The sequence below is a fragment of the Streptomyces prunicolor genome (assembly GCF_045162825.1).
Classification (GTDB): domain Bacteria; phylum Actinomycetota; class Actinomycetes; order Streptomycetales; family Streptomycetaceae; genus Streptomyces; species Streptomyces prunicolor.
Genome location: NZ_CP108676.1, coordinates 6,887,936 through 7,347,305 on the forward strand (window position 1 = coordinate 6,887,936; position 459,370 = coordinate 7,347,305).

General features: G+C 69.3%; 430 protein-coding genes, 3 tRNA genes, 3 pseudogenes and 1 riboswitch (2 of these 437 cut by a window edge). Of the genes and pseudogenes, 239 read left to right on the top strand and 197 right to left on the bottom strand.

Annotated features, from left to right (window positions below):
* Together OG588_RS31785 and OG588_RS31790 are read right to left on the bottom strand one after the other, a co-directional pair.
* Nucleotides 1–406, bottom strand: partial view of a sigma factor-like helix-turn-helix DNA-binding protein gene (locus OG588_RS31785; RefSeq protein ID WP_019055839.1) — the 5' portion only. Its footprint begins 98 nt before the window's first position; only the first 406 of its 504 coding nucleotides appear in the window; it begins with the start codon at nt 404–406; its stop codon lies off the left edge, out of view.
* A gap of 128 nt (nt 407–534) precedes the next feature.
* Entirely contained in the window at nt 535–1,032 is a 498-nt protein-coding gene (locus OG588_RS31790) for a MarR family winged helix-turn-helix transcriptional regulator (RefSeq protein WP_019055840.1), read from the bottom strand.
* A gap of 163 nt (nt 1,033–1,195) precedes the next feature.
* Here OG588_RS31790 and ilvA point away from each other — a divergent pair, with 163 nt between their 5' ends.
* From ilvA to OG588_RS31805, 3 genes are all read left to right on the top strand, one after another.
* Nucleotides 1,196–2,425: a threonine ammonia-lyase gene (gene ilvA / locus OG588_RS31795; protein WP_405950255.1), complete on the top strand. Its 1,230-nt coding sequence runs from the start codon at nt 1,196–1,198 to the stop codon at nt 2,423–2,425.
* Between the two features lie 192 nt (nt 2,426–2,617).
* A complete protein-coding gene (locus OG588_RS31800) occupies nt 2,618–3,634 on the top strand; it encodes an ATP-binding cassette domain-containing protein (RefSeq protein WP_405950256.1) in 1,017 nt (338 codons plus the stop codon).
* Nucleotides 3,631–4,488, top strand: a complete 858-nt coding sequence (locus tag OG588_RS31805) for an ABC transporter permease (RefSeq protein ID WP_365985178.1) — start codon at nt 3,631–3,633, stop codon at nt 4,486–4,488. The genes OG588_RS31800 and OG588_RS31805 overlap by 4 nt, the downstream gene beginning before the upstream one ends.
* Nucleotides 4,489–4,600: 112 nt before the next feature.
* Here OG588_RS31805 and greA read toward each other — a convergent pair whose 3' ends face one another.
* Both greA and OG588_RS31815 read right to left on the bottom strand, forming a co-directional pair.
* Nucleotides 4,601–5,101 carry a transcription elongation factor GreA gene (greA, locus tag OG588_RS31810; protein WP_019055844.1) on the bottom strand — a complete coding sequence of 167 codons (501 nt, stop codon included), beginning with the start codon at nt 5,099–5,101 and terminating at the stop codon, nt 4,601–4,603.
* A 168-nt stretch (nt 5,102–5,269) separates the two neighbouring features.
* Nucleotides 5,270–5,668, bottom strand: a complete 399-nt coding sequence (locus tag OG588_RS31815) for a DUF4307 domain-containing protein (protein WP_405950257.1) — start codon at nt 5,666–5,668, stop codon at nt 5,270–5,272.
* A 147-nt stretch (nt 5,669–5,815) separates the two neighbouring features.
* Between OG588_RS31815 and mca the strand changes: the two genes are divergently transcribed.
* Nucleotides 5,816–6,676 carry a mycothiol conjugate amidase Mca gene (gene mca, locus OG588_RS31820; RefSeq protein ID WP_405953259.1) on the top strand — a complete coding sequence of 287 codons (861 nt, stop codon included), beginning with the start codon at nt 5,816–5,818 and terminating at the stop codon, nt 6,674–6,676.
* On the top strand, nt 6,669–6,950 hold the full coding sequence (locus OG588_RS31825) for a hypothetical protein (protein ID WP_026150232.1): 282 nt from the start codon (nt 6,669–6,671) through the stop codon (nt 6,948–6,950). Before mca ends, OG588_RS31825 begins: the two co-directional genes overlap by 8 nt.
* A gap of 29 nt (nt 6,951–6,979) precedes the next feature.
* Here the strand turns inward: OG588_RS31825 and OG588_RS31830 are convergent, their stop codons facing one another.
* The gene (locus OG588_RS31830) at nt 6,980–10,183 is read right to left on the bottom strand and encodes a tetratricopeptide repeat protein (protein ID WP_405950258.1); all 3,204 of its coding nucleotides are present in this window, start codon (nt 10,181–10,183) and stop codon (nt 6,980–6,982) included.
* Between the two features lie 163 nt (nt 10,184–10,346).
* Nucleotides 10,347–10,913: a Uma2 family endonuclease gene (locus tag OG588_RS31835; protein ID WP_405950259.1), complete on the bottom strand. Its 567-nt coding sequence runs from the start codon at nt 10,911–10,913 to the stop codon at nt 10,347–10,349.
* 101 nt (nt 10,914–11,014) lie between these two features.
* Between OG588_RS31835 and OG588_RS31840 the strand changes: the two genes are divergently transcribed.
* The 5 genes from OG588_RS31840 (at nt 11,015) to OG588_RS31860 (ending at nt 19,763) form a co-directional block, all read left to right on the top strand.
* Entirely contained in the window at nt 11,015–13,042 is a 2,028-nt protein-coding gene (locus tag OG588_RS31840) for a thioredoxin domain-containing protein (protein WP_405950260.1), read from the top strand.
* A gap of 193 nt (nt 13,043–13,235) precedes the next feature.
* Nucleotides 13,236–14,504 (top strand): glycosyltransferase, encoded by a 1,269-nt coding sequence (locus OG588_RS31845; RefSeq protein WP_405950261.1) that lies wholly within the window; start codon nt 13,236–13,238, stop codon nt 14,502–14,504.
* Complete coding sequence (locus OG588_RS31850; protein ID WP_405950262.1) at nt 14,501–16,147, top strand: ArnT family glycosyltransferase; 1,647 nt, start codon at nt 14,501–14,503, stop codon at nt 16,145–16,147. Before OG588_RS31845 ends, OG588_RS31850 begins: the two co-directional genes overlap by 4 nt.
* Nucleotides 16,147–17,349, top strand: coding sequence for a glycosyltransferase (locus tag OG588_RS31855; RefSeq protein WP_405950263.1), 1,203 nt, complete (start codon nt 16,147–16,149; stop codon nt 17,347–17,349). The genes OG588_RS31850 and OG588_RS31855 overlap by 1 nt, the downstream gene beginning before the upstream one ends.
* Nucleotides 17,346–19,763 carry a galactose oxidase-like domain-containing protein gene (locus OG588_RS31860; protein WP_405950264.1) on the top strand — a complete coding sequence of 806 codons (2,418 nt, stop codon included), beginning with the start codon at nt 17,346–17,348 and terminating at the stop codon, nt 19,761–19,763. Before OG588_RS31855 ends, OG588_RS31860 begins: the two co-directional genes overlap by 4 nt.
* 19 nt (nt 19,764–19,782) lie before the next feature.
* Here the strand turns inward: OG588_RS31860 and OG588_RS31865 are convergent, their stop codons facing one another.
* From OG588_RS31865 to OG588_RS31875, 3 genes are all read right to left on the bottom strand, one after another.
* Nucleotides 19,783–20,415, bottom strand: coding sequence for a TetR/AcrR family transcriptional regulator (locus tag OG588_RS31865; RefSeq protein WP_405950265.1), 633 nt, complete (start codon nt 20,413–20,415; stop codon nt 19,783–19,785).
* Nucleotides 20,412–21,992 (bottom strand): DHA2 family efflux MFS transporter permease subunit, encoded by a 1,581-nt coding sequence (locus OG588_RS31870; protein WP_405950266.1) that lies wholly within the window; start codon nt 21,990–21,992, stop codon nt 20,412–20,414. The genes OG588_RS31865 and OG588_RS31870 overlap by 4 nt, the downstream gene beginning before the upstream one ends.
* Nucleotides 21,993–22,137: 145 nt before the next feature.
* Nucleotides 22,138–22,851: a hemolysin III family protein gene (locus tag OG588_RS31875; RefSeq protein WP_019055859.1), complete on the bottom strand. Its 714-nt coding sequence runs from the start codon at nt 22,849–22,851 to the stop codon at nt 22,138–22,140.
* A gap of 329 nt (nt 22,852–23,180) precedes the next feature.
* Here OG588_RS31875 and OG588_RS31880 point away from each other — a divergent pair, with 329 nt between their 5' ends.
* From OG588_RS31880 to OG588_RS31910, 7 genes are all read left to right on the top strand, one after another.
* Nucleotides 23,181–25,004 (top strand): phosphoenolpyruvate carboxykinase (GTP), encoded by a 1,824-nt coding sequence (locus OG588_RS31880; protein ID WP_405950267.1) that lies wholly within the window; start codon nt 23,181–23,183, stop codon nt 25,002–25,004.
* A gap of 226 nt (nt 25,005–25,230) precedes the next feature.
* Complete coding sequence (locus OG588_RS31885) at nt 25,231–26,214, top strand: serine/threonine-protein kinase (protein ID WP_405950268.1); 984 nt, start codon at nt 25,231–25,233, stop codon at nt 26,212–26,214.
* Nucleotides 26,201–26,662: a hypothetical protein gene (locus OG588_RS31890; RefSeq protein ID WP_019055861.1), complete on the top strand. Its 462-nt coding sequence runs from the start codon at nt 26,201–26,203 to the stop codon at nt 26,660–26,662. Before OG588_RS31885 ends, OG588_RS31890 begins: the two co-directional genes overlap by 14 nt.
* Nucleotides 26,663–26,742: 80 nt before the next feature.
* The gene (locus OG588_RS31895) at nt 26,743–27,639 is read left to right on the top strand and encodes a hypothetical protein (RefSeq protein ID WP_405950269.1); all 897 of its coding nucleotides are present in this window, start codon (nt 26,743–26,745) and stop codon (nt 27,637–27,639) included.
* Nucleotides 27,640–27,687: 48 nt separating this feature from the next.
* Nucleotides 27,688–28,449, top strand: a complete 762-nt coding sequence (locus OG588_RS31900) for a vWA domain-containing protein (protein ID WP_405950270.1) — start codon at nt 27,688–27,690, stop codon at nt 28,447–28,449.
* Nucleotides 28,450–28,452: 3 nt separating this feature from the next.
* On the top strand, nt 28,453–29,244 hold the full coding sequence (locus OG588_RS31905) for a PP2C family serine/threonine-protein phosphatase (protein WP_405950271.1): 792 nt from the start codon (nt 28,453–28,455) through the stop codon (nt 29,242–29,244).
* The gene (locus tag OG588_RS31910; protein WP_405950272.1) at nt 29,241–30,401 is read left to right on the top strand and encodes a hypothetical protein; all 1,161 of its coding nucleotides are present in this window, start codon (nt 29,241–29,243) and stop codon (nt 30,399–30,401) included. Before OG588_RS31905 ends, OG588_RS31910 begins: the two co-directional genes overlap by 4 nt.
* Here the strand turns inward: OG588_RS31910 and OG588_RS31915 are convergent.
* The 8 genes from OG588_RS31915 to OG588_RS31950 form a co-directional block, all read right to left on the bottom strand.
* Nucleotides 30,389–30,982, bottom strand: a complete 594-nt coding sequence (locus OG588_RS31915) for a hypothetical protein (protein WP_405953260.1) — start codon at nt 30,980–30,982, stop codon at nt 30,389–30,391. The genes OG588_RS31910 and OG588_RS31915 overlap by 13 nt on opposite strands.
* A 7-nt stretch (nt 30,983–30,989) precedes the next feature.
* Complete coding sequence (locus tag OG588_RS31920) at nt 30,990–32,525, bottom strand: substrate-binding domain-containing protein (protein ID WP_405950273.1); 1,536 nt, start codon at nt 32,523–32,525, stop codon at nt 30,990–30,992.
* Nucleotides 32,522–33,739 carry a toxic anion resistance protein gene (locus OG588_RS31925; protein WP_405950274.1) on the bottom strand — a complete coding sequence of 406 codons (1,218 nt, stop codon included), beginning with the start codon at nt 33,737–33,739 and terminating at the stop codon, nt 32,522–32,524. Before OG588_RS31925 ends, OG588_RS31920 begins: the two co-directional genes overlap by 4 nt.
* A gap of 18 nt (nt 33,740–33,757) precedes the next feature.
* A complete protein-coding gene (locus tag OG588_RS31930) occupies nt 33,758–34,837 on the bottom strand; it encodes a substrate-binding domain-containing protein (RefSeq protein WP_405950275.1) in 1,080 nt (359 codons plus the stop codon).
* 188 nt (nt 34,838–35,025) lie between these two features.
* Nucleotides 35,026–35,430 (bottom strand): hypothetical protein, encoded by a 405-nt coding sequence (locus OG588_RS31935; protein ID WP_405950276.1) that lies wholly within the window; start codon nt 35,428–35,430, stop codon nt 35,026–35,028.
* Between the two features lie 102 nt (nt 35,431–35,532).
* The gene (locus OG588_RS31940) at nt 35,533–36,744 is read right to left on the bottom strand and encodes a pyridoxal phosphate-dependent aminotransferase (RefSeq protein ID WP_266861472.1); all 1,212 of its coding nucleotides are present in this window, start codon (nt 36,742–36,744) and stop codon (nt 35,533–35,535) included.
* Between the two features lie 119 nt (nt 36,745–36,863).
* On the bottom strand, nt 36,864–37,346 hold the full coding sequence (locus OG588_RS31945) for a hypothetical protein (protein ID WP_405950277.1): 483 nt from the start codon (nt 37,344–37,346) through the stop codon (nt 36,864–36,866).
* On the bottom strand, nt 37,333–37,566 hold the full coding sequence (locus OG588_RS31950) for a hypothetical protein (RefSeq protein ID WP_405950278.1): 234 nt from the start codon (nt 37,564–37,566) through the stop codon (nt 37,333–37,335). The genes OG588_RS31945 and OG588_RS31950 overlap by 14 nt, the downstream gene beginning before the upstream one ends.
* A 59-nt stretch (nt 37,567–37,625) precedes the next feature.
* On the opposite strand from OG588_RS31950, the gene OG588_RS31955 reads away from it, so the two are divergent.
* Entirely contained in the window at nt 37,626–38,462 is an 837-nt protein-coding gene (locus OG588_RS31955) for a trypsin-like serine peptidase (RefSeq protein WP_405950279.1), read from the top strand.
* Nucleotides 38,463–38,543: 81 nt separating this feature from the next.
* Here OG588_RS31955 and OG588_RS31960 read toward each other — a convergent pair whose 3' ends face one another.
* On the bottom strand, nt 38,544–40,139 hold the full coding sequence (locus tag OG588_RS31960; protein WP_405950280.1) for an amidohydrolase family protein: 1,596 nt from the start codon (nt 40,137–40,139) through the stop codon (nt 38,544–38,546).
* Between the two features lie 43 nt (nt 40,140–40,182).
* Nucleotides 40,183–41,460, bottom strand: coding sequence for an amino acid deaminase (locus OG588_RS31965; RefSeq protein WP_405950281.1), 1,278 nt, complete (start codon nt 41,458–41,460; stop codon nt 40,183–40,185).
* A 138-nt stretch (nt 41,461–41,598) separates the two neighbouring features.
* On the opposite strand from OG588_RS31965, the gene OG588_RS31970 reads away from it, so the two are divergent.
* The 5 genes from OG588_RS31970 to OG588_RS31990 all read left to right on the top strand — a co-directional run bounded on the left by OG588_RS31970 (nt 41,599) and on the right by OG588_RS31990 (nt 46,188).
* Entirely contained in the window at nt 41,599–42,645 is a 1,047-nt protein-coding gene (locus tag OG588_RS31970; protein ID WP_405950282.1) for a sugar kinase, read from the top strand.
* Nucleotides 42,642–43,412, top strand: coding sequence for an IclR family transcriptional regulator (locus tag OG588_RS31975; RefSeq protein ID WP_405950283.1), 771 nt, complete (start codon nt 42,642–42,644; stop codon nt 43,410–43,412). Before OG588_RS31970 ends, OG588_RS31975 begins: the two co-directional genes overlap by 4 nt.
* 10 nt (nt 43,413–43,422) lie before the next feature.
* A complete protein-coding gene (locus tag OG588_RS31980; protein ID WP_405950284.1) occupies nt 43,423–43,827 on the top strand; it encodes a RidA family protein in 405 nt (134 codons plus the stop codon).
* Nucleotides 43,828–43,956: 129 nt separating this feature from the next.
* Entirely contained in the window at nt 43,957–45,432 is a 1,476-nt protein-coding gene (locus tag OG588_RS31985; RefSeq protein ID WP_405950285.1) for a GntP family permease, read from the top strand.
* 75 nt (nt 45,433–45,507) lie between these two features.
* A complete protein-coding gene (locus tag OG588_RS31990) occupies nt 45,508–46,188 on the top strand; it encodes a hypothetical protein (protein ID WP_405950286.1) in 681 nt (226 codons plus the stop codon).
* A 43-nt stretch (nt 46,189–46,231) separates the two neighbouring features.
* Here the strand turns inward: OG588_RS31990 and OG588_RS31995 are convergent, their stop codons facing one another.
* The 3 genes from OG588_RS31995 to OG588_RS32005 form a co-directional block, all read right to left on the bottom strand.
* The gene (locus OG588_RS31995; RefSeq protein ID WP_405950287.1) at nt 46,232–47,602 is read right to left on the bottom strand and encodes a M14 family metallopeptidase; all 1,371 of its coding nucleotides are present in this window, start codon (nt 47,600–47,602) and stop codon (nt 46,232–46,234) included.
* Between the two features lie 177 nt (nt 47,603–47,779).
* Nucleotides 47,780–49,045 carry a hypothetical protein gene (locus OG588_RS32000; protein WP_405950288.1) on the bottom strand — a complete coding sequence of 422 codons (1,266 nt, stop codon included), beginning with the start codon at nt 49,043–49,045 and terminating at the stop codon, nt 47,780–47,782.
* 70 nt (nt 49,046–49,115) lie between these two features.
* Nucleotides 49,116–49,634, bottom strand: a complete 519-nt coding sequence (locus OG588_RS32005; RefSeq protein ID WP_266861490.1) for a SigE family RNA polymerase sigma factor — start codon at nt 49,632–49,634, stop codon at nt 49,116–49,118.
* 231 nt (nt 49,635–49,865) lie between these two features.
* Between OG588_RS32005 and OG588_RS32010 the strand changes: the two genes are divergently transcribed.
* Together OG588_RS32010 and OG588_RS32015 are read left to right on the top strand one after the other, a co-directional pair.
* Nucleotides 49,866–50,372, top strand: coding sequence for an SMI1/KNR4 family protein (locus OG588_RS32010; RefSeq protein ID WP_405950289.1), 507 nt, complete (start codon nt 49,866–49,868; stop codon nt 50,370–50,372).
* 143 nt (nt 50,373–50,515) lie between these two features.
* Nucleotides 50,516–50,731, top strand: coding sequence for an antitoxin (locus tag OG588_RS32015; RefSeq protein WP_405950290.1), 216 nt, complete (start codon nt 50,516–50,518; stop codon nt 50,729–50,731).
* A 72-nt stretch (nt 50,732–50,803) separates the two neighbouring features.
* On the opposite strand, the gene OG588_RS32020 is transcribed toward OG588_RS32015, so the two are convergent.
* A complete protein-coding gene (locus OG588_RS32020; RefSeq protein ID WP_405953261.1) occupies nt 50,804–52,450 on the bottom strand; it encodes a chitinase in 1,647 nt (548 codons plus the stop codon).
* Nucleotides 52,451–52,880: 430 nt separating this feature from the next.
* Here OG588_RS32020 and OG588_RS32025 point away from each other — a divergent pair, with 430 nt between their 5' ends.
* The 18 genes from OG588_RS32025 (at nt 52,881) to OG588_RS32110 (ending at nt 68,897) form a co-directional block, all read left to right on the top strand.
* Nucleotides 52,881–53,690, top strand: a complete 810-nt coding sequence (locus OG588_RS32025) for a hypothetical protein (protein WP_405953262.1) — start codon at nt 52,881–52,883, stop codon at nt 53,688–53,690.
* A gap of 122 nt (nt 53,691–53,812) precedes the next feature.
* Complete coding sequence (gene cpaB, locus OG588_RS32030) at nt 53,813–54,526, top strand: Flp pilus assembly protein CpaB (protein WP_405950291.1); 714 nt, start codon at nt 53,813–53,815, stop codon at nt 54,524–54,526.
* A 9-nt stretch (nt 54,527–54,535) separates the two neighbouring features.
* Complete coding sequence (locus OG588_RS32035; protein ID WP_393035733.1) at nt 54,536–55,786, top strand: AAA family ATPase; 1,251 nt, start codon at nt 54,536–54,538, stop codon at nt 55,784–55,786.
* A gap of 19 nt (nt 55,787–55,805) precedes the next feature.
* Nucleotides 55,806–56,192 carry a TadE/TadG family type IV pilus assembly protein gene (locus OG588_RS32040; RefSeq protein WP_405950292.1) on the top strand — a complete coding sequence of 129 codons (387 nt, stop codon included), beginning with the start codon at nt 55,806–55,808 and terminating at the stop codon, nt 56,190–56,192.
* 1 nt (nt 56,193) lies between these two features.
* A complete protein-coding gene (locus OG588_RS32045) occupies nt 56,194–56,547 on the top strand; it encodes a TadE/TadG family type IV pilus assembly protein (protein ID WP_405950293.1) in 354 nt (117 codons plus the stop codon).
* 25 nt (nt 56,548–56,572) lie between these two features.
* Nucleotides 56,573–57,913, top strand: a complete 1,341-nt coding sequence (locus OG588_RS32050) for a CpaF family protein (RefSeq protein ID WP_019055898.1) — start codon at nt 56,573–56,575, stop codon at nt 57,911–57,913.
* An 11-nt stretch (nt 57,914–57,924) separates the two neighbouring features.
* Nucleotides 57,925–58,866, top strand: coding sequence for a type II secretion system F family protein (locus OG588_RS32055; protein WP_405950294.1), 942 nt, complete (start codon nt 57,925–57,927; stop codon nt 58,864–58,866).
* 16 nt (nt 58,867–58,882) lie between these two features.
* Entirely contained in the window at nt 58,883–59,773 is an 891-nt protein-coding gene (locus OG588_RS32060; RefSeq protein ID WP_405950295.1) for a DUF5936 domain-containing protein, read from the top strand.
* A 24-nt stretch (nt 59,774–59,797) separates the two neighbouring features.
* On the top strand, nt 59,798–61,351 hold the full coding sequence (locus tag OG588_RS32065) for a histidine kinase (RefSeq protein ID WP_405950296.1): 1,554 nt from the start codon (nt 59,798–59,800) through the stop codon (nt 61,349–61,351).
* 75 nt (nt 61,352–61,426) lie between these two features.
* Nucleotides 61,427–62,302 (top strand): response regulator, encoded by an 876-nt coding sequence (locus tag OG588_RS32070; protein WP_405950297.1) that lies wholly within the window; start codon nt 61,427–61,429, stop codon nt 62,300–62,302.
* Nucleotides 62,303–62,513: 211 nt separating this feature from the next.
* Nucleotides 62,514–62,711 (top strand): Flp family type IVb pilin, encoded by a 198-nt coding sequence (locus OG588_RS32075; RefSeq protein ID WP_266861509.1) that lies wholly within the window; start codon nt 62,514–62,516, stop codon nt 62,709–62,711.
* Nucleotides 62,711–63,319 carry a pilus assembly protein TadG-related protein gene (locus tag OG588_RS32080; protein WP_405950298.1) on the top strand — a complete coding sequence of 203 codons (609 nt, stop codon included), beginning with the start codon at nt 62,711–62,713 and terminating at the stop codon, nt 63,317–63,319. Before OG588_RS32075 ends, OG588_RS32080 begins: the two co-directional genes overlap by 1 nt.
* Before the next feature lie 34 nt (nt 63,320–63,353).
* Complete coding sequence (locus OG588_RS32085; RefSeq protein WP_398849119.1) at nt 63,354–63,932, top strand: hypothetical protein; 579 nt, start codon at nt 63,354–63,356, stop codon at nt 63,930–63,932.
* A 55-nt stretch (nt 63,933–63,987) separates the two neighbouring features.
* Complete coding sequence (locus OG588_RS32090; protein ID WP_405953263.1) at nt 63,988–64,575, top strand: OmpA family protein; 588 nt, start codon at nt 63,988–63,990, stop codon at nt 64,573–64,575.
* A 21-nt stretch (nt 64,576–64,596) separates the two neighbouring features.
* Nucleotides 64,597–65,193, top strand: coding sequence for a hypothetical protein (locus tag OG588_RS32095; RefSeq protein WP_405950299.1), 597 nt, complete (start codon nt 64,597–64,599; stop codon nt 65,191–65,193).
* Between the two features lie 199 nt (nt 65,194–65,392).
* Nucleotides 65,393–67,405 (top strand): Flp family type IVb pilin, encoded by a 2,013-nt coding sequence (locus OG588_RS32100; RefSeq protein ID WP_405950300.1) that lies wholly within the window; start codon nt 65,393–65,395, stop codon nt 67,403–67,405.
* On the top strand, nt 67,402–68,232 hold the full coding sequence (locus OG588_RS32105; RefSeq protein WP_405950301.1) for a hypothetical protein: 831 nt from the start codon (nt 67,402–67,404) through the stop codon (nt 68,230–68,232). The genes OG588_RS32100 and OG588_RS32105 overlap by 4 nt, the downstream gene beginning before the upstream one ends.
* On the top strand, nt 68,229–68,897 hold the full coding sequence (locus tag OG588_RS32110) for a hypothetical protein (RefSeq protein WP_405950302.1): 669 nt from the start codon (nt 68,229–68,231) through the stop codon (nt 68,895–68,897). The genes OG588_RS32105 and OG588_RS32110 overlap by 4 nt, the downstream gene beginning before the upstream one ends.
* A gap of 46 nt (nt 68,898–68,943) precedes the next feature.
* Here the strand turns inward: OG588_RS32110 and OG588_RS32115 are convergent, their stop codons facing one another.
* Nucleotides 68,944–69,312, bottom strand: a complete 369-nt coding sequence (locus OG588_RS32115) for a DUF192 domain-containing protein (RefSeq protein ID WP_405950303.1) — start codon at nt 69,310–69,312, stop codon at nt 68,944–68,946.
* Between the two features lie 154 nt (nt 69,313–69,466).
* Here OG588_RS32115 and OG588_RS32120 point away from each other — a divergent pair, with 154 nt between their 5' ends.
* From OG588_RS32120 to OG588_RS32130, 3 genes are read left to right on the top strand one after another with little or no spacing between them, the layout of a single operon-like run.
* A complete protein-coding gene (locus tag OG588_RS32120; RefSeq protein WP_405950304.1) occupies nt 69,467–70,219 on the top strand; it encodes a prepilin peptidase in 753 nt (250 codons plus the stop codon).
* Between the two features lie 55 nt (nt 70,220–70,274).
* The gene (locus tag OG588_RS32125) at nt 70,275–70,862 is read left to right on the top strand and encodes a dihydrofolate reductase family protein (protein WP_405950305.1); all 588 of its coding nucleotides are present in this window, start codon (nt 70,275–70,277) and stop codon (nt 70,860–70,862) included.
* Nucleotides 70,863–70,902: 40 nt separating this feature from the next.
* Entirely contained in the window at nt 70,903–71,775 is an 873-nt protein-coding gene (locus OG588_RS32130) for an LLM class flavin-dependent oxidoreductase (protein WP_405950306.1), read from the top strand.
* Nucleotides 71,776–71,910: 135 nt separating this feature from the next.
* Here the strand turns inward: OG588_RS32130 and OG588_RS32135 are convergent, their stop codons facing one another.
* Entirely contained in the window at nt 71,911–72,438 is a 528-nt protein-coding gene (locus tag OG588_RS32135) for a DinB family protein (protein WP_405953264.1), read from the bottom strand.
* A gap of 92 nt (nt 72,439–72,530) precedes the next feature.
* Between OG588_RS32135 and OG588_RS32140 the strand changes: the two genes are divergently transcribed.
* The 5 genes from OG588_RS32140 to OG588_RS32160 all read left to right on the top strand — a co-directional run bounded on the left by OG588_RS32140 (nt 72,531) and on the right by OG588_RS32160 (nt 79,005).
* Nucleotides 72,531–73,337: a methyltransferase domain-containing protein gene (locus tag OG588_RS32140; RefSeq protein WP_405950307.1), complete on the top strand. Its 807-nt coding sequence runs from the start codon at nt 72,531–72,533 to the stop codon at nt 73,335–73,337.
* 626 nt (nt 73,338–73,963) lie between these two features.
* Complete coding sequence (locus tag OG588_RS32145) at nt 73,964–74,737, top strand: isoprenyl transferase (RefSeq protein WP_405950308.1); 774 nt, start codon at nt 73,964–73,966, stop codon at nt 74,735–74,737.
* A gap of 382 nt (nt 74,738–75,119) precedes the next feature.
* Nucleotides 75,120–76,445 carry a PhoH family protein gene (locus OG588_RS32150; protein WP_405950309.1) on the top strand — a complete coding sequence of 442 codons (1,326 nt, stop codon included), beginning with the start codon at nt 75,120–75,122 and terminating at the stop codon, nt 76,443–76,445.
* Between the two features lie 381 nt (nt 76,446–76,826).
* Nucleotides 76,827–77,543, top strand: a complete 717-nt coding sequence (locus OG588_RS32155) for a lytic transglycosylase domain-containing protein (protein WP_405950310.1) — start codon at nt 76,827–76,829, stop codon at nt 77,541–77,543.
* A 157-nt stretch (nt 77,544–77,700) separates the two neighbouring features.
* A complete protein-coding gene (locus OG588_RS32160; protein WP_405950311.1) occupies nt 77,701–79,005 on the top strand; it encodes an AI-2E family transporter in 1,305 nt (434 codons plus the stop codon).
* A gap of 113 nt (nt 79,006–79,118) precedes the next feature.
* Here OG588_RS32160 and OG588_RS32165 read toward each other — a convergent pair whose 3' ends face one another.
* Nucleotides 79,119–79,655, bottom strand: a complete 537-nt coding sequence (locus tag OG588_RS32165) for an alkyl hydroperoxide reductase (protein ID WP_405950312.1) — start codon at nt 79,653–79,655, stop codon at nt 79,119–79,121.
* 6 nt (nt 79,656–79,661) lie between these two features.
* The gene (locus OG588_RS32170) at nt 79,662–80,216 is read right to left on the bottom strand and encodes a peroxiredoxin (RefSeq protein WP_405950313.1); all 555 of its coding nucleotides are present in this window, start codon (nt 80,214–80,216) and stop codon (nt 79,662–79,664) included.
* A 135-nt stretch (nt 80,217–80,351) separates the two neighbouring features.
* Here OG588_RS32170 and OG588_RS32175 point away from each other — a divergent pair, with 135 nt between their 5' ends.
* The 4 genes from OG588_RS32175 (at nt 80,352) to OG588_RS32190 (ending at nt 83,254) form a co-directional block, all read left to right on the top strand.
* Complete coding sequence (locus OG588_RS32175; protein WP_405950314.1) at nt 80,352–81,308, top strand: LysR substrate-binding domain-containing protein; 957 nt, start codon at nt 80,352–80,354, stop codon at nt 81,306–81,308.
* Between the two features lie 177 nt (nt 81,309–81,485).
* Nucleotides 81,486–82,391 carry a MarR family transcriptional regulator gene (locus OG588_RS32180; RefSeq protein WP_405950315.1) on the top strand — a complete coding sequence of 302 codons (906 nt, stop codon included), beginning with the start codon at nt 81,486–81,488 and terminating at the stop codon, nt 82,389–82,391.
* 70 nt (nt 82,392–82,461) lie between these two features.
* Complete coding sequence (locus tag OG588_RS32185; protein WP_019058494.1) at nt 82,462–82,821, top strand: roadblock/LC7 domain-containing protein; 360 nt, start codon at nt 82,462–82,464, stop codon at nt 82,819–82,821.
* Between the two features lie 4 nt (nt 82,822–82,825).
* Nucleotides 82,826–83,254 (top strand): hypothetical protein, encoded by a 429-nt coding sequence (locus OG588_RS32190; RefSeq protein ID WP_026150674.1) that lies wholly within the window; start codon nt 82,826–82,828, stop codon nt 83,252–83,254.
* Nucleotides 83,255–83,282: 28 nt separating this feature from the next.
* Here the strand turns inward: OG588_RS32190 and OG588_RS32195 are convergent, their stop codons facing one another.
* The 5 genes from OG588_RS32195 to OG588_RS32215 all read right to left on the bottom strand — a co-directional run bounded on the left by OG588_RS32195 (nt 83,283) and on the right by OG588_RS32215 (nt 88,174).
* A complete protein-coding gene (locus OG588_RS32195; RefSeq protein ID WP_405950316.1) occupies nt 83,283–85,625 on the bottom strand; it encodes an ABC transporter permease in 2,343 nt (780 codons plus the stop codon).
* Nucleotides 85,622–86,314: an ABC transporter ATP-binding protein gene (locus tag OG588_RS32200; protein WP_405950317.1), complete on the bottom strand. Its 693-nt coding sequence runs from the start codon at nt 86,312–86,314 to the stop codon at nt 85,622–85,624. Before OG588_RS32200 ends, OG588_RS32195 begins: the two co-directional genes overlap by 4 nt.
* The gene (locus OG588_RS32205; RefSeq protein ID WP_019058490.1) at nt 86,311–86,835 is read right to left on the bottom strand and encodes a PadR family transcriptional regulator; all 525 of its coding nucleotides are present in this window, start codon (nt 86,833–86,835) and stop codon (nt 86,311–86,313) included. Before OG588_RS32205 ends, OG588_RS32200 begins: the two co-directional genes overlap by 4 nt.
* 158 nt (nt 86,836–86,993) lie before the next feature.
* Nucleotides 86,994–87,251 (bottom strand): hypothetical protein, encoded by a 258-nt coding sequence (locus OG588_RS32210; protein ID WP_405950318.1) that lies wholly within the window; start codon nt 87,249–87,251, stop codon nt 86,994–86,996.
* The gene (locus tag OG588_RS32215) at nt 87,248–88,174 is read right to left on the bottom strand and encodes an SPFH domain-containing protein (protein ID WP_405950319.1); all 927 of its coding nucleotides are present in this window, start codon (nt 88,172–88,174) and stop codon (nt 87,248–87,250) included. Before OG588_RS32215 ends, OG588_RS32210 begins: the two co-directional genes overlap by 4 nt.
* Before the next feature lie 235 nt (nt 88,175–88,409).
* Here OG588_RS32215 and OG588_RS32220 point away from each other — a divergent pair, with 235 nt between their 5' ends.
* Nucleotides 88,410–90,770, top strand: coding sequence for a transglycosylase domain-containing protein (locus OG588_RS32220; RefSeq protein ID WP_405950320.1), 2,361 nt, complete (start codon nt 88,410–88,412; stop codon nt 90,768–90,770).
* Nucleotides 90,771–90,868: 98 nt separating this feature from the next.
* Here the strand turns inward: OG588_RS32220 and OG588_RS32225 are convergent, their stop codons facing one another.
* The 7 genes from OG588_RS32225 to OG588_RS32255 all read right to left on the bottom strand — a co-directional run bounded on the left by OG588_RS32225 (nt 90,869) and on the right by OG588_RS32255 (nt 102,418).
* Nucleotides 90,869–92,326, bottom strand: coding sequence for a catalase (locus OG588_RS32225; RefSeq protein WP_405950321.1), 1,458 nt, complete (start codon nt 92,324–92,326; stop codon nt 90,869–90,871).
* Between the two features lie 97 nt (nt 92,327–92,423).
* Nucleotides 92,424–94,517 (bottom strand): SpoIIE family protein phosphatase, encoded by a 2,094-nt coding sequence (locus OG588_RS32230; RefSeq protein WP_026150673.1) that lies wholly within the window; start codon nt 94,515–94,517, stop codon nt 92,424–92,426.
* A 289-nt stretch (nt 94,518–94,806) separates the two neighbouring features.
* Complete coding sequence (locus OG588_RS32235; protein ID WP_405950322.1) at nt 94,807–95,499, bottom strand: DUF402 domain-containing protein; 693 nt, start codon at nt 95,497–95,499, stop codon at nt 94,807–94,809.
* Nucleotides 95,500–95,571: 72 nt separating this feature from the next.
* The gene (locus OG588_RS32240) at nt 95,572–96,957 is read right to left on the bottom strand and encodes a class II fumarate hydratase (RefSeq protein WP_405950323.1); all 1,386 of its coding nucleotides are present in this window, start codon (nt 96,955–96,957) and stop codon (nt 95,572–95,574) included.
* Nucleotides 96,958–97,016: 59 nt separating this feature from the next.
* Nucleotides 97,017–100,088 (bottom strand): NACHT domain-containing protein, encoded by a 3,072-nt coding sequence (locus OG588_RS32245; RefSeq protein WP_405950324.1) that lies wholly within the window; start codon nt 100,086–100,088, stop codon nt 97,017–97,019.
* A gap of 13 nt (nt 100,089–100,101) precedes the next feature.
* Nucleotides 100,102–100,554, bottom strand: a complete 453-nt coding sequence (locus OG588_RS32250; protein ID WP_405950325.1) for a hypothetical protein — start codon at nt 100,552–100,554, stop codon at nt 100,102–100,104.
* A 193-nt stretch (nt 100,555–100,747) separates the two neighbouring features.
* Nucleotides 100,748–102,418 carry a fumarate hydratase gene (locus tag OG588_RS32255; RefSeq protein ID WP_405950326.1) on the bottom strand — a complete coding sequence of 557 codons (1,671 nt, stop codon included), beginning with the start codon at nt 102,416–102,418 and terminating at the stop codon, nt 100,748–100,750.
* A 196-nt stretch (nt 102,419–102,614) separates the two neighbouring features.
* On the opposite strand from OG588_RS32255, the gene OG588_RS32260 reads away from it, so the two are divergent.
* Nucleotides 102,615–103,331, top strand: coding sequence for a DUF1707 domain-containing protein (locus OG588_RS32260; protein WP_019058481.1), 717 nt, complete (start codon nt 102,615–102,617; stop codon nt 103,329–103,331).
* A gap of 173 nt (nt 103,332–103,504) precedes the next feature.
* Nucleotides 103,505–103,879, top strand: a complete 375-nt coding sequence (locus tag OG588_RS32265) for a WhiB family transcriptional regulator (RefSeq protein ID WP_026150672.1) — start codon at nt 103,505–103,507, stop codon at nt 103,877–103,879.
* A 117-nt stretch (nt 103,880–103,996) separates the two neighbouring features.
* Here OG588_RS32265 and glpX read toward each other — a convergent pair whose 3' ends face one another.
* Nucleotides 103,997–105,031: a class II fructose-bisphosphatase gene (gene glpX / locus OG588_RS32270; RefSeq protein ID WP_019058479.1), complete on the bottom strand. Its 1,035-nt coding sequence runs from the start codon at nt 105,029–105,031 to the stop codon at nt 103,997–103,999.
* A gap of 126 nt (nt 105,032–105,157) precedes the next feature.
* Here glpX and OG588_RS32275 point away from each other — a divergent pair, with 126 nt between their 5' ends.
* Nucleotides 105,158–105,679, top strand: coding sequence for a DUF4245 domain-containing protein (locus OG588_RS32275; RefSeq protein WP_405950327.1), 522 nt, complete (start codon nt 105,158–105,160; stop codon nt 105,677–105,679).
* A gap of 76 nt (nt 105,680–105,755) precedes the next feature.
* On the opposite strand, the gene OG588_RS32280 is transcribed toward OG588_RS32275, so the two are convergent.
* From OG588_RS32280 to OG588_RS32295, 4 genes are all read right to left on the bottom strand, one after another.
* Complete coding sequence (locus tag OG588_RS32280) at nt 105,756–106,346, bottom strand: malonic semialdehyde reductase (RefSeq protein ID WP_019058477.1); 591 nt, start codon at nt 106,344–106,346, stop codon at nt 105,756–105,758.
* 622 nt (nt 106,347–106,968) lie between these two features.
* The gene (locus OG588_RS32285) at nt 106,969–107,217 is read right to left on the bottom strand and encodes an exodeoxyribonuclease VII small subunit (RefSeq protein ID WP_366095844.1); all 249 of its coding nucleotides are present in this window, start codon (nt 107,215–107,217) and stop codon (nt 106,969–106,971) included.
* A gap of 26 nt (nt 107,218–107,243) precedes the next feature.
* A complete protein-coding gene (gene xseA / locus OG588_RS32290; RefSeq protein ID WP_317774047.1) occupies nt 107,244–108,452 on the bottom strand; it encodes an exodeoxyribonuclease VII large subunit in 1,209 nt (402 codons plus the stop codon).
* Between the two features lie 192 nt (nt 108,453–108,644).
* Entirely contained in the window at nt 108,645–110,015 is a 1,371-nt protein-coding gene (locus tag OG588_RS32295; RefSeq protein WP_405953265.1) for an APC family permease, read from the bottom strand.
* Between the two features lie 113 nt (nt 110,016–110,128).
* Here OG588_RS32295 and OG588_RS32300 point away from each other — a divergent pair, with 113 nt between their 5' ends.
* Together OG588_RS32300 and ppgK are read left to right on the top strand one after the other, a co-directional pair.
* Complete coding sequence (locus OG588_RS32300; protein ID WP_405950328.1) at nt 110,129–111,154, top strand: 4-hydroxy-3-methylbut-2-enyl diphosphate reductase; 1,026 nt, start codon at nt 110,129–110,131, stop codon at nt 111,152–111,154.
* Nucleotides 111,155–111,183: 29 nt separating this feature from the next.
* Nucleotides 111,184–111,930: a polyphosphate--glucose phosphotransferase gene (gene ppgK, locus OG588_RS32305; RefSeq protein WP_405950329.1), complete on the top strand. Its 747-nt coding sequence runs from the start codon at nt 111,184–111,186 to the stop codon at nt 111,928–111,930.
* Between the two features lie 73 nt (nt 111,931–112,003).
* On the opposite strand, the gene OG588_RS32310 is transcribed toward ppgK, so the two are convergent.
* Nucleotides 112,004–112,579, bottom strand: coding sequence for a DUF6542 domain-containing protein (locus OG588_RS32310; RefSeq protein ID WP_405950330.1), 576 nt, complete (start codon nt 112,577–112,579; stop codon nt 112,004–112,006).
* 200 nt (nt 112,580–112,779) lie between these two features.
* Here OG588_RS32310 and ychF point away from each other — a divergent pair, with 200 nt between their 5' ends.
* The 3 genes from ychF (at nt 112,780) to OG588_RS32325 (ending at nt 115,105) form a co-directional block, all read left to right on the top strand.
* Nucleotides 112,780–113,868, top strand: a complete 1,089-nt coding sequence (gene ychF, locus OG588_RS32315; protein WP_405950331.1) for a redox-regulated ATPase YchF — start codon at nt 112,780–112,782, stop codon at nt 113,866–113,868.
* Between the two features lie 82 nt (nt 113,869–113,950).
* Nucleotides 113,951–114,427, top strand: a complete 477-nt coding sequence (locus OG588_RS32320; protein ID WP_405950332.1) for a hypothetical protein — start codon at nt 113,951–113,953, stop codon at nt 114,425–114,427.
* Between the two features lie 342 nt (nt 114,428–114,769).
* Nucleotides 114,770–115,105, top strand: a complete 336-nt coding sequence (locus OG588_RS32325) for a hypothetical protein (RefSeq protein WP_405950333.1) — start codon at nt 114,770–114,772, stop codon at nt 115,103–115,105.
* 107 nt (nt 115,106–115,212) lie between these two features.
* On the opposite strand, the gene OG588_RS32330 is transcribed toward OG588_RS32325, so the two are convergent.
* Nucleotides 115,213–115,968 carry an SDR family NAD(P)-dependent oxidoreductase gene (locus OG588_RS32330; protein WP_405950334.1) on the bottom strand — a complete coding sequence of 252 codons (756 nt, stop codon included), beginning with the start codon at nt 115,966–115,968 and terminating at the stop codon, nt 115,213–115,215.
* 14 nt (nt 115,969–115,982) lie between these two features.
* On the bottom strand, nt 115,983–117,491 hold the full coding sequence (locus tag OG588_RS32335) for an FAD-dependent monooxygenase (protein ID WP_405950335.1): 1,509 nt from the start codon (nt 117,489–117,491) through the stop codon (nt 115,983–115,985).
* Between the two features lie 87 nt (nt 117,492–117,578).
* On the opposite strand from OG588_RS32335, the gene OG588_RS32340 reads away from it, so the two are divergent.
* Nucleotides 117,579–118,193, top strand: coding sequence for a TetR/AcrR family transcriptional regulator C-terminal domain-containing protein (locus OG588_RS32340; RefSeq protein WP_405950336.1), 615 nt, complete (start codon nt 117,579–117,581; stop codon nt 118,191–118,193).
* A 41-nt stretch (nt 118,194–118,234) separates the two neighbouring features.
* Here the strand turns inward: OG588_RS32340 and OG588_RS32345 are convergent, their stop codons facing one another.
* A complete protein-coding gene (locus OG588_RS32345; RefSeq protein ID WP_405950337.1) occupies nt 118,235–119,575 on the bottom strand; it encodes a M14 family zinc carboxypeptidase in 1,341 nt (446 codons plus the stop codon).
* A 250-nt stretch (nt 119,576–119,825) separates the two neighbouring features.
* On the opposite strand from OG588_RS32345, the gene OG588_RS32350 reads away from it, so the two are divergent.
* From OG588_RS32350 to OG588_RS32360, 3 genes are all read left to right on the top strand, one after another.
* Nucleotides 119,826–120,512, top strand: a complete 687-nt coding sequence (locus OG588_RS32350) for a glycoside hydrolase family 11 protein (RefSeq protein ID WP_405950338.1) — start codon at nt 119,826–119,828, stop codon at nt 120,510–120,512.
* A gap of 38 nt (nt 120,513–120,550) precedes the next feature.
* Nucleotides 120,551–121,234 (top strand): polysaccharide deacetylase family protein, encoded by a 684-nt coding sequence (locus tag OG588_RS32355; protein ID WP_405950339.1) that lies wholly within the window; start codon nt 120,551–120,553, stop codon nt 121,232–121,234.
* Nucleotides 121,235–121,408: 174 nt separating this feature from the next.
* Nucleotides 121,409–122,200, top strand: a complete 792-nt coding sequence (locus OG588_RS32360; RefSeq protein WP_405950340.1) for a hypothetical protein — start codon at nt 121,409–121,411, stop codon at nt 122,198–122,200.
* A 102-nt stretch (nt 122,201–122,302) separates the two neighbouring features.
* Here the strand turns inward: OG588_RS32360 and OG588_RS32365 are convergent, their stop codons facing one another.
* The gene (locus OG588_RS32365; RefSeq protein WP_405950341.1) at nt 122,303–122,617 is read right to left on the bottom strand and encodes a hypothetical protein; all 315 of its coding nucleotides are present in this window, start codon (nt 122,615–122,617) and stop codon (nt 122,303–122,305) included.
* 75 nt (nt 122,618–122,692) lie between these two features.
* Nucleotides 122,693–123,355 carry a response regulator transcription factor gene (locus OG588_RS32370; protein WP_405950342.1) on the bottom strand — a complete coding sequence of 221 codons (663 nt, stop codon included), beginning with the start codon at nt 123,353–123,355 and terminating at the stop codon, nt 122,693–122,695.
* Between the two features lie 137 nt (nt 123,356–123,492).
* Between OG588_RS32370 and OG588_RS32375 the strand changes: the two genes are divergently transcribed.
* Complete coding sequence (locus OG588_RS32375) at nt 123,493–124,341, top strand: hypothetical protein (RefSeq protein ID WP_405950343.1); 849 nt, start codon at nt 123,493–123,495, stop codon at nt 124,339–124,341.
* Between the two features lie 25 nt (nt 124,342–124,366).
* Here OG588_RS32375 and OG588_RS32380 read toward each other — a convergent pair whose 3' ends face one another.
* Both OG588_RS32380 and OG588_RS32385 read right to left on the bottom strand, forming a co-directional pair.
* Nucleotides 124,367–125,002 (bottom strand): hypothetical protein, encoded by a 636-nt coding sequence (locus OG588_RS32380; RefSeq protein WP_405950344.1) that lies wholly within the window; start codon nt 125,000–125,002, stop codon nt 124,367–124,369.
* A gap of 68 nt (nt 125,003–125,070) precedes the next feature.
* On the bottom strand, nt 125,071–125,487 hold the full coding sequence (locus OG588_RS32385; protein ID WP_266861737.1) for an SsgA family sporulation/cell division regulator: 417 nt from the start codon (nt 125,485–125,487) through the stop codon (nt 125,071–125,073).
* 209 nt (nt 125,488–125,696) lie between these two features.
* Here OG588_RS32385 and OG588_RS32390 point away from each other — a divergent pair, with 209 nt between their 5' ends.
* Nucleotides 125,697–127,292: a sigma-70 family RNA polymerase sigma factor gene (locus OG588_RS32390; protein WP_405950345.1), complete on the top strand. Its 1,596-nt coding sequence runs from the start codon at nt 125,697–125,699 to the stop codon at nt 127,290–127,292.
* Here the strand turns inward: OG588_RS32390 and OG588_RS32395 are convergent.
* A complete protein-coding gene (locus tag OG588_RS32395; RefSeq protein WP_405950346.1) occupies nt 127,267–128,193 on the bottom strand; it encodes a LysR family transcriptional regulator in 927 nt (308 codons plus the stop codon). The genes OG588_RS32390 and OG588_RS32395 overlap by 26 nt on opposite strands.
* 96 nt (nt 128,194–128,289) lie before the next feature.
* Between OG588_RS32395 and OG588_RS32400 the strand changes: the two genes are divergently transcribed.
* Together OG588_RS32400 and OG588_RS32405 are read left to right on the top strand one after the other, a co-directional pair.
* Nucleotides 128,290–129,120 carry an oxidoreductase gene (locus OG588_RS32400; protein ID WP_405950347.1) on the top strand — a complete coding sequence of 277 codons (831 nt, stop codon included), beginning with the start codon at nt 128,290–128,292 and terminating at the stop codon, nt 129,118–129,120.
* Between the two features lie 101 nt (nt 129,121–129,221).
* Nucleotides 129,222–131,435, top strand: coding sequence for a DEAD/DEAH box helicase (locus OG588_RS32405; protein ID WP_405950348.1), 2,214 nt, complete (start codon nt 129,222–129,224; stop codon nt 131,433–131,435).
* Between the two features lie 37 nt (nt 131,436–131,472).
* Here OG588_RS32405 and OG588_RS32410 read toward each other — a convergent pair whose 3' ends face one another.
* From OG588_RS32410 to OG588_RS32425, 4 genes and pseudogenes are all read right to left on the bottom strand, one after another.
* The gene (locus tag OG588_RS32410; protein WP_405950349.1) at nt 131,473–134,097 is read right to left on the bottom strand and encodes a discoidin domain-containing protein; all 2,625 of its coding nucleotides are present in this window, start codon (nt 134,095–134,097) and stop codon (nt 131,473–131,475) included.
* An 86-nt stretch (nt 134,098–134,183) separates the two neighbouring features.
* Nucleotides 134,184–135,404, bottom strand: coding sequence for a serpin family protein (locus tag OG588_RS32415; protein ID WP_405950350.1), 1,221 nt, complete (start codon nt 135,402–135,404; stop codon nt 134,184–134,186).
* 132 nt (nt 135,405–135,536) lie between these two features.
* Nucleotides 135,537–135,668, bottom strand: a complete 132-nt coding sequence (locus OG588_RS32420) for a hypothetical protein (RefSeq protein WP_405950351.1) — start codon at nt 135,666–135,668, stop codon at nt 135,537–135,539.
* A 68-nt stretch (nt 135,669–135,736) separates the two neighbouring features.
* A pseudogene (locus OG588_RS32425) lies at nt 135,737–135,901 on the bottom strand (proteinase inhibitor I4 serpin); the annotation flags it as partial.
* Nucleotides 135,902–136,015: 114 nt separating this feature from the next.
* Between OG588_RS32425 and OG588_RS32430 the strand changes: the two are divergent.
* From OG588_RS32430 to OG588_RS32455, 6 genes are all read left to right on the top strand, one after another.
* Nucleotides 136,016–137,389 (top strand): DUF4190 domain-containing protein, encoded by a 1,374-nt coding sequence (locus OG588_RS32430; RefSeq protein ID WP_405950352.1) that lies wholly within the window; start codon nt 136,016–136,018, stop codon nt 137,387–137,389.
* Nucleotides 137,390–137,536: 147 nt separating this feature from the next.
* The gene (locus tag OG588_RS32435) at nt 137,537–138,289 is read left to right on the top strand and encodes a GntR family transcriptional regulator (RefSeq protein ID WP_405950353.1); all 753 of its coding nucleotides are present in this window, start codon (nt 137,537–137,539) and stop codon (nt 138,287–138,289) included.
* Between the two features lie 342 nt (nt 138,290–138,631).
* A complete protein-coding gene (locus tag OG588_RS32440) occupies nt 138,632–138,829 on the top strand; it encodes an SPOR domain-containing protein (RefSeq protein WP_405953266.1) in 198 nt (65 codons plus the stop codon).
* 31 nt (nt 138,830–138,860) lie between these two features.
* Nucleotides 138,861–139,289, top strand: a complete 429-nt coding sequence (locus OG588_RS32445; protein ID WP_405950354.1) for a (deoxy)nucleoside triphosphate pyrophosphohydrolase — start codon at nt 138,861–138,863, stop codon at nt 139,287–139,289.
* A gap of 206 nt (nt 139,290–139,495) precedes the next feature.
* Nucleotides 139,496–139,903 (top strand): ATP-binding protein, encoded by a 408-nt coding sequence (locus OG588_RS32450; RefSeq protein WP_405953267.1) that lies wholly within the window; start codon nt 139,496–139,498, stop codon nt 139,901–139,903.
* A 262-nt stretch (nt 139,904–140,165) separates the two neighbouring features.
* The gene (locus OG588_RS32455; protein ID WP_405950355.1) at nt 140,166–142,880 is read left to right on the top strand and encodes a SpoIIE family protein phosphatase; all 2,715 of its coding nucleotides are present in this window, start codon (nt 140,166–140,168) and stop codon (nt 142,878–142,880) included.
* 74 nt (nt 142,881–142,954) lie between these two features.
* On the opposite strand, the gene OG588_RS32460 is transcribed toward OG588_RS32455, so the two are convergent.
* Nucleotides 142,955–144,424, bottom strand: a complete 1,470-nt coding sequence (locus OG588_RS32460) for a hypothetical protein (RefSeq protein WP_405950356.1) — start codon at nt 144,422–144,424, stop codon at nt 142,955–142,957.
* Between the two features lie 763 nt (nt 144,425–145,187).
* Here OG588_RS32460 and OG588_RS32465 point away from each other — a divergent pair.
* The 4 genes from OG588_RS32465 (at nt 145,188) to OG588_RS32480 (ending at nt 148,299) form a co-directional block, all read left to right on the top strand.
* On the top strand, nt 145,188–146,285 hold the full coding sequence (locus tag OG588_RS32465) for a hypothetical protein (RefSeq protein ID WP_405950357.1): 1,098 nt from the start codon (nt 145,188–145,190) through the stop codon (nt 146,283–146,285).
* A gap of 84 nt (nt 146,286–146,369) precedes the next feature.
* Nucleotides 146,370–146,657: a hypothetical protein gene (locus OG588_RS32470; RefSeq protein ID WP_019058440.1), complete on the top strand. Its 288-nt coding sequence runs from the start codon at nt 146,370–146,372 to the stop codon at nt 146,655–146,657.
* Nucleotides 146,654–147,658 (top strand): phosphotransferase family protein, encoded by a 1,005-nt coding sequence (locus OG588_RS32475; protein ID WP_405950358.1) that lies wholly within the window; start codon nt 146,654–146,656, stop codon nt 147,656–147,658. Before OG588_RS32470 ends, OG588_RS32475 begins: the two co-directional genes overlap by 4 nt.
* The gene (locus OG588_RS32480) at nt 147,655–148,299 is read left to right on the top strand and encodes an SMI1/KNR4 family protein (protein ID WP_405950359.1); all 645 of its coding nucleotides are present in this window, start codon (nt 147,655–147,657) and stop codon (nt 148,297–148,299) included. Before OG588_RS32475 ends, OG588_RS32480 begins: the two co-directional genes overlap by 4 nt.
* Before the next feature lie 61 nt (nt 148,300–148,360).
* Here the strand turns inward: OG588_RS32480 and OG588_RS32485 are convergent, their stop codons facing one another.
* From OG588_RS32485 to OG588_RS32500, 4 genes are read right to left on the bottom strand one after another with little or no spacing between them, the layout of a single operon-like run.
* Complete coding sequence (locus OG588_RS32485; protein WP_405950360.1) at nt 148,361–149,131, bottom strand: succinate dehydrogenase/fumarate reductase iron-sulfur subunit; 771 nt, start codon at nt 149,129–149,131, stop codon at nt 148,361–148,363.
* Nucleotides 149,128–151,095 carry a fumarate reductase/succinate dehydrogenase flavoprotein subunit gene (locus OG588_RS32490; RefSeq protein ID WP_398851621.1) on the bottom strand — a complete coding sequence of 656 codons (1,968 nt, stop codon included), beginning with the start codon at nt 151,093–151,095 and terminating at the stop codon, nt 149,128–149,130. Before OG588_RS32490 ends, OG588_RS32485 begins: the two co-directional genes overlap by 4 nt.
* A gap of 18 nt (nt 151,096–151,113) precedes the next feature.
* Nucleotides 151,114–151,935 (bottom strand): hypothetical protein, encoded by an 822-nt coding sequence (locus OG588_RS32495; RefSeq protein WP_405950361.1) that lies wholly within the window; start codon nt 151,933–151,935, stop codon nt 151,114–151,116.
* 31 nt (nt 151,936–151,966) lie between these two features.
* Nucleotides 151,967–152,257, bottom strand: coding sequence for a hypothetical protein (locus OG588_RS32500; RefSeq protein ID WP_329256769.1), 291 nt, complete (start codon nt 152,255–152,257; stop codon nt 151,967–151,969).
* Nucleotides 152,258–152,549: 292 nt separating this feature from the next.
* Here OG588_RS32500 and OG588_RS32505 point away from each other — a divergent pair, with 292 nt between their 5' ends.
* Nucleotides 152,550–154,736 (top strand): ABC transporter family substrate-binding protein, encoded by a 2,187-nt coding sequence (locus tag OG588_RS32505; protein ID WP_405950362.1) that lies wholly within the window; start codon nt 152,550–152,552, stop codon nt 154,734–154,736.
* A 166-nt stretch (nt 154,737–154,902) separates the two neighbouring features.
* Nucleotides 154,903–155,547: a hypothetical protein gene (locus OG588_RS32510; RefSeq protein WP_405950363.1), complete on the top strand. Its 645-nt coding sequence runs from the start codon at nt 154,903–154,905 to the stop codon at nt 155,545–155,547.
* Between the two features lie 127 nt (nt 155,548–155,674).
* On the opposite strand, the gene OG588_RS32515 is transcribed toward OG588_RS32510, so the two are convergent.
* The 7 genes from OG588_RS32515 to OG588_RS32545 form a co-directional block, all read right to left on the bottom strand.
* Nucleotides 155,675–156,553 (bottom strand): BTAD domain-containing putative transcriptional regulator, encoded by an 879-nt coding sequence (locus tag OG588_RS32515; protein ID WP_405950364.1) that lies wholly within the window; start codon nt 156,551–156,553, stop codon nt 155,675–155,677.
* Between the two features lie 139 nt (nt 156,554–156,692).
* Nucleotides 156,693–158,585: an ABC transporter ATP-binding protein gene (locus tag OG588_RS32520; RefSeq protein WP_405950365.1), complete on the bottom strand. Its 1,893-nt coding sequence runs from the start codon at nt 158,583–158,585 to the stop codon at nt 156,693–156,695.
* Between the two features lie 55 nt (nt 158,586–158,640).
* A complete protein-coding gene (locus OG588_RS32525) occupies nt 158,641–159,180 on the bottom strand; it encodes a TlpA family protein disulfide reductase (protein ID WP_405950366.1) in 540 nt (179 codons plus the stop codon).
* A 52-nt stretch (nt 159,181–159,232) separates the two neighbouring features.
* The gene (locus OG588_RS32530; RefSeq protein ID WP_405950367.1) at nt 159,233–159,802 is read right to left on the bottom strand and encodes a TlpA family protein disulfide reductase; all 570 of its coding nucleotides are present in this window, start codon (nt 159,800–159,802) and stop codon (nt 159,233–159,235) included.
* A gap of 124 nt (nt 159,803–159,926) precedes the next feature.
* The gene (locus tag OG588_RS32535; protein ID WP_405950368.1) at nt 159,927–160,724 is read right to left on the bottom strand and encodes a BTAD domain-containing putative transcriptional regulator; all 798 of its coding nucleotides are present in this window, start codon (nt 160,722–160,724) and stop codon (nt 159,927–159,929) included.
* 174 nt (nt 160,725–160,898) lie between these two features.
* Nucleotides 160,899–161,417 (bottom strand): MauE/DoxX family redox-associated membrane protein, encoded by a 519-nt coding sequence (locus OG588_RS32540; RefSeq protein ID WP_405950369.1) that lies wholly within the window; start codon nt 161,415–161,417, stop codon nt 160,899–160,901.
* Nucleotides 161,418–161,435: 18 nt separating this feature from the next.
* Nucleotides 161,436–161,909 (bottom strand): S26 family signal peptidase, encoded by a 474-nt coding sequence (locus tag OG588_RS32545; protein ID WP_405950370.1) that lies wholly within the window; start codon nt 161,907–161,909, stop codon nt 161,436–161,438.
* A 670-nt stretch (nt 161,910–162,579) separates the two neighbouring features.
* Here OG588_RS32545 and typA point away from each other — a divergent pair.
* Entirely contained in the window at nt 162,580–164,487 is a 1,908-nt protein-coding gene (typA, locus tag OG588_RS32550; RefSeq protein ID WP_405950371.1) for a translational GTPase TypA, read from the top strand.
* A gap of 57 nt (nt 164,488–164,544) precedes the next feature.
* Here the strand turns inward: typA and OG588_RS32555 are convergent, their stop codons facing one another.
* Nucleotides 164,545–164,751, bottom strand: a complete 207-nt coding sequence (locus OG588_RS32555; RefSeq protein ID WP_405950372.1) for a hypothetical protein — start codon at nt 164,749–164,751, stop codon at nt 164,545–164,547.
* A complete protein-coding gene (locus tag OG588_RS32560) occupies nt 164,748–164,984 on the bottom strand; it encodes a hypothetical protein (RefSeq protein WP_405950373.1) in 237 nt (78 codons plus the stop codon). Before OG588_RS32560 ends, OG588_RS32555 begins: the two co-directional genes overlap by 4 nt.
* A 23-nt stretch (nt 164,985–165,007) precedes the next feature.
* Between OG588_RS32560 and OG588_RS32565 the strand changes: the two genes are divergently transcribed.
* The 6 genes from OG588_RS32565 (at nt 165,008) to OG588_RS32590 (ending at nt 171,520) form a co-directional block, all read left to right on the top strand.
* Entirely contained in the window at nt 165,008–165,190 is a 183-nt protein-coding gene (locus OG588_RS32565; protein WP_405950374.1) for a hypothetical protein, read from the top strand.
* A gap of 489 nt (nt 165,191–165,679) precedes the next feature.
* Nucleotides 165,680–167,302 (top strand): ABC transporter substrate-binding protein, encoded by a 1,623-nt coding sequence (locus tag OG588_RS32570; RefSeq protein ID WP_405950375.1) that lies wholly within the window; start codon nt 165,680–165,682, stop codon nt 167,300–167,302.
* A 146-nt stretch (nt 167,303–167,448) separates the two neighbouring features.
* Nucleotides 167,449–168,375, top strand: a complete 927-nt coding sequence (locus OG588_RS32575; protein ID WP_405950376.1) for an ABC transporter permease — start codon at nt 167,449–167,451, stop codon at nt 168,373–168,375.
* On the top strand, nt 168,368–169,306 hold the full coding sequence (locus OG588_RS32580; RefSeq protein ID WP_405950377.1) for an ABC transporter permease: 939 nt from the start codon (nt 168,368–168,370) through the stop codon (nt 169,304–169,306). The genes OG588_RS32575 and OG588_RS32580 overlap by 8 nt, the downstream gene beginning before the upstream one ends.
* A gap of 11 nt (nt 169,307–169,317) precedes the next feature.
* Nucleotides 169,318–170,379, top strand: coding sequence for an ABC transporter ATP-binding protein (locus tag OG588_RS32585; RefSeq protein ID WP_405950378.1), 1,062 nt, complete (start codon nt 169,318–169,320; stop codon nt 170,377–170,379).
* Nucleotides 170,372–171,520 carry an ABC transporter ATP-binding protein gene (locus tag OG588_RS32590; protein WP_405950379.1) on the top strand — a complete coding sequence of 383 codons (1,149 nt, stop codon included), beginning with the start codon at nt 170,372–170,374 and terminating at the stop codon, nt 171,518–171,520. The genes OG588_RS32585 and OG588_RS32590 overlap by 8 nt, the downstream gene beginning before the upstream one ends.
* An 80-nt stretch (nt 171,521–171,600) precedes the next feature.
* Here the strand turns inward: OG588_RS32590 and OG588_RS32595 are convergent, their stop codons facing one another.
* The 5 genes from OG588_RS32595 to OG588_RS32615 are packed head-to-tail and all read right to left on the bottom strand — an operon-like array spanning nt 171,601 to nt 177,461.
* A complete protein-coding gene (locus OG588_RS32595; protein ID WP_405950380.1) occupies nt 171,601–172,605 on the bottom strand; it encodes an oligopeptide/dipeptide ABC transporter ATP-binding protein in 1,005 nt (334 codons plus the stop codon).
* The gene (locus OG588_RS32600; RefSeq protein ID WP_405950381.1) at nt 172,602–173,600 is read right to left on the bottom strand and encodes an ABC transporter ATP-binding protein; all 999 of its coding nucleotides are present in this window, start codon (nt 173,598–173,600) and stop codon (nt 172,602–172,604) included. Before OG588_RS32600 ends, OG588_RS32595 begins: the two co-directional genes overlap by 4 nt.
* Complete coding sequence (locus tag OG588_RS32605; RefSeq protein WP_405950382.1) at nt 173,597–174,511, bottom strand: ABC transporter permease; 915 nt, start codon at nt 174,509–174,511, stop codon at nt 173,597–173,599. Before OG588_RS32605 ends, OG588_RS32600 begins: the two co-directional genes overlap by 4 nt.
* The gene (locus tag OG588_RS32610; protein ID WP_405950383.1) at nt 174,508–175,545 is read right to left on the bottom strand and encodes an ABC transporter permease; all 1,038 of its coding nucleotides are present in this window, start codon (nt 175,543–175,545) and stop codon (nt 174,508–174,510) included. The genes OG588_RS32605 and OG588_RS32610 overlap by 4 nt, the downstream gene beginning before the upstream one ends.
* 38 nt (nt 175,546–175,583) lie before the next feature.
* Complete coding sequence (locus tag OG588_RS32615; RefSeq protein ID WP_405950384.1) at nt 175,584–177,461, bottom strand: ABC transporter substrate-binding protein; 1,878 nt, start codon at nt 177,459–177,461, stop codon at nt 175,584–175,586.
* Nucleotides 177,462–177,797: 336 nt separating this feature from the next.
* Between OG588_RS32615 and OG588_RS32620 the strand changes: the two genes are divergently transcribed.
* From OG588_RS32620 to OG588_RS32640, 5 genes are read left to right on the top strand one after another with little or no spacing between them, the layout of a single operon-like run.
* Nucleotides 177,798–179,435: an ABC transporter substrate-binding protein gene (locus tag OG588_RS32620; RefSeq protein ID WP_405950385.1), complete on the top strand. Its 1,638-nt coding sequence runs from the start codon at nt 177,798–177,800 to the stop codon at nt 179,433–179,435.
* A gap of 60 nt (nt 179,436–179,495) precedes the next feature.
* Complete coding sequence (locus OG588_RS32625) at nt 179,496–180,419, top strand: ABC transporter permease (protein ID WP_019058417.1); 924 nt, start codon at nt 179,496–179,498, stop codon at nt 180,417–180,419.
* Nucleotides 180,412–181,392 carry an ABC transporter permease gene (locus OG588_RS32630; RefSeq protein ID WP_405950386.1) on the top strand — a complete coding sequence of 327 codons (981 nt, stop codon included), beginning with the start codon at nt 180,412–180,414 and terminating at the stop codon, nt 181,390–181,392. Before OG588_RS32625 ends, OG588_RS32630 begins: the two co-directional genes overlap by 8 nt.
* Before the next feature lie 8 nt (nt 181,393–181,400).
* On the top strand, nt 181,401–182,375 hold the full coding sequence (locus OG588_RS32635; RefSeq protein ID WP_405950387.1) for an ABC transporter ATP-binding protein: 975 nt from the start codon (nt 181,401–181,403) through the stop codon (nt 182,373–182,375).
* Nucleotides 182,368–183,471 (top strand): ABC transporter ATP-binding protein, encoded by a 1,104-nt coding sequence (locus tag OG588_RS32640; protein ID WP_405950388.1) that lies wholly within the window; start codon nt 182,368–182,370, stop codon nt 183,469–183,471. The genes OG588_RS32635 and OG588_RS32640 overlap by 8 nt, the downstream gene beginning before the upstream one ends.
* Nucleotides 183,472–183,709: 238 nt before the next feature.
* Here the strand turns inward: OG588_RS32640 and OG588_RS32645 are convergent, their stop codons facing one another.
* Nucleotides 183,710–185,833 carry a prolyl oligopeptidase family serine peptidase gene (locus OG588_RS32645; RefSeq protein WP_405950389.1) on the bottom strand — a complete coding sequence of 708 codons (2,124 nt, stop codon included), beginning with the start codon at nt 185,831–185,833 and terminating at the stop codon, nt 183,710–183,712.
* A gap of 217 nt (nt 185,834–186,050) precedes the next feature.
* Between OG588_RS32645 and OG588_RS32650 the strand changes: the two genes are divergently transcribed.
* Both OG588_RS32650 and OG588_RS32655 read left to right on the top strand, forming a co-directional pair.
* On the top strand, nt 186,051–186,245 hold the full coding sequence (locus OG588_RS32650) for a hypothetical protein (protein WP_019058412.1): 195 nt from the start codon (nt 186,051–186,053) through the stop codon (nt 186,243–186,245).
* 325 nt (nt 186,246–186,570) lie between these two features.
* Nucleotides 186,571–186,765, top strand: coding sequence for a hypothetical protein (locus OG588_RS32655; RefSeq protein WP_405950390.1), 195 nt, complete (start codon nt 186,571–186,573; stop codon nt 186,763–186,765).
* An 88-nt stretch (nt 186,766–186,853) separates the two neighbouring features.
* Here OG588_RS32655 and OG588_RS32660 read toward each other — a convergent pair whose 3' ends face one another.
* Nucleotides 186,854–187,210, bottom strand: a complete 357-nt coding sequence (locus OG588_RS32660; protein WP_405950391.1) for a winged helix-turn-helix transcriptional regulator — start codon at nt 187,208–187,210, stop codon at nt 186,854–186,856.
* A gap of 68 nt (nt 187,211–187,278) precedes the next feature.
* Between OG588_RS32660 and OG588_RS32665 the strand changes: the two genes are divergently transcribed.
* The 3 genes from OG588_RS32665 to OG588_RS32675 all read left to right on the top strand — a co-directional run bounded on the left by OG588_RS32665 (nt 187,279) and on the right by OG588_RS32675 (nt 188,692).
* Nucleotides 187,279–187,839 carry a carboxymuconolactone decarboxylase family protein gene (locus OG588_RS32665; RefSeq protein WP_405950392.1) on the top strand — a complete coding sequence of 187 codons (561 nt, stop codon included), beginning with the start codon at nt 187,279–187,281 and terminating at the stop codon, nt 187,837–187,839.
* An 82-nt stretch (nt 187,840–187,921) separates the two neighbouring features.
* A complete protein-coding gene (locus OG588_RS32670) occupies nt 187,922–188,215 on the top strand; it encodes a DUF1330 domain-containing protein (RefSeq protein ID WP_405950393.1) in 294 nt (97 codons plus the stop codon).
* Nucleotides 188,216–188,275: 60 nt separating this feature from the next.
* The gene (locus tag OG588_RS32675) at nt 188,276–188,692 is read left to right on the top strand and encodes a hypothetical protein (RefSeq protein ID WP_405950394.1); all 417 of its coding nucleotides are present in this window, start codon (nt 188,276–188,278) and stop codon (nt 188,690–188,692) included.
* Nucleotides 188,693–188,708: 16 nt separating this feature from the next.
* On the opposite strand, the gene OG588_RS32680 is transcribed toward OG588_RS32675, so the two are convergent.
* The 3 genes from OG588_RS32680 to OG588_RS32690 all read right to left on the bottom strand — a co-directional run bounded on the left by OG588_RS32680 (nt 188,709) and on the right by OG588_RS32690 (nt 190,055).
* On the bottom strand, nt 188,709–188,891 hold the full coding sequence (locus OG588_RS32680; protein WP_405950395.1) for a DUF397 domain-containing protein: 183 nt from the start codon (nt 188,889–188,891) through the stop codon (nt 188,709–188,711).
* Between the two features lie 88 nt (nt 188,892–188,979).
* Nucleotides 188,980–189,189, bottom strand: a complete 210-nt coding sequence (locus OG588_RS32685; RefSeq protein WP_405950396.1) for a DUF397 domain-containing protein — start codon at nt 189,187–189,189, stop codon at nt 188,980–188,982.
* Nucleotides 189,186–190,055, bottom strand: a complete 870-nt coding sequence (locus OG588_RS32690; RefSeq protein ID WP_366095774.1) for a helix-turn-helix transcriptional regulator — start codon at nt 190,053–190,055, stop codon at nt 189,186–189,188. The genes OG588_RS32685 and OG588_RS32690 overlap by 4 nt, the downstream gene beginning before the upstream one ends.
* A 157-nt stretch (nt 190,056–190,212) precedes the next feature.
* On the opposite strand from OG588_RS32690, the gene OG588_RS32695 reads away from it, so the two are divergent.
* From OG588_RS32695 to OG588_RS32740, 10 genes are all read left to right on the top strand, one after another.
* Nucleotides 190,213–190,722: an ATP-binding protein gene (locus OG588_RS32695; protein ID WP_405950397.1), complete on the top strand. Its 510-nt coding sequence runs from the start codon at nt 190,213–190,215 to the stop codon at nt 190,720–190,722.
* 222 nt (nt 190,723–190,944) lie between these two features.
* A complete protein-coding gene (locus tag OG588_RS32700) occupies nt 190,945–191,832 on the top strand; it encodes a helix-turn-helix domain-containing protein (protein ID WP_405950398.1) in 888 nt (295 codons plus the stop codon).
* A gap of 64 nt (nt 191,833–191,896) precedes the next feature.
* On the top strand, nt 191,897–192,412 hold the full coding sequence (locus tag OG588_RS32705; protein ID WP_405950399.1) for a Uma2 family endonuclease: 516 nt from the start codon (nt 191,897–191,899) through the stop codon (nt 192,410–192,412).
* A gap of 42 nt (nt 192,413–192,454) precedes the next feature.
* Entirely contained in the window at nt 192,455–193,336 is an 882-nt protein-coding gene (gene mshB, locus OG588_RS32710) for an N-acetyl-1-D-myo-inositol-2-amino-2-deoxy-alpha-D-glucopyranoside deacetylase (RefSeq protein WP_405950400.1), read from the top strand.
* Entirely contained in the window at nt 193,336–193,755 is a 420-nt protein-coding gene (locus OG588_RS32715; RefSeq protein WP_405950401.1) for a DUF6113 family protein, read from the top strand. Before mshB ends, OG588_RS32715 begins: the two co-directional genes overlap by 1 nt.
* A 150-nt stretch (nt 193,756–193,905) precedes the next feature.
* Complete coding sequence (locus tag OG588_RS32720; protein WP_405950402.1) at nt 193,906–196,569, top strand: hypothetical protein; 2,664 nt, start codon at nt 193,906–193,908, stop codon at nt 196,567–196,569.
* Nucleotides 196,570–196,724: 155 nt separating this feature from the next.
* On the top strand, nt 196,725–197,651 hold the full coding sequence (locus OG588_RS32725) for an ABC transporter ATP-binding protein (RefSeq protein WP_405950403.1): 927 nt from the start codon (nt 196,725–196,727) through the stop codon (nt 197,649–197,651).
* Complete coding sequence (locus OG588_RS32730) at nt 197,648–198,379, top strand: ABC transporter permease (RefSeq protein WP_405950404.1); 732 nt, start codon at nt 197,648–197,650, stop codon at nt 198,377–198,379. Before OG588_RS32725 ends, OG588_RS32730 begins: the two co-directional genes overlap by 4 nt.
* Nucleotides 198,376–199,590 (top strand): sensor histidine kinase, encoded by a 1,215-nt coding sequence (locus OG588_RS32735; protein WP_405950405.1) that lies wholly within the window; start codon nt 198,376–198,378, stop codon nt 199,588–199,590. Before OG588_RS32730 ends, OG588_RS32735 begins: the two co-directional genes overlap by 4 nt.
* The gene (locus OG588_RS32740; RefSeq protein ID WP_019058400.1) at nt 199,587–200,201 is read left to right on the top strand and encodes a response regulator transcription factor; all 615 of its coding nucleotides are present in this window, start codon (nt 199,587–199,589) and stop codon (nt 200,199–200,201) included. The genes OG588_RS32735 and OG588_RS32740 overlap by 4 nt, the downstream gene beginning before the upstream one ends.
* A gap of 132 nt (nt 200,202–200,333) precedes the next feature.
* On the opposite strand, the gene OG588_RS32745 is transcribed toward OG588_RS32740, so the two are convergent.
* Together OG588_RS32745 and OG588_RS32750 are read right to left on the bottom strand one after the other, a co-directional pair.
* Nucleotides 200,334–201,185 (bottom strand): tetratricopeptide repeat protein, encoded by an 852-nt coding sequence (locus OG588_RS32745; RefSeq protein WP_405953268.1) that lies wholly within the window; start codon nt 201,183–201,185, stop codon nt 200,334–200,336.
* A 23-nt stretch (nt 201,186–201,208) separates the two neighbouring features.
* Nucleotides 201,209–202,237, bottom strand: coding sequence for a GNAT family N-acetyltransferase (locus OG588_RS32750; protein ID WP_405950406.1), 1,029 nt, complete (start codon nt 202,235–202,237; stop codon nt 201,209–201,211).
* A gap of 140 nt (nt 202,238–202,377) precedes the next feature.
* Here OG588_RS32750 and fdxA point away from each other — a divergent pair, with 140 nt between their 5' ends.
* Both fdxA and OG588_RS32760 read left to right on the top strand, forming a co-directional pair.
* Nucleotides 202,378–202,698, top strand: a complete 321-nt coding sequence (gene fdxA, locus OG588_RS32755; RefSeq protein WP_019058397.1) for a ferredoxin — start codon at nt 202,378–202,380, stop codon at nt 202,696–202,698.
* Nucleotides 202,699–202,813: 115 nt separating this feature from the next.
* The gene (locus tag OG588_RS32760) at nt 202,814–203,908 is read left to right on the top strand and encodes a bifunctional succinyldiaminopimelate transaminase/glutamate-prephenate aminotransferase (RefSeq protein ID WP_405950407.1); all 1,095 of its coding nucleotides are present in this window, start codon (nt 202,814–202,816) and stop codon (nt 203,906–203,908) included.
* Between the two features lie 153 nt (nt 203,909–204,061).
* Here OG588_RS32760 and OG588_RS32765 read toward each other — a convergent pair whose 3' ends face one another.
* Together OG588_RS32765 and OG588_RS32770 are read right to left on the bottom strand one after the other, a co-directional pair.
* A complete protein-coding gene (locus tag OG588_RS32765) occupies nt 204,062–204,514 on the bottom strand; it encodes an ATP-binding protein (protein ID WP_262055831.1) in 453 nt (150 codons plus the stop codon).
* 297 nt (nt 204,515–204,811) lie between these two features.
* Nucleotides 204,812–205,798: a heavy metal transporter gene (locus OG588_RS32770; RefSeq protein WP_405950408.1), complete on the bottom strand. Its 987-nt coding sequence runs from the start codon at nt 205,796–205,798 to the stop codon at nt 204,812–204,814.
* Between the two features lie 85 nt (nt 205,799–205,883).
* Here OG588_RS32770 and dapE point away from each other — a divergent pair, with 85 nt between their 5' ends.
* Nucleotides 205,884–206,963 carry a succinyl-diaminopimelate desuccinylase gene (gene dapE, locus OG588_RS32775; protein ID WP_405950409.1) on the top strand — a complete coding sequence of 360 codons (1,080 nt, stop codon included), beginning with the start codon at nt 205,884–205,886 and terminating at the stop codon, nt 206,961–206,963.
* A 77-nt stretch (nt 206,964–207,040) separates the two neighbouring features.
* Nucleotides 207,041–207,799 (top strand): TIGR00730 family Rossman fold protein, encoded by a 759-nt coding sequence (locus tag OG588_RS32780; protein WP_019058183.1) that lies wholly within the window; start codon nt 207,041–207,043, stop codon nt 207,797–207,799.
* Nucleotides 207,800–207,907: 108 nt separating this feature from the next.
* On the opposite strand, the gene folP is transcribed toward OG588_RS32780, so the two are convergent.
* A complete protein-coding gene (gene folP / locus OG588_RS32785) occupies nt 207,908–208,768 on the bottom strand; it encodes a dihydropteroate synthase (protein ID WP_405950410.1) in 861 nt (286 codons plus the stop codon).
* 135 nt (nt 208,769–208,903) lie between these two features.
* Here folP and OG588_RS32790 point away from each other — a divergent pair, with 135 nt between their 5' ends.
* Together OG588_RS32790 and OG588_RS32795 are read left to right on the top strand one after the other, a co-directional pair.
* Nucleotides 208,904–209,266 carry a DivIVA domain-containing protein gene (locus OG588_RS32790; RefSeq protein ID WP_405950411.1) on the top strand — a complete coding sequence of 121 codons (363 nt, stop codon included), beginning with the start codon at nt 208,904–208,906 and terminating at the stop codon, nt 209,264–209,266.
* A complete protein-coding gene (locus OG588_RS32795) occupies nt 209,263–209,844 on the top strand; it encodes a DNA-3-methyladenine glycosylase I (protein ID WP_405950412.1) in 582 nt (193 codons plus the stop codon). The genes OG588_RS32790 and OG588_RS32795 overlap by 4 nt, the downstream gene beginning before the upstream one ends.
* Nucleotides 209,845–209,851: 7 nt before the next feature.
* On the opposite strand, the gene OG588_RS32800 is transcribed toward OG588_RS32795, so the two are convergent.
* Entirely contained in the window at nt 209,852–210,655 is an 804-nt protein-coding gene (locus tag OG588_RS32800) for an enoyl-CoA hydratase/isomerase family protein (RefSeq protein WP_405950413.1), read from the bottom strand.
* A gap of 375 nt (nt 210,656–211,030) precedes the next feature.
* On the opposite strand from OG588_RS32800, the gene OG588_RS32805 reads away from it, so the two are divergent.
* Nucleotides 211,031–211,198, top strand: coding sequence for a DUF3117 domain-containing protein (locus OG588_RS32805; protein WP_003966491.1), 168 nt, complete (start codon nt 211,031–211,033; stop codon nt 211,196–211,198).
* Nucleotides 211,199–211,325: 127 nt separating this feature from the next.
* On the opposite strand, the gene OG588_RS32810 is transcribed toward OG588_RS32805, so the two are convergent.
* On the bottom strand, nt 211,326–212,024 hold the full coding sequence (locus OG588_RS32810; protein WP_329265624.1) for an O-methyltransferase: 699 nt from the start codon (nt 212,022–212,024) through the stop codon (nt 211,326–211,328).
* A gap of 282 nt (nt 212,025–212,306) precedes the next feature.
* Between OG588_RS32810 and sigE the strand changes: the two genes are divergently transcribed.
* The gene (gene sigE / locus OG588_RS32815) at nt 212,307–213,008 is read left to right on the top strand and encodes an RNA polymerase sigma factor SigE (protein WP_019072074.1); all 702 of its coding nucleotides are present in this window, start codon (nt 212,307–212,309) and stop codon (nt 213,006–213,008) included.
* Nucleotides 213,005–214,003 (top strand): anti-sigma factor family protein, encoded by a 999-nt coding sequence (locus OG588_RS32820; RefSeq protein ID WP_405950414.1) that lies wholly within the window; start codon nt 213,005–213,007, stop codon nt 214,001–214,003. The genes sigE and OG588_RS32820 overlap by 4 nt, the downstream gene beginning before the upstream one ends.
* A gap of 521 nt (nt 214,004–214,524) precedes the next feature.
* Here OG588_RS32820 and OG588_RS32825 read toward each other — a convergent pair.
* Nucleotides 214,525–214,656: a hypothetical protein gene (locus OG588_RS32825; RefSeq protein ID WP_405950415.1), complete on the bottom strand. Its 132-nt coding sequence runs from the start codon at nt 214,654–214,656 to the stop codon at nt 214,525–214,527.
* Nucleotides 214,657–215,049: 393 nt separating this feature from the next.
* On the opposite strand from OG588_RS32825, the gene OG588_RS32830 reads away from it, so the two are divergent.
* The 3 genes from OG588_RS32830 to OG588_RS32840 all read left to right on the top strand — a co-directional run bounded on the left by OG588_RS32830 (nt 215,050) and on the right by OG588_RS32840 (nt 218,106).
* Complete coding sequence (locus tag OG588_RS32830) at nt 215,050–216,555, top strand: trypsin-like peptidase domain-containing protein (protein ID WP_405950416.1); 1,506 nt, start codon at nt 215,050–215,052, stop codon at nt 216,553–216,555.
* Nucleotides 216,556–216,767: 212 nt separating this feature from the next.
* On the top strand, nt 216,768–217,208 hold the full coding sequence (locus OG588_RS32835) for a sec-independent translocase (protein ID WP_405950417.1): 441 nt from the start codon (nt 216,768–216,770) through the stop codon (nt 217,206–217,208).
* Nucleotides 217,209–217,443: 235 nt separating this feature from the next.
* Nucleotides 217,444–218,106, top strand: coding sequence for a hypothetical protein (locus OG588_RS32840; protein WP_405950418.1), 663 nt, complete (start codon nt 217,444–217,446; stop codon nt 218,104–218,106).
* A gap of 85 nt (nt 218,107–218,191) precedes the next feature.
* Here the strand turns inward: OG588_RS32840 and OG588_RS32845 are convergent, their stop codons facing one another.
* The 3 genes from OG588_RS32845 to OG588_RS32855 are packed head-to-tail and all read right to left on the bottom strand — an operon-like array spanning nt 218,192 to nt 221,370.
* Nucleotides 218,192–219,325, bottom strand: a complete 1,134-nt coding sequence (locus OG588_RS32845) for an Mrp/NBP35 family ATP-binding protein (RefSeq protein ID WP_405950419.1) — start codon at nt 219,323–219,325, stop codon at nt 218,192–218,194.
* Nucleotides 219,326–219,368: 43 nt separating this feature from the next.
* Complete coding sequence (locus OG588_RS32850) at nt 219,369–219,974, bottom strand: DUF1003 domain-containing protein (RefSeq protein WP_405950420.1); 606 nt, start codon at nt 219,972–219,974, stop codon at nt 219,369–219,371.
* Nucleotides 219,964–221,370 (bottom strand): magnesium transporter MgtE N-terminal domain-containing protein, encoded by a 1,407-nt coding sequence (locus OG588_RS32855; RefSeq protein ID WP_405950421.1) that lies wholly within the window; start codon nt 221,368–221,370, stop codon nt 219,964–219,966. Before OG588_RS32855 ends, OG588_RS32850 begins: the two co-directional genes overlap by 11 nt.
* 245 nt (nt 221,371–221,615) lie before the next feature.
* Between OG588_RS32855 and OG588_RS32860 the strand changes: the two genes are divergently transcribed.
* Nucleotides 221,616–222,335: a hypothetical protein gene (locus OG588_RS32860; RefSeq protein WP_405950422.1), complete on the top strand. Its 720-nt coding sequence runs from the start codon at nt 221,616–221,618 to the stop codon at nt 222,333–222,335.
* 6 nt (nt 222,336–222,341) lie between these two features.
* Here OG588_RS32860 and OG588_RS32865 read toward each other — a convergent pair whose 3' ends face one another.
* Both OG588_RS32865 and OG588_RS32870 read right to left on the bottom strand, forming a co-directional pair.
* Complete coding sequence (locus OG588_RS32865; protein ID WP_366095752.1) at nt 222,342–222,857, bottom strand: hypothetical protein; 516 nt, start codon at nt 222,855–222,857, stop codon at nt 222,342–222,344.
* Between the two features lie 23 nt (nt 222,858–222,880).
* Complete coding sequence (locus tag OG588_RS32870; protein WP_019058379.1) at nt 222,881–223,999, bottom strand: magnesium and cobalt transport protein CorA; 1,119 nt, start codon at nt 223,997–223,999, stop codon at nt 222,881–222,883.
* A 544-nt stretch (nt 224,000–224,543) separates the two neighbouring features.
* On the opposite strand from OG588_RS32870, the gene OG588_RS32875 reads away from it, so the two are divergent.
* A complete protein-coding gene (locus tag OG588_RS32875) occupies nt 224,544–225,140 on the top strand; it encodes a suppressor of fused domain protein (RefSeq protein WP_266861877.1) in 597 nt (198 codons plus the stop codon).
* A gap of 55 nt (nt 225,141–225,195) precedes the next feature.
* Here OG588_RS32875 and OG588_RS32880 read toward each other — a convergent pair whose 3' ends face one another.
* The gene (locus OG588_RS32880) at nt 225,196–226,434 is read right to left on the bottom strand and encodes an MFS transporter (RefSeq protein ID WP_405950423.1); all 1,239 of its coding nucleotides are present in this window, start codon (nt 226,432–226,434) and stop codon (nt 225,196–225,198) included.
* Between the two features lie 171 nt (nt 226,435–226,605).
* On the opposite strand from OG588_RS32880, the gene OG588_RS32885 reads away from it, so the two are divergent.
* The 3 genes from OG588_RS32885 (at nt 226,606) to OG588_RS32895 (ending at nt 228,968) form a co-directional block, all read left to right on the top strand.
* Nucleotides 226,606–227,247: a DUF6758 family protein gene (locus OG588_RS32885; protein ID WP_393035316.1), complete on the top strand. Its 642-nt coding sequence runs from the start codon at nt 226,606–226,608 to the stop codon at nt 227,245–227,247.
* A 199-nt stretch (nt 227,248–227,446) separates the two neighbouring features.
* Nucleotides 227,447–228,304, top strand: a complete 858-nt coding sequence (locus OG588_RS32890; protein WP_405950424.1) for a PHP domain-containing protein — start codon at nt 227,447–227,449, stop codon at nt 228,302–228,304.
* Nucleotides 228,305–228,362: 58 nt separating this feature from the next.
* Nucleotides 228,363–228,968: a MarC family protein gene (locus OG588_RS32895; RefSeq protein WP_019058374.1), complete on the top strand. Its 606-nt coding sequence runs from the start codon at nt 228,363–228,365 to the stop codon at nt 228,966–228,968.
* A 168-nt stretch (nt 228,969–229,136) separates the two neighbouring features.
* Here the strand turns inward: OG588_RS32895 and OG588_RS32900 are convergent, their stop codons facing one another.
* On the bottom strand, nt 229,137–229,289 hold the full coding sequence (locus tag OG588_RS32900) for a hypothetical protein (RefSeq protein WP_019058373.1): 153 nt from the start codon (nt 229,287–229,289) through the stop codon (nt 229,137–229,139).
* A 196-nt stretch (nt 229,290–229,485) separates the two neighbouring features.
* On the opposite strand from OG588_RS32900, the gene OG588_RS32905 reads away from it, so the two are divergent.
* Nucleotides 229,486–230,379 (top strand): NYN domain-containing protein, encoded by an 894-nt coding sequence (locus OG588_RS32905; RefSeq protein WP_366095749.1) that lies wholly within the window; start codon nt 229,486–229,488, stop codon nt 230,377–230,379.
* Between the two features lie 12 nt (nt 230,380–230,391).
* Here OG588_RS32905 and OG588_RS32910 read toward each other — a convergent pair whose 3' ends face one another.
* Nucleotides 230,392–231,270, bottom strand: a complete 879-nt coding sequence (locus tag OG588_RS32910; RefSeq protein WP_405950425.1) for an alpha/beta fold hydrolase — start codon at nt 231,268–231,270, stop codon at nt 230,392–230,394.
* A 140-nt stretch (nt 231,271–231,410) separates the two neighbouring features.
* Entirely contained in the window at nt 231,411–234,080 is a 2,670-nt protein-coding gene (locus tag OG588_RS32915; RefSeq protein ID WP_405950426.1) for a DEAD/DEAH box helicase, read from the bottom strand.
* 480 nt (nt 234,081–234,560) lie between these two features.
* On the opposite strand from OG588_RS32915, the gene OG588_RS32920 reads away from it, so the two are divergent.
* Nucleotides 234,561–235,298 (top strand): ferritin-like fold-containing protein, encoded by a 738-nt coding sequence (locus OG588_RS32920; protein WP_393035303.1) that lies wholly within the window; start codon nt 234,561–234,563, stop codon nt 235,296–235,298.
* A gap of 6 nt (nt 235,299–235,304) precedes the next feature.
* Here OG588_RS32920 and OG588_RS32925 read toward each other — a convergent pair whose 3' ends face one another.
* The 4 genes from OG588_RS32925 to OG588_RS32940 form a co-directional block, all read right to left on the bottom strand.
* Nucleotides 235,305–235,574 (bottom strand): hypothetical protein, encoded by a 270-nt coding sequence (locus OG588_RS32925; RefSeq protein ID WP_405953269.1) that lies wholly within the window; start codon nt 235,572–235,574, stop codon nt 235,305–235,307.
* 192 nt (nt 235,575–235,766) lie between these two features.
* Entirely contained in the window at nt 235,767–235,994 is a 228-nt protein-coding gene (locus tag OG588_RS32930) for a DUF3107 domain-containing protein (RefSeq protein WP_019058367.1), read from the bottom strand.
* Between the two features lie 144 nt (nt 235,995–236,138).
* Nucleotides 236,139–236,783, bottom strand: a complete 645-nt coding sequence (locus OG588_RS32935; RefSeq protein WP_317773306.1) for a TetR/AcrR family transcriptional regulator — start codon at nt 236,781–236,783, stop codon at nt 236,139–236,141.
* Between the two features lie 247 nt (nt 236,784–237,030).
* A complete protein-coding gene (locus OG588_RS32940) occupies nt 237,031–237,213 on the bottom strand; it encodes a hypothetical protein (protein WP_405950427.1) in 183 nt (60 codons plus the stop codon).
* Nucleotides 237,214–237,399: 186 nt separating this feature from the next.
* On the opposite strand from OG588_RS32940, the gene OG588_RS32945 reads away from it, so the two are divergent.
* The 12 genes from OG588_RS32945 (at nt 237,400) to moeZ (ending at nt 253,356) form a co-directional block, all read left to right on the top strand.
* Nucleotides 237,400–238,599 carry an alpha/beta fold hydrolase gene (locus OG588_RS32945; protein WP_405950428.1) on the top strand — a complete coding sequence of 400 codons (1,200 nt, stop codon included), beginning with the start codon at nt 237,400–237,402 and terminating at the stop codon, nt 238,597–238,599.
* A gap of 789 nt (nt 238,600–239,388) precedes the next feature.
* Nucleotides 239,389–240,819 carry a DUF3152 domain-containing protein gene (locus OG588_RS32950; RefSeq protein ID WP_405953270.1) on the top strand — a complete coding sequence of 477 codons (1,431 nt, stop codon included), beginning with the start codon at nt 239,389–239,391 and terminating at the stop codon, nt 240,817–240,819.
* Between the two features lie 56 nt (nt 240,820–240,875).
* Nucleotides 240,876–240,968, top strand: a complete 93-nt coding sequence (locus tag OG588_RS32955; protein WP_317773309.1) for an Ms4533A family Cys-rich leader peptide — start codon at nt 240,876–240,878, stop codon at nt 240,966–240,968.
* A 192-nt stretch (nt 240,969–241,160) separates the two neighbouring features.
* Entirely contained in the window at nt 241,161–242,879 is a 1,719-nt protein-coding gene (locus OG588_RS32960) for an ABC transporter substrate-binding protein (RefSeq protein ID WP_405950429.1), read from the top strand.
* A 4-nt stretch (nt 242,880–242,883) separates the two neighbouring features.
* Entirely contained in the window at nt 242,884–244,026 is a 1,143-nt protein-coding gene (locus OG588_RS32965; RefSeq protein ID WP_405950430.1) for an ABC transporter permease, read from the top strand.
* A complete protein-coding gene (locus OG588_RS32970) occupies nt 244,023–245,021 on the top strand; it encodes an ABC transporter permease (protein WP_266861899.1) in 999 nt (332 codons plus the stop codon). Before OG588_RS32965 ends, OG588_RS32970 begins: the two co-directional genes overlap by 4 nt.
* Nucleotides 245,022–245,035: 14 nt before the next feature.
* Nucleotides 245,036–246,637 (top strand): dipeptide ABC transporter ATP-binding protein, encoded by a 1,602-nt coding sequence (locus OG588_RS32975; protein ID WP_405950431.1) that lies wholly within the window; start codon nt 245,036–245,038, stop codon nt 246,635–246,637.
* A 325-nt stretch (nt 246,638–246,962) separates the two neighbouring features.
* Nucleotides 246,963–248,693: a DUF3492 domain-containing protein gene (locus tag OG588_RS32980; RefSeq protein ID WP_405950432.1), complete on the top strand. Its 1,731-nt coding sequence runs from the start codon at nt 246,963–246,965 to the stop codon at nt 248,691–248,693.
* A complete protein-coding gene (locus OG588_RS32985; protein ID WP_405950433.1) occupies nt 248,690–250,273 on the top strand; it encodes a hypothetical protein in 1,584 nt (527 codons plus the stop codon). Before OG588_RS32980 ends, OG588_RS32985 begins: the two co-directional genes overlap by 4 nt.
* A 144-nt stretch (nt 250,274–250,417) precedes the next feature.
* Nucleotides 250,418–251,377, top strand: coding sequence for an NAD(P)-dependent oxidoreductase (locus OG588_RS32990; RefSeq protein ID WP_033282020.1), 960 nt, complete (start codon nt 250,418–250,420; stop codon nt 251,375–251,377).
* The gene (locus OG588_RS32995) at nt 251,365–252,114 is read left to right on the top strand and encodes a spherulation-specific family 4 protein (protein ID WP_405950434.1); all 750 of its coding nucleotides are present in this window, start codon (nt 251,365–251,367) and stop codon (nt 252,112–252,114) included. The genes OG588_RS32990 and OG588_RS32995 overlap by 13 nt, the downstream gene beginning before the upstream one ends.
* A 63-nt stretch (nt 252,115–252,177) precedes the next feature.
* Complete coding sequence (gene moeZ / locus OG588_RS33000; RefSeq protein WP_019058353.1) at nt 252,178–253,356, top strand: adenylyltransferase/sulfurtransferase MoeZ; 1,179 nt, start codon at nt 252,178–252,180, stop codon at nt 253,354–253,356.
* A gap of 110 nt (nt 253,357–253,466) precedes the next feature.
* Here the strand turns inward: moeZ and OG588_RS33005 are convergent, their stop codons facing one another.
* From OG588_RS33005 to OG588_RS33015, 3 genes are all read right to left on the bottom strand, one after another.
* On the bottom strand, nt 253,467–255,032 hold the full coding sequence (locus OG588_RS33005; protein WP_405950435.1) for an alpha/beta hydrolase: 1,566 nt from the start codon (nt 255,030–255,032) through the stop codon (nt 253,467–253,469).
* Nucleotides 255,033–255,169: 137 nt separating this feature from the next.
* Nucleotides 255,170–256,714, bottom strand: a complete 1,545-nt coding sequence (locus OG588_RS33010) for an alpha/beta hydrolase (RefSeq protein WP_405950436.1) — start codon at nt 256,712–256,714, stop codon at nt 255,170–255,172.
* A gap of 117 nt (nt 256,715–256,831) precedes the next feature.
* Nucleotides 256,832–259,594, bottom strand: coding sequence for a lysylphosphatidylglycerol synthase domain-containing protein (locus OG588_RS33015; RefSeq protein WP_405950437.1), 2,763 nt, complete (start codon nt 259,592–259,594; stop codon nt 256,832–256,834).
* A 186-nt stretch (nt 259,595–259,780) separates the two neighbouring features.
* Here OG588_RS33015 and OG588_RS33020 point away from each other — a divergent pair, with 186 nt between their 5' ends.
* The 6 genes from OG588_RS33020 to OG588_RS33045 all read left to right on the top strand — a co-directional run bounded on the left by OG588_RS33020 (nt 259,781) and on the right by OG588_RS33045 (nt 270,740).
* Nucleotides 259,781–260,167 carry an MGMT family protein gene (locus tag OG588_RS33020; RefSeq protein ID WP_405950438.1) on the top strand — a complete coding sequence of 129 codons (387 nt, stop codon included), beginning with the start codon at nt 259,781–259,783 and terminating at the stop codon, nt 260,165–260,167.
* 257 nt (nt 260,168–260,424) lie between these two features.
* Complete coding sequence (locus OG588_RS33025; protein WP_405950439.1) at nt 260,425–263,868, top strand: ATP-dependent helicase; 3,444 nt, start codon at nt 260,425–260,427, stop codon at nt 263,866–263,868.
* Nucleotides 263,869–263,968: 100 nt separating this feature from the next.
* Complete coding sequence (locus tag OG588_RS33030) at nt 263,969–267,559, top strand: UvrD-helicase domain-containing protein (protein ID WP_405950440.1); 3,591 nt, start codon at nt 263,969–263,971, stop codon at nt 267,557–267,559.
* A 10-nt stretch (nt 267,560–267,569) separates the two neighbouring features.
* Nucleotides 267,570–268,982 carry a dipeptidase gene (locus tag OG588_RS33035; protein ID WP_405950441.1) on the top strand — a complete coding sequence of 471 codons (1,413 nt, stop codon included), beginning with the start codon at nt 267,570–267,572 and terminating at the stop codon, nt 268,980–268,982.
* Nucleotides 268,983–269,134: 152 nt separating this feature from the next.
* Entirely contained in the window at nt 269,135–270,079 is a 945-nt protein-coding gene (nudC, locus tag OG588_RS33040; protein ID WP_019058345.1) for an NAD(+) diphosphatase, read from the top strand.
* A 40-nt stretch (nt 270,080–270,119) separates the two neighbouring features.
* On the top strand, nt 270,120–270,740 hold the full coding sequence (locus OG588_RS33045; protein WP_405950442.1) for a class I SAM-dependent methyltransferase: 621 nt from the start codon (nt 270,120–270,122) through the stop codon (nt 270,738–270,740).
* Between the two features lie 93 nt (nt 270,741–270,833).
* Here the strand turns inward: OG588_RS33045 and OG588_RS33050 are convergent, their stop codons facing one another.
* Complete coding sequence (locus tag OG588_RS33050; RefSeq protein ID WP_033282031.1) at nt 270,834–271,091, bottom strand: mycoredoxin; 258 nt, start codon at nt 271,089–271,091, stop codon at nt 270,834–270,836.
* A gap of 184 nt (nt 271,092–271,275) precedes the next feature.
* On the opposite strand from OG588_RS33050, the gene OG588_RS33055 reads away from it, so the two are divergent.
* The 5 genes from OG588_RS33055 to OG588_RS33075 all read left to right on the top strand — a co-directional run bounded on the left by OG588_RS33055 (nt 271,276) and on the right by OG588_RS33075 (nt 275,170).
* Complete coding sequence (locus OG588_RS33055) at nt 271,276–273,471, top strand: ATP-dependent DNA helicase UvrD2 (protein ID WP_405950443.1); 2,196 nt, start codon at nt 271,276–271,278, stop codon at nt 273,469–273,471.
* Nucleotides 273,472–273,639: 168 nt separating this feature from the next.
* Nucleotides 273,640–273,957 (top strand): hypothetical protein, encoded by a 318-nt coding sequence (locus tag OG588_RS33060; RefSeq protein WP_405950444.1) that lies wholly within the window; start codon nt 273,640–273,642, stop codon nt 273,955–273,957.
* 173 nt (nt 273,958–274,130) lie between these two features.
* Entirely contained in the window at nt 274,131–274,499 is a 369-nt protein-coding gene (locus OG588_RS33065) for a WhiB family transcriptional regulator (RefSeq protein ID WP_019058340.1), read from the top strand.
* Complete coding sequence (locus tag OG588_RS33070) at nt 274,496–274,825, top strand: hypothetical protein (protein WP_405950445.1); 330 nt, start codon at nt 274,496–274,498, stop codon at nt 274,823–274,825. Before OG588_RS33065 ends, OG588_RS33070 begins: the two co-directional genes overlap by 4 nt.
* Before the next feature lie 135 nt (nt 274,826–274,960).
* Nucleotides 274,961–275,170: a hypothetical protein gene (locus OG588_RS33075; RefSeq protein WP_405950446.1), complete on the top strand. Its 210-nt coding sequence runs from the start codon at nt 274,961–274,963 to the stop codon at nt 275,168–275,170.
* A gap of 70 nt (nt 275,171–275,240) precedes the next feature.
* Here OG588_RS33075 and OG588_RS33080 read toward each other — a convergent pair whose 3' ends face one another.
* Nucleotides 275,241–276,629 (bottom strand): ABC1 kinase family protein, encoded by a 1,389-nt coding sequence (locus OG588_RS33080; protein ID WP_405950447.1) that lies wholly within the window; start codon nt 276,627–276,629, stop codon nt 275,241–275,243.
* Nucleotides 276,622–277,848, bottom strand: a complete 1,227-nt coding sequence (locus OG588_RS33085) for a TOMM precursor leader peptide-binding protein (RefSeq protein WP_405950448.1) — start codon at nt 277,846–277,848, stop codon at nt 276,622–276,624. The genes OG588_RS33080 and OG588_RS33085 overlap by 8 nt, the downstream gene beginning before the upstream one ends.
* A 218-nt stretch (nt 277,849–278,066) precedes the next feature.
* Here OG588_RS33085 and OG588_RS33090 point away from each other — a divergent pair, with 218 nt between their 5' ends.
* From OG588_RS33090 to OG588_RS33105, 4 genes are all read left to right on the top strand, one after another.
* Nucleotides 278,067–278,663 carry a M48 family metallopeptidase gene (locus tag OG588_RS33090; RefSeq protein WP_043258340.1) on the top strand — a complete coding sequence of 199 codons (597 nt, stop codon included), beginning with the start codon at nt 278,067–278,069 and terminating at the stop codon, nt 278,661–278,663.
* A 113-nt stretch (nt 278,664–278,776) separates the two neighbouring features.
* Nucleotides 278,777–280,420: a TerD family protein gene (locus OG588_RS33095; RefSeq protein WP_405950449.1), complete on the top strand. Its 1,644-nt coding sequence runs from the start codon at nt 278,777–278,779 to the stop codon at nt 280,418–280,420.
* Between the two features lie 11 nt (nt 280,421–280,431).
* The gene (locus OG588_RS33100) at nt 280,432–281,112 is read left to right on the top strand and encodes an AIM24 family protein (protein ID WP_405950450.1); all 681 of its coding nucleotides are present in this window, start codon (nt 280,432–280,434) and stop codon (nt 281,110–281,112) included.
* A gap of 17 nt (nt 281,113–281,129) precedes the next feature.
* Nucleotides 281,130–281,885: an AIM24 family protein gene (locus OG588_RS33105; protein WP_318018716.1), complete on the top strand. Its 756-nt coding sequence runs from the start codon at nt 281,130–281,132 to the stop codon at nt 281,883–281,885.
* Between the two features lie 67 nt (nt 281,886–281,952).
* Here the strand turns inward: OG588_RS33105 and OG588_RS33110 are convergent, their stop codons facing one another.
* Nucleotides 281,953–282,474, bottom strand: coding sequence for an NUDIX hydrolase (locus OG588_RS33110; protein ID WP_405950451.1), 522 nt, complete (start codon nt 282,472–282,474; stop codon nt 281,953–281,955).
* Nucleotides 282,471–283,910 (bottom strand): zinc-dependent metalloprotease, encoded by a 1,440-nt coding sequence (locus OG588_RS33115; RefSeq protein ID WP_405950452.1) that lies wholly within the window; start codon nt 283,908–283,910, stop codon nt 282,471–282,473. The genes OG588_RS33110 and OG588_RS33115 overlap by 4 nt, the downstream gene beginning before the upstream one ends.
* A 192-nt stretch (nt 283,911–284,102) precedes the next feature.
* On the opposite strand from OG588_RS33115, the gene OG588_RS33120 reads away from it, so the two are divergent.
* The 4 genes from OG588_RS33120 to OG588_RS33135 all read left to right on the top strand — a co-directional run bounded on the left by OG588_RS33120 (nt 284,103) and on the right by OG588_RS33135 (nt 287,290).
* Nucleotides 284,103–285,215 (top strand): SDR family oxidoreductase, encoded by a 1,113-nt coding sequence (locus tag OG588_RS33120; RefSeq protein ID WP_405950453.1) that lies wholly within the window; start codon nt 284,103–284,105, stop codon nt 285,213–285,215.
* 114 nt (nt 285,216–285,329) lie between these two features.
* Nucleotides 285,330–285,788: a molybdenum cofactor biosynthesis protein MoaE gene (locus OG588_RS33125; protein WP_405950454.1), complete on the top strand. Its 459-nt coding sequence runs from the start codon at nt 285,330–285,332 to the stop codon at nt 285,786–285,788.
* A 186-nt stretch (nt 285,789–285,974) separates the two neighbouring features.
* Entirely contained in the window at nt 285,975–286,139 is a 165-nt protein-coding gene (locus OG588_RS33130) for a hypothetical protein (protein WP_169389425.1), read from the top strand.
* A gap of 53 nt (nt 286,140–286,192) precedes the next feature.
* Complete coding sequence (locus OG588_RS33135; protein WP_317775606.1) at nt 286,193–287,290, top strand: PDZ domain-containing protein; 1,098 nt, start codon at nt 286,193–286,195, stop codon at nt 287,288–287,290.
* Nucleotides 287,291–287,406: 116 nt separating this feature from the next.
* Here OG588_RS33135 and OG588_RS33140 read toward each other — a convergent pair whose 3' ends face one another.
* Nucleotides 287,407–287,949, bottom strand: a complete 543-nt coding sequence (locus OG588_RS33140) for a PPA1309 family protein (RefSeq protein WP_405950455.1) — start codon at nt 287,947–287,949, stop codon at nt 287,407–287,409.
* A gap of 174 nt (nt 287,950–288,123) precedes the next feature.
* On the opposite strand from OG588_RS33140, the gene OG588_RS33145 reads away from it, so the two are divergent.
* From OG588_RS33145 to OG588_RS33160, 4 genes are all read left to right on the top strand, one after another.
* Nucleotides 288,124–291,069, top strand: a complete 2,946-nt coding sequence (locus OG588_RS33145; RefSeq protein WP_405953271.1) for a UPF0182 family protein — start codon at nt 288,124–288,126, stop codon at nt 291,067–291,069.
* Between the two features lie 72 nt (nt 291,070–291,141).
* Nucleotides 291,142–291,215, top strand: a tRNA-Met gene (locus OG588_RS33150).
* 205 nt (nt 291,216–291,420) lie between these two features.
* Nucleotides 291,421–293,271: a tetratricopeptide repeat protein gene (locus tag OG588_RS33155; RefSeq protein WP_405950456.1), complete on the top strand. Its 1,851-nt coding sequence runs from the start codon at nt 291,421–291,423 to the stop codon at nt 293,269–293,271.
* Nucleotides 293,272–293,445: 174 nt separating this feature from the next.
* Nucleotides 293,446–293,519, top strand: a tRNA-Met gene (locus tag OG588_RS33160).
* A 48-nt stretch (nt 293,520–293,567) separates the two neighbouring features.
* Here the strand turns inward: OG588_RS33160 and OG588_RS33165 are convergent.
* From OG588_RS33165 to hisN, 6 genes are all read right to left on the bottom strand, one after another.
* Nucleotides 293,568–294,710, bottom strand: a complete 1,143-nt coding sequence (locus OG588_RS33165) for an ABC transporter substrate-binding protein (protein ID WP_405950457.1) — start codon at nt 294,708–294,710, stop codon at nt 293,568–293,570.
* Nucleotides 294,707–295,570 carry an ABC transporter permease gene (locus OG588_RS33170; protein WP_405950458.1) on the bottom strand — a complete coding sequence of 288 codons (864 nt, stop codon included), beginning with the start codon at nt 295,568–295,570 and terminating at the stop codon, nt 294,707–294,709. The genes OG588_RS33165 and OG588_RS33170 overlap by 4 nt, the downstream gene beginning before the upstream one ends.
* Complete coding sequence (locus tag OG588_RS33175) at nt 295,567–296,334, bottom strand: ABC transporter ATP-binding protein (protein WP_405950459.1); 768 nt, start codon at nt 296,332–296,334, stop codon at nt 295,567–295,569. The genes OG588_RS33170 and OG588_RS33175 overlap by 4 nt, the downstream gene beginning before the upstream one ends.
* A gap of 154 nt (nt 296,335–296,488) precedes the next feature.
* Nucleotides 296,489–296,905 (bottom strand): Fur family transcriptional regulator, encoded by a 417-nt coding sequence (locus tag OG588_RS33180; protein WP_200689012.1) that lies wholly within the window; start codon nt 296,903–296,905, stop codon nt 296,489–296,491.
* A 98-nt stretch (nt 296,906–297,003) separates the two neighbouring features.
* A complete protein-coding gene (locus OG588_RS33185; protein ID WP_405950460.1) occupies nt 297,004–297,396 on the bottom strand; it encodes a cyclic nucleotide-binding/CBS domain-containing protein in 393 nt (130 codons plus the stop codon).
* A 221-nt stretch (nt 297,397–297,617) separates the two neighbouring features.
* Nucleotides 297,618–298,418 carry a histidinol-phosphatase gene (gene hisN, locus OG588_RS33190; protein ID WP_019058317.1) on the bottom strand — a complete coding sequence of 267 codons (801 nt, stop codon included), beginning with the start codon at nt 298,416–298,418 and terminating at the stop codon, nt 297,618–297,620.
* Nucleotides 298,419–298,678: 260 nt separating this feature from the next.
* Between hisN and OG588_RS33195 the strand changes: the two genes are divergently transcribed.
* Nucleotides 298,679–299,284, top strand: a complete 606-nt coding sequence (locus OG588_RS33195) for a TetR/AcrR family transcriptional regulator (RefSeq protein ID WP_405950461.1) — start codon at nt 298,679–298,681, stop codon at nt 299,282–299,284.
* A gap of 51 nt (nt 299,285–299,335) precedes the next feature.
* Here the strand turns inward: OG588_RS33195 and OG588_RS33200 are convergent, their stop codons facing one another.
* From OG588_RS33200 to OG588_RS33215, 4 genes are all read right to left on the bottom strand, one after another.
* Nucleotides 299,336–299,659: a multidrug efflux SMR transporter gene (locus tag OG588_RS33200; RefSeq protein ID WP_366095685.1), complete on the bottom strand. Its 324-nt coding sequence runs from the start codon at nt 299,657–299,659 to the stop codon at nt 299,336–299,338.
* Nucleotides 299,660–299,746: 87 nt separating this feature from the next.
* The gene (gene rsgA, locus OG588_RS33205) at nt 299,747–300,757 is read right to left on the bottom strand and encodes a ribosome small subunit-dependent GTPase A (RefSeq protein ID WP_405950462.1); all 1,011 of its coding nucleotides are present in this window, start codon (nt 300,755–300,757) and stop codon (nt 299,747–299,749) included.
* A 12-nt stretch (nt 300,758–300,769) separates the two neighbouring features.
* A complete protein-coding gene (aroA, locus tag OG588_RS33210; RefSeq protein WP_405950463.1) occupies nt 300,770–302,098 on the bottom strand; it encodes a 3-phosphoshikimate 1-carboxyvinyltransferase in 1,329 nt (442 codons plus the stop codon).
* Nucleotides 302,099–302,196: 98 nt separating this feature from the next.
* On the bottom strand, nt 302,197–302,919 hold the full coding sequence (locus OG588_RS33215) for a M50 family metallopeptidase (protein ID WP_266861988.1): 723 nt from the start codon (nt 302,917–302,919) through the stop codon (nt 302,197–302,199).
* A gap of 50 nt (nt 302,920–302,969) precedes the next feature.
* Here OG588_RS33215 and OG588_RS33220 point away from each other — a divergent pair, with 50 nt between their 5' ends.
* The 10 genes from OG588_RS33220 (at nt 302,970) to OG588_RS33265 (ending at nt 313,151) form a co-directional block, all read left to right on the top strand.
* The gene (locus OG588_RS33220; RefSeq protein WP_405950464.1) at nt 302,970–303,809 is read left to right on the top strand and encodes an SOS response-associated peptidase; all 840 of its coding nucleotides are present in this window, start codon (nt 302,970–302,972) and stop codon (nt 303,807–303,809) included.
* A gap of 10 nt (nt 303,810–303,819) precedes the next feature.
* Nucleotides 303,820–304,452 (top strand): alpha/beta family hydrolase, encoded by a 633-nt coding sequence (locus OG588_RS33225; RefSeq protein WP_405953272.1) that lies wholly within the window; start codon nt 303,820–303,822, stop codon nt 304,450–304,452.
* A gap of 236 nt (nt 304,453–304,688) precedes the next feature.
* Nucleotides 304,689–305,372, top strand: a complete 684-nt coding sequence (sigR, locus tag OG588_RS33230; protein ID WP_019058309.1) for an RNA polymerase sigma factor SigR — start codon at nt 304,689–304,691, stop codon at nt 305,370–305,372.
* Nucleotides 305,369–305,671 (top strand): mycothiol system anti-sigma-R factor, encoded by a 303-nt coding sequence (rsrA, locus tag OG588_RS33235; protein WP_019058308.1) that lies wholly within the window; start codon nt 305,369–305,371, stop codon nt 305,669–305,671. The genes sigR and rsrA overlap by 4 nt, the downstream gene beginning before the upstream one ends.
* 133 nt (nt 305,672–305,804) lie before the next feature.
* Nucleotides 305,805–307,112: an HD-GYP domain-containing protein gene (locus tag OG588_RS33240; RefSeq protein WP_405950465.1), complete on the top strand. Its 1,308-nt coding sequence runs from the start codon at nt 305,805–305,807 to the stop codon at nt 307,110–307,112.
* 6 nt (nt 307,113–307,118) lie between these two features.
* Nucleotides 307,119–308,369 (top strand): HD-GYP domain-containing protein, encoded by a 1,251-nt coding sequence (locus OG588_RS33245; protein WP_405950466.1) that lies wholly within the window; start codon nt 307,119–307,121, stop codon nt 308,367–308,369.
* A 104-nt stretch (nt 308,370–308,473) separates the two neighbouring features.
* On the top strand, nt 308,474–309,454 hold the full coding sequence (locus OG588_RS33250) for a tetratricopeptide repeat domain-containing protein (RefSeq protein ID WP_033282065.1): 981 nt from the start codon (nt 308,474–308,476) through the stop codon (nt 309,452–309,454).
* Between the two features lie 284 nt (nt 309,455–309,738).
* Complete coding sequence (def, locus tag OG588_RS33255; protein WP_405950467.1) at nt 309,739–310,389, top strand: peptide deformylase; 651 nt, start codon at nt 309,739–309,741, stop codon at nt 310,387–310,389.
* Nucleotides 310,390–310,686: 297 nt separating this feature from the next.
* Complete coding sequence (cyc1, locus tag OG588_RS33260) at nt 310,687–311,784, top strand: epi-isozizaene synthase (RefSeq protein WP_405950468.1); 1,098 nt, start codon at nt 310,687–310,689, stop codon at nt 311,782–311,784.
* Nucleotides 311,781–313,151: a cytochrome P450 gene (locus OG588_RS33265; RefSeq protein ID WP_405950469.1), complete on the top strand. Its 1,371-nt coding sequence runs from the start codon at nt 311,781–311,783 to the stop codon at nt 313,149–313,151. Before cyc1 ends, OG588_RS33265 begins: the two co-directional genes overlap by 4 nt.
* A 16-nt stretch (nt 313,152–313,167) precedes the next feature.
* Here the strand turns inward: OG588_RS33265 and OG588_RS33270 are convergent, their stop codons facing one another.
* Nucleotides 313,168–314,130 (bottom strand): helix-turn-helix domain-containing protein, encoded by a 963-nt coding sequence (locus OG588_RS33270; protein WP_366095675.1) that lies wholly within the window; start codon nt 314,128–314,130, stop codon nt 313,168–313,170.
* Between the two features lie 87 nt (nt 314,131–314,217).
* Here OG588_RS33270 and OG588_RS33275 point away from each other — a divergent pair, with 87 nt between their 5' ends.
* Entirely contained in the window at nt 314,218–314,382 is a 165-nt protein-coding gene (locus OG588_RS33275; protein ID WP_019058300.1) for a hypothetical protein, read from the top strand.
* Here the strand turns inward: OG588_RS33275 and OG588_RS33280 are convergent.
* The 10 genes from OG588_RS33280 to OG588_RS33325 form a co-directional block, all read right to left on the bottom strand.
* On the bottom strand, nt 314,360–314,818 hold the full coding sequence (locus OG588_RS33280; RefSeq protein WP_019058299.1) for a hypothetical protein: 459 nt from the start codon (nt 314,816–314,818) through the stop codon (nt 314,360–314,362). The two genes, OG588_RS33275 and OG588_RS33280, sit on opposite strands and share 23 nt — an antisense overlap.
* A gap of 126 nt (nt 314,819–314,944) precedes the next feature.
* Nucleotides 314,945–317,029, bottom strand: coding sequence for a putative Ig domain-containing protein (locus OG588_RS33285; RefSeq protein WP_405950470.1), 2,085 nt, complete (start codon nt 317,027–317,029; stop codon nt 314,945–314,947).
* Between the two features lie 297 nt (nt 317,030–317,326).
* Nucleotides 317,327–318,340 (bottom strand): ribonucleotide-diphosphate reductase subunit beta, encoded by a 1,014-nt coding sequence (locus tag OG588_RS33290; protein ID WP_405950471.1) that lies wholly within the window; start codon nt 318,338–318,340, stop codon nt 317,327–317,329.
* On the bottom strand, nt 318,340–320,784 hold the full coding sequence (locus OG588_RS33295; protein WP_405950472.1) for a ribonucleoside-diphosphate reductase subunit alpha: 2,445 nt from the start codon (nt 320,782–320,784) through the stop codon (nt 318,340–318,342). Before OG588_RS33295 ends, OG588_RS33290 begins: the two co-directional genes overlap by 1 nt.
* A 123-nt stretch (nt 320,785–320,907) precedes the next feature.
* Nucleotides 320,908–321,062, bottom strand: a riboswitch (cobalamin riboswitch).
* Nucleotides 321,063–321,084: 22 nt separating this feature from the next.
* Nucleotides 321,085–321,591 carry a GNAT family N-acetyltransferase gene (locus tag OG588_RS33300; protein WP_405950473.1) on the bottom strand — a complete coding sequence of 169 codons (507 nt, stop codon included), beginning with the start codon at nt 321,589–321,591 and terminating at the stop codon, nt 321,085–321,087.
* Nucleotides 321,592–321,712: 121 nt separating this feature from the next.
* Nucleotides 321,713–323,323, bottom strand: a complete 1,611-nt coding sequence (gene mctP / locus OG588_RS33305) for a monocarboxylate uptake permease MctP (protein ID WP_405950474.1) — start codon at nt 323,321–323,323, stop codon at nt 321,713–321,715.
* Entirely contained in the window at nt 323,320–323,583 is a 264-nt protein-coding gene (locus OG588_RS33310; RefSeq protein WP_405950475.1) for a DUF3311 domain-containing protein, read from the bottom strand. The genes mctP and OG588_RS33310 overlap by 4 nt, the downstream gene beginning before the upstream one ends.
* A gap of 149 nt (nt 323,584–323,732) precedes the next feature.
* Nucleotides 323,733–323,933, bottom strand: a complete 201-nt coding sequence (locus OG588_RS33315; protein WP_405950476.1) for a YbdD/YjiX family protein — start codon at nt 323,931–323,933, stop codon at nt 323,733–323,735.
* Complete coding sequence (locus OG588_RS33320) at nt 323,905–326,046, bottom strand: carbon starvation CstA family protein (protein WP_405950477.1); 2,142 nt, start codon at nt 326,044–326,046, stop codon at nt 323,905–323,907. Before OG588_RS33320 ends, OG588_RS33315 begins: the two co-directional genes overlap by 29 nt.
* Nucleotides 326,047–326,180: 134 nt before the next feature.
* A complete protein-coding gene (locus tag OG588_RS33325; RefSeq protein WP_019058290.1) occupies nt 326,181–326,945 on the bottom strand; it encodes a GntR family transcriptional regulator in 765 nt (254 codons plus the stop codon).
* Nucleotides 326,946–327,254: 309 nt separating this feature from the next.
* Between OG588_RS33325 and OG588_RS33330 the strand changes: the two genes are divergently transcribed.
* The 4 genes from OG588_RS33330 to OG588_RS33345 all read left to right on the top strand — a co-directional run bounded on the left by OG588_RS33330 (nt 327,255) and on the right by OG588_RS33345 (nt 332,029).
* On the top strand, nt 327,255–328,541 hold the full coding sequence (locus tag OG588_RS33330; protein WP_019058289.1) for an extracellular solute-binding protein: 1,287 nt from the start codon (nt 327,255–327,257) through the stop codon (nt 328,539–328,541).
* Between the two features lie 106 nt (nt 328,542–328,647).
* Nucleotides 328,648–329,631 (top strand): carbohydrate ABC transporter permease, encoded by a 984-nt coding sequence (locus tag OG588_RS33335; protein ID WP_019058288.1) that lies wholly within the window; start codon nt 328,648–328,650, stop codon nt 329,629–329,631.
* Entirely contained in the window at nt 329,628–330,491 is an 864-nt protein-coding gene (locus OG588_RS33340; RefSeq protein WP_019058287.1) for a carbohydrate ABC transporter permease, read from the top strand. Before OG588_RS33335 ends, OG588_RS33340 begins: the two co-directional genes overlap by 4 nt.
* Nucleotides 330,492–330,499: 8 nt before the next feature.
* Nucleotides 330,500–332,029, top strand: coding sequence for a glycoside hydrolase family 3 protein (locus tag OG588_RS33345; protein ID WP_405950478.1), 1,530 nt, complete (start codon nt 330,500–330,502; stop codon nt 332,027–332,029).
* A gap of 189 nt (nt 332,030–332,218) precedes the next feature.
* Here OG588_RS33345 and nagB read toward each other — a convergent pair whose 3' ends face one another.
* Nucleotides 332,219–333,004: a glucosamine-6-phosphate deaminase gene (nagB, locus tag OG588_RS33350; RefSeq protein WP_405950479.1), complete on the bottom strand. Its 786-nt coding sequence runs from the start codon at nt 333,002–333,004 to the stop codon at nt 332,219–332,221.
* 214 nt (nt 333,005–333,218) lie between these two features.
* Here nagB and OG588_RS33355 point away from each other — a divergent pair, with 214 nt between their 5' ends.
* A complete protein-coding gene (locus tag OG588_RS33355) occupies nt 333,219–334,289 on the top strand; it encodes an SIS domain-containing protein (RefSeq protein WP_405950480.1) in 1,071 nt (356 codons plus the stop codon).
* Nucleotides 334,290–334,455: 166 nt separating this feature from the next.
* Here the strand turns inward: OG588_RS33355 and OG588_RS33360 are convergent, their stop codons facing one another.
* Nucleotides 334,456–335,208, bottom strand: a complete 753-nt coding sequence (locus tag OG588_RS33360) for an SDR family oxidoreductase (protein WP_405950481.1) — start codon at nt 335,206–335,208, stop codon at nt 334,456–334,458.
* Between the two features lie 107 nt (nt 335,209–335,315).
* Here OG588_RS33360 and OG588_RS33365 point away from each other — a divergent pair, with 107 nt between their 5' ends.
* Both OG588_RS33365 and OG588_RS33370 read left to right on the top strand, forming a co-directional pair.
* Nucleotides 335,316–335,945, top strand: coding sequence for a TetR/AcrR family transcriptional regulator (locus OG588_RS33365; RefSeq protein ID WP_405950482.1), 630 nt, complete (start codon nt 335,316–335,318; stop codon nt 335,943–335,945).
* Between the two features lie 371 nt (nt 335,946–336,316).
* The gene (locus OG588_RS33370) at nt 336,317–337,783 is read left to right on the top strand and encodes a sensor histidine kinase (RefSeq protein WP_266867674.1); all 1,467 of its coding nucleotides are present in this window, start codon (nt 336,317–336,319) and stop codon (nt 337,781–337,783) included.
* A 243-nt stretch (nt 337,784–338,026) separates the two neighbouring features.
* Here the strand turns inward: OG588_RS33370 and OG588_RS33375 are convergent, their stop codons facing one another.
* Together OG588_RS33375 and OG588_RS33380 are read right to left on the bottom strand one after the other, a co-directional pair.
* Nucleotides 338,027–338,284, bottom strand: a complete 258-nt coding sequence (locus tag OG588_RS33375; RefSeq protein WP_006142322.1) for a WhiB family transcriptional regulator — start codon at nt 338,282–338,284, stop codon at nt 338,027–338,029.
* A gap of 320 nt (nt 338,285–338,604) precedes the next feature.
* Nucleotides 338,605–339,573: a diacylglycerol/lipid kinase family protein gene (locus tag OG588_RS33380; protein ID WP_405950483.1), complete on the bottom strand. Its 969-nt coding sequence runs from the start codon at nt 339,571–339,573 to the stop codon at nt 338,605–338,607.
* A 116-nt stretch (nt 339,574–339,689) separates the two neighbouring features.
* Here OG588_RS33380 and OG588_RS33385 point away from each other — a divergent pair, with 116 nt between their 5' ends.
* Nucleotides 339,690–340,148, top strand: a complete 459-nt coding sequence (locus OG588_RS33385; protein WP_366095658.1) for a hypothetical protein — start codon at nt 339,690–339,692, stop codon at nt 340,146–340,148.
* Nucleotides 340,149–340,162: 14 nt separating this feature from the next.
* Here OG588_RS33385 and OG588_RS33390 read toward each other — a convergent pair whose 3' ends face one another.
* From OG588_RS33390 to OG588_RS33400, 3 genes are all read right to left on the bottom strand, one after another.
* Nucleotides 340,163–341,275 carry an RNA polymerase sigma factor SigF gene (locus OG588_RS33390; protein ID WP_405950484.1) on the bottom strand — a complete coding sequence of 371 codons (1,113 nt, stop codon included), beginning with the start codon at nt 341,273–341,275 and terminating at the stop codon, nt 340,163–340,165.
* Between the two features lie 17 nt (nt 341,276–341,292).
* Nucleotides 341,293–341,706, bottom strand: coding sequence for an anti-sigma regulatory factor (locus OG588_RS33395; protein ID WP_019058277.1), 414 nt, complete (start codon nt 341,704–341,706; stop codon nt 341,293–341,295).
* Between the two features lie 277 nt (nt 341,707–341,983).
* Entirely contained in the window at nt 341,984–342,244 is a 261-nt protein-coding gene (locus tag OG588_RS33400) for a UBP-type zinc finger domain-containing protein (protein WP_026150638.1), read from the bottom strand.
* A 62-nt stretch (nt 342,245–342,306) separates the two neighbouring features.
* Here OG588_RS33400 and OG588_RS33405 point away from each other — a divergent pair, with 62 nt between their 5' ends.
* Nucleotides 342,307–343,902, top strand: a complete 1,596-nt coding sequence (locus OG588_RS33405; protein ID WP_405950485.1) for a Na+/H+ antiporter — start codon at nt 342,307–342,309, stop codon at nt 343,900–343,902.
* A 60-nt stretch (nt 343,903–343,962) separates the two neighbouring features.
* On the opposite strand, the gene OG588_RS33410 is transcribed toward OG588_RS33405, so the two are convergent.
* Both OG588_RS33410 and OG588_RS33415 read right to left on the bottom strand, forming a co-directional pair.
* Complete coding sequence (locus OG588_RS33410; RefSeq protein ID WP_405950486.1) at nt 343,963–344,901, bottom strand: 1-aminocyclopropane-1-carboxylate deaminase/D-cysteine desulfhydrase; 939 nt, start codon at nt 344,899–344,901, stop codon at nt 343,963–343,965.
* A gap of 58 nt (nt 344,902–344,959) precedes the next feature.
* The gene (locus OG588_RS33415; RefSeq protein WP_405950487.1) at nt 344,960–345,550 is read right to left on the bottom strand and encodes an N-acetylmuramoyl-L-alanine amidase; all 591 of its coding nucleotides are present in this window, start codon (nt 345,548–345,550) and stop codon (nt 344,960–344,962) included.
* A gap of 296 nt (nt 345,551–345,846) precedes the next feature.
* Between OG588_RS33415 and OG588_RS33420 the strand changes: the two genes are divergently transcribed.
* From OG588_RS33420 to OG588_RS33455, 8 genes and pseudogenes are all read left to right on the top strand, one after another.
* Nucleotides 345,847–347,253 carry a family 2B encapsulin nanocompartment shell protein gene (locus OG588_RS33420; RefSeq protein ID WP_405950488.1) on the top strand — a complete coding sequence of 469 codons (1,407 nt, stop codon included), beginning with the start codon at nt 345,847–345,849 and terminating at the stop codon, nt 347,251–347,253.
* 86 nt (nt 347,254–347,339) lie between these two features.
* Nucleotides 347,340–348,422, top strand: coding sequence for a family 2 encapsulin nanocompartment cargo protein polyprenyl transferase (locus OG588_RS33425; RefSeq protein ID WP_405950489.1), 1,083 nt, complete (start codon nt 347,340–347,342; stop codon nt 348,420–348,422).
* Between the two features lie 323 nt (nt 348,423–348,745).
* Complete coding sequence (locus tag OG588_RS33430; RefSeq protein WP_405950490.1) at nt 348,746–349,351, top strand: GNAT family N-acetyltransferase; 606 nt, start codon at nt 348,746–348,748, stop codon at nt 349,349–349,351.
* 4 nt (nt 349,352–349,355) lie between these two features.
* A complete protein-coding gene (locus tag OG588_RS33435) occupies nt 349,356–349,553 on the top strand; it encodes a hypothetical protein (protein WP_405950491.1) in 198 nt (65 codons plus the stop codon).
* Between the two features lie 133 nt (nt 349,554–349,686).
* Nucleotides 349,687–350,052, top strand: coding sequence for a YciI family protein (locus tag OG588_RS33440; protein ID WP_405950492.1), 366 nt, complete (start codon nt 349,687–349,689; stop codon nt 350,050–350,052).
* 5 nt (nt 350,053–350,057) lie between these two features.
* Nucleotides 350,058–351,313 (top strand): annotated as a pseudogene (locus OG588_RS33445) (RNA polymerase sigma factor).
* Nucleotides 351,314–351,322: 9 nt separating this feature from the next.
* Nucleotides 351,323–351,682 carry a DUF952 domain-containing protein gene (locus tag OG588_RS33450; RefSeq protein ID WP_405950493.1) on the top strand — a complete coding sequence of 120 codons (360 nt, stop codon included), beginning with the start codon at nt 351,323–351,325 and terminating at the stop codon, nt 351,680–351,682.
* Nucleotides 351,670–351,900, top strand: coding sequence for a hypothetical protein (locus OG588_RS33455; protein ID WP_405950494.1), 231 nt, complete (start codon nt 351,670–351,672; stop codon nt 351,898–351,900). Before OG588_RS33450 ends, OG588_RS33455 begins: the two co-directional genes overlap by 13 nt.
* Here OG588_RS33455 and OG588_RS33460 read toward each other — a convergent pair.
* From OG588_RS33460 to OG588_RS33500, 9 genes are all read right to left on the bottom strand, one after another.
* A complete protein-coding gene (locus tag OG588_RS33460) occupies nt 351,887–352,639 on the bottom strand; it encodes a VOC family protein (protein ID WP_405950495.1) in 753 nt (250 codons plus the stop codon). The two genes, OG588_RS33455 and OG588_RS33460, sit on opposite strands and share 14 nt — an antisense overlap.
* Nucleotides 352,640–352,748: 109 nt before the next feature.
* A complete protein-coding gene (locus OG588_RS33465; protein ID WP_019058263.1) occupies nt 352,749–353,165 on the bottom strand; it encodes a VOC family protein in 417 nt (138 codons plus the stop codon).
* Nucleotides 353,166–353,175: 10 nt separating this feature from the next.
* Entirely contained in the window at nt 353,176–353,586 is a 411-nt protein-coding gene (locus OG588_RS33470) for a helix-turn-helix transcriptional regulator (protein WP_019058262.1), read from the bottom strand.
* Nucleotides 353,587–353,944: 358 nt separating this feature from the next.
* The gene (locus OG588_RS33475) at nt 353,945–354,226 is read right to left on the bottom strand and encodes a hypothetical protein (protein ID WP_405950496.1); all 282 of its coding nucleotides are present in this window, start codon (nt 354,224–354,226) and stop codon (nt 353,945–353,947) included.
* 1 nt (nt 354,227) lies between these two features.
* Nucleotides 354,228–359,426, bottom strand: coding sequence for a DUF6531 domain-containing protein (locus OG588_RS33480; protein ID WP_405950497.1), 5,199 nt, complete (start codon nt 359,424–359,426; stop codon nt 354,228–354,230).
* Between the two features lie 686 nt (nt 359,427–360,112).
* On the bottom strand, nt 360,113–360,505 hold the full coding sequence (locus OG588_RS33485) for an ASCH domain-containing protein (RefSeq protein WP_405950498.1): 393 nt from the start codon (nt 360,503–360,505) through the stop codon (nt 360,113–360,115).
* Nucleotides 360,506–360,528: 23 nt separating this feature from the next.
* Entirely contained in the window at nt 360,529–361,668 is a 1,140-nt protein-coding gene (locus OG588_RS33490; protein ID WP_405950499.1) for a hypothetical protein, read from the bottom strand.
* Between the two features lie 36 nt (nt 361,669–361,704).
* A complete protein-coding gene (locus OG588_RS33495; RefSeq protein WP_405950500.1) occupies nt 361,705–362,205 on the bottom strand; it encodes an NUDIX domain-containing protein in 501 nt (166 codons plus the stop codon).
* 36 nt (nt 362,206–362,241) lie between these two features.
* Nucleotides 362,242–363,597 carry a tetratricopeptide repeat protein gene (locus OG588_RS33500; RefSeq protein ID WP_405950501.1) on the bottom strand — a complete coding sequence of 452 codons (1,356 nt, stop codon included), beginning with the start codon at nt 363,595–363,597 and terminating at the stop codon, nt 362,242–362,244.
* Between the two features lie 224 nt (nt 363,598–363,821).
* Between OG588_RS33500 and OG588_RS33505 the strand changes: the two genes are divergently transcribed.
* The 5 genes from OG588_RS33505 (at nt 363,822) to OG588_RS33525 (ending at nt 367,731) form a co-directional block, all read left to right on the top strand.
* Nucleotides 363,822–364,571: a hypothetical protein gene (locus OG588_RS33505; protein ID WP_405950502.1), complete on the top strand. Its 750-nt coding sequence runs from the start codon at nt 363,822–363,824 to the stop codon at nt 364,569–364,571.
* Nucleotides 364,572–364,647: 76 nt separating this feature from the next.
* The gene (locus OG588_RS33510; RefSeq protein ID WP_405950503.1) at nt 364,648–365,559 is read left to right on the top strand and encodes an aminoglycoside phosphotransferase family protein; all 912 of its coding nucleotides are present in this window, start codon (nt 364,648–364,650) and stop codon (nt 365,557–365,559) included.
* The gene (locus OG588_RS33515; protein ID WP_405950504.1) at nt 365,560–366,258 is read left to right on the top strand and encodes a class I SAM-dependent methyltransferase; all 699 of its coding nucleotides are present in this window, start codon (nt 365,560–365,562) and stop codon (nt 366,256–366,258) included.
* A 30-nt stretch (nt 366,259–366,288) separates the two neighbouring features.
* The gene (locus tag OG588_RS33520; RefSeq protein ID WP_405950505.1) at nt 366,289–366,837 is read left to right on the top strand and encodes a hypothetical protein; all 549 of its coding nucleotides are present in this window, start codon (nt 366,289–366,291) and stop codon (nt 366,835–366,837) included.
* 69 nt (nt 366,838–366,906) lie between these two features.
* Nucleotides 366,907–367,731, top strand: coding sequence for a class I SAM-dependent methyltransferase (locus tag OG588_RS33525; protein ID WP_405950506.1), 825 nt, complete (start codon nt 366,907–366,909; stop codon nt 367,729–367,731).
* Between the two features lie 108 nt (nt 367,732–367,839).
* Here OG588_RS33525 and sodN read toward each other — a convergent pair whose 3' ends face one another.
* Nucleotides 367,840–368,235: a superoxide dismutase, Ni gene (gene sodN, locus OG588_RS33530; protein ID WP_019058247.1), complete on the bottom strand. Its 396-nt coding sequence runs from the start codon at nt 368,233–368,235 to the stop codon at nt 367,840–367,842.
* Nucleotides 368,236–368,380: 145 nt separating this feature from the next.
* Between sodN and sodX the strand changes: the two genes are divergently transcribed.
* Nucleotides 368,381–368,815, top strand: a complete 435-nt coding sequence (gene sodX, locus OG588_RS33535; RefSeq protein ID WP_405950507.1) for a nickel-type superoxide dismutase maturation protease — start codon at nt 368,381–368,383, stop codon at nt 368,813–368,815.
* Here sodX and OG588_RS33540 read toward each other — a convergent pair.
* Nucleotides 368,719–369,348: a CGNR zinc finger domain-containing protein gene (locus tag OG588_RS33540; protein WP_405950508.1), complete on the bottom strand. Its 630-nt coding sequence runs from the start codon at nt 369,346–369,348 to the stop codon at nt 368,719–368,721. The two genes, sodX and OG588_RS33540, sit on opposite strands and share 97 nt — an antisense overlap.
* A gap of 100 nt (nt 369,349–369,448) precedes the next feature.
* Here OG588_RS33540 and OG588_RS33545 point away from each other — a divergent pair, with 100 nt between their 5' ends.
* The 3 genes from OG588_RS33545 to OG588_RS33555 all read left to right on the top strand — a co-directional run bounded on the left by OG588_RS33545 (nt 369,449) and on the right by OG588_RS33555 (nt 371,162).
* A complete protein-coding gene (locus OG588_RS33545; RefSeq protein ID WP_405950509.1) occupies nt 369,449–370,207 on the top strand; it encodes a class I SAM-dependent methyltransferase in 759 nt (252 codons plus the stop codon).
* A gap of 174 nt (nt 370,208–370,381) precedes the next feature.
* Nucleotides 370,382–370,783 (top strand): hypothetical protein, encoded by a 402-nt coding sequence (locus OG588_RS33550; RefSeq protein ID WP_405950510.1) that lies wholly within the window; start codon nt 370,382–370,384, stop codon nt 370,781–370,783.
* Nucleotides 370,784–370,811: 28 nt separating this feature from the next.
* Complete coding sequence (locus tag OG588_RS33555) at nt 370,812–371,162, top strand: hypothetical protein (RefSeq protein ID WP_405950511.1); 351 nt, start codon at nt 370,812–370,814, stop codon at nt 371,160–371,162.
* A 100-nt stretch (nt 371,163–371,262) separates the two neighbouring features.
* Here the strand turns inward: OG588_RS33555 and OG588_RS33560 are convergent, their stop codons facing one another.
* From OG588_RS33560 to OG588_RS33570, 3 genes are read right to left on the bottom strand one after another with little or no spacing between them, the layout of a single operon-like run.
* On the bottom strand, nt 371,263–372,063 hold the full coding sequence (locus tag OG588_RS33560) for an amino acid ABC transporter ATP-binding protein (protein ID WP_405950512.1): 801 nt from the start codon (nt 372,061–372,063) through the stop codon (nt 371,263–371,265).
* Entirely contained in the window at nt 372,060–372,995 is a 936-nt protein-coding gene (locus tag OG588_RS33565; RefSeq protein WP_405950513.1) for an amino acid ABC transporter permease, read from the bottom strand. Before OG588_RS33565 ends, OG588_RS33560 begins: the two co-directional genes overlap by 4 nt.
* A gap of 28 nt (nt 372,996–373,023) precedes the next feature.
* Nucleotides 373,024–373,983: an ABC transporter substrate-binding protein gene (locus OG588_RS33570; protein WP_405950514.1), complete on the bottom strand. Its 960-nt coding sequence runs from the start codon at nt 373,981–373,983 to the stop codon at nt 373,024–373,026.
* 501 nt (nt 373,984–374,484) lie between these two features.
* Between OG588_RS33570 and OG588_RS33575 the strand changes: the two genes are divergently transcribed.
* The 4 genes from OG588_RS33575 (at nt 374,485) to OG588_RS33590 (ending at nt 378,259) form a co-directional block, all read left to right on the top strand.
* Nucleotides 374,485–375,708 (top strand): NADP-dependent malic enzyme, encoded by a 1,224-nt coding sequence (locus OG588_RS33575; protein ID WP_405950515.1) that lies wholly within the window; start codon nt 374,485–374,487, stop codon nt 375,706–375,708.
* A gap of 611 nt (nt 375,709–376,319) precedes the next feature.
* Nucleotides 376,320–377,285, top strand: coding sequence for a zinc-binding dehydrogenase (locus OG588_RS33580; RefSeq protein WP_405950516.1), 966 nt, complete (start codon nt 376,320–376,322; stop codon nt 377,283–377,285).
* A 192-nt stretch (nt 377,286–377,477) separates the two neighbouring features.
* Nucleotides 377,478–377,687 (top strand): helix-turn-helix domain-containing protein, encoded by a 210-nt coding sequence (locus tag OG588_RS33585; RefSeq protein WP_019058236.1) that lies wholly within the window; start codon nt 377,478–377,480, stop codon nt 377,685–377,687.
* Complete coding sequence (locus tag OG588_RS33590; RefSeq protein ID WP_405950517.1) at nt 377,687–378,259, top strand: Clp protease N-terminal domain-containing protein; 573 nt, start codon at nt 377,687–377,689, stop codon at nt 378,257–378,259. Before OG588_RS33585 ends, OG588_RS33590 begins: the two co-directional genes overlap by 1 nt.
* Nucleotides 378,260–378,320: 61 nt before the next feature.
* Here OG588_RS33590 and OG588_RS33595 read toward each other — a convergent pair whose 3' ends face one another.
* Entirely contained in the window at nt 378,321–379,415 is a 1,095-nt protein-coding gene (locus OG588_RS33595; protein ID WP_405950518.1) for a helix-turn-helix transcriptional regulator, read from the bottom strand.
* A gap of 436 nt (nt 379,416–379,851) precedes the next feature.
* Nucleotides 379,852–380,688 (bottom strand): annotated as a pseudogene (locus tag OG588_RS33600) (DUF4097 family beta strand repeat-containing protein); the annotation flags it as partial.
* A gap of 226 nt (nt 380,689–380,914) precedes the next feature.
* Here OG588_RS33600 and OG588_RS33605 point away from each other — a divergent pair.
* The gene (locus OG588_RS33605) at nt 380,915–381,760 is read left to right on the top strand and encodes a hypothetical protein (protein WP_405950519.1); all 846 of its coding nucleotides are present in this window, start codon (nt 380,915–380,917) and stop codon (nt 381,758–381,760) included.
* 54 nt (nt 381,761–381,814) lie between these two features.
* On the opposite strand, the gene OG588_RS33610 is transcribed toward OG588_RS33605, so the two are convergent.
* The 5 genes from OG588_RS33610 to OG588_RS33630 all read right to left on the bottom strand — a co-directional run bounded on the left by OG588_RS33610 (nt 381,815) and on the right by OG588_RS33630 (nt 388,847).
* Nucleotides 381,815–381,997, bottom strand: a complete 183-nt coding sequence (locus OG588_RS33610) for a DUF6104 family protein (RefSeq protein WP_019075209.1) — start codon at nt 381,995–381,997, stop codon at nt 381,815–381,817.
* A gap of 85 nt (nt 381,998–382,082) precedes the next feature.
* On the bottom strand, nt 382,083–385,916 hold the full coding sequence (locus OG588_RS33615) for a multifunctional oxoglutarate decarboxylase/oxoglutarate dehydrogenase thiamine pyrophosphate-binding subunit/dihydrolipoyllysine-residue succinyltransferase subunit (protein ID WP_405950520.1): 3,834 nt from the start codon (nt 385,914–385,916) through the stop codon (nt 382,083–382,085).
* A gap of 281 nt (nt 385,917–386,197) precedes the next feature.
* Entirely contained in the window at nt 386,198–387,304 is a 1,107-nt protein-coding gene (locus OG588_RS33620; RefSeq protein WP_405950521.1) for a sensor histidine kinase, read from the bottom strand.
* Complete coding sequence (locus OG588_RS33625; RefSeq protein WP_019058228.1) at nt 387,301–388,041, bottom strand: response regulator transcription factor; 741 nt, start codon at nt 388,039–388,041, stop codon at nt 387,301–387,303. The genes OG588_RS33620 and OG588_RS33625 overlap by 4 nt, the downstream gene beginning before the upstream one ends.
* 113 nt (nt 388,042–388,154) lie before the next feature.
* The gene (locus tag OG588_RS33630) at nt 388,155–388,847 is read right to left on the bottom strand and encodes a spermidine synthase (protein WP_405950522.1); all 693 of its coding nucleotides are present in this window, start codon (nt 388,845–388,847) and stop codon (nt 388,155–388,157) included.
* A gap of 204 nt (nt 388,848–389,051) precedes the next feature.
* Here OG588_RS33630 and OG588_RS33635 point away from each other — a divergent pair, with 204 nt between their 5' ends.
* Complete coding sequence (locus OG588_RS33635; protein ID WP_405950523.1) at nt 389,052–389,990, top strand: rhomboid-like protein; 939 nt, start codon at nt 389,052–389,054, stop codon at nt 389,988–389,990.
* 38 nt (nt 389,991–390,028) lie between these two features.
* Here the strand turns inward: OG588_RS33635 and OG588_RS33640 are convergent, their stop codons facing one another.
* The 6 genes from OG588_RS33640 to OG588_RS33665 all read right to left on the bottom strand — a co-directional run bounded on the left by OG588_RS33640 (nt 390,029) and on the right by OG588_RS33665 (nt 393,665).
* The gene (locus tag OG588_RS33640) at nt 390,029–390,820 is read right to left on the bottom strand and encodes a GNAT family N-acetyltransferase (RefSeq protein WP_405953273.1); all 792 of its coding nucleotides are present in this window, start codon (nt 390,818–390,820) and stop codon (nt 390,029–390,031) included.
* Between the two features lie 99 nt (nt 390,821–390,919).
* Complete coding sequence (locus tag OG588_RS33645; RefSeq protein ID WP_405950524.1) at nt 390,920–391,114, bottom strand: DUF397 domain-containing protein; 195 nt, start codon at nt 391,112–391,114, stop codon at nt 390,920–390,922.
* 11 nt (nt 391,115–391,125) lie between these two features.
* Nucleotides 391,126–391,977, bottom strand: coding sequence for a Scr1 family TA system antitoxin-like transcriptional regulator (locus tag OG588_RS33650; protein ID WP_405950525.1), 852 nt, complete (start codon nt 391,975–391,977; stop codon nt 391,126–391,128).
* 645 nt (nt 391,978–392,622) lie between these two features.
* Nucleotides 392,623–392,748 carry a hypothetical protein gene (locus OG588_RS33655; protein WP_405950526.1) on the bottom strand — a complete coding sequence of 42 codons (126 nt, stop codon included), beginning with the start codon at nt 392,746–392,748 and terminating at the stop codon, nt 392,623–392,625.
* Between the two features lie 29 nt (nt 392,749–392,777).
* A complete protein-coding gene (locus tag OG588_RS33660) occupies nt 392,778–393,188 on the bottom strand; it encodes a hypothetical protein (RefSeq protein WP_405950527.1) in 411 nt (136 codons plus the stop codon).
* 45 nt (nt 393,189–393,233) lie between these two features.
* A complete protein-coding gene (locus tag OG588_RS33665; protein ID WP_405950528.1) occupies nt 393,234–393,665 on the bottom strand; it encodes a DUF4259 domain-containing protein in 432 nt (143 codons plus the stop codon).
* A 396-nt stretch (nt 393,666–394,061) separates the two neighbouring features.
* Between OG588_RS33665 and lon the strand changes: the two genes are divergently transcribed.
* On the top strand, nt 394,062–396,479 hold the full coding sequence (lon, locus tag OG588_RS33670) for an endopeptidase La (RefSeq protein ID WP_405950529.1): 2,418 nt from the start codon (nt 394,062–394,064) through the stop codon (nt 396,477–396,479).
* 103 nt (nt 396,480–396,582) lie between these two features.
* Here lon and OG588_RS33675 read toward each other — a convergent pair whose 3' ends face one another.
* Entirely contained in the window at nt 396,583–397,419 is an 837-nt protein-coding gene (locus OG588_RS33675) for a lysozyme (protein WP_405950530.1), read from the bottom strand.
* A gap of 226 nt (nt 397,420–397,645) precedes the next feature.
* On the opposite strand from OG588_RS33675, the gene OG588_RS33680 reads away from it, so the two are divergent.
* Nucleotides 397,646–398,242 (top strand): MarR family winged helix-turn-helix transcriptional regulator, encoded by a 597-nt coding sequence (locus OG588_RS33680; protein ID WP_405950531.1) that lies wholly within the window; start codon nt 397,646–397,648, stop codon nt 398,240–398,242.
* Between the two features lie 107 nt (nt 398,243–398,349).
* Here OG588_RS33680 and OG588_RS33685 read toward each other — a convergent pair whose 3' ends face one another.
* On the bottom strand, nt 398,350–399,138 hold the full coding sequence (locus OG588_RS33685) for a protein phosphatase 2C domain-containing protein (protein ID WP_405950532.1): 789 nt from the start codon (nt 399,136–399,138) through the stop codon (nt 398,350–398,352).
* Nucleotides 399,139–399,491: 353 nt separating this feature from the next.
* Between OG588_RS33685 and OG588_RS33690 the strand changes: the two genes are divergently transcribed.
* From OG588_RS33690 to OG588_RS33710, 5 genes are read left to right on the top strand one after another with little or no spacing between them, the layout of a single operon-like run.
* On the top strand, nt 399,492–402,254 hold the full coding sequence (locus OG588_RS33690; RefSeq protein WP_405953274.1) for a nitrate- and nitrite sensing domain-containing protein: 2,763 nt from the start codon (nt 399,492–399,494) through the stop codon (nt 402,252–402,254).
* A complete protein-coding gene (locus OG588_RS33695; RefSeq protein ID WP_398852612.1) occupies nt 402,251–402,754 on the top strand; it encodes a roadblock/LC7 domain-containing protein in 504 nt (167 codons plus the stop codon). The genes OG588_RS33690 and OG588_RS33695 overlap by 4 nt, the downstream gene beginning before the upstream one ends.
* Nucleotides 402,751–403,161, top strand: a complete 411-nt coding sequence (locus tag OG588_RS33700; protein ID WP_405950533.1) for a DUF742 domain-containing protein — start codon at nt 402,751–402,753, stop codon at nt 403,159–403,161. The genes OG588_RS33695 and OG588_RS33700 overlap by 4 nt, the downstream gene beginning before the upstream one ends.
* On the top strand, nt 403,142–403,825 hold the full coding sequence (locus OG588_RS33705; protein WP_405950534.1) for a GTP-binding protein: 684 nt from the start codon (nt 403,142–403,144) through the stop codon (nt 403,823–403,825). The genes OG588_RS33700 and OG588_RS33705 overlap by 20 nt, the downstream gene beginning before the upstream one ends.
* A gap of 25 nt (nt 403,826–403,850) precedes the next feature.
* Entirely contained in the window at nt 403,851–405,098 is a 1,248-nt protein-coding gene (locus tag OG588_RS33710; protein WP_405950535.1) for a styrene monooxygenase/indole monooxygenase family protein, read from the top strand.
* An 81-nt stretch (nt 405,099–405,179) separates the two neighbouring features.
* Here OG588_RS33710 and OG588_RS33715 read toward each other — a convergent pair whose 3' ends face one another.
* The 4 genes from OG588_RS33715 to OG588_RS33730 form a co-directional block, all read right to left on the bottom strand.
* Nucleotides 405,180–406,244, bottom strand: a complete 1,065-nt coding sequence (locus tag OG588_RS33715) for an NlpC/P60 family protein (protein WP_405950536.1) — start codon at nt 406,242–406,244, stop codon at nt 405,180–405,182.
* A 103-nt stretch (nt 406,245–406,347) separates the two neighbouring features.
* Nucleotides 406,348–406,662: a hypothetical protein gene (locus tag OG588_RS33720; RefSeq protein ID WP_405950537.1), complete on the bottom strand. Its 315-nt coding sequence runs from the start codon at nt 406,660–406,662 to the stop codon at nt 406,348–406,350.
* A gap of 10 nt (nt 406,663–406,672) precedes the next feature.
* Nucleotides 406,673–407,320 (bottom strand): TetR/AcrR family transcriptional regulator, encoded by a 648-nt coding sequence (locus OG588_RS33725; protein WP_398852604.1) that lies wholly within the window; start codon nt 407,318–407,320, stop codon nt 406,673–406,675.
* A gap of 141 nt (nt 407,321–407,461) precedes the next feature.
* Nucleotides 407,462–408,400: a diiron oxygenase gene (locus tag OG588_RS33730; protein WP_405950538.1), complete on the bottom strand. Its 939-nt coding sequence runs from the start codon at nt 408,398–408,400 to the stop codon at nt 407,462–407,464.
* Nucleotides 408,401–408,554: 154 nt separating this feature from the next.
* Here OG588_RS33730 and OG588_RS33735 point away from each other — a divergent pair, with 154 nt between their 5' ends.
* Nucleotides 408,555–409,460 carry a hypothetical protein gene (locus OG588_RS33735; protein ID WP_405950539.1) on the top strand — a complete coding sequence of 302 codons (906 nt, stop codon included), beginning with the start codon at nt 408,555–408,557 and terminating at the stop codon, nt 409,458–409,460.
* A gap of 88 nt (nt 409,461–409,548) precedes the next feature.
* Here OG588_RS33735 and OG588_RS33740 read toward each other — a convergent pair whose 3' ends face one another.
* The 6 genes from OG588_RS33740 to OG588_RS33765 all read right to left on the bottom strand — a co-directional run bounded on the left by OG588_RS33740 (nt 409,549) and on the right by OG588_RS33765 (nt 415,748).
* Nucleotides 409,549–411,006 (bottom strand): penicillin-binding transpeptidase domain-containing protein, encoded by a 1,458-nt coding sequence (locus OG588_RS33740; RefSeq protein WP_405953275.1) that lies wholly within the window; start codon nt 411,004–411,006, stop codon nt 409,549–409,551.
* 8 nt (nt 411,007–411,014) lie between these two features.
* The gene (locus OG588_RS33745) at nt 411,015–412,373 is read right to left on the bottom strand and encodes an FtsW/RodA/SpoVE family cell cycle protein (RefSeq protein ID WP_266862203.1); all 1,359 of its coding nucleotides are present in this window, start codon (nt 412,371–412,373) and stop codon (nt 411,015–411,017) included.
* 61 nt (nt 412,374–412,434) lie between these two features.
* The gene (locus OG588_RS33750; RefSeq protein WP_405950540.1) at nt 412,435–412,899 is read right to left on the bottom strand and encodes an SH3 domain-containing protein; all 465 of its coding nucleotides are present in this window, start codon (nt 412,897–412,899) and stop codon (nt 412,435–412,437) included.
* A gap of 234 nt (nt 412,900–413,133) precedes the next feature.
* Nucleotides 413,134–414,381 carry an ATP-binding protein gene (locus tag OG588_RS33755; protein ID WP_405950541.1) on the bottom strand — a complete coding sequence of 416 codons (1,248 nt, stop codon included), beginning with the start codon at nt 414,379–414,381 and terminating at the stop codon, nt 413,134–413,136.
* A complete protein-coding gene (locus tag OG588_RS33760) occupies nt 414,378–415,106 on the bottom strand; it encodes a hypothetical protein (protein ID WP_405950542.1) in 729 nt (242 codons plus the stop codon). The genes OG588_RS33755 and OG588_RS33760 overlap by 4 nt, the downstream gene beginning before the upstream one ends.
* 135 nt (nt 415,107–415,241) lie before the next feature.
* The gene (locus OG588_RS33765; RefSeq protein WP_327401311.1) at nt 415,242–415,748 is read right to left on the bottom strand and encodes a dual specificity protein phosphatase family protein; all 507 of its coding nucleotides are present in this window, start codon (nt 415,746–415,748) and stop codon (nt 415,242–415,244) included.
* A gap of 96 nt (nt 415,749–415,844) precedes the next feature.
* Here OG588_RS33765 and OG588_RS33770 point away from each other — a divergent pair, with 96 nt between their 5' ends.
* Complete coding sequence (locus tag OG588_RS33770) at nt 415,845–416,648, top strand: nuclease-related domain-containing protein (protein ID WP_405950543.1); 804 nt, start codon at nt 415,845–415,847, stop codon at nt 416,646–416,648.
* Nucleotides 416,649–416,673: 25 nt separating this feature from the next.
* Here the strand turns inward: OG588_RS33770 and ligD are convergent, their stop codons facing one another.
* Complete coding sequence (gene ligD, locus OG588_RS33775) at nt 416,674–417,555, bottom strand: non-homologous end-joining DNA ligase (protein WP_405950544.1); 882 nt, start codon at nt 417,553–417,555, stop codon at nt 416,674–416,676.
* Between the two features lie 123 nt (nt 417,556–417,678).
* Between ligD and OG588_RS33780 the strand changes: the two genes are divergently transcribed.
* Complete coding sequence (locus tag OG588_RS33780) at nt 417,679–418,821, top strand: Ku protein (RefSeq protein ID WP_405950545.1); 1,143 nt, start codon at nt 417,679–417,681, stop codon at nt 418,819–418,821.
* Nucleotides 418,822–419,034: 213 nt separating this feature from the next.
* On the opposite strand, the gene OG588_RS33785 is transcribed toward OG588_RS33780, so the two are convergent.
* A complete protein-coding gene (locus OG588_RS33785; RefSeq protein WP_405950546.1) occupies nt 419,035–419,517 on the bottom strand; it encodes a peptidoglycan-binding protein in 483 nt (160 codons plus the stop codon).
* A gap of 366 nt (nt 419,518–419,883) precedes the next feature.
* Between OG588_RS33785 and OG588_RS33790 the strand changes: the two genes are divergently transcribed.
* Both OG588_RS33790 and OG588_RS33795 read left to right on the top strand, forming a co-directional pair.
* Nucleotides 419,884–420,570: a response regulator transcription factor gene (locus tag OG588_RS33790; protein ID WP_405950547.1), complete on the top strand. Its 687-nt coding sequence runs from the start codon at nt 419,884–419,886 to the stop codon at nt 420,568–420,570.
* Entirely contained in the window at nt 420,567–421,988 is a 1,422-nt protein-coding gene (locus tag OG588_RS33795) for a sensor histidine kinase (RefSeq protein WP_405950548.1), read from the top strand. The genes OG588_RS33790 and OG588_RS33795 overlap by 4 nt, the downstream gene beginning before the upstream one ends.
* A 623-nt stretch (nt 421,989–422,611) precedes the next feature.
* Here OG588_RS33795 and OG588_RS33800 read toward each other — a convergent pair.
* Together OG588_RS33800 and OG588_RS33805 are read right to left on the bottom strand one after the other, a co-directional pair.
* A complete protein-coding gene (locus OG588_RS33800) occupies nt 422,612–424,486 on the bottom strand; it encodes a beta-ketoacyl-[acyl-carrier-protein] synthase family protein (RefSeq protein ID WP_405950549.1) in 1,875 nt (624 codons plus the stop codon).
* A gap of 311 nt (nt 424,487–424,797) precedes the next feature.
* Nucleotides 424,798–424,959 (bottom strand): hypothetical protein, encoded by a 162-nt coding sequence (locus tag OG588_RS33805; RefSeq protein WP_405953424.1) that lies wholly within the window; start codon nt 424,957–424,959, stop codon nt 424,798–424,800.
* On the opposite strand from OG588_RS33805, the gene OG588_RS33810 reads away from it, so the two are divergent.
* A complete protein-coding gene (locus OG588_RS33810) occupies nt 424,886–427,273 on the top strand; it encodes a lamin tail domain-containing protein (RefSeq protein ID WP_405953276.1) in 2,388 nt (795 codons plus the stop codon). The genes OG588_RS33805 and OG588_RS33810 overlap by 74 nt on opposite strands.
* Before the next feature lie 239 nt (nt 427,274–427,512).
* Here the strand turns inward: OG588_RS33810 and OG588_RS33815 are convergent, their stop codons facing one another.
* Nucleotides 427,513–428,847 (bottom strand): acyltransferase, encoded by a 1,335-nt coding sequence (locus tag OG588_RS33815; protein ID WP_405950550.1) that lies wholly within the window; start codon nt 428,845–428,847, stop codon nt 427,513–427,515.
* A 257-nt stretch (nt 428,848–429,104) separates the two neighbouring features.
* Between OG588_RS33815 and OG588_RS33820 the strand changes: the two genes are divergently transcribed.
* The 4 genes from OG588_RS33820 to OG588_RS33835 all read left to right on the top strand — a co-directional run bounded on the left by OG588_RS33820 (nt 429,105) and on the right by OG588_RS33835 (nt 433,808).
* Nucleotides 429,105–430,748, top strand: coding sequence for a chitinase (locus OG588_RS33820; protein ID WP_405950551.1), 1,644 nt, complete (start codon nt 429,105–429,107; stop codon nt 430,746–430,748).
* A gap of 176 nt (nt 430,749–430,924) precedes the next feature.
* Nucleotides 430,925–432,463 carry a glycoside hydrolase family 16 protein gene (locus tag OG588_RS33825; protein ID WP_405950552.1) on the top strand — a complete coding sequence of 513 codons (1,539 nt, stop codon included), beginning with the start codon at nt 430,925–430,927 and terminating at the stop codon, nt 432,461–432,463.
* Between the two features lie 329 nt (nt 432,464–432,792).
* A complete protein-coding gene (locus tag OG588_RS33830) occupies nt 432,793–433,353 on the top strand; it encodes a lamin tail domain-containing protein (RefSeq protein ID WP_398852580.1) in 561 nt (186 codons plus the stop codon).
* 227 nt (nt 433,354–433,580) lie between these two features.
* Nucleotides 433,581–433,808 (top strand): hypothetical protein, encoded by a 228-nt coding sequence (locus tag OG588_RS33835; protein WP_405950553.1) that lies wholly within the window; start codon nt 433,581–433,583, stop codon nt 433,806–433,808.
* A 143-nt stretch (nt 433,809–433,951) separates the two neighbouring features.
* Here the strand turns inward: OG588_RS33835 and OG588_RS33840 are convergent, their stop codons facing one another.
* Nucleotides 433,952–434,569: a hypothetical protein gene (locus OG588_RS33840; protein ID WP_405950554.1), complete on the bottom strand. Its 618-nt coding sequence runs from the start codon at nt 434,567–434,569 to the stop codon at nt 433,952–433,954.
* Nucleotides 434,570–434,883: 314 nt separating this feature from the next.
* Here OG588_RS33840 and OG588_RS33845 point away from each other — a divergent pair, with 314 nt between their 5' ends.
* Nucleotides 434,884–435,810, top strand: coding sequence for a phosphotransferase family protein (locus tag OG588_RS33845; RefSeq protein WP_405950555.1), 927 nt, complete (start codon nt 434,884–434,886; stop codon nt 435,808–435,810).
* Between the two features lie 18 nt (nt 435,811–435,828).
* Here OG588_RS33845 and OG588_RS33850 read toward each other — a convergent pair whose 3' ends face one another.
* Nucleotides 435,829–437,076, bottom strand: coding sequence for a hypothetical protein (locus tag OG588_RS33850; RefSeq protein ID WP_405950556.1), 1,248 nt, complete (start codon nt 437,074–437,076; stop codon nt 435,829–435,831).
* Between the two features lie 414 nt (nt 437,077–437,490).
* Here OG588_RS33850 and OG588_RS33855 point away from each other — a divergent pair, with 414 nt between their 5' ends.
* The 4 genes from OG588_RS33855 to OG588_RS33870 all read left to right on the top strand — a co-directional run bounded on the left by OG588_RS33855 (nt 437,491) and on the right by OG588_RS33870 (nt 440,087).
* Complete coding sequence (locus OG588_RS33855; RefSeq protein WP_405953277.1) at nt 437,491–438,042, top strand: bifunctional DNA primase/polymerase; 552 nt, start codon at nt 437,491–437,493, stop codon at nt 438,040–438,042.
* Nucleotides 438,032–438,352, top strand: a complete 321-nt coding sequence (locus tag OG588_RS33860; protein ID WP_405950557.1) for a hypothetical protein — start codon at nt 438,032–438,034, stop codon at nt 438,350–438,352. Before OG588_RS33855 ends, OG588_RS33860 begins: the two co-directional genes overlap by 11 nt.
* Before the next feature lie 4 nt (nt 438,353–438,356).
* Entirely contained in the window at nt 438,357–438,677 is a 321-nt protein-coding gene (locus tag OG588_RS33865; RefSeq protein WP_405950558.1) for a hypothetical protein, read from the top strand.
* Between the two features lie 888 nt (nt 438,678–439,565).
* The gene (locus OG588_RS33870) at nt 439,566–440,087 is read left to right on the top strand and encodes a toll/interleukin-1 receptor domain-containing protein (RefSeq protein WP_405950559.1); all 522 of its coding nucleotides are present in this window, start codon (nt 439,566–439,568) and stop codon (nt 440,085–440,087) included.
* 466 nt (nt 440,088–440,553) lie between these two features.
* On the opposite strand, the gene OG588_RS33875 is transcribed toward OG588_RS33870, so the two are convergent.
* The 4 genes from OG588_RS33875 to OG588_RS33890 form a co-directional block, all read right to left on the bottom strand.
* Nucleotides 440,554–441,339: a hypothetical protein gene (locus OG588_RS33875; RefSeq protein WP_405950560.1), complete on the bottom strand. Its 786-nt coding sequence runs from the start codon at nt 441,337–441,339 to the stop codon at nt 440,554–440,556.
* A gap of 38 nt (nt 441,340–441,377) precedes the next feature.
* Entirely contained in the window at nt 441,378–441,992 is a 615-nt protein-coding gene (locus OG588_RS33880; protein WP_405950561.1) for a TIR domain-containing protein, read from the bottom strand.
* On the bottom strand, nt 441,989–442,915 hold the full coding sequence (locus OG588_RS33885; protein WP_405950562.1) for a DUF4231 domain-containing protein: 927 nt from the start codon (nt 442,913–442,915) through the stop codon (nt 441,989–441,991). The genes OG588_RS33880 and OG588_RS33885 overlap by 4 nt, the downstream gene beginning before the upstream one ends.
* Nucleotides 442,916–443,314: 399 nt before the next feature.
* Nucleotides 443,315–444,055 (bottom strand): GntR family transcriptional regulator, encoded by a 741-nt coding sequence (locus OG588_RS33890; protein ID WP_405950563.1) that lies wholly within the window; start codon nt 444,053–444,055, stop codon nt 443,315–443,317.
* A 206-nt stretch (nt 444,056–444,261) separates the two neighbouring features.
* On the opposite strand from OG588_RS33890, the gene OG588_RS33895 reads away from it, so the two are divergent.
* The 8 genes from OG588_RS33895 to OG588_RS33930 all read left to right on the top strand — a co-directional run bounded on the left by OG588_RS33895 (nt 444,262) and on the right by OG588_RS33930 (nt 449,765).
* Nucleotides 444,262–444,603 carry a hypothetical protein gene (locus tag OG588_RS33895; protein WP_266772555.1) on the top strand — a complete coding sequence of 114 codons (342 nt, stop codon included), beginning with the start codon at nt 444,262–444,264 and terminating at the stop codon, nt 444,601–444,603.
* Nucleotides 444,603–445,925: an FtsK/SpoIIIE domain-containing protein gene (locus OG588_RS33900; RefSeq protein ID WP_405950564.1), complete on the top strand. Its 1,323-nt coding sequence runs from the start codon at nt 444,603–444,605 to the stop codon at nt 445,923–445,925. Before OG588_RS33895 ends, OG588_RS33900 begins: the two co-directional genes overlap by 1 nt.
* Before the next feature lie 12 nt (nt 445,926–445,937).
* On the top strand, nt 445,938–446,132 hold the full coding sequence (locus tag OG588_RS33905) for a hypothetical protein (RefSeq protein ID WP_405950565.1): 195 nt from the start codon (nt 445,938–445,940) through the stop codon (nt 446,130–446,132).
* A 44-nt stretch (nt 446,133–446,176) separates the two neighbouring features.
* Entirely contained in the window at nt 446,177–446,467 is a 291-nt protein-coding gene (locus OG588_RS33910; protein WP_405950566.1) for a hypothetical protein, read from the top strand.
* Between the two features lie 104 nt (nt 446,468–446,571).
* Nucleotides 446,572–446,829 (top strand): hypothetical protein, encoded by a 258-nt coding sequence (locus OG588_RS33915; protein WP_405950567.1) that lies wholly within the window; start codon nt 446,572–446,574, stop codon nt 446,827–446,829.
* Nucleotides 446,826–448,187, top strand: coding sequence for a replication initiator (locus tag OG588_RS33920; protein ID WP_405950568.1), 1,362 nt, complete (start codon nt 446,826–446,828; stop codon nt 448,185–448,187). The genes OG588_RS33915 and OG588_RS33920 overlap by 4 nt, the downstream gene beginning before the upstream one ends.
* The gene (locus tag OG588_RS33925) at nt 448,177–448,380 is read left to right on the top strand and encodes an AlpA family transcriptional regulator (protein WP_019060844.1); all 204 of its coding nucleotides are present in this window, start codon (nt 448,177–448,179) and stop codon (nt 448,378–448,380) included. Before OG588_RS33920 ends, OG588_RS33925 begins: the two co-directional genes overlap by 11 nt.
* Nucleotides 448,377–449,765: a tyrosine-type recombinase/integrase gene (locus OG588_RS33930; protein WP_405950569.1), complete on the top strand. Its 1,389-nt coding sequence runs from the start codon at nt 448,377–448,379 to the stop codon at nt 449,763–449,765. The genes OG588_RS33925 and OG588_RS33930 overlap by 4 nt, the downstream gene beginning before the upstream one ends.
* A gap of 57 nt (nt 449,766–449,822) precedes the next feature.
* Here the strand turns inward: OG588_RS33930 and OG588_RS33935 are convergent, their stop codons facing one another.
* The 6 genes from OG588_RS33935 to OG588_RS33960 form a co-directional block, all read right to left on the bottom strand.
* A complete protein-coding gene (locus tag OG588_RS33935; protein WP_405950570.1) occupies nt 449,823–450,467 on the bottom strand; it encodes a hypothetical protein in 645 nt (214 codons plus the stop codon).
* 258 nt (nt 450,468–450,725) lie between these two features.
* Nucleotides 450,726–450,786 (bottom strand) — tRNA-Arg (locus OG588_RS33940).
* A gap of 1,002 nt (nt 450,787–451,788) precedes the next feature.
* A complete protein-coding gene (locus OG588_RS33945) occupies nt 451,789–452,619 on the bottom strand; it encodes a hypothetical protein (RefSeq protein WP_405950571.1) in 831 nt (276 codons plus the stop codon).
* A gap of 284 nt (nt 452,620–452,903) precedes the next feature.
* The gene (locus tag OG588_RS33950) at nt 452,904–453,680 is read right to left on the bottom strand and encodes a hypothetical protein (RefSeq protein WP_405950572.1); all 777 of its coding nucleotides are present in this window, start codon (nt 453,678–453,680) and stop codon (nt 452,904–452,906) included.
* Between the two features lie 105 nt (nt 453,681–453,785).
* A complete protein-coding gene (locus OG588_RS33955; protein ID WP_405950573.1) occupies nt 453,786–454,601 on the bottom strand; it encodes a hypothetical protein in 816 nt (271 codons plus the stop codon).
* A gap of 357 nt (nt 454,602–454,958) precedes the next feature.
* Nucleotides 454,959–459,370, bottom strand: partial view of a DEAD/DEAH box helicase gene (locus OG588_RS33960; protein ID WP_405950574.1) — the 3' portion only. Its footprint extends 406 nt past the window's final position; the window shows 4,412 of its 4,818 coding nt (coding positions 407–4,818); its start codon lies off the right edge, out of view; it ends in the stop codon at nt 454,959–454,961.

A 459,370-nucleotide genomic window follows, 5' to 3' on the forward strand; every position in this document is an offset into this window, starting at 1 on the left:
GTTCCGTGGAGAGGCCGAGCAGCGCGGCGGCCTGTTCCTCGGCGACCCCCTCGTACAACCTGAGCACGACGATCAGCCGCTCCTGGGGCACCAGCGCGCCCAGCGGGCTGCCGGGATGGGGGCGGGCCCGGCCGAGGCCGCCGTACTGGTGCCAGGCCGTGCGGGCGAAGCGGGTGGCCAGGTACTGGCGGGCGCGGTCGTACGGGTCCTCGCCGCGCAGCCGGTCCCAGCACGCGTAGGTGTGGGCCAGGGACAGCGTCAACAGGCGCCGCGCGCGCGGGTTGTCGTCCGGGGCCTCCGCGGTCAGCAGCGTGGCGGCATGCAGCAGCCGCCCTGCCGCGCCCGCGACGAACGCCTCGAACTCCCGGGCCCGGCGGGCGCCTTGGGACGCCTGCCGTTCTCGCACCGCGCAGCCTCCCCCCTGAAGGACCCGGTTTCATATGAGGCCAGGGCCGCCGCGAGGTCAAGAGTTCGGTACGAAGGGGGCGGGAGTCGGGCACCACGCGCGGTGTGCCCGGATCAGGAAGCCGGCGGTCAGGAAGCGGACGGCGGCTCGTTGCCCGGGACCGCCATCCGCGCGGAGAGGGCGCTGTTGAAGCGTGTGAGGAGCGCGCAGAACACCTCGCGCTCCTCCGGCGCCCAGTCGTGTGTCAGCTCGTCCATCAACTGACGCCTGGACGACCGGACTTCCTCCAGCCGCGACTGCCCGCGCGGGGACAGCTGCAGTACCACCGCGCGGCCGTCCTCGGGGTGCGAGGTGCGCTTGACGAGCCCGGTGTCGACGAGCGGGGCCACCTGCCGGGTGACCGTCGAGGAGTCGATCCCCATGCTCGCGGCGAGCGCCTTGACGCCCATCGGACCTTCCTTGTCCAGGCGGTTGAGCAGCAGATACGCGGCGCGGTCCATGGAGTTGCGCACCTGTCCGACTCCGCCGAGCCGGGTCTGTTCGGCACGGCGCGCGAACACCGCCACCTCGTGCTGCAGCGTGTCGAGGAGACCGGGTTCACCGACGGTCGTCATGTCCATCGACATTTCAGGTGTTGTGGGCATGGCCGGGGGCTCGCTTCATGAAGGGGGTGCTGGGTTGGGGGACAGGGTACGCGGATGGAAGGCGGCCCGTACCGGCGCTGCGCAAACCAGTCTCGGAGCTTGGTCACAGCCGTGGCGTGCGCCTGTGAACTGCGATGCTTGAGTCATGAGCTACAGCACGGCTGACTCCTTGCGACCCGTCACCCTCGACGATGTGCGCGGCGCCCAGAAGATGCTCACGGGCGTGGCGCGGGTGACCGCGATGGAAGGCAGCAGGCACCTGACCCAGCTCGTCGGCTCGCCGGTGCACTTCAAGTGCGAGAACCTCCAGCGGACCGGCTCGTTCAAGCTCCGCGGCGCCTACGTCCGTATCGCCGGACTGCTCCCCGAGGAGCGCGCCGCCGGTGTCGTCGCCGCGAGCGCCGGAAACCATGCCCAGGGAGTCGCCCTCGCCTCCGCACTCCTGGGCGTGCGCTCCACGGTGTTCATGCCCAAGGGCGCGCCCCTGCCGAAGATCAGCGCCACCAAGGAGTACGGCGCGGAGGTGCGCCTGCACGGCCACGTGGTCGACGAGACACTGGCCGCCGCGCAGGAGTACGCCCATGAGACGGGCGCGGTGTTCATCCACCCCTTCGACCACCCGGACATCATCGCGGGCCAGGGCACGGTGGGCCTGGAGATCCTGGACCAGTGCCCCGAGGTGCGCACGATCGTCGTCGGTATCGGCGGCGGCGGGCTCGCGGCCGGTGTCGCGGTCGCCGTGAAGGCGCTGCGGCCCGACGTGCGCATCGTGGGCGTCCAGGCGGCCGGCGCGGCGGCGTTCCCGCCCTCGCTGGCGGCCGGTCGCCCGGTGCCGATCAAGAACCCGGCGACGATGGCCGACGGCATCAAGGTCGGCTGCCCCGGCGAGGTGCCGTTCGGGATCGTCGCCGATCTGGTGGACGAGGTCCGCACGGTCAGCGAGGACGAGCTGTCCGCCGCGCTGCTGCTGTGCCTGGAGCGGGCCAAGCTGGTCGTCGAGCCGGCCGGTGCCAGCCCGGTCGCGGCGCTGCTGAGCGATCCGCGGGGCTTCGAGGGACCGGTCGTGGCGCTGCTGTCCGGCGGGAACGTCGACCCGCTGCTGCTCAACCGCATCCTGCGCCACGGCATGTCAGCGCAGGGCCGCTACCTGGCCGTGACGCTGCGGCTGACGGACCGGCCGGGGGCCCTCGCGACGCTTCTCGGGGTGTTGTCAGTGGTGGACGCTAACGTCCTCGATGTGAGTCACGTCCGGACCGATCCGCGGCTCGGGCTCACGGAGGCGGAGGTCGAGCTGCATCTGGAGACGAAGGGTCCGGTGCACTGCGCCGAGGTCGGCCACGCCCTGCGCGACGCGGGCTACACGGTCATCGACTGAGGTCAGAGGCTGTTCCCGCGCCTCCCGTCCCCTGCCCTGTCACTCGTTCGAGAAAATCTGTTGAGAGACGCGATACATCGCGTTATGGTGTGTCTCGTGTCGCCCGCCGGCGAAAGCCTGCCGCTCCCACGGGCAGAACAAAAGACACATACCTAGGCTTTTCAAAGAATCCCCGACGACGTGGAGACTGATATGCCAGGCGCCATCTATGCCGAAGGCCTGGTGAAAACCTTCGGCGATGTGAAAGCTCTGGACGGCGTCGACCTCGATGTCCCCGAGGGCACCGTGCTGGGCCTGCTCGGGCCCAACGGCGCGGGCAAGACGACCGCCGTCCGCTGTCTGACCACCCTGCTGCGCCCCGACAGCGGCAAGCTGCTCGTCGCCGGCCTCGACGTGCTCAAGCAGCCCAACGAGGTACGGCGCTCCATCGGCCTCTCGGGCCAGTTCGCCGCGGTCGACGAATACCTGACCGGCCGGGAGAACCTTCAAATGGTCGGCCAGCTCTACCAGATGAAGGCCACGGCCGCGAAGGCCCGGGCCGACCAGCTGCTCGACCAGTTCAACCTCGCGGACGCCGCCGACCGCACGGCCAAGACCTACTCCGGAGGCATGCGCCGTCGGCTCGACCTGGCGGCGGCGCTCGTGGTCTCCCCGCCGGTCATGTTCATGGACGAGCCGACCACCGGCCTCGACCCGCGCAACCGCCAGATGCTGTGGGAGGTCATCAAGCAGCTCGTCTCCGGCGGTACGACACTCCTGCTGACCACCCAGTATCTGGAGGAGGCCGACCACCTCGCGCACGACATCGCGGTGGTCGACCACGGTCGCGTCATCGCCCGCGGCACCTCCGACCAGCTCAAGGCCCGCACCGGCGGCGAGCGCGTCGAGGTCGTCGTGCACGAGCGCGACCACATCGCGATCGCCTCCGAGGTCCTCCTCGGCTTCGGCAAGGGCGACACCACCGTCGAGGAGCACACCCGCAAGCTCACCGTCCCCGTCACCGGCGGCGCGAAGCTCCTCGCCGAGGTGATCCGCGAGCTCGACTCCCGCGGCATCGAGATCGACGACATCGGCCTGCGCCGCCCCACCCTCGACGACGTCTTCCTGTCTCTGACGGGCCACCTGGCCGAGGAGAAGGCCGAGGAGAACGGCACGGAAGCGAACCAGCCCCCCAAGGACCGCAAGCAGAAGAAGGAGGCCGCGAAGTGAGTGCCGTCACCGATGCCGCGCCGATCGCGGCGCCGAGCAGCGCGCTGGGCCAGTCCGTGCACGATTCACTGGTCGTCGCCAAGCGGAACTTGATCAGAATGTCCCGAATTCCCGAAATGGTAATTTTCGGGCTCATTCAACCCATCATGTTCGTGGTGCTGTTCACCTACGTCTTCGGCGGTTCCATGCAGATCGGCGGCAGCACCAGCGCCACCGACTACAAGAACTTCCTGATGGCGGGCATCTTCGCGCAGACCGTCACCTTCGCCACCGCAAGCTCCGGCGCGGGCATCGCCGACGACATGCACAAGGGCCTCATCGACCGGTTCCGTTCGCTGCCCATGGCGCGCGGTGCGGTGCTGACCGGGCGGACGCTCGCGGACCTCGTGCAGACCGCGCTGACCCTGCTGGTGCTCGCGATAGTCGCCCTGCTCGTCGGCTGGCGGGTCGGATCGGACGGGGGCACCAACGCCGGCAAGGTGCTCGGTGCCTTCGGGCTGCTGCTTCTGCTCGGGTACGCGTTCACCTGGATCGGCGCCCTGATCGGGCTCACCGTCCGTACGCCCGAGGCGGCCACCTCTGGCGGGCTGATCTGGCTCTTCCCGGTGACGTTCATCTCGAACGCCTTCGTGGACACCAGCAACATGACCCCGTGGCTGCGCCACATCGCCGAGTGGAACCCCTTCAGCGCCACCGTGCAGGCCTGCCGGGTGCTCTTCGCCAACCCGGGACAGTCGCCCTCCGACGCCTGGCCCATGGTGCACCCGGTGTGGGCCTCACTGATCTACTCGCTGCTGATCATCCTCATATTCCGGACGCTGGCGGTGCGGAAGTACCGCTCGGCCACGGCCTGAGAAGGCACGCGAGGCGCCTGCCCGAGCATGACGAAACCCCCGGCGCCACAAGGTCGCCGGGGGCTCGTCGAAGGCGATGGACCGCTTTCGCGGGTCAGCCGTTGTTCGCGGGTCAGCCGTTGTACGGGTCGGCCTTGAGGATCGTCACCGAGGCCTTCTTGCCGTTGGGCAGCTCGTACTGCGCCACCTCGCCGACCTTGTGGCCCAGCACGCCGGAGCCCAGCGGGGACTGCGGCGAGTAGGTCTCGATGTCGGCGCTCGCGTACTCGCGCGAGGCCAGCAGGAAGGTCGTCGTGTCGTCCTCGTCGCCGTCGAAGGCGATCGTCACGACCATGCCGGGCGCGACCGCGCCGTCCGTCGATGCCGGGGCCTCGCCGACCTTGGCCTTCTCCAGCAGCTGGGTCAGCTGGCGGATGCGGAGCTCCTGCTTGCCCTGCTCCTCCTTGGCCGCGTGGTACCCGCCGTTCTCGCGCAGGTCGCCCTCCTCGCGAGCGGCCGCGATCTTCACGGTGATCTCGGCGCGCGCGGGACCAGACAGGTACTCCAGCTCGTCCTTGAGCTTGGTGTACGCCTCCTGCGTGAGCCAGGTGACGTCTTCGCTGGTCTGGGTCACAGGTGCTCCTCGTAGGTACTGGGAATACAAAGCATCGCCCTACCCAGAAGAATGTTCCTTCATGGAAGGGCGAAACCACGAGCCTAACAATTCAACGGCGTCAGGGGGAGGACATAAGCCGTCAGATATACGTCAACGCTGGTCAGCGCCTACGTAACGAGGGTGACGTCAGTCGGAGTGGCAGCCGAGCAGTTCGGCGGTGGTGCCCCTGGCCGTCGTACGCAGGGTGACGACCTTGTCGATGCTGGTCGCCGAGCCGCCGAAGTGGAAGTCGGCGCGGCCCACCTCGGACTGGTCGGCGGCCTGGGAGCGCAGGGTGCAGTAGCCCGTGGTCCCGGAGTCCTTGTGGACCTCCAGATGCACCTTGACCTCGTTGCCCGAGGCCTGGAAGGTGATCACCTCGGCGCTGATCTTGGCCTCGACGACATAGTGGTAGGCGAAATAGCCGACCAGGGCGAGCACGGCCGCCGCGCAGACGGCACCGGCGATCCTGAGCTTGTGGTCGGCACGCTCGTCCGACGAGCGGCCGTAACGGCCCTCGGGCAGTCGCGTACTCGCCGTACTCATGATCGTCCTCTCGGCAAGGGGCCGTAGAAGCGGGCCCCCGGAATTATTCGCCCCCGGATTCGGTCACTATAGAAGCGCCGATCGCACCCCAATACACCGGGGCGCCGACCTACTGAGGATTGAGTCTTGACTGACCAGCTGCGACTGATGGCCGTCCACGCGCACCCCGACGACGAGTCGAGCAAGGGCGCGGCCACCATGGCGAAGTACGTGTCCGAGGGGGTGGACGTGCTGGTCGTGACCTGCACGGGCGGGGAGCGCGGCTCCATCCTCAACCCGAAGCTCCAGGGCGACTCGTACATCGAGGAGCACATCCACGAGGTGCGCAAGAAGGAGATGGACGAGGCCCGCGAGATCCTCGGCATCAAGCAGGAGTGGCTCGGTTTCGTGGACTCGGGGCTGCCCGAGGGCGACCCGCTGCCGCCGCTGCCCGAGGGCTGCTTCGCGCTGGAGGACGTCGACAAGGCGGCCGGTGAGCTGGTGAAGCAGATCCGTTCGTTCCGTCCGCAGGTGATCACCACCTATGACGAGAACGGCGGTTACCCGCACCCCGACCACATCATGACCCACAAGATCTCGATGGTGGCGTTCGAGGGCGCGACGGACACCGAGAAGTATCCGGAGTCGGAGTACGGCCCGGCGTACGAGCCGCAGAAGCTGTACTACAACCAGGGCTTCAACCGGCAGCGCACCGAGGCCCTGCACCACGCGCTGCTGGCGCGCGGCCTGGAGTCGCCGTACGAGGAGTGGCTCAAGCGCTGGAACGAGTCGGGACACACCGAGCGCACGCTCACCACGCACATCCCCTGCGCCGAGTTCTTCGAGATCCGGGACAAGGCGCTGCTCGCGCACGCCACGCAGATCGACCCCGACGGTGGTTGGTTCCGGGTGCCGCTGGAACTCCAGAAGGAGGTCTGGCCGACAGAGGAGTACGAGCTCGCGAAGTCCCTCGTCGCCAGCTCCCTCCCCGAGGACGACCTCTTTGCGGGCATCCGCGACAATGCCTGACATGAGCTCAAGCGCAGCCCTGGCAATGACGCACCTGGTCCCCCTCGCCGAGGTCGACGAGAACAAGGTCACCCCCGGCGTCCTCGGCTTCATCGTGTTCGCGGTGATGGCCCTGGCCGTCTGGGGCCTGATGAAGTCCATGAGCAAGCAGATGAACAAGGTCGACTTCAAGGAGGGCGCGGACCCGAGGGCCGAGTCGACCGCGGAATCGACGGCGGAATCGAAGGCCGGCTCCGGGTCCGCCCCTGCCGAGCCCAAGGCCAAGCGGGGCTGACCCGGCCGGTCCGGGGAGGCCGGGGGAGGTCAGGGGGTGCCGGACACCGCCACCCCCATCACCTCGCGCGCATGCCGGCTCGGCACCATGCCCAGCCGCCACGCCTGCCAGCCCGCCTCCAGGTTCACGCCCCGCTCCAGCAGCAGCTGGTACGCCTCCACGTAGTCGTGGAGTTTCTCGTCGCGGTACGGGTTGCCGGTGCGGGACAGCTGGGCCAGTTCCTCCTGGGCGACGGCCGTGCCGACCTCGACCCCGCCGGGGGCCGCGTACGGCAGGAGCGTGGCGCGCAGGAAGTGGGCCCAGTCCTCGCCGCGGTGGTCGCCGTACGAGGTGAACAGGCTCAGGGCCTCGTCGCACAGTGTCAGTGCCTGTGGGGTACGGGCGTTGCCCGCGTCGACGACCGCGAGTTCCAGGCAGGTCCAGGCCTCGCCGTGGGCGACGCCGATGCGCTGGAAGTCGGCGCGGGCGTCGACGAGGAGCTGGCGAGCGAAGCCGGAGTTGCGCAGCGAACCGGTCTGCGCGGCGCGCTGGTCGCGGGTGACGCGTGCCGAGTGGTGCCGGGCGCAGGCGAGGCCGTAGACGTCGCGCATGCGGGAGAACATCGTGCGGGAGCGTTCCAGCTCGCGTACCGCTAGGTCGAGGTTGCCGGTCTCCTCCAGGGCCTGGCCCAGGTAGTAGACGGTCCAGGCCTCGCCGCGGGCGTCCTCGTTGTCGCGGTGCCGGGCGGCTGCCTGGCGCAGGCCGTCGACCGCGGGGGACGGGTCGCCGGCGACGAGTCGGGCGCGGGCCAGCTGGGTCAGGGCCCAGGCCTCGCCGCGGGCGTCGCGGGTGCGGCCGTAGAGGCCGAGGGCGGTGGTGAGTTCGGACTCGGCGCGGGGGATGTCGCCCATGCGCAGGCCGAGTTGGCCGAGCTGGAAGTGGGCCCAGGCCTCGCCGTGGACGGATTCGCCGGCGTGGTGCAGGACCAGGGATTCGGTCAACAGCCGCATGGCTTCGGGGAGTCGGCCGCGGTCGCGTTCCACGGCGGCCAGCGCGTGCATGGTCCAGGCGCGGTCCGTGGCCAGTTGGGGCGGGGCCTGGAGGTCGAGGGCCTCGCGGAGTTTCGCCGCGGCCTCGGTGAGGTTGCCCTGGTGGTGGAGGGTGATGCCCAGCGAGCACAGGGCGCGTGCGGCGCCCGCGTCGTGATGGGCCTCCATGTAGAGGTCGACGACGGAGGTGAGGGTGGTGCGCGCCTTGTCGAGTTCGCCGAGCTGCCGGGCCGCGATACCGGTGCGCCACTGCACCGAGCGCAGCAGCAGCCCCTGGTCGACCGCCTGCGCCAACTCGCTGATCTCACCGAGGCGGTAGAGGTCGCCGCGCAGCAGGCAGTAGTCGCACAGCGCGCCCAGCAGATTCAGTACGGCGCCCTGGTCGACGCCCTCCGCGTGCCGCAGTGTCGAGGTGATGAAGCTCGACTCGTCGTCCAGCCAGCGCAGCGCCTCGTCGAGCGAGGTGAAGCCGTGCGGGCCGAAGCGGTCCGAGCGCGTCGACATGTTGCCGTCGACCAACCGCAGGACGGAGTCGGCGAGTTCGCCGTAGTTCACGATCAACCGTTCCTGCGCGGCCGTACGTTCCGAGGGTTCCTCCTCGTCGAGGAGGCGGGCCTGGGCGAAGGCGCGGACCAGGTCGTGCAGGCGGTAGCGGGTGCCGCGGACGTGGTCGATGAGGCCCGCCCGGGACAGGGCGTCCAGTTGGCGGGTGGCCTCCGTGTCGTCGGTGGCCAGCAGGGCGGCCGCCGCCGCCGCGCCGAGCGAGGCCCGGCCGGCCAGTGCGAGTCGGCGCAACAGCCTGCGGCCCTGGTCCGACTGGTCGGTGTAGCGCAGCCACAGCGCCCGCTCGACCGGCTCCACCGGACCGTACGCGCCGAGGTCCGTGGCCAGTTGACGGGGTGAACGCGGGCCGAGGGACGAGCCCGCGATCCGCAGGGCCAGCGGCAGCCCGCCGCACAACTCCCTGATCCGCTCGTCGGATTCGGCGTCGTACGGCTCCGAACCGTCCTGTGCCGCCGCGCCCAGCAGTTCCTCCGAGCCCGCCGCGTCCAGCGGCTCCACCGGCAACTGGTGGACCCAGGCGGCCAGTTCGGCGGGCAGGTCGAGGGGCTTGCGGGCGGTGACCACGACCAGGCTGTCCGAGCGCTCGGGCACCAGGGTGGCCACCTGCGCGACGTCGGAGGCGTCGTCGAGGACGATCGTCACCGGGAGGCCGGTCAGCTGCTGGTGGTACAACTCGCCCAGCCGCTTGACCTGTTGGTCGGGGGAGGAGCGTTCGCGGAAGAGCAGTTGCTCGCGGGGTGCGCCGAGCCGGTTGAGCAGGTGCAGCAGGGCGTCACGGGTGGGCAGCGGCGGCTCGCCCGGGCTGTCGCCGCGCAGGTCCACCACGCAGGCACCGCGGAAGTGGTCCCGCAGATCGTGCGCGGCCCGCACCGCGAGGCTGGTGCGCCCCGAACCCGGCGCACCGTGCAGCACGACCACGGTCGGCCGGGTCTCCGTACTCGCCCGAGCCGCCTGCACCAACTGCCGAATACGGGCCAACTCCACCCGCCGACCGGCGAACGCGCCCACGGCATCCGGAAGTTGACCGAAAGACTGCTCCAGCACACTCCGCCTGCGCGCCGCCGCGCTCTTGTCCGCACCGCGCAACTGCGGACCCGGCTTCTTCGTCGGCCCGGTGGAGGCGGCGAGCACCCGCTGCTGGTCCAGGAACGGCCGGATGCCCCGCACCTCCAACGCCGTCAGCCACTGCAACCGCAGCTGCTCGGGGCCACCGGGCTGGCTCGCGGCCCCGGCGCGGTGATGCGCGGCGGGCAGATGGGAGGCGGTCACCTTCACGACGGTCGCCGCGGCACCGACGACGCCGACGGTCACCCCGGCGCCGAACGCCGTACCCGTGTCGGTACCGAGGGCCAGGTCGGCCACCACGGCGGCGACCGCGGCAACGCCCGCCACCAGCAGGGGAGTTGACCCACCCTCCCTGGCGTACCGTTGCCCGAAGCTGACCTGTCCGGCCGCGGCCTCGTCCAGCGCCCCCGTATAGGCCTGGTACTCCTCGGCCGCCGTCTGGGCCATCGCGTCCAGAGCGGCCCGGGACCGCGCCAGCAGCACCTGCCCGTCGGTGCGCCCGCCGGAGCGCCGCACCTCCTCCTCCACGGCCCGAGCCAACAGCCGCTCGGCATCGGTCCGATGGCTGTCCCGCATGTCACGTCCCCCTCCGGCGGCAACTTCCTTGCCTATGAGTGTCCTTCGGGGGAGGCGGGAGCGCGAGAGGGCGACGATCAACCGTTGGCCGTGACGATCGACCATGCACCGTGACGATCGATCGTTCGCGGTGAGGAAGCGGAAGCGGAGGGAACGCCGCTCGTCAGACGGATCCCAGGTCGACGGTCACGGCGAAAGGCGCGGCAGCCTTGATCACACCGGTGAACATCTCGCCGTCCCGATACGCCTTCGTGGCAGGGTCGAGAACGTACGTGCAGACGATCGGGACACCGGTGGCGGCCTGCTCGACACGCCAGTAGAAGGGGACGCCGGCCTTGGCGTACTGGTCCACCTTCACCATCCGGTCCGTGGTCTCGGAGCCGGGCGATACGACCTCGACGACCAGGAGTACGTGTTCGGGGCGGGTGGGCGTGACATCGATGGTCTCCGCCCGGTACACGGCGACATCCGGACGCCGGTTGGTGAGCGGAACGTCCTGAAGACGGACATCGAAGTCCGTGTCGGCGTTCCAGTCCGGGCCTGCGGCGTCGTCCAGGGCATTGGCCAGGATTCGGGCCAGCCGGGTGTGTCGCTTGGACGCACTCGGGCCCACCACGACCATCCCGTCCACGATCTCGATGCCGGCGCACGGCTCCTCGGACCAGGAGACGTACTGCTCCGCGCTGATCTGCGTGTGCATCCAGGCGGGCACGACCATCTCGGCGGTCATGGCGTACCTCCTCAGAGGATGCCCGAAGGTTCCGGTGCTGCTCGGCTCAGCCTACTGTCCTGTGCCGGGCCGCCGGTGAGCGACGTGAGAGGGTGAGGGGCGTGAACCGACTGGCCCATGAGACCTCCCCGTATCTGCTCCAGCACGCCGACAACCCCGTCGACTGGTGGCCCTGGTCGCCCGAGGCCTTCGACGAGGCGCGGAGGACGAACCGGCCGGTGCTGCTCAGCGTCGGGTACAGCAGTTGTCACTGGTGCCACGTCATGGCCCACGAGTCCTTCGAGGACCAGCCCACCGCCGACTACCTCAACGAGAATTTCGTCAGCGTCAAGGTCGACCGCGAGGAACGACCCGACGTCGACGCCGTCTACATGGAGGCCGTCCAGGCGGCCACCGGTCAGGGCGGCTGGCCCATGACCGTGTTTCTGACGCCGGATGCCGAGCCCTTCTACTTCGGGACCTACTTCCCGCCCGCGCCCCGCCACGGCATGCCCTCCTTCCGGCAGGTGCTGGAGGGGGTGCGCAGTGCGTGGACCGATCGGCGGGACGAGGTCGCCGAGGTCGCCGGGAAGATCACGCGGGATCTGTCCCAGCGGCAGATCGACTACGGCGGCACCGAGGCCCCCGGCGAGGAGGAGCTGTCCGGCGCACTCCTCGGGCTCACGCGGGAGTACGACCCGCAGCGCGGCGGATTCGGCGGCGCGCCCAAGTTCCCGCCGTCCATGGCACTGGAGTTCCTGCTCCGCCATCACGCCCGCACCGGCTCCGAGGGCGCCCTGGAGATGGCCCGGGACACCTGCGAGCGGATGGCCCGCGGCGGGATCTATGACCAACTCGCGGGCGGGTTCGCCCGTTACTCCGTCGACCGTGACTGGGTCGTCCCGCACTTCGAGAAGATGCTGTACGACAACGCCCTGCTCTGCCGGGTCTACGCCCACCTGTGGCGCAGCACCGGTTCCGAGCTGGCCCGGCGCGTCGCCGTCGAGACCGCCGACTTCCTCGTGCGTGAACTCCGTACGAACGAGGGCGGGTTCGCCTCCGCCCTCGACGCCGACAGTGACGACGGGACCGGTAAGCACGTCGAGGGTGCCTACTACGTCTGGACGCCAGAGCAGCTCACCGAGGTCCTCGGAGCGGCGGATGCCGAACTCGCCGCCCAGTACTTCGGCGTGACCGAGGACGGCACCTTCGAAGAGGGGCAGTCCGTTCTTCAACTCCCGCAGAGCGAAGGGGTCTTCGATGCCGAGAAGATCGAGTCCGTGAAGAGCCGTCTCCTGGACGCCCGTTCGCAGCGGCCCGCGCCCGGCCGCGACGACAAGGTGGTCGCCGCCTGGAACGGCCTCGCGATCGCCGCGCTCGCCGAGACCGGCGCCTACTTCGACCGCCCCGACCTGGTCGAGGCCGCCGTCTCCGCCGCCGATCTCCTCGTACGCCTGCATCTCGACGAGCACGCCAAGCTCGCCCGCACCAGCAAGGACGGCCAAGTCGGGGCCAACGTCGGGGTGTTGGAGGACTACGCCGATGTGGCCGAGGGCTTCCTCGCGCTCGCCTCGGTCACGGGGGAGGGGGTCTGGCTGGAGTTCGCCGGGTTCCTGCTCGACCATGTTCTCGCCGGGTTCGTCGACGAGTCGGGGGCCCTGTACGACACCGCCGCCGATGCCGAGCAGTTGATCCGGCGGCCGCAGGATCCGACCGACAACGCCGCCCCGTCCGGCTGGACCGCCGCCGCGGGCGCGCTGCTGAGCTATGCCGCGCAGACCGGTGCCGAGCCCCATCGCACCGCCGCCGAACGGGCGTTGGGGGTCGTGAAGGCGCTCGGACCGCGCGTGCCGCGGTTCATCGGGTGGGGGCTGGCCGTCGCCGAGGCGTATCTCGACGGGCCGCGCGAGGTCGCCGTCGTAGGCCCCTCGCTCGGCGACGAAGGTGCAAAAGCCTTGCACCGTACGGCACTTCTGGGGACCGCGCCCGGGGCGGTGGTCGCCTTCGGGGTGGCGGAGAGTGACGAGCTGCCGTTGCTCGCCGACCGGCCCCTGGTCGACGGTGGACCGGCCGCGTACGTTTGCCGTAACTTTACCTGCGACGCGCCGACGACCGACCCCGAGCGGCTGCGCACCGCGTTGACCAGGTGAAACGCCAGAGTCGTAACCACCCCAAACGCGACCAGTGCGAGAAATGCTCATCTGGGAGCCTCATTGTGATGAAACACGCTCTTCACTGAAATCACCTGCTCACTTCACAGATCGCCCATAGTCTCTGCCTCGTGCCGCGACGGATGTAACTCACCGTCGCGCCAGGGGGTATTTGGATCTGGGGGGATCTGTCTTGCTGACGTCCGTCTTCATCGCTGTCGTTTCGCTGGCCTTGTTCTGGATGGCCGCCTTCACCCTGTGGTGGCAGATGCACGCGTGGCGTACGCCCGAAGTGCTCGCCTCCACCCGATTCAGCAGCCCGGACGGGGACGAGCACGTCTCGTTCTCCCTGCTGCTGCCGGCCCGGCACGAACAGGCCGTGCTCGACCACACCATCCAGCGGCTGCTGGAGTCCACGCACACCGACTTCGAGATCATCGTGATCGTGGGGCACGACGACCCCGAGACCGCGGCGGTGGCCAACAGCGCCGCCGAGCGCGACCCGCGCGTCCGTGTCGTCGTCGACACGCACGAGAAGAAGAACAAGCCGAAGGCCATGAACACGGCGCTGCCGCACTGCCGCGGCGATGTCGTCGGGGTCTTCGACGCCGAGGACCAGGTCCATCCGGCGCTGCTCGCCCACGTCGACCACGCGTTCCGGACGACGGGAGCGGACGTCGTCCAAGGGGGCGTCCAGCTCATCAACTTCCACTCCAGCTGGTACAGCCTGCGCAACTGCCTGGAGTACTTCTTCTGGTTCCGGTCCCGGCTGCATCTGCACGCGCAGAAGGGGTTCATCCCGCTGGGCGGCAACACCGTCTTCGTACGGACCGACGTCCTGCGCGAGGCCGACGGCTGGGACCCCAACTGCCTTGCCGAGGACTGCGACTTGGGCGTCCGGCTGTCCAGCGTCGGCAAGAAGGTCGTCGTCGCCTACGACTCCGACATGGTGACCCGGGAGGAGACCCCCGGCTCGCTGATGTCGTTGCTCAAGCAGCGAACTCGCTGGAACCAGGGCTTCCTTCAGGTCTACCGGAAGAAGGACTGGAAGCAACTCCCGGGATTCGGGCAGCGGTTGCTCGCCCGCTACACACTGATGACGCCGTTCCTGCAGGCCTTCTCCGGGGTCATCATCCCGCTCAACGCGGCGGTCGCGCTCTTCCTCGACGTGCCGGTCGGCATCGCCTTCCTCACCTTCCTGCCGCTGGTCACCGCCGCCGTCACCTTCGTGTTCGAGGTCGTCGGCCTGCACGACTTCGGCAAGCAGTACGGACTCCGCGTCCGCGCCGTCCACTATCTGAAGCTCGTGGTGGGCGGCCCCTTCTACCAGGTGCTCCTCGCCGGAGCCGCGATTCGCGCAGTGTGGCGTGAGCAACGCGGCCGTAACGACTGGGAGTTGACCTCCCACGTCGGCGCGCATCTCACCGAAACCGCAGTGACCCGAGAGGACGTTCCTGCGTGACCTCCACACTCCCCGCGGTGACCACCACGGTCCCCGCGCAGCGGCAGCCTGCGCCTGAAACCGGTTCGGCCAGTCGAACGGCGCCACCTTCGCGGCTCCGTTCCTCCCGCTCCGACCTGCTCCTCTGCGGCCTGCTCCTCGTCGCGATCCTCGTCGTGCAGGGCTGGAACATCGCCGACTACCCGACGCTCAGCGACGACGAGGGCACCTACCTCGCCCAGGCCTGGGCCGTCCAACAGGGCACGGGCCTGGCCCACTACACCTACTGGTACGACCATCCGCCCCTCGGCTGGATCCAGATCGCCCTGCTCACCTGGATCCCCGCGCACTTCAGCCCCGACTCGATGACCGTCGGCACCATGCGCCTCGCGATGCTGGTCATCAGCGCGATCAGCGCGGTCCTCGTCTACGTCCTCGCCCGCCGCCTCTCGCTCCCCCGCTGGGCGGCCGGACTCGGCATGGTGCTCTTCGGGCTCTCCCCGCTGTCCGTGATCCTCCAGCGGGAGATCTTCCTCGACAACATCGCCGTGATGTGGATGCTGCTCGCGTTCTGTCTGGCCGCGTCCCCAAGTCGCCATCTCTGGCACCACTTCGGCGCGGGTCTGGCCGGTGCGGCCTCGGTCCTCACCAAGGAGACGATGCTCATCGTCCTGCCCGCGCTGCTGCTCACCATGTGGCGCCACGGACACCGCGACACCCGCAAGTTCGCGCTCACCGGCGCCATCACCGCCTGCGTCCTGATCGGCCTCGCGTACCCCCTCTTCGCCCTGCTCAAGGGCGAGTTGCTGCCGGGCAGCGGCCACGTCTCGCTGTGGGACGGCCTCAAGTACCAGATGACCAGACCGGGTTCGGGCTTCATCCTCGACCAGGGCACGGGCTCCTACGGCGTCCTCCACTCCTGGCTCTACTACGACCGTGTCCTGCCGCTGGGCGGTCTCGCCGGGGCCCTGCTCCTGCTGGTCACCTGGCGCTGGTCGGTCACCGCCCGCTCGCTCGCCGGACCGGCCATGACCGTGGCGATCCTCGCCCTGGTCTCGATGCGCCCCAACGGCTATCTGCCCGCGATGTACATCATCGGCGCGCTGCCCTTCCTCGCGCTCGTGCTCGCCGGGGGCACCGCCTCCGTCGCCCACGCGGTGCTGCGCAGATGGCGCGCCGAGGGGGAGAAACGGTACGTCACCGGCGGCCGGTACACGCTCGCCGTGGTCCTCGCGATCGCGGCCGGCGCCTATGTCGTACCGAAGTGGTACGACGGCGACCGCACCGCCATGACCACCGACGCCAACGCTCCCTACCGGGCGGCCTCCCAGTGGCTGTCCACCGAGGTCGCCGACCCGAAGGACACCCGCGTCCTCGTCGACGACGCGCTCTGGCTGGACCTGGTGCACGCCGGGTACCGGCCCGGGCTCGGGGTCATCTGGTTCTACAAGGCCGATCTCGACCCCGCCGTGACGAAGACGTTGCCGCACGGCTGGAAGGACATCGACTACGTGGTGGCCTCCCCGACGGTACGGCGCGACGCGGTCGACCTGCCCAACGTCAAGGCGGCGATCGAGCACTCCACCCCGGTCGCCACCTTCGGCACCGGCGACGACCGCATCGAGATCCGGCAGATCCAGCCCGAGACCGTGGGAGCCCAGTGATGAGCCAAGAGTCCACAGTCCCCGGGGAGTTGGGCGACCCGGCCGTACGCGGCGCGGAGCTCGCCGAGCCCGGCGCCGTCACCATCGTCGTACCGACCTTCAACGAGTCCGCGAACGTACGGGAGTTGCTTCACCGCATCACCGAATCGGTGCCGACCAGGCTGCCTTGTGAGGTCGTCTTCGTGGACGACTCCACCGACGACACCCCCGAGGTGATCTCCGAGGCGGCGCAGGACTGCCCGTTCCCGGTCACCGTGCTGCACCGGGAGGAGGCGGTCGGCGGGCTCGGCGGCGCGGTCGTCGAGGGGATCAAGGCGGCGACGTCCGACTGGATCGTCGTCATGGACGGTGACCTCCAGCATCCGCCGTCCCTGGTACCGGAGTTGGTCGGCACCGGCGAGCGCGCGAACGCCGGACTGGTCGTCGCCTCCCGGTACATCAAGGGCGGCAGCCGCGAAGGACTGGCGGGCGGATACCGCATCGCCGTCTCACGCGGGGCGACTTGGCTGACCAAGACGCTCTTCCCGCGCAAACTCCGCGGTATCAGCGACCCGATGAGCGGCTTCTTCGCGATCCGGCGCAGCGCGGTGACGGCGGAGGCGCTCAAGCCGCTCGGCTACAAGATCCTGCTCGAACTCGCCGTACGCAGCCGTCCGCGCCAGGTCACCGAGGTGCCGTTCGTCTTCCAGGACCGGTTCGCCGGGGAGTCCAAATCGACGGCGCAGGAAGGCTTTCGCTTCCTCCGCCACCTCCTCGGCCTGCGCACCGCCTCGCCGGTCGCGCGCATGATCGTGTTCGGCCTGATCGGCGCCACCGGCTTCATCCCGAACCTGGTCGGCCTGTGGGCGCTGACCAAGACGGGCATGCACTACGTCCCGGCCGAGATCCTCGCCAACCAACTGGGCGTGGCCTGGAACTTCTATCTCATCGAGCACCTCCTGTTCCGCGACCGGCGCGTGCACCGCAACTGGTGGGACCGGGCGGGCCGGTTCGCGCTGCTCGCCAACGCCGATCTGGTGCTGCGGATCCCGCTGATCGCCCTGTTCGTCCACAAGTTCGGCATGGGCGCCGTGTCGGCGACCGCGCTCGCGCTGGTCATGACCTTCGTCCTGCGCTTCGTGGGCACAGAGGCGTTGGTCTACCTCCCGCGCCGCAAAGGGAGCCGCAAGGAGAGTCGTACAGCACCAAGGAGAGCCGTGTGAACAAGTACCGCAGAAGAACCGCCTTCGTCGGGGTGGGCGCCCTGACCGCCGGGCTGCTGCTCACCTCGCCGCAGTCCGCCGAGGCCGCGAACCTCGTCATCAACCCGGGCTTCGAGACGGCGGGCACTGACGGGATGCCGTCCTGCTGGGAGAAGTCCGGCTGGGGCGACAACGACTTTGATTTCGCCACGACTTCGGATGCCCACTCGGGTTCGAAGGCCATGAAGGTCACCGTGACGCGGCGCGTCGACGGTGACCGGAAGGCGCTGATCACCGAGTCGACGGGGTGCGCGCCGGTGGTGACGGCGGGAAAGCAGTACGACCTCGGGCTCTGGTACAAGACGACCACGCCGGACGCGAACATCACGCTGTTCCGGCATGACGCGACGGCCGGTTGGCAGTACTGGACCGACCTCAAGACCCTGGAGATGCAGGGCAGTTGGACCCAGGCCACGGTCCGTACGCCCGAGGTGCCCGCCGGTACCGACCGGATCACCTGGGGTGTCTCGGTCTACGGCACCGGGTCCGCGACCACCGACGATTACACGATGGACCAGGTCCCGGACACGCTTCCGCCCGCGACCTGCACGGCGACCGCCGAGGAGTGCGCGAACGGCCGTTGGGACGTACTGCCCACCCAGAACCCGGTGCGCTCGATGCACTCCGTCGTGCTCAACAACGGCAAGGTGCTGCTGATCGCGGGCTCCGGGAACAGCGAGGAGCAGTTCGACGCGGGGACGTTCACGAGCGCGGTGTACGACCCGGTCGCCGGGACGTACAAGGTGATCCCGACGCCGAAGGACATGTTCTGCTCGGGGCACATCCAGTTGCAGGACGGCCGGGTGCTGGTGCTGAGCGGCAACAAGGCGTTCCCGGCGGCGGACGGTTCGCACGGGTACGAGGGGTACAAGGACTCGTACATCTTCGACCCGGTGACCGAGACGTACAGCAAGACGAACGACCTCAACGACGGTCACTGGTACCCGTCGGCGACCGAGCTCGGCAACGGTGACGTCATCTCCTTCGGCGGGCTGCGCGAGGACTCGACGGGGTCGGTGACCGCCGAGTACTGGTCGGACGCCCAGCAGAAGTGGCTGCCGTTGTCGCAGGTCAACCAGACCTGGTCGTACTGGGGGCTGTACCCGTCGATGGTCCTGATGCAGGACGGCCGGCTCTTCTACACGGGCAGCCATGTCTTCGGGAACAACATCCCGGGGACGGGCAGCGCGATCTACGACTACGGCGCGAACACGATCACTTCGGTGTCGGGACTCCAGAACAAGGACGAACGCGACCAGTCCGCAAGCGTGTTGCTGCCTCCGGCGCAGGACCAGAAGGTCCTCACCGTCGGCGGCGGCAACATCGACTCCAACCCGGACGCGAACCGGCTGACCGACATCATCGACCTCAAGGCCGCGAACCCGACGTACACGGTCGGTCCCCAAATCCCGCAGGGGACCGTCGACTTGGGGAACGGCCCGGTGGCCGAGACCGGCGCCCAGGGCAAGATGTACGTGTCCACCGTGATCCTGCCGGACGGCACGGTCCTGGAGACGGGCGGCGGACTGCACAACCGCGCGAACCCGGTGTACGAGGCGTCGATCTTCGACCCGGCGACCACGACGTTCGACCCGGTGGCCGCCGACCCCGAGGCCCGCGGCTACCACTCCTCCTCGTTCCTGCTGCCGGACGGCCGGGTGATGTCGACCGGCGACAACCCGGGCAACGGCACCTGGAACCACAACGTGTCGATCTACACCCCGCCGTATCTCCTCAAGGGCACGCGGCCGACGATCACTTCGGTCATCGACAATGAGTGGGAGTACGGCGACACCCAGACGATCACCGTCGACCGGCCCATCGCCAAGGCCGAGTTGATCCGCCCGGCGGCGGTCACGCACTCCTCGGACCCGAACCAGCGGTTCGTGGATCTGCCGCTCTCGGTGAACGGCAACACGGTCGACCTGAACGTGACGAGCAACCCCAACCTGGCCCCGCCCGGCTGGTACATGCTCTTCGCGGTCGACGCCAACGGAGTCCCGTCGGTGGCCAAGTGGGTCCACCTGCAAGGCCCTTCGGCGCTCACTACAGACACCGCCTCCGCCCACGTCCACTCCTTCGCGGACTCTCTGACGGGCAAGGTCACCGAGCCCGGCAAGAAGCGCGTCTCGCAGAAGGTCAGCCCGACCATCTCCGGCTGCGACCGCCACTACGGCACGATCAACGTCTGCGTCCCGACGGTCTTCCCGAAGGAGGTCAAGTCGACTACTGCGGCCCGCTGTTCATGGCTCCAGCAGAACGACTACGGCCGCCTGAAGGTCAACGGCAAGGACGATCCGCTGCGGCTCGACCCGAACAAGGACGGGGTGGCTTGTGGGAAGGGTGACGTCAAGACCGTGAAGAAGAAGGGGTAGTTGCTGCCGGAGCACGGGTTCACTCGGTGAGCCCGTGCTCCAGCACATTCAGCGTGCGCTCCACCAGCCCCGAGAAGTCGTCCCGGTGGCCGTTCTCCGCCCAGTACAGGGACGTCTCCATGAGGCCGCCGACCAGGGACATGGCGTAGACGCGTACCTCCAGGCTCTCGGGGTCCCGGCCGGTGCGCTCGGCGATGGACTCGCAGAGCATGTTGCCGGTGACCGACATGCTCTCCATCATGCGTGAGCGCACCGCCGGGACCTGGACCATCAGATGGGTCCGGAGCCGGGAGGTCTCCTCGTCCTCGTTCATGCCGTACTTGATGGCCTTCAGCATCACGTACCGCAGGGTGACCATCCACGGCTCGTCGACGGGCCGGGCCCGCAGCTCATCCATGATGATCGGGTCGAACTCGTCCGTGATGACGATGTCTTCCTTGGTGGGGAAGTAGCGGAAGACCGTCGACGGCGACACCTCGGCGCGCTCGGCGATCTGCTCGATCGTGGTCGCGTCGTACCCCTGTTCCTTGACCAGTGCGTACGTCGCGGTGCGGATCGCCTCGCGGGTCTTGATCTTCTTGCGCTCGCGGAGGCCCAGTTGAGGGCGTTCGGCGGGGCTGAAGGGGGAGGGTGTTGCCGTCATGCTGCTCATTGTCCGGCATCCGCCAGAGCGATGGCCACGGCAGTGGCCGGGTCTTCCTCGGCCTCCTCCTTCTTGGTGGGCGCGGCCGGGGTGTTCGGCAGGAACGCCGCCGACAGCAGGGCGGTGACGAGGGCCGCGACGCCGCACACCAGCAGGACCAGGCCCATGCCGTGGACGTAGGCGCTGTTCGCGGAGGAGATGAGGTCCGTCGAGCCCGCCTTCTGCGCGACCATGTGTGCCGCTATGACCGATTCCCCGGCCGTGTCGGCCGCCTTCGCGGGCAGCCCGGTGACGTCGAGGCGGTCGCGGAAGGTGCTCGCGAGCAGGCTGCCCAGCAGGGCGATGCCGATCGCGGCGCCGACCTGGCGCATGGTCATGAGGAGCCCGGCGCCGCTGCCGGCCCGGTCGCGGGGCAGCGCACCCAGCGCGCCGTCCATCGCGGGGACGATCGAGAAGCCGAAGCCGAACCCGGTGATGGACAGCCACAGCGCGGTGAAGCCGTAGCCGGAGTCGACCGTCGTACGGCTGCCGAGCAGCGCGGCGAAGGCCAGGACCACCAGGCCCGCGCAGACCACGGCACGGGAGCCGAACTTGTTGACGAGCGGTTGCGCGGCCCGGGCCGCGATGATCAGGCCGCCCATCATCGGCAGCAGCCGGACGCCGGTGCCGAGCGCGTCGTTGCCGAGGACCGCCTGGAGGTACTGCGGCAGCACGAACAGCAGGCCGGACAGGACGAACATGACCAAGGTCGCCGCGATCGAGCTGAACAGGAAGCCGCGGTGGCTGAGCAGGGTCATGTCGAGCATGGGGCGTTCCATGCGCCGCTCGCGCAGCACCAGCGCGGCCAGCAGAATCGCGGATCCGATGAGCATGCCCACGATCAGCGGGTCGCCCCAACCGCGGCTGGGCGCCTCGATGATCGCGTAGATGAGGGCGCCGAGGCCGGCCGCCGTGAACGCCGTGGAGAGGGTGTCGACCCTGGGGGAGGCGGGGTCCTTGGTCTCGGGCAGCAGGAAGACGCAGGCCGCTATGCCGATCGCGGCCATCGGGATGTTGACCAGGAAGACCGAGCCCCACCAGAAGTGGTTGAGCAGCCAGCCGCCGATGATCGGGCCGAGCGGCAGGCCGAGCGAGGAGGCCGCGGAGATGACGCCGACGGCTTTGGTGCGCTCGTCGGGGCCGAAGAGGGAGGGCAGCACGGACAGGGCGAGCGGGGTGACCAGGGCCGCGCCGACGCCCATCACCGTGCGGGCCGCGATGACCCAGTTCACGTCACCGGCCAGGGCGCCGGCCACGGAACCGGCGAGGAAGATGCCGAGCCCCGCGATCAGCATGCGGCGCCGTCCGAAGCGGTCGCCGAGCAGGCCCGCGGGGAGCATCAGGGCCGCGAAGACGATGACGTACGAGTCCGCCATCCACTGTTGCTGACCGGTGGTGGCGCCCAGCTCACCGGCCATCGTGGGCAGCGCCACGTTGAGGATCGTCGTGTCGAAGCCGAGCGTGAGCATGCTCGCGACCAGGGCCCCGAGGGCCCACCAGCGGCGCGGGTCGCGTCGCACGTCGTTGGGTTGAGTGACAGTAGCCATGAAATGAGAGTAGCTCTCAAAAGATGGTTGCTGTCAACCGGGATCTGATGTCAAAACATGGCGATCGGGCGGCCGGCAGGCGAACGGGCATGAAAAATGGCCACGGCTCGAAAGCCGTGGCCATGAGGAGAAGGTGTCTCGGGTGCTATCCGTGCTGGTACGCCACCAGGGAGATCCCCACGTAGTGCACCAGGAACGCCGCCACCGTGAGGGAGTGGAAGACCTCGTGGAAGCCGAACCAGCGCGGTGACGGATTTGGCCGCTTGATGCCGTAGATCACCCCGCCCGCGCTGTAGAGCAGTCCGCCGACGACCACCAGGACCAGGACGGCGATGCCGCCCGCGCGCATGAAGTCGGGCAGGAAGAAGACGGCCGCCCAGCCCATCGCGATGTAGCAGGGGGTGTAGAGCCAGCGCGGTGCGCCGACCCAGAAGACACGGAAGGCGATGCCCGCCGCCGCGGCGGCCCAGATGCTCCACAGCAGCCATTCGCCCTTGGCGCCCGGCAGCAGCAGCATCGTCAGGGGCGTGTACGTGCCCGCGATGATCAGGAAGATGTTGGCGTGGTCGAGTCTGCGCAGGACACCGTCCATGCGCGGGCTCCAGTCGCCCCGGTGGTACAGCGCGCTGACTCCGAAGAGCAGGCAGGCCGTCAGGGCGAAGATCCCGCAGGCGATGCGGGCCCGGGGGGTCTCGGCGAGAGCGGTGAGCACCAGGCCCGAGATGAGGACGGCCGGGAACATGCCGAGGTGCAGCCAGCCGCGCAGCTTCGGTTTCACGTGGTCGGGAATCGAGAGCGCGGAGGGACCGTGGCCGTCTGTCGGCGTGTCCGTGGGCGCGTCGGGGACGGACGCAGTCATGCGCTCAATCGTACCTACGGAACCGTAAGTTACGTGTCAGTGCGGCGAGATGAGGGGTCAGAAGTGGCCACTCTCTCATGCGTTGCCGACGCCCGGGTACCCGGGGTGAAGCGGTGGTGACGCACGGAAAACATGTCGGCGAGTTCCAGATGAGTGGCGATCCTCACGTCGCTCGTATGTGAGGCCCTCTGGACATATGGGCGGACCCGTCGGATGATCAAATGAGTGCGGTCGGCACCGGATGAGCGCCAAGATCGACCATCGTGAAGCATCCGGGTCGCGGCCCCCACGGGGCAACAAGGACAAAATCCCTCACCATAGGAGCAATCGTGGCGCGCGACATCGCGGCTCCCCCCGTCATTCCAACCGAGCACAAAGAACTGGTCTCGTGGGTGAACGAGATCGCCGAACTGACCCAGCCGGACAGCGTGGTCTGGTGTGACGGATCAGAAGCGGAGTACGAGCGGCTCAGCGAGGAGCTCGTCCAAAAGGGCACCTTCAAGAAGCTCGACCCGATCAAGCGCCCGAACTCGTACTACGCCGCCTCCGACCCGACCGATGTCGCCCGGGTCGAGGACAGGACGTTCATCTGCTCCGAGCAGGAGCAGGACGCGGGGCCGACGAACCACTGGAAGGCTCCCGCTGAGATGCGGGCCATCTTCGCGGGAGAAAAGGGCATCTTCCGCGGCTCCATGAAGGGCCGGACGATGTACGTCGTCCCGTTCTGCATGGGCCCCCTCGGTTCGGACCTCTCCGCGATCGGCGTCGAGATCACCGACTCCGCCTATGTCGCCGTCTCCATGCGCACCATGACCCGTATGGGACAGCCCGTCCTCGACGAACTCGGTACCGACGGCTTCTTCGTGCGTGCTGTGCACACGCTCGGAGCGCCGCTGGCCGAGGGCGAGGCGGACGTGCCGTGGCCGTGCAACTCCACCAAGTACATCTCGCACTTCCCCGAGAGCCGCGAGATCTGGTCCTACGGCTCCGGCTACGGCGGCAACGCCCTGCTGGGCAAGAAGTGCTACGCCCTGCGCATCGCCTCCGTGATGGCGCGGGACGAGGGCTGGCTCGCCGAGCACATGCTCATCCTGAAGCTGACCCCGCCGCAGGGAGAGTCCAAGTACGTGGCGGCGGCCTTCCCTTCGGCCTGCGGCAAGACCAACCTCGCCATGCTGGAGCCCACCATCTCCGGCTGGACCGTCGAGACCATCGGTGACGACATCGCCTGGATGCGGTTCGGGGAGGACGGCCGGCTCTACGCGATCAACCCCGAGGCCGGTTTCTTCGGCGTCGCGCCCGGCACCGGTGAGCACACCAACGCCAATGCGATGAAGACGCTGTGGGGCAACTCCGTCTTCACCAACGTGGCGTTGACCGACGACAACGACATCTGGTGGGAGGGCATGACGGAGGAGACTCCGGCCCACCTCACGGACTGGAAGGGCAACTCCTGGACGCCTGAGTCCACTTCGCCCGCCGCCCACCCCAACGCCCGCTTCACCGTGCCCGCCGCGCAGTGCCCGATCATCGCGCCCGAGTGGGAGGACCCCAAGGGCGTGCCGATCTCGGCGATCCTGTTCGGCGGCCGGCGAGCCTCGGCCGTACCGCTGGTGACGGAGTCCTTCGACTGGAACCACGGTGTCTTCCTCGGCGCCAACGTGGCCTCCGAGAAGACCGCCGCCGCCGAGGGCAAGGTCGGCGAGCTGCGCCGCGACCCCTTCGCCATGCTGCCGTTCTGCGGCTACAACATGGGTGACTACATGGGCCATTGGGTCGATGTGGCCAAGGGCCGCGACCAGGCGACGCTGCCGAAGATCTACTACGTGAACTGGTTCCGCAAGAACGACGCGGGCAAGTTCGTGTGGCCCGGCTTCGGCGAGAACAGCCGGGTCCTGAAGTGGATCGTGGAACGCCTCGACGGCAAGGCCGAGGGCGTCGAGACCCCGATCGGCGTACTGCCGGCCAAGGGTGCCCTCGACACCAAGGGGCTCCAACTCTCCGAGTCCGACCTGGACTTCCTGCTCACCGTCGACAAGGACGTGTGGCGCGAAGAGGCCGCCCTGGTCCCCGACCACCTCAACACCTTCGGCGACCACACGCCGAAGGAACTGTGGGACGAGTACCGCGCGCTGGTGGAGCGCCTGGGCTGAACCTCGTGGCACCCGTCCCGTCTCGTCCCGTCAGCGGGCCGGGGTAGGGGTGGGTAGTTGAAAAAGTGTGACACTTTCGCGAGAAGTGTCACACTTTTCAACTAAGGTGCCCCGCCCGCGCCGGATGCGCGCCCTGGCCGCCATTTCGCTCATCTCCCCGCCCGAGAAGGGATTTCGGGGGACACTCGGGACAACCTGCAACGAACCCCGAAGCGAGGTGAGCGGGGTGCGCACACCGGTCAGCGATCCCCTGAGCGTGGGGCCGTACCGGATCACCGGGCGGCTCGGCTCCGGCGGGATGGGCTGGGTGTATCTCGGCCGTTCACCGGCCGGCCGCGAGGTGGCGGTGAAGGTCGTACGGCCCGAACTGGCCGCGGAGCGCGAGTTCCGCGAGCGCTTCGCCCGCGAGGTCGCCGCCGCCCGGCTGGTCAGCGGCGCCTATACGGCGGCCGTGGTCGACGCCGACACCGAGGCCGAACTCCCTTGGCTGGCAACGATGTACGTGCCCGGCCCCTCCCTCGCCGAGGCCGTTCGTGCCGACGGTCCACTGCCCGAGGCGCAGGTCCGCAGGCTCGGCGCGTTCCTCGTCGAGGCGTTGCAGGCGATCCACGCAGCCAACCTGGTCCACCGCGACCTCAAACCGGCCAACGTACTGCTCGCCTCGGACGGCCCCCGCGTCATCGACTTCGGCATCTCCCGCGTCGAGGGCGCCCCGAGCCTCACCCGGGCCGGGATCGTCGTCGGGACCCCGCCGTTCATGTCGCCGGAGCAGATGACGGCAGGTCGGATCGGCCCGCCCAGCGATGTGTTCTCCCTCGCCGGTGTCCTGGTGTACGCGCTGACCGGCCGCCCGCCGTTCGGCGCGGGGGAGGCGGTGAGCCTGCGGGTCGTACACCGCCCACCCGAACTCGACGGCGTACCAGCGGGTCTACGGCCGCTGCTCGCGCGCTGTCTGGCCAAGCGACCCGAGGACCGGCCCCAACTCGATCTGCTGCTCGGTGAGTTGCTCGCGCAGCCGCGTGCCGGGGTGTGGCCGCCGCCCGCCGTCGCCCGCACGATCGAGGTCCGCCGCAGTGAACTGGCGGCCCGGCGCGGGGGCGGTACCAGCCTGCCGGTGCCGTCCTGTCTGCTGCTGCACGCGCAGGCACTGCTGGACGCGGGACTCACCGACGACATGGTCACGCGGGCGGTGGTCCGTGGCGACGCCTGAGGCCTCCCTCCCGCCCGGCCGGGACTACGACATCGGCTCGTCCTGGCGGCAGTTGACGCACACCTGGGGCGCCCGCCGGAATTACCACGTCGAGAGCGAGGTCGATTCCCTCTCCCTGCAATTCGATCTAGAGGCGTCCGGGCGTACGCTCACCGTGCGTTTCATGACCACGAAAAGACTCCTTGTCGCCTTTGTCACCGACGGTCATTCTCTGCGCAAGGATCAATTGGCGATCGCCGCCGCCGCGTCGAACGCGTGGAACACCGAACAGCTGAATCCCATGCTCTCGGTCTGGGACGTACGCGGACCGAGACCGTGCCTCGCCGGGGTCTGCGACCTCCCGCTGACCTGCCGGATCTCCCAGGCCGACTTCGATGTTCTGGCCAGTGATTGGGTGGAACGGGCGCGACAGATGTTCACCCGTTGCCATCAGGTTTTCCAGCTGTAGAAATGAATTGAGCATTCTCAGTCAACCCCTTTCGGCCACCCGCCTGTTGGCTCCACTATGGGCGCCAACGGGGGGTCGTCATGAGACATACGTTGTTCACTGCCCTGCTGTTCGGCTTGTTGATCGCGGTGATTCCGACGGGGGCGGCGGCCGCGGCGCGCGCGGACTGCGGCAAGAACTTTCCGACGCGGCTGGGCTGTTGGCAGGACGCGCTGGACGACGGGGCCGTGGTCACGGTCACGCTGAACAAGCCGCTGGGCTTCGACGCCGGCCAGAAGGGCGGCCAGGCCGCCGTCCGCCGGGACCTCAAGAACCTTCGGGTCCAGGTACCGGCCGGTGTCCACACCGGCCAGGGCGGCAGCGCGCTGATCGTCCTGGCCGGCCAGGCGCTGGTCGACCGGGACGCCCGGATCGACCGCCTGGATGACAGGACACTGGCCGAACTCCCCACCTGTGACGGCGACTTGTGCAAGGCGCTCAAGAAGTCCTCGCTCACCGGCGGCCAACTGATCGACAAGAAGGTGGGCGTCGCCGAACTCGGCGGACACAAGTCCACGGACCACACGCGAGTCCTGCAACTCGCCCTGACCGCCGTACTCCTCCTCCTGCTCCTCGCCCTCGTCCTCGCCGTCCGCCGCTCCCGCACCCCGGCGACGGAGGTCTCCTCCGAGGAGACCAGCGCCGAGACCACCGCCCGACTACGGCCCGTCCCACCCGCACCGGCCCCCGTCTCCTACGGCCGCCAGGTCGGCCCCCGCCCCGGCCCGTCCCGAACGGCCGTCGTCCGTACGGCACTTCACCCGCAGGGCTACGTCGAACTCGATCACGTCCTGTACCGCGCGGTGTGGGCCGAACCGGACCGGACCCCGCCCGTGCCCGGCGCGTACGTCGAGGTCACCGACGCCCACGAACCCGACTCCGACGTCCTGTACGCCTTCCCGCCCGCCGCCCGGCATCACGCGCGCGGCGGTTCGTGACCTCCCAACTGCTCGTCCCCGTACCGCTCGTGCCACCAGGAGACGCCCATGCACAGCGAATACCCGCCCACGATGCCGGCGGAGTACGCCGACATCGAGTTCGAGAACAACGCGCAACGGCTGCCGCTCGTGCTGTGCCTCGACACGTCGAGTTCCATGGCGGGCGCGCCGATTCAGTCGCTCAACGACGCGCTCGCCGAGTGGACCCGGGAACTTCACGACGACGTCTCCCTCAGCTACAGCGTCGAGGTCGCCGTGATCACCTTCGGCGGCCGGGGCGTCGGCGCCTGGCGCGGTCCCCAACTCCTCGACCCGCGTGCCCCGTTGAACCCCTTCGTCCCCGCGCACGCCTTCCAGGCGCCCCGGTTCACCGCGTCCGGCGTGACCCTCATGACCGAGGCGCTGGAACTGGCCATGCATGTCGTCGCGGCCCGCAAGGCGGAGCTGCGCGCCTCCGGACTCCAGTACTACCGCCCGCAGATCTGCCTGGTCACCGACGGCCTCCCCACCGACACCACCGGCCACCTGACCGACTCCTGGCACCGGTTGCTGCCCGTCCTCGCCGAGGAGCAACAGGCCCGCCGCTTCCGGCTCTACGCGATCGGCGTCGGCGGTATCACGGACCGGGGCGAGCAGGTGTTGCAGGCCTTCGCGCCGAAGTTCAACGCGCGCATCCAGGGCTTCCCGTTCCGTGAGCTGCTCCAGATGATGTCGGCCAGCGCGAACGCCGAGCAGAAGGGCGCGGGCGACGAGGTCTTCGAGAAGATCTTCAGCCAGTTCAAGACGCAGCGCCCGGCCTGGGAGAGCTGAGCGGTGGCCGACTCGCCCTGGCGCATCCACGGCCTCAGCGTCGAGGGCTACCGGCACCGCCGTACCGGCACGCCCTGCCAGGACGCCTGCACCTACACGGCCTCGGCATCCGTGTCGGTCCTCGCCGTCGCGGACGGCGCGGGCAGCCGCCCGCACTCCGACCAAGGGGCCCTGCACGCCGTCGAGTTGGCGGCCGAGCACTTCCGCCGCCGGGCGGCCGCCGCGTCCGGCTGCCCGCCGGGGGAGGAGGTCCACGAGCTGCTCGCGGAGGCCTTCGACGACGTCAGCAAGATCTTCCTGGACACCTACGGCAGCACGGCCCCCGACTACGCGACGACCCTCACCGTCGTGGTCCTCACGCCCGGGTGGCTGGGCCATCTCAGCGTCGGTGACGGCTTCGTCGTGGTGCGCGCCGGAACGGAGGACGGGGAACGGCAGTTCCACCTCCTCCCGCAGCCGCCCGCCGTCAGCGAGTACAGCAACGAGACCGTCTTCCTCACCTCGCCCGACGCACCCCGCCGACTGCGCACCGACTGCGTGGCGGACCCGCGCGTGGACGGCGTCCTGCTCTCCACCGACGGCCTCGCACAGGCCGCCCTCTCCCTCTCCGGCGGCGGCCCGCCCCAGCCCAACACCTCTTTCGTGGAAGCGGTGTTGGGCTCCCTCGACACCCCGGGACCGGTGACCGACACAGCGCACGAGAGCCTCGCCGCCCTCCTCAGGTCGGACCGGCTGACCAGCCTCAACGCCGACGACAAGACCCTCCTGCGAGCCGTGCGCGCGGTGACCCCGTGACCGGCCGCACGGTCCACCTGGACGGCAAGCCCGTCACCCTCGCCGAACTCCCGCTCAAGGGCGGTGGCCAGGCGGCCGTCTTCCCCGTCGAGGGCGACGACACGATCGTCGTCAAGCTCTACCGCGACCGCCCCGGCCCGGACTTGGAGCGCCGCCTCACCCGCATGCTCACCATGTCACCCCTGTCCGCCCGCCCCACCGACGCCAACCAGCCCCCCGAACTCGCCTGGCCCACCGCCATGGCCCGCAGCCCCGAGGGCGAGTTCCTCGGCTACGCCATGCGCCGCTTCGGCGAACCCCAACACGTCCAGCTGGTGGGCCTGTTCACCCGCGTCCAGCGCCTGCGCCTGTTCGGCGACCGCGCGGACTGGCGCTTCCTGCTCGGCGTCGCCTGGAACCTCGCCTTCATGACGGCCCGCATGCACTACGACCACCTCGTCATCGGCGACTTCTCCAGCAGCAACGTCGTCGTGGACGCCAACGGCTTCGTCACGTTCCTCGACTGCGACTCCATCGCCTTCACCGACCCGGTCACCGCCGAGCCCTTCCCGTGCCTGATGCACACCACCGACTACTCCTCACCGGAACGCCAGTCGGGCGCCGCGGCCACCGAGGAGAGCGACAACTTCGCGCTGGCGGTGCTCATTTACCAGCTCCTCACCGCCGGCAACCACCCCTTCGGCGGCGTCCCGCACGACAGCACCCCCGAGTCGACGGTCAAGGACAACATCGCCGCGAGCGTCTCTTACGTCGTCCGCCCCGAGGCGGTCGTCATCCCACGCGGCACCGTGGACCCCTCGGTCCTGCCGCCCGGCCTCCTCACCCTGGCCCACACGGCGTTCGGCGCGGGCGTCCACGCCCCCTCCGCCCGCCCCACCCCGGAGGTCTGGCTACGCGCCCTCGACCAGGAACGCTCCCGCGTCCAGCTCTGCCGGGCCCGCCCCCTGCACGCCTACGGCTCCCACCTCCCGACCTGCCCGTGGTGCACGCGGGCGGAGGTGACGGGACACGACGCGTTCAACCTGCCGGTACGGCCGACGATCCCGGCGCCTCCCGCAACCCCACAGGCGCAGGAGGACCGCTTCGGCCTCCTGAAAGTGCTCGGCGTACTGCTCCTGGTCGTCCTGGTCCTGATCGTGCTGGGTCACCTGTCCTGAGAACGCCCGCGCTCCTCCAGGAACCGGGTGTGCGTCTCCTGCCGCCGCTCCTCGGCCTCGCGAAGTCCCCTCGCCAACCCCCGCGCCTCCTCCTGAAGCACCGTCAACTGCCGTTCCAGATGCCGCTCGGGGGGCTCGGCACCCGGCGCCAACCGCGTCCACCACCGCGTCCGTACGAACGTGTCGACCGCCTCCGGTACGTCTTGCCGGATCGCCCGCGACAGGATGTGCACGCCCTCCGGATCCTGCGCGAGGTCATGCGTGACCTGCGGATCGAGGAGCCCGGCGAGGAGCTGGGTCAGCTCGGTGAGCCGACCGGCGGCGGCAGGCGGCAACTCGACGTCCACCAGATAACCGCCGAGCTTCTCGAAGTCGTCCCGCAGTTCCTCCAGTTGGGCGGACGGGTCCGGGAAGTCGGGCAGCGGCGGCCGCTCCGGCGGTGCGATCAGCGCACCGGCGCCGTACAGCCCCACGACCACGACCGGCCAGTACGGCCCCGCCACCCCCACGAACGTCAGCACCAGCCCGAGGAGTCCGCACGCGCTGCCGGTGAGGTTCTTGCGGGACTCCAAGTAGCCCAGGAACTTACTACTGGTAGCCACGGATCTCCTCGAAGGCGCCGTCCAGCGAGCCCTGTTGGGCGTCGAAGAGCCGGCCGCCGGTCAGGTCGGCGATGTGCTGGAGCTCCGTCTTGTCCGAATCGCCGAAGAGGATGGGAAAGACGGGTATCTCCCGCTGAGTGGCGGGGAGTTGCCGGTAGAAGCCGTCGAAGTCCTTCGCCTTGGCGCCGGTCGTGTTCTCGCCGTCGGTCATCAGCACGATCGAGGTGAACGTGTCGCCGCCGGTGCCGAGATGCTCGTACGCCTTCTCCAGCGAGGTGTAGATGGCGGTGTTCCCGTCGGCGCTGAGCGCCTTGGTGTCCGCGCGGATGGCATCGAGCCCGGCCTGCGGATCACTCGGACTCACCACATGCGTCTTCACGCTCTTCACGCCCGACCCGAACGGCATCAGCGTGACCTCCTCGCGCTGCCGGAAGTCGCCGGTCAGATCGGTGAGCGCCTTCTTCAGCCGGGACAGCCGGTCGCCGTCCATCGAGCCCGAGGTGTCGAGGACGTACACGGTCCGCGAGGGCCGGCGCAGCTTGTTCTCGTACGAGTCGAGGAGCCCGTCGGCGACGGACTGGCTGCCGGGGAACGGGAGTTCACGCCGTCGGCTGGTGTCCAGGCCGGACGCGGGCGGCACGGAGGGGACGACCGGGCGGCGGTGCGTGCGGGTGGTGATGAGCCGCTGGAGGGCGTCCGTGCGCAGGTCCGCCGTCACGCGCCGGACGTTCTCGCGGGTCGTGGCGTCCGTCGAGGCGAGGGAGGTCAACGGGTAGTCGGCGGTGACGACTCCGTCGCTCGGGCGGATCACCGTCAGGCCCGGGACGCTCTTGAGGACGGACTCGTAGTTGAGCAACGCGTCGACGTTGCCGCGGCGTTGATAGGCGGTCGCCAGCCAGCCCGAGGAACCTGAGGTCAGCTTCTGCCCCTTGAAAAACTGCTTCAGCCGGGGAGTCGCCTTGGTGACGTCCGCGTCGGTGAGCGCCGACTGGGCGCCGGAGAGGGCGGAGGCGACCGAGATGAGGGTCGAGAAACCGGAGTTGGAACGCGCCGGGTCCGTCATGCCGTAGGTCAACTTGCCGTCCTGGACGGCCTGTTCGATCTGCGACCAGGTGACTTTGTCCGGCGTCCAGCCCAGTGCCGTGACGGTGGCCGTCTTCACACCGATCGCGACCGGGCTGGACATGATCGGGGTCTCGGACACGACCTTCTTCGCCGCGTCGGGCCGTAGCCGCAGATAGTCGTTCGACGACAGCCACAGCGCGTCGTACTGACCGTCTACCTTGCCCTTCGCCAACAGGTCCACGGCATCCAGGGTGCCCATGTAGGTGGGGCGGATGGTGATGCCGGTGTCCTTGCGGACCTGGTCGAACACCGGGGTCATGTCGCTGAGTTCGCTGGAGGCGAGGACGCGGAGGGTTCCGGGCTTGGGGGCGTTGTCGGTCGCGGGTTGCTCGGGCTGCGAGGTGCACGCGGTCAACAGGGCGGCTGTGCTCACTGCGAGGGCGAGAAGGCGTCTCATCCGAGCCCACCCTCCAGCGCGCTCTGCGACCGGCTGCGCTCCAAGTACGTGCCGGCGTTCTGCAGTTCGGAGGTCAGGGACTCCACGGTCGCGGCCATCACCTCGGTCGCCTGGACCTTGTAGGTGTCGATCGCGTCGAGGGTGCGGTAGATCTGCTGGAAGGCCGTGCGGAGCGTCTCCGCGCCCACCGCCGGGTCGGCCGCGATGCGTTGGATCTCGCCGCTCTGGGTGGAGAGCATCTCCGCGTTGCCCCGGATGAGGTCCTCGGTCGTACCGCGCAGGGCGTTGACCTGGTCGACGACCTTGCGCTGGTTGTCGAGCGCGGAGGCGAGCATGACCGAGATCCGGAGGGCGGAAACGGTGGTCGTGGCCGCCCGATCCACACCCTTGATCAGCTCGTCGTTGTTGCGCCGTACGACATCCATCGCCAAGTAGCCCTGCGCGCACACCGCGAGCTGGGTCAGCAGGTCCTGGTGCTTCTGCCGGACCGGGAAGAGGACGTCCGCGCGCAGGGTGTCGGCCTGGCTCGGGTCGGCCGACTCGACGCCGGAGATGTGCTGCTCGACGGCCGTGTCGAGGGCCTGGGTGAGGACGACGTACTCCTGCAACTTGCCCATGGTCTCCCAGAGGCGGACCCGCTCGGTCTGCAACGCGGCGCTGTCGCGCCGGAGTTCGTCCTGGCCGCCGCGGAGCGAGCCCACGATCTTGTTGAGAGTCCCCTGCGCGGAGGCGTACTTGGCGACGTGGTCACGCAGCTTGTTGCCGCCGGGGAGCCGGGACAGGAACTTCCGCCCCTTGGAGGCGGACAGATCACGCGGGTCCAAGTCCTCGACCACGCGCCGGAGTTCGACGAGCGACCCGGCGACCTGTGACTGTGCGTCCCCGCCCTTGGACGGCAGACTCCGCACCGTCCGCTCCAGCATCCGGTTGGACTGCGCGGTGGCGGTACGCATCTCACCGGCGCCGAGCGCGCTGATCTCCCCGACCTTGCCCGCGAATTCGGGCGAGCGGGCGTCGAGAGAGGCGAGCCCTTCGACGTAGGCGGCGGCCTTGCGAACCATGTCCGTACGGACGTTGTCGTCGACGGGCACGAGCCCGCCGGCCCTCTCCTTCGGAACGGGCTTCACGGCCTCCGGCGGGGTGAGAGTGAAGACGTCGTCACCGCTGAGAGTGTGTTCACTGCTGTTCTGACTGGTGTTGAAGCTGCTGCTCATATTGATTGGTCCCCCCGTTCAACCGCGCGCCCGGCGCGCCATGTCGTGCAGCACCGTCGAGGTGGGCACGGGCGCCTGCCGGACGCCGGTCAGCGTCTGGTTGAGATAGCTGGAGTGGCCGGCGGTGGCCGCGACGAACTCGGCGGTGTCCCCCTGCGGCCGGAACCCGTGCCGTACGGCGAGCTTGCGCAACGCCGGGTCGCTGCTGAGGAGTTGACCGAGTTCACGGCCCTCCGGAGTGAGCGGTACGACGGTGTGGTCGCTGTTGGCCGTGGTGTCCGGGTAGAGCACGACGAGGTCGCCGACCGGCTGCTTGTCGAGGAGCAGCGAGGCCACCTGGGACTCGTACACGAGGACCAGCGGATTGCCGGCGCCGCTGATGAAGTCCCTGAACGGCGCGTCGGAGCTGGACTGTTGGGCACCCTGCACGCTGATCAGCTGGTGCATCAGAGGAGCGGTGCGGTCGACATCGGCGCTACTGGCCGCCACCCGCCCGCCGTTGGCGACGTAGGAGGCGGCGGCGAGATACAGAGCACCGGAGTTGGAGGTCTCGGGGTCGGTGGTGGCGATGTAGAGGGTGCCGGTCAACTCCCCGTGTTTCGAGGCCCCCTTGAGCTGCTGCCAGGTCCGATCGCCCTTGGCCGCATCGAGATAGGCAGCCATCTTCAGCGTGCCGCGATCCTTGCTGCTGTCCAGCGTGGCGAGCCCGTTGTCCGCGAGGACCTGGGCGGCGCTGCGGTGGGCCACGACGACGAGCGGCGAGTAGAAGGGCCGTGGCAAGGGCTGTTGGACCTTGTACTTGGCGGCGAGCGCGTCGGCCGGCGCCTGACTGGAAGGGAAGGCGAAGTCGTACCCCTTGAGGTTGAGCCCCTCCATGGCCCAGGACCCGGAGGTCTCCGTCTTCACGGTGAAGCCCTTGGCGGCGAGGGCCTTCACCACATCGGGATCGGCGAAGAAGTCCGCCTTCTCCGAACCGATCACACCACGCACGGTCTTCGTTGCCGTGCCCTTGTCCCCGTTGTCCCGGCCCGCTACGACGGCTGCCACCACTCCGCCGATCAGCAACACCGCGAGGACGATTCCTGCGATACGTCTCACGAGAGGCAGCGTGCTCGCGGAACCCAACATTCCCCGAGGAAAGGGATGAACGGGAGGTGTCGGCCGGGTCCCGGATCAACACGGTTCAGAGAAGCGTCCCTTTAGGGGCGCGGGGAACTGCGCGACAAGCCACGACGGGCGCGCACCCGCAAGAACACAGAACCCCTACGGCGAATAGGCACCGCAGTTCAGGCGACCACAGTCACCGCATGCGCATCCATCCGCTCGGCAGACAAAATCGCCGCCGCAGTATCCGCACGCGACGCCGCAACAACCAACGCCCGCCCGGCAAGCGCGTGCGCCTTCAAGTGCAGCGCATCCAGACGGGACGTAGAAGCGGCCGCAGCCGACGCCCGGCTCGGCGAGGCGCCCCCACGCAACCGAGTGAGCTGACCGGCAAGCCGCTCCGCAGCCACATCCAGCTCGTCGGAAGGCTCCAGCGCCCGCAGTTCATCGGTCACCGCAAGCAGCGCAGCGAGATGCCCCGCGAGCTGAATGTCCAGTTCCTCCTCGCGCGACCGGTGCGGAAAGTCGGAGGAAGGGGTGCGGGCCATCGTGCTGTGGACCGACTTCGTGCGGATCGGTTCGTACATGGCATGGTCTCCTGTGCTCAGACAGGAAACCATCCTAGCTTAGATCTCGTCTAAAGTTGTGCTGGCCGAAAATTTGGCCGGAAGAAACCTGATCGAAGATGTTTACGGCTGGCTGTACCCGTCCAGGAAGTTCCCGATCCGCGTCACCGCGTCCCGCAGATCCCCGACCGACGGCAGCGTCACGACCCGGAAGTGATCGGGCTCGGACCAGTTGAACCCCGTGCCGTGGACGACCATGATCTTCTCCTGGCGCAGCAGATCGAGGACCAGCTGCCGGTCGTCCTTGACCTTGAAGACCTGCGGATCCAGCCGCGGGAACAGATACAGCGCCCCCTTCGGCTTCACGCAGGTCACACCCGGGATCTGGGTCAACAGCTCGTACGCGACATCCCGCTGCTCTTTCAGCCGCCCACCCGGAAGCACCAGGTCGTTGATGGTCTGCCGCCCGCTGAGCGCGGCGACGACCCCGTGCTGACCGGGCATGTTCGCGCAGAGCCGCATATTGGCCAGGATCGTCAGACCCTCGATGTAGGAGTCGGCGTGCGCGCGCGGCCCGGAGATCGACATCCACCCGACCCGGTATCCGGCCACCCGGTACGCCTTCGACATGCCGTTGAAGGTGAGGGTGAGCAGGTCCGGGGCGACCTTCGCGGTCGGGGTGTGCGTGGCGCCGTCGTAGAGGATCTTGTCGTAGATCTCGTCGGAGCAGACGAGGAGGTTGTGGCGGCGGGCGATGTCGGTGAGGCCCTTGATCATCTCCTCGTCGTACACCGCGCCGGTCGGGTTGTTCGGGTTGATGATGACGATCGCCTTGGTGCGGTCGGAGACCTTGCGCTCCACGTCGGCGAGGTCGGGCATCCAGTCGGACTGCTCGTCGCAGCGGTAGTGCACGGCGGTGCCGCCGGAGAGCGAGACGGCGGCGGTCCACAGCGGGTAGTCCGGCGACGGCACGAGGACCTCGTCGCCGTCGTCGAGCAGCCCCTGCATCGCCATGACGATCAGCTCGGAGACGCCGTTGCCGATGAAGACGTGCTCTACGTCCGTCTCGATGCCCAGGGTCTGGTTGTGCATGACCACCGCGCGCCGGGCGGCCAGCAGCCCCTTGGCGTCGCCGTACCCGTGCGCCGACGACACGTTCCGGAGGATGTCCTCCAGGATCTCGGGCGGACACTCGAACCCGAACGCGGCCGGGTTCCCGGTGTTCAGCTTCAGGATGCGGTGGCCTGCCGCCTCCAGACGCATCGCCTCTTCGAGAACCGGGCCCCGGATCTCGTAACAGACGTTGGAGAGCTTGGTCGACTGGATCACCTGCATGTCGGTGAGCTTACGGCGGGGTAACGAGACTTGGCTCGTGCTTTCCGCCACATGAGACGCGCCGGTTTCGACTGTTATCGCCGGGTGTCGTTCGGGAGCCCGGGTGGGACTGACGTCGATCAGCGGGTGGGGAAGGAGGCCAGGGCGAGATCCCACTGGTCGGCTGCGTGGAGAAGCGCGGCTGGGTCCACGCGCAGATTCACGAAGTACTGGTAGATGTCCACTCGGTGATCTCCCTGCCGCCAGGGGGGAGCCGCCTCCAGGGAGAGGTGCACGCGGACCACTGCCCCGGCCTCGCTCCGGTCGGCGAGGCTGAAGGCCAGGACCGGCTCGTTGAACCACGTGTCCGGGGACACGTAGCCCTCGGCGTCGGGTCGGGTGACGGCCACTGTCCCCTGGGCCGCTCCCCGTAGCCAGCCGGCGATCTCGCGGGCCTCGTGGGTCAGCAGAGACGGGTCGGCGAAGGACCATCCGCCCTCGGGCGTAGTCACCTTGCCGCCGACGACGAGCCAGTTGTCGTCGTAGCGGTTGCCTCGGGTCGCGGCGAACTGATAGCGCAGCGGGCGGAGTTCGACGCTGTTTACGTGGTCACTCAAAAGCACCGCGCCAGGATGTCACGACCCTTGACGCGTTCCGTGGCGCGCGGATGATCAGGGCGCCGCTGTGGCAGGCGTCGTGACGCTCAACCGGCGCCCTGATCGCGACCGACAGCAGGATGCTGTGCCACGGCATCGACATCGACAGCGCATGCGTGGAAATCCGCCAACCCCCGTCCTGAAACCGCTCCTTGCCCCCACCCCCCTCAACGATCACAATGCCCATGACAAAAAGACGGCGGCCGGAAGATCTCCGGTCGCCTCGTCATAAGAGGGGACCCCCACATGAACAAGCCTCTCCTTGCCGCGCTCTCCACCCTGGCGATAGCCGGGGCGGGCGTGACACCCGCGGTCGCGGCGCCCCAAGCCGCTCCCCAGGCGGCGGCCGTGACCGTCGACTTCGCCGGCATCGTCTCGCTCAGCAACTGCTCCGGCTCGGTCATCCGCTTCCCGAACTCGACCGACACCGCTCCGGCGTTGGTCATGACCAACGGCCACTGCCTGGAGACCGGATTCCCGGAGCCCGGTGAGGTCATCACCGGCCAGTCCTCCAGCCGTACCTTCGGGCTGCTGAACTCGGCCGGCACCAAGGTCGCCACGCTCCGCGCCAACCAGGTCGTCTACTCGACGATGACCGACACGGACGTGACGATCTACCGCACCACCACCACGTACGCGGCGATCAAGAGCGCGTACGGCATCAGCCCGCTCACCGTGAGCGCCACGCACCCGACCGCCGGCACCGCCATCAAGGTCGTCTCCGGCTACTGGAAGACGATCTACAGCTGCAGCATCGACGGGTTCGTGTACCGGCTGAAGGAGGGCGACTGGACCTGGAAGGACTCGGTCCGTTACACCTCCGCCTGCAACACCATCGGCGGCACCTCGGGCTCCCCGGTCATCGACACCAGCACCGGCCAGGTCGTCGCCGTGAACAACACGGGCAACGAGGACGGCGAGACCTGCACCGAGAACAACCCGTGCGAGGTCTCCGAGAACGGCACGGTGACCGTCCGCGAGGGCATCAACTACGCCGAGGAGACCTACAACATCCCGGCCTGCTTCACCTCGGCCAACGTGCTCGCCCTCAGCGCGTCCACCTGCACGCTGCCCAAGCCGTAGCGCTCCGCTGGGTGAGCCGTCTTCGTCTGCGGGTGCGTCGTGGCTGGTCGCGCAGTTCCCCGCGCCCCTAAAAGCACGGCGTTATGGCGCCCGGCGTACTGATCTGCCCGCCAGCTCGTCCGTTCGGCGGCCGTCTTCCATCACGAAGCGGCCGTCGACCAACACATGCGGGATGCCGGTCGGCAGTCTGCGCGGCTCCTCGAACGTCGAACCCGCCGCCACCGTCTGCGGGTTGAAGAGGACGAGGTCCGCGCGGTAGCCCTCCTTGACCAGGCCACGGTCGGGCAGGCGCAGGCGCGCCGCCGGGCGGGACGTCAGGTGCGCCACGCACTCCTCCAGGGACAGCACGCCCAACTCCCTTGTGTACCGGCCCAGATACTCCGGGAACGTGCCGTACGCCCGCGGATGCGGCTTCGCGCCCTGGAGGATGCCGTCCGAGCCGCCGGTGTGGACGCGGTGCCGCATGATCTGCCGGACGTTCTCCTCGTGGCCCACGTGCTGGAGGATCGACGGGGCGAGCCGGTCGGCGAGGAGCAGGTGACGGGCCGTTGTCCAGTTGTCGAGGCGGCGGCCCACGTACTCCGCCAGCGCCGGATCCGTGACCCCCGAGATCTCGATCGTGTCCCACTCCATCGGCACCCCGTGACAGCCGTCCGAGCCGATCACCTCCAGGTGGTGGCGGATACGGTCGGCGGTCTCGTCGTCCGCCAGCCGCCGCAGGATCTCCTCCGGGCCGCCCTCGCTCGCCCAACTCGGCAGCATCGCCACGAGAGTTGTGCAGCCGGGCGTGTAGGGGTAGGTGTCCAGGCTGATGTCCGCGCCGGCCGTCAGCGCCTCGTCCAGGAGGGTCAGCAACTCCGGTGCCCGGCCCTCGTTCACGCCGAAGTTCATGGTGGCGTGGGCGAGGTGGAGGGAGCAGCCTGCTTCCCTCGTCAGTTCCACCATCTCCCTGTACGCCTCCAGCGCGCCCGCGCCGTACGAGCGGTGGTGCGGGCAGTAGTAGCCGCCGTACGACGCCACCACCCGGCAGAGCTCGGTGAGTTCGGCGTCCTTTGCGTACATGCCGGGCGTGTAGGTGAGCCCGGACGACATGCCGACCGCGCCCTGTTCCATGCCCTCGGCGACCAACTGCCGCATCCGGTCCAGCTCTTGGGGCGTCGCCTCCCGGTCCTCCCAGCCGACGGCGAGCATCCGGACCGTGCCCTGCGGGATCAAGTAGGCCGCGTTGACTGCGATGCCGCGGCCCTCGAAAGCAGAGTCCAGTCGGTCCAAGTACTCGCCCACCGACCGCCAGTCGAAGTCGATGTCGTCGCCGTACCCGTTCCACCCGGTGATCGTCGACCGCACCTCGGCGAGTGTGCGGTCGTCGACGGGGGCGTACGACAGCCCGTCCTGGCCGATGACTTCGAGGGTCACCCCCTGCGCGGCCTTGGCGCTGTGGTCCGGGTCGCGGAGCAACGCCAGGTCGCTGTGGGCGTGCATGTCGATGAAGCCGGGGGAGAGGGTCAGGCCCTCCGCGTCCAACTCCCGCCGTGCCTTGGGGCGTTGACAGCCCGCCGCCGCGGCCTCCTGCACGATCGAGACGATCCGGCCGCCGTCCACGACCACATCGGCGCGGTACGACGGGCCGCCGCTGCCGTCGACGACGTCCGCGTCCCGGATGACCAGCTCTTCCATGCCCATGCCTCCAGCGGGGTCCGATACGGCCTCTGTGCGGCCTCTAGAAGAACGTGCGGATGTAGTCGACGACCGTCCCGTCCGCCTCCGCCACCGGAATCAACTGCCACTTGTCGAAGGACGTACAGGGGTGGGACAGCCCCATCCCGACCCAGTCCCCGACCTCCAGATCTGCCTCGGGCGTCGTCCGCAGCCAGGCGTGCTGGTCGGAGAGGCCGCTGACCTCGACGCCGGTCGCCGGGCGCTCGGTGCCGTCCCTGCGGACCACCTGGGCGAAGGGGAGGTCCAGGTCGTAGGCCGCGTCCCGCTTGCCCGCGTTGGCGAAGGCCTGTTCGGGGGAGGGGCGGGAGACGACCTGCGCCCAGAGCCGGAACGCGGGCTCCAGAGCGCCCTCTTCGGGGATGCGGGTGAAGGGGGTGATCTCGCGGTAGTGGCCGTCGTCGTGCGAGACGTAGGCGCCCGAGCGCAGCAACTTCAGTGCGGGCAGCGAGAGTTCGGGCAGCTCGGCGAAGACATCGGCCACCGCGTCGAACCACGCGCTGCCACCCGCGCTGACCACGATCTCGTCAACTCCCTGAAAACGCCCGCCCTTGTCGAACTCCACGGCCAGGTACACGAGTCGCCGCAACCACGCGTGCACCCGCTCCGGATCCGCCTCCGGCACCTCCCCCTCGTACCCGGCGACCCCCACCAACCGCAGTGTCCCCACGGCGGCCACCGCGTCCGCGACCGCCGCGCACTCCGCCTCCGTGCGCACGCCGGTGCGGGCGCCCTCGCCGGCGGCCAGTTCGACGACGACGTCCAGCGGGCGGGCGGCGCCGCGCAGGGCGGCGTCCATCAACTCGACCCCGCGCACGGAGTCGACGTAGCAGATGAAGCGGAAGTCCTCGTCGGTGTCGAGCTCGGAGGAGATCCACTTCAGGGCGGACGGGTCGACGAGTTCGTTCGCGAGGAAGATGCGGTCGATGCCGAACTGCCTTGCCACGCGCACCTGGTGGGGGACCGCGAGGGTGATGCCCCAGGCGCCGTGGGCGAGTTGGCGGTGGAAGAGCTGGGGGGCCATGGAGGTCTTGCCGTGCGGGGCGAAGGCGAGGCCGTGGCGGGTCGCGTAGGTCTCCATGAGGCGGAGGTTGTGGTCCAGGCGCTCGGCGGAGAGGGCGAGGACGGGGGTGGTGAAGCCGTCGGTGAAGAGGTTGCGGCGCTGGGCCGACAACTCGGCGACCGTGACGCCGTCCGCGTCCGGGGGGAGGCCCTTGAAACGGTGGTCGACGCGTTCCCCGGCGAGCCGGGCGAGCGCTTCGGTACCGGTGTCGCGGACCATGGGGCCTCCCTGAGCTGGAGTGTTGCAATCTCTGCAACCTTCATTGCGTATATCGCTTACCGCTGTCTAACATCTCGCCCAACACCGGGTCAACGGAGCCGCCGCCCCCGGCGCACCGGACGAGGAGCCATCACCATCGTGACCGCCGACGGACAGTCCACCGCCGCCCGTGACGTCGTGGACGTCGTAGCGCTGGGCGAGTCCATGGTCACGTTCCTACCCAGCCGGGCGGGCCGCCTCGCCGACGTGCCGTCCTTCGATCGCGCCATCGGCGGCGCCGAGTCCAATGTCGCGTGCGTGCTGGCCGCCGCCGGGCACACCGTCCGGTGGGTCAGCCGGGTCGGGGCGGACGGGTTCGGCGATCATCTCGTCGAGACCATCGGTGGGTACGGGGTGGATGTGTCCGCCGTACGGCGTGATCCCACGCGGCCGACCGGCATCTACTTCCGCACCGCCGGGGACCGGGCCACCGACGCGCATGAAGTCGCCTACTACCGGGCCGGGTCCGCCGCCTCCGCGATGGCCGTGGCGAACGTGGACCTGGCCGCCGTACGGGCCGGGCGGGTGCTGCATCTGTCGGGGATCACCCCGATGCTGTCCGAGGACTGTCTCGGGCTGGTGCGTGAGCTGACCGCGATCCGTGCGCATCGCCCGTTGATCTCCTTCGACGTCAACCACCGCCCGGCGCTGGGGCGTTCGGCCGACGGGCCGAGCGTGCTGCTGGAGCTGGCGCGCGGCGCCGACCTCGTGTTCGTCGGTGAGGACGAGGCCGCCGAGGTCTGGGGGCTGGTCGGGGCCGATGCCGTACGGGACGCGTTCCCCGACCCCGAGACGCTCGTCGTCAAGCAGGGCGGACGCGGGGCCACCGTCTTCCACCGGGGTGACACCACCTTCGTGCCCGCGCCGCACGTCGACGTCGTCGCCGAGGTGGGCGCCGGGGACGCCTTCGCCGCCGGGTTCCTCTCCGCGACCCTGCGGGGACTTCCCGTACGGGACCGGCTGCGGCACGGGCATCTCACGGCCGCCGCCGCCCTCACCGTCCCCGGGGACCTCGCCGCGCCCCCGGTCCGTGACCACGCCGACCGGCTGGTCGCCCTGGACGAGCAGGCGTGGGGGAGACTTCGACTCGGCCCCGGCTGGACCGACGCCGCCGACTGGGCCGACGAGGAGGTATGTACGCCATGAGTCAGACCGTCGACCGCGCGCTCAGTATCCTGCCGCTGCTCGCCGAGGGCCCCGCCGACCTCGGCCAGGTCGCCGAGCGCCTCGACGTCCACAAGTCGACGGCCCTGCGCCTCCTGCGCACCCTGCACGAACACGGCCTGGTCTACCGCCAGTCCGACCAGCGCTACCGCCTCGGCGCGCGCCTCATCGCCCTCGCCCAGGAGGCGATGGAGAACCTCGACATCCGCGAGATCGCCCACCCCCATCTCGTCCGGCTGAACGAACAGTGCGGTCATACCGTCCACCTCGCGGTGTACGAGGAGAACGAGGTCCTCTACATCGACAAGGTGGAGAGCCGCTACCCGGTGCGGATGTACTCGCGGATCGGGAAGCCGGTCGCCATCACCGTCGCGGGCGTGGCCAAGCTGCTGCTGGCCGACCTGCCGGAGGGCGAGCGCCGGGTGCTCGCCGACAAGCTCGAATACCCCATGTACACCGCCCGCTCCACCCCCAACGCCCCTGCTTTCCTAAGGGAGTTGGAGAAAGTGCGGGAACAGGGCTGGGCCACCGACCTCGGCGGCCACGAAGAGTCCATCAACTGTGTCGCCGCGCCGATCCGGGGCGCCGACGGACGGGTGGCCGCCGCGATGTCGGTCTCCGCGCCCAATGTCGTCGTCACCGCCGACGAACTCCTCACCCTGCTTCCACTGGTCCGTCGCACGGCGGACGCCATCAGTGGCGAGTACTCGGGCAGGACCCCAGTGACCCCCACAAACGACCCCGCATGAAGGACCTCGTATGACGGACAAGACCGCGCTCACGCCCAAGACCCACGCCACCCCGCCCGCGAAGTTCTCGCACGGCGTCCGCAAGGGGAACATCCTCCAGGTCGCCGGCCAGGTCGGCTTCCTCCCTGCCGAGGAGGGCAAGCCGCCGACGCCGGCCGGCCCGACCCTGCGCGAGCAGACCCTCCAGACCCTCGCCAACGTCCAGGCGGTCCTGGAGGAGGGCGGCGCGAGCTGGGAGGACGCGATGATGATCCGCGTCTATCTGACGGACGTGGACCACTTCGCCGAGATGAACGCCGTCTACAACGAGTACTTCGAGGGCCGCGTCGAGATCCCCGCCGCGCGCACGACGGTCTACGTCGGCCTGCCCGCCGGGCTGCTCATCGAGATCGACGCGCTGGCCGTCCTGAGCTGACCAGCCCTTTGAGCTGATACCGCCCCAACTCCCGCACACCGTACGACGGTTCGGCGCCCTTCGGGGTGCCGCGCCGCGATCCCCCCTGCCCCGAAAGTCCCATGCTCTTACGACCCAGAGGACCCCCACATGTCCCTACCGCTCGCCGGCACCGCCCCCGCGACACCACCCCACACCGGAGGCCTGCTTCTCCTACTCGACGGCACAGCAGGCCTGTTGACGGTCGCCGCACTCGGGATCGCGCTCCTTCTCTTCCTGATCATCAAGGTCAGACTCCAGCCCTTCGTGGCCCTCCTCGCCGTCTCCATAACCGTCGGCCTGCTCTCCGGCCTCTCGGTCACCGAACTCTTCGGCACGGTCCAGCGATCGGACGCCGTCTCCACCATCGAGTCCGGCATGGGTGGCATCCTCGGCCATGTCGCGATCATCATCGGCCTGGGCACGATGCTCGGCGCGATCCTCGAAGTCAGCGGCGGCGCCGAGGTGTTGGCGTCCCGGCTGCTCAATCTCTTCGGCGAGAAGCGAGCGCCGCTCGCCATGGGCCTGACCGGCCTGATCTTCGGCATCCCGGTCTTCTTCGACGTCGGCATCTTCGTCCTCGCGCCGATCGTGTACGCCGCCGCCAAGCGCGGCGGCAAGTCGATCCTGCTGTACTGCCTGCCGCTGCTCGCGGGTCTGTCGATGACCCACGCGTTCCTGCCGCCGCACCCCGGCCCGGTGGCCGCGGCCGGCCTGCTCCACGTGCAGCTCGGCTGGGTCATCCTCATGGGCATCGTCGTCGGCATCCCCGCCGTGCTCGCCGCGTGGGCCTACGCCGCCTGGATCGGCAAGCGGATCTTCGTGGCCGTACCGCAGGACATGGTCGAGGCGGCGGCCGAGGCGAAGCAGGCGGTCATCGACGAACAGCGGGAGTCCGGCGTCGTACCGCAGGAGAAGCCGGTGTCGCTGGGCACGGTCCTCGCGATCATCGGTACGCCCCTGGTGCTCATCCTCGCGGCCACCTTCTCGTCGATCGCCTTCGACCCGTCGACCGGCCGCTCGGTGGTGGAGTTCTTCGGCAGCCCCTTCGTCGCCCTGACGATCGCTCTCCTCCTCGCGTACTACCTCCTGGGTCTGAGGCGCGGCTGGTCCCGTAAGTCCCTGGAGACCGTCTCCACCGCGTCCCTGAAGCCGGTCGGCAACATCATCCTCGTCGTCGGCGCGGGCGGGGTCTTCGGCGCCGTACTGAAGGCGAGCGGGGTCGCGCAGGCGCTCTCGGACACCTTCCACGACGTAGGCCTGCCGGTGCTCGTGCTGTCGTACCTGATCTCGCTGGTACTACGGGTCGCACAGGGTTCGGCGACGGTGGCGATCGTGACGACGGCGGGCATCGTGGCCCCGCTGCTCGCGGAGGGCGATCACTCGCAGGCCTTCGTCGCGCTGGTCATCATGGCCATCTCGGCGGGCTCGATCTTCGCCTCGCACGTCAATGACGGGGGCTTCTGGATGGTCGCGAAATACTTCGGGATCAGCGAGCGGGACACGCTGAAGACGTGGACCGTGCTGGAGTCGGTGCTGTCGGTGGCGGGGTTCGCGGTGGCCGCTGTGCTCAGTGTGTTCGTGTAAGCCGCTTGTAGGCGTCTGATAACAAAATTGGGGCTGGCTGTGCCCGACACAGGATCGTCGACCATACTTCGCGCTGTGGAGCAGCGCATAGGTTCGAGCAGCCAGCCCCTGGAGGGCGAGCCCGTGAAGGGTGCCGGTTTCGACCCGGCCTTCATCCCGGGGCTCACCGCACCCGCCGTGTCCTCCGGTAAGCCGGGGGACGCGAAGCCGCGGGGCGCGGAGCCCGAGGACGCGAAGGCCGAGGAGCCGGCGACACCGGAGGAGCCGGCGGAGTCCGAGGGCGAGAAGCCGTCGGTCCAGAAGGCCGAGGAGTCCGAGGCGGAGGCCGAGAAGGCCGTTGCCGAGGACGCCGATGACGAGTCCGAGGCCGATGACGAGGCCGACGAGGAATCGTCCGACGGGCCGGTCTTCGAGGCGTCCGACCGTCGTGCGGAGATCGTCGCGGACGAGAAGGGCGTACGACTGCGCCTGGACGACCAGGCGTGCGAGTTCCGCTGGGACGAGATCGGTGCCGTGGAGACCGAGACCCCGCGCTTCGGCAAGCGGTTCACCATCACGGTGCACACTCCTGACCGCCGTTGGTTCCCGATCGAGATCGAGGCGGCGGCCAGGAGCCGGTTCACCGAGTGGGAGACGCAGTTGGACGCGGTCCTCGACGCGTACTTCGACGACGGCGCCGAGGACGAGGACGACGAGTCCGCCGAGGTGGACGAGGCGGCGCTCGCCGCGGCGGAGGCAGAGGTCCGCGAGGACTAGCCGACCGCAGGACAAGGGCTGACCATCCGCAGTACAAGGCTGGTTAGCCGCAGTACTGGGCCGCTTTGCCGATGGACCGGTACATGCAGTCGGCGTTCTCCAGCAGTTGGAACACCGCGTCCCGGTTCCGGGAGGTCTCCCGCTCGATCACCTCGTCGGGCGGGTAGAACCCACCCCCGGAACTGGACGTCGGATACATCTCGAAGGTGTAGTCGAAGATCTTCTGACTGCCCCAGAGATAGTCGTCGATCGAACCGTCCGTGATGTACAGGTCGCTGGACTGCTCGGCCGTGTACCCGTTGCTCGCGCCCATCTTCTGCCCGACCGCCTTGAACGCGGCGGCGTCGTCCGCCGTCATCCCGGTCGCCGTGTCGGAGTACGTGTACCCGAACGGCCACAACACGAGTTCGCTGTACGTGTGGAAGTCGATCCCCGCGGTGATCTGTTGCTTCCCGCCGACGACCCGGCTGCGTACGAAGTCGGCGACCACCTTCACCTCGGGCGCCGACTCGGCGGACGCACCCCGGTAGGTCTCGGACGAGGTCGAGGTCGAAGAGCCGCCGCAGCAGCCCCACTTGTAGTTCCAGTTCCGGTTGAGGTCCGTACCGACGTAACTGGAACCGGAGTTGGGCTGGCGGTTCTTGCGCCAGGACCGGTAGGCGCCGGTCGCTATGTCGTACTCGCCGCCGTCCGGGTTGAGGTCGGGCACGATCCAGATCTCGCGGTTGTTCACGATGTTCGTGACGCGGGAGTCGGTGCCGTAGCCCGCGCCCAACTCGCGCAGCAGGTACAGCGCCATCTCCACCGTGAGGTGCTCGCGGGCGTGCTGGTGGAACGTGAAGATGACCTCGGGTTCGCTCTCGTCGGTTGCCACGTTGTCGCTGACCTTGATGGCGACGATGTCCCGGCCCTGGTACGACTTGCCGATGACCTTCTTGCTCATGATGCCGGGGTAGGCGGCGAGCCGCTGGTCGATCTCCGTGTTCGCCTCGGCGTAGTTGTGGTACTTCGCGTCGGCCGAGGGGAAGTCGAGGAGCCGTGCGGTGTCCGCGGCCGAGGAGCGGTCCGGGGCGGAGCCCAACAGCGAGACGGTGTAACCCTGTTGACGCAGTTTCGCGATCTGGGCCGCGCGGCCGGAGACGACCACGGTCTCCTCGTCGGACTCGTCCACGGTGACGCCGGCCGCCGCGATGGCCGTCCGCGTGACCGGGGTGTTGTGGTCGACGTGGATCTCGTACTGGCGGATGTCGTCCGCGGCCGGAGCGGCCTGGCGCGTGCTGTCGGCGGTGGCCTTGGACGCGGTGGCCGCCGTGACGGGGGCGGCGAGGGCGAGGGCCATCAGGGCGGCGAGCGCGGCGGTGCGTCTGCCGCTACGGGTGCCGCTTCGGGCTGAGCCGCGTATTCGGAGTCGCATGAAATCTCCTTGCTGGAGGTGGGGGGTGTTTCAGTGCGACGTGCGTGAAGTACGGCGTGCGGGTGGGGTGTTCGCGTGAGGTGCTCGGGTGAGCTGTTCGCGTGAGCGTTCCTGTGTGCCGCCTATGTTGATGTGTTGGCATGGTCAGGTCAAGGGCGTCAAAAGTCGCTGGCTGGATTACCGCCACTTCGGGCTGAGGGTGATCTCCCGGAGCTGCTTGATGGTCAGGGCCGGGGACTTGCGGGTCGCGGCGGTGTCCTGGGAGCCGGAGTTGAACGCGCTGACGACGACCCGGCTTCCGTCGGGCCGCATGGTGTCGACGGTCCACATCACGACCCCGGTACCGCCCTTCTCGCCCGGTCCCTGGTGCGTGGCGACCTTCGTGCCGTCGGACAGGACCTCGGCGTCGGAGCCGAACAGCTCGCCCTCGACATCCGCCATGTCCGTCTGGACGTTGACTTGTACGAGGGTCTTGCCCTTGCCGTCGTCGACGACGAGATAGCCGAACCCGGTGTCGCCGGGGTCGCCGGCCTCGGACACCGCGAGGCCCTTCGGCACCAGCGTCCGCAGCGTGGAGGTGACGGACACGGCGGCGCCCGTGCTCGAACTCGACGGTGTGGTCGGTGAGTTCGGGTTCACCGGCATGGCGTCGATCGCGTCCCGCCAGACCTTCGAGGCGGCCACCTTCCTCAACTGGGCCGCGGACAGCGGCGGTTGGGGCCTGGTGATCGGCGCGTCCTTCTCGGCGGCGGCGTTCCACTCGTTCACGCTCACGTGCTGGCCCTGCGGGGTGACGAGTTCGGCGTTCCACCATTTGGTGTCCACCCGGCGGTCCGGATACTCGTACCCCTGAAGCACCATGACCACCGACCCGTCCGCCAACTTGCTTGTGCCGCACGCGTCGTAGTGCGTGAACGCCTTCCCCGGGCATGTGGTGATCTGACGCGCGTCGTCGCTCCCCGGCTGGATCCGGTCCATGGTGAGACTGACGGCCGCCGCGCCCTTGCCGTCGTTGAAGACGAGTCGGACGTACGGCGACAGTCCCTCGTCCGTGCCACGGGCCTCGATCTTCGTGAACTCGCCGTAGGTGCCGCCCCTGCCGACGACGAGCTGGTGTTCGAGCGTACGGGTCAGGGTCTCGGCGGAGACGGGGGTGGGGGCGGAGGCTGAGGCGAGGGTGGAAGTGGCCGCGGAACCCCGTGCCTTGGCGGGGTCTCCGCTCGGCAGGAGCAGCGCGCCGCCGACGCCGACGAGGGCGATACCGGCGGCGCCGCCCATGACGGCGGCGTTCCGGCGGCGTAGTAGGTGCCGTCGTCCCTTGAGGGCGCCGGCGGTGACGAGTGCGGCGCGGTCGGTCTCGAAGGCGTTGCCCGCGTCGTGCAGACCGGCGGTGAGCCGTTCCTCGAACGGGTCGAGGAGGTCGCTGTGTTGGGCGTCGGGCATGGCGGACCACCGTTTCGCGTAAGGGAGTTGGCAGGCGGGATGACGTGAGGGACGAAAGGAGCGGGGGTGTTCAGGGGCGGGCGTATTCGTCGAGGTTCTCGCCGAGCAGCTCCCGCAGCCGGCCGAGCGCGCGGACGCACCGGGTGCGTACGGCGGCCGAACTGACCTGCATGACGTCGGCGGTCTCCTCGACGGACCGGTCCTCCCAGTACCGCAGGACGACCACGGCCCGGTCTTTTGCGGGCAGCCGGGAGAGGGCCTGGAGCAGGGTCAGCCGCAACGGCGTGTCCGCGCCCGGGGCGCCGGGGTCGGGCAGGTCGGGCAGCAGGTCGGTGGCGCGCTCGGTGCTGCTGCGGCGCCGCTGATGGGCGAGGTAGGTACGGGTGAGGACGGTCTGGGCGTACCCGGCGGGGTTGCCGACCCGGGAGAGCCGTCCCCAGCCGACGTACAGCTTGCCGAGGGTCTCCTGCACCAGATCCTCGGCGAGATGCGTGTCCCCGGCGGTCAACAGACAGGCGGACCGGTAGAGATGCCCGGCGCGCGCGGCGGCGAACTCCTCGTACGCGTCGGCACGTTCCTGTCGTCTCATGCCTGATCCCCCCTGCCCCGGCGGTCCCGGTTCCGGCACCGCCCTCACTTGTACTGATGCGGTGGGCTCACAGAAATGTTTCAGGTCGGCTCGATCGGCGGGGCCGATCGGGTCGGTTCGATCGTTCGGGCCGATGGCCTCCGGCGGGCCGTGACGCGGGAGTTGGGGCCGCAGTTCGGGCGGCAGTTCGTGCCGGCCGCGTTGTCAGTGGCGGCTGCTACGAATGTCGGTATGACCGAGGACGAGATCATCCACGCGATCCGCGAGCGCTACCCGGCGGGCGAACGGCCGCCGACCGCACCGCCGGAGGCCGTGGCCGAGTTGGAGGCCGCGGTGGGGTATCCGATGCCGCCGCTCCTCAAGCGGATCTATCTGGAGGTCGCCGACGGCGGGTTCGGCCGCTGGGGCGAGGCGCTGTCTCTCGCCGACGAGCCGTACAGGTACAGCGACGCCGATCTGCTGGTCGCGGAGTACCGGGGCTGGCGCCGGAGCACCCCTGGCTACCCGCCCTCCGTCGTACCGCTGTTGACGTGGGGCTGCGCGATCTGGTCCCTCGTCGACTTCAGCACCCCGGAGGGCCGGATGTGGGGGTGGGACCCCAACGCCCGGTGTCCGTGGCACGGAGAGGCGCTGTTCCCCGAGGACTTCACCCTGGCCGAGCGGCTTCAGGGGTGGTTGGACGGGGAGGCGGTCTTTCCGGCGGCGCCCGCCGCGCCGTCGTACTGCACGGAAGACTGACGCGAGACGGGTACGCCCCGAACGCGCCCGTCCCGCACCTCCGCCCGCCGGGGCATTCGGGGTGGGGCCACCTTGTTCTCCGGGTCCGTCGTGCGGACCATGTCCCTGACCGGGCAAGGCCGTTGCGGCGAGGGGGAACTGTCGTGTTCGACAACCTGCGGGACCTGGACAAGCTCAAGGACAAGGCCGAGGAGATCGCCGAGGAGCACGGTGACAAGATCACCGACGGGCTGGAGAAGGCCGGTGACCTCATCGACGAGAAGACGGACGGCAAGCACAGCGAGCAGATCGACACGGGGGTCGAGAAGGCGCGGGGGCTGGTGGAGAAGCTCGCCGAGAACGCGGACGACAAGGACTGACCGGCCCGACGCCGAGGAGTGCGACCCGACAGCTCGGTCGCACTCCTCGTTCACCACGGTTCGCTACGGTCGCTACGGCAGCGCGTGCACATGCGCCCCCACCGAGTTCGACCACGAACTCCCCGCGGCCGCGTCCCAGTTCGTCGACCATGTCATCGCGCCCCGGAGGTCGGGGTACGTCTTCGACGGCTTGAAGGTGCCGCAGTTGGTGCCGGCGGTGAGGCAGTCGAGGGCGTTGTTCACGATGGTGGGGGAGACGTAGCCGCTGCCGGCCGCGCTGGTCGAGGCCGGGAGGCCCAGGCCCACCTGGGACGGGGAGAGGCCGCCCTGGAGCTGGATGCAGGCGAGGGCCGTGAGGAAGTCCACCGTGCCCTGGCCGTAGACCTTGCCGTCGCAGCCCAGCATCGTGCCGCTGTTGTAGTACTGCATGTTGACGACCGTGAGGATGTCCTTGATGTTCAGGGCCGTCTGGAAGTACGCGTTCGACGTCGACTGCATGTCGATCGTCTGCGGGGCCATCGTGATGATGAGGGACGAGCCCGCCTTCGAGGAGAGGGACCTCAACGCCTGTGTCATGTAGGTCGCGTTGATGCCGTTCTCCAGGTCGATGTCGACGCCGTCGAAGCCGTACGTCTGCATCAGGGAGTAGACCGAGTTGGCGAAGTTCGTCGCGGACGTCGAGTCGCTCACCGAGATCGTGCCGTTCTGGCCGCCGATCGAGATGACGACCTTCTTGCCGGCCGCGTGCTTGGCCGCGATGTCCGCCTTGAACTGGTCGACCGTGTAGCCGCCGAGACCGGCCGAGTCGAGCGTGAAGGAGACCGCGCCCGGCGTCGAGGTCGCGTCCGCGAAGGCCACCGCGATGATGTCGTACTGGGAGGAGACCGCCGAGAGCTTCTGGACGGTCGCGCCGTTGTTGAAGTTCTGCCAGTAGCCGGTCACCGCGTGCTTCGGGAGGGTGCCGTTTCCGCCGCCGCCCGTCGCCGTCGTCGTGCCCGTCACCGCTGTCGACTTGCCCGACTCACCGGCCGAGTTGGTCGCCGTGATCTGGAAGGAGTACGAGGTGGAGGCCGCAAGTCCCGTGATCGTGGCGGACGTTCCCGTCACCGCCGTGATCTTCGTGCCGCTGCGGTAGACGTTGTAGCCCGTCGCTCCCGACACCGCGCTCCACGCGAGGGAGACCGAGGAAGAGGTCGTCGAGGGGACCGTCAGACCCGTCGGGGTCGCCGGGACAGTGGGGGCCGGGTCGCTGCCACCGCCGCCGTCCGGGCCGTAGACCGAGATGTCGTCCGCGTAGTACGCCGCCTGGCCGTACCAGCCGTGCGTGTACACCGAGACGGACGTGGTCGAGGCGCCCGTCGTGAACGTCGTCGAGAGCTGCTTCCAGGCCGATGTGTCGGGCGTCCAGGTCGAGACGTCCGTCGTGCCCGTGCCCGTCACGCCCAGGTAGGAGTAGCCGCCCTGCACCCACGCGCTCAGCGTGTACGTCGAGTTGGGCTTCACCGCGACCGACTCGCTGCACTGGGCGTTGTCCTGGCCGGCCGGGGTGGCCTTCAGCGCGGAGGCGCCGCTGTGGACCGGGGACGAGACGGTCGTGCCGCTGCCCGCCGTACAGGTCCAGTTGGTCAGGCCCGACTCGAAGCCGGCGTTCTTGGCGTTGTTGATGTCGGCGGCGGACGCCTGGCCGGTGCCCGCGAAGGAGAGGGCGAGGGCGGCCATGGCGACCCCGGCCCACAGACGTCTTTTCCTGAGGACGGGCGTGCCTGGTGCGCGGTCCACTGATGCCTCCGGTGGGGGAGTTTGGAGGGGACTGTGACTGTGACTGTGCCGACGGTGGCCACCGCTGGGAGTCCCAGAGTTGGTCCAGACCAATCTGATGTCAAGAGGTCCAGACCAACTTCGCCGACTCGGATCTCGGCGTTCCCGTCGCGATCGGATGCTCGACCTGTCCCGTTTTGGCGCGTTGTGTGCGATGACAGTTGCCGCACAGCTACAGAAACGCTGTTCTCCGGTCACAGGGGCGTGGTTACAGTGCTGAGGTAGTCACGCAATGAAGTCAACTCGGTGTGCCGGAGTAATGCCGGTGGGCCGACAGGCGTGAGACGGGGAGCTGCGCGTGCCAACTGCCATTGCCGTGACCAGCGCCGACATGGCGCTGCCAGCACAGGACGAACGGACCCTGCCCGCCGTCGTCCTGCGGGACCTCGATCAACGACCGCTGGACCAGGCGCTGTCGGAGATGCAGGCCCTGATCGACCAGCACGGGCATGTCGTCGTCGTGTCCTCGCAGGCCGTGTCCGAGGGTGTGGACCGACGGCTGCACACGATCCGGTCCATCCTGGAGAGCGACCGGATCGCCCTGTTCCGTCCGAATCTGCCCCCTCTCGGACTCGCCGTCCTGGCCCGCCAGTTGAGGCAGCTCGCGACCTGCGACCTCAGTCCCGGCGTGCTCGCCTCGGCCGGCCGGCTGCTCACCCACTACATCCACGCCGGCGCGGTCCTCGGCTCGGTCACCAAACTGGACCGGGTCCCCGTCGGCCTCAAGCAGCACGCCAAGTCCTGGGTGCCCGGCAGTCAGTTCGCGGTGATCGCCCACCCCGAGCCGCAGTTGGTCCGGATCGCTCCCGGAGTCACCCTGGAGGGGCCGGAGTTCGCCACCTGGATGCTGGTCGCCAAGGGGCAGCTGCAGTCCGACTGGATCGGCACCACCCTCGCCCCGGCGTGGAACGCGATGGGGCTGCGCGAGGCCACTCTGCCCGCCGAATCGGTGAGTTGGTGGGGCACGAGCAAGTTGATCGAGTTCTGTACCTATCTGCCCGACCTGTCGGTGCTGTACCAACTGGTCACCTCTGTACGGCAGTCCGTGTGCCACTGGTGCGGCATCGACGTCATCGGCGACCGTTGTGTCTTCTGCTCCGCCACACCGCCCGTTCACGAGAACCAAACATCGAGCGGATAAGTCCTCAACACACAGGACACGCTTACAGCACACGATCCGCCAGACCCGGTTCCCTCTCGCTCGATCCGCTCGATCCGCTCGTCTCCGCTTGACCGATATCCCCCAATGAGGTCGTACGGTTCATGAACTCCCGTCAGCGCCGCGGCGTGATACTCCTGCTCCTGTCGGTGATCTGCGCCCTCGGCGCGTTCGCCGGCGTCCTCTCCGTCATCCGTGACGTGAAGTCCAAGGTCGGTCCCGAGGTCGCGGCGTACCAGGTCAAGGACAACGTGGCGCCGTACACGGCCCTCACCGCCGCCCAGTTCAAGAAGATCGAGATGCCCAAGCGATGGCTCTCGGACAACGCCGTGACCGATCTGCGGCAGATCTCGGGCAAGATCGCCGTGACCACGCTGCGCGCGGGCTCCCTGCTCCAGACCGACATGATCGTCGACCAGCCGGCCCTGCAGCCCGGGCAGCAGGAGGTCGCCATCATGATCGACGCGGCGACCGGCGTCGCCGGCAAGATCACCCCGGGCTCGACGGTCAACGTCTACGCCACCTTCGAGGGCGCGAAAGCGGGTGACCCCGACCAGTCGAAGATCATCGTGACCAACGCGAAGGTGATCGACGTCGGCCACATCACCGCCCTCGACCCCGGCAGCAACAGCGACAAGAACCAGCAGACGTCCACCGACGGCGTACCGATCACCTTCGCGCTCTCCACGCTCGACGCCCAACGCATCACCTACGCCGAGTCGTTCGCCGAGCGGGTGCGGCTCGCGCTGGTGGCACCCGGTGGCGCCACGACCGTGCCCGAGCAGGACCGGACGTACGAACTCGCGAAGGACAAGTGAGAGGCCCGTATGCCCACCAGGATTCTTCCGGCGGTCGGAGACGCGGACGCCATCCGCGCCATCACGACCCTGCTCAGTCAGCTCCCGGACGCCGACCCGGTGGCCCCGGTGGCCGACTCGACGCAGCTCATCGACACCCTGGCCCGGCTCGCCGCCGAGTCCGTCGACGAGCTGCCCGAGGTCGTGGTGGTGCATGAACGCATCGGTCCCGTCCCGGCGTTGGAGCTGGTCCGCGAGGTCGCGCTGCGCTTCCCCGCGGTCGGCGTCATCCTCGTCACCACGGACGCCAGCCCCGGCCTCTTCCAGGCCGCCATGGACTCCGGCGCCCGCGGCCTGATCGCCCTCCCGCTGAGCTACGAGGAGTTGGCCAACCGCGTCCAGGCCGTCGCCGCCTGGTCGGTGGGCGTACGGCGCCATCTGGGCCACGGCGGCGACGTGTTCACCGGCGTCGGTGGCACCGTCGTCACGGTCAGCGGGTCCAAGGGCGGGGTCGGCGCGACCCTCGCCGCGATCCAACTCGCCCTCGCCGCCCAGGCGTCGGGACGTAGCGCCGCGCTCGTCGACATGGATCTGCAGACCGGGGACATCGCCTCCTACCTGGACGTCCAGTTCCGCCGCTCGGTCGTCGACCTCGCCGCGATCACCGACATCTCACCCCGGGTACTGGCCGACGCCGTGTTCCGGCACGACACCGGGATGGCGCTGCTGCTGGCCCCCGGCGAGGGCGAGCGCGGCGAGGAGGTCACCGACCGGGCCGCCCGGCAGATCGTCAGCGCGCTGCGCTCCCGCTACGAGGTCGTCGTCATCGACTGCGGCGCCCAGATGAGCGGCGCGAGCGCGGCAGCTGTCGAAATGGCCGACACGGCACTGCTGTTCACCACCCCGGACGTGGTCGCCGTACGCGCCGCGAAGCGCACCGTCCGCATGTGGGACCGGCTGCAGATCCGCAAGGCCGAGGAGACGACCATCGTCGTCAACCGGTACACACGCGGTACGGAGATCCAGCCCGCCCTCATCCAGCGGATCACCGGAACGGCGGTCGCCGCCACCGCGATCCCCGCCAACTTCAAGGAACTCCAGGGCGCGGTGGACGCCGGCCGCCTCCACGAACTCGACAACAAGAGCGTGGTGAAACAGGCCCTTTGGGGTCTCGCGGGCGAACTCGGACTGGTCAAGGTCCCCGAAGTCGCCCAGAAGAGCGGGCGGTTGCGAGGCGGCGGCGACCGCGGCTCGGTGAGCTTCCGGCGCCGGAGAGAGTGAACGGGGGACGAACGTGCGTATGGCTGTGATCTCTTGGCGTGAGCGGGACCGGGGCCAGGTCACCATCGAGTTCCTCGGCATGACCCCGCTGATCATCCTGACGCTGGTGCTGATGTGGCAGTTCGTGCTGCTGGGGTACACCTTCACGCTCGCGGGGAATGCTGCGGACGAGGCGGTGCGGGCGGGGACGGCCGCGGCCCCGGGGGATCGGGAGGCCGCCTGCCAACAGGCCGGTCTCGACAAGCTGGACGGCCCGTGGAAGGGGGACGCCACGGTGACCTGCGGAGGCACGGGTTTCGTCACGGCCGATGTCGACCTCAAGGTGCCCGTCCTCTTCCCGGGCGCGATCGGCTTCCCCTTCACGGTGCACGGCCACGCGGGCGCCGTAGAGGAGGCGAAGGACTGACATGTTCCACGGCCTCCGAGCGCGCGACCGCGGTCAAGTCGCCATCGAATACCTCGGATTCATCCCGGTCCTGCTCCTCGTCACGCTGGCGGCGGTGCAGCTCGGGCTGGTCGCGTACACCGCGGAGCAGGCGGGGACGGCGGCCCGGGCCGGAGCGCGCAGCGCCTCGCTGAGACAGGGTGCCCAGCCGGCGTGCAGCGAGGCCGTCAGCGACTGGCTCTCGGTCAGCTGCCCGGCGTCGTTCGGCGACGACTCGGTCACGGTCACCGCCACCATCCACATCCCGTCGGTCATCCCCGGCTACGACGGCTTCGGAGACGCCAGCAAGACCGCCACCATGCCGCTCGACCACTGAACGCGGAGCAAGGAGCACAGCACTCATGGGCCTGCGGGAACGAGTCAACCATCCCGAGGAGAACGGCCATCGGGGCGAGGACGGCCACATGGTCGCCACGTACCGCGCCAAACTCCTGGAGGAGATCGACCTCGCGGAGATGAGCGCGCTGGCCGCCGCCGAGCGACGGGCCCGGCTGGAGCGGGTGCTCGGGCACATCATCAGCCGTGAGGGACCGGTCCTCTCGACCGTCGAGCGCTCGCAGTTGATCCGCCGGGTCGTCGACGAGGCGCTCGGCCTCGGCATACTCGAACCGCTCCTCGAAGACGCGTCGATCACCGAGATCATGGTGAACGGCCCGGACGCGATCTTCGTCGAACGGGGCGGCCGGGTCGAGCAGTTGCCGCTCCGCTTCCCCTCGCACGACCAGCTGATGCAGACCATCGAGCGGATCGTGTCGACGGTCAACCGCCGCGTGGACGAGTCGAATCCGATGGTCGACGCGCGACTGCCGTCCGGTGAACGCGTCAACGTGATCATCCCGCCGCTCTCGCTGACGGGCGCGACGCTCACGATCCGCCGCTTCCCGCGCTCCTTCACGCTCCAGGAGATGGTCGGCTTCGGCTCGCTGGACGAGCACATGCTGTATCTCCTCGCGGGCCTGGTGCACGCGAAGTTCAACATCATCGTGTCGGGCGCGACGGGCACCGGGAAGACGACCCTCCTCAACGCGCTCTCCGGCCTGATCCCGGAGACCGAGCGCATCATCACCATCGAGGACTCCGCCGAACTCCAGCTCCAGCAGTCGCACGTGATCCGCCTGGAGGCACGCCCGCCGAACGTCGAGGGCAAGGGCCAGGTCACCATCCGCGACCTCGTCCGCAACTCCCTCCGGATGCGCCCCGACCGGATCGTGGTCGGTGAGGTCCGAGGCGGCGAGTCCCTCGACATGCTCCAGGCGATGTCGACGGGCCACGACGGCTCACTCGCCACCGTCCACGCCAACAGCGCGGAGGACGCGCTGATGCGCCTGAAGACGCTGGCGTCCATGTCCGAGGTCGAGGTCCCCTTCGAAGCCCTGCACGACCAGATCAACAGCGCCATCGACGTCATCATCCAACTCACCCGCTTCGCCGACGGCGCCCGCCGCATCACCGAGATCGCCCTCCTCGACAGCCACGGCAGCGAGCCGTACCGGCTGGCGACGGTGGCCCGCTTCAGCCCGCAGCCCATCTCCGCCGACGGCCGGGTCTACGGCACCTTCGAGTACTTCCCGCTCTCCCGCCGCACCGCCGACCGGCTCTACATGGCGAGCCAGCCCCTCCCGCAGGCCTTCGGCGTCGCCCACACCGCGGAACAGCTCGCCCTCAGAGAAGCCAGTAGGTAGGGACCGACCCCATGGATCTCCAGACGATCGTCACGCTCACCACCGGCGTCACCCTGCTGACCTGCGTCCTGGGTGTCGCCGGCGTGCACGCCTACGCCACGGGCAGGGCGCAGCGCGCGGCTCTGGTCGACCGCCTCTCCTCGACCGGCCAGATCCAGGTGGGCCGCGTCCGCCGCTTCCGCGACCTGGACCGCAGACTGCGCCGTACGCGGCTCGGCAGGCAGCTCGAACTGCGCCTTGCGGCAACGGGGTTGGACATGACGCCGGGTGAGTTCTTCGTCTACATGCTGGGCACGGTGGCGGCGCTCTGGCTGATCGGACAGGCCTCGCTCGCCCCCTTCTTCGGGCCGATAGCGGGCCTGTTGGGCATCGGGGTGGCGTTCCAGTTCCTCAACTGGCAACGCCAGAAGCGCATCGAGAAGTTCATCAACCAACTCCCCGAACTGGCCCGCATCATGGCCAACGCCACCCACGCGGGCCTCGCGCTGCGCACCTCGATCAGCATGGCGGCGGAGGAGCTGGAGGCACCGGCCGGGGAGGAACTCGCCAAGGTGGCAAACCAGTTGGCGGTGGGCGCCTCCATGGACGACGCACTGAGCGAACTGGCGGACCGCCTCCCGTCCCGCGAACTGGTCGTCCTGGTAACGACCTTGGTGCTCTCCAACCGGGCGGGCGGCCAGGTGGTGAGCGCCCTGCGCAACCTCACGGAGACCCTGGAGGAACGCAAGGAGACCCGCCGCGAGGTCCGCACCCAGCTCTCCCAGGTCAACATGACGGCGTACGCCGTTCCGGTGATGGGCGTGGGCGCCCTCTTCCTGATGGACGGCGTCAAACCCGGCGCCCTGGAACGGATGACGGGCTCCCCGATCGGCCAGGCCTGCGTGATCATCGCGTTCGGGCTGTACGCGGTGGGCTTCATCCTCATCCGCCGGCTGTCCCGCATCGACGTCTGAGGGGAGGAGAGCAGACATGGTGGCACTCGTACTCGGCCTGGTGATGGGCCTCAGCGTGTGGGGCGTCTTCGCGGGCATCCGCATGTATCGGGCGGACGCGAAACTCCCCAGCGACCTCGTCCTGGCCCTGGAGGTCGGCGCGACCCGCACCGGCGCGGTCGACTCCCTCATCGACCGCATGGGTATGCGCTACGCCCCGATGGTCCTGCGCCTGATGGGCCCCAGGATGGTCGCCAAGTACCGCCGCAAGATAGACCTCGCGGGCAACCCCGGCGGCCTGACCATCGACCGCTACGCGGCCCGCCGGGCGGTCTACGGCTTCCTCGGCGGCTTCGGCGGCCTGCTGATGCTGCTCGAAGGGCACTACATCGTCGCCCTCATCCTGTTCGCCTTCGGCGCGTTCTGGACGGAGGTCGGCATCTGGTCGGCGATCCGCATCCGCAAGGACGTGATCGAACGGACCCTGCCGGACTTCCTCGACGTCCTCGCGGTGGTGGTGAGCGCGGGCCTGGGCTTCCGCCAGGCCCTGGACCGCGTCGCCTCGAAATACGAAGGGCCGTGGGCGGACGAACTCCGCATCACCCTCCGCCAGATGGACCTGGGCATGAGCCGCCGCGCCGCCTTCGCCGAGCTCCGGCGCCGGAACGACAGCGAGCAAGTCGCCATGTTCGTCACGGCGTTGCAGCAGGGGGAGGAGCTGGGGGCGCCGATCGTGGACACTTTGGTGTCGCTGGCGAAGGACATGCGCCGCACGGACGCGCAGAACGCCCGTCGTAAGGCGGCCCGCGCGGTCCCCAAGGCCACCATGATGATCACCACGTTCATGGTCCCGGCCACGCTGCTGCTGCTGGGCGCGGGGCTGTTGCTCGGCTCCGGCACGGACTTCAGCACCCTCACGGGCAAGTAGACGGGGACGGGGGCGACTTGACCGATGGCGACCACGGACGAACGCGCACGTACGGGACTGCTGCGCCGCCGCCCCAGACCGACGGAGATCACGACACCGCCGGCGGGGACGGTCTTGCCGGAGCATGTGCGGTCGGGGGCGTCGGACATTCCGGTGACTTCGGTGACGCCGGCATTGCCGGCGGGATGGCCACGGGTGGGCGGTCGACTCCCGGGGGTACCGAGGCCGCCGGCACAGCCGGGTCTGGAACGGTTGGCCGCCGACGGCGAGGACACCCCACAGGGGCCACCCGCACCCGACAACGAAGGCGAAACGGGTGGTGCGGGTGGGAACACGATCCCGGCCGAAGGCCGGGGAGTGGCCCTCCCCATCCAGATCAGTGCGCTGCAGGCAATGTGCAGGCAGGTCTTCGGCTTCCGCCTGGCGATGATCGCCCTGGCCGCCCCCTCCGCCCTCCTCAACGCCACCCCCGGCGTAGCAACCCGCCTGGTAGGCGCAGCAGTAGTGGTCACCTTCATGGCCTCCTACGCCCTGTTCCGAGACTGGGAACGCTTCGGCCCCCTGCTCCTACGCCACCCCTCCCTCCTCGCCGTAGACACCCTCTTCGGCTCCCTGCTCCTGATCTCGGCAGGGCCCACCAGCACGCTCGCCTACGTCAGCGTCTGCACCCCCCTCCTCGCCGGCATCGTCTACGGCTGGCGAGGCGCCGCCGCCTTCGCGAGCCTCCAGGCGTTGATCCTGGCGCTGGCTCAGACCGCCGCGGCGGACGCGCACAAGGGCGTGGCGCAGTTCTTCCTGCTCCCCGGCCTGTGTGTGATCGCCGGCGCGGTGGGAGTGACCCTGCGCAAGCTGATGCTCCGCTTCGGCGAAGCCACGACCGCGCTGACGACGGTCCAGGCCCGGCTAGCCGTAACGGAGGCGGTAGGCGCCGAACGAGCTCGCCTGGCAAGGGAGTTGCACGACTCGGTGGCGAAGACCCTGCACGGCGTGGCACTCGCGGCGGACGGCCTGGCCGGTTCGGCGGGCGCGGACCACATGAACCCGACCCTGATCAGACAACAGGCGGAACTGGTGGCCCGCTCGGCGCGCAGGGCGGCGGCGGAATCCCGCGAGCTCCTGGCGGACCTACGGCGCGAGGCCGACCCGGACGAGGGCACGGACGTACTGGTCGAACTTGCTGCCCGCACAAGGGACTTCAGCACCAGGACCGGCCTGCCCACGACCTACCGCCCGACCGGCGAACACGGCGTACCGCCGGTCCCGCCCGCCGTGGCCCGCCAACTCCTCACCATCGCAACGGAAGCGATGGAGAACGCCCACCGCCACGCGACCCCCACCAAGGTCGACGTGGAGGCCGGGGTCCACGACAACCTCCTGCGCATCAGCGTCTACGACGACGGCCGCGGCCTGCCCGCCGGCACCACCCTGGAACAGCTGCGCAGGGCGGGCCACTTCGGCCTGGTCGGCATGGTCGAGCGGGCGGCGTCGGTCGGCGCCCGTATCCGCATCGGCAGGGGCGGCCACGACGCGGGCACGGAGGTCCGCCTGGAACTCCCCCTGGGAGCCCTGACGAGGTAAGCGACCCACAGCCGTACTCACCCTCCACACACACAAACGACCTGAGAGACCTGAGAGTTCTGAGAGGAGGCAGCCATGCCGGACCCCACGACGCCCCACCCCGGTGCTCCCCAGCCGCCACCGAACCCCTTCGGCAACTTCCCGCGACCGGCCCCGACTTCACCCCTCCGGGTCGTCGTGGCCGACGACAACCCGGTGGTCCGCGCCGGCCTGACGGCCCTGTTGTCGGGCCGCGCGGACATCACGGTCGTAGCGGAGGCGACGGACGGCAGAGAGGCGTACGAGGCGGCCCACTTCCACCGCCCCGACGTGATCCTGCTGGACGTCCGTATGCCGGGCGTGGACGGCATCTCGGCGCTGCCGTACCTGGTACGGATCGCCCCGGTCGTGATGCTCACGTACAGCAGGGAGTCGGAGATCGTCCGGGAGGCGCTGCGGCGCGGGGCGGGCGGTTATCTGGTCCACGGCGAGTTCACGGCGGACGAACTGGTCGCCGCCGTAAGGGACATCAGGCAGGGCAGGGCCCATTTCACGCCATCGGCGGCGGGCGCACTGCTGGCACAGCTACGAGAGGAGCGAACCGGCCCGCCACTGCCCGAGGGCCTGGGCTCCTACGAGTCTCAACTAGGTGCGGCTGCAAATGGAACAACCCCTTTGATGCCTCGCTCCCGCTTGAATTCACCAGAAACCCTTTCGCGATTGCAACCACCTGTGAGACAGTCATCCTTGGACAGGTCACGGTTCCAACTGAGCGCGAGGGAGGCGGAGATCATGGACCACATCGCGTCCGGCATGACCAACCAGCAGATCGCCGCCACCTGCTTCATCTCCGAGAAGACCGTCAAGAACCACATCAACCGCATCTTCGCCAAGCTCCACAGCACCAGCCGCTCCGAGGCCGCCGCCAAGTGGCTTGGTACGGCGCCGGGTTCGGCCCGAGGGCTGGGGTGACGCGTGACACCGCGACGAGGGACCCAACTGCCGGGCCCACGGCCCCGGTTCGGCGACGGACGGGCCCAGAGCGAAGGACGGGACTCCGATTGGGCCCGATTTTGGGCCCTGGGACCCTCTGACGCGCCGCTGATTCGGGCATACCGTTCTCATGTCGAAAGCGGCACCGGCGACGAGGAAGCCGGTAACGCGTCACTCGGAGGGGAACAGCATGAGCAACTGGATCAACACCACCGTGACGTACCTTCAGGCTCGCGCCGCCCGCAGCGACAAGGGCCAGACCGCGGTGGAGTACCTGGGCATCATCGCGGTGGTCGTGGCGATCGTGCTGGCGATCACTGGTACGGACATCGGCAAGTCGATCTACGACGCGATCACGACGAAGATCACCGAGGTAACCGGTACCTGATGCGGCCGCGTAGGCACAGCGACGCAGGGCAGGCCTTCCCCATCTACATCACGGTGGTGGCGGGTCTGCTCTTTCTCGCGTTCGCCTACGTCGCGGTCGGCCAGGCCGCGGTGAACCGGGGCGGTACCCAGACGGCCGCCGACGCGGCGGCGCTCGCGGCGGCCCAGGACGCCCGGGACCAACTTGCGGGCAAGTGGGTGGAGAACGTACTCGACCCGACCAAGTGGCAGGAGATCTTCGACGGCACCGTGGCGGGACTCGTCGACTCGTGCGGGCGGGCAGACCAACTCGCGGGCCAGAACCACGCCCACATGACCGGGTCCGGGTGCCAGTCGATACCGGGGCCCCCTTTGAGCTACGAGGTCAGCGTCGAGAGCGACAAACCGGTCGGAGACTCGATCGTCCCCGGCACGGAGAACACGTTCTCGAAAGCCCACGCCACCGCTGTGATCGAGCCGCTCTGCACGTTTCCACCCCTCGGCGAGGATGCCGGGGACGACGTGCTGCCGAAGCTCACCTGCAAGGACAGGGATTGGGACCTCGACCCGACGGATCTCACCGATCTGCCCAAACCCGAGGACCTCTTCGACGTCCATCTGGCCGACTGACAAGCGAGCGACGAGTGATGAAGGAAGCGGAGTCATGAGCATTCGGTTCACAACGAAGGCCCGTAAGGGGATGGTTGCGGCGGCCGTCGCGGCCGGTCTGGCCCTCGGTATGGCCGGCTGCGGCGCAGGCGACGACGGCAAGAAGCCTGACGCGACCGCTTCCGCTTCCAAGGGCGGTGGCTCCAACCCGAGTGCTCAGGAAGGCCAGTCGGACGAGCCGTTGGCCGAACTCAGGGGCCCTGACGGACTGGTTCTCGACATCACCTCCGCGGACCGGGACTCCGGAGGCTTCGTCACCGTCAACGCGGATCTGCGGAACGACGGAAGCAAGACGGCCATCATCTCTTCCCAACTCACGGGCAACGAGACCGAGATCATGAAGAACGGCCAGTCCTTCGGTGGGGCCACGCTTGTGGACTCCAAGGGGAAGAAGCGCTACTACGTGCTGCGTGACACGGACGGCAGGCCGCTCACCACCACCGGCATCACGACGATCAAGGCAGGCGACACAAAGGTCGTCTTCATGCAGTTCCCGGCCCCCCCGTCCACCACCACCGAAGTCTCCTTCGAACTACCGACGTTCTCCGTCGGCACGATCAAGATCTCCGGGTGACGCGACCGTGACCACCACTCCCCGTCTCGCCCTGGTCGTGACCGCCGCCACGATCATGGTCGCCGCGAACATCGTCGGCGCGGTGGCGGCGCACGCCGACGACACCCCGAGCCCGAGCGTCCCACCGGGCACCGAGGCCTCCGCCTCCGCCCCGGTGCAGGTCGACCCGAACGACCCGGACCTGAAACTCCCCGAGGGCGCGACGCTCGCCGCCGCCAAGGTCCTGGACATCAAGTCGGTCGTCGAGGACCAGGGCGGTGAGGAACGCCGTGAGGACACCAACTCGGACGTGACCTTCGCCCTCCAGGCCGAGGTCCTCTTCAGCAAGAACAGCGCCAAGCTGAGCGCCGAGGCGAAGTCCCGTATTGACACGATCGCCTCGGAGATCAAGAAGCAGAACGCGTCGACGGTCCGGGTCTTCGGCTTCACGGACAACCTCGGCTCGTCCGCACACGGCGACGTCCTGTCCAAGCAGCGCGCCGACGCCGTACAGGCGGTCCTGGACTCGGACTTGAACAACCCGGGCATCACCTTCGAGGTACGCGGCTACGGCGAGCAGTACCCGATCGCCGACAACTCGACGGAGGCCGGCCGCAAGAAGAACCGAAGGGTCGAGGTGACGTTCCCACGCACGGAGAGCTGAGCGAGGGACAGCGGGTAAGCCATGGGTAGCCACTTTCAGCGAATCGTCGATGTCGAGGTGACGGAGGCCGACGCCCGCGCGCTCGCGGAGCGCATGGTCGGGTGGATGGTCACCGAGGGCCTGATCACGCGGGAGCGGATGAGGTACGGCGTGTACAGCCCAGGCACCGACACGGGGTACGTTCCGGGGCCCAACTGGCGCCGGGCGGTGGCTGATCCCTCGGATCCGGGGTGGCTGCCCGGGCCGGTGGCGGTCATGACCGGGCGCCACTACTACGTCGAGGGCCAGGGGGCGGACGAGGCCGACGCCGCGATCTGTCCGGCCTGCGCCGCGCGGACCGTGGTGATCGACTACCCGGAACGGTTCGAGGCGGACCAGGAGATCTGGCGGCCGTTCCGGGACGGTATCGCCGTGTGGAAGGACACCGGCGGCGGAAGCGTCGCCTGCCCGGCCTGCGCGACCGCCGTACCGGTCACGGACTGGGACTTCGGGTCCGGCTTCGTTCTCGGCGCCCTCGCCTTCGACTTCTGGGGCTGGCCACCGCTCAACACGGGCTTCCACGCCGCATTCCGCGGGCAGTTGGGGCACCGCGCGGAGGACCACACCGGCAAGTTCTGACTCGTTGCCGGGCCCACCCGGCACTTGGGTACAGGTTTGGGCCCACGGGCCCATCTCGGGCATCCGTCCCGTCCCTAACCTCTGGTAGCTCCAGTGGTGTTGAGCGATATCGGGGGACGGGGAAATCATGGCCTCGATCGGAGGAACCGGAGGAGCAGGCGGAGCCGACGGGGGAAGTGGGCTGACCGGGCGTAGGACCATGCCCGCCCCGCTCGCCACCGCACTGGTGCTGGTGCACGCCCTCTTCGCGGTCACCGTCGTCGGCGGGCTCGGCGTCCTCATGACGGCCACGTCGTACGACGCCCTCGACGGACAGGTCATCGCCCTCGTCGCGTACGCCGCCGCACCCGGCGTCCTCGGCTGGTGGCTGGCCCGGCGGAGTCGGGAGGGCGGGGTCCGCGTCCGGCGTGGACTCGTCGCCGTACAGGGCTGGTTGATCCTCGGCGGTGTCGTGAACCTCGCCTCCGGATCCGCCCGAGGCAGCCTGCAACTCCTCCTGCCGATCCTCATCCTCCTGTTCCTGTCCCGCCCCGAGAGCCGTCAGTGGTACGACCTCGCCGGACCGGAGCGCGTCGAGCGCCGCCCGTTCTCCCTGTCCCGGCTGATCCGTTGGCGCCGGGACGAGGGGCAGACGGCGGTCGAGTACGCCGGGTTCATCGCCATCGTCGCCGCGCTCATCACCGCCCTGCTGGTCACCGGCCTCGGTACCCAGATCTTCGGCGGCATCCAGTCGGAGGTCTGCAAGGTCACCGGCATGGCCTGCCCCGCTTCGACGGGCGGCGGCACGGACACAGCCGCCGGTGACAACAACGCCGGCAACAACGGAAACACCAACGGCAATGGCAACGGCGGGACTTCAGGCGGCACCGGCACGACCACCACCACCGACCCGGACCAGACCGACGACAAGAAGCCCGCCCCCGCCGACGACAAGGACGACAAGAAGGACGAGGGCTGCTTCTCCGGCGTAGGCGCCTTCTTCGGCTGCGCAGGCAACCAGGTCAAACAAGTCGGCCAAGGCATCTTCGTCGACGGAGTCTGGGGCGACCTCACCGGCATCTACGACATGGTCAGCCACCCGATGGACACCCTGAAGGGCATCGGCGACTACGGCAAGCAACTCGGCGAGGACTGGTCGCAGAACTCCAAGGACGCCGGCAAGAAGTGGTCCGACGGCGACTACGGCGGCGCCCTGTGGGACTGGACCGGTGCCTCCGTCAAGACGGGCGGCACGGTTCTCTACGACGTGTTCATCGGGGACGACGTCGCCAAGGACTGGAACAACGGCGACAAGACCCGCGCGGTCAGCCACGTCCTCTGGAACGTCGGTTCCCTCTTCATTCCCGGTTACGACGGCGCGAAGATCGTCGAGAAAGTCGGCGACCTGGGCAAGATCGGCAAACTGGGAAAGCTCGGCGAACTCGCCGAAAAGGCGGCCAAGGCGGCGGAGGACGCCAAGAAGGCGGCCAAGGCGGGCGACGCGACGGGCGCCGAAAAGGCCGCCAAGGAAGCCGACGCTGCCGCCGAGGAAGCGGAGCGGAAGGCCGAGAGGACCGGCTGCACGATCGGCGCGCCCAGCCGCCGTATCCCGTACGACGGCAATGTCCCCGACACCCCTGGAAACCTCACCGGGTCTCCCGGTACCGGCACCACCGTCCTCGCAACCGCCACCTCCCCGTACATCGTCCTGGCCGAGGACGGCTGCGACGAGGACGCCGAGAAGGAGGCCGAGGAGGCCCGCAAACAGGCGGACGAGGCCGACAAGGCGGCGGACCGTTGGGAGGCGGGGGACGACGTCGCCGGCCCCGCGCGGGGGAAGACGCTGAGGTTCCCCAACAAGCGGCACACCATCAGCGGAGCGGGAAGCGGTCAGGTCAAGGAAGCGAACACCGTGATCCTTCGCGGGAACGAGGACCTGGTCCGCGCGGATATCGAGGGCATCGCGAAGAACCGAGCCACGCTTTCGGCCGACGGGAACACGTACGAGATCAACGGCCGCAAGTACCGGGTCGAGGACAACGGAACGGTTTTCCCGGTCTCCGGCCCAGGCTTGGTCGACATGGACCGCATTGAATACGCTGCGCTGAAGGAGATCGTCCGGAACAAGGGCGACCTCGGCAAATCCCAGCAATTGCAGCGTGACCCCAAGTTCGTCAACAACCCCGAGAAGGTGGCGAAGGCGAAGCAGGTCTACGACGGGACGTACAAGTGATCGCGAATGTCTTCACCGTCACGGACCTCGGGCCGGCGGACCTCCGCAGGGCACTCTCGGATCTGCTGGGCGTGGCGGCGGAAGCGGTCGATGTCGCCGACCGGGACGGAGACCAGGAGACGCGGCGCTGGGACGCACCCGTCCTGTGCACCTACCGCGTCCTGCCGCTCGGTGATCTGGCCTTGGAACTCGACCTCTCCGTCGAGGACGGGACGGCCGGCGCCCGCACGGAGGCGGACCTGGCGCACGGACTCGCGGTCCGGACGGCGACGTCGGTCCTCTACCCCGCGCAGGACCTCGGCCTGGACAGCGCCTACTGGGTCGCCGTGCCGGACGGCCGTGCCGTGCGCTGCCGGTTGGAGACGATCGACTCCGACGAGGACACGACGTACCGGGTCGACGCAGTGGAGGAACCCGTCACCGACCTTCCGCGCGCCACGGTGGAGTACCTCCCCGAAGCGCTGGACGGAGAGCCCATCCAGACCCCCGTCGCCGATGCCTTCCTGAGCACGTACCCCACGGGAACGACAGCGAGCGTGGAAGGACGCGTCCACTACAACCTCCGCGTATGGGAACGGCTCGTCCGCCGCCTGGCCGCCGACTGGAACCCGTCGGGCCGATACCGCGAGGACCTCTTCCTGCGCGACCTCCAGGCACGCGACGACCTGGCCCGCCTGATGACCGAGGTCGACACCGAACACACCGAGCCCCTCCGTACGGCGTTGACGCGTCTGGACGACGAGTTCCGCAACGGTACGGATCCCGACGACCACCCGGCGACCGAGCGCTGGTGGCGGAACCGCAGCCCGAGGACCATCCCTTGGTGACCCGACGGCAACTGGCGGAGGGAGAACACCCGTTGCTGCCGACCGCCGTACGCGAACTCCCCTACAGCTGGGCCGCCGGCTTCCAATGGCCCACCGAACTCCCGGAATCCGACGGCAACATCACGCTCGCCCGCGCGATCCTCCAGGCCTGCGCGCCGACCGCACCCGTGCCCGAACCCGTCCCCCACCCCGACTGGACCGGTGACGGAGACGGAGACGGAGACGGAGACGAGGACGAGGACGAGGACGAAGACGGGGACGGGGACGAGCCCGCCTGGCTCGAAGTCCGGGTGGTGATGCGGCACTTGATGCCGTACGCGAACCTGGTCACCGAGGAGCGGATGACCGAGGCGATGCGGGAGTGCGCGTTGCTCGGCATCCCCGGCGTACCGTCCGATCCGGACAGTGAGGAGGCCGCGCGCTTCACCCGGCGCTGGGTGACATGGATCAGCGGCTGGATCGCCGGCGAGGTCTTCACCTGGCTCGGCATGTGCGTCGACGACGACACCCTCGTCACCCCGTGGGCCATGGAACTCGCGGAGCAGTACGCCCGGTTCGGGTTCGTCACCGACCGGGCTGTGACGATGCTCCGCTGGCACGACACCGTCCCCCGCAGCCGCGAGGCCCTGGCCCGACTGACAGCCGACGGCACACTGCCACCGTGACCCACCGTGACCCCTTGGAACCGGGCGCAAGCCCCTAGGGACCTGCCTACTCCGCCCCCTCCACAGTCACCCGAACCCCCACCCGCACCCCCCACCCCGCCATGACCCCCGCCCCCGCCTCCAGCACATGCCGCGCCCGAGCCCGTGGCAGCCCCAACCGCCCCCGCTTCATCGTGTGGACGGCGACGACCTTCAAGTCCCGGTCCAGGTACGCCACATCGATCGGGAACCGCATCCGGAACGTGTGCACACTGCTCGCCGGCGAGAGCAGCATCGCCCCGTCGATCGCGTCCCGCCCGAGCAGCCCCTTCGTGCGCGCCCGGTACGAGGTCGCCAGCTCCAGCGGTACGGCGACCGTCCCCGCGGCGCCCTGCACGATCAGCTTCCCGCGCCCGTCACTCCAGCGTCGTCCCATGTCAGGTCACCTTCCTGCACCACGAGCACCACGAGCCACGACGGATCCGGTGCCAACCGACCGTACCCACACGGGACTAGGCCCCGCATGGGTCCATGGGTCAATGGGCCCACGGACCCATGCCCCGCCCGCCGTATCCGGATATCGTCCCGGCGTGCGCCTGATTCTGATCGTCATGGGTGCCCTGTGGGGCGCGTGGTCGGGCCTCCTGCTGCCCCGTGCCGCCCACCGCCTCTCCGTGGACCCCGAGGAACCCTGGAAGGGGCAGTGCCCCGACGGCCACCCGATCACGGGCCCGTTCGACGGCTGGCTCGGCCGGGCCCACTGCGCCACCGACACCACCAACGCGCACTGCGGCCCCTACGGCCCCCGCACCCCCGCCGTATCCGCCGCGACCGCCCTCGTCTGCGCCACCCTCGCCGCAGCCACCGGCCCCCACCCCGAACTCCTCGTCTGGCTGCTCGCCACCCCCGTCGCCGTCCTCCTCGCCCTGGTCGACCTCAGGGTCCACCGCCTCCCCGACGTCCTCACCCTCCCCCTCGCCGCAGCCACCCTCACCCTCCTCGGCATCACCGCCGCACTCCCCGCCGCCGCCGGCTCCTGGCCCACCGCCCTCTACGGCGGTCTCGCCCTCGGAGCCACCTACGAGGTCCTGTACCTCCTCAACCCGGCCGGCATGGGCTTCGGCGACGTGAAACTCGCCCTCGGCCTCGGCACGGCCCTCGGCTGGTACGGCTGGCCGGTGCTCGTCACGGGCGCCTTCGCGGGGGTGCTGTACGGCGCGGTCTACGGCCTCGGCATGGTCGCCCTGCGCCGGGCGGGCCGTAGGACGGCGATCCCGCTCGGGCCGTTCATGCTCGGGGGAGCGTTCACCGGTTTGCTGCTGGGGGCGTTCGCGGTCGCGTGAGACGGTGGGGAACCCGGCGCCGAGCGGGGCCGACCACGAACGAGGCGGTGCGCCCATGCGGAAGATCAGCCTGATGATGACGGTGTCCCTCGACGGCTACATGGAGGGCCCCGACCGCGACATCGACTGGCACATGGTCGACGAGGAACTCCACCAGCACATGAACGACACCCTCAAGCACATGGGCGCCTTCGTCGACGGCCGTGTCACCCACGAACTGATGGCCGCCTACTGGCCCACCGCCGACGCGGACCCCGACACCCCGGCGGTCATGGCCGAGTTCGCCCGCATCTGGCGGGACATGCCGAAGATCGTGTACTCACGGACCCTGCCCAGCGGCCCCGCAGAGTGGAACACGACCATCGTGCCCGAGGTCGTCCCCGAGGAAGTACAGGCCCTCAAGGAACAGCCCGGCGGCGACCTCGCCCTCGGCGGCGCCGACCTCGCCGCGACCTTCCTCCGCCTCGGCCTCGTCGACGAGATCAAGGTGTACGTCAACCCGATCGTCCTCGGCCGCGGCAAGCCGATGTTCCCGGTCTCCGACACCCGCACCCCACTCCGCCTCACCGAGTCCCGCACCTTCGGCAACGGCGTCGTCCTCCTGCGCTACGAGCGCGTGACCCCCAACTCCGCGGACTCGTAAAGCTGTTGTCCACGGCACTCTCCCCGGATAGGAAGAACCCATGACCGGACTCGGCGCTGTATTCCGTCCCCAACTACCCCCCGAGCGACTGCGAGCCGTAGTCCGACTCGCCGATGCCGCCGGGCTCGAAGAGCTCTGGCTCTGGGAGGACTGTTTCCGGGAGGGCGGTATCTCGGCCGCCGCTGCCGCGCTCGCGTGGAGCGAGCAAGTGCGGGTCGGGGTGGGCCTGTTGCCGGTGCCGTTGCGGAACGTCGCCATCACCGCGATGGAAGTCGCCACGCTGGACCGGCTGTTCCCCGGGCGCGCGATCCTCGGCGTCGGGCACGGCGTGCAGGACTGGATGGGCCAGGTCGGGGCACGTGTCGAATCCCCGGTGACCCTGCTGCGCGAGCATCTCGACGCGCTGCGCGCCCTGTTGCGCGGAGAGCGCCTCACGACCGACGGACGCTACGTCAAGCTCGACGGCGTCGCCCTCGACTGGCCGCCGACCGGCCCCGTCGAGATCCTCGCCGGTGCCACCGGCCCCCGCACCCTCCGCCTCGCCGGTGCGGCAGCGGACGGCACGATCCTCACCGCGAGCACCGCACCGGACGGCGTCCGCCGGGCCCGTCAACTCATCGACGAGGGGCGGGAGTCGGCCGGCCGCACCGAGCCGCACAAGGTCGTCGTCTATCTCCTCACCGCCACCGGCCCCGACGCCGCCGCACGCCTCCGCGCCGAACTCGCCGAAGAGGGGCTGGAGTCGGTCCCCGACCTAGGTGTCGCCGGTGACGCGGGCACCGTCGCGAAGGCCGTCCAGCGCCTCGCGGAGGCCGGCGCCGACACGGTCATCCTCCAGCCCACCGGCGACGAACCCGACCCGGAGGCCTTCGTACGCTTCGCGGCGGAGGAGGTCAGGGCACTGGTCCCCTGAACATCGGCCCCCGACCCCAGACCCCGTCCCCAGACCCCCGACCTCAGCCCTCCGACCTCAGCCCCCCGACCCCAGCCCCCCGACCCCAGCCCCCGGAGCTACGCCTCCGCCGGCCGATGATCCCCGCCCCCGGAGCTACGCTTCCGGCCGATGATCCCCGGCCGCCCCGTCGATCAACTCCCGCACGATGTCCATGTGCCCCGCGTGTCTCGCCGTCTCCTCCAGCATGTGGACCAGCACCCAGCGCAGCAACACGGAGTGGTTCCGCCACGGCGGCCGGCCGGCCGCGTCCAGCGGCAGCTCCGTGATCACGCGGTCGGCGGCGGCGCGGGCACGGCCGTAGAAGGCGACGATCTGTTCCGTCGTCTCGTCCGGGCCCGCACGCATGTCCTCGTCCGAGTACGGGTCGAACCACAGCGGTTCCACCTCGCGGCCGAAGCTCTCCACGAACCAGCCGTACTCCACCGACGCCAGATGCTTCACCAGCCCGAGCAGACTCGTGCCCGAGGGTGTCATCGGGCGTCTGGCCTGCTCCTCGTCCAGCCCGTCCAGCTTCCACAGCACCGCGTCCCGAACCCGGTCCAGGTTCGCGTGCAGCGTCGCCTTCTCGTCGCCGTGGAACGGCAGCCCCGTATCCCCGTTGCCCGTATCCCCGCTGCCCATATCCCCGTCGTCCGCAGCCGTGTTGGTGCCATCGCTCGCCATGCTTCCGAAATTAGCAGCGCCCACTGACAACCCCCTGCGACCATCGCCCCATGGACAACAGCGGGAGCAGCACGAGTAGTACGCGCAGCTTCGAAGAGCTCGTGGCGGAAGGCGTCGCCGTTCCCACCGAGGGCTGGGACTTCTCCTGGTTCGAGGGCCGGGCGACCGAGGCGCGTCCCTCGTGGGGGTACGCGCGTTCCGCCGGGGACCGTCTCTCCCGTGCGACCACCGCCCTGGACGTCCAGACCGGGGGCGGGGAGGTCTTCGACTTCGCGCTGAGCCGGGCCGCCGCGCAGCCCCCGATGCTCGTCGCCGCCACCGAGGGCTGGCCGCCGAACGTCGCCAAGGCCACCGAGCTGCTCCGCTCGCGCGGTGTCGTGGTGGTCGCCGCGGCCGAGGACGCCCCGCTGCCCTTCGCCGACGCCGCGTTCGACCTGGTCCTGAGCCGCCACCCGGTCCGCGCCAACTGGCCGGAGATCGCCCGCGTCCTGCGCCCGGGCGGCACGTACTTCGCCCAGCACGTGGGCCCCGGCAGTGCCGTCGAACTCGTCGAGTACTTCCTGGGCCCTCAGCCGGAGGACCTGCGCAACGGCCGTGACCCCGAGCGCGAGCGGGCCGGCGCCGAGGCGGCCGGCCTGGCGATCGTCGAGCTGCGCGCCGAGCGGCTGCGCATGGAGTTCCACGACATCGCGGCCGTCGTCCACTTCCTCCGCAAGGTGATCTGGATGGTCCCCGACTTCACGGTCGAGGCGTACGAGCCCCAACTCCGCGCCCTGCACGAGCAGATCGAGTCCACGGGCCCGTTCGTGACGTACAGCACCCGCCACCTCTTCGACGTCCGCAAGCCGACCGAATAAGACGCACCGGGCGACGTCACATCACGTCCCTCATATGTGCACGGGTTTTCCACATCGTTATCGGGATCGACTCGCGTCCCACCCGTCACCTCGCGTAAGTTCAGACCAAGGTAATTCGCGTGAGCAAAGCTGCGCGGTCGGCACCGCGCGGTGGAGGGGGCTGCGCGGTGCCCTGCCCCGTCAAGCCGACGTTCGCTGACGGCGTCACCCCTGAGAGCGACATGCCGGGGGGCGGCGGAAAACCTCCACGTTTCTCCACGTTCTCCTTGGAATCCGCTGTGAATCGGCCATGATCAGGGCCGGAATCGGGGGTTCCGCACCCCCCGACGCGTCGTCGGACGGTTTCGGAGAGTAGTTGTGGCACGCCGATGCACGCAGCATCACTTACGAAGGGTTATGGTGGAAACCCCCCCTCGGGCCGGTCCGTATCCCCCCCACGGACCGGCCCGATTTTTTTGTGCCGCGCGTCGAGCGTTTCTGTGCCGTGCGGCGACCGTCCACACATCGGTCGGGTCCGACCTTCGTGCCGAACCGGGATGAGCCCAGACACCCCTTGGGGGAACAGGGCTCCAGCGGGGGTAGGCTTCGACGCCGGGGACTGCCATCCACGGAGGGGCTGACAACACGTGAACCTGCGCGACACCCTGCGCCGACTGCTGGTCAGGTTCTACGCACGCAGGGTGGAAGGCCATCTCGACCACGAGCAGGTGCCCAAGCACATCGGCGTCATCATGGACGGCAACCGGCGCTGGGCGAAGGCCGCGGGCTCGACCACCGTGATGGGACACCGGGCCGGCGCCGAGAAGATCGAGGAGTTCCTCGGCTGGTGCAGCGAGACGGACGTCGAGGTCGTGACGCTCTGGCTGCTGTCGACGGACAACTTCGACCGCCCCCAGGAAGAACTCGGCCCGCTGCTCGGCATCATCGAGAACGTCGTCAGTTCGCTTGCCGCGGACGGTCGCTGGCGTGTGCACCACGTCGGCACCCTCGACCTGCTGCCGACCGGGATGCAGTCCGTCCTCAAGGAGGCAGAGGAGTCCACCGCGCACGTCGACGGGATACTGGTCAACGTCGCCATCGGCTACGGCGGCCGCCAGGAGATCGCCGACGCGGTCCGCTCGATGATCCTGGACGCCGCCGACAAGGGCACCTCGATGGAGGAGCTCGCCGAGCACGTGGACGTCGACCTCATCGGCAAGCACCTCTACACCGGCGCCCAGCCCTACCCCGATCTGGTGATCCGGACCAGTGGCGAACAGCGGCTGTCCGGATTCATGCTCTGGCAGACGGCCCACTCCGAGTACTACTTCTGTGAGGTCTTCTGGCCGGCCTTCCGCAAGGTCGACTTCCTGCGCGCGATGCGTGACTACGCGGCGCGACACCGGCGTTACGGCGGATGACGCGGCCGTAACAGCACGTGACGGGCGGTGGCGGAGAATGATCGGGCCGCTACGGCGAATGACGGACAGAGCACCTGGATCCGCCGGGACCACCCCCCTTGGGACGTAAGTAACAAGGAGTTCACCAGGGCGCCGTCATATGCCGTGGCATGGCGGCGCATGTTCGAGGGCATAAGCCAAGCAGGTCGACGCCCGAACCACGGGTGTCGTATCTCAGCGGACGGCACGGGGCCGTCCGCCCGGGAGGCCCTTTGCACCAGTTCGACCGTGCAGTCAGTACGGGCGAGGCGGAGGGCCGGTTCTCGGCCCGCGCAATGGGGCCTGGACCGGTCCAGCTCCTCTCCGTCGCTCCCCGACCTCTTCCGAGGGGGTACGTCCTTCCGTGGTGACCAGCACAAAGCGCCGTCTGCCTGACCGGCGCACTTATGTCATCGACACCAGCGTTCTGCTGGCCGACCCGAACGCACTGAACCGCTTCGACGAGCACGAAGTCGTGCTGCCGATCGTCGTGGTCACAGAGCTGGAGGCCAAGCGGCACCATCCCGAACTCGGCTACTTCGCCCGGCAGGCCCTGCGCATGCTGGACGAGTTCCGCGTCCGGCACGGTCGCCTCGACGCCCCCATCCCGATCGGGGAACTCGGCGGCACCGTCAGGGTCGAGCTCAACCACTCGGACCCCAGCGTGCTGCCCAGCGGCTATCGCCTGGGGGACAACGACTCCCGCATCCTCGCGGTCGCCCGCAACCTGCAGGCCGAGGGGTACGACGTCACCGTCGTGTCGAAGGACCTTCCGCTCAGGATCAAGGCGTCCTCCGTCGGACTCCTCGCCGAGGAGTACCGCGCGGAACTCGCCATCACGGGCTCCTCCGGCTGGACCGGAATGTCCGAACTGACCCTGCCCGGCGAACAGGTGGACATCCTCTTCGAGGAGGGCCACGTCTACGTCCCGGAAGCCGCCGACTTCCCCGTCCACACCGGTCTCACCATCCAGTCCGAGCGCGGCAAGGCGCTCGGCCGGGTCACGGCGGACGGCAACGTCCGTCTCGTCCGCGGCGACCGGGAGGCGTTCGGCATCAAGGGCCGCAGCGCGGAGCAGCGCATCGCGCTGGATCTGCTGCTCGACCCGGACATCGGGATCCTGTCCATGGGCGGCCGGGCCGGCACCGGCAAGTCCGCGCTCGCGCTCTGCGCGGGCCTGGAGGCCGTACTGGAGCGCGGCCAGCACAAGAAGGTGATGGTCTTCCGGCCGCTGTACGCGGTGGGCGGACAGGAGTTGGGCTATCTGCCCGGCTCCGAGGCCGACAAGATGGGCCCCTGGGCCCAGGCGGTCTTCGACACGCTGTCCGCGGTCACCAGCCGCGAGGTCATCGAGGAGGTCACCGCCCGCGGGATGCTCGAAGTCCTGCCCCTCACCCACATCCGCGGCCGCTCGCTGCACGACGCGTTCGTGATCGTGGACGAGGCGCAGTCCCTGGAGCGGAACGTCCTGCTGACCGTGCTGTCCCGGATCGGCGCCAACTCGCGGGTGGTCCTCACCCACGACGTGGCCCAGCGGGACAACCTGAGGGTCGGTCGCTACGACGGTGTCGTCGCCGTGGTGGAGAAGCTGAAGGGCCACCCGCTCTTCGCGCATGTGACCCTCACGAGGTCCGAGAGGTCCCAGATCGCGGCGCTTGTGACCGAAATGCTGGAGGACGGTCAAATCTGAGGTAATTCAGGGCAGTTGGCGCCGTCCCGCGAAGCCGATGAGCTTAGCGGGGCGGCGCTTTCGCGTCTCGCTGTTTCTCGAAATCCCGTGGGGCAAACGGGATGTGAGCTTTCACACGCAACTCAGAATTGCCACCCGGCGTCCGGTTACGGCAGAGTCTCATTCCTGTCAGGCCCCGCATACGACACACGTGTACCCCCAGCGGTATGCACCACTTGAGCATCACAGCCAACTCCACAGCGAAGTCGTATGCCGCCCGCTCTCCACGCGGCGCTCCCCGAGCGGGAGTTGCCCACCGGGCCCGTGCCTCCCGTGACCCCGCAGTTGGGAGGCCAGCGATCAGGGGCACGATTGCGTCCGCCAGGGTCACCGAAGCGGACGATGCTGGAAGGAAACCGTGTGAGCCGGATTTCGGTCCGGGGATTCGCCGTGGCTTCGGCCACCGCGGTCACCGCCGTCGGAAGCGTCGTAGGCGTTGCCTCGGGCAGCGTCGCACAGGCGCAGAACAATGACGCCGAGACGACGGCAGCCGACACCACGCTCCTGGCGGACATCCCCTCGGGTCAGCAGGCCCAGGTACAGACCGCCTCCTTGACGCAGCAGGCCGACGCCCAGGCGATCCAGGCCGACGCGAGCGCCAAGAAGGACGCGGAGGAGTCGGCCCGCCTGGCCGCCGCCAAGACCGCCGTCGCCAAGAAGGCGGCTGCGGAGAAGGCCGAGAAGGCCGCCAAGGAGAAGGCAGAGGCGAAGGCCGCTGCCGCCAAGGCAGGCAGTTCCTCGTCGAGCTTCCCCGTGCAGAGCTCCTACACGGTCGCGCAGATCCAGTCGATGGCCGCCTCCATGGTGCCCAGCGGCCAGTACCAGTGCTTCAGCAACATCGTGGACCACGAGTCCAGCTGGAACTACCGCGCGGTCAACGCCTCTTCCGGCGCCTACGGCCTCTTCCAGGCCCTGCCCGGTTCCAAGATGTCCTCGGTCGGTTCGGACTGGCAGACGAACCCGGCCACCCAGATCAAGTGGGGCCTCAACTACATGGACAGCCGCTACGGCAGCCCGTGCGAGGCCTGGTCCTTCTGGCAGGCGAACAGCTGGTACTAGTACCGGCGTCGGCCCGGACGTCCGTTCCGGTCCGGCCCGCTCTCAACCTCACGAGGCCCCTCCCCGTCATAGGGGGAGGGGCCTTCGCCCTGTACGGTCGGACACGCAGCGACTCCAGGGGGGAGTAGTGGGGCAAGACGGGGGAAGAGGACAATTCATGTCGCGAGTACCAGGATGGCTCGGCAAGGTCGGCGCCGGACTGAGCGAGATGGGGGAGCGGTTGGACGAGCGTCGCGCCGAGGTGGCGAAGGAAGACGCCGACACCGCGCCCGAACCGCCCGCGGACCACCCCGAACACCCCCAACCCCGGGAACCCGTACCGGTCACCATCGCCCGCGACCGCCCCGACCCCGCGCTCGCCGTGCCCTGGGGCGTGCGCGTCGCCGCCGAAGCGGGCTGGCGGCTGCTGATCCTGGCCGGCACGGTCTGGATCCTGATGCGCGTCATCAGCGCCGTCCAACTGGTGGTCCTGGCCTTCGTAGCCGCACTCCTCATCACGGCCCTGCTCCAGCCGACGGTGGCCCGCCTGATCCGCTACGGCTTCCCGCGCGGCGTCGCCACCGCCCTCACCGCGATCCTCGGCTTCGTCGTGATGGGGCTGATCGGCTGGTTCGTGACCTGGCAGGTCATGGCGAACATCGACAACCTCTCCGACCAGGTCCAGAACGGCGTCGACGACCTGCGCAACTGGCTGCTCAAGGGCCCGTTCCACGTCACCGAGAAGCAGATCAACCAGATCGCCAAGAACCTCCGCGAGGCCATCGGCGCGAACACCGACCAGATCACCTCGGCGGGGTTGGAGGGCGTCCAGGTCATCGTCGAGGCGCTGACCGGCATCCTCCTGACGGTCTTCTCGACCCTCTTCCTTCTCTACGACGGCCCGAAGATCTGGCAGTGGTCGTTGAAGCTGGTGCCCGCGGCGGCCCGGCCGGCGATGGCGGGCGCGGGTCCTCGCGCCTGGCGCACGCTCACGGCCTACGTCCGCGGCACGGTGATAGTCGCTCTCATCGACGCCGTCTGCATCGGCGTCGGCATCTACTTCCTCGGCGTACCGATGGCCGTGCCGCTGGCCGTGTTCATCTTCCTGTTCTCGTTCATCCCGCTGGTCGGCGCGGTGGCCTCCGGCGCGCTGGCGGTGGTCGTCGCGCTGGTCACCCAGGGCGTGTTCACCGCGACCCTGACGCTGGCCGTGGTCCTTGCCGTCCAGCAGATCGAGGGCCACATCCTCCAGCCCTTCATCCTGGGCCGCGCGGTCCGGGTGCACCCGCTAGCGGTGGTCCTGTCGGTCGCCGCGGGTGGGATGGTCGCGGGGATCGGTGGAGCCGTGGTGGCGGTGCCGTTGGTCGCGGTGCTGAACACGGTGGTGAGTTACCTGAAGTCGTACTCCCAGGAACCGGGGCGGGGGGCTACGGCGGTGTCCTCACTGCCGGCAGATCCCGAACCGTCGGACCAGGCGCCGTAAAATTTCCCAACCACCCATCCGTTTACCGTTTCTCGGAAGGTTCACCTTCAACTGCCGGTAAACGGGCGGGTGGTGGGCAAAGGTCCGGGGGTCAGCCGGACGGACAGCCGAAGTCACTCAGCGGCCAGTACCGCCTCCGCCTCCAACGTAACCCCCACCGCCTCCACAACAGCCGCGATCTTGAACGCCTCCTGGATCACCTCGCGTTCAACACCCGCCTTGCGCAACACCTGTTCGTGCGAGTCGAGACACATCCCGCACCCATTGATCGCGGACACGGCGAACGACCACAGCTCGAAGTCGATCTTGTCGACCCCGGGGTTGCCGATGACGTTCATCCGCAGCCCCGCGCGGAGCGTGCCGTACTCGTGGTCGGAGAGGAGATGACGCGTCCGGTAGAAGACGTTGTTCATCGCCATGATCGCGGCGGCGGACTTGGCCGCGCTGTACGCCTCCGGCGACAGGTTCGCTTTCGCCTCGGGCGCCAACTCCCGCAGCACGAGCGGCGATCGGGACGCGATCGCCGTAGCGAGGACCGTGCCCCACAGCTGCTGCGTCGGCAGGTCGGAGTTGCCGATGACCGAACCCAGGTTGAGCTTCAGGTCCTTGGCGTAGTCCGGTATGGCGGACTTCAGGGTGTCCAGTGACATGTCAGGTCACTTCCCGGCGAGCAGCGCGCCCGCGTCGAGCGTGTCGTCGCCCTTGGTCCAGTTGCACGGGCAGAGCTCGTCCGTCTGGAGCGCGTCGAGGACCCGGAGGACCTCCTTCGGGTTACGGCCGACGGAGCCCGCGGTCACCATGGAGAACTGGATCTCGTTGTTCTGGTCCACGATGAACACCGCGCGCTTGGCGAAGCCGTCCTCGCCCTCGATGCCGAGGTCGCGCATCAGCTCGTGCTTGGAGTCGGCGAGCATCGGGAACGGCAGGTCGCGCAGGTCGGCGTGGTCCTTGCGCCAGGCGTGGTGGACGAACTCGGAGTCGCCGGAGAAGCCGAGTACCTGGGCGTCACGGTCGGCGAACTCGTCGTTCAGCTTGCCGAAGGCGGCGATCTCGGTGGGGCACACGAAGGTGAAGTCCTTGGGCCACGCGAAGACGATCTTCCACTTGCCCTCGTAGGTCTTGTGGTCGATCTGCTCGAACTCCTGACCCTTCTCCAGCGAGACACAGGCGGTCAGATCGAACGACGGGAACTTGTCACCGACAGTGAGCACGGGCTCTCCTTGCAGCGGAGGAACACCCCAGCGGAATGGGTGCTTCTCGTGGGTTGGTCGGCCCCGATCCTGGCACAACGTGCATTGATTGTGGAAATAGCTACACTTGGTCGTGTTGATCGGAGGCGGTTATCAGTGACCGTTAGTAATACGAGTAAGAGGCGTCAGCCCAGCCTGGCCCAGCTGCGGGCCTTCTCCGCGGTCGCCGAGCACCTCCATTTCCGGGACGCCGCCGCCGCGATCGGCATGAGCCAGCCCGCCCTCTCCGGTGCCGTCGCCGCGCTGGAGGACACCCTCGGGGTCACCCTCCTGGAGCGCACCACCCGCAAGGTGCTGCTCTCGCCCGCCGGTGAGCGGCTCGCCGTACGGGCGAAGGCGGTACTGGAGGAGGTCGGGGCGCTGATGGCGGAGGCGGAGGCGGTACGGGCGCCGTTCACCGGGGCGCTGCGGCTCGGGGTCATCCCGACCGTCGCGCCGTATCTGCTGCCGACCGTGCTGCGGCTGGTGCACGACCGGTACCCGGACCTCGATCTCCAGGTGCACGAGGAGCAGACCGCGAACCTGTTGGAAGGGCTGACCACCGGGCGCCTCGACCTGCTGCTGCTCGCCGTGCCGCTCGGGGTGCCCGGGGTGGTCGAACTCCCGTTGTTCGACGAGGACTTCGTGCTTGTCACCCCGCTCGATCATCCCCTCGGCGGCCGGTCCGGCATCCCGCGCGAGGCGCTGCGCGAGCTGAACCTGCTGCTGCTCGACGAGGGGCACTGTCTGCGCGACCAGGCGCTCGACATCTGCCGGGAGGCGGGGCGGGCGGACGCGCCGGTCACCACCACCGCGGCCGGGCTGTCCACGCTGGTGCAGCTGGTCGCCGGCGGGCTCGGGGTGACCCTCCTGCCGCGTACCGCCGTGCGCGTCGAGACGACCCGCAGCGACCAGCTCCTCACCGGGTACTTCACCGAGCCCGCCCCGACCCGCCGGATCGCCCTCGCGATGCGCACCGGAGCGGCCCGCCGTGCCGAGTACCAGGAGCTGGCCGCGGCCCTGCGTGAGGCGCTACGACCGTTGCCCGTAAGGGTGTTGGGCGGCAGTGCCTGACCCGCCCCTGTTCGGTCAAATGAGCGTCGGACAAAGGAAGTCGAACGGCGGGAATTCTCAACTTCCGTCACCCGCAGGCAGGTAGCAAGAACCCGTCCGGAATATGCGCGCGGACTGATACACCTTCACCCCTGAGCGCTACACGTCAGTTGCGTGTACGAAAAGCCTAGGGGAGTGATGTCGGGCATTCGGGATTCCCTCGGCCGGGCCGGTCACGACCTGCTCGTGCGGGCTCTCGCGACCTGTGGGCGCGAGGAGTTCACCGGGGGGCTGCGGGTGTCCGGCAGGCCCGGCGGCACCTTTCATCTGCGGCGCGGGCTCGTCGTCGCCGTGGAGAGTCCCGGTGCTCCAGGGCCCGAGGCGCTGCTGCTGCGCTCCGGCCGGATCGGCGGGGAGCAATGGGCCGATCTGGTAAGGGAGTCGGGCGGCACACGCTGGCCGCTGGACGGGCTGATCGCCCACGGGTACGCGGGCGCCGCCCAGTTGCGGATCGTGTGTGTGCTGGCCCTCCACGACGCGGCCTTCGCGGTCGTTGCCGGGGACGTCGACGACTGTGAACTCGCCCCGGACGAGCGGCCGTTCGCCCCCGTCGCGCTCGGCGAGCCATCGGTCAGGCTGCTCCAGGACGCGGCCCGGAAAGCCGCCGCGATCGCCGCGCTGCCGTATCCCGTACGCCCCGACCGGGAACGCCCGCGGCCCCCGGCGCATGTCCTCGACGAGGCCGGACTCGGGCTGCTGCAACGGGAGTTGCTCGGCCAGGTCGACGGTCGGCGTACCGCACGCGATCTCGCGTTCCGTACCGGGCGCGCGGTCTACACCGTGACCGCCGAGGTCGCGCGGATGCTCGCCGAGGGGTTGCTGGAGTGTGCGGACGCACCCGCGCCGATCGCGGTCCGGCTGCCGCCCGAGGCGCCTGTCGTACGCCGTCGTGAACCGGAGCCCGCGGCACCGCAGTTCACCGCGCCCACCGCCCTGCCCCGGCGGAATCCGGGCGCCAGCGGCATCACCGAAACTCTCGTCCCCGAAAAGAGCGGGGCGGGTTGGAAAGGGTTCTTCCGGATGCGGAACGGAACCCCGAAATGAACACGACGGACGAAATGCGATCAGTTTTAGGGGAGTTGAGTAAGTGGATCACAAAGCCCTGACATTGGAAATGCGCACCTTGCGGGAACAGGTGACCGGTATCACCGACACCGCGCTCACGGCGGCCGACGGACTGCTCATCGCGGCCGACACCGCCGACACGATCGACCCGGAGGCCCTCGCCGCGTTGGCCGCGGCCGGCCTGGGCCTGGCCCGGCGCACCGCCGCGGCCACCGACCGCGGCACGCTGCGCCAGACGGTGACGTACGGCAGTCACGGCTGCGCCGCGACCTACGCCGTGGGCGACACCGCGCTGATGGTGGTGCTCGGCGACGAGGGGATGGACGTGGACCGGCTGCACCTCGCGGCCCGGCCGACGTTGGACCGCATCGAGTCGATCCTCACTGAGAAGGCGTCAGAAGGAGTGTGAAGGGATGGCGACAAAACGTATGACCCCAGGATTCTCCGACCAGGTGATGGGCCTGGTCAAAACCCTCCGCACCGATGCCCCCGACTGCGTGGCCTCGGGTGTGGTCGACATGTCCACCGGCATGTTGCTGTCGTACGAGACCATCGACAATCACCCGCCAGAGGTCCTCGACCTGCTGGCGGGTGCGACCCTCGACCTGTTCCAGGGCCGGACGGTCGCGATGATCGAGGACGTCTTCAAAGAGCGTCGCGGGATCACCAGCGACCACCACTACTTCCAGGAGATCCTCGTCAACAGCGAGAACCTCACCCATCTGTTCGTCCGGATGACCGAGCAACAGGACGTCGTCGCCGTGGTCGTCTGCCGCAAGTCCGTGAACGTGGGCATGCTCTTCGCCCAAGTCCGGCGCGTGGTGCGGGAGTACGGGCTCTGACCGAAGAGGGCGGGCGGCTGCGGGCGGACTACTCCGTGCGCAGCCCGTCCGGCCGCATCATCCGCAGCAGCGGCGGCAGGCTCAGCAGGGTCACCGCCAGGACCACCCCCGCGCCGATGCCGGACATGGCCAGCACACTCGCCCAGTCGATCCGGATCGCCGTGGCGCTCATCTTCAGCAGCACCGCGCCCAGCGTCAGCCCCACCACCGTGGCCAGGACCAGGCCCAGCCCGATGGGGATCGCCGTCTGCCACAGCACCGACAGGCTCAGCGTGCGCCGCCGGGTGCCGAAGGCGACCAGCGCCGACAGCAGCTTCCTGCGCTCCCGCAACTGCTCCAGCTGCGACACCAGCAGACTCGCCCCGATGAGGAGCAGCACACAGCCGGCCCCGATGAACAGCCCGGTGCGGATCGAACGGAACTGCGGCGACTCGTCGTTGGCCGACATGACGAACACGTCCGCCAGCGGGTCCATCGCCGCGACGGTGTTCCGCGCGTAGTCGCTCGCGTCCGGCACCGACTGGTCGAGCGAGACGAACACCTTCTGGTCCAGGCCCTTCACCGCGTTCGCGGGCAGCGCGCCCGAGGTGATCAGCAGTCCGTCACGCGCGTAGCCGCTCGGGTCCTCGCGGTGGGTCGCCGTCTTCACTCCGGCCGGCATCTTCCAGGTGGCCGGTGCGCTCGGCATCTCGTCGTACGACGGGTCGAAGTACACCGTCCGGCCGGCCCTGGCCAGCTGCTCCGTCTTGGCGGTGGCCCCGGGGTCGGCGCCGCCGGTGAGCCGGAAGACGTCACCGTTGCGGCAGGCCGTCAGGTGGGCCACCGCACGCAGCTGGGCGCAGCTGCCGACGGCCACTTCCGCCACGTCGTCCGGGTTCTTCGCCCGCTCGCCGATCGTGGTCTGCGAGATGGCCGACGTATCGCGCACGCCCTTGGTCCCCGCGAGCCTGTGGTCGGCCTCGGCCAGCGAGGTGCCGCTGGCGACGGTGACCTCCATCTGGGCCCGGCGCAGATCGTTGCCGGTCGGCTTGGTGTAGTTGCCCTGGACGCCGGAGAACAGCATCTGCAGGGCGATCGCCCCGGCCACCGCGACCGCGATGCCGTTGACCATCCGGGCGGCCGTACCACTGCTCAACTGGAGCCTGCGGACGGCGAGTTGCCAGGACACCGAGCCGGAGTTCAGCCGGGCCACGGTGGCCTCGACGACCCACGGCAGCAGCGCGGTGACGCCGACGAGCAGCAGGACCGTGCCGCCGATCACCAGCCACTGGTTGAAGTTGCCGTTGGAGTCGCCCTTGCCGGTCATCGGGTAGAGCATCGCGAGGCCGGCCAGTGGCAGCAGCAGCCGCCACCACAGCCGGCGGCGCGGCGGCTTCGCCTTGCGGACCACGCCGAGCGGTTCGATGACGACCCCGCGCAGCGCGAGCAGCGTCACCAGCACGGCCGCGGCCGGCACGGCGACGGCGACGAGCAGGGCGAGCGCGGGCGACGGGTTGAGGTCGCTGGGGTACAGGCTGATGTCCCGCACGTCGATCAGCGACGCCAACTGCCGCCCGGCCAGGAAGAATCCGGTGCCGAAGACGAGCCCGAGGAGCGCCCCCGCGAGCGCCTCGCCGCCCGCGATCCGGCGTGCCATCCGCCCGTCCGCACCGACCAGCCGCAGGGCCGCGAGCCGCCGGTCCCGGCGCTCGCCGCCGAACCGCACGGCCGCCGCGATGAACACTGCGACCGGCAGCAGCAGCACGATGAACACGATCAGGATCAGCAGGAGCAGCACCGGGTCCAGCTTGTCCGGCGTGTTGCCCGGGGAGGGCCCGTAGTAGTTGATGCGCTCGACGGTGCCGCCGGACTGACGCCCTTCCAGTCCCTTCCCGCCCGAGTAGTAGGCGAGTTCGGCGGGCCCGATGAGCCCGGTCTGCCCGATCGTGCCGGTGATCCGGTAGGGCAGCCGCGCACGCAGCAGCTTCCCGGAGTCCGACTTCAGCAGCTTCTCCAGCGCGGGGGAGACGACCATGTCGCCGACCGCGGGGAACTTCGCGACCCCCGGCGGCAGCGGCGCCTTGGCGCCCTCGGGCTCCAGCAGCCGGCCGCGGACGTCCTTGCTGCGGAACGTGGTGTCCGTGTCGGCGACGACGACGGTGTTGTCCGCCTTCGCCAACTGCTTCCCGCTGTACGTGAAGTCCATCCGGGCGTTGCCCCGCGCGTCCCGCTCGGACAGCGCGTTCGGCAGTGCGGTGGTGAGCAGCAGCAGCGCCACCCCGAGCCCGACGCCGACAGCCGTCAGTACGGCCCGTACCCAGCCCTCACGCCCGCCGCCGAAGGCGAACCGCACCCCCATGGCCAGATCGGCCGCCCACTGACGCGAGTTCATACGATGCGCTCCATGTCCCTGGACTTGCCGTCCCGTACGACGATCTCGCGGTCCGAGTAGGCGGCCACCCGTGCCTCGTGCGTGACCAGCACGACGGCCGCGTTCGTGGACCGGGCCGCCTCGGTCAGCAGCTCCATCACGCGCTCGCCGTTGAGCGAGTCGAGCGCGCCGGTCGGCTCGTCGGCGAACAGCACCCGCGGGCTGGTGACCAGCGAACGGGCGACGGCGACGCGCTGCCCCTGCCCGCCGGAGACCTCACCGGGCCGCTTCTTGGCAAGGTCGTCGACCTCAAGGCGCTGCATCCAGTTCAGCGCGGCCCGCTCGGCCTCCTTGCGGTGCGTTCCGTTCAGCCGCAGCGGCAGGGCGACGTTCTCGACGCAGGTCAGCTCCGGCACCAACTGCCCGAACTGGAACACGAACCCGAACTCCGAGCGGCGCAGCGCACTGCGCTGGGCGTCGCTCATGGTCGCCATCTCCTGCCCGTTGTACGTGATCGAGCCCGAGTCGGGCGGCACGATCCCGGCGAGACAGTGCAGCAGCGTCGACTTCCCCGACCCGGAGGGCCCCATCACGGCGACGACCTCACCGGGATGGATGGAGAACTCCGCGCCGTCCAGCGCGGTCGTCGGACCGTAGGCCTTGCGCAGCTCATGGGCCGCGAGCAGGGAACCGGCGGGATGTGTCGTCACTTGGCAACCACCTCGGCGAGTTTGTCGAGGCGCGCGGCGGTGAGCTCCAGCCACCGCAGGTCGGCCTCCAGATGGAAGAGGGCGTGGTCGCAGATCAGCTGGTCCGCGAGGTCGCCCTTGCGCTTGCGGTCGGTCAGGATGCGCATGCTGCGCAGATGCTCGGAGCGCTGCACGTCGAGGATCTCGGCCGCGTTCCGGTGGGTGAGCAGCGCGAGGACGACCTTGGTGTAGAGGGCCGACTGCAGATACGGCTCGGGCTTCTCCGGCGTCGCGAGCCACTGCTGTACGTCGGTGATCCCGGCGTCGGTGATCGCGTACCGCTTGCGCTCGGGACCGCCGCCCGCCTCTATCCCGTCGACCTCGACGAGACCGTTCTTCAGCAGTCGGGACATCGTCGAGTAGACCTGGCCGTAGTGCAGCGGCCGGTCGTGACCGAACTTCTCGTCGAAGGCCCGCTTCAGGTCGTAACCGTGACGCGGGCCGGACTCCAGGAGCCCCAGAAGGGTGTGACCGATGGACATGCGGAGCACTCTACACACGGGGTATACCTGGCGTGTATACGCACGGTGTGTAGATCATGGCGGCCCGTATGAGTCCGCAGGTGGGGGCCGATTGTCACGGTTCTGCCACACAGAGGTCTGCACCATCCAGCCCGTCCGGCGTTTGAGGACGAGGCCGTTCAGGCCGACGGGGGTCTGGGGGCGGAGCCCCCAGGAGGCCGACCACGACGAGGCAGAGGTCCGGCCTCGCCGGGCAACCGACCCGCCTCCGCCAAAGCCCTGCGCAACAGAAACTCGATCTGCGCGTTGGCGGACCGCAGTTCATCCCCGGCCCACCGCGCAACGGCCTCGTACACCGCAGGGTCCAGCCGCAGCAGCACCTGCTTGCGCTGCTGCGGCCGGCGCTTCGCCTCGGAGGCCTCGGAAGGTTCGGTCACTGGTACAGAGTGCCCGTGTTCAGCACCGGCTGCGGCGCCCGGTCCCCGCACAGCACCACCAGGAGGTTGGAGACCATCGCCGCCTTCCGTTCGTTGTCCAGCTCCACGATGTCCTGCTCGGTGATCCGGGCCAGCGCCGCCTCGACCATGCCGACGGCCCCGTCCACGATCTGCCGCCGGGCCGCGACGACCGCCCCGGCCTGCTGTCGCTGGAGCATCGCCGAGGCGATCTCGGGCGCGTACGCGAGATGCGTGAAGCGGGACTCGATGATCTGGACGCCGGCCGCCTCGACCCGGGCGCTCAGTTCGACGGCGAGCTTCTCGGTGATCTCCTCGGCGTTCCCGCGCAGCGAGAGCCCGCCCTCGTCGTGGGCGTCGTAGGGATACTCGATGGCGATGTGCCGTACGGCCGTCTCGGTCTGGGTGGCGACGAACTCGGTGTAGTCGTCGACCTCGAAGGTGGCCTGCGCGGTGTCGCGGACCTTCCAGACGATGACCGCGGCGAGCTCGATGGGGTTGCCGTAGGCGTCGTTGACCTTGAGGGTCGGGGTCTCGTGGTTGCGGACGCGGGTCGAGATCTTCGTGCGCGAGGTGAACGGGTTCACCCAGCGCAGCCCGTCCTGCCGGATCGTCCCCCGGTACCGCCCGAAGAGCTGCACGACCCGCGCCTCGCCCGGCGCCACCGTGTTCAGCCCGCGCATCGCGATGAACGCGGTGAGCAGGACGAGGATGCCGCCGATGATCAGCGCGGCCTTGGCGCCGCCCGCGTCGACCGCACCGGCTGTGACCAGTAGCCCGGCGGAGACGAGCAACCCGGTCAGGCCGAGGACGAGCGCGAGCCCGCCGCCGATGCTGTGCGCGGCGAACTCCCGCACGCGCGGGGCAGGCATGTCCGGTACGTCTGCGGGTACTTCGGTGGTCATGATGGTCCCCCGTATCTTGGTTGAATCAAAGTGATATCACTTTACCCGGGTACGGCAACCCTCAACCCCTCTCGTACGTCGGTTCCATAAGGACGGGTGCTGATTGTCACGTCCGTAATGGACCGGATCGACAGCCCTTTGTCATAACTCCTGGTGTTAGCTTTCTGAGCTGACTTGACGGGCGAACCTGTGTGACACCAGAGCACAAGAGAGCGAAGCGGAGCGGAACGGACTCATGGGACGAGCGGAAGAGAGACGAGCGCGTCAGCGCGGTGGACACCGCGCGGCGCCCAAGACCCGCCGCTCGTCAGGGGCGGACGGCACGGCAGCCACGAGCGCCACCGAAGTCAAGGACGGCAAGAGCGCCAAGGACGGCAAGGGCGCCAAGGACGGGAAGAGCTTCATACGCAGGCTCTTCACCTGGAAGAAGATCCTCGGCACCTTCCTCGGCTTCTGCCTGCTGGGCATCGGTGCCTTCATCGTGCTCTACATGATGATCAGCATCCCCGCGGGCAATGCCGACGCGAAGCTGCAGAGCAACATCTACAAGTACAGCGACGGCTCGGTCCTGACCCGCAAGGGCGTGGTCAACCGCGAGAACGTGGACCTCTCACAGGTGCCCAAGCCTGTGCAGGAGACGTTCGTGGCCGCCGAGAACAAGACCTTCTACCAGGACGCCGGCGTCGACCTCAAGGGCACCGCGCGCGGCCTGCTCAACACGCTGTCCGGCAAGGGCGCGCAGGGTGGCTCGACGATCACCCAGCAGTACGTGAAGAACTACTACCTGACGCAGGACCAGACCGTCACGCGCAAGCTGAAGGAAATGGTCATCTCGCTGAAGCTGGACCGCGAGAAGTCCAAGGAGTACATCCTCGCCGGGTACATCAACACCAGCTACTACGGCCGCGGCGCCTACGGCATCCAGGCCGCCGCCCAGGCCTACTACCAGGTCGACGCGAAGAAGCTCACGGTCGAGCAGGGCGCCTATCTCGCCGCGCTGCTGCAGGCGCCGAACCAGTACGACTGGCAGGCCGCGACCGACACCGGCCGGAAGCTGGTGCAGGCGCGCTGGAACTACGTGCTGGACAACATGGTCGGGCAGAAGTGGCTCAGCGCGACCGAGCGCGAGGGGATGAAGTTCCCGGTCCCCAAGGCGCCCAAGGCCGAGGCCGGCATGGAGGGCCAGAACGGCTACATGGTGTTCGCGGCCAACCAGGCCCTGGAGAAGCAGCTGATCTCGCAGGGCGTGGCCGCCAACACCAAGGAGGCCGAGGCGCTGGTCGACGCGGGCGGCTGGACGATCACGCTCAACATCGACAAGAAGAAGCAGGCCCAGCTGGAGAAGTCGGTCAAGTCCCAGCTGACCAGCAAGCTCAATGCCAAGAAGCGCAAGGTCGACGCGAACGTCCAGCCCGGCGCGGTCTCCGTGAACCCCACGACGGGCGCGGTCGTGGCGATGTACGGCGGCGCGGGCTACACGGAGCACTACCAGAACAACGCGACCCGCACCGACTACCAGCCCGCGTCCACGTTCAAGCCGGTGATCCTGGCCGCGGCCCTGGCCGACGAGGCCAAGACGCAGTCCGGCAAGACGATCACGACCAAGACGCTCTACGACGGCACCAGCAAGCGCCCGGTCGTGGGCAGCGACATCGCGTTCGCGCCGGAGAACGAGGACGACGTCGACTACGGCAAGGTCACCGTCCAGACGGCGATGAACAAGTCGATCAACTCCGTCTTCGCGCAGCTCGGTGTCGACGTCGGCATGGACAAGGTCATGAAGACCGCGGGCGAACTGGGCATGGACACCGGCGACTTGAAGGCCGTACCGGCGCAGACCCTCGGCACCATGGGTGCGAGCCCGATGGAGATGGCCGGTGTCTACGCCACCTTCGACAACCACGGCAAGAAGGTCACCCCGGCCCTCATCAAGTCGGTCGCGCACAACACGCGCAACATCACCATGCCGAACCCGATCGGCGCCCAGGTCATCCCGCGTGAGGCCGCCGACACGGTGTCCTCGGTGCTGACCGGTGTGGTCGACGACGGTACGGCGAAGAAGTCGGTGGCCGAGAACAGCAAGCGCGACGGGCAGCAGGTCGCGGGCAAGACCGGTACGTCCGACAACAACAAGTCGGCCTGGTTCACCGGCTACACGCCCGACTTGGTCACCTCTGTCGGCCTGTTCGGCGAGGGCGCGGTCGGGACCAAGCAGGCGAGCCAACAGGTGACGCTGACCGGCGCCACCGGCCTCATCCCGTACCCGGGCCGTATCAACGGTGGTGGCTACCCGGCGCAGATCTGGGCGACGTACATGTTCGGAGTGACCAAGGCGAACGGCAAGTTCGACCTGGACACCGACCAGGGCGCGGCGGTCGAGCCGGACTACACGCCGACGGTGACCCCGACCCCGTCGGCGACACCGTCCGTGACGCCGACGACCAAGTCGCCGTCCCCGACCCCGACTTCGGAGTCACCCACGCCGACCCCGACTCCGACGCCGACCCCGACACCCACCCCGACGCCGACGACCAGTTCGCCGACGACACCGAGCGACGACAACACGGACAACCCGTTCGACCAGCTCGACCAGTAGTCGGGTCACGCGGCCAGTAGTCAGGTCACACGCAGAGAGGGCGCCCGGCACTTCGCCGGGCGCCCTCTCTGCGTGCCGCTGGGTGAACTCGCGTACCGCTAGGCGAAGTTCGCGGCGATCCGGTCGCCGAGTTCCTTGTCGACGTTGTGCCAGTACTGCAGGGCACGGTCGAGGACCGAGCGGGACACGTCGGCCTTCAGGTGACCGGTGATGTTCGCGACGAGGCGGTCGCGGGCGGCATCGTCGAGGACCTCGCGGACCATCGTGCCGGCCTGCCCGAAGTCGTCGTCCTCGCGGTGCAACTTCGTTGCCTCGCGGACCAGTTCACCGGCGGTCTGCCAGCTCGCCGGGTCACCGAACCGGCCGTAGTCGGCCGCCGGTCCGCCGTAGGAGTTCGGGGCGTACGGCCGCGCCGTGTTGGACGCCTCGTACCGCATCGGGCCGTCCTTGGCATAGGAGTTGACCGGGGAGTGCGGCCGATTCGGCGGCAGCTGGGCGTAGTTGGGGCCGATCCGGTACCGGTGGGTGTCCGGGTACGAGAACAGCCGGCCCAGCAGCATCTTGTCCGGGGACGGGCCGATGCCGGGCACCAGGTTCGAGGGCTCGAAGGCGGCCTGCTCGATGTGGACGAAGTAGTCGTCCGGGTTCCGGTTCAGGGTCATGCGGCCGACGTCGATCAGCGGGTAGTCCCCGTGCGGCCAGACCTTCGTCAGGTCGAAGGGGTTGAAGCGGTAGTCCGCCGCGTCCTCGAACGGCATGATCTGGACCTTGAGGCTCCAGCTCGGCGCGTTCCCGGACTCGATCGACTCGTGCAGGTCACGGCGGTGCTTGTCGCCGTCGGACCCGGCCAGCTCGTCGGCCTCGGCCTGCGTGAGGTACTCGATGCCCTGGTCGGTCTTGAAGTGGTACTTCACCCAGAACCGCTCACCGGCGCCGTTGATCCACATGTAGGTGTGGGAGCTGTAGCCGTTCATGTGGCGGTACGTCTTCGGGATGCCCCGGTCGCCCATCAGCCAGGTCACCTGGTGCGCCGACTCGGGGGAGAGGGTCCAGAAGTCCCACTGCATGTCGTTGCTGCGCAGCCCGGTCGCCGGGTGGCGCTTCTGCGAGCGGATGAAGTCCTGGAACTTGATGGTGTCCCGGACGAAGAAGACCGGGGTGTTGTTGCCCACCATGTCGTAATTGCCGTGCTCTGTGTAGAACTTGAGGGCGAAGCCGCGGGGGTCGCGCCAGGTGTCGGGCGAGCCCTGCTCACCGGCGACGGTGGAGAACCGCGCGAGCATCTCGGTGCGCTTGCCCGGCTGGAAGAGGTCGGCCCGGGTGAACTGGCTGACGTCGTTGGTGACTTCGAAGAAGCCGTACGCTCCGCTGCCCTTGGCGTGCACCACCCGCTCGGGGACCCGTTCCCGGTTGAACTGAGCCATCTTCTCGATGAGGTAGTGGTCCTGGAGCAGGATCGGGCCGTCGGGTCCGACGGTGAGCGAGTGTTCGTCGCTCTCCACCGGGATACCGACGTTGTTCGTGGTGTACGGAGTGTGCTGGGGTGCCTGCGTCACGAGCGTCCTCCTGTTCGGAAGAAAGTAGGTCGCTTTCGCTTCGCGTACCCCAGCAGTCAACTCCGACGCCGGTATGTCGGCAACTTTTGGACGATGTCTAATTCCGGTTCAGTTCGAACCAGACCACCTTCCCGGTGCTGAGCCGGGTGGCTCCCCACCGACGGGCCAGTCTGTTGACCAGATACAGCCCACGTCCGCCTTCGTCGGTGGCCCGCGCCTGCCGCAGCCGAGGCAGCTGAGGCACGTCGTCCCCGACCTCGCAGCGCAGCACATCGGTCCGCAGCAGACGCAGGGTGACCGGCCGTGACGCGTACCGCACGGCATTGGTCACGACCTCGCTGACCAGCAGCTCCACGGAGTCGCTCATGTCCTCCATGCCCCAGCGGGCCAGCGCACGCCGGGCCAGCCGACGGGCCTGGCCGGGAGCCGAGTCCTCCGGGTCGAGAAACCAGTACGCCACGTCACTGGGCGCGATCCCGTCGAAGCGGGCGGCGAGCAGCGCGATGTCGTCGTCCCGGTCACCCGGGCCGAGCATGTCGAGCACCTCGTCGCACAGGGCCTCGAGGGGCGGCGGATGATCGGGTCCGGTGAGCTGCGCGACCGCGGCGAGCTTCTCGCGCAGCTGCTCTATCCCGGTCCAGACGTCCCGCAGCCGCGACTCGACGAGCCCGTCCGTGTACAGCAGGAGGGTGGCTCCCGCGGGGGCGTCCAGCTCCACGGCCTCGAAGTCGACGCCGCCGACACCGATCGGGGCGCCGGGCGGCACCCGCAGCACCTCGGCCCGGCCGCCGAGGTGCAGGAGCACCGGCGGCGGGTGTCCCGCGTTGGCGATGGTGATGCGGTGCGAGACCGGGTCGTAGACCGCGTAGAGGCAGGTCGCCATGCGGTCGGTGCCCAGGCGTTGGGCCTGTTCGTCGAGGTGGTGCAGGACCTCCTGCGGGGGCAGGTCGAGACCCGCCAACGTCTGTGCGGTGGTGCGGAGTTGGCCCATGATCGCGGCCGAGGTCATGGAGTGGCCCATGACGTCGCCGACGACCAGGGCGACCCGGCTGCCGGGCAGCGGGATCGCGTCGTACCAGTCGCCGCCGACGCGTGCGGTCTCGGCGGCTGGGAGGTACCGGGACGCCAGCCGGACGCCGGTGGGGCGCGGCAGGGTCTCCGGGAGCATGGTGCGCTGGAGCTCGTCGGCGATGTACGCCTCGCGGCCGTAGAGCACCGCCTTGTCGATGCCCAGCGCGCTGTGCGTGGCGAGTTGGGCGGCGACCAGGAGGTCGTCGGCCTCGAACGCCATGCGCTCCGGGCGGCGCAGGAAGAGCGCGGCGCCGATCACCCGGCGCCGGCCGCGCAGCGGCGCGAGGATCGCGCGCTGACCGGCCGGGACGATCAACTCGCCGCCCTCACCGAGCAGTTCGGGCAGTGCGGCGCGGGCGGCGGGAGAGTCGGCGAAGACGGGACGTACGCCCCGCAGCACCTCGTTCAGCGCACCTCCGGGCCGTACCTCGCACAACTCGGCGGTGACCGCGGACAGTTCGGAGGGCTGCTCCGGCTGTATCGCGGGCATGAAGCCGTTCTCAGTGTCCCGCTCCTCCGGGATGCGGTCGGTGCGGCGCAGCCGCAGCACGACGGGCCCGGTGGGCCGCTCGTCGCCGACCGGCAGCGGGTCGCGCAGATAGACCAGGATCGCGTCCGAGAACGTCGGCACGGTCGCCCGGCACAGCCCCATGACGATCTCGTCGAGGTCGATGCCACGGGCGATCCGCCGGGTCGCGGCGCCCACGAAGCGCAGCCGGTCCCCGTCCCGCCGCATGGGCATGGGACCGCCGGGCGGCAGCCCCTGCCCCGTACGGCGCTCCTTGGCGGCGGCGTCGGAGACCTCGCCGACGCCCGGCTGGGCCGGGATGCCGTCGGGCGAAGGGCGCGGGCGGTGGGCGTCGGGTTCGGCGGCCGAGGGCTGGGAGTGCTCGGAGCCACCTGCGGTGTCGGGCTTCACAGGGGTACCTGCCGGGTCCTTCCCCTTGGCGCGGGACGTGCTCGTACCCGGCGCCGGAGGCGGCTCACCGGTGCGTGCCTGTGCCGGTAAGCCGGCGCCACCGGACGGCCTGGACGGCGTCGAGGTGTGCAGGAGCGCCCCGCGGGGGTCTGCGGGGTCGGCGCCGCCGGGGCGCTCGAAGGAGGTGGGGTGCTCCGTCACGCGTGTCGAATCCGTCCGTCCGGGACCGCACGCGATACGTGCGGATCGTCCCGCTGAAATGCCGATACCCGGAATACGTGCCCCAGGAACGGAATTCCCGCGTGGTCAGAGGCTGTTCCTGTGTCACCGGCGGACCGGTGGCCCGATCCGATGGTGCCCTGATACCCCTCGCTCACGTCCTGCCGCCCCTCGGTGACGTCTGGTCAGTCCCGGTACATGCCCCGGGAGTTGTGCGGTGCCCTTGCGGAGGACGATCCTACGGTTGCGCACCGGGGGCGCATCAAGGGTCTCATGTGGACATGTGCGCGGGGGTGCGGTCCCAGTCCTCCGGAAGTGAAGGTACAGCCCAGGACGGATCCGGGCGCCAGTGCTGCCAACCGTCCGCGAACGGTGCCCCCCACGAACGGATCGTCTCGATCGCGGACCAGCCCGCTTCCCGTACCCGCTCGGCGAGTTGGGGATCCATCAGCCCGTCCCGCTGGGCCTGCGCGAACTCGTCCTCGTCGAGCCAGCGCCAACTGCGGTCCGGGTGGACGGAGATGTCCAGGAAGTGATCCACGGAGTCGACCCCGCCGTCCCAACGGACCTGCGGTTCCTCAAGGTTCACGTACCAGTTCTTGAACTGCCATCCGGGCTCCCAGAAAAGCCACACCGACCAGGGCTCACCGGGCCGCGCCAGCTTCAGCACACCCGTCCCGAACCAGTGGTCGCGCTGGACCGTACGCGGCTTCGTGTACCGGGTCTCCAGCGGCTCCCCGTGCACCGACGTACCGTCCACGAGCACCGGCTTCACACACTCGGTGCCGGGCGCCATCCAGACCGCGAGCAGCTCCTCGTCATCGCGGACGACGGTCACGGGCCGCGCGATGTGGAAACGGTCGCCCGCGTTCTCCCGATAGCGCCACAGGATCTGATCCCCGGGCGCCCAGAAGGCCGTAGACGTACCCGCTTCCACCGCTCGTACCGCTCCACCGTCTGTCATGAAGAGATATTAGGTGCCCCGGGCATACGACGCTGCGGTGCGCGTCACGGTTCACGCCAGGGCGACCATTGGTTACGGACGCGTCATCCGCAGGACATCGAGAGCCTCGTCGAGCTGCGCGACGGTCAGGTCACCGCGCTCCACGTAGCCGTTCTCCAGCACGACCTGGCGGATCGTCTTCCGCTCCGCGAGCGCCTTCTTGGCGACCTTGGCGGCCTCCTCGTACCCGATGTACTTGTTCAACGGCGTGACGACGGACGGCGAGGACTCGGCGTACTCACGCGCCCGCTCCCGGTGCGCGACGATCCCCTCGACGGTCCGATCGGCAAGCAGCCGTGAGACGTTCGCGAGCAACCTGATTGATTCCAGGACGTTCTTGGCGATCACCGGCAGCATCACGTTGAGCTCGAAGTTGCCGGCGGCCCCGGCGGTGGCGACGGTCGCGTCATTGCCCACGACCTGCGCGGCGACCATCAGCACGGCCTCCGGAATCACCGGGTTGACCTTGCCGGGCATGATCGACGACCCCGGCTGCAGATCGGGCAGCGAGATCTCCGAGAGCCCGGTCCGCGGCCCGGACGCCATCCACCGCAGATCGTTCGCGATCTTCGTCAGCCCTACGGCGATGGTCCGCAGCTGCCCGCTGGTCTCGACGATCCCGTCCCGGGCGCCCTGCGCCTCGAAGTGGTCCCGCGCCTCGGTCAACGGCAGCCCGGTGACCAGCGCGACCTCGGCGATCACGGCGGCGGAGAAGCCTGGCGGGGTGTTGATCCCGGTCCCGACGGCGGTCCCGCCCAGCGGCAGTTCGGCGAGCCGCGGCAGCGAGGCCTGCAGCCGCTCGACGCCGTAGCGCACCTGCGCCGAGTACCCGCCGAACTCCTGCCCCAGGGTTACGGGCGTGGCGTCCATCAGGTGGGTCCGCCCGGACTTCACCACATCGGCGAACTCGACGGACTTGCGCGACAGCGCGCCGGCGAGATGCTCCAGCGCGGGAATCAGGTCATGGATGACGGCACCGGTGGCCGCGATGTGGATGGAGGACGGAAACACGTCGTTGGACGACTGCGAGGCGTTGACGTGGTCGTTGGGATGCACTTCCCGCCCGAGCCGCTCGGTCGCGAGGGTGGCGATCACCTCGTTGGTGTTCATGTTGGACGAGGTCCCGGACCCGGTCTGGAACACGTCGATCGGGAAGTGCTCGTCCCACTTCCCGCCGGCCACCTCACGCGCGGCCTCCTGGATCGCCTCCGCGATGTCCTTGTCGAGCACGCCCAGTTCGGCGTTCACCTTGGCGGCGGCACCCTTGATCCGGGCCAGCGCCTCGATGTGGGCGCGCTCGATGCGTTGCCCTGAGATCGGGAAGTTCTCCACTGCCCGCTGGGTCTGGGCCCGCCATTTCGCGTCCGCGGGGACCTGTACCTCGCCCATGGAGTCGTGCTCGATGCGGTAATCGCTCATACCTGTATATCGACCGGGAGGGCGGGGATGTTCCGGGGGCGGTCCGTCGAATGGTCTGGTCAGCGGGTACGGAGTTGCTCGTCCAGCCGCCCCAGCTCGTCGAGAAGCCGACTGTCGCCCTGCCATTTGGCGAGCTGGTCGAGGGCTTCGGGGGAGATTCCCGGTGCGGCCCCGGCGGGGGACCCACCCTGAAGGAGGGCGATACAGCGGCGCAGGGTCTGCCGGTCCAGGTCGAGGGGGGCGCCGCGTGGCACGGTACGGATGCCCACCACGTACGCGGCGGCTTCGTCCGCGTCGCGGAGGCCGAACAGGGCGGTGAAGAAGGCGGGGCCGCCGGGGGATCCCTGTGCGATGGCGCGGGTCAGGGCGCGGTGGCGGCGGAGTTCGCGGTAAACGGGGCGGATGGCGCGGCGGAACAGTGGGGGTCCGGACATGTAGACCAGTAGTCCACCGCTGACCACAACGAGGATGTAGAGCACCCATGGTACGGACCGGACCACTGTCAGCAAGTAGATGACGACGTTCGCTAGGCCGAGCGCCGCTGCGATGGCTACGGCTACCGACGCGGTGCGCATGGCGAGTCTGTTCGTCAACAACCTGCGGACCAGATGGTTTTCGAACACAAGGACGTACGGCATGAAGAACACCACTCTCGCCACGCTGAATCGCCAGGAGGGAGAGGCCCGACGAACCGCGTAGAGGAGGTTGGGACCCCACAGGGTGGCGTGGATGGTCAGTAGTGCCCAGACCAGTCCCCCGACCAACGAGTCCTCTCTTTGGAACACCAGCAGGGCCAGGATCCCCAGCGCCAGTACACAGAGAGCAACGATTCCCACGGCGATGGTCGCCGTCAGCCGTCCGAACCCGATCCTGACCTTTCGGAGGCCGCCCTGCTCCAGAATCCTGTGGGGCAGACGCCGCCCCGCTCCGTAGGACAGCGGCTCGCTGACCTGGACGTACCAGAAGAGGATCCAGGTAGGGCCGAGAGCCATGCACAAGCCCATCACGAGGCCAGCCAGCATGGTCCCCGGACGCGACCCGTTGGAGAAGGACAGGAACAGCGTGCTGACCGTGCCCCAGAACAACACCCCCTTGGGCGCCCAGTCCACCACCTTCCGCAGCGCGACCAGATCCTCGTCCACGCGCAACCGCCGCAGATCCCCGTCGAACGCTCGTGTCTCCGAGGGCGTCGTCTTCTGCTCCCCGAGGCGCGTGATCAGCAGCCTGCGGACGGCTCTCCGTACCGTCTCCGGCACCGCGGGCAACATGGCGCAGTCCCGCAAAGCCGTCATCCGCAGCCAGTTGCTCGTTCCGGCGAACGCCGAGTCCACGTACGACTGACGCATTCCTTCGGAGAGCAGCGGTATGCAGTCCAGGGCGAACTTGCGGTCGCTGATGCTGCCGTGCTTCCACGCCCTCGCCACCAGGTCTTCGACCAGCGTCCGCACGGGGGCGTGCGGCAACTCCGGCCGCCCTTGGTAGGCGGCCGTCAGCAGTTCCAGCGTGTGTACGGCCCTCGGTGACCAGGTGAACCCGTCCGTGCCGGCCCGGTCCGCCTGGTCCCGCTCGTCGGCCAGGACCTCGCTCAGTGCCTCCAGCAGTGGGTCCGTGACCTCGGCCGTACCGTCCTGGAGCACGGTCACGGCGGTCTCACGCCACTGCCCGCTCGTCGCCAGTTCGCGGGGCGGCACGGCCGACGGATGCTCGGCCACGTACCGGCTGGCGAAGTACTGCAGGACGCGTCGATGGCCGAAGAACACCCTGCGGCCGGACTGCTCGGCGGGTCCCGCGCCGCTCTCGCTCCCCATCGGCTCTTCCGGCGAGGAGACCAGGATCCGTGACTCCGCCAGCACATGGATCATCAGGTCGCGGGTCGCGGGATCCCCGGCGGCCCGGGAGATCTCGTCCCGGAAGGTTCGCTCGTCCACGGACAGTCCGCCCCGCGTCCCGGTCAGCTGGAACGCGAAGCGGGCAAGGAAGTCCTCGATCCGACGCTGCGGTCCGCGAGCCCGTCCGGCGGTCTCAAAGCCGTCATGGCCGTCATGGCCGTCACGGTCGACCGTCGACGGCAGTGCCTTGCGCAGCCGCGACGCGGCGTACTCCTCGAACAACGCGCTCGGACGGTCCGGTACGGCGTCCATCTCCCGTACGTACGTGGCGAGGAGGTGCAGGCTGAGCGGATTCCGCAGCTCGGTCGCGAACCCCCGGCGCGGGTCCGTCAGCAGTGCCTGCACACGCGCGAAGTCGGCCTCCTTGAAACCGAGCCTGTGCAGGAACCTCTCCTGCTGTTCCGGATCCAGGCCGAGGAGCTGGAGTCGGGTCCAGCCCGACGCGCGCGGGCCCTTGTACTCCCGTGCGGCGACCACACACCGCCCGCCGCCCTCGACGAGTTCGATGACGGTCTGGATGTACGGCGCCACGGCGGCGTCGATCGTCGGACTGTCGAGTACGGCCGGGATCTCGTCGAAGGAGTCGAGCAGCAGGGTGACCCGTCGCTGCTGGAGGTCCTCCGTGAAGCAGTGCGCGAAGTACGTCGCGACGGCGGTGCTGCCCCGAGGTCCGGTCTGCGCCATGATGTACCGCCGCAGTACATCGGTATTGATCTCATGGGGTTTCGCCCTGAGTTCGCGGAGGTTGACGTAGAGCGGCAGGGGCCCTTCCGGGTCGCGGCCCTCGGCGATCTCCGCCAGCTGCGACATGGCGTGCTGACGCAGTGCCACGCTCTTGCCCGCGCCCGCGCCGCCCTGGAGCAGGATTAGGTCGGTCTCGGGGTGGGCCAGTACCTGCGACAGCGGTCTGACGGCCGAGCGTTCGCGCCACCGCAGCGGACCGCGGCGGCGACCGGTCACCGTACGGCCGTCCACGTCCTCGACGATCGCGGACAGCTCGACCAACTTGTCGTCCAGCCAGTGCATCTCGTCGAGCGTGGAGGTCAGCTTCCGCAGCAGCAGCCGGGCCAGTGACCGTCGGAAGCCCGCGGCGTCCGGAGGCGGTGGTGGGACGCCCTCGGGTGTCCCACCGAGCGATTGGCCGGCGCTTCCCGGAAAGTGGACGGCGCCCGCGTTGATGACCGTCTCCGGATGCCAGTTCGGCTGCTCGTAGCCCGGTTGTGCCGCGTCGGATCCCCGCATCGCACGGGGCCGATCAAAAGTGGTGGCCGCCGGCCCAGCGGGCCAGCTCGTCCACGGTGTTGCCCAGTTCGGCGGCCGCGGCGGCGGTGCCGCGCAGGGCACGCAGCCGGTTGGCGAACCGGGTCAGCCGGCCGGTGACGGCGTCGTCCGTCCCGTCGGGCGCGTCCTCGGTGTCCTCCGGGGCGTCTGAGTCCTCCGCGTCCGGTTCGGCGGACGACGTACCGTGGCCGGCCTCACCCGCGCCCCCGAGGGCGTCCCCGGCGATGTCGGCGATGTCGGCGAGTTCCGCGTCGAGAGCAGCGCGTTCGGACTCCGGTACGCCCTCCAACGCCCCGATACGTGACCGCAGTTCCGCGACCGCTTCGGCGAACTCCGCCGGTCCGCTCTGCTCGGTCAGACGCAGATCGCCCGCGATGTTGAAGACCCGGCTGTTGTGGAGCTGCCAGGAGGACTGGTCGAACGTCATTCGTGCTCCCCCGAGAGTGACAGGCCATCAGGGTAGGGCCGGGCAGGCCCCGTTGACATCACGAACAACCGCATTGCCCTGGCAGGTCCGGTGGAAGCGCGCCCGCCGCGGTGAGTGACGGCGCGGCGCACAGTGAGGCCCGACCTGAGACGCCCGCCTCCGCTGTCGCCAGGGGCGGGCGTCCGGCACCTGCTCAGCCCAACCCAGGCCCCCGCACCGGAATATGCGTGAACGTAGGCTCGGGCGCCGGGTTCTGGAAGAAGTCGTTGCCCTTGTCGTCGACCACGACGAACGCCGGGAAGTCCTCGACCTCGATCTTCCAGACCGCCTCCATCCCGAGCTCCTCGTACTCGACGACCTCGACCTTCTTGATGCAGTCCTGGGCGAGCCGCGCCGCGGGCCCACCGATCGACCCGAGGTAGAAGCCGCCGTGCGCGTCACACGCGTCGGTGACCTGTTTGCTCCGGTTCCCCTTGGCCAGCATCACCTTGGAGCCGCCCGCCGCCTGGAACTGCTCGACGTACGAGTCCATGCGCCCGGCGGTCGTAGGCCCGAAGGACCCGGACGCGTACCCCTCAGGGGTCTTCGCGGGCCCCGCATAGTACACGGGGTGGTCCTTCAGGTACTGCGGCATCTCCTCGCCCGCGTCGAGCCGCTCCTTGATCTTGGCGTGCGCGATGTCACGCGCCACGACGAGCGGCCCGGAGAGCGAAAGCCGGGTCTTGACGGGGTACTTGGTCAGCTCGGCGAGGATGTCGTCCATGGGCTGGTTGAGGTCGATGCGGACGACGCCCTCCTCGGCGGAGTCCAGGTGCTCGTCGGTGGTCTCCGGCAGGAACCGCGCGGGGTCGGTCTCCAACTGCTCCAGGAACACACCCTCGGCGGTGATCTTCGCGACGGCCTGCCGGTCGGCGGAGCAGGACACGGCGATGGCGACCGGGCAGGACGCCCCGTGCCGGGGCAGCCGCACCACGCGCACGTCGTGGCAGAAGTACTTGCCGCCGAACTGCGCCCCGATGCCGATCCGCTGCGTCAGCTCGAAGACCTTCTGCTCCAGGTCCTTGTCCCGGAACCCGTGCCCCAACTCCGAACCCTCCGCCGGGATCTCGTCCAGGTAGTGCGCGGAGGCGTACTTCGCGGTCTTCAGCGCGTACTCGGCGCTCGTACCGCCGACCACGATCGCCAGGTGGTACGGCGGGCAGGCGGCCGTCCCCAGCGAACGGATCTTCTCCTCAAGGAACTTCATCATGGAGCCCTCGTTGAGGACCGCCTTCGTCTCCTGGTAGAGGAACGACTTGTTGGCGGAGCCGCCGCCCTTCGCCATGAACAGGAACTTGTAGGCGCCGCCGTCGGTCGCGTACAGCTCGATCTGGGCGGGCAGGTTCGACCCGGTGTTCTTCTCGTCCCACATGGTCAGCGGGGCCATCTGCGAGTACCGCAGATTGAGGTTCAGGTACGCGTCGTAGATACCGCGCGACAGCGCCGACTCGTCCTCACCTTCGGTGAGGACGTTCTGCCCCCGCTTGCCCATCACGATCGCCGTACCGGTGTCCTGGCACATGGGCAGTACACCGGCGGCGGCGATGTTCGCGTTCTTCAGGAGGTCCAGCGCCACGAACTTGTCGTTGTTCGACGCCTCGGGGTCGTCGATGATCCGGCGCAGCTGGGCCAGGTGGGCGGGCCGCAGATAGTGCTGGATGTCGTGGATCGCCTCGGCCGCCAGCTTGCGCAGCGCCTCGGGCTCGACCTTGAGGAACGTCCGCCCGTCGGCCTCGAAGGTGGAGACACCCTCGGAGGTCACCAGCCGGTACGGGGTGGTGTCCTCTCCCATGGGGAGCAGATCGGTGTACGCGAACTCAGGCATTGTCGCCCATTCCTCACTCGACAGACAGCACGGCCGGCCGCCATTGGCAGGCACCGACCAGCGTAGAACCTGCCACTGACACCGAGCTTGTGAGGTAAGGCTCAGTTCCTCCGGGCAGTGCCGTCTCGCCAACGTTGTCCACACCCGCCGTCCACACCCCTAGTCGCGATCTATCGCGTTTCGGTACGCTGCTGCCGTGGACCTTCAGAAGCAGCCCGCATCCGCGCCCACGGCCCCGCAGCCCGCGCCCGCCGCCCCGTCGCTGCGCGCCTCGGACGCCGACCGTGACCGCATCGCCGACATCCTGCGCGAGGCCCTGGCCGAGGGCCGCCTGGACGCGGAGGAGCACGCCGAGCGGGTCGAGGGGGTGCTGAGCGCCAAGACGGTCGGCGAGCTGGAGGTCTTCATCCAGGATCTGCCGGCCGCCCATGGACACCGCGCGACGACCCCGTCGTACAGCCCCGCCCCGAACCGCCCGACGGAGGGCGCGATCCCGGCCGAGGCCGATGAGAACGTGGTGGCGGTGTTCAGTGCCGCGATGCGCAAGGGCCGCTGGCGCGCGGGCCGTCGTATGCACGCGTACGCCGTGTTCGGCAGCGTCGAGATCGACCTCAGCGAGGCGATCTTCGAGTACCAGCAGGTCGTCATCAAGGCGATCTCGGTCTTCGGCAACGTCGAGATCCGCGTCCCGGAGAACGTGTCGCTGCGCGGCACCGGCGGCGGAGTCCTCGGCAACTTCGAGGTGGACACGCTGGATTCGCTGGAGCCGGACGCGCCCGTGGTCTTCGTCGACGGGTGGGCCGTACTCGGAAACATCGAGGCAAAACCCAAGCGGGGCAAGCTCGTTGCGGACATTCTCGATCGGGTTCAGCGCAAGGTCGACAAGAATTTGCGCAAACACCTGGACCGTTGACGGTTGTGAACCGGGACACATGTGGAGCTGATCGGTCCACGCCCGTACGGCCCTGACATCGCGCAGAAGCGCCCGAAAACCAGCGGTTCGGAACTCAGTGCATAGGCGCGCGCACAGCGGGTAGGCCTTGCTGCATCGTCTCTCGCTCGCGAAGCCGTCGTCAGGAGTAGACCGTGCTGCAACCGCCGCATTCGTCCCTGCAGGTAGCTGCTGTTCCGGCTCAGCGGGTGCCTGCGCGAGACAGGGACCAAGACGCTCCCTGGCACACCGAAGCGGTGTGCCGGCGCGACGAGGCAGGCCTGTTCTTCGCACCCTCCAAGGAACCCACCGCCGCCCGACTCTCCCGCGAGGACGCCGCGAAGCGCGTCTGCGCCCGCTGTCCGGTCATGGTCGAGTGCCGAGAGCACGCGCTCCTGCAACCCGAGCCGTACGGCGTCTGGGGCGGCCTCACCGCCGCCGAACGCCGCGTGGTCCTGGCCAGGCGCCGCCGCCGCGACCTGGAACTCCAGAAGGCCCGCGCGGCGGGCCGCATAGCAGCGGCAGGCTGACCGACGTAGAAGAGGCGCCCCCACCGCACCGGGGGCGCCTCTTTCACATACGACCGTGCGGTCGTGGCTTTCAGATACGACCCTGCGGTCGTGGCTTTTTTCGTGCCCGCGTCGTGGTTACTTGGCCCGATCGAAGTCGATCGCGCTGTACGCCCGCAGCTTGCTCAGCCGGTGTTCCGAATCGATTCGCCGCACCGTCCCGGACTTGGACCGCATCACGATCGAGTCGGTGGTCGCGGTCTCCGACCGGTACCGCACCCCCCGCAGCAGCTCCCCGTCCGTGATCCCGGTCGCGACGAAGAACACGTTCTCCCCGGACACCAGGTCACCGGTGGTGAGCACCCGGTCCAGGTCGTGCCCGGCATCCAGCGCCCGCTGCCGCTCGGCGTCGTCCTTCGGCCACAACTTGCCCTGGATCACGCCACCGAGGCACTTCACGGCACAGGCGGAGATGATGCCCTCCGGGGTGCCACCGATACCGAGGAGCAGGTCCACGCCGGTGCCTTCGCGCAGCGCCAGGATCGAGCCCGCGACATCGCCGTCGGAGATCAGCTTGATCCGCGCACCGGTCTCCCGGATCTCCTTGATGATGCCGTCGTGCCGCGGCCGGTCCAGGACGACGACGGTGACGTCCTCGGGCGTGACCCGCTTCGCTTTCGCGACCCGGCGGACGTTCACCGAGATCGGGGCCTCGATGTCGACGAACTCGGCGGCCTCGGGCCCCGTGACCAGCTTGTCCATGTAGAACACGGCGGACGGGTCGAACATCGAACCCCGGTCCGCGGCGGCCAGCACGGCGATCGCGTTCGGCATGCCCTTGGCGTTGAGCGTGGTGCCGTCGATCGGGTCGACGGCGATGTCGCACTCCGGCCCGGTCCCGTCACCGACGCGCTCGCCGTTGAAGAGCATCGGCGCCTCGTCCTTCTCGCCCTCACCGATGACGACGACGCCGTTCATCGAGACGGTGGAGACGAGGGTCCGCATGGCACGCACGGCGGCACCGTCGGCGCCGTTCTTGTCACCGCGCCCGACCCAGCGGCCCGCGGCCATCGCGGCGGCTTCGGTCACCCGGACGAGTTCCAGGGCGAGGTTGCGGTCGGGGGCCTCGGAGGGGACTTCGAGTTCGGACGGCAGATGATGATGCTCGGTCATCGGAGCGCACCTTTCTGATACGACGACGGCCGGATGAGGGTATGGCCCCGACTCTATCGCCAGGCAGACAAAATGAGCAGGGGGCCCCACGGATGAGCGGACCAGGGCACCTGCGACGATAGGGACGTGGCAGGTTCGAACGGCAAGCAGAAGACGGTCCGGGACATGATCCTCTCCCTGGGCCTGATCGGGATCGCGGCGGCGGTCGTCTACATCTTCATCCCGCACAGCGACCACGCTCCAGACATCAAGCGGGTCGACTACCGCGTGGAGCTGCTCACGGCACGCCGCGCGGCGCCGTACCCGGTGGCGGCCCCCGAGGGCCTGTCCACGAGCTGGAAGGCGACCTCGGTCAGCTACGACGGCGCCGCGTTCAACGCCTGGCACCTCGGGTTCAGTGCCCCCGGTGGTCAGTACGTGCAGATAGAGCAGTCGACTCAGAAGCAGGCCGACTTCGTCGACACCGCGAGCCAGGGCGGCGCCGCGACGAAGACGACCCAGACCATCGACGGCCGCACCTGGACCCGCTACACCGGCGGTCGCTACGACGCCCTCGTGCTGGCGGACAAGGGCTCGACGACGGTCGTGGCGGGCACGGGGTCGTTCGCGCAGCTGACGGAGATGGCGAAGGCGCTGCGGACGAAGTAGACGGACGGTTGCGGCGAAGGCCCCTGGCGCGGTGCCGGGGGCCTTCGTCATGTCATCTGCCGCTGTCGGTCGGTGCTCAGACGGTGGTGACGACCTCGTCGTACGCGAGCCGCGGGGAGCGCGGGAACCAGGCGTCCTCGCCCGGCTTGCCGATGTTGATGACGACGAACGGGGTGTGGTCGCCGTCCAGGAACTCCTTCTGGACGCCGGCGAAGTCGAGGCCGGTCATCGGACCGGCGGCGAGGCCGGCGGCACGGATGCCGATGATGAAGTACGCGGCCTGGAGGGCGGCGTTCAGCGCGGCGTTGCCCTCACGGACCGAACGCTCGCCGAAGACGGCGTCCTTGGCCTGCGGGAAGTGCGGGAACAGGTTCGGCAGTTCCTCGTGGAACTCGTTGTCCGCGGAGAGGATCGCGACCAGCGGGGCGGCGGCGGTCTTCTTCTGGTTGCCCTCGGCGAGGTGCTGCACGAGGCGCTCGCGGGCCTCGGGGGAGCGGACCAGGGTGATGCGCAGCGGCGACTGGTTCATCGAGGTCGGGCCGTACTTGACCAGGTCGTAGATCGCCTGCACCTGCTCGTCCGTCACCGGCTCGTCGGTGAACGTGTTCGCGGTGCGGGCCTCGCGGAACAGCAGGTCCTGGGCGGTGGGGTCAAGGACGAGAGACATACGTGAACTTCCTCGGGGTGGCCGGAAACCGGAACCGGACCGTGGTCCGGATAGGCTGACGAGACCGACCGTACGCGATGAGACGTTCAACGTTCAACCAAAACCGGAGCATGGTGATCCGCATCACAGGGAAATACCGCTGGGGTGGCTCGCCAGGGGGCTGCTGTTGTTCTTTCTGGTGAGTGGTCGGCGTCCCCGGTAGCAGCAGGCGGCGGTGGGTATTGGCTGGCCGCCGTCACTGACGGGTGTCCGCGAGCGCGCCTCGCCATCCGCCACCGGCTGTCGCAACTCGCCGTCCGCTGCCAGCAGTTGCCAACTGATCGCCGACGCTGCCAACCAGCGGTCGCCGCGACGCGCTGTCCGCTGCCGGCGTGCGCTGTTCGCCGTCCGCCGCTGGTTGTCGGCGTTTGGTTTCGCCGTCCGCTGACAGTCCTCGGCCGGTCCTGGGTTGTTGGCCGTTGCTAGCTGTTCGCCGTCGCTGCGCCGGCTGGCGGCCGCTGCGGCTTGCCGTCCACCGACAGCCGGCGCTACTTACGATCCGCTGCCGCCAGCCCGCCAGCCCGCCAGCCCGCCAGCCCGCCAGCCCGCCAGCCCGCCAGCCCGCGAGAGCCGCCCGCTCTCGCTACTCGCCGTCGCCGTCCGCTTCCGTGGCCGAGCCGTCTTCCTCTTCCTCCGCCAGCGCCGCGTCCAACCGAGCCCGCGCGCCGTCCAGCCAGCGTCGGCACACCTTGGCCAGTTCCTCGCCCCGCTCCCAGAGCGCGAGCGACTCCTCCAGGGTCGTACCGCCCGCCTCCAGCCGCCGTACGACCTCGATCAGCTCGTCGCGTGCCTGCTCGTACCCGAGCGACTCTTCCGTCACCTTGCTGGTCATCCGCCCACCCTATGCATCAACAGGAACTACGCCTCGACCCGAACCGTGAACTCGCCCTCGGCGACCCGCGCGCGCAGCACCTCGTCCGCGCTCGCCTCTTCCGGGTCCCGGACGACATGCCCGTCGGCCCGCTGCAGCACCGCGTACCCCCGCTTCAGGGTCGCGGCGGGAGAGAGGGCGACCACGCGCGCGTGGGTGTGGGTCAGCTCCGAGTCGGCGCGGTCCAGGAGGTGGCCGAGCGTGCGGCGGCCCCGGCCGAGGAGCGCGGCGACATGATCCGCGCGTTCGTCGATCATCCGGTGCGGATCCTGTATCGACGGCCGCGACAGCGCCTGCGCCAGCCCGCGCTCCTCCCGGTCCACGAACGCGACGACACACCGCCGCGCCCGGTCGCGCAGCTGCCGTACGCGCTCGTACTCCTCGCCGACGTCCGGTACGACCTTCTTCGCGGCGTCGGTGGGGGTGGAGGCGCGCAGGTCGGCGACGTAGTCCAGGAGGGGGTTGTCGGGCTCGTGCCCGATCGCGGACACCACCGGCGTACGGCAGGCCGACACGGCCCGTACGAGCTGCTCGTCGGAGAACGGCAGCAGGTCCTCCACGCTGCCGCCGCCCCGCGCCACGATGATCACGTCCACGCCGTCGAGCGCGTCGAGTTCCTTCACGGCCTGCACGACCTGCGGCACGGCGTGCACGCCCTGCACGGGCACGTTGCGCACCTCGAAACGGACCGCCGGCCAGCGATGCCGCGCGTTCTCCAGCACGTCCCGCTCGGCGGCCGAGGCCCGTCCGCAGACCAGCCCGATCAGCTGCGGCAGAAAGGGCAACGGCTTCTTCCGGTCGGCCGCGAACAGCCCCTCCGCGGCCAGCGACTTCTTCAACTGCTCAAGCCGCGCGAGGAGTTCCCCGACCCCGACCGGCCTGATCTCGGTGGCCCGCAACGACAACTGCCCCCGTGGCGCGTACCACTCCGGCTTCGCGAGGACGACGACCCGCGCGCCCTCGCTGACGACCTCGGCGACCTCGTCGAACACCTGCCGAAAGCACGTCACGCTCACCGAGATGTCGTACGACGGGTCGCGCAACGTCAGAAACACGACCCCGGCACCGGGCCGCCGCGACAACTGGGTGATCTGCCCCTCGACCCACACCGCACCGAGCCGATCGATCCACCCGCCGATGAGCCGGGAGACCTCACCGACGGGGAGCGGCGCGTCCGGAGCCGTGTTGAGAGCCATGCGCCCGAGAGTAACGGCCGCCTCTGACAACGGGGTCGAGGTGCGGGGTGGGGGCGGGGCGGAACGGTCACTGCTTGACCCAGGTCGGCGAAATCAGCCCGTCCGGTGTTTGAGGACGAGGCCCCTTCAGGGCCGATGGGGGTCTGGGGGCGGAGCCCCCAGGAGACGCCCGCCCCCACCCACACCAGGTATCTACTGCCGGATCGCCGCGCGAGACTGCACGGCGAGTACTGCCAGCCCGACCGCCAGCCAGATCGCCCCCACCACCTGGGCCGTCCCCGACGCCTCCACGATCACCGCGATCGTGATCGCCGCTCCCAGCACCGGTACCAGCACGTGCCGCCACCACACCACCGGTCCGCCCCGTCGCCGTACCGCGAACCAGCCCACCACGCTCGCGTGCAGCAGCGTGAACGCGGTGAGCGCGCCGATGTCGACGACCGAGACCAGGTGGTCGAGGCCGTCGTCGCGGCGGGCCGCCCAGACCGCGGCGACCAGGGTGATGACGGCCGTAGAGAGTAGGGCGGCCCGCGGTACTCCGTCGTCGGTCTTCGACAGGGCGCGGGGCAGGCGTCGGTCGCGGGCCATCGCGAAGACCAGGCGGCCCGCCGCCGCCTGCCCGGCCAGCGCCGCGAACGCCGCGCCGATCGCCTTGCTGACGGCGACCAGGTTGTGCAGCCAGTTGCCGACCGAGACATCGACCGCGTCGTAGAACGCCGATCCTTGTTTCCCCGCGTCGGCGGCCAGCTGCGCGGATGTCGTCGGCTCCAGGAGGGCGACCAGGTACGTCTGGGCGATGAACAGCACGCCGGCCAGGGCGAGGCAGAACAACAGTGCCCTGGCGACCTTCTCGGAGCCGCCGGTGACCTCCTCCGCGAAGGTGGCCACCGCGTCGAAGCCCAGGTAGGACAGGACGGCCACCGAGACCGCGCCGATCACCGCCGACAGCGCGAACGCGCCCTGCGTGCCGTCCCCGGACAGCGGTGACAGCCAGCCCCGTTCGGCGCCGTCGCGTGCGAGGACGACGATCGCCGACACGATGAAGATGATGAGGACGATGATCTCCATCGCGAGGACGAGGAACCCGACGCGGGCCGCCGCCCGGACACCCCAGAGGTTGAGGCAGGTCGTGATGACGACCGCCAGCGCGGTCCACACCCACCGGGAGACGTCCGGGACCAGCGCGTTCATGGCGATCCCGGAGAAGAGGTAGGCGACGGCGGGGATCAGGATGTAGTCCAGCATCGCCATCCAGCCGGCGATGAACCCGGCCTCCTTGCCGAGCCCCACGCGCGCGTAGGCGAACACCGAGCCCGCCTGAGGGACGACCCGCACCATCTGCGCGTAGCTGAACGCGGTGAACGCCATCGCGACCGTGGCCACGATGTAGACCAGCGCGACGGCGCCGTGCGACTTGGCGTCCAGGGTGCCGAACACGCCGACCGGCGCCATGGGGGCGATGAACAGCAGCCCGTAGACGACGAGATCCCGGAAACCGAGACTGCGCCGCAGCTGGGGCCCGCCGTCGGCCGCAGTCGTCGTATCCGTGCCCGTGTCCGCCATCTCGTGTCTCCCGTACGTCGTGCCCGGCCCCCACCCCTCCCACTCCACCGCGAGTCTCCCCACGCCAGTCTCCCCAAGGGCGCGATCTTTGACCCGTCGGGCGCGGCCTTACGATGGGACGCATGACTGCTTCGTCTGGCCGCCGTGTCCTGCTCGCCGCCCCCCGTGGCTACTGCGCGGGCGTGGACCGCGCCGTGATCGCCGTCGAGAAAGCCCTTGAGCAGTACGGGGCTCCGATCTATGTCCGGCACGAGATCGTGCACAACAAGTACGTCGTGCAGACCCTGGAGAAGAAGGGCGCCGTCTTCGTGGAGCGGACCGAGGAGGTCCCCGAGGGGAACATCGTGATGTTCTCCGCGCACGGCGTCGCGCCCGTCGTCCACGACGAGGCCAAGCAGGGCCGCCTCGCCACCATCGACGCGACCTGCCCCCTGGTGACCAAGGTCCACAAGGAAGCCGTCCGTTTCGCGAACGAGGACTTCGACATCCTCCTCATCGGCCACGAGGGCCACGAGGAGGTCATCGGCACCTCCGGAGAGGCCCCCGACCACATCACCCTGGTCGACGGCCCGTCCGACGTCTCCAAGGTGGAGGTGCGGGATCCGTCCAGGGTCGTATGGCTGTCCCAGACCACCCTCTCGGTCGACGAGACCATGGAGACGGTCGACGCCCTGAAGGAGAAGTTCCCGCAGCTCATCTCGCCGCCCAGCGACGACATCTGCTACGCCACGCAGAACCGCCAGCTCGCCGTGAAGCAGATGGGTGAGGAGGCCGACCTGGTGATCGTGGTCGGCTCGAAGAACTCCTCCAACTCCGTACGGCTCGTCGAGGTCGCCAAGCTGGCCGGCGCCCGCGCCGCCTACCTGGTGGACTTCGCCGACGAGATCGAGGAGGCCTGGCTGGAGGGCGTGACCACGGTCGGCGTGACCTCGGGCGCCTCCGTGCCGGAGGTCCTGGTCGAACAGGTGTTGGAGTGGCTGTCCGGTCGTGGCTACGAGGACGTCGAGCTGGTCCAGGCGGCCGAGGAGTCCATCACGTTCTCGCTGCCCAAGGAACTCCGCCGTGACCTGCGCGAAGAGGCGGCCGCACTGGTCGCCGAGCGCACCGGTTCGGACCGTACGGCACCCTCCGGGCAGTGACTGTCAGTCGTTCGTCGTAGCGTGGATCCATGCAGATCTTCGGCGTGGACATCGGTGGATCCGGGATCAAGGGCGCCCCTGTGGACCTGGACAAGGGCGAATTGACGGAAGAGCGGTGCAAGGTGCTGACCCCGCACCCGGCGACACCGGACGGGGTGGCCGACGGCGTGAAGGAAGTCGTCGACCACTTCGGCTGGACGGGACCGGTCGGGCTCACGTTTCCAGGTGTGGTCACCGGCGGTGCCACGATCCGTACGGCGGCGAACGTCGACAAGAGCTGGATCGACACGGACGCGGGCGCGCTGTTCAGCGACAGGCTGGGCGGCCTCCCGGTGACGGTCGTCAACGACGCGGACGCGGCGGGCGTCGCCGAGATGCACTTCGGCGCCGGCCAGGGCCGCAAGGGCACGGTGATCCTGCTGACCTTCGGCACCGGCATCGGCAGCGCCCTCTTCGTCAACGGCATCCTCGTGCCGAACACGGAACTGGGCCACCTTGAGCTGAACGGCCACGACGCCGAGAAGAAGGCCTCCAGCAAGGCCAAGGAGGACGGCGAGCTGACCTGGGAGCACTGGGCGCACCGCGTCCAGAAGTACCTCGCCCATGTCGAGATGCTGTTCTCGCCCGAGCTCTTCATCATCGGCGGCGGAGTCAGCCGCAAGGCCGACAAGTTCCTGCACTTCATCGAGGACATCAAGGCCGAGATCGTCCCGGCACAGTTGCAGAACAACGCGGGGATCGTGGGGGCGGCGATGCACGCGGCGGGGGACGACTAGGCCTCGGCATCCCCGGGAGTCACGCGCGCGGGTGCCGCGCGCGTGACGGCGAACGGCACAGGGACTACGGCAGTCACGCGCGTCGGCGACGCCTCAGCAGCCGAACCCTGCGGACCGTCGCGATGAGCCCCGCGACGAGCGTCCCGCCGTACAGCCAACCGGCCTGGGTGGCGAGGCCGGTGAACACGCCCACCAGGCGGTTGGCGAGGCCGCCGCTGCCGTCGGCCACCGGGATGAGGCCGACGGCGAAGGCGATGGGTACGACGACCGGCGCGGTCAGCAGGTCGCCGCGCCGGATCCAGACCGCGGTGAGCACGCACACCGGCACGAACAGCACGCCGTACACGGTCAACGACGCCCCGAACAGGAACTGGTCGATACACCCGAGCACGAACATCACGGCCGCGCAGAACAGCCCGCCGCCGAGCCCGGTGAGCCGGGGGTTCGGCAGCTGACGTACCGTCTCGGCCGCCGTAGGGCTCGGGCGTCGTACGGCCGCCGGGCGGCGCTGTGCGGTGCCGCGGGCCTGCGGGTTCGTGCGGGTCGTGCGGGCGGGGCCGCCGTTCGGGCCCCGGCCCGCCTGCGGGGGAAGGGGCGGGGCCCCGCGTCTCGCGCCGGGCTGTGGGGGTCGTGTCCTGTGTTGCTCCACTGGACCAACTTAGGTCGGTTTATGTGCCGAATAGGTCCTCAGACACGCCGATGGGCAGAGCTTGGCCACGTGTTCGACGCGAAGCCGGGAGGGCGCGGCTCACGCCGTAGACTGGTGGATCGGCCCCGGGCCCCAGTCTCCGTAGCCCCAGCCGGTCTCCTCCACTGCTCTCACGCCACTCACGTACGGGAAGTCGCAACGTGTCGCTCACGATCGGAATCGTCGGTCTGCCGAATGTCGGCAAGTCGACCCTGTTCAACGCCCTGACCAAGAACGACGTGCTGGCGGCCAACTACCCGTTCGCCACGATCGAGCCGAACGTCGGTGTGGTCGGCGTCCCCGACGCGCGCCTGACGAAACTGGCCGAGATCTTCTCCTCGCAGAAGATCCTTCCGGCGACCGTCGACTTCGTCGACATCGCGGGCATCGTGAAGGGCGCGTCGGAGGGCGAGGGCCTGGGCAACAAGTTCCTTGCGAACATCCGTGAGTCCGACGCGATCTGCCAGGTCATCCGTGCCTTCAAGGACGAGAACGTCGTCCACGTCGACGGCAAGGTCTCGCCCAAGGACGACATCGAGACGATCAACACCGAGCTGATCCTTGCCGACCTGCAGACCATCGAGAAGGTCCTGCCGCGCCTCCAGCGGGAGTCGCGCATCAAGAAGGACATCGGCCCGAAGGTCGCTGCGGTCGAGGCGGCGCAGGAGATCCTGGAGAAGGGCGACACCCTCTTCTCGCAGGGCATCGTCCAGGGTTCCGGCAAGGAGGAACTCCTCCACGACCTGCACCTGTTGACGACCAAGCCCTTCCTCTACGTCTTCAACGTCGACGAGGACGAACTGGTCGACGAGGACTTCAAGACCGAGCAGCGCGCCCTGGTCGCCCCCGCCGAGGCGATCTTCCTCAACGCCAAGCTGGAGGCGGACCTCGCCGAGCTCGACGAGGAGGAGGCGATGGAGCTCCTGGAGTCGGTCGGCGTCGAGGAGCCCGGCATGACGACCCTGGCCCGCGTCGGTTTCGACACCCTCGGCCTGCAGACCTACCTCACGGCAGGCCCCAAGGAATCCCGCGCCTGGACCATCAAGAAGGGCGCCACCGCCCCCGAGGCCGCCGGCGTCATCCACACCGACTTCCAGAAGGGCTTCATCAAGGCGGAGGTCATCTCTTTCGCCGACCTGGTGGAGACGGGCTCGGTCGCGGAGGCGCGGGCCAAGGGGAAGGCTCGTATGGAGGGCAAGGACTATGTGATGCAGGACGGGGATGTGGTGGAGTTCCGGTTCAACGTGTAGCGGGTGGCCTATCGCCACGTCGCTGAGCTGGCAAACATGCAGCTCAGATAGGGTCCGGCTCTTCGGAGTCGGGCCCTATGACATGTTCGACCCGAAGGTCGGCCGTCGGCAGGTCCTGGTACTCGGAGGTGTGACGCTGGGCGTCGGTGTCCAACCGGCCGCGTTTCCCGGGCAGTTGGCCGTGCAGGTCAAGCACGCGGGCACGGATCTGTCGGCCGGGACCCAGGTGGCCATCGGCTACTACCCCCGGCTGTACTCACCGCTGCCGGAGGCCGTCGCCACCGTGGGCGACCGTCGGCTGCGCGTCAGGAGCGCCGTCACCACCGACCCCAAGACCGCGGCCACCGCCTGCACGGTCACTTTGACCGAGGCCCTGCCCGCCGGCAGTGACCCGGTGGTCGTCGTGGGGACCGCGTTCCCCGTGCTCTACCCGTACGACCTGGTCGCCGGGCCCGCCCATGCCACCGCGGCCGTGCACCACAAGAACGTGCGCCCGACCGACCGGCGGAGCCTCCAGCCCGGACGTCCGCACACCTTCGGCGGAGTCGCCACGCCGTGAGGTCCGGAGATCAGCGGTGTGTGGAACCGCTTCGAATGGACGAACGGCAAGCGGTGGTACTACTGCCCGGCGCGGATCACGCTGAGCAGCGTCGGACCGGGCGCCGCTCCCGCGGCCGCGTGCTACGCCGTCTCGCTGGACCCGCAGGACGTCTCCGCCACCAGGTGTCCGCCAGCCCCTTGACCTCCTTCACCGGCTCGACCTCGGCCTGGAGGTGAGGACCCGGAAGCCGACGGGTGACCTGCCGACCGTCAAGCACCTCACCGTAGGGTTGATCGACATGGGCAACCACATCACCCAGCGGCAGACCGGCCTCACCTCGATGTCGCGGAGAGATGCACAGTGGACATAGTCCCCGGTTACGTCTTCATCCTGCCGGCGGTGATCGTCGTGGGATGGATCCTGTCGTGGTGGGGCACCCGGCGGGTCCGGTGGTTCCTGCTGTCCGGCGCGGCCGCCGTCTCCGTGCTCTGTGTCGTCATCGGCTGGGCCGCGCTGGGGCCGCGGGCGGACCCGGGGACCGTCACCTGCTCGTCCAGTTGGGCGTGCACGGACCCGGGTTCGCTCTATGTGGTCGCGACCGGGCTGCTCGGTTTCGGATGCTGTGCGGTGCTGGTGATCCTCGCGCTCGTGGGCGAGGCGATTCTGGTCTGGAGGGGACGCCGGGTCTCCAACTGACGGTCCGGCGGTGATCACCGTCGGCGGGGCGCCCCCCGCGCCCCGCCCCGAGACCGACCACTTTCCGAAGCCGCTCGGCGGCCGCTCAACGGCCTCCCAGCAGCCGCTCAAAAGCCGTGCCGCGCTCCACCATCCACCGAAACCATCACCCCGGTGACATACGACGCCGCCGGCGACAGCAAGAACGCCCCCGCCCGTCCGAACTCCTCCGGCGTCCCGTACCGCCCCAGCGGAATCGCCGACTCGTTGCCGGCCCGCCTCGCGTCGGGGTCGGGGGCGAGGCCGTCCAGTTCGCGCATGCGGTCCGTGGCGATTCGGCCGGGGAGGAGGCCGAGCACGCGGATGCCGCGGGGGCCCAGTTCGTCGGCCAGGGACTTGGCGAAACCGGCCAGGCCGGGGCGGAGGCCGTTGGAGATGGCCATTCCCGGGGCCGGTTCGTGGGCGGTGCCCGACAGGACGAAGCCGATCACGCCCCCGGCACCCAGCTCCGCCGCCGCCGCTCGGGCCAGTCGTACCGCGCCCAGGAACACCGACTCGAAGGCGGCCTGCCACTGTTCGTCGGTGGTGGCCGCCGTTTCGCCCGCGGGCGGGCCGCCCACGCTGATCAGGATGCCGTCGAAGGCGCCGTACAACTCCCTTGCGGTGGCGATCAGTTGACGGGGTGCCCGCGGGTCGGAGTTGTCGACGGCGACTCCGGCCGCGTTCGGGCCCAGCTCGGCCGCCGACTCGGCGGCGCGCTTCTCGTCGCGGCCGGTGATGACCACCTTGGCGCCGTCGGCGACCAGTTCGCGGGCGACGGCGTAGCCCAGCCCGCGGGTGCCGCCGGTGACGACGTACACCTTGTTCTTCAGTCCGAGATCCATGAGTCCGGTCCCGCCTAGAGGTTGAGGGTCGTGGTGATGGCCGCGTCCACCTGTGCCGCCAGCTTGGTGTCGTCCTCCTCCGTCCACGCCCACGCGACGTGTCCGTCGGGGCGGATCAGGGCGGCGCGTACGTCCGCCCAGGCCGGCCGGGTCTGGTCGGGTGCGCCGGCGTGCACCGTCACCCGCTGCTGGGCGCGGTCGGCCAGCGCGTCGTCCTCCGTGAGGTCGAGCAGGACGTACGAGTCCGCCCGCAGCGCGCCGAACAGCGTGCTGTCCGTGTCGGTGAGGGGGAGGGCGGGGGCGCGGGTGCCGGTCACCGGGTGGGCCGTCGGGTCGGTGCTCGGGTAGGCGACGTCGAGCGCGGTCAGCCGGCCGGCCAGTACGTCGCTGAACTCCCGTGACTCGGGGACCATCCGGCTCAGCAGGTCACGCAGGGCCATCCCCTCGGGCGTGAAGGCGTGGAACAGGTAGGTCTGCGCGCGGCTGTGCTCCATCAGCTGCTCGCCGACCGGGTAGCGGTCGGAGTGGTAGCTGTCGAGGAGCCCGTCCGAGGCCCAGCCGTCGATCGTCGCGGCCAGCTTCCAGCCGAGGTTGAAGGCGTCCTGGAAACCGACGTTCATGCCGACGCCCCCGGTGGGGTAGTGCTGGTGCGCGGCGTCGCCCGCCAACACGACGCGGCCACGCCGGTAGTGGGAGGCGAGGCGGGTGGCGTTGCCGTAGCGGGAGAGCCAGGACGGGTCGCGCATGCCGAAGTCCTCGCCGGCGATGTCGATCACCTTCTGCCGCAGTTCGTCCATCGTGAAGTCGCCGGGCCACTCGGTGGTCGCGCTGTCCGGGCTGGTGCCCGCGATGCGCCAGCGGTTGTCGGGCAGCGGCACGATCATCAGGCCGCCGCGCTCGGTGAAGCGGTTGAAGCCGGGCGCCGGCGGGTTGTCGAAGAGGACGTCACCGAGCCAGCCGAGGTAGCGCGAGTCCGTGCCGGGGAACTCGATCCCGGCGACGTCGCGCACGGTGCTCCGCGTGCCGTCGCAGCCCGCGATGTACTCCGTCTCGATCTCGTACGGCCCCTTTGGCCCCTCGACCCGGACGGTCACCGAGTCCGCGTGCTCGGTGAAACCCGTGACGCGGTGCCCGCGCCGGATGTCCGCGCCGAGCCCGCGGGCGTGCTCCTCGAAGAGCGCTTCGGTACGGGCCTGGGGGATGAACAGGGTGTACGGGAACGGGGTGTCCATGACCGAGAAGTCGAGCCGGTTGGACAGGTTGGCGAAGTGGCCGGTGGAGATCTTCAGGCTCTCGTCGAGGAAGCGCTGGTGGATCCCGCGCGAGGCCAGCACCTCGACGCCGCGCGGGTGCACGGTGAGCGCCTTGGAGCGGTCGTCGATCTCGGTGCGGAGTTCCAGGACGGTGACGGAGATGTTGTTGAGTCGGAGTTCGGCGGCGAGCCAGAGGCCGACGGGGCCGCCTCCGGAGATGACGACCTGCGCCGTTTCCGTCCGCGCCGTTTCCGCCTGCGCTGTGTTCACCCGCGCTGTGTTCACCTGCTGTGCACCCACGAGATCCCCATTCCTTGGTCGCTGACCTAGAGTCTTGAGGTGAAGTAAACTAGGTCGGTGACCAACAAGCAACAGAGCGACCGACTGGATCCGGCCGCGGTGATCCGCGCGGGGCTGGACCTCCTGGACGAGAAGGGCCTGGACGCGGTGTCCACGCGCGCGGTCGCCGACCGGCTCGGCGTGCGGATCAACACCGTGCAGTGGCATGTGAAGACCAAGGCCCGGATGCTGGAGCTGATGGCGGACGCCGTGATCGGCGAGATCCCGCTGACCGGCCTGCCGGAGGTCCCCGCCGAACGGGCCCGCGAACTGGCCGGCCGGTTCCGCCGCGCCCTGCTGTCCCACCGCGACGGCGCGGCACTCGTGGTCGGCACCTACGCCGCCGAGCCCATGACCCTGTCCTTCGCGGAGAGCCTGGTCGAGGCGCTGCTGGCATGCGGCCTGGGCGATCGCGAGGCCGCGTGGACCTCATGGGCGGTCGTCTACTTCGCCCTCGGTCTCACCCAGGAGGAACAGGCCGTGGATCACCGCCCGTTGGGTGACGTCCTGGCCCGTGCGATCTCCGAGGCGACCCATCCCGCGCTGCACCGGGTGGCCGGGCATCTGGCGCCGGCGTCGTTCGAGGAGCGGTTCGAGTTCGGGGTGGCCGCGTTGCTCGCCGGGCGGCGGTGAGGGGAAGGGCCCGCGGGCTCGCGTACGGGTCTGTCACGTCGTCAGCGGAGAGCCTTCAGCGCGCTCTCGGCCCCGGCCAGAACCGTACGCGCCTGGTGTTCCACTTGATGGTCGACCGGTACCCAGCGCACCCGCAGCGCCTCTTCCGTATCCGTGCACCACGCGGTGAAGAGTTCGTCCAACTTGCGGTACAGCGCCGGGGCGGCCCTGTCGTCCGATGCCCGCAGGAGTCGTAGCAACAGGCCTGCCGCGCGGATCGGTTGGCGGCGGGCCACGATGTTCAGGGCCGCGATCTGAGCCGTCGTCAGACGCCTCGGGTCGTCGTCGGCCGACGCGGCGGCGGCCTGACGGGCCAGCGGTGCCCAGGAGTTGGCGACCATGTCGTAGAGGCCGTCGGCCATCCACTCCACCACCCGTCTGAGCGAGTCGTGTTGGGTCGCCGGCAGGAAGGTACGTGCCTTTTCGAGTACGGCGGTCACCTGGCGTCCGCCGTCCAGGACCAGGTCGGCCAGGTCGCGGAGGGTGTGTTCGGCTTCCGGGTGCGGGGTCGGGTCCTCGGCCAAGTCGCTTGCCCACATGGGGACTTCGACGATCGCGGTGACACCGCCGTAGCGCAGGGGCGCGCACCAGGTGGACGCGCCGATGTTCTCCGAGCCGGCCGCCAGGCGCGCGGTGCTGTCCGGCGGGGGCAGGACGTAGACCGCGGGGCTGGGGTTCTCCCAGTACAGGGCGTCGTACGTGCCGTGTTGGAGGGGGATGCCGAGTTCGGCGGCGGATGCGCGGAAGGGCGCGGCCAGTTCGGGGAGGTCGCGGGTCAACTGGACCCAGCTGCCGCCCACATCGGTGCTGTGCAGCGAGCACTGGAGGAATGGTCGTAGGTCGTCGATGACCTCGAACAGTGCCCGGCTCTCCGGGAGTTGGCGCGAAATGATCGGTGCCCATTCCGGTTGCTCCGCGGCCATCGGGCGGTAGGTGGTGCGGTAGTAGTGCCGGAGGGTGGGGGTGGGGGTGCGGGTGGGCGTGGCTGTGGCTTCCGGGGTTCCGGCCTCGCTCACCGCTGCGCCGTCCGGGTCGAGGCACAGGACGATGTCCCAGGTGACGAGGGTGAGGTCGGTCGCCGCGGACAGGCGGTCGCCGCGGGCGAGTTGCTCCGCGAGCACGAGCGCGGTCGCGCCGCCGACCGGCTCGTCGGGGTGCGGGCCGGCGACCACGAGGACGTGATGCGGTCCGTGTCCCACGGACAGCATCAGGATCGGGCGGCCCGCGCGGGACCTCCCGATCCGGCGCAGCCGGCAGGTCCCGGGATACCGGGAGACCAGCCGCCGCGCCGATGCGGTGACCTGGGTGACCGTGGGATAGCGGTCCGTCATGCGTGCCGTCATGCGGTCCATCATGACCAACGAAGGGGGCGGTTCGATGATCGGAGAATTCTTCGAAACATTCGATCGAAAACATTCGACTTATGAGTCTTGATCCTTTGTTGTGTCCGGGGAATTTCTGCGGTGAATCGTTCAATGTGGCGTCTGAGCTGGGTAATTCGTCAAGGTGTCGAGCGCTGATCGGCTACGAATATTTCGTATTCGGAACCGAAACTATTGACAGTTGGCAGGGTCATACCAACACTGACGCGGCATGGACACCACACCCGCACGCACGTCGAACCGCTTAAGGCTGTCCGTCAGCGGCGCCTGCGCCCTGCTGCTGGCCCTGCTGGCGATGATGACCCTGCCCGGCACGGCCGGGGCCGCCACGGTCATCACCACGAACCAGACCGGCACCAACAACGGCTACTACTACTCGTTCTGGACCGACTCCCAGGGGTCGGTCTCCATGAACCTCGGCTCCGGCGGCAACTACAGCACCACGTGGAGCAACACCGGCAACTTCGTCGCGGGCAAGGGCTGGAGCAACGGCAGCCGTCGGAGCGTGACGTACTCGGGGAGCTTCAACCCGTCCGGCAACGGCTATCTCGCGCTGTACGGCTGGACGTCGAACCCGCTCGTCGAGTACTACATCGTCGACAACTGGGGCACCTACCGGCCCACGGGCACGTACAAGGGCACCGTCACCAGTGACGGCGGGACGTACGACATCTACAGGACGACGCGGTACAACGCCCCCTCCGTGGAAGGCACGAAGACCTTCGACCAGTACTGGAGCGTCCGGCAGTCGAAGCGCACCGGCGGCACCATCACCACCGGCAACCACTTCGACGCCTGGGCCCGTGCCGGGATGCCGCTGGGCAGCTTCAGCTACTACATGATCCTCGCGACCGAGGGCTACCAGAGCAGCGGCAACTCCAACATCACGGTGAGTTGACCACCTTCCAACTCCCCAGACTGGAGGGACCACTTCACATGAAACCCAGCGCGTTACGATCCCTGGTCGCCACGCCGGCCGTCATCGCCCTGGCCGCCGCGGGCACCCTCGCCGCCGGCGTGAACACCCCGGCGCAGGCTGCCACTTGCGGGGGTTACGTCGGGCTCACCTTCGACGACGGGCCGTCCGGCAACACGCCCGCCCTGCTCAACTCGCTGAAGCAGAACGGTCTTCGGGCCACGACGTTCAACGAGGGCCAGTACGCCGCCGCTTACCCGGCGCAGGTCAAGGCCGAGGTCGCCGCCGGTATGTGGGTCGGCAACCACAGCTACACCCACCCGCACCTCACCCAGCAGACCCAGGCGACGATCGACTCGGAGATCTCCCGGACCCAGCAGGCCATCGCGGCCGCGGGCGGCGGCACACCCAAGCTGTTCCGGCCGCCGTACGGCGAGACCAACGCGACGGTGAAGGCCGTGGAGGCCAAGTACGGTCTGAAAGAGATCATTTGGGACGTCGACTCGCAGGACTGGAACGGCGCGAGCACCGACGCGATCGTCCAGGCGGCGGCCCGGCTCACCAATGGCCAGATCATCCTCATGCACGACTGGCCGGCCAACACGGTCGCGGCGATTCCGCGGATCGCGCAGGGGTTGGCGGCACGCAATCTGTGCGCCGGGATGATCTCGCCGCAGACGGGACGTGCGGTCGCCCCTGGATAGCGGCTGCCGCGCTGCGCCTACCACCTGCCGGACCCCTCCGACCAGGGCATTGACCTGTGCTTTCAGGTTGTGTTCAGGCTCGGAGGGGTCTTGGGCAACTCATGCACCGAAAGCCCCAAAGCTCTGGCAAAGGGGTCTGGGGCAACCGCCGTTCGCCATGTCATCGTGCCTGCCATGACGACGGATCACCTCACTCACGACCGGCCTTCGCGCCGCATCCGGCACGCGGCGAGCAAGGTGCCGGAGGTGACCGTCTACTTCTGGGTCATCAAGGTGCTGACAACCGGTATGGGGGAGACGGCCTCCGACTTCCTGGCCCACGCGTTCGGCCCGATCCCCGCCGTCGGCCTCGGCGGCATCGCCCTGGTGGCCGCCCTGGCCGTGCAGTTCGCCGTCCGGCGGTACGTGGCCTGGATCTACTGGACGGCGATCGTCATGGTCAGCGTGTTCGGCACGATGGCCGCCGACGTCCTGCACGTCGGCCTCGGTGTGCCGTACGCGCTCTCGACGCCGTTCTTCATGGTCGTCCTGGCCGCCGTCTTCGCTCTCTGGTACCGCAGCGAGGGCACCCTGTCGATCCACAGCATCCACACCCGGCGCCGCGAGGTCTTCTACTGGGCCACCGTGCTCGCCACGTTCGCGCTGGGCACGGCCTGCGGGGACCTCACCGCCACGATCGGCCTGGGCTATCTGGGCTCCGCCTTCCTGTACGGCGCCGCGATCGCGGTTCCGGCCCTCGCGCACCGGTGGGGCGGGCTGAACGCGGTGGCCGCGTTCTGGGCGGCGTACGTCATCACCCGCCCGCTCGGCGCCTCCGTCGCCGACTGGATGGCCGTCGGCCACCAACGGGGCGGGCTCGACTGGGGACTTGGCCCGGTCACGCTGTCCTGGACGGTGGCCATTCTGGGCTTCGTCGGCTACCTCGCCGCCTCCCGCAAGGACATCCGGCACGACGCCCCGGCGTGAGAGCACGACGCCCTGCCGTGTGAGTCCGGGGCGCGCCTCGTTCTCGTCCGGCGGGCAGGCCGACCACGAGCCGTGCCCCCGGGGCGTGTGCGGAGCCGTACGTCACCTCGCCGCCCGCGGAGCGGGCCGGACGGCGCGCCGGCGGCAGGCCGGGACCCGCACCACCGTGACCGTCGCCGGGATCCGCACGCGGGCCGGGCGGGTCAACTTGCCTGTGGTGGGCGGCTGTTCCTGCGGATGTCGGCCGGCGTGGATCCGGACGTCGGCGTCGAGGAACGCGTCGTTCGCGCTCTCCAGGACACGCAGCGTCGTATCCCGGGTGTCGACGGTGGCGGCGCGGGTGCGCGGCTCGTCGTCCGCCTGGTGCTGGAGGCGGTGCCGGGCCACGGAGTCGAACGCCACGGTGAGGACCGGCATCAGCGCCGCGGCGGTCAGAAGTGCGACGAGGGAGAGCTGGCCCGCAGGGGCTGGGGGCCGGGCGACGGACCCCGTTCACGACAGCCGGTGGCCGACTCCACGGGCCGTGCCGACCGTCCGGGCGCTGCCCGCCTGCCGGAGCTTGCGGCGCAGCCGGGTCAGGTACTGGTCGAGGGTGTTGTCGTGGACCTGGGCCCCTTCGGGCCAGCCCGCGCGGATCAGTTCGCGGCGGGCGACGATGCCGCCGGAGGCCGCCATGAGCGCGGCCAGGAGGCGGAACTCGGTCGGTGTCAGGTCGACCCGGGTGTCCCGGACGTCGAGCGTGTGCCGGACGGCGTCCAGGACCAGGTCTCCCGCTGTGGCGGCGGGCGGTGGCGCCGCCCGTCTGAGGGCCGCCCGCAGGCGGGCCGCGAGTTCGGCGAGGTGGAACGGCTTGGACAGGTAGTCGTCGCCCCCGGCGGAGAACCCGGACAGCCGGTCGGGCAACCGGTGATGCGCGCCGAGGAAGATGACCGGGGAGCGGAACCCGTTCGCCCGCATCGCCTGGCACACGTCCCGCCCGTCGGCGTCGGGCAGCCCGATGTCGAGCACGACGGCGGAGACGCCGGCGGTGGCCAGGCGCAGGGCGGTCGCGCCGTCCGGTGCCGGGACGGTGTCGTAGTCCTCGTCCCGCAGCCCGCGCATCAGCACGTCCCGCAGGGCGTGATCGTCCTCGACGACCAGGATGGTCCGGCGCATGGTCCTCCCCGACTCCGCCGACTTGCTCTGACTACAATCCTGTAGACGGTCTACGGAACTGTAGACGATGCCGGTGCGGGGGTGCGCCGTACGGCAGTCAGGATGTGTTCAGGTGTCCGCTGGCACGGTCGGGCCGCATGACATACGAACCCTCCGAGACCGCCGAGATCTCCGGGACCCCTGAGACCGCTGAGACCGCCGTGCCCGGTGCTGCTCGGCCGCGCTGGAACAAGGTGCCGGAAGTCACCGCCTACTTCTGGACCATCAAGGTGCTGTGCACGACGGTCGGCGAGACCGCGGCGGACCTGCTGAACGAGAAGGCCGGCTTGGGCCTGACCGGCGTGTCGGTGCTGATGAGCGGGCTGCTGGCGGTGGTGCTGGCGGTCCAGTTCCGTACGCGGGCCTACCGCGCCGGCGTCTACTGGCTCGCCGTGGCGCTGATCAGCGTCGTGGGAACGCTCATCAGCGACAACCTGACCGACAACATGGGCGTGCCGCTGGAGACGAGCACCGCGGTGTTCGCCGTCGCCCTCGTGGTCGTGTTCGTGGTCTGGCACCGGCGTGCGGGGACGCTGTCCATCCACAGCATCGACACCACCGGCCGCGAGGCCTACTACTGGCTCGCCGTGCTGTTCACCTTCGCGCTGGGCACCGCCGCCGGTGACCTGGTCTCCGAGCGCATGAACCTCGGCTACTGGCCGGCCGCGGTCTTGTTCGGCCTGGCCATCGGGGCGGTCGCGGTCGCGCACTTCGCCCTCGGCCTGGACGCCGTGTGGAGCTTCTGGATCGCGTACGTCCTCACCCGCCCGCTGGGCGCCTCGATCGGCGACTACCTTTCCCAGTCGACCGGAGACGGCGGCCTCGGCTTCGGCACCGTCGTCACGAGCGTGCTGTTCCTGGCGGTCATCCTCGGACTGGTGGTGTACCTCGGGGTGACCCGCAGGGACGTCATCGACCGGGGACGCGCCGCGCGGCAGGCGGCCTGACCGGCGGAGGGGGAATCGCCCCGTGTCACTCCCGCCCGGCGGCCGGGTTGAGGGCCGCGGTGATCGCCGGGGTCACCGGGTGTCCGGCGAGGACGTGGCGGACGGGGTCGAGGGGGACAGGGCGTTCGTAGTAGTCCTCGAAGTGGGCCCGGACCGTCTCCGGAGAGCGGTGGGTGAGGAGCCGGAAGAGGTGGCCGGCGCCGTCCGGGTCCGGGTTGCCGGCCGGGAAGTCGATGGCCGAACCGGTGCGCCACGCGGTGTCGCCGGTCTCGCGCCACAGGCAGGCGGTGACGCGGGAGACGCCCATGTACGCGTCGACGAACGCGGGGTCGTCCAGCAACGGGCGCAGTGTGACAGGCACTTCGTCGACGACACCGGGCCAGACCTGCTCGTCCTCCGTCCCGTACGGACTCATCGCCGACTCGTGGTCGAAGCCGCGGATGAGCACTCCGGCCGGGGTGAAGAGGACGGAGAAGTCGTCCCCCGAGCCGTTGTCCATCAGGGCCGCCTCCTGGTCCGGGCCCCAGTCGGCGTCGAAGGTGTGGTCCACGAACTGCGGATCGTCGCCGATCGTCGCGTCCAGGAAGGCCAACGCGCGCAGGTGGACGCGGAGTTCGGCGGGGGCGGGGAGGAGTGCGGCGACCTCGTGCACGGTGCTCATGACCTCATGAAAGCAGCCGCCACTGACAACCCGGCCCGCGCTGCGCGGCAGCGGCTTCGGCACGCACGTCACGCGCCGTCGAGCAGCGAGGCGAGCCCTCGGTCCAGGGACGGTTCCAGGGCTTCGCGGCCCGGCTCGGTGACCCGGTACGTGCGGCGCAGGAAGTGGTGCAGGGCGACCGAGTCGAAGCGGATCATCGCGATGCCCTCGGGCGAGTGGAACTCAACGGCCGTGTGGGCGGGGCCGTATGGCCTGATGTGCACGTTGCCCATCCCGGCGGGGGTGTCGAGACCCTCCTCCAGGAGTGCCCGCGCGAAGGTCCAGGTCACCTTCTTGCCGTCGAGCGATATCCAGGCGGGGAACAGGAGTTGGACGGCGAAGGGGTCGCCGGAGGAGTACCGCAGGGTGACCGTGACGGCCAACTCCTGGTCGTCGTCGGCGATCAGGCGGGCGCTGGTGGGCTGTTCCAGGGTGAGGTGGCGCATGGGCGGTCTCCGATTCGGGTGCGGCGGGCGGCGGCCGGTTGTGTCGACGCACCTCCTTGATCACCTGGAGGGGCCCTTGATTACGCCGTTTCGTACGGGAGTTATGTGACCTGCATCACCTTGTGGAACGACTGCAACTTTAATTGAAAGTTTTGCCATCTAGGGTACAAACCCTTCCCCGCCCCACTGGCAACTGGAGCGTTGCTGCCATGAACGACGGTCCCACCGCCGCGTACGCCCGGATCTACGAGGAGCAGCAGCCGCGCCTCGTCGCCTACGCCCGCTCGCTCACCCGGAACACCTGGGTCGCCGAAGACCTCGTCGCCGAGGCGCACTTCAGGGTGTGGCGCAGGCTGTCCGCCGGGCACGAGATCGACAACGTACCGGCGTACCTCATGACCACGGTGAAGCACCTCGCCACGGCCGCGGGGAGCGCCGCCCGCGAGACGCCGCGCGATCCGCAGGTCGACGAGCGGACCGACGCGGACCATGTGCACGTCCACGCCCAAGGGGGCGATCCCGCCGAGCAGGTGTCCTCAACGGACTTGCTGGTGCGGGTACTTGAGCAGTTGCCCGAGCGGTGGGTGAAGGCGCTGTGGCTGGCCGAGGCGGAGGGGCTGCCGCTGGCCGCGATCGGTCCCCAACTCGGCACCAAGCAGGGCGCGACGGCCGTACTGCTGCACCGCGCGCGGGAAGGCATGCGGCAGGCGTTCCTGCGCGCCCAGACCGGCGCCCCGGACGATCCCGCGTGCCAGGTGCACTGGGCCCGGATGCCCGCGTACGTGCGCGGCGCCGCCACCGAGCGGCAGTCGGAACGGATCCTCGGTCACGTCGACGCGTGCGACGACTGCCGCGCCCGCCTCGCCGCCCTGATGCGCGCCAACGACCGGCTGCCCGCGCTCGTGGCACCGGCCCTGCTCGTGTTCGTGCTCGGCGGCGCGGGCAAGTTCCTGCTCGCGTTCGGTGCGGGTTCCGCGGGTGCGGCAGCCGTCACGGCGGGTGGCGGTCATGGTGCCGGGTTCCTGCACGGCGTACGACATGCGGCAGTCGGCGCGTCCAAGACCCAGATGGCGGCCGCCGTCGGTACGGCCGTGGCGGGCGCCGTCGCGGTGTGCGTCCTCCTCGGCGGCGGCGACGCCACCGAAGTCCCCGTCGCCAAGGGCCCGGTGACCGAAGTCCCGGTCTCCCAGGCACCGGTGGCGTCCGAGCCGCGCACGGCGAAGCCCTCGAAGACACCGGGCGACCGCGGTGGTCCCACGGCGCCTGTGGCGGACGGGGCGATAAGTGCCGTGCCGCCGGCCGTTCTTGGCGACACCGGGGGCGGGTCGACGGTGACGCCGGTGGGGGATGGTGGCGCAACTCCTGTTCCTACGGCTCCTGTTGAGCCGCCGCCAGTGACGACTGAGCCGACTCCGGATCCGACTCCGGATCCCACCCAACCTCCGACCGAGACGCCGACGCCGACTCCAACTCCTGTTCCACCGGTGACCACGAAGCCGGAGCCGACGCCGACGGAACCGACGAAGCCGGACCCGAAGCCGACGGAACCGGCTCCCACGCCGCCCAAGAGCGAGGACCCGACGCCGGAGCCGAGTGCTCCCGTCAAGGAGACCCCGGATCCTGTCACCCCGGAGCCCACGACCCCGTCCGAACCGTCCTCGCCGTCCGAACCGTCCTCACCGTCCGAACCGTCATCACCCGCACCCACCCCCACAACCACACCTGAACCCACGGCCGTTGAGACCCCGGGCGGCAGCGACCAGCCCTGTGATCGGGAGGTCAAGGGCGATCAGTCGATCGCATAGGGGCCACCAGCCGGCACGCCTCCGCGTACGCCCGCACCAGTGGCCGTACGCCGTCCTCCCGTCGCCAGGCAAGGGCGTAACGGCTCGGTGAAATGCCGTGCACCGGGCGGGTGACGACACCGCCGAGGGTGATCAGATGGGCGTTGCCCGTGGCCACCAGGCAGATACCGAGACCGGCGACGAGCGCCTCGTACGTCTCCTCCGTGCTCGCGATCTCCGCCCCGATGCGCGGTAGTCGGCCGCCGCGTTCGTCGAGGGCGAGCCAGTGGTCGCGCAACGGGCCGGCGTCGGGCGGCAGGGCGAGGAACGGCTCGTCGACGAGGTCCGCGAAGTCGACCTCCGCGCGGGCGGCCAGCGGATGGGTGTCCGGGAGCGCGACCAGGCGGGGTTCCTCGGCGACCACCGTCCAGCCGTAGCGCTCCGCGTCGGGCAACGGCAGCCAGACGAACGCCACATCCGCGTCGCCGTCTGCGAGCCCCGCCGTCGGATCGTCCCAACTCACCTGCCGCAGCCGTACGTTCGCCTCCGGACGCGCGGCCGTGAAGCGCGAGCGGATCGCGGGCAGCAGGCCACCCCGGCCGGGGCTGGTGCTCATGCCGACCACCAGGGTGCTGCGTTCGGCCGCGCCCACCTCCGCCAGCGCCGCCGCACCTTCCGCCCAGACCGCCAACACCCGCTGGGCGTACGGCAGTAGGGCCGCACCGGCGGCCGTGAGCGCCACGCCCTGTCGGTCACGCCGGAACAGCTCGGCGCCCAACTGCCGCTCCAGCGCCCGGATCTGCTTGCTCAGCGCGGGCTGCGAGACGTACAGCTTCTCGGCCGCGCGCGTGAAGTGCAGCTCCTCGGCGACGGCGACGAAGTAGCGCAGGTCCCGTACGTGGACGTCCGTCGTCATAGCCATTGGTTATCAGCGTAGGTCTTGGACGGGCGATCGGGGGCGGGCGCAGGCTGGTCGGCAGTTGGACAACAGAGATCCGGGATCTCAAGGGGAGACGTCATGAACAAGGTGTGGCTGGTCACCGGCGCGAGCAGCGGTTTCGGGCGGGCGATCGTCGAGGCCGCGCTCGCCGCCGGTGACGTAGTCGTCGGTGCGGCGCGGCGGACCGAGGGGCTGGACGATCTCGTCGCCGCGCGGCCCGACCAGATGGAGGCCCTGCGCCTGGACGTCACCGACACGGGGGCTGCCGAGGCCGCCGTACGGGACGTGGTGGCGCGGCACGGGCGGATCGACGTACTCGTCAACAACGCGGGGCGCGCGCATGTCGGTGCCTTCGAGGAGACCACCGACCGGGAGTTGCGAGAGCTGTTCGACCTGCATGTCTTCGGTCCGGCGGCCCTCACGCGCGCGGTGCTGCCGTTCATGCGGGAGCGGCACTCCGGGGCGATCGTGCAGATGAGCAGCATGGGCGGGCAGATGTCCTTCGCGGGCGTATCGGCGTACAGCGGAACGAAGTTCGCCCTGGAAGGGCTGTCCGAGGGGCTCGTGGACGAGGTCGCCGAGTTCGGCATCAAGGTGCTGATCGTCGAACCGGGCGCCTTCCGCACGTCCTTCTTCGACAGCGGCCGGGCGAGGACCAGTACCGACAGCGGCGTGTACGGCAACGTGAGCGCGACCCGCGATGCCGCCGCCGACAGCCACGGCGCCCAGCCCGGCGACCCCGCGAAGGCGGCAGCCCTCATCCTGGCCGCGCTGGACGCCGAGGAGACCCCGCTCCGCCTGCCGCTGGGTGACGACGCGGTCGACGCCGTGCTCGAGCATCTGGAGCAGGTGCGCGGCGACATCGCGGCCTGGGAGAAGCGGACGCGGGCGACGGGGTTCGACGCCTGACGGAGGGCCGGAACCCTTGGCCTGACTGCTCTCGTCCCCGTTGTCAGTGGCGCGTGCCACGATTGTGCGCACAGGGAGACCAATGGGGAGCGGGGGGTGACATGGAGGGCGAGTCGCCGCGGGTCGGCCGACGGGTCAGGGAGCTGTGCGTACAGGGCACACGGCTCTACGACGTGGCGCGCGCCCTGCGTGCCGACCACACCCGCGCCCTCGACACCGTCCGCTCCGCACTGGAGCCGCTGCGGGCCGAACTCGTCGCCCAGGAGCTGGAGTCCATCCCCGTAGCGAGGCTGAAGGACGTCACCGAGGGGCGGCTGCGGCTCGGGGCCGTGGAGGCGGCGGGGCTCACCTCCGTGCGCGCGGTGCACGAGGCGAGCCGGTACGAGCTGCGGCAACTGCCCGGCGTAGGACAGCAGACCGCCGACCGGGCACTCGCGGCCGCCCGGCAGATCGCGCGGGCCGTCGCCGAGACCGTCTCCGTGCGCATCGACGTCGACCACCCCGAACCCCGCACCACCGCCCTGGTCATCGCGCTGCAACGGCTCGTCGAGGCCGGACCCGAGCTGCGCCGCGCCCTGGACGCCGCGACCCGGCTCGACGAACGGCTCGGCGCGCTGCTGCCCGTGGCCCGGCCCGCCAGCAGCAGGCTGTTGCTGGCACTCGCCGGTCGGCGCAGGCGGGACGGTGCGCTCGCCGCGGTCACCGAACTGCACGAACTGGTCGCCGACCCGTCCGCCAAGGACGTACGGCTGCTGATCGCGCAGGCCTCCACCGACCTGTTGCGCCCGCCGGTCTCCGACATCGAGGCGTGGGTCGACTTCGAGCTGCGGTCCGCCGAGTACTACAGCCAGCTCGCCGCGGTCGACGGGCAGCAGCCGGACCTCGCGGCGAGCGAGGGCTTCCTGCCGGCGGAGCTGGCCGAGCGGGTGCACGCCCAGCCGCTGGACGACACGCATCGCCGGGTCTCGCTGCGCGGATACCAGTCCTTCGGCGCCCGGTTCGCCCTTGCGCAACGCCGGGTCGTCCTCGGGGATGAGATGGGGCTCGGCAAGACCGTCCAGGCCATCGCCGCGCTGGCCCATCTCGCGGCCGAGGGGCACAGTCACTTCCTGGTGGTCTGCCCGGCCAGCGTGCTGATCAACTGGACCCGCGAGATCAGCGCCCGCAGCACCCTGCGCGCACTGCCCGTGCACGGCCCGGACCGACAGGACGCCTACGGGGAGTGGAGCGAGCGGGGCGGGGTCGCGATCACGACCTTCGACACGCTGCACACCCTGCCCGCGCCGGTCGACAAGTCACCGAAGGGCAGGAGGACGAGGACCGAGGCGCCCGCCGGTCCCACCCCGGGCATGTTCGTCGTCGACGAAGCCCACTACGTGAAGAACCCGGACACCCGCCGTGCCAAATCCGTCGCCCTGTGGACCGAGCGCTGCGACCGCGTCCTCTTCCTCACCGGCACGCCGATGGAGAACCACGTCGAGGAGTTCCGCACCCTCGTCCGCCACCTGCGCCCCGAACTCCTGCCGACCGTCCGCAACGGCACCGCGGCGGCCGGACCGCACGCCTTCCGCAAGTCCGTCGCCCCCGCCTATCTCCGCCGCAACCAGGAGGACGTGCTCACCGAACTGCCCGCACTCGTCCAGGTCGACGAGTGGGTGGAGCTCGGCGTCGCCGACCGCGAGGCGTACGACCGCGCGGTCGGCGACGGCAACTTCATGGCGATGCGCCGGGCCGCCTACGCCGACACCGAGAAGTCCGCGAAGTTGCAGCGCCTGCGGGAGCTGGTCACCGAGGCGGCGGACAACGGGGTGAAGGTGGTGGTCTTCTCGTACTTCCGGGACGTGCTCGCCGCGGTGGAACAGGCCCTGGAGAAGGGGGTGTTCGGGCCCATCTCCGGAAGCGTCCCGCCCGCCCGCCGACAGCAACTGGTCGACGACTTCACCCAGGCCCCCGGCCACGCCGTGCTGCTCTCACAGATCGAGGCGGGCGGGGTCGGCCTCAACCTCCAGGCCGCCTCCCTGGTCATCCTCTGCGAACCCCAGGTCAAGCCCACGGTGGAGCACCAGGCCGTGGCCCGCGTCCACCGCATGGGCCAGATACGCACGGTCCAGGTGCACCGCATGCTCGCCACCGACAGCGTGGACGACCGGCTCCTGACCATCCTCAAGAACAAGGACCGCCTCTTCGACGCCTTCGCCCGGCGCAGCGCCCTCGCGGACGCCACCCCGGACGCGATCGACATATCCGACGCCTCGCTGGCCCGCCGCATCGTGGAGGAGGAGCAGCGGAGGCTGGCGACGGGGACCGCCAACTGACCGTGCCCTCAGGGGTGTTCGGCCGGTGGTTAGGCCGTCACGAGCGCACGTCGAGTTCGGCGAGAGCGGCACCCTTGCCGCCGCTCCGTACGGTGACGCGGACGTACCGGGCGGGCGTCCCGTCGGGCGTGTGCCAGGTGCGGCGATCCGCCGAGACCTCGACCGTGTAAGCCCCCGGCTTCTTCGTCCACGTGGGCCGCACCGTCCCGACGCGCACCGTCCGCCCCAGGTCGACCGTGAGGGTGGCGCTGTCGGTGGCCGGGGACCAGGTGGTCGCGGGGCTGCCGTCGACCGCCGCCTCCGGGTAGAGGCCGGACTCCGAGGAGGTCGCCGTCGCGGGCCGGCAGCGGGCCAGGTCGGTGGTGGGGGTGAGATCGGGGCGCCGGGTCTTGAGCGTGACCGTGCCGGAGAGGGTGCGGCGCCCCTCGGGGGTGTCCAGCGTGAACGGCGCCCCGGACCGCAGCCGTACCGTCGTCGTCCTCGCCCCGATCGCGATGTCGTACGTACGGCCGCGCCAGCTGAGCCCCGACAGGCGTACGCCGTCGGCGAGTTGGGGCGGCAGGCTCGGGTCGAGGTGGAGGGCGTCGGGGCGCAGGCGCAGGCCGGTGAGGCCGTGGGTGAAGACCTGGAGGAAGCCGCCCTTGCCGGTGAGGAAGTCCTGGGCGGGGGAGCCCGCGAGGGGGTCGGACGCGCCCGCCTTGTCGCCGCGCGACTCGGAGAAGAGGGCGAACGGGCCGCGCGCGAACGGCTGGTAGGCCCGCCGCAGGAAGGTGTACGCGGCACAGCCCGGCTCGCCGATCGCCGCCGCGTCGATCGCGTGGACGGCGTCGGTCATGGCGGGGCCGTCCGGGTCGGTGCGCTGGGCGTAGTAGTCGAGGGTGGCGGCACCGGCACCCGACGGCATCGGCCACTCCAGCGGGTAGATCAGCAGCACGGTGTCGGCCTGCTTGATCCGGGAGCCGCCGTAGCCGTCGTACTGGAGGAAGATCTTGCGCTTCGGGTCGTAGGGGATGCGCAGCCGGTTCGCGATGGTGAGCCAGTCGGCGGGGGCTTCGGTGCCCAGGGTGCGGGCCGCGTCGGTGGCGGCGCGCAGGGCCGTGGCGGCGACGGCGTTGGTGTAGACGCCGTCGTTGACGCCGTTGCTGTACTCGTCGGGTCCGGCGACCTCCTTGATCGAGTACGAGCCGTCGGAGTTCTTCGTGACCCGCGAAGTCCAGTACTGGGCAAGGCCGTTGAGGAGGGGCCAGCCTTGGGTGCGGAGCCAGCTGCGGTCGCCGGTGGCGAGGTAGTACTGCCAGGCGGCCAGTGCGATGTCACCCTGGAGGTGGTTCTGGGTGACGCAGTGCGGCGGCTGCCAGCTCTGGCACTCGTTCCACAGCTTCCCGTGACTCGCGCTCGTCCACGGGAAGAACAGGCCCTTCACCCCGGTCTTCGCGGCGTTCTCGGCGGCGGCCGAGCGGGTGCGGTAGCGGTATTCGAGAACCGGGCGGGCGAGGTCGGGGTGGGTCGCGAGCAGCGCGGGGAACATCCAGGTCTCGGCGTCCCAGAAGACCATGCCCGCGTAGTTGTCGCTGGTCAGACTTGCGGGCGCGATGCTGTTCCGGGCGCCGGGGCGCAGCGCGGACAGTAGCCCGTACTGGGCGGAACGGGCCCAGAGTTGCAGATCCGGATGGCCCGGCACCTCGATGTCGGACGACCACAGCGCCCGCCACGCGGCGGTGTGCGCGGCGAGCAGCGCGTCCCACCCGCGCCCCGCGGCCCACCCGGCGGCGTCCTGCGCGGCGGAACGCGGGTCGCGGGAGGTGAGGGCGGTGTCGACGCCGACGTACTTGGTGACGGTGTAGCTGTGACCGGAACGGACGGGGAGGACGGCTGCCTGACTGGCACTCAACTCTCCCTGCCTATCGACCTGTTGGACGTGTCCGGGTGCCTCCAGGACGGACGCCACGGCCCCGTCGACATGCGTACCGTCCGTGCGGAACGCGACGCCGATGGTGCGGTCGCCGACCGGGCCGCCGTCCGTCTGTGTGACGCGCCGTGCGCCACGGCCGTCGAGGCGGTCGGTGAGGGTGAGTTCGCCGTCCCAGTGCGGGGTCACGCGCAGGCGTACGGCGCCGGTGTGCGGGGCGTCGCGGGCGGCGAGGACGTCGTAGACCAGGTCGGTGCGGCGGCCGTCCTTCGTGGTCCAGGTGAGGGACGTGCGGACGTAGCCGCAGCGGAGGTCGAGCGTCTGGCGGTAGTGGCTGACCCGGCCGGTGCCGGCGCCGCCGTAGGTCTCCGTGCCCGCCGTGACGTCGAGGCCGGTCCAGTTCGGGAGCGCGGCGAGGGCCTCGCGGCCGGCGGTGTTCGCGGGGCCCCGGGCGTAGAGGCCGGAGACGAACGCGCCGTCGTAGCGCGGGGTGTAGAGCGGCCAGCCGGTCTTCTCACCGGACGCGGCGTAGCCGGCACCGGAGGGCGGTACGCGGGTGCCGAGATAGCCGTTGCCGACGTAGGGGTGGTACGTGTCGGCCGGGTCGATGCGGGTGGCCGAGGGCGCCCAGCCGCGCGCGCCGCAGTCGGCACGGGGATGGGGGCGGGGTGCGGCGGACGCCGGGGTAAGGGGAAGGGGGAGGAGCAGGGCGGCGGCGAGGAGCGGGAGCAGCAGGCGGGTGGGTTTGGGCACCGTTCGACGATGGGCTGCCCCGCGCGGCGAGGGTGGGAAGCGCGCGGGGGATTACCACGTACGGAGCGCAACCGGCCCCGGGTCCCCTACCTTCCGTACGGGGTCGGATCGGTGACCCAGCCCGCCGTCAGGACCAGGCGGGACTCCCGGTGTACGGCCAGGAAGCCGAAGGGGCGGTCGAAGCGGGCCTTCACGACGGTGGTCGTGCAGCGGAGGTCGGGCAGGGCGCCGCCGGCGACCGGAGCGATCGCGGTCACCGCGCCCGCACGGAAGCCGAGTGCGCCGAACTGGGCCACGGCGGACTGCTCGGCCTGGCCGATGGCCAGCGGGGACGGGCTGATGCCGGGGAAGTGGCCGTCCCCGCTGTCCATCGCCGTGGTGAGCCCGAACAAGCCGTGCAGGCCCCGGAGATCGTGCCGCGCCCGCATGTCGTACGCCACCGTCGTGACGTACAGCTCGGGCGGTCGCGGTGTGGTGCACCGCTGTTGCTCGACGAGCAGGCCCGGTCCCACCTCGCCGTACGGGAGTTGGCCGCTCGGGACCACCGCCAGTCGGCGGGCCAGCACGTCAACTCCCGTGCCCAGCACCTGACCTGGCGTCATGCGCTGTTCGCCGAGCAGCAGGTGGACGTCGATCCCGTTGTCGCCGGGGACTTTCAGCTCGGTGACGTGACCGTGCGGGCCGCCCACCACGCCGACCCGGTCGAGACGAACGCCGGTGCGGTGCAGGCCCACCAACTGCCGTCCCTGCCAGGGGCCGGTGTCCGGGCGGAGCCTCAACTCGCTGAAGGGGCGCGGCCATTCGGTACGGAGCGCGAGCGCGCTCGCCAGGACCATGAGCACGTCCTCGTCCAAGGTGACCGGCATCCGCTCGATCAGCCCGTCCGTCCGCTCGGCGGCCCAGGCGTCCAACGCCTGCTGGCAGGCCGGGAGATCCTCGGTGAGCACACCGTGCGTGTCCGCCGGCAGCCCGGCCCGCCATCCCTCCCGTAGGGGCAGTTCGCGCCTGGTCCACAGGCCGAGCGCGGAGTTCAGGCCGGGTATCGACGCCATCCGGGCCAGCAACTCCCGTGCGGCGGCGGCAGCTTGGTCGGCGGGCATGCCCACCGCGTCCGCCAGCTCCGCCCGCGCGGCGCCGGACGCCCCGTCGGCGAGAAACGCGAGCAGCGGCCACACCCCGGCCGCCGAGAACACCGTGCCGCCGGACACCGAGCCCGCCCAGCGCGCCGTCAGCCGATTGGCCGCCTCGACCGCGCCCCCGAGCGCCGCACCGTCAACTGCCGTGCCGCCGACCGCCGTTCCCTGCACCGCTCCCAATTCCGCCCCCGTGAGTTCCGTGACACAAGACCGCGCCACCTCGCCATCGCAAGATCGCGTACGGGAAGGCTATCGTCGGCCGCGCAGCCCCCGGTGCGCAGCCCCGACGATCAGCCGCGACGATCAGTCCCAGTCCTCCTCGGGGTACAACTCCGGTTCCGTGACCCACCCCGCCGCCAGCACCAGCCGTGAGTGGCGGTGCAGGGCGAGGAAGGCGAAGGGGCGGTCGAAGCGGGCGGTGACGGTGGTGGTCACGTGGCGAAGGTCGGGCGGGGCACCGCCGGGGATGGCGGCGAAGGCCGTCACCGCCGCCGCGCGAAAGCCGCGTCCGCCAGCTCCGCCCGCGCCGCACCCCCGGCGCCGTCCGCCAGCAGAGCCAGCAACGGCCACACCCCGGCCGCCGAGAACACCGTGCCGCCGTCGGCGACCCCGGCCCACCGCGCCGTAAGCGCGTTCACGGCCTGCACGGTCGCTCGCGTAACCCGCATTCCACCCCCGCTCACCTCGCGCTTACCATGCGCCAAGTCGTACGTCAGTTCCGCATCTGAAGATCTCCAGCTCTCCCCCCGGAGATCCCCGCCTGAACCAGGAGCACGGTACCCGTGTCCATACCCCCGCCCCCTCAGGGTCCCGAAGGTCCCCAGGACCAGCCCCCGGTCCCGGCTCCCGACCCTCAGGCGTCCACCCCGTACAACCCGTACGCCCCACCGCAGCAGGACTCGTACGCCCCGCCGTCGGCGGACCCCTACGCCCCGCCCCCGCAGACCCCCTACGGCGCGCAGCCTCCGCCCCAACCCCCGTACGGCACACAGCCGCAGAGCCCCTACGCCCCGTACCCCCAAGGCGTGCAGACCCCTCCGGGTCCCCCGAGCCCCTACGGCCCCCAGCCCTACCAGACCTGGTCCCAGGGCTACACCCCGTACAACAACCCCGCGCCCCTCAACGGCATGTCCGTCGCCGCGCTCGTGCTCGGGATCCTGTGCTGCGTGCCGGGTGTCGGGCTCGTCCTCGGGCTGATCGCGCTGCACCAGATCAAGAAGCGGGGCGAGCGTGGGCGGAGCATGGCGGCGACCGGCATGGTGCTGTCGGCGTTCGGGCTGGTGGTGGGGGTGCTCGGGGTGACCGGCGCGGCGACCGGGTTCTGGGACGACGTCAAGGACAGCGCGCGGAACAACGCGAGCGCCTCCCCGGTGAAGGGCGAGTGCTTCGACGCGCCCAGCGGTTCGCTGGAGGGCATGACGTACGACTTCGACGTGGTGTCCTGCGACGGCGAGCACGACGGGGAGGTGTTCGCCGTGGTCCGGATGGGCAGCGGCTCGTATCCGGGGGACAAGAAGGTCACCGCCACCGCCGACGACAAGTGCTACGCCCTCCAGGACGCCTACGCCATGGACGGCTGGGCCGTACCCGACGACGTGGACATCTACTACGTCACCCCGACCTCGCAGAGCTGGAGCCTGGGCGACCGCGAGATCACCTGCGTGTTCGGCAACACCGACGAGGAGGCGAGCCTGCCCGGCGGTTCGCTGCGCAACGACGCCACGAACCTCGACTCCGACCAGGTCGCGTATCTGAAGGCGGCCCACGTCCTCAACTCGGCGCTGGACACGGCACCGGACGCGCAGTACGTCGAGGACGACCTGCCGGGGCACAAGGCCTGGGCGGGCCGGGTCTCGACCGCGCTCACCCAGCAGGCCGATCTGCTCGACGGCCATGAGTGGTCCGGCACCTCCGCCGAACCGGCCGCTGCCCTGGTCAAGGATCTGCGGGCCGCGCAGAAGGAGTGGGCGAAGGCGGCGAAGGCGTCCGACGCCGACGAGTTCTACGCCCACTACGACAAGGGCGCCGACCTGATCGACCCCCAGAAGTCGGTCACCGCACGCAAGGCTCTGGGGCTCGCCACGACCCCTCCCGCGTACGACGAGAACGACGGTGGCGAGGACAGCGGGGGAGGCGCCGGCGGCATGGAGGTGTGACGGCTCCTATAGCGGGGAGAAAGTGCCTGGGTAAAGCCCACACCGGGGATAAGTCATCACATCGAGTGATTCTCTGGCCTTTGCTTGCATGGCACAACCCACGGTTGCCAGGCTGTTGCTGTCTGTACAACCTGATGGGAGCGGCCAGTGACATTCGGTGAGCAGCCGGCGTATCTGCGCGTCGCGGGTGATCTCCGCAAGAAGATCGTCGACGGCCAGCTGCCCCCGCACACCCGGCTGCCCTCGCAGGCCAGGATTCGCGAGGAGTACGGGGTCTCCGACACGGTCGCGCTCGAAGCGCGCAAGGTGCTGATGGCAGAAGGGCTGGTCGAGGGCCGCTCCGGGTCGGGGACGTATGTGCGCGAGCGTCCCGTGCCGCGGCGCGTGTCCCGCTCCGGGTTTCGGCCGCCGGCCGGGGCCACCCCGTTCCGGCAGGAGCAGGCCGAGGGGGAGGCGCGCGGCACCTGGGAGTCCAGCAGCGAGCAGGCCGAGGCCAGCGTCACGATCGCCGAGCGGCTCGCCCTCAAGCCCGGCGACCGCGTGATGTGCACGAAGTACGTGTTCCGGGACGCCGGCGAGACGATGATGCTCTCCACGTCCTGGGAGCCCCTCGCGGTGACCGGCCGTACGCCGGTGATGCTGCCCGAGGAGGGGCCGCTCGGCGGCATGGGGGTCGTCGAGCGGATGCGTGCCATCGACGTCGTCGTGGACAACGTCACCGAGGAGGTCGGCGCCCGGCCGGGCCTCTCCGAGGAGTTGCTCTCCCTGGGGGGAGTCCCCGGGCATGTGGTCCTGGTCATCCAGCGCACGTACTACGCCTCGGGCCGCCCGGTGGAGACGGCCGACGTGGTGGTCCCGGCCGACCGTTACCGGATCGCCTACCACTTGCCGGTCAAGTAGCGCACCGCGTAGTGCGCTCAGCGTGAAGTAGTCCACCCCATACGGCATTTGTCGCCGGAACCGACCAATTCGCCCTGCCCTGGGCGCCGTTGGATTCCGGTCTTTCTCGCAGGTCGTTCACGACGCCTGTAGCGTGCCTCTCACCGGATGCATCGAGGTGCGCCAACGGCGCGTTCGTCATCGTGCGCCCCCTCCGTCCTGGCTGGTTGCGTACCTCTTTGTGAAAACTCGTATTCGCTGCGTGAAGGTTAGGCGTAGGCTCCGGCATATGCGGATTGCGGTTTCCTTATGGGGTGGGGTACGGCACGAACCGCGAGCAGGAGGCGGAGGGGCGCGATGGCGATGAACGACGACACGATCACCCTGCCCTGGCTCGTGATACGGCAGGACGACAACGGCAATCGCAATCGCTACCGCGTGGGCAGATACGCCACCCGCGCGGAGGCCCAGAAGATCGCGGACAGCCTCGACGACCGCGGCCACAAGCAGCTGTACTGGGTCGAGCGGATCGGACAGAGTGAGGACGCCACCCGCAACTGACCGCACCCTCGCACCCCGTAGGCTCCGGCGCATGACGACACGGATCGTGGTGGTCGGAGCCGCCCTGTTCGACGGCAACGGCGGCAGCGACGGCGGCCGACTGCTCGCCGCCCGCCGCAGCGCTCCGCCCGAACTGGCCGGACGCTGGGAACTCCCCGGCGGCAAGGTCGAACCCGGCGAGCGCCCTGATGCCGCGCTGGTGCGCGAGTTGCGCGAGGAGCTCGGCGTCGACGCCGAGACCGTGGAGCGCGTCCCGGGGGAGTGGCCGCTGAAGCCGCCGTACGTCCTCCAGGTCTGGACGGCCCGGCTGCTCCCCGGCTCGGCGGAGCCCGCGCCCCTCGAAGACCACGACGAACTGCGCTGGCTGGCTCCCGCCGACATCTGGACGGTCGACTGGCTCGACCAGGACGTGCCCGCCGTACGGGAGGCGCTCGCGCTCGTCGAGGCCGGGGCGCGCTGAACTCGTCGCCGTGCGCAGGGCTGCCGGGCCGCTTCGGACTCGTCGTGGGCCGGGATGACGTAGGCCGGGATGGCGGAGCGCGGCGGACTCGGCGTACGCCGTTCGTGCCACAGTGCGCCCTCCGGGGCGGTACCGGGCCCTGAATATCGGGTATGTGCCCATTAACCCCATGAAATCGGACATGGGTGAGCTGGCTGGCCCGGGATGTGATCGGCTTGATCGACACCGAAGGCGACTGCGCCGAGTGGACCTTTCCCGCGGACCCCGGAGCCGTCCGCACCGCACGCACCGCCGTCCGCGGCCAGTTGCGGGACTGGGACCTCGACGCCCTCGCCGACATCGCGGCGCTGCTGGTCAGCGAGCTGGTGACCAACGCGCTGCGGCACGCCACCGGACCCATCGGCGTCCGGCTGGTCCGCCCCGTCGGCCCGGACGGAGTCCTGCTGGTCGAGGTCTCCGATCCGCTGCCCGACCCGCCCCGCGAGCGCGTCGCCCGCCCCGAGGACGAGAGCGGCCGGGGTCTCCAACTGGTCGCCGGTGCCTGCGTCCGCTGGGGTACCCGACCGGGCGGAGCGGGCAAGATCGTATGGTTCGAGCTGGCGGTCCCGGGGTGAAGCGATGCCTCGGCCGGCTGTACGAACCGGACAATGGTGTCCATCGACTGGTTCAGGCCTGTGACGGTTGTCGATCGGCGTGGTTCGACTGCGTGTCCGCTGGTTAGAAGACTGGGAGTGTTGTCGCAGGCCGGTCCGAAATGCATCGGGATTGTCCTGTGATCGTGAACACCGTGTTGTGCGGCGCCGTAGTGCTGGATACTGCGGGCAGCCGCCCCCGGTGACCGGTGCCGGACGCGGTGAGCTGGAGGGGACGGTTCGCGTGAGCGAGATACCAGCGAAGGCCACGGAGTCCGAGGACCCGTCGGACCGCGCGAGGGCTGAGGCCGCGGGTCACATCGACGTGCCCGGAGGCGACAGCCTGACCGCCGCTGACGTCATGTCGGGTGTGTCCGGCGGCGACGCGATGACCGTCGGCGACGCCATGTGGCAGAGCAGCCCACCCGGCTCGATCTACGACTACATCAAGGTCGCCTCCTTCTCCATAGGCCCCGACGGGCTCGTCGACCAGTGGAGCCTGCGGGCCGAGCAGCTGTTCGGCATCCCCACGGAGCGCGCGGTGGGCATGGATCCCATCGAGGCCTTCGTCGACCCCGAGTTGCACGAGCGCGGCCAGCGGAAGATGGCCGAGATCCTGGACGGCCGGGAGTGGACCGGAGTGGTCCCCTTCAAGGTGCCGGAGACTCCGGAGGGGGAGCCGGGCAAGGAGGGGCTCGCCGAGGTCTATGTGATGCCGACCCGGACCGAGGAGGGTGAGCGGGCTGCCGTCTGCATCGTCGTCGACGTCCGCATCCTGCGTCGCATCGAGACCGATCTCGCCGCCTCGCAGTCGATATTCGGTCAATCTCCGTTCGGGTTCCTGCTGATCGATCCCGACCTGCGGGTCCGGCGGGCCAACCAGCAGATCGCCAACACCTTCGGCGGCACCCCCGACGACCACCGGGGCAACGGCGTCCAGGACTATCTGCAGAGCCCCGAGGCCGAGCGGGTCACCGCGACCCTGCGCCGCGTCCTGGAGACCGGCAACTCCATCACGGACATGCACGTCACCGGCCTGGTGCCGGGTTCCGAAGAGCGCCGCCACTGGTCCATCAACCTCTACCGCGTGCACAGCGGCAGCGGCCGCCCCATCGGCATCGCCTGGCTCGGCACCGACGTCACCGCCCGCCGTGCAGCCGCCCGCGAGGCCGCCTCCGCGCGGCGCAATCTCGCCCTTCTGAACGAGGCCGGCGCCCGCATCGGGAACTCCCTCGACCTGGAGACCACGGCCCGCGAACTCCTCGACGTCGTCGTCCCCGGCTTCTGCGACCTCGCGACCGTCGACCTCTACCAGGGCCTCCTGGCCGGCGACGAGACCCCGCCCGGCCGCGCCGACGGCAGCGCGGAACTCCGCCGGGTGGCCTTCGCCAGCGCGGTCTCCGACGCCCCCTTCGTGGGCGGCGGCGCACCCGTCGCGATCGGCGCGGTCCACCACTACCCCTTCAACTCGCCCTGCGCGGACGCCCTGCGCACCGCCCGCCCGCAGTACGTCCCCGCCGAGGAGGGCGGCCCGGTCCAGTCCACGCTGGCTGTGCCGATGGTCGCCCACGACACCGTCGTAGGACTGGTGCAGTTCGCCCGTACGAAGGGCAGCGAGCCGTTCGGGGACCGGGACCGGGATCTCGCGGTGGAGCTGGCGGCGCGGGCCGCCGTCTGTATCGACAACGCGCGGCTGTACCGGCGCGAGCACGAACGGGCGTTGATACTGCAACGGTCCCTGCTCCCGCCCGGCGACCCGGAGGCATCCGGCCTCGACATCGCCTGCCGCTACCTTCCGGGGAACGCGGCGACGGAGGTCGGCGGCGACTGGTTCGACGTCATCGAACTCCCCGGCCACCGCACGGCGTTGGTGGTGGGCGACGTGATGGGGCGGGGTCTACGCGCGGCGGTGGCCATGGGTGAACTCCGCACGGCCGTCCGCACGTTGGCCCTCCTGGACCTCGAACCGGCCGAAGTCCTCTCGGCGTTGGACGAGATCGCGCGGGGCCTCGGCACCCCCGGCGGAGTCCAGCAGGCGACGAGGGCGGCCCGCCGCCCTCGCGAGGCGGACCTGGCGGAGGTATACCTCGCGACCTGTATCTACGCGGTCTACGACTCGGTGACCAGGCGCTGCACCTTCGCCAACGCGGGCCACCTGCCGCCGGTCCTGGTGGAACCGGGCGAGGCCGCGCTGATGCTGGACGTCCCGCCCGGCATGCCCCTAGGGGTCGGCGGCGAGCCCTTCGAGGAGGTGGAGGTCGAACTCCCCGAAGGCGCGCTGCTGGCGCTCTACACGGATGGACTGGTCGAATCCCGCGACCACCCGCTGGACGAGGGCCTTCAGGCGTTCGTGGGCGCCCTGACCGACCCGGCGACGCGTGGTTCGTCCGACGGCAACCCGTCCACCGCGGCGGCCCTGAACGCCGAGACCCACCGCGACCTGGAGGACGTCTGCGACCACGTCCTCAGCACCCTCGACACCCACCACGGCGAGGACGACATCGCGCTCCTCATGGCCCGCGTCCAGGGCCTGCCGGAGGACTCCGTCGGCGACTGGACCCTGCCGCGCGAACCACGCAGCGTGGGCCGCGCCCGCGAGTACGCCCGCGCCCGCCTCCAGTCCTGGGACCTCGAACCCCTCATCGACACCACCGAGTTGCTGGTCAGCGAGCTGGTGACGAACGCGCTGCGGTACGGCGAGGGCGAGATCAGGCTCCGTCTCCTCCTGGACCGCACCCTGGTGTGCGAGGTCTGGGACGCGGGCCTGGTCCAGCCGCGCCGCCGCCGCGCCCGCGACACGGACGAGGGCGGCCGGGGCCTGCAGTTGGTCGGCCTGCTGTCGGCGGCGTGGGGCTCCCGCCGGACGCCACGCGGAAAGACGGTGTGGTTCGAACTGCCGTTGCCGGACGGGGAGAACGGGATGGTGGACCCGGCGGAGGCGCTGCTCAGTCTGTTCTGACGGTTCTGACCGCCCTGACGGTTCTGCCCGCTCTGACGGTTCTGGCGGCTTTGGCTGGTCCCGGCTGTGGTGTTCTACGTCGGCGGAACGCCCCGGCGTTTGCGGGTGGCCGGTCCGCCGAAGCAGAGGGGTGGGCCGCCGTCCGGGTCCTCGCCGAGGAGGATCCCGCCGAGGACCGCCCCGCCGACCCCGCTCGTGTGCGCGTCGACGGCACCGGCGTACGGGTTCCCATGCACACGGACGTCCTGCTCGGCCAACTCCCGGGCCTCCAACCCGGGTACGTCGGCTGCGGCGGGGTCGGTGGTGAGCAGCAGCTCCGCTTCGGCCAGCCGGGTGCGGGCTTCTACGCCCACGGCACCCCGGTGCGTCGCGATGAAACCGTCCGCCGAACCGACGTCACTCCGCCCGACGAGCCACGCGGCGGCGCCGAGGACTCCGTCCCGTGTCCCGCCCAGGGGCAGCAGGGCCTGGACGATGCGGCGCAGGGCGTCGAGGGGGTCGTAGCCGTGGGGGCGGTCGCCGGCCAGTTCCTCCCGTACGGCGGCGAGGGTGGCGTGGGCGTGGGCGAGGTGGGTGTGGAGCGGCCCTGTTGGTGATGTGGCCGTTGCCCTTGTGATGTCGGATTCGGCGCCGGTGAGTGTGGCGGGCACCAACTCGGCGGCGGTGGCGAGTGAGTCGGCGAGCCGGTCGACGTCGTTGAGGAAGGTGTCGGCCTGACTGATGGCTCCCTCGGCGGCGCGGAGGTCGCGTATCGCTTGGCCGGTGTCTCCCAAGTCGGCTGCCTGGCGGGCCTGGTTGAGGTGCGTGGTGGCGAACACGAGCCGGTCCTTGGCCTGTTCGACGTATCCGGTGACGGTGGTGGTCGCGGTTGCCGGGTGGCGAGCGTGGAGGTCGGCGAGTGTGGCGTCCACGCTTCCCGCACGGCCGGCGAGTTCCCGAAACCGTGCCTCTGCGATGCCGAGGGAGGCATTCAACTCCTCCTCCAGCGCCCGGAGTTGATCAAATGCCGGTGCTTCGGCATCCAGTCGCCGCCCGGCTTCGGCGCACCGTCCGACGATGCCGGCGAGGGCGTGCCGCCGGGCGGCGTCTTCTTCCGGGACCCCTTGGTCGTAGCGCAGGCGTATCGCGAAGGCGGCGGAGAGCTCACGCTCGGCGTCCCGCAGGGCCCGTACGAACGGTTCGATGGCCGTGTCCCCGAACTGGGCCTGGACGAAGGCGAGTTCCTCACGGCTGGTGCGCAGGCAGTCGTCGGCCTGGACGAGGGAGGCGCCGGCTTGGCGTTCGAGTACGGGGAGCGGGGTGACAGGAGGTTGGGCTGATATGACACCGACACCGACGCCGGGAGTCGTACGGGTACGGGCCCTACGGGTGCGGCGCACGTACCCGTACCCCGCGAGTACGCCCACTCCGCCCAGGGCGACGAGGGGGAGGACGAGGTCGGCGGCGGATGTACCCCCCTCGGCGTCCTGCCGCCCCGGCCCGCCCGCGACGGCGACGGCCCCACCGCCGGTGGCCGCAACCGGAACCTCCGCATTGATCGTCATCACCGGCAACACCAGCCACACGACCCCGACGGCCCCACCCAACACGGCATGTGCCACCCGCACGGATATGTGGGAGGTCCCGCGCCGCGGCCGGCCCCGTATCAAGGATGACGTCACATTTCGGAGCGTATGAGCAGGAATGCGGGCGCGCGACCGGGATGGGCCTGGGGTGGGACGTGAGGTGTACGGGGGCGAGTGAGGTGAGGGGTGTACGGCTATGGGGAGGGGTGACGCGGGGATGCGGCGTGTAGGGGGTACGGGGGCGGGGGCTGGCTCGGGGTCTGGGACTGGCTCGGGGCCGAGGGCTGGTGAGGGAGACGCGCAGGCGGCGGAACTGGAGGCTGGGGAGGGGGACGTGTCTGGTGGTTCCGGGGCGGGAGAGGACGAAACGGAGACGTCGGCTGACCCGGTGATCGAAGAGGGAACCGCGTCCCCAGGTGCGGAGGCCGGGGACGCCACGGCCGGTCCGGGGGCGCCCGCAGGATCGGGGTCTGAGGACACGGACGCGTCGGCGGATCCCGAGGCCGGAGCGGCGGAAGCGCCAGCGGGGCTGAAGGCGGGGGAGACGGGAGCGCCGACGGGCCCGAGGGCCGGTGATGAGGATGCGGCCGCTCGCTTGGAGGCTCAGGAAGGTCACGTCGAGGCCCGTCCGGCGGTCGGAGACGGAGCCGAGCGGGAGGAAACACAGGCGGGGAATCACGACGGGAGCCAAGCGACCGGCGGGGCTGTGGGGACCGGCGGGGCTGTGGGGACCGGCGGGGCTGTGGGGACCGGCTCACCCGAGGTCGCCGACGGTGTCGTACCTCCACAAGGGCCACCCGCACCCGACGACGAAAGTAGTACGGGTGGGCGGGGTGGGAGAGCGAAGTGGGTTCGGCGGAGTGTCCTCGCTGTTGTGCTTGCCCTGGTGCTGCCACTCCTCGGTGCTGAGACCGCCCTTCGGATCAACTACACCGGCGAGCCGGCCGACGGTACGTACACCAGGGATCAGGACGCGATCTGGCTGGGCCATGCGTGGGTGGACGGGCGTAAGACCGACGCGGATATCGCGGCGCTCGCCGGGCGGCTGAAAAGCACCGGTATCCGCGACCTGTACGTCCATTCAGGCCCCCTGGAGCACGACGGCACCCTCCCGGAGTCGGACTATCCCAGGGCGGCGTGGTTGATCGAGTCGGTGCACAGGGAACTTCCCGGGGTCCGGGTCCAGGCCTGGCTGGGGGACAAGCTCGCCACCGAGAGCCCGGACGGCCTGCGCCTGCAGAACCCCGCGACCCGCACAGCCATCGTCGCCTCGACCCGCCAGATCCTCGCCGCCGGCTTCGAGGGCGCCCACTTCGACCTGGAACCCCTCCACTCGGGCGACGCGAACTACCTCGACCTCCTCGACCGACTCCACGAGGTCACCCAGGCGAACCACGCCCAACTCTCCGTCGCCGCCCACCAGATAGACCCGCTCCCCGCCTTCCACTCCTTCTGGGGCACCGTCACCAATCACCCCAAGTGGTGGTCGCAGGCGTACTTCGGCCAGGTAGCCCGCCGCGTCGACCAGATCGCCGTCATGTCGTACGACACGATGCAACCCCTCCAGAGCCTCTACGGCGGCTACGTCGCCCAGCAGACCTCACTCGCCCTGGAGGTCACCCCGGACTCCACCGACCTCCTCATGGGCCTGCCCTTCTTCCACGAGAACCGCTTCGGTCACCATGGCGCCGCCGAGACCGTCCCCGCCGCCGTACGCGGCGTACGCCTCGGCCTGTCCCGCACGGACGCGGACCGTACGAACTTCGGTGTCGCCCTGTACGTCGACTTCGCGGCGACGGAGGCGGACTGGACGGCGTACCGGGAGGGCTGGGTGCGATAGGCGCACACGCTCAAGTTCCCTGAAAACACCGCGCTGTTCGGAGCCCGGGGTGCGATGATCGGCCAGGTCCGATGGGGGTGGGCGATGGTGTGGACGGTACTGGCCGCGGCGGCCTGTGCGCTGATGGCCGTGAGCGGAGTCGTCGCGGTGACGACCGGCCGCATGTTGCCGACGCTGCAAGGCCGGGTCGTACGGCCCGAGTTGTGGGGCTACGGCCAGCTGGTCTTCGCGTCGGGCATGGCGACCGGGATCTCCCTGCGCTGGTGGGCGAGTTCCCTGGCCTTGGGCGACGCGGGTGCCGCGACGGCGCTCGCCCTGATCGCCCTCGGCGGTGCACTCCAGTGGCGCGCGCAGCGCCCCGCGCTCCGATGACCACCACCCGCAAGACCCTCACCCGCACCGACCTGGCCCCGTTCGCCCACGCCGTCGGCCACACGCTGAACGACGTCACCCGCCTCCGGGGCGGTTCGAAGAAGGGCGTCTACCGCCTGGCCTTCCAGGACCGTTCGACCGCTGTGGCCTACGTCTGGTCGCCGGACGAGGATCTCTGGGACGCCGGCCCCGGCGACCCCCGAGACCCCTTCTCGCACGCCTCCGGCCTCACCCTCTTCACCGGGGCGGCGAACCGCCTCGCCGCAGCCGGCGTCCGCGCGCCCCGACTCCTCCACGCCGATCCCACGCACACCCACCTCCCGGCGGACGTGGCGATCGTCGAGGACCTCCCGGGCGGCACCCTGGAGGACCTGCTGGACGGCGCCCCGGCCGCCGTACCGAAGGCGGATGCGCTGGAGCGGATGGCGGCCCTGCTCGACACCCTGCACGCCTGCACGGGCCCGTGCTTCGGCAAGGTCGCCGTCGTCGACAACGGCGGTTCCTCGTACGGCGGTTCGTGCACGGAGGTCGTCGTAGAACGCGCCCTGAGCGACCTCGCCGAACTCACCGCACGCGAGCCCCGAGTCACCGCCGTACACGCCCAACTGGCCGACTGGCTGGGGGTGTTGGCCGCGCGGATCCACCACCGCACCGTGCGCCCCGCCCTCATCCACGGCGAACTCGGCCCCGACCACGTCCGCGTGACCCCCGACGGCGACCTCGCCCTCATCGACATCGAAGGCCTGATGTACTTCGACGCGGAATGGGAACACGTCTTCCTCCGCCTGCGCTTCGGCCGCCACTACGACGCCCTGCGCACCGAAGGTACCGAGGCCCTCGACGCCAACCGCCTGAGCCTCTACCGCCTGGCCATGCACCTCTCCCTGGTGGTCGGCCCCCTTCGTCTCCTGGACGTCGGGGACTTCCACGACCCGGAGTTCATGCGCGGCATCGCGGAACACAACCTCCAGCAGGCGCTGTCCCTCGTGGGGCGGACGTGACCGGCGTCGACGTCTGGGCGGGCGTACGCGAGCGGGTCCTGGCGCTGAGCGCGGCTCCGCACCGGGACAAGGTGTTCGGCGCGCACGAGCATGCCTTCAAGCCGGCCGACGTCCTGACCAGGCAGCAAGTCACGGATATCGAGGCCAGGTTGGGCATCCGACTGCCCGACGAGTACCGGACCTTCCTGCTGGAGGTCGGTGCGAGCGGGGCGGGCCCCGAGTACGGGCTGCTCCGCCCCGACCCGGAACGCGAGCCCTGGCGCCCCGGCACCGAGCCGCCCGTCGTCGACCAGGACTTCGCCGACCGCCTCGCCGCCCACTCGGACGTCGAACCGTACGAGGGCGCGCCGGGAGCACCCGCCGACGAGCGGGAGCGGCGGGCGGCGTACGAGACCTGGGAGCGGGAGTACGACTCCCTGGACGAACGGCTCGCGGCCGGCACCCTCTGTCTGAACCACCAGGGCTGCGGCTACTTCACACTCCTCGTCCTCAACGGCCCCCGGCGCGGCACGCTTTGGGACGACCTCCGGGCCGCCGACGAGGGCATCGTGCCGTTGCAGGGTGCCCGGGCCGGCTTCGCGGGCTGGTATCTGACCTGGCTCCGGGACGCGGAGCGGCACGCGTGGGGAGGCGAGCGATGAGAACCAGCCCGCCGACCGAGACCGAGACCGCGGCCGGCCTTGGTCGGCGTCGCCGCCCGACCTACGAAGAACGCCTCCCGATCTTCGACCCCAGCCACACCAGCGGGTCGTACTTGCGGTCAACTGCCCGTTCCTTCAAGGGAATCAGTGCGTTGTCCGTGATGTGGATGCCCTCGGGGCAGACCTCGCTGCAGCACTTGGTGATGTTGCAGTAGCCGAGGCCGTGTTCGTCCTGGGCGGTTTTCTTGCGGTCCAGGCCGGAGTCCGCCGCCGCGTCCAGCGGGTGCATGTCCAACTCCGCGACCCGCATGAGGAATCGGGGGCCGGCGAACGCCGTCTTGTTCTCCTCGTGGTCGCGGACGACGTGACAGGTGTCCTGGCAGAGGAAGCACTCGATGCACTTGCGGAACTCCTGCGCGCGGTCGACGTCCTCCTGCATCATCCGGTATTCGCCGGCCGCGACCCCCGCCGGCGGTACGAACGACGGGATCTCCCTGGCCTTCTGGTAGTTGAAGCCGACGTCCGTGACCAGGTCGCGGACCACGGGGAAGGCGCGGAGCGGGGTGACCGTGATCGTCTCCTCGCGGGTGAACACGGACATGCGGGTCATGCACATCAGCCGGGGGCGGCCGTTGACCTCCGCCGAGCACGAACCGCACTTGCCCGCCTTGCAGTTCCAGCGCACGGCGAGGTCGGAGGCCTGGGTGGCCTGGATGCGGTGGATGATGTCCAGGATCACCTCGCCGTCGTTGACTTCGACCTTGAAGTCCTCAAGGTCGCCGCCCTTGACGTCCCCCCGCCACACCTTGAAACGGGCCTCGTAGCTGCTCACTCGTACAGCTCCTCTTCGGCGAGGTACTTGACCAGCTCTTCCTTCTCGAAGAGGGCGAGCAGGTCGGCGCGGATGGGTTCGGTGGTCTCGCGGGTCAGGGAGATCTGGCCGGACACCGGGTCCGCCGCCGCCAACCCGCCGTTGGGATCGGTCAGTTGGCAGATCAGGTTGATGCGGCGCCAGTCGCGGCTCATGCCCGGGTGGTCCTCGCGGGTGTGTCCGCCGCGCGACTCGGTGCGCTCCAGCGCCGCCCGGGCCACGCACTCGCTGACCAGCAGCATGTTCCGCAGGTCCAGGGCGAGATGCCAGCCGGGGTTGAATTGCCGGTGGCCCTCGACTCCCGCCCGGCGGGCCCGTACTCGAAGATCCGCCAGTTTCTCCAGCGCCTGTTCCATCTCGCCCTCGCGGCGGATGATGCCGACGAGGTCGTTCATGGTCTGCTGGAGTTCCTGGTGGAGGGTGTACGGGTTCTCGGGTGTGCGGCCGTTCTCCTGGCCGGGTTCCGGGCCCTCCGCGGAGAAGGGGCGCAGTGCCTCCGCCGCCGCCAGGTCGACCTCCGTGTCGTCCACCAGCGGGCGGCTCTCCGCCAGGTCGGCCGCATGGTCCGCCGCGTGCCAGCCCGCCCTGCGGCCGAACACCAGGAGGTCGGAAAGGGAGTTGCCGCCGAGCCGGTTGGAGCCGTGCATGCCGCCGGCCACCTCACCGGCCGCGAACAGCCCCTCCACTCCGCGTGCCGCCGCGGTGTCCGAGTCGACCGCGATGCCGCCCATCACGTAGTGACAGGTCGGCCCGACCTCCATCGCCTCCGCCGTGATGTCGACGTCGGCCAACTCCTTGAACTGGTGGTACATGGACGGGAGTCGGCGCCGGATCACCTCCGCCGGCATCCGCGTCGACACGTCCAGGAAGACCCCGCCGTGCGGTGAGCCGCGGCCCGCCTTCACCTCGGAGTTGATGGCGCGGGCGACCTCGTCGCGGGGGAGCAGTTCGGGGGGACGGCGGTTGTTGTCGGGGTCCTCGTACCAGCGGTCGCCCTCCGCCTCCGACTCGGCGTACTTCTCCTTGAAGACGTCGGGGATGTAGTCGAACATGAACCGCTTGTTCTCGGAGTTGCGCAGTACTCCGCCGTCGCCGCGCACCGACTCCGTGACCAGGATGCCCTTCACGGACGGCGGCCAGACCATGCCCGTCGGGTGGAACTGCACGAACTCCATGTTGAGCAGGGGCGCTCCGGCGAGCAGTGCCAGCGCGTGGCCGTCGCCCGTGTACTCCCACGAATTCGACGTCACCTTGAAGGACTTGCCGATCCCGCCGGTCGCGATCACCACGGAGGGGGCTTCGAGGACCATGAAGCGGCCCGTCTCGCGCTCGTAGGCGAAGACGCCGGAGACCCGGCCCGCGGCGGAGCCGCCCATGGATGCAGTGTCCTTCAACACCCTTGTGACGGTGCACTCCTGATAGACCTTCAGGCGGGACTCGTAGTCGCCGGTCTCCTTGTAGTCCTCCTGCTGGAGCGACACGATCTTCTGCTGGAGCGTGCGGATCAGCTCAAGTCCCGTACGGTCGCCGACGTGGGCGAGGCGCGGGTACTCGTGGCCGCCGAAGTTGCGCTGCGAGATCCGGCCGTCCTGCGTACGGTCGAAGAGGGCGCCCCAGGTCTCCAACTCCCATACCCGGTCCGGGGCTTCCTTCGCGTGCAGCTCCGACATGCGCCACTGGTTGAGGAACTTGCCGCCGCGCAGGGTGTCCCGGAAGTGGACCTGCCAGCTGTCGTGGGAGTTGACGTTGCCCATCGCCGCCGCGATGCCGCCCTCGGCCATCACCGTATGGGCCTTGCCGAACAGCGACTTGCAGATCACCGCCGTACGGGCTCCGCGCTCGCGCGCCTCGATGGCGGCCCGCAGACCGGCGCCGCCGGCACCGACCACGACGACGTCCCACTCCTGTCGCTCGACCACGGACATCAGAAGGCCCCTGCCAATCTAAAAGAAGCGCGGATCATTGAAGGCTCCGGAGGCGACCAGGTACACGTAGAAGTCGGCGGCCGCCACGCTGATCAACGACGCCCAGGCGAGCTGCATATGACGGTTGTTCAGCTTCCCGACGAACTTCCACGCCTTGTAGCGCACGGGATGCTTGGAGAAGTGCTTGAGCTTGCCGCCGACGATGTGCCGGCAGGAGTGGCAGGAGAGGGTGTACGCCCAGATCAGCACGATGTTGGCCACGAAGACGAGGGTGCCCAGGCCCATGTGGCCCCAGTGGTAGTGCTCGTCGCGGAAGGTCAGCACGGTGTCGTACGTCAGCGTGCCCGCCACAAGGAGCGCCGCGTAGAAGAAGTACCGGTGCATGTTCTGCAGGATCAGCGGGAAGCGGGTCTCGCCGCTGTACTTCTTGTGCGGCTCGGCCACCGCGCAGGCCGGGGGCGAGGCCCAGAAGCCGCGGTAGTAGGCCTTGCGGTAGTAGTAGCAGGTCAGGCGGAAGCCGAGCGGGAAGATCAGGATGATGATGGCGGGGGAGATGCCCCACCAGCTGCCGAAGAGGTCGGCGTTCGGGCCCGCGTGCATGGTTCTGCACCGGTCGGCCAGACAGGGTGAGTAGAACGGCGAGACATAGGGCGCCGCGTAGTAGTTCGAGTCCGCGAAGGCTCGCCACGTCGAGTAGACGATGAAGGCCAGCAGTCCGGCGGCGGTGCCGGCCGGGGCCAGCCACCAGCGGTCGGTCCGCAGATGCGGGGCGGCGATCGCGGCGCGCGTACCGGTGTGTACGCCGCCGCTCTTCGGTTGGGGTTCCGTACCAGTGGCCAACTTGAAGACTCCGGTCGGTTGCTGGGGACGCTCAGTGGCCGGGGCCGTGGTGGGCGCCGAGTCCCTCGTCGTCCGTGTCCGTCCACAGGCTCTTGTCGTACGGGGCGTCGGAGATGGGGACGAGATCGGGGCGCCGGGGGCGCTCGATCCCTGGTGCGGCATCGCGCAGCAGCGCCACACTCTCGCGCAGCCGGTCGGCGTCGGCCTTGACCCTGCGCATTTCCAGGCCGCCGCTGCCGAATTGGTTCTCCAGCCGCCCCACCGACCTGAACAGGTCGTCGAGACAGCGCTGGACTGACGTCAGTTCGTCGTGCACGGACATGACATGACCTCGCTTCCGTGGGCGTCGGCCCTGGACGGCAACGTTCATGCGCCTGCGAGTGTTGCGCGCCACACCTGCCGGTGGGAAGCGGTGTGCACGGATTGGCCGGGGTGCGTTGGTGTGTACGGGGGCAGATTCGAACATTGCGCCGCACGGGTGGGCTTCCCGGCGCCCCTCGCCGTGTCGCCCTCAAAGGCTGAACCGTTTCCTCTTCAGTGGCCGCAAAGATCTGATCAGCTCCATATACGCCCAAAAGTGATCAGAAGCCCGCGGCTTACCGGAGGTAGCAGTGATGTCCCACGACGGCGTCAGACTGCGCGCGGTCATGCGCTCGGTCGCCTTCCTCACCGCGGGCGCGCTCGCGGTGCCCACCCTCGCGGCGTGCAGCTCGGACAACGAGTCCGGCAAGCCGCTCGCCGGACAGGACATCGCGCCGGTCGGCCGTGACCTGGTCGCCGACGGCGGCACCCTGAACTGGGCCGTCGACGACGTACCGGAGACCCTCAACACGTTCCAGTCGGACGCCGACGACGCCACCACCCGCGTCGCCCAGGCCGTCCTGCCCGCGATGTTCCGGCTCGACGCGCAGGGCCGGCCGCAGCGTGACGCCGACTACCTGGAGTCCGCGAAGGTCGTCGACACCGAGCCCAAGCAGGTCGTCCTCTACAAGCTCGACCAGCAGGCCGTGTGGAGCGACGGCCGCGAGATCGGCGCCGCCGACTTCGCCGCCCAGTGGCGCGCCCTGTCCGGCAAGGACTCCGCGTACTGGACCGCCCGCAACGCCGGCTACGACCGCATCGAGAAGATCGAGCGCGGCGCCAACAACCTTGAGGTCAAGGTCACTTTCAGCAGGCCGTACGCCGACTGGAAGTCGCTGTTCTCGCCGCTGTACCCCAAGGACGTCATGGGCACCCCGGACGCCTTCAACGACGGCGCCCGCCGCAAGCTGAAGGTCACCGCCGGCGCTTTCGGGGTGCAGAAGATCGACCGCAAGGACAAGGAGATCGTCCTCGCCCGCAACCCGCACTGGTGGGGCCGGCCCGCGAAGCTCTCCGAGATCGTGCTGCACGCCGTACCGCTCGACAAGCGGGCCGCCGCGCTCGCCGACGGCACGGTCGACCTGGCCGAGATCGACCCCGCCGACGCGAGCCGTATCGCGCTCGCGGGCCGCGCGAAGGGCACGAACACCCCGCTCCAGGGCGCCAGCGCGAGCCCCACGAGCAAGGACGAGAACAAGAACGAGAGCCGGCAGCAGAAGAAGCTCGGCAAGAAGCAGCGCAAGGCGCTCGCCAAGTACCTGCGTCAGCAGGACGCGTTGCGCGCCTTCACCGTCCGCCGCTCCTTCGAGCCCGCCTACACGCAGCTCGCCCTCAACGGCTCCGAGGGCCCGCTCGCCGACGAGCGCGTCCGGCGTGCGGTGGCCCGCGCGCTCGACCGTACGGCGCTGGCCAAGGTCGTACTCGCGCCGCTGGGTCTGCCCGCCGTGCCGGTCGGCAGCCACCTCGCGCTCTCCGGGCAGGTCGCGTACGCCGACAACAGCGGCGCGCTCGGCGACCACGACACCACGGAGGCGCAGGCGCTGCTCACCGATGCCGGCTGGGTGCCCGGCGGGCCGCTCAAGGACAAGGGCGAGAAGGCCGCCGGCGCCGAGGGCAAGAAGAGCAAGAAGGACGACGAGGCCGACTCCGAGGGCGGCTCCGACGGGCAGTACATCGTCGGCGAGGACAACAAGGACCCGCAGGACCACACCAAGAAGCACGACAAGGCTTCCAGGCACGGCGGTGACGAGGGCTCCAAGCACCTCGCCGACGGCAAGCAGTACGACGGCCGGAAGGTGAAGCAGGGCGGCGCGCCCGGCGCGTACGCCCCCAAGGGCACGGCCGCCCCGGCGGGTGCGAAGACCGGGGTGCTCGCCAAGGACGGCAAGCCGCTCACCCTGCGCTTCGTGCTCCCCTCCGGCACCGGCTCGGAGTCGCTGAGCGCGGTCGCCGACAGCATTTCCCGGATGCTGGAGAAGGTCGGCATCCGCACGGAGATCACCAAGGTCTCCGACGACAGCTACTTCAAGGACCACATCGCGTCCGGCCAGTACGACCTCGCCCTCTACTCCTGGCCGGCGTCCGCCTTCCCGGCCACCGACGCCCGCCCGATCTTCGCCAAGCCGGTCCCGGCCGCGGACGGCTCCCTGAACGTCGAGCAGAACTACACCCGCGTCGGCACCGACCAGGTCGACCAGCTCTTCGACCAGGCCGCCTCCACCCTCGACGAGGACGAGTCCGCCGCCCTGGTCCGCAAGGCCGACGCCCGCATCTGGGCGGCGGCCGGCTCGATCCCCCTCTACCAGCGCCCCCAGCTCACGGCCGCCCGCAGGACCGTCGTCAACGCCGGCTCCTTCGGCTTCCAGACCCCGGTCTACGAGGACATGGGCTTCCTGAAGAAGGGGGCGAAGGTGTCGCCGAGCCCGTCGTCCGGGAGCTGATCCGGCCGGAAGCCTCAGAATCGCCTCAATTCGCTTGCCCCGCCCGCTGTGCTCGGTCAGAGTGACGCAATCCTGATCACAGCGGGCGTCCTCTTTTCACGAGGACGACGAGGACAACGAGAACAACGGGGTGGCCATGTACGGGGGAACACGAAGGACGTCGGCCGTGGGTTTCGCACTCGCGGCGCTGCTCGCCGGGGCCGTGGGCTGTACGAGCGGATCCGGTGACGCGGGAAAGACGAGCGGCAGCGCGACGGCCGGCACCAAGGAGGCGCAGCCCGCGGTCGCCGGCAAGGCATGCGCGAACGGCACGTACACCTGGATCAACATCGAGAAGCCGACGCGGCTGCTCGGGGTCTCGGACGTGGAGACGCTGGGCAAGGGCGGCGGCCCGCTGAAGCACAAGGTGCGGCGACTGGCCACGGTCCAGGTCGCGGTGCAGGCCGGGCCCGGTGCCCCGGCGGCGAAGGAGATCCTCACCTCCCTGGGCAGGAAGATCGGCGAGATCGACTCCGACGGCGACTATGTGGGGGCGTTCACGGAGGTCGGGAGCAAGGGACCGGAACTCAACGCCGACGACGGCGGGACGCTGGACGGGGCCGGGCGGTTCGTGCAGTACGCCGCCGTGCGGGTCGTGGAGGCGGACTTCCGCTACACCTGCCCCGGAGGCAAGGTCACCACCGGGCACGCGGAGAGCTGGATCGTCCCGATCTCCGGCGTCCTCGAATGCACCGAAAGCACTGGAAACGCCACGGCTCGTGAGGCGGCCCGCCTCTCCTGCGGCGCGGACTCGGTCGCCGCGAAGGCCTGACCCCACCCCTCCGCAGGGTCCGCCGGGCCCTGCGCAGGCCTCTTCCCCGTACGACACGTACGGCCGCCGCCCCGCAGTCACTCGCGGGGCGGCGGCCGTCGTACGGTGCGCGGTGCCGGGCCGGGGGCTACGACCTGGGCCGCGCCGGTGTGGCCGTGAGCGAGAGCTCGAGGTGTGCGGGCCTCGGGGCCCCGGTCTCCGTTGAGCGCCAGATTTCCGGCGGTTCCAGCGCTGGATCTCCTCGCAGGATCGCCGACTCCAGGTCCTGTGCGCGCCGTCGGACGTCCAGCCCGTATTCCTCGGCGAGAAGCAGCCGCATGTCACGCAGGACGGCGAGCGCGTCGATCTTCCGGCCGCTCTGGTAGAGGGCGAGCGCCAGCCGTTCGGCGAGGGACTCGCGGGCGGGGTATTCGGCGAGCAGACTGGTCAGTCTCGGTACGGAATCCGCGTGGCAGCCCTCCGTCATTTCGAGGTCGGCGAGCATTTCGTTGGCACGGAAACGCTCTTCGTCCAGGCGGGCGCAGGCGGTCTCGACGAACGGCGCGTGGACACCGGTGAAGGGGGTTCCCCGCCAGAGGCCGAGTGCCGAGCGGAGCAGCCGGATGGCCTCGGTACGATCACCGCGCTGCCGGTCCGCCGATTCCAGCAGGCTCCTGAAAATCAGCAGATCCAGGTCATGGGTGGCGATGCGGAAACGGTAGCCGCCGGGATCGGTGACCAGCCCCTTGGTGAATCGTCCGGGCAGTTCGGAACGCAGTGCGGAAATGGCGTTGTGGACCTGGGCCCGGGCGGTGTGCGGTGGTTTCTCCCCCCAGAGGGCGTCGATTATCTGCGACAGGCTCACCGTCGTGTTGGCATGGAACAGCAGATGGCTCAGAAGGGCCCGGAGACGGGGTCGTGAAACATCCACGGGCCGGCCATTGTCCCGGACCGCGAAGGCGCCCAGGAGCACATAACGAGAGGTAACTGAACCTTTGGATTCCGTCTGTCCGAATATGTCGGCCATATTCCCCCTAAGGACGCTTTGGCCGCGGCACAGGTGGCCGGGTAAGAGCCCGTAAGTAGCATGGCGTCTGTGGCCGAAGCAAGAGGTTTCTGTGGCCGGGACGGGGGTCGTCGGGCGGAAAGCCAGTCGTTTACCGGCCTCATTCGCGGGCCGGGACGGGTTCGCGATCGACATAGCCCGAGGCCTGGGCGGCGAAGAGGCGGGCGTAGATACCGGCCCGGTCCATCAGCTCCTCGTGCGTGCCGCACTCCACGACCCGGCCCCGGGCCAGCACGACGATCTTCTCCGCGCTCCGCACCGCCCCCAGCCGATGCGACACCAGCAGGCTGGTGCGTCCCTTCCGGAACCCGGCCAGTGTCGCCAGCATCTCCTGCTCCGCCTCCGGGTCGAGGCTCGCCGACGGCTCGTCGAGGATGAGGAAGTCCCGGTCCTCCCGCAGGAGCGCCCGCGCTATCGCCACCCGCTGCCACTGTCCCCCGGACAGCAACACACCGGGCTCGTCACCGGAGGTGGCCGATTCGAGGACATGGATTCTGGACAGCTGCGTCTCGTACCCGCGGGGAAGTCGTGTCAGGGCCTCGTGGACACCGGCGCGGTGCGCGGCCCGCCTGACCCGCGGGGAATCCTGCCACGCGGTCAGATCCCCGATGGCTATGTTCTCGTGCGCCGTCATGTCGTAGCGCATGTATTCCTGGAACGCGGCGGCAATCCTGTTCCGGTATTCGGTGATGTCCAGCTCGCGTATGTCGGTGCCGTCCCACAGGATCGCGCCGCGCGTCGGATCGTAGAAACGGCAGAGGAGTTTGATGAGGGTCGACTTTCCCGCTCCGTTCAGGCCGACGAGCGCTGTTGTCCCGCCCACGGATATCGAGAGGTTCACGCCCCGCAGGACCCATTCCTGATCGTCGCCGTATCGGAACCAGACGTCCCGGAGTTCGATTCCTTGCCGGAGCGGATGTGTCTTTTCCGGATGAGGTGTCAGGGGGAGGTCGGGTTCGACGGTGAGGAGTCCCATGAACTGCTGGAAAAGGGCCGCGAGTTCATGGGTGCTCGCCACACTCGCCGCGAGCACCGCAAGGGCGCCCTGTATCGACGAGACCGCGGCGACGAGCATGGTCACATCGCCGACGGACAGCTCGCCCCGGCAGGCGACGGCGATCGCCCAGACCAGTCCGCACCCGGCGATCGACGCGGCGGCCAGCGCGAGGACCGCCTGCACGCGCAGCATTCTGCGGTCCAGTGAGTCCCGGGCCCTGTTGATGCGCGTACGAGCGGACAGCATGCGCTGCTGGAACATCGACCCGATGCCGAACAGGCGCATCTCCTTGATGGCCTCGACGTCGGTGAGCAGTTGCTCGTAGAAGAGCTCGCGCCGTTCGTCGGGGGTGGTCGCGCGCACCAGGTCGACGCGCTCGCGCGAGAGCGAGACCTCGGCGACCACGACGGCGAGGCCGAACAGCATCACGACGATGCCCAGGGCAGGAGCCGTGGCGAACAGCGAGCCGACGAATCCGGAGATGGTCAGCGCGGCCGTCGCCATGCCCAGCGTGTGATCCACGAGGTAGAGAGCCTCGCCACCGCCCTGCCGCTTGGCGATCTGCAGGCGGTCCAGGAAGTGCGCGTCCTCGAATCTCGCCAGCCCCGGCAGCCTGCCCATCGACGCGAACAGCCCGGCCTGGGCGCGCAGACCCACCCGCCGGCTCAGGCTCGTCCGGGCATAGGTCGCGAAGTGGGGGAGGGCGCCGGTGAGCAGACCGGTGACGACGAGACCCAGTGCCGGGACGATCGTCGAGTCGAGCGACGCGCCGCCCGTGATGTGATCGAGGACGCTCTTGGTCAGCCAGGCGACGGCGACGGGCAGCGCGCCCTGGACCAAGGACACGGCCACATACGCGGAGAGCAGCCAGGGCGCGGCGGTGAAGGCGAACCCGCCCGCACGGACCGTGACGCCCGCCAGGGCTCCGACCTGTCCCGCGTACCGCTGTGCCCGACCGGGCCGGCGTTCCGCCCGCTGTGTCACCTTGTCCCCCATCCCCATCTCCCCCTCCCCGACCGGGAGTTGCCCCATGACGGTCTGCCCGCGCCGTTCAGACCGCGAGTCCGCGGTGTGCCAGCCTGGTGACGCTCCCGGTGGCGAACGCCACCGTGGAATCGGGAGCGACGATCGCGTACGTGGGCCATGTCGTCACCTTCAGATCGACGACGATCTGCGCGGCCTCCTCGATACGGACGATGCGGCTCGTGGCACCCAGTTCCGTGTTCAGCGCCTCCAGGTCGGAATCGTCGCCGACCACCACGGAGATCGCCTGCTCCCGCGAGAGATTGTGGTCGCGCAGGAATTTCAGATACCGCGGCATCTGCTCCTTGCATCCTGTGCAACTCATGGAGAGGAAGGAGAGCACCCACGGCTCGTCGTCCTCGCCGGCCCGCTGCCAGGGCCGCCCGTCCACGTCGACCAGCTTGGGATAGTCGCCGACGAGGGTGCCTTTCGGAATCGATTCGGGGCGCCACTTCGCCGTATCGAATTGATGGTCGAGCATACGGTTCACCCGGAACGTGAGTACCACGGACAGGGCGAGTCCCACCCCCGCCAGAAGCAGTGCCACAACACCGGCCGCGATGAGCATGCGACTCCCTCTCCTTTCTGCACTCAGGTGTGATCACACGCGGAATCCGTCGTCAGGCGACGGCCGCGGACTCGTCCATCTCCAGGTCCAGTTCCGGCAGTGCCGCGGCGGACTCGCTGGAGAACACCACCGAACCGTCGGGTGCGACGACGAGATAGGCCGGCCAGGTCGTGACCCCGAGGTCGGTTCCCACGTCGACGGTGTCGTCGGCGGGGACGATGGTGGCGAACTGGCCGATCTCGTCGGCGAATTCGCCCAGGCCGGCCGAGTCCCCGGAAATGAACGAGAACACGCGCTCGCGGGGAAGGTCGAGCTGGCTCAGATAGTCCTTGTAGAAGGGCAGTTGCGACTTGCAGCCGGAGCACGACGTCGACTGGAAGGCGAGAATCCACGGACCGTCCGACTCCGTCGGGAAGGAGATCTTCTCCCCCCGCATGTCGGTGAATTCCCCGTATGTGGAGATCTTGGTCCCTAGGGATACCGGAAGGCGCCGGGTCGGCTTGAACGCCCCCTCCTCGATGAGCGGATCGATCGCCTTCTTCACCCGCAGCGCCACGGCTACGGAAAGCAGGCAGCTCGCGCAGGCCGCGAAGAGCGCCAGAATGACCATGGTGAACAGCATCGCTCTCTCCTTCAGGATTGCTGTGGCGGGGAGTCGTCCCGATTCCCCTCAGCCTTTCGTGCCCGGCTGTCGGGGGTCTTTCAGCCGCCTTTCGGCGGGGAAGGCCTTGCCGTGGGCGTCCGCCTCAATGGGCGGTGAGCGATTCCAACCTGGCCGTGTCCGTCGCGGACGTGAGTTCCGCGTCACGGCGGAGCACCATCTGGTGGAGCCCGCGCAGCCGGGGTCCCGGCTCGTCGCCGATCTGCTCGATCATGCGGTCGCGTATGTCCTGGAAGCAGTTGAGGGCCTCGTCCTGCCGGCCGCTGCGGTGCAGCGCGATCATGAGCATTCCGGCGACGCTCTCGTCGAGCGGGTGCAGCGAGGTCAGCTGCAGGAGTTGCGGCAGACACTCCTCGGGCCGCCGGCAACACAGACTCAGTTCGGCGGCCAGCAGCGCGGCGGCCCGGTACTCCTGCTGCAGTGTCAGGCGCGCCGTGTCGGCCCACGGCGAGTGGATGTCGGAGAGCGGTTCCCCGTGCCAGAGGGACAGCGCCTTCCCGAGCACCCGCAGAGCGCTCTGCGGATCGCCGTCCCGCTCGTGGTTCACCCCGGCCCGCGCCAGATCACGGAACCGTTGCAGGTCCACGACATCGCTCGCCATCGCCAGCACGTATCCGCCCCGGCGTCGGAGCAGGTCGGCGCGGGTGCCGATGCACTGGCAGTCCCGGATGGCCTTTCGCAGCCGGGCGGCCTGGGTGTAGAGGGCGTCGCGCGGGTGCCGGGGCCGCTCGTCGTCCCACACCTGCTGGACCAGGGTCCGGTCCGGGACGAACGTGTTCGGGCTCCAGGCCAGCGAGGCGAGGAGCCGTCTGGCCCGTTCCGGAATGCCAACTCGTTCCCCCGCGGCTGTACAGAGTTCCACGCAGCCCAAGAGCTGGATCATCACTTGGAGCCTTCCCTTCTCACTTTGGGCGAGTTTGGTTTCGGCGGGTGCGGTGGGGCCCCGGAGCGGGTGTTTACGGTCGGTGCTCCGGCTTCCAGATCGGGTGCCGCAAAGTCTGTGATGATCTACACAGTCACGCGTCCATCATCCGGATACGTGCTCTCTGGCCGCTATTCACTGACTAACCGTGACGTCGAACGTGAAGAACTGCACGATCTCGGCGAAGTGCAGCAGACCGACGCCGAGCAGGACGGCGGGCCCGAAGGCCATCGCGTAATAAACCCAGTTGTCGCCGATTCCTACCGGATTGAGCAGAATACCGGCGGCGGCGAGCAGCAGCAGGAGAGAATTCCGCACGATATGGGTCGACGACACAGGGGTGCCGGAGTCTCCGGCGCAGGCGCAACTGACGGCCTGCTTCCGGTGGATGATCGTCGCGAGATACCCGGTGAAGGAAATCAGCAGCACCAGGGAAGCGACGAACCCGAATGTGTCCGTGGTGAGCAGAGCCAACACGGATATCAGCTCTCCGGCCATCACGCTCAACGCGAGGGCCCACAGCCAGGGCCGGGGAAACCGCACCACCAGACCCAGTTGCCCGACGAGTGTCTCCGGGGCCCGTACTTTTGCGGCGAACGAATACGTGAATGCCGAAGCGAGTGACAACTTACTGAGGATGTAGAGGATGGCCATGCGTATCTGTCTCGTCTTTCAGAGTCGCCGACATACTCTGCCCAGGACGCGGTCCGTCGCGAACGGTCCGATCTGCCGCGAATCGAAGCTGGACGCGGCGTTGTCCCCGAGGAGGAAGAAGTGGTCCGGGGGGATACGGGCCGCCCCCCTCGCGGGCCACGGATCTCCCGACACGGCGACGACCCGCTTGATCAGCCACTGCCGCTCGGAGAGACCGGAGAGACCGGAGAGACCGGAGAGACCGGAGGGTTCGGAAAGCGGGGAAAGGGTCCGCCACCGCAGCGTCCGCCGGTCCGGGGACTCCACGACCACCTCGTCGCCCCGACGGGGAACCGCACCCCGGCGGACCAGAACCCGGTCTCCCGGTGCGTACGTCGGATGCATGCTCATGCCCTGGACGGTGATCACCACGTAGGCGCGTCGCAGCAGCACCGCGCCCGCGACGCCGACTGCCGCCGCACCGCACAACGTTGTTGTGACGTACCAGGTCATCGGATGCCTCCCTCGTCGCGGCAGGAGTGGCAGCCGGACGCCGGCTGCCACTCCTCGTTCACGCTGCTCGCCGAAGCGGAGCTGCTCGCCGAAGCGGTGTCGCTCGCCGGAGCGGCGTCAGCACCACGGGGAAAAGCCGAGCGGACGGCCGGTGAGGCAGGCCACCGGCTTGGTCTGCGCCGTGCACGAGAAGCTGCACTGAGGGGTGTAAGAGCACGCGTACAGCGTGGAACCGACGCACTTGTAGCACTCGTCCGGTGCGCAGGCAGCCGCTGCGACCGTCTGCGGGAGCAGCACCGCTGCCATCTTTGCCGCCACTCGTCCTAGCACCTGTGAACCTCCTGATCTCGACGCCAAGGTCGTTTGAGGACGTGGCCCCTCGGTACTTTTCCGGGGCCAACGGTCTGCCGACCCGACCGCACCGCGGTGGGCCGGCGAGATCAATTCCAGCAGCGGCCTCTGTCGCCGACCTGTTGCCGGTCTTTCACGCGGCGCCGCCCGGGATCCGGGTACGTGACCGGTCTCGCAGTCGCCCGTAATGCCCTGCGGAGGCCCCTTCCCCGTACGCCACGTACGATGGGGTAAGGCCGTGGCGTGTCCAGCCCGGCAGGGTCCGCGTAACACAGACGTACGCGCAGGCCTTCCTCACTCTCCGGGAGTTCGCCGCAATATGGCCACGCGCCACGACATCCGCAACGTCGCCATCGTCGCCCACGTCGACCACGGGAAGACGACCCTCGTCGACGCCATGCTGAAGCAGGCCGGTGCCTTCGCCGCGCACGCCGCCGAGTCGCTCGACGACCGAATGATGGACTCGAACGATCTGGAGCGTGAGAAGGGCATCACGATCCTGGCCAAGAACACGGCCGTGAAGTACCACCCGAAGGATGGCGGCGACGTCATCACCATCAACATCATCGACACCCCGGGCCACGCCGACTTCGGTGGCGAGGTCGAGCGCGGTCTGTCGATGGTGGACGCGGTGGTGCTGCTCGTCGACGCGTCCGAGGGCCCGCTGCCCCAGACCCGCTTCGTGCTGCGCAAGGCGCTCCAGCAGCGCCTGCCCGTCATCCTGTGCATCAACAAGACGGACCGCCCCGACTCCCGGATCGACGAGGTCGTCAACGAGACGTACGACCTGTTCCTGGACCTGGACGCGGACGAGGAGCAGATCGAGTTCCCGATCGTCTACGCGTGTGCGCGTGACGGTGTCGCCTCGCTGACCAAGCCGGAGAACGGCACGGTCCCGCAGGACAGCGACAGCCTGGAGCCCTTCTTCACCACGATCCTGTCGCACGTCCCGGCCCCCGAGTTCGACGAGGCCGCCCCCCTCCAGGCGCACGTCACCAACCTGGACGCGGACAACTTCCTCGGCCGTATCGCGCTGCTCCGCGTCGAGCAGGGCGAGCTGCGCAAGGGCCAGACCGTCACGTGGATCAAGCGCGACGGCACGATGTCCAACGTGCGCATCACCGAGCTGCTGATGACCGAGGCGCTCACCCGCAAGCCGGCCGAGATGGCGGGCCCCGGTGACATCTGCGCGGTGGCCGGTATCCCGGACATCATGATCGGTGAGACCCTCGCCGACCCCGAGAACCCGATCGCGCTGCCGCTCATCACGGTCGACGAGCCGGCGATCTCCATGACCATCGGTACGAACACCTCGCCGCTGGTCGGCCGCGGCGGCACCGGCAAGGGCGCCTCCGCGAAGGCGGCCGTCAAGGACCGCAAGGTGACCGCCCGTCAGGTCAAGGACCGCCTGGACCGCGAGCTGATCGGTAACGTCTCGCTGCGCGTGCTCGACACCGAGCGCCCCGACGCCTGGGAGGTGCAGGGCCGCGGTGAGCTGGCGCTGGCCATCCTGGTGGAGCAGATGCGCCGTGAGGGCTTCGAGCTGACCATCGGCAAGCCTCAGGTCGTCACGCAGATCATCGACGGCAAGGTGCACGAGCCGGTCGAGCGCATGACGATCGACGTGCCCGAGGAGCACATGGGCGCGGTCACGCAGCTCATGGGCGTCCGCAAGGGCCGGATGGACAACATGTCCAACCACGGCTCCGGCTGGGTCCGCCTGGAGTTCGTCGTCCCGTCCCGCGGTCTCATCGGCTTCCGTACCGAGTTCCTGACCGGGACGCGCGGCACGGGCATCGCCCACTCCATCCACGAGGGCCACGAGCCGTGGTTCGGCGTACTGACGACCCGTAACAACGGTTCGCTGGTCGCCGACCGCGCCGGTGCCGTCACCGCGTTCGCGATGACGAACCTCCAGGAGCGCGGTGTGCTGTTCACCGACCCCGGCACCGAGGTGTACGAGGGCATGATCGTCGGCGAGAACTCGCGCGCCGACGACATGGACGTGAACATCACCAAGGAGAAGAAGCTCACCAACATGCGCTCGGCCGCCGCCGACTCCTTCGAGGCGATCGTCCCGCCGCGCAAGCTCTCCCTGGAGCAGTCCCTGGAGTTCTGCCGCGACGACGAGTGCGTCGAGGTGACCCCGGAGTCCGTCCGTATCCGCAAGGTCGTCCTGGACCAGAAGGAGCGCGGTCGCTCCGCGAGCCGCGCCAAGCACGGCTGACGCATACCCGTAGAGCCCAACTGAGCCCGGGCGCCTCCGATTTGGGGGCGCCCGGGCTCAGTGCGTCGGCCGGGCCACGGTGATGATCTCGGGGCTCGCGGCGGTGAGCGGACTCCGGTCCCAGTCGCCGTACCGCTCGGCGACCGTCAGTCCGGCCCCGGCGAGGAACCCGGTCAGGGCCTCGCCGTCCAGGAACCGCAGGGTGGTCCGGCTGACCCGCGGCTGGGGCCGACACCCGCCCGCGAAGGTCTCGGTGAACGTCACCCGGTCCGCGACCGGCGCACCCTCGACCCCTCGTGCCACACCCGTACGACAGAGCCATCCTGAGCGGTGAGGTGGCGCTCCCGGTCGGGCGTCCACGTCTCCCAGGCGTGGGCCGCCGGGTTCCGCGTCTCGAAGACGAACCGCCCCTCGGGCGCGAGGGCGGCCCGTACCGCACGCAGCGCCAGGCGCAACTCCTCGTCGGTGACGAGGACTTGGAAGGCGTGCCCGGTCATCACCACGAGCGGAGACGCACCTCGTGATCGAGCGGTCACCGGCACTGCGCCCGGACACCGCCCACGACCGGACGCGGCCCGGGCTGAACCACCTGGCCTTCCACGTGAGCGGTAGCCGTGCCGAACCGGACGCGCTGGTCGAGGCGGCGGCAGAGCACGGCTGGACCGCGATGTTCGCGGACCGGTATCCGCACGAGGGCGGCTGAATACAGGGATAACCCTTGTCCTTGCCCAGAATCCGCACAGGTCGGTCCGTCCGCACTACTCTGCCGTTGGCGAGATCCTGTCCATGTCCTTCAGCCGCCGGTCGAACGCTCCTGGCGTGCGGACATGTTGACTACACAACGTTCGCGGAACCGCAACTGGATTTTCACCGGCCCGGCGTTCGGCATGCGGACATTCAGGCCCGATAGGTGTGTAACAAGTCCGTTTCGCAGGGATCTCTCACCAAACCCTTTGTCCGGATTTTGGAAGATGTACGCGTCAGGTGTGATCGAACCGAGACCTTGCGAATGTGGCTCGGTCACCCGTCATGGCAGATAGTTAGGCGCGTAGAGCTCGGATCACGGGTCACTCGCTGTTGGCGGCGACTCATCGAGCGCGGGGAGCACTTGACCATTTCAGGCACCGGTGACGGTGATGTGTCATGCGCTCTCCCAGGTGATGAACCATTGGACTCATGAGGAGGAGCCCCCATGCGTGGTGCCAAGAGCGCCAAGTGGGTTGCGATAGCCGCGGTTGTGGCGCTGGGCGCAACGGCCTGTGGCGGCGGCGGTGACGACGACAGCTCCGGCGGCAGCAAGGGCAACGGCGTCATCTCGGTGGAGATCGGCGAACCGCAGAACAGCCTGGTTCCGAGCAACACGTACGAGACCGAGGGCGGCCAGGTCATCAACGCCCTCTTCACGGGGCTGACCAAGCTTGACGCCGACAACAAGGTCGTCAACGCCATGGCGGAGTCGATCGAGTCCAAGGACAACAAGGTCTGGACGATCAAGCTGAAGTCTGGCTACACCTTCCACAACGGGGAGAAGGTGACCGCCCAGTCCTTCGCCGACGCGTGGAACTACGGCGCGAACCAGACCAACGCCCAGCAGACCAACCCGCTGTTCAGCCACATCGCGGGTTACGCGGACCTCAACCCGGGCGAGGGCAAGAAGCCCACGACCGACAAGCTGTCCGGTCTGAAGGTGGTCGACGACAGCACGCTCCAGGTCACTCTGAACGGCGCGTTCTCGGCCTTCCCCTCGCAGCTGTCCTTCACCGCGTTCGTCCCGCTGCCCAAGGCGTTCTTCAAGGACCCGAAGGGCTTCGGCGAGGCTCCGATCGGCAACGGCCCGTTCAAGATGAGCGGTACGTTCAAGCACAACCAGGAAATCGACACCGTCAAGTACGACAAGTACCCCGACGCCTCGAAGATCGAGGTCAAGGGTGTCGACTTCAAGATCTACTCGAACCAGGACACCGCGTACAAGGACCTCGTCGCCGGCAACCTCGACAGCCTGCTGACGATCCCGACCTCGGGTCTGCCGACGTACCACAAGGACCTGGACGGCCGTTACATCGACGAGGCCGACTCGGCCGTCGGTTACATCGGCTTCCCGATCAAGTACAACAAGGCCTTCCAGAACGCGGACCTCCGCAAGGCCATCTCGATGTCGATCGACCGCAAGACGATCTCGTCGAAGATCTTCCTCGGCGCCCGTACCCCCGCGGACGACTACATCAGCCCGATCATCGACGGCTACCGCAAGGGCGCCTGTGGTGAGGCGTGCACGTACAACCCGAGCGCGGCCAAGGAGCTCTACAAGAAGAGCGGCGGGCTGCCGGGCAACACGCTGGAGATCGGCTACAACGCGGACGGCGGCCACAAGGAGTGGGTCGAGGCCGTGTCGAACCAGATCCAGCAGGCTCTCGGCATCAAGGTGACGGCCAAGCCGTTCGAGCAGTTCCAGACCATCCTGAACGACCTGGACGCCAAGAAGTACCAGGGCGCGTTCCGTATGGCGTGGAGCATGGACTACCCGGACATGGAGGACTACCTCCGTCCGGTCTTCTCGAAGGAAGCCATCGCCAACGGCTCCAACTACTCGGGCTACACGAACGAGGAGTTCGAGAAGCTGCTCGTCCAGGGCGACCAGGCCGCGACGCACGAGGAAGCCGTCAAGAAGTACCAGGCTGCCGACGACGTCGCGCTCAAGGACCTGCCGTACATCCCGGTGTACTTCTACACGATGAACGCGGGCTTCAGCGACAAGATCAAGTCGATGAAGGTCGCCGGTCACCAGATCCTGTGGGACACGGTCAAGCTCAGCTGAACCGGTTCTGAGCAGTTCTGACACAGCAGTACGGGGTGAGCAGGGGGAGGAATAGCCTTCCCCTGCTCACCTCTGCTGCCGTCTCCCGTCCGACCGTGCCCTCCCCCCGGCCGCGGTCGGGTCGAGCACCCCCCTCTGGAGCACCCATGGGCCGATACGTCGCCCGCCGTCTCCTACAGGTGATCCCTGTGGTCTTCGGCGTCACGTTCATCATCTTCTGCCTGGTCTTCGCTCTGCCCGGCGATCCGATCCAGGCACTGGCCGGCGACAAACGCGCCGACCCCAACATCGCGGCGATCCTCCGCGCGCACTACCACCTCAACGAGCCGCTGTACCAGCAGTACTGGCACTACATCAGCGGCGTCTTCACCGGTGACCTCGGTGAGACGTACAACGGGCGTTCCATCTCGGACATCGTCTCCGAGCGATTCCCCGTCACGCTGAAGCTGGGGCTGACGTCGTTCGCCATCGAGGCCGTCATCGGCGTCGTCGCGGGCATCTTCTCCGCCCTGAAAAAGGGCAAGTTCATCGACAACGTCGTACTCATCTCGACGCTGGTCCTGATCTCGATCCCGGTCTTCGTGCTCGGCTCCGTGCTGCAGCTGGAGTTCGGTGTGAACCTCAAGATCACGCCGGTCGCCGGCATCCAGCACGGCTGGCCGCAGAGCTACATCCTCCCGGCCGTCGTACTCGCCTCGACGTCGATGGCGTACATCGCCCGACTCGTCCGGACGAGCATGGGGGAGTCGGTCCGTGCCGACTACGTCCGTACGGCGATCGCCAAGGGCCTTCCGACGCGGCGGGTCATCGGCGTGCACGCGATGCGCAACTCGCTGATCCCGGTCGTCACCTTCCTGGGCTTCGACCTGGGCGCGCTCATGGGCGGCGCCATCATCACCGAGCGCGTGTTCAACATGCCAGGTATCGGTGGTCAGCTGGCCCAGTCCGTCTCCCTGCGGGAGCGGCCCGTCGTCGTCGGCCTGGTGACCCTTCTCGTGCTGATCTACCTGGTCGCCAACCTCCTCGTAGACCTGCTCTACGCCGTGCTTGACCCGAGGATCCGCTATGAGTGAGAAGACGATAGAAAGGCCCACCACCGACGAGGCCGCCATCGCCAAGGAGATCGAGGCGGAGGAGAAGGCGGCGGCGCGGCAGGCGAGCCTGCTGCGGGACGGCTGGGCGGATCTGCGCAAGCGGCCCATGTTCATCGTGACCTCGTTGATCATCCTGGTCCTGCTCGCGCTGGCGATCGCACCCGGTCTGTTCACGGCGCGCTCCCCGTTCTCCGACGGCTTCTGCCAGCTGCAGAACTCCATGACCGGGCCCTCGTCCGGGCACCTCTTCGGCTACGACGTGCAGGGCTGCGACATCTACACGCGGACCGTCTACGGCACCCGCAACTCGATCGTCGTCGGTGTCGTGACCACCACCGCCACCACGCTGATCGGCGGCCTCGTGGGCATGCTCGCCGGTCTCATCGGCGGCTGGGCAGACGCGCTGCTGTCCCGCATCACCGAGGTGTTCGCGGGTCTGCCGCTCATCATCGGCGCCCTGCTGATCATGTCCATCTGGGGCGGCGGCGACGTGTGGTCGGTGTCGCTCATCATGGCGCTCCTCGGCTGGCCGCAGGTCTTCCGGATCATGCGCGGCGAGGTCATCTCGAACAAGTACAACGACTACGTGACGGCCGCGCGGGCACTGGGCGCGGGATCGTGGCGAATAGCGTTCCGGCACATCCTGCCGAACACGCTCGCCCCCGTCATCGTCATCACCACCATGAACCTCGGTGTGTACATCAGCGCCGAGGCCGCCCTGTCCTACCTGGGCATCGGCATCCAGTACCCCAACATCTCCTGGGGCGTGATGATCAGTGACGCCCAGGACAGGTTCCTGACCTCGCCGCACGCGCTGATGTTCCCGGCCGGCGCCCTGAGCATCACGGTCCTGGCCTTCATCATGCTCGGCGACGTGGTTCGCGACGCCTTCGATCCCAAGATGCGCTGAGGGAGGCGTACGTGACCATCATCGACCCGACGGACGCCGTTCCGGCCCAGCGCCCCGGCGACCACGAGAACACCGGTCCCCTGCTCGAAGTGCGCGATCTGCACGTCGAGTTCCAGACCCGCGAGGGTGTGGTCAAGGCCGTCAACGGCGTCAACTACACCGTGAACTCCGGAGAGACGCTCGCCGTGCTCGGCGAGTCCGGCTCCGGCAAGTCAGTGACCGCGCAGGCGATCATGGGCATCCTCGACATGCCGCCGGCCCGGATCCCGCAGGGGGAGATCCGTTTCTACGGCAAGGACATGCTGACCATGGGAGCCGAGGAGCGGCGCAAGCTGCGCGGCGCCCGGATCGCGATGATCTTCCAGGACGCGCTCTCCTCGCTCAACCCCGTGCTCAGCGTGGGGTTCCAGCTGGGCGAGATGTTCCGGGTGCACCAGGGCATGTCCCGCAAGGCGGCCAAGGCCAAGTCCATCGAGCTGATGGACCGGGTGAAGATCCCGGCCGCCGCGGCGCGGGTGAACGACTACCCGCACCAGTTCTCCGGTGGTATGCGCCAGCGCATCATGATCGCCATGGCGCTGGCCCTGGAGCCGGACCTGATCATCGCCGACGAGCCCACCACGGCCCTCGACGTGACCGTCCAGGCCCAGGTCATGGACCTGCTCGCGGAGTTGCAGCGCGAGTACCGGATGGGGCTCATCCTCATCACCCATGACCTCGGCGTGGTCGCGGACGTCGCCGACAAGATCGCGGTGATGTACGCCGGCCGCATCGTGGAGACGGCACCGGTGCACGAGCTGTACAAGCGCCCGGCGCACCCCTACACCCGGGGTCTGCTGGACTCGATCCCGCGCCTGGACCAGAAGGGCCAGGAGCTCTACGCGATCAAGGGCCTGCCGCCCAACCTGCTGAAGGTACCGGCTGGTTGTGCCTTCAACCCGCGTTGCGACAGGGCGCAGGACATCTGCCGTACGGAGTTCCCGCCACTGGTCCCGGTGACCGAGGCGGACGGAACGGAACTGCCCGGCCGCGCCAGCGCGTGCCACTTCTGGAAGGAGACGATCCATGGCTGACCCGACCAAGGCCGACGAGCCCAAGGACGCGACGCCGAACGTCTCCGACGTGGAGGTGGCCGAGGTGCACTCGGAGGAGGAGGCCGTCGCGGCCCTCGACGCGAACGTCGAGCGCGGCGAGCCGATCCTCCAGGTGCGCAACCTCGTCAAACACTTCCCCCTGACCCAGGGGATCGTGATAAAACGCCAGATCGGCGCGGTGAAAGCCGTCGACGGCATCTCCTTCGACCTGCACCAGGGCGAGACCCTGGGCATCGTGGGCGAGTCCGGCTGCGGCAAGTCGACGGTCGCCAAGCTCCTGATGAGCCTGGAGACGGCGACGGCCGGCGAGGTCTTCTACAAGGGCCAGGACATCACCCGGCTGTCCGGAAGGGCCCTCAAGGCCGTCCGCCGGAACATCCAGATGATCTTCCAGGACCCGTACACCTCGCTCAACCCCCGTATGACGGTGGGCGACATCATCGGTGAGCCCTTCGACATCCACCCCGAGGTGGCGCCGAAAGGGGACCGTCGCCAGAAGGTGCGGGACCTCCTGGACGTCGTGGGCCTCAACCCGGAGTACATCAACCGCTACCCGCACCAGTTCTCGGGCGGTCAGCGCCAGCGCATCGGCATCGCCCGCGGCCTCGCGCTCAACCCCGAGATCATCATCTGCGACGAGCCGGTCTCCGCGCTCGACGTGTCGGTGCAGGCACAGGTCATCAACCTGATGGCGCGACTGCAGGACGAGTTCAACCTCTCCTACATCTTCATCGCGCACGACCTGTCCATCGTCCGGCACATCTCGGACCGCGTGGGCGTGATGTACCTCGGCAAGATGGCCGAGGTCGGCACCGACGAGCAGATCTACGAGTACCCGACACACCCCTACACCCAGGCGCTGCTGTCGGCGGTCCCCGTGCCGGACCCGGAGGCCCGCGACCACCGTGACCGGATCATCCTCACCGGTGACGTGCCCTCCCCGGCCAACCCGCCGTCCGGCTGCCGCTTCCGCACCCGGTGCTGGAAGGCTCAGGACAAGTGCGCCGTGGAGGAGCCGCTGCTCGCGATCCCGGAGCGCTTCAAGGGCTCCGACACCCCGGCGGCCCACGAGTCGGCGTGCCACTTCGCCGAGGTCAAGGACGTGGTGCACGCGGCCTGACCCGTAGTACGAGTACGGCCACTGGTTCCCGGCACCGCCCTACGGTGCCGGGAATCGGCGTTCCGGGACAGGGGTGTTGCTCAGATCGCGGGGTCCGGCTCCGACGCCCGCGCCCAATGACAGGCCACCTGCGCCTCCCCGCCGCCGCCCAGCACCTCCAGGTCCTCGGTCCGGCACCGATGCGCGACACCCGCCCGCTCCGCCTCGCCGCTCGCCAGGATCTGGCAGCGCGCCCGGAACCGGCAGCCCGTCGGGATACGGGACGGGTCCGGGGGCTCGCCGGAGAGGACGACGGGATCGCCGGGTGCCTCGGGCAGAACCGACAACAGGGCCTGGGTGTACGGATGTCGGGGCGCCGTCAGTACTTTCTCCGCGTCCCCCGTCTCCACGATCCGGCCCAGGTACATCACCGCGACCCGGTCGGCGATGTTCCACGCCAGCCCCAGGTCATGGGTCACCACCAGCGCGGCCAGGCCGAGTTCGGTGCGCAGCCGGAGCAGCAGGGCGAGGATCTCGCCGCGTACGGAGGCGTCCAGGGAGGCCACCGGCTCGTCGGCGACGAGGAGTTCGGGTTCCAGGACCAGCGCACCGGCGATCACGACACGCTGCCGCTGCCCACCGGACAGCTCGTGCGGATACCGCAGGAAGAACCGCTCGGGCGGCCGGAGCCCGGCCCGCGACAACGCCTGCGCCACGGCCGTCCGTTCGTCACCGGCGCCCCCGTGGATGCGCAGCCCCTCGGCCACCGCGTCGTAGACCGTGTGCCGCGGGTTGAGTGACCCGCTCGGGTCCTGGAGGACGAGCTGGACCCGTCTGCGGTAGGCCTTCAGAGCGCGGGAGGAGTACTTCAGAGGCTCTCCGTCGAACGTCACCCGCCCCTCCGTCGGCGCCACCAGACCGAGCAGCGACCGCGCCAACGTCGTCTTCCCACACCCCGATTCACCGACGAGCGCCACGACCTCACCCGGCCGGATGTCGAGGTCGACACCGTCCACGGCCCGGGCGGGCGCACCGCCGTGCCGGGCGGGGAAGGCGACATGCAGCCCCTGCGCGCTGAGGAGGGGCGCCGGTGGTGTCGTCGTCATGGCGTACTCCCCGTGTCCACGGCCCGTTCCGGCACATCGGCGGTCAGCTCCCGCACATGCACACAAGCCGCCCTCCGCCCCTGACCGGCCTCCCGCAGAAGCTGGTCGTCCGTCGCGCATGCGTCCAACGCCTCCGCGCAGCGCGGGTGGAAGGCGCAGCCGGAGGGCAGTTCCGTGGGATCGGGCGGGTCACCGGGGAGGCCGCGTGGGGCGAAGCGGGAGGTCGGGTCGCCGATGTGCGGGAAGGAGGCCGACAGGGCCTTGGCGTACGGGTGGAGGGCGTTCGCGTAGACCTCGCGCGCGGGACCCTCCTCGATCACTCGGCCCGCGTACATGACCACCAGGCGGTCGCAGAGGTCCGCGAGGACCGCCAGGTCGTGGCTGATCATGAGCAGGCCCAAGTCCTGGTCCGTGACGAGGCGTTCGAGCAGGTTCAGGATCTGGGCCTGGATCATCACGTCGAGCGCGGTGGTCGGCTCGTCGGCGATGATCAGTTGCGGGGCGCAGGCCAGGGCCATGGCGATCATGACGCGTTGGCGTTGGCCGCCGGAGAGTTCGTGCGGGTACGCGGTCGCCCGGGACGCCGGCAGCCCGGCCTGTTCCAGGAGTTCCCCGGTCCGCTTGCGGGCCTGTGCCGCCGTCGCCCCTTGGTGCAGCAGCACCGGTTCCGCGATCTGGTCGCCGATGCGGTGCACGGGGTTGAGGGAGTGCATGGCGCCCTGGAAGACGATCGAGGCACCGGCCCAGCGGACCGCCCGCACCCGCCCCCACCGCATCGTCAGTACGTCCTCCCCGTTCAGCAGGATCTCCCCGCCGACTCGCGTCCCCGGCGGCAGCAGTCGTAGCAGCGCGAGGGCAAGGGTCGACTTGCCGCAGCCCGACTCGCCTGCCACGCCCACTTTCTGACCGGCCGTCAGGGACAGGTCGACGCCCCGTACCGCGTCGACACCGCCCGGGTACGTCACGTGCAGGTTCCGGACCTCAAGGAGGGTCAACCCGCCACCCCCAGCCGGGGGTTGAGGACCGATTCCACCGCGCGCCCGCACAGCGTGAACGCCAGCGCGACCGCCGCGATCGCGATGCCGGGCGGGATCAGATACCACCAGTCGCCCGCACTCACCGCACCCGCCTCCCGGGCGTCCTGGAGCAGCCCGCCCCACGACACCACCGTAGGATCCCCGAGCCCCAGGAAGGCGAGGGTCGCCTCGGTGAGGATGGAGGTCGAGACCATCAGGGTCGTCTGGGCCAGGATCAGGGGCATCACGTTGGGCAGGACGTGCCGGGACATGACGTGCCAGTGGCCGCCGCCGAGCGCCCGTGCCCGTTCGATGTACGGCCGTGACTCCACCGCCAGGGTCTGCGCCCGCACCAGCCGGGCCGTGGTCGGCCAGGTGGTCACGCCGATCGCCAGGATCACCGTCCCGAGAGAGCGGGACATGACGGTGGCCAGCGCGATCGCCAGCACCAGCGTCGGCATGACCAGGAACCAGTCGGTGATCCGCATCAGCACGGTCCCGTACGCGCCCCGGAAGTGCCCGGCGGTGATCCCCACTACCGCGCCGATCGCCACCGACAGCACCGCCGCGAGGAGCCCGACGAGCAGCGATACCCGTGACCCCCATACCACCAGACCCAGCAGGTTGCGGCCGAACTGGTCGGTGCCCAGCGGGAATTGGGTGCTCGGGCTCTCCAGCGGACCGCCCGGCGCGTCGGTCACGCTCGACACGTCGGAGCCGACCGTGAGCGGTGCGGTGAGGGCGATCAGCGCGAACAGGGCGAGCGCGGCCAGGCCGACGAGACCGGCGCGGTGGGTGCGGTACCGCGTCCAGAACCGTACGGCGGACCGGCGGCGGCGCTGCCAAGCGAGCGCGCGCGGGCCGGCCTGTACGACGGGGGGAGTGGTCATCGGCCCACCCGGGGGTCGAGCAGCGGATAGACCAGGTCCGCCAGTGTGTTCATGACGATCACCGCCGACGCGAAGAAGAGGAACAGGCCCTGGACCAGGGGCAGATCGGGGACGCTGAGGGCCTGGTAGAACAGGCCGCCCAGGCCGGGCCAGGAGAAGACCGTCTCCACCAGGATCACTCCCGCGACCGTACGGCCGAGGTTGACGAAGACGAGGGTGACGGTGGGCAGCAGCGCGTTCGGTACCGCGTGCCGGCGCCGGACCAGGTCGTCCCGAAGTCCCTTGGCCCGCGCGGTCGTCAGATAGTCGCTGCCCATCTCGTCGAGCAGCGCGGAGCGGGTGACCAGCAGCGTCTGCCCGTACTCGACCGCCACCAACGTGACCACCGGCAGGACGAGATGGTGGGCGACATCCAGCACGTACGCGATCCCCTCCTTGCCGCCCGACTCCATGCCGCCGGTCGGGAAGAGCCCGGGGATCGGGCCCACGCCCACCGAGAACACGATGATCAGCAGCAGGCCCAGCCAGAACGAGGGGACGGAGTAAAGGGTCAGCGCCAGACCGGTGTTGAGCCGGTCCGAGAGACTGCCGTGCCGCCACGCCGAGCGCGTGCCGAGGAACATGCCGAGCGCGGTGTACAGCACGAAGGCCGTGCCGGTGAGCAGCAGGGTGTTCGGCAGCGCCTCGGTGATCCGGTCGATGACGGGCGCCTTGAACTGGTACGACGTCCCGAGGTCACCGGTGAGCGCTTTGCCGCAGTAGTCCGTGAACTGCTCCCACAGCGGCAGGTCGAGCCCGAACTCGCGGCGGTACTCGGCGAGTTGCCCGGCCGAGATCGGGCGGCCACCGGTCATCGTCTTGACCGGGTCGCCCGGGATCAGCCGGAACAGGAAGAAGCCGGTGACCAGCACGGCGAGCAACGAGACGGCGGCACCGCCCAACTTGCCCGCCACGTACCGGACATACCCGGACCGGGTGCCCGCTCCCGGTCCGGCCGTCTCCTCCACCCGTACTGATGTGGCGTCAGTTGCCATCAACGGCCGTCCCGCATACCGCTGTTGAGGCGCATCGGCTACTCCCGGTCCTCGGCCGTCGCCCGGCGCCGCAGCCCGAACAGGACCAGCGCACCGACGACGACCACACCCCCGACGATGATCCCGGCGATCGCACCACCGGAGAGCCCGCCGGACGACGATCCGTCGGAGGCGGCCGGTACCGCGGACCACCAACTCCAGTAGCCGTCCTGGCCGTAGATGTTCCCCGCGGTGCTCGGCATCGTCTCGATGGACTTGATCTGGTCGGTGCGGTAGGCCTCGACGGAGTTCGGGTACGCCATGACGTTCATGTACCCGAGGTCGTAGAGCCGGGACTCCATCTGCTTGACGATGTCCGCGCGCTTGGCCGGGTCGTACTCGGCCAACTGCTGGGCGTAGAGCTTGTCGTACGTCTTGTCGCAGATGAAGTTGTCGGTCGCGCCGATGTCCTTGGGCGTCGCCGGAAGTGCCCCGCAGGTGTGGATGGACAGGACGAAGTCCGGGTCGGGGTTGACGGACCAGCCGTCGAAGGCGAGGTCGTACTTGCCCGCGAGCCAGGGGTCGGTGACGTTGTCGAGGCAGTCGAGGCTCACGCCGATGCCGAGCTTGCCCCACCACTCCTTGAGGTACTGGCCGACCGCCTTGTCGTTGGGGTCGGTGGCGTGGCACAGCAGGCGGTAGGTGATCGGCTTGCCGTCCTTGCCGACGCGTTTGCCGTCGCCGTTCTTCTTGTAGCCCGCCCGGTCGAGGAGTTGGGCCGCCTTCGCCGGGTCGTAGGAGAGTTCCTGGCTCGCCGACGGTTTCCAGAAGTACGTGGAGAAGCGTGGCGGGATGTAGCCCTGGCCCTCGACGGCGTGGCCCTGGAACACCTTGTCGATGAGGGTCGTGCGGTCGACCGCCATGAACAGGGCGTGCCGCACCTGCTCGTCGAGGAGGGAGGGGTCGCCGTCGCCGAAGTGCTTGCCGTCCTTGGCCTGGGCGCCGGGGTTGGTGGCGAGGGCGTAGAAGCGGCGGCCGGGGGCGTCGTTGACCTTGATGTTCTGCTCGCCCTTGAGGGAGGCGGCCTGAGCGGGGGTCAGGGAGGGGGAGCCGGCGACGAAGGAGACCTCACCCTTGCGCAGTGCGGCGACGGCCGCGTCCTGGTCCTTGTAGTAGCGGAAGACCAGCTCGTCGAACTTCGGCGTCCCGCGCCAGAAGGTCTTGTTGGCCTTGAGGCGGACGTAGCTGTCCGGCTTGTAGTCGGTGAGGACGAAGGGGCCGTTGCCGACGATCGGGAAGCTCTTGTCGTTGTTGAACTTGGAGAGGTCGCCGGCCTTCTCCCAGACGTGCTGCGGCACGATCGGCACGTCGAGCGCGGTCATCGTCGCCTGCGGCTTCTTCAGCTTGATGACCAGCTGGGTAGGGCTCGGGGCGGTGACCTTCTCGAAGTTGGTGACGAAGCTGCCGTTGGCGGTGGCGGCGCCCGGGTCGGTCATCATCTTGTTGAACGTCCACGCCGCGTCGTCGGCGGTGGCCTGCTGTCCGTCGGACCACTTCGAGTTCGAGCGGATCGTGTACGTCCAGGTCAGCTTGTCCGCCGACGACGACCACTTGGTGGCCAGACCCGGGACGATGTGGTTGTCCTTGGGGTCGTAGTTGGTGAGGTAGTCGTACATCAGCCGGCCGATGCTCGTGCTGACCAGACGGACCGCCAGGAAGGGGCTCAAGGAGTCCATGCTCTGCGCGACGGCGACGGTGAGGACCTTGTCGCTCTTGTCCGCCTTGGCCTCGGCCTGCTGCGGTGCCGGATTGAGGGGGGTGGCGAGCGCCGCCGTGAGCGCCAGGGCGCCCGCAGCTCCGGCTACCAGTCGGTGTATGGGGGGCCGCGGTCTTCTCGGGCTTGAGTGCTCTGTGCCGTTCCGGTCCTGAGTGCTCATGGTCCTGACCTCGCGCTGGTGACGCCGGGCTGGGTTGAAGAGTGTGTCTATCAGCGGCGGTCGGCGCCCGTCAACGGCGCATGAAAGCCCATGTGGCCTGCGGAAACAGGGAGTTGACGGACCGATCGGAGGTTTATTGGTCCAAACCACTGAAGCGTGCCTGGTGGGGCCCTGACGCGGCCGGGACCGCCTCGGCCCACGTGCTGTCACCCCTCCCGCACGCGGGCTGTGCTGCATTCGAGTGACTGCGTGTGCGGGGTGTCCTTTTTGTGCGGATATTGGCCGGTAGTGGATCGATCTGGATCGATCCGGACGGCTTTCCTGAGGAGGCACTCGATGCGTGGAGCCACGCACGCCAAATGGGCCGCTTGCGCGGCGGCGGTAGCCCTCGCGGCGACCGCCTGTGGGGGCGGCGGGAGCAGTAGCGGCGGTGGCGGTGGTGACGGCAGCGCGGTGCTCAGCGCCTCCTGGGGCGACCCGCAGAACCCGCTGGAGCCGGCCAACACCAACGAGGTGCAGGGCGGCAAGGTCCTCGACATGGTCTTCCGCGGACTGAAGCGGTACGACCCGAAGACCGGCAAGGCCGAGGACATGCTGGCCGACAAGATCGACACCACGGACTCGCAGAACTTCACGGTCACCATCAAGAGCGGCTGGAAGTTCAGCAACGGCGAGGCCGTCACCGCGAAGTCCTTCGTCGACGCGTGGAACTACGGCGCCAGCCTCAAGAACAACCAGAAGAACGCGTACTTCTTCGGGTACATCGAGGGCTACGACAAGGTCCACCCCGACAGCGGCACGCAGAGCGCGACCACGCTCACCGGGCTCAAGGTGACCGGCACGGACACCTTCACCATCAAGCTCACCCAGAAGTTCTCGACCTTCCCGGACACCCTCGGCTACGCGGCCTATTCCCCGCTGCCGTCGACGTTCTTCTCGGACCACGCTGCCTGGCTGAAGAAGCCGGTGGGCAACGGCCCGTACACGATCTCGTCGTACACCAAGGGCTCGCAGATGAAGCTCGTGAAGTGGGACGGGTACACCGGGACGGACAAGGCGGAGAACGGTGGCGTGACCCTCAAGGTCTACACCGACAACAACACCGCCTACACCGACCTGATGGCCGGCAACCTCGACCTCGTCGACGACATCCCGGCCTCGCAGCTCAAGAACGTCAAGAGCGACCTCGGCAGCCGGTACATCAACACGCCCGCCGGCATCATCCAGACCCTCGCGTTCCCGTACTACGACAAGAACTGGAACAAGAGCGGCTCGGAGAAGGTCCGCACGGGCCTGTCGATGGCGATCAACCGGGACCAGATCACCAACACGATCTTCCAGAAGACCCGCACCCCGGCCACCGACTGGACCTCACCGGTGCTCGGTACCGAGGGCGGCTTCCAGGACGGGCTGTGCGGGGACGCCTGCAAGTACAACCCCACCGAGGCGAAGAAGCTCGTCCAGGAGGGCGGCGGCATTCCCGGCGGCCAGGTCAAGATCACGTACAACGCGGACACGGGCTCGCACAAGGAGTGGGTGGACGCGGTGTGCAACTCCATCAACAACGCGCTCGGCAACGACAAGGCGTGCGTCGGCAACCCGGTCGGCACCTTCGCGGACTTCCGCAACCAGATCGGCCAGCACAAGATGACCGGCCCGTTCCGCGCCGGCTGGCAGATGGACTACCCGCTCATCCAGAACTTCCTCCAGCCGCTCTACTACACCAACGCCTCCTCGAACGACGGTCTGTGGTCCAACAAGGACTTCGACAAGCTCGTCGACCAGGCCAACGCGGAGACGGACACCAGCAAGGCGATCAAGCTCTTCCAGCAGGCCGAGGAAGTCGTACGCGACAACATGGCCGCCATCCCGCTCTGGTACCAGAACGGCAGCGCGGGCTACTCCGACCGGCTCTCCAACGTGGCGCTCAACCCGTTCAGCGTCCCTGTCTACAACGAGATCAAGGTCAGCTGAGCCCGAGTCGCACCGGGGGCGGGTCCGCCGCGGCCCGCCCCCACGATCCCCGGAGCCCCCATGGGACGGTACGTAATCCGGCGTCTGCTGCAGATGATCCCGGTCTTCATCGGCGCCACACTGTTGATCTTCCTGATGGTGAACGTCATGGGCGACCCCATCGCGGGCCTGTGCGGCGAGCGGCAGTGCGACCCGGCGACGGCCGCCCAGCTCAAGCGGGAGTTCGGCCTCGACAAGCCCGTGTGGCAGCAGTACCTGACCTACATGGGGAACGTCTTCACCGGTGACTTCGGGACGGCGTTCACCGGCCAGAAGGTCACCGAGCTGATGTCGACCGCGTTCCCGGTCACCATCCGGCTCACCGTCGTGGCGATCGTCTTCGAGGTCGTCATCGGCATCACGCTCGGGGTGCTCACCGGCCTCAAACGCGGCCGCCCCATCGACACCACGGTGCTCCTGCTCACCCTCGTGGTGATCTCCGTCCCGACTTTCGTCACCGGTCTGCTGCTCCAACTCCTCCTCGGCGTCGAATGGGGCTGGATCAAACCGTCCGTCTCACCGGAGGCCACCTTCAGCGAACTGATCGTCCCCGGGCTGGTGTTGGCCTCGGTCTCCCTCGCGTACGTGACCCGGCTGACCCGGACGTCCATCGCGGAGAACCGCCGCTCCGACTACGTCCGTACGGCGGTGGCGAAGGGCCTCCCGAGACACCGGGTGATCATCCGCCACCTGCTGCGCAACTCCCTCATCCCGGTGGTCACCTTCATCGGCACGGACATCGGCGCCCTGATGGGCGGCGCGATCGTCACCGAGCGGATCTTCAACATCCACGGGGTCGGCTACCAGCTCTACCAGGGGATCGTCCGCCAGAACACCCAGACGGTGGTCGGCTTCGTGACGGTCCTGGTCCTGGTGTTCCTGATCGCCAACCTGCTGGTCGACCTCCTGTACGCCGTACTCGACCCGAGGATCCGCTATGCCTGAGCAGCCGTTCGAACCGGAGCGCGCGATTGCCGGGACCGGCATGGGCGGCGCCATGGACCTCGCCACGAGCGAGGCGGAAACCCTGGAGAGGACTCCAGGCGGCCCAGAAGGCACCGGCCCGTCCGGCAAACCCCACTCCCTCTGGTCCGACGCCTGGCGCGACCTGCGCCGCAACCCGGTCTTCATCATCTCCGCGCTGGTCATCCTCTTCTTGGTGGTCATCTCCCTCTGGCCCTCCCTGATCGCCTCGGGCAACCCCCTCAAGTGCGACCTCGCCAAGGCCCAGGAGGGCTCCCAACCGGGCCACCCCTTCGGCTACGACGGCCAGGGCTGCGACGTCTACACGCGCACGGTGTACGGCACCCGTACGTCGGTGACGGTGGGCGTGCTCGCCACGCTGGGGGTGGCGATCTTCGGCTCGGTGCTGGGCGGACTCGCAGGCTTCTTCGGCGGGGTATGGGACTCGATCCTGTCCCGCCTCACGGACATCTTCTTCGCGATCCCGGTGGTCCTGGGCGGCCTGGTGCTCCTGTCCGTGGTGACGAGCAACACGGTCTGGCCGGTGATCGGCTTCATGGTCCTGCTCGGCTGGCCGCAGATCTCCCGCATCGCCCGCGGCTCGGTCATCACCGCCAAACAGAACGACTACGTCCAGGCCGCGCGCGCCCTCGGCGCCTCCAACTCCCGCCTCCTGCTACGCCACATCACCCCGAACGCGGTCGCCCCGGTGATCGTCGTAGCCACGATCGCCCTGGGCACGTACATCTCCCTGGAGGCGACCCTGTCGTACCTAGGGGTAGGCCTGAAGCCCCCCACGGTCAGCTGGGGCATCGACATCTCGGCTGCGTCCCAGTACATCCGCAACGCCCCGCACATGCTCCTCTGGCCCGCCGGAGCCCTGGCGATCACGGTCCTCGCGTTCATCATGCTCGGCGACGCGGTCCGCGACGCCCTCGACCCGAAGCTGAGGTGACCGGCGTCATGCTGCTCGAAGTGCGGGATCTGCAGGTGGAGTTCAGGACCAGGGACGGGGTCGCCAAGGCCGTCAACGGGGTCAACTACAGCGTGGACGAGGGGGAGACCCTCGCCGTGCTGGGGGAGTCGGGGTCCGGGAAGTCCGTGACCGCGCAGGCGGTGATGGGGATTCTCGACACCCCGCCGGGGAAGATCACCGGCGGGGAGATCCTCTTCCGGGGCAAGGACCTGCTGAAGTTCAAGGAAGACGAGCGGCGCAAGGTTCGCGGTGCCGAGATGGCGATGATCTTCCAGGACGCGCTGTCCTCGCTCAACCCGGTGCTCTCCGTGGGCGACCAGCTCGGCGAGATGTTCATCGTGCACCGGGGAATGTCCCGAAAGGACGCGCGGACCAAGGCAGTTGAACTGATGGACCGGGTGCGGATCCCGGGTGCCGCCCAGCGCGTCCGTGACTATCCGCACCAGTTCTCCGGCGGTATGCGCCAGCGCATCATGATCGCCATGGCGCTCGCCCTGGAGCCGGCGCTCATCATCGCCGACGAACCCACCACCGCCCTCGACGTCACCGTCCAGGCCCAAGTCATGGACCTGCTGGCCGAGTTGCAGCGCGAGCTGCACATGGGGCTCATCCTCATCACCCATGACCTCGGAGTCGTCGCGGACGTGGCCGACAAGATCGCCGTGATGTACGCCGGCCGGATCGTCGAGTCGGCCCCCGTCCACGACATCTACAAGGCGCCCGCCCACCCGTACACGCGCGGCCTGTTGGACTCCATCCCGCGCCTGGACCAGAAGGGCCAGGAGCTCTACGCCATCAAGGGCCTCCCGCCGAACCTCATGCACATCCCGCCCGGCTGCGCCTTCAACCCCCGCTGTCCGATGGCCCAGGACGTGTGCCGGACCGATGAACCCGAGCTGTACGAGGTGGATCAACACCGGGGCAGCGCCTGCCACTTCTGGAGGGAGTGCCTCAATGGTTGAGTCGACAGCCGTAACAGGATCAACAGTTGAGCCGATCCTTGAAGTGACCGGGCTCGTCAAGCACTACCCCTTGACCCAGGGCATCCTCTTCAAGAAGCAGGTCGGTGCCGTCAAGGCCGTCGACGGTGTGGACTTCACGCTCAACAAGGGCGAGACCCTCGGCATCGTCGGGGAGTCCGGGTGCGGCAAGTCGACCGTCGCCAAGATGCTGGTCAACCTGGAGCGGCCGACCGAAGGGTCGATCAAGTTCAAGGGCGAGGACATCAGCCGTATGTCGGGGCGTGCGCTCAAGGCCGCCCGGCGCAACATCCAGATGGTGTTCCAGGACCCGTACACCTCCCTCAACCCCCGGATGACGGTGGGCGACATCATCGGGGAGCCGTACGAGATCCACCCCGAGGTGGCCCCAAAGGGCGACCGGCGCAAGCGAGTTCAGGATCTGCTGGACGTGGTGGGGCTCAACCCCGAGTACATCAACCGGTATCCGCACCAGTTCTCCGGCGGCCAGCGCCAACGCATCGGCATCGCAAGGGGGTTGGCCCTGCGCCCCGAGGTCATCGTCGCCGACGAACCCGTCTCGGCGCTCGACGTGTCCGTACAGGCCCAGGTCATCAACCTCCTCGACCGCCTCCAGGACGAGTTCGACCTCTCCTACATCTTCATCGCGCACGACCTCTCGATCGTCCGGCACATCTCGGACCGGGTCGGGGTCATGTACCTCGGCCGGATCGTGGAGATCGGCAAGGACGAGGAGATCTACGACCACCCGACGCACCCGTACACCCAGGCGCTGCTCTCCGCCGTACCCGTGCCCGACCCGGACGCGCGGGACCACCGGGAGCGGATCATCCTCGCGGGTGACGTGCCGTCGCCGACGAACATCCCGTCCGGGTGCCGCTTCCGCACCCGCTGCTGGAAGGCGCAGGAGCGCTGCTCAATGGAGGTGCCGCTGCTCGCGGTGCCCGCCGAGTTCCGGCTGGCGAGCGGCCCCGCGGCACACGACTCGGCCTGTCACTTCGCCGAGGAGAAGACGGTCGTACCGCAGGAGGAACCCCCCAAGGCGACCCCGGACGATCTTGATCAGGGGGCGGAATAACCTCCCAAACCGCCATCAACCGCGTTAACACACAGGCAACTCCGCCGACCCGATCTCGATATACGGACACGTCAACCTGATTGACGTACGGCCGTGCGGGTGCCGTAAACGGACCGGGGCGCGCCATGTCGCCCCGGTCCGTTGCCCTTTTTTGCGCCTAAACCGGCGCCGCTCTCGCGGACCTGGCTGATGCTTCGTCGTGGTTCCTCAATTAATGGCTGCGGTGATCCGTGGAGTGTTACCGCCCGGCCAGGCTGAGAGCGCGCCGCAGGAAGTCCACTTGGAGCAGGAGCAAGTTCTCCGCGACCTGTTCCTGCGGGGTCATGTGTGTGACGCCCGACAGTGGCAGCACCTCGTGCGGGCGGCCGGCGGCCAGCAGTGCGGAGGACAGTCGCAGGGTGTGCGCGACCACCACGTTGTCGTCGGCGAGGCCGTGCACCACCATCAGCGGCCGGTGCGGGTCGGCGGGCGCGGACAGCCCGTCGTCCGTCACCAGACTGCTCTTCGCGTACGACTCCGGGTCCTTGGCCGGGTCGCCCAGATATCGCTCCGTGTAGTGCGTGTCGTAGAGCCGCCAGTCGGTGACCGGGGCGCCCGCGATGCCCGCGTGGAAGACGTCCGGGCGGCGCAGTACGGCGAGCCCCGCGAGCCAACCCCCGTACGACCAGCCGCGGATGGCCACCCGGGAGAGGTCGAGCGGGTGGGACTTCGCGAGGTCCTGGAGGGCGTCGATCTGGTCGTCGAGGGAGAGGGCGAAGTCGCGGTGGATCGCCTTCTCCCACGCCGGTGAACGGCCCGGTGTGCCGCGGCCGTCGGCGACGAGCACCGCGAACCCCTGGTCGGCGAACCACTGTGACGTGAGGTGCGCGTTGTGCGCGGCGACCACGCGGGGGCCGTGCGGACCGCCGTAGGGGTCCATCAAAACCGGGAGGGGAGTGGCCCCGTCGTAGTCCCGTGGCATAAGCAGGGCGCACGGGACGCGCCGTGCGCCCCCCTCGGTGAACGTGATGCGCGGGGTCATACCGGGATCTTCGGCGTACGACGCGATGGTCACCGTCTTCCTGCCCGCGCGCAGCACCTGGACCTGCGTGCCCGGCCGGTCCGGTACCGCCGAGATCAGCACGGTCACGCCCCCGGCGCGTACCGCCGAGTGCACGCCGGGTTCTTGCGAGAGGCGCTCCAGGCCGAGTTCGTTGACGCGATAGACGTGTACCTCGCCGGTCTCCGGGGTGGGCGCGTGCTCGCCCGCCGAGGCCGAGACCAGCACGCTGTCGTCGGAGACGTCGAGCACCGCGCGGACGTGCAACTGCGGCCCTGTGAGCAGGCGTTCACCCACCGCGAGCACCCGCGCGCCACCCTCGTCGGCGATCCGCACGAGCCGTCCCGAGGGGCTCCAGCACGGCACGCCAGGGAAAAGATCAAGCCAAATTGGATCTTCGTCGGCATGCACCATCCGGGTCGCCCCGGAGTCGGGTTCCACGGCGAGGAACAGCTGGCTGCGCTGGTCCCGGGCCTGTACGAGGAGCAGCGGCGCACCCGCCGCTGACCAGTGCACTCGCGCCAGATACGGGTACCGCGCCCGGTCCCAGACGACCTCCGTGCGGGTCCCGTCGAGCCCGATCACGTACAGCCGCACGTCCGCGTTGGCCGTGCCCGCCGCCGGGTAAGCGACCCGCTGCGGTTCGCGCTCCGGATGGGCCGGGTCGGCGATCCACCAGCGCTGTACCGGCGTGTCGTCCGCGCGGGCCACCAGCAGCCGCTCCGAGTCCGGCGACCACCAGAAGCCGCGCGTACGGCTCATCTCCTCGGCCGCGATGAACTCAGCCACTCCATAGGTGACTTGCTCCGACTCGGGCTCGGCGAGCGCCCGGTCACCGTCACCGTCGGCTCCTACGACGCGCAGGGCGCCGCCGGTGACGTAGGCGATGTGCCGTCCGTCGGGGGCGGGGCGGGGGTCGATCACCGGTCCCGGGACCGGGAGTTCACGCGCGGTGCCGTCCCGCAGCCCGGCCGTGAAAAGCCGCCCTGACAAGGCGAAAGACGCCAACTCGGCCTCGCTGTCGGTGGCGTAGCCGACGATCCCCGCGCCGCCCTCGCGGGTGCGTTCGCGGCGGGCCCGCTCCTCGGGCGAGAGGCGTTCCGAGGCACCGCCGAGGAGGGCGCGCGGGTCGGCCGCCACGCGCTCGGTGCCGGCCGCCGGATCGAGGACCCACAGCGCGTTCGCCCGGTCCGTGCCGGAGGGGGAGCGCAGGAACACGACCCGCGAACCGTCAGGTGACACGGTGAACGCGCGCGGCGCGCCGAGCGTGAATCGCTGGGTACGGGCGTGCCGTCGGGGGAAGGAGTCAGCCTCGGTCGTCATGCCCTGACCATATTGGCCATGCGCCCCCTTGTGCGGCTGTGCGCCGAGCGATGCGCGAGCGCGGATAGTTATGATCACTAGCGCTGCGTGGGTATGAACCTGCTGGCTCCTGTATGGATTTGCTGTACCGATTTGCTCTAGGGGTCCACCCCATGGACCCCATTGCCCCCAAAGTCCGACCCCCCCTAGTCCCTGGGATCATTGGAGGTGAGCCGCCGTGGCACTCTCGATTTCGGCGGTGGTGCTGCTGGCGATCGTCGTCTTCCTTCTGGTCAAGAAATCAGGGCTGAAGGGCGGACACGCGGTCGTCTGTGTCCTCCTGGGGTTCTATCTGGCCTCGTCGACGATCGCGCCCACGATCAGCGATCTCACGACCAACATCGCGAGCATGATCGGCAGCATCAAGTTCTGAGCGGGTGTCGGCCCCTCGGAGACGGGGGGCCGGGCATTGCCGCAGGGCAGGCAGGCGATGCGGCGGCCTTCGAGGCACTTGTGGCGAAGGGCGGTGCATGACTGACGGGCCACGATCGTCCGTACCACCATCCGACCCGGTGTCAGAAGGCAGCGACAAGAGAACGCCCCTGCGTCGGCGCGTCACTGACAGCTGGAACGGCCTCGGGCGCACCGGCCGAGCGGCGATCGGCGTAACCGCAGCGGTGGTTGGAGGCGTGGCCCTGTTCTACCTCCGTGCGAGGCAGGCCGGTGACACTGCGGCCGTCAGCGCCCCGGAGGGGCACATGACCACCGAACCACTGAGTTTCGACGAACAGGAAGAGCTGGTCGTCATCCTGTCCACCAGCATCGAGACGATGCCCGAGGACGAGTTCGAGGCGAGCTACCAGCAGCTCGACCGGGACCACCAGTGGGAAGTCGACGACGCCATCCGCGAGTTCGCGAACGATGCCGTCGGTTCCGACACCTGGGATCAGTAGCAGGGGCGCGACCAGATGTGGCCTCGGTGCGCTGAAGGGAACTGTCCAGGACGGCACCGCTGCCGTGATCAGACCGGCCACGCGATGATCATTCCAGCCCTCCTGCAGTCGTGGGTCCCATTTCCTCGGCCCAGCGTCGACTCCAGGCGTCCAGCGGGCTCAGCGCCTCGACGAGGTCCTGGCCGAGCTGGGTGAGACGGTAGCCATCGCCGTCCAGGGCGAGCAGGCGGGCGCCGGACAGTTCCCCGATCCGGGTACTGAGCACGCTGGAGGACATGCGCTCGCATCGGCGCTGCAATTCACGGAAGCCGGTCGGAGCTTGACTCAGTTCCCACAGGATCCGCATCGTCCAACGCCGTCCGAGCAGGTCGAGTGCGGCCATCACCGGACGACCGGATTCGGATCCCCGCACTGGCACACCCGGACGTGGCGCGCTGGCTTCCATACTCACTCCTTGCGCTTCGGTTATCGAAGCATCATAGTGATTCGAAAATCGAAGCAGGAGGCGCCGCGATGCCACGCATCGAACCGCTCACCCCGCCCTACACCGCCAACGTAGACCGGGCGCTCCGCCGATGGATGCCGCCGGGTGTGCCGCACGAGCCACTCGCCCTGTTCCGCGTACTGCACCGCAACCCGGAGCTGGCCTCACGAATGTTCGCCCTCGGCGCCGGACTGCTGGGCCATGGACTCCTCCCTGCCGCAGACCGGGAGATCGTCATCGCCCGCGTGACCGCGCGATCCGCCTGCGCTTATGAATGGGGCGTCCACGCCGCGACCCTGGCGCCGCAGGCCGGACTCGGCCCGGAGCAACTCCGGGCAACCACCCAACCCGACGCAGCAGTCCGTGCTCCATGGTCGCCACGCCACACGGCACTGCTCCACGCGGTTGACGAACTGATCGACACGACCCAGCTCACACAGTCCGCCTGGGATGCCCTGCGCATGCACTACGAAGAGGCTCAATTACTGGAACTGCTCGTACTGATCGGCTGGTACCGAACCATCAGCTATCTGGCCAACGGGCTCCTCCTGGAAGAGGAACCCTGGGGTACCCCGTTCCCCACACGGTGACTACGTTCCGCCCCCCGCCCGCCGACGCTCGTCCGAGACCACCCCGTAAGTCAGATGCACTCATTCCAACACTGGAGGTTCCATGCCCAAGGGCTACTGGGTCAGCGCCTACCGCACCATTTCAGACCCTGAGAAGCTGGCTGCCTACAACCAGCTGGCCGGTCCGGCTGTCCGGGTCGGGGGCGGGCGGCCCCTCGTCCGTGGCGGTCGGGTCGTCGCACACGACGCTGGAATCGCCGAGCGCACCGTCCTGGTCGAGTTCGACAGCTTCGAGCAGGCTGTCGCTGCGCACGAGAGCGCGGCCTACCAGGAGGCGCTGGTCGCCCTCTCCGACGGCGTCGAGCGCGACTTCCGCATTGTCGAAGGCATCGACTGACCGAGGTCCAGTCGGATCTTCACTGAAGTTCATTGCGGGACAAGCCTTAGGCTCCGATCCATGCGCACAGTGTTCGTGTTCCCCGCAGGTGGGCGAGCGGAGACCGTCGCCGCACTTGATCGCCGCCTGAACCGGCAGCGCCATCCCTGGACCCTGGACGGCAACCTCTACATCGACATCGACGAAGAGCAGAACGGCTGCCTCTTCGCTGACTGGGAGCCCGACGAGGTGACGGTCCTCGACGGGGCCGTCGGACACCACCCCACCTGGGCAGTGCAGATCGACATCTCCAGTCGGATCGACGGCACAGCAGAGGTTCACCAGCTGGTCGTGCTGCTACTCAAACATGGAGGCGTGGCGGTCGATGACTACTGCGCCCACCCCTGGACCGTGCAGGAAATCGAGTCCGGAGCAGTGATCGACGGCCTGCGCTTCTTCGACTTCCGCGGATATGAGGTTCGCCGGTCGGCCGGTTGACTGAGCACGTTGTTGGTCAGGGTTGGGACGTGTGCGTCACGAAGTTCGTCCACGCGGCCGGGGTGATGGCGATGCGGGGGCCCTCGGTGGTCTTGGAGTCGCGGATGTGGACAGCGCGGGGCGCTACCGCGATCTCGACGCAGGAGTCGCCATCGGGGCCGCTGCTGTAGCTGCTCTTGAACCAGGTCAGTTCAGGCATCACTCATCTCCCAGCGGGTGGGGACCCTTAGCCGCGGAAGTGTGACACTTCGGCGGGAAGTGTCACACTTTTTGAGGGTGGGTGTTGGTCAGGGCTGGGACGCGTACGTCACGAAACCCGTCCACACGGCCGGGGTGACCGTGAACCGGGGGCCCTCCACGTTCTTGGAGTCACGGACGTGGACCGTGCCGGGGACGGTGGCGATCTCGACGCAGGAGTCGCCCTGGGTGCCGCCGCTGTAGCTGCTCTTGAACCACGCCAGTTCGGAGCTGTCCCCGGTGGGGGCCTTGCGGATCATGTTTCTCCCAGCAATTGCTCGATAAAGGCCAGCGACTCCCGTGGGCTGAGAGCCTGCGCCCGGATGATGCCATACCACAGCTCAAGGACGCGCAGTTGTTTTGGTTCGGAGGTCGGGCGACCGCTGAACCCGCCGTCGGCACGTCCCACCGCCGTCCCGTCCGGGAACTTCAACAACTCGATCCTGCCGTCCAGACCCGGATGGGCCTCGGTGTTCGTCGGCATGATCTGAAGCGTGACGTTACGCAACCGCCCCACCTCCAGCAGATGTTCGAGCTGCCGTCGCCACACCATTGTGCCTCCAACCTGTCGGCGCAGTGGCGCCTCTTCCAGCACAAAGTGGATCGACGGGGCCGGGTCCTTCCGCTCGAAGACCGACTGCCGGGCCAGCCGGGCGGCGACGCTCCGTTCCACGTCGCTCGGCGAGTACGGCGGCTGTGCCGCCTCGATCACGGTCCGCGCATGCTCCGGCGTCTGCAACAGCCCGGCGATGATGTTGCACTCGTAGACGCCGATCTCGACTGCCTGAGCCTCCAGCTTCGCCAACGCCCGCACCTTCTTGGGGTATCGGACCTTGGCGGTGTCCTCCTTCATCGCCGCGATCAGGCCGTCCGCCCGCAACACCTCCTCGGACTTGTCCAGATACTCGGGCCGCGGGATCCGTTTCCCGCCCTCGATCTTGTAGACCAGGTCCTCTCCGTACCCCACCGCCACCGCGAAGTCCCCGACCCGCATCCCCACCGCCTCGCGCCGCAGCTTCAACTGCCGCCCGACCGTCGCGAGGACCGCCAGTCCCCACTCGTCGTCCGGGTCAACCTCCCAACCCGGGTCGTCCACCTCGCCGTTGACCTGCTCCGGTTCGCTCATCCCGCACCCCTCCTGATCCGTACGACCGTGCCGCGACGCCCCTACCCGCGCGACCGGTCCAGACAGCTTGGACACGACCGGACAACGCCTGGACAGTCACCGTACGCAACGGCCAAGTCACTGTTCACGGTAGTCACGGATGGCCACGCTAAGTGACGTGATCCAAGAAACCGCCACCTCCGAAGCCCAGCCCAAACCCCAACTGGGCAACCCCACCCGCAACTTCACAGTGCAGCTGTCCCCCACACCCCGCGGCGCCCGCCTCGCCCGTCTCCTTGCCACCGAACAACTCCGGTCCTGGGCAATTCCCTTGGACCCGGCCCGCCAGATCGTCGCCGAACTCGCCACCAACGCGGCTACGCACAGTCGCGTACCGGGCAGGGATTTCAGACTCACCCTCTACGTCATCGCCGGCATCCTGCGTATCGAGGTCACCGACACCCGGGGTGACCGACCGCCGTGCCCTCAAGTCCCGGCGCCGGACGGGGAGTCGGAGTCGGGCCGGGGTCTCCTGATCGTCGCCGCGCTCGCCGACCGCTGGGGCTGGGACCCGGGACCACGCCCCCGCAAGACGGTCTGGGCCGAACTGCACCTCGCACCGAAACCCGGAAACCCGAACTCCGGTGGAAGTGGCGCTTTTTCCCAAGAACCCACGACGGCGAAATGACCCCCACCAAGCCCCACCCCACCCTCCCGGCAGCCGAGCCCGACGATCACCCATCCGGGTGAACATCGCCAACTGGGCTGGATTCCGAGCGGGTTACGTGATCTACGCTCAGCGCAGCACCAACTCAGGCTTTGCACAACAACCTCAGACATACGACGGCCCTCGCCGGGACGGCAATCCCAAGGCGAGGGCCTGACCACCTAGGAAGATACGAGCTTCCCGATGGATACACGCGACATTAGCGCGCCCCCGCGCGCCCAGTCCCGGCACACCGCCGACAAACACCCGAACCAGCGGCACCAGCAGCACAGCGCACCCGCCGGTGGACTCACGCACGACAACGCCCGGCACACCGCCCGCTTCACGGTGATCGGCAACCACCTCGCCCAGCACCCGGAGTTGTCGGCTCTCGCGATCGGCCTCGGCGTCCACATCCAGTCCCTCCCCGCAGGCGCCCGCGTCGACATCAAGACCCTCGCGGCCCGCTTCCCCGAGGGCACGACCCGAATCGCCGCCGCGCTACGGGAGTTGGAGACCCACGGCTACCTCCGCCGCGAACGGCACCGCATCCCCGACGGCCGCATCATCACCCGCACCATCTCCTGCAACCAGCCCGGCAGCAGCCGTAGAGACCCGCACGCACCCTCGAAGGCGCCCGCAGCCGCAGCCGCGCCCCGCCGCGAACGGGCGCCCCGCAAGTCGCTGCCCGCCGTACCGCGTCCGGCGTACCCGGCCCCGGCGCTCATCCAGCAGGCCACGGACCTCCTGGCGGGCCTCCGCCGCCACGACCCCCGCCTGCTCCTGTCGGCCTGCGACACGGCCCACCTGGCGCCAGGAGTCGCGGCCTGGCTGGAGCGGGACGTAAGCCCCGCCGCCGTACGCCACGCACTGACGGCAGATCTGCCACCCGAGGGACTCCGCCGCCCCGCAGCGCTCCTGGCCCACCGGCTGATCGCGCAACTGCCGCCCCCGCCACCGTTCCGCGCCCCGGCCCCGCCACGGACGGTCCAGCACCCCCTCCAGAACTGCGAGGGCTGCGACCGCGCCTTCCGCTCACCGACCCCGGGACACTGCCACGACTGCCGAACCGATCTACCGGAGGCCGCCTAGCATGAGAATGAAAGGGACGATTCCTCCCCGCCTCTACCGGGCCATGAGGGACTTCCTTGAGTCCATGGACGACACCCTTCCGGGCAGATTCGAGATCACCAAGGAAGGGATCGTCCACGACATGAGGTCCCCCGTGAAGCCGCACGCACTCACCGTGCTGCACCTTCGGAAGCGCCTTGAGGACGTCATGCCGGAGGGGCTGGTCGCTCACACGGGTGCACCGGATGTGGAAGGCGAAGCCGAAGGCATCTTGCGCCGTCCCGATGTGATGGTGATCTCGTGGACGGACATGGACGTGCCGGGGGCGTTCGACCCGCACACCCTCATCGCAGCCGTCGAAGTGGTCTCCCGCTCCAATCCGGACAACGACTGGGTCAGCAAGATGCGCGACTACCCCCTGATCGGGATCCCCACCTACGCAGTCTTCGACCCACGCACCGGTACCGGTGCCGTCCTCACCGACATCCACAACACCCCCGACGGCCCCCGCTACGCCACCCGCAAGGACTTCGTCTACGGCGAAGACGTCACCATCGCCGACTGGACCATCTCCACGGACAACCTGCCTCGCTACGGGTGAGGCCGGAGTCCTCGCAGGGTGAGGGCCTCGTAGGGTGGGGGTATGACCGAACTGCCCGCCCGCCGTCTGCTGCTGGTGCACGCGCATCCGGACGACGAGTCGATCAACAACGGCGCGACGATGGCCAAGTACGCGGTCGAGGGTGCGCACGTGACACTGATCACGTGCACCCTCGGAGAGCGTGGCGAGGTCATCCCGCCCGCGCTGCGGCATCTGTCGGGCGCCGGACTGGCCGAGGAGCGGGAGCGGGAACTCGCCGCCGCCATGAAGGCGCTCGGGGTCACCGATCACCGCCTGCTGGGCGGGCCCGGGCGGTATCGGGACTCCGGGATGATGGGTACCTCGGACAACGACGACCCTGACTGCTTCTGGCGGGCCGATCTCGATGAGGCCGCGGGACATCTTGTCGAGGTCATTCGGGAGGTGCGTCCGCAGGTTCTTGTCACGTACGACCCCGACGGCGGGTACGGCCACCCCGATCACATCCAGGCCCACCGCGTGGCCATGCGGGCGGCTGAACTCGCCGCCGCGGCAGGGGAGTCGATCGCCAAGGTCTATTGGAATCGCGTCCCGCGGACCGTCGTAGAGGAAGGGTTCGCGCGGCTGCGTGACGCGCTGCCGGAGCTGCCCTTCGCCGAGGTGGCCGCCGTGGGTGACGTGCCGGGTGTCGTGGACGACGCGCGGATCACCAGTGTGATCGACGGCACCTCGTACGCCGACGCGAAGATCGGGGCGATGCGCGCGCATGCCACGCAGCTCGAAGTGGCCCCGGAACAGCCGTACTTCGCGCTGTCGAACGAGCTCGCGCAACCCCTCTTCACCACCGAGTACTACGAGTTGGTGCAATCTTTGGTGCAATCCTCTGTGAACAGCGGGCGTGGCGGGGCGACTGAGTCCGATCTCTTCGAAGGGCTGGGTCTGTGATGAGTGCCAACCAGGGCGGCGGGAGTCTGCTTGCCCAGCCGCTGCAACGGCCGTCCGGGCTACGGGTGTTGGCCTACCTTGCACTCTTCGTGCTCGGCGCGGTCGTCGGGGCGGCGGGGGCGCTGGTGCAGGCCGCGTGGTTCCCCGGCGGGCTGCTGCTCGCGCTCGTGGGAGCGGCCGGAACGTTCGTCGGCGGGGCGAGAGCGACCGACGGGAGAGGTGGGGCGGTGGCGCCCGCCGCGGGCTGGATGGTGGCCGTCGTCCTGCTCACCGCCAGCCGTCCGGAAGGGGACTTCCTCTTCGGTGCGGGTGTCGGTTCGTATCTGTTCCTGCTCGGCGGGATGGCTGTAGCTGTGATCTGTGCCACGTTGGGTTTGGGGCGGCAACCAAGCAGCCCTGACGTCCGACTTGGCAAGTGACGTACCACTTCGCGGTGACGCGCGCGTGCGAGTCCGGTGTGGGTTTCCCCAGCGGCCGTGGGATACCGCCAAGAAGTGGCCAGTATGGTGGTGCGCGCCGCCGAGTCGCCCGTGGGTGTCGGGCGGCGGAGCCAACCGGGAGAACCTGCCTTGAGTCGTGAAACTGACACTCCGTCCTCCGGGCCCGACGGGCGCGGCGGAGCCGCTTACCCCTCGGGGACCCCGCCGTACGGGACGCCTGCGGCTTCCGACGACCGTACGGATGCGGGGCGTTCGGCCGCGCAGCCGGACGAACGCAAGACCGAGACGACGCTGACGACCCGGATCCGGATCAACATCCCCGGTTCGCGGCCCATTCCGCCTGTCGTCGTGCGCACGCCCGTCGCGGACACCGGGTCCGGCGACGGATCCACGACCGCCGAGGTGCAGCTGCCGAGTTCCGCGCTGCCCACGGGCGGCGTCGTCGAGCCGTCCACCGAACTCGCCCTGCCCGGCGCCGAGGAGAAGACCAGCGACTGGTTCGCACCCCGCAAGTCCGGCCCCGCGAAGGGCGGTCAGGGCGGTGGCGGCACCAACGGCGCGGGAATTCCCGGTGGTTCGGCCGCGGGCACCCCGAGTGCGCCCGCTGTCGGTGCGCCCGGTGGCAATCGGCCGACCGGTGCTCGTCCCGGTGGCGTGGTCGGCGGCATGAGCGTCACCGGCGCCACCCGTCAGCCCGGCGCGGGCGGCGGAACGAACGGCGGTACGAACGGCGCCGGAATCGGCGGCGCCACCGGTGCCGGACCGGTCGCCCCCGGGCACGGTGGCGGCACGGGTTCCTTCGACGTGACGGAAGCGCTGGCCGCCGGTAACGGGCCGCGCCCCACTGGCGGTGGCCCCAACGGCGGCCCCGGCGAACCGCGCCGCGACGACCTGCCGTACTTCTCGGACAACGGGCAGCAGGGCGGTTACCCCGGGCCCAACGGCCAGGGCGGCCAAGGCGGTCAGGGTGGCTATCCCGAGCCCAACGGTCAGGGCGAGCTGGGCGGGTTCCCCGGGGGCAACGGCCCTGGCGGGCGAGCCGAACAGTTCCCCGGGCCGAACGGCCAGGGCATGGGCCCCGGTGGACCCGGCGGTCCCGGTGGACCCAACGGTTTCAACGGCCCGAACGGGCGCGGCGGTCAGGGCGGTCCCGAGGGTCCCGCGGGCCCGACCGGCGGTCCGGTCACCGGCAACGGCCTGATGCTCCCGCCCGGCCCCATGGGCGGCGGCGGAGCCCCGGGCACGCCCAGCGTGCTGAGCGGCTACGCCGACGGGCCTGGACCTGGCGGCACGAACGGCGCCGGCGGTCCCGGTGGTCCCGGCAGTCCCGGTGGATTCGCCGGACCGGGTGGTCCTGGTGGCCCCGGTGGTCCGGGCGCGACTTCCGGCCGGCACGGAGCTCCTGGCAGGGGCCCTGCTGGTCCCGGCGCGGGCCCTGGTGGTCCGGGGGGCGGTCCCGGCATGGGCCCTGGCGGTCCAGGAATGGGACCCGGCGGTCCCGGTGGCCCCGGAATGGGCCCCGGCGGCGCGAGTCTCCCCGGCGGCCCCGGCGGCATGATCCCCGGTGGCGGTCTCAGCGACGACACCGCGATCCTCACCCCGCAGAAGCCCGCCCCCGGCGGCCCCGGCTACGGCGCCCCCGCCGACCAGGTCTCCGGCCACACCGTCACCAGCGGCATGCCGGTCGTCCCCGGCGCCGGGAACGCGCCGTTCGGCACCGGTACCCACCCCGACGGACCGCTCCCGCACACGCCCCCGAAGCTGCCCGAGCCCGGCTCTTCGCAGAGCGCGCCCGCCGCCAAGAACGCGGGCAGGAACGCGGGCAAGGGCGCGAAGAAAAAGAAGAAGGGCCGCAGCAAGCTGGTCCTGCTCGTCGTCGGCGTGGTCGTCATCGGAGGCGGCGCCTACTGCGCCGGTCTGCTGATGAACCACACCGACGTGCCCAAGGGCACCACCGTGCTCGGCGTCGACATCGGCGGCGGCACCCGTGACGACGCCGTCAAGAAGCTCGACGACGCGTTCGGCGACCGGGTGAACAAGCCGCTGAAGCTGTCGGTCGGCGGTAAGACGGTCTCGCTCAAGCCGGACCAGGCGGGGCTGCAGTTCGACTTCGCGACCACCGTCAGCAAGGCCGCCACCAGCGACTACAACCCGGTCTCCGTGATCGGCTCGCTCTTCGGCCAGCACCGGGTCGTCCAGCCCGAGATGCCGACCGACGAGGAGAAGCTCCAGGCCGCCCTCGCCGACCTCGGCGGCGGCTCCGGCTCCGGCTCGGTCACCGAGGGCACGATCCAGTTCACGTCCGGCAAGGCGGTCGCCGTCTACGGCAAGGCGGGCAAGGCGATCGACGCGGCCGGTTCCGTCACGGCCGTGGAGGACGCGTACCGCAGCGAGGTCGAGACCGGGACGGCCGGCACGGTGACCGTCCCGACGACCACCAGGCAGCCGACGGTCACGAACGCCGAGGTCGACCGCGAGATGAAGGCCTTCGCCAAGCCGGCCATGTCCGCGAAGGTCACCGTCCAGACCGACGCGGCGCACGCGGTCCCCCTGAGCCCGCAGAACTCGCTGTGGAAGTTCCTCAAGGTGACGGCCGTCAACGGCAAGCTGGTCGACAAGCCCGACCTGAACGCCCTGAAGGAGCTGTACGGCCAGACCTTCGACGGCGTGCTGATCACCCGGGCCAACGGCAAGAAGACCGCCGTCACACCACAGGACGTCTACCTCGCGCTGCGCGAGGCCCTGACGAGCACGAGCGACCGGGTCGCGGTCATCGACACCGACCCGAGCTAGCGCACGACCGCACGAGAGGGCCACCCGGCACCGCGCCGGGTGGCCCTCTCGTCGTATGACACCCGGTGGCCCTCTCGTCGTATGACATCTGTCATGCGCGACACCGGACCGCCGACACTGCCGGGCACCGGCCCCCGGCGGCCACGATGGGTGGCATGACGACAACAGCGGGGACCGCGACCACAGCGGTGGTCGGGTTCGAGCAGGTGACCAAGAGTTACGGCAGTGTCCGGGCCGTCGACGGGCTGTCGCTCGTGCTGCACCCGGGGGAGACGGTGGCCCTGCTGGGTCCGAACGGGGCCGGCAAGTCGACCACCCTTGACCTGCTGCTCGGCCTCAAGCAGGCCGACACCGGCAAGGTCGAGGTCTTCGGCACCAGCCCGCGTGAGGCCATCGTCGCCGGGCGGGTGGGCGCGATGTTGCAGAGCGGCGGGCTGATGGACGAGGTCACCGTCGGTGAACTGGTCAAGCTGGCCTGCGACTTGCACCCCAAGCCGTACAAGGTCGCGGACGTGATTGCCCGCGCGGGCATCGTGCAGATCGCCGACCGCAAGGTCAACAAGCTCTCCGGCGGCCAGGCCCAGCGCGTCCGCTTCGCCCTCGCGACCGCGGGCGACAGCGACCTGATCGTCCTCGACGAACCGACCACCGGCATGGACGTCTCCGCCCGGCAGGCCTTCTGGGCCACCATGCGCGAACAGGCCGACCAGGGCCGTACGGTCCTCTTCGCCACCCACTACCTCGAAGAGGCCGACGCGATCGCGGACCGTGTGCTGGTCCTGCACCGCGGCCGCCTGCTCGCGGACGGCACCTCGGCCGAGATCAAGGCGAAGGCCGGCGCCCGCCGGATCGCCTTCGACCTGGACGGCGAGATCGACGAGGCACCGATCCGGTCCCTCCCCTTCCTGACCTCGGTCGACATCTCGGGCCACACGATCCGCATCCAGTCCACCGACGCCGACGCGACCGTCCACGCGCTCTACGCCCTCGGCGTCTACCCCCGCAACCTCGAAGTCGCCGGGCTCGGTCTGGAGCAGGCGTTCGTCGCCATCACGGAGGCCGAGGAGGCCAAGCAGTCATGAACAGCCTGATCAAGCTGGAACTCACCCGCGCCCTGCGCAACCGCAAGTTCCTGTTCTTCTCGGTGATCTACCCCTCGGTGATCTTCCTGCTCGTCTCCAACCAGACCGGCACCGTCGACGGCACCGGCCTGAGCATCGCGAAGTACGTCATGGTCTCCATGGCCTCCTTCGGCGCCCTGACCGCCGTCCTGATGGGCAACAGCGAGCGCATCGCCAAGGAGCGCGAGAACGGCTGGGTACGGCAGCTGCGGCTGACCCCGCTGCCCGGGCGCGGTTACGTCCTCGCCAAGACCGCCAGCGCCGCCGTCGTCAGCCTGCCGTCCATCGTGGTCGTGTTCATCGTCGCCGCGCTGGTGAAGGACGTACGGCTGGACGCCTGGCAGTGGCTCGCGCTGACCGGCGCGATCTGGGCGGGCAGCCTGGTCTTCGCGGCGCTCGGCGTCGCCATCGGCTACCTCGCCTCCGGGGACGCGGTCCGCCCGATCACGATGATCGTCTACTTCGGCCTGTCGATCCTCGGCGGCCTCTGGTTCCCGTCCACGACCTTCCCGACCTGGTTGCAGGACATCGCGAAGTGGCTGCCCACGCACGCGTACGCTGCCCTCGGCCAGGCGATCGAGCAGAGCCGGTCGCCGCACGCCAAGGACGTCACCCTCCTCGTCGTCTACTTCGCCCTGTTCGCGGGCGGGGCGGCGTGGCTGTACCGGAAGGACACGCTGAAGGCGTGAGCGCGATGACCGAGGACCCGCTGCCGGAGAAGGCCAGGGTGGAGCGGCTGATCCGGATCGGCCAGCCGCCCCGCAACCGGGGCGAGGTGCTGCGCAAGCTGGTCTGGATCCTGCCCTGGCTGGTCTTCCTCGGCGCACCCATGCAGGACCTGCTGGCCGACCACCACACCACCCCGGCCACCACGGCCGGCTGGGCGGGCCTGCTGACCTTCACCGGGACCTACCTGGCAGTCGTCTTCCGCACCATGGGCCGCCCCTACTCCGGCCGGCTCATCGGCGCCCTGGTCGCCGTCCTGTGGATACTGGCCGTCGTCCTGACCCTCTCCCTCGGCCACGCCTGGCTCGGCCTCTTCGTCTACGTCTCCGTCACCTGCGGGGTGACCCTCCCGCTGCGCGCCGCGTACTGGACCATCCCACTGACCACCGCCGCGATGATGCTGGCGGGCTGGTTCGTCGACGACCTCGACGACGCGTGGGGCCTGTTCCTGATCGTGCTGTTGGTGGGCTACTCGATGACAGGCGTACGGCAACTGGTGCGCACGACGGTCGAGTTGCGCAAGGCGCGAGCGACGGTCGCCCAACTGGCCGCGAACGAGGAGCGATTGCGCCTGGCCCGAGACCTGCACGACCTCCTCGGCCACTCCCTGTCCCTGATCACCCTGAAGAGCGAACTGGCCGGCCGGATGCTCCCCGACCACCCCGGCAAGGCGGCCCAGCAGGTCGCCGACATCGAACAGGTCAGCCGCCAGGCCCTGGTGGACGTCCGCGAGGCGGTCACCGGCTACCGCCGCCCCCGCCTGGCCGGCGAACTGGCGGGCGCGCAAGTCGCGTTGACGGCGGCGGGAGTCACGGCCGACCTCCCCACCGACCCGGACCTGACCGCCGTATCCAAGGAGAGCGAGTCGGCCCTGGCCTGGGCCCTGCGCGAGGCGATCACAAATGTCGTACGGCACAGCGGCGCCCAGCGCTGCGTGGTCGAACTGGTCCGGCGCCAGACTCTGGACGGCCCGATGCTCGAACTCTCCGTGGAGGACAACGGCACCGGCGGCTCGGGCAAGGGCCCCGGCAACGGTCTGACGGGCCTCGGCGAGCGCCTCGCGAAGGCCGGCGGCTCCCTGGAGGCGGCCCGCCTCAAACACGGCTTCCGGCTGGTGGCACGGGTACCCGCGGAAGCTCCGGCCGCCGTGACGGACGTAGGATCGCCGGCATGAGCCGTACGATCAAGGTCCTCCTCGCCGAGGACCAGTCGATGGTCCGCGAGGCACTGGCCGCGCTGCTCGGCCTGGAGGACGACATCGAGGTCGTCGCCCAAGTCGCGCGCGGCGACGAGGTGTTGGCGGCGGTACGGCAGCACGCCGTGGACGTGGCCCTCCTCGACATCGAGATGCCGGGCTGCACGGGCATCGAGGCGGCGGCCCAGCTCCACAAGGCACTCCCCGAGGTGAAGCTGGTCGTCCTCACGACCTTCGGCCGCCCCGGCTACCTCCGCAGCGCGATGGAGGCGGGCGCCGACGCCTTCCTGGTGAAGGACGCCCCGGCGGCCCAACTGGCGGAAGCGGTACGGAAGGTACTCGCCGGGGAACGGGTCATCGACCCGACCTTGGCGGCGGCGGCTCTGGCGGAGGGCGCCAACCCGTTGACCGACCGCGAGCGCGAGGTGTTGCGGGCGGCGGCGGACGGTTCGACGAACGCGGAGTTGGCGAAGGCCCTTCATCTGTCGCAGGGCACGGTCCGCAACTACTTGTCGACAGCGATCCAGAAACTGGCGGTGAGGAACAGGGCGGAGGCGGTACGCATCGCAAGGGAAAAGGGCTGGCTATAAAACCCAGGCCAAGGGCAACCCCCTAGGGGCGCGGGGCTGTATCTATTTGCGGCTCCGCCGCGTGGGCGCGACCAGCCCCAACGCGCCTTCTGACGCAAGACGGCCAAAGCCCCAACGGCGAATAGGCGCAAGTCAGTTCAACATTGCCCGAGCCGAATGAGCCTGCCCCCGCACCCGATCAGCAGCAGGCTCATCCACAACCGCCACCACCTCGGCATAAGCATCCAGTTCAGCCGCCCCGGTGAGGAAATCCCCCCGCTGCACGAGCAGTTGAGCCCGCTCATACCGCAACCGAGCCGCATGAGACGGCAACACCAACGCCAACTCAACAGCCCACAGGGCAACATCGGACCGCTCTGGCCGAGCCGCAGCCCACGCCCGAATGTTGTTCAGGACGCGAGAAACAACCTCCAAAGGCGCCGCAGGCACCAGCATCCCGGGCTCCAGCGAAGCCCCCGTCGCCCCCGCAACCAACACCTCCGCATCACCCCCGGACAACACCCGCCCCCCATCAAAGGGATCGGCGAGCACCTGCTCCTCACCCGCCCCGAACCCGACCACGAAATGCCCCGGCAACGCGACCCCGTACACCGGCGCCCCCGCCCGCCGAGCCACCTCCATCCACACCACGGACAACAGAATCGGCAACCCCCGCCGCCGCCGAAGCACTTCGTGCAGCAGCGAGGACTCCAACCGCTGATAGTCACCGGACGAGCCCCGGAACTCGAACCGCTCGCCCAGGAGTTGACGCAACGCGCTCGCCCAGGCCGCGGGCCCGCCGGGGCGATACGGCACCTGCCCGGCCAGCCGATCCAGTTCCATCTGGACCGAGTCGATCCCGGCGTCGTCCAACGCCCCGTCCGCCGAGGCCCCCACCAGCAGACACAACGTCGCAAGATCGGGCCGCTCGGCCCGAGCCTCCTCGGCGAACAACTGCCGTACCGCAGCGGCCCGTTCGGCCGCCGGAGGCCGCGGCGCGGGCATGGCGAACTCGAACCCGAACCCGCTCATGACGAACCGTCGCGACGGTCGCGGTAGTGGTGATAGGCGTGATGCGCGGAGAACCCCATCCCCGAGTACAACGCCCGCGCCCCCACGTTCTCCGCCTCGACCTGCAACCACGCGGCCGACGCCCCCTCTTCCAACGCCCGCGAGGCCAACGCGGCCATGACGACCGAGGCGAGCCCCCGTCGCCGTAGCGCGGGATCGACCTCGACCGCGCCGAACCCGGCCCACCGCCCGTCGACGACACACCGCCCGATAGCGGCAGGAGCCGAGTCCGCACCATGGCCACCCTCACCACCCTCGCCGGGCACGGTCGCGAACCACACCGAGGGCCCGCTCCCCAGCACCTTCAGGGCCACCTCGCTCACCCCCTTGCGCTGATAGCGGGCCAGCCACGCCTCGTCGGCCGTCCGGGACAGCACGACCCCGGACGCGTCGGCGCGGTCGGCGACAGGGGCCAGGGCGCCGACCCACAGCTCGGCGGTGACCTCACGGGTCCAGCCGCGCTGTTCGAGCTCGGCGCAGAGCAGTTCCTGCGTGCCCTCGCCGCCGGTCGCGGTCTGGACGTACGCGGGCAGGCCCCGGTCGTCGTACCACCGTCGTACGACAGTCAGGGCCTCGTCGAGGGGCAGGCCGGGATCGCCGAGCGGGAGGACGGAGTTGGCGCGGCGGGTGTATCCGGCGGCGGCGCGCAGTTCCCACTCGCCGAGCCGCTCGCTCTCCACCGGCCGCCAGGCGCGCGCGGAGACGTGGGCCAGCTCCTGGTAGGTGGTGGACGGTCCCCGTCGGCGGGCCGGAGCGGGCGGGACGACCCTGCCCGCGACCAGCGAGGTTTCCGGAATGCGGACGGACTCGCCGCTCTTCCGTGTGATCGTCAGCACACCGCTGTCCCATGATGTGAGAACACCCACCGTGTCGGTGAACTTCTCCGTCGTGTCTTCCGTACCTGCCAGGCGCCTGACAGACACCCGTTTACCCACGTCAGCAGCGGTGATCCGGACCTCAAGACGTCCAGCCGCAGAGATTTCCACAGGTCAGTTCACCCCTCCTGTATGGATCACGCCCCGGAACGGAGATACTAGGTGCGGGCATGGACGACGCCGCGCTCCAGCGCGCCTGGCGGCGGAGCCTACGGAGGCCCGCCAGCGCCCTATCGAGGAGGAACGACAGCGTGACCTACGTCATCGCGCAGCCTTGTGTCGACGTCAAGGACAAGGCGTGCATCGAGGAGTGCCCGGTCGACTGCATTTACGAGGGCTCCCGGTCCTTGTACATCCACCCGGACGAATGCGTCGACTGCGGAGCCTGTGAGCCGGTGTGCCCGGTCGAGGCGATCTTCTACGAGGACGACACTCCCGAGGAGTGGAAGGACTACTACAAGGCGAACGTCGAGTTCTTCGACGAGCTCGGCTCTCCCGGCGGCGCCAGCAAGCTGGGCCTGATCGAGCGCGACCACCCCTTCGTCGCCGCGCTCCCGCCGCAGAACCAGTAAGAGCGGCCCGCACAGACGCGCCGCCTCGGTCCCGTACGGCCTGATCACGCCCGATCAGCGCCCTACGGGGCCGAGGCGTTTGCCGTACGACGGTCCAGAAAGTGAGTCAGTCATCGTGTCCGCAGTAACCGACCGCCTGCCCACCTTCCCCTGGGACAAGCTGGAGCCGTACAAGAAGACGGCCGCGGCGCACCCGGACGGCATCGTCGACCTGTCCGTCGGCACCCCGGTGGACCCGGTTCCCGAGCTGATCCAGAAAGCGCTGATCGCCGCGGCCGACTCGCCCGGCTATCCGACGGTCTGGGGCACACCGGCACTGCGCGACGCGATCACCGGCTGGGTGGAGCACCGCCTGGGCGCCCGCGACGTGACCCACCGCCACGTCCTGCCCATCGTCGGCTCCAAGGAACTGGTCGCCTGGCTCCCGACCCAGCTGGGCCTGGGCCCCGGCGACCGCGTGGCGTACCCGCGCCTGGCGTACCCGACGTACGAGGTGGGCGCCCGCCTGGCCCGAGCCGAGTACGAGACCTACGACGACCCGACACAGCTGAACCCCGAGGGCCTGAAGCTCCTCTGGCTCAACTCCCCGTCGAACCCGACCGGCAAGGTCCTGTCGAAGGACGAGCTGACCCGGATCGTCGCGTGGGCGCGCGAGCACGGCATCCTGATCTTCTCCGACGAGTGCTACCTCGAACTCGGCTGGGAGGCCGACCCGGTCTCGGTCCTCCACCCGGACGTCAACGGCGGTTCCTACGACGGGATCGTCGCCGTCCACTCCCTCTCCAAGCGCTCGAACCTCGCCGGTTACCGCGCCGCCTTCCTCGCCGGCGACCCGGCGGTCCTGGCCCCGCTCCTGGAGATCCGCAAGCACGGCGGCATGATGACGTCGGCGCCGACTCAGGCGGCGGTGGTGGCGGCCCTAGGGGATGACACCCACGTCCAGGAGCAGCGAGAGCGGTACATGGCCCGCCGCACGGCGTTGCGCGAGGCCCTCCTGGCCCACGGCTTCCGCATCGAACACAGCGAGGCGAGCCTGTACTTGTGGGCAACGAGGGACGAGTCCTGCTGGAAGACGGTCGCCCACCTGGCCGACCTGGGCATCCTCGTGGCTCCGGGTGACTTCTACGGAGTGGCGGGCGAGACCTTCGTACGAGTGGCCCTGACAGCTACGGACGAACGAGTAAGGGCAGCTGTAAACAGGCTGAGCTGAATTGCCCCAGGGGCGCGGGGCTGTATCGATTTGCGGCTCCGCCGCGTGGGCGCGACAAGCCCCCACCGGCTGGCACTCGACGAACAACCGAAAAAGGGGTCCAGGGAAAATCCCTGGACCCCTTCAACGCAGGCACACTAAAACGCGGCCGAACTAGCCGAGCGGAAGCCCCTTCAACGGCAGCTCCTGAGCCGTGGGCAACCCACCCTTGGTCACCGCGTCCGTCGGCAACCCGCCACCCGCAGTCGCCGTCTTCGCCGTCTCGCCGAGCAGGCCACCCGCCTGCCCAGCCGTGTCCCCGGCAACGTGCTGCGCAGCCGGCGCCACCGTCTTGGCAACCTTCCCGCCGGTCTTCCCGGCGGCCGGCACCGCCTTCTCCAGCGTCTGGCCACCGGACTTGCCGGCGACCCCCGTGACGTTCTGGCTCGCGCCGTCGACCGTGTTGCCGACGCTCGCCCCGTCCAGGGCGGTCAGCGCGCCCAGGTTCGGGGTGGCCGGCAGGGAGGGGGCCGCACTGGCGGAGCCGGCCGCACCGACCCCGGCTGCCGCTCCCGCTGCGACGAGCAGCGCGGCACGGGCGATCCGGCGGGTCAGGGGGAGGGACATGATGCTCCTTGTGTTGATCTCCGGGCTCGGACGCAGTGACTACCGCTCGAAGCGCGCGAAGGTTGCGGAGCGGCAACGTAAAGAGTTGGCAATGCGTCGCATAATCAGCTACGGATAAAAACGGACAAAGAGCGCCTGGTCTGAAAGTCTGTCAAATACGTACAGCCCTTTGTTATCAAGGGTTCCGGCGCATGTGAGGGTGACAGCCCGACGACCGGAGCGCACCCGGACCCGGAACGACCACCCGTAACCCCTACGGGTGACGACCCGTACGACTGCCCGGCCACTACCTCGCGGCTACTTCTCCACGCCCTGCTGCGAGGTCACTATCCGCACCCCGCCGGAGGCCTTCGTGGCGGTCGAGTGCCACGGGTCGTCCGCGCTGCCGGCGGCCCATTCGCGGCCTGCGTAGGACACGCGCTCGATGTGCAGCTCCGAGGAGTTGGCCACCGCCCAGTGCGCGAGCTGCCAGCCGGTCCTCGTGCTGCCGGTCCGCACCGGCAGGGTCACCGTGCTGCTCCCGCCGCTCGCACTCGCGCTGGGGGAGGGCGTGGACTCGGCCTTCGCCTTGGACGTGCCCTTCGACGCCGAGCCGCTCGCGGTCACCTCCGCGCCGGTCTCCTTCAGCACCGTACGCCCGAAGTCCCGTACCAGCGCGGCCCGTACGGCGTCCGGGCCGACGGCCGTCTGTGTGGAGTCGGGGAGGCCCTGACAGGTGAGCGTGGCGGCCGCCTGACCCGTGAGGGCGGCGGACAGCAGTGTGGCCTCGGGTTCGTGCTTGGCGTACGCCTCCGGGTAGCCGCTGCGCTGCACGCGCTGGGCGGCGACGGTGAGGGGGAGCTGCTGGTAGTCGTCCACCTTGGACAGGTGCTCGTAGAAGACGCCCGCCGCGTATGTGGGGTCCAGGATCTCCTTCTTGGTGCCCCAGCCCTGCGAGGGCCGCTGCTGGAACAGGCCGAGCGAATCCAGGTCGCCGTGCTGGATGTTGACGAGCTGCGACTCCTGGAGAGCGGTCGCGAGCGCGATCGTCACGGCCCGCTCCGGCATCCCGCGCCCGGTGCCGACGGCGGCGATCGTCGCCGCGTTCATCGTCTGCTCCTGGGAGAACTCGTACTCCTGGCCGTCGTCCTTCCCGGAGACCACCTTGCAACCGGGCCCGCCCCGGCCGCCGGTGACGTACTGGACGACCAGATAGCCCGCGACCGCGAGCAGCACCACGAGGGCCGAGGAGAACCTGAAGAGGCGGCCGCGTCGACGCTTCTTGGGGGTGGGGGACTGCAGCATCCCCACAAGGTAGCGGAGGCTCCTGTTACCGCTGCGCCGGGTGTGGACAAACGGTGGAGAGACCCTTCGGGTTAGGGTCGACGCCATGTCCGACACCGCACTTGACCTCACGCTGGACGCCGCACGGCTCACCGCGCAGCTCGTCGACTTCCCCTCGGAGAGTGGCAGTGAGAAGCCCCTCGCGGACGCGATCGAGACCGCGCTGCGCGCCCTGCCGCACCTGACGGTCGACCGGTACGGCAACAACGTCGTCGCGCGCACGCACCTCGGCCGTACGGAGCGCGTCGTCCTGGCGGGCCACATCGACACGGTCCCGATCGCCGACAACGTCCCCTCGCGGCTCGACGAGAACGGCGTCCTGTGGGGCTGCGGCACCTGCGACATGAAGTCCGGCGTTGCGGTCCAACTCCGCATCGCGGCAACGTTGTTGATCCCCAACCGCGACCTCACGTTCGTCTTCTACGACAACGAGGAGGTCGCCGCCCACCTCAACGGCCTCAAGCACGTCTCCGAAGCCCATCCCGACTGGCTGGAGGGCGACTTCGCGGTCCTCCTGGAGCCGACGGACGGTCAGGTCGAGGGCGGCTGCCAGGGCACGCTCAGGGTGTTCCTGAAGTTCAAGGGTGAACGGGCGCACTCCGCGCGCGCGTGGATGGGCTCCAACGCGATCCACGCGGCCTCGCGGGCGCTGGCCAAGCTCGCCGCGTACGAGCCCCGTACTCCCGTAGTGGACGGCCTCCAGTTCCACGAGGGCCTCAACGCGGTACGCGTGGAGGGGGGCGTGGCCACCAACGTCATCCCCGACGCGTGCACCCTTGTTGTCAACTTCCGCTATGCGCCCGACCGTAGCGAGGAGGAGGCGGAGGCCTTCGTACGCGACTACTTCGCCGACTGCGGGGTCGACGAGTTCGTCGTCGACGACCACACCGGAGGGGCCCGCCCCGGCCTGACCCACCCGGCCGCCGCGGCCTTCATGGCGGCCGTCGGCGGCGAGGCCCGCCCCAAGTTCGGCTGGACCGACGTGGCCCGCTTCAGCGCGCTCGGCGTGCCCGCGGTGAACTACGGACCCGGCGCCCAACTCCTCGCCCACAAGGTCGACGAGCGCGTCGAGGCGGCCCTGATCCCCGAGGCGGAGCGGCGACTGCGGGACTGGCTCACCGCCTGACATCCGTATGTCCCCCCTCCGTAACCCGCGTAGACCTACGCTGAAGTACGAAACACCTGCAAGTGGAGGGAGCGCACATGGCTACAGGCAACCCCGAGGGCAAGCAGCAGCCACCGGAGGAGCAGCGCCTGGGACCGGTCCTCCGGCGGCGCGATCAGGTGACCGCGAGCACGACCGACCAGCGCCTCCTGGACGCGGGCGGCCCCTCGGACTGGGTCCACACCGACCCGTGGCGCGTCCTGCGGATCCAGTCGGAGTTCATCGAGGGCTTCGGCACCCTGGCCGAACTGCCGCCCGCGATCAGCGTGTTCGGCTCGGCCCGCACCAAGCCGGACTCACCGGAGTACGAAGCGGGCGTACGGCTCGGACACGCCCTCGTGGAGGCCGGGTGGGCCGTGATCACCGGCGGCGGCCCCGGAGCCATGGAGGCGGCCAACAAGGGCGCCCTGGAGGCCAAGGGCATCTCCGTCGGCCTCGGCATCGAGCTGCCCTTCGAGCAAGGGCTCAACGCGTACGTCGACATCGGGCTGAACTTCCGTTACTTCTTCGTCCGCAAGATGATGTTCGTCAAGTACGCCCAGGGCTTCGTGGTCCTGCCCGGCGGCCTCGGCACCCTCGACGAACTCTTCGAGGCCCTCACGCTCGTACAGACCCAGAAGGTCACCCGCTTCCCGATCGTCCTCTTCGGAAGCGAGTACTGGGGCGGCCTGGTCGACTGGCTGAAGAACACGCTCATCGCCCAGGGCAAGGCGTCGGAGAAGGACCTGCTGCTGTTCCACGTGACGGACGACGTGGACGAGGCGGTAGCGCTGGTCTCAAAGGAAGCGGGACGGTAGTAAATAGCCCTTCCGGCGTTTGAGGACGAGGCCGTCCAGGCCGAAGCGGGGGTCTGGGGGCGCAGCCCCCAGTGATGGGACGGGTAGGGGCGGCGGGGGCGAAAGAACTTACGCCAGCCCCCGCCTCCCCACCGCCGGAGGCCGATGCCCAGCGATCGACGCCACCATGTCCAACACCTGCCGCGTCTCCGCGACTTCGTGCACCCGATACACCTGCGCCCCCAGCCACGCAGACACGGCGGTGGTCGCGAGCGTCCCGACCACCCGCTCCTTGACCGGCTTGTCGAGCGTCTCGCCCACGAAGTCCTTGTTGGACAGCGACACCAGCACGGGCCACCCCGTCTCGACCATCTCGCCGAGCCGCCGCGTCGCCTCCAGGCTGTGCCGCGTGTTCTTCCCGAAGTCATGCCCGGGATCGATCAACACCGACTCCCTGGGAACGCCGAGTTCTACGGCCCGTTCGGCAAGGCCCAGGGTCACGCGCAGGATGTCGGCCATGACGTCGTCGTAGGTCACCCGGTGCGGCCGGGTCCGCGGTTGTGCGCCACCCGCGTGCGTGCACACCAGCCCCACGCCGTACCGCGCGGCGACCTCCGCGAGCCGGGGATCGACCCCGCCCCACGCGTCGTTCAGGAGATCCGCGCCCACCTCGCAGACGGCCTCGCCGACCTCGTGCCGCCAGGTGTCGACGCTGATGATGACGTCAGGGAAGCGCTGCCGTACCTCGGCCACGAAGCCGACGGTGCGCCGCGCTTCTTCCTCGGCGGTCACTTCCTCGCCGGGCCCGGCCTTGACTCCGCCGATGTCGATGATGGCGGCGCCCTCGGCCACCGCCTGCTCCACGCGCGCGAGGGCGGGCTCGTCGCGGAACGTGGCCCCCTGGTCGTAGAAGGAGTCCGGGGTCCGGTTGACGATCGCCATGATCACCGGCTCGTGCGTGTCGAATTCACGCCTGCCCAGCCTGAGCATCCCCTGTGACCTCTCCTAGTACGTACCGGTCTTCAGCCGCCTGTGACCCTAACTGTCAGCGTCGCATGGCACGATCGGACCCTGACACATTCGGCTTCGGCACGTCCGACCTCGACGCCCGTGGAGACCTCAGAGATGTTCATGTTCTTGTTCCTGGTCGTCGCGCTCGCCGTCGTGGTCGGCGCCGTGACCCTCTCGGTGATCGGCGGCGGCGACAGCGCTCCGCTGCCCGACGTGGCGCCCGAGCGCCTCGACGACCCGCTGCCCCCGGACCGGCCGGTGAACCACGCCGACATCGAGACCCTCCGCTTCCCGCTCGCCGCGCGGGGCTACCGCATGGCCGAGGTGGACGACGCGCTGGGCCGCATCGCCGCCGAACTCGCCGAGCGCGACGCCCGGATCGCCGACCTGGAGTCCGCGCTGGCGGGCGCCCAGGCGGGGACCCAGGCCACCGCCAACGTCTCCATGCGGAAGCCGATCGAAGGCGACCAGCAGTGAGCGAGGGCGGGGCCGTCGCCGGTCCGGACGGCGCCCTGCGCTGCCCCTGGGCACTGTCCACGGAGGACTACGTCGCGTACCACGACGAGGAGTGGGGCCGCCCGGTACACGGCGACGACGCCCTGTACGAGCGGCTCTCCCTGGAGGCCTTCCAGTCCGGCCTCTCCTGGATCACGATCCTGCGCCGCCGCGAGGGCTTCCGGGCCGCGTTCGACGGCTTCCAGATCTCCAAGGTCGCCACCTTCACGGACACCGACCGCGAACGCCTCCTCGCCGACGCGGGCATCATCCGCAACCGCCTCAAGGTCGACGCCACGATCGCCAACGCGCGCGTGCTGGCGGATTGGGCCCCGGGCGAACTCGACGACTTCATCTGGTCCCACGCCCCGACCCCGGGCCCGGCCCCGAAAACCCTCGGGGACGTCCCGGCGGTGACGACCGAGTCGACGGCCCTGTCGAAGGCCCTGAAGAAGCGGGGCCTGAAGTTCGTAGGGCCGACGACGGCGTACGCACTGATGCAGGCGTGCGGGTTGGTGAACGACCACCTGAAGACATGCGTCGCCAGAAACGCCTCCTAGTAGGCGCCTACCGACCCAAGTACTTCGGCTTCTCCTTGTTGACGAAGGCCTGCACAGCGATCGCGTGATCCTCCGACGCGCCCGCCCGAGACTGAAGTTCGTCTTCTTTCTCCAGCGTCTCCTCAAGGGTGTGCGTCAGGCCGTACGCCACGGCCTCCTTCAGCGCCGCGTAAGCCACCGTCGGCCCGTCCGCCAGCTGCCGGGCGACCTTCTCCGCCTCGGCGTGCAGCTCACCGACGGGCACGAGACGGTTGGCGATCCCCAGGTCGTACGCGTCCTGCGCGGTGATCGTGCGCGGGAACAGCAACAGGTCGGAGGCCCGCCCCGGTCCGACGACACGCGGCAGCGTCCAGGAGATTCCGGAGTCCGCGGTCAGGGCGACACCGGCGAAGGACGTGTTGAAGCCGGCGGTGTCCGCCACGATCCGGTAGTCCGCGGCCAGCGCGAGCCCGAAACCGGCTCCCGCGGCGACCCCGTTGACCCCGGCGACCACGGGCTTCGCCATGCCGGCGATCGCCCGCACGATGGGGTTGTAGTGCTCCTTCACCGTGGTCATCGTGGCCCCCGTCCCGGCCTCCCGGTCGGACGCCAGCAGGGTGATGTGCTCCTTGAGGTCCTGGCCCACACAGAACGCCCGCTCGCCCGCCGCCGTCAGCAGCACGGCCCGTACGGCGTCGTCGTCCGCCGCGGTCCGTACCGCGTCCCGGAGGGCGACTTTGGTCGCGATGTTCAGCGCGTTCATCGCCTCGGGGCGGTTCAGCGTGATCGTCGCGAGTCCGTCGCTCACCTCGTAGAGCACGGTGTCGGCCATGGCGTATCCCCTCGGGTGTCGCGGCTCCGGCGTACCGGTCGGTACGCCGTACGTCCGTAGGACAGCATGGCGGAGATCACCGTCCACGCGCCGGGCCGGACGTGTGACCTGCGTCAAAGAATTCCGCTCCGGATTCGGTCGGCCGAGGTCCGCACGGCGGCGAAGTATCGCAGTCACATCGGCGAATTGAGTGGTTTTGCTCGCGCGCGTTGCCCAAGCGATGCCGACTGATGTTGGTCATCGGGTCCTGAGATGCGGGATAATGGCCTGGAAGCAATGTGTTCGATGCCGGTGACGCGTGTCTCATTAGGGGCCGCGCGTGCCCTCCATGGGGCCGTCGGCGACGATGAGCTGGTTTCAGGAAGGGGAACGAGCATGGCGGCCATGAAGCCGCGGACGGGCGATGGCCCGCTCGAGGTGACCAAGGAGGGGCGGGGCATCGTCATGCGCGTTCCGCTCGAAGGCGGCGGGCGGCTCGTCGTCGAGCTGACCCCTGACGAGGCCGACGCGCTGGGCGACGCCCTCAAGAAGGTCGTCGGCTGACGGGGCGGAACGCGACCATACCCCTTCAGCGACCCCGGCACCCGAGACGGTGCCGGGGTCGCTGCTTTCCTGGGAGTTCCCTGTGGGGAGCGGTGCCTATGGGGGCTGGGTGCCTATGGGGATGGGGCTAGCGCTTGACGGCGCAGAGCAGGCCGTCGCCCACCGGGAGCAGTGACGGCACCAGCTCCGGGCTCTCGCGCACGGCGCGCAGCAGTTCGCGCAGCCGGAGGACTTCGGTGGGCTGGGGGCTCGAGTCGACGGTGCGGCCGTTGGCGAAGACGCCCTCGAAGACCACCAGGCCACCCGTACGCAGCAGGCGCAACGATTCAGCGAGATAGTCCAGGAACTCCAGCCGGTCACCGTCGCAGAACACCAGGTCGTAGCCCGCGTCCGCGAGCCGGGGCAGGACGTCCAGGGCGCGGCCCGGGATGAAGCGGGCCCGGTTGCTGGCGAAGCCGCAGGCGCGGAAGGCCTGGCGGGCGAACTGCTGGTGGTCCGGCTCCGGGTCGACAGTGGTCAGTACCCCGTCCGGCCGCATGCCGTACAGAAGATGCATTCCGGAGACGCCGGTCCCGGTTCCGATCTCGGCCACCGCTTTCGCGTCCACGGTGGCGGCGAGCATCCGCAGCGCGGCGCCCGTGCCGGGCGACACCGAGCGCAGCCCTGCCTCGCGGGCCCGGTCACGGGCCCAGCGCAGTGCTTCGTCCTCGGCGACATAGGCGTCGGCGAACGCCCAGCTCGTCTGCCGGTTGCCGGTAATGACCCTCTCCTGTCCCCGTGGTTGCCTGGGCGTGACTGTATCCGTTGGTGCCGGGAACCTGCTGATGGGACCGGGCGTTTAGAGGGGGAGGAATGCACTGGGGGACGCGGCCGGAGGGAAGGGCGGGGGATGACGATGGATCAGGTTGTCGAGCGCGACGTCGAGCAAGACGTCGGGCAGGGTCACGAGCGTCGGCTCACGCCACCGCCAGGTCGGTATGAGCGTGTATCAAATTCTCGTAAAACCGCTTATCCGGAGCTAACGGGCGAGGTGGCTATGGTAGGGGCTCCACTGGACACCACCAGAGCCGACAGGGGAGGTGCGGCTGTACCTGTGGATCGGGGAGGAGTGCTTCGGCGCTTTCTCGGATCGGCGGGCAGGCCGAAATCCGTGAACGACACCGCTGCTGACCACAGCCACGCCGCTGACCATGCCCAGACCGCGACCTTCTCCACCGACGCGGACGGGCAGGCGTGGACTCCGCCCACCTGGGAGGAGATCGTCAGCACCCACAGCGGCCGTGTGTACCGGCTCGCGTACCGCCTGACGGGGAACCAGCACGACGCCGAGGACCTGACGCAAGAGGTCTTCGTCCGGGTCTTCCGTTCCCTGTCGACGTACACGCCCGGCACCTTCGAGGGCTGGCTGCACCGCATCACCACCAACCTCTTCCTGGACATGGTCCGCCGCAAGCAGCGCATCCGTTTCGACGCGCTGGGGGAGGACGCGGCCGAGCGACTGCCCAGCCGCGAGCCGTCACCCCAGCAGGTCTTCAACGATGCGCACTTCGACGCGGACGTCCAGCAGGCCCTGGACACCCTCGCCCCGGAGTTCCGGGCGGCGGTCGTCCTGTGCGACATCGAGGGTCTCTCGTACGAGGAGATCGCCGCGACCCTGGGCGTCAAGCTCGGTACGGTCCGTTCCCGGATCCACCGCGGCCGCTCCCAGCTCCGCAAGGCCCTCGCGCACCGCTCGCCGGAAGCACGGGCCGAGCGCCGTTCCTTCGTGGCGCGTGTGCCCGCGCTGGGGGGAGGGGGCGCGACCGCGTGAGTGGATCACGTCCTACGCCTGCGGAGCAGCACCTGGGAGACCGACTTTCCGCCCTCGTGGACGGGGAGCTCGGTCATGAGTCGCGCGAGCGCGTACTGGCGCATCTGGCCACCTGTACGAAGTGCAAGGCCGAGGCCGACGCGCAGCGCCGACTGAAGAACGTGTTCGCGGAAATGGCCCCACCGCCCCCCTCCGAGAGCTTCCTGGCCCGTCTCCAGGGACTCCCCGGGGGAGGCGGCGACATGGACGGCGAGGAGCCGCCCGGCGGGGGACTCTTCGCCGCCGGGATCGGTGTCTTCGGCGTCAAAAGAGACGGGCCGCTCGACGCGTTCGAGTTCGGCTACGTCCCTGCGGGCCCGCACGTGGCCAGGGCCCTGACTCCTTCGTCTCCCTCCCCGTCTTCGTCCCGGTCCGCCCGTGAAGGCTTCCGTATCCATGACGTCAGCCGGCACGACGCCGACCGCTCCGCCTCGCGCGGGATGCGGTTCGCGTTCGTCGCCGCCGGGGCGGTCTCGCTGGCCGCGATCGCGCTGGGCGGGGTCGCCACGGTCGCGCCCGGCGACACGGCGGCGGAAGCGCGGGGCGGTACGGGGGTGACACCGGCGCGTACGCAGGGCACGGGCGCGGCGGCGACCACCGACGCGGGGCGTCGCCGAGCGGTAGGCCCCCTGCTCGCCCAGGGCACCAGCCAGCGCTCGATGCTCGGCGACACCGCGATCCCGCCGACCTCCGTCTCCGCCCCCCTGCTCCCCGGAGTGCCGTCACCCGCGGCCGTCCAGGGCGACGAGGTCCTGCACACGCTGACCGCGCCGGTGATGGCCGGGGCGGCGGTCATGTCCCCCCTGATACGCCCGCTCAACGCGACCGCGCCGGTCGCCCTCACGTCCTGGTCCACGGCCCCCGAGGCCATGACCCCGGGCCTGCGCGCACCGGCCCCCGACACCACCTCGTCCCCCTCTCCCACCCCCACACCCCCCTCCCACCCACTCCACTGACCGGCCCCTGCGCCACGACCCGCGAACCTGGTTGAATCCGGGGAGTACGGGGTGGCGCTGCCAGTTGTGGGGGGACCATGGACGAGGGGATCCGGGAACCGGAGCCTGCGAGGACGAAGTGGTGGGGGCGGGGGCGGCGCCGGGCGGGGGAGACGGAGCCTTCGACACCGGGTGCGGCTATGACTGCCGCTACGGAGAGTCCGACACCGGGTGCGGCTACGTCTACGTCTACGGAGAGTCCGACACCGCGTGTGGTTGAGGCGGAGCCGGTGGGTGCTGGGCCGGGGGCTGTGGGTGATGCCGGGTTCCGTGGGGTTGGCGTCGACGGGGATGTCGGTGCGGATACCGGGGGTGCCGAGGCTGACGAGGCTGATGACGGGGACTTTGCGTTGCGGCCGCCGGGTGTGTTGCGGGGAGCCGGGGACGGGGACTTCGAGTTGCGGGCGCCTGTTGAGGGGCTGAGCGGCGAAGTGGGTTCCGGCGAGGGCGACTTCGGGTTGGACCATCCTGCGTCTGCGTCTTCACCCGGCGGTGTGCTCGTAGACGCTGGTGGTGACTTCGAGTTGGATCACCCCGCGCCAGGACCCCCGGTCCGCAGTGCGGCCGTGGACGCCGATCGCGTTTCCGAGTCTGCCTACGCCGAGTCTGCTCACCCCGAGTCCGCTCCCCCGGAGTCGGTCTCCCCGAGCGGCGCCGCGCCTGTAAGCGCCCGCGCTGATTTCGAACCCGAACCCTCCGTGCCCGAACCCTCCGTGCCCGAACCCCCGGCACTCCCCGGCGCGGTCCTCCCGGCCGCCGATCGACCCAAGCCTCTGCACGACCCCGACCCCTACAGCACCCCGCCGTACGGCGAGCCTGGCCCGTGGGCGCCCGCGCCGCCCGTTCAGCACCCGGTGGTGACCTCTGCGCCCGGCGTGGCCGCACAGGCCGCTACAGCAGCTCCCGGCACTCCCGTCCCACCGGTCCCGTGGACCGCTCCTGCTTCTTCTGGTGCGCCTGCACCATCGTTCGCCGACATCACGCCCCTGGGTGTTTCAGTTCCGCCGGTGCCGCGGACTGCTCCCGCGTCTCCTGGCAGCCTCGTGCCGCTCATCGCCGACAGTGCGGTCCCGGATGCCCCCGTCCCACCGGCCACGCAGACCGGTCCCGAGCCTCCTGCCGGCGCCCCCGCGCTGTCTTTCGCCGACGCCGCGCTTCCTGGCGCCCCAGCGGCGGACCTCGCGGACGCCCCGCCTTCCGGAACCTCTGCACTACCTGTCCCCGGCGCCTCGACCCCCGGCACCTTCGCACCCTCCGTCCCGACCTCGGCCTCCACCCCAACCACCAACACCAACCCCTGGCACCGCTACGACCCCTGGGCATCCTCCGCCCCCCTCCAACAAACCGGCGCCGTCACCTCAACCCCCACCCCCGAGCAGCACCGCGCCCGCACCCGGAAACTCCTCGTCGCCTCCGCGGTCGCCCTCGCTCTTCTCTCGGGCGGGGTCGGCGGCATCGTAGGAGCGCATCTGGAGCGGGATGGGGTCGGTGGAGACGTTGTGTTGCCGCAGGTCGGGAAGGCGGACACCGGGCGGGCGCCGGACAGCGTTGCCGGGATTGCCGCTCGGGCGTTGCCCAGTGTGGTGACCTTGCATGTGAGCGGGGATGCGGAGTCGGGGACCGGTACCGGGATCGTGTTGGACACCCGGGGGCACATCCTCACCAACAACCATGTCGTGGAGCTCGCCGGTAGTGGCGGGGCGATATCCGTCAGCTTCAGTGGGGGACAGACCGCCAAGGGCAAAGTCGTCGGGCGGGACACCGGGTACGACCTTGCCGTCGTGCAGGTGAGCGGGGTGCGGGGGCTGACGCCGATGCCGCTCGGGAATTCAGACAACGTGCGGGTGGGGGACCCTGTCGTCGCGATCGGCGCGCCGTTCGATCTCGACAACACCGTGACCTCCGGGATCATCAGCGCCACGGAGCGGCCGATCACGGCCGGCGGTGAGGCCTCGGACGGGAGTGACGTGTCGTATGTCGACGCTTTGCAGACCGACGCGCCCATCAATCCCGGTAACTCCGGTGGGCCGTTGCTCGATGCGGACGGGCGGCTCGTCGGGGTCAACTCGGCTATTCGGTCCGCCGATGACGGGGCCGGGGACGGGGGCGGGGACGGGACGGAGAGTGGGCAGGGTGGGTCCATCGGGCTCGGGTTCGCCATTCCCGTGAATCAGGCCAAGCGTGTTGCCGAGGAACTGATCAACACCGGCAGGGCCACGCATCCGGTCATCGGCGTCACCCTCGACATGGACTACACGGGAGACGGTGCGCGCGTCGCCACGAAGGGCGGTGACGACGGGCCCGCCGTCACCGCCAGCGGTCCCGGTGCCAAGGCCGGGCTCAAGGCGGGCGACGTCATCACCGAGGTCGACGGCGAGCGCGTCCACTCCGGCGACGAACTCATCGTCAGGACCCGTGCTCATCGGCCCGGCGACCACCTGCGGCTGACCCTCGACCGGGACGGCAAAAACCTGACCGTGTCGCTCGTTCTCGGGTCCTCGACCGGTGGATGAGCCGGTGATTGACAGAAACGTCACAGGTGAGAGCCCCGCGACCCGTCCCACTAGGCAAACAACCCGGAAAACCGGTCCCGTACACCCACTCGTAGCCCGCGGGACAGTACCGGTCGGGTGGGATCGCCGGGTACCGTGGACCCGGCCCGGACCACGGAAGACCCGCACAGACCCCGAGGGCCGAGGACCGAGGACATCGCAAGGAGCTTCAGGTGTTCAATGACATAGGACCGCTCGAGCTGGTGACGATCATTGTGCTCGCCGTGCTCGTCTTCGGTCCGGACAAGCTCCCGAAGGTCATCCAGGACGTCATGCGGACGATCCGGAAGATCCGAGAGTTCTCGGAGAGCGCCAAGGCGGACATCCGCGAGGAACTGGGTCCGGAGTTCAAGGACTTCGACTTCGAGGACCTCAACCCCAAGACGTTCCTGCGTAAGCAGCTGGACAACGACGAACTGGGGCTCAAGGAGATCCGCAACGGCTTCGACCTGAAGAAGGAGATGGCCGAGGTCACGGAGGCCGTGCAGAGCGCGGACACCCCCTCGTCCTCCTCGCCTTCCTCTTCGTCGTCCAGCGGCCGGCTCGACATGACCAAGAAGCCCGAGGAGCCGGAGAAGGACGAGCGCCCGCCCTTCGACGCGGACGCCACCTGACCCTCCCGGGCACCTTCCGAGCCCCTCCGTAATCACGTCTCACGTGACGCGTCTCATACCTCCGCCACGCCCTCGTACGGCCTGAACACGGCCCTTTCGCGCCTCGCGCGCCGGGCGCTTTCCGGGCTGCCTCGCACGAGGTGGCTATGCTGCCGAGTTGTTGTGCGGACCGGGCGAGTCGCCCGAAGGGGGGCGGGCCGCCCCGGTCCGACGAGAACGAGGAGGCGTCCGGAGCATGGAGACGACGAGTCGGGTAGGCGCGCAGGCGCCGGCCGCGGAGGGTGGACAACCACTCCCCTCCGCCCGGCGCACGGTCGACGGCTACCTGCTGGCGCCCTTCCCGTGGTACGGCCTCGACGAGGCCTTCACGGGACCGCGCTGGCTGATGCAGGTGGGCATGGCGGCGGACGGAGCCGTCGAACACGGTTCGATCGGGCACGGCGACGAGCCCTCCGTACGCAACGAAGGCACGGAGGACAAGGAGAAGTTCGCGGTCGTCGTCACCGTCGCGGGCAACCCCGCCCGGCGCACCGCCGACGGTACCGGCCTCCTGGAGGCCACCTCGGTCTCCTCAGCGGCCTGGCTCGCCGGTGTGGGGCTGCTGTCCTTCACCTGGCCCGGGCAGATGGACCACACGCTGCGGGACGACTGGCTGGAGCAGCAGACCGAGACGGCGTGGGTACTGGCCGACGATCTCGCCGGCGACGACTGGTCGACCCTGTCCCTCCCCGTGGACGGCGTGCCCACGCCCTTCCACTACCGCGAGTCCGAGTTCGGCTGGGTGCTTGCCGGGTCGACTCAGGAGGGCGTGCACGTGGGGGCGTACGGGAGGGGCATGAGCGCGTATGGGCTCGGCTTCGCCATGATCAAGGACATCGCTACCTACGCAGCCCAGTAGCGGTTACGACGATGGGGGCGCCGTCTCACCGGACGGCGCCCCCATCGTCGTAGAGAAGTCCCTGTAAGACCTCGTAAGAAGATCCCTAGAACTTGTTCCTCGGGGTGATCCCCAGCGACATGCCCGAAAGGCCGCGCTGTCGGCCGCCCAGCTTGCCGGCGATCGCCCGCAGCGCGGCGCCCGCCGGGGAGTCCGGGTCCGTCAGGACGACCGGCTTGCCCTCGTCGCCGCCCTCGCGGAGGCGGACGTCGATCGGGATGGAGCCCAGGACGGGGACCGACGCTCCCGTCGTGCGGGTCAGGCCGTCCGCCACCGACTGGCCGCCGCCCGTGCCGAAGACGTCGACCATCTCGCCGCAGTGCGGGCACGGCAGGCCCGCCATGTTCTCGACGACGCCGACGATCTTCTGGTGGGTCTGTACGGCGATGGAGCCCGCGCGCTCGGCGACCTCGGCCGCCGCCTGCTGAGGGGTCGTCACGACCAGGATCTCGGCGTTCGGGACGAGTTGGGCGACGGAGATCGCGATGTCGCCCGTGCCCGGCGGGAGGTCGAGGAGGAGGACGTCCAGGTCGCCCCAGTACACGTCCGCCAGGAACTGCTGGAGCGCTCGGTGCAGCATCGGGCCGCGCCACACCACCGGTGCGTTGCCCGGCGTGAACATGCCGATGGAGATGACCTTCACGCCGTGCGCCGACGGCGGCATGATCATGTTCTCGACCTGGGTGGGAGTGCCGTCGGCGCCCAGCATGCGCGGCACGGAGTGGCCGTAGATGTCGGCGTCGACGACACCGACCTTCAGACCGTCCGCCGCCATCGCGGCCGCGAGGTTCACGGTCACCGAGGACTTGCCGACGCCGCCCTTGCCGGAGGCGACCGCGTACACGCGGGTGAGGGAACCGGGCTGGGCGAAGGGGACCTCGCGCTCGGCCTTGCCACCGCGCAGGGCGGTCGCGAGTTCCTTGCGCTGCTCGTCGCTCATCACGTCCAGGGTCACGTCGACACCGGTGACGCCCTCGACACCCAGGACCGCATCGGTCACGCGTTGCGTGATCGTCTCCCGCATCGGGCAGCCGGAGACCGTCAGGTACACGGTGACCGCGACCGCTCCGTCCGCACCGATCTCCACCGACTTGACCATCCCCAGTTCGGTGATGGGTCGGTTGATCTCGGGGTCGTTCACCGTCGACAGCGCTTCACGCACCGCGTCTTCCGTAGCCATAGGGTCGATGGTACGGCGCCGCGCGGGGCCCCAGGTAAGTCGGTCACCGGTCGTCTACGTCACGTCCGTGCGACCGTTCTGCCGGGAATACGACGTGCTTGTGCTGACCGTCCCCGCGTCCGTTGCCGCGTTCCTCGATCTCTTTCACCAGGTCCTGCAGCTCGGAGCGGATCCAGTCCCGGGTCGCCACCTCGCCGAGACCGATGCGCAGGGCGGCGATCTCGCGGGTGAGGTACTCGGTGTCGGCGATCGACCGCTCGTTCTGCTTGCGGTCCTGTTCGAGGTTGACCTTGTCGCGGTCGTCCTGCCGGTTCTGCGCGAGCAGGATCAGCGGGGCCGCGTAGGAAGCCTGGAGCGACAGCATCAACGTCAGGAAGATGAACGGGTAGTTGTCGAACCGCACATCGCGCGGCGCGAAGATGTTCCACAGCACCCACGCGATGATGACGACCGTCATCCAGACGATGAACCGTCCGGTGCCCAGGAACCGCGCGATCCGCTCCGACAGCCGCCCGAAGGCCTCCGGGTCGTACTCGGGCAGGAACCGGCGCCGGGGTGGGCGCGGCTGGTCGAGCCGGGCCCGGGTCCGGGTGGTGGCGGTCGCGCCCGCCGGGGTCCGCTCGCGCGTGGACTCGCGCTCAGGAGTCATGAGCCGCCACCTCCTCCGCCTCTGCCGAAGCGTCTGCTGATGTATCTGCCGCTGCTGTCTCGTCCGATGCTTCTACCTCGGCCTCGGCCTCGGCCTCGTTCTCGCGGTCGCCCTCGCCCGCGTTCTCGCCTTCGCCCTCGTCGAGGTGGAACTCGGTCTCCCGCCAGTCCTCCGGCAGCATGTGGTCCAGCACGTCGTCCACCGTCACCGCGCCCAGCAGCGACCCGGTCTCGTCGACCACGGGCGCCGCGACCATGTCGTACGTCGCGAAGAACCCGGCGATGAGCTGCAACGTCGCGTTCGGGTCGAGCGGCTGGAGGTCGTCGTCGATGATCGCGCTGACCAGGGTGTACGGCGGGTCGCGCAGCAGCCGTTGGAAGTGGACCGTGCCGAGGTACTTGCCGGTCGGGGTGTCGTCGGGCGGGCGGCAGACGTAGACCTGGGCGGCGAGCGCGGGGGAGAGGTCGGCGCTGCGGACCCGGGCGAGCGCGTCGGCGACGGTCGCGTCGGGCCGCAGGATGATCGGCTCGGTCGTCATCAGGCCGCCCGCCGTGTGCTCCTCGTACGACATCAGGCGGCGGACGTCGGCCGCTTCGGAGGGCTCCATCAGGTTCAGCAGCCGCTCCTGGTCCTCCTCCGGCAGCTCGCCGAGCAGGTCGGCGGCGTCGTCCGGGTCCATCGCCTCCAGGACGTCCGCCGCGCGCTCCTCCTTCAGCTTGCCGAGGATCTCGATCTGGTCGTCCTCCGGGAGCTCTTCGAGGACATCGGCGAGGCGGTCGTCGTCGAGGGCGGCGGCGACCTCGGCCCGGCGCTTGGGGGAGAGGTGGTGCAGGACGTTGGCGAGGTCGGCGGGGCGCAGTTGCTCGAAGGTGGCCAGGAGGCTCTCCGCGCCCTGTCCCTGCTCCTCCAGGGAGAAACCGGTGACGGCGGACCACTCCACGGTCAGGGTCTCGCCCTTGGCCCTCCTGAAGGCGCTGCCGGTCCGGCCCTTCCGTACGAAGACCCGGTCGATCTCCCAGTCCCGGCGGGCCGGCAGATGCTGCACCGACAGGTCGAGGACGCTGACCTCCTCGCCGGTCTCCGTGAGGGTCACACGCCGGTCCAGGAGTTCGCCGAACACCAGCCGCTCGGTGGGCCGTTGCTCGAAGCGGCGGACGTTCAGCACGCCGGTGGTGATGACCTGGCCGGACTCGATGCCGGTGACCCGGGTCATCGGGAGGAAGATGCGGCGCCGGGTGGAGAGTTCGACGACCAGGCCGAGCAGCCTGGGGGGCCGCTGGCCGACGCGCAGCATGGCGACGAGGTCGCGCACGCGGCCCACCTGATCGCCGTTCGGGTCGAAGACGGCGACACCGGAGAGGTGCGAGACGAAGACCCGGGGAGCGCCCGCTGCCATGGCCGCACCTCCTTCTTTCTTTGCTGATCCGCTGATGGATTCTCCGGCTTCCGGATTGGTTCCCGGACGGGTCTCCGGATGGGTTTCCGGATGTTCCGAAATGCCTGCTCGGACGGGCTTCAGGCTAGCCCGTCCCTATGTGATCCGCGCTGGTGGGCGGTCCGGACGGACTGGCTCCGCCGACGCCTCGCGGCCCCGGTACGCTGCCGTACGCCATCGCCCCCCGCACGGAAGGCAACCCACCTGTGACTCCGCTCCCCCAGGTCCGAAACCGTCGTGCGGCGCTGCTCGGCGCGGTCTGTGTCCTGACCCTCACGGGGTGCGGCGGCGGGGACCCGGACGCGGGGACCAACGGGGTCGGCAAGCTCGCCGCCGACAAGATCCAGTCGACGTCGGTGACGGCCGCCGGGGCCGCCGACGCGGTACGGCTGTCGGGGACCGTTCTCACCAGCGGGAAGGCGTACACGCTCGACATGCGGTTGAAGTCCGACGGCGGCAGCGGGTCGGTCACCTCGAAGGGGTCGACCTTCGGGCTGCTGCGGATCGGTGAGCAGCTGTACCTGAAGGCAGACGCGGACTTCTGGAACGACAACGGGGACTCGGGCACCGGCGACAAGCTCCACGGCAAGTACGTGAAGGTGCCGCAGGGCGACCCCTCGTACAAGAAGTTCAGTGGTTTCACGGACAAGGACGTCCTCCTCTCCAGTCTGCTGACCCTGCACGGCTCACTCGCGACGGACGGACACCACGACCAGAACGGCGTCCGGACGATCCGCATCACCGGCGACAAGGGCTCCGGCGGCACCCTCGACGTGTCCCTGGAGGGCAAGCCGTATCCGCTCCGGCTGGTCCGCGCGGGCGGCGCGGGCACGCTGACCTTCTCGGACTGGGGCAAGAGCTTCACGGTGAAGGAGCCGGCGGACGACGACACTGTCGACTACGGGAAGCAACTGCCGTCTTCCTGAAGGTACTTACCGGCGTTTGCGTTTCTTCAGGAGTAGGCGCGGCAGGCTCGCCGGGATCGGCTGACGGGTCGTCGCCGGGGTCGGCAGCGGAGGCTCCGCCAGCGAACCCGCCGGCAGGTCGGCCGTCGCTCCCGTCGGTTCCAGGCGCAGCACCCGGCACTCGCGGGCCCAGCGGGCCGTCATCGCCTCGCCGTCGGGGGCGTTGAGGCGCTTGCCCTTCAGCTCGGCGACGGTCGCCGTCCAGGCCTCGGAGTCCGGGGCCAGTTCGACGACCTTCGCGGTCCAGGTGACCAGCCGGCCGCCCTTGTCCTTGCTGCGGACCGTGACCTCGGCGGGGCCGCCGTCGACCAGCCCCGGCAACGGCTGCTCGCCCGGTCCGTCGCCGATGAGGCAGGCCGCGCCCTCGTGCCAGACGTGCCACAGGGCACGTGCCGGGACGCCGGGACCGCCCACCCAGACGAGGCCGGACTTCTTCGTGGCCTCCTCGACGAGGGCCTGGTCGAGCAGCTCGCTGCTAGTCATGGCGCTCAGCCTATCCAGGCCGCTCACAGCCAGCCGTTGCGCTTCAGCGTGCGGTGGATCGCCAGACAGACCGTCACGGTGAAGGCGAGCACCGCCGGATACCCGTACTTCGCGTGCAGTTCGGGCATGTGCTCGAAGTTCATGCCGTAGACGCCCGTCACCATCGTCGGTACGGCGATGATCGCGGCCCACGCGGTGATCTTCCGCATGTCCTCGTTCTGGGCGACGGACGCCTGCGCGAGGTTGGCCTGGAGGATCGAGTTCAGCAGCTCGTCGAAGCCGATGACCTGCTCGTGGACCCGGGCGAGGTGGTCGGCGACATCGCGGAAGTACTTCTGGATGTCCGGGTCGATCAGCCGCATCGGCCGCTCGCTCAGCAGCTGCATGGGACGCAGCAGCGGCGACACCGCGCGCTTGAACTCCAGTACCTCGCGCTTGAGTTGGTAGATCCGCGCCGAGTCGACACCGCGGGAGACCCCGCCCTTGCGGCCCGGGGTGAACACCTCGGTCTCGACCTCGTCGATGTCGTCCTGCACCGCGTCCGCGACCGCGACATAGCCGTCGACGACGTGGTCGGCGATCGAGTGCAGCACCGCCGAGGGACCGCGCGCGAGCAGCTCGGGGTCGTCCTGAAGCCGGTGCCGCAGCGCCCGCAGGGAACCCTGGCCGCCGTGCCGGACGGTGATGAAGAAGTCCCGTCCGGTGAAGCACATGACCTCGCCGGTCTCGACCACCTCGCTGTTGGCGGTGAGTTGGTCGTGCTCGACGTAGTGGATGGTCTTGAAGACGGTGAAGAGGGAGTCGTCGTAGCGCTCCAGCTTGGGTCGCTGGTGGGCCTGTACGGCGTCCTCGACGGCGAGCGGGTGGAGTCCGAACTCCCGGGCGATGACGGCGAATTCGGCCTCGGTCGGCTCGTGCAGGCCGATCCACACGAAGCCGCCGTCACGGCGCACCAGACGCATCGCCTCGTGCGGGGTGAGCGGCTTGCCGATGTCGACGCGGGCACCGTCGCGGTACACGGCGCAGTCGACGACGGCCGAGGGGGTGCCGGGGTCGCGGGTCGTGTCGTACGCGCCGCCGTCCTTGCGCAGGGAGGGACGGGACGGGCGGACCACGGCACGCAGGTCGCGGATCATCGACATGGCGGGCTCCTTCGCGACGAGCAACGAAAGGCGCCAACGACGGTTGGAACTGCCCGGAATGGGGACGTCCTGAGTGCGGATGTTTGGCACGTCCACAAAGCGGGGAGCACCGCACCGTCGCGGTGGCGAACTTCGCTACTGATACAGGCACTTGATACAAGCACTGACTTCGGAACAGACAGACAGATCGGTCCGATCGAACACACCGGACGGATCAGGCAGATCAGGCAGATCAGGAAAAAGAAACGAAGTGCTCTTCCGCGACAGTGAAGAAGTGCGAGAGGCGGCGACAGCCGGCTGGAGGCTAGAAGCAGAGCCAGAGCGACGACATCAGCGGCCGGAAGAGCGGGTGGTACTGCCAGGCCGACTTCGGTCCATTGCAGCCCCACCTCCTCCGGCCGGTCCCCCGTGGGGGAGTGTCGACGGCGTCGGGACGTGATCGCGACGCTTCTGCGTGCTGCCCGAACGACCGGCCAAGACTATCAGCCGACTGAACTGTCAAGGCGCTGCTTTGCCCGGTACTGACGAGTTCTATGCTCGCCGCATGGTTGATGTTCTTGCTCTGGTCGAGGCACGGTTGCGTACCGCGCTGGGCGATCCGGACGCCCGCGCCGCGGTCACCTTCCTCGGCACGGACCGCGTCGAGGTCCTGCGTTTCCCGGGCGACAACCAGGACGGGACCGTCGTCCGCTACGCCACCCTCGGCATGTCCGCGCAGCCCATGAGCGACCCCACCGCGATGCTCGCCGACCCGGTCGCGGGCCCGCGCGCCGAGCTGGTCCTCTCCGTCCGCGGCGGCCTCGCCGACACCGACAAGGTGCTACGGCCCCTCGCCGTGCTCGCCGCGTCCCCGCAGGTCGAGGGCGTGGTCGTGGCCCCCGGCGCCTCCCTCGACGTGGGCGAACCGCTGTGGCCCGGCGCCCCGTTCACCTCGGTACTGGTCGCCGAGCCGGGCGGCCTGATCGAGGACCTGGACCTGGACGAGCCCCTCGACCCGGTGCGCTTCCTGCCGCTGCTCCCCATGACCCCGAACGAGGCCGCCTGGAAACGCGTCCACGGAGCCCAGGCCCTCCAGGAGCGCTGGCTGACGAACGGGACGGACCTACGGGATCCGTCCCGTAAATCCGTCCCGCTCGACTGACCAGCCGGAGTGAGCAAGCTCACCCACGAGCTCACCAACGTCGGCCGGTGATCGGCTAGTTGGCGAACACCGCGACACTGTCCTCCACCGCGTGCTTCGGCTCCAGCTCCTCGGCCTCGTGCGTGAGCGCGTTCCGTCGTACGAGGACCACCAGCGCGCCCAGCGCCGCGGTGATCGCCGCGACAACGAACGGGATGTGGATGTTGCTCCACCCCTCGATCTTCGGCGCGAAGAACGGCGCGGCAGCGGCGGCGAACCAGCGGACGAAGTTGTAGCCCGCGCTCGCCACCGGGCGCGGCGCGTCCGACACACCCAGGGCCAGCTCGGTGTAGACGGTGTTGTTCACGCCGATGAAGGCGCCGGACAGGATCGTGCAGACGACGGCGGTGGTGTGGCTGCCGTAGCCGAGGACCAGGACATCGACGGCGAGCAGCACCAGTGAACCGCCGAGCACCTTCAGGGAGCCGAACCGGGCCTGGAGGCGCGGGGCGACGAAGACCGAGAAGACGGCGAGCAGGACGCCCCAGGCGAAGAACACGGCACCGGACTTGTACGGGGTCATGTTCAGCACGAACGGGGTGAAGGCCAGCACGGTGAAGAACGTGTAGTTGTAGAAGAAGGAGGAGACGGCTGCGGAGGCCAGACCGCTGTGGCCGAGGGCCTTCAGCGGGTCGAGCAGTGAGGTCTTCTGGGCGGGTTTCGGCTGTTCCTTCAGGAACACCGTGATGCACAGGAAGCCGATCGCCATCAGGAACGCGGTGCCGAAGAACGGGTAGCGCCAGCTCTGGTTGCCCAGCAGGGCGCCGAGCAGCGGGCCGCAGGCCATGCCCAGGCCCAGGGCGGACTCGTAGAGCAGGATCGCCGCGGCGCTGCCGCCGGCCGCCGCGCCGACGATGACGGCGAGGGCGGTCGAGACGAAGAGCGCGTTGCCGAGACCCCAGCCCGCCCGGAAGCCGACGAGTTCGCCGACCGAGCCCGAGGTGCCGGCGAGACCCGCGAAGACCACGACGAGGGCGAGGCCGAGCAGCAGGGTCTTCTTGCCGCCGATGCGGCTGGAGACGAAGCCGGTCACCAGCATCGCGATGGCGGTGATCAGGAAGTACGAGGTGAAGAGCAGGGAGACCTGGCTCGCCGTGGCGTCGAGGCCCTTGGCGATCGACGGCAGGATCGGGTCGACGAGTCCGATGCCCATGAAGGCGACGACCGAGGCGCCGGCGGTGGCCCAGACCGCCTTGGGCTGCCGCAGGATGCTGCCCGTGCCGGTGTCGGCTCCCTTGTCGAAGGGGTCGTCCATGCTTCCTCCCAAGTGGTTGGTATATGCACATAGTAAGTTAGGCAAGGTAATGAATGCAAGTTACATCTAGTTTCGCTCGGTGAGTGGTCCCGGTTTCGCTCCGTGAGTGGTCCCGACCGGACGGGTGATCGTCCTTGACGTGGGGGAGTGAGGGTAGGACCGTGGGGCCCTATGAGGGGCGAACCCAGTTGCCCGAAGTGTGGTGGCCGGGTCAGGGCTCCCGGACTCTTCGCCGATTCCTGGCAGTGCGATGTCCACGGGACGGTGCATCCGCTGCAGCCCGTGATCCCGCCCAGCGTCGAGGCGCTCAGCGTTGTCGTGCATCGCACGCAGGTGCCCGTGTGGATGCCGTGGCCGTTGCCGGTCGGGTGGCTGTTCACCGGGGTGGCCTGTGCGGGGGACGACCGTAGTGGGGGGCGGGCTACGGCGGTCGCGTGCACCGGGCCCGGGCCGCTCGGTGGGATCGGGGAGTTGATCCTTGTCGCCGAGGAGCTGGGGGTCGGTCTTGGCGCGCGGTATGCGGGGATCGACGGGCCGGATCCTGGGCCTTACATGAACGTCGAGAAGCCTGCGCAGGCGAAGTTGTTGGCTGCGGGGCGGCCTACTCCGTTGTGGCATGTCGCTACGGCGCCGGATGATCGGGCGGTGTTCGCGGGGGAGGCGTTGGGGTTGTGGCTGTGGGCTGTGGTGTGGCCTGAGCAGTCGGGGTTGTTGATGTATGACGAGCTTGTGCTGACCGATTTGCGGGATGCGGGGGCTGAGGTTGATCTGGTGCCGTGTGGGGCGTTGTCGCCGCGCTTGCTGAAGCCGTAGCGCCTAAGGGGAATGCGGGTTCTGTTGTGGGGCGGGTGCGGGCCTGTTGTGGCTGGTCGCGCCCGCGCGGCGGAGCCGCAAATTGACACAGCCCCGCGCCCCTTGGTCGGCTGCCCTACGCGGTGTTCATGAGGCCCCCGGGGTTGCCGTTACCCTTGAGTGGTCCCTTTTCGTATTGTCACCGTCTGGAGTCTGTGTCGTGCGTATCGATCTGCACTGTCACTCCACGGCCTCCGACGGTACGGACACGCCCGCTGAGCTGGTACGGAACGCTGCCGCCGCTGGGCTGGACGTTGTCGCGCTGACCGATCACGACACCAGTCGTGGGTATGCGGAGGCGATCGACGCGTTGCCCTCGGGGCTCACTCTTGTCACCGGGGCCGAGATGTCCTGTCGGATCGACGGGGTGTCCATGCACATGCTGGCCTACCTCTTCGATCCGGAGGAGCCGGCGCTGCTCGCCGAGCGGGAGTTGGTTCGGGACGATCGGGTGCCTCGGGCTCGGGCCATGGTCGGGCGGCTTCAGGAGTTGGGTGTGCCGGTGACCTGGGAGCAGGTTGCGCGGATCGCCGGGGAAGGGTCCGTCGGGCGGCCTCATGTGGCCACCGCGCTGGTCGAGTCGGGTGTTGTGCCCACGGTGAATGACGCGTTCACCGGGGAGTGGCTCGCCGACGGTGGGCGCGCTCATGTGGCCAAGCACGAGACCGATCCGTTCGAAGCGATTCGGCTGGTGAAGGCCGCCGGGGGTGTCACCGTGTTCGCGCACCCTGGCGCCAGTAAGCGGGGGCACACCGTGCCCGAGGCCGCGATCGCCGAGATGGCTGCCGCCGGGCTCGACGGTATCGAGGTCGAGCACATGGATCACGATGCCGAGACTCGGGTGCGGTTGCGGGGGCTCGCCAAGGAGCTCGGGCTGCTGGTGACCGGGTCCAGTGACTACCACGGGAGCCGCAAGAGCGTGCAGCTCGGGGAGTACACGACCGATCCCGAGGTGTACGGCGAGATCACGCGGCGTGCTACCGGGGCTTTCCCGGTGCCGGGGGCCGGCGGAGTCTGACCCCGCCTCCGTCCGTTCGGCTCCGCTCACTCTCACCTGCAAGGCTTGTGGCTCACCCATGTTCGACGTCGCCGTCTTCGGCTCTCTCTTCCTGACCCTTTTTGTCATCATGGATCCCCCTGGGATCACCCCGATCTTTCTCGCGCTGACCTCCGGACGACCGTCCAAGGTGCAGAAGCGGATGGCCTTCCAGGCTGTGTGTGTCGCCGGTGGTGTCATCACCGTCTTCGGGCTGCTCGGGCATCAGATCCTCGACTACCTGCATGTCTCCGTGCCCGCGCTGATGATCGCCGGCGGACTGCTGCTCCTGCTGATCGCGCTCGACCTGCTCACCGGCAAGACCGACGAGCCCAAGCAGACCAAGGACGTCAACGTCGCCCTCGTACCGCTGGGCATGCCGCTGCTCGCCGGGCCCGGTGCGATCGTGTCCGTCATCCTCGCCGTGCAGAAGGCCGACAGCGTGGCCACGCAGGTGTCGGTGTGGACGGCGATCCTCGCCATCCATGTCGTGCTGTGGGTGGTGATGCGGTACTCGCTGCTGATCATCCGGGTCATCAAGGACGGCGGGGTCGTGCTCGTCACGCGGCTCGCGGGGATGATGCTGTCCGCCATCGCCGTGCAGCAGATCATCAACGGGATCACCCAGGTCGTTCGCGCGAGCTGAGCTCCCGGCGCCCGGCGCAACGCAGAACCCCCGCACGGCGTCGGTGCCGTACGGGGGCTCTGAAGTGTGGTCGCGATCCGCATGAGGGTCGCGGGCTCTGTCGTAGGTATTACGTCGTCAGTGTTACGTCGTAGGTCTTACGTCGTGGGTGTTACGCGGCCTTGAGTGTTACGAGGCCTTGGTCTCGGCGGGGCGGATCCACAGGCGCTGTCCAATGGCGGCGGCCTGTTGCACGATCCGATTGACGGAGGCGGCGTCCACGACGGTGCTGTCCACGGTGGTGCCGTCGACCTCGTCGAGACGCATGATTTCGAAGCGCATGGGCTTCTCCCTTCGTCTGGTCATCCTCCTGAGGAGAACTACTTGGTTACGTATGTAGTCAACGGGATGCGTGTTACAAACATTCCCTACGCTAAGGAAATTTTTCGCACGCCTAATTACTGACCGGTAAGAGATCGGCGTGGGACCGACCGGGACCGGTTGTGTTCGCAGCGTGACCGCCGGGACAATGGAGGCAATGAACGACGACCTCGCGGCCCTCAGCGCCCGCATCGACCGCACGAACGAGCTGCTGCAGCGCATGCTCGCCGAAGTGGCGAAGACGCCCTCGACGCATGCGATCTTCGTCGACGCCGGGTATTTGTATGCAGCCGCGGGCCGGCTCGTCTCCGGGACCGAGGACCGACGCACCTTCGACCTCGACACCGAGGGCCTCATCGAGGCGCTCATCGACAAGGCCCGCACGATCTTCGCGGACAGCCGGCTGCTGCGGGTCTACTGGTACGACGGCGCCCGGCGCCGCATCCACACCTCCGAGCAGCAGTCGATCGCCGAACTCCCGGACGTGAAGGTGCGGTTGGGCAACCTCAACGCCAACAACCAGCAGAAGGGCGTCGATTCACTCATCCGCTCCGACCTGGAGTCCCTCGCCCGGCACCGCGCCATCAGCGACGCGGCCCTCATCGGCGGCGACGAGGACCTGGTCTCGGCGGTCGAGGCGGCCCAAGGGTACGGCGCCCGCGTCCACTTGTGGGGCATCGAGGCCCCGGAGGGCCGTAACCAGGCGGAGCCGCTCCTCTGGGAGGTCGACAGCCAGCGCACCTTCGACCTCGACTTCTTCAAGCCGTACGTCTCCCGGCGCGCGTCCGCCGTCTACGAAGCCACCGCCACCCGGCCCACCCGCGACGACGTCCGCTTCGTGGGCGCGCAGATCGCGGCGAAGTGGCTCTCGGCGCGGGGGCGGGAAGCGCTGGTCGAGCTGCTGCCCGGGCATCCGTATCTGCCGGGGTCCGTCGACCAGGATCTGCTGGTCGAGGCGGAGGGGCTGCTGCAGTACTCGCTGCGCGGGCAGGCCGATCTGCGGCGGGCGCTGCGGGACGGGTTCTGGGAGCACCTGCAGACGCAGTACTGAACTGACCTCTGTCTAGCGGGAGTTGTCGTCCCAGAAGTCGGCGATCGCCTTGGCCGTCACGGCCGGCTGGTCCGTGTTCGGTGAGTGCTCGGCCCGCGCGATGACCGTCCGCCGCGCCTTCAGCCGTACGGCCATGTCGTCCAGGAGCGGCACCGGCCAGGTGTCGTCGCGCGAGCCCGACAGGACGTGGAAGGGGAGGGCAGCGGCGGCCAGTTCGGCGACCCGGTCCGGCTCTCCGCACAACTGGCGCCCCGCGGCCAGGAGTTGAGCCGGCTTCGTGCCCAGCCAGCGGCGGCGCAGGTCCGCCCGGTCGTCGAGCCCCTCGTCCAGCGCACCGCCGGTCTCGGTCTCCTCCGGCGTCTCCATCGCCTGGATCGCGTCCCACACCTCGGCCATCGACATCACGGCGAGCGCGTCCCGCAACAGCTTCACGCGCTGCTGCTGGGAGGCGGAGATCTCCGCCGGCCCCGACGACATCAACGTCAGCGACACGAACGGCGTGGGGTCCAGGAGTACGGCAGCCCGTGCGACATGCCCGCCGAAGGAGTGCCCGAGCAGGTGCACCGGCGCGCCCACGGTCTCGGCCAGCGCGAGCACGTCCCGCGCCAACTCGTCCTGGGCGTAAGGGGATTCGTCCTCAGCGGGCCCGTCCGTCTCGTACTGGCCCCGCCCGTCCACGGCCACGGTCCGGTATCCGCGCGCCCCGAACGCCTCGTGCAAGGGGTTGAAGTCCTCCTTGCTCCCGGTGAACCCCGGCAGCAACAGTGCGACCCCCTTCGGCTCGACACCGTCGCCCACGGGCGAGTCCACGACGGCGAACTCACCGCGAGCGGTCCGCAGGGGGTACGCGCGAGCACCGGGGGGCGGAGTGAAGGAGGGGGGCCTACTCATGGGTAGAGGTTAACCGCCGAGGCTGAGCGGGCTGGGGACGGGAGGGTGTAACCGGGGTTAACGGGCTGGTGGGCGGCACGGGGAACGCCGATGGCCCGGCCCACGTGAAGTGGTCCGGGCCATCGGCGTTACTGAGCTGGTCAGCCCTCGGTGGTCTCCGCCGCCACCGTCGCCGCGGTCTTGCGCGGACGGCGCACCCTCGGCTTGGCCTCCGGTGCCTCCGCCGTCTCCGCCACGACCGGGGCCTCGGCGGCCTTGCGGGTCGTACGACGACGCGGCTTGACCTCCGCCTCCTCGGCCACCTGCGCCGGGATCTCGGCGGTGGCGGCGGCCTTACGGGTGCGGCGGGGCTTGGCCTCGACGGCCTCGGCCGTGTCGACAGCGGCAACCGCTGCCTTACGGGTCCGACGCGGCTTGGCTTCGACCTCCGGTGCCTCTACGGCAACGGCAGCGGCCGTCTTACGGGCCCGGCGCGGCTTGCTCTCGACAGCCTCGACCGTGTCCACAGCAGCCTCGGCGGCAACCGCGGCCTTGCGCGTGCGACGCGGCTTGGCCTCGGCGACGACCTCCGCCGGTGCCTCCGCGACTACGACGGCAGCGGCCGTCTTGCGCGTACGGCGCGGCTTCGTCTCGACAGCCTCGGCGGTGTCCACGGCGACGACCTCGGCCGGAGCCGCGGTCTTCCGGGTCCGCCGCGGCTTGGCCTCCGCCACGACCGGCGTCTCCGCGATCTCCACCACCGGCTCCGCGACCTTGCGGGTACGGCGCCGGGGCGCGGCCGCTACGGCGCTGCCCTGCTCCTCGACCACCTGCGCGGGGATCTCGGCGACGGCCTTGCGGGTCGCGGTACGGCGACGCGGCTTGGTCTCCTCGACGGCCTCGACGGTGTCCACGGCGACGACCTCGACCGGAGCCGCGGTCTTCCGCGCCCGGGTCCGACGCGGCTTGGCCTCGACGGCCTCGGCCGTGTCGACCGCGGCCACGGCGGCGGGTTCGGTCGTAGCGGTGCTTACGGCCTCGACCGGCTCCGCGACCTGTACGGCCTGCGCGGCCTTACGGGTCCGGCGGCGCGGCTTGGTCTCCTCGACCGGAGCCTCGACCACGGGGGCCTCGACCACCGGGGTCACTGCCTCGGCCTCGACCACAGCGACCGTCGGCTCCGCCGACTTCCGCGTACGCCGACGGCGCGACGTCGGGGCGTCCGGGGTCGAACCCTCAGCCGTGGCTACGGCGCTCTCCGCGACCTCGGCCACGGGCGTGACGGGCGTGGAGGTGACTGTCGTGGCCGGCAGCTGCTCTCCCGTCGCTCCGTTGCGGTTGCGGCGACGACGGCGCGGGGTGCGGGTCGCGGTGTCCTCGGACGCGGCCACCGCGGTCTCCTCCGGAGAGGACGACGTCACGGCCGTAGCCGCCGAAGTCCCTTCCATCGGGGCGCCGTTGCGAGTCCGACGGCGGCGGCGCGGGGTGCGTGCCGCACGCTCGGTGTCGGCGGAACGGGACTCGTCCCGAGTGTTGTCACGGCTGGCGTCGCGACCGCCCCTGCCGGCATCACGACCACCGTCTCGGCCACCACGACCGCCGTCGCGACCGCCCCGGCCACGCGGGCCGCCGCGACCGCCGGTCTCGCCGAGGTCCTCGACCTCCTCCGCGGCCAGCCCGGCGCGCGTGCGCTCCGAGCGGGGCAGGACACCCTTGGTGCCCGCGGCGATGTTCATCTCCTCGAAGAAGTGCGGGGAGGTGGAGTACGTCTCCGGCGGGTTCGGGAAACCGAGGTCCAGCGCCTTGTTGATGAGCTGCCAGCGCGGGATGTCGTCCCAGTCGACGAGCGTGACCGCGATGCCCTTGGCGCCCGCGCGACCGGTACGGCCGATGCGGTGCAGGTAGGTCTTCTCGTCCTCGGGGGACTGGTAGTTGATGACGTGCGTGACGCCCTCGACGTCGATACCGCGGGCGGCGACGTCGGTGCAGACGAGCACGTCCACCTTGCCGTTGCGGAACGCGCGCAGCGCCTGCTCGCGGGCGCCCTGGCCGAGGTCGCCGTGGACCGCGCCGGAGGCGAAACCGCGCTGCTGGAGCTGATCGGCGAGGTCGGCCGCCGTGCGCTTCGTACGGCAGAAGACCATGACCGGGCCCCGGCCCTCGGCCTGCAGGATGCGGGCGACGAGCTCGGGCTTGTCCATGTTGTGCGCGCGGTAGATGAACTGCTTGGTGTTCGCGACCGTCGCGCCCTCGTCGTCCGGCGAGGTGGCGCGGATGTGCGTGGGCTGCGTCATGTAGCGGCGCGCGAGACCGATGACCGCGCCCGGCATGGTCGCCGAGAACAGCATCGTCTGACGCTTGGCCGGCAGGAAGTTGATGATCTTCTCGACGTCGGGCAGGAAGCCCAGGTCGAGCATCTCGTCGGCCTCGTCCAGGACGAGCGACCGGATGTGCTTGAGGTCGAGCTTCTTCTGGCCCGCGAGGTCCAGCAGTCGGCCCGGGGTGCCGACGATGACGTCGACGCCCTTGCGGAGCGCCTCGACCTGCGGCTCGTAGGCCCGGCCGCCGTAGATGGCGAGGACGCGCACGTTGCGCACCTTGCCGGCGGTCAGCAGGTCGTTGGTGACCTGGGTGCACAGCTCGCGCGTGGGGACCACGACGAGGGCCTGCGGGGCGTCGGTCAGCTGCTCGGGCTTGGCGCGGCCGGCCTCGACGTCGGCGGGGACGGTGACGCGCTCCAGGAGCGGGAGGCCGAAGCCCAGCGTCTTGCCGGTGCCGGTCTTGGCCTGGCCGATGACGTCCGTGCCGGAAAGGGCTACGGGGAGCGTCATCTCCTGGATCGGGAAGGGGGAGACGATACCGACGGCCTCAAGGGCCTCAGCGGTCTCGGGAAGGATTCCGAGCTCTCGGAAAGTAGTCAGGGTGCTGCCTCTTCTGTGTGCGCGGTGCGAGGCGAGCGCGGGGGTCGTGTCAGGACCGTGCCGGGGACGTCGGCTGCCTTACGGACAACCCGTGAGGGCAAGCCGTACTGCACGGGACCACTGCCGACGCTCTAGCGCTCGAACCGCTGAGGGTCCCCCTCCGAACGACGTACGCAACGTGCCGTACGGGCGAGGAGGGCTGTCGGGTCGGAGCCGATCGGGCCACCGACCGGGCATCCTCATTCGTGCGGCCCGGCGAATACTCGGCGGGCGCATTACCACCATACCTCGGAATCACGCACATGCGTTGGCCGATTTGGTCACGTAGTCGTCGTCACACTGATTGACCAGGGACTTCCGCCGTGCTGTGAGCGGGCTATTGTGCGCTTCATGACGACCGCTGACAACGCCTCCGACGCGCCCGCCGAACCCACTGGAGTCGCCGCCCAGGAGTGGGCCACGGCCTCCGCCGACCCGCAGTACCGCAACGCGGTCGTAGACCTGCTCGGCGCGCTCGCGTACGGCGAGCTGGCGGCGTTCGAACGGCTCGCGGAGGACGCCAAGCTGGCGCCGACGCTCGCGGACAAGGCGGAGCTGGCGAAGATGGCGTCGGCCGAGTTCCACCACTTCGAGCAGCTCAGGGACCGGCTCACGGAGATCGGCGCCGAGCCGACCGAGGCGATGCAGCCGTTCGTCGCCGCGCTCGACGGCTTCCACAAGCAGACCGCGCCCTCGGATTGGCTGGAAGGCCTCGTCAAGGCGTACGTCGGCGACTCGATCGCCAGTGACTTCTACCGCGAGGTTGCCGCCCGCCTCGACAAGGACTCCCGCCTGCTGGTGTTGGGGGTCCTCGACGACACGGGGCACGCGAGCTTCGCCGTGGAAAAGGTACGCGCGGCGATCGACGCGGACCCGCGCGTGGGGGGCCGACTCGCCCTGTGGGCACGGCGGTTGATGGGTGAGGCGCTGTCGCAGTCGCAGCGGGTGGTGGCCGACCGGGACGCGCTGTCGACGATGCTCGTGGGTGGCGTGGCGGACGGCTTCGACCTCGCCGAGGTCGGCCGGATGTTCTCCCGGATCACCGAGGCGCACACCAAGCGGATGGCAGCCCTGGGGCTCGCCGCCTAACCACGGCTATGCGGGGGCGGACCGTCCCCGGAGCCGCCTCGCGGGTCGAAGGAGCAGCGAGAGCGAGGCCGCCGAGACGACCACCGCGCCGAGCAGGCTCGGCAGGCCGCTGCCGGGGCCCAGCGCGCTGTGGGTGACGAAGTCGCCGAAAAGAGCTCCGGCGACACCCGTGGAGAACACCAGGGGGCGGGTCGGCAGACGGTGCGCGAGCCGGTGTGTGGCCGCCCACGCGAGCAGCACACCCAGCACAGCGGAGCCGAGCGCTTCCAGGATCATCACGGGGGGTCCTTCCCACGGCCGACGGCGTTGTGCGGTCGTAGCCGGTCATACCCGTGACCTGCGGAATGCAATCCTCCCCTGTGGGGGACTTGTGCTCCATCTGTGGCGAAAAAAATGATGAAACCAGCGGTGGGAACGCGAGGGGTCCGGCGACCTGCACGGTCGCCGGGCCCCTCGTTCCGTTTGTGACTACAGCGCGCCGAAGCCCACCTTGCGCGGGGCCGCCTCGCCGAGCTCGACATAGGCGAGGCGGTCGGCGGGGACGAGGACCTTGCGGCCGTGCTCGTCCACCAGGCTCAGCAGCGGAGCCTTCCCGGTCAGTGCCTCGGCCACGGCCTGCTCGACCGCCTCGGCGCTCTGACCGGTCTCCAGAACGATCTCGCGAGGCGTGTGCAGCACGCCGATCTTGACCTCCACGCTATGTCCCTCCGACGGTCAGCAAAGTGCGCGATCTTCCGCGCCGTACCCAGCACACATTAGCCCGGTGAGGGGACGTACATGTTCCGCGCCGAGAACGCCACGAGCGAACACCCTTCGGGAACAAACGCCGTTCTACGGCGCTCAGTGGTGCTGTTCGCTGCCGTGCAGCGGGAAACCGGCGATGCCGCGCCATGCCAGCGAGGCCAGCAGCTGGACCGCCTGGTCGCGCGGGACGCTGCGGTCGCTGTGCAGCCAGGAGCGGGCGACGACCTGGGCGAGGCCGCCCAGACCCGAGGCCAGCAGCATCGACTCGGTCCGTGACAGGCCGGTGTCCTCGGCGATGACTTCGCAGATCGCCTCGGCGCACTCGTTCGTGACCTTGTCGACGCGCTCGCGCACGGCGGGCTCGTTCGTCAGGTCCGACTCGAAGACCAGCCGGAAGGCGCCGCCGTCGTCCTCGACGTAGGCGAAATACGCGTCCATGGTCGCTCGGACGCGCTGCTTGTTGTCCGACGTCGACGCGAGCGCGGTCCGCACCGACTGGATCAGCGACTCGCAGTGCTGGTCGAGGAGGGCGAGGTAGAGGTCGAGCTTGCCCGGGAAGTGCTGGTAGAGCACCGGCTTGCTGACGCCGGCACGCTCGGCGATGTCGTCCATCGCGGCCGCGTGGTAACCCTGTGCGACGAAGACCTCCTGGGCAGCGCCCAGCAGCTGGTTCCGTCGGGCACGGCGCGGCAGGCGGGTGCCCCGCGGGCGCGCCGCCTCTGTCTGCTCGATGGCTGTCACGCCGCCTCCCAAATGTCGTCCTCATGCGGTGAGCGCCGCGCCGCCATCGTACTTTTCGGTAACCGTGGTGTGCGCGGTGCGAGCGCAGAATTTCACGGACCGGACGATGGCGAAAGCCGTGCGAATGTGCCGAGAAGGGGATGTAGGGGGCGCGGGTGGTCGGAGGTAAGTGGCTTCTTCTTACTGAAGGGGCCCGGTCCGCCTGCTGAACTGAAGAGGCCGGTTGAGGTCGCCGGTAGTCGTTCTGTCACCGATAGTCGTCTTCGTCGAGGGGGACGACGCGGGCCTGTTCCGCCACGTCGGCCTCGTTGGCCTTGCTCGGGTCGACGTCGGTCGGTTGTTCGGGAGCGTCGTCCTCGGGGGCTTCGGTGTCGAACGGGGTGTCGCTCTCGTCCTCGAACGTCGTGGGATCGCTTGGGTCGACGGTCATGGCGGGCTCCCTTCCTGTGTACGAGCCTAGGAGACGTCGGGCAGGGGTGCCATGGCGGACGTCGTAGGGCTTGCGAGGGCGGCCGTAGGACGTGCGAGGGCTGCCGGTAGGGCATGGGAGGGGTTTCGTGGGGCTTGTGATGGCGAACACACGAGCTACTGCGTGATCGTCTCGTAACATTGCCGCATGTCTTCGACAGAGCTGCCTTCCGTGTCGGCCGCCAGTGTGCTCCCCAAGGTGGCGCCCGTCAGGGTCGGCGAGGGGGAGCGGCTCAGGTCGGTCGGGCTGCCGGGGATCACGCTGACGGTGCGGTCGAGAGCGGCGGTGCGCGAAGGGTCGCCGCCCGCGCTGTACGTCCATGGGCTCGGCGGTTCCTCGCAGAACTGGTCGCAGCTCATGGCCGAGCTCGACGGCCTGGTGGACAGCGAGGCCCTGGATCTGCCGGGCTTCGGCGACTCCCCGCCACCGGACGACGGCGACTACTCCGTCACCGGGCACGCGCGCGCGGTCATCCGTTACCTCGACGCGGCCGGGCGCGGCCCGGTGCACCTCTTCGGCAACTCGCTCGGCGGCGCGATCACGACCCGCGTGGCCGCGGTCCGCCCGGACCTCGTCCGTACGCTCACGCTGATCTCCCCGGCCCTGCCGGAGATCCGCGTCCAGCGCTCGGCGGTACCGACGGCGTTGCTGGGCGTACCGGGGATCGCGTCCCTGTTCACCCGCATCAGCAGGGACTGGACCGCGGAACAGCGCGTCCGCGGCGTCCTGGGTCTCTGCTACGGCGATCCCGGCATGGTGACGCCGGAGGCGTTCCGCCACGCGGTCGAGGAGTTGGAGCGACGACTCCAACTGCCGTACTTCTGGGACGTGATGACCCGTTCCTCCCGAGGCATCGTCAACGCGTACACCCTGGGCGGCCAACACGGCCTCTGGCGCCAGGCCGAACGCGTCCTCGCCCCCACCCTCCTCGTCTACGGCGGCCGCGACCAACTGGTCGGCTACCGCATGGCCCAGCGCGCGGCCCGCGCCTTCCGCGACTCCCGCCTGCTGTCCCTGCCGGACGCGGGGCATGTCGCGATGATGGAGTACCCGGAGACGGTGGCGGCGGCGGTCCGTGAACTTCTCGCGGATGCGGGGGAGTTGGGCGGACCTGGGCAGCCCGGAGAGGCGGCGGGAGTCGGTGCCGGCGGCTCTGGGGATGCCGGTGCCGTCCGGCGACGTCGTGCCGGTGAGACGGATGGTTTCGGCCGAGGTGGCGCGGGCGGTGCGCGGGGGTCCCGGGGCGGCGGTTCGGTGAGTACGGTGAGTGATGCCGACGGTGCGGGCGCGGGCGCCGGGTCCGGTGCCGGGGGCGATGGCAACGACGATACGAACGCGGGGAGTTGAGGGGGCGACGTGGGACGCCATAGTCGCCGTAGGTCCTCTGCGAAGGGTGACTCCGCGGATGTAGGCACAGGGGCGGGCAAGGGTGCGCGGGGCGCGCCGGGCGCTCAGGACTCCCGGGAACCTCAGGAGACGCGAGGCGCTCCGGGGTCTCAGGGGACCCAAGGGTCTCAGGGGACCCAAGGGTCTCAGGGTTCTCAAAAGGGGCAGGGGGGTCGGCCTCGGCTTGGAGGGCCTGGATCGGCACCTGGTCCGATGCCGGTACCTGGCCGACAGCAGCCTTCGGGGGGAGGAAATCCGGGGTATGGGGCGTCGAGCCTTCCGGATGGGACGCCGGCCCATGGAGTGCCGCGTTCCCAGGGTCAGCCGCCCACTCAAGTCCACGGCCGGCCGCCTGTTCAAGGTGGGCCGCGTCTTCCCGATGGGACCCCGGCTCACGGGTCGCCGCGTTTCTTCGGCGGTAGTCCTGCGGTAGGAGACTCGCGTCTGCCTGGAGGCCCGCGTCTCCCTGATGGCACTCCCGCGCGCGGGGTCCCGCCTTTGCCGGACGGCTGGTCCGCGCAGGGTGCGCCGCGTTTCGCTGACGGCACTCCGGCTCATGGCGTTTCCCGGCTTCCGGATGGCACACCGGCCCACGGGTTTCCCCGGTTGGCCGATGGCACTCCGGCCCATGGTTTTCCGAGGCTGTCGGACGGCACTCCGGTTCGTGGTGTTCCGCGCGTGCAGGATGGAACCTCCGCGCAGGGCACCCCTCGCTTCTCCGATGGCACTCCGGCTCACGGTTTTCCGAGGCTGCCCGACGGCACCCCGGCTCGTGGTGTTCCGCGCACGCCGGACGGCACTCCCGCGCACGGCACCCCCCGCTTCCCCGACGGCACCCCGGCTCACGGTTTCCCGAGGCTGCCCGACGGCACTCCCGCGCGCGGTGTTCCCCGGCTGCCCGACGGAACTCCCGCCCACGGCACGCCCCGTGCCCGTTCCGGTCACCCCGAGCAGTCTGAATCCGGGGGCGGTTGGGGTGAGTTGAGGGGGCGGACCGGTGGGGGACCGGGCGGGCCACTCGGTGCTTCTCGGGACCCGCTGAGCGCGTCCGGTATCCCCGGTGCCCCTGGCGTGCCCCAGACCCCCGTCGCCGGTATGCCCTCCGGGCCGGGGCCGGGGCCGGGGCTTCCCATACCGCGGCAGCGGCAGGCTCCTCAAGCCGGTCCCCGGCGACGGGGGCAGGCCGGTCGTGGGCCCCGGCAGGACTACGTAGACGCTTTCGAAGCGGACGGCGACGACGTCTTCGCGCCTCGGACCGGTGTCGCCACGCACCCCTCCGACCCGTACGGCTCCGTCACCGACTGGACCCCCGAGAGCGACGCCGACACCGACGCCGACGACGCGCCCCCTGCCGACAGCGGCACTGGCCCCGCGCCCGGCAAGGGCCGTAAGGGACGGACGTACACCGGTATCGCGGCCGCCGCTGTCACCACCGTGCTGGCCGTCATCGTCGCCGGGCAGGTCGCCAAGGACGGTGACGGCGACGGTGCGCGGTCGCAGGCGGCGACCGATCGGGCCCGGGATGCCAGAGAGACGGCCTCGCCGCAGGCAAGCCCGTCCAGTACGCCGCGCCTGGTGGCCCTGACGTACGCGCAGAAGATGGCCAAGAAGTACCCGCTCGGCGCCAAGCTCAAGGGGCCGGACAAGTTCGACGCGGTGCCCGGTGTCGACAAGGCGCCCGGTAAGGGGCGCAAGTACACGTACCGCGTGGATGTGGAGCAGGGGCTCGGGCTCGACGGCGCGCTCTTCGCGCAGGCCGTGCAGAAGACGCTGAACGACAAGCGGAGTTGGGCCCACAACGACGCCCGTACCTTCGAGCGGATCTACACGGGCAAACCGGACTTCGTGATCACTCTTGCCAGTCCTGGTACCACCGCCACGTGGTGCGCCAAGTCCGGGCTCGACACCACCGAGGACAATGTGTCGTGCGACTCGGCGGCCACCGAACGCGTGATGATCAACGCGTATCGATGGGCGCAGGGGTCGTCGACATATGGGGACAAGATGTACGCGTATCGACAGATGTTGATCAACCATGAGGTCGGTCACCGTCTCGGCTACGGGCACGTCACCTGCGACAAGGACGGCGAGTTGGCGCCGGTCATGCAGCAGCAGACCAAGTTCCTCGACCACGACGGGATCCACTGCCTGGCGAACCCCTGGCCGTACCCGGGCAGTTGACGGGCGACGCTTATGTCACATTGACACGAGCCGCAACTTCCATCATATTTTTGCGCATGTGGTCTAGTCATGTCCCGAACCGCGCCGCCATCGAGCTGGCGCTCATCGGCGTGACCCCGCTCTGCGTGGCCGACATTCTCTGTCGCTGAACACCGCCTCTGGCGTTTGTGTCGCGACCCGCACCACCATGCCCTTGCCGTAGGACCTTGGCAGGGTTTTTCGACGACCTGACGCCGGGGCAGACGGCTGTTCGCTTCCGTCTCATCCCTCGTCCATCCGTCTCGCTATTCGAGAACTCCCGGAGAGTTCCCGAGAAACCACCCCGAGAGGTCGTCATTCCGATGCGTCAACCGTCCGTCATAGCCCGGCGCGTGGCCGTGGCATCCGTCAGCCTGGCCGTGGCAGCGGGCGCCGCCGCCTGCGGGCCGAAGGACAACGATGCCAAGGCCTCCGGTGGCGACTCCACGCCCCACAAGGGCGGCACGCTCACGGTGCTGAACTCGCAGCCCCAGGAGGACTTCGACCCGGCCCGCCTGTACACCTCCGGCGGCGGCAACGTCCCGTCCCTCGTCTTCCGCACCCTTACCACTCGCAACCGCGAGAACGGCGCGGCCGGCGCCAAGGTCGTCCCGGACCTCGCCACCGACATCGGGCGCCCCAACAAGGACGCGACCGTGTGGACGTACACCCTGAAGAAGGGCCTCAAGTACGAGGACGGTACGGCGATCACCTCGGCCGACATCAAGTACGGCATCGAGCGCTCCTTCGCCCCCGAACTCTCCGGCGGTGCGCCCTACTTGAGGGACTGGCTGGTCGGCGCGGCCGACTACCAGGGGCCGTACAAGGACAAGAAGGGGCTCAGCGCGATCGAGACTCCTGACAGTCGGACCATCGTCTTTCATCTGAACAAGCCCGAGGGCGAGTTCCCGTATCTCGCCACGCAGACGCAGTTCACACCCGTCCCGAAGGCGAAGGACACGGGGACGAAGTACGAGCAGCACCCGATCTCGTCGGGGCCGTACAAGGTCGTCAGCAACCAGAACGACGGTGAGACGATCGTCCTGGAGCGCAACACGTACTGGTCCACGGCCACGGACGCCGAGCGCAAGGCCTACCCGGACAAGATCGACGTGAAGTCGGGGCTCGACTCGTCCGTGATCAACCAGCGGTTGTCCGCGTCCCAGGGGACGGACGCCGCTGCCGTGACGACGGACACCAACCTCGGGCCCGCCGAACTCGCCAAGGTGACCGGTGACAAGGAGCTCGCGGCGCGCGTCGGCACCGGGCACTTCGGTTACACGAACTACATCGCGTTCAACCCGACGGTCGCGCCGTTCAACAACGTCAAGGTGCGGCAGGCGATCTCGTACGCCATCGACCGTTCGTCGGTGGTCAACGCGGCGGGCGGTTCGTCGCTGGCCGAGGCCGCGACCACCTTCCTGCCGAACCAGAAGTCCTTCGGCTACGACCCCTACGACCTCTTCCCGGCAGGCGCGTCCGGCAACGCGGCGAAGGCCAAGGAGCTGCTCAAGGAGGCCGGTTACCCGAAGGGGATCACCGTCACCCTGACGCACTCCAACGACAAGGACTTCGAGACCAGCCCCGAGATCGCGACCGCGATCCAGGACGCGCTCAAGAAGGCCGGCATCACCGTCAAGCTGCAGGGCCTGGAGATCAACGACTACAAGGACAAGATCCACAGCGTCAAGACCGAGCCGGGCTTCTTCCTCGCCCACTGGGGTGCCGACTGGCCCTCCGGCGGTCCCTTCCTCGCCCCGATCTTCGACGGCCGCCAGATCGTCAAGGACGGCGCGAACTTCAACACCGGCCTGCTCAATGACAAGTCGGTCAATGCCGAGATTGATTCGATCAACAAGTTGACGAATCTTGACGAGGCCGCCAAGCGCTGGGGTGCACTGGACAAGAAGATCGGCGAGCAGGCCCTGACCGTGCCGCTGTTCCACCCCGTCTACAAGCGACTGGTCGGCAAGGACATCAAGAATGTCGTGATCAGCGACTGGACCGGCGTCCTGGACATCTCCCAGGTCGCGGTCAAGTAACCCCATGAGTGAGGCACTTGTCGCCTCCCAGGCCGCCGGGACGGACATCTCCGTCCCGGCGGGCTCGGGGGCCCGTCAGTTCTGGCGGCGGCTGCGAGCGCAGCGCGCCGCCCTCGTCGCGGCGGTCGTCGTCGCCCTGCTCGTCCTGGTCGCGCTCGCCGCGCCGCTGCTCACCGCGATCGAGGGCCAGGACCCCTTCACCTACCACCCCTCGCTCATCGACTCCGCGCGCGGAGGTGTGCCGACCGGTTCCTTCGGGGGCATCACCGGCGATCACTGGCTCGGCGTCGAACCGCAGACAGGGCGTGACCTGTTCGCGCGTCTCGCCTACGGCGCCCGGGTCTCGCTCGGCGTCGCGCTCGGGGCGACCGTCGTACAGGTCACCATCGGGGTCGTGATCGGTGTCGCGGCCGCGCTCGGCAGTCGATGGGTTGATCAACTGTTGAGCCGGATCACCGACATCATCGTGGCGATGCCGTTGATGATCATGTCGTTGGCGCTGCTCGCGATCGTGCCCAGCAGCTTCCCGCGGCCCCTGCTCGTCGCGCTCGTCATCGGGCTCATCGCCTGGGGCAACATCGCGAAGATCGTGCGCGCCCAGACGCTCACCCTGAAGGAACTCGACTACGTCTCCGCCGCCCGGCTCAGCGGCTGGGGCACCTGGCGCATCGCCCGCCGCGAACTGCTGCCCGGGCTCGCCGCGCCCGTCATCACCTACGCGGCACTCCTCGTACCGATCAACATCACCACCGAGGCCGCGCTGTCCTTCCTCGGCGTCGGCGTGAAGCCCCCGACGCCCTCCTGGGGACAGATGCTCACCGCCGCCGACGTCTGGTACCAGGCCGCACCGCAGTACCTGCTGCTGCCCGCCGGTGCCCTCTTCGTCACCGTCCTGGCGCTGACCGTCCTGGGCGACGGCATCCGCACGGCCCTCGACCCGCGCGCGGCCTCCCGCCTCCGCATCGGCACGGGGCGGAAGCGCGAGGCGAAGGCGGACGCGAACGGCAAGGCGGACGCGAACGGCAAGGCGGACGCGAGCGGCAAGAAGGTCGCGGTGGACGCCGATTCCGGCCGGTCAACACTTGATCCGAGCATCAAGACGATCAAGTCGGCCGACGCCAACGGCGAGAAGGAGGACCCGGCATGAGCGGCTTCGGAGGCTTCGTCCTGCGCCGAGGCATCGGCACCGTGATCACCCTGTTCGCCATCTCGGTGATCGTCTACGTGGTCTTCTTCGTCACCCCCGGGAACGTCGCCCAGATCACCTGCGGCCCGCGCTGCTCCCCGGAGCAAGTGCACCAGGTGGCCCAGCAGTTGAGGCTCGACGACCCGCTGTACCTCCGCTACTGGCACTTCCTCCAGGGCATCCTCGTCGGCCAGGACTACTCCACGGGCACCTCCGTGGAGCACTGCTCGGCGCCCTGCCTCGGGCTGTCGTACCAGGGCGACCAGCAGGTCACCCAGCTGATCCTGGCGAAGCTGCCGGTCAGCCTGTCGCTCGTGTTCGGCGCGATGGTGCTGTGGCTGATCCTCGGCGTCGGCACGGGCGTCCTGTCGGCGTGGCGGCGCGGCCGGTTCACCGAGCGCCTGCTGACCGGCATCACCCTCGCGGGCGTCGCCACCCCGGTGTTCGTGATCGGCCTGGTGCTGATGATCGTCGTCTGCGGGCAGCTCCAACTGCTGCCCTTCCCGCAGTACGTCGGCCTCACCGACGACCCCGAACAGTGGGCCTGGAACCTGCTGTTGCCCTGGCTCTCGCTCGCCCTCATCGAGGCCGCCGCGTTCGCCCGGCTCACCCGGGCGTCGATGCTGGAGACGCTCGCCGAGGACCACATCCGCACATTCCGCGCGTACGGCGTCGGTGAACGGTCGATCATCGGGCGGCACGCGCTGCGCGGGGCGTTCGCGCCGATCATCGCGCTCAACGCCAACAACGTCGGCTCGGCGGTCGGCGGCGCGGTGCTCACCGAGACGCTGTTCGGGCTGCCCGGCATCGGACAGGAACTCGTCCATGCCGTCAATGTCGTCGACCTGCCGGTGGTCGTCGGCATGGTCCTGGTCATCGGCTTCTTCGTGGTCATCGCCAACGCCGTCGCGGACGTGCTGTACGCGGTGGCCGACCGACGGGTGGTGCTCGCATGAGCCCGGGTACTGGCATGAGTCCTGTGGACGCCTTGGTGGAAGTCACCGACCTGACGGTCGGGTTCGGGTCCCTGCGGGCCGTCGACGGCCTCTCCTTCCGGCTGGAGAAGGGCGCCGCGCTGGGCCTGGTCGGCGAGTCCGGCTCGGGCAAGTCCACGGTCGCCTCGGCCCTGTTGGGCCTGCACCGCGGCACGGGTGCCGACGTCGGCGGCTCGGTGCGCGTCGCCGGCATCGACGTACAGGAGGCGTCCGACGCGGACCTGCACCGGCTGCGTGGCGGCAGGGCCGCGATGGTCTTCCAGGACCCGCTGTCGTCCCTGGACCCGTACTACGCGATCGGCGACCAGATAGCCGAGGTGTACCGGGTGCACACGCGCGTGTCCCTTCGGGCCGCACGCGCGCGTGCTGTCGAAGTGCTGGACCGGGTGGGAATTCCGGACGCGCTACGGCGATCCCGTTCGCGCCCGCACGAGTTCAGCGGCGGCATGCGGCAACGCGCCCTCATCGCGATGGCGTTGGCCTGCGAGCCGGACCTGCTGATCGCCGACGAGCCGACGACCGCGCTCGACGTGACCGTCCAGGCGCAGATCCTCGACCTGCTGCACACGTTGCGCGAGGAGACCGGCCTGGGGCTGCTGCTCGTCACGCACGACGTGGGCGTCGCCGCCGAGAGCGTCGACGAGATCCTGGTCATGCGGCACGGGCGGGCCGTCGAACACGGGCCGGTGGACACCGTCCTCGGCGCGCCGACCGAGCCGTACACCCGGGATCTGCTCGGCGCGGTCCCCCGCGTGGACGTGCCGCGCGCGCCCTCCGAGGCATCCTCGGCGGCCCAGGCGGTCGTCCTGGAGGCGACGGGCCTCCGGCGTGAATTCGGGCGCGGGAAGCGGGCGTTCGCGGCCGTGGACGACGTGTCGCTGACGATCCACCGGGGCGAGACCCTCGGCATCGTGGGCGAGAGCGGCAGCGGCAAGACGACGCTCGGCCGGATGCTGGTCGGGCTCCTGAAGCCGACGGCCGGCGAGATCAAGCCCGGCGGCGGGGTCCGCCCCGACGTCCAGATGGTCTTCCAGGACCCCGTCTCCTCCCTCAACCCCCGCCGCAGCGTGGGCGAGTCGATCGCCGACCCGCTGCGCGCGCGTGGCGAGCGGGACGAGGGGCGCATCCGGGAGCGCGTGCGTGAACTCCTGGAGCGCGTGGGGCTCGAAGGGGCGCACTACGACCGCTACCCGCACGAGTTCAGCGGGGGCCAGCGCCAGCGCGTGGGCATCGCGCGGGCGCTCGCGGCCGACCCGCGCGTGATCGTGTGCGACGAGCCGGTCTCCGCGCTCGACGTCACCACACAGGCCCAGGTCGTCGCCCTGCTCGGCGAACTCCAGCGCGAACTCGGCCTCGCGCTCGTGTTCGTCGCCCACGACCTCGCCGTCGTCCGCCAGGTCAGCGACCGGGTCGCGGTGATGCGACGCGGGAGAATCGTTGAACAAGGCCCCGCCGACGAGGTCTACGACGCCCCGAAGGACCCGTACACGAAGCAGCTCCTGGCCGCCGTACCGGCCCTTGATCCCCAGGTTGCGGCCCGGCGGCGGGCGGCGCGACGGGAGTTGGCGACGACGTGACGGTGCCGTCGCGACGACGGAACGGTGCCGTCCCCGCGACGGAACGGTGCCGTCCTCACGACGAGACGGTGCCGTCCCCGCGACGTGACCGCCTCGTCGCTACGGCACCGTAGCGACGGCACGCCAGCGGTCTGACGTTCCGTGCGCGATTGATCTCTTAGCGCGACTGAACGCGAACCGCACGGGAAAGTTACGACCGTTCACCCCTTTTGGTGGCGCGATGGACAACCGTCCGTCGCGCCACCGCCTTGTCCGCATACGTTCGTCCCGCTGCGAGCCGCCGGGTCAACGGCGGCTCCCCATATGGGAGATCGGGGGTGTGCCCGTGCGCATAGGACTGCTTACGGAGGGTGGCTATCCGTATGTGAGCGGTGACGCCAGACTCTGGTGCGACCGGCTCGTACGCGGGCTCGGGCAGCACGAGTTCGACATCTACGCGCTCAGCCGCAGCGAGCGCCAGGAGGACGAGGGCTGGCTCGAACTGCCGCCCCAGGTCAACCGGGTGCGTACCGCGCCGCTGTGGACCGCAGAGGACGACGGGGCGGCGCTCGGGCGCCGTGCGCGCCGGCGGTTCGCTGAGAACTTCGAGGAGCTGGCCGCCGTGCTGTGCGCGGGGGACGGGCAGGCGCCGGAGGCGGCGGACGGGGTGCAGGGCGAGCTGGGGGAGCCCTCCGCCGAAGTGGCGGACCGTTTCGCCAACGCGTTGTACGGACTCGCGGAACTCGCCCGCGACGAGGGCGGACTCGTAGCGGCGCTGCGCTCCGAGAGCGCCGTGCGTGCGCTGGAACGCGCTTGTCGTGCGCCCGGCGCACTCCGTACGGCCCGCGAGGCGCGCGTACCCGAACTCCTCAGCGTCGCCGCGCACTTGGAACGCGCCCTGCGCCCCCTCTCGCTCGACTGGTACGAGGACGACGCCCTCGGCTCCGTGGACCTCTGTCACGCGACGGCCGGCGGCACCGCGGCCCTGCCCGGACTGCTCGCCCGGCACTTCGCGGGCGTACCGCTGCTGGTGACCGAGTACGGCGTGCAGTTGCGGACGCACTACCTGGCCTCCGCCGACGCGCCGCCCGCCGTACGGGCCCTGCTCGCCGCTTTCCACGGCAGGCTGGCCGCCGAGATCTACCGGCGGGCCGCGCTGATCACCCCCGGCAACAGCCACACCCGCCGCTGGCAGGAACGCTGCGGCGCCGACCGGACGAAACTGCGCACGGTCTACCCGGGCATGGAGGCGTCCCGCTTCGCGGAGGTGGGCGAGGCGCCCGACGGTGCGGACCCGGACACGCTCCTGTGGGTCGGCCGTATCGAACCCGCGAAGGACCTGATCTCCCTGCTCCACGCCTTCGCGGAGATCCGCAAGGAGGAGCCCAAGGCACGCCTGCGGATCGTCGGCGCGCCGTCCGGCATCGAGGGTGAGGCCTACTTGGGCCACTGCCGGGCGCTGGCCGCACAGCTCTTCCCCGACGAGGCCGAGGGCGTGCACGCGGTCGGCGACAACCCGGTGTCCTTCGAGGAGATCGGCGGCCCGGAAGCCCCCACGCTCGCCGAGGCGTACGCGGCCGGCACGCTGATCGTCCTCTCCAGCGTCGTCGAGGGCTTCCCGCTCAGCCTGGTCGAGGCCATGTTCTGCGGCCGGGCGACCGTGTCCACGGACGTCGGTGCGGTGGTCGAGGTCATCGGCGGTACGGGGCTCGTCGTGCCCCCGCGCAATCCGCGGGCGCTCGCGGAAGCGTGCGTGAGCCTGCTGCGCGACCCCGCGCGCCGTGAGCGCCTGGGCGCCGCCGCGCGCGCCCGCGCCCTCGAACTGTTCACCGTCGAGCAGAACATCGAGGCATTTCACAGCATTTACCTGGAGATCGTCTCGCACGCCCCGGTACGCCGGGTCGTCCTCGACGAGGCAGGCGAGCCCCTCCCCTTCGCAGCCCCCGCCGAGGCCCACGTCCCCGGCCGCTGGACCGGCCCCATGGCCCGCGTCGTGGCCCGCGGCGGTCCCACCTGGGCGACGGGCGCGCCGGTACGCGCCACAACTCCCTTGCCGACGACGGAGGCAGCCCGATGAGCGGCCTCGGCGAACTCGACCGCCCCGGGACACCCGGCAGCGCGGAGGCGTGGGACGCACGCTCGGAGGAGTGGCTCGGCGAGAGCGGGGAGTCCGGGGCGGAGGGAGAAGTGCCGGGGGTGAAGGGAGAGGCGCCGGGCGAGCTGTCGGCTGTCGGCCAGGGCGCCGGTGACGTCCGGGGCGCCGTAGACCGTGACGAAGCGGTGTCGGTCGCTGGCCAGGACGCCGGTGATCTCCGTGTCGCCGTAGACCGTGACGAAGCCGTGCCGGTCGCCGGCCAGGACGCCGGTGACGTCCGTGTCGCCGCAGACCGTGACGAAGCCGTGCCGGTAGTCGGCCCAGATGCCTACGACACCGCCCCGATCACCGCCGCCCCCGCTCCACGCGCCGCCCGCCCCGCACGCGACGCCGAGCAGCCACACCCCCGAACTGCGCCCGAACCGATCCCTCGCGCGACCGATCGCAAGCCCGCCCCCACCCGCCGCGGCGCAGCCGACCCGGTCAAGGCACTGATGCACCGTCACCGCGAGCTGTGCGAACGGGCCGTCGATCCGCTGGAGATCGCCGCAGGGCTGGAGGCCCACGGCGTCACCGATCGCACCGCCGCCCGCTTCCGGCACCGGGACGTGTTCGCGCTCGCCGAGGAGATGTACGCACGCGTGCCCCGCGACGAGGCGGCGGCCCCGCACTCCGACGCCGTAGCCGCGCAGCCACCCCGCGCAGCCTGGGCCGTACTCGCCCTCCTGCCCGGAGTCCTGTGCGCTTCGGCGGTGATCGGGGTGCGGCTCACGGACGGTCGGCCGCGGCTGACGGCGGCCGTCGTCGGCGTTCTCGCCGTGGCGCTCGCGGTGCGCGTCGCCCTCGGTCGCGGCCCGCTGAGCAACCCGCCCGGCACGCACGCGTGGCGCACGCCCCCCGGCACCCGCCTATGGACGTACTGGCTGCTGGCCTACGCCCTCCTCGGTGACGGACTGCTCCGCGCCGCGGACGACGGTGGCCCCGACGGTCTGCCGACCGGACTGGCGGGCGGAACCTGGTCCACGGCCACCGCACCGGTCCTGGCCCTCACCCTGGCCTGCGCCCCCGCGGCCTGGTGCGCCCACCACTTCGCCGTACGCGCCGGCCGCAAGCTTGCGACGAGCCGCGGTCTGGAGGACTTCGCCGACTCCGTACGACCGCTGCTGCTCGGCACGTTCGCCCTGTTCCTGGGCGCCCTGACCGTCCTCCTCGCGCTTTGCGGCGCGGTCCTGGACGAGCCCGCCGCGTACGCCCAGGCCCTCACGCTCGGCGCCCTGTTGCTGCTCGCCCGCCTCCTCACCGTCCACGGTTTCACCCATGCCCCGACCGTCGCCCTCGGCGCGGCGGCGGCCACGGAAGCGACGGCCCTGTCCCTGGACCTCATCGGCCGGCTCCCCGGCTGCGGCTTCCTGGCCACCACCGTGGAAACCGTCCTGAACTCCTGGGGCCCCGGCGGCATCCCCGCCCTGGCCTGCGGAGCGGCCGCCCTGACCCTCCTGTTCCACACCACCCGCACGCTGACCAGAGCCTCCGCGCACGCGCCGGCGAACGAGCCGAGGTGACGACGCCGATGACCCGCACCAACCAGACGCGTCACCCAGCCGCAGGCGCCCGGCCCCACCGCCGGAGGCAACCGCATCACCCTGTGAAGGAGAACACCAGATGATCACCTCCCGATCCGGAGAGTCGGCCCCGGGAGCCGTCCGATGAGGGTCCTGCTGATCGGAGCCAACGGCTACCTCGGCCGCTTCGTCGCCGACCGCCTGCTCGCCGACCCGGCCGTCCAGCTCACCGCGCTCGGCCGCGGCGACGACGCCGACGTCCGCTTCGACCTCGCGACCGGCAGCCCCGGAGCGCTCACCCGCTTCTTGGACGCCGTCCACCCCGGAGTCGTCATCAACTGCGCCGGTGCCACCAGAGGCGGCGCCCGCGAACTCACCCGGCACAACACCGTCGCCGTCGCCACCGTCTGCGAGGCCTTGCGCCGCAGCGGCTGCGGAGCCCGGCTGGTGCAGATCGGGTGCGGCGCGGAGTACGGCCCCAGCCAGCCCGGGTCCTCCACGGCCGAGGATGCCGTACCCCGCCCCGGCGGTCCGTACGGCGTCAGCAAACTCGCCGCCACCGAACTGGTCCTGGGCTCCGGTCTCGACGCCGTGGTGCTGCGCGTCTTCTCGCCCGCGGGACCCGGCACCCCCGCCGGTTCCCCGCTCGGCCGGCTCGCCGAGGCCATGCGCCGGGCCATGCAGTCCGGCGACGGCGAACTCAAACTCGGCGGCCTGGGCGCGCAACGCGACTTCGTCGACGTACGGGACGTGGCCCGCGCCGTCCACGCGGCCTCGCTCTCCGCCGCGCAGGGCGTCATCAACATCGGCTCGGGCCGCGCGGTCCGGCTGCGCGACGCCGCCGCCGTCCTCGCCCGCGTCGCCGGATACGGCGGCGCGCTGCACGAACTCGACGGCCCGCCCGGCCCGTTGCGGGCGGCCATCGGGCACCCCCGCACCGATCCCGACCACGCGGCCCCGGTCGCGTACCCGTACCCGGACGGCTGCGGGAGCTGGCAGCAGGCCGATGTGCGCACCGCGCGCGACCGGCTCGGCTGGCGGCCCCGGATCAACCTGGAGGAGTCCCTCGCCGACATCTGGATGGAGGCGGCATGCCGCATCTGACCAGCGCGACCCCGGGCACCGCGACCACCGGCGTCCGCACCGGCTTCGGCATCCCCGGCTACGCGCATCCTCTGGTCGCGCCGACCGAATGGGGTGAACTCACCCGCCCCGGAACGCCGTTGCACTGGGTCGTCCTCAACGTCTCCTCCGGCCCGGGGACCCGTCCCGACCCGCACTGCCTGGAGGCGGCCGGGCGGCTCCGCAACACCGGCGTCCGGGTCCTCGGCCACCTGGACGCCGCCCACGGTGCCCGCACCTTCGGCGATCTGATCTCCGAGGCACATCGGTACCGCGACTGGTACCAGGTCGACGGCTTCCTCCTGGACCGCTGTCCCACCGACCGGGCCGCGCTTCCCGAGGCCCGCCGCACGGTCACCGCGCTCCGCGAGATCCGTGACGGCGCGCACATCGTCCTGGGGCACGGCACCCACCCGCACCCCGGATACGCCGAGTGCGCCGACCAGTTGGTGACCTTCTCCGGGCCGTGGAGCGACTACCGCTGGTCGCAGGTGGCCGAGTGGACCGCCGACCACCCGCCCGAGCGCTTCTGCCACTTCGTGCACGGCGTCCCGCGCGGCCATCTCGACGAGGCGCTGCGCATCGCCCGCTGGCAGGGCGCCTCGACCATCTACTTCACCGACCGCACCGATCACGGCGGCCGCACCGACCCCTGGGAGACCATGCCCGGCTACTGGGACGAGATCGTCTCGCGGATCGGAACGGGTGTCTCGGAATGAAGAAGGGCATGGCAGTGTTACGGGGAGAACAACTGTAGTGATTGACCGACCAACGGAGTCCCCGTGTCGCTGCCACCCCTGGTCGAGCCGGCTGCCGAGCTCACCGTAGACGAGGTCCGCAGGTACTCCCGCCACCTGATCATCCCCGACGTGGGCATGGACGGGCAGAAGCGGCTGAAGAACGCCAAGGTGCTCTGTGTGGGCGCCGGCGGTCTGGGCTCGCCGGCGCTGATGTACCTGGCCGCGGCGGGCGTGGGCACGCTCGGCATCGTGGAGTTCGACGAGGTCGACGAGTCGAACCTGCAGCGCCAGATCATCCACAGCCAGGCCGACATCGGCCGCTCCAAGGCGGAGTCGGCCCGCGACTCCGTGCTGGGCATCAACCCGTACGTGAACGTGATCCTGCACGAAGAGCGGCTCGAGGCCGAGAACGTGCTGGACATCTTCCGCGAGTACGACCTGATCGTCGACGGCACGGACAACTTCGCGACCCGCTACCTGGTCAACGACGCCGCCGTGCTGCTGAACAAGCCGTACGTGTGGGGCTCGATCTACCGCTTCGACGGCCAGGCCTCCGTCTTCTGGTCCGAGCACGGCCCCTGCTACCGCTGCCTCTACCCGGAGCCCCCGCCCCCCGGCATGGTCCCCTCCTGCGCCGAGGGCGGCGTCCTGGGCGTGCTGTGCGCGTCCATCGGCTCCATCCAGGTCACCGAGGCGATCAAGGTCCTCACCGGCATCGGCGACCCGCTCGTCGGCCGCCTGATGATCTACGACGCCCTGGAGATGCAGTACCGCCAGGTCAAGGTCCGCAAGGACCCCAACTGCGCGGTCTGCGGCGAGAACCCGACCGTCACCGAGCTCATCGACTACGAGGCCTTCTGCGGCGTCGTCTCCGAGGAGGCCCAGCAGGCGGCCGCCGGCTCGACGATCACTCCCAAGCAGCTCAAGGAGTGGATCGACGACGGCGAGAACATCGAGATCATCGATGTCCGCGAGGTCAACGAGTACGAGATCGTCTCGATCCCCGGCGCCAAGCTGATCCCGAAGAACGAGTTCCTCATGGGCACCGCCCTGGAGACGCTCCCGCAGGACAAGAAGATCGTCCTGCACTGCAAGACGGGTGTCCGCAGTGCGGAAGTCCTCGCCGTCCTCAAGTCGGCCGGCTTCGCGGACGCGGTCCACGTCGGCGGCGGCGTGATCGGCTGGGTCAACCAGATCGAGCCCGACAAGCCGGTCTACTAGGCACACGCTTTCCGGGGAGGGGCTCGACACCACAGGTGCCGGGCCCCTTTCCGCTGCCCGGGCAGCGGAAACGGCAGCGGCTCGGGCAACGGTCCGGGCGGACGTGCGCGCTACGAGGCGCAGACCTTCCCGTCCTTGGGCGCGGCTCCCTTCAGCAGATACGCGTTCACCGTCGAGTCCACACAGTCGCTCCCGCTCCCGTACGCCCCGTGCCCCTCGCCCTTCCAGGTCAGCTCCACGCCGACGCCCTTGCCCAGCTCGTCGGCCATCTTGCGGGCACCCTCGTACGGCGTCGCCGGGTCCCCGGTGTTGCCGACCACCAGGATCGGCGCCGCACCCGGTGCGCTGACCTCCGGGGTGTCGTACTGCCCGGCCACCGGCCAGTCGTGACACCACCCGGCCGTGTCCCAGCCCAGGAAGTCGCCGAACACGGGAGAGATCTTCTCGAACTCGGGCAGCCGCTTCTGCGTCTGCGCGGGCGTCGGCCGCTGCTTGTCGTCCAAGCACGATATGACCCGTTGGGACTGGGTCGTCGTGCCGTAGTGCCCCGCGCTGTCACGGTCGTTGTAGCCGTCGGCGAGCGCCAGCAGCTCCGAACCGTCGCCCTCCTCCGCGGAGTTCAGGGCGCTGGTCAGGGTGGGCCAGCTCTGCTTGCTGTACAGCGGGAGGACGATGCCGGTCAGCGCGAGCGTCTGGGTCAGCTTCCGCCCGGTCGAGGTCGCCAGCGGCTTGGCGTCGATCCGCTTCAGCAGGGCCGCGATCTTCTTCGAACCCTGAGCCGGGTCCTGGTCCCTCGACTTGAGGTAGTCGTCCAGCGCGCGCTGGAAGCCCCGGGTCTGGTTCAGCGCGTGGCCCACCGTGTCGGCGCTCGGGTCGACGACCCCGTCCAGGATCAGGCGCCCCACCTTCTTCGGGAACAAGTGGGCGTAGACGCCGCCGAGTTCGGTGCCGTACGAGATGCCGAAGTAGTGCATCTTCGTGTCGCCCAGGACCTGGCGCATCAGGTCCATGTCGCGGGCCGTGTCGGTCGTCGACACATGCGCCATCAGCTTTCCGGCGGCCTTCTCGCAGCCCTTGCCGAAGGCGGTGGCGTCCTGGAAGTAGGCCTTCTCCTCGGCCGGTGTGTCCGGCGTGGCGTCGATGTCCTCGGCGGCCTGGATCGCCTTGTCGCCGCGGCAGCGGACGCCCTCGCTGGCGGCGACCCCGCGCGGGTCCCAGCTCACCAGGTCGTAGCGCTCGTGCAACGCGGAGACCGTGGTGGCGTACGCCGGCATGTAGTCCACGCCCGAGCCGCCGGGACCGCCGAAGTTGAACAGCAGCGAGCCGATGCGGTCGCCGCCCGTCGACTTGGAGCGGATCAGCGCGAGCCCGATCGTCGAGCCGCCCGGCTTCGCCCAGTCCAGCGGCACCTTGAGCGTCGCGCACTGCCAGTCGCTGCTCGGCGCGGCCGAGTCGGCGGTGGCCTTGCAGCCGCCCCAGTCGAGCTTCTGCGCGGTCAGCGACGCGGGCAGCGCGGTCGTGGCGGACGTTGAAGAAGAGGACGAGTCGGCCGTGGACGGCTTGGCGTCCCCCGCGCCCGCGCCGTCCTTGCCGTCGTCGGACGAGCCGCTGCTACAGCCGGCCGTCAGCAGTGCGGCGGCGGCCATCAGGGCCGTCCACCGTGCGAATCGCGCCATGTGCATTCCCCCCTCGCAGGCCGTCCGCGTCACGCCGCGGATGGCGGTCAGGCCATAGTAGGCGGCACGAGCCGAGCCCGTGACGGCCTGTGGATAACCTGTTGACCTGCGCTTTTGCCCGTATTCCGGGGGCGGGTTCAGGAGCAGACGGTGCCGGCCGCCGGGACTTTCCCGTTCAGCAGATAGCCGTTCACGGCACTCTGTACGCACTTGTTCTTGCTGTCGTACGCGCCATGCCCCTGGCCCTTGTACGTCAGCTCGACCGCGACGCCCTTGCCGAGCGCGTCGACCATCTTCTGCGCGCCCTCGTACGGCGTGGCCGGGTCACCGGTGTTGCCCACGACGAGGATCGGCGCCGAACCGGCCGCGCTCACGTCGGGATGGTCGGCGGCGCCCGGCACGGCCCAGTCGGTGCAGCTGACCATGCCCCAGGCGAGGAAGTCGCCGAAGAGGGGGGAGGCGGCCCGGAACTCGGGCAGCTTCTGTTCCACGTAGTCGGCGCTGTATCTCGGCTTGTCGTCGGCGCAGTTGATGGCGATGTTCGCCGCGGTGATGTTGCTGTACTCGCCGTTCTCGCTGCGCCCGTTCATCGAGTCGGACAACGCCATGAGGACCTTGCCGTCACCGCTGTAGGCCTGTTCGAGCCCCTCGGTGAGGTACTCCCAGAAGTCCTTCGAATACAGCGCCTGCGCGATGCCGTTGGTCGCGGCGGTCTGGGTCAGCTGGCGGGGGAAGATGCCCGGGATCGGCTTGCTGTCGAGGCTCTTGAGCAGCTTGGCGATGCGGTCCTTGACGTCCTGCGCGGTGTCGCCGAGCGGACAGTCCGTGGTCTTCGACGTGCAGTCGTCGGCGAAGTTGTCGAGCGCGAGCTGGAAGCCCTTCGCCTGTCCCAGGGAGCCCTGTTCGGAGTTCTGCGTGGGGTCGACGACCGCGTCGAACACGGCTCGGCCCACGTGTTTCGGGAACAAGTGGGCGTAGACGCCGCCGAGTTCGGTGCCGTAGGAGATGCCGAAGTAGTGCAACTTGTCGTCGCCGAGGACCTGGCGCATCAGGTCCATGTCGCGGGCCGCGTCGGTGGTGCGCACCTGGGGGAGCATCTTCTTGGAGTTCTTCTCGCAGGCCGCGTTGAACTGCTTGGTGTTGGCCAGGAGCTTGGCGCGCTCGGCCGTGGTGTCGGGGGTCGCGTCCTGCTGGAAGTACTGGTCGAGCTGGGAGTCGCTCTCGCACTCGACGCCGGCGCTGCGGCCCACTCCGCGCGGGTCGAAGCTCACCAGGTCGTAGCGGGTACGCAAGGTCGCGTAGTCCTCGCCGAACGCGGGCAGCGTGGTGACGCCCGAGCCGCCGGGGCCGCCGAAGTTGAAGACGAGCGAACCGATCCGCTTGCTCGCGGCGCCGCTGGCCTTCGCCCGCACCAGGGCGAGCCCGATCGTGTCGCCCTTGGGCTTGCTCCAGTCGAGCGGCGCCTTCATGGTGGCGCACTGCCACTTGGTGCCGTTCGGCAGCGGCGACGGCGCGGCGCCGCCACCCTCGGCCTCGGACGGGGCCGGGCAGTCCTTCCAGCTCAGCTTCTGGGCCGTCGGATCCTTGTCCTCGGAGTCGCCGCCGCAGCCCGCCAGCGTGGCGGACAGCAGGACGACGGTGGCGGTCAGGGCAGCGGCACGCAGCCGGGAGGGGGTCGGCATGACCCCATCCTGAGGTCGTACCCGGTGGGACGCTCGGGGTGCGGGCCGTACGAGGTACGCACGCGTGCGTGCCCTGTGTGTGGACGCGCGCGTGCTCAATGCGTACGCGTACGTGCTCTACAGGGAGCCCTTGCGGGACAGGTGGTTGAAGAACAGCCAGCCCGGCAGCACCGGGATCCACAGTGTCAGCAGCCGGTACAGCAGCACCGCCGGAGCGGCGACCTCCTTGGGGAGGCCCACGGCGATCAGACCGAGGGTCAGGCTCGCCTCGACCGCGCCCACACCGCCCGGGGTCGGGGCCGCGGAACCGAGCGCGTTGCCCGCGAGGAAGACGACGGCGACGCTGGCCAGGCTGAGCGACGTCGACTGGTCGCCGAACGCCCGGATCGACGCGTCCAGGCACATCACGAAGCAGGCCGTCAGCAGCAGCATGCCGCCGATGCCGGTGACCAGCTTCTGCGGCCGCTGCAGCACGTCCAGCATGCGCGGGATGACACCCGCGAAAAGCGACCGCACGCGCGTCACGAGGAACTTCCGCAGGAACGGCACCGAGGTGACCACGAGCACGAGCACCGCCACCGTCAGCAGACCGGCGATGACCGTCCTGGACGGCGACAGCGACGGTGTCTTCTCGGTACCGGTCAGATAGCCGAACGACAGCAGCATCAGGATGTGGCAGCCAAGACCGAACAGCTGAGACGCGCCGACACTCGCCACCGCGAGCCCGGGCCGCACCCCGGCACGCTGCAGGAAGCGCGTGTTCAGGGCGACACCGCCGACCGCGGCCGGGGCGACGATCTTCACGAACGACCCGGCGACCTGCGCCGCCACGGCCCGCAGGAACGGCACCCGCTCCGGCACGAACCCCAGGAGGGCCATCGCCGCCGCGAAGTAGCTCAGCGCCGAGAACAGCACGGCCGCGGCCACCCAACCCCACTGGGCGTTGGCGACGAGCGGACCGAACTCGATGTGCGTGAGCTGCGTCAGCAGGAAGTAGGCACCGATCGCGCCCGCGATGAAACTGATCAGCGTCCGCGGCCGCACCCGCTCCAGACGGGCCGGTTCGACGTGCGCCTGCGGTCTGATCAGCAGCACCTGATGACGGATCTGGGTGAGCAGATCCTCCTCGCGCGCCTCGTCCAACGCCTCGTCGATGGCCCGCTTCTCGGCCCGCTGCTCCGCCCGTACGGCCTTCTTGTCGGGCTTCTCCAGTACGGGCGTGGAGCCCTCCGAAGCCGCCTCCGCGCGGGCCAACCTGGTCTGCTGGGATGCCTCCAGGATCGCGTCGCGCTCCCGCTGGGCGCGCTCCCTGGACAGGCGTCGCAGCGTCGCGCGCGTGGAGCGCGACAACGCGATCGGCTGGAGCATCGGCAGACAGTCGGCCACGGCGTCGGGCCCGAGGACACCGACCGCCGAGGCCACCGCGCGCTCGGCGCCCACCCGCAGACCGATCGTCGTCACCAACTGGGCGACGTCCATGCGCAGCAGCAGCTCACCGGCCGCGATCTCGCCGCCGCGCAGATCGGTCAGGATCACGTTGCCGGAACGATCCACCAGAATGGCGTCACCGGCGAGCCTGCGGTGGGCGATGCGCCGCGACTGCAGTGCCTGCACCTGGTGCCAGGTGAGGCGCAGCAGATCGTCGGTGATCTCCTCGTCCGCGAGCGAGTCGAGGGTGCGTCCGCCGGTGTGCTCGTAGACGAGCATCACGGCGTCGGGGCCGAGTTCCGAGGTCGCGATCAGCTTGGGGGCGTTGGCTCCGGCCGCGATCGCCGCGTACGCCAGCAGGGCCTCCTGCTCCAGCGCCTGGCGCAGTGACTGGAGGCTGCTGCGGGTCGCGAAGCCGCGCAGCGTCAGATTCCGCCACGCCCGGTAGAAGAAGCCCTGGGCCTGTTGCTCCCGGTCGACCACGGTGACATCCAGCGGTGGACCGTCCTCCAGGGTCACGAAGTACCGTCGGCCGCGATCGCCGTTCTCCGTGTCCACGGCCTCCTCGCGGGCCGCGCCCACGGGGTGGAAGCCGACCGTCCGCAGGCCCGCCATCAGCGTCCGTCCGGTAGGACGGACGTTCGGCGAGCCCACCGCGTACAGCGTCCCGTAGGCGACGGTCCAGCCGATCAGCACCGTCAGGATGATCGAGAACGGCGTCGTGTACCCGGTGACCAGCATCGAGAAGGCATCGAGCAGCAGCACGATCCACAGCACGGAGCGCCAGCGCGGCCTCCGGGACATGCCTACGGCCGTCATGTAGGCGATGACGGGCGCCAGATAGCCGTGCACCGGGTCGGTGAGGGCGTGGATGTCACCGGGGGAGGGCTGGGTGAGTGCCTCCTGGATGGAGCCCGGGGCGGCCTTGGCGACCCACAGGTCCGTGGCGAGTGTCACTCCATGTGCGAGAACGGCAGCGAGCACGCCGTCGGCGATACGCAGCCCGTCCCGCTTGATCAGCCGTTCGATCGCGAAGGCGACCGGCACCAGCAGGATGGCGATGCTGGACGCCAGCCCCGCGATCTTGATCAGCAGGTCGGGCGCCTGTCCGGTGCCCTTGTTGATGTCCTGTTCGAGCCCCGAGGTCGTGCCGTGCGCGAACGCGGCGATCGCGAGCAGCACCACGATCGCGAGAAAGCCCACCAGGAGGCGCATGAGATCGGAAGGGCGGTGCACGCGCGCGGGGAGCAGCGGTTCGTCGCCCTCGACCTCTTCGGCGTGCGTGTCGTCGTCGCAGTCGCCGAGGCCGGGTGCGGGGCGGGGCGCGGGTGTCTCGGTGGGATCGGCGGGCGCCTCCACGGGCTCCTGCTCGTGGGCGTCGGCGGTGTCCGGGCGCGACGCAGCGTCAGAGGTGCCCTCCGCGTCTTCGGGGTGCACACCCTGCTGTCTCATCGTCTCTTCTTGATCTCGTATCACCGTTCACCGCCCGCACGATGGTGGCATGCCCCACCGACACACGGGGGCATCAGGGTGCAAATGCGGGGGCGCACAGTCTGCCCCACGCGCCGCTCCGGGGCGAGGGATACGCACAGTCGCCAGCGCGTCGCATTGTCGGTGGGGTGCGGCAGGATGGGACGGATGAGCGAGGAGAGCCTTCCGGACGACACCGGCCCTGAGCACGGCGACGCGCTGCCCGAGTACGCGGAGCGCGTCCTCGACGTGGCCGAACGGATTCCGCCCGGGCGCGTCATGACGTACGGCGATGTCGCCGAATGGCTGGAGGAGGGCGGGCCGCGCCAGGTCGGCCGTGTGATGGCCCTCTACGGAGGAGCCGTTCCGTGGTGGCGGGTCGTCCGCGCGGACGGCATGTTGCTGCCGGGCCACGAGCTGCGGGCGCTCGACAACTACCGCGCGGAGGGCACTCCACTGAAGGAGGCGAGCAGATCCGCCGAGGGGCACCTGCCGCGCGTCGACATGAAACGGGCGCGATGGGACGGCGGCGAGCGCGCGGACGGTCACACCTGACAGCTTCCGCCATCGGCTGCGCCCCGGGGCGCCCTGTGGCCCGTACGGGGGAAACCCGGCACGTCCGTCGCATGCCGTACGTTCGAGGGGCGAGGGACGCGAGGGTCGCGCGAGCCGTGAGGGAACGCGCGGAAGTCCTGCTTCCCCGCGACCCGTCGGCGTAGCGTCGGCTGCACCTGTCCCCCTCACCTCGCGGTCACCGCTCTCCACACGCGGTGGTCAGGCAACCAGCACACCCACCAGGACCGGCGAACCACGTGAGCTCCTCTTCCTCCACCAGGCGCCTGTCGCACCCCCAGGGGCGACAGGGGAGCCGTGGCGCTTACCGACTGGTGCGTACCCCGCCGACCCGGCCGACTCCCCCTCGTCTGGACGCGCCACAGCGCTCGGTGGTTGACCACGAAGCCGGTCCGCTGCTCGTCCTCGCAGGTCCGGGCACCGGCAAGACGACCACCCTGGTGGAGTCCGTCGCGGCCCGGATCGCTCGGGGAGGTGACCCCGCGCGGATCCTCGTGCTGACGTTCAGCCGCAAGGCGGCCGTCGAGCTCCGCGACCGCATGGCACTGCGCATCGGAGCCGCCCGCGCGCCCCGGGCGACCACCTTCCACTCGTTCTGCTACGCCCTGGTCCGCGCCCACCAGGACAGCGACCTGTTCGTCGAGCCGCTACGGCTGCTGTCCGGCCCGGAGCAGGACGTCGCCGTACGGGAACTGCTCGCCGGCCAGCCCGACCTGGAGCGGCTCGGTCTCGCCCATGTGCGCTGGCCGGACGAACTGCGGGCCTGCCTCACCACCCGCGGCTTCGCCGACGAGGTCCGCGCGGTTCTCGCCCGCAGCCGCGAACTTGGCCTCGGCCCGGACTCCCTGGACGCCTTCGCCCACCGCATCGGCCGCCCCGACTGGCGTGCCGCCGCCGCCTTCCTCGCCGAGTACCTCGACGTACTCGACCTCCAAGGAGTGCTCGACTACGCGGAACTCGTCCACCGCGCGGTGCTCCTCGCCCAGCGCCCCGAGGTCGCCGAGCGGCTCGCCGCGCAGTACGACGCCGTGTTCGTCGACGAGTACCAGGACACCGACCCGGCCCAGGTACGGCTGCTGCACGCCCTGGCAGGCGGTGGCCGCACTCTCGTCGCCTTCGGAGACCCCGACCAGTCGATCTACACGTTCCGGGGCGCCGATGTGAACGGCATCCTGGAGTTCCCGAGCGCCTTCCCGCGCGCGGACGGCACCCCGGCCTCCGTGGAGGTGCTCCGGACCTCCCGCCGCTCCGGCGCCGCCCTGCTGACCGCCACCAGGCTGTTGACCCAGCGCATGCCCCTGACCCGGCTCCCGGCGCAGAAGGTGCGCGCCCACCGCGAGCTGTCCCCGGTACGGGACGGCGGTCGCGTCGAGGTGTACACGTACCCGACGCCCGGCACAGAGCTGGACAACATCGCCGACATCCTCCGTAGAGCGCACCTGGAGGAAGGCGTCCCCTGGAATGACATGGCCGTCCTGGTACGTGCCGGCTCCCGGACCATCCCCACGATCCGCCGCGCCCTCACGGCGGCCGGCGTCCCCCTGGACATCGACGGCGACGACCTGCCCCTGCGCCACGAACCGGCGGTGGCACCGCTCCTGACGGCATTGCGGGCGGTGGCGGCAGCGGAAGCATCAGTACGGCCCGAGGACGACACCGAAGCCGTACGAGCTGCGGGGGAGGCCGACGACGTAGAAGACGCCGTGGCGGAAGCCGACGGCGGACAGGCCACGTCGGAAGCCGAGCACGAGCACGGACAGGCCACGTCGGAAGCCGATCCCGAAGAGCCCGCCGCCCCCTCCTGGCTCGACACCGAAACCGCCCTCACCCTCCTCGCCTCCCCCCTCGCCGCCATGGACGCCGCCGACCTGCGCCGCCTGGGCCGGGCGCTGCGCGAGGAGGAGCGGGCCGGTGGCAACCCCGTGCCGCCGCCCTCGGACGAGCTGCTCACGCGGGCGCTCGCCGAGCCGGAGCGGCTGGTCGCGCACGACCCGACGTACGCGCGGGGAGCCCAGCGCCTGGGCGCGCTGCTGCGCAAGGCGCGGGAGCGCCTGGCGGGCGGCGGTACGGCCGAGGAGGCGCTCTGGGACCTCTGGCAGGGCACACCGTGGCCGGGGCGCCTGGAGCGGGCCGCGCTGCGCGGCGGTGCGGCCGGGCGTAACGCGGACCGTGACCTGGACGCCGTCTGCGCGCTGTTCGCGACCGCTGCCCGCGCGGAGGAGCGCACCGGGGGCCGGGGCGCCCTCAACTTCCTGGAGGAGATCGACGCCGAGGACATCGCCGCCGACACCCTCACGCGGCGTGCGGTACGCCCCGAAGCCGTACGCCTGATGACCGCGCACCGCTCCAAGGGGTTGGAGTGGAACCTGGTCGTCGTGGCCGGCGTCCAGGAGGGCCTGTGGCCGGACCTGCGTCGGCGCGGCTCCCTCCTGGAGGCCGACCGCATCGGCCGCGACGGACTCGCCGAACCGCTCACCCCGGGAGCCCTGCTCGCCGAGGAACGCCGCCTGTTCTACGTCGCCGCCACACGCGCGCGTGAGCGCCTCGTCGTCACCGCCGTGAAGGCACCCGCGGACGACGGCGACCAGCCCTCCCGCTTCCTCACCGAACTCGGCATCGAGCCCAAGGACGTGACCGGCCGCCCGCGCCGCCCGCTGTCGGTCGCCGCCCTGGTCGCCGAGCTGCGCGCCACGACCGTCGACCCGCGCGTGTCCGAGATCCTCAGAGAGGCCGCCGCGCGGAGGCTGGCCCGGCTGGCCGCGCTCGCCGACGAGGAGGGCCGCCCGCTGGTCCCGTCCGCGCACCCGTACCGCTGGTGGGGCATGTACGACCCGACCGAGAGCAAGGTGCCGCTGCGCGACCGCGACCAGCCCGTCGTGCTCTCCGGAAGCGCCCTCGACCAGCTCGCCAACACCTGCGCCCTGCAATGGTTCCTGGGCCGCGAGGTGAAGGCCGACGCGCCCGCGACCGCCGCCCAGGGCTTCGGGAACGTGGTGCACGTCCTCGCCGACGAGGTCGCCTCCGGACGCACCCCCGCCGACCTCGCCGCTCTCATGGAGCGCCTCGACACCGTGTGGAACGCGCTCGCCTTCGACGCGCCCTGGAAGTCGGCGCAGGAGAAGGACAACGCGCGCGTGGCGCTCGAACGCTTCCTGAAGTGGCACGTCGACTCCAACGGCGTCCGCACCGGCCGTACGCCCGTCGCGAGCGAGCACGACTTCGACGTCACCCTCGAAGCGGGCGACTACGAAGTGCGCATCCGCGGTTCCATGGACCGCGTCGAGGCGGACGGCGAAGGACGTGCCTACGTAGTCGACTTCAAGACCGGCAAGCAGACGCCGACCGCCCGCGAGGTGGAGCGCCACCCCCAACTCGCCGTCTATCAACTCGCCGTCCAGGAGGGCGCCGTGGACGAGGCCTTCGACGGGGTGCGCCCCGAACCGGGCGGCGCCGAACTCGTCCAGCTGCGTCAGGGCGCGGCGCAACGGGACGGCGGCGAGACCCTGCCCAAGGTCCAGGGCCAGGAGCCCCTGGAGGGGGAGTGGGCCGGTGAGCTGCTGGCCACGGCCGCGGGCAAGGTCCTCGACGAACGGTTCACGCCCACGGCAGGGCAGCACTGCACGCACTGCGCGTTCCGGGCCTCGTGCAGCGCGCGGCCCGAGGGACGACACGTCGTCGAGTAACTCGCGTGACGTATCGCACCGCATGTGCTGACCTGCGCTTCTTCTGCCCCCGAGGGCGATTGGTCCTCGACTGTCAGTGGCCGCCGCTAGCCTTCCCGACATGCCCGCCCGTATCACCGATCCCGATCAGCTCAAGGAGCTCCTCGGTATCCCCTTCACCCCGGAGCAGACGGCCTGCATCGTCGCGCCGCCCGCCCCGCAGGTGATCGTGGCCGGAGCCGGGTCGGGCAAGACGACGGTGATGGCGGCCCGTGTGGTGTGGCTGGTCGGCACCGGCCAGGTCGCCCCCGAGCAGGTCCTCGGCCTGACCTTCACCAACAAGGCCGCCGGTGAACTCGCCGAGCGCGTCCGCAAAGCGCTCATCAAGGCGGGCGTCACCGACCCCGACGTCATCGACCCGGACAACCCCCCGGGCGAGCCCGTGATTTCGACCTACCACGCCTTCGCGGGCCGCCTCCTGACCGACCACGGCCTGCGCATCGGCCTCGAACCGACGTCCCGGCTGCTCGCCGACGCCACCCGCTTCCAGCTCGCCGCACGCGTGCTGCGCGAGGCCCCCGGCCCCTATCCGGCGCTCACCCGCTCCTTCCCGGACCTCGTCAGCGACCTCCTCACCCTTGACGGCGAGCTGTCCGAACACCTCGTACGCCCCGAGGAGTTGCGCGCCTACGATGCCGAGCTGCTGCGCGCGTTGGAGGGCCGCAAGCTCAGCAACGCCGAGCTGCGCAAGGTCCCCGAGGCGGCCGCCGCGCGGCGTGAACTCACCGAGCTGGTGAGCCGCTACCGCACCGCCAAGCGCGAGCGCGACCTGCTCGACTTCGGTGACCAGATCGCCCTCTCCGCGACCCTGGCCCGCACCCGCCCCGAGGTCGGCGAGATCCTGCGCGACGAGTTCCGGGTGGTGCTGCTCGACGAGTACCAGGACACCTCGGTCGCCCAACGCATCCTCCTGGCAGGCCTGTTCGGCGCCGGTACGGGCCACCCGGTGACCGCCGTCGGCGACCCCTGCCAGGCGATCTACGGCTGGCGCGGCGCGTCCGTCGCCAACCTCGATGACTTCCCCGAGCACTTCGCGCACGCCGACGGCCGCCTCGCCGCCCGCCAGTCGCTCAGCGAGAACCGCCGCAGCGGAGGCCGCCTCCTCGACCTCGCCAACAACCTCGCGGAACCCCTGCGCGCCATGCACGCGGGCGTGGAGGCCCTCCGCCCGGCCCCCGGCGCAGAGCGCGACGGCATGGTCCGCTGCGCCCTGCTGTCCACCCACACCGAGGAGATCGACTGGCTCGCCGACTCCATCGCCCACCTCGTACGGACCGGGAAGGCGCCCGGCGAGATCGCCGTCCTGTGCCGCACGGCCACCGACTTCGCCGAGATCCAGGGCGCCCTCGTCGCCCGCGACATCCCGGTCGAGGTAGTTGGGCTCTCCGGGCTGCTGCACTTGCCCGAGGTCGCCGACCTCGTCGCCGTCTGCGAAGTCCTCCAGGACCCCGGCGCCAACGCCTCCCTGGTCCGGCTGCTGACCGGCCCGCGCTGGCGCATCGGCCCACGCGACCTCGCCCTCCTGGGCCGACGCGCCCGGCTCCTCGTGTCCCACACGCGCGTGGGCGACGACGAGGACCCCGACCGCCGACTCGCCGCAGCCGTCGAGGGGGTCGACCCTTCCGAAGTGATATCGCTGGCCGACGCCCTCGACACGTTCCTGGAGACACCCCTCTACGGCGCCGACCGCACCGGGGACGACGACGGGCTGCCCTTCTCACCGGACGCGCGCGTGCGCTTCGCCCACCTCGCCACCGAACTGCGCGACCTGCGCCGCTCCCTGTCCGACCCCCTGATGGACGTCCTGCACCGCGTCCTCGCCGTCACCGGCCTGGAGGTCGAACTCGCGGCGTCCCCGCACGCTTTGGCCGCCCGCCGCCGCGAGACCCTGTCGAACTTCCTGGACGTAGCTGCCTCCTTCGCCGCGGGTGACGGCGAGGCCACTCTGCTCGCCTTCCTCGGCTTCCTGCGCACCGCCGCCCAGTACGAGAAGGGCCTCGACAACGCCCTCCCGGGTGGCGAGAACACCGTCAAGGTCCTCACCGCGCACAAGTCCAAGGGCCTGGAGTGGGACGTCGTGGCCGTCCCAGGTCTGGTCACCGGGACCTTCCCCAGCAGCCAGGGCCGCGAGAAGTGGACCGCCCAGGGCAAGGTCCTGCCGCACGCGCTGCGCGGCGACACCGCCACCCTGCCCGACGTCGCGTCCTGGGACGCCAAGGGCCTGAAGGCCTTCCACGGGGACATGAAGGACCACCAGCACACCGAGGAACTCCGCCTCGGCTACGTCACCTTCACCCGCCCCCGCTCCCTGCTCCTCGGCTCCGGCCACTGGTGGGGCTCCACCCAGAAGAAGCCCCGCGGCCCCTCCGACTTCCTCCAGGCCCTGTACGACCACTGCGCGGCCGGATACGGAGAGATCGAGGCCTGGGCGGACGTACCCGAGGAGGGTGAGGAGAACCCCGCCCTGCACGCGGCCACCGCCGACCAGGCCTGGCCGCTGCCCCTGGACGACGCGGCGATGGCCCACCGCCACAAGGCCGCCAAGCTGGTCATGAACCACTTGGAGTACCTCGCCTCCCACGACGAGGGCCACCCCGCGGCCACCCACGACCCGAACACCCACGACGACCCGGACTGGCCCCCACCCCCGGACGACGACGAACCGCCTTACGACGAGCCCCCCTTCGGGGAACCTCCCTACGAGGAATCGCTCTCCGAAGCCGAAGGCCAGGACCAAGGCGAAGGCGAACGTGAAGGCAGCCTCCCGGAGGAGGACCCCGCCGACTGGGACGCCTGGACCACGAATCGCCCGACCGTCCCGCACCAGGCGACGGCCCCGCACGCCACCGAACACTCCAGTGCGCCAGGAGGCGCACGCCCGCACCCCGTCGAACCGCCCGGCACGCCCCTCACCCCCGAGGAAGCCCGCGCCATCGACTCCTGGGACCGCGACCTCGACGCCCTCACCGGCGAACTCCTGCGCGCCCGCCGGAGAGTCACCGACGTACCCCTGCCGGCCTCCCTGACGGCTACCCAGTTGCTGCTCCTGGCCGCCGACCCGGACGCGCTCGCGCAGGAACTCGCGCGCCCGCTGCCGCGCCCGCCGCAACCCGCCGCCCGTCGGGGCACCCGCTTCCACGCCTGGGTGGAGTCACGCTTCGAAGAGCTGACCCTGCCCATGCTGGAACCGGACGAACTGCCCGGCAGCGAAGCCGAGATCGCCGACGAACGCGACCTGGAAGCCCTCAAGGAAGCCTTCGAACGCACCGAGTACGCCCAGCGCACGCCCTACCGGGTCGAGACCCCCTTCCAGCTCGCGATCGCCGGCCGCGTCGTACGGGGCCGTATCGACGCCGTCTACAAACAGGGCGACGGTGACGAAACGACGTACGAGATCCTCGACTGGAAGACCAGCCGCACCCGTACCGCCGACCCGCTCCAGCTCGCGATCTACCGGCTGGCCTGGGCCGAGCGGCAGGGCGTGCCCCTGGAGGCGGTCACGGCCGCGTTCCTGTACGTGCGCGGCGGCGAGGTCGTACGGCCGGAGAACCTCCCGGACCGGGCTGCCCTGGAGCGGCTGCTGCGGGAAGAGCCGGGCGCGCAAGCAAACTGTGAGGAACCGCCCACCGAGGATGTCAGTGCGGGCCGATAGGCTCGTGACCATGAGCCCCACCGTTGACAGTGCCGTCAGCGCGGTCCGCACGTACATCGAGCAGCACCGCGCGGTCTTCCTCGACGACCTCGCCGAGTGGCTGCGCATCCCGTCCGTGTCGGCGCAGCCCGACCACGCGCCCGACGTCCGGCGCAGCGCGGACTGGCTCGCCGCCACACTCCGGAAGACCGGCTTCCCGACCACCGAGGTCTGGCCGACCCCGGGCGCCCCCGCCGTCTTCGCCGAGTGGCCCTCGGACGACCCCGAGGCACCCACGGTCGTCGTCTACGGCCATCACGATGTCCAGCCCGCCGCCCGCGAGGACGGCTGGGACAGCGAGCCCTTCGAGCCCGTCGTCCGGGAGAACCGCCTCTACGCGCGCGGGGCGGCCGACGACAAGGGCCAGGTGTTCTTCCACACACTCGGCGTCCGCGCCCACCTCGCCGCCACCGGCCGCACCGCCCCGGCCGTGCACCTGAAGCTCCTGATCGAGGGTGAGGAGGAGTCCGGCTCCCCGCACTTCCGGGCGCTCGTCGAGCAGCACGCCGACCGGCTCGCCGCCGACGCCGTGATCGTCTCCGACACCGGCATGTGGTCCGAGGACACCCCCACGGTGTGCACCGGCATGCGCGGCCTCGCCGAGTGCGAGATCCGGCTGCACGGCCCCGACCAGGACATCCATTCCGGCTCCTTCGGCGGTGCCGTGCCCAACCCGGCGACTGCCGCCGCCCGCCTCGTCGCCGCGCTGCACGACGAGCACGCACGCGTGGCGGTCCCCGGTTTCTACGACGGCATCGTCGAACTCACCGACCAGGAGCGCGAGCTCTTCGCCGAGTTGCCCTTCGACGAGAGGGAGTGGCTGCGCACCGCCAAGTCGCACGCCACCCACGGCGAGGCCGGACACACCACCCTGGAGCGCATCTGGGCCCGCCCCACCGCCGAGGTCAACGGCATCGGCGGCGGCTATCAAGGCCCCGGCAGCAAGACGATCATCCCGTCCTCGGCGATGGTGAAGCTGTCCTTCAGGCTGGTCGCGGGACAGGATCCCGACCACATCGAGAAGGCCGTCCGAGCCTGGGCCGACCAGCAGGTGCCCGACGGAATCCGGCCGGAGATCACCTTCAGCGCGGCCACGCGCCCGTGCCTGACACCCCTGGACCACCCGGCCCTCCAGTCCGTCGTCCGCGCCATGGCCCGCGCCTTCGAGAAACCGGTCCTCTTCACCCGCGAGGGCGGCTCGGGACCGGCCGCCGACCTCCAGGAAGTCCTCGGGGCACCCGTCCTCTTCCTGGGCATCTCCGTCCCCTCCGACGGCTGGCACGCCCCGAACGAGAAGGTCGAACTCGACCTCCTCCTCAAAGGCGTCGAAACCACCGCCCACCTGTGGGGAGACCTCGCCGACACCTGGCGCCGCGCACCCTGACGAACCCGCGATCCGGAACGGCTACGCGCGGGGCACACTGGAAGAACCGCCCCGCACACCCTGTCCCCGCCGGACCCGGTCGCCTCCTGCCGAACGTCCCGCTGAACCGCCCGCCGAAACAATCCGCATTGCCGGGGGAGTTGGAAGCACCCGTGACCACCTGGACCGACCACACAGCCGACCGACCCATCTCGCTCACCGCCCCGAGCGGCATCGATCGAGCCGCCCACCACCGGCTCGACGAGGCCTGGCTCGCCGCGGCGTGGAGCCACCCCACCACCCGCTGCTTCGTGGTCTCCGGCGGCCAGGTCCTCATCGACGAGACACCCGACGGCAAGACCGAACTCGTGATGACCCCGTCCTTCGAGGCCCCCCTCACCGAGGCGCACCGCTACTTCCTGGGCACCGACGACGACGGCGTCAGCTACTTCGCCCTCCAGAAGGACGCCCTGCCCGGCCGCATCGACCAGTCGGCGCGCCCCGCGGGCCTGCGCGAGGCGGGCCTGCTGCTGTCGCCCCGGGACGTGGGCCTGATGGTGCACGCGGTCGCCCTGGAGAACTGGCAGCGCCTGCACCGCTTCTGCTCCCGCTGCGGCGAGCGCACGGTGATCGCCGCAGCCGGCCACATCCGCCGCTGCCCGGCCTGCGGTGCGGAGCACTACCCGCGCACCGACCCCGCCGTGATCATGGCCGTCACCGACGAGGAGGACCGCATCCTGCTCGGCCGCCAGGTCCACTGGCCCGAGGGCCGCTTCTCGACGCTCGCCGGCTTCGTGGAGCCCGGTGAGTCGATCGAGCAGTCGGTGCGCCGCGAGGTCTTCGAGGAGGCAGGCATCACCGTCGGCCACGTCGAGTACGTCGCCAGCCAGCCCTGGCCCTTCCCGTCCAGCCTCATGCTGGGCTTCATGGCCCGCGCCACCTCGACCGACATCAACGTCGACGGCGACGAGATCCACGAGGCCCGCTGGTTCTCCCGTGAGGAACTGCGCGCGGCCTTCGAGTCCGAAGAGGTGCTGCCGCCGTACGGCATCTCGATCGCGGCCCGACTGATCGAGCTCTGGTACGGCAAGCCGCTGCCGACGCGCACCTTCGTCTGAGGCGACAAGGCGACAAAGGGGTGCGGATGACGGGGTGCGGATGAGTGGGGTGCGGGTTGCCGACCCGTACTGGAACCACAACGTCCACTACCACCCCGTGGTGGTGGACGCCGTGCCCGACGGCTGCCGCACCGCCCTCGACGTCGGCTGCGGGGACGGCCTGCTGGCCCGCAAGTTGGCGAGCAGAGCCGGATCGGTGACGGGCGTGGACCGCTCGCCGCAGATGATCCGGCTCGCCCGCGCGGACGTGCCGCCGGAAAACGTCACCTTCGTAGAGGCCGACTACCTCGACGCCACCTCACTCGCCGAGGGCATGTACGACTTCGTCAGCGCGGTCGCCGTCGTGCACCACACGGAGTTCGAGCACGCCGTGTCACGGCTGGTGAGCCTGCTGGCCCCCGGCGGCCGACTGGTGATCGTCGGCCTGGCGTGCAACCGCACGTTCCTGGACTGGGTGATCAGCGGCTGTGGGCTGCCCGTGAGCCGGTTCCTGGCACGACGGAACGGCGGGAAACTCGGCCCCGTCGGCATGCCGATCGAGAACTCGGCCATGTGCTGGGGAGAGGCCCGGGAAGGCGTCCGGCGCCTGTTGCCCGGGGCCCGGTTCCGGCGTCGGCTGCTGTGGCGCTACGTGGCCGTGTGGGACAAGCCGGTCGCGTGAGGCGAACGAGAAACGAGAAACGTGCTGCGAACGACAAAGAAGGCGGCCCCTGACCAGGGGCCGCCTTCTGCGGAGTCGCGCGCGGAGCGTCGTTCAGGCGCCGAGCGCCTGCTTCACCTGGGCAAGGCTCGGGTTCGTCATGACTACCTCGGAGCCGCCCTGGGCAGGAACCACCAAAACCGTGGGCACCGTCTGATTCCCGCCATTCGCCTTCTCGACGAAGGCCGCGGAAGCCGGGTCCTGCTCGATGTTGATCTCGTTGTACGCGATCCCCTCGCGGTCCATCTGGCTCTTCAGCCGACGGCAGTAACCGCACCACGTGGTGCTGTACATCGTCACAGTGCCCGACATCTTCTCGCGCTCCTCAACAGCTCAGGGGATGGGTGCTCGCGGATGTGAGAACGTACGCGACCCGGCTGCCATTCCCGCCGGGAGTATCCCGCAGCACGTGACGCCTGCCGCATTAGTACGACTGCGGGCGCCTCCCTGTGGACAACCGACTCACCTGTCTCCGGCGACCTGGCAGCATGGCCATGTGACAGCAGCAACGCACTCCTCCCTCTTCCCGCAGGTACCGGACTCGGCCGACGCGGTGCTCGAAGGACTCGACCCCGAGCAGCGCGAGGTGGCCACCGCCCTGCGCGGTCCGGTGTGCGTGCTGGCGGGCGCCGGCACGGGCAAGACACGCGCGATCACCCACCGCATCGCCTACGGAGTGCGCGCCGGAGTCCTGCAGTCCTCCAGCGTGCTGGCCGTCACCTTCACCAACCGCGCCGCCGGCGAGATGCGCGGCCGGCTGCGCCAGCTCGGCGCCACCGGAGTGCAGGCACGGACGTTCCACTCGGCCGCGCTCCGCCAGCTCCAGTACTTCTGGCCGAAAGCGATCGGCGGCAGCATGCCCCGGCTCGTCGACCGCAAGATCCAGCTCGTCGCCGACGCGGCGGCCGCCTGCCGCATCCGCCTCGACCGAGGCGAACTGCGGGACGTCACCGCGGAGATCGAGTGGTCCAAGGTCACCCAGACCGTTCCCTCCGACTACGCGGCCGCGGCGGCCAAGGCGGGCCGCGACGTCCCCCGCGCCCCCGCCGAGATCGCCCAGCTCTACGCCACCTACGAGGACGTCAAACGAGACCGCGCGGTCATCGACTTCGAGGACGTCCTGCTGCTCACCGTCGCCGTCCTCCAGGACCGGCACGACATCGCCGAACAGGTCCGCTCGCAGTACCAGCACTTCGTGGTCGACGAGTACCAGGACGTCAGCCCGCTCCAGCAGCGCCTCCTGGAGCTGTGGCTGGGCGACCGCGACAACCTGTGCGTCGTCGGCGACGCCAGCCAGACGATCTACTCCTTCACCGGAGCCACGCCGGACCACCTGCTCGACTTCCGCACCCGCCACCCCGGCGCCACCGTCGTCAAGCTGGTCCGCGACTACCGCTCCACACCCCAGGTCGTCCACCTCGCCAACGGCCTGCTCTCCCAGGCCCGAGGCCGGGCCGCCGACCACCGGCTGGAGTTGATCTCCCAGCGCACCGCGGGCCCCGAGCCCGTCTACGCCGAGTACACCGACGAGCCCGCCGAGGCCGAGGGTGCCGCCCGCCGCATCCGCGACCTCATGGACGCGGGCGTCCCGGCGAGCGAGATCGCGATCCTGGTCCGCACGAACTCCCAGTCCGAGACCTACGAACAGGCCCTCGCCGACGCCGGGGTCCCCTACCAACTGCGCGGCGCCGAGCGGTTCTTCGACCGCCCCGAGGTCCGCAAGGCCGGCATCGCCCTGCGCGGCGCCGCCCGCTTCGGCGGCAACGACTCCCTCCTGGACGACGTCATCGACCTGCCTTCCCAGGTCCGTGCCGTCCTCTCCGGCGAGGGCTGGACCACCGAGCCCCCGGCCGGCTCCGGCGCCGTCAGAGAGCGCTGGGAGTCGCTGGCGGCCCTGGTCAACCTCGCCCAGGACTTCGCCGCGGCCAAACCCGGAGCCACCCTCGCCGACCTGGTCGCCGAACTCGACGAGCGGGCCAACGCCCAACACGCCCCGACCGTCCAGGGCGTCACCCTCGCCTCCCTGCACTCGGCCAAGGGCCTGGAGTGGGACGTCGTCTTCCTGGTCGGCGTCGCCGAGGGCATGATGCCCATCACGTACGCGAAGACCGACGAACAGATCGAGGAGGAGCGCCGCCTCCTCTACGTCGGCGTCACCCGCGCCAGAGAGCGGCTCCACGTCTCCTGGGCCCTCTCCCGCTCACCCGGCGGCCGCCCCAACCGCCGCCCCAGCCGCTTCCTGGACGGCCTGCGCCCCGGCTCGACCGGCGGCGCGGGCAGACCCGGCACGGTCGGTCCCGGAGGCATCGAGCGCGGCTTCACGGGCACGCCCAAGGCCGTACCGCGCCGGACGCAACGCACCGTGGCCCGCTGCCGGGTCTGCGGCCGCACCCTCACCGAGGCCGGTGAGATGAAGCTGATGCGCTGCGAGGACTGCCCCTCGGACATGGACGAGGGCCTCTACGAGCGGTTGCGCGAGTGGCGCCAGGTCCAGGCGCAGCTCAGTGGGCAGCCCGCCTTCTGCGTCTTCACCGACAAGACGCTGATGGCGATCGCCGAGACCGTCCCCGACGACGACGGCGAACTCGCGAGGATCCCCGGGGTCGGCGTCCGCAAGCTCAACCGCTACGGGGCCGATGTCCTGGCCATCTGCGGCGGTCAGGAGCCTGCGGAGGGTGTCGGCGAGGACTGATTCAAACTCGTCGAGAAAATAGTTTGCGCATGCCCCAGCAATCCCCATAGGTTCTTAGACACGGGAACAGGGGGCCTTCTCGAAGGCCCTGATTCCGTGCTGTACTTGCATATCCGTAGGACCGGTCTCACCCCCGGTCCCCCGAGACGCCGAGAGGAGGCGATTCCAGTGATCAGCATCAACGCCAGCTCCATCAGCACCGTGAAAATGACCGATCCCTCGGTCGTCTCCCTGTGCATGCTCGGCGTTTCGAACCTGGGCACCGGTCTGTCCGGCATCTCTGCCGTCCGTCCGGCGTCCGCCGTGTCTCTCGCGGTCCTTCCCATCCGTGAGCGCAATGAGCGACCGACCAAGGCACTGGAAGCAGTAGGGGCACAGGCGCAGGCCTATGCCTTTGCACCCGGTGCCGGAAGCCGGAAGCAGACGACGCAGCACCACCAGATGTGGGCCTTCCGTGGGCCAGAACCCTGGAGTGATCCAGCCTGATCGATCAGGCCGGCGCCTTCAGGGCCGCGGAACCCCACCCGGGATCCGCGGCCCTTCTGTTTTCCCCGAACGGGGACGACGGAGCGAAGGGGCCTCGGGACAAGAAAAGAACCCGGTACCAAGCCGACAACCGGCCCAACAGGGCCGGACCGACCAGACGAGGAAGAACAACCGTGCAACTCGAAGCGCACGCCCCGTCCGTACCGCCTTCCGAAACGATCCCCCCGCCCGGCCTCACGGAGGACTCCACCTTGACTCCGCTCACTACGCTCACCGCGCTCGACGACGCCATCGAGAACCTGGGCGTGCCCGTCCCCTGCCGTTCCTACGACCCGGAGGTCTTCTTCGCCGAGTCGCCGGCCGATGTCGAGTACGCCAAGTCCCTCTGCCGCACCTGCCCGCTGATCGAGGCCTGCCTCGCCGGCGCCAAGGAGCGGCGCGAGCCCTGGGGCGTCTGGGGTGGCGAGCTCTTCGTCCAGGGTGTCGTCGTGGCCCGCAAGCGGCCGCGTGGCCGTCCGCGCAAGAACCCGGTCACGGCATGACCATCACCCTCGGAACGATCGACCGCCCCCTCACGCACGACCCCAAGAAGCAGGCCCCGATGAAGCCGTCCACTCCCAGCGAGCCCGTGGGCTCCGCGATCCCAGACTTCACCACTCCGGGTGCGACCGAGTCGCGCCAGAACAGGACCCGAGAGATGCAACTCATTCCAGAAGCCCTGGCCCGTGCGCATATGCACGAGCGTCTGCGGGAGGCCGAGCGGGAACGGCAGGTCACGCACCTGCTGGCCGCCCGCCGGATGCAGCGCAGGGCCGAGCGTGCCTCGATGCGCGCCCGCCGTGCGCTCGCCATGGCCCTCATGCAGTAACCGATCACACCTGAAGCGGTGGCCTCCCGACCTCGGGAGGCGAAAGCTCCTCGCGGGGGCCGGTCCGTCCGAACGGACCGGCCCCCGCGGTGCGTTCTGCCCGCCGATCCCCGGCCGCGGGGATATCGTCGCCGCGTGACGAGTCCTCCCGGAGGCAGTGACATCAGCGCCTCCACCGCGGAGCCCCGGCCCCTTGTGTGCGCCCGCTGCGGCACCCGGTCCGAAGGCCCACAGCCCACCTGGATCTGCTCCGTGGAGAACGGAACCCGGCACTACTTCTGCGACACCTGCGCCAGGGAGAACCTCAGGGCGATCGAGGGACGGCTGGACTCCACCTGGTGGTAGGTCGCACTCGCGCCACCACCGGACCGCCCCGAGCCACCACCGAACCGACTCGCGCCGTCCGAGTTCCGGCTCACGCCTCCGCCGCGGGTTCCTCCTCGTCCAGGAACTCCTCGTACTCGTCCGGGTCCTCCGGCACGAACCCCGGCAGCCACTCCTCCAGCTCCTCGCGCAGCCGCACCGTCGCGCCCAACTGGCACAGGACGCCGATTGTGCTCAATGTCACTCGGTGTATCAGGAGATACGCCGGGGGCAGGTTGAGCTGCTTGCCCAACTGGTGGGCGGGGGAGCGGGGATCGGCGATGCGGGCGGCCTGGCTGCGCATCCAGGCGCGGCTGAAGGTGAACTCGTCGACCTGGGCAGGTTCGATGATCGGCACGAGGTAGTCGAGGACGGCATCGGGGTCCAGCTCTATCGAATCCTTGACGAAGCCCTCCGTGCGCAGCAGTTCGTAGACCGCCTCGGCGTCGCCGTCGAGCGTCATGCGCAGGGAGTCGCCGATGGGCGTCGGCAGGCCGCCGGGGAGGCGGTCGACCGTGCCGAAGTCCAGGACACCCAGGCGCCAGTCGCCCTTGCCGTCCGGGTCGGCGGGCAGCAGACGGAAGTTGCCCGGATGCGGATCGGCGTGGAGGAGACCGGTCCGGGCCGGGCCGGAGAAGAGGAAGCGGGCCAGCAGCTGACCTGCCCGGTCGCGCTGCTCCTGGGTGCCGTCGGCGATCACCTCCGACAGCGGAATCCCGTCGATCCACTCCGTGACCAGGACCTGGTCGCACTGGTGGACCACCGCGGGCACCATGACATCAGGGTCGCCCTCGAACTCCTCGGCGTGCACCTGCTGGGCCTGTGCCTCCAGGCCGTAGTCCAGCTCCTCGGAGACCCGGTCGCGGAGTTCGGCGATGAGGGGCTTGATGTCCATCCCGGGGATGAGCGGGCCCAACAGGCGGGCGAAACGGCTCAGTTGAGTCAGGTCGGACAGGAGGGCCTCGCCGGCGCCCGGGTACTGCACCTTGACCGCGACCTCGCGGCCGTCGTGCCACACCGCCCGGTGCACCTGGCCGATCGACGCGGCGGCCGAGGGCTTGTCCTCGAACTCCAGGAACAGCTCGCGCCAGTCCTCGCCGAGCCGCTCCGCCAGCACACCGTGCACGGTGCGCGTCGGCATCGGCGGCGCCGCCTCCTGGAGCTTGGTCAGCGCGGCACGGTAGGGACCGGCGACCTCCTCGGGCAACGCCGACTCGAAGACGGACAGCGCCTGCCCGAACTTCATCGCACCGCCCTTGAGCTCACCGAGCACCTTGAACAGCTGCTCCGCCGTGCGCTGTTGCAGCTCGCGGCCGACGATCTCCGCGGACTCGCCCACGATCCGTTTGCCCAGCCCCCAGGTCGCTCTGCCGGCGAAGCCGAGCGGGAGTGCCGCGAGCTTGGCGGTACGGGTGACCGCTTTCCGGGGAAGATCAGACATGCGCCCTCCAAGTCCCAGCCGGCCGGGCCGAGTCTGCCTTACGGCGCACGTCCCTCGACGGCCGGTTCCCTGCCATTGTCGCGTGTCGATCCTCGTCCGTAGAGGTGTGTCCCTCCTTACCTTTCTCCGCACCCTTCTCGGCGGCTCCGCACGGGCAGGCGGAATGCGCCCAGACCGGACGCGCGTGCCAGTGCAGCCCGGGCAGCGAGACCTCCCACCGCGCGCCCGCGCTCGACGGTGACTGCCCGTCCAGGAAGGCGAGCGCGTGCGCGGCAGCCAGTCCGGCGACGGTAGTGGCCAGCGTCAGATCGCAGGGCCGCACCTGCGGCTGCCTGCCGGAGCGCCACTGCGCGACCAGGCGCGGCCAGGTCGGGTCCCGGTCGGTGCGCGCGTGGTGCAGACAGCCCGCGCAGGACGTCTCGCCGGGCAGGACCAGCGGGCCCACGACTCCCGTGCCCTCCACGACACCGGCGTACAGATGAGGGGTTCCCGAGACGATCAGGCCGGTGGCGGCGGCCGGGTCGGGCGCGTGCACGGCGACGTCGTCGCGCGGGGCGAGGATCACCAGGGAGAAGCCCGGGTCGCTCTCCTCCGCCGCGGCCTGCGAGGTCCTGCGCGGCGGGCGGTCCGGTGCCGCCCGGCGTACCGCGCGGCGCGCCGCTTCCTCCCGGCGCTCGCCGACCGACTCCGCGGGCAGCCCACCCGGAGCGACGTCCCAGGGCTCGGTGTGACCGCCGTCGCGTACGTCGACCTCGCCGACCCCCGCGCCCGACAGCAGCGCGGCCAGCGCCGCGCCCACCCGGCCCGCGCCTCGCACCTGTACGCGCAGCTCGCGACGCGCCGCCAGACGGCCCATCGACTCGCCCGGCTCGCCGGTGATCAGGGAGAGCGATGCGAGGTCCGGGCGCAGCCGGTCGAGGACGTCCTTCTTCGCACGGAGGGCATCGGCCGCGGGCCCACCGCCCTTCGCGTCGTCGAGCAGTCCCGCGTGCGTCAGCCCCTTCACCAGCTGGTCGACATGGCCCTCGGGCAGATCCATCCGGTGCCCCTCCTCACGCAGGAGGGGCAGTCCGCGCGTGCCGTTGAGCAGGTCCAGGAAACTGCCCGTCGCCGTGTCCATCGGGCCCAAAGTCATGGCGTGCGCCGGTGTCATCCCGAACTGCACGGTGTGGAGATCACGCCAGCCGCGCCGCAGCGCGGGCTTCACCATCGGATGCATGACAGGCCCCCGTAGCCCTAGGAAGTACGTCCCGTGTGCCGGCGGAACTGGTCGGTGCTCCGCCGGTCATGCCAGCGTGCACGGTTCCGCCGTCGGGCGTCGAAAGTTATCCACAGGGTGTGGGGATTCGTCGTACGAATCAAACGCTTGGTGGGGTATCGACACCGAACCGTCCCAGGGGCGGGACTTCCCGCGTGTGCAGAGGGTAACGTCGTGGCGTGCCCGCCGACCCACTGCACAGCGCCGGAAAACCACAGCGCAGTACGACGAGCCAGCCGCCAAGCGGCTCGGGGGCGAGCGCGATCGAGGTCCGCAGGAGTGCGCGTCGGCGCAGAACGGTCTCCGCGTACCGCGAGGGCGATCGCACCGTCGTGCTCATCCCCGCCCGCATGTCCGAGGCGGAGGAGCAGCGCTGGGTCACCGTCATGCTCGACAAGCTGGCCGCCCAGGAAAGCAAACGCGTGCTCGGTGACGCCGAGCTGTCCGAGCGCGCCGAGCGACTGTCGGCCCAGTACTTCGACGGCCGTGCCCGGCCCACCTCTGTGCGCTGGGTGACCAACCAGAACACGCGCTGGGGCTCCTGCACGCCCTCCGAGGGCAGCATCCGTCTCTCGCACCGGCTGCAGGGCATGCCCGAGTACGTCGTCGACTACGTGCTGCTGCACGAGCTGGCGCATCTCCTGGTGCCTGGACACGGGCCGCGGTTCTGGCGGCTCCTGGAGGCGTATCCGCGCACCGAGCGGGCCAAGGGCTACCTCGAAGGCGTGGTCGCGGCCGAGCGGCTGCCCCATCCGCCGGGCGCCCGCGACGAGTGAGGCCCTCTTGTGGGGGATTGTGTACCGGGTCTGTACCGACTTCCTCCGGTGTCAGTGATTGCCGTTAGCCTGGCGCGACTCACTTGCATCGGGATGGGGGACGGTCGTTACGCATGGCCAGGGAATTCCAACGCGGCCACAAGGCCAAGATCAGTGACCTCACCGCGGGCACGGATCTGTACGTAGGTGTGCAGATCACGGGCCCCGGACTGACGTTCGACATCAGCTGCTTCGGCCTCGACGCCGAGGAGCGGCTCTCGGACGACCGGTACTTCGTCTTCTTCAACCAGCCGAAGTCCCCCGAGGAGTCCATCCAGCTCCTGGGTGCCCAGGCGGGCGACTCGGAGTCCTTCCGGGTCACGCTCGACAAGATCCCGCCGCAGATCCACAAGCTCGCTTTCACGGCGACCCTCGACGGCGCCGGGCAGATGTCCCAGATCGCCCCCGGGTATGTCCGTATCGTCGCCGGCGGCGAGGAGGTGGCCCGCTACTCGTTCAACGGTTCGGAGTTCACCACCGAGCGGGCCGTGATGCTGGGCGACTTCTACCTGAAGGACGTCTGGCGGTTCGCGGCCGTCGGCCAGGGCTTCGACGGTGGCCTCGACGCGCTGCTGAAGAACTTCGGCGGCGAGGTCGCGGAGGAGGAGACGCCCGGGCCGCAGCAGGCGCAGCCCGCGCCGCCGCAGTCCGGTGCCGCCCCCGGCTTCGCCCCGCCCGCGTTCGGCGCCCCCGCGGCCCCGGCACCCCAGCCCGTCGCGCAGGGGTACACACCCCCGCCGGCGCCCGCGCCCTCCGTGCATGCCGCGCCGACCATCATCGCGCCCATGACCCCGCCCGGGGTGGGCACGGTGCCGCCCCCGGGTCCCGCGCCCGCGCCCTACGGCCAGAGCCCGCCTCCGCCGCCCGGCTACGCGCAGCCCCAGGCCCCGCACGCGCCGGGCCCGCCGCCCGGTTACGGCCAGCCGACTCCGCCCCCCGGCTACGGTCAGCCACCCGCGCCTCCTGGGTACGGCCAGCAGCCTCCCGCGCCCCCCGGATACGGGCAGGTCCCGGCCCAGGCGGCCGGCTACGGAGTGCCCCAGGGATCTCCCCAGGGCGCCGGTGTGTCGGCCGCGCTGGAGAAGTTCAAGGAGACGCCCACCGGGCAGCGCTGGACGCAGCAGAACAAGAAGCTCATCCGCGTCGACCTCGGCATCGGCGGCCAGCCCGTGCTCGCCCGCCAGGGCAGCATGGTGCTCTACCAGGGCAAGGTCGACTTCGGCTACAAGGGCGCCGGATTCGCCGGACGGCTCGTCGGCAACGCGACCGGCCAGGAGATGCAGCTCATGCGCTGCACGGGCCAGGGCCAGGTGTTCCTCGCCGAGAACTCCACGCATCTGCACCCCGTCGAGCTCCAGGGGGACGCGATCTGCGTCTCCGCCGAGAACGTCCTCGCCTTCGACGAGAGCCTCCAGTACGAGGTCCGGCGCATCGAGGGACACGGCATCCCCGGGGGCGCGCTGTTCACGATGCAGTTCCAGGGGACCGGCACCATCGTCGTGAAGACGCACGGCTCGCCTGTCGTCCTGCCGGTCACGCCGACCACGTTCGCCGACTGCAACGCGGTCGTCGCCTGGTCCGCGGCAGCCCAGGTGATCGTCTCCAGCCAGGTCCGGATGCGCCGCAACGCCTATCCGGGCGACACCGGGGAGAGCGTCAACCTGCAGTTCCGGGCCGCCCCCGGCAACTTCATCGTCGTCCAGCCGTACGAGGTCTGAGGGAGCCCGTCATGAACCAGCCGCTCGCGGGCTACGCCCCCGCACCCGTCACCGCCCGCATGGAGAACCACGGCAACAACATGCTGAAGGTCGCCATGCAGACCGGAAGCGACCTCTTCGCGCGCGTGGGCTCGATGATCGCCTACGAAGGCTTCATCCAGTACGAGCCCAACCCGCCGGCCGTGCGCCAGATCGCGCGCGACTGGATGACCGGCGAGGGCGCACCCCTGATGAAGTGCTCCGGAGACGGACTGCTCTACCTCGCCGACTACGGCGCCGACGTCGTCGTGATCAACCTCAACGGCGACGGCATCTCCGTCAACGCCACCAACCTGCTCGCCTTCGACTCCCACCTCACCTGGGGCGTGGAGCGGGTCAAGGGGCTCGCGAAGTTCGCCGGGCAGGGCCTGTGGAACACCAAGATCACCGGTCAGGGCTGGGTCGCGCTGACCTCCCGCGGCAAGCCGATCGTCGTCGACTGCGGTGGTGGCGAGGACGAGACGTACGTCGACCCGGACGCGCTCGTCGCCTGGTCCCCGAACCTCAAGGTGAAGGGCAAGCGCAGCTTCAAGGCGCAGTCGCTGATCGGCCGCGGCAGCGGCGAGGCCTACCAGATGGCCTTCTCCGGGACGGGCATCGTCGTCGTCCAGCCCAGCGAGGACAGCACCGACCGTCTCCGGTTCCGGGGCTGAGGGGGGAACACGACACCATGCAGAGCCCGCTTTTCGCGTTCAACGACTCGCAGTCCCAGGACCGCTACAGCCTGCAGAACAAGCAGATGCTGCGCATTGTCCTAGAGGGCCACGACGACATCCTCGCCCGCAAGGGCACGATGGTCGCCTACCAGGGGCTCGTCGAGTTCGACGCCGAGTACCAGAACACCCAGCAGGCCTACGCCCGTGCGGCCACCGGCGAGGGCCTCAGCCTGATGCGCTGCCACGGGCAGGGCACGGTCTTCCTCGCCAACCTCGCCCAGCACATCCACGTAGTGGATGTGGAACAGGACGGCCTGACCGTCGACAGCAGCTACGTCCTCGCGATGGACTCCTCGCTGCACCACGAGGTCATCGCCGTGGACAGCCAGTACGGCATCTCCGGCTCCGGGAAGTACCAGCTCAACATCACCGGCCGCGGCAAGGTCGCCCTGATGACCTCGGGCGCACCGCTGATGATGCAGGTCACGCCCGACAAGTACGTCAACTGTGACGCCGACGCGATCGTCGCCTGGTCCACCGGCCTCCGCGTCCAGATGCAGGCCCAGACGCACTCCTCGGGCGTGTGGCGGCGCCGCGGCAACACCGGCGAGGGCTGGGAGCTGAGCTTCATGGGCAGCGGCTACGCGCTCGTCCAGCCCAGCGAACTCCTGCCCCCGCAGAACGCCGCGATCGGCCAGGGCGTCGCCGCCCAGTTCGGCATGGGCCAGCACGGCGCCCACGCCCAGAACCAGGGGAACGCCTGGAGCTGACGGTCCGGAAAACCAACGTAAGGGGCGCCCGCAAGAGTGGGCGCCCCTTACACGTCGTCCCGGGCCTTCACAGCCTGGCGCGCGTCGCCTCCAGCAACCGCACCACCGACTCGTCCGCTACGGCCGCCACCTCGTCGTAGGCGAACCAGCGCAGGTCGAGGGACTCGTCGCTGATCTCCTGGACGGCGCCGGGGGGTGCCAGCACCGCGTACTGGACGTCGTAGTGGCAGTGGCACGGCGGGGGGATCGGGTGCCGGTCCAGGCGGACCGGGCCGCCCGGGAGCAGGGTGAGGCCGGTGATGCCGGACTCCTCCGTGGCCTCGCGCAGCGCTGCCCGCTCCAGGGAGGTGTCCTCCGGCTCGCAGTGGCCCCCCATCTGGAGCCACATCCGCAGCTTCTTGTGCAGGGTCAGCAGGACCCTGCCGTGCTCCGGGTCGATCACCAGGGCGCTCGCCGTCACATGCCCGGCGTGGCAGGACTTCCACATGCCGTCCGGGTGGGCGGCCAGGTGGTCCAGGTAGGCCTGGCGCAGGTCCGTCTGGTCCTCGTAGCTCTTCAGTACGAGGACCGCGTCGTCGTACAGGCTCACTCGGTGTCGTCGTCCTTGGAGTCCTCGTCCTTCGTCAGGTTCGGCTTCTCCGTGGTGCCGCTCGCCGCCTCGCCGAGCATCTTGTCCAGCTCGGAGAAGTCCATCTGCTCGCGGTGCACGAAGCCGTCCGGGTCATCCAGGTCGGAGGCCGTCGGCAGCATGTCGGGGTGGGCCCACAGGCCGTCCCGGCCGTCGACACCGCGCGCGTCCGTGAGCGAGGCCCACAGACGGGAGGCGTCGCGCAGCCGGCGCGGGCGCAGCTCCAGGCCGATCAGCGTGGCGAACGTCTGCTCGGCGGGACCACCCGTCGCGCGACGGCGCCGCAGGGTCTCGCGGAGCGCGTCGGCGGACGTCAGGCGCGGCTTCGCGGCCGCGTGGACCACCGCGTCCACCCAGCCCTCGACGAGCGCCAGAGCCGTCTCCAGACGGGCCAGGGCGGCCTTCTGCTCCGGGGTGTCCTCCGGCTGGAACATGCCCTGCTGGAGGGCGTCCTGCAGCTGCTCCGGGTTCTGCGGGTCGAACTGGCCGACCACGTCCTCCAGCTTGGCGGTGTCGACCTTGATCCCGCGCGCGTACCCGTCGACCGCGCCGTACAGGTGCGAGCGCAGCCACGGCACGTGGGCGAACAGGCGCTGGTGGGCGGCCTCGCGCAGGGCGAGGTAGAGCCGCACCTCCTCCTGCGGGACGCCCAGGTCCTTGCCGAACGCCTCGATGTTCAGCGGCAGCAGCGCGGCCTTGCCGACCGGGCCGATCGGCAGGCCGATGTCGGTCGAGCCGACGACCTCGCCCGCGAGCACGCCCACGGCCTGCCCGATCTGCGTGCCGAACATGGCGCCGCCCATTGAGCGCATCATGCCGATCAGCGGGCCCGCCATGGCCTGCATCTCCTCCGGCAGGACGTCACCCATGGCCGCGCCGACGCGCTCGGCGACCGGGTCCACGAGCTCCTTCCACGCGGGCAGGGTCGCCTCGACCCACTCCGCGCGGGACCAGGCCACGGCGGTGCCGGCGCCGGACGGCAGCGAGGTCGCGTCGTCCAGCCACAGGTCGGCCAGGCGGACGGCCTCCTCGACCGCGGTGCGGTCGGCGGGGCCGATGCTCGCGTCCTTGACGCCGTCCTGGGTGCCCTGGGAGACCGTCTGGCGGGCGATCTGCTTGGCCATGTCCCAGTTCACCGGGCCGCCCTCGTACGAGAGCATCTGGCCCAGCTGCTGGAACGCGGCGCCCAGGTCATTGGGGTTCAGCGAGCCGAACATGGCTGCGAGCGGATTGTCCGCGCCGGGGCCGCCAAAGCCGCCGGCACCGGGCAGGCCGCCAAAACCGAACGGGTTGGCCGGTCCCTGACCACCACCGCTCTCCTGGTCCTTCTTCTTGCCCTCGTCGCCGTCGTCCGGCTCCTCCGGCGGAAGGCCGAATCCGAATGGGGTGTCACTCACGGGATTCCTCGGCTGTTAAGGCCGCCGGTTCTCTCCGACGGCACGACTGCCCTTCAACACCACCCAGCGTAGACACCGCGGGCCGATCGGGCCTCAGTGCTTCGCCGAGACCTGGCCTGCGGCAGGATGGATGCCACCTGGTCCGGACGCGTCACGCGCGTCCGTACTGAAGACAACCGCTGGAGACGCCCGGTGAGTTCCCCAGATCCGCAGGTTCGCGCAGCGCGAAACCACTCAACCAGTCCCGCCGTCCGCGGGCCCGTCGTCGCGGTCACCGGCGCCGCGTCCGGGATCGGGGCGCTGCTGACCGAGCGGCTCGCCGCCTCCGAGGAGATCAAGCAGGTCATCGCCATCGACGAGCGGCGCGGCGAGTGCGCCGCGGCGCAGTGGCACATCCTCGACCTACGGGATCCGGCCATCGCGGAGAAGCTGCGCGGCGCGGACGTCGTCGTCCATCTGGCGCTCGATCTCGATCTGGAGACCGATCCGGCCGCCCGTTCGGCGTACAACGTGCGGGGGACGCAGACCGTGCTGACCGCCGCCGCGGCCGCCGGTGTCCACCGGGTCGTGCTGTGCACCTCGGCGATGGTCTACGGAGCGTTGCCCGACAACGAACTGCCGCTCTCGGAGGACGCCGAGCTGCGCGCCACCGCGGAGGCCACCGGTGTCGGCGACCTCCTGGAGGTCGAGCGCCTCGCGCGGCGCGCGCCCCGGGCGCATCCCGGACTCAATGTCACCGTCGTCCGCCCCGGAGTGCTCGTCGGGGGCACCGACACCGCACTGACCAGGTACTTCGAGTCGCCCCGGCTGCTGGTGGTGGCCGGGTCGCGGCCCGCCTGGCAGTTCTGCCACGTTGAGGACTTGTGCAGCGCCCTGGAGTACGCCGTCCTGGAGAAGGTCGAGGGGGAGCTGGCCGTCGGCTGCGACGGATGGCTGGAGCAGGAGGAGGTCGAGGAGCTCAGCGGAATCCGCCGGATGGAGCTGCCGTCCGCTGTCGCGCTCGGCGCGGCGGCCCGGCTGCACCGGATCGGGCTCACCCCATCCCCGGCCGGCGACCTGGCGTACACGATGTACCCCTGGGTGGTGAGCGGGAGCCGGCTGCACGACGCGGGCTGGCGGCCGCAGTGGACCAATGAGGAAGTGCTGGCCGAGCTGTTGGAGGAGGTCGCCGGGCGGCACACGGTCGTCGGACGACGACTCGGCCGCAAGGACGCCACGGCGGCGGGTGCCGCGGGCGCGACGGTCGCGCTGCTGGGCGCGGCGGCGGTCGTACGACGGGCGCGGAAGGCCCGACGGCGGATCTGAGCGGCGCGATCCGCAGAAAACGCGCGCTCCTGTAGGACGCTCCAAACAGGCACACGCGCGTGCCTGTTGAAAGTGCTATTCCGCGCTGTCGGCGGGGTGCGGCACGATGGAGGCATGGCACCCACGATCGACCATCCCGGTGAGCAGGCCGCGCAGGATCCCATCAAGCTGATCGGGATCCGGGAGACGCCGCTCTCCGTGGACGAGGTCTTCAAGGCCGTGGGGGATGACGCCGCCGGTGGGATGGCACTCTTCGTAGGGACCGTGCGCAATCACGACAGCGGTGCCGATGTCGACGCCCTGGGGTACTCCTGCCACCCCAGCGCCGAGGCGGAGATGCGGCGGATCGCCGAGAAGGTCGTCGCGGACTATCCGGTGCGGGCGCTGGCCGCCGTCCACCGGGTGGGGGATCTCGGCATCGGGGACCTGGCCGTCGTCGTCGGCGTGTCGTGTCCGCACCGGGGCGAGGCCTTCGAGGCGTGCCGGAAGCTGATCGACGACCTCAAGCACGAGGTGCCGATCTGGAAGCACCAGAAGTTCTCCGACGGCACAGATGACTGGGTCGGCGCGTAGCGCCGTCGTTGAGGGGTGGCGGTCGGGCGACGGGAGGGCGGGTCGGCGCCTGTTGATGCGTACTCACGTACTTCTCAGCCGCCCTCCGGTTGCGTAACCGCCCCCCGGGCATGAGCGTTGTCAGTGGGGCTGGCTAATCTGCTGATCAGTCAGTTGAGGTCACTCATGTGGGGTTGGGAGGTCGGCATGGCGGCACTCGCCTGGTTGTTGATTCCGCTGGTGGCTGCGATAGGTGCCGGCCTGTGGGGCAGTTGGGCCAACCGGACCCGCAAGGTACGCAGCGACGGCCCGGAACTGGACGGCTACGCCCGCTTCCGCGAGGCCATGGAGAAGTCCCACTCCGGCACATGATCGGAAGGCGGCCCTGACGGTGCGCTGACAGAAGCGTCCCGTACTGTCGTGCCATGCCACGCCGCACCGCGACGATGCTCGCCTCCACCCTGATGCTGATCGCGCTCCTGTGCGCGGGAGTCCTCATCAACGTCCCGTATGCGGAGATGTCGCCGGGCCCGACGGTGAACACCCTCGGGGACCACGACGGCGAGCCGGTGCTGCAGATCACCGGGCGGAAGACCTACCCGACGACCGGTCACCTGAACATGACGACGGTCCGGGTCACCAGCGCCGACTACAACATGAACCTCATCGAGGCCGTGTACGGCTGGCTCGCCCACGACGACAAGATCGTCCCGCACGACACGCTGTACCCGGACGGCAAGACGGAGCAGCAGTCGACCCAGGAGAACGCCGAGGAGTTCAGCCAGTCCCAGGAGAGCGCCAAGGTCGCCGCCCTGGACCAGCTGGGCGTCCCGGTGAAGTCCTGGGTGATCGTCTCGACGGTCGTCAAGGGCACCCCGGCCGAGAACAAGCTGCACGCCGGTGACGTGATCAAGGCGGTCGACGGTACGACGGTGAAGCAGCCGGACGACGTCGCCAAGTTGGTCACCAAGCACAAGCCGGGCGAGAAGGTCGTGTTCACGATCGTGCCCGCCAAGGAGCAGGCCGCCGCCGTGAAGGCGAACAAGACGGCGACCGCGACGAAGAACATCACGATCACCACCGCGACCTCCGACGACACCGGCACCAAGCGCGCCATCGTCGGCATCTCCGCCGGAACCGATCACACGTTCCCGTTCACCATCGACATCAAGCTCGCCGACGTCGGCGGCCCCAGCGCCGGCCTGATGTTCGCGCTCGGCATCTACGACAAGCTCACCCCGGGCGACCTCACCGGCGGCAAGTTCGTGGCCGGCACCGGCACGATCGACGACGACGGCAAGGTCGGCCCGATCGGCGGCATCTCGATGAAGACGGTCGGCGCGCGCAGCAAGGGCGCCCAGTACTTCCTGACGCCCGCCGACAACTGCGCCGAAGCTGCCAAGGACACCCCCAGCGGTCTCAGGCTCGTCAAGGTCAACACCATCAAGGACGCGATCAGCGACCTGAAGCTGATCAACAGCGGCAAGACCGACGACCTCCCGAAGTGCAGCACCAAGAGCTGAACGACCCCCTTCTTAAGAAGACCTTGCCTACGACTCCGGGGGCGCCCTCACACAGAGGGCGCCCCCGGAGTCGTAGGCAAGGAACTGGAGTCGTACCGGAGTCGTAGCGGACGACGTCAGTCCTCGAAGGTCGCGGACAGGGCCTCGGCGAGGCCGGGGACCAGGGCGCCGCCCGTGAGGACCTCCGTGGGGGAGTCCTTCTCGCGCAGGCGCAGGGCCGAGTCGCGGGTGCCGTCGCGCAGGACCGCGACCGTCATCCGGACCTCCTGGCGGTCGGGGTGCTGGGCGACCCACTGGGTGAGCTTCTTCTCGCTCAGGCCGTCCGGGACGGAGGCCTCGGCGGACGGCGGCAGCATCAGGCGCTCGACCGTGAGCGCGCAGCCGACCACCGCGTCGGGCCAGGCGATCGTGCCGAGGAACTCGTCCAGCGGCTTTCCGGCCGGGATCTCCTCCTGCTCGATCGGGGTGAGACCAGTGGTCTCGGGCTCGTCCCGCAGGCCGAGTTGGGCCGCGAGGCCGGGTTCCTGGGCCCGCAGCCGCGCGGTGTCTACCAGGGCGAAGAGGCGAGCGGGCTGGTCCCAGCCGAGCCCGGCGGCGTACTCGTCGATCTCGAGTACGGCCCGGGTGAGGGGGTTCGCTGCCATGGGAGTGTTGGACATGGTCACAATCCTGCCTCGTTCATGGCCGGAATCGGGAACCGAGTAAACGGTGAGTAAGTTGCATAGGTGTGGGCCCGCGATCACGCGGGGCTACGGAGGGTCCCCGAAACCGGGGACCTGACGCAACGACAGCGACCAACAGCGAACTTCGAGGTGCGCACCTTGGCTTTCCAGATGCCGGACCGCGGCGGAGGCCCGCAAGGGCCGCGGATCAGAGTGGGCCGCCCGTCCCGGCGCGTCCGGACTTTGCTCATGACACTGGGCGTCCTTGCCGTACTCGGCATGGCGTTCACGATGTTCGCGGGCTTCTGGACGGACTGGCTCTGGTACCGGTCGGTGCATTACTCGTCCGTGTTCACGACGACCCTGACGACGAAGATCGGCCTGTTCTTCGTCTTCGGCCTCCTGATGGCGGCCGCGGTCGGTGTGAACATCTGGCTGGCGCACCGCCTGCGCCCGCCACTCAGCGCCATGTCGATGGAGCAGCAGAGCCTCGACCGCTACCGCATGGGCATCGCGCCCTACAAGAAGTGGCTGCTTCTGGCGATCACCGCCCTGGTCGGGCTGATCGCGGGGGCGTCCGCGTCCAGTCAGTGGCGGGTCTGGCTCATGTGGGTCAACGGCGTGCCCTTCCACCAGAAGGACCCGCAGTTCCACCTCGACGTGTCCTTCTACGCGTTCGACCTGCCCTGGTACCGCTTCCTGCTCGGCTTCGGCTTCGCCGCCGCGATCCTCTCGCTGCTCGCCGCCGCGCTGACGCACTACCTGTACGGCGGCCTGCGCATCACCAGCCCGGGCGCGCGCGCCACGGCCGCGGCCACCGGGCATCTGTCGGTGCTGCTCGGCATCTTCGTCGCGCTCAAGGCGGTGGCCTACTGGCTCGACCGGTACGGACTCGCGGTCAAATCCAGCGACTTCAAGGCGACCGGTGACTGGACGGGCCTCAGATACGTCGACGCGAACGCGTATCTGCCGGCCAAGACGATCCTGTTCTGCATCGCCGTCATCTGCGCGCTGCTGTTCTTCGCCACTCTGTGGCGGCGCACCTGGCAGTTGCCGGTCATTGGCTTCGGCCTGATGGTGCTCTCCGCGATCCTCATCGGCGGCCTGTACCCGGCGATCGTCCAGAAGTTCACGGTCCAGCCGAACGAGCAGGCCAAGGAAGCCCCGTACGTCCAGAAGAACCTCAAGGCGACGCGCGAGGCCTACGGCATCGACGACACCAAGGTCACGGAGTACTCGGGCACGAGCACCACCAAGGACAAGACCAAGCTGCGGTCCGACGTCGACTCCACGGCGAGCATCCGCATCGTGGACCCGAACGTCGTGTCGCCCACGTTCCAGCAGCTCCAGCAGATCAGGAACTACTACGCGTTCCCGACCAACCTGGATGTCGACCGCTACAGCGAGGACGGCAAGGACCAGGACACGGTCATCGGTCTGCGTGAGCTGAACCTCAACGGCATTCCGAAGAACAACTGGATCAACGACCACTTCCGTTACACGCACGGCTACGGAGTGGTCGCCGCCAAGGGCACCGAGGTCGACTCCGAGGGCCGCCCGGTCTTCACCGAGTCCGATCTGCCGTCCACGGGTGACCTCGGCAAGTACGAGCAGCAGATCTACTACGGCGAGAAGACCACCACGTACTCGATCGTCGGCGGTCCCCAGAAGGAGATCGACTACTCCGACGACAGCGGTGAGAAGACCACCAGCTACACGGGCAAGAGCGGGGTCAACCTCTCCAACCCGCTCAACCGGGCCGCGTACGCGGTGGCGTTCAACGAGCCGCAGATCCTGTACTCCGGTGCGATCGGCGAGGGTTCGCGGATCCTGTACAACCGCACGCCCAAGGACCGCGTCGAGGCGGTGGCGCCCTGGCTGACCATCGACGGCGACGCCTACCCGGCGGTCGTGGACGGCCGTATCCAGTGGATCGTCGACGCGTACACGACGAGCAACGGATACCCGTACGCCTCGCGTACGACCCTGGGTGACACCACGGCGGACTCGCTGACGGCGACCAACAACAACCGCACGGTGGTGGCCCAGCAGAACCAGGTCAACTACATCCGCAACTCGGTGAAGGCGACCGTCGACGCGTACACCGGCAAGGTCGAGCTCTACCAGTGGGACACCAAGGACCCGGTCCTGAAGACCTGGATGAAGGCGTTCCCGGGCACGGTCGAGCCCAAGAAGGACATCTCGTCCTCGCTGATGGCCCATCTCCGGTACCCGCAGGACCTGTTCAAGGTCCAGCGTGAACTCCTCACCCGCTACCACGTGACGGACGCGCAGACGTTCCTCAGCGGCAGCGAGGTGTGGCAGGTGCCGAACGACCCGACGAACCAGTCCAACAGTGCGGTGCCGCCGTACTACTTGAGCATGAAGATGCCGGACCAGTCCGCGCAGGCCTTCTCGTTGACGACGACGTTCACACCGAACGGCAGAGACAACCTCAGCGCCTTCATGTCGGTCGACTCCGAAGCCGGTACCGCCGACTACGGAAAGATCAGAATCCTGAAGCTGCCGACCAGCACGACCGTCGGCGGACCTAAACAGGTGCAGAGCGCCTTCAACTCCCAACAGGACATCGCCGAATCCATCAAGCTGCTCAAGGGCGGCGACTCCGACATCGAGTACGGCAACCTGCTGACGGTGCCGCTCGACGGGGGACTGCTCTACGTGGAGCCCGTCTACGTACGCGGTGGTGGACTCAAGTACCCGCTCCTGCGCAAGGTGTTGGTGGCCTACGGGAACAAGACCGCCTTCGAGGACACGCTGGACGAGGGGCTCAACAAGGTCTTCGGGGCGGAGAGCAGTACGACCACGCCACCGGACGAGAGCACCAGTCCACCGACATCCGGCAACCCGACGGTCCAGGCGGCGTTGAGCGACGCCCAGAAGGCGTTCGACGCCGGGCAGACGGCGCTTAAGAAGGGCGACTGGGAGGCGTACGGGCAGGCGCAGAAGGATCTTCAGGCCGCGCTGAAGCGGGCCGAGGAAGCGCAGGCCGCCGCAAGCAAGTCCAGCGGCGGCGACAAGAGCAGCGCGAGTCCCAGCAGCAGTCCGAGCAGTAGTCCCAGTGCGTCGAGCAGCCCGAGCAGTTCGAGTGGTTAGCGCAGCTCAGGCGGCAGTTGATCACTAGGTCGGAGGTCCGTCCCGCGCCGTGGTACGGTTGCAACACAACGGCGCGGGGTGGAGCAGCTCGGTAGCTCGCTGGGCTCATAACCCAGAGGTCGCAGGTTCAAATCCTGTCCCCGCTACTGATCGCGAAGGCCCGGATCCTCTAAGGATCCGGGCCTTCGCGCTGTGCGAACGCATGTGCCGACGAGGGTGACGGCCGTGCCGCCGGGGGGACTTGGTGAAACCGTGTTTGTGTTGTCTCTCTGTGGGCATGTCGACAAAACGCTGTAGAGACCTCACTGGCTGCGGTATACCAGGTGTACCCAGGTTGCAGGTGGTGCGACGATGGACGTTATGGGGGACAAGGCAACTCTGTTGGATACAGGGCGTTTTGTGCAGCCTTCCGACCGGGACGAGACCGGTGACGGGGAGGCTGTCGACGAGGCACGTACACGGCTCGCCGCGCAGGCCGGCGACGTCGAGGCGACGAGTGTCCTCGGAGCGATGCTGCTGCGCCGCGGTGATCTCGACGGAGCCGAGCCCCTGCTGCGTGCCGCCACCTCCGAGGGCGACCGGGCCGCGGCCAACAACCTCGGCGTCCTCCTGCACCAGCGCGGATACACCGACGACGCCGCCGGCTGGTGGCGGATCGCGGCCGTAGCGGGGTCCGCGGCCGCCGCGCACGCGCTCGGCCGGTACCACCGTGAGCGCGGCGACGAGCCCGCCGCCGAGTACTGGCTGCGCCAGTCCGCCGAACAGGGTCACGCGCTGGGCGCGTACGCCCTCGCCGATCTGCTGGAGCACCGCGGGGACGCCCTGGCCGAGCAGTGGATGCGCTCCGCCGCCGAGCGCGGGCACCGCGAGGCCGCGTACCGGCTGGCGCGGGCACTCGATCGCCGTAGGCCGCACGAGGACGAGTACGAGTACGACGGTGGGGCTGACAACGGTGTCGCCTCGGCCTCCGGAACCTCTGATTCCGCCGGGGATCCCGGGAACGAGGCCGAGCAGTGGTACCGGCAGGCCGCCGCGCGTGGGCATCAGCGGGCCGCGCTGCAACTCGGGGCGATCCTGGAGAAGCGGGGCGAGCTCAAGGAGGCCGGGCGCTGGTATCTGACGTCCGCCAAGGACGGGGAGGCGCGGGCCGCCTGTGCGCTCGGGTTCCTGCTGCGCGACGCCGGCGACACCGAGAGCGCCGCCGTGTGGTGGCTCCGTGCCGCCCAGGACGGTGACGGCAACGCGGCCAACGCGCTGGGCGCGCTGCACGCCGAGCGCGGCGAGACACAGACCGCCGAGCGGTGGTACCGGGCCGCGATGGACGCCGGGGATGTGAACGGCGCTTACAACCTCGGGCTGTTGTGTGCCGAGCAGGCGCGCACCGCGCAGGCCGAGCAGTGGTACCGGCGGGCTGCCTACGCAGGGCACCGGGAGGCCGCCAACGCGCTGGCCGTGCTGCTGCTTCAGGGCGGCGACGCGACCGGGGCCGAGCCGTGGTTCTCCAAGGCGGCCGAGGCCGGGAGCGTGGACGCGGCGTTCAACCTCGGGATTCTCTTCGCCGGGCGCGGTGAGGAGGGCGTTGCGCTGCCCTGGTACGAGCGGGCCGCTGCTGCCGGGCATACGGAGGCGGCGTTGCAGGTCGGGATCGCTCGGCTGCGGGACGGGGACGAGCGGGAGGCCGAGCGGCATCTGCGGTGCGCCGCGGGTGGGGGGAGTGCGGAGGCGGCTTACCGTTTGGCCTCGGTGCTTGATGCTCGGCGGCCGCCTGCGCCCGCGCATGAGTTGGGTGAGCAGGTGCATGAGAAGACCGAGTGCGAGGAGTGGTACGAGCGGGCGGCTTCTCAGGGGCATCGGCGGGCGCAGGTTCGGGTCGGGATGCTGGCCGCTGCGCGGGGCGATGTCGTCGAGGCGGCTCGGTGGTATCGGGAGGCTGCCGAGGCCGGGTCGCGCAACGGGGCTTTCAACCTGGGGCTGTTGCTGGCCCGGGAGGGGAGTGAGCCGGAGGCTGCGGTGTGGTGGGCTCGGGCCGCTGATGCGGGGCACGGGCGGGCTGCGCTGCGATTGGCTCTGGTTTACGCGCGTCGCGGTGAGCTGGCGGAGGGGCAGCGGTGGGCTGATCGGGCGGTGACGCTTGGGCCTCGGGAGGTTTCTGAGCGGGCGGCTCGGTTGCGGGATGCGTTGCGGCAGGAGCTGACGGCGTAGTTTTCGCCCCCGCCGCCCCTACCCGTCCCATCCCTGGGGGCTGCCGCCCCCAGACCCCCGCTTCGGCCTGAACGGCCTCGTCCTCAAACGCCGGACGGGCTGGATGCAGCTGACCTGGGTTGATAAGCGATTTGCTTCTGTCCGCCCGTCTGGCGTACGGTTGCAACACAACGGCGCGGGGTGGAGCAGCTCGGTAGCTCGCTGGGCTCATAACCCAGAGGTCGCAGGTTCAAATCCTGTCCCCGCTACTGAAGGCCGAGGGCCGGAATCCGAAAGGGTTCCGGCCCTCGGTGTTTCTACGGCTGGTGGCCCACCGCCTCCTCGTACAGGGAGCGGTCCACCGTTCTGGATTCCGGCAGTGCGGCCCCCTTTGACACGTCCGCCGCCTTGTACGCGGCCTGCAACCGCGTCGTCGTGCCCGCGCGGATCTCCCAGTCCATGCTGAGGGACGGGGTTGATCTCAGGACCGCCTCGTCCGTCTTCAGGAGTTTCGCCAGGTAGGCGACGAAGGACGGGTCCTTCTTGTAGTCGCCGGCGAAGTACGTGTTCACCGTGCGGATGTAGGCGCGGAGGAGGGCCACGCCGGCGCCCACGTCGTCGTTCAGGAGGCTGGGGCCGTACAGCATGCCGCCCAGGGGCTCGCCCCGTGGTTGGCCGCCCAGGAAGGCGTACTGGGGGTTGTCGTCGACCTTGCGCCAGACCGGGTCCAGGAGCCAGGCGGAGTCGACGCCGCCGTTCTGGAGGGCGGTGAGGACGTCGGCCGAGCCGAGTTGCTGGTACTGGATCTTGTCCAGGCCGCCGCCGTGGGTCGCGAGAGCCTTCTGCATGGGGTACGCGATCACCGAGCCCTTGCCGATCATCGTGCCCATCCTGCGGCCCGCCATCCGGACGTCGGCCGCCGCCTCGCCCTTCTTCAGCTTCACCCACAGGCCGCTCTTCGACTCGGGGTCGGGCGAGAAGTTCCCGGCGACCCACTTGATGTCGAAACCGCCCTTGACGCCGTTCATGACGGCCGCCTCCGGAGCCGCCCACATCGCGTCGATGTCCCCCTTGGCCAGCAGCGGGAGCGCGTCCGGTGTCGGGAGCACCTTGAGCGTGACGTCCAGGCCCTCCTTCTTGAACTCGCCCTTGTCGACGGCGACTTCGAGCGGGGCCACGTACTCCGCGCTCAGCGTTCCCGTCGCGATCGTCAACTTCCTTGTTTTGGCCAGGGGTTGGGGGGAGGGGGTGAGGGGCCGGCAGCGGGCCGGGGCGCGGGTGGGGGAGAGGTCCGCCGGGTCCGTCCAGGACGACTTGCCGCAGCCGTCCACCGGTTTGACGGTGCGGGTGTCCACCGTGGTGCTCGACGACTCGGTGCCTCCCGCGTACTTCGACGAACAGCCCGCCGACGCCAGCACCGCCGCGACGACGACCGCCACACCGTACGCACGCCGTCTCACGACTGCCCCCGTCCGCGGTCCCGCGGTGCCCACGGGGTGAGCAACCGGCCTGCCACCCGCACCAGTTCGGAGAAGACGACGCCCAGGACCGCGACGCACACGATGCCCACGAACATCACGTCGTTCTCGAACAGCGCGCGGGAGTCGAAGATCAGGTGGCCCAGGCCGTTCGTCGCCGCGATCTGTTCCGAGGCGACGATGACCAGGACGGCCACGCCCGCCGCGATCCGCGCGCCCACCAGGACCGCGGGGAGCGAGGCGGGCAGGAGGACGTGGCGGAACATCTGCCACGGGGTGGCGCCGAAGACCCGGCCCGCGTCGCGGTGGCCGGAGGGGATCGCGAGGACCGCCGACATCGTCGAGATCCACACGAAGAAGAAGACCGTGGCGGCCACCAGAGCTATCTGTGGGCCTTCGCCCAGGCCGAACATGTTCAGGAAGACGGGCAGCAGGGCCAGTTTCGGTACGACGTACAGGGCGTCCAACAGCGGTTCCAGCGCGGCCCGGACGAGGGTGAGGGAGCCCATCAGCAGGCCCAGGGCGTAGCCGGCCGCCGTGCCGATCGCGTAGCCGCCGAGGACGCGCCGGGTGGTGGCCCACACGTCCGGCCACAGGTCGCCCGCGGTGGCCCGGTCCCAGCCGTCGGAGAAGATCGTGGACGGCGCCGGGTAGACGCGGGGGTCGATCCAGCCCTGGGTGGCGGCCAGTTGCCACCACAGGACCAGGGCGAGGGGTACGGCGACGGCGAGGGACAGTTCCAGCGCGCGCCGGCGCCGGTGGGTGCGTACGGGATGGAGTTCGTGCGGGCCGGGGCGACGGACCAGGACCGATTCCTCGCGGCCGGGGGCGATCGTGGTCATGCGGGTACCGCCTCCTTGCGCAGCAGCTCCCACAACTCGCCCTTCAGGGCGGTGAATTCGGGGGTGTCGCGGATGTCGCCGGTGCGTGGGCGGGGGAACGGCGGACGGTGTTCGGCGATGATCCTGCCCGGGCGCGCGGACATCACCAGCACACGGTCACCGAGCACGAGCGCCTCCTCCAGACTGTGTGTGATGAAGAGGGTGGTGGTGTGCAACGTCTGTGTGAGGTCGAGGAGTTCGTCCTGGAGGATTGTGCGGAGCTGGGCGTCCAGGGCGGCGAACGGCTCGTCCATCAGCAGGAGTTCGGGTTCTACGGCGAGTGCGCGGGCGATGGCGACGCGTTGCCGCATCCCGCCGGAGAGGGTCGCGGGGTAGGCGTGCGCGAAGTCGGCGAGGCCCATGCGGGTCAGCCACTCGTCGGCGCGGGCGTTGGCCGTGCGGCGCGGGACGCGCTGGATGTCCAGACCGAAGCGGACGTTGGCGCGGACCGACTTCCAGTCGTAGATGCCGTAGTCCTGGAAGATCATGGCCGCCGGGCGGGGGCTCCGTGTGCGGATCTCCAGGGTGCCGGTGCTCGGGCGCAGTAGGCCCGCGGCGATGCGGAGGAGGGTGGATTTGCCGCAACCCGATGGGCCCACCAGGCAGACGAACTCGCCCGGGGCGACGGTGAGTTCGAGCGGACCGAGGGCATGGACCTGGTGCGGGGCGCGGCCGAAGGTGCGGGTCAGCTGGGTGGCGTGGAGTTTTGGGTGCGGGTCTCCCACGGGTGCTCCTTGCGGAGGGCGGTACGTCTGTCTGTCTCTACGGGTGGGGGTGCCGCACGACGATATGACGGACCGTCAGATTCGGGAAGCCTGCACGCAGCACAAAGCCCCGGCGTCCGTGTCGAACGGATACCGGGGCCTGTGAAGGGACTTGCTACGCGCTCGCGCAGTTCGGGCAGAGCCCGCGGTAGGTCACCTCGACGTCCGAGACAGTGAAGCCGAAGCGCTCCGAGTCGGGGAGGTCGGCGAGGGGGTTGCCGCCCGGGTGGACGTCACGGATCTGGCCGCAGTTGGCGCAGACCAGGTGGTGGTGCGGGCTGTGCGCGTTCGGGTCGTAGCGTTTGGCTCGCTTGTCCGTGGCGACTTCCAGGACCTCGCCGAGCGAGACCAGTTCGCCCAGCGTGTTGTAGACCGTCGCCCGGGAGATCTCGGGCAGCTTGGCCACGGCGCGGGAGTGGACCTCGTCGGCGGTCAGATGCACATGGTCGCCGTCGAGTACTTCGGCCACGACGCGCCGCTGTGCGGTCATCCGCCATCCGCGTCCGCGCAGCCGCTCCAGAAGGTCACTCATGCCGGTCAGCTTAACAGCAGGCTGACCAGTTCCCGAATAGGTGTGACTTTGGAGGGCTGCTGGACTTGGACTGAGTCCAACTGTGACTCCGCCCGGTTTCAGGCGGGAACCTGCTGTCGTACGGGTGCCCAGCAGCGGATGATGTCGCGGACCGAGACGATGCCGGCCGGTTCGGAGCGGTCGAGGACGATGAGATGGCGGAAACCGCCGTGGGCCATCGCGCTCGCCGCGTCCTCCAGGGTCCAGGCCGGGGTGGCGAAGACGACGTCGGTGGTGGTGTGGGCGTGGGCGCGCTCGGTGTCCGGGTCCTGGCCCCGGCCCAGCGAGTTGAGGATGTCGCGTTCGGTGAGGATGCCGATGCCGCCGGCGTCCGGGTCGAGGACCACGGCCGCGCCGACATGGCGGGAGGACATCAGGGCGGCTGCCTGGCGGAGGGTGTGGGCGGGGCCGATGGTGAGGACCACCGTGCTCATGGCGTCGCGGACCAACATGGATTGCGGCAAAGGGTGCGGGTGCGGCATGGGATGAGGTCACCTCCTGGGGAATCCGTGTCGCTACGCGGACCTCGGGCCGTCGCTTGCCGGGCCGGGTCCGTTAGTTACCGGATTCACAAGTTCACAAGTGGGGGCGCTCTCAGAGTCGCAGGTAAAGCACGGGTCAACAAGAGGGCGCGCGCGGCCGGTTGGGGGCGTGTGCGGGCGTCCCGTGGTGCTCAGTAGCGCATGTTGAGGTAGCCCAGGAACTCGTCGTGCAGGATGCCGTTCGACGCGGCCGCGTTGCCGCTGTGCGGGCCCGGGCGGCCGTCGAGGCCCGTGAAGGTGCCGCCCGCCTCGGTGACGATGATCGCGGTCGCCGCCATGTCCCAGAGGGAGAGCTCCGGTTCGGCGCAGATGTCGACCGAGCCCTCGGCGACCATCATGTACGGCCAGAAGTCGCCGTACGCGCGCGTGCGCCACACCTCACGGGTGAGGTCCAGGAAGCCGCCAAGCCGTCCCTGGTCCTCCCAGCCGGTGAGCGAGGAGTACGCGAAGGAGGCGTCCGTCAGCTTCGAGACCTGGGAGACGCGCAGCCGGGACGCGGAGGACAGGCTGCGGCCGGTGTAGGCGCCGTGGCCCTTGGCGGCCCACCAGCGGCGGCCGAGCGCGGGCGCGGAGACCAGGCCGACGACCGGCTGGTAACCGCCCTCCGCCGCCTCCGTCAGGGAGATCAGCGTGGCCCACACCGGGACTCCGCGTACGTAGTTCTTGGTGCCGTCGATCGGGTCGATCACCCAGCGGCGCGGGCCGGTGCCCTCGATGCCGAACTCCTCGCCGAGGACCGCGTCACGCGGGCGTGCGCGCTGCAGATGACCGCGGATGACTTCCTCGGCCGCCTTGTCCGCCTCGGTCACCGGAGTCATGTCCGGCTTGGTCTCGACCTTGAGGTCGAGCGCCTTGAACCGCGCGGTCGTCGCGGCGTCGGCGGCGTCCGCGAGGACGTGGGCGAGGCGCAGGTCATCGTGATAGTCGGCCATGCGTGAACCGTATCTTCAGGGGTCGCGCCGGGGCTACAGGGTCCGGTGGGCGAAACGGGAGGTGGACGGGAGGTCGGGGACCCCGGGGAGATCATCAAGAGGGAACCTCCGCTCCGGCCCTCGCCCGGATCCCGCCCCGACCCCGCCCCAACTCCCGCGCGCAATGGCCGAAGTGCGCCCCCTGGCGCCGCCGCGAACCCTTGACAGTGCCCCCGCGCGCGTCAAATCTGGGCGCAGAGCCGCTCGCCCCAGGGAGGCGAATGATGCCTGCAGCGCGGGAATCCCTGCTGGACGCCGCCTATACGGCGCTGGCACGCCGGTCGTGGTCCACCGTACGGATGGTGGACGTGGCCGCCGCCGCCGGAGTGTCCCGGCAGACGCTGTACAACGAGTTCGGGAGCAAGGAGGGGCTCGCGCGGGCGCTGGTCAGAAGGGAGGCCGACGGGTATCTCGTCGGCGTCGACCGGGCGCTCGGCGCCCATGTGGACGCCCGCGAGCGGCTGACCGCGACCGCCGAGTGGACCACCTCCGCGGCCCGCGAGAACGCGCTGGTACGGGCGATGCTCACCGGCTGCTGGAGCGAACGGCTGCCCTCGCCGACCCTGTCCGCGGTGCTGTCCTCCTCCGCCGTACCGGCACAGCGCCGGGCCGACGGGCCGCTGCCCTCACCCGGTGACTTCGTGGCCGTCGTCCGCGACCGTGCGGTGGCCGCGCTCGCCGGACCCGGGGCTGCCAAGCCGGACACCGCCGACCTGGCACGGTCCTGCGAACTCGTCGTACGGCTGGCGCTGTCCTGTGTGGCGGCGCCGCCGGGGGAGGGAGGCGTGAGCGAACTGGTGCGCAGCGCGCTGGGCCCGCCTAAATAAATGGCCCGCCTCAACAGAAGCCTGCCTCAACAGATGCCCGCCCCGACAGATTCAGTGCGCGGAACCGGACAGCTGGAGCCCGATGACCCCGACGATGACGAGGCTGATCGACACGAGCTTCAGCGTCGACACCAGGTCGCCGAGGAAGACCATGCCGTAGATCGCGGTGCCGGCCGCGCCGATGCCGGTCCACACGGCGTAGGCGGGGCCCACGTCGAGTTTCTTCAGGGCGAGGGTCAGCAGGCCGAAGCTGCCCAGTGCGAAGGAGCAGAAGGCGACCGTCGGCCACAGGCGCGTGAAGCCGTGGGACAGCTTCAGGCACACGGCGAACCCGGTCTCCAGAATTCCGGCCACGACAACCAGCAGCCACGCCATTGTGCTGTCCTCCCGTTTGTCCGGCTCGGTGCGATTATGCACTTACCGAACTTGAGTCCCCACAAACACGCGGTGGTCAGACGGTGATCAGTCGCCCTCGGTTCGCTCACGGGTGGCCAGCAGCCGCCGTAGCGAGTACAGCCGCTGCGGGTCCGCGTGACCGTCGGCCACCCACTGGTCCAGGGCGCAGTCCGGCTCGTCGTGGCTGCACGCGCGCGGGCAGTTCTCCGTGCCGGGCTCCAGGTCGGGGAAGGCCTTGATCACCCGGGACGGGTCCACGTGGTGCAGGCCGAAGGAACGGACGCCGGGGGTGTCGACGACCCAGCCCGAGTCGTCCGGCAGCGGGATCGCGCGCGCCGAGGTCGTGGTGTGCCGGCCGCGGCCGGTGACGGCGTTGACGATGCCGGTGCTGCGTCGGCGCTCCAGCGAGACCAGGGCGTTCACGAGGGTCGTCTTGCCGACACCGGAGTGGCCGACGAACGCGGTGATCTTGCCGTCGAGCTGCTTGCGGACCCGTTCCACCGCGGTGCCGTTCTCCAGCTCCTCGCGGCTCGTGACGACGTACGGGACGCCCAACGCGCCGTACATCTCCAGGAGTTGGTCGGGGGACGCCAGGTCCGACTTGGTGAGGACGAGGAGTGGGTCGAGGCCGCCGTCGTAGGCCGCTACCAGGCAGCGGTCGATCAGGCGGGGGCGTGGCTCGGGGTCGGCGAGGGCGGTGACGATGGCGAGCTGGTCGGCGTTGGCGACGACCACGCGCTCGTACGGGTCGTCGTCGTCGGCCGTGCGGCGCAGCACCGAGGTGCGCGGCTCGATGCGGATGATGCGGGCGAGGGTGTCCTTGTCACCGGACAGGTCGCCGATGATGCCGACGAGGTCGCCCACCACCGCCGCCTTCCGGCCCAGTTCACGGGCCTTGACGGCCATCACGACCCGGTCCTCGACCAGGCAGGTCAGGCGGCCCCGGTCGACGGTGAGGACCATGCCCTCGACCGCCTCCTCGTGCTTGGGGCGGATGTTGGTGCGCGGCCGGTTGCCCTTGCGGTTCGGGCGCTGGCGGATGTCGTCCTCGTCGGTGTTCTTGCCGTAGCGACGCATGGCGTGTGTCCCCTACGCCCCATCGCTCCCGAGCATTCCGGCCCACAGGTCGGGGAAGTCCGGAAGGGTCTTCGCGGTCGTCGCCACGTTCTCGATCTGCACGCCCTCGACCGCGAGGCCGATGATCGCGCCCGCGGTGGCCATGCGGTGGTCCTCGTAGGTGTGGAAGATCCCGCCGTGCAGGCGGCGCGGGCGGATGTGCAGACCGTCGGCGGTCTCGGTCACGTCACCGCCCAGCTCGTTGATCTCCTTGGTGAGCGCGGCGAGCCGGTCGGTCTCGTGCAGGCGCAGGTGGGAGACGCCCCGCAGGGTCGAGGGGGAGTCGGCGAGGGCGGCCACGGCCGCGATACCCGGGGTCAGTTCGCCGACCTCGCCCAGGTCCACGTCGATGCCGTGGATCGCACCCGAACCGGTGAACTCCAGCCCGTACTCGGTGAGTTCGCAGGAACCACCCATCTCGGTGAAGATCTCCCGCAGCCGGTCACCGGGCTGGGTGGTCCGGGCCGGCCAGTCCGGTACGACGACCTTGCCGCCGGCGACGAGGGCCGCCGCGAGGAAGGGCTGGGCGTTCGACAGATCCGGCTCCACGGTCAGGTCCCGGCCGAGCAGTGCGCCCGGGGTCACCCGCCAGACGTTGGGCTCGCCGCCCGACTCCGGGGTGTCCACCTGGGCGCCGACCGCGCGCAGCATGTCGACCGTCATCCGGATGTGCGGCATCGAGGGGAGGGAGGAGCCGGTGTGGCGGACCTCCACGCCCTGGTTGAAGCGGGGGCCGGAGAGGAGGAGGGCGCTCACGAACTGGGACGAGGACGAGGCGTCGATCTCCACCGGGCCGCCGTCCAGCGCGCCCCCGCCGTGCACGGTCAGGGGCAGCGCGCCCCGGCCGTCGTCGTCGATGCGGGCGCCGAGGACGCGGAGGGCGTCGATCACGCCGTGCAGGGGGCGTTCGTAGGAGCGCGGGTCGCCGTCGAAGCGGATGGGGCCGTTGGCCAGGGCGGCGACGGGGGGGAGGAAGCGCATCACGGTGCCGGCGTTGCCTACGTCGATCGTGGCCGGGCCGTGGAGGCCCGAGGGGATGACTCGCCAGAACTCGCCGGAGCCCGTTTCCGTGCCTACGCCCTCCTCGATGCCTACGCCCATCGCGCGGAGGGCGCCGGCCATCAGGAGGGTGTCTCGGGAGCGGAGGGGGCGGCGTAGCCAGCCCGGTTCGCTGGCGAGGGCGGCGAGGACGAGGGCGCGGTTGGTGACGGACTTGGACCCCGGGACGTGGACCGTCGCGTCGACGGCTCCGGCGGCGGTGGGGGCGGGCCAGAGGGCGGTTTGTGAGTCGTTCGGGGCCATGGCCCCACTGTATAAGTAGGCCGTCTGTCGAGTGCCGCGCCGTTGGGGCTGGTCGCGCAGTTCCCCGCGCCCCTGGACGCCTGCCCCTTCGGGGCGCGTCATAGCTCCAGTAGCCAGCGTCCTCCGCCTATCAGCGAGCACAGGGACACCAGGTGGAAGAGGAACAGCCATAGACCCGCTGGTACGTGGGTCAGTCGCGCCAACTGGTCCGCGTCCGAGTCGCCCGCGCCGCCCCTTGACCTCTTTGCCTGGAGCTCGAATGCGGGGCGTACGCCTCCCAGCAACAAGAACCACACCACCGCGTACGCGAAAGCCGCCTGCACCTGGGGGCCCGTCAGCCAGGACACGAGGAGGAAGGCTGCGCCGCTGAGGATGACCGTGAGGGCGCCGTAGGCGTTGCGGATCATGACCAGCATGGCTATCAGCAACAGGGTCGACAGCCACAGGAGGAGGGTGATGTGGCCGGCGCCCAGGAGGGCCGCGCCGCCCAGGCCCAGGAGTGGGGGAGCGGTGTAGCCGGCGGCTGCCGTGAGGATCATGCCGAGGCCGTGTGGCTTGCCTCGGCTGACCGTGAGGCCGCTGGTGTCGGAGTGGAGGCGGATGCCGGTGAGGGTGCGGCCGGTGAGCAGGGCCACCAGGCCGTGGCCGCCCTCGTGGGCGATGGTGATGGCGTTGCGGGAGAGGCGCCACAGGCCGTGCGGGACGACCACGGCCAGCGCGGCGACCATGGTGGCGATGACCACCCACAGATCGGGGTCGGGCTGACTGCCGAAGACCTCGTCCCAGAGGGCGCTGAACGAGGTGATTGCGGTGCTGTCCATTGGCGGCGGAGGCTCCCGTGGTGGTCGTCGAATCTGGCAGTCTGGCACGTATGTGCGGACGGTATGCAGCGAGTCGTGGGCCCGAGGATCTCGCAGGAGTCTTTGAGATCGAGAAGTGGGAGCCCGAGGAGGCTTTGGCCCCCGACTACAACGTGGCCCCGACCAAAGAGGTCTATGCAGTCCTCGACCGCCCACTTAAGGACGCGGACGCTGCATCCACCAGTTCCTCCGTCACGGGGAAGCCGGTTCGCCAGCTGCGCAAGCTCAAGTGGGGACTCGTACCGAGCTGGTCGAAGACCCCCGAGGGCGGGGCGCGGATGATCAACGCCCGCGCGGAGACCGTGCACGAGAAGCCGTCGTACCGTCGCGCCTTCTCCACCCGGCGCTGCATCATCCCCGCCGACGGCTACTACGAGTGGGTCACCGCCAAGGACGAGCGGGAGTTGGAGGTCGAGGGCAAGAAGAAGCGGCAGCGCAAACAGCCGTACTTCGTGCTGCCCGCCGACGGGTCGGTGTTCGCGATGGCAGGGCTGTACGAGTTCTGGCGGGACCGGACCCTGCCCGACGACCATCCGCTGGCCTGGTGGGTCACCTGCTCGGTGATCACGACCGAGGCGGAGACGACCCCGCTGGCGGTCCCGCCGGCCGAGGGGCCGCACGCGCTGGCCGACATCCATCCCCGGATGCCGCTGATGCTCACCCCGGACCGCTGGGACTCCTGGCTCGACCCCTCCCGCACCGACCCGGACGACCTGCGCGAGCTGCTCGACCCGCCGCCGGCCGGGCTGATGCGCGCGTATCCGGTGTCCACGGCCGTCAGCAATGTCCGCAACAACGGGCCGGAGCTGCTGAAGGAGCTGGAGGGGCCCGAGGAGGGCACACTCTTCTAGCGTGAGCGAGATCATTTCCAGCGAGACCATCGAGACCGACGCGGGGGCCGCCCGCGTCACCTGGCACCCGGCCAAGAAGGCGCGGCTCGTCCTCGCCGTCAGTCATGGCGCCGGTGGCGGTGTCGACGCCCGGGATCTGCAGGCCCTTGCCGCCGTGCTTCCCGGGCACGGGGTGAGCGTGGCCCTGGTCGAGCAGCCCTGGCGGGTCGCCGGGAAGAAAGTGGCGCCCGCGCCCAAGACGCTCGACATCGGCTGGCGGGGGATCTGGGCGGCCGTGGCCAAGCCGGGGCTGCCGGTGATCTCCGGGGGCCGTAGCGCGGGAGCCCGCGTGGCCTGTCGTACCGCTACGGAGTTGGGTGCCGCCGCTGTCCTCGCGCTCAGTTTCCCGCTGCATCCGCCGGGCAAGCCCGAGAAGTCACGGGCCGACGAACTGCTGGGCGCCGGGGTACCCACGCTCGTCGTGCAGGGCGGGAACGATCCCTTCGGGAAGCCGGCGGAGTTCCCCGAGGGGGACTTCGAGCTGGTCGAGGTGCCGTACGGCGATCATGGGTTCGCGGTGCCGAAGCGGGCGGAGATCGGGCAGGAGGCGGCCCTGGAGATCATCACGGGGCGCGTGGTGGAGTGGACTCGAACACTTGGGTAAAGGGCGGGAATGCCGGGACCCTTACCACTGTTGTGGCGGACATAGAGAGTCGTAGAAAGGAAGTCCGCCGCATGGGTTCGACCTTCTGCCCGGCCCGTAGCAGCCGCTCCGACCTGGACTGGTCGGTGCTGCACGCGACCAAGGCCACCCCTATTGGGGCGGCGGGCGGACCGGATCGTCGTCTATCCTCCGATTCTGGTGGCATCGGCTTCGATGCTGCCCGGAGTCTTGAGGAGGTGGGTCCGGTTCCCGGTACCGACGCAGGGACCGAACACGGCCAGGCGGAGCAGCCCGAGGGCCAGGGCACGAGCACGGAGTCCACGACGGAGCGCAGCGCGCGCTTCGAGCGGGACGCGCTCGAATTCCTCGACCAGATGTACTCGGCCGCGCTGCGCATGACGCGGAACCCGGCCGACGCCGAGGACCTGGTGCAGGAGACGTACGCGAAGGCGTACGCGTCCTTCCACCAGTTCCGCGAGGGCACCAACCTCAAGGCGTGGCTGTACCGGATTCTCACGAACACCTTCATCAACTCGTACCGCAAGAAGCAGCGTGAACCCCAGCGCTCCGCGGCCGAGGAGATCGAGGACTGGCAGCTCGCCCGTGCCGAGTCGCACATGTCGACGGGTCTGCGTTCCGCCGAGTCGCAGGCGCTCGACCACCTGCCCGACTCGGACGTGAAGGAAGCGCTCCAGGCGATCCCCGAGGAATTCCGCATCGCCGTCTATCTCGCGGACGTCGAGGGCTTTGCGTACAAGGAGATCGCGGACATCATGGGGACACCCATCGGTACGGTGATGTCCCGGCTGCACCGGGGCCGCCGTCAACTGCGCGGCATGCTCGAGGACTACGCGCGTGACCGCGGACTGGTCCCGGCCGGTGCCGGAGAGTCGAACGAAGCGAAAGGCTCGGGCTCATGAGCTGCGGAGAGCCGCACGAAACGGACTGCAGTGAGGTCCTCGACCATCTCTACGAGTTCCTCGACAGAGAGATGCCGGACGCGGACTGCACCAAGTTCGAGGTGCACTTCGAGGAGTGCTCGCCGTGCCTGGAGAAGTACGGCCTGGAGCAGGCCGTGAAGAAGCTCGTCAAGCGGTGCTGCGGTCAGGACGACGTGCCGTCGGACCTGCGCTCCAAGGTGATGGGACGCCTGGAGATGATCCGGTCCGGACAGGCCGTGCCCGAGCATGACGTGGCGGCCTCCCCGCAGGAGTCCTGACTCTCCGCAGGAGTCCTGAACGGACTGTCGTCACTCGAACGTGCTAATCCGCGGGTGATACGCCCGCGTCCCTCCCCCGACCGCCCTAGGCTCCTCGGCCTGGACAGGCATGGTCGGGGGAAGGGCAGCAGCCATGGAGGCGACACCGGCACGGGCACGTGCGTACGTCGTCTGTGCCGTCTCCGGCGCCCTCTGGTGTCTGCTTCCGCTGCCGACCGTCCACACACCCTGGTGGGCGGTCGCGCTGTTGGCCGCGCTCTACGCCGGCTGCGAGCAGGTCGCCCGGCGCCGGTTCGCGGGCACCTTCTACCCGGTGCTGCTCGCCGCGGCCTTCCTCCTCCCGCCACCCGCCGCCGCGCTCGTGCCGCTGCCGGGGGCGCTGTTCTCCCACGTCGAGCAGGGCTCGCCCTGGCTGCGGCGGAGCTGGCGGGCCGCGCAGCTCGCGCTGGGCGTGTGGGCGGCGGCACGTGTGCACTGGGCGCTGGGCGGGCGGAACGCCGTCGTCGCGTCCGACTTCCCGTACGCGCTGGTGCCCGCCCTGGCCGCCGTCCTCGCCTTCTGCCTGGTCCTCACCGTGCTCGACGGCGGGATCCTCGCGCTGGCCGAGCGGGTGCCCCTGCGCCGGGCCTGGCGCGGTCTGTTCCTACGGTCCCTGGCGCCCATCGGCGTGCACGGGCTCGCCGGGCTGATGATGGCCGTCCTGTGGCGCAGTCCCTACGGCCCCGTCGCCGCGCTGCTCGTGCTGTTGCCGATGGGGGTGTCCTGGTGGGTGTTCGCCCAGTACCACCAGGAGCGAGCCGCGCATCAGGCCACCATCCGCGCCCTCGTCCAGGCCGTCGACATCAAGGACGGGTACACCCGCGGGCACAGTGAGCGGGTCGGGCAGGCCTCGATGATGATCGCGCGGGAACTGGGCATGGACGACTCCCGGGTGGAAGTGCTCCGCTTCGCCGGGATCCTGCACGACGTCGGAAAGCTCGGCGTCCCTACGCGCTTGCTGCGCAAGGACGGGCCGTTGACTCCCGAGGAGCGGCGGGTGATCGAACTGCATCCCGAGTACGGGCACGAGATGGTGCGGGGCATCGGTTTCCTGGGCGAGGCCCGTGCGGCTGTCCTGCACCACCATGAGCGCTTGGACGGGAGCGGGTATCCGTACGGCCTGTTGGGGAGTCAGATCCCGGAGTCCGCGCGGGTGGTTGCCGTTGCCGATGCCTTCGACGCGATGACGTCGACTCGGTCCTACCGTCGCGCTCGGCCGGTGTCTGCTGCGCTGGAGGAGTTGTCGCGCTGTGCCGGTACGCAGTTCGACCCGTTGATGGTTCGGGCGTTGGTGCGGGCGCTTGGGCGGTGTGGGTGGCATCCGGCGGTGACCGCTGACGAGGTCCAGTCGTCCATTGCTTTCCCACCCAGCCCGACCGTTTCCAGTGGGATGAGGGGTTGACCACCCATGCCCTCACCTCGCCCCCCTCTCATCCTCACCCTCATCCACACCTCCGCCGCCCTCCTCGCCACCACCTCCCTTGCCCTCACCCTCTGGACCGGCCTCGAAGAGCCCTCCGTCGCCCTCGCCTTCGGACTCCTCGTAGCCGTAGGCGAGTTGAGCCGCTGGAACGGCACCACCGGCCTCCGCGAAACCGCCCCCCTCGGCGCCGCAGGCGCCCTCTCCTACGCTCTCCTCGGCGCCGACGCCGGCCACCCCACCCACCACGGCGTCTTCCAGACCGTCGCCGTGGTGGTCGGCGCCGCGCTCGTCGGCTGTGTGCCGCACATCGCGCGCGGCCACAGCCGTACCCCCGACCACATGGCACGCCGTATCCTGACCGTCGGTTTCGCGGCCGTCTGTTTCCAACCCCTGTACAACCAGGGCGTGTTCGGGCACTGGGGCGGTCCCGCCTACGCCCTGCTCCTCCTCGCGCTGCTCTCCCTCACCGCGCTCTGCGACGCCGTGCTCGCCGCCGCGCTCGCGCACTCGCGGACCCGGTGGCCGTTCGGGCCGCTGCTGCGGGACGAGTTGCGGGGGATGCTCGGGGTCGGGTCGGCGGTGTGTGCGACCGGCGCGGTGATGGCGCTCGCGGTCGCCGTCGTGGGGCTGTGGGCGCTGCCCGTGTTCTCGCTGCCGCTGCTGCTGACCCAGCTGTCCTTCCGGCGGTACGCGGCCGTACGGGACACCTACCGCCAGACCATCGCCTCCCTCGCCCGGTCCACCGAGATCGCCGGTTACACGCCTGCCGGGCACGCCCGCCGGGTCGCCGCGCTCTGTCAGGCGGTCGGGCGGGACCTGGGGCTGTCCGAACCCGACCTCACCGTCCTGGAGTACGCAGCACTGATGCACGACATCGGCCAGCTCAGCCTCGTCGACCCGGTACCGGCCGGCGCCACCGCCGTACTCCCGCCGGAGGAGCAGCGGCGGATAGCGCTGCTCGGCGGGGCCGTCGTACGGCAGACCGGGGTGAGTCCTCAGGTGGCGGCCGTCGTGGAGCGGCAGGCCGACCCGTGCCGGGAGCAGCCGGTGTCCGCGCGGATCGTCCGGGCCGTGAACGCGTACGAGGAGAAAACCCGGGCAGGCGGCCCCGGCGGGCCTCTCCAGGCGCTGGAGGAGCTGCGCCTGGGGACCGCCGGGGACTACGCTCCCGAGGTCGTGGAAGCACTGGCCCGGGTACTGTCCCGGGACTGTCTGACCTTGCCTTCGGCTGGGTAACCCATGGGTAATGAGCGCCCTCCCAGCCGTACGTGGTTGGATGCGAAGAAGAGGGTGTCCGGGGGCACAGCCAGCCCAACGAACGGAACTGGCAGGCGGGAATCGTGAGGATCTTCGGCAAGGGACGGCATCGGCCCTCCGCCTCTTGGCGGCAGGCCACAGACCGCGCGTTCACGCTGATCGGCGACGGTCGGTACGAGGACGCGGGCGCGCTGCTGACGCGGGCCGCCGATCTGGAGCCCTGGCTGTCCGAGTCCTGGTTCAATCTCGCCCTTCTCCACAAGTTCCGGCACGACTGGGAGCAGGCGCGGGCGGCCGGGTTGCGGGCCGTCGCGCTGCTCGACCGGGAGGCCGGCGCGCCTGACTGGTGGAACGTGGGTATCGCGGCCACCGCGCTCCAGGACTGGCCGCTGGCGCGGCGGGCCTGGCAGGCGTACGGGCTGCGGGTGCCGGGTGGGGTCACCGGGGCGGGTGAGCCGGCGGGCATGGATCTCGGCAGCGCCGCCGTACGGCTGTCTCCCGAGGGGGAGGCCGAGGTGGTGTGGGGGCGGCGACTGGATCCCGCGCGGATCGAGGTGCTGTCCATTCCGCTTCCCTCGTCCGGGCGGCGGTGGGGTGAGGTCGTGCTCCACGACGGGGTGCCGCACGGGGAGCGGACCACGGCGGCCGGGCACTCGTACCCCGTGTTCGACGAGATCGAGTTGTGGGCGCCGTCTCCTGTGCCTACGTGGGTCGTGCTGCTTGAGGCTGCTGCCGAGGCTGATCGGGATGCGCTGGAGCAGTTGGCGGCGGATGCGGGGTTCGCGGCGGAGGACTGGTCGTCTTCCGTGCGGTTGTTGTGCCGGATGTGTTCTGAGTCCCGGATGCCTTCCGATGAGGGTGATGGGGAGCATCTTGATCCGCATGATCACAGTGAGCCGGGGCATCCTGGGCCGCTGGGGCATCGGACGGATGGGCAGTTGTGGGTGCCGGAGCGGGAGTGTGGGCTTGCGGCCCCCGCGTCGCTTGTTCGGGGGTTGTTGGACGGGTGGGTTGCCGATAGCCCCGACTCTCGGGACTGGCGGGACTTGGAAGAGGTCTGCTGAGGTCGGTGGTCGGGTGCGGGTCCGTTGTGGCTGGTCGCGCAGTTCCCCGCGCCCCTAAAAGACAGGGCGCGCTCGCGCGGCGGAGCCGCACATCAGGACAGTCCCGCGCTCCTTAAAAGACCGGGGTCGTGCCCGCATTGACACAGCCCCGCGGCCCCTTGGAAGACGGGGCGCTGTCGGTGGCCACCCGCAGGTGAGCTCAGCCCCGTGTCTCCTGAAGAACTCCACGTACCCTGTATCAGCAACTTCTCCCCCCTCTTGGCTTTAGGAAGGCGTTCGTCGGCATGGCGCAGCAGGACACCGATCAGCAGCACGTGGGCGTGCTCCCCGTGGATGACGAGGGGTTTGTCGTCGACACCGAGGGGACCGAGGAGCGTGAGGCGGCCTGGCGGGAGCGGGGGAGTTCGCGGGCCATCACGGTCGTCGGGAATCCGGTGCTGCACAAGGAGTGCAAGGACGTCACCGACTTCGGCGCGGAGCTTCAGACGCTGGTGGCGGACATGTTCGCCTCGCAGCGCACTGCCGAGGGCGTCGGTCTCGCCGCCAACCAGGTCGGCGTGGACCTGAAGGTCTTCGTCTACGACTGCATGGACGACGAGGGCAAACGGCACGTCGGTGTCGTCTGCAATCCCAAGCTCGTCGATCTGCCCGCCGACAAGCGGCATCTGGACGAGAGCAACGAGGGGTGCCTGTCGGTGCCCACCGCGTATGCGCCGCTCGCACGCCCGGACTACGCCGAGGTGACCGGGCAGGACGAGCGGGGCAACCCGATCAAGGTCCGCGGCACCGGGTACTTCGCACGGTGTTTGCAGCACGAGACCGATCACCTCTACGGCTACCTCTACATCGACCGGCTCTCCAAGCGCGACCGCAAGGACGCGCTGCGGCAGATGGCCGAGAACGAGCCCCGTTATCCCGTGGTCGCCAACGACTGATCCGGCCGACCCCAGCGGTCGACACATCTCCCTTACGTACGGCGTCTGTTCAGGTGCAACTCCCTGACCAGGCGCCGTTCGTCTGTCCCTCGTACATTCGATCGTTTTCGCTCGTGTAGTGATCCAGAATCGGTCACACAAGGGGGGATTCTCGGCACTTGGGGGTAGTGAAGGGAGCAAATCCGTTCCCAGAACGGTCAGTTGTGGTGCTGAATAGGAAGTGCGGGGATACGCAACGGCGCACGCCCGGCACAGCGGGAGGGGCGTGCGCAACTGGCGGCTGAGAGGGGTTTGTTCGTGCCTGCTTTCTCACACAGCACCACATCGGCAACGGCAACGGTAACGACGGCGATCGCGGTTCCACCGTCGCTCTCTCTCCCGGTGATCGAGACGGCGTTTCCCCGGCAACTGCATCCGTATTGGCCGAGGCTCCAGGAGAAGACACGTGTCTGGCTGCTGGAAAAGCGCCTCATGTCGGGGGACAAGGTCAGGGAATATGCCGACGGTCTTTGCTACACGGACCTGATGGCCGGGTATTACCTGGGCGCACCGGACGAGGTGCTCCAGGCGATAGCGGACTACAGCGCGTGGTTCTTCGTCTGGGACGACCGCCACGACCGGGACATCGTGCACCAACGCCCCGACGCCTGGCGGCGGTTGAGGTTCCGGTTGCACGCGGCACTGGAATCACCACGGCACCATCTGCTCCACCCGGACCCGCTGGTCGCCGGGTTCGCCGACAGCGTGATGCGGATCTACTCGTTCCTGCCCGACACCTGGAACGCGCGGTTCGCCCGGCACTTCCACGCGGTCATCGAGGCCTACGACCGTGAATTCCGCAACCGCACCGAGGGGACCGTCCCCACGGTCGAGGAATACCTCGCACTGCGCCGGCTCACCTTCGCGCACTGGATCTGGACCGATCTGCTGGAGGCGAGCGCGGGACTCGAACTCCCGGACTCCGTAAGGAAACACCCGGGATATCGGCGGGCGGCACTGCTCAGCCAGGAATTCGCCGCCTGGTACAACGACCTCTGCTCGCTGCCCAAAGAACTCGCGGGCGACGAGGTCCACAATCTCGGAATCAGCCTCATCGCACACGAGGGGCTGACTCTTGAGGAGACGGTCGCCGAAGTGAGGCGCCGGGTCGAGGAATGCATCGCCGAATTCCTCGTCGCGGAACAGGACACCTTACGGCTCGCCGACCGGCTCGACGACGGCACCGTGCGCGGAATGGAATTGAGTGCCGCGGTACGGACCTGCCTCGGCAATATGCGGAACTGGTTCAGCACCGTCTACTGGTTCCACCACGAGTCCGGCCGTTACATGGTCGACAGCTGGGACGACCGGTCCACACCCCCGTACGTCAACAACGAAGCGGCAGGTGAGAAATGACCGTCGAGTCTGTGCGGCCCGCGGCATCCGAGGTGCCGGAGCTGCTCGAACCGCCCGTCGCGGGCGGCCGGGTCCCGCTTCTCGGCCACGGCTGGAAGCTGGTCCGCGACCCGCTGGCCTTCATGGCCCAACTCCGCGACCACGGCGACGTGGTCCGGCTGAAGCTCGGCCCCAAGACGGTCTACGCCGTCACCGCGCCCGCCCTCACCGGCGCCCTGGCGCTGAACCCCGAGTTCATCATCGCGGGCCCGCTGTGGGAGTCCCTGGAGGGACTGCTCGGCAAGGAGGGCGTGGCCACCGCCAACGGGTCCCTGCACCGGCGCCAACGGCGCATCATCCAGCCCGCGTTCCGGCTCGACGTGATCCCCGGCTACGGGCCGATCATGGAGGAGGAGGCGCACGCGCTCACCGAGCGGTGGAAGTCCGGCGGGACGATCGACTGCACCTCCGAGTCCTTCCGGGTCGCCGTGCGGATCGCGGCCCGCTGTCTGCTGCGCGGCGACTTCATGGACGAGCGCGCCGAGCGGCTGTGTGTCGCGCTCGCCACCGTCTTCCGGGGCATGTACCGGCGGATGGTGGTACCGGCCGGACCGCTCTACCGGCTGCCCCTTCCGGCCAACCGCCAATTCAACCGGGCATTGGCCGATTTGCATCTCCTGGTCGACGAGATCGTCGCCGAGCGGCGCGAATCCGGTCAAAAGCCGGACGATTTGCTGACCGCATTGCTGGAGGCGACGGACGACAATGGCGACCCGATCGGGGAACAGGAGATCCACGACCAGGTCGTCGCCATCCTCACCCCCGGAAGCGAGACAATCGCGTCCACGATCATGTCGCTGCTCCAGGTCCTCGCCGAACACCCGGAACACGCCGACAAGGTACGCGAAGAGGTTGAATCCGTAACGGGCGGCCGCCCGGTGGCATTCGACGACGTCCGCAAGCTCACGTACACGAACAATGTCGTCGTCGAGACGCTGCGGCTGCTTCCCGCCGTATGGATATTGACGCGGCGGGCGGTCGCCGACACCGAACTGGGCGGCTATCGGATTCCGGCCGGGGCCGACATCATCTACAGCCCCTACGCCATCCAGCGCGACCCGCGTTCGTATGACCGAAACGAGGACTTCGACCCCGACCGCTGGCTTCCGGAACGGTCCAAGGACGTACCGAAGTTCGCCATGAGCCCGTTCAGCAACGGCAACCGGAAGTGTCCCAGCGACCACTTCTCGATGGCCCTGCTGAGCCTGCTCACGGCGGCGGTGGCGACGAGGTACCGCTTCGAGCAGGTGTCCGGCTCGAACGACGCCACCCGCATCGGCATCACCCTCCACCCGCACGGGCTGCTGCTCAGGGCCCTGCCGAGGTGAGGTGAGGGGCGTACGTTCAGGCGGCTTCCGGGCCCCTGAACGTGCGCCGGTAGGCGTTCGGGGTGGTGCCCAGCGCCCGGACGAACTGGTGGCGCAGGGCGGGTGCGGTGCCGAAGCCGGCCCGCCAGGCGATCGCGTCCATCGTCTCGTCCGTCCCCTCCAGCAACTGCTGGGCCAGCAGCACCCGTTGACGCAGGATCCAGCGGTACGGCGTGGTCCCGGTCTCCTGCTGGAAGCGGCGGGCGAAGGTGCGCGGCGACATGTGGGCACGGGCGGCGAGCTGTTCGACGGTGACCTCCTGGTCGAGGTGCTCCGCCATCCACACCAGCACCTCGCCCACCGTGTCGCACTGCGAGCGCGGCAACGGCCGCTCGATGTACTGGGCCTGGCCGCCGTCGCGGTGCGGCGGTACGACCATCCGCCGCGCGATGGCGTTGGCGACCTCAGGGCCCTGCTCCTTGCGCACGATGTGCAGACAGGCGTCGATGCCGGCCGCGGTGCCGGCGGAGGTGATCACCGGGTCCTCGTCGACGTACAGCACATCCGGTTCCACGACGACCTTCGGATACCGCTGGGCGAGCAGCTCCGCGTGATGCCAGTGCACCGCGCACCGCCGCCCGTCCAGCAGCCCGGCCGCGGCCAGCACGAACACGCCCGAACAGACGCTGAGCACCCGGGCACCCCGGTCCACGGCCCGCCGCAGGGCGTCGAGGAGTTCCTCCGGGTACTCCCGGGCCGTGTAGGTCGCACCGGCCGGTACGGCGATGAGGTCCGCGCTCTCCAGGCGCTCCAGGCCGTGGTCGACGGTCAGGGAGAAGCCCGCGTGGGTGGTGAGCGTCGGCCCCTCGGCCGAGGTGACCGCGAAGTCGTAGACCGGCAGCCCCTCGTCGCTGCGGTCGAGGCCGAACACCTCGCAGACGACGCCGAGTTCGAAGGGGGCGACTCCGTCGAGCAGGACTACGGCCACGTTTTTCAGCATGGAGCCAGTGTGCCCCCGGATTGGCAGTAAATCGAGGGTGTGCGGCAGTCCTGCCACTCACGGTAAGGAGTCAAAAGGACGAGACTCATGTCCATGAACGCAGCCGTGGACAACCTCATCGCCCTTCTCGCTGTCGCCGCCGCCCTCGTGGCCGTGGCCTTCCCGTCGCTGCTCGGTATCGCGCACGACCGGCGCATCGACCGTCAGATCAGGACCGCCCACCGGATGATCACTTCGACACCACGACGGTGACCGACCATTCCTGAATGCCCTTGCACGAGATCTTGTGCGCGGCGGTGGCACACAGCGGCCGGGACGACGTGAGCTTCACGGTCCCGGCCGAGACCGCCTCGTACGCGTTGCTCGCGTCGCCGGGCCGGATCAGGATCCCGCTGTTGGTGGCCTTCAGGCCACTGCCCACCGTCTTGACCGGCGCCCAGGGGCGGGTGGTCGTCCCGTCCAGCAGGATGCGGACGGTGTTGCCGGTCGTCACGCAGAACGTGCCGTTCGTGTCGGTGGCGGCGAGTGTCTCCTTCGCCGTACAGGCCGACCGGCTCTTGCTCGGTGTGGGGGAGGACGACGGCGACACACTGCCGCTGCCGGTGTCGGACTTCGTGCCGCCGCAGCCTGTGAGGGCGAGTGCCAGGGTGGCGACGGCGAGGGACGGACCGAGAATCGATCGACGCATGGGGGGCCTCCTTTGCCTTTTGACGTGTCTCGGCCGTATCCGGATCCCCCGTGAACTGTGAAGTATTCGTGGACATGACAGAGCCCCGACCGCTGCGAGACGGCCGGGGCTCAGCTCATGAGGAGGTCAGCCGGTCGTGACGGCGGTGTCGTCGACGACGAAGCTGGTCTGGAGCGAGGAGTCCTCGACTCCGCTGAACTTCAGGGTGACGGTGGTGCCGGCGAAGGCCGACAGGCTGAAGGACTTCGCGACGTACCCGGTGGCCGCGTTGAGGTTGGAGTAGGTGGCCAGGGTGGTCGATCCGGCGGTGACCGTCAGCTTGTCGTAAGCCGTGCTGGTGCTGGTCTCCGCCGTGTCGACGTGCAGGTAGAAGGTGAACGTCGTGCCCGTGCAGCCGGACGGGATCGTCACCGACTGGGACAGCGTGTCGGTGTGGGTCGAGCCGTAGCCGTCGAGCCAGGCCTTGTACGAACCGGCATGGGCCGCCTCGCCGGTGTCGTTGGTGATGACCCCGCTGCTCGCGGTCCAGGTCGTGTTGCCCGACTCGAAGCCCGCGTTGCCCAGGAGCTGGGACGAGGTGCAGCTGCCGCCGCCGGAGGTGCTGACCGTCCAGGTGAAGGAGGCCGAGCCGGAGGCGCCGGTGGAGTCGGTCGCGGTCACCGTGACGGCGTAGGTGCCGGCGGTGGACGCGGTGCCGGAGATCAGCCCGGTCGAGCTGCTGATCGACAGGCCGGTCGGCAGCCCGCTCGCGCTGTAGGTGAGGGTCGCGCTCACGCTGTCGGAGGCCGAGATCTGCAGGCTGGCCGTGGAGCCGGTCACCGTGGACTGGCTGCCCGGGTTGGTGACGGTCACCGTGTTGCCCGTGGTGGTGCCGGAGGTGAAGGCGGCGGTGCCGTCCGGGGTGCCCCAGCCGGTCGGGCCGTCGTAGCCGGTGCCCGCGGTGCAGAAGTAACTCGTCGAGCAGGTGCCGTTGTTGCCGCTCGTGACGTCGTACAGGTTGCTGGTGTGGGAGTAGGGGTACTTCGCCGGGTAGTCGCTGGAGCCCGGAGTGCCGGCCAGCGCGTAGACGCCCGCGATGATCGGGGACGAGGCGCTGGTGCCGCCGTAGACCGCCCAGCCGGAGCCGCCGTAGGTGTCGTAGACGGCCACGCCGGTGGCGGGGTCGGCGACGGCGGAGACGTCGGCCTCCATGCGCTTGGTGCAGCCCGTGTCGGTCTGCCAGGTCGGCTTCGCGTCGTAGGCGGAGCAGCCGGAGCCGCCGCCCTCGGTGCTGCTGGTCTTCCACACGGACTCGGTCCAGCCGCGCGTGTTGGACGACGTCGACAGCGCGGTGCCGCCGACTGCCGTCACGTACTGGGACGTTGCCGGGTACTCGGCGCCGTAGGCCTCGTCACCGGAGGAGACGGTGATCGCGACGCCCGGGTGCTTGAAGTACGAGGTGTCCTCGGAGGTCTGCGAGGAGGCCTCGTCGCCGCCCCAGCTGTTGGAGACGAACTTCGCGCCCAGGGTGACGGCCTCGTTCTCGGCGGTGCCGAGGTTGGCGTCGGTGGCCGAAGTGGCCTCCACCAGGATGATGTTGCAGTTCGGGCAGACCGCGCTGACCATGTCGATGTCGAGCGCTTCCTCGCCCGCCCAGCCGGTGTCGTTCGTCGGCAGGGAGGTGGTCGAGCCGGTCTGGCTGACCTGCTTGAAGCAGCCGCTGGCCTTGGTGCAGGCGGAGAGGCCGAAGTTCGAGCGGTAAGTGGCCAGGTCCGACTCGGCGTTGGGGTCGTTGTACGCGTCGACCACCGCGACCGTCAGGCCGGAGCCGCCGGTCGAGGGCAGCGCGTACGCGCTGTGCAGGTTGGCCGGGCTCAGCCCGGAGACCGCGGCTGCGGCGTCCGCGTGCACGGCGGCGGCCAGTTGCTGCTTGATGTCGGTGCGCCGCTGCGCGAAGCAGGATGCCGAACCGGGGGCCGCGGCGGCACACAGATGCTCGGTCGGCACCTTCTGCCCGGCCTTGCCGGTCGAGTGGACGGCCTGGGCCGCGGGGGAGGTCAGGGCCTTGGAGTTCTGGGTGACCTTGGAGACCTGGGCGGACTGGACGGCCGCCTGGGGGGCGGGCTGCGCGTCGGCGGGGGAGGCCGCCACGAGCCCGAAGACGCTGAGGGTGAGGGCGGGTATGGCGGCGGTCAGCAGTCTTCGCAGACTCCGTCGGGGCTTTTCACGCATGGGGGTACTGCCTCCATCGTGGGAGTGGGGTTCCTCGGCGTGGTGGCAGGCCTGTGACGCGCGTAGCGGCGGCAGATGGCATCGTCATGGGCATGACACTTTGAGCGTCCTGTGGGGCCATTGGTGAATGACATGAACAGGACGGGTGGAACGTAGCCGGGGCGACGAGACCGCGAACAGACGCACCCCATGAACTTTGCCGCTCCATAGAAACTCCATGGACGGCCCATGGAAGCTCCATGGGCCGTCCGCGAAGTAAGAGGCAGATAAAGGGCGACCGGGGTCGGCCGCGTGGGGCTAGAAGTCCTCGTCGAGGTCGACCGTGCCCTCCACGGCGACCTGGTACGCCGACGGGCGGCGCTCGAAGAAGTTCGTCAGCTCCTGCACGCCCTGCAACTCCATGAAGGAGAAGGGGTTTTCGGAGCCGTAGACCGGCGCGAAGCCCAGTCGCTGGAGGCGCTGGTCCGCGACGCACTCCAGGTACTGGCGCATCGAGTCGGTGTTCATGCCCGGCAGACCCTCACCGCACAGGTCGCGCCCGAACTGCAGCTCCGCCTCGACGGCTTCGCGCAGCATGTCGGTCACCTCCTGCTGGAGCCGGTCGTCGAACAGCTCCGGCTCCTCCTTGCGGACGGTGTCGACCACCTCGAAGGCGAAGCTCATGTGCATGGTCTCGTCGCGGAACACCCAGTTGGTGCCGGTGGCGAGGCCGTGCAGGAGACCTCGGCTGCGGAACCAGTAGACGTACGCGAACGCGCCGTAGAAGAACAGGCCCTCGATGCACGCGGCGAAGCAGATCAGGTTGAGGAGGAAGCGGCGGCGGTCGGCCTGGGTCTGGAGGCTGTCCAGCTTCTCGACCTCGTTGATCCACTTGAAGCAGAACTCGGCCTTCTCGCGGATGGAGGGGATGTTCTCCACCGCGTCGAAGGCGGCCGCCCTGTCCTCCGGGTCGGGGAGGTAGGTGTCCAGGAGGGTCAGATAGAACTGGACGTGGACCGCTTCCTCGAAGAGCTGACGGCTCAAGTACAGCCGCGCCTCGGGGGAGTTGATGTGCTTGTACAGCGTCAGCACGAGGTTGTTCGCCACGATCGAGTCGCCCGTCGCGAAGAACGCGACCAGCCGGCCGATCATGTGCTGCTCACCCGGTGTCAGCTTCGCGAGGTCGGCGACGTCCGAGTGGAGGTCGACCTCCTCGACGGTCCAGGTGTTCTTGATCGCGTCCCGGTAGCGCTCGTAGAAGTCCGGGTAGCGCATGGGGCGGAGGGTCAGCTCGAAGCCCGGGTCGAGGAGGTTCTTTTCGGTGGAGCTCATTACTGGCAGGCCTCGCAGGACTCGGGGTTCTCAAGGGAGCAGGCGACCGCGTCTTCGTCGGGGGTCAACTGCTGTACGGGGATGGGGGTTTGCGTTTGGGCCTGGGCGGCGCGGGCGATGCGGGTGGCCGGGCGGGAGCGCAGGTAGTACGTCGTCTTCAGGCCCTGCTTCCAGGCGTACGCGTACATCGAGGAGAGCTTGCCGATCGTCGGCGTCTCCAGGAACAGGTTCAGGGACTGGGACTGGTCCAGGTACGGGGTGCGGGCGGCGGCCATGTCGATCAGGCCGCGCTGCGGGATCTCCCAGGCCGTGCGGTACAGGGCGCGCACGTCTTCCGGGATCCAACTGAAGGCCTGCACCGAGCCGTTGGCCTCGCGCAGCGCCTCGCGGGTGCGGGCGTCCCACACGCCGAGCTGCTTCAACTCGTCGACCAGGTAGGAGTTGACCTGGAGGAACTCGCCGGAGAGCGTCTCGCGCTTGAAGAGGTTGGAGACCTGCGGCTCGATGCACTCGTAGACGCCGGCGATCGAGGCGATGGTGGCCGTGGGGGCGATCGCCAGCAACAGGCTGTTGCGCATGCCGGTTTGGGCGATACGTTCCCGCAGTGCCGACCAGCGCTCCGGCCAGGTCGGTTCCACGTCGTAGTGGTCGGGGTGCAGGACGCCGCGAGCGGTGCGGGTCTTCTCCCAGGCGGGCAACGGGCCGTTGCGCTCGGCGAGGTCGGCGGATGCCTCGTACGAGGCGAGCATGATGCGCTCGGAGATACGGGTGGAAAGGGCCTTGGCCTGCGGGGAGTCGAAGGGGACGCGGAGTTTGAAGAAGACGTCCTGGAGGCCCATCGCGCCCAGGCCGACCGGGCGCCAGCGGGCGTTGGAACGGCCCGCCTGCTCGGTCGGGTAGAAGTTGATGTCGACCACGCGGTCCAGGAAGGTGACGGCCGTGCGGACCGTCTCGTCCAGCCGCTCCCAGTCGATGTCTCCGTTCGCCTGGTCGACGAACGCGCCCAGGTTCACGGAACCCAGGTTGCAGACCGCGGTCTCGCCGTCGTCCGTGACCTCCAGGATCTCCGTGCAGAGGTTCGAGGAGTGGACGGTGTGGCCCGGCTCGGCCGTCTGGTTGGCGGTGCGGTTGGCCGCGTCCTTGAAGGTCATCCAGCCGTTGCCGGTCTGCGCGAGGGTGCGCATCATGCGGCCGTAGAGGTCGCGGGCCGGGATGGTCTTCCTGGCCAGCCCCTGCGCCTCGGCCTTGCGGTACGCGGCGTCGAACTCGTCGCCCCACAGGTCGACCAGCTCGGGCACGTCGGCGGGGGAGAAGAGCGACCAGTCGCCGTTCTCGTTCACCCGGCGCATGAACTCGTCCGGGATCCAGTGCGCCAGGTTCAGGTTGTGCGTACGGCGGGCGTCCTCACCGGTGTTGTCCCGCAGCTCCAGGAACTCCTCGATGTCGGAGTGCCAGGTCTCCAGGTACACCGCGGCCGCGCCCTTGCGCCGGCCGCCCTGGTTCACCGCGGCGACCGAGGCGTCCAGCGTCTTCAGGAACGGGACGATGCCGTTCGAGTGGCCGTTCGTGCCGCGGATCAGTGAACCCCGGCTGCGGATACGGGAGTACGACAGTCCGATGCCGCCTGCGTGCTTCGAGAGGCGGGCGACCTGGTGGTAGCGGTCGTAGATGGAGTCCAGCTCGTCCAGCGGGGAGTCGAGGAGGTAGCAGGACGACATCTGGGGGTGCCGGGTGCCGGAGTTGAAGAGCGTGGGGGAGGAGGGGAGGTAGTCGAGGCGGCTCATCAGGCGGTAGAGCGCGGCTACTTCGTCCAGGGCGCGGGTGCTGTCGTCCTCCGCGAGACCGGCGGCCACACGCAGCATGAAGTGCTGGGGCGTCTCGATGACCTTGCGGGTGATCGGGTGGCGGAGCAGGTAACGGCTGTACAGGGTGCGCAGCCCGAAGTAGCCGAAGCGGTCGTCGGCCTCCGTGTCGATCAGCGCGTCCAGGCGGGCCGCGTGCAGCGTCGCGAACTCGGCGGTGCGGTCCGCGATGAGGCCCTCGCGGTGGCCCACGGCGACGGACTCGGTGAACGTCGTGACGCCCTGGGAGGCGGCCTCGGCGGCGATGCTGATCGTCAGCAGCCGGGCGGCGAGGCGGGAGTAGACGGGGTCCTCGGAGATGAGGCCGGCGGCCGCCTCCGTGGCCAGTTCGCGCAGTTCCGCCACGTCCGCGTGCGCGGACCGGCCGCGCAACGTGGCGGCGGCGACCCGGCCGGGGTCGGCGTCGGGGAGATCGGCGGTCAGCTCGGTCAGGGTCCGCAGGATCGCGGTACCGGGGCCGTCGGCTCCGGGAACGGTCGCTCCGGGAACGGCCGTACCAGGAACGTCGGTTCCGGTCGCGGTCGCTACGGTCGCCTCGTTCACCTGGGTCGCTGATGCCGGCTCTGCTGGCGCGATGGTCACGGTGGGGCTCTCCCTCGCTCGGCACGGGGCCTCGCCGAGGGCAGGCGGCAGTACACGAGCGCACGGGGCGTCGCGTCCACCGGCCCACTCCACGAGGCCCGGACGTCATGCGCCTGGCCGGGTGGCCGGACGCGAGCTGTCGGCAGGTCCTCGGACTGGCCATGCGTGCATATGCACGTAAGTACACCGTTGCGGGACAGTTCCGGATTCGCACCGGATTCCCCTGCGGCGACAGCGAGCATGAGCATACATCTTGTGCCGGGCTGTCGTAGCAACCCCAGATGTTGTGTCGCGGCGGTTTCAGAGCGTCAGTTGATAGGTGAGCAGAGTGAGATCGTCCAGGTGTGGCACGGGATTCCAGTCCCGGTCGGGTGTGCGGACGAAACCCAGGCGTTCGTAGATGCGGTGGGCCGCGTGCATCGAGCTCTGGGTCGACAGGACCACGGCCGTGCAGCCTTCGGTGGCTCGGGCGCGGTCGAGGCAGGCGCGGACCAGGGCCTCGCCGGCGCCTCGGCCTCGGGCGGTGCGGGTGATTGCCAGTGCGCGGATTTCTGCTTCGCCGGGGCGGGCGATGTCGGCGACGGGGCCGGGGCCTTGGACGAAGGTGACTCCGCCGAGGAGGTGGTCACCCTCTACGGCGACGAGGACCTCGGCGGCTGCGGCTCGGCCTGCTACGTCCTTCAGCACGGGGAGGTACGGGTCGGTCTCGCCGTAGTCGAGGAGGCCGTCGTCGAGGTAGGCGTGGGCTGTGAGGGTGCCGAGGTCTTCGTATTCGGTGGGGATTGCTCGGCGGATGAGGATGTCCATGTAGGTGAGTGTGTACGAACAGCGGGCCGCCGAGGGGGGTGCTCTCGGTGGCCCGCTGCGGGTTCGTCGTGGCTGGTCGCGCAGTTCCCCGCGCCCCTTAGGTGGGGATGCTCACCCGGCGCTAATGGGTTGCCCCTGCTGTTGCCGGAGGTAGTTCCACCTCTACGCCCGGGTCGCCTGCGTCTGCCGTGTAGTCCCCCGGAGCTGTCTCGTCCACGCCCTCCGGGGCCTTGAACGCCTTCAACGCGAACGTGAGGACCACGGTCACCACGACGTTCAGGACGAACGCCGTCAGGCCGATGTAGCCGATCTCGCCGATGCCGGGGATCTCCTTGGACGAGCCGCCGAAGTGGTCCTGGGTCGGGGAGGCGACCCCGTACGCCGCGAGGGTGCCGTAGATCATGCCGACCGCCCAGCCGGTGAGGAGGGCCCAGCGGTGGGGCCAGCGGGTGAAGAGGCCGCCTACCAGGGACGGGAAGGTCTGGAGGATCCAGATGCCGCCCAGGAGCTGGAAGTTGATGGCTACCGTCTTGTCCATCGTCAGGACGAAGGCCAGGGCGCCGACCTTCACCAGGAGCGAGACGATCTTGGAGACCTTGGTCTCCTGGGCCGGGGTCGCGTCCGGCTTGATGAAGTCCTTGTAGATGTTGCGGGTGAAGAGGTTCGCCGCCGCGATGGACATGATCGCCGCGGGGACCAGGGCGCCGATGCCGATCGCGGCGAAGGCCACGCCCGCGAACCAGTCAGGGAACATGTTCTCGAAGAGCTGTGGGATCGCCAACTGGCCGTTGGTTACCTTGACTCCGGCCGCGATCGCCATGAAGCCGAGCAGTGCGAGCAGGCCCAGCATCAGTGAATACAGGGGCAGGATCGTGGTGTTGCGGCGGATCACGTTGCGGCTCTTCGAGGAGAGCGTGGCCGTGATCGAGTGGGGGTACATGAACAGGGCCAGTGCCGAGCCCAACGCCAGTGTGGCGTACGTCCATTGGCCCGCCGGGGCCGGTACGAGTCCGCCCGCTCCCGCCGCCTTGAACTTGGCGCCCGCCGCGCTGAAGATGTCGTCGAAGCCGCCGAGCTTGATCGGGATGTAGATGATCGCCACCGTGATGACGATGTAGATCAGGCCGTCCTTCACGAACGCGATCAGCGCGGGGGCGCGGAGGCCGGAGGAGTAGGTGTATGCCGCCAGCACCGCGAACGCGATCAGCAGCGGCAGGTCCTTCACGAACCAGTTGGAACTCGCGCTGCCGCCCACCCCCATGACGTCCAACACGGCCTGGATGCCGACCAGTTGGAGCGCGATGTACGGCATCGTCGCGAGGATGCCGGTGACCGCCACCGCCAGGGACAGGCCCTTCGAGCCGAAGCGGCCGCGCACGAAGTCGGACGTCGTCACGTATCCGTGCTTGTGCGACACCGACCAGAGGCGGGGCAGGAACGTGAAGATGAGGGGGTACACGAGGATCGTGTAGGGCACCGCGAAGAAGCCGGCCGCGCCCGCCGCGTAGACCGCCGCCGGGACCGCGACGAACGTATACGCCGTGTAGAGGTCGCCGCCGAGCAGGAACCAGGTGACCCAGGTGCCGAACGACCGTCCGCCCAGGCCCCATTCGTCGAGGCTCTGCTCGTTGTCGGCCCGGCGCCAGCGGGCGGCCAGGAAGCCCAGGACCGTGACGGCCAGGAAGAAGAAGATGAAGACGCCGAGGGCGACGCCGTTCACGCCGTCGTTCACCGGTTACCTCCATGGCGGGCCCGCTGGTCGCGCTGCCACAGTTTGTAGGCGGTCATCGTCAGCGCCGTCGAGATCAGCACCCACAGCATCTGGTACCAGTAGAAGAACGGGATGCCGATGAACGCGGGGTCCGTCTTGGCGTAGGAGCCGACCCAGAGGAGCGCGACGAAGGGCGCGAACAGGCAGACGGCGATGACGACGCGTGTCGGTGTCACCACCGGTGCTGCCGCTTCGGGCGGGACTTCCGGTACATCTGACATATCGCGGCTCCGTCACCTTCGATGATCGCCTGTGTAATGCGCAGGCAATCTAGGTCACGGCATCGCGCGAGCGGAAGACCTCGTCCGTATATCGGCATGTCGATTCCGTGAAGACGTGACATCGGTGTCAGGGACAGGCCGGAACAGGGTCAACAGCAGCGGAAGCCCTGGCGCGGGTCGGCCTCCTGGCGGTCCGTCCGCATGCGTTCGAAGTCGCGCCGGTTCGGGACCTCCGCGTCGGGGTGGTCCCGGCGTACGTGCGCCACACAGCGGTCGTACGCCGACTCGTCCATCAACTCCCGGACGTACCAACGCACCCCGCTAATCGCCCGCTGGAACGCCGACCGCATCCCGGGTCGCCTCCTCCTTCTCCTCCCGGGTGGGGATCAGCCCGGCCGGTGCCACGATGTTCGACTCGACGTACGGCGTCTCGCTCAGCGTGGAGAGCGCGGGGCGGCGGATGTGTCGAACGCAGACGCGAAGGGCGTCCGCGATGACGACCACGACCAGCACCGCGAGAATGGCCGAAAGCACTCCGTCCACCGTGGAGTTGGTGACGACGGTGTGCATGTCGTCCATCGACTTGGCGGGCGGCAGGACCTTGCCCGCGTCGATCGCGTCCTGGAACACGGACCGTTGCTTGAAGAAGCCGACCTTCGGGTCGCTGGAGAACACCTTCTGCCAGCTCGCGGTCAGGGTGACCGTCGCGTCCCAGGCGAGCGGAACCCCGGTGATCCAGGCCCACTTGAGGCGTCCGGACTTCACCAGGAGGGTGGTGCAGACGGCCAGGGCGACGGCGGCCAGCAGTTGGTTGGAGATGCCGAAGATCGGGAAGAGCTGGTTGATCCCGCCGAGCGGTTCGTGGACGCCGACCCAGAGGAAGTAGCCCCAGAGTGCGCACACGATCGCGCTCGTGAGGGCCAGGCCCGGCTTCCAACTCACGTTCTTGAACGGCCGGTAGACGTTCCCCAGCATGTCCTGGAGCATGAACCGGCCCACCCGCGTGCCCGCGTCCAGCGCGGTCAGGATGAACAGCGCCTCGAACATGATCGCGAAGTGGTACCAGAAGGCGCGCAGACTCCCGCCGGTCACCTTGGAGAAGATCTCCGAGACGCCGACCGCGAGGGTGGGCGCTCCGCCGGTACGGGACAGCAGGCTCGCCTCGTCGACGTTCTTCGCGGCCTGTGCGAGGTCGGCGGGGGAGATGTGATAGCCCCAACTGCTCACCACCTGCGAGGCGTTCTGCACGGTCGTGCCGATCGCGCCCGACGGGGCGTTCATCGCGAAGTAGAGGCCCGGGTCGATGATGCTCGCGGCGACCAGTGCCATCACGGCGACGGACGACTCCATCAGCATCGCGCCGTAGCCGATCATGCGGATCTGGGTTTCCTTCTGGATCATCTTCGGCGTCGTACCGCTGGAGATGAGCGAGTGGAACCCGGACAGGGCGCCGCAGGCGATCGTGATGAAGACGAAGGGGAAGAGCGAGCCGGCGAACACCGGACCGTTGCCGTGCTTGGCGAAGTCGGTGACGGCGGGCATCTTCAGGGCGGGCAGGGCGACCACGACGCCGATCGCCAGCAGGGCGATGGTGCCGATCTTCATGAACGTGGAGAGGTAGTCGCGCGGGGCGAGCAGGGTCCAGACGGGGAGGATCGAGGCGACGAAGCCGTAGCCCACCAGCCAGATCACCAGCGTCGAGGGCGCGAGGGTGAAGGTGCCGGCCCAGGACGACTCGGCGACCCAGCGGCCCGCGACCAGGGCGAGCAGCAGCAGGGCCACGCCGATCAGGGAGACCTCGGAGACGCGGCCGGGGCGAAGTACCCGCAGATAGAAGCCCATCAGCAGGGCGATCGGGATGGTCATGCCGATGGAGAAGGTGCCCCAGGGGGAGGAGGCCAGCGCGTTCACGACGACCAGGGCCAGCACGCCGAGCAGGATGATCATGATGGCGAAGGTGGCGACCAGCGCCGCCGCGCCGCCGAAGGGGCCGATCTCCTCACGGGCCATCTGCCCAAGTGACCTGCCGTCACGGCGGGTTGAGAAGAACAGCACCACCATGTCCTGGACCGCGCCCGCGAAGATGACGCCGACGACGATCCAGATCGTGCCGGGCAAGTAGCCCATCTGCGCGGCGAGTACGGGTCCGACGAGCGGGCCCGCGCCGGCGATCGCGGCGAAGTGGTGGCCCAGCAGGACGCGGCGGTCGGTGGGGTGGTAGTCGATGCCGTTGTCGAGGCGTTCGGCCGGGGTGGCCCGGGTGCCGTCGACCTTGAGCACCTTGTACACGATGAACTTCGCGTAGAAGCGGTAGGCGATGGCGTACGAGCCGAGGGCGGCGGCGACCATCCAGGCGGCCGACACGTTCTCGCCCCGCGCCAGCGCGAGCACGGACCAGCCCGCCGTGCCGACGAGCGCGACGAGGGTCCAGACGACGATGGTTCGGACGTTCGCGGTACGCACCGGGTGGTCCTCCCGTCCATGCGGCGACGGGAGGAACGTAGAGCAACCCGGGTGACTCCGTAAGTCCCCTAGCCCTGTGGGTGCTTGAGTCGCGCCACGAACTAGTCCTGTGGGCGCTTGAGGCGGGCCACGAACTAGTCCTGCGGCCGCTTGAGGCGGGCCACGAACTTGTACCTGTCCCCCCGGTACACCGACCGCACCCACTCCACCGGCTTGCCCTCCTTGTCGAGGGAGTGGCGGGAGAGCATCAGCATGGGCAGGCCCACGTCGGTGCTGAGCAGGCCGGCCTCGCGCGGGGTGGCCAGCGAGGTCTCGATGGTCTCCTCGGCCTCGGCGAGATGGACGTCGTAGACCTCGGCCAACGCAGTGTAGAGAGACGTGTACTTGACGAGTGACCTGCGCAGCGCGGGGAAGCGCTTCGCGCTGAGGTGGGTCGTCTCGATGGCCATCGGCTCGGCGTTCGCCATGCGGAGGCGCTCGATGCGCAGCACCCGGCCGCCGGCGGTGATGTCGAGCAGGTCGGCGAGGGTGTCGTCGGCGGTGATGTAGCCGATGTCCAGGAGCTGCGAGGTCGGTTCGAGGCCCTGGGCGCGCATGTCCTCGGTGTACGAGGTGAGTTGGAGGGCCTGGGAGACCTTCGGCTTGGCGACGAACGTGCCCTTGCCCTGGATGCGCTCCAGGCGGCCCTCGACGACCAGTTCCTGAAGTGCCTGGCGCACGGTGGTGCGCGAGGTGTCGAACTCCGCGGCCAGCGTGCGCTCGGGCGGGACCGGTGTGCCGGGTTGCAACGTCTCCGTCATGTCGAGCAGGTGCTTCTTCAGGCGGTAGTACTTGGGCACACGCGCGGTGCGGACGGTGGCCCCACCCTCGTTCTCCGCACTGCTGACGTCGGTGCTCATGCTCCGCCTTTCCGGCTCCGGACAAGGGTCACTTGGTGATCCCCTCTGTATACCGTCGCCGCCTGTTTTGGTCTAGTCCACAGCGGCAAGTGGTCTAGCGGAAGACAGTACTCCGGCAGCGTTGTTTTCGCTGCCTTCTTACTTAAAGGTTCCTGCATATGTAGGTCGCATAACGGCTGGTCAGGGGTGTTTCGGGGGCCCTTGACAGGCTCTGTGGTCTGGTCCAAGCTCCCGGTACTGGTCTACACCATTGGTTCAGGTCCCGGCTCTTGGGCGGGAGGTGTGGCAGGCATCCCTGAGGAGGGTGGCGTGAAGCGCAAGCTGATAGCCGCGATCGGTATCGCGGGCATGATGGTCTCCATCGCGGCGTGCGGGGGCAACGACGACAAGAGCTCTTCGAACAGCGGCGCCGACGCCAAGGAGCTGACCGTCTGGCTCACCGTCGACGCGCAGAACAACTGGCCCGACCTGGTGAAGGCGGCCGACGCGACCGTGCAGAAGGCGCACCCCGGCGTCAAGATCAAGCACGAGTACTACGGCTGGCCCGACAAGAACACCAAGCTCGACGCGGTCCTCGCCACCGACAAGGCGCCCGACGTGGTCGAGATGGGCAACACCGAGATGCTGAGCTACATGGTCAAGGGCGCCTTCGCACCCGTCGACGCTTCCAAGTTCACCAACTCCTCCGCCTGGCTGGACGGCCTCAAGGCCTCGGTCACCTACGACGGCAAGACCTACGGCGTCCCCTACTACGCCGGTGGCCGCGTCGCCAACTGGCGCAGTGACATCGCCGCTTCGGTCGGCATCAAGAAGCCCCCGACGACGTACACCGAGCTGACCGCCGACCTGGACAAGATCCAGAAGAAGGAAGGCAGCAAGTTCAGCGCCTGGTACCAGCCCACCCGTGACTGGTACGCGGCCATGTCCTTCGTCTACGACGCCGGCGGCTCCATCGCCGCGGAGTCCGGCGGCCAGTGGAAGGGCAACCTCTCCTCGCCGGAGTCCATCAAGGGCCTCAACGAGTTCAAGACCGTCATCGACAAGTACATGCACGGTGACAAGACCAAGGACGAGTCCGACCGCTACATCGTCTACGGCCAGGGCAAGGCGGCCATGATCTTCGGCGCCGCCTGGGAGGGCGCGAGCGCGGCCGACCCGAAGGCCGACAAGACCGGCGGCAAGCTGAAGACCAGCCTGGTCAACTTCGTGATGCCCGGCCCGTCCGGCAAGAACATGCCCGTGTTCCTGGGCGGTTCTGACCTCGCGATCCCGGTCAAGTCCAAGGCACAGGCGCTCGCCGCCGAGTGGATCAACGCCTTCACCGGTCCGTCCGGCCAGAAGGGCCTGATGGCCAAGGGCAACCTGCCGAACAACAAGACCGACCTCGCGACGCTGAAGAGCGACCCCGCGACGGCGGTCCCGGCCACCGCGGCCGAGTCCAACTGGTTCGTCCCGATGGCACCGGGCTGGGGCCAGGTCGAGAAGGCTCAGGTTCTGCAGACGATGCTGCAGAACATCGGCACCGGCAAGCAGTCGGTCGAGGACGCGGCGAAGGCGGCCGACACCGCGATCGACAAGGTCATCAACACCAAGTGACCTGAGTGCGGGGCCCTGTTGGACGCCTTGCGTGTCCTCGGGGCAGGGCCCCGCCACTCGTATGAAGCACGGCCGTACGACCTGAGGGATCGCTGAGGAGCGCGCGATGAGTGCCGACACGACCACACCTGCCAAGGTGCCGCCGCAGCGGCAGGCGCCCCCACCGCGCGTTTCCGGCGCACCTCGCAGACGGCGGACAGCGAACGGCGCCGGGATCCCCTGGCTGCTGCTCGCGCCCTGTCTGCTCGTCCTGGCCCTGGTCATGGGTTATCCGCTGGTCCGCCTGGTCACGCTGTCCTTCCAGTCCTTCGGGCAGTCCCAGCTGTGGGGCTTCAAGCCCGCCGAGTGGGTCGGCTTCGACAACTTCTCCGGGATCCTCGGCGACGGCGAGTTCTGGGGCGTCGTCGTCCGCACGATCGTCTTCGCGGCCGGCTCGGTCATCTTCACGATGGTCGCCGGCATGGCGCTCGCGCTGCTCCAGCAGAAGGTCTCCGGCTGGGTGAAGACCCTCATCAACGTTGTCCTGGTGGCCAGTTGGGGTATGCCGGTGATCGTCGCGACCACCGTCTTCAAGTGGCTCTTCGACACGGACTACGGCGTCTTCAACGCCCTGCTCAGCAGGCTCCCCGGCGTCGACATGGTCGGCCACAACTGGTTCGCGAGCGGACCGCAGGGCCTCCTCGTCATCATGCTGCTGGTGGTGTGGGGCGCGGTGCCCTTCGTGGTGATCACGCTCAGCGCCGGACTCACCCAGGTCCCCCAGGAGTTGGAGGAGGCCGCCCGCCTCGACGGCGCCGGAGCGTGGGGCGTCTTCCGGTACGTCACCCTGCCCATCCTCAAGCCGATCATCGTGATGCTCACGACCCTCTCGGTGATCTGGGACATGGGCGTCTTCCCGCAGGTGTTCGTGATGCGCGGCGGCCACCCCGAGGCTGACTTCCAACTGCTCAGCACCTATTCCTACGACCGTGCCTTCGTCGTCAACGACTACGGACAGGGCTCCGCGATAGCCCTGGTCACGGTGGTGCTGCTGCTCGGGGTCGTCGCCGTCTACATGCGTCAGATGCTTCAGATCGGAGAGGTCGAATGAGCGCGCTCACGACCGACGCGCCCCGGAAGCCGACCGGTGGGCGCCGGAAGTCCAAGGTCGGCTGGAACCTCCTCGGCCTGCTCGTCTTCGTCGTCGTCGGCTTCCCGCTCTACTGGATGCTCGACACGGCGTTCAAACCGGCGAAGGACGCCATCGACCCGGACCCGAGCCTGCTGCCCACCGGCATCACGCTCGACAACTTCCGCCGGGCACTGGACATCGCCGACTTCTGGGGCCCGGTCGGCCGCAGCCTCATCGTGTCCCTGTCGGTGGTCGTGATCGGCGTCATCGTGGGCCTGCTGGCCGCGCTCGCGATCTCCCGGTTCGCCTTCCGGGGCCGCAAGATCGTGATCGTCGGCATCCTCGCGGTCCAGATGGTTCCGCTGGTCTCGATGATCATCCCGGTCTTCCTGCTCCTGAACGACCTCGACCAGTACGACAAGCTCTCCGGCCTGGTCATCACGTACCTGACCTTCATCCTCCCGTTCACGGTGTGGACCCTGCGCGGCTTCATCGTCAACATCCCGAAGGAGTTGGAGGAGGCTGCCATGGTCGACGGCTGCTCCCGCACCGGCGCCTTCATCCGGGTCGTCTTCCCGCTCCTGGCCCCCGGCATGGTCGCCACTTCCGTATACGGCTTCATCCAGGCCTGGAACGAGTACCTCTACGCCCTCATGCTGCTCAGCCAGGAGCACCAGACGGCGACCGTCTGGCTCGGCAACTTCACCACCAAGCACGGCACCGAGTACGCCCCGATGATGGCCGGCGCCACGATGATGGCCGTGCCGATCGTCGTCCTGTTCCTCATCGTCCAGCGCAAGATGGCCGCGGGGCTGACCGCGGGCGCTGTGAAGGGATAACGCAACCGATGACGACACTCGCCAGCGGTACAGACACCCTGACGCGCGACGCCCTGACAGTCCTGCAGCCCGGCTTCCCCGGCACCACGGCCCCCGACTGGCTGCTGCGCCGCCTCGGTGAAGGCCTGGCCTCGGTGGGCCTGTTCGGCCGCAACATCGCCTCGCCCGATCAACTGTCGTCCCTGACCGCCCAGTTGCGGTCGGAGCGGGACGACGTGCTGGTCGCGATCGACGAGGAGGGCGGAGACGTCACCCGCCTGGAGGCCCGCACGGGCTCCTCGTTCCCGGGCAACCACGCGCTGGGCGCGGTGGACGACGTGAACCTGACGAGGGAGGTGGCGCACGAGCTGGGCCGCAGACTCGCCGAGTGTGGGGTCAACCTCAACTGGGCCCCGTCCGCGGACGTGAACTCCAACCCCTCCAACCCGGTCATCGGGGTCCGCTCCTTCGGCGCCGACCCGGAGTTGGTCGCCCGGCACACGGCGGCCTACGTCACCGGCCTCCAGTCGGCGGGCGTCGCCGCCTGCACGAAACACTTCCCGGGCCACGGGGACACGGCCGTCGACTCGCACCACGCGCTGCCGCGCATCGACGCGGACTCGCCGGTCCTGGAGCGGCGCGAACTGCTCCCGTTCCGCGCGGCCATCGCCGCCGGCACCCGCGCGGTGATGAGCGCCCACATCCTGGTCCCGACCCTGGACCCGGACCGCCCGGCCACCCTCTCCCTCAGCATCCTCACCGACCTCCTCCGCGGCCGGCTCGGCTACGACGGCCTCATCGTCACCGACGGCATGGAGATGCAGGCCATCGCCGCCACCTACGGCATCGAACGCGGCAGCGTCCTCGCGATCGCCGCCGGTGCCGACGCGATCTGCGTGGGCGGCGGCCTCGCGGACGACGAGACGGTACGACGGTTGCGCGACGCGCTGGTGGGGGCGGTGCGGTCGGGGGAGCTGCCGGAGGAACGCCTGGCCGAAGCTGCGGAACGGGTACGGGGGTTGGCTCGGTGGACGGCTTCGGCGGCGGCTGCGGCCACCTCGGACGGAGGCTCCGCCTCGGACGCGGGCTCCGCTTCTACGGCAGAGGTGACGCGCGTCGACATCGGCCTCGTCGCCGCCCGCCGTGCCCTCACGGTCACCGGCGCCGACGACTTCACCCCGCTCACCGAACCGCCCTACGTCGCCCTCCTCACCCCGGTCGCGAACATCGCCGTGGGCGACGAGACCCCCTGGGGCGTGGCCGCCGAACTCGCCCGGCTCCTGCCCGGCACGGAGACGGCCGGGTTCGCCGGGGAGGACGCGGGGGGCGCGGTCCTGAAGGCGGCCGGTACGCGGCGCATCGTCGTCGTGGTCCGGGACGAACACCGTCACCCCTGGATGGCGGCCACCCTCGACACCCTGCTGGCGGCCCGCCCCGACACCGTCGTGGTCGAGATGGGCGTCCCACAGGCACCGCCCCGAGGCGCCCTGCACATCGCGACTCACGGCGCGGCCCGAGTCTGCGGCCACGCGGCGGCGGAGGTCATCGCCGGGGCGTGACCGTGAGCCGGGGGAGCGACCCCGACCAGGGGACCACCCCCGAATACACCGGTGCCGGACCTTCCACGAGGGGGCCCGGCACCGGCACGTACACGGGTGGAACGGGGGCGGATCCCTTGCGGGTCGGGCGTGTTGAGGAGCCCGCTCCTCAGATGCCCCGCCGGTCCGGCGGGTTGAGGAACCCGCCCCTCAAATAGCCTGCCAGTCCGGCTTGTTGACGAACGTGTGTCGGAAATAGTCCGCGAGCTTCAGCTTGGACGCGGCGCCCTCGTCGACCACGACCGTCGCATGCCGGTGCAACTGCAGTGCCGACGCCGGGCACACCGCGGCGATGGGCCCCTCCACGGTCGCGGCGACCGCGTCCGCCTTGCCCTCGCCGGTCGCGAGCAGCACCAGGTGCCGGGCCTCCAGGATCGTGCCGATGCCCTGCGTGATGACGTGGTGCGGGACCTGCTCGATGTCGCCGTCGAAGAACCGCGCGTTGTCCACCCGCGTCTGCTCGGTCAGCGTCTTGATCCGGGTCCGCGAGGCCAGCGAGGAGCACGGCTCGTTGAACCCGATGTGCCCGTCGGTCCCGATGCCCAGTATCTGCAGGTCCACCCCGCCGGCCTCGCCCAGAGCCTTGTCGTACGCCTCGCACGCCGCCTGTACGTCCTCAGCCGTCCCGTCCGGCCCGAGGAACGCGTCGATCCCGACCCCGAGCGGCTCCAGCACCTCGCGCCGCAGCACCGAGCGGTACGACTCCGGGTGCTCGGCGGGCAGCCCCACGTACTCGTCGAGCTGGGCGATCCGCGCCCGCGAGGTGTCCACGGCGCCGGCGCGGACCTTCGCCGCCAACGCCTCGTAGATGGGCAGCGGCGTCGACCCGGTGGCCACGCCGAGAAGGGCGTCCGGCTTGCGCCGGAGCAGCTGTGCCATGGCCTCGGCGATCAGCTCGCCGCCCGACTTGGCGTCCGGAACGATGACAACTTCCACGCTGGCCTGCCGTTCTGCAGAGGGGCTTCGAGGAGCCCGGAGGAGCTGTGTGGTTTAGACCAATCCGCGCACCAATCTAACAGAGGAGGCTCTTGCCTCCCAGAGTTCGCCGCCTGTCCGAAAACCGGTAACCGCCCAACGGAGGCGTACCTCCCGCGGAGGGGGTGAAATGGACACCGCACCACAGCGCCGACCGACCTCCGGAGGACCCCGCATGACCGCCACGACCCCGGCCCCTCAGAGCGACCTCCCCGGCCGGATCATGGCCCGCGAGATGGCCGAACAGCCCGCCGTCCTGCGCCGCATCCTGGACGAGGGCGCCCCGCGCATCCGCCAGGTCGCCCAGGACGTGGCCGCCCGCAAGCCCCGCTTCGTACTGCTCACCGCCCGCGGCACCTCCGACAACGCCGCCCTCTACGCCAAGTACCTCCTGGAGATCCGCCTCGGCCTGCCCTGCGGACTCACCTCCATGTCGACCACCACGGCCTACGGCGCCCACCCCGACCTGACCGACGTCCTCGTCGTCACCGTCAGTCAGTCCGGCGGCTCCCCGGACCTGGTCGCCTCGACCCGGGCCGCCCGCGAGGCCGGCGCGATCACGGTCGCGGTGACCAACAACCCGGACTCACCGCTGGCCGCCGTCTCCGAGTACCACATCGACGTCATGGCCGGCCCGGAGAAGGCCCTCCCCGCGACCAAGACGTACACGGCCTCCCTCCTCGCGCTCTACCTCTTCGTCGAGGGCTTGCGCGGCGGCGACGGCGCGGCGGCCAAGGCGCTGCCCGACCTCGCCGAGCAGCTCCTCGCCCGCCAGGACGAGGTCCGCACCCTCGCCTCCCGCTACCGCTTCGCCGAACGCATGGTGATCACCTCGCGCGGCTACGGCTACCCCACCGCCAAGGAAGCCGCCCTCAAGCTGATGGAGACCAGCTACATCCCCGCCCTCGCCTACTCCGGCGCCGACCTCCTGCACGGCCCCCTCGCCATGGTCGACAACGTCTCCCCGGTCATCGCCGTGGTCACGGACGGCAAGGGCGGCACCGCCCTCCAGCCCGTCCTCGACCGGCTGCGCGGCCGGGGCGCCGACCTGGTCGTCATCGGCCCGGCCGGCCAGGTCGACCAGGCCTCGGCCGGCTTCGTCCTGCCCGTCGAGGGCGTCCCCGAGGAACTCCAGCCCATCCTGGAGATCCTCCCGCTCCAGCTCCTCGCCTACGAGGTCACCATCGCCCGCGGCCAGGACCCGGACGCGCCCCGCGCCCTGGCCAAGGTGACGGAGACCCGCTGACCGCACGCTGCCGGGCCGCCGGGCCGTGTCCGCGAAGTCCCGCCTGCCCTGCGACGCCCGGCACGCCTTGCCCCCGCCCAACCTCCGGCCAGGTGACCCCCGGAGCGCGCACCGGACGCCGCAGGGCCCGCCCTCCCGGCGGAGGACCGGACTTCGCGGACAGGACCTAGGTGAGCGAACCTCCCGTCACATCCACCCAGCTCCCGGTGATCCACCGTCCACCCTCGGACGCGAGGAACGCCACCACGTCCGCCACGTCGGCGGTCTCTCCCACCCGCCCCAGCGCGGAGAAGGCCGCCACCCGCGCCCAGCTGTCCTCGCTCCCGTGCAGCAGCTCGGCCGTGTTGTCCGTGTCTATGACGCCCGGCGCCACCGAGTTCACCGTGATGCCCCGGGGGCCCAGCACCTTGGACAGGTCCCGGGAGAAGACGTCCAGGGCGCTCTTCGTCATGGCGTACGCGATGTTGTGCGGCATCGCCGCGGTGCGGGCCAGCCCCGACGAGATGTTGATGATCCTGCCCCCGTCCCGCAGCCGGCCCATGCCGTGCGCGACCAGGAAGAACGGTGCCTTCACATTCACCGCGAAGACGCGGTCGTACTCCTCTTCCCCTATCTCCTCGATCGGCGAGGAGGATCCGATCCCCGCGTTGTTCACCAGGATGTCCAGCCCGTCCGCGTGCCGGTCGAACTCCGCCCAGAGCCCTTCGACATCGCCGGGCCCGCCCAGCTCCGCACCGAGCGCGAACGCCGAGCCGCCCGCTTCCTCGATCGCGGCGACCACTTCCTTCGCCGCCGCCTCACTCCTGCCGTAGTGCACGGCCACCCGCGCCCCGTCCCGCCCCAGCCGCTCGGCGATGCCCCGCCCGATGCCCCTGCCCGCACCCGTGACCAGTGCCGTCCTGCCCGTGAGCACGCCCATGTCGAAGCCCCTCCATGTCTCCGTAGTGAGTTCTCTAGCGGTCGCTACAGAAAAACCGTACAGCAGCCCGCCGACATTTCTCTAGCACTCGCTATACAATTCACTCCATGGTGCGCAGCGAGGAGACGAAACCGCAGGTCAAGGCAGCCAAGACCCGAGGTCGGCCGCGTTCCTTCGACCGTGCGACCGCGCTGGAGCAGGCGGTCCTGGCGTTCTGGGAGCACGGCTACGAGGCGACCTCCGTCTCCGATCTCACCCGCGTCATGGGCATCGGGGCCCCCAGCCTCTACGCGGCCTTCGGTGACAAGCAGGCCCTGTTCGCCGAGGTCGTGGCGGAGTACGGCACGCGCTACGGCTCCTTCACCGACCGTGCGCTCGCCGAGGAACCCACCGCCCGGGCCGCCGTGGCGCGGATACTGCGTGAGGCGGCCGCCGAGTACACCGCACCCGACCGGCCGCACGGCTGTCTGGTCGTCCACGCGGCCACCAACTGCACGACCCCCGAGGTGGAGGAGTCGCTGCGGGAGCGGCGCAACGCCAACCTCGTCACCTTGGAGCGTCGTATCGAGGCGGACATCGCGGCGGGGGAGCTGCCCGCGGACCTCGATGCCGCCGCGCTCGCCCGGCACGCGGGGGCGGTCATTCAGGGAATGTCCCAGCAGGCGCGGGACGGGGCGAGCCGCGAGGAGCTGGCGGCGGTCGCCGAAATTGCCATGACCATCTGGTCCCGCACATGACTCAACACCGTTAGGCTTCGCCGTGGATGCCGGGACGTCCTACGAGTGGCGGACCGAGCGGATCGCAGCGGAAAAGCGCCACCATCAAACATCCTTCAACGCATGGACACGGATAGTGGTCTAGTCCACAATGTGTTAAGGCGTAAGCCTCCGTCCTCCCCGCACAGGAGGACGGACCGAGGAACCGAGGCTCTCTGCCCTGACTGCCCCGGCTCCTCATCCATCGGCCGATCGGGACCGCACACCCCGTGGCCGTTGCTGCTCCGGGCTGCGGTGCCGAGAGGGCTGAGGGTCCCTCTCAGGCGCCGCGGCCCGCGGGTGTTTTTTAGGACAGGTACAGACCGGCGGGTACGCTCGCAGACGTGCCCTCCATGAACGAACTCGTACGCCAGCACACCGCACTCGACGACTCCGACCTCGAGTGGCTCCACCTGCTGGTCTCGGAGTGGCAGCTGCTCTCCGACCTCTCCTTCGCCGACCTGGTCCTGTGGGTCCCCACGCGCGACGGCACCCGCTATGTCTCCGTCGCCCAGATGCGGCCGAACACGGGTCCCACCTCGTACCAGGACGACATGGTCGGCCACCTCGTCCCGCGCGGCCGCCGCCCCATGCTGGACGCGGCCCTGGACGAGGGCCGCATCGTCCGCGAGGGCGACCCCGAGTGGCGCGAAGAGGTCCCCGTCCGGGTCGAGTCGATTCCGGTACGACGGGACGGGCGCGTCCTGGGTGTCATCGCCCGCAACACCAATCTCCTCACCGTGCGCACCCCCAGCCGCCTCGAACTGACCTATCTCCAGAGCGCGTCGGACCTCGCGCAGATGATCGCGGCCGGTTCCTTCCCGTTCCCGAACCAGCAGGTCGACATGGACGCCTCGCCGCGCGTCGGCGACGGACTGATCCGCCTCGACGGGGACGGCATCGTGCAGTACGCCTCGCCCAACGCCCTGTCCGCCTACCACCGCATGGGCCTCGCCACCGACCTCGTCGGCCAGCACCTGGGCGTGACCACCGCCGAACTCGCCCCCACCCGGGGTCCGGTGGACGAGGCGCTGGCCAAGGTCGCCAGTGGCTGGGCGCCCCGCGAGTTCGAGATCGAGGCGCGGGACGGGGTCATCCAGTTCCGGGCGATCCCGCTCAAACCCAAGGGCACCCGCATCGGTTCACTGGTCCTGCTCCGGGACGTCACCGAACTGCGTCGTCGCGAGCGGGAGTTGATCACCAAGGACGCGACCATCCGGGAGATCCACCACCGGGTGAAGAACAACCTCCAGACGGTCGCCGCCCTGTTGCGTCTCCAGGCCCGCCGGATCGACTCCGAGCGCGGCCGGGAGGCCCTGGAGGAGGCCGTACGACGGGTCGGTTCGATCGCGATCGTGCACGAGACGCTGTCCCAGAACCTGGACGAGCGCGTGGAGTTCGACGAGATCGCCGACCGGGTGCTCGCGATGGTCGCCGAGATCTCCCCGGGCAAGGTCACCGGCCGGCGCAGCGGACGCTTCGGAATACTGGACGCCGAGGTCGCCACCCCGCTCTCCATGGTCCTCACCGAGATCCTGCAGAACGCCCTCGAACACGGGTTCCGCGAGGGCGAGACGGGCACGGTCGAGGTCTCGGCGGTCCGCGGCGGCACCTCGAAGGACGCCCGCCTCCTGGTCACCGTGCAGGACGACGGCGTAGGCCTCCCCGAGGGATTCGACCCGCACCGCTCGGGCAACCTGGGCCTACAGATCGTACGGACGCTGGTGGAGGGCGAGTTGGGCGGCACGTTCGACATGGTGCCGGGGCCGGAGCGGGGGACCCGGGTGATCCTGGACGTGCCGGTGCAGGCGCACAAGTGACGTATGTGCACACGACCTTCACATGCGCGGACCCGAACTGCCGTGCACGCGCGGGTGTTTGAACGGCCGTACCGGAACAGCAACGGTCGTACCTGAACAGCAAAGAGCCCCGGATCAATGGATGATCCGGGGCCAGTCGCTCGTTGCTATGCGCATCGGGGGTACTGCGCGCTGCGGCTCGGGGGCGGGAGATGCGTACTCGCTGTACGCGCCGCCAAGCTCAGGCTGTGAGCGGGGTGGACGTCAGGCGGAGGCCTGACGGGCACGGTTGCGAGCGGCGCGGCGCTTCATGGCGCGGCGCTCGTCCTCGCTGAGACCACCCCAGACGCCGGAGTCCTGGCCGGACTCGAGCGCCCACTGCAGACACTGGTCCATAACAGGACAGCGACGGCAGACGGCCTTGGCTTCCTCGATCTGCAGCAGCGCAGGACCGGTGTTGCCGATGGGGAAGAAGAGCTCGGGGTCTTCCTCGCGGCAAACGGCGTTGTGACGCCAGTCCATGGCTGCTACCTCTCCTTGGTATTACGTGCGGGTTGCTTGTGAATGTGAACGCTTTCACGAATCCCTCAACAAGTGAAGGGCCGAACGCCAGGTTCACTGGCGGAGGTCCTGTGGATTGAAGAGGGGTTCCGGTGATCCGTGGAGGCCGGTGTTGCGGGCCGTCTCGATCGCCACGTAGAGACTCGCAAACCTCAGCGGCGGATACAACCCCTTCCGGAAAGTTTTTTTTGATTCCTCGGTGTCGACTAGGTCACAGCCGTACTTCCATGGGGTGGACCCTGGTCTAAACGTTCGAGTGAAAGGACTTCAGCCCTTTCTGCTCACACAATCACACGCAGTGCACGGCGTACGCCTGTGAACGTCACGCTCGTACGCAGTCCGAGGTGGTCGCCGTCCATCTGGAGGGGCAGGGGGACCTTCGAATGCAAGGTGAACTCACTCAGGTCGTGCAGCGCCGCAGCGTGCTTGCCATGGGGTCCGCGTTCGGGGGACGAAGTGAGCAACTGGGTGCCATACCGGGCAACCGCGGCGCTGGACAGGCGGCTGAGACCGAGTACGTCGAGGCCTTTATCGAACGACGCCTTAGGTGACGTGTACATCGGGCGATTGCCGAGATACGTCCAGGGCGAGGTGTTCGAGACTATGGCCACCACCAGATCGGTGACCGGGTCCGCACCGGGCTGCTCCAGCGTGATCGTCCCGTGCCGGCGGTGCTGCTCGCCGAGGAACTGCCGGACCACCTGACGCACGTAGAGAGCGTGTGTGGATTTCTTGCCCTGCTCCCGCTGTTGTTCGACCCGCCCGACCACCCCGGCGTCGAACCCGAGCCCGGCGTTGAAGGTGAACCAGCGCGAGGGCACCGCCTCGTCCTCGGTGCCGGGCGTCCCGGAGGTCAGCCCCAGGCCGACCGTGCGCTCGCGGCCCTCGCGCAAGGCGTCCAGGATGGCGCCGGTCGCTTCCACGGCGTCGTTGGGCAGGCCCAGGGCGCGGGCGAAGACGTTGGTGGAGCCGCCGGGGACCACGGCGAGGCCGGGCAGGCGGTCCGGGTCGGGGCCGGTGTGCAGCAGGCCGTTGACGACCTCGTTGACCGTGCCGTCGCCGCCGAGGGCCACGACCAGGTCGACGTTCCCGGTCTCCGCGGCCTGCCGGGCGAGGTCGCGCGCGTGGCCCCGGTACTCGGTGGTGACCGCTTCCAGCTTCATCTCGCTCGCGAGTGCGTGGAGCAGGACATCGCGCGTACGTGCGCTTGTGGTGGTTGCCGCCGGATTGACCACGAGAAGTGCACGCATGAGTTGCAGCGTACCTACTGGGGGGTACCCGGCCCATACCGAGGTAGGGGTTGGGTAAGAGGAGACGGCGTGAGCCTGAACACCTGGGGCCGGATCCCGGGGACTACCCTGCTGGGGTGAGTGCTGAGCAGATCCCCGCCCCGCAGACCGACGGCCCCGACGGACCCCGCCCGCGCCGCCTGACCTACGCGGCGGTCCTCGTCGCACTGGAGGGCCTCGCGCTCGCCGTCGCCGGGGTGTGGATGCTCGTCCTGGGTCTTACCGGCGAACCGGACGACCGGCAGCAGGCCGTGACCGGTGGGGTGACCCTGGTGGTGCTCGCGCTGCTGCCGCTGCTGGCCGCGCGCGGACTGATCGGCTTGCGCAGCTGGAGCCGGGGTCCGGCCGTCATCACCCAGGTCATGGCGTTGCCCGTGGCCTACAACCTGCTCCAGGCCGACAGCGTGGCCATCCCGGCCGGTATCGCGCTCGCGGTGGTCGCGATCGGCGCGCTGGTGCTGCTGGTGAACCCGGCGACGACACAGGCCCTCGGAATCCGAGGGCCCGGCCGTGGAACCGAAGAGCCGAAGAGCTGACTTCGGCAGGCGGATCACTCCTCGACGAGGAGCTTCTCCCGCAGCTGGGCCAGTGTCCGGGCGAGCAGCCGGGACACATGCATCTGCGAGATGCCGACCTCCTGCGCGATCTGCGACTGCGTCATGTTGCCGAAGAAGCGGAGCAGCAGAATCCGCTTCTCCCTGGGCGGCAGGTCCTCCAGCAGCGGCTTGAGCGACTCGCGGTACTCGACGCCCTCCAGGGCCTCGTCGTACGCGCCGAGCGTGTCCGCGACCGCCGGGGACTCGTCGTCCGTGTCGGGGACGTCCAGAGACAGCGTGGAGTAGGCGTTGGCCGACTCCAGGCCCTCCAGGACCTCCTCCTCCGAGATGCCGAGCTTCTCGGCCAGCTCGTGGACCGTGGGGGAGCGGCCGTGCCGCTGCGAGAGCTCCGCCGTCGCCGTGGTCAGCGACAGACGCAGCTCCTGGAGCCTGCGCGGGACGCGCACCGCCCAGCCCTTGTCACGGAAGTGCCGCTTGATCTCGCCGACGACCGTCGGGGTCGCGTACGTCGAGAACTCGACACCGCGCTCCGGGTCGAAGCGGTCGACCGACTTGATCAGGCCGATGGTGGCGACCTGGGTCAGGTCGTCCAGCGGCTCACCGCGGTTGCGGAAGCGGCGCGCGAGGTGCTCGACGAGCGGCAGGTGCATACGGACCAGCCGGTTGCGCAGCTCCGCGTACTCGACGCTGCCGTCATTGAGCGTGCGCAGCTCGATGAAGAGTGCGCGAGCCCCGCTGCGGTCCTGGGGGTCGTGCCGTGTGACCTGCACGCTCTGCGTGCCCGCCACGTTGTCCCGCTCGTGCTCGTTCATCGCCTGGCCTGTCGCCCCTTCCCGAGCTTTCGCCTCCTCCCCCACGCTCGACTCAGTCGGAGCGGGGGAACCCCCGGCAACGGGGGAGACCCCACCAATACGCACGGCACCGTCCTGCTCACGTTGACCGTCGTCCATCACACCGGCCTCCGAGGTTTCTTCCTCCGGGTGCGGCCGGGCCTGCTCGGGGATCTGGCCGCGTGGCACGAGGGCGCCGTCGTCCGCCGTGCGGCGGGATCCGCCTGAGCCGCCCTCGGCCGGCAGCTCCCGTGTGCCGCGCTCTTCGTCCCGCACCGGCCCGTCCCCGTTCCTCACGCCGGCCCGGGTCCCGCGCCGCGCTGTTTGTAGAGGCTGATCGAAACGGTCTTGTCCTCGTCGACTGCCGATGAGACCTTGCCCGCGAGGGCCGAGAGCACGGTCCAGGCGAAGGTGTCGCGCGCGGGGGCGTGACCGTCCGTCGTCGGGGCGGAGACGGTGACTTCGAGCGAGTCGTCCACGAGGCGGAAGACACAGCTGAGCACCGAGCCCGGCACGGCCTGCTGGAGCAGGATCGCGCAGGCCTCGTCCACCGCGATGCGGAGGTCCTCGATCTCGTCGAGGGTGAAGTCCAAACGGGCCGCGAGGCCGGCCGTGGCCGTACGCAGCACCGACAGGTAGGCACCCGCAGCCGGCAGCCGGACTTCCACGAAGTCCTGGGTCGCGGGCTCGCCTGCGATCTGGGACACCCTCACCTCCAAGGTGGTACAAGCTCTTTCGGGGGCCCAGGGGTCGCCCCCCGGGGTAACGCGATACTTGGTTCAGCGGTGACGCTACCGCGCTCCGAACTTTTCTGTCCCCGGGACCCCAACCCCATGCTGTCACTCATAGTAAACCTACGGATACGCTCCGTGGCTAGGGGTCCTGCGGGCCCAATTGGGAAGAGCGCGCGCCGGGTTGACGTACCCAGACGTCAGACGGTCGAACCGTCGAAACGGGCGGGAAACAAGCGGCCGGATTACGGGGTCACAGGAGTACGTGGTCGACGAAGCACCAGCGCCAGCTCTCCCCGACCTCGAACGTCCGCATCACCGGATGCCCGGAGTCCTTGTGATGTGCTGTGGCATGGCGCAGCGGCGAGGAGTCGCAGCAGGCGACATGGCCGCAGAAGAGGCACAGTCTCAGCTGCACCGGGTGGGTGCCTGCCGCCAGACACTCCAGACAGGTCTCGCTCTGGGGCCCCGGTTCAGGGAGCGGCAGCGCGTCGGCGTGCGTGCACTGTTTCATGATTGCCAGATTACGACGGGTGTGCGGTTGGCCGCGCGGAAAAACGAGGGCGGGCGAGGACGATGGACGTGATGCCACTGCTGTTGCTGGTGGCGGGGAGCGCCGTGGTGGCCGCCGCGGCCCGGCGCACCCCGGTGCCGGCACCGCTGCTGCTGGTCGCGGTCGGGCTGGTCGTCTCGTACGTCCCGGGGGTGCCCGACTACACCCTCGACCCGGAGGTCGTACTGCCGCTGCTGCTGCCCCCGCTGCTGTACACCTCGGCCACCGACAGCTCGTACCTCGACCTGCGGGCCCAAGTGCGGCCCGTGGCACTGCTGTCGGTCGGCTACGTGCTCTTCGCCACGTTCGTCGTCGGCTGGGCTGCTTACGTGATCGTGCCGGGGCTGCCGCTGACCGCCGCACTGGTGCTGGGCGCCGTGGTGGCGCCGCCGGACGCGGTCGCGGCGACGGCGGTGGCCCGCCGGGTCGGGCTGCCGTCACGGATCACGACGATCCTCCAGGGCGAATCCCTGCTGAACGACGCCACCGCGATCACCGCCTACAAGGTGGCCCTCGCGGCCGCGATCGGCGAGGGCGCCACCTGGGCCGGCGGTATCGGCGAGTTCCTGCTCGCGGCGGTCGGCGGTGTCGGTATCGGGCTCCTCCTGATGGTGCCGATCCACTGGCTGCGCACGCACCTCAAGGAGGCGCTGCTGCAGAACACGCTCTCGCTGCTGATCCCGTTCATCGCCTACGCGGTCGCCGAGCAGGTGCACGCCTCCGGGGTGCTCGCCGTCGTGGTCGTGGCGCTCTATCTGGGCCACCGCGCGTGGGAGGTCGATTTCGCGACCCGCCTCCAGGAGGAGGCCGTCTGGAAGATGGTCGCCTTCGTCCTGGAGTCCGCGGTGTTCGCCCTGATCGGACTCCAACTGCCGGTGGTCCTCAAGGGACTTGGCGAGTACCGGGGCCTGGACGCCGCCTGGTACGCGATCGCGCTCTTCCTGGTCGTCGTCGCGACCCGGTTCGTGTGGGTGTACCCGGCGGCCTTCATCCCCCGCTTCCTGTCGGCGCGGATCAGGGAGCGCGAGGACAGCCCCACCTGGAAGGGGGCGATGACCACCGCGTGGGCCGGCATGAGAGGCGTGGTCTCCCTGGCCATCGCCTTCTCGATCCCGCTCACCGTGCACGGCGGCGACCCCTTCCCGCAGCGCAACCTCATCCTGTTCCTGACCTTCACGACGGTCATCGGCACGCTGGTGGTGCAGGGCCTGAGCCTGCCCCCGATCATCCGCCTGCTGAAATTCCCCGGCCGCGACCAGCAGGCCGAGACGCTCGCCGAGGCCAACGCCCAGGCGCAGGCTTCCCGAGTCGCCGAAAAACGCCTGGAGGCCCTCCTGGAGGACGAACGCAACGCCCTGCCACCTCCGCTCGCCGACCGCCTCCGCGAGGTCCTGGAACGCCGCCGCAACGCCGTCTGGGAGCGACTAGGCGCCACCAACCCCGTCACCGGCGAGACCGTCGACGACACCTACCGCCGCCTCTCCCGCGAGATGATCAGCGCCGAACGCTCGATGTTCGTCCGCCTCCGCGACGGCCGCTACATCGACGACGAGATGCTCCGCACGTTGCTGCGCAGGCTGGACCTGGAGGAGGCGGCGGCTTACCGGGAGGCTGCCTAGCGGTTGTGGTCTCTACGGCGCCTGGAGTGCCCGGCGGTCTCTACGGCACCTGAAGTGGGCTTACGGGAACGGCCGCCCGGTGATCACCGCGGCGACCGTGCTCCCGCGCGGGAAGGCGCCTTCGTCGGCAAGGGCGACAAGTCCATACAGCAACTTGGCGACATAGAGACGCTCTACGGGCACCCCGTGCCGCTGCTCGAAGTCTCCGGCGAAGGCGTCGAGTTCGGCCGGCACGCGCGCGTAGCCCCCGAAGTGGAAGCGGTCGTCGAGCGACCAGTCGCCCCGCCGACCGCCGAAGGCGCGCTCCTGGAGGCGCTCTATGTCGGCGGCCAGGAAGCCGCCCTTGAGGACCGGTATCCCCAAAGCGCGCTGGTCGGGGCCGAGTCCGGCGGCCAGTCCGGCCAGCGTGCCGCCGGTCCCGCACGCGAGGGCGACGACATCTACAGGGACGTCGGCATCGACGTCGACGTCGGCACGCGCGCGTAGTTCCTCGCCCAGGGCCCGGCAGCCGCGCACGGCAAGGGAGTTGCTGCCTCCCTCGGGGACGACGTACGCGTCCACCGCGTCCACCGTGCGCAGGATGCCGGCCAGCGTCTCCGGTTCGGACTTGCGTCGGTACGTCGACCTGTCGACGAAGTGGAGGCGCATCCCGTCGGCCGCGCAGCGGGCCAGGGACGGGTTGAGCGGGCGGGCGGACAGTTCCTGGCCGCGGACCACGCCGACCGTGGGCAGACCCAGGAGGCGGCCCGCGGCGGCGGTGGCGCGCAGGTGGTTGGAGTAGGCGCCGCCGAACGTGACGACCGTACGGCCGGCCGCCGCCGCGAGGTTGGGCGCGAGCTTGCGCCACTTGTTGCCGATCAGGTCCGGGTGGATCAGGTCGTCCCGCTTGAGCAGCAGCCGGATGCCGTGCCGCCCGAAACGCCCGTCCGCGATCTCCTGCACCGGCGACGGGAGCTGGGGCCGCAGGGCGGCGAGGTCGGCGGGGTCGGGGCTGGTCACGGCACCATTGTCACCCGGGTCGGCGGTGTCGCCCGTGTCGCCTGTGCTGTCCCGGGAGTCACTTCAGCCGGTCACGGACACGGTCCCGCAGCCACGTCATCGTGAACCCGCGCGGGTCCACCTTCCCGGGCTGCCACTCCAGGTGTCCGATCACCGACCGCTCCGACCAGCCGTGGTAGCGGCAGATCGCCGCGCAGACCTTCTCGATCGTCTCCAACTGGGCCTCGGGCCAGGGGTCCTCGCCGTCGCCGAGGTTCTCGCACTCGAAGCCGTAGAAGTGCCGGTTGCCGTCGGTGTTGGCCTCGTTGTCGTGCGGCAGCGCCTTCTCGGCGATCACCGCGCGCAGGACGTCGTCGTCGCCGAGGCCCGCGTGGTTGGCGCGGCCGTAGCCGACCAGGTGGAGGTGGCCGTCCTTGGTGATGACGCCGTGGCAGAGCGGGCCGGGGAGGTCCGGGCGGCCGTCGCGGCACAGTGCCACCGTCTGCGCGCTGCCCTTGGTGACCGTGTGGTGGATCATCACGCCGTGGACGGGTCCCCACGGACCCTTGTGGTTGCGGTTGTGGTGCTCCCAGTCGCCGACCTCGACGACCTTGACGCCCTCCGCCTTCAGACCGGCCAGGAAACCGCCCGCGGACATGGGTGAGGCCATGAACGCCTCCTTCGTGCTGTGCGACGGCCGCCGTACAAGGCCGTCTCGTATCGCTGCTTGTACCGAAAAAGCGCGGTACGGACGACTTCTTCGTACGGTGTGCGAGTCGATCCGGACACCGGCCGACCCGGCGGCAACTCGAACAACATTCGACGTAAACAGCCCCTGTGCCCAGCAGTTGAAGATCCATTCCCGCTCTTTCGGGTAATACCATCGGCACGCTCCGTGAGGAAGGCTGGTGCGCGAGAACGATGCCCGGCGCACAGGTGCCGGGCGAATGGGGAGGGCATTTCTCTATGTCGGTAGGCGAAGAGGTCCGCGCGGAGCAGAACAAGCCGCAGCAGAGTCTTGGTACGGCGGCTGCGCGGAACCTGGCCACGACCACGAAGTCCGCGCCGCAGATGCAGGAGATCAGCTCGCGCTGGCTGCTGCGCACACTGCCGTGGGTGAACGTGCAGGGTGGCACATACCGGGTGAACCGACGGCTGAGTTACTCCGTGGGCGACGGCCGGGTGACATTCGTGAAGACCGGCGACCGCGTCGAGGTCATCCCCGCGGAGCTCGGCGAACTGCCCGCGCTGCGGGACTACGAGGACGAGGAGGTGCTCTCGGAGCTGGCGACCCGCTGCCGGCAGCGCGAGTACGCCCCGGGGGAGGCGATCGCGTCGTTCGGCGGCCAGGCCGACGAGGTGTACCTGCTGGCGCACGGCAGGGTGGAGAAGGTCGGCACGGGCCCGTACGGCGACGACACGGTCCTCGGGGTCCTCGCCGACGGTGCCTACTTCGGCGACGAGGCGCTGCTCGACCCGGAGGCCATCTGGGAGTACACGGCCCGCGCGGACACGGCCTGCACGGTGCTGATCCTGGCTCGCGGCGACGTCGAGCAGGTCGCGGAGCGCTCCGAGACCCTGCGGGACCACCTCGCGCAACTGCGCGCGATCCCCGAGCAGCGCACCAACAAGTACGGCGAGAAGTCCATCGACCTCGCCTCGGGCCACTCCGGCGAGCCGGACATCCCGCACACGTTCGTCGACTACGACGCCCGGCCGCGCGAGTACGAACTGAGCGTCGCCCAGACCGTCCTGCGCATCCACTCGCGCGTGGCCGATCTCTACAACCAGCCGATGAACCAGACGGAGCAGCAACTCCGGCTCACCGTCGAGGCGTTGAAGGAGCGCCAGGAGCACGAACTCATCAACAACCGCGAGTTCGGCCTGCTCAACAACTGCGAGTACGACCAGCGGCTCCAGCCCCACGACGGCGTCCCCAGCCCGGACGACCTGGACGAACTGCTCAGCAGGCGGCGCGGCACCAGGATGCTGCTCGCCCACCCGCGCGCGATCTCCGCGTTCGGCCGCGAGCTGAACAAGCGCGGACTGGTCCCGGAGTCCATCGAGGTCGGCGGCAACCGCATCCCGACCTGGCGCGGGGTGCCGATCTACCCGTGCAACAAGATCCCGGTCAGTGACCGGCGGACCACCTCGATCATCGCCATGCGTACCGGCGAGGCCGACCAGGGTGTCATCGGCCTCCAGCAGGCCGGCATCCCGGACGAGATCGAGCCGAGCCTGTCGGTGCGTTTCATGGGCATCAACGAACAGGCGATCATCAAATACCTGGTGACGGCCTACTACTCGGCGGCGGTCCTCGTGCCCGACGCCCTCGGCGTCCTGGAGAACGTCGAGATCGGCCGCTGGAGGTGACGTTTCAGCAGCTGGACGCGGTGTTCCCGCCCGCAAGGGCGGGTACACCCCAAGTCACCGTCCGCGGACTCTCCGAGGGGGACCCCATGGCCGAGCTCGGGACGGAGACGAAACAGCCCGCAGGCGGGACACCGACACCGCCGCCCGACGGGCACGAGGCGGCGGTGATCCTGGAGGGGGCCAGGGCGTCCGTCGACCCCGAGCTGCGCTCGGCGATCGACTCGCTGCCCGGCTCGATGCGCCGGATCGCGCTCTACCACTTCGGGTGGGAGCACGCGGACGGCACACCAGCGGCGGGCAACGCCGGCAAGGCGATCCGCCCCGCCCTCGTCCTGGCCGCCGCCGGCGCACTCGGCGGCGAGCGGGCACGGGCGAGCGCGCTGCGGGCCGCCGCGGCGGTGGAACTGGTCCACAACTTCACGTTGCTGCACGACGACGTGATGGACCGGGACACCACCCGCAGACACCGGCCCACCGCGTGGACCGTGTTCGGTGACGCCGACGCGATCCTCGCCGGGGACACCCTCCAGGCGCTGGCCCTGCGACTGCTCGCCGAGGACCCGCACCCCGCGTCCCCGGCCGCCGCCGCCCGGCTCGCGGACTGCGTCATCGAACTGTGCGAGGGCCAGCACACGGACACCGCCATGGAACAGCGCGCCCCCGGCGAGGTCACCCTCGACGAGGTGCTCGCCATGGCCGAGGCCAAGACCGGCGCGCTGCTCGGCTGCGCCTGTGCGGTGGGCGCGCTGTACGCGGGGGCGTCCGCCGAGGACGTCGAGGCGCTGGACGCGTTCGGCCGCCAGGCCGGGCTCGCCTTCCAGCTGATCGACGACGTCATCGGCATATGGGGCGACCCCGCTCGCACCGGCAAACCGGCCGGCGCCGACCTCGCCGTCCGCAAGAAGTCCCTGCCCGTGGTCGCCGCCCTCACCTCGGGCACACCGGCGGCCGAGGAACTCGCAGAGCTGTACGGACTGCCGTACGAGGAAGGGGAATTGGAGCGCACCGCGCTCGCCGTCGAGCGGGCGGGCGGGCGGGACTGGGCGCAGGACCAGGCGGCCGACCACATGGCGCGCGCCGTCCAGGAGCTGGCCCGGGCGATCCCGGACCCGCAGGACGCGGGCGGTCTGCTCGCGCTGGCCGAGTTCGTGACCCGGCGCAGCAGTTGATGACTCCGGAGCCTGACGGAACCGCGCGGTCCTGACCCCGCACGGCCACCGGAGGCCCCGGACAGACGGGTCCCGCGCATCCCCACGGTGCGCGGGGCCCGCGCACCTTTTTTGGAGGCTCGGTTCGCCTCCGGGGCGCCGCTGTGTTCCATATGCGCCTACCGGCGCGTGGCGGTGTCGAGAGCCCGATCGTGCTCGGCCCTGCGGGCCTCCGCGCGTTCGGGCTCTCGACACAGGCGCGCCCCTTCGGCTCACTCGCCCAAAAGTCCCGCTAGTCTCAACAGCCGTTCAGGTGACGGTTGTTGAGAGCTAAGGGGCGGAACATGGGCGTGGCGATACGGGCGGCGGGCGAGGGCGACAGAGAGCTGGTCGTCCGGCTGTTGGACGAGGCCTTCCAGGACGATCCGGTGAGCGGCTGGGTCTTCCCCGACGCCGAGTACCGCCGTACGACCCACCACAAGCTGATGGCCGCCTTCACCGACGCCGTGTTCGCCGACGGCCGTATCGACCTCGCCGAGGACGGCGCGGCGTGCGCGCTGTGGCTGTCGGTGCCGGGCGAGGCGCATCCGGAGAACGGCGAGGACGAGGCCGTAGAGCTGCGGGAGTTGGTGGATCCCGACAACGAGCGGGTCGAGACGATCGCCCGGCTCATGGCGGAGGGGCATCCCGCCGGCCAGGCCCACGAGTATCTGTGGATGATCGCCGTGGCGCCGGGCCGGCAGGGCGAGGGACTCGGCGCCGCGCTCATCCGGCACGTCCTGGACCGCTGCGACCGCGAGGGCCTGCCCGCGTACCTGGAGGCGAGCAGTGAACGCAGTACCAAGTTGTACGAGCGCCTCGGCTACACCTTCACCGACACCACCCTCGATCTCCCGGACGGCCCGCGCATGTATCCGATGTGGCGCGAGCCCCGCACGGTTCTAGGCTGAGTGCATGGGCAGAGAAGAGCACACCTGTCCCGACTGCGGACAGCCGGTGGCCACCGTCGTGCGGCGGTACAAGACGCTCGGCGCATGGGTACCGAAGTGGGTGGCCGGCCCGTGCCGGAACCCCGAGTGCGAGGCGTACGTCGGCGAGGGCGCCGGGCCCAAAGGGGAGCCCGATGCCGAATCCGGCCCGAAAGAATCCTGAACCCGTGTCGAGAATCCCGGCCCGGCTCCGATGTCTCCTGTGACAGCCGCCCGGCACGGGTGGCACGAGCCGAAGGAGCGGACTCATGAAGTACCTGGTCATGGTGCAGGGCACACAGGCGGACTAGGACGGCATGCAGGGCAAGCCCACCCCCGGTTCCCCGGCCTGGAGCGAGGCCGAGATGCAGGCCATGTTCGCCCACATGGGAGCCATCAACGACGACCTGTCCGAGACGGGTGAGCTGATCGACGCGCAGGGGCTGACCGAGCCGGCGCGGACCCGGCTGGTGGCGCTGGGCGCGGACGGCAAGGCCGTGATCACCGACGGGCCGTACAGCGAGACCAAGGAGCTGATGGCCGGCTACTGGGTCCTGGAGTGCGCGAGCCTGGAGCGCGTCACGGAGATCGCCGACCGCGTCACCCGCTGCCCCCTGCCCGAGGGCGCCGTCAACCGCGCGGTGGTGATCCGCCCCATCGGGGACGGCGGCGGGGACATCTGAGCCGTATGCGGGACACCACCGGCACCACCGGCATCGAGGACCTGCTGCGCCGACACGCGCCGCAGGTCCTCGGCGCGCTCGTGCGCAGGTACGGCCATTTCGACACCGCCGAGGACGCCGTTCAGGAGGCGCTGCTCGCGGCGGCCCGGCAGTGGCCGGAGCGCGGTGTGCCGGAGAATCCGCGCGGCTGGCTGATCCGGGTCGCCTCGCGGCGGCTGAGGGACGCGTTGCGCGGCGAGGAGGCGCGGCGGGCGCGGGAGGAGAAGGCGGCGGCACTCGAGCCCCGGGAGCCGTACACGGCCGAGCCGCCGCGCGAGGACGACACCCTCTCCCTGCTTTTCCTGTGCTGCCACCCGGAGTTGACACCGACCGCGCAGATCGCGCTCACCCTGCGGGCGGTCGGCGGACTGACGACGGCGGAGATCGCCCGGGCGTACCTCGTGCCCGAGGCGACGATGGCGATGGGGGTCCCCCCGGTTCGAGCGAAGCCGAGAACTGGGGGAGGATCAGCCGGGCGAAGGCGAAGGTACGGGGCGTGCGCTTCGGACGGCCGGACAACTGGGCCGAGCGGCTGCCCGCCGTCCTCCACACGCTGTACCTGATCTTCAACGAGGGCTATACGGCGACGTCCGGCCCGAGTCTCACGCGGCGCGAACTCGCGTGCGAGGCAATGCGGTTGACCCGCGCCGTGCACCAACTGCTCCCCGAGTCCGGAGAGGTGGCCGGGCTGCTGGCGCTGATGCTGCTCACCGACGCCCGCCGAGCCGCCCGCACCGGCCCGCACGGCGAACTCGTCCCCCTCGACGAACAGGACCGCGACCGCTGGGACCGGGCGGCGATCGAGGAGGGCGTCGCCCTCGTCACCCGGGCGTTGTCCCAAGGGCCCGCGGGGCCTTACCAGTTGCGCGCGGCGATCGCCGCCGTACACGACGAGGCGCCGTCGGCGCGGGCGACGGACTGGTACGAGATCCTCGGCCTGTACGAGGTGCTGGTGCGCCTGGTCCCCGGCCCCGTCGAACGCCTCAACCGGGCCGTCGCCGTCGCCATGGTCGACGGTCCGCACGCGGGCCTGGCCGAACTGGACCTACTGGCCGACGAGTTGGGGGAGGGCCACCGCCCCGACGCGGTCCGCGGCCACCTCCTGGAACGGGCCGGCGAGTTCACCGCGGCCCGGGCCGCCTACGAGTCGGCGGCGGACAGGACCCTCAGCCTGCCCGAGCAGCGGTACCTGCGGGCGCGGGCGGCACGGCTCGGGCCGTAGCGTGATCCCATGCCGGAAGACGAACCCACCACAGCCCCCAGTCCCGCCCTCATCCTCCACATCACCGAGCGCGCCCTGTGGGACGCGGCCCGCGAGCGGGGGAGTTATGAGTGGTCGACCCGTGGCCGCACCCTCCAGGAGGAGGGTTTCATCCACTGCTCGACCCGCGCCCAACTCCCGCGCGTGGCAGCGTTTTTGTACGGTTCCTACGACGGCCCCGACGAGCTGGTGGTCCTGGTCGTGGACCCGGGGCGGCTCGGCGTACCGCTGAAGTACGAGGCGCCGGAGCCGGGTGGGGAGGAGTTCCCGCATGTGTACGGGGCGATTCCGGTGGGCGCGGTGGTGGACGTGGAGGTGTGGACGGCTTGAGCCGGTTATGGCGCCGGGCCCTGGTCGCGTGGGCGGTCGCGGTGGCCGTCGGGGGCGGGCTCACGCTGTGGTTGCAGGACTCCGGCGACGCGCGGGCGCCCAGCGGGACGCAGTGGCAGTGGCAGGAGAACAAGGACACGGCGAGCGCCTGCCCGAGGCCGACGGACTCGCGGTACGACGACCCGCGGGTGATCGTCGTCTGCGTCAGGGGCGGCTAGGGAGCCCGCCGGTCTCCGGGTCGCGCCCCGTGAGGCAGTAGACGCCGCCGGCCGGGTCCCGCATCACCGTCCAGTGCTTGCCGTGGGAGACGACGGTCGCGCCCAGTTCCTCGTGCCGTGCGACGGCCGCGGCGATGTCCGCGCAGGCCAGGTCGAGATGGGCGGTGGCGGGGCGTTCCTCGCCGAGGCGTTGGAGCAGGATGCGGATCGGCAGGCCGGGCGGCGGCTTGAGCACATGGAATTCGGGGAGCGCACCCGACAGTGAGGCCCAGTCGGGCAACAGGGCGCTCCAGAAGGCGACTTCGGCGTCGTAGGAGCCGGGCCCGAGGTCGAGGGAGACCTGGTCGAGGCGGGTACCGGCCACGACGGGCGGTCGTACGGACTCGCCGTGCCAGGGGACGGCGCAGAACAACTCCCCGGCGGGGGACCGGAGTACGGCCCAGCCGTCGTGCTCGGCGACGGTCTCCGCGCCGAGTCGCAGCGCGGAGTCCACGAACGCCGGTACGTCCTCGACGGAGAAGTCGAGATGCGCGCCGCCCGGGCCGGCCTCGACGCCCTGCACCTTCACGCAGGCGTCGGTGCCGTCGGGCAGCAGGGTGACGAACTCGCCATCCTCGCCACGGAGTTCGGACAGCCGGGTGTCCGTGACGGCCGTCCAGAAGTCGCGGGCGGGGCCGAGGCGGTCGTGCGGGCGGTCGACGAAGGCGTAGGTCCAGCGGATGCCGGCGGGGGTGCTCATGCCGTGATCGTAGGCGGGAGGCCGCGACCTGCCCGTGAGATTTTCAAGCCCCGCCTGTCAGCCCCGCCTGTCAGCCCCGCCTGTCAGCCCCACTTGTCAGCCCCACTTGTCAGTCCCCGCTCCGCTCCATGAACCGCAGCATGTTCCCGGCCGGGTCGCGGAACGCGCAGTCGCGGACGCCGTACGGCTGGTCCGTCGGTTCCTGGATCACCTCGGCGCCGGACTCCTGGACGCGGGCGTAGAGGGTGTCGAGATCGGCGGTGGTGAAGTTGACGCCGCGCAGGGTGCCCTTGGCGAGGAGTTCGGCCATGGCCTGCTTGTCGGCGGGGGAGGCGTCCGGGTTCGCGGCCGGCGGCTCCAGGACGATCTCCACGTCCGGCTGCAACGGCGACCCCACGGTCACCCACCGCATGCCCTCGAAACCGACGTCGTTACGGATTTCCAGCTCCAGGACGTCGCAGTAGAAGGCGAGCGCCTTGTCGTGGTCGTCGACGGCGATGAAGCACTGGCGGAGTTTGAGATCCATGGGCATCAGGCTAGGGGCGGAGCGGCGGTCCCGCCCGGTTCGGGCGGGTGAAAGTGCGGGCCACGCAGGACGGGATGACCGCGCCCGCCTCGTGGGAGCGGGCGCGGTAGGCGCTGGGGGTCTCGCCGACCAGCTCGGTGAAGCGGGAGCTGAAGGAACCGAGAGACGTACAGCCGACGGCCATGCAGACCTCGGTCACGCTCAGGTCGCCGCGCCGGAGGAGGGCCTTCGCCCGCTCTATCCGCCGGGTCATGAGATAGCTGTACGGCGTCTCCCCGTACGCGGCGCGGAAGCTGCGCTGGAAGTGGCCCGGGGACATCAGCGCGGTGCGGGCGATCGACGCCATGTCGAGCGGTTCGGCGTACTCGCGGTTCATGCGGTCACGGGCCTGGCGCAGCCGTACGAGGTCGTCGCGGTTCACGGTGTCCAGGATGGCACGGGGCCGGTTTCGGCGGGCCGGGAACGACGAAGGGGCCCCGCCGGCGAACCGGCGGAGCCCCTTCCCCAAACCCACTGACCTGCGCCCGCTGACCTGCGATGGTGCACCGATCGCCGGTCGGTGGGGACAGATCGACTGGGTGTCAGGCCTTCTTGGTCTCCTAGTAATGGGCCGGGTTGGTGACCTGCGGCGATGATTGCTGCGGGTCGCTGACCTGGCTCTTTCTGGTTGGCTGGCGATGGTCTGCGACGGTCCTGACTGGGTGTCCTGCGGACTGTGTGCGGACCATGGACACCGATTTCCATTGCCCTGGAGCAGGACTCACCCAGTCAGTGCGGAGTCAGAGCAGGTCGCGCTCCATCATGTCCTCTGCTTCCTCCCAGGTGATGAAGGAGCACCCGCCGGTGTTCAAGTCGACGGCCACAGGCAAGTTTCCGCCGAGTTGCATGTCCTCACGTCCGTGATCGAGGTATTCGACATGGTCGTAGGGCGCGATGAGCCGTCCCCCGTCTGTGAAGCAGTACTCGGAGATGATCCTCACGTTGGAGGACTGTCCCCAACTCCTGCTCGCCTCCGCAAGGAACTCCGCGGCCCTGCGTTCGGCTTCAGCCGGATCGAGCATGTCAGTTGGTCCTCATCACGTAGTAGTTGCGGTATTTCTCGAGCGCCGGCTTCGCTTTGCCTGACTGAAAATCGAGAAAGACCACTTTTCCGTCGACGTTGGCGACGTTGAAATAGTGGCCCAGACCCTTCTTCGGCCACGCTCCTACGATCGCCCGCGCGCCGGGTCCCCAGCGAAGCATGTCGCTCACGATGACGTTCAGACCGCCGACTTTCCGGAACGCGAGGCCCGTCATCGCCGAAAGCTCGGCACGCGTCAGCGGGCGGTCTGCCCCGGACACACCATTCGGATTCCGACCGGCCATCAGGTCATCGCCTGCGGTTGCGCACAACCCGCAGTTCATTCTGCCACCCTCCGGGTTGATGCGGCTCCTCGACGACGGGGTCTCCGGTGTGTAGTAGGGCAGTCCGAACCGCGTCGAGTTCGCTTCCCCGTAATACCGTCCTCCGCCCGGCTCGACTGCGCCCCTGCGCCAACCCGTCAGACCGCTGAGGCCGGTGACGGCGAGCTGCTGTGCGAGTTCGTCCGCCGCGGCGCCGTACAGGTCAGCAAGCGCGTCGCAGCCTTGCTGGCGGAGCAGGTACTCGGCCCGATAGAGCCGGTAGGCGGGGCGGACGGGGAGGTACTTGTCGATGAAGGCGCCGGCGCCGCCGTTCTCGCCGGTGACGGCGTCTTGGGCGTCGCCCATGAACTCGAAAGGCGCCTTCAGGCCCTGCAGGAAGCCGTTGCCGAAGATCTTCAGACCTTCGCCGAGGCTGTCGACCTTCCCGTTGCCGTTGTCGCCTGGTACGGGCGTCAGGCCGCTGGGGTCGGTGTACACCGTGGGTGTGTTGTCGGCGTAGGCGTACGCGGAGACGTAGGCACTGTTGCGGTCGGGGGTCGCCGGGTCGGAGCGGTTGAAGCGGCCCGTGGTGGTGTTGTACTGGCGGGCGTGGAGGTCGAGGCTGCCCGTGGTGGTCTCGTAGCGGGCGCCTGTGTACGACGGGGTGCTCGCGGGTGCGCCGGTGGTGGCTGTGCCCAGGACGCGGGTGCCGTACGGGTCGTAGGCCCAGCGTTGGTAGAGCGTTCCGGTGCTGCCGGTGACGTCGACCGGGGAGCCCTGGGTGTCGTGGTGGTAGTAGAAGAGCGCGCCCGCGCCGGTCTCGGTGGCGGCGGGTTGGCCCAGTGGGTCGTAGCGGTACGACTGTTTGATGGCCCACGCGCTGTCGTACTCGGTGGCCATGATGGGCAGCGGGGCGTTGGGGTCCCACTGGGTGCGGGTGGTGACCGTTCCGTCCTTGCTGGCGGTGACCTGGTTGCCGCTCGGGTCGTGGTCGTAGGTGTAGTTGCTGCCGGCGACGGTGGCGGCGGAGATCTGTCCGGCCAGGTCGTAGGTGTAGGTGTCGGCGCCCGCTTTGGTCTGGTTGCCCTCGCCGTCGTAGCCGTACGCGGTGGTCGTGGTGCCGCTCGTCGTAGACGTCAGCTGGTCGGCCGCGTCGTAGATGTAGCTCGTGCCGGTGGCGCCGAGCGTGGAGGTCAGGCGGTTGCCGGCCTTGTCGTAGGTGTACGAGGTGGTACGGGTCGACGCGCAGCCGGTGACCCAGGGCTGCGGGTAGCAGCCGGATGTCAGGCGACCGGCGGTGTCGTACGTCTGGTCGTAGCCGCCGGTGCCCACGCTGGCCCGGGTGACGTCGACGTGGGTGGGCAGTCCGGCCGCGGACAGGGTGAGGGCGGTCTTGGTGACCGTGGTGCCGGACTTGGCGGAGGTGACCGCGGTCAGTCGGCCGGCTCGGTCGTAGGCGCGGTCCTCGGTCTCGGTGTTGGGCAGCGTGGATCGGGTCAGGTTGGCCGCAGCGTCCCAGGCGTAGCTGGTGGTGACTCCGTCGGCCGTCATCGACGAGGTGCGGCCGTCGTTGTCGTAGGCGTAGGTGATGGTGTTGCCGTCGGAGTACTTGCGGGTGAGCATCTGCCCGGCGGCGTCGTAGGTGTAGGCGAAGCTACGGGTTTTGGTGAGATGGCCGGCCGCGTCGTAGCCGAAGTCCTCGGAGATCTTGGAATTGGCGCGGGTCGTCATGCGCCCCGCGGGGTCGTAGGCGTACGACACGTCGGGGGTGTTGTCCGAGTAGTCGACCTTGGTGAGCTGCCCGCGGGCATCGAAGAGATAGCTGGTGGAGCCGACCGGGGTGGTCTTCTTGGTGAGGTTGCCCTCGGCGTCGTACGCGTACGAGGTCGCGCGGTTGAGCGGGTCGGTGATCGTGGTCAGTTGGCGAGCGTCGTCGTAGGCGTACGACGTGGCGTGGCTGTTGGCGTCGGTGCGCTTGGTGACGTTGCCTGCCGCGTCGTACTCGTAGGCGGTCTTGCCGCCGTCGGCGGCTGTGACCGTGGTGAGTTGGTCGAGCTTGTCGTAGCCGTACGTCGTCACGCGCTTGTCGGCGTCGGTGCGCTTGGTGACATTGCCCGCCGCGTCGTACTCGGTGCCGATCACACCGCTGAGCGGGTCTGTGACGGTCGTGAGGTTTCCGGCCGTGTCGTAGCCGTTGGTGGTGGTGAACTGCGTCGGGTCGGCACCGGAGACGTTGCCGCGCGGATCGACCGAGGTGGCCTGGCGACTGTCGCCGTCGTAGGTCCAGGACTCCTTGTTGCCCAGCGGGGAGGTGCGGCTGAGCAGATTGCCGTCGGTGTCGTAGGCGTAGGTGGTGGTCTTGCCGAGAGGGTCGGTGGTGGTGCTCAGCCGGTCGTTCTTGTCGTAGACCGAGGAGACGCTCTTGCCGAGGGGGTCGGTGACCTTGGTGACGTTGTCGACCGCGTCGTACGCGTAGGCGGTTACGTTGCCCAGAGGGTCGGTGACCTTGGTCGGCCGGTTCACGGCGTCGAATTCGGTGCCGACGGTCGCGCCGGTGGGGCCGGTGACCTTGGTGCGGTTGCCCACCTCGTCGTAGGAGTAGCTCGTCGTGTAGGCGGCGGGATCCGCGCCGGAGACGTTGCCACGCGCGGAGACCGCGCTCAGCAGTCGGCCGAGTTTGTCGTAGGTGTAGGTCGTCTTGTTGCCCAGCGGGTCGGTCTCGGAGAGGAGGCGGCTGCCGGAGTCGTAGGTGCGGGTGACTGTCTTGCTGGCCGCGTCGGTGGTCCGCAGGAGGTTTCCGGCGTCGTCGTAGCCGTACGCGGTGGTGTTGCCTGCCGGGTCCTTGGCGGAGGTCAGTTGCTCGGCGCCGTTGTAGCCGTAGGTGGTGGTGCGGCCCAGCGGGTCGGTGGCGGTGCTGAGCAGACCGCGCCCGTCGTAGGTGTACTTCGTGGTGTAGGCGGCCGGGTCGGCGCCGGAGACGTTCCCGCGGGGGTCGGTCTTGGAGAGGACGCGGCCCGCGCCATCGTAGGTGAACGTCGACTTCTCGCCGAGCGGGGTGGTGACCGAAGTCCGGTTGCCCGCCGCGTCGTAGCCGTACGTCGTCACCTTGCCGCGCGGGCTCGTCACCGTCCCCAGGGCGCCCAGCGACGTGTACGTGTACGACGTCTTGCCGGCGAGCGGATCGGTGCTGGAGGTCAGCTGGTTGGCCGTGTTGTAGACGTACGACGTCTTGTTGCCGCGCCCGTCGGTGTGGCTGAGGATGTTGCCCGCGCTGTCGTAGGTCCAGCTCTCGGAGTAGCCGAGTGACGACGGCGCGCTGCGGGTGAGCATGCGTCCGGCGCTGTCGTACGTCATCGACGTGGTGTTGCCGCGCTGGTCGGTGATCTCGGTCGGGCGCAGATAGCGGTCGTAGTCGTACGAGACGGTGTTGCCGTACGGGTCGATGCTCTCCATCAGCATGTTGCCGGCGTAGATGTCGCTCCACACACCGCCGTCGGGAGCCGTGGTGTGCGAAACCCCGCCGCTGTCCCAGATGAAGCTCGTGGTCTTGCCGTTGGGGTCCTTCTGGGAGTTGACCCGGCCGGTGGAGTCGTAGCTGTTGGTGACTTTGCCGCCGGCGGGATCGGTGTAGGAGGTGAGTCGCTTGTCGGCGTTGTATCCGTAGGAGGAGACCTTGCCCGCCGGGTCGGTGACGCCCGTCAGCAGACCGTCCGTGTAGGCGTACGACACCGAGGTGGAGTCCGGGAGGCTCACCTTGGTGGCCTGGCCGTCCGCGTTCAGGGTGAAGCCCGTGGTGCGGCCCGCCGTGTCCTTGACGGAGGACAACTTGCCCGAGGTGTACGTCAACGTCAGGCCCTTGCCGGCGTTGTCGACGAGCGACGTGAGCTGTCCGGTGACGTTGAAGGTCCTCGTGGTGTGGTCGGGAGTGCTGACGGTGTAGGTGCTGGTGCCTTTGACGAGCTTGGCGACCGACCCTGCGGGTGTGGTGTACGTCCCGTTGCTGGCCTGCGGGAACACGAACTGGGCCCCGTCATCGGCCTGATAGGTGACCTTGTCGGAGGCGATCGTCAGCTTCGCGTCGAAGGGAGTCGCCCAGCCGGGGCCGAGCAGTCCGGTCGCCGTGGAGTCGGAGCGGTACGTGCGGTCGAGGGCCACTTGTTTGCCGACGCCGATCGTCTGGGCGTCGGTGAGTTGCTCGAAGAACATGCCGGTGGCCGTGCTGACCGGGTCCGCGCGGTGGGCCTGCCCGTAGCAGGAGCAGATGCCGGCCTGGGCGCCGGGGATGTCAGGCGTGTAGAACGCCTGGACCAGCGGAGAGGTGGTGCCATTCGGGCTGTAGGTACCGTCCGCGCCCTTGAGGTAGATGTGGGCGTAGTAGTTCTTGCCGTCTTCGAGGTATCCGCCCAGAGTGTTCCCGCCCCACCAGAAGCATTGGTCGTCGGCGTGGGGCTCGTTCGGCCACCAGCCGTAACACCAGGCTCCGTTGTCCAGCTGTCCCTTCCCCACCGGATCATCGGTGGCCTTGTTGATCTCCTGGGCGTAGACGACCGTTCCCGCCTCGTTCCGGATGAGCAACAGCAGCCCTGAATAGGACGAACCGGTGCCGGAGGAGAACTGCAGGTATCCGCCGATGCTGAGCCTCCCCGGAGATGCCAGGGCCAAGCTCGAAACCCATGCCGGATCAGCGGTTGCCGCCGCTGTGAGGGGCCGGCGCGTCGTGTTCCCCTCGGCGATGAGGCGGCGCTCGACAGCGCTTTTGCCGGGTCTGGGGTGGGGCTTGCCCACCGGTTTCCTGGTGGGTGAGTCTCTGTAGCGACTCATGGGTGACAGGTCGTCCCGGGACTGCTTCACCTGCTTCCGGCGCTCCGTCAAGGTCATGGCCTTGGGAGGCTTCGGCCGATCGGCCTGGACTTTCTGGACGGAAGCCGAGGCCGATGCGGTGACGGCATCGGTCGACTTGCCGGTCGATCTGCTGGGCAGGGCCCACGCGGGTGCGACGCCTGCGGCTGCTATCAGAGCCAGGCTCAGGATCGCGATGACGAATCTTCGTGCTCGTGTGTGCACTGCGTTCCCCCTGTGTTTCTGCTGTGAAGGGTGTGACGCAGTGATCCTTGGCTTGAGGGCCTGTCGGTGAACCTGCTGGATGGGAGTTGGCTGAAAGCCTCGGGAAGGTGATCAGCTTGCCGTTGTGAATTGCCTGGCCGTGTGGACGCGATGCGCCCAGCTCCAGGGGAGATGGCGTGAACATGCCTATCGTTGGTGGTGGGCTATCTGAATTCCTCATGGATATCGGATGGATTAGAGGTAACTGATCGATCCGTTTTCTGTCTGTGTGACAGGCGCCGTCGTCCGTGAGGGGCGGAAACGGGCAGGCGGGCGCGCCCATGACCGCTGCGGTGGTTGCTGTCGCCTTCATGTCGAGCCCGTCGGCGTCTGCACTAGCCCTACCCGCGTCCGCAGGTTCCCATTTTTCGTTGGACTGGCCAGAGTGTTTCGTCATCCGATGTGAGTACGTTCCGGATACGGAACTTCCTGCAAGGCACCGTTGGCCGTTGGCTCGGGGCTCAACCCGCAATACGTACGATTTTGATGGCGAGGGCGCCCAGAGCTTCCTTATCGGGCGAGTAGATAGCGCGAATGTTGGTGAGTTGCTGTTCGCGGGCGGCGGTCGGGTTGACGTTGGCCGCTCCCTCGCCGTCAAGCAGCGCCTCAAAGTCGGGGTACTCGTTTACCCGCTTGACCTTCACTTCGCAGGTCTCATCGGTGCCCTTGATGCGGAACCGGATGATGTCACCGGCGGCGAGGTCGGAGAGGTGCGGGAACTTCACCCGTACCTCGATGGTCTTGGTGCCCGCGGCGACGAGGTCGAAGTCCTGAGGGAGGAGATTGAGCACGCGGACGCAGCGATAGCGCCAGTTGTGGGTGCGAATGTTCCTGGAGGCTGGTGTGCTCATCATGCGGCTGATCTCGACGGCCGAACCTAGCCGTGTCTGCGTGGCACGGGCACGAGGGATGGCGGAGCATCGGATGCAGGGTCGGCGGCGAGTGTGTGGGTCACGCTTTCCGAACTGGTTTCAGGCGGAGGCGTCGTGAGGCGGGGAACGTGCCGCAGCGCCGTGGGGACTCTGCCGGTGGCCAGATAGGGGATCTGGACCACCAGGTAGATCAGCGGGGCGAGGAAAACAAGGTATTCGGCGCTGAGCCCGAGGGCCTTGAATCCCACAACCAACCCGACTCCGGTGAGAAAAGCCAGGAGGTGGCCCAGAACCATACGCCACGGCAGTGGTGCCTCGACGGATACGGAGTCCGCTGACGCGGACTCCGCCGGAAGGACCATGCTCAGGGGTTCCTGACGGCCGAGGGCGTCAACCAAGGCCACGATGTATTTGGCGAGGGCCGTCACATGCGAACGATCACGCAGGCAGGCTTGGAAATCACCCTCCAGCCGACGGGACATGCCGACGCAATGGGCCAAAAAGACTACACGTGGGCCTGCCTTTCGAGAGATGCCAAACTGCGCGTAGGTGATGAGCGCGTCGCTGAGTCGCTCCACGTTCCTGCTTAGCTGTGCCATCGTCACGGATGTTGCCCGGTCTTCATCCGCGTGGGCCTGGCAGGCCACGAGAGTGCTCACAGAGGCCCACTGCACATATGCAGGCGATCGTCCGCGCCTGATCGCTATCAGGTCGAGCTGGATATAACACACCGTGAGCAGGAAGAACGCATATGACGGCAGCCACATCTCCATCGCCATGTTCCAGTGGTGCTTCACGAGCGCCGTGAGCAGTGCACCCGTGAGGATGGTGGTGAATGACAGGAGCAGGAGAGATACGGAAGTCGCGAAGCGGCCCCGCTCGGCCAGCGCCCATAGCTTCAGTTCGGCCTCACCCCACTTCTTCGGGTGCTCGATTCCCAGCTCGTTCAGTGCGCCTTCGGCTTCGCGGACCAGCGTTCGTACCGATACGTCAGTGCGCCCCCGCAAGAAGGGGGTTCGGTCGATCAGCCACCCTGGCTTTCTGACAGGGCGGGCAACAAATACGAAGCCGACCAGAACTGCTGTGGGAGTTACAACAGTGGCTAGAGCCGACACGGTCGCATAGAAGTGAAGGAGGAGATTCAACACCGGTCCCTTCAGCTCACGAGGGGCATTGGCGCCTTACTGCCAGCCGTCGAGGGAGACTTCTGGACCGCCTGCGAGATACCGGTGGAGGGCGCTGGCCGTGGTGTCCACGAAGTCCCCCGGGATGGCGGTGACATCGGCCCACCTGACCTGCGCGTGCTTGCGCGGTTCCCGGTTCTCCGGTTCTCCGGACCATTCGTGGGCTGCGAAGACGACGGTCAGGAAGCCGTTGGGGGCTTCGACGCCCCAGGCGCCGTGGATGATGTGGGCGACCTTCAGGGACTCCGGTTTCACCGTCAACCCGGTCTCCTCGTACAGCTCCCGTACCGCAGTCTCGGTGATGGGCTCCCCAGGCTCGCTCTTACCGACGGGAAGATCCCACATCCCCTGAGCGAACTTGGCGTTCTGACTCCGCTGGAGGAGCACAACCCGGTTGGTGGCCTTGTCGTGGACGATGACGGCGGCGACCAGCAGGGTCATGGATTCGAGGGCGGGCGGTAGGGCTTTGGGCTGGTCGTCGGTTGTCCGCTGAGCCACGGCTGGTGTCCCTTCGTCGGCCGGTTGGTGGGCAGCTTAGGCCAGTGTTTCGCGTGCGCGGCGGGCGAGTTCGGCGGCTCCGGGCACTTTGCGGCGCTGGTAGGTGGAGAGGGTGGAGCGGAGCGAGGTGATCGCTTTGCGGGTGCGGTCTGAGGTCATGCCCTCCATGAGCGTCAGGGCCTGGCCCCAGGCGGCGACGGCTTCGTCGGCACGGGCTCGGGCGGCGAGGCTGTCGCCGAGGTCGGCGTAGGTGAGGGCGTGGACGCGCTTGTACTTCTCGGGGTCCCAGCGGATCAGGGCGTCTCGGTGCTGCTGTTCGGTGCCGATGTGGTCGGCGAGGTCGGTGAGTGTGCGGGCGGTGTGGCTGGCGACGGTGCCGGCAGCGGGACCACTGACCCGGGAGTAGCTGGGCTGAGGTACGTCGTCGCGCAGGAGAGCGTCTTCGGCAGCGAGCAGGGCGCGGGCCGCTGCGGGCCTCTCACCGACGGCGGCGAACGCACGGGCGTGGGTGATGTGGAGGAGGGCTTCGGTCTGGCCGTCGACGTGGCCCAGGCCGCGGACGAGTGCGCCTTCGACGAGGTCGACGCAGTGGTGGGGCTGTTTGAGGCTGAGGGCCTGGTGGGCGAGGGCGCGCATCATCCAGGCGGCGTGGCCGTGCGGGTCGGCTTCCCAGGCGAGCTGGTAGCCGACCTGGTAGTAGCGCTGGGCGGCGCCTTCCTGGCCGAGGTCGTGGTGCTTCCAGCCTGCCAGGTAGGCGAGTTCGGCCACGGCGCCGAAGGCTCCCCGTCGTAAGGCTTCGCTCGGGTAGCGGCCCCGGAGCATGGGGGCGGCGGTGTCAGCAAGGTAGGCGGTGACCGTGGTCAGGCCGTGGCCGCCGCCGAGGCGTTCGTCTGCCGCGCTGAAGGCCGCGGTGATCTGCCGTACGACATCCACGTCCTCCGTTCCGACGACGGAGGTTCCGGTGCGGGCGCGGAGCATGCGGGCAGTGGCCTCATGGTCGTGGGCGAGCGGCATGGCGACGCCAGCGGTGGTGAAGGCGGCCACCGCGAGAAAGCGGCGGCGCTCAACATCAGCCCGGCCTAGGTCAGTTGCGGCAAGAACGGGATCCCCTTGGGCCGACTCCTCGCCATCAGGTGCGCGTAGGCCGATCGCCGTCTGGGTGATGATGCGGCCCGTTCTGCGGGACAGGGCTTCGGCGAGGTACTGGCCGGTCCGGCCGGTGGGCTGGCGGGTGCCGTTGGCCCAGTGGGAGACGGCCGACTTGTTCGTCTGGAGGATCTCGCCGTTCTCGGCCGCGATGCGCCGGACGTCTCTCGCCAGGGCCTCGTAGGTGCAACCGGTCGCGGAAATGGTGTCGCGCAGGCGGGAGTTGGGGTCTCTCGGCGCTGCCACGCTCGCCTCCCGTCCAGGGCTGTAAACCGCGTATACCGCTTCAACTGCCTCTCACCGTACCCACTGTGCGTGACGGAGGGTTCACTAATCATCAGCCGCCCGGCCCCGGTCCGACACCGTGACCAGGCTCCCCCTTCGGCCGGGCGGCCCCCGAAGTTCCGTACGCCTACACCGGGTTCGGGCATTCCTGTGCCCGGATCCGGCCGATCAGAGACGGAGACACGGTGACCACCATCGACACCGCGGCCATCACGGTCGTACTGCCCGAGGCGTTCGACGAGCGCTGGAGCCGCCTGCCCGGCATCCAGATCGACGGCCGGCGCATCACCATCGACCCGGCCGAATACTTCTTCCGCTTCGAGTCCAGCACCTGGCTCGTCGCCGACTGGAAGCTGGTCAAGTCCCAGCTCCTGGACGTGGAGGAGACAACCGAAAGCGCGGTCGAGCAACTCGCGCTGGAGTTCATCAAGGCCCACGCCAAGTCCACCTCGGACGCCTCCATGGTGCTCGCCACCGCCTACGAGGTGTACGCGTACCTCTTCCGCGACGAGCACCTCGCCGGCCTCGGCCTGCCGCAGTTCACCGCCGACCATCTGCGGATGCTGCGCGAGGCGGCCACGCTGATGGCGCTGAACAAGGTCGAGTTGGACGGACACATCTCCAACGTCGGCCCGTGCTGGTTCTTCCCCGCCGCCACCTCCGTGGTCTTCGACCTGGACGACGAGACCGGCGGCATGCTCGACGAGGTCTACCACGGCGGCTGGTTCAACGAGCACCGCCGCATCGAGGCCATCAAAGCCCACGCCGCCCTCGGCGGACGGCTCGTGCACGGCTGCCAGTCCGTGCCCGACCAGTCCGGTGGCGTCGTGGCGCCCTACGGTGCCTCGATGACCGCCTTCCGCAACGACCTCGCCGCCTTCAAGTCCGGCTGGATCGAGCAGGTCTACGCCCACCGCGCGGCACCAGCCGCGTAGCACCACCACCCTGGCTCCGGGGCGGGCCGGCACCTCACGCCCGCCCCGGACGCCACCAACCCCCTGGAGCCCCCACGTGACCGCGAACCCCAGCACCGAACTCCTCGACAACCTGCTCACCCTCGCCAGCCGCACCACCGCCGTTCGCGAGGAGGTACGCGTGTGGTCCATGTCCGGCGTCGAACGACTGACCTTCCCCGACAACACCACCGCCATCTTCAAGTACGCCAAGAGGCCCTTCGACAGCGAGGACCAAACCCTCCGGCTGGCCCACACCCTCGGTGTCCCGGTGCCCTCCGTTCACGCCTCCGCAGTACTGGACGGCTGGCTCGGCATGCTGCTGGAAGACCTCGGCGCCCCCATCCGTGAGGCCGACGACCTCGACGGCGCAGCCGCAGCCGTCGTCCTGCACGGCACCCGCACCGCCCCCGCCCTGCCCGTCCTCGACCAGGAACGGCTGCGCACCCTGCCGAGCCAAGCCCTGGAGCACCTCGGCCGCCTCCGCAAAGCCGACCGATGGCAGGACACGGACGACGCCGAAGACGCACTCGACCGGATCGCCCAGGCCGCCGACGTACGCTCGGCCGGTACGACGGTGGCTCCATTCGGCTGGGTCCACTCCGAGTTCCACCCCACCAGCCTCCACATCGGCCGGCGCGGCTGGCGACTGCTGGACTTCGCCCGCGCCTTCACCGGACCCGGCCTCCTCGACCTCGCCAGCTGGCACGGCACCCTCGACACCCCCGACCCCGTACGCCTGCGCGTCTTCCTGGACACCTACGTCACCGAAGGCGGCACCCCCGACGCCCTCGCCGAACGCGGCGGCCTCCCCGCCGAAAAGTGGGCACTGGGCTGGCACCGCATGTGGGCCGTCGAGTGGTTCATGGAGCAGTCCATCCGCTGGATCAACGACCCGGCCACCGACCCCGCCTACATCAAGGCCGTACGCCGTCACCTCACTGACGTCCTCCACCTCCTGGAGGTCTAGGTGCTCGCCGCCCAGGCTTCCCCCTGGTACGTCCACGCGTTGCAACGCACCACGGCTGCCCCCGCCGAACCGCTGGCCGTGCCCGCCCGGATGGAATGGACCACCCGGCCCGGCAGCGGGCCCGGCGCCGAAATCCTCGGCCCGGACCTGCGCCACAAGCGACTGCTCGAACTCGGCTGCGGCCCCGGCCACAACGCCGCCCACCTCGCCACCCGCTACGGCGCCCACGTCACCGGCGTCGACCTCGTCGGCCTCCAAGTCCGCCGAGCCCGCTCCCACTACGGCCGGCTGAACAACCTCACCTTCGTCGCCGGCCACGCCCTGCACTACCTGCAAGCCACAGACGAGCAGTTCGACGCCGTCTACTCAGTCTTCGGCGCCATCGGACTCGTCGCCCCAGAGTTGCTGCTCCCGGCCATCGCCCAGCACCTCAAACCCCGGCGCACTCTCGCCTTCTCGGTCCCCCACCCCCAGCGCGGCGGCCTACGCCCCGCCACCGACGACCGGCCCCGCCGCGACTACGTCACCCTCCCCGACCGCAGCCGACTCCCCATCGCCCGCTGGGACTTCGACACCAACCGCTGGGAGAAGCACCTCGACCGCGCCGGGCTCTGGCTCACCTCGGCCGAGGAGTTCCACGACGCCCGCCACGGTGGCCGCTGGCCCACCACCCTGCTGATCACCGCGCGCAAACTCTGACCCCCACGACAGCTCCCCAGGGAGAAACCGATGCGCCCGCCCTACCTGCTCCTCGACGTCGACGGCGTCCTCATACCCTTCCCGGACGAGGCGGGAGCCAGCCCGGCGACCCACACCCGCCACGAAGTCGTGCCTACCGGTCGGAGCGTCGATGACCCGGTCACTGTCTGGCTCAACCCCGTCCACGGCCCCTTGCTCATGAACATCATCCGTAGCGGCCTGGTCACCCCGGTCTGGTGCAGTAGCTGGCGCCAGGACGCCACCAACCTCGTCGGGCCGCTCCTCGGCCTACCGCCCCTGCCGTCCATCGACCTGCCGCGCCCACAGATCACCACCAGCCATCCCAACGGCTACCTGTGGAAACGCGATTACGTCGATATGTGGCTCGGTGACGCCCCAGCCGCTTGGATCGATGACGACTTCACCGCTCTGGACCACGAGTGGGCCGACCGACGTACCAAGAGGGGGAGCCTCACGCTGCTCGTACAGCCTGCTTGTCGGGTAGGTCTGCAGGTTGAGCACTTGGACACGATCGCGACTTGGGCCGGAAGGTACATGGACAGTGCTTCAGCAGCCTGAGCTCCGTCCACAGGAGCTTCAACCCTTGGGACGACTGAAGCGACGTGTCTCCGCCCCAGAGGTTTCGACGTGACTGAACTGCCGTCCGCACATGCCGCCGCCGTCACCGACCGGAGCCGTCTCGCCGGAAGCGCCTACAGCAGCGACCGGGACCTCGCCGCTCGCCAGTCGCTCTACCGGTGGCAGACGCCTCGTTACGACCTGCCCGGCATCGTCGCCGAGAAGCTCAGTGGTGTGCGGGAGCGCGGACGTGTGGTCGATGTCGGTTGTGGCAACGGCAAGTTCATCCAGCGGCTGCGCGAGGACCGTCCCGATCTGGCCCTGCTCGGCCTGGACATCGCTCCCGGCATTCTCGCCGGGGTCCCCGGCCCGGTCGCCGTAGCGGATGCCACCCTCCTGCCGCTGGCGACCGAGAGCGTCGATGCCGCCCTGGCGCTGCACATGCTCTACCACGTCCCCGATATCCCCCTGGCAGTGCGGGAGTTGTCCCGCGTAGTCGCTCGCGACGGCCTGGTGATCGCCTCCACCAACAGCGACCGGGACAAGGCCGAACTCGACGATCTGTGGCAGCGGGCCGCAGGCGATGTCCTCGGCACCGGACGCAGCCCGGCCCGCATCTCGCTCAGCGCCCGATTCACGCTGGAGATGGCACCGGCCGTCCTGGGTGAGGAGTTCGGCAGGGTGGCGACGATGGAACTGCCCGGCACCATCGCGGTCCACGATCCCGAGCCGGTCATCGCGCACATGACCTCCTACCGGGCCTGGGCGGACCAGCACGACGTGCCCTTCGACGCCACCATCGAGCGGGCCCGCGCCATCCTCGTCGAACACATCGACCGGCACGGGGCCTTCGAGATCACGTGTCTCGGTGGCGTCCTCGTCTGCCGTCGCTGACGCGGGAACGACGAAGGGGCCCCGCTGGCGAACCGGCGGAGCCCCTTCCCCATGCCCACTGACCTGCGATGGTGCACCGATCGCCGGTCGGGCCGGGCCGACTGGGTGTCAGGCCTTCTTGGTCTCCCAGAAGATCTTGTCGATCTGGGCGATGTAGTCGAGCGCCTTCTGGCCCGTCGCCGGGTCGGTGGACGCCTTGGCGGCCGAGAGGGCCTTCAGGGTGTCGTTGACCAGCTGGTGCAGCTCCGGGTACTTCTCGAAGTGCGGGGGCTTGAAGTAGTCGCTCCAGAGCACCGAGACGTGGTGCTTCGCGAGCTCGGCGCGCTGCTCCTTGATGACGATGGCGCGCGCCTGGAAGTGCGGGTCGTCGTTGGCGGCCATCTTGTCCTGCACGGCCTTCACCGACTCCGCCTCGATGCGGGCCTGGGCCGGGTCGTACACACCGCAGGGCAGGTCGCAGTGCGCGCTGACCTTCACCTTGGGGGCAAACAGGCGGGAAAGCATGGAGCGTTCCTTCCTCGTGATCGTCTTCTCAGGTGGGACATTACTCCCTGGAGAAGCTGATTTCGCGAGTGCCCCCATGGGCTTAGGACAAAAGTCCAGGGTCGGACTCAGACTGGTGGAGGATAGGACCGGGGAGGTGCCGGGGATGCCGGAGCTGTCGCAGGAGACCGAGCGGGGGAGGGCCGCATTGCCCTTCGGGACGGCCGAGGTGACCGGGCCGTCCATGGTGCCGACGCTGCTGCACGGGGATCTGCTCGTGGTGCAGTACGGGGCGCGGATCAGGCCCGGCGACATCGTCGTGCTGCGGCATCCGTTCCAGCAGGACCTGCTGGTCGTGAAGCGGGCCGCGGAGCGGCGGGACGGCGGGTGGTGGGTGCTCGGGGACAACGCGTTCGCCGGGGGGGACAGTACCGATTACGGCGCCGTTCCCGAGGATCTGGTGCTGGGCAAGGTGCGTTTTCGGTACCGGCCGCCGAAGGCCGGTCAGCGGTCGCCGGTCGCGCTCGTCCGCTGGGCCTTCTCGGCCGCCAGGCCCGTGCTCTCCGACCGGTCGGCCTCCAGGCGCTTCCGGGCCCGGTAGGCGGCCACGTTGGCGCGGGTCGCGCAGCGGTCCGAGCAGTAGCGCCGGGAGCGGTTCGTCGAGGTGTCCAGGTAGGCGTTGCGGCACGGCGCCGCCTCACACAGGCCCAGGCGGTCGACGCCGTACTCGGTGAGGTGGAAGGCCAGGCCCATCGCCGCGATCGCCGCATAGCCGGCCGTCGCGTTCGACGGGTGGTCCGCGAGGTGCATGTGCCACAGCGGGCGGCCGTCGTCGTCGCGGAAGTTGTGCCCGGAGATCTGCGGGCTGACCGGGAACTCCAGGAGCAGTGAGTTCAGCAGGTTCACGGAGAGGGTCTCGTCGCCGCCGTCCGCCGCCTCGAAGACCGCTCGCAGCCGTGCCCGGACCGAGCGGAAGCGCGTGACGTCGGCGTCGGCGGCGCGGCGGGCCGCCTCCTGGTTGGTGCCGAACAGGTCGCGCACGGCCTCGACCGAGGTCAGGGCGTCCTTGCCCCGCGCCGGTTCCTCGGTGTTGACGAGGCGTACGGCATAGTCCGAGTAATAGGCCAGTTCCACTTGTGGTCCTTACGGAGGAGCTCTATTGTCGTGGACGCGGTCAGGTAACAGCTGATCGCGCTTCCAGGGTATTACGACAGTGAGTGGACAGGGGGTCCTCATGACGACCGGTGTCGGAACCGACTGGCAGGCCTGGCAGGAGAGCTGGGACAAGCAGCAGGAGTGGTACATGCCCGACCGGGAGGACCGCTTCCGGATCATGCTCGACATGGTCGAGGCCTGCGTCGGCCCCGAGCCGCGCATCCTCGACCTCGCCTGCGGCACCGGCAGCATCACGGCCCGGCTGCTGGCCCGCTTCCCGAACGCCACCAGCACCGGGGTCGATCTCGATCCCGCCCTCCTCGCCATCGCCCGCGGCACCTTCGAGGGCGACGAACGGGTCTCCTTCGTCACGGCCGACCTCAAGGACCCGGAGTGGACGACGAGCCTGCCCTACGACTCGTACGACGCGGTCCTCACGGCCACAGCCCTGCACTGGCTGCGCGTCGATCCCCTCGCGGCCCTCTACGGCAAGCTTGCCGAACTCGTCCGCTACGGCGGCGTCTTCATGAACGCCGACCACATGATCGACGACACGACACCGCGGATCAACGCGATCGAGCACACCCAGCGCCACGCCCGCATGGATCAGGCCATGCGCAACGGAGCCCTCGACTGGGCCGACTGGTGGCAGCTCGCCGCCCAGGACCCGGTCCTCGCCGAACCGACGGCCCGTCGCTTCGAGATCTACGGCGACCACGCGGACGGCGAAATGCCCTCACCGGCATGGCACGCGAGCGTGCTGCGCGAGAAGGGGTTCGAGGAGGCGCGGGCGGTGTGGTGCTCGCCGTCGGACACCTTGCTGCTCGCGCTCAAGTAGGCGTTCCCTAAAGTGAGTTCAGGTCTGCCGAATGGGTCGGTGAGCGGGTGTATTACGTCATCGACCGCGCCCTCACGCTGAGTTGCTGAAGCGAAATACCTTGCTTCTCGGTGGGGGTGATGATCCAATGCCCACTCCAAGACCACGGGGGCTTGGAGAGGGGATAGGTCTGAAATGAGAATTCGGCCTCTGTCCGCCGTTGCCGCGCTGACCATCGCGGCCGCGGGGACATTGCTGGCGGGTACTCCCGCCAGTGCGGCGAGCAAGACATGTGCGGTGGACCAGGGTTCCGTCTATGACGTCTGTTTCGACGCCGACGGAGACAAGTTCATCGTCAACGACCTTCGCAAGGACGGTCTGCGTGCCGTCGTGAAGTGGAAGGCGATGGACGGTTCGGGACGGGTCGGCCAGTGCGCGGACACCGACGGCGCGTTCAACGCGGCGAAGGTCTGCGACTACGACTTCAAGGAAGGCCCGCAGAACTACGTCCTGTTCACCGGCTTCATCCAGGACGGGCCGCGCGGCGCCGCGCAGTTCATCTCCTACACGTACACCGGGTACATCAGCGCCAAGTGAGCCTCGGCCGCGCACTCAGGGGGAAACAGTGAGACTCAAGCAGCGAATCGTCGTCGGCGCGGTATCCGTGCTGGCGTTCAGCGGACTTCCGGTATTCGTGGCCGGGGCCCAGGCCGACCCGAGTTGTACGGTCAGCGTCAGCGGCTCCACGAGCGGCAAGTCGTACACGGTGAACTTCACCAAGAATCCCTGCGGCCGCAAGGTCCGGGCGTACGTCGGCTGTATCTACACCGACACGTTCTACCGGTCGACGAAGTACGGAAAGACCATTTCCGGTACGGGGACCAGCAAGGCGACCTGCGACTCGCGTGACGTCATCGAAAAGCGCGGTCATCAGGTCTATGTGCCGGGTCAGGGCTGGACGGCGTACCCGCACTGAACAATGTGCAGATGAAAAGGGCTGGTGCGGAAGGGAATTGCCTTCCGCACCAGCCCTTTTCCTGTCGGCTGTTTCCGAGAACCCGTCAGAGGACAGCGGCTCAGAGCACCTTCGACAGGAACGACTTGGTCCGTGCGTGCTGAGGGTTCATCAGGACCTCGCGCGGATGGCCGGATTCGACCACCACGCCGTCGTCCATGAAGACCAGCGAGTCGCCGACCTCGCGGGCGAAGCCCATCTCGTGGGTGACGACGATCATCGTCATGCCGTCCGCCGCGAGGTCCCGCATCACGTCCAGCACCTCACCGACCAGCTCCGGGTCGAGGGCCGAGGTCGGCTCGTCGAAGAGCATCAGCTTGGGCTGCATCGCCAGCGCCCGGGCGATCGCGACGCGCTGCTGCTGGCCGCCGGAGAGCTGGGCGGGGTAGTGGCCGGTACGGTCGCCGAGGCCCACGCGGTCCAGCAACTGCTGCGCCCGCTCCCGTGCCACGGCCTTGGTCTCGCGCTTGACCTGGATCGGCGCCTCCATGACGTTCTCCAGCGCCGTCATGTGCGGGAACAGGTTGAAGCGCTGGAACACCATGCCGATGTCCCGCCGCTGCGCCGAGACCTCCTTCTCCTTCAACTCGTAGAGCTTGTCGCCCTGTTGCCGGTAGCCGACCAGCCGGCCGTCGACGTACAGCCGCCCGGCGTTGATCTTCTCCAGGTGGTTGATGCAGCGCAGGAAGGTGGACTTGCCGGAACCGGACGGGCCGACCAGGCAGAACACCTCGCGCGGGTTCACCTCCAGGTCGATGCCCTTGAGGACGTGCGACAGCCCGAACGACTTGTGCACGGCCTCGGCCTTGACCATCGGCTGGCCGCCGGTGCTCGGGGCGATGTCCTTCGCGAGACTGGTCATCGGGCCACCTCCGGGCGGCGGAACGAGCCGAACATGCGGAGGTACTTGCGCATCCGCTGAAGGGGGGTCGGCGGCAGGCTGCGGCTCGAACCGCGGGCGTAACGGCGCTCGATGTAGTACTGCACGATGCTGAAGATCGTGGTCAGGAACAGATACCAGATGCACGCCACGAAGTACATCTCGACGACCGCCAGCGAGGTGCTGGAGATGTCCGTGGCCTTCTTGATCAGCTCGGGCAGCTGGACGGCGTAGGCGAGCGACGAGGTCTTGAGCATGTTGATGAACTCGTTGCCGGTCGGCGGGATGATCACCCGCATCGCCTGCGGGAGGACCACCCGGCGCAGCGTCTTGCCCTGCGTCATGCCCAGGGCGTGCGACGCCTCCGTCTGCCCCTCGTCGACCGACTGGATGCCGGCCCGGACGATCTCCGACATGTACGCGGCCTCGTTCAGGCCCAGGCCCAGCAGCGCGGTCAGGACCGGCGTCATCACCTGGTTCATCTCGTCCTTGTAGAACCCCAGGTTCAGGATGGGGAACACGAGCGCGATGTTGTACCAGAGCAGCAGCTGGACCAGGACCGGGGTGCCGCGGAAGAACCAGATGTAGACCCAGGCCACGGTGCTGGTGACCGGGTTCGACGACAGCCGCATCACGGCGATGACGATGCCCAGTACGACGCCGAGGAGCATCGCGAGCACCGAGATGTACAGCGTGGTCCAGGCGCCGGACACGATGCCCGGGTCGAAGAGGTAGTCGGGGATCACGCCGTAGTTGATCTTCGCGTTGGAGAACGCGATCCCGATCAGCACCAGCAGGCCGAGGATCACGGCCCCGGCCACCCAGCGGCCGTAGTGGCGCACCGGGATGGCCTTGATCTGCTCGGGCGGCACCGAGGGTACGGGCGGCGGAATCCGGTCGGAAATCTCAGTCACGGTGACTGCCTTTCAACGTCGCGCGGGATCAGGAGCCGCCGTTGATCTTGGCTTCGGTCACCGCGCCGTCCGTGACGTTCCACTTCTGCAGGATCTTGGTGTACTCGCCGTTCTTCATGATCGCGGCGAGGGCGGCCTGGAGGGCGTCGCGCAGCTGGGTGTTCTCCTTGCTGACCGCGATGCCGTACGGACCCGCCTCGATCTGGTCGCCGACGACCTCGAAGTCCTTGCCGCTGCTGGAGGTCTTCGCGTTGTACGCCGCCACCGGGAAGTCGTTCAGGTCGGCGACGGACGCGCCCTGCTTCAGACGGAGCAGCGCCTCCGGGTCGGTGTCGAAGGTCTGCAGGTCGATGGCCTTCTTGCCGTCGGTCGTACACTTCGTGCTCTGCGTCTTGGCGATGCCCTCGGACGTGGTGCCCTTCTGCAGGGCCACGACCTTGCCGCACAGGTCGTCGAGCGACTTGATGCCCTTCGGGTTGCCCTTCTGGACGAGGATCGACGTACCGGCGGTGAAGTAGTCGACGAAGTCGACGCCGTCGCCGACCTTCTTGCCGGTGTCCGAGTTGATGCCGTCCTGGCGGGCCTTGGTGTCGTTCATCGCCGACATGAGCACCTGGAAGCGCTTGGCCTGGAGGCCCACGATCAGGTTGTCGAACTTGCCGTTCTGGAACTTGAACGTCACGCCGAGCTGCTTGCCGAGCGCGTCCGCGATGTCCGGGTCGATACCGACGGCCTTGCCGCTCTCCATGTATTCGACCGGCGGGTACGCGATGTCCGAACCGACCTGGATGACGCCGGCCTTGCGGATGTCGGCGGGGAGCTTGCTCGCGAGCGGCGCCGAGGACGACGACGACGAGTCCGAGCCGTCGCTCTTGTTCGTCTGGTCACCGCAGGCGGTGAGCACCAGGGTGCCGGCGACCGCGAGCGCGCCGACCGCTGCCAGCCGGGTGTGCGGGGCGGTCGTACGACGGGTGGATCTTGCGGTCATGGTGAGTTCCTCCGGCGGATGGATGGCGGTGCCGACGGGTCGACGAGAACACACACCTTCGGGTGTCGCGACCTCGTGTGATTAGGGCATCTTGCCATTCGGACTGAACCATTCAGGGGACTCTCCATGTCAAAATCGGATAACGGGTGAACCCCGAATCGCATCAGGTCGGTACATCGAGACGCCCTGATCACGGACCATCTGCTGGAATCACGCGTTCCGGCCGGAAGATCTTCGGTATGTCTCACGATGTGATCGATCATCGTTCCGCCCTCGGCGGACGAGATGTGACCTTGCGCCTATTGGACTCGTCCTCGGCGGTGTCCGTCCGGTAAGAAGGGTCTTTACACCCCTCATCCGGGGCTCAGGGCGCGTGTGCGGCGCGCCCGTCGCGCAGGTGCTCGTACGCATCAATTCTCTGGGCCCTGCGCGGTGCCCGCCCACCCCTCACCAGGGAGTGGCCACCCTCAAAATCAATGAAGACTTAAGGGGTAAGACAAAGTGGCAGCGGAGATCGTCAATCCTCGCAGCGACAGCAGTACGGATCAGGACGGCGGGGCCGAGCCCCTCCATACCTTCGATCCGGCGTTCGCGCTGCACCGCGGCGGCAAGATGGCCGTGCAGGCCACCGTGCCGATCCGCGACAAGGACGACCTGTCCCTCGCGTACACACCCGGCGTCGCGCGCGTGTGCACCGCGATCGCGGAGCAGCCGGAACTCGTCCACGACTACACGTGGAAATCGTCCGTGGTCGCCGTCGTGACGGACGGTACGGCCGTGCTCGGACTCGGCGACATCGGTCCCGAGGCCTCCCTCCCGGTCATGGAGGGCAAGGCGATCCTGTTCAAGCAGTTCGGCGGCGTGGACGCGGTGCCGATCGCGCTGGACTGCACCGGCGTCGACGAGATCATCGACACCGTGGCGCGTATCGCGCCCTCCTTCGGGGGCATCAACCTGGAGGACATCTCGGCGCCGCGCTGCTTCGAGATCGAGCGCAGGCTCCAGGAGCGGCTGGACATTCCGGTCTTCCACGACGACCAGCACGGTACGGCGATCGTGACGCTGGCGGCGCTGCGGAACGCTGCGCGGCTGACCGGGCGGGAGCTGGGCGAGCTTCGGGCCGTCATCTCCGGTGCGGGCGCGGCCGGCGTGGCCATCGCCAAGTTCCTGCTGGAGGCCGGGCTCGGGGATGTCGCCGTCGCGGACCGCAAGGGCATCGTCTCGCGGGACCGGGACGACCTCACGCCGGTCAAGCGGGAGCTCGCGGAGATCACCAACAAGGCGGGTATCTCCGGGACGCTGGAGGCGGCGTTGGAAGGTGCCGACGTCTTCATCGGGGTTTCCGGGGGTACGGTGCCGGAGCCCGCGGTGGCTTCCATGGCGAAGGGTGCGTTCGTCTTCGCGATGGCCAACCCGCATCCCGAGGTGCACCCCGATGTGGCGCACAAGTACGCGGCGGTCGTCGCCACCGGGCGGTCGGACTTCCCGAACCAGATCAACAACGTGCTGGCGTTTCCGGGGATCTTCGCGGGGGCGTTGCAGGTGCGGGCGTCCCGGATCACGGAGGGGATGAAGATCGCGGCGGCCGAGGCGTTGGCCGGTGTCGTGGGGGACGATCTCGCCGCGGACTACGTCATTCCGTCGCCGTTCGATGAGCGGGTCGCGCCTGCGGTTACCGCGGCTGTGGCTGCGGCGGCGCGGGCGGAGGGGGTTGCCCGGCGGTGAGCGTCGGTGGCCCCGTCCGTTGGGGCGGGGCCCCTTCTTTTACTCGCCCGCCCGCCCGTTCAGGTGATCTGAGGGGTGGGCGGGTGCCGTGGGGGCTTTATTTTTTCCCGCCCGCCCACCCGTTCGGGGCGTCTATGGGTGAACCCTGCCCGTGGGGGGCCGGGGTCGGTCGGCGGCTGCGGGCCGCGGGTCGCGGGCTTCGGTGGGCCGCGGGGTTCGGCGGGCGGGTGCCCACAGGGTCTGGCGGGTGGGTGTCCGCGGGCTGCGGCGGGCGGGCGTCCGTGGGCTCAGGCGGGCAGGTGCCTGCGGGCTCTGGCCGACAGGTGCTCACGGGGTCCGGCTGGCAGGTACCCATGGGCTCAGGCCGCAGGTACCCACGGGCTCGGGCCGCAGATGCCCATGGGCTCCGGGCCGCAGGTACTCGCGGGCTCCGGGCATCTCAGCCCGTCCGGCGTTTGAGGACGAGGCCGTTCAGGCCGATAGCGGGGGGTCTGGGGGGCGCAGCCCCCAGGGGACGACCAGGTGAATACCCCGCACCCCTTGCGCAAGAGGGCATGTGTCACAGGGCGAGGTAGTTCCCTGGTCAACCGGCGGAGCCTATCGTCAAGGTCATGTTCGCCGTCTACGCCGCCCGAATCGACCGCGACCAGCCGCTCTCCGGCCTTGAGTTGGGGGAGCGTCCCGCCCCCGAGGCCCGGCCGGGCTGGAGTGTCGTCGACGTCAGGGCCGCCTCCCTCAACCACCATGACCTCTGGTCCCTGCGCGGCGTAGGCCTCGCGGAGGACAAGCTGCCGATGATCCTCGGCTGCGACGCCGCCGGTGTCGACGCCGACGGCAACGAGGTCGTCCTGCACTCCGTCATCGGCCAGACCGGTCACGGCGTCGGCCCCAAGGAACCCCGTTCCATCCTCACCGAGCACTACCAGGGCACCTTCGCCGAGCAGGTCGCCGTACCGACGTGGAACATCCTGCCGAAGCCGAAGGAACTGTCCTTCGCGGAGGCCGCCTGTCTGCCCACGGCCTGGCTGACCGCGTACCGCATGCTCTTCACCAACTCCGGTGTACGGCCCGGTGATTCGGTGCTCGTGCAGGGTGCCGGCGGCGGTGTCGCCACGGCCGCCATCGTGCTCGCCAAGGCGGCCGGGCTGCGGGTCTTCGCGACCAGTCGGGATGAGGCCAAGCGGAAGCGGGCGCTGGAGCTGGGTGCCGTGGAGGCGGTGGAGCCGGGGGCGCGGCTGCCGCAGCGCGTGGACGCCGTCATCGAGACCGTCGGCGCTGCCACCTGGTCCCACTCGGTGAAATCGCTCAAGCCCGGCGGCACGCTCGTCATCTCCGGTGCCACGAGCGGCGACCGCCCCTCGCACGCCGAACTCACCCGCATCTTCTTCCTCGAACTCAAGGTCGTCGGCTCGACCATGGGCACCAAGGACGAGCTGGAGGACCTGCTCGCCTTCTGTGCGGCGACGGGTGTACGGCCGGTCATCGACGAGGTGCTGCCCATGGACCGCGCCCGCGAAGGGTTCGAACGGCTCGACTCCGGCGGGCAGTTCGGCAAGATCGTGCTCACGAACGGTTAGCAAGCTCGGTCGGCGATCCGGGTCGGCGATCCGGGTCGGCGATCCCGGTTGGCAACTCCCTTCCCTGCGTGTGGCTCTGTGCGGCCGGTCCGGTTCTCCGGGCCGGCCGTCGGCGTTTGCGGCCACCTTGCGTGTTGCCACCGGTCGTCAACTTTGGTTGACATGCAGGGCTCGTCAACGTAAGTTGACATCATGACCGAAGCAACGGATCTCGCCGAGCGTGCGGGTGACCGTGATCCACGGGTCGGCCTGCGTGCCGTGTCCGCGCTGCGCAAGCTTGTGGAGCAGCTGGAGGCGGTGCAGGTGCGCAGCGCGCGTAATCAGGGCTGGTCGTGGCAGGAGATCGCCGCGGAACTCGGTGTCAGCAGGCAGGCCGTGCACAAGAAGTACGGGAGGCAGTGATGTTCGAACGGTTCACGAAGGACGCCCGCGCCGTGGTGCGGGGCGCGGTGGAGCACCGCGAGCGGTCGGGGTCCGGCTCCGTCGACCCCGAACACCTGCTGCTGGCCCTCCTCGACCGAGAGGCCAGTCGCGCCTCCTTCACCCTGACCGCCCTCGGTCTCGCTCCCGAGGAACGCAAGGAGTCCGTACGACAGGCTCTGGGCGACGCGCGCCGACGTGCGGGGCTCTCGCAGGCCGAGGCCGACGCCCTTGCCGGGCTGGGTATCGACGTCTCGGAGATCGTCGCCCGGGTCGAGGAGGTGCACGGCGTCGGGGCGATGTCCGGCGACCGCAAGGACAAGGAGCCGTGGTCGGGCCGCCGGGTCTTCAGCCGTGGCGCCAAGGACGTCCTGGAGAAGTCCCTGCGCATCGCCGTCGCCCATCGCGACCGGCACGTCGGTGACGAACACTTTCTCCTCGCCCTGACCGTCCTCCCCGGTGTGCCGGGTGAGGTGCTCGCCGACCACGGGGTGACGCACGAGGCGGCGACGCGGGTGCTGTACGGCGGGGGAGAGGCGAGGGCGGCGGGCTGACTCACGGGCGGGGCGGGGCGGGCCGCCCAGGCCGGAGCCCCGCCCTACCGTGGCCGTCGGCTCAGCCCCTGTGCCCCCCGCGCAGTACCGCCCCGATGTGCGCCGCCGCCGCCGACAAGTGGCGCCGGGTGTCTCGGAGTTGGTCCTCGGTGACGCCGCGGTCGCGGGCCGCGTCACGGATGTCGTCCCGGAAACGGTCGAGCAGGCGATCCAGATCGCGGGCCGGGTCTCCGGTGGAGTCCTCGTGGGCCCAGGTCGGTTCGTACTCCGCGGGGAAGTCCTCCGGGGTCTGGCTGTACTCGGGTGTCGAGGGCGCCGCCGGCGTCGAGGCCGACTTGCCCGCACCCGCACCCGCACCCGCACCCGGTCGCCCCCCGAACCCGAAGTCCTTGCCGAACTCCTTCCCGAAGTCGCCGAACTCCTTGGCCAGTTCGCTCAGGCTCTCGCGCACCCCCGTGGGCCAGTCGCCGCGTGCGAAGTGGTCCTGCGCGTGCTCCTGGACCTGACGGCCGATGCGCTGCATCTCCTCCTGGGCCTGCGCCCAGGCCCGCGTCTGCGCCTCCTTGGCCTGGCGCCGGGCCTGCTGGGCCTCCTCGCGGGCCCGCCGGCTCTCGTCCTTGGCGCGCCGGGCCTGCTCCTTCCACTCCTGCTTGGCGCGGCGCATCTCCTCCTTGGCGGCGCGCCACGACTCCTTGTCGGCGAAGTCCGTGAAGTCCCCGGCGGGGCCTTCGTGTTCGCCCGGCTTGGCTCGCCCGGTCCGGGCTCCCTGGCGGGCCTCGGAGGCCGCCGCGCGCATCTCGCGCCGCAGGTCACCCGCCGCGCCCCGGACGTCGGCCCGGATCTCGGCGGCCAGTTCGGCGACCGACTCGCGGATCTCCAGCTCCAGGTCGGCCAACTCGCCGCTGCGGTCGGCCAGTTCGGCGCGGCCGGCGTCCGTGATGGAGTACACCTTGCGGCCGCCCTCGGTGGTGTGGGTGACCAGGCCCTCGGCCTCCAGCTTGGACAGGCGCGGGTAGACCGTGCCCGCCGAGGGCGCGTACAGCCCCTGGAAGCGCTCCTCCAGGAGGCGGATGACCTCGTAGCCGTGTCGGGGGGCCTCGTCCAGCAGCTTCAGCAGGTAGAGGCGGAGGCGGCCGTGGGCGAAGACGGGAGGCATGTCAGAGCACCTTCTTGTCGGTCGTGCCGTCGGCCTCGGCGGTGCCGGAAGCACCACCCGGGCCGGAAACGGAATTGTCCCCCGAGTCGCCCTGAGCCCCGTCCACAGGGGCGCCGGAAGCGTCGTCCGTCACGCCGTGCGCAGGGGCACCCGTGGCGTCGTCCGAAGCGTCTACGGTCCTGGTCCTGCCCTCGGGCTCCGTCTCCCCGGCAGTGTCGTCCGACGCGGCGGCTTCCCCGGAGTCGTCCGAGGTGTCCGGCCCCCTCTCCTGTGACCCCGTCTCCTCGGCCGTGTCGCCCGGCCCACCGTCCTCGGGCCCCGTCGCTGTGCCAGGCCCCGTCGCAACTCCGGGCCTCGTCGCAACTCCGGGCCCCTTCGTCATGTCGGGCCGAGGCGTCTTGTCGGCCCGTGTCGCCGAGACGGTCACCTCCGTGTCGCCGTCCCACGGTCCGTCCTCGCCCTCGTCCTCCGCCGCCGGACGGCGCAGCAGTGCGATCGAACCGGAGACGGTCGTCGCGCGCAGCTTTCCGGTACCCGCGCCCAGGCGACCGGTGATCTTGTGGGCGCCCCACTGGCCGTGCACCCGCAACCCGTCGAACGCGTTGGAGATCGAACCGCTCGCCGTGTTCGCCTCGACGTCCGCGTCCGCCGGATGCGGCAGCCGGATGGCGATCTCGCCCGAGACATTGGTCAGCCGGACGTCGGTCGGGCCGTCCGGGTCGAGGTCCACGATCATGGAGCCGCTGACCGACTCGGCGCGCACGGAGGGCCCCGAGCCCTCGACGACGGTGAGGTCGCCGGAGACTGAGTTGAAGCGGAGGTCGCCGGTGACGGCCTGGGCCTCCAGATTCCCGGAGACCGTCTCGGCGCGAACGGAGCCGGAGAGGCTGACGAGGGTCGTGTCACCGGTGACGCCCCGCACCACCGAAGGCCCGCTGATCCCGGAGACGACGGCCGCGGCGCCGACCACCCCGACCTCGACGCGGGTGCTCGCGGGAACGGCCAGGGAGACCACCGCGCTGCGCCGCCAGCCCTTCCGGTCGAGCCACTTGAGGAAGCCCTTCCAGGGGAGGTCCTCGTACGCCACCGTCAGCGTGCCGTTCTTCTGGGTCACCACCAGGGGCGGCCCGTCGATCTCGGAGACTTCCATGCGGGCGGAACCCTCGTCCGTCCCCACGACGTTCACCGTTCCGTTGACGATGCGCACGTGGAGATCGCTCACGGGCTCGTCGAACGTGAGCTTCTTGGGCTCTGCGACGGACCACTCGGACATGATGCAGACCTCCTCGGCCTAACCGGACGGAACTCGACGCGCCATATCGCGTCTTCCGAGAAACACGATATATCGTGGATGTCGAAAGTCAAGACACTCGTTTCAGTGATCACCGGAGGTCGGAGGTCGGAGGTCGGAGGTTGGGGATTGGGGATTGGGCAGCGGACGCCGGACGCCGGACTCCGAACAACCGGCGGAAATGGGCGTATTGCCCTAGCGTGTGACCATGTCGACGGAGAAGCCGCAGGCCAGACACCGGACCGGTGCCACCCCGGGCGCCCTGCTGCTCTGCCGGGCGGATCCCGAGTCCGTCGCCCAGGCGGCCCACCCGCTCCGCGAACGCATGCTGCTGACCCGCGCGGGCGACGACTGGAGCGTGCTCGTCCCCGAGGGCAAGCCCTGGCTGCACGGCGGCGAACCGGTCGACCGCGTCCTCACCGGCTGGGCCACCGCACTCGCAGTCGGCGCCCCCTGGCCGGTACTCGCCCTGTGGTGGGACGCCGACCGCGCGGGCTACATCCTGGCCTCGGGATTCCGCCGCCCCGTCGGCTACGTCTGGCTCACCGACGGCACCCCGGCCGGCGAGGACGAGGCGATGCGCACCTTCGCCGCCCGCCTGGGCCTGGACCCCGTACTGGACCTGCAGTCCCTGGACCACCTCACGAAACCGGACCCCGAGACCGACGCCCGCGCCCGTCTCCGGGGCCTCCTGGCGATCCTCACGCGCGCGGGAGTGGCGCTACCCACAGGGCTCACCCCGGGCGAACCCGCCGACCGCCTCCGCGAGATCGCCCGCATCCGCCCGGACGCCCAGCAGGTGGAGTGGTCGGGCTGGCGCGAGGCGGTCCGCGCGGAACTCGACGCCGTCGACAGCAGCCGCCTCGGCCCCTGGATGCCCTGGTCCGGCACCCCCAGAGCACGCGCCCTGGCCCTGACCCAGACGGCAGTCAGCCTCCCGCTCACGACCTGGGGCCTACGACGCCGTAGCGGAGGCTGGACCGCCACGGGGGCGCTGCTCCTGGCCCACGGGCTGCTGGGTCTCGCCTACGACCTCGCCCGCCCGCGCGACTGACACACAACCGCGGCACAGCCGTAGGAACCAACCACGGCTGCTCCACCGTAGGAACTACTCGTCGTCGTCCTCGTCGTCCAGCCGGGCCAGCCAGGTCGCCAGGCGTTCCACCGGGACCTCGAAGTCGGGGTTCAGATCGACGAACGTCCGCAGCTGTTCGGCGAGCCACTCGAAGGTGACCTCTTCCTCGCCGCGCCGCTTCTCCAGTTCCTCGATGCCACGGTCCGTGAAGTACATGGGTCAAGGATAAGTGCGCGCAAACGGCCGGGCCGCACCCCCGGAGTGAGGGTGCGGCCCGGCCGCGTACGACAGTGCGGGGCGCTTACGCCTCGAACACCTCACGCACCAACTGCTCCTGCTCAGCCTGATGCCGCTTGGCGGAACCAACCGCTGGCGACGAGCCGTGCGGGCGGGAGATCCGCCGCAGGCGCTCCCCGTGAGGAACGTCCGCGCCGACCGCCAGGTCCAGGTGGTCGATCAGGTTCAGGGCGATGAACGGCCAGGCGCCCTGGTTGGCCGGCTCCTCCTGGGCCCAGAGGTACTTCTCGGCGTTCGGGTACTTGGCGATCTCGGCCTGGACCTCGGCACCCGGAAGCGGGTACAGCCGCTCCAGGCGGATGATCGCCGTGTCCGTGGAGCCGCGCTTGACCCGCTCGGCGTCCAGGTCGTAGTACAGCTTGCCCGTGACGAAGACGACCTTGCGGACGGCCGCCGGGTCCGTCACCGAGGCGTCGCCGATGACCGGGCGGAACTGACCCGTCGTGAACTCCTCCGTCTTCGACGCCGCGGCCTTGAGACGCAGCATCGACTTCGGGGTGAAGACCACCAGCGGCTTGTGGTGCGGGTTGTGCACCTGCCACCGCAGGAGGTGGAAGTAGTTCGACGGGAGGGTCGGCATCGCGACCGTCATGTTGTTCTGCGCGCAGAGCTGGAGGAAGCGCTCGACGCGGGCCGAGGAGTGGTCCGGGCCCTGGCCCTCGTAGCCGTGGGGGAGCAGGAGCGTGACGCCGGACGTCTGGCCCCACTTCTGCTCCGCCGCCGAGATGTACTCGTCGACCACGGACTGCGCGCCGTTGACGAAGTCGCCGAACTGCGCCTCCCACATCACGAGCGCGTCGGGGCGGGCCAGCGAGTAGCCGTACTCGAAGCCCATGACCGCGTACTCGGAGAGGAGCGAGTCGTAGACGTTGTAGCGCGCCTGCTCCTCGGAGAGGTACTGGAGCGGGGTGTAGTCCTCGCCCGTCTGACGGTCGATGAGGACCGCGTGGCGCTGGCCGAACGTGCCTCGGCGGGAGTCCTGGCCGGAGAGGCGGACCGGGGTGCCCTCCAGGAGGAGGGAGCCGATCGCGAGCGTCTCGCCCATGCCCCAGTCGATCGTCCCGTCCTCGACCATCGTCGCCCGGCGCTGCAACTGCGGGAGCAGGCGCGGGTGGACGTGGAAGGTGTCCGGGATGTTGACCTGGGACTCGGCGATCCGCTTCACGACCTCCGAGGAGATCGCCGTCGAGACCGCGACCGGGAACTCCGCCTGCGGGTCCGACATCGGCGCCGTACCCGGCTGGGCCGTCGCCTCGCGGACCTCCGTGAAGACCTTCTCCAGCTGGCCCTGGTAGTCCTGGAGTGCCTGTTCGGCCTCTTCCAGGGTGATGTCGCCTCGGCCGATCAGCGACTCGGTGTACAGCTTGCGCACTGAGCGCTTCTTGTCGATGAGGTCGTACATCAGGGGCTGGGTGAAGGCCGGGTTGTCCGACTCGTTGTGACCGCGGCGGCGGTAGCAGATGAGGTCGATCACCACGTCCTTGTTGAACGCCTGACGGAACTCGAAGGCCAGACGGGCCACGCGGACCACGGCCTCCGGGTCGTCGCCGTTCACGTGGAAGATCGGGGCCTCGATCATCCTCGCCACGTCCGTCGCGTACATCGACGAACGCGAGGACTCGGGAGCGGCCGTGAAGCCGACCTGGTTGTTGATGACGATGTGGATCGTGCCGCCGGTGCGGTAGCCGCGCAGCTGCGACATGTTGAGCGTTTCGGCCACCACGCCCTGGCCCGCGAAGGCCGCGTCACCGTGCAGGGCGAGCGGGAGGACCGTGAAGTCCGTGCCGCCCTTGTTGATGATGTCCTGGCGGGCGCGGACGATGCCCTCGATGATCGGGTCGACCGTCTCCAGGTGGGACGGGTTCGCCGCGAGGGTGACCTTGATCTGCTCGCCGTCCAGGCCGGTGAAGGTGCCCTTGGCGCCCAGGTGGTACTTCACGTCGCCGGAGCCGTGCATCGACTTCGGGTCGAGGTTGCCCTCGAACTCGCGGAAGATCTGGGCGTACGACTTGCCGACGATGTTCGCGAGGACGTTCAGGCGGCCGCGGTGGGCCATGCCGATGACGACCTCGTCGAGGCGCGACTCGGCCGCGCTGTCGATGACCGCGTCCAGCAGCGGGATGACCGACTCGCCGCCTTCGAGCGAGAAGCGCTTCTGGCCGACGTACTTCGTCTGCAGGAAGGTCTCGAAGGCCTCCGCCGCGTTCAGGCGGCGCAGGATGCGCAGTTGCTCCTCGCGCTCCGGCTTGGAGTGCGAGCGCTCGATGCGGTCCTGGATCCACTTGCGCTGCTTCGGGTCCTGGATGTGCATGAACTCGATGCCGGTGGTGCGGCAGTACGAGTCGCGCAGCACGCCGAGGATGTCGCGCAGCTTCATCAGGGACTTGCCGGCGAAGCCGCCGACCGCGAACTCCCGCTCCAGGTCCCACAGGGTGAGGCCGTGCTCGGTGATGTCCAGGTCGGGGTGCTTGCGCTGGCGGTACTCCAGCGGGTCGGTGTCGGCCATGACGTGGCCGCGGACCCGGTAGGAGTGGATCAGCTCGAAGACGCGGGCGGCCTTCGTCACGTCGTTGTCGTGCGACGCGTCGATGTCCTTGAGCCAGCGGACCGGCTCGTACGGGATGCGCAGCGCCTCGAAGATCTCGTCGTAGAAGCCGCTCTCGCCGAGCAGGAGGTTCGCGACGATCCGCAGGAACTCGCCGGAGGCGGCGCCCTGGATGACCCGGTGGTCGTAGGTCGACGTGAGCGTCATGACCTTCGAGATGCCGAGCTTGTTGAGGGTGTCCTGGCTCGTGCCCTGGAACTCGGCCGGGTAGTCCATGGAGCCGACGCCCATGATGACCGACTGACCGGGCATCAGGCGGGGGACCGAGTGGACGGTGCCGAGGCCGCCGGGGTTGGTCAACGACACGGTGACGCCCGTGAAGTCATCCATCGTCAGCTTGCCGTCGCGGGCGCGGCGGACGATGTCCTCGTAGGCCTGCCAGAACTCGAAGAAGTTCAGCGTCTCGGCCTTCTTGATGCCGGCGACGACGAGCTGGCGGTCGCCGTTGGGCTTCACCAGGTCGATGGCGAGACCGAAGTTGACGTGCTCCGGCTTGACCAGGGTCGGCTTGCCGTCCTTCTCGACGAACGAGTAGTTCATCGACGGCATGGCCTTGATGGCCTGCACCATCGCGTAGCCGATGAGGTGGGTGAAGGAGATCTTCCCGCCCCGGGCACGCTTCAGGTGGTTGTTGATGACGATGCGGTTGTCGAAGAGCAGCTTGACCGGGACCGCGCGCACCGACGTGGCGGTGGGGACCTCGACCGAAGCGTTCATGTTCTTCGCGACCGCGGCGGCGGGACCGCGCAGCGTCACGAACTCCGGGCCACCCGTGGCCTCGGCCGCGGGCTCCGCCTTCTTCGGCTGAGCGGCCGGGGCCGCCGCCTTCGCAGGCACAGGCGCCGGAGCCGGGGCTACGGCCTTCACCGGCGCCGGAGCGGCGGCTGCGGGCGCCGGCGCGGGGACCGCCGGAGCCACGGGCGCGGCAGGAGCAACCGGGGCCGGAGCCGGAGCTGCGGCTACGGGTGCGGCCGGGGCCGGAGTGGTGGGCGCTGCGGCCCCCGCGGCCGCAGTACCCGCCGAAGTCGAGGTCGGGGCGGCAGCCGCGCCCGGCTTGTAGTCGGCGAAGAAGTCCCACCAGGCTCGGTCCACCGAGTTCGGATCCTGGAGGTACTGCTGATAGATCTCGTCGACGAGCCACTCGTTGGGACCGAACGCCGCCGCGGGATTCTTACCCGCGGCTTGGTCGGACTCGGTCGAGATGGTCGAGTTACTGGGGGACTGTGACGACACGGCGGCAACCGCCCTCTTCCGCTTCACAAGGTGATGGACAGCGGGAATTAAGGCTACGCCCCCATGACCGCCAAGGTCAGGTCGGGCCGGTCCATCGTCGCGTAAGTCACATCGGAAAGTGTGTTTCGAGCACTGAAATGGCGGGAAACAAGCGTGGTTCCGCTGCGGAAGACGCACGTGGATGCGGGCCGGACGCGCCGATGGCGCGGGCCTGTGCCTGATCACACGTGTCCGTCAGCGCGGACCGTCGTGGATCTTGGGGCTCCGGGTCGAACTTTACGTCAACTTGGCATGGCGGGGAGTCCCGGGAGGGTGACGATAATCCTGCAGCCACGGTCGGATTCGGCCACACCGATCCGGCCGCCGTGCAGATCCACCGCCCAGCGGGCGATCGCGAGGCCGAGGCCCGTACCGCCGTCGCTGCCGGGTCCGTGGGGCGAGCTGACCGCGCCCCGGTTGAACCGCTCGAAGATGTGCGCCCACTCCGCCTTCGGGATGCCGGGCCCCTCGTCCAGGACCTCCAGCTCCAGCGACTGGGGCAGCGACCCGCGCCGCGCCTTGACCGTCACCCGGCCGTGCGCGGGGCTGTGCTTGACCGCGTTGTCGATCAGGTTGGCGACGACCTGGTGGATGCGCTCCGGGTCGGCGAGCGCGGTCAGCTCCGGTGGGGACACGTCCAGGTGCAGATGGACGTCCGTCCGCGTGTGACTGCCCGAACCCGACGCGATGCCCGCGCGCGCGGAGGCGACCATGTTGGCCTCCTTGAGCACGCCCGAGAGATACGGCCACACCTCGAACCGCCGCGTCTTCAGCGGTACGACGCCGTTGTCGAGGCGGGAGAGGTCGAGCAGCGTCTCCACGAGCCGCCCGAGCCGCTCCGTCTGCTTCAGTGCCGTCCGCATGGTCTCCGGATCGGCGGCCGAGACGCCGTCGACGACGTTCTCCAGTACGGCGCGCAGGCCCGCGATGGGGGTGCGCAGCTCGTGCGAGACGTTCGCGACGAGTTCCTTGCGCTGGCGCTCCTGGGCCTCCAGCTCGTCGGCCATGATGTTGATCGTCCCGGCCAGGTCGCCCAGTTCGTCCCGGCGGTTCTCGCGCACCCGGCGGGTGTAGTCACCGCGCGAGATGGACCGGGCCACCGTGTTCATCTCGTCCAGCGGCGCGGTGAGCGAATGGGCCACGAACTGCGTTATCAGCAGTGTGGCGATCATCGAGAAGACCGTGATGAAGCGCAGCTCCGTCGCCGTGCGCATGGCGATCATCATCAGCCCGGTGGTGATGAGCACCGCGATGACGACCAGCGCGCCCAGCTTGGTCTTGATCGAGAACGGGCGTACGCCGCCCCAGGGTTCCCCGGGGCTCCTCCGTGACGTCGGCCCGTCGCTCATGGCGTCGGAGTCTCCAGCGCGTAGCCGACGCCGTGCACCGTGCGGATCCGCTCGGCGCCGATCTTCCGGCGCAGCGCCTTGATGTGGCTGTCGACGGTGCGGGTGCCCGACGCGTCGGCCCAGTCCCACACCTCGGCGAGCAGCTGCTCACGGGAGAGCACGGCACGCGGGGTGTTCGCCAGGCAGACCAGCAGGTCGAACTCGGTGGGCGTCAGGTGCACGTCCTCGCTGCGCACCCTTACCCGGCGCTGCGCGTGGTCGATCTCCAGCTCGCCCAGGCGCAGGATGCCCGAGCGCGGGGTGGACGCGGCCACCACGGCACGCTCCATGCGGCGCAGCAGGACATGCACCCGCGCCGCCAGCTCCCGCATCGAGAACGGCTTGGTCATGTAGTCGTCGGCGCCGACCCCGAGCCCGACCAGCATGTCGGTCTCGTCGTCGCGCGCGGTGAGCATCAGCACCGGCACCGGGCGGGCGGCCTGCACACGGCGGCAGACCTCCAGCCCGTCGAAGCCGGGCAGCATGATGTCGAGGATCAGCAGATCGGGCTGCCAGGCCTCGGCGGTGTCGACGGCCGACGGCCCGTCGCCCGCGGTCTGCACGAGAAATCCCTCGGCGCGCAAACGGGCCGCGATGGCGTCGACGATCGTCGGGTCGTCCTCGACCACCAGCACCCGGCGCTGTGCGCCCGGCGTGGCCGTGGCCGTACCGTTGTGGGAGGTACTTGTCTGCTCCATCGCCCGCCCCTGAAGTGTGCTTTCCGGAACCAGTGGGGTGATCCCATGACTGCGCTTGACGCTTGAATGATCTGCGTCAGGCAAGCAGGGTACGGGCAGTCACCACGCCTTTGCTATCCAGGTCGGACGGCGAGGTGCACCACGTCGGGAACTCCTCGGGCAACCGGGATCTCTTCGGTACGCACCTGTTGGAACCCGGCATTCCATAAGGTTCGCTCAAATTCCGGAGAGGGCCGCGCCGACCATACGGCCAGTACCCCGCCTGGCCTCAACACCCTTGCACAGCTTGCCAGTCCGGCCTGCGAGTACAGGGTTTCGTTGCTGTCGGTGACGGTCCAGTCGGGGCCGTTGTCGATGTCGAGGCAGAGCGCGTCAAAAGTGGCGCAAGTCTCATTGACGAATGCGACTAGGTCCGTTTTCACAATGTCGGTCCGGGGGTCGGCGAGAGCGGCCGCGGAGAGCGCCGACAAGGGCCCCGATCGGTGCCATTCGACGATCGCGGGTTCCCGTTCGACGACCGTGATCCGACCCCACCGGGCGTCGGCGGCGGCATGCGCCAGTGAGAAGCCGACGCCGAGTCCGCCGATCAACACATGAGGATCGGGGCGAGAGTCGAGGGCATCGCGCGCGACGTCGACCAGCAGCCGCTCCGACCGCCCGTCCGAAGTGTCCATCAGGAAGCACCCGTTGGCGATGATCTGGAGCAACTCCCCATGCCGGCGCAGCACCACCTCGCCGTAGGGGCCCTCGCGACGGTCCAGGACAACGGGGCTGTCGTACGTGGTGCTGTCGTACGCGGTGGTCATGCGACTCATCCTGGCAGTTTCACCGGATTGTGCAGCCGAATTGACCCACGGCGCACTCGTCCGGGTGCGTCAGGGCGCAAGGTACCGGCGGACGCGTGAGAAGGCTTTCAGGTTGCTGTGAATCGGCTCTCGCGTGGCGTCGGTCATAGACAGCGGCAGGTGGGACGGCGAAGGGTGGGGTGGAACCGGAAGGAGCGCCTCACCGTGGAACGGATCGCGACGGCCGACACCCAGGCCCCCGCCACGCCTCCGGGCGGGCCCCTGGCCGACGAGTTCGGGTCGGCTGCGCCCCTGGATTCCGGTCTGCTGGACGCGATGCCCAGACAGCGGGAAGTGCCGGACGCGGTGGGGGAGTTGGGGTTCGCCGCTCGGACTTCGGCCGCGGTGTCCGTCTCGGCGTCCACCCCTGCCATCCCCGGTGAGTCGCGCGTCCTGCTCGCACTCCGCCGCCTCCACCCCTGGCGGTTGCTGCCGACGCCCACGGGGACGCCGTTCACCTTCGGTTACGGGTTGCTGCTCGTCGTAACTTCGCTGGTGGCGCAGTACGCCGATCCGACCTTCGTGACCCAACTGCACCAGGCATCCAGTACGGACGTCACCCACCTCCTCCGCGACCCGTTCCTCGTGCTGGTCGCCAGCGCGATGTGGATCGTGGGCGGGATGGTGTCGCCGTACGCGTTCCTGTTCCTGCTTGTACTGACCGCGCTGGAACGCCGGATCGGCGGGGTGCGGGCGGCCGGTGTCTTTCTGTCCGGGCACATCCTGGCGACGCTGGCGACCGAAGGGACCGTGGGAATCGCGGTGTTGGCGGGCCACCTCCCCGCCACCTCCCTCCATCGCCTCGACTACGGCATCAGCTTCGGCGTGGCGACGAGCATAGGAGCGCTGGCCGGTCTGCTCCGGCCGTGGCTCGGCCTCCCGCTGATCGTCCTGTTCGGCTGGTCACTGGTCGCGGACCTGATCGCGTTCACCGACCCCATGACGAACTGGGGTCATCTGATCTCGCTGGCGATAGGTGTCGCGACGTGGCCGTTGATACGGCGGTGGGCGCGGGCGGCACGGGAGGATCGAGCCGCAAGGGCGACTGGGGTGGCTGGGGTGGCTGGGTCTGGGGCGGCTCGGGTTGAGGTTTCGGGGGTCTGACTCCCCGCGTGGTTAGCCGCCCGCGTTCAGCTTCTTCTTCAGTCCCGAGATGCCAAATCGGTTCTCTTCGTGGGCGGTTGCTCCGGTGACCACACGTACGGCGTGGTCGTGGTGATCGCCCGGAATCCCAGCCGGCGCAGGATCGGCGCGCTGTCGTCCGAGGCGTCCACGTGCAGGTACGGCACTCCGCGGGCGGCGGCGAGGGCGGCTCGGGTGGCGATGAGGGCGCGGTAGATGCCTTTGCCGCGCCACTCGGTGACGGTCGAACCGCCGCGCAGCCCGGCGAACTCGGAGTCCCCGTAGAAGAGCAGCCAGGCCGCGGAGATCACCTCGCCGTCCGCTTCCGCTTCTGCGACGTAGACCGCGATCTCGTCCGGGGTGGAGGTGATCCGGCCGAGCAGTTCGGTCGCCAGCCAGGTCAGGTCGATGCGCCAGATCGCCGACTCCATGGCTCCGATCCGGCGCAGATCCGCCTCGTCGGAGACCCGGCGCACGGTGACGCCCTCCGGCAACACGGGCTCGCCTACGGCCAGTTCGTCGGTCCGCCCGATCAGCACCGTTTCCTGATCCTCGGGCACGAAGCCCGCCGAGCGCAGCCGGTCCGTGAGGTCGGCCGGTTCGTCATGGCCCCGGATCTTCCACTCCACGCGCTCCCCACGCGCCGCGAAGAAGTCCCGCTGCCGCGCGATCAGTTCATCGAGCGCATGCCCCCGTAGGCCCAGGTCGCGCGGTCCGGTCACGAACCCCCGGGTCTCCCCGACGATCCGCAGCAGCGGCCCGTCCTTCTCGTACGTCACCCCGGCGGGCGGGTTGGGGGCGGCGCCGCGCATCTGGTTGTCGTAGGCGGCGAGGAGGGTCTGGGTCTGGGTTTCGGATTCCGGCTCTGTCACGGGGGAGACGGTACGAGGTGTGTGAGCTGGGGCAACTGATTAATGGCGGGGGCGGGGTGTGGTGGTCCTGATGTGCCGCAGGAGGGCGGTGAGTTGGGGGCGGTCGGTGTTGAGTACGACGGTGGGGCTGTCGCTTTCGCGGAGGGCGAGGGTGTGTGGAGTGGCGCCGATTTCAACGCAGTTCGTCTCTCCCGAGCCGGAGTAGGACGACTTTTGCCAGGTGATCTCGGGCATGTCCCCAACTTTCAAGTGCTGTCCGCAAGGGTGCGGATGAACTCCCGTGACTCCTTCACGGGGAGCGCGGCCTTGGTGATGCGCTCCATCAGTGCACGGTAGTTCGCCAGTTGGGTCTGCGCATCAAGGAATTCAGTGGTGGTCGCCCTGTCGAGCTGAACGGTGTCGAGCTGCGGCACCGCGCCGGAGGCGTACGTCACGGTGAGCCCAGGAACGGGGAAACCGCCCGCGCTGAAGGGGATCACCCGCAGGGTGACGTTCCGGCGTCGTGAGGCGTCGACCAGTTCCTGCAGCTGACCCCGCATGATCTCTCGGCCGCCGAACTGGAGCCGTAGCGCTGCCTCGTGGATCACGAAGGTGCAGGCGGGCGGATCGTCCCGGTCGAGGATGTCGCGGCGCCGCATACGGTATGAGAGCCATCGCCGGAGTTCCGGCATGGGCCAGGCCGGAACGGTCTCGGACAACACGGCACGCGCGTACTGCTCGGTCTGCAGCAGTCCCGGCACGTGCATGGCGACGAAGACCCGCAGACTCGTGGAGTGGTATTCGAGTTCGGCGAGGTCGAGACCGCTCGCCGTGATGGACCCTCGGTATCCCTCCCACCAGCCGCGTGTGCGGTCCCCGGCCATCGCGGCAAGGGCGTCCACGTAGCCGGTGTCCGGGCAGTCGTAGAGGGCGGCCAGCGTGCGCACGCGCTCGGCGCTCACTCCGAAGCGGGCCAGCTCCATGTTGGTGACGTGGGAGCGGTTCGTGCCGAGTCGGTCGGCCGCCTCCTGGATGGTCAGCCCGCAGTTCTCGCGCATGCGCCGCAGCTCGGTGCCCAGGCGCCGCTGGCGCTCGGTGATGAAGGTCCGTGAAGCCATGGCCCCTTCCTATCGGTCGCCGCACGACATGTCATTCACTCGTTCGGGTTATTCGGCTGCCAACCTGTGTCATCTGGTGGCACTAGTTAGGTGAACCGGCCTACGGTGAGCCTCGAATCAACTCCACCTCGGCACAGGAGAGTTGCCATGGACGAACGCCGGCTCGAACCCCCTCCGAATGGCGCTACATCCTCCGTGTTCCCCACGACCCCCTCGCCCCCGCCATCGCCCGCTCCGTCCTCACCCGCCACGCCCCCGGCCCCGCCTCCCTCAGTCTCAAGTGGGCGGACAAGCGGCTGCGGGCCAGCGTCTGGGACGGGGGGTTCCTGCCGCCGAACCCGACGGGTTGCCCGGAGCCGTATGCCGAAGGGGGGCGCGGTCTCGCCCTTGTGGAGCTGTGCGCCGACGCCTGGGGGAGCTTCGTGGTGGGGCCGACTCAGGGGAAGGTCGTGTGGTTCGAGCTGATGTGGGGTGCGCCGGGGTGTGTGGCGGCGTGACGTGGTCGCTGCCCCCTGCCGGAGGAGACCCTGCCCGTAGAAGCGTGACACCTTTGCGCAAAGTGTCACAATTTCGCGCCTCACCCTTCCCGAGCGTCGAGCACCCCCGCACGTTCGAGTCAGGCACGCTTCGGTCGAGTCGGCTGGATCAGGAGTAGAAGCCTCGGCCGTATTCGTCCCGGCTCAGATCGAAGTCGTCCGGGCGATCGCGGCGGAGCCCCTCGTACCGCTCCGCGAAGATGTCCCGGTCCGCGCTTTCGGGCAGCTGTTCCATGACGCTGTGAGCCTCCTCGGCACGGATGATCAGCCCTTTTCGGAAGGGCCGAACATGCGGTCGCGGAATTCCTGGAACGCGTGCCACCCCGAGGGCCCTCCCGGAGTGATCAGCTCTCCTGCGGAGCCGTCCAGCACCTTGCAGCCGAAGGCGTCCGCGAGGCGGAAGACGGAGGGGAGCACGTCGTCGCCGGAGCCGCGGACGTGGAGCATGATCGAGTCCACGGGATCGTCCGAGCCGATGTTGAGTTCGATGGACCAGGTGGGTCCGGTGAGGTCGCCCCAGGTGGGATCAGAGAGGTCGGCTTCGGGCTCGGCCCGGCTCACGGTCGCGAGGACTTCGTGCAGTGGGCCGAGTGGGCGCGGGGCGTAGTCGTCGGGTATGTCCTGCGCCGAGGTGATGTCGTCGGGCAGGTGGAGGAGAAGAACGTCCCAGCTCATGTGGACCTTTCGGGTTGGGAACGGGTGGGTGCGCTGCTGCGCGGGTCAGCTCAGGTGGAGCTGTTCTTCTGGTGGCCGGGGTGTGAGCGTGCTGCGGAGCCGGTTGATGGTCGCCTGCCAGAGGCCGGGGCTGCCGTCCGGTTCCGCCCAGAGTTCCAGGAGTTCGGACGGCTCGGTCATGACGCGGTCGAGGGCCCGAAGGGCGAGCGCGCGTAGACCGGTGAGGTCGGGGACGGGCTCGTCCGGGCCGTAGTGGGGGTGGGCGGGATCGCCGCCGGGGCATTGCGCGGCGACCAGGGCCGCTGCCGCGATGGCCTCGTCGGCGACGTGCGCGTCGAGGAAATCGATGGTCTCGGCCGCTCGGGCGAGGGTGTCCCGCACCAAGCCCTGACGTGCGTCCGGGGAGGCGTCGTCGAGGTCGCCGCACCAATCCGCCGCGGTGTCGTTGTCGAAGGGGCCGACATCCCAGGTGCCCATGCGTCTCTCCTGATCGTGATCGTGATGGCGTCGCGTCAGGGGATCGTGGCAGGCGCCACTGACATCGGACGTCGAGGTCGGACGTCGAGGTCGGGCGCCTAGGCCGGGCGCCGAGGTCGGGCGCCGAGGTCAGCCGTTGAGGTCGGCCGTCGAGATCGGGCGTCGAGTCCCGACCAGCACGTCACAGGACCCCGTTCCCCCCGCCACCCCGTCAGCGCACCCCGCCCCCGCACGCACCCCGCCCCCCCGGGAAGCCCCCACCCCATTTCCGTGTTGACCTGCACGGAACCCAGCGCACTACGCCTGATCGCTCACGGCGAACACGGGGTGGGGAACAATCGAAGGCGCCCAAGCATTGAGTCGGCATAGCTCAACTTGACTGCCTAAGGGGAGATCATGGCTTCGACGTCCACACCGCTCACCCTGCCCGTGCTGCCGCTCGACGACGAGGTCGTGCTGCCCGGAATGGTGGTTCCGCTGGACCTGAACGACACCGATGTACGCGCCGCCGTGGAGGCCGCACAGGCCGCCGCGCGGTCCGAGTCCGGAAAGCCCAAGGTCCTGCTGGTGCCACGGATCGACGGGACTTACGCGAGCACCGGCGTGCTCGGCACCATCGAGCAGGTCGGCCGGCTGGCCGACGGCGACCCGGGTGCGCTGATCCGCGGCCGTAGCCGCGTGAAGATCGGGGCCGGGACCACCGGGCCCGGTGCCGCACTGTGGGTGGAGGGCACCGCGCTCGACGAGAGCCTGCCCGAACCCTTGCCCGGTTCCGTTTCCGAGCTGGTGAAGGAGTACAAGGCGCTGGCCACCGCCTGGCTGCGCAAGCGCGGGGCCTGGCAGGTCGTCGACCGCGTGCAGGCCATCGATGATGTGTCCACGCTTGCCGATAACTCTGGCTACTCGCCTTTCCTCACCACTGAACAGAAGATCGAGCTGTTGGAGACCGCCGAACCGGTGGCCCGGCTGAAGCTCGCCACCCAGCACCTGCGGGATCACCTCGCCGAGCAGGACGTTGCCGAGACCATCGCCAAGGACGTGCAGGAAGGCGTCGACAAGCAGCAGCGTGAGTTCCTGCTGCGGCGTCAGCTCGAAGCCGTCCGCAAGGAACTGCGCGAGCTGAACGGGGACATGAGCGACGGTGAGGAGTCCGACGACTACCGGGCTCGCGTCGAGGCCGCCGATCTTCCCGAGAAGGTCCGCGAGGCCGCGCTCAAGGAGGTCGAGAAGCTTGAGCGGTCCTCCGACCAGTCGCCCGAGGGGTCGTGGATCCGGACGTGGCTGGACACCGTTCTCGAACTGCCGTGGAACGAGCGCACCCAGGACGAGTACGACATCCAGGGCGCCAAGGCGATCCTCGACGCCGAGCACGCCGGTCTGAACGACGTGAAGGAGCGCATCACCGAGTACCTGGCCGTGCGCAAGCGGCGCGCGGAGCGGGGCCTGGGAGTCGTCGGCGGTCGGCGCGGTGGTGCCGTGCTCGCGCTCGTCGGTCCGCCCGGTGTCGGTAAGACCTCGCTCGGTGAGTCCGTCGCGCATGCGATGGGGCGGAAGTTCGTGCGGGTCGCGCTCGGTGGGGTGCGGGACGAGGCCGAGATCCGTGGACACCGGCGTACGTACGTCGGTGCGCTGCCCGGTCGTATCGTCCGGGCCATCAAGGAGGCCGGGTCCATGAACCCGGTGGTCCTGCTGGACGAGATCGACAAGGTGGGGTCCGACTACCGGGGGGACCCGGCGGCGGCCCTGCTCGAAGTGCTCGACCCCGCGCAGAACCACACCTTCCGCGACCACTACCTGGAGGTCGAACTCGACCTGAGCGACGTGGTGTTCCTGGCGACGGCCAACGTGCTCGAAGCCATCCCGGAGGCACTGCTCGACCGTATGGAACTGGTCCGGCTGGACGGTTACACCGAGGACGAGAAGGTTGTCATCGCCCGCGACCACCTGCTCCCGCGTCAGCTGGAGCGGGCGGGGCTCAAGGACGACGAGGTCGTCATCGACGAGAGCGCGCTGCGCAAGCTCGCCGGTGAGTACACCCGCGAGGCCGGCGTCCGCACCCTGGAGCGGTCCGTCGCCCGGCTGCTGCGCAAGATCGCGGCTCAGCACGAACTGGGCCAGCGCGAGCTGCCGTTCACGGTGACCGACGCCGACCTGCGCGCCCTGATCGGACGGCCGCACCACGTGCCCGAGTCCGCCCAGGACCCGGCCGAGCGCCGCACGGCCGTACCCGGTGTCGCCACCGGTCTCGCGGTCACCGGCGCGGGTGGTGACGTCCTCTACGTCGAGGCGTCGCTGGCCGACCCGGAGACGGGCGCGGCGGGTCTGACCCTGACCGGTCAGCTGGGTGACGTGATGAAGGAGAGCGCGCAGATCGCCCTGTCCTTCCTCCGCTCGCACGGCGCCGAACTGGAGCTGCCCGTCGGCGACTTGAAGGACCGGGGCGTGCACATCCACTTCCCGGCGGGTTCGGTGCCGAAGGACGGCCCGAGCGCGGGCGTCACGATGACGACGGCCCTGGCGTCGCTGCTCAGCGGCCGACTGGTCCGCACGGACGTGGCGATGACGGGTGAGGTCTCCCTGACCGGTCGGGTCCTCCCGATCGGCGGCGTGAAGCAGAAGCTGCTCGCCGCGCACCAGGCCGGGGTCACCACCGTCATCATCCCGAAGCGCAACGAGCCCGACCTGGACGACGTCCCGGCCGAGGTCCTGGACAAGCTCGACGTCCACGCGGTGACGGACGTCCGCCAGGTCCTGGAGCTGGCGCTGTCGCCGGCGACGAACGGCGCGACGTCGGAGGTTCCGGTGGCGGCGTGACGGACGTCCACCGGTAGGTGAAGGCCCGGGTCTCTTCAAGGGAGGCCCGGGCTTTCGCCGTAGTAAGGGAGGCCCGGGCCTTCGCCGTAGTACGGACGGCTCGTCAGCCGTTGGCGAGGGCGACCACGCGGTCCAGCGCGCCGTTGAACCTGTCGTGGTCCCCGACCGTCGGCCCCGACGACGTGTACTGCCACATCGTGTAGAACGACCACCCTGCCGGTAGCGTCCCCGGGTCCGAGGCATACCGCGCGATCCACAGCGGGTCGGCGGACGCGAAGGCGCTGGAGTTGCCCGTGCAGGAGGACCACCAGCTCGTCGCCGTGTAGATCACCGCGTTCCGGCCCGTGCGGGACTTGTACGTGGACAGGAAGTCGGCGATCCAACTGACCATCGCCGCCGTCGACTTGCCGTAGCAGGACGCGCCGTACGGGTTCCACTCGATGTCGAGGACACCGGGGAGGGTGCGGCCGTCCTTGGACCAGCCGCCGCCGTGGTCGACGAAGTAGTTGGCCTGGGTGGCGCCGCTCGTCGTGTCCGGGGTCGCGAAGTGGTAGGCGCCGCGGATCATGCCGACGCCGTAGGAGCCGTTGTACTGCTGCGCGAAGTAGGGGTTCGTGTAGTACGTCCCCTCGGTCGCCTTCGTGTAGGCCCACTTGACCCCGCTGCTCCACAGGGTCGACCAGGCGACGTTGCCCTGGTAGGCGCTGACGTCGACGCCCTCCGTCTGGGTGGCGGCAGTGCCGGCGGGCGAGCCGTCCTGGCCGTCGTGCGCCAGGACGCCGATGCCCATGTAGGCGGAACCGCGGGCGGGGACCGTGGCGGCGCCGGCCGGATGGGGGAGTGCCGCCAGCAGGATTGCGGAGAGGGCGAGGGAGAAGGCGAGGGGGACGTGCCGCAGGCGGGGCGTTCGGGGTCTGTCCGCGGGCGTGGCGTGGGGCATGGCTTGCCTCCGAGGGCGCGGTGGAGCGCGGTGGGGGAGTGGAGGGAGAGGGATTTGATGTTGGCGTGGCCATGCCAGTCGTTGCCTGGTAAGGAAGCTACGCATCCAGAAGACCGCGTGGGAAGGGGGTCCGGACGACGCCGTTGGTCTAGCCCTGCGAAATACTGGCGGAGCTGCGGCGATGACGGTGTTTGGCGGAAACTTTCACGATCGGGAAAGCGGACCAATGGGTGCTGACGTGCACAAGGGCGAGGACAGAAACGACGGAGGGCTTCCCGTGGACGACCGCGGACTCTCCGGCGAGGGCGGCGGCCTTTCTGGCGGCGACCTTTCCGGCGGCGACCTTTCCGGCGACGCCGGCACGCTGTCCGTGGGCCCCGACGGACTCGCCGTCGACCACGAATACCTTTCCCTGGAACGCGAGTTGACGTTCCTCTTGCGCCGGGCCCGGGCCAACCAGGGCGAGATGGCCCGCGAGGTCCACCCCGATCTGGAGTCCGCCGCGTACGGCCTGCTGGTCCGGCTGGACGAGTACGGCAGGCAGCGGGCCACCGAACTGGCCGCCTACATCGGCGTCGGCAAGGCCACCATGTCCCGCCAGCTCCGCGCCCTGGAGGACCTGGGGCTGATCGCCCGCGAGCCCGACCCGGCGGACGGCCGGGCCTGGCTGGTCGACCTCACCGACGAGGGCCGCCGCCGGGTCGCCCACGTCCGCGAGGCCCGGCGGGCGCGCTACGTCAGCCAGCTCTCCCACTGGGACCGCCGCGAGGTGGCCGAACTGGCCCGGCTGATCCACCAGTTGAACGGCGTCATGGAGAAGTGACACCGAACGGGGAGGCGGCACCGAACGGAGAAGTGACACCGAACGGAGAGTGACACCGAACGGAGAAGTGACACGGAACGGAGAAGTGCCCATGACCTAGAGGCCGTTCACAGCTCGACGTACACGACCGTCGCGTCGTCGTGCGTCTTGCTCCGCCGCAGATACGTCCGCGTCTCCTCGTCCGCCCGCTCCAACTCCCGTACTCGGGCCACCAGTTCCGCCGCCCCGTCCTTCCTTACGAGCGCGAAGCAGTCCGCCCAGTCGCCCTGGCCGAACTTGTCCACCCACCGGGTCGCCCCGTCCGTCAGGGCGGTGAGGGTGCGGGCGTCGGTGCGCGGGAGCGACCCCGTCACCGCGCGGGCCGCGACCGACGGATCGGCGGCGGCCGTGAAGAAGCCGCCCTCCTTGTTGCGGAGCGTGGTGTCGATCATGGCGTCCGTCGCCAGAGCGCTGCGGGGCAGGCGGGACAGGCGGTCGTCCAGTACGGCGGTCACCTCGCCGGCCGGTGATTCGACCAGCAGGGCCGAGTCCGAGAGGACCAGATATTCGACCTCCTGGGGTGACCAGCGGGCCACTACGACCGTTGCCTGTGGGGTGCGTGGGTGAGAAAGGTCACAGGTGGTGGCGTGGGCCTCAGCTGTTCGGAGGATCGCCCGGGAGAGAATCTCCGCCAGGGTCAGATCCCGGTAGGAAACGGTCAGTTCGGTCAGTGCTCCGCCGAGGCGCGCGGTGTACCAAGGGACCGAATGCAGACACCCCGTCTCGCCTCTCGGCGGTGTCACACCGTCCAGGACGATCAGCGAACCGCCCTGTCCCGAGGCCGGAAGGCCGACGCTCGCGAAGTCCTCGTTGGGGCGGTTCGGGTCGCCGGGTTCCGACACAAGTTCCGTACGCATACGGCCAGTCTGCACGACCTCTTCACAGGCTCCGCAAAAGCTTGGCACGCATGGTCGAATCGACGTAGTCGTGCAGGTCAGGCGCCTGGTTTGGGCTGGAATGGATCACTCCGGGAATGCGTGGCGGCGAATCCTGCCAAAGCCCGCCGCTCACGTCCAACCGGCACGGCGCGCGAGGCCCCTGGACCGGCCGCCGGAACTTGCCCGCCAACTCCCCTCCGGGGTTCACTCCTTCGGGTGGCGGGCCGGACGATGCGCGACCACTGCCTACCGGCACTGGGAGGGTCGCCGTACCGGGATGACGGAGCGTCACCCGGGCCCATGGGTATGACGAGTCAGGAATGCGAGCACCGGTGCAGAAGAAGCGGCCGCGGCGCACAGGCAAGCAGACGGCCCCTCCGGGGGGCGCCACCCCTGCGGCCGTGCCCGACCCCGCGGGCAGCGGGCGCCGTACCCACGTACGCAACCGGCTCATCATCGCCGTAGCCGTCGTGGCCGCCGCCATCGCCGCGGCCGGTGCCCCCTCCCTCATCGCCGCCTCGGGTCAACTCAGCGACTCCCAGGACCTGGTGACGCTCGCCGGACAGACCCAGGACGCGCTGTCGCTGGCCCACTCCCTCGCCGACGAGCGGGACGAGGTCACCTCGTACATCGCCGCCGGGCGCCCCAAGTCCCAGGCCCCCGCCGAGGACCGCAGCGCCCGCGTCGACCGCCAGGTCGAGGAGCTCCGCGCCGACACCGACATCTCCGCCGCGCTCCGCTCGGACCTCGACGACGTCGCCGCCGTACGACGGGCCGCGCTCACCGGCAAGAGCAGCGCGCTGGAGGCGCATGTCGCGTACTCCGGTGCCATCACCGAACTGCACCGGCTCGCCGAGCAGTTGGCGGAGCAGATGCCGCCGCGGGCCGGTTCCGGCGCCTACGCGCTCGCCGAACTCGACGCCGCCGTCCAACAGGCCGCCGCCACAAGGGGATTGCTTCTCGCGGCCTTGAACGTGCCGACGACCACCGAGACGGTCATCAGCCCCATCACCGGTCTCTCCGTCACCGAGACCACTTCCACGAAGGCCCAGGCCAAGGAGCGCGACGCCCTCAGCGCCGCCGCCCAGCAGGCCCGGCTGCGCTCCGACGCCGCTCTCGCCGACTTCCGCGAGACGGCCACGAAGGACGCCGTCGCGGGCTACGACTCCACGGTCACCGGACCCGAGGTCAACTCCGCCGAGAAGTACCTCACCTCCCTCACCGCCCAACCCACGCTCTCCGACAGCCAGTTGGACACCAGCACGAAGAAGCTCGACGCGGCGCTCTCCGCCCGCGTCGACCTGATGCGCGGCGAGGAGTCCGCGCTCTACGTGGACCGCGCCAAGGGCCTCGCCCAGCTGCGCGACGACGACGTCAAGGCGCTGGAACTCCGCATCGCGATCCTCGGCGCCCTCATGCTGCTCGCCGTGGGCATCGCCACCGCCATGGCCCGCACCCTCACCCGCCCGCTCTCCGTCCTGCGCCGGGGCTCGACGCGGCTGGCCGAGGCCGAGGACCCGGCGACCCAGGAGCCGATCAAGTTCACCGGCCGCAACGACGAGTTCGCCCAGGTCGTCCGGTCGGTCAACGCCCTGCACGCGCACGCCGCCGCCCTCCACGAGCGCATCGCCACCCTGGAGGCCGACCGCAAGCACCTCGTCGGCCAGCGCCAGAAGATGGCCGACGCCCGCGAGGAACTCCGCGCCGAAGTCACCGACTCCGCCACCCAGTTGGAGCGTTTGCGCACCAGCATCGGCGGCACCTTCGTCAACCTCGCGCTGCGCAGCCTGGGCCTGGTCGAGCGCCAACTCGCCGTCATCGAGGGCCTGGAGGAGCGCGAGCAGGACCCCGAGCGCCTCGCCACCCTCTTCAAACTCGACCACTTCGCCACGGTCATGCGCCGCCACAACGAGAACCTCCTCGTCCTCGCCGGCACCGAACACGTCCAACAGCACGCCGGGCCCGTCCCGTTGGTCGACGTGGTCCGCGCGGCGGTCAGCGAGATCGAGCGCTACGAACGCGTCCGCATCTCGGCACTCCCCCCGCACGCACACGTGGCAGGCTTCGCGGCGGACGACCTGAGCCACCTCTTGGCCGAACTGATGGAGAACGCAAGCTCGTTCTCCCCGCCGGACACCCCCGTCGAGATCTCCGGCTGGCTCCTGGAGAACGGCGAGGTCATGCTCTCCGTCCAGGACGAGGGCATCGGCATGACCGACGACCGCATGACCAGCCTCAACACCCGCCTCACCGAGTTCGACCCGGAGTCCCCCTACGACCAGGAGGGCGAGGAGGGCCTGGGCCTCGGCCTGTACGTCGTGGCCCGCCTGGCCCACCGCCACGGCGTCCGCGTCCAGCTCCGCGACCAGAAGCAGGGCGGCATCGCGGCGGTCGTGGTCATCCCGAGCGCCCTGCTGGCAGGTTCCCCCACGTCAGCGGTCCCGTCCTCCACCCCGGCCCCCGCCGACACCCACTCGTACTCCCTCCCCGGCGCCTCCGCAGAGGCCAACTCCAACGTCCTGCACGGCCGTTCCGAACACCCGGACCCGCTGGTCGCCCTGGCGGAACAGGCGGTAGCGGTACGGGAGGCCCCCGCGGCAACGCCGCCGGAGTCCCCGGCGGAAATGACGATGGAACTCCTGCTGCCACTGACGCCGGAGGACCAAGCAGTCACGCCGGCGGACGAACGGCCGGCCGCCGACGGCGAGTTCGCCCCACAGGGGCCACCCGCACCCGACGACGAGAGCGTCACGGGTGGTGCGGGTGGGAACAAATTCACGGCTGACGGCGAAGCCGAAGCCGTAGAACACGAACGAGCCCAGGACGAAGACCCCGTCACGGACAAGGGCCTCCCCAAACGCACCCCCAAGATCACCCAACCCGCCCAGGCCCAGCGCCAGCGAACCGGCGCGGTCGACGCTGACGCCCTGCGCCGCAGACTCGGCGGCTTCCGCGCAGGCGCCTCCGCGGGCTACAAGGACGTAGAAGTGGAAATCGCCGAAAGGACCGGCCAGAACCCGGTCCCGGCCCCGCGCAGCGCACCCGAACGATCCGAAGCAGCCACGGGGGGCACCGTCGAGGAGGCAAGCAGTTGACCGCGCCCAGTACCTTCGGACTGAGCAGTGAAGCCCGCAACCTGCACTGGCTGCTGAGCAACCTCGTCGAGGAAGTGCCCGGCATCCAGTCGGTCGCGGTCGTCTCCTCCGACGGCCTGCTGCTCCTCTCCTCCGATCCGGGGAGGAACGCCGAGGCCAAGGAAGCCCTCGAAGCCAAGCGCACCGGACCACGAGGATCCGCAGCCGACCTCGCCACCATCGTCTCCGGCATCGGCAGCCTCACCGTCGGCGCCGCGAAGCTGATGGACTCCGGCCCGGTGAAGCACACCATGGTCGCGATGGAGGACGGCAGCCTCTTCGTGATGTCGATCAGCGACGGCTCGCTGCTCGGCGTGCACGGCTCCGCGGACTGCGACATGAGCGTCGTGGCGTACCACATGGCACTCTTCGTCGGCCGCGCCGGCCACGTCCTGACGCCCGAACTCCGCAGCGAGCTTCGGAAATCCCTCGAAGACGCGACCACGGGGAGTGCGCGATGAGCCGTACGCCCAACAAGCTCCCGGTGCGCGGCGGCGACCGCAAACCCGCCCGGGTACGCCCCTACTCGCTCACCGGCGGCCGTACCCGATTCGGCCATGTCCTCCTCGTGGAGACCCTCGTGGCGGCGCTCGAAGCCTCGGAGGAGCGCAAGGAGTTGACGAATGGTTCCCTCAACACCCGGGTGATGCCGGAGATGCGGGCCATCGTCGAACTCTGCCGCCGTATGCGCACGGTGGCCGAGATCGCCGCGCTGCTGAAGATGCCGCTCGGCGTGGTCCGCGTGCTCCTGAGCGATCTCGCCGACCAGGGAAAGATCCGTGTGTACGGAACCGGAACCGCTCACGGTACGGGCCGTCCTGACCGCGCTCTGCTGGAAAAGGTGCTGAGTGGACTCCGTCGTCTCTGACGCCGCCGCCTACGGCGTCTCCCCGCTCCTCAACGACGAGAAGCGACTGCTCAAGGACGAGAAGCAACTCCTCGACGACGAGGAGCAGTTGCGGCCCTGGCAGCAGGACCGCACGCGCGCGCCCGTCGCCACGAAGATCGTGGTGGCCGGCGGCTTCGGCGTCGGCAAGACCACCATGGTCGGCGCCGTGTCCGAGATCCAGCCCCTCCAGACGGAGGCGCTGATGACCGAGGCCAGCGAGGAGACCGACGACCTCACGGCCACCCCGGACAAGATGACGACCACGGTCGCCATGGACTACGGCCGTCTCACGCTCGACGACGACCTGGTGCTCTACCTGTTCGGTACGCCGGGCCAGCAGCGGTTCTGGTTCATGTGGGACGACCTGGTGCGCGGCGCGATAGGCGCCGTCGTGCTGGCCGACACCCGCCGCCTCAAGGACTGTTTCCCCGCGCTGGACTACTTCGAGAGCTGCGGACTGCCGTACGTCGTCGCGGTCAACCACTTCGTCGGCAGCGAGCGGTTCGAACCCGACGACGTGCGGGAGGCGTTGACGATCCCCGCGCACGTACCTGTCATGATCATGGATGCGCGACGGCGGATTTCGGCCATCGAGACCCTGCTCGCGCTCGTCGCCCACGCGCTGGACGTCACCCCCGAGTAGTCGCGACCAAGGAGCCACCACCCGTATGCGGAAGATACTCGTCGTCGGAGCCGGTCAGTCCGGGCTCCAGCTCGCCCTCGGACTCCAGTCGCACGGGTACGAGGTCACCCTGATGTCCAACCGGACGGCGGACGAGATCCGCTCCGGGCGGGTCATGTCGACGCAGTGCATGTTCACCACGGCACTGCAGTACGAGCGCGATCTCCAGCTGAACTTCTGGGAGTCCCAGGCCCCGAGGATCGAAGGACTCGGCGTCTCGGTCGCCGCCCCCGGCTCGCACGACCCGGGGCCGACACAGCGCGCGATCGACTGGGTGGGCAAGCTCGACGGGTACGCGCAGTCGGTCGACCAGCGGGTCAAGATGGCCGGCTGGATGGAGACGTTCGCGCAACGCGGCGGCCAACTGGTCATACATGGCGCGGCAGTCGGCGACCTCGACTACTTCTCCCGTACGTACGACCTCGTCCTGGTCTCGGCGGGCAAGGGCGAGCTGGTCTCGATGTTCGCCCGCGACCCGGAACGCTCCCCGTACACCGAGCCGCAGCGCGCCCTGGCCGTCTCCTACGTCCACGGTCTCGGACCGCGCCCGGAACACCCGGAGTTCGACGCGGTCCGCTGCAACCTGGTGCCCGGCGTGGGCGAGTTGTTCGTGATGCCGACGCTCACCACGTCGGGCCGCGCGGACATCCTGTTCTGGGAGGGCATACCCGGCGGCCCGTTGGACGTCTTCAACGGCGTCAAGGACCCGGCTCGGCACCTCTCCCTGACCCTGGAACTCATGGAGAAGTTCACGCCGTGGGAGTACGAGCGGGCGCGGGGCGTCGAACTCACGGACGCGGGTGGGACGTTGGCCGGGCGGTACGCGCCCACCGTCCGTAACCCGGTGGGTCAGCTGCCCGGTGGTGGCCTGGTTCTCGGGGTCGCGGATGTCGTCGTCGCCAACGATCCGATCACCGGGCAGGGGTCCAACTCCGCTTCCAAGTGCGCCGCTTCGTATCTTGCGTCGATTCTCGATCACGGGGAGAAGGAGTTCGACGGGGACTGGATGACGGCGACGTTCGAGCGGTACTGGGCGACTGCGCGGCACGTTACGAAGTGGACCAACGCGATGCTTGGACCGCCGCCGGAGCATGTCCTCAACCTCATTGGGGCGGCTGGGCAGTTGCCGCCGGTTGCCGATCGGTTCGCCAACGCGTTTGATGACCCGGCCGATTTTGAGAACTTCTTCTATGAGCCGGAGAAGACGGCGGCTTACTTGGCTTCGGTGGCCTAATCGCCGTCGGGGCTGTGGGGAGTCGGCGGCTGCGAGTTCGTTGTGGCTGGTCGCGCCCACGCGGCGGAGCCGCATAATGTCTCAGCCCCGCGCCCCTTCAGGGCGACTGTCTGGACGTACTGCTCCAAGGATCGGGTAGGACGCGATGGGCGACACCTGGACCTTCTCGCCTGTGCGGGGTGCTTGCACCACCTGGCCCGCGCCCAGGTACAGCGCCACGTGGGTCGCCTTGGGGAAGTAGATGACCAGGTCACCTGGGCGGAGTTCGTTCAGCGGGACTCTCGGCAGCTCGGCCCACTGTTCCTCGCTCGTCCTTGGGATCGGGGTGCCCGCGTGGCCCCACGCCTCCGATGTCAGGCCCGAGCAGTCGTACGTCTTCGGGCCCTCCGCGCCCCACTCGTAGGGCTTGCCGATCTGCTGTACCGCGTAGCGCAGTGCCCGGTCGCCCTCCCGTGAGGGCTCGCGGTTGTCGTCGCCGAGGGCGCCTGAAGTGACCAGTTTCTGCTGGGACTTGTCGATGTCGGTCTTCTCGAAGGCGGCCAGGGCGGTGAGTTGGTCGGGGGTGAGGGAGGTCAGGAGCCTCTCTACGTCGGCGAGGCGTTTGCGGACGTCGTCCTGGTCCTTCTTCTGGCGGGCGGCCAGGGTGAGTTGGGTGTCCAGGGCCTTGCGGGCCTCGCGGGCCAGGCTGTCGCTCTTCTTCTCGCTGCCGACCAGTCGGCCCACCGTCTCGGCGCGCTCCCGCGCCAACTGGCCGATGACATGGCCCTCGTCTAGCGCGTGTTGGGGATCGCGGGCGAGGAGGAGGCGGACGTAGGGGGAGATGGCGGTGCTGTTCTGGTACTGCTGGCGGGCCAGTCGGCCGGCGGCGCCCTGGCTGTCGTGGAGGGAGAGGCGGGCGCGGGACAGTGCGGAGTCGAGGCGGTCCACCTCGGCGCGCTGCTTCTTCAGCTTCTCCTCGGTGGCGTTGTACGTCTCCGTGGCCTGTTCGGCGTCGCGGTAGAGGGTCTGAAGGTCCGTCAGGAGTTCGGCGACGGGGCGTTGTCCGGGTGCCTGTGGTTCGGGTACGGCCGCGGCGGGCAGCGGGGCCAGGACGGTGCCGGCCGCCACCGTTGCCGTACAGACCAGGCGCAGAAGCCTTCCTGACACGTCATCACCTCCGGTGCGCGGCGGGCCTTCCGCCCCGCACCGTGAGCATCAGTCGGGGGCGGCGGGTCCGCGCGCGGGGTGTGCGCGGTTCGGCGTAACCCCGTCACCCGCGGGTGTCGTCCGGCTTGCCGCCCGGCGTGGCGTCTGGTGCGGGGTCCGGCTTCGACCACGGCCACTTGAGTGCGCCGCTTCTCTTCCCCTGTGGGTCGTACTCGTACTTCCAGCCCTTGGGGAGGCCGAGCCGTTTGCTGTGACCCCGCGGCACCCGGCGGTACACGAGGACGGTGGGCGGGCCGCCGGCGTCGTCGGGGACCGGGATGCGGTAGGTCTTCGGCGGGGTTCCGGTCGGGCCGAGCAGGATGGGCAGGGAGCGACCGTCCATCGGGCCGCCCTCGAACGGGGTCTCTTCGCTCTTCACGCCACCAGTGTCAGCCATCCGCCGCGAGGCCCTGGACCAGCGCGGCCGTCTGTGGATCCCGCCGCGCCGTCACCGCCAGCACCGCCCCGAACTGCTCGACCAGCCAGTCCCGCAACTCGTCCAGGGGCGGCTCCTTGCCCTCGTCGAGCCAGATCAGCGAGGCCGCTTCTACGGCCGTGATCCACATCCGTACGGTCATGCGCAGGCGGGGTCCGGGTTCGGCGACGCCGAGATGGCTGAGGATGTGCAGGGCGGCGGCCCGGCGGACGCCGTCCACGATGGCTGTCGTACGGGACGTCTCTACGACGCTGCCGCCCTGGAGCAGTGCGCTGAAACCGGCGTCGTGCTGGTCGACGAAGCCGAGGTAGCGGTCCAGGGCGCGGGCGAGGCGGCGGAGGAGCGGGCCCTCGCGGGGTTCGTCGAAACACTGCTGGAGTTCGTCGGCGGCGGAGCGCAGGGCGGCTTCGTAGAGCTGCTGCTTGCCGCCCGGGAAGTACCGGTACACCAGCGGGCGCGAGACCCCGGCCGCCTCCGCCACGTCGTCGAGGGAGACCTCCTCGGGCGCGCGGTGCGCGAAGAGGGTGAGGGAGGCTTCGAGAAGCTGGCTGCGCCGCTCCTCGACGTTCAGGCGGCGGTAGGCGGGCGCGGCAGGGGGCATGGGTGCAGGGTAGTCGGCGGCTGCGGGCGCGTCGTGGCTGGTCGCGCAGTTCCCCGCGCCCCTTAAGAACACCGGCTGGCCCATGTCTTTTAGGGGCGCGGGGAACTGCGCGACCAGCCCCCACCGGCCGGCACTATGAACTCAAGCCAGCAGCCCGGACGCCTTCCACAACCTCCGCCCCACACCCCGCAGCACACCGATGTCGTCCAAGAAGTCCGTCAGCTTCTTCGACCCGCTCTGCATGACCTCCCGCCGATGCCCACTCGCCCGCACCTGAGCCACCGCCTCCGCCCGATCAAGCCCTACGTTCGTGTAGACCTCGGGGTTGACGAACGCGATCGAGAAGATCCGCGCGAACTCCCCGGAGGTCACCCGGGTGAACTCCTGGGACCAGCGCGGCGCGGTGACCATCTGCCGCCTCAACTCCTCCCGGGCGTACCGCACATGACGCGCCTCCTCGACGACATGGATCCGCGTGACCCCCCGGACCAACGGCTGCACCCGCTCGTCCGGAAACGTCAACCTCTGCATCCAGTCGAGGACTTCCTCCCCGAGCAGCGTCGCCGTGAACGAACCCGGCGTCGTGGACACTGTCTTGAACAACCGCCCCAGGTTCTGATGGGCCCGGCTCACCGGATACCAGGGCGTGTCCCCACGCGAGATCAACCGCGCGAACATCTTCGAGTGCCGGCACTCGTCCTCGATCTCGGTCAGCGCATAGCGCACATGCGCACTGGTCGCCGCCTTGTCGTAGATGTGCCGCACGAGCAGCTGCATCAGGATCAACTCGAACCAGATGCCCAGCGAGGCGAGCGCCGCGGCCTCGTGCTGGGAGAGCAGGATGCGCTGCTCCTCGCCCATCCGTTTCCACAGCGGGGTGTCGTACAGGGACACCAACTCCGGCGGCCAGAACCACTTGCCGTCCTCGAAGGGCGCGGCCCAGTCCAGTTCCTTGTCGGGGTCGAAGGAGTGCTTGGCAGAGGAGGCGAGCAGCCGCTCGGCGACCTGTTCACGGTCCTTGAGCAGGCCGAGCGCGTCACGCAGCCCGTCGATCGCGTCGGCTTCGGTCAGGGTCGTCATGGTTCTCCCACCTCGCGGATCGGCGTGTGTTACCCGGGGTCACATCCTCCGAGGTCTTATGAGACTGCTTGTCAGCAAGCTCGTCAATCCCTCCTGCGGGACTTGTTGTCCGGAGGGGCGTCAGTTCGTTCGCGTGTACGGTCGGGGAGTGTCCATGCCACCACCGCCACAGCAGCCTCCGTATCCCCAACAGCCGTACGGCCAGCCGTCGTACGGTCAGCCGCCGTATGGCCAACAGCCCCAACCGCAACAGCCGTATGCGCAACAGCCCTATGCGCAACAGCCGTACGGCCAGCCGCCCGCCTCGCCGTACGGAGCGCCCTACCCGCAGCAGCCCTACGGTCAGCCTGTTCAGCCCGGGCAGCCGGGTCAGCCGGGTCAGCCCTACGGCTGGGGTGCCCCTCCGCCCGTGTTCCCGCCCCCGAAGAAGCGCAGGGTCGGGCTCGTCCTCGGCGTCGTCGGTGGGGCGTTCGGTGTCGGTGTGGCGACCATCGTGGCCATCGTGCTGATCGGCCAGAACGTCGACAGCGGCTTTCCCGAGGCCGACTACGCGCTGACGTTGCCCAAGACGCTGGTCGACGGCCGTTTCGAACTCGCCTCCGACCTCTCCGACACCGAGGGGCAGAAGATCGAGGAGGAGGCCGACGGCGCCTGGGACGCGAGGGACACCGTCGGTGTGGTCGGCACGTACGGCCTGAACGGTGATACGAGCAAGGGCACGCTGGCGCTCTCGGGGATGTACGGCCGGTTCAAGAACACGGACGAGGCCCGCGTCAGCATGCTGAAGGGCGCCGGCGAGGCCACCGGGGTGACCGTGGCCGTACCGCGGAAGGACTTCGCCGAAGGGGGTGTCACCATCTCCTGCGAGGTGCTCAGCCAGCAGAAGTCCGGGCTCACGCTCACCTATCCGACGTGCTCCTGGGCCGACGGCAACACCGCGGCTGCCGTCGCCTGGATGACCGCGAAGACCATCACCCAGGACCCCGAGGACGTGGACCTGGCACTCTCCGCGAGGATGACCCTCCAGGTCCGCTCGGAGACCCGCAAGGCCATCCACTGACGGACCCGCTCACCCCGCCGGAGCCGTGGGGCAGTGGCCGGCCGACACCCACCACAGGGCAGCCACCGCCTCCCGCCGCACCGAACGCTCACGAACCGAGCACCGCCTCCATCACCGCCTTCGCGATCGGCGCCGCGTCGCCGCCCCCGCTGATGTCCGACCGGTCCGCCGACGCGTCCTCCACCACCACCGCGACCGCCACCTTCGGCTCGATGTCCCGCTCGCCCTGCGCCCAGGACACGAACCAGGCATACGGCGTACCGGAGTTGCCGATGCCGTGCTGCGCGGTGCCGGTCTTGCCGCCGACGGTCGCACCGGGGATCGCCGCGTTCGTGCCGGTGCCCTCGGTGACGACGTCCTCCATAAGTTCCTTCATCTGTACGGCTGTTGCCGGGTGCATCGCCTGGCGGACGGGGCGTGAACCCGCCGTCGACACCGTCTCGCCGCCCCGCCGCGTCGTCCGTTCCACCAGATACGGCTCCCGCACCTGCCCGCCGTTGGCGACCGCCGCCGCGACCATCGCCATCTGCAACGGCGTGGCCCGCGTGTTGTACTGCCCGATCGACGACAGCGCCAACTGGGCTTTGTCCAACGTCGTGTCGAAGGTGCTGGGGGAGACCGAGAACGGGATCTTCACGTCGGCGTCGTTGAAGCCGAACGCCTCCGCCGTGGTGCTCATGTCCCGCACGCCCACATCCACCCCCAGCTTCGCGAACACCGTGTTGCACGACCACTCGAAGGCCGAGCGCAGCGGCGCGTCCACGCACCCGTCGCCCTCGTTCGTGAGGGTCGTCGAGGTGCCGGGGAGGGTGTACGGGTCGGGGGAGTTGGTCGCCGCGTCCAGGTCCGTCACCACCCCCGCGTCCAGCGCCGCCGCCGCGGTGACCACCTTGAACGTCGAACCCGGCGGATAGGTCTGCCGTACCGCCCGGTTGAGCATCGGCTTGTCCGGGTCGGCGTTCAGGCGGGCCCAACTGCGGTTCGCCGAACGGCCGTTGCCGGACAGGGATCCGGGGTCGTAGGACGGGGTCGAGACGAGGGCGAGGATGCGGCCGGTGGACGGTTCGATCGCGGCGACCGCGCCCGTGCGCGTACCGAGTCCGGCGTACGCCGCCTGCTGTGCGGCCGGGTTGAGGGTGGTGACGACGTTGCCGCCGGGGTTCTGGGCGCGGGTCAGGTCGTTCCACAGGGGGAACGGCGCGAGCATCGAGTCGGTGCCGGAGAGGATGTCGTCCTCGGAGTGCTCCAGGAGCGTCGTGCCGTACTCCTGCGAGGCGAAGCCGGTGACCGGGGCGTACAACGGGCCGTTCCGGTACGTCCGTTCGTAGCGGAGCTGCTCGCCGGAGTCGCGGGAGCCGGTGACCGGTTTCCCGCCGACGAGGATGCCGCCGCGTGGCTGGTCGTAACGGGCGATGGTGTGGCGGCGGTTGGCGATGTTGTCGTCGTAGGCGCGGGACCGGAAGACCTGGACGCGGGTGGCGTTCACCAGCAGGGCCAGCAGGAGCAGGGTGCAGAAGGCCGCGGCGAGGCGGATGTGGCGGGTCATGGAGTCGGTCACGCGGCCACCTCGATGTCGTACTGACGGCGGGCCGAGTCGCTCAGCCGGATCAGCAGGGCGACGATCGCCCAGTTGGTGACGACCGAGGAGCCGCCCTGGGCGAGGAACGGCATCGCCATGCCGGTCAGCGGGATCAGGCCCGTCACCCCGCCCGCGATCACGAAAACCTGGAGCGCCACGATCGAGGCGAGGCCGACCGCGAGCAGCCGCCCGAAGGGGTCGCGCAGCGCAAGCCCCGCCCGGTAGCCGCGCTCCACGAGCAGGCCGTAGAGGATGAAGATCGCGGAGAGGCCGGCCAGGCCCAGTTCCTCGCCCGCTGTCGCCAGGATGAAGTCCGACTTGGCGGCGAAGCCGATGAGGATCGAGTGGCCGAGGCCGAGGCCCGTGCCGAGCATGCCGCCGGCCGCGAACGCGAAGAGGGACTGGGCGAGTTGGTTGGGGCCGTGGCCCGCGTCGATCGACGCGAAGGGGTGCAGCCAGTCGAGGACCCGGCTGTGGACGTGCGGTTCGAGCCGGCCGACCGCGACCGCGCCGAGGGCCGCCAGCAGCAGGCCGACCGCGATCCAGCCGGTGCGGCCGGTGGCGACGTAGAGGAGGGTCACGAACAGGCCGAAGAAGAGGAGCGAGGTGCCCAGATCGCGTTCCAGGATCAGGACGCCCACGCTCAGCAGCCAGATCGCGACGATCGGGCCCAGCACGCGGCCGGTGGGGAGTTGGAGGCGCCAGACGCGGCGGCCCGCGTAGGCGAGCGCGTTGCGGTTGGCCGCGAGGTAAGCGGCGAAGAAGACCGCGAGCAACACCTTCGCGAACTCGCCCGGCTGGATGGAGAATCCGGCGATTCGGATCCAGATCCGGGCGCCGTTCACGGCTGGGAAGAGGACCGGGAGGGTGAGCAGGACGAGGGCTGCGGCCACGCAGACGTACGCGTAGCGCTGAAGGACCCGGTGGTCGCGGAGGGCGACGACCACGACGATGAAGAAGGTCACGCCCAGGGTGGACCAGACGAGTTGGGTGGGGGCGGCCCGGTCGCCGGGGGTCTCCAGGTCGAGCCGGTAGATGAGGACGAGCCCGAGGCCGTTGAGGAGCACCCCGATGGGGAGCAGGAGCGGGTCGGCGTACGGGGCCCGCAGCCGTACCGCGATGTGCGCGAGCAGGGCGAGCACGCCGAGCCCGGCGCCGTAGCCGGCGGCGCCGGGCGGAACCGTGCCGTTCTTGGCGAGACCGACAGCGCAGTAGCCGTACACGGAGAGGAGTACGGCCACGACGATGAGGGTGAGTTCGATGCCACGGCGCCGGGGGAGGCGTACAGCGGGTGTGGGAAGGTCCGCTGTGACGGTGGTTCCGGCGTTGGTCATGTCCGGAACTTACCCAAATGGTGCGGGTTGTGTGCCTTGGGTGGTGCGTGTGTCTCGTCCGTCAGCACCAGCGGGGCGCGGGCCCGATGTTGTCGATGTAGCGCGCCGAGCCCCAGGCCCAGGTGCCGTCCGTGAGGAGGTACCAGAGCGGGTTGCCCTGGACGTTCGAGCCGCCGGTCTTGCAGAAGATCGAGACGTGCTCGCCGCGGTAGGCGTACCGGATGACCCTGCTGCCGCGGTCCGGGCGTGAACGCAGGGCGAGTTGACCGGCCGTGACGACACCGCGGTAGAGGCGCGGGTTGTCGTGGTCGCCGTGGTCGTGGTCGCCCTGGTTGTCGTGGTCACCGCGGCCGCCGAAGTCGTCGTCACCCTGCTGGTTCCACCCACCGTCGTCCTGACGACTGACACCCGGGTCTTCGTCGCCCCACTCGTCATCGGCCACGGCGGGCGCAACGGCAGCGGCGGTCACCAGCGCACCGGCGGCAACCGCTATGCCGATCCGGCGGAGGGAGAGGCTGAGGGACATGGGGGAACCTCCAGGGGTGGGGCGAACCTGACTTATCGCCACATTAGGAGGGGTGGACGGGGGGCGCTCGCCACACTGGTCCACACGAGCACCGGTGGGGGCGGGTCCGATACGAGCGCGGCCCTTTGTCAACGCGGCCCACGCAGGCGCGCCCCCATAGGGGCGCGGGGAACTGCGCGACCAGCCACAGCGGGCCCGCAGTCAACGAACTACCCGCAGCCCCGAGCTCTCCACCTATCCGAGCGTCAACGTCGCAAGCGCCCCACCACCATCCCCGGCGCCCACATTCGAGAACTCCAACCGCGCCCCCAAAACCTCCGCCTGCCCCAACGCGATGGTCAACCCCAGCCCATGCCCCGTAGCCCCACCCTCCGTACGGAACCGCTGCGGCCCATGCTCGACGAGATACTCCGGATACCCGTCCCCGTGATCCCGCACAGCCACCACCGCCCCCTCCACGGTCACCACAACCGGCCCCCGCCCATGCCGATACGCATTGGCGACAAGATTCCCCAGCACCCGCTCAAGCCGCCGCCGATCCGTCTCCACCCACTCGTCCCGCACGACGACGACCTCCGCGTCCGCCCCCGACGCCCGCACCACCCGCTCGGCCACCGCCCCCAACCGCTCCGCGTCCAACTCCACCTTCTCCCGCCGCGTATCGAGCCGGGAGATCTCCAACAGGTCCTCCGTGAGCGTCCGCAACGCGGCCACCCGATCCCGCACCAGCTCCGTCGGCCGCCCCGGAGGCAACAACTCGGCCGCCGCGTGCAACCCGGTCAACGGCGTACGCAACTCGTGCGCCACATCCGCCGTGAACCGCTGCTCGCTCAGCAACTTCCCCTGCAACGAGGACGCCATCGTGTCGAGCGCGGCGGCCACCGCGGCCACCTCGTCCTGCGGCAGGGTCGCGTCCTTCGTACGGGGATCGTCCACCCGCGCGTCCAGGTCACCCGCGCTGATCCGCCGGGCCACCTGCGCCGTCCCGTGCAACCGCCGCGTCACCCGGGTCACCGCGAACGCGCCGACCAGCAGCGTCGCCCCGATCGCCAGCGCCGAGGACCAGACGATCGCCTGGTCGAGTCCGGCGATGGTGTCGGCGCCCTGCGAGTAGTCGACGGCCACGGCGAGCACCCGGTCGCCGGAGGCCGGTCCCGCCGCCCACATCGTGGGGTGCCCCCGGCGCTTGCCGACCATCGTGCCGCGCTCCCCGGCCGCCGCCAACTGCCGTAGCGGCAGGGGCATTTCCTCGGGATCGACGCCGGCGCCGTGCACGAGGGAGTCCCCGGCCTCGTACTGCGTCGTCGCCTCCTTCAGCCGTGACAGCGCGAGGTCGCGGGCCTGGCCGACGGTCCGGTCGGTCACCGAGACATGGACGAGTACGCCGAGCAGGGCGGCCAGCGCGCAGCACATCACGGTGATGAACACGGCGGCCTTGAAGGCGAGGGTCCCGGTCCACCGGGGCAGTGAGAGCCGCGTCACGGCGTCGCCGCGGAGGTGGGCACCGGCGTCGCGCGGCGCACCCCGTGCTTACGGCCGCCCGTGCGCAGGAACTCGTCGTGCGTCAGCAGCATCGCCTTCTGGTCCGCGTCCCAGGTCCACTGCACGCGGTACTCGTACCCCGCGAGCTCGGACGGCGAGCGGATGATCACCGAACGCCCGGCCAGTTCGACCCCGCTCACGGCGTCGTCGTTGGCCATGACCTGCACGAGCCGGTGCTTCTCGACGGTGTAGACGCGCACGGCGGTCATCTTGGTCGGCAGCAGCCGGAACCCGAGCGTGAGGTCGTCGCGTCCGTCGCCGGTGAGGTCGCGGTAGTAGGGCTTGAGAACGGGACAACCGCCACGGTCCCCACCGTTCTTCTTCTCGCAGTCGCCGATCCGCTCGGCGGTCCCCCGATACGGCGCCTTGGAGTCGTCGTAGTCACTCGGGTTCGCGGCGATCTCGGCGCGCACGACGGCGATCGGGTCCACCTCGCGGATGTCGTCGCCGGGGACGGTGACGCCCTTCACGGTCTCCGTGTCCGCCTCGTCGAAGTCGTAGGCGGGGGAGGCGGCGGGCGACAGATCCGGCCAAAGCTTGGCGGGACTGGTCGCCGTCGGGGTCGCCCCCGCGCCTTGCAGCGCGCCGGTGTCGCCGCAGGCCACCGCGGTCGCGAGCAGCAGAGCGACGGCGGCGGTGGTACGGGCGGCACGGGTGGCGCGCACGGGGCGACCGGGGCGACTGAGGGGCACTGCTCTCCTGCGGGGCGCTGGTGTCGGACCCATCCACCCTATTCGTAGGGAAGTCCTTTTTGTTCATATGTGCGGGTGGGTTGAGGGAACGATTACTCGCCCACTCTCCTACTCGGCCAGCTCCTCCAGCAGCCGGGCCGTGGACAGTCCGGTGCGCAGATACGCGACGAACAGTTCGTTGTGCAGCGCCCACGGGGACCGGCGGGAACGGATCAGCCGGATCGCCTCCTCCGTGGAGTACCCGCGGCGGACCAGCGCATGGGCGACGACCAGGCCCGACCTGTTGTAACCGGAGTAGCAGCGGACGAGCACCTTCCGCCCCTCGTCCAGCGCGTCACAGGCGGCGACGGCCAGCCGCATCACGCCGGCCAGCTGCGTCCCGTCCAGCGGCCCGTCCGGAATCGGCCACACATGGTGCTCGACGCCGGTATCAGGCCCGTGCCCGGGCAGCCGTAGCAGCGTCTGTACGAGATCGAACTCGTCCCGCACCACCGCGAACTCCAGTTGCCCCGAGCGGCCCCTGAACTCGTGACCGCCCATCCACAGACCGGGCGTGATCTCGCTCCACGGACTGTCCGGAGCGGGTACGTCGGGTTGCTTCCTGCGCGTCCGCAACGGCGCCTCCCCAAGCCCCAGCGACTGACCCAAAGGTAACCGGGTTCTTGCCCCTTGAGCACCCCGCCTGTTCCCATGGTCGAGGGGTGATGACGCATGAGCGGACTACGCGTCGTACCGACCTGGCGCCATGGTCAGGAACGGCTGTACGTCTGTCACACGGACGGAAGGAACGTCGCCTGGTACGACAGGGAGGCGGCCCGGATCAATCTGCTGAGCGAGGACCGCAGAGAGGACGTCCTGCACGCCCTCGGCCCCTTCCTCACCGGCCCGGTCACGGTGGGCCCGCCACCGGTACCGACCCCGGCGGAACTGGCCCGCCTGACCCTCCACCCCGACGACGACCTGGCCCCCAACCGCCCCGGCGAGGCCCTGCACGTGGCCCTGGACCGCGACCCGGGCCCGCAGCACCGGCTCCGCCCCGATGCCCGCCGCCGCGCTCTGACCGCGGAACAAGCGGTGGGCATGGCCCTGGACGACCTCGACGGCGCGGGCTGGCACACCCTCCACTCCATCCCCCTCCCCGGCGGCGACCGCCTCCACCACCTCCTGATCGGCCCCGGCGGCCTCTTCGCCCTGCACACGCTCCACGCCCGCAAACAACGCGTCCAGATCACCGACCCCATGGTCACCCTGGGCCGCCGAGACCCGCTCCCCCTGCTCCGCCGAGCCCGCTCCGACGCGGCCCGAGCGTCGTACGCGCTGACGGCCGAGGTCTACCCGGTCCTCGCCCTGTCCGGCCCGGCGGACGTCAGGGTGACGACGCCGCTGCGCGAGGTTCGCGTACTCCAGGACACGGAACTGTCCGGACTGGCTAGGACGGGCGGGGTGTTGAAGCCGGCGGATGTGGAGGCGTTGCACGCGATGGCGAGGGATCGGCATACGTGGGGGAGGGTGTGAGTGGCGTATCCCCACGTGACCCTCATCAGGGCAGGGCTCCCGCTTGTCCGGCGTCGAGCAACGGTTCCAGCAGATCGCCGTACTCGAGTAGTCGTAGCTCCAACTCCCTTGCCATGAAGGTGAGTTGATCCGGGTTCCCGCACGTCGACACCTCCTCCCACGTCACCGGTGCCGACACACACTCCGCCGCCCGTGCCCGCAACGTATAGGGCGCGGCCGTGGTCTTCCGCGCGGCGTTCTGACTCCAGTCGACGAACACCTTCCCCGCCCGCAGGCTCCGCGTCATCCGGTGCACGACAAGCCGAGGCAGAGCCGCCTCCGCCTCCATGGCCAACGCCTTCGCGTACTCGACGGCCCGCTCCGAAGACACCGGCGTCACCCCCGCCAGCACATGCAACCCCTTCGCCCCGGACGTCTTGACGTACGCCTCGATCCCGTCCGCCGCGAGCCGCTCCCGCAGCCACACCGCAACCTCGCAGCACTCCACGACGGTCGCGGGCGCCCCCGGATCAAGGTCGAAGACGAGTCGGTCGGCGAGACCGGGCGCCCTGATCACCCACTGCGGCGTATGAAACTCGGTGACGAGATTCGCCGCCCACATCAGGGACGCCAGATCCTGCACGAGCACCATCCGCGCCGGCCCCTCCGACCGGGGCACTTCCGCGGTGGTGACCCAGTCGGGCGTACCCGGCGGCACGTTCTTGGTGAAGAACACCTGCCCCTCGGGCCCGTCCGGGTACCGCAGAAAGGACACCGGCCGGTCGCGCAGATGGGGCAGCAGAACCTCGGCGGTGGTCGCGTAGTAGTGCAGGACCTCGCCCTTGGTGAAGCCGGTCGCCGGGTACAGCACCTTGTCCAGGTTGCTGAGCGCGACCCTTCGCCCCTCCACCTCTGTGATCGGCGTCATACGATGAGAATCCCACGGAAACGTGACGAACCGGACGCGAGCCGGAATCGCGATTCGGAACCGTAAGGCGGAACCGTAAGGCGGAATCGCGAGCCGGAATCGCGAGCCGGAATCGGAAGGCGGGTGCGGCAGGTGCGATCCATATGGAACGGCGCCATATCCTTCGGCCTGGTCAGCATCCCGATCAAGCTGGTGAACGCGACCGAGAGCCACTCCGTCTCCTTCCGCCAGATCCACACCGAGGACGGCGGCCGCATCCGCTACCGCAAGGTCTGCGAACTGGAGGACCGCGAGGTCGCCCAGGCCGAGATCGGCAAGGCGTACGAGGACGCGGACGGCACGATGATCCCGATCACGGACGAGGACCTGGCCCAGCTGCCGATCCCGACCGCGAAGACGATCGAGATCGTGGCGTTCGTCCCGGCCGACCGGATCGACCCGCTCCAGATGGACGCGGCGTACTACCTCTCCGCGAACGGCGTCCCCGCGGCCAAGCCGTACACCCTGCTGCGCGAGGCGCTGAAGCGCAGCCAGAAGGTGGCCATCGCGAAGTACGCGTTGCGGGGCCGCGAACGCCTCGGCATGCTGCGCGTGGTGGACGACGTGATCGCCATGCACGGCCTGCTCTGGCCGGACGAGATCCGCGTCCCCGAGGGCGTCGCCCCCGACACGAACGTCACCGTCCGCGACAAGGAACTCGACCTCGCGGACGCCCTGATGGACACGCTGGGCGAGGTCGACCTCGCGGACCTCCACGACGACTACCGCGAGGCGGTGGAGGAAATGATCACCGCGAAGGCCTCCGGCGAACACCCCGCGACGTCCCCGTCCCCGGCCCCCGGTGCGAAGGTCCTGGACCTGATGGCGGCCCTGGAGAAAAGCGTCCGAGAGGCGAAGGAGTCGCGAGGCGAGGAACCGGACGCCAAGGAGACGGACGGTACGGAAACGGACGGTACGGAAACGAGAGCGAAAGCCGAGGTCAGACGCATCTCACCCCGAGCGACCCCCAAACAGACCCCCGGCAAGAAGTCGACCTCCACGGCAACGAAGAAGACGACAACGACGACGAAGAAGTCCCAGTCCCAGTCCCAGCGCCAGTCCGAGTCCCCGGCATCGGCATCGGCATCGGCATCGGCGTCGGCGTCGGCGTCGGCGTCAGCGAAGAAGTCGACGCGAACGACCAAAAAGACGACGGCGACCAAGTCCACCACGACGGCGAAGAAGACCCCGGCAAAGAAGGCGACTCCCCGCAAGCGAACGGCCTGAGCGTCTTGGATCGGCCCCGGTCCGTGAAGATCGCCGCCCGCGAAGACGGCTCGATACGGACCCGCTTGGCCCAGGAACTCGGCGTACGCCTACCCAACTCCTGTTCCTGCGCGGGACGTTCGCCGATGGCGATGCGGAGATCGAGCATGTTCCGCCGGGCCCCGATCATGGAAAGCGGCGGGGCCCAGCGGGTCGACCAGGTTGGTCATCGGCCTACGGACGCGGGGCGCACCAACCCGTGTGACTGCCGCCTTGGCCATTGGAGTAGTCGTACAGCTGGAAGTAGAAGTACGAGCTGGTGATGGGACCGAAACGGCCGTCCACCGTCAGCACCTTGCGGCCGTAGCTCTGGTTGATCTTCGTCTGGGCGTTCTTCACCGCCTGCTCGGTGTTGCCCCCGAAGTCCCTGTCCTCAACGATGCCCTGGCTGTAGCAGGCGTTCAGGCTCTCCTGCACGACCAGCACGGCGAGGTTGTTGTCCCCCCGGACCACGACGCAGTTGAAGTTTCCTGCGCCCGCCGACGGCACATGGATCTTCAGGTCGGGAGCTATCACGACGTTGGTGAAGCCGGTGCAATGGACCTCGGCGGCCGCTGCCTTGGGCGCAACCGGCGCCGCGGACGCGGTGGGCGCGAGCACCAGACAGCCGGCGGCGGAGACGAGCGCGAGCGTGCCCGCGGCGATGGCCTTCCTCATGTTTCCCCCATGAACGGACTGGATGTTGCGTGACCGGCGAGAAGAGGACGCGACACGGCCTCTCGGCGTCGGCACGGGTAAGAACTTCGATGGCATGGATGACCTTCCAGACTCTCGGCGATTCTTGAGTGCTGAGTGCTGAGTGCTGAGTGCTGAGTGCTGAGTGCTGCGGGCTTGAGGCTGTGGCGGTCCGGGGATGAGGAGAGCAGGAACCAGGCCACACAGACCCCTGCCGGGATCCCCCCGGAAGCCGATCCCGGCAGGAGCCTGCGGGACGCAACGATGGCAGGACGGCGCTGAGAGGAACCTGAAGGTTCCTGAGGACTCTTCAGGTTCCTCTCAGCGCCCGGCGGCCATGCTGAGGGCATGCGGATACTGGTGGTGGAGGACGACCGGCGGTTGGCGGATCTGCTGCGCCGGGGCCTGGTCGGCGAGGGGTACGCCGTCGACGTCGGGCACGACGGACGCCGTGGTCTGGAGCTCGCGCTGGAGAACCCCTACGACGCGGTGGTACTGGACGTGATGTTGCCGTACGTGAACGGCTACCGGCTGTGTGCCCGGCTGCGGGAAGCGGGGCAGTGGGTGCCGGTGCTGATGCTGACGGCCAAGGACGGCGAGTACGACCAGGCCGAAGGGCTGGACACCGGCGCGGACGACTACGTGACCAAGCCGTTCTCGTTCATCGCGCTGGCCGCCCGATTACGGGCCCTGATCCGCCGGGGCCGCCCGGAGCGACCGACGGTTCTGCATGTCGGGGACCTCGAGGTCGACCCGGCCTCCCGACGATGCCGTCGCGGGACGGTGCCCGTCGTACTGACGGCCCGTGAGTTCGCTGTACTGGAGTACCTGGCCCAGCGAGCCGACGAGACCATCTCCAAGACCGAGATCCTCCAGCATGTGTGGGACGAGCATTTCGACGGCGACGTCAACATCGTCGAGGTCTACGTCAGCGCCCTGCGCCGCAAGATCGACGCACCGTTCGGTCGGCACACCATCCGTACCGTCCGCGGCGCCGGCTACCGCCTCGACCCGGCATACCGGGGCCGACCGTGACCTGGGTCGGTGCACGACAGCTGCTGCGTCGTATGCGACCGGGCACCATCCGTATGCGACTGGCTCTCCTGGCCGCCGTCATCACCCTCGTCCCGCTCACCGCGGCCGCGATACCCATCGCGCGCACGGAGCGGACTGCCCAGATGCAGAACGCCGATCGCAAGGCAGCCGAGATGAGCTGGGCCATCGACACGATGATCAGCGGTCTCCACGGCAGAAACCCACCTGACTGCACTCGGTCCTTCCAGCCGGCACACGAGTCCCCGGACAAGGACGTCAGTCTGTGCCGACCTACCCAGAAGACGAGGGAGAGTTCGGGGAACCTGTCACTGATTCCGTGGACCGACCCGGTTCGCGGGCCCATACCAATCCGCCAGATCATCTACCGCAAATATGTGCACGCAGGCGTCGACGACATCGCTGTCACACAGTCTCTTGAGGCAGAGCAGACCCGTTTGAACACGATCGTCTGGTTCCTCATCGGCGCCATGGTGGGCATGACGCTGGTGGTGTCGGGCACGACATGGTTCGCCGCCGGCCGGGTACTGCGCCCGGTCGAGGCCATCCGCGCCGATTTCGCCGACCTGAGCGCACACCATCTCGATCGACGTGTCCCAGTTCCTCGCACCGGCAACGAGATCGCCCGCCTGGCCATCACCATGAACTCCACGCTCGACCGCCTGCAAGGAGCCGTCGAACAGCAGCGTCAGTTCACCGCCGACGCCTCCCACGAACTACGCACCCCCCTCGCCTGCCTGCGCACCGAACTCGAACTCGCCCTCCACCACCCCCACACCGCCGACTGGCCCCGCGTCGTCCGCGCCGCACACGACGACACCCTGCGCCTCCAAACCCTCACCACCGACCTGCTGCTCCTCGCCCGGCTCGACGCCGGACCCACCGACCAACCCCCAGGCCCAACCATCGACCTGACCGATCTGGTCCGGGACGAGACGAGCCGACGGACGCCGCCACCCCACCTCACCCTGACCGTCCACGTCGGTCCCGAGCCGATCACCGTGAACGGCCAACAGGCCCTCCTGGCCCGTGTGCTCGGCAACCTCCTCGACAACGCCGAACGCCACGCCGCCGGCACCATCACGGTTCGTCTCGCCTACGACACCGAGCACCGGCAGGCCGTCCTCGAGGTTCTCGACGACGGCCTGGGCATTCCCTCGGAAGACCACCAGAGGATCTTCGAACGCTTCAGCCGCCTCGACGACGCACGCACCCGCGACGGCGGCGGCGCAGGACTCGGCCTCGCCATCGCCGCACGCATCGCCACCACACACCACGGCACACTCACCATCGTCCCAAGCTCCCAGGGCGCCCACTTCCTCCTGCGCCTCCCCACAAGCACCCCGCCGCAAGACCCACTGACCACAGCGGCTTTTTCCAGCCCCACCGAGGCGACCTGAATCGGCCCTGCCCGTGACTGGCTCGGACGGCCAAGTGGGTCCGTATCAAGCCGTCTTCCCGGGCAGCGACCTTCACAGACCGGGGCCGATTCGAGACGCCTCGACGGCCCCAGATCGCGTCGCCGCAGCCATGTGAAGAGACCTCTGGCGAAGACCCCGGCGAAGAGAGCAACTCCCCGCAGGCGATCGGCTTGAGCCGCAGTCCTCCCGGCGATTTCGGCGCAGTGCTACCCCGCCCGCCGTCACCGCCACGAGGTCCACCGCGCCCGCGAAGAGACCTCTGGCGAAGACCCCGGCGAAGAGACCGACTCCCCGCAGAAGAGAGCAACTCCCCGCAAACGAACGGCCCGAGCCACAGTCCCCTTCCCGGTCCCCGCGCAGCGCCACCCACCCACTCAGCCACCCACCCACCGCCACCACGACCACCACCTCGCCCAGCTCACCGCGCCCGCGAAGAAACCGCCAACGACCCCGGCAACGACCCCGGCAACGACCCCGGCAACGACCCCGGCAATGACCTCGGCAATGACCTCGGCAATGACCTCGGCAATGACCTCGGAAAGCCCCCCCCGCGAGCAACCAGCCCGAGCCGCCCCCTCTCCCCGCCCCGCCCCCGCCCCGCGCTACCCCACCCGCCGCAACGCCAACACCGCGTTATGCCCCCCGAAACCAAACGAGTTACTCAACGCGAGATCCCCCACCCCCGGCACACCCGCACGCACACCCGCAGACACACCCCCGAGCCCACCCCCAGGCAACTCCCGCGCCACCCCCATCACCACATCCAGCCCGATCGCATCATCCAGCTCACTCCCCGCCCCCACAGTCGGCGGCACCACCCCGTGATGCAACGTCAGCACCGTCGCCACCGCCTCAACCCCACCCGCAGCCCCCTGCAGATGCCCGAGATTCCCCTTGAGCGCGGTAACAGGAACGTTTCTGCGACCGAACACCGCCCGCAATGCCCCCGCCTCGGCGAGATCCCCCTCCACCGTCGCCGTCGCATGCGCGTTCACATGGACGACGTCCGCGACATACCCGCCCGCGTCCCGCACCGCCCGCCGCACGGCGAGCGCGACCCCGGCGCCCGACGGATCCGGCGCCGCCATGTGATGCGCGTCGGCGGACAGTCCCCACCCCGCCGCCTCGCAGTAGATCCGCGCCCCACGCGCGCGTGCGTGTTCCTCGGCCTCCAGGACGAGCACCCCCGCGCCCTCCCCGTTCACGAACCCGTCCCGGTCCTTCGCGAACGGCCGTGACGGTGACGAACCGTCCGCCAACCCCCGCGTGGACAACGCCCGCATCGCCGCGAACGACGCCATGATCGCCGGCGTGACGACCGCCTCGGCCCCACCCGCGAGGGCGATGTCGACCCGGCCGTACCGTATGCGGTCGATGGCCGCCCCGATCGCCTCCGTGCCGGAGGCACACGCCGCGGTGACTGTGCGGGCCTCGCCGGTGATGTGCAGGTCGAGGGAGACCTGGGACGCGGCCTGCGACGGAACGGTCATGGGCGTGGTGAGCGGCGAGACGCCGCGCGGCCCCTTGTCCCGCAGCTTGCGGTCGCCGCCGACGAGCACGGACGCGTCCCCGAGAATCGCGCCGAGACTGACCCCGACCCGTTCCGGATCGAGCCCGCTCTCGCGCGTGCCGCCCGCCACGAAACCGGCGTCGCCCCACGCCTCCCGCGCGGCCAGCACCGCGAACTGCGCGGCCCGGTTCATCCGCCGCGCCGCCTGACGCGGCAGCAGCTCCATCGGATCGACGGGCACGGTCCCGGCCACCCGCACGGGCAGCTCCGCGAACTCCTCCCCGTCCAGTTCCCGTATCCCGTGCCGCCCGTCGAGCAGCCCCCGCCACAACTCGTCGACCCCGACCCCGAGCGGCGTAACGGCCCCCAGCCCGGTGACCACCACCCGCCGCGGCCCTCCCACGGCCGCCACCACCCGCTCCGGCCGCGGATGATGCCGTACGACGAACTCGCCACCGGAACCGGAACCGGCACCCGAGGTCTCCGCACCAGCCCCCGGCGTCTCCGCACCACCCCACCCCCGAACCTCCGCATCGCTCAAGACGTCATCCCCCGACCCCCCGTCCAGATCCCGATGCCACACCCCCCACCGCCGCACGTACGACACCTCGTCCGCCCCCGGATCCACCACCCGCAACGAACTCACCCGGTCGCCCTCCCGGAACTCGACGGACGCGAGGTCATCGGAGACGAGTCGCGGCACTGACCCCACATCCAGTCGCCGGCACCCGCTGATCACCCGGCGGTCGCGGCCGAGCACCTCGTCGTGGTCCGTTCCGCCGAGCGGTGGCCGCAGGGTGACGCGGATCGTCTCGGGCGTCTCGGGGAGGGTGTGGGTGACGACGTACCAGCAGGCGCGTTCGGCGTCGTCCGGGGTCAGGGCGATCAGGTCGCCCGGGATGACCTCGGCGGCGGTCACCGGGTGGGGCGCGAAGGGGACTTGCGACGAATCGGATGAATTGGACATATCGATACACGCTTCCTGGGGACGGAACAGGCTTATGCCCTACGGCAAACCATCCCGAGTGAACTGGATCAAATCGGAAAAAGCGACGGTTGAACGATGAACCTGTTGCGCCCCGGGAGCTTTCAAGGTCCGCTGAAATGGGGCGAGTTGTCCAGTTGATCGCCGGGGTTATGTGTGGAACATCACTTTCGTGGCCGTCGCAGCCGCCCCCGCGCTCACTTGTTCCCTGGATTTAACGCGAGACCCTCTGGCAACTCCCTTTCTACGCGCGTAACTTGAGCCGACTCCCCACAGGCACCCGGTATCGGCAGCTACACGAAGTACGAGGAGACCGCCAGCGTGTCCAGACCTGAAGGGCGCAGACCCCGCGCCCGCCGCACCGCCCAAGCGATCGTCTCGGTGGGCGCGGCGGGAGCATTCGCCTTCACCGCCCTGCCCACCGCGTCCGCAACTCCCTCCGCCTCGGCGGTCATTGCGGAGGTATACGGCGGCGGGGGCAACTCGGGAGCGACCTTGACCAGGGACTTCGTCGAACTCGGCAACGCCGGTTCGACGGCCTACGACCTGTCGGGCTACAGCGTCCAGTACCTGCCCGGAACGCCTTCCTCCGGCTCCACTTGGCAGGTCACCGCCCTCACCGGCGCGATCGCCCCCGGCGCCCGCTACCTGGTCGGCGAGGGCACCGGCAGCGGCGGCACGACCGCGCTGCCGACCACCGACGCCACCGGCTCGATCGCGATGAGCGCCACCTCCGGCACGATCGCCCTGGTCTCCGGCACCACCGCGCTCACCTGCAAGACCGTCGCGGACTGCGCGGCCGACCCGAGCATCGTCGACCTCACGGGCTACGGCACCGCGGTCGTCCGCGAGGGCAGCGGCCCGGCCACCGGCGCCTCCAACACGGCTGGCGTCGCCCGCGCCGACTCGCTCGCCGACACCGACGACAACGCGGCCGACTTCACCGCCGGTACCCCGTCACCGGTCAACTCGGCCGGCCAGACGCCCGGTTCGGGCGACGGCGGCGGCGACGGTGGTGACGGCGGCTCGCCCACCGACCCCGGTACCGTCCGCGTCCACGACATCCAGGGCACGACCCGCCTCTCGCCGTACTCCGGCCAGACGGTCACCCGCGTCCCGGGCATCGTCACCGGCGTCCGCAGCAGCGGCTCCCTCGGCTACTGGATCCAGGACCCGACGCCCGACACCGACCCGCGCACCAGCGAGGCCGTGTTCGTCTACACCGGTTCCACCAAGCCCACGGTGGCGGCGGGCGATTCGGTCCTGGTCACCGGCAAGGTCAGCGAGTACTACCCGAGCAGCACCAGCCAGTCGAACACCGAGATCACCGGCCCGACCACCACGGTCCTCTCCAGCGGCAACGCCCTGCCGGACGCCGTGACGCTGGACGCGACCTCGGTCCCCGACGCCTACATCCCGACCGCGTCCGGCGGCAGCATCGAGTCCCTCGCGCTCCAACCCACCGTCTACGCCCAGGACTTCTACGAGTCCCTGGAGGGCATGCGGGTCACCTTCGCCGACGCCCGCGTGGTCGGTGCTTCGGACGCCTACGGCGAGCTGTGGGTCACGGTCAAGCCGAACGAGAACGCCACGGCACGCGGCGGCACCCTCTACTCCTCCTACGACCAGCCCAACACAGGCCGTATCGAGGTGATGTCGCTCGACACCACCTCAACGTTCCCCGTGGCCAACGTAGGTGACGAACTCTCAGGTACGACCACGGGCCCGCTCGACTACTCCACCTACGGCGGCTACAACGTCCAGGCCACCCAGCTCGGCACCCTCGTCGACAAGGGCCTGAAGCAGGAGGTGACCCGCCGTCAGAAGAAGGACGAGCTCGCGGTCGCCACGTACAACGTGGAGAACCTGGACGCGCTCGACACCCAGGAGAAGTTCGACCGGCTCGCCGAGGGCGTCGCGGTCAACCTCAACTCGCCCGACATCGTGGCCCTGGAGGAGATCCAGGACGACAACGGCGCGACGAACGACGGCACGGTGACGGCCGAGGGCACCCTGAAGCGGTTCACCGACGCGGTCCGCGCGGCCGGCGGCCCGGCGTACAAGTGGCGTTACATCTCGCCGACGAACAACGCGGACGGCGGCGAGCCCGGCGGCAACATCCGCCAGGTCTTCCTCTTCAACCCCAAGCGGGTCTCCTTCACCGACCACAAGGGCGGCGACGCGACCACGGCCACGAGCGTGGTGAAGACCCGCAAGGGCGTCGAACTCACCTACTCCCCGGGCCGTATCGACCCGACCAACGCGGCCTGGGAGGACAGCCGCAAGCCCCTGGTCGGCGAGTTCACCTTCCAGGGCGAGCAGGTCTTCGTGATCGCCAACCACTTCATCTCCAAGGGCGGCGACCAGCCGATCCACGGCCGCTACCAGCCCCCGGCCCGCAGCTCGGAGACCCAGCGCGCGGCCCAGGCGGCGGAGGTCAACACCTTCGTCAAGTCCCTGCTGGCGGCGGACAAGAACGCCAAGGCGGTCGTCCTCGGCGACCTGAACGACTACGAGTTCTCCCAGACGGTGACCACCCTGACGGCCGACAAGGTCCTCAAGCCCCTGATCACCACCCTCCCCGCCGCCGAGCGCTACACCTACGTCTACGACGGCAACTCCCAGACCCTGGACCACATCCTGACCAGCCCCGCGGTGACGTCCTTCAACTACGACGTCGTCCACATCAACGCGGAGTTCGCGGACCAGGCGAGCGACCACGACCCACAGATCGTCCGCATCGACGTGTCGAAGTGCCGTAGGCACTAAGGCTGTTGGAGGGTGACGGGGCGGAACGGCACGAGCCGTCCCGCCCCATCACCATGACCGATCGGCAGGGCGGTGGCCCGCCGGGCACTGGCCGTGCTGTACCAGGCGAAAAACACACGCCGCCTTCTGGTCCCGGGCAGGGCAACCCCCAAGGGGCGCGGGGCTGTGACATTTGCGGCTCCGCCGCGCGGGCGCGACCAGCCACAGCAGACCCGCACTCGCAAGACAACACAAGCCACTCAGACGCTGATGCGCACACCCCGGTCCACCGCACTCCGCCCCACCACCATGACCAGCCCGACCCCCACCACCAGCCCCACCGCAGGCAACACCGGGAACCGCCCGCCATAGGCAAACCCATGCCCGGCGAACCAGATCAGCGCACTCACACTCGCCGCCATCCCACCCCACAACGCCCAAGGCCGACGCGGGAGTTCAAGCGGCAGATCACCCGGCCGAGTCCGCTCGTACACCGCCGCGAGCCCCCGCTCCAACGGCCCCAGCGCCCCTACGACCCCCACCAGCACCACCCCGAGCACAGCCAGCCACGGCACCCGCAACGCCCACCAACTCCCCGACCCGTAAGCCGGTTCGGGCGCGAGCCCGGTGAGATAGAAGGCGCCGGCGACGATCAGCACCGGCAACATGTGCCACAGGTAGAGCGTCATACTGGCCCCGCCCAACGGCCGTACCAGCCCCCACAGTTGCTCGCGCTCCAACAGCCTCCGCAGGACCGGCGCGAGCAGCAGCGCCACCCCGACCTGCCCAACTGCCCACGCCAGCATGGCCGCCGACGGGGGATTGGTGTTGCTGGGACTCTGCCCGGTCACCAGAATCAGGCTCACCGGGAACGGCCCGAACGCGACCAGCACGGCGAAGACGACCGCACCGCCCACGGCCATGCAGACGGAGACGGGGGACCGTTCGGCGAGGAGCATGTCCCGCCAGCAGAACCCCAGTTGATACGCGACGCCCCACACGAGCACGTAGTTGAGCAGCCCGACGAAGGGCGCGTGCACGGCGACCACCAGCGCATCGGCACCGACCGCGACCGCCCCCATCACCACCGGCACGCGCAGCCCCCACCTCCGATGTGCCGTGTGCAGCACCGGCGTTGCCGCGCTGAGCAGCAGATACACCGGCAGGAACCAGAACTGCATGGCCATCGCCCACCCGACGAGCGCGAGGATGCCGGGATCCACCCCGACCGCCGAGCAGATCGCGACGGCGACCAGCACCAGCCCGCTGTACACCCCGGCCGGCAGCAGCAGCCGTAGCGCCCGCTGTCCCACCCAACCGGTCGCCGTACGGCCCTCGTTGCGGGCCCGCGCCCAGGAGCCGCCCGCCGCATGGCCGCCGGCCAGGAAGAACAGCGGCATGATCTGGAACCCCAGAGTGAGCCACTGGGTCCAGGGCACGGTCGCGAGCAGCTCCGGTGCGCTGATCGCCCCGTCGGGCTCCCGCACCAATCCGGTGATCAGCCAGTGCCCGAACACCACCAGCACGATCGCCCACGCCCGAAGGAAGTCGACGTAGCGATCCCGGCCCCCGATGCCCCCGCTCAAGTTCCCCATAAGTCGCCATGGTGCGCCCGGTGAAAGGGAGTTGAGAGGAAGGTGCGCCGTCCCGCAACCAATCCGTGCCCGTCACGACACCCGTCGTCGAGCCGCGGCGGTCCCGCCGACGCTCCCCGAAACCCTTGACCCGCCCTTGCCTTGACTCGCCCCTGTCAACGCTGCTTCCCTGAGCCAACACAGCGAATTGGTCTGCACCAATATCGCGCAGGGATTGAATCGATTCACCCCCCCATCCCCCTCTGTGGAGGTCGCGCATGCGTACCCGATCGAGATCCCGCTCCCTCCTGTCCGCCCTCTCCACCGCCCTGCTGGCCGGAGCCCTCGCGGCGGCCGGCCTCACCTCGGCGGCGGCGCCCGCCTCCGCGGCCTCCGCCCCGAACCCCTGGCCCGCCCATGTCTTCGCGCCGTACTTCGACGCGGGCTCGGGAAACGTTTCCCTCACCGATGTGGCCAACAACTACGGCACCAAGTTCTTCACCGCCGCGTTCGTCGACGGCCCCGGCTGTCAGTGGCAGGTGCCGGGCCAGTCCGCCCTCCAGTCGCAGATCGACGGCATCCGCGGCCTGGGCGGCGACGTCTCCATGTCCTTCGGCGGCTACACCGCCGACACCTCGCTCACCGAGATCGGCGACTCCTGCTCCAGCCCCGAGGCGGCGGCAGCGCAGATCGAGAACGTCATCACCACCTTCAACCTCTCGCACGTCGACTTCGACATCGAGTCGGCGTCCCTCACCAACTCCTCCGGCATCGACCGCCGCGACAAGGCCCTTGCCCAGGTGCGCAGTTGGGCCGCCAACAACGGCCGCTCACTCTCGATCTCCGTCACCCTCCCCGCCCTCCCCAGCGGCCTCTCGGGCGACGGCCTGAACGTCCTCAACAACGCGCGCTCCAACGGCTTCACCCCGGACATCGTCAACCTGATGACCATGGACTACGGCTCCTCGGGCACCGACATGGGCAACGCGGCCAACACGTCCGTGGACGCGGCGGCGAGCCAGGTCGCGAGCGCGTTCGGCATCTCCACCTCCGCCGCGTACGCCAAGCTCGGCAACACCCCGATGATCGGCCAGAACGACAGCGCGGGCGAGATCTTCACCCTCGACAACGCCCGCAGCGTCGAGGCCTTCGACGCCTCGCGGGGCATCGCGCTGGTGTCGTACTGGTCGCAGAACCGCGACAACGGCGGTTGCCCCGGCCAGACTTCGGCCTCCGGCAGTTGCAGCGGCGTCAGCCAGAACACCGGTGACTTCGCGCGGATCTTCCAGCCGTTCACCTCGGGCAGCAGCAGCGGTGGCGGGGGAACCGGCTCAACTGCGCAGGCGCTGCCAGGGACTTGGGCCCAGTGCGCGAGCGAGAACGGCACCTGCGCGGTCAGCGGTACGACGGCGGTCGCCTACGGCGCGAGCGGCAGGTTCAACTACGCGACGGAGACCGGCTCCACGCCCTGCACCAACGCGGTCTTCGGCGACCCGATCTCCGGCACCGCGAAGTCCTGCTACGGCCAGAGCGCCCCGCCCGCGACCAACGTCTGGACTTCCTGTGCGGCCGAGGGCGGCACGTGCGCCTTCTCCGGCGTGATGACGGTGGCCTACGGCGCGGGCAGCTCCTTCACCTACGCGACCCTGCCCGGCGGTACGGCATGCTCCAACGCCGTGTTCGGCGACCCGGCCTCCGGCACCGCCAAGTCCTGCTACCTGATCGGCGCCCCGCCGTCCTTCGCCACCTGGACCAACTGCGCGGCGGAAGACGGGACTTGCACCTTCTCCGGCACCCACGAGGTGGCGTACGGCGCGGCCGGACGGTACGTGTACCGGTCCGTGTCCGGGTCGACCGGGTGCGGCAACGCGGTCTTCGGTGACCCCATCTCCGGCACCGCGAAGTCCTGCTACGTGCAGTAGCCGCACCTCTGAAGTCGCTGCCGATGTCCATGCCGATTTCGCTCGGTCGGCCGGCGGGTTGAACGTTTCAATCCACCGGCCGCCGGGTTCCGCACGTTCCGCCAGCTCCTCACACGGAAGGCCGGACGATGTTCAGATCGATGTTCAGATCGATGTTCAGATCGAAGCTCGGATCGATGTTCAGATCGAAGCTCGGATCGAACGACACCCGCACCACCGGACGCAGGCCGCGGCCGAGACGTCTGGTCTGGCTGGCGACCCTGGCCCCGATGGTCGCCCTGCTCTACGGCGCCACGACCACCGAGCCCGCGACCGCCGCCGCCCCCGGAGCACCCTCCGGCTGGTCCACCGTCTTCACCGACGACTTCAACGGCTCGGCGGGATCGGCCCCTTCGTCGGCCAACTGGAAGTTCGACACCGGCCCGGGTTCCAGCTTCGGGACCGGCGAGATCGAGACGATGACCGACTCCACGGCCAACACCCACCTCGACGGCAACGGCAACCTGAACATCACCGCGCTGGGCTCCGGCAGTTCGTGGACCTCGGGCCGGATCCAGACCCCGACCGCGAACGTGGGCGCACCGGCGGGCGGCAAGCTGGAGGTCGTCGCGTCCATCCAACAGCCCAGCCCCGCAAGCGGGTTGGGCTACTGGCCGGCGTTCTGGATGCTGGGCCCCGGCCAGTGGCCGGAGAACGGCGAGATCGACGTCATGGAGGACGTCAACGCCCTCTCCGACGTGGCCGGCACGATTCACTGCGGCACCTCCCCGGGCGGTCCCTGCAACGAGGGCACCGGAATCAGCAGCGGCCTGCGCGCCTGCTCCGGCTGCCAGAACGGCTTCCACACGTACGCGATGATCCTCGACCGCACCAACACATCGGCGGAGACGATCACGTTCTACCTGGACGGCAACGCCTACTACTCGGTCTCCGAGGCCCAAGTGGGCACCGCCACCTGGCAGGCGGCCTTCGACCACAACCAGTCGATCATCCTGGACCTGGCGATGGGCGGCACATTCCCGAACGCGACATGCGGCTGCACCACGCCCACGGCGTCGACATCGTCGGGCGGCACCCTGAGCGTCGACTACGTAGCGGCGTACACGACGACCGGCGCCACGGGCTCCACCACCCAAGCTCTACCCGGCACTTGGACCCAGTGCGCCGCCGAGAACGCCACCTGCGCCCTCAACGGCACATCGGCGGTGGCCTTCGGCGCGAACGGCCGCTTCAACTACACAACAACGACCGGCTCAACTCCCTGCACCACGGCCGTATTCGGCGACCCGACGTCCGGAGTGGTGAAGTCCTGCTACGCGGAAGCGGCACCCCCGGCAACCAACATCTGGTCCCCGTGCGCGTCGGAGAACAACACCTGTTCCTTCTCCGGCGTGATGACGGTCGCGTACGGCGCCGCGGGTTCGTACCGCTACGCCACGCTCCCGGGCGGCACTCCCTGCACCAACACGGTCTTCGGCGACCCGATCTCAGGCACGGCGAAGACTTGCTACGTCGTATCGCCACCCCCGACCTTCGCGACCTGGACGACCTGCGCGGCGGAGAACGGCACCTGCTCCTTCTCCGGCACCCACGAGGTGGCGTACGGAGCGAACGGCCAGTACTTCTACGGCTCGTTCAACGGGGGCACCCCCTGCACCAACGGGGTGTTCGGTGACCCGGCAGCAGGAGCGACGAAGACCTGTTACTACCAGTAACAATGTGCAGGTGGGAGGCCCGCCGTTACTCACTTTCGGGTGACGCTCCCGGCGGGCCCGGGGTGGCGCACCGTGGCGAAAACGGAACCCGGCCCAGTGCCCACAAGGCATGTCGTCCTGCCAGGGCGTCAACCTGGTGCATCACGCACATAAATGGACGGTACAGCCGACAGTCACGGAAATACGACCGACTCGTAACACGATTCACGTATCGCTCATATCCCGTCCGCCCGGTGGAGAAGGTGTGGGTGTGCGGCCAACAGGCCGCCACCCGCACACCGCACAGCCCGGGGTCCGGCCGTAGCCGTATCCAGGGAAGTGCCCGCACCATGCTGGGGGAACCCGTGACCTCTTCACCTTCCGTGTCCGTCCGCCGTCTGGCCGCAGCCGCTCTGGCTGCCGGCGCTCTCGTCGGCGCGGCGGCACTGCCGGCGACCGCGGCCGACCACGCGGCCCGGCCGAGCGTGGAGATCAGCCGCGTGCAAGCCGACTCTCCGGGGCCGGACGACCGCTCCGCCCGTTCGCTGAACAACGAGTGGGTGGAGATCACCAACCACGACCGTCGTAGCGTCAACCTCGACGGCTGGAAGCTGTCGGGCAAGGACGGCAAGACCTACACCTTCCGCCACTACCGCCTCGACGGCCACGCCACCGTCCGCGTCCACACCGGAAAGGGCCGCGACACCGCCAAGGACGTCTACCAGGACCGCCGCGACTACGCCTGGGACAACCGCTCCGACACCGCCACCCTCCGCAACGACCACCGCCGCCTCGTGGACGACAAGTCCTGGGGTGGCCACGGGGGCGGCGGCCACAACGGAGGTGGCGGCCACAACGGCGGCGGCGGTCACAACGGCGGCGGCCACGGTGGCGGCGGCGGCCACCACTGATCACCTGCGCAACGGCGTTATGACGCTATGGCGCTATGGCGCTATGACGCCGTGAGGCCCAAGCGGTGACGTGACATCCGCGGCGTGCCGCCCCATCCAGGGGCGGCACGCCGCTCGCGTATGCGGCACGCACCCCTCACCCCTCACCTCTCACCCACCGCCCGCGCCGAGGGAACGTGTGGGTAGCCTCGTTCCGACCACACGGCAGGGACGGGGGAGTTCAGGCGATGGCGAAGAAGCCGGTACGCGCGGCGCTGGGAGACATCTGGCTCAAGTGCCAGGTCTGCCAAGGAGATCTGTTCCGCGACCGCGGCATCCTCCTCAACAGCACCGGCATGGAGTTCATGAAGCTGGCCTGGGCCGACGAGAACGCCACCGGCCTGATCTGCTGGCGCTGCGGCTACGTCCACCTCTTCGTGAACAAGGACATCAAGCTGTACCGGGCGGACAAGTAGCGAAGACCGCCCGCGGAACCAACAGGACTCCCGAACCACTCCACTTCCGCGCGGCGCTCCCGCTGAGCCCCACCAACTGGTCAGGCGGATCGGATGACTTGAGTGGATCAGGCGGATCTTGCCGGCCAAGCGGATCGGACCGGTCAGGCGGCCTGGGCTCGCTCGGCGGCGAGCAGACGCGCGAGGTCGTCGCGCACGTCGTCGAGCGTGGTGAGCATCCGCAGACGGGCCTGCTCGAAGTGGGGTTCGGTCTCGACACCGAGATCGCGCCGCAGGGTGACCCGCAACAGATACACGCCGTCGGACAACGGCCCGCTGAACCACCTCTCCGCCCGCTGATACGCCCTGCCCGGATCGGGGCTGCCGGCCAGCTGCTTGACGACCGAATACCCCACGCCGAGCGCCTTGTTGAGAGCCGAGGCCACGTCCGGAACGTCCCTCGCCAGCGCCATCCGAGCCTGGGAGTACTCATCGGCCCAGGCTTCCTCGGCAGCGTCGAGAAGCGCCGGCCCGACACTCTCACCGCGCTGGGAGGCTTCTACGGCGTCCCGCGCGGCGACCCGGTAAGCGCGAGCGGTGGCGTTCAGACGGGCGTAGGGATCCCGCCGGTGCTGTATCGCCCGCTCGTGACGTTCCTGCTCCCGCTCCAGATCCGCACGCCGATTCTGCTCCCGGTTGGCACGCTGACTGAGCACCGTCCCACCGAGAGTTCCGCCCAGCGTCCCTCCGACACCGATGAGCGCGACGGCAAGCGTGGTCACATCCACGAGATCCCCCAACTCGTCCGTTCGTCCACCTACGGCCACTACAGCCGCATCCGCCCGTCCGTGGATACGCGAAGACCCCGTCCTCAGCTAGCGCGCTGACGGCGGGGTCTTTGGGCACCTGATCCAAGGTGCCCCCGGCAGGATTCGAACCTGCGCACACGGCTCCGGAGGCCAGGTGAGGCCGTGACGCTTTTGTGGGCCTGACCTGCGAGGGAGCGGCATTCAAGGGGCCTGCTGACCAAGGTCATTACGCCCCTATTACGTGGGCGGCCTGTCGAGCGGCAGGGTGGCGCCGTATGGTCGAAGGCATGATCTCGGGCAGCGGCGGGGACCAGGACGGCGGCACGGAGTTCACGGAGGAGGGCCTCGCGGCTGTCCTGCGCGAGGCGTGCGCGAAGGCCCAACTGGACCCGGAAGGTGCAGAGTTGCTGCGGCTCGGCTCCAACGCCGTGTACCGCTTATCGAAGTCACCGATCATTGTTCGCGTTGCCCGTGACCTCGACGTCCTGGAGGACATGGAACGGGCGGTACGGGTTGCGCGGTGGTTGGAGGCGGAAGACCTTCCGGCTACTCGGGTGCCGGCGGACATCACGCAACCGCTCGTGGTCGGCGGTCGGGTCGTGACCTTCTGGGAGAGCGTCCAGGAGCGCGAGGAGTACGCTACGGTGGGCGAGTTGGCCGACCTGCTGCGCCGACTCCACTGGCTTGAGGAACCCGAATCCCTGAGGCTGCCCTACTTCGACCCCTTCGCGAAGCTGTCGGGCTCTCTGAGGCAGATGGATGGCGTCTCGGAGGAAGACCGCACGTTCCTGGAGGACCGTGCCGCAAAGCTCCACAAGGACTACGACCGGCTGGACTTCGTCCTCCCCTTCGGGATGATCCACGGGGATGCGAGCATCGGTAACGTGCTCCGCCACCGGGACGGTCACGCGGTGCTCATCGACCTCGACGGCTTCGCGCTGGCCCCGCGTGAGTGGGATCTGATCCAGACGGCGATGTTCTACGACCGGTACGGCTGGCATACGAAGGCTGAGTACGCCGAGTTCGTTCACCGGTATGGCTTCGACCTGATGAACTGGCCCGGCTACGAGACCTTGGCGGATCTCCGTGAACTGATGATGGTGTCGTGGCTCGGCCACCAGGTCGCCGGCAGCGAGCGTTCTGCGGCGGAGTTCGCGCGGCGTGTGCGGTCACTGCGTACCGGCGAGGGGCGAGACGAGTGGGGCCCGTTCTGAGCGGCGGCCGTACGCGAGTCAGACACTGACGTGAGCCTCGGAAGCCACCCAGAGTCTGTGCTCTCCGACTTGCTCCGTGAAGGCTCGCGCTTCCGTGGTTTTGCCGACGGCGGCGAGGCTCTGCCGAAACTCGGCGAGGTAGCTGACACACCGGGCTGACTTGAGCTGCTCGCCGAGGTCCAGCGCATCGAGCGCCACCCTGCACGCCTCCTCGACATCGCCGGCACGTAGGTGCGCGTCGGCGAGAACCATGGTCGCGAAGAAGTCACTCCGCACGTGATTGCCGCTCATGGCGTTCTCGGCGTGAGCGACGGCCTGCCGGGCGCTGTTGACGTCACGGAAGCAGTGCGCGGCCTCGGCGGCAAGTTCGGTCTCGTCGAAGTAGCTGATCCATTCGGGCTCGTCGTCGCTGTTCCGGCTCTCCAACGCCCTTGTGGCTGCGCTCAGAGCGGCTTCGCAGGCTCCTACGTCGCCAGTTCGGGCAAGAGCGCGGGCTTCCATGACGTGGAACTGGGCGCGCAGTGTCGGAGTAGCCACGGGGGAGATGCCCATCAGGGCGGCACGGGCGAGTGTCGCGGCCTGGGTGTAGCGACCGAGGAACGTCGCCTGATGACTCATGGCAGACAGGATGCTCCCGGCGAGTCGGCGGTCGTTGGCGTCCTGGGCAAGTCGGAGGGCCTGGAGGAAGTACCGCTGTGCCAAGCCGTGGCGGCAGGCGTCGTAGGACATCCAACCGGCCAGGAGAGTTGCCTCCGCCACGGTGGAGAACAGGGCTCGCCCGACCTGCTCGGTGTACTGCCCGCGCAGGAGCGGTGTCACTTCGGTGCTGAGGTACTGGACGGCTGCGTGCCGAGCGTGGTCGCCACCGAAACGGTCGTCCAACTCGGCGAACATGTCCGCGGTGGTCTTGATGGCGGCTACGTCTCCGAAGCCGACGCGCATTCCATCTCGATGTTGCCGAGGAACAGCCGGTTCGGGTGCGACCAGCCACCGAAGCGAGGCTTCGTTCCATGCGGGCTCGGACGGCTCGGCCTGTAACAGGGGCTCGTAGCGGTTCAGATCAGCGCGCCACAGTAGGCCGACGGTCTCGATGGCCCCTTCGGGGCTCGCCGGATAACTGGCGTCGAGGAGTCCGGTGTCTCGCTCGCCCTCGTGGTTCAGCCCCAACTCGGCGGCGCTGAGGCCGTACGCCTCACACAGAAGTGGACCGTAGAAGTCGTCCGGCGTGCTGTGCCCGTTCTCCCAACTGGCGATACGGCGCTTCACGCTGGCGTCCGACGGAAGTTGGTGGCCACGGCGGAGCGCAACCTGACGCAGCTCCCGTACCAACCGCGGCTGACTCCAGCCGCGGCCTACACGGGCTTGCCGTAAGTGAACGCTGATCGGCTCCAGCGAGGACGTGACCGTTCCCTCCCCACTTGTACATGGGTGCGACTTCTGGGGCACGCGATTCTTTGGCTTCTCGACCGAATGTACGCGCTGTTCACCGGTGCGCGCTGCAAGTAACCGGAGTTCGCGGGTTGTTGACCCGTGACGGGGGATGACGTGTGCACTCGGGACGTGTCATCCCCCGTCACCTCTCGTCATCTGCCCTCACCAGGGTGGTGCCCCTGAGTCTGGACACCAGGCGGCATTGCGGCCGCAACTGGGTTCTGACCGAGGTGAGATGACGTGCAGAGGATGACCAGAAGTGGCATGGAGTGGCTCTCCGCCGCAGCGGACGATCCCGCCGAGTGTCGGCAAGTGTGGGCGGACGATCCCCGAAGGCCCTGCGCGCTGTCGACCGGCCGCTTTTTCGACGTGCTGAGCGTGGACCAGCGCCTCGGGTTGGAGATGTTCGACCGTCTTCGACGAAATGGGATGCTGTTCGGGCCGGCGGTCGTCGACCGCAGGGCGCAGCGAGTCGGCTTCTTTCTGGGCTCGCAGGGCCGCGAGGTTTTCACGTACTACCTCGAACGCGAAACGTCATCGCCACCGTCGTACCGGTACCTCGACCACGGCTGCGCCATCGTCGTCCCCGGAGCCATCCCTCTGTCCGAGGACCGCTACCAATGGCTTCGCGCACCTACCCGCCGACCGGAAGCCAATCCGCGGCGCCCGGTCGCCCTCGCAACCGTTCTGGTCGCCTCCGCGGAACTCCTGGCACGGATGGACCGCTTCGACGAGGAGTACCCGACGCCGTACTCAGCGGTCGTTGCCCTCCCTGAGGAGACGACCACAGATGCCGGATGAGCCGACCCACGGGCGCGACGCCGCCGCGTGGTCGCCTCTCGACAGCGACGGCTGGTACGCGGCCCGAGACGCGACCACCGCATTGCGAGACGTTCTCGTTCGCGCTGGACTGGAGAAGGACTTCCCCTACCTGCGCGCGGACGTGAACGCCTTCGGACACGGTCTCGTCGACTTGGGCCGAGTGTCCCCCGCCACGGCCGAGCGCCTCGCAGAACTCCTTCGCCTGGCGCTGACAAGCGGATACCGCCGAGACGGAAACGACGGAAGTCACGGAACGCCCATTGCCGAAGAACACGAGGGAAGGGCCTGAAGCCATGACCGACCGGCGCGGAGTGGTAGCCAAACGAGCGGAGAACCTGTCGCCTAGCGTGCCCTATGTACGCGGCTGGAACCGCGCACGGCAGGGCGCTGGCGCACTGGCTGATCAGCTCGTGGTGCTCGGGCTGGACTCCGACTTCGCCGGCCTGGTGGCCGACGTGAACGTCTTCGGTGACGGGATCGTGCAGCTCGGGACCGTTCGGCCTGAAGCGGCCGAGCTGCTGGCGAGGCTGATTGCGGCCGGGCTTGCTGCGGAGTCGAGTGACATGACGACGAAGGCGCCTCGGCTCTCGCTTCGGGAAGCTCCTGCGGCATGAACCACTGCTCGGTGGCGGTTGGTTGTCCTGCCGCTCGGCCGGGACCGGCGCCCCAGCGCCGCAGCCCGGACGAACGGCAGGACAACTGCTACATCAGCTTGGGAACTTGGGTTTCTTGGGGCCGGCTGCTGTGCTGAACTGCGGCGGAGCGATGTTGGAGTTCGGGTCGCCCCAGGGCGAGTCATCGCTGTTCCCCGTGGTTCCCCATGCGATCTGGCACGCGAATGGCACGGTCGATTCTGGGACAATGCACCTCGACCGAACTGGGTGCCTGAGCCTAAGCCGAGGCCTGTCAGCCACGACGGAGAGCGCGCAGACCGATCTGGCGCGCGTGTGTCTCGCTGTGCCGTCTCCAGCTTCAGCCACGCTGCGGTGTCGTTGACCAGAGCAGGTTGCATCAGCGGAGGCGTGGCAGCGAGACGTTGGCCGACGGCCTCTTCGCCTCGAAGCAACTTGGGGGCTCTGCTTAAGACGCTGTGGCGCCTCCGGCGTCGACGCCGTCCCGCACCGAGGTCCGTTGGCCGCAGGCGAGCAGACAGTCACCCTGCATGTGAGCGGCCTTGATCGTCTCTACCCCTCAGGGAATCGCAAACTGCGGGTATGCGCCGGCGACCCCGAGCTATGCGTAAACGAGATGGCTCCCGGGGCCGCGTGGACTACCGTGTAGCTATGAGTCGTTGTACAGCCCCACGCCAGGGGCATCGGACCGCCAGCGGACGTGCGGCGTGTCCCGCGTGCAGCGGCGGAGGCTACGGGTACCCATCGTCCCGGTCCTATTATCCGCCGCCTGCTTACACGTCGCGGAACAGTGGCGGGGGCGGCGCTACCAGTGGGGGCAGTTCCAGTAGCGGCAGAACGCGGGCGCCTTGGTCGCCGAGCACGTCCTCCGTGACTTACACGCCTGCCGAGGTGAAGGGGCTGACTCCTGTTCGCGACGCCGCCGTGTTGCGCGCGCGTCAACTGCCAGACCTTCGCGATGTCTTCCTCTGCCACGCATGGGATGACCGGCGCGGTGCTGCCAAGGAGTTGTGCGGCCTGCTGGAAGCAGCGGGCGTGTCGGTCTGGTTCAGCGAGAAGGACATCGCATACGGCCTACCGTTCATGCGGGAAATCGACAGAGGCCTGGCGAGGTCGCGTACGGGTCTCGTCCTGGTCACCCCTGCGCTACTGACACGCCTCGAGCACGGTGGCGTCTCCGACAAGGAGCTCTCGGAGCTCCTTGCGCGTAATCTGCTGCTCCCTGTCGTGCACGAGACGACCTACGGCGAACTTCGGAACATCAGCCCCCTCCTTGCATCCCGAAATGGGTTCGACACGGCGGAGGATTCGATGGCAGTAGTTGCCACCAAGATCGCCGAGCTGGTCGCCGTTGAGGACGACCTGATCGCACCGTCCACGCCGGCGAACTAGCCGTCCGGTGGCGCGCTCCCCATCGCTGGCGCCAAGCTCAAGGCACGCGAGTCGGTGGCGCGCTCTGCTGTACAAGGCCTAGGTCGAGGTCGGTCCGAGCCCTTTGCTCTGGTGCCCTCGGCAGGATTCGAACCTGCGACACCCGCTTTAGGAGTTCGGTAAGGGCGTCCAACGGCAGCCACGGCTCCCTGACGCGAGGGCCGGATAGGGACGTTGATGTATGTCTCTGTCCGGCTTCGTTGATGTCAGCCGTGGATGTCACAGCACTTGCTGATCCGTAGTGACGGTCGGGGGACCACTGACGCCGTACCCGCCGTCGCGGCAGCGAGAAACGGGAAGAGCCTCGACTTGCGCCATAGCGAGGAGTTGATCCCGGATGGCTATGGGCGTTAGCGACTTCGGACGGTCACTCAGGACTGCCGCAGTTGCTGCATTTAGCTGGAAAGCCGTCTAAGGCTAGGCCTGCTCACAGGGGGGCTCCGAGGTGGGTGTCCGACATTTGCCTTTCGATAATTTCTCGGACCCAGCTCTTCAGGAATTTAGAATGGCAGACCTCAAAAAGCGATTCAAGATCTTCCCGGTCTATCTTCTTTCTTCTGGCCACCCACTCGATGAATTCCTTCAACTCTGCAACCTCTCGCGCACTCCTGGATTCTGGTTGAGTGCGAGGGTGCGCTACCTGCCGCTGGATTTCCTTTACGGCATCAAGGATATCTGCAAGTCCGCGCTCTTCTGCCTTCCCTGAGCCTCGAAGATCCTGAAGGTCAAGTGCGTAAGTCATCGGCGTGTCTACGGGGGTGCCCGACTCAATAGCTGCCACAGCATTAGACAGTGAACTTCTTGCAGCGGCCGCGCTATCGAGATCTTTGTGGTTGATCTCGATTACCCGTAGACCTTGAACGTCGAACGGTATCGTCTGACCCTCTTCCACGATTTGAATAAACGGTTTACGCAGGGCGTGCCTTACCGCCAGCTCGTAAAACACGTTCGGATTCTGATCTGTTAGATCAGCAATAACTAGTTCGTCATTAAGTATTCGTTCGAGTACTTGCGTGGTAATCATCCCTGATCCGTCAATGTCATCTGCTCGCGTAGCAGAGTAACCAAGCCCTTCGATCGCAGGCTTGATCACATGTCTCAGGATTTGGTCGCTACGCCGTCGCGTGTCCGAACCAGAAGCTCCGATAGGCGCAATGAAAAAGCACTTCTTCCGGCCGACTTCTTGCTTGGCAGGCTTTTCCTGGGTAGACATTGCCTCCCCTTTGTGAGAGAAAGTATCCTTCGGGCCGTTCAGGGGCAGTAGGAATTGTTGGTTTTTCTCGTTCGAGTATTGCGAATAAGTTTTTCTCTAGTCTGACGCGCATCGAATGCGTCTTGGATCCAATTTTTCAGGGTTGAACCGCTTCTGGGATAGGTGTAGTACCGCGCATACCCCACGTCTTTCCCGTCGTTTCTGAGGACATTGTCACTTACCCGTGGCGGGAGAGCCCCCCCGGCCGCCTTGCCCGAAGGGAGTTGGATGGCCATTAGCCCGTTGAGGCGATTGACCTTCCCCCTGCGTAGAGAGCTGTAGACTTCCCAATCCACGAATTTTCTTGCCCAGGTGCACTTTCCTGCCATGACTATCGTAACGGTAGAGTTGGAAAGATACTTGCTCCTGATGCGATCCATAATGTAGTCACTGTCATCGCTTTCAATTACTGGATCATCCTCGGATACGCCGATGGCTCGCGGAATGAAGTAGTCGCCAAATGATTCAACGAAAGTGAGCACCTCTTGCGCATCCACCGCATGATAGCTAAGAAAGCACTTATGGCGGGTGGTGGAGTCAGTCTTGTAAACGCCCTCTTGAGAGATCTCGCTCAGGCGGGCCTGAGCGATTCTAGTCTGGTATTCGAGAGTCATCCGCTTCTCCTTGCAGCACGCAGCCCCACCCTTCGAGCCAGCCACATGGTGTGCTCTCGACTGATGGCCTGTTCGGCAGAAATTACGTAGTCTGACCACTTAGTTTCATCAGAAATTCCGGAGCCTGTGGCGTGAACAAAAGCCAGTTCTGCGGCGGTTAGTGAATAAGCTGAAGCTAGATTGTCGTACTGCTTAACCTCCAGCCATGCGCCCGCTGCTGCAATTGCTGCAGCCACCGCGCCTCCTATGTCAATCTCTGACACGTCGAGCAGGGTTATGGTAGTCACAATAACCCCAATGAGCTCAAATGAGATAAGGGTGAATCGCCACCGCCGCGAGTTCCCCTCATTCGCTTTCGCTTTTTTCTCATACCAGGCCTGTTGATCCGACACCCGGAACTCAAGGTATATCGCTTTTCGGGACTCCAGTTGCGACTCCCTTACCTCGCGCATTTTAGCCGTAGCCTGGACTGCGCCTACGGAAAGGCTTGGCAGATTCGGGGATGCCTCTCTGAAGAGATCTTGAATCCGCGCTAGCAGTATCTCATCGGCCCGGATGGGCGGCAGGCTTGACGGGAATGGCTCTGCTGCGGCCATGTAGCGCCAAGCCAGAGTTTTCACCGACTCTGCCAATGCTCTTCCGTGGTACCAGCGTTCCTCCGGGCTGCCTCGCAAAAGGAACACTTCGAGCAACAGAGCTGCAGCAAACGAGACGAGAGCCAAGGTTGCAGATGCCTTCTCGACCCAGGTTCCATCGTTGCTGCTGACTGTGACGGTCCCCGCGATAGCTGCCACAACGGCCAACTGAAGCCGTCCACGAGTCCATCGCAGGTACTCCTTCTGTGCCTCCTGCGAGATCTCATCGGCTGACTTGAAAACGCCAGGAAGATCGTCATCGCTTGGAGAGGTATGAAGAAGCGACACATGGCCCCCCGTGTTGCCAGCCCGAATTGAGATCATAGGTTAGCGTCTCGCGCGGCTGGCGGGGCAGGTTGAGGGCGGCGGAACGGCTTTGGGCTGGAGCTGCTTTGGGGCGAGTGATCATGGCCCCGTAAGTTTCCGGCGCGTCGGGCAGTCTGTGGACCTGCCCGTTAAAGCACGACGTTGGGGCCATGATCTTAGAGGCTCGCCCCAAAGCGGCTGCCTAAAGCCGTGGAGCCGACCGCCCCAGCCACAGAGGGCGTCTCCCCCTTCATGCCCGCTGCCGCTAGCGCGCCGCCGCTGGCGAAGACAGGGTGGTGGTCCCTCAGGCAAGGCAGGGCGCGCCCGCGCTGTGCGCGGGCCTTGATGACGTGGAGAAAGTCTGAGCCAACTGAGGTTCGGCTACAGCCTGAACGACAGTTCCAGGTCGTCGCCGGGAAGGTGGAACTCCTCCAGGGCCAGCGGCTTGTCTCCCCCGGCAAGCGTCACGCGGATGACATGCAGGAGCGGGACACCTTCGGGCAGGCGGAGGGCCTGGGCCTGGTCCGGCAGCGGCATGCGGGTGCGTACGTACTCCGTGAAGTGGAGTTCATGGTCCAACCCAGCGAGCGCCACATAGAGCTCCGGTGCCGGCGGCGGTGCCTCCTCCTCGTACTTCGTGTCAACCAGGACGGAGAACGGCACGTAGGTGCGGTGGAGTTGGCGGAGACGGCCGTGGTCGGCGGTCTGCAACGCGTCGTACGTGAACATCGGCTCGCCTGGCGGGATGCGGAGGAGATCCGCCAGCGTCAAGGGAGCGTCCGTGCGAGTGGCTACCGGTGGCTCGGCGTTCGTCCACTGGATGCCGTCGGCTTCCATGTACCGGCCGTCGGGGGCCAGGCGTACGCCGCGCGGGCGTGTGAGGCTTGGGCGGCTCTGGGGTGAGCGGGCGAATGTCCCTCGGCCCATGATCGCCTCGACCAGGCCGGATGCCCGTAGCTCCGTGAGGCCCTGACGGACTGTGGGACGTGTCACGCCGAACTGTTTTGCCAACGCCTCCTCGGAGGGGAGCGGTTGGCCGGCGGGGAAGGTGCCGTTCAGGATGCCCTCGCGCAGGTAGTCGGCGATCTGCCGGTACTTCGGCTGCGTGTTCTTCGGTGGCATGCAAGGCCCTCCGTGGCCGGTTCGTCTCTCGGCTGCCCAAGGAAGTTGGGCAAGCTGTCCAACTTCTTGGACACCATCCCCCATCACAAGACGGTTGACAACCCGTACTACGGGTCGCCACTCTGGACTCCGGCCACCCGTACTACGGGTGGTCTAGCAACCCGAAGGATTAGCCTTCGGGTGCCAGAGATGAGGAGTTCAGATCAGTGGCAAGCCTTCCGATCGACACCGCGAAGTTCACGGGGATCATCTGTGCCGTACCCCCCGCTCCGCGGGTAGCGAATCGCGAGACCGGTCAGCTTCGCGTTGACCGTGACACCGGCAAGACCGTGTACCAGGTCGGTCTTTGCCTGATGGCCGGGTCATCGGCGGACGTGGTGAACGTGAGTGTCGCCGGTGAGCCGGCCGGTGTGCAGCTCGGTATGCCGGTGGCCGTACGGGACTTGGTCGCCACGCCGTGGGAGAACGACGGGCGCCATGGGGTCGCATTCCGTGCGGCGGAGATCCGGCCCCTGAGCGCTCCGGCGGGGAAGGGGGCCGGGCAGTGATGACGCTGGCCTCCTCCACCTCCTCGGCCGGGACGGTCTGGCCGAGTTGGGTTCTGGTGGTGGCCGCAGTGCTGGTGTCGGGCCTGCTTCTCGCAGGCCCGGCCCTGCGCCGCCGCTACCCCGTGGCTTGGTGGCTGTTACTCGGCTTCCCGGTCATGGTCGTCCAAGTGATGCGCACCTGGCGGCCGTTGATGGCCGGGTGCGGACTCGCCGTGAGCCGTCGGCCGGCGCTGACCGTGGTGTCCGGGCTCGTCGGCAACGGAGCGCCTCCGCCTCAGCCGCGTGTCCCGTGGCACGGGCTCATACGTCCGACGGGCGGCGGATTCTGGCTGCTGGTACGGCTGTTGCCGGGGCAGGTGCCCGAGGACTTCGTCAAGGCGGGACCCGCCATGGCGGAGGACTGGCAGGTCCATGGGGTGCGGGTCACCTCCTGGAGGCCGGGAGTCGTACGCATCGCCGCCTCGGTGGCCGATCCGCTCGCCGCTCCTCGACTGCCGAAACAGCGCGGGCCCGCTCAACTGCTCCGGGTCGCCGTGGGCGTGCTGGAGACCGGTGCAGGTTGGGTCATCGACCTGCGTCGTGTGCCGCACTGGCTGATCGTCGGTGCCACCCGGTCCGGCAAGTCGACGTTGATCAACGCACTCGTAGCGGGTCTGGCTCCGCAACCGGTCGCTCTGGTCGGAATCGACTGCAAGGGCGGCATGGAACTGTCGCTCTACGAGCCCCGGTTGTCCGCGCTGGCGACCAATCGTGAGCAAGCGGTTCGGCTCCTGGCGGCGCTCGTGGACCTGACGCTCGACCGCATGACCGTCTGTCGGGCGGCTCGCGTGCGCAACATCTGGGGTCTGTCGGAGGGGGAACGCCCGGTCCCCGTCGTCGTGATCGTCGACGAGATCGCGGAACTGTTCCTCGTCGCGAGTCGCAATGAGAAGGACGAAGCGCACGCGGCCGGTACGGCGTTGATCCGACTGGCCCAACTCGGCGCGGCGCTCGGGGTGTTCCTCGTCGTGGCCGGCCAACGGGTCGGCTCCGACTTGGGGCCAGGTGTCACGGCACTGCGTGCCCAACTCGGCGGACGTGTCTGTCATCGGGTGGCCGATCCCGGTACGGCGGAAATGGCGCTCGGAGATCTCAACCCCGACGCGCTCAAGGCCGCACAGGCCATCACTCCGGAACAGGCGGGTACGGCCGTGCTGGCCTCCGGCGACGGCTGGGAACGAGCCCGCTCGCACCTGGTCACCGAGGTGGACGCCGAAGTCATCGCGGCCGAGTACGCGCACCTCACCCCGGTCCTGCCCGAACTGCTCACCGCGGCCAAGTGAGAGGGGACTGCCGTGCTGGTGTCCATGTCGGCCGTGTTGCTGCTCGGCCTGTTCATCTGGTTCCTGCTCCGCATCCGCTACCTGCGCTGGGCGGACACGCTCCTCTGCGGAACCTTCGGCTTCCTGGTGGCAAAGACCGTGGCCGCGCCGGTGGTTCAGGCGGTCCTCATCGCGGTCAGCGGCTTCCTCGGCCAACTCCGCTTCTGAAGCGACCTCACCCGATGTCCGAACAACAGAGAGGTGGGCGAGCCATGTCCACGTACGAAATCCGCTCCGGCGACCGGGCTGCGTTCATCGCCGGCCTGCGGGAGCTGGCGGACTTCCTCACCGCGAACCCCAGTGTCCTCGTACCGCGCAACGCGTCGTTCGGCGTCTTCGTCGACGCGGCCGACTCCACCGCTCGCAAGGAGGGCGCGGAACACGTCGCCGCTCCGCTCGACGTCCCGGTGGAGGACCTCGGCGAGGGCTACTACGACGCACGTCGCGCCTTCGGACCGATCGCGTACAGCGTCGTCGCGATCCCGCCCAAGGAACCGCAGTGATCGCCCGTATGACGGGCTCCCGACGGGGCGCGAAGTCGCCAAACCCGACCCCGTCAGGAACCCACTCCATCCGCCACATGAGCAGTGAAAGGAGTACTCACACTTTGTCCACCGCGCATCGATCGCGCAAATCCCCTCTGCCTGAGTGCGAGTTGAGGGTCGTCGACTCCGAAGTGGCGACCTGCGACGGACGGGAACAGATCGTCCTCATCGGGCTCGACGGCTTCGAACGGCATCTGTGCCCGGCACACGCCGCCGCACTCTGGCTCACGGACCCGACACTCCGGTTCAGCGCCAAGACCCGTACGGAAGCAATCGCTGCCGTGATGTGGCATGCGTTCGGAGGCGGTGGTCTGCAATGACCGCACCCCTGCCGAAGAACGTTGCTGCCCTGCTCAACAGGGCAGCAGAGCCGGAGTTCGCGGCCTGGCGGCGCAACATCGTCAGCCTCGCCGGCTGCACCAAGCCGATCCACCTGGTCGGCGGGGCAACCGTCGTCGACACGACCACGGGTGAGGCCCTGTTCTCGTACGCGTCGGACGTCTACGGCGGTCGGCTTCTGACCGCATGCGGCAACCGGCGTGCGTCGGTCTGCCCGTCCTGCTCCCGCCTCTACCGAGCCGACACCTACCAACTGATCCGGGCTGGACTGGTCGGCGGCAAGAACGTCACGGAGTCGGTGAGCGGGCACCCTCGGGTGTTCGCCACCTTCACCGCTCCCGGCTTCGGGCCGGTTCATACCCGTCGTGAGCGTGCAGGGCATGTACGGGCATGCCGTCCCCGGAAGGTGGGGGAGTGCTGCCCGCATGGCTCGCCCATCGGATGCCATGAGCGACACGCAGAGGGTGAGCCCCGTCTCGGTGAGCCCCTGTGCCCGCGCTGCTACGACTACGCCGGGGTTGTCCTCTGGCAGGCGTACGCCGGTCAGCTCTGGCACCGGTTCGCGCTGGAGTTGCGTCGCGAGATCGCGCGGCGCGCTGGGCTGTCCCGTACCGAACTCGCGGACGTGGCCCGGCTGTCGTACGCGAAGGTGGCCGAGTACCAGCGGCGGGGCCTGGTCCACTTCCATGCCGTGATCCGCCTCGACGGGCCGGACGGACCGGCCTCGGCTCCGCCCGGTTGGGCCACAACGGCTCTGCTGATGGACGCGGTACAGGCGGTTGTCGGTCGCGTGCGGCTCATCGCTCCTGGCGTGGATGTTGTCGGCACTCGCGTGCTGCGGTTCGGCGAGCAGGTCGACGTGCGGCCCATCGCGGCGTTCGGAGCGGGGGAGCGGCTGACCTCCGCGGCTGTTGCGGGCTACATCGCGAAGTACGCCACGAAGGGCGCTGAGTCCGCCGGCGCGGTTGACGGCCGGATTCACCAGGCGCGGGAACTGGTCATGTTGCCGGTGAGGGCTCACGTCCTCCGCATGATCAGTACGTGTTGGTGGCTGGGCGGTCTGCCTCCTTTCGAACCTCTGGGGCTGCGGCGTTGGGCCCACATGCTCGGCTACGGCGGCCACTTCTCCACCAAGTCACGGCGCTACTCGACGACTCTGACCGCGCTCCGTGAGGCGCGTGCAGAACACCGTGCGGAGGAGCAGCGGACCGCGCTCGGTATCAGCGGGCGGACAACCGTCACCGTCGGCCAGTGGCGCTATGCAGGGCGCGGCTACTCGCCGGAGGCGGCTCTCCTGGCGGCCTCCGTGCGGGAGGGCGGTGGTCTATATGGCGCGTGAGAAGACGGCCGAACTGCTCACCGTGCGGCAGGTGCTCGAAGAGCTGGGCGGGATCTCCCGGCGCACCTTCTATCGCTGGCGAGAACTGCGCCTCGCGCCGGCCTGCATCCGTTTACCCAACGGGGAGTTGAGGGTTCGCCGCGACGTACTCAACGACTGGTTGGCGGAGCGTGCGGAGGGGGCCGCGTCGTGAAGTCGTACAAGGTCGTCATCTGGAAGTTGAGTATCAACCGCTCTGCGAAGAAGCCGACGTACCTCGTCCGCTGGTCCGTGGATGGCGAGCCGTTCCACGAGTCGCACAAGACGAAGGCGCTCGCGGATCGCTTCCGGGCCAGGCTGCTTCGAGCCGCCGACAAGGGCGAACCGTTCGACACAGTGACCGGTCTGCCTGACTCGCTCCGTGGTGGGAAAGCGGCGTTGTCGTTCCTCGACCTGGCGGTGAAGTACGTGGCAGCGCGCTGGGCGGAGGCGTCAGCGAAGCAACGGGACAGCATGACCGATGCTCTGGCGACGGTTGTTCCTCTCCTCGTCAAGCCGGGGAGGGGGCGGCCCGCTCCTGAGGTGTTGCGGCGGGCGCTGCGCTCGTACGTCCTGCCGGTTTCCCGCAGGGAACGAGAGCGGCCGGAAGAGATCGCGGCGGCCGTGCGGTGGATCGAGAAGGCCTCGCTCCCCGTGGGTGAGTTGCAGGAGATCGCGCGAGTGCATGAGCTGATCGACGGGTTGGGCCGGAGGATGGACGGCAAACCTGCGGCGACACAGACGTACCGCCGACGCAGGGCGGTGGTCTTCAACTCACTTGAATACGCAGTGGAGTTGGAGCACTTGCAGTCCAACCCGCTGAGCCGAGTGCGGCGTAAGCGAGGCAAGCGTGCGGTGCAGGAGGTTGACCGTCGAGTGGTGGTCAATCCTCGGCAGGCTCGCGAACTGCTGACCGCCCTCACCTACGTTGGTGGCTATGAGCGTGCGAGCGGCCGACGGCTGAAAGCGTTCTTCGGGTGCCTGTACTACGCGGCCATGCGGCCAGGCGAGGCGCTGGGACTCCGCCGCTCCGACTGCACACTTCCGTCGTCCGGCTGGGGGCGGATTGAGCTGGCGGAGACCCGTCCCACGGCCGGGAAGGCGTGGACGGACTCCGGGGAAGCCCACGATCGACGCGGCCTGAAGCAACGGGCCAGCGGCGAAGTGCGCATCGTGCCGATTCCGCCTCCGCTGGTGCGACTGCTCCGCGAGCACTTGAAGGAGTTCGGTACGGCGAAGGACGGCCGGCTGTTCTCCAGCGAGCGAGGCAATGTGATCGCGGCCTCGTCGTACTCGCGAGCGTGGAAACAGGCTCGGGAACTGGCGCTCGTACCGCATCAGGTGTCGTCGGTCCTGGCCTTCCGGCCGTACGACCTCCGGCACGCGGGCGTCTCCCAGTGGCTCAACTCCGGTGTGCCCGCCCCGGAAGTGGCGGCCCGTGCCGGTCACTCGGTCGACGTTCTGCTGAAGATCTACGCCAAGTGCATCGACGGACAGGAGCAGGAGATGAACGACCGGATCCTGAAAGGTCTGGGGGAGGAGAGCGACACCGAAGCATGAAACGGCCCGCATGGGCCTCACGCGAAAGCCCCGGCCTGAACCGGGGCTTTCGACTGTCTAGGACCGCTCCCCGGGGAGGTCGTGCGATTCACCGTCGAGATCCGCGCTCAAGTGGATACCGGTCATAAAGCCGTCCAGGACATGTATCCAGCCGTCGCAAGCAATGGCGAACTCTTGCGCGCCTTCGGGCGTAACCGTCCCCTCCTCGTGTGCGGCCCGGTTCCTCAGGTCCGACATACGAAGCATCGATCGGACTGCACGTTGGTCCAACCCGGCACGACTCAACTCGTCGATCAGCATGCGCGCCGTGTATCGCCGAGGCGGTGGACGATCTGGGTCCCATCCCAGCGCCGCGTATGCCGCGAAGAGGATTTTCTGCTCCAGCACCCGCCAGGCTCCGAGAACGGCTGCTTCGGGAGAGGCATCGGCCACTTCAGCCAGGGCGAGCAGGATGGGAGCCGAGTCTTCTCGTGCAGATACAGCCCCTGCTTCCTGATCGGTTTCGCTGGCTTCCTCCTGAGCAGCGACACGTTCCTCTCGCGCACGCTCCTCGAAGTCGAGCTCTGCGCCACCAGCTCGAACACCGCGGAGCCGCCGCAGCAACTGCTTCACATCGCTTTTGAAGGTGACGGCCAGCACAACTGTTATGACTGGCCAGGCAAGCGCCTTCAGGTACTCCAAGACGATCTTGGCGATCTCCACGGCGGCACTCTAGGCCGCTTCGACGGTGAAGGAGCTTGCTTGAGAGAAACCGAAAGGCCGCAGTGTGATGTAAGTCTGCGCTGGTAGTGCCGTTTTGGGGTCCTGAGCAGCGAAGAGACCACTCAAGATCATTACGTCGTCATTACGTGATCACTGACAAACGCCTGCTTTCGACAGCGTCTGCCTGCACACACGCGAAGACCCCGTCTTCAGCTAGTGCGCTGATGGCGGGGTCTTTAGGCACCTAATCCAAGGTGCCCCCGGCAGGATTCGAACCTGCGCACACGGCTCCGGAGGCCGTCGGCTTCCCAGCTGTTCTCGCAGGTCAGACGCTTGCCTGACAGGTTGTCAGGCCCGCCGTCCCGTGCATGTCCCGCGGAAATGAAATGCCCTGTTTGGTCGTCTTGTGTCGATCATTCCCCGTAGCGGTCGGTCCATGCGCCATGACGTAGATCACGACTTCCTCGGGCAAGCGTAGGGGTATACGATGCGCCCTTCAATCGAACAGGGCAGCGGTCCGGAGTGCACTGGCAAGTGAAGTGAGCCGGTTGCGCGCCCGGCTCGGTGAGGGCGCTCCCGTGCGGGGTCGGGGGTGAACGATGGTCGGCGACCGTGCCCCAAGGCTTCTCATCCGGATGTGCTGGAGCGGCTGTCCATGCTGAGTCTCCGGCTTCCGGCGAGGGCTCGACGGGAAGCCTATCGCTGACGCTGCGCGCGGGCCGACGCGGCGGCACACGCGCAGCGTGGTGAGTGGCGTTGGCCGGAGGGTGGGACGCTAACGGCCTCGACGGAACATGCGCGTCGGGCGACGGTCGGCTCGGGCCGGCCAGCGCATTTCGAGGCCGGGTTGCGCAGTGGGGGGCGTGGGCTCTTTTGTGTCGTAGCCCAGGGTGGTGGACTACAGGTCAGTCGATGGTGCCCCGAAGAGTTCGCCGGAAGGCCCGGCCGTACCTGACCGTGAATGCAGACGGCTGTCGTGTGAAGTTGTTGGCTGGTGCGGGATGCGGCCCTTCGTCGTGCGGGCAGGTAGTGGCGGTGGATCATCAATGATCCGCATGATCGCCGATTTGGCCAACCGGCGATCCCGAGCTATGTTGCCCCGCTCGAAATGGCGAACGCGCACAAGGACGAACTCCGGACTTCCGAGCCATGCGTTGGGTTCGCTCATGCCACTTTCGCAACGCCGATCCAAGTCCGGGTCTTTGAGCCCGTCTCTCGCCAGAAGTCCCCCCCACCCGCCCGTCGTGTCTCCAGTCGCTCAGGGAAAATCAGATGGCCGTGCTGCCTGAGTGGTCCTCGGTGATCCGTCAGAGGTGTTCACCTATCGAGACTTCTCGGGTTGGTCCTTTGCCCACCACAGGAATGCGGCGGAGTGCTGCTGGTTGGCGAATCCTTCGCCGACGAGGGTGTGCAGAAGGTCGTTGCTCCAGAGGATGAGCCTGCCAAGGGTCCAGTTCACCGACTCTGGCGCTGGCAGTTCCAATCCGTAGACCGTTCTGGCGATCTCGCGCTTGCCGCCCGCCTCCGTCGTGTATTTCAGGATGGACAGGAACCGCTCGGGCTCGACCACGCAGAGAACCCTTGTGAGGAGGGCTTCCTTGAAGCCGGTCATCGCGAACGGTTTGGTTCCGTTCAGGAGCTGTTGCAGCCGGTCCTCGCGCGGTTCGTCGTCAGGTCCGTAAAGGAGGTATTCGATGGTCTGGCGAGTCGAGTCTGCGGCTGCGGCGTCGCCCATGGCGTTCCATGTGGTGTTGAACATGGACTGGTTGCCGGGGTGCGCTCCGATGTCGGAGTTGGCGAAGTCCTTCAGGGCCCTGGGGTCGCATGTGTGCAGACCTTCGCGCGAGAATATCGTCTGGTATTTCTTCCAGTAGGCCGCTACTTCGGGGTCGAAGCCCGGTCTGGTGGTGAGGTACTGAGCCTTGAGCCGGTCCGCGCGTTCCAGTATTTCGGGCTCGACATCCTCGGCAGTTGGGAAACGGGATTTGAGGTCGTGGAAGGAGTGGGAAGGCTGCTTCTTCGGGTCAGCGGGTGTGCCGTGCTCCCATGTGTAGCCGCACCGGTGCTTGACGAGCCGACGCCCGCCCTCCAGGTTGCGGACCAGCTCGATGTCCTCGTCTTCACTGCACAACGGGCACATGGCCAACCCCATGGCACCCCCCCCATTCCGAACGATGCCGTATCGCACCGTGAACCAACACACACTTCACATCGGGTCCGCATTGTTCCACCCCGGTTCGTGCGGGGCAGAGCGCGGAGCACATCGGGCGGCCAACGCTGCCGTACCCGCCGCTGAACAGTCTCCCGAAGGGGCGTGACGCTCGCAGCGGCCGGGGCCGGAGCCCCAGGTCGTCCGCGGCCAAGGAAGGCCCGCTGACGGCGATGTTCTGGCAGGCCACCTGGCGCGGATATGCGACGAGGCAGGACAACGACCGCCTACGCCGGCAGCTGGCGCACCACGTCGTCGTCCGTCACCTCGTACACGTCGATATGCAGCAGCTCGCGGACGCGTGCCGGAACCCGCTCGACGGCCTTCACGGACGAGGACGGCATGACCAGCGCGTACCGTATCCGGGAGTCCCGGCTCGTCATACGGCGCAGCAGCTGCCCGTAGGCGATGTCGGCGTCGGTGCCCGTCTCGCTGGTGCGGCCCTTGACCTCGCAGATCAACCGCTCGCCGCCGCGCACCGCTTCGACGTCGGCCCAGGGGTCGGCGGGATCGACCGGCGTCCAGCCCTCGGCCAGCAACCACGTACGGAAGGCGTCGGTGACCCGGTCCTCGTCGCTGCCGCGTGCCAGGATCTTCCGCAGTACCGCCAGATCAGCCTCCCGGTTGCGGCGTAGCCGTCCGCGGCCGTCCGCGTCGAGGTCGGCCGGGCGGATCACGATCAGCCGCAGCCCGTGAGCGGGGATCCCGGTGTCGCGGCGAGCGTCGTACAACGCCCGTTGCTCGCCCCGGTGGACGCCGCTGACGGTGAGCTTGTCCGGCTTGTCGAAGTGAGGCATTGGCTGGTCGTGCTGCAGCTCCCGGTATTCGACAACAAGCCGGTGACCGGGCCAGTACGCGTCAACCGGCAGCTTGGCACGTCGCCCGCTCATGCCGGGGTCTCCCAGCAGCCAGCCGAACTTGTGCTGGGTCAGGGCCGTCTCGCCGAGGATCTGATCGCACAGGTCGACCACGTACGCCTCGGCACTGTCGTCTCTCGTGTCCATGGCGAGGCATCATGCCAGCCTCCACTGACAGCGGCCGGCGAACGTCCCCTGTGCAAGTCCCTGGCGATCGATCTCGGCGGGGCCGCTTTGACACTCCGACTTTTCTCAACTGGCGCGACGCCACCGGTTGTCGTTGCCCGCGCCGTAGCGGCACTGCATACGGGTTCCGGCGCTGGTGCGGCCGTAGGCTCCAGGATCACCGCACCAAGAGCCGGGACGTACACCCCTGTCGGGGGCGCTGTCCCTGCCGCCCGCAGTGTCGTCTTCGGCCTCGGCGGTGGGGGTGTCGGTCCCTTCGCCGTATTGTTCGGTCGGAGTGACTTCCGGCCTTTCCGAATCCGTGTAGCAGGTGTTACGGGGACTCGCTATCTCCACGGTCACCCGCCAGCCTGGCTCGTCGAGCGCGCCGCTGGTCAACTCCGCAGTGCACACAGTCCACTTGTCCCGCTGCGGATCACCGCTGAACTCGAACGTCAGCGGGAGGCCGGTCGCACGGTCCAGGACTCTGGCCTCGCCCTTGTCCAGGCTGACCTTCATCGCGTCCCAGGCATCGCCCCAAGTACCGCCCGTTAAGTCGGACAACGAGAGCGAGTCCGCAGGGCTGCTTTCAAAGGGGACGGACGAGCTTCCTGACGCCGCTCCCGACGAGGGCGCGTTCTCCATCTCGTTGATGAACGTGACCGCCAGCGTCCCCAGCGCGAGCGCGAGAACCGCCGCGACCAGGCTCTGCAGCAACACGCTGTCGCGAAGGGAACCGAGTGTCCTGGCCATGAACGTGGTCGGACGCGACTTGCCGTCGACCCGGTCACTCGCCGGGTCTCGTTCCTGCCGGACTCCAGGCTTCTTCTGGTCGGCCCTGTCGGCGCGATGGAGCCGCCTGGGCTCCTGCTCGCGGTCTTCTGGGGTACGCCACCGTTGCATGACCCCTCCGGGCCGCTCTCTGCGTACGCTCGACGCTGGGTGCCCGGCTGAGCGTGCGTGTCTACGTACCGCTGCTGCCGTGGTCTCATCCGCGGACTGAGACACTGCGCCGCCGCATGCCTCACACGTCCATGCCCCCACCAACGCCCTCCTGGCTGTCCCTGATACTCATCTTCACACCCAACACCGGTTACACCTAGGGGGCTTGCGCTCGGGACAGTCCAACTTGAGCCGGGGCAATGAAGTATGCAACCGGAGTGAGGCGCGCCTTTTCACTGATCTGGTGGGCGGTGTGTCGCCAGGTCTTGGATGCCTCGCCGGAACCGGCCTTATCTTGACGACACCACGACGACGAGGTCAGCAAGAGTGATGTGCAGCGGGCACGCCGAGGTGCTGCGGTGCCAGGACGTCAGGGTCAGGCCGCCAGTCGCCATCCGGGATACCGGGGCAGTGTCGACGGGCTGCCTGCAGAACCGTTGACAGTAGATCGGGCGGCACGACCATCACTGCTTGCCACTGCTTGCGACCCGCGGAGTCCAGCGATGTCAACTGCCGGGCCCGGCCGCCGCACGCGGACACCTCCGCCTTGACCGCTTCCCACTGGTCGTGCATGCGTCGGAACGGGCTGCTGATCCACACCGGCGGATACGCCTGCCCGATCCGTGTCGAGGCCGCTCGGGCCGTACCGGTGTCGGGAGCCGCGATCCACACCACCGTCTTGGGATAGCCATTGGCTGCGGTCAATCGACCGGTCGCCAGCAGGCAGCCGAAGCGGTCGGCGATGTCGGTCATCAGCGCGCGCCGGTCCTCATGCAACGGCCGGTGGTGCGGTAGTTGTTGGACGACCAGGCAACCGGTCAGCGCCTCGTGCAGTCGGATGGCGGCGTCCTGGCCCTCCAGGCTGGTGTCGGTGTGCACGGTCAGTAGCATCGGGCGGTCGTCGCCCTGGATCTCGATGTCGGCCGAGCCGTTGGCGAGCGGGTCGAGCGCCCGCAGATCCCACCGGTCACGGCGCCCTGGCGAGTTCGCGGGAAACAGTGCGCACCCTTCCGCGGTCAGGGTGAAGCGCTGCCGTTCGAATCGCGCGGACATCCGTATCGGGCCGCTGTCGGGAACCGCTACGACGCGCAGATCGGCCAGGTCGCCCTCACGATGATCGGCACGCAGACTCTGCACCGGGGCCAGACCCTCGACACCGGCCGTGGTGCACACGTGCCGTTCGCCACCGCGGACGGTCACTGCGCCCAACCGGCAATGCACGATGTCGCCTGCGGTCAGTGCGCCGCGAGCCGCCGGGTTGAAGAGGTGGACGTTGACTGTGCCGGGCCCGTCTCGGCCGGCGCCGTAGTACACGGTGAGCTGGTCGCCGACGTCGAGGCGATTGCCCAACGCCCGGTAGAGGTCGGCCTGCCGGGCCGGTACGAACTGCTCGCCGAGGGGGGTCGCCAGAACTGCACCCGCTCCCGGGGGCGCGCTGCTGATAGTGGCGGTGTCGTGGCCCCTGGCCAGCGAGGCGCTCAGCAACTGGTGGTCGACCACCCGGATCCGGTGAGGTCGCCGGCTCGCCAGCGCCAGTCGGGTCGAGTGGGCGCGGTGCCGGGCGGCGGCGACCGGGTCGGCGATGCGGTCGGCGAGCGCGGTCAGGCGCTGCCAGTCCGCGACTGTCAACGGCTCGGTCACCACCAGCCGGTCGCCTTGGCGCTCCCACGGCCCGTCGGGCAGCCGTAGGCCGGCAAGGTGCTCGTCCAGGTCTTCCAGCGGCATCCCGTTGCGGCGGTTACTCCAGGTCAGCACTACCGAAACGACGGCTTCGAGCCGGATGCGCTCCGGCGCCTGCGGAAGGTCCCGGGCGAAGGCGCTGACCACCACGGGTGGGTCGTCCTCAAGCAATCGCAGCCCGTCCGGTGTCAGTTGGATGTACAGAGTATCCAGCGTGACGTCCACCACTCGGCCGGTCGTTTGATAGGGGGCCCGGTCCGCGGCGAGCCGGGTCAGTGCGGCCAGCGTCTGCTCGGCCTGTGTGGGTTCCAGCAGCAGACGTTCGGTGTCGGCGCCCGCGATGCGCAACGTCCAGGCTGCGCCCGGGTTCAGAAGGAGAAGCTGCGAGTAGCGAAGGCCGGTGCCGATCCTCCGTGGGTCGATCGGGGTGACGAAGCCGGTGGGGACGTGTTTGGCGACCAGCACCGGCTGGAGGTCGCGGGGGAAAACGCGTACATGGTCCAGTGCGAGTTCCACCTCACGGCCGAGATGGGCGTCGGTGAACGCGGTGAACTCAGCCCGGCGGACATCGAGCACGCACTCCACCCGGTCGGCCGTCACCGCGACGACGACCACCTCGAACGGGGTGGCCGGCAGAAGGTCGCCGGGCCGGATCCGCAGCACCGCCTCAATATCGTGCGGCGGTGGGAGTACGAGGGGTGCGGCGTCCGTGGTGTTTCGGCCGTCGTCACCTTCCTCCAGATCCAAGCCGGTCAAGTCCTCGGATTCGTCCCCGGCGGCCGACTCCCGGCCCCCTACGTCGCCGCTGACGTCGTCCCCCGGTTCCTCGGCCGGATCGCCGGACCCGTCCTGCGGTTCGTCGTCGCTCTCGATCTCCACCGTCGGATCGGGCATTGACGGAAGTGCCCACAGCAGCCGCAACCAGACGGTTTGGTCCAGGCTGCCGACTGCCTCAGCCACGAACCGGTCGCCAGGCAGTGTGGGTACAGCTGCGGGCGTCGCGCCGAGGGGCAGGTCCGCCACCGCTGCCAGCCAGTCGACGCCGTCAAGCACCAGCGCGGGCGGTACGACCACGCAGAAGGTCGCGCGCAGAACCCGCTCCGGCGGCGCCAGCGGGGTGACGTATAGCCGCCGAATCCGCCGGTCGAGTGGGATCAGCAAGTCCTCGGTGCCTGGAGGCCGCCGACTGACCCATGACGCGTCGTCCAGCACAGGGCGGGCCGCCGCGTGCAGGGCTCGTACCACCTCCGGGTCGGACCGGGGCAGGGTTACTGGCCGCAAGTCCCTTACCACCGAGGCGCGTTCGTCGGAGGGGTCGGCAGGTTCAGCCACGTAGACCGCGTTCGGGTGCACCCAGGCGATCGCGGCCCGCACTCGGGGCAGCAGCCGTTGGTCGAGGGGGCGTACGGCGGCGGTGCGGGTCTTGGCTTGGAGCGGACGCAGCAACTCCTGGCGCAGTCGGCCCAGTTCCTCCAGTGCCGCCGGGTTGGCGTAGTGCCGCCGGGCCCACGCCGTCCGGGCGGCTGGATTGGGCTGCCGCTCCCAGCCGGCCCACACCCGGCACACCACGTCGAGGTCGTCGGTGGCGCCGTCCAGGAAAGCCCTGTGGACATCGTCTACGTGCATCTTGGCTGCGGCCGGCCACTGGCGCGACCACAGCAGCAGATGTTTCCAGACGCTGTCGGACTTGGCCGCGAGCACCGTTGCCGCCTCGATCGCGCAGCCCGCCTGGTCGGCGGTGACGAGGATCGCTGCATCGTCGAAGTCCGTAGGTGTGATCGCAAGTTCACGGCCGACGGGGGTCGGGTCGCCGTGTTTGTCGAGGGCGCCGACCGCGTGCAGCGCCGCCCGCGCCCGGTCCACCTCACCATCCGGCGGGCCGGGGCGCGGCCAGCGCAGCGAAGTGGGGTCGGACACCCCGGCGACGGCGGCGGCCAGCAGTACGGCGGGCAGCGGCGCCCGGACGATCTCCGGCGGGGTCTCGGTTTCCAGCTCGGTGAACTGCCGCTCGGTGTAAAGGCAGTGCCAGATGCCCGGGGCGGTCCGGCCGGCCCGGCCGCGCCGCTGCCGCAGTCCATGCCGAGAGTGCGGTACCGGTTCGGTTGACTCGATGGCGGTCGCCGGGTCCCAGAAGGAGCGGTTGATCAGACCCGTGTCCACGACGTGCCGGATGCCGTCGATGGTCAGCGAGGTCTCTGCCAGGTTGGTGGCGAAGACTACCCGGTAGCGGGTGCCGCGACGGCGACTCTCCGGCCGCAGGGCACGGTTCCGCTGGGCGGCAGGCAGCTCGCCGTACAGCGGCAGCAGCTCGATCGCGTCGGCGACCCGGCCCATTTCTGGGTCGGCTCCGATGAGTTGGGTGGTCTCCTTGATAGCGGTCGTGATACCGCCGCGTCCGGTGAGGAAGACCAGAATGTCTCCCTGGTGGCACTCGACGTCCGCAGGGATGTCCGCGGGCCGGTCGCCGGTGGCCATCCAGCGCAGCAGTTCCACCACGGTGGACGCGGCGCGACCCGGCATCTGGGCGGGCCAGGACGCGATGGGCAGCTCCGGACCGGCCCACCAGCGTTCATACACCTCGTGAATGACCTTGCTGCGCATCCGGGACACCAGGACGGGGAATTCCGGCTCGAAGAACTCGGTGAAGGTGCTGGTTTCGATGGTGGCCGAGACGATCAGCACCTTCAGGTGCGGCAGTCCGGGCAGTTCGCGGCGCAGCAGCGCGAGGATGAGATCGATGTTGAGGGAGCGTTCGTGGGCCTCGTCGATCACGACCACGGAGACGTCGTGCAGTTCGCCACGCCTGATCATGTTCACCAGGGTGCCGTCGGTCACGTAGACGAGCTTGTTGCGCGGGTCGGACTTGTCCTTGTGCCGCGAGTTGACGTAGCCGATGTCGGTGCCGGGGCCAGCCACCGATCCGTGCAGTGTGGCGGCCACGTACTCCGGGATGCCGCTGGATGCCTCGATCCTCGGTTGGGTGACGACGATTTTGCCGTGCTGGGTCAGATGGTCGGCCGCGAAGGGGTGTGGCGGGACCAGCAGTCGCC

Coding starts and splice junctions, on each gene's coding strand:
- mshB (WP_405950400.1), top strand. CDS start 192,455: ATGACCGAACTGCCCGCCCGCCGTCTGCTGCTGGTGCACGCGCATCCG.
- OG588_RS32570 (WP_405950375.1), top strand. CDS start 165,680: ATGCGTGGTGCCAAGAGCGCCAAGTGGGTTGCGATAGCCGCGGTTGTG.
- OG588_RS33845 (WP_405950555.1), top strand. CDS start 434,884: ATGATCTCGGGCAGCGGCGGGGACCAGGACGGCGGCACGGAGTTCACG.
- OG588_RS32625 (WP_019058417.1), top strand. CDS start 179,496: ATGGGACGGTACGTAATCCGGCGTCTGCTGCAGATGATCCCGGTCTTC.
- sodN (WP_019058247.1), bottom strand. CDS start 368,235: ATGCTTTCCCGCCTGTTTGCCCCCAAGGTGAAGGTCAGCGCGCACTGC.
- OG588_RS33620 (WP_405950521.1), bottom strand. CDS start 387,304: ATGAGCGACGGGCCGACGTCACGGAGGAGCCCCGGGGAACCCTGGGGC.
- OG588_RS32530 (WP_405950367.1), bottom strand. CDS start 159,802: ATGCTGTTCACCATGGTCATTCTGGCGCTCTTCGCGGCCTGCGCGAGC.
- OG588_RS32920 (WP_393035303.1), top strand. CDS start 234,561: ATGACGACCGCTGACAACGCCTCCGACGCGCCCGCCGAACCCACTGGA.
- OG588_RS32330 (WP_405950334.1), bottom strand. CDS start 115,968: ATGGATCTCGGACTGAAGAACAAGGTGTACGTCGTCACCGGCGGCACC.
- OG588_RS31815 (WP_405950257.1), bottom strand. CDS start 5,668: ATGAGTACGGCGAGTACGCGACTGCCCGAGGGCCGTTACGGCCGCTCG.
- OG588_RS32730 (WP_405950404.1), top strand. CDS start 197,648: ATGAACAGCCTGATCAAGCTGGAACTCACCCGCGCCCTGCGCAACCGC.
- OG588_RS32725 (WP_405950403.1), top strand. CDS start 196,725: ATGACGACAACAGCGGGGACCGCGACCACAGCGGTGGTCGGGTTCGAG.
- ligD (WP_405950544.1), bottom strand. CDS start 417,555: ATGACGCCGATCACAGAGGTGGAGGGGCGAAGGGTCGCGCTCAGCAAC.
- OG588_RS33550 (WP_405950510.1), top strand. CDS start 370,382: ATGAGAATTCGGCCTCTGTCCGCCGTTGCCGCGCTGACCATCGCGGCC.
- OG588_RS33770 (WP_405950543.1), top strand. CDS start 415,845: ATGAGCGGACTACGCGTCGTACCGACCTGGCGCCATGGTCAGGAACGG.
- OG588_RS32615 (WP_405950384.1), bottom strand. CDS start 177,461: ATGAGCACTCAGGACCGGAACGGCACAGAGCACTCAAGCCCGAGAAGA.
- OG588_RS33010 (WP_405950436.1), bottom strand. CDS start 256,714: ATGCCGACCCCCTCCCGGCTGCGTGCCGCTGCCCTGACCGCCACCGTC.
- OG588_RS32680 (WP_405950395.1), bottom strand. CDS start 188,891: ATGCCTGAACTGACCTGGTTCAAGAGCAGCTACAGCAGCGGCCCCGAT.
- OG588_RS32910 (WP_405950425.1), bottom strand. CDS start 231,270: ATGAGTAGGCCCCCCTCCTTCACTCCGCCCCCCGGTGCTCGCGCGTAC.
- OG588_RS32190 (WP_026150674.1), top strand. CDS start 82,826: ATGGCGACAAAACGTATGACCCCAGGATTCTCCGACCAGGTGATGGGC.
- OG588_RS33140 (WP_405950455.1), bottom strand. CDS start 287,949: ATGTCCAACACTCCCATGGCAGCGAACCCCCTCACCCGGGCCGTACTC.
- OG588_RS33880 (WP_405950561.1), bottom strand. CDS start 441,992: ATGACTCTCGAATACCAGACTAGAATCGCTCAGGCCCGCCTGAGCGAG.
- OG588_RS32660 (WP_405950391.1), bottom strand. CDS start 187,210: ATGGAAGCCAGCGCGCCACGTCCGGGTGTGCCAGTGCGGGGATCCGAA.
- OG588_RS33645 (WP_405950524.1), bottom strand. CDS start 391,114: ATGCCCGAGATCACCTGGCAAAAGTCGTCCTACTCCGGCTCGGGAGAG.
- OG588_RS32780 (WP_019058183.1), top strand. CDS start 207,041: ATGGCTACAGGCAACCCCGAGGGCAAGCAGCAGCCACCGGAGGAGCAG.
- OG588_RS33890 (WP_405950563.1), bottom strand. CDS start 444,055: ATGCCACCGAAGAACACGCAGCCGAAGTACCGGCAGATCGCCGACTAC.
- OG588_RS33520 (WP_405950505.1), top strand. CDS start 366,289: ATGCGCCCGCCCTACCTGCTCCTCGACGTCGACGGCGTCCTCATACCC.
- OG588_RS33345 (WP_405950478.1), top strand. CDS start 330,500: ATGACGACACTCGCCAGCGGTACAGACACCCTGACGCGCGACGCCCTG.
- OG588_RS32610 (WP_405950383.1), bottom strand. CDS start 175,545: ATGGCAACTGACGCCACATCAGTACGGGTGGAGGAGACGGCCGGACCG.
- OG588_RS33070 (WP_405950445.1), top strand. CDS start 274,496: ATGACCATCACCCTCGGAACGATCGACCGCCCCCTCACGCACGACCCC.
- OG588_RS33820 (WP_405950551.1), top strand. CDS start 429,105: ATGCGTACCCGATCGAGATCCCGCTCCCTCCTGTCCGCCCTCTCCACC.
- OG588_RS33700 (WP_405950533.1), top strand. CDS start 402,751: ATGAGCCGTACGCCCAACAAGCTCCCGGTGCGCGGCGGCGACCGCAAA.
- aroA (WP_405950463.1), bottom strand. CDS start 302,098: ATGGCCCCGAACGACTCACAAACCGCCCTCTGGCCCGCCCCCACCGCC.
- OG588_RS32445 (WP_405950354.1), top strand. CDS start 138,861: ATGACGACACGGATCGTGGTGGTCGGAGCCGCCCTGTTCGACGGCAAC.
- OG588_RS33830 (WP_398852580.1), top strand. CDS start 432,793: ATGCTGGGGGAACCCGTGACCTCTTCACCTTCCGTGTCCGTCCGCCGT.
- OG588_RS32705 (WP_405950399.1), top strand. CDS start 191,897: ATGGACGACACCCTTCCGGGCAGATTCGAGATCACCAAGGAAGGGATC.
- OG588_RS33080 (WP_405950447.1), bottom strand. CDS start 276,629: ATGTCTGATCTTCCCCGGAAAGCGGTCACCCGTACCGCCAAGCTCGCG.
- OG588_RS32740 (WP_019058400.1), top strand. CDS start 199,587: ATGAGCCGTACGATCAAGGTCCTCCTCGCCGAGGACCAGTCGATGGTC.
- OG588_RS33545 (WP_405950509.1), top strand. CDS start 369,449: ATGACGACCGGTGTCGGAACCGACTGGCAGGCCTGGCAGGAGAGCTGG.
- OG588_RS32245 (WP_405950324.1), bottom strand. CDS start 100,088: ATGCGGGGATCCGACGCGGCACAACCGGGCTACGAGCAGCCGAACTGG.
- OG588_RS32355 (WP_405950339.1), top strand. CDS start 120,551: ATGAAACCCAGCGCGTTACGATCCCTGGTCGCCACGCCGGCCGTCATC.
- OG588_RS33415 (WP_405950487.1), bottom strand. CDS start 345,550: ATGGCCTCACCCATGTCCGCGGGCGGTTTCCTGGCCGGTCTGAAGGCG.
- OG588_RS32400 (WP_405950347.1), top strand. CDS start 128,290: ATGAACAAGGTGTGGCTGGTCACCGGCGCGAGCAGCGGTTTCGGGCGG.
- OG588_RS33785 (WP_405950546.1), bottom strand. CDS start 419,517: ATGAGGAAGGCCATCGCCGCGGGCACGCTCGCGCTCGTCTCCGCCGCC.
- OG588_RS33400 (WP_026150638.1), bottom strand. CDS start 342,244: ATGAAACAGTGCACGCACGCCGACGCGCTGCCGCTCCCTGAACCGGGG.
- typA (WP_405950371.1), top strand. CDS start 162,580: ATGGCCACGCGCCACGACATCCGCAACGTCGCCATCGTCGCCCACGTC.
- OG588_RS32520 (WP_405950365.1), bottom strand. CDS start 158,585: ATGGGGGACAAGGTGACACAGCGGGCGGAACGCCGGCCCGGTCGGGCA.
- OG588_RS33910 (WP_405950566.1), top strand. CDS start 446,177: ATGTCCACGTACGAAATCCGCTCCGGCGACCGGGCTGCGTTCATCGCC.
- OG588_RS32250 (WP_405950325.1), bottom strand. CDS start 100,554: ATGACGTTCGACCAGTCCTCCTGGCAGCTCCACAACAGCCGGGTCTTC.
- OG588_RS32440 (WP_405953266.1), top strand. CDS start 138,632: ATGAACGACGACACGATCACCCTGCCCTGGCTCGTGATACGGCAGGAC.
- OG588_RS32090 (WP_405953263.1), top strand. CDS start 63,988: ATGGTCGCCGCGAACATCGTCGGCGCGGTGGCGGCGCACGCCGACGAC.
- OG588_RS33005 (WP_405950435.1), bottom strand. CDS start 255,032: ATGGCGCGATTCGCACGGTGGACGGCCCTGATGGCCGCCGCCGCACTG.
- OG588_RS32005 (WP_266861490.1), bottom strand. CDS start 49,634: ATGAGACGACAGGAACGTGCCGACGCGTACGAGGAGTTCGCCGCCGCG.
- OG588_RS32580 (WP_405950377.1), top strand. CDS start 168,368: ATGAGTGAGAAGACGATAGAAAGGCCCACCACCGACGAGGCCGCCATC.
- OG588_RS33020 (WP_405950438.1), top strand. CDS start 259,781: ATGAGCGAGGAGAGCCTTCCGGACGACACCGGCCCTGAGCACGGCGAC.
- OG588_RS32800 (WP_405950413.1), bottom strand. CDS start 210,655: ATGGCCGACACCGTGCTCTACGAGGTGAGCGACGGACTCGCGACGATC.
- OG588_RS33030 (WP_405950440.1), top strand. CDS start 263,969: ATGCCCGCCCGTATCACCGATCCCGATCAGCTCAAGGAGCTCCTCGGT.
- OG588_RS33135 (WP_317775606.1), top strand. CDS start 286,193: ATGCCACGCCGCACCGCGACGATGCTCGCCTCCACCCTGATGCTGATC.
- rsrA (WP_019058308.1), top strand. CDS start 305,369: ATGAGCTGCGGAGAGCCGCACGAAACGGACTGCAGTGAGGTCCTCGAC.
- OG588_RS32390 (WP_405950345.1), top strand. CDS start 125,697: ATGAACGACGGTCCCACCGCCGCGTACGCCCGGATCTACGAGGAGCAG.
- OG588_RS33370 (WP_266867674.1), top strand. CDS start 336,317: ATGAACGAACTCGTACGCCAGCACACCGCACTCGACGACTCCGACCTC.
- OG588_RS33480 (WP_405950497.1), bottom strand. CDS start 359,426: ATGACCTTGACGGAGCGCCGGAAGCAGGTGAAGCAGTCCCGGGACGAC.
- OG588_RS33675 (WP_405950530.1), bottom strand. CDS start 397,419: ATGCCCCACGCCACGCCCGCGGACAGACCCCGAACGCCCCGCCTGCGG.
- OG588_RS32560 (WP_405950373.1), bottom strand. CDS start 164,984: ATGACCGGGCACGCCTTCCAAGTCCTCGTCACCGACGAGGAGTTGCGC.
- OG588_RS31835 (WP_405950259.1), bottom strand. CDS start 10,913: ATGACCGCCGAGATGGTCGTGCCCGCCTGGATGCACACGCAGATCAGC.
- OG588_RS33365 (WP_405950482.1), top strand. CDS start 335,316: ATGGTGCGCAGCGAGGAGACGAAACCGCAGGTCAAGGCAGCCAAGACC.
- OG588_RS33560 (WP_405950512.1), bottom strand. CDS start 372,063: ATGACCAGTCTCGCGAAGGACATCGCCCCGAGCACCGGCGGCCAGCCG.
- OG588_RS32685 (WP_405950396.1), bottom strand. CDS start 189,189: ATGATCCGCAAGGCCCCCACCGGGGACAGCTCCGAACTGGCGTGGTTC.
- OG588_RS33640 (WP_405953273.1), bottom strand. CDS start 390,820: ATGCGCGGCGCCGCCCCCAACCCGCCCGCCGGGGTGACGTACGAGAAG.
- OG588_RS31900 (WP_405950270.1), top strand. CDS start 27,688: ATGCACAGCGAATACCCGCCCACGATGCCGGCGGAGTACGCCGACATC.
- OG588_RS32375 (WP_405950343.1), top strand. CDS start 123,493: ATGACATACGAACCCTCCGAGACCGCCGAGATCTCCGGGACCCCTGAG.
- OG588_RS33710 (WP_405950535.1), top strand. CDS start 403,851: ATGCGGAAGATACTCGTCGTCGGAGCCGGTCAGTCCGGGCTCCAGCTC.
- OG588_RS32140 (WP_405950307.1), top strand. CDS start 72,531: ATGGACAACAGCGGGAGCAGCACGAGTAGTACGCGCAGCTTCGAAGAG.
- OG588_RS32060 (WP_405950295.1), top strand. CDS start 58,883: ATGGTGGCACTCGTACTCGGCCTGGTGATGGGCCTCAGCGTGTGGGGC.
- OG588_RS33630 (WP_405950522.1), bottom strand. CDS start 388,847: ATGACCACCGCGTACGACAGCACCACGTACGACAGCCCCGTTGTCCTG.
- OG588_RS32080 (WP_405950298.1), top strand. CDS start 62,711: ATGCGGCCGCGTAGGCACAGCGACGCAGGGCAGGCCTTCCCCATCTAC.
- OG588_RS32535 (WP_405950368.1), bottom strand. CDS start 160,724: ATGATCCAGCTCTTGGGCTGCGTGGAACTCTGTACAGCCGCGGGGGAA.
- OG588_RS32320 (WP_405950332.1), top strand. CDS start 113,951: ATGTTCGACCCGAAGGTCGGCCGTCGGCAGGTCCTGGTACTCGGAGGT.
- OG588_RS31975 (WP_405950283.1), top strand. CDS start 42,642: ATGAGTCAGACCGTCGACCGCGCGCTCAGTATCCTGCCGCTGCTCGCC.
- OG588_RS32255 (WP_405950326.1), bottom strand. CDS start 102,418: ATGCCTGAGTTCGCGTACACCGATCTGCTCCCCATGGGAGAGGACACC.
- OG588_RS31920 (WP_405950273.1), bottom strand. CDS start 32,525: ATGAGACGCCTTCTCGCCCTCGCAGTGAGCACAGCCGCCCTGTTGACC.
- OG588_RS33035 (WP_405950441.1), top strand. CDS start 267,570: ATGAGCCCCACCGTTGACAGTGCCGTCAGCGCGGTCCGCACGTACATC.
- OG588_RS33280 (WP_019058299.1), bottom strand. CDS start 314,818: ATGCGTCGATCGATTCTCGGTCCGTCCCTCGCCGTCGCCACCCTGGCA.
- OG588_RS33945 (WP_405950571.1), bottom strand. CDS start 452,619: ATGGGGTTGGCCATGTGCCCGTTGTGCAGTGAAGACGAGGACATCGAG.
- OG588_RS32235 (WP_405950322.1), bottom strand. CDS start 95,499: ATGACAGACGGTGGAGCGGTACGAGCGGTGGAAGCGGGTACGTCTACG.
- OG588_RS32925 (WP_405953269.1), bottom strand. CDS start 235,574: ATGATCCTGGAAGCGCTCGGCTCCGCTGTGCTGGGTGTGCTGCTCGCG.
- OG588_RS32360 (WP_405950340.1), top strand. CDS start 121,409: ATGACGACGGATCACCTCACTCACGACCGGCCTTCGCGCCGCATCCGG.
- OG588_RS32135 (WP_405953264.1), bottom strand. CDS start 72,438: ATGGGCAGCGGGGATACGGGCAACGGGGATACGGGGCTGCCGTTCCAC.
- OG588_RS31830 (WP_405950258.1), bottom strand. CDS start 10,183: ATGCGGGACAGCCATCGGACCGATGCCGAGCGGCTGTTGGCTCGGGCC.
- OG588_RS31855 (WP_405950263.1), top strand. CDS start 16,147: ATGAGCCAAGAGTCCACAGTCCCCGGGGAGTTGGGCGACCCGGCCGTA.
- OG588_RS32655 (WP_405950390.1), top strand. CDS start 186,571: ATGACCACCGAACCACTGAGTTTCGACGAACAGGAAGAGCTGGTCGTC.
- OG588_RS33270 (WP_366095675.1), bottom strand. CDS start 314,130: ATGCTGAAAAACGTGGCCGTAGTCCTGCTCGACGGAGTCGCCCCCTTC.
- OG588_RS32350 (WP_405950338.1), top strand. CDS start 119,826: ATGGACACCACACCCGCACGCACGTCGAACCGCTTAAGGCTGTCCGTC.
- OG588_RS32085 (WP_398849119.1), top strand. CDS start 63,354: ATGAGCATTCGGTTCACAACGAAGGCCCGTAAGGGGATGGTTGCGGCG.
- lon (WP_405950529.1), top strand. CDS start 394,062: ATGGCTTCGACGTCCACACCGCTCACCCTGCCCGTGCTGCCGCTCGAC.
- OG588_RS33655 (WP_405950526.1), bottom strand. CDS start 392,748: ATGGAACAGCTGCCCGAAAGCGCGGACCGGGACATCTTCGCGGAGCGG.
- OG588_RS33860 (WP_405950557.1), top strand. CDS start 438,032: ATGCCGGATGAGCCGACCCACGGGCGCGACGCCGCCGCGTGGTCGCCT.
- OG588_RS33050 (WP_033282031.1), bottom strand. CDS start 271,091: ATGTCGGGCACTGTGACGATGTACAGCACCACGTGGTGCGGTTACTGC.
- OG588_RS33265 (WP_405950469.1), top strand. CDS start 311,781: ATGACCGTCGAGTCTGTGCGGCCCGCGGCATCCGAGGTGCCGGAGCTG.
- OG588_RS32490 (WP_398851621.1), bottom strand. CDS start 151,095: ATGTCCGTGGTCGAGCGACAGGAGTGGGACGTCGTCGTGGTCGGTGCC.
- OG588_RS32505 (WP_405950362.1), top strand. CDS start 152,550: ATGTCCCACGACGGCGTCAGACTGCGCGCGGTCATGCGCTCGGTCGCC.
- OG588_RS32545 (WP_405950370.1), bottom strand. CDS start 161,909: ATGACCTGGTACGTCACAACAACGTTGTGCGGTGCGGCGGCAGTCGGC.
- OG588_RS31955 (WP_405950279.1), top strand. CDS start 37,626: ATGAACAAGCCTCTCCTTGCCGCGCTCTCCACCCTGGCGATAGCCGGG.
- OG588_RS33650 (WP_405950525.1), bottom strand. CDS start 391,977: ATGGCTTCACGGACCTTCATCACCGAGCGCCAGCGGCGCCTGGGCACC.
- OG588_RS33745 (WP_266862203.1), bottom strand. CDS start 412,373: ATGACCAACGCCGGAACCACCGTCACAGCGGACCTTCCCACACCCGCT.
- OG588_RS32640 (WP_405950388.1), top strand. CDS start 182,368: ATGGTTGAGTCGACAGCCGTAACAGGATCAACAGTTGAGCCGATCCTT.
- xseA (WP_317774047.1), bottom strand. CDS start 108,452: ATGGCTCTCAACACGGCTCCGGACGCGCCGCTCCCCGTCGGTGAGGTC.
- OG588_RS33605 (WP_405950519.1), top strand. CDS start 380,915: ATGTCGACGGAGAAGCCGCAGGCCAGACACCGGACCGGTGCCACCCCG.
- OG588_RS31865 (WP_405950265.1), bottom strand. CDS start 20,415: ATGAGCAGCATGACGGCAACACCCTCCCCCTTCAGCCCCGCCGAACGC.
- OG588_RS31940 (WP_266861472.1), bottom strand. CDS start 36,744: ATGCAGGTGATCCAGTCGACCAAGCTCTCCAACGTCTGTTACGAGATC.
- OG588_RS32240 (WP_405950323.1), bottom strand. CDS start 96,957: ATGAGCGATTACCGCATCGAGCACGACTCCATGGGCGAGGTACAGGTC.
- OG588_RS33875 (WP_405950560.1), bottom strand. CDS start 441,339: ATGTCTACCCAGGAAAAGCCTGCCAAGCAAGAAGTCGGCCGGAAGAAG.
- OG588_RS32915 (WP_405950426.1), bottom strand. CDS start 234,080: ATGACGCTCCCCGTAGCCCTTTCCGGCACGGACGTCATCGGCCAGGCC.
- OG588_RS33310 (WP_405950475.1), bottom strand. CDS start 323,583: ATGTCAGATGTACCGGAAGTCCCGCCCGAAGCGGCAGCACCGGTGGTG.
- OG588_RS32880 (WP_405950423.1), bottom strand. CDS start 226,434: ATGGACGACCCCTTCGACAAGGGAGCCGACACCGGCACGGGCAGCATC.
- OG588_RS32125 (WP_405950305.1), top strand. CDS start 70,275: ATGCGGAAGATCAGCCTGATGATGACGGTGTCCCTCGACGGCTACATG.
- OG588_RS32515 (WP_405950364.1), bottom strand. CDS start 156,553: ATGGCCGACATATTCGGACAGACGGAATCCAAAGGTTCAGTTACCTCT.
- OG588_RS33855 (WP_405953277.1), top strand. CDS start 437,491: ATGACCAGAAGTGGCATGGAGTGGCTCTCCGCCGCAGCGGACGATCCC.
- OG588_RS32675 (WP_405950394.1), top strand. CDS start 188,276: ATGCGCACAGTGTTCGTGTTCCCCGCAGGTGGGCGAGCGGAGACCGTC.
- OG588_RS32885 (WP_393035316.1), top strand. CDS start 226,606: ATGAGGGGCGAACCCAGTTGCCCGAAGTGTGGTGGCCGGGTCAGGGCT.
- OG588_RS33680 (WP_405950531.1), top strand. CDS start 397,646: ATGGGTGCTGACGTGCACAAGGGCGAGGACAGAAACGACGGAGGGCTT.
- OG588_RS32855 (WP_405950421.1), bottom strand. CDS start 221,370: ATGGCAGCGGGCGCTCCCCGGGTCTTCGTCTCGCACCTCTCCGGTGTC.
- OG588_RS32635 (WP_405950387.1), top strand. CDS start 181,401: ATGCTGCTCGAAGTGCGGGATCTGCAGGTGGAGTTCAGGACCAGGGAC.
- OG588_RS33215 (WP_266861988.1), bottom strand. CDS start 302,919: ATGGACAGCACCGCAATCACCTCGTTCAGCGCCCTCTGGGACGAGGTC.
- OG588_RS33245 (WP_405950466.1), top strand. CDS start 307,119: ATGCCCTCACCTCGCCCCCCTCTCATCCTCACCCTCATCCACACCTCC.
- OG588_RS32875 (WP_266861877.1), top strand. CDS start 224,544: ATGGTTGATGTTCTTGCTCTGGTCGAGGCACGGTTGCGTACCGCGCTG.
- OG588_RS33955 (WP_405950573.1), bottom strand. CDS start 454,601: ATGCAACGGTGGCGTACCCCAGAAGACCGCGAGCAGGAGCCCAGGCGG.
- OG588_RS32745 (WP_405953268.1), bottom strand. CDS start 201,185: ATGCCCGCGCCGCGGCCTCCGGCGGCCGAACGGGCCGCTGCGGTACGG.
- OG588_RS33950 (WP_405950572.1), bottom strand. CDS start 453,680: ATGGACACGAGAGACGACAGTGCCGAGGCGTACGTGGTCGACCTGTGC.
- OG588_RS33595 (WP_405950518.1), bottom strand. CDS start 379,415: ATGCCTCCCGTCTTCGCCCACGGCCGCCTCCGCCTCTACCTGCTGAAG.
- def (WP_405950467.1), top strand. CDS start 309,739: ATGGCGCAGCAGGACACCGATCAGCAGCACGTGGGCGTGCTCCCCGTG.
- OG588_RS32605 (WP_405950382.1), bottom strand. CDS start 174,511: ATGACCACTCCCCCCGTCGTACAGGCCGGCCCGCGCGCGCTCGCTTGG.
- OG588_RS33015 (WP_405950437.1), bottom strand. CDS start 259,594: ATGAGACAGCAGGGTGTGCACCCCGAAGACGCGGAGGGCACCTCTGAC.
- OG588_RS32070 (WP_405950297.1), top strand. CDS start 61,427: ATGCCGGACCCCACGACGCCCCACCCCGGTGCTCCCCAGCCGCCACCG.
- OG588_RS32990 (WP_033282020.1), top strand. CDS start 250,418: ATGAGGGTCCTGCTGATCGGAGCCAACGGCTACCTCGGCCGCTTCGTC.
- ppgK (WP_405950329.1), top strand. CDS start 111,184: ATGCAGATCTTCGGCGTGGACATCGGTGGATCCGGGATCAAGGGCGCC.
- OG588_RS33425 (WP_405950489.1), top strand. CDS start 347,340: ATGGCCGAGCTCGGGACGGAGACGAAACAGCCCGCAGGCGGGACACCG.
- OG588_RS31790 (WP_019055840.1), bottom strand. CDS start 1,032: ATGTCGATGGACATGACGACCGTCGGTGAACCCGGTCTCCTCGACACG.
- OG588_RS31875 (WP_019055859.1), bottom strand. CDS start 22,851: ATGACTGCGTCCGTCCCCGACGCGCCCACGGACACGCCGACAGACGGC.
- OG588_RS33900 (WP_405950564.1), top strand. CDS start 444,603: ATGACGCTGGCCTCCTCCACCTCCTCGGCCGGGACGGTCTGGCCGAGT.
- OG588_RS32220 (WP_405950320.1), top strand. CDS start 88,410: ATGGGACGAGCGGAAGAGAGACGAGCGCGTCAGCGCGGTGGACACCGC.
- OG588_RS32405 (WP_405950348.1), top strand. CDS start 129,222: ATGGAGGGCGAGTCGCCGCGGGTCGGCCGACGGGTCAGGGAGCTGTGC.
- OG588_RS32805 (WP_003966491.1), top strand. CDS start 211,031: ATGGCGGCCATGAAGCCGCGGACGGGCGATGGCCCGCTCGAGGTGACC.
- hisN (WP_019058317.1), bottom strand. CDS start 298,418: ATGGCCGACTATCACGATGACCTGCGCCTCGCCCACGTCCTCGCGGAC.
- OG588_RS32020 (WP_405953261.1), bottom strand. CDS start 52,450: ATGGCCGCCCTCGCCCTCTCCTTCGCGGGCACCGGCCAGGCGTCCGCC.
- OG588_RS33660 (WP_405950527.1), bottom strand. CDS start 393,188: ATGAGCTGGGACGTTCTTCTCCTCCACCTGCCCGACGACATCACCTCG.
- OG588_RS33290 (WP_405950471.1), bottom strand. CDS start 318,340: ATGAGCTCCACCGAAAAGAACCTCCTCGACCCGGGCTTCGAGCTGACC.
- OG588_RS32065 (WP_405950296.1), top strand. CDS start 59,798: ATGGCGACCACGGACGAACGCGCACGTACGGGACTGCTGCGCCGCCGC.
- OG588_RS33435 (WP_405950491.1), top strand. CDS start 349,356: ATGGGCAGAGAAGAGCACACCTGTCCCGACTGCGGACAGCCGGTGGCC.
- ilvA (WP_405950255.1), top strand. CDS start 1,196: ATGAGCTACAGCACGGCTGACTCCTTGCGACCCGTCACCCTCGACGAT.
- OG588_RS32395 (WP_405950346.1), bottom strand. CDS start 128,193: ATGGCTATGACGACGGACGTCCACGTACGGGACCTGCGCTACTTCGTC.
- OG588_RS32960 (WP_405950429.1), top strand. CDS start 241,161: ATGCGTCAACCGTCCGTCATAGCCCGGCGCGTGGCCGTGGCATCCGTC.
- OG588_RS32770 (WP_405950408.1), bottom strand. CDS start 205,798: ATGCTGCAGTCCCCCACCCCCAAGAAGCGTCGACGCGGCCGCCTCTTC.
- OG588_RS33815 (WP_405950550.1), bottom strand. CDS start 428,847: ATGGGGAACTTGAGCGGGGGCATCGGGGGCCGGGATCGCTACGTCGAC.
- OG588_RS32285 (WP_366095844.1), bottom strand. CDS start 107,217: ATGACCAGCAAGGTGACGGAAGAGTCGCTCGGGTACGAGCAGGCACGC.
- OG588_RS32130 (WP_405950306.1), top strand. CDS start 70,903: ATGACCGGACTCGGCGCTGTATTCCGTCCCCAACTACCCCCCGAGCGA.
- OG588_RS33430 (WP_405950490.1), top strand. CDS start 348,746: ATGGGCGTGGCGATACGGGCGGCGGGCGAGGGCGACAGAGAGCTGGTC.
- OG588_RS33475 (WP_405950496.1), bottom strand. CDS start 354,226: ATGCTCGATCCGGCTGAAGCCGAACGCAGGGCCGCGGAGTTCCTTGCG.
- OG588_RS32205 (WP_019058490.1), bottom strand. CDS start 86,835: ATGTCCATCGGTCACACCCTTCTGGGGCTCCTGGAGTCCGGCCCGCGT.
- OG588_RS32055 (WP_405950294.1), top strand. CDS start 57,925: ATGGATCTCCAGACGATCGTCACGCTCACCACCGGCGTCACCCTGCTG.
- OG588_RS32765 (WP_262055831.1), bottom strand. CDS start 204,514: ATGTCCCTCCCCCTGACCCGCCGGATCGCCCGTGCCGCGCTGCTCGTC.
- OG588_RS32345 (WP_405950337.1), bottom strand. CDS start 119,575: ATGACGGCACGCATGACGGACCGCTATCCCACGGTCACCCAGGTCACC.
- OG588_RS33155 (WP_405950456.1), top strand. CDS start 291,421: ATGGACGTTATGGGGGACAAGGCAACTCTGTTGGATACAGGGCGTTTT.
- OG588_RS33750 (WP_405950540.1), bottom strand. CDS start 412,899: ATGTCCCTCAGCCTCTCCCTCCGCCGGATCGGCATAGCGGTTGCCGCC.
- OG588_RS31870 (WP_405950266.1), bottom strand. CDS start 21,992: ATGGCTACTGTCACTCAACCCAACGACGTGCGACGCGACCCGCGCCGC.
- OG588_RS32010 (WP_405950289.1), top strand. CDS start 49,866: ATGACCGAGGACGAGATCATCCACGCGATCCGCGAGCGCTACCCGGCG.
- OG588_RS32900 (WP_019058373.1), bottom strand. CDS start 229,289: ATGCGCTTCGAAATCATGCGTCTCGACGAGGTCGACGGCACCACCGTG.
- OG588_RS32850 (WP_405950420.1), bottom strand. CDS start 219,974: ATGACTCCTGAGCGCGAGTCCACGCGCGAGCGGACCCCGGCGGGCGCG.
- OG588_RS33485 (WP_405950498.1), bottom strand. CDS start 360,505: ATGATGAGCACACCAGCCTCCAGGAACATTCGCACCCACAACTGGCGC.
- OG588_RS33170 (WP_405950458.1), bottom strand. CDS start 295,570: ATGACCACGATCGCCCCCGGCCGCGAGGAATCGGTCCTGGTCCGTCGC.
- OG588_RS33355 (WP_405950480.1), top strand. CDS start 333,219: ATGACCGCCACGACCCCGGCCCCTCAGAGCGACCTCCCCGGCCGGATC.
- OG588_RS32905 (WP_366095749.1), top strand. CDS start 229,486: ATGAACGACGACCTCGCGGCCCTCAGCGCCCGCATCGACCGCACGAAC.
- OG588_RS32865 (WP_366095752.1), bottom strand. CDS start 222,857: ATGACTAGCAGCGAGCTGCTCGACCAGGCCCTCGTCGAGGAGGCCACG.
- OG588_RS32620 (WP_405950385.1), top strand. CDS start 177,798: ATGCGTGGAGCCACGCACGCCAAATGGGCCGCTTGCGCGGCGGCGGTA.
- OG588_RS32185 (WP_019058494.1), top strand. CDS start 82,462: ATGCGCACCTTGCGGGAACAGGTGACCGGTATCACCGACACCGCGCTC.
- dapE (WP_405950409.1), top strand. CDS start 205,884: ATGTCCGACACCGCACTTGACCTCACGCTGGACGCCGCACGGCTCACC.
- OG588_RS33450 (WP_405950493.1), top strand. CDS start 351,323: ATGCCGGAAGACGAACCCACCACAGCCCCCAGTCCCGCCCTCATCCTC.
- OG588_RS31960 (WP_405950280.1), bottom strand. CDS start 40,139: ATGGAAGAGCTGGTCATCCGGGACGCGGACGTCGTCGACGGCAGCGGC.
- OG588_RS32040 (WP_405950292.1), top strand. CDS start 55,806: ATGGCTGTGATCTCTTGGCGTGAGCGGGACCGGGGCCAGGTCACCATC.
- OG588_RS33145 (WP_405953271.1), top strand. CDS start 288,124: ATGCCGGACCGCGGCGGAGGCCCGCAAGGGCCGCGGATCAGAGTGGGC.
- OG588_RS32180 (WP_405950315.1), top strand. CDS start 81,486: ATGTCGGGCATTCGGGATTCCCTCGGCCGGGCCGGTCACGACCTGCTC.
- OG588_RS32165 (WP_405950312.1), bottom strand. CDS start 79,655: ATGTCACTGGACACCCTGAAGTCCGCCATACCGGACTACGCCAAGGAC.
- OG588_RS33100 (WP_405950450.1), top strand. CDS start 280,432: ATGAACCAGCCGCTCGCGGGCTACGCCCCCGCACCCGTCACCGCCCGC.
- OG588_RS33825 (WP_405950552.1), top strand. CDS start 430,925: ATGTTCAGATCGAAGCTCGGATCGAACGACACCCGCACCACCGGACGC.
- OG588_RS33570 (WP_405950514.1), bottom strand. CDS start 373,983: ATGACCGCAAGATCCACCCGTCGTACGACCGCCCCGCACACCCGGCTG.
- OG588_RS33610 (WP_019075209.1), bottom strand. CDS start 381,997: ATGTACTTCACGGACCGTGGCATCGAGGAACTGGAGAAGCGGCGCGGC.
- OG588_RS32590 (WP_405950379.1), top strand. CDS start 170,372: ATGGCTGACCCGACCAAGGCCGACGAGCCCAAGGACGCGACGCCGAAC.
- OG588_RS33865 (WP_405950558.1), top strand. CDS start 438,357: ATGACCGACCGGCGCGGAGTGGTAGCCAAACGAGCGGAGAACCTGTCG.
- OG588_RS33095 (WP_405950449.1), top strand. CDS start 278,777: ATGGCCAGGGAATTCCAACGCGGCCACAAGGCCAAGATCAGTGACCTC.
- OG588_RS32790 (WP_405950411.1), top strand. CDS start 208,904: ATGTTCATGTTCTTGTTCCTGGTCGTCGCGCTCGCCGTCGTGGTCGGC.
- OG588_RS32470 (WP_019058440.1), top strand. CDS start 146,370: ATGGTGTGGACGGTACTGGCCGCGGCGGCCTGTGCGCTGATGGCCGTG.
- OG588_RS33725 (WP_398852604.1), bottom strand. CDS start 407,320: ATGCCCCCTGCCGCGCCCGCCTACCGCCGCCTGAACGTCGAGGAGCGG.
- OG588_RS32955 (WP_317773309.1), top strand. CDS start 240,876: ATGTGGTCTAGTCATGTCCCGAACCGCGCCGCCATCGAGCTGGCGCTC.
- OG588_RS33465 (WP_019058263.1), bottom strand. CDS start 353,165: ATGGATCTCAAACTCCGCCAGTGCTTCATCGCCGTCGACGACCACGAC.
- OG588_RS32195 (WP_405950316.1), bottom strand. CDS start 85,625: ATGAACTCGCGTCAGTGGGCGGCCGATCTGGCCATGGGGGTGCGGTTC.
- OG588_RS32985 (WP_405950433.1), top strand. CDS start 248,690: ATGAGCGGCCTCGGCGAACTCGACCGCCCCGGGACACCCGGCAGCGCG.
- OG588_RS33085 (WP_405950448.1), bottom strand. CDS start 277,848: ATGCATCCGATGGTGAAGCCCGCGCTGCGGCGCGGCTGGCGTGATCTC.
- OG588_RS32215 (WP_405950319.1), bottom strand. CDS start 88,174: ATGACCACCGAAGTACCCGCAGACGTACCGGACATGCCTGCCCCGCGC.
- OG588_RS33300 (WP_405950473.1), bottom strand. CDS start 321,591: ATGGACATCCTCATCCGCCGAGCAATCCCCACCGAATACGAAGACCTC.
- OG588_RS32045 (WP_405950293.1), top strand. CDS start 56,194: ATGTTCCACGGCCTCCGAGCGCGCGACCGCGGTCAAGTCGCCATCGAA.
- OG588_RS33360 (WP_405950481.1), bottom strand. CDS start 335,208: ATGGGCGTGCTCACGGGCAGGACGGCACTGGTCACGGGTGCGGGCAGG.
- OG588_RS33735 (WP_405950539.1), top strand. CDS start 408,555: ATGCCACCACCGCCACAGCAGCCTCCGTATCCCCAACAGCCGTACGGC.
- sodX (WP_405950507.1), top strand. CDS start 368,381: ATGCCGGAGCTGTCGCAGGAGACCGAGCGGGGGAGGGCCGCATTGCCC.
- OG588_RS33185 (WP_405950460.1), bottom strand. CDS start 297,396: ATGTTGGTCCGCGACGCCATGAGCACGGTGGTCCTCACCATCGGCCCC.
- OG588_RS32630 (WP_405950386.1), top strand. CDS start 180,412: ATGCCTGAGCAGCCGTTCGAACCGGAGCGCGCGATTGCCGGGACCGGC.
- OG588_RS31800 (WP_405950256.1), top strand. CDS start 2,618: ATGCCAGGCGCCATCTATGCCGAAGGCCTGGTGAAAACCTTCGGCGAT.
- OG588_RS32280 (WP_019058477.1), bottom strand. CDS start 106,346: ATGTCTCTCGTCCTTGACCCCACCGCCCAGGACCTGCTGTTCCGCGAG.
- OG588_RS33835 (WP_405950553.1), top strand. CDS start 433,581: ATGGCGAAGAAGCCGGTACGCGCGGCGCTGGGAGACATCTGGCTCAAG.
- OG588_RS32385 (WP_266861737.1), bottom strand. CDS start 125,487: ATGCGCCACCTCACCCTGGAACAGCCCACCAGCGCCCGCCTGATCGCC.
- OG588_RS33195 (WP_405950461.1), top strand. CDS start 298,679: ATGATGCCTGCAGCGCGGGAATCCCTGCTGGACGCCGCCTATACGGCG.
- OG588_RS33325 (WP_019058290.1), bottom strand. CDS start 326,945: ATGAGCACCGACGTCAGCAGTGCGGAGAACGAGGGTGGGGCCACCGTC.
- OG588_RS31980 (WP_405950284.1), top strand. CDS start 43,423: ATGACGGACAAGACCGCGCTCACGCCCAAGACCCACGCCACCCCGCCC.
- OG588_RS33440 (WP_405950492.1), top strand. CDS start 349,687: ATGCAGGGCAAGCCCACCCCCGGTTCCCCGGCCTGGAGCGAGGCCGAG.
- OG588_RS32700 (WP_405950398.1), top strand. CDS start 190,945: ATGGATACACGCGACATTAGCGCGCCCCCGCGCGCCCAGTCCCGGCAC.
- OG588_RS33685 (WP_405950532.1), bottom strand. CDS start 399,138: ATGCGTACGGAACTTGTGTCGGAACCCGGCGACCCGAACCGCCCCAAC.
- OG588_RS32845 (WP_405950419.1), bottom strand. CDS start 219,325: ATGGCTACGGAAGACGCGGTGCGTGAAGCGCTGTCGACGGTGAACGAC.
- OG588_RS33285 (WP_405950470.1), bottom strand. CDS start 317,029: ATGCGTGAAAAGCCCCGACGGAGTCTGCGAAGACTGCTGACCGCCGCC.
- OG588_RS32475 (WP_405950358.1), top strand. CDS start 146,654: ATGACCACCACCCGCAAGACCCTCACCCGCACCGACCTGGCCCCGTTC.
- OG588_RS32945 (WP_405950428.1), top strand. CDS start 237,400: ATGTCTTCGACAGAGCTGCCTTCCGTGTCGGCCGCCAGTGTGCTCCCC.
- OG588_RS32540 (WP_405950369.1), bottom strand. CDS start 161,417: ATGGCCATCCTCTACATCCTCAGTAAGTTGTCACTCGCTTCGGCATTC.
- OG588_RS32645 (WP_405950389.1), bottom strand. CDS start 185,833: ATGACGACCGAGGCTGACTCCTTCCCCCGACGGCACGCCCGTACCCAG.
- OG588_RS33790 (WP_405950547.1), top strand. CDS start 419,884: ATGCGGATACTGGTGGTGGAGGACGACCGGCGGTTGGCGGATCTGCTG.
- OG588_RS32115 (WP_405950303.1), bottom strand. CDS start 69,312: ATGGGACGACGCTGGAGTGACGGGCGCGGGAAGCTGATCGTGCAGGGC.
- OG588_RS33240 (WP_405950465.1), top strand. CDS start 305,805: ATGGAGGCGACACCGGCACGGGCACGTGCGTACGTCGTCTGTGCCGTC.
- OG588_RS32595 (WP_405950380.1), bottom strand. CDS start 172,605: ATGACGACGACACCACCGGCGCCCCTCCTCAGCGCGCAGGGGCTGCAT.
- OG588_RS32295 (WP_405953265.1), bottom strand. CDS start 110,015: ATGGCGGACACGGGCACGGATACGACGACTGCGGCCGACGGCGGGCCC.
- folP (WP_405950410.1), bottom strand. CDS start 208,768: ATGCTCAGGCTGGGCAGGCGTGAATTCGACACGCACGAGCCGGTGATC.
- OG588_RS32965 (WP_405950430.1), top strand. CDS start 242,884: ATGAGTGAGGCACTTGTCGCCTCCCAGGCCGCCGGGACGGACATCTCC.
- OG588_RS33220 (WP_405950464.1), top strand. CDS start 302,970: ATGTGCGGACGGTATGCAGCGAGTCGTGGGCCCGAGGATCTCGCAGGA.
- OG588_RS32870 (WP_019058379.1), bottom strand. CDS start 223,999: ATGTCGATGATCCGCGACCTGCGTGCCGTGGTCCGCCCGTCCCGTCCC.
- OG588_RS32500 (WP_329256769.1), bottom strand. CDS start 152,257: ATGTCCGTGCACGACGAACTGACGTCAGTCCAGCGCTGTCTCGACGAC.
- OG588_RS32575 (WP_405950376.1), top strand. CDS start 167,449: ATGGGCCGATACGTCGCCCGCCGTCTCCTACAGGTGATCCCTGTGGTC.
- OG588_RS32380 (WP_405950344.1), bottom strand. CDS start 125,002: ATGAGCACCGTGCACGAGGTCGCCGCACTCCTCCCCGCCCCCGCCGAA.
- OG588_RS31985 (WP_405950285.1), top strand. CDS start 43,957: ATGTCCCTACCGCTCGCCGGCACCGCCCCCGCGACACCACCCCACACC.
- OG588_RS33275 (WP_019058300.1), top strand. CDS start 314,218: ATGTCCATGAACGCAGCCGTGGACAACCTCATCGCCCTTCTCGCTGTC.
- OG588_RS33200 (WP_366095685.1), bottom strand. CDS start 299,659: ATGGCGTGGCTGCTGGTTGTCGTGGCCGGAATTCTGGAGACCGGGTTC.
- OG588_RS32025 (WP_405953262.1), top strand. CDS start 52,881: ATGGCGCTGCCAGCACAGGACGAACGGACCCTGCCCGCCGTCGTCCTG.
- OG588_RS32100 (WP_405950300.1), top strand. CDS start 65,393: ATGCCCGCCCCGCTCGCCACCGCACTGGTGCTGGTGCACGCCCTCTTC.
- OG588_RS31965 (WP_405950281.1), bottom strand. CDS start 41,460: ATGGTCCGCGACACCGGTACCGAAGCGCTCGCCCGGCTCGCCGGGGAA.
- OG588_RS32075 (WP_266861509.1), top strand. CDS start 62,514: ATGAGCAACTGGATCAACACCACCGTGACGTACCTTCAGGCTCGCGCC.
- OG588_RS32995 (WP_405950434.1), top strand. CDS start 251,365: ATGCCGCATCTGACCAGCGCGACCCCGGGCACCGCGACCACCGGCGTC.
- OG588_RS33925 (WP_019060844.1), top strand. CDS start 448,177: ATGGCGCGTGAGAAGACGGCCGAACTGCTCACCGTGCGGCAGGTGCTC.
- OG588_RS33460 (WP_405950495.1), bottom strand. CDS start 352,639: ATGAGCACCCCCGCCGGCATCCGCTGGACCTACGCCTTCGTCGACCGC.
- OG588_RS32970 (WP_266861899.1), top strand. CDS start 244,023: ATGAGCGGCTTCGGAGGCTTCGTCCTGCGCCGAGGCATCGGCACCGTG.
- OG588_RS32670 (WP_405950393.1), top strand. CDS start 187,922: ATGCCCAAGGGCTACTGGGTCAGCGCCTACCGCACCATTTCAGACCCT.
- OG588_RS33805 (WP_405953424.1), bottom strand. CDS start 424,959: ATGACCGCCGAGGCGGAGGGAGTTGCGGACGCGGTGGGCAGGGCGGTG.
- OG588_RS31925 (WP_405950274.1), bottom strand. CDS start 33,739: ATGAGCAGCAGCTTCAACACCAGTCAGAACAGCAGTGAACACACTCTC.
- OG588_RS32000 (WP_405950288.1), bottom strand. CDS start 49,045: ATGCCCGACGCCCAACACAGCGACCTCCTCGACCCGTTCGAGGAACGG.
- OG588_RS32525 (WP_405950366.1), bottom strand. CDS start 159,180: ATGCTCATCGCGGCCGGTGTTGTGGCACTGCTTCTGGCGGGGGTGGGA.
- OG588_RS33335 (WP_019058288.1), top strand. CDS start 328,648: ATGAGTGCCGACACGACCACACCTGCCAAGGTGCCGCCGCAGCGGCAG.
- OG588_RS32665 (WP_405950392.1), top strand. CDS start 187,279: ATGCCACGCATCGAACCGCTCACCCCGCCCTACACCGCCAACGTAGAC.
- OG588_RS33590 (WP_405950517.1), top strand. CDS start 377,687: ATGTTCGAACGGTTCACGAAGGACGCCCGCGCCGTGGTGCGGGGCGCG.
- OG588_RS32095 (WP_405950299.1), top strand. CDS start 64,597: ATGGGTAGCCACTTTCAGCGAATCGTCGATGTCGAGGTGACGGAGGCC.
- OG588_RS32035 (WP_393035733.1), top strand. CDS start 54,536: ATGCCCACCAGGATTCTTCCGGCGGTCGGAGACGCGGACGCCATCCGC.
- mca (WP_405953259.1), top strand. CDS start 5,816: ATGGCCGTCCACGCGCACCCCGACGACGAGTCGAGCAAGGGCGCGGCC.
- OG588_RS31825 (WP_026150232.1), top strand. CDS start 6,669: ATGCCTGACATGAGCTCAAGCGCAGCCCTGGCAATGACGCACCTGGTC.
- OG588_RS33420 (WP_405950488.1), top strand. CDS start 345,847: ATGTCGGTAGGCGAAGAGGTCCGCGCGGAGCAGAACAAGCCGCAGCAG.
- OG588_RS33380 (WP_405950483.1), bottom strand. CDS start 339,573: ATGCGTGCACTTCTCGTGGTCAATCCGGCGGCAACCACCACAAGCGCA.
- OG588_RS31935 (WP_405950276.1), bottom strand. CDS start 35,430: ATGTACGAACCGATCCGCACGAAGTCGGTCCACAGCACGATGGCCCGC.
- OG588_RS33405 (WP_405950485.1), top strand. CDS start 342,307: ATGGACGTGATGCCACTGCTGTTGCTGGTGGCGGGGAGCGCCGTGGTG.
- OG588_RS33130 (WP_169389425.1), top strand. CDS start 285,975: ATGGCGGCACTCGCCTGGTTGTTGATTCCGCTGGTGGCTGCGATAGGT.
- OG588_RS31895 (WP_405950269.1), top strand. CDS start 26,743: ATGAGACATACGTTGTTCACTGCCCTGCTGTTCGGCTTGTTGATCGCG.
- OG588_RS31950 (WP_405950278.1), bottom strand. CDS start 37,566: ATGGGCATTGTGATCGTTGAGGGGGGTGGGGGCAAGGAGCGGTTTCAG.
- OG588_RS32895 (WP_019058374.1), top strand. CDS start 228,363: ATGTTCGACGTCGCCGTCTTCGGCTCTCTCTTCCTGACCCTTTTTGTC.
- OG588_RS32050 (WP_019055898.1), top strand. CDS start 56,573: ATGGGCCTGCGGGAACGAGTCAACCATCCCGAGGAGAACGGCCATCGG.
- glpX (WP_019058479.1), bottom strand. CDS start 105,031: ATGACCGAGCATCATCATCTGCCGTCCGAACTCGAAGTCCCCTCCGAG.
- OG588_RS32690 (WP_366095774.1), bottom strand. CDS start 190,055: ATGAGCGAACCGGAGCAGGTCAACGGCGAGGTGGACGACCCGGGTTGG.
- OG588_RS32370 (WP_405950342.1), bottom strand. CDS start 123,355: ATGCGCCGGACCATCCTGGTCGTCGAGGACGATCACGCCCTGCGGGAC.
- OG588_RS32160 (WP_405950311.1), top strand. CDS start 77,701: ATGTCGCGAGTACCAGGATGGCTCGGCAAGGTCGGCGCCGGACTGAGC.
- OG588_RS32975 (WP_405950431.1), top strand. CDS start 245,036: ATGAGTCCTGTGGACGCCTTGGTGGAAGTCACCGACCTGACGGTCGGG.
- OG588_RS33375 (WP_006142322.1), bottom strand. CDS start 338,284: ATGGACTGGCGTCACAACGCCGTTTGCCGCGAGGAAGACCCCGAGCTC.
- OG588_RS33665 (WP_405950528.1), bottom strand. CDS start 393,665: ATGGGCACCTGGGATGTCGGCCCCTTCGACAACGACACCGCGGCGGAT.
- OG588_RS31995 (WP_405950287.1), bottom strand. CDS start 47,602: ATGCGACTCCGAATACGCGGCTCAGCCCGAAGCGGCACCCGTAGCGGC.
- OG588_RS33340 (WP_019058287.1), top strand. CDS start 329,628: ATGAGCGCGCTCACGACCGACGCGCCCCGGAAGCCGACCGGTGGGCGC.
- OG588_RS32840 (WP_405950418.1), top strand. CDS start 217,444: ATGGAGACGACGAGTCGGGTAGGCGCGCAGGCGCCGGCCGCGGAGGGT.
- OG588_RS33800 (WP_405950549.1), bottom strand. CDS start 424,486: ATGTCCAATTCATCCGATTCGTCGCAAGTCCCCTTCGCGCCCCACCCG.
- OG588_RS32940 (WP_405950427.1), bottom strand. CDS start 237,213: ATGACCGTCGACCCAAGCGATCCCACGACGTTCGAGGACGAGAGCGAC.
- OG588_RS33045 (WP_405950442.1), top strand. CDS start 270,120: ATGAGTGGGGTGCGGGTTGCCGACCCGTACTGGAACCACAACGTCCAC.
- OG588_RS33730 (WP_405950538.1), bottom strand. CDS start 408,400: ATGACGACCCTGACCGAAGCCGACGCGATCGACGGGCTGCGTGACGCG.
- OG588_RS32155 (WP_405950310.1), top strand. CDS start 76,827: ATGCTGGAAGGAAACCGTGTGAGCCGGATTTCGGTCCGGGGATTCGCC.
- OG588_RS32300 (WP_405950328.1), top strand. CDS start 110,129: ATGGGACGCATGACTGCTTCGTCTGGCCGCCGTGTCCTGCTCGCCGCC.
- OG588_RS33180 (WP_200689012.1), bottom strand. CDS start 296,905: ATGAGTGACCTTCTGGAGCGGCTGCGCGGACGCGGATGGCGGATGACC.
- OG588_RS32715 (WP_405950401.1), top strand. CDS start 193,336: ATGAGTGCCAACCAGGGCGGCGGGAGTCTGCTTGCCCAGCCGCTGCAA.
- OG588_RS33920 (WP_405950568.1), top strand. CDS start 446,826: ATGACCGCACCCCTGCCGAAGAACGTTGCTGCCCTGCTCAACAGGGCA.
- OG588_RS33105 (WP_318018716.1), top strand. CDS start 281,130: ATGCAGAGCCCGCTTTTCGCGTTCAACGACTCGCAGTCCCAGGACCGC.
- rsgA (WP_405950462.1), bottom strand. CDS start 300,757: ATGCGTCGCTACGGCAAGAACACCGACGAGGACGACATCCGCCAGCGC.
- OG588_RS32365 (WP_405950341.1), bottom strand. CDS start 122,617: ATGCCGGTCCTCACCGTGGCGTTCGACTCCGTGGCCCGGCACCGCCTC.
- OG588_RS33740 (WP_405953275.1), bottom strand. CDS start 411,006: ATGACCCGCCACATCCGCCTCGCCGCGGCCTTCTGCACCCTGCTCCTG.
- OG588_RS33315 (WP_405950476.1), bottom strand. CDS start 323,933: ATGCGGTCGGCGTTCCAGCGGGCGATTAGCGGGGTGCGTTGGTACGTC.
- OG588_RS33625 (WP_019058228.1), bottom strand. CDS start 388,041: ATGGAGCAGACAAGTACCTCCCACAACGGTACGGCCACGGCCACGCCG.
- cpaB (WP_405950291.1), top strand. CDS start 53,813: ATGAACTCCCGTCAGCGCCGCGGCGTGATACTCCTGCTCCTGTCGGTG.
- OG588_RS33580 (WP_405950516.1), top strand. CDS start 376,320: ATGTTCGCCGTCTACGCCGCCCGAATCGACCGCGACCAGCCGCTCTCC.
- OG588_RS32460 (WP_405950356.1), bottom strand. CDS start 144,424: ATGACGATCAATGCGGAGGTTCCGGTTGCGGCCACCGGCGGTGGGGCC.
- OG588_RS33585 (WP_019058236.1), top strand. CDS start 377,478: ATGACCGAAGCAACGGATCTCGCCGAGCGTGCGGGTGACCGTGATCCA.
- OG588_RS33125 (WP_405950454.1), top strand. CDS start 285,330: ATGGCACCCACGATCGACCATCCCGGTGAGCAGGCCGCGCAGGATCCC.